384 protein-coding genes, 9 tRNA genes, 6 pseudogenes and 1 riboswitch (2 of these 400 only partly in view) are annotated in these 461,373 nt (G+C 68.5%); of the genes and pseudogenes, 224 read left to right on the forward strand and 175 right to left on the reverse strand.

Going from position 1 to position 461,373, the window contains the following annotated elements:
- A protein-coding gene (locus AC1PK7_RS10275; RefSeq protein WP_481100715.1) for an arsinothricin resistance N-acetyltransferase ArsN1 family B crosses the window boundary here: on the forward strand, positions 1 to 154 show its final stretch. 371 nt of this gene lie to the left of the window's left edge; only the last 154 of its 525 coding nucleotides appear in the window; its start codon lies off the left edge, out of view; its stop codon occupies positions 152 to 154.
- On the opposite strand, the gene AC1PK7_RS10280 is transcribed toward AC1PK7_RS10275, so the two are convergent.
- Entirely contained in the window at positions 151 to 585 is a 435-nt protein-coding gene (locus tag AC1PK7_RS10280; protein WP_481100716.1) for a winged helix-turn-helix transcriptional regulator, read from the reverse strand. The genes AC1PK7_RS10275 and AC1PK7_RS10280 overlap by 4 nt on opposite strands.
- 109 nt (positions 586 to 694) lie before the next feature.
- Here AC1PK7_RS10280 and AC1PK7_RS10285 point away from each other — a divergent pair, with 109 nt between their 5' ends.
- From AC1PK7_RS10285 to AC1PK7_RS10300, 4 genes are all read left to right on the forward strand, one after another.
- Positions 695 to 1,312, forward strand: coding sequence for an FMN-dependent NADH-azoreductase (locus AC1PK7_RS10285; RefSeq protein WP_481100717.1), 618 nt, complete (start codon positions 695 to 697; stop codon positions 1,310 to 1,312).
- A 4-nt stretch (positions 1,313 to 1,316) separates the two neighbouring features.
- Positions 1,317 to 1,970 carry an NAD(P)-dependent oxidoreductase gene (locus AC1PK7_RS10290; protein WP_481100877.1) on the forward strand — a complete coding sequence of 218 codons (654 nt, stop codon included), beginning with the start codon at positions 1,317 to 1,319 and terminating at the stop codon, positions 1,968 to 1,970.
- 89 nt (positions 1,971 to 2,059) lie between these two features.
- Entirely contained in the window at positions 2,060 to 2,971 is a 912-nt protein-coding gene (locus AC1PK7_RS10295; RefSeq protein WP_420009773.1) for an oxidoreductase, read from the forward strand.
- A 23-nt stretch (positions 2,972 to 2,994) separates the two neighbouring features.
- Complete coding sequence (locus AC1PK7_RS10300; RefSeq protein WP_481100718.1) at positions 2,995 to 3,636, forward strand: DsbA family oxidoreductase; 642 nt, start codon at positions 2,995 to 2,997, stop codon at positions 3,634 to 3,636.
- A 17-nt stretch (positions 3,637 to 3,653) separates the two neighbouring features.
- Here the strand turns inward: AC1PK7_RS10300 and AC1PK7_RS10305 are convergent, their stop codons facing one another.
- The 3 genes from AC1PK7_RS10305 to AC1PK7_RS10315 form a co-directional block, all read right to left on the reverse strand.
- On the reverse strand, positions 3,654 to 4,043 hold the full coding sequence (locus AC1PK7_RS10305) for a nuclear transport factor 2 family protein (RefSeq protein ID WP_420009775.1): 390 nt from the start codon (positions 4,041 to 4,043) through the stop codon (positions 3,654 to 3,656).
- A 1-nt stretch (position 4,044) separates the two neighbouring features.
- On the reverse strand, positions 4,045 to 4,797 hold the full coding sequence (locus tag AC1PK7_RS10310) for an MBL fold metallo-hydrolase (protein WP_420009776.1): 753 nt from the start codon (positions 4,795 to 4,797) through the stop codon (positions 4,045 to 4,047).
- A gap of 133 nt (positions 4,798 to 4,930) precedes the next feature.
- Positions 4,931 to 5,563, reverse strand: a complete 633-nt coding sequence (locus AC1PK7_RS10315; protein ID WP_420009777.1) for a DsbA family protein — start codon at positions 5,561 to 5,563, stop codon at positions 4,931 to 4,933.
- Positions 5,564 to 5,675: 112 nt separating this feature from the next.
- On the opposite strand from AC1PK7_RS10315, the gene AC1PK7_RS10320 reads away from it, so the two are divergent.
- Positions 5,676 to 6,575: a LysR substrate-binding domain-containing protein gene (locus AC1PK7_RS10320; RefSeq protein ID WP_481100719.1), complete on the forward strand. Its 900-nt coding sequence runs from the start codon at positions 5,676 to 5,678 to the stop codon at positions 6,573 to 6,575.
- A 101-nt stretch (positions 6,576 to 6,676) separates the two neighbouring features.
- Here the strand turns inward: AC1PK7_RS10320 and AC1PK7_RS10325 are convergent, their stop codons facing one another.
- Positions 6,677 to 9,112, reverse strand: a complete 2,436-nt coding sequence (locus AC1PK7_RS10325; protein ID WP_481100720.1) for a YbcC family protein — start codon at positions 9,110 to 9,112, stop codon at positions 6,677 to 6,679.
- 24 nt (positions 9,113 to 9,136) lie between these two features.
- The gene (locus AC1PK7_RS10330; RefSeq protein ID WP_481100721.1) at positions 9,137 to 10,708 is read right to left on the reverse strand and encodes a proton-conducting transporter transmembrane domain-containing protein; all 1,572 of its coding nucleotides are present in this window, start codon (positions 10,706 to 10,708) and stop codon (positions 9,137 to 9,139) included.
- Between the two features lie 107 nt (positions 10,709 to 10,815).
- Between AC1PK7_RS10330 and AC1PK7_RS10335 the strand changes: the two genes are divergently transcribed.
- The 3 genes from AC1PK7_RS10335 (at position 10,816) to AC1PK7_RS10345 (ending at position 14,089) form a co-directional block, all read left to right on the forward strand.
- On the forward strand, positions 10,816 to 11,706 hold the full coding sequence (locus AC1PK7_RS10335; protein ID WP_420009781.1) for a LysR family transcriptional regulator: 891 nt from the start codon (positions 10,816 to 10,818) through the stop codon (positions 11,704 to 11,706).
- A gap of 196 nt (positions 11,707 to 11,902) precedes the next feature.
- Positions 11,903 to 12,358, forward strand: a complete 456-nt coding sequence (locus AC1PK7_RS10340) for a MarR family winged helix-turn-helix transcriptional regulator (protein WP_043091274.1) — start codon at positions 11,903 to 11,905, stop codon at positions 12,356 to 12,358.
- A 45-nt stretch (positions 12,359 to 12,403) separates the two neighbouring features.
- Positions 12,404 to 14,089, forward strand: a complete 1,686-nt coding sequence (locus AC1PK7_RS10345; protein WP_481100722.1) for an FAD-dependent monooxygenase — start codon at positions 12,404 to 12,406, stop codon at positions 14,087 to 14,089.
- 68 nt (positions 14,090 to 14,157) lie between these two features.
- Here AC1PK7_RS10345 and AC1PK7_RS10350 read toward each other — a convergent pair.
- A pseudogene (locus AC1PK7_RS10350) lies at positions 14,158 to 14,286 on the reverse strand (acetyltransferase); the annotation flags it as partial.
- Positions 14,287 to 14,677: 391 nt separating this feature from the next.
- Between AC1PK7_RS10350 and AC1PK7_RS10355 the strand changes: the two are divergent.
- Positions 14,678 to 16,843, forward strand: a complete 2,166-nt coding sequence (locus AC1PK7_RS10355; protein ID WP_481100723.1) for a hybrid sensor histidine kinase/response regulator — start codon at positions 14,678 to 14,680, stop codon at positions 16,841 to 16,843.
- A gap of 160 nt (positions 16,844 to 17,003) precedes the next feature.
- Here the strand turns inward: AC1PK7_RS10355 and AC1PK7_RS10360 are convergent, their stop codons facing one another.
- Both AC1PK7_RS10360 and AC1PK7_RS10365 read right to left on the reverse strand, forming a co-directional pair.
- On the reverse strand, positions 17,004 to 17,912 hold the full coding sequence (locus AC1PK7_RS10360; protein WP_481100724.1) for an NAD(P)/FAD-dependent oxidoreductase: 909 nt from the start codon (positions 17,910 to 17,912) through the stop codon (positions 17,004 to 17,006).
- Positions 17,913 to 17,914: 2 nt separating this feature from the next.
- Entirely contained in the window at positions 17,915 to 18,358 is a 444-nt protein-coding gene (locus AC1PK7_RS10365; RefSeq protein ID WP_153750518.1) for an Rrf2 family transcriptional regulator, read from the reverse strand.
- 316 nt (positions 18,359 to 18,674) lie between these two features.
- On the opposite strand from AC1PK7_RS10365, the gene AC1PK7_RS10370 reads away from it, so the two are divergent.
- The gene (locus AC1PK7_RS10370) at positions 18,675 to 19,100 is read left to right on the forward strand and encodes a hypothetical protein (RefSeq protein WP_481100725.1); all 426 of its coding nucleotides are present in this window, start codon (positions 18,675 to 18,677) and stop codon (positions 19,098 to 19,100) included.
- On the opposite strand, the gene AC1PK7_RS10375 is transcribed toward AC1PK7_RS10370, so the two are convergent.
- On the reverse strand, positions 19,084 to 20,598 hold the full coding sequence (locus tag AC1PK7_RS10375; protein WP_481100726.1) for an MASE1 domain-containing protein: 1,515 nt from the start codon (positions 20,596 to 20,598) through the stop codon (positions 19,084 to 19,086). The two genes, AC1PK7_RS10370 and AC1PK7_RS10375, sit on opposite strands and share 17 nt — an antisense overlap.
- 469 nt (positions 20,599 to 21,067) lie before the next feature.
- Here AC1PK7_RS10375 and AC1PK7_RS10380 point away from each other — a divergent pair.
- The 3 genes and pseudogenes from AC1PK7_RS10380 to AC1PK7_RS10390 form a co-directional block, all read left to right on the forward strand.
- Positions 21,068 to 21,736: pseudogene (locus tag AC1PK7_RS10380) on the forward strand (helix-turn-helix domain-containing protein); the annotation flags it as partial.
- A 103-nt stretch (positions 21,737 to 21,839) separates the two neighbouring features.
- On the forward strand, positions 21,840 to 22,355 hold the full coding sequence (locus AC1PK7_RS10385; RefSeq protein WP_481100727.1) for a VOC family protein: 516 nt from the start codon (positions 21,840 to 21,842) through the stop codon (positions 22,353 to 22,355).
- A gap of 227 nt (positions 22,356 to 22,582) precedes the next feature.
- Positions 22,583 to 22,948, forward strand: coding sequence for a nuclear transport factor 2 family protein (locus AC1PK7_RS10390; RefSeq protein WP_481100728.1), 366 nt, complete (start codon positions 22,583 to 22,585; stop codon positions 22,946 to 22,948).
- A gap of 85 nt (positions 22,949 to 23,033) precedes the next feature.
- On the opposite strand, the gene AC1PK7_RS10395 is transcribed toward AC1PK7_RS10390, so the two are convergent.
- Positions 23,034 to 24,305 (reverse strand): Nramp family divalent metal transporter, encoded by a 1,272-nt coding sequence (locus AC1PK7_RS10395; protein ID WP_481100878.1) that lies wholly within the window; start codon positions 24,303 to 24,305, stop codon positions 23,034 to 23,036.
- A 228-nt stretch (positions 24,306 to 24,533) separates the two neighbouring features.
- On the opposite strand from AC1PK7_RS10395, the gene mntR reads away from it, so the two are divergent.
- The 3 genes from mntR to orn all read left to right on the forward strand — a co-directional run bounded on the left by mntR (position 24,534) and on the right by orn (position 26,165).
- The gene (mntR, locus tag AC1PK7_RS10400) at positions 24,534 to 24,995 is read left to right on the forward strand and encodes a manganese-binding transcriptional regulator MntR (RefSeq protein ID WP_481100729.1); all 462 of its coding nucleotides are present in this window, start codon (positions 24,534 to 24,536) and stop codon (positions 24,993 to 24,995) included.
- Positions 24,992 to 25,492: a tRNA adenosine(34) deaminase TadA gene (tadA, locus tag AC1PK7_RS10405; RefSeq protein ID WP_481100730.1), complete on the forward strand. Its 501-nt coding sequence runs from the start codon at positions 24,992 to 24,994 to the stop codon at positions 25,490 to 25,492. Before mntR ends, tadA begins: the two co-directional genes overlap by 4 nt.
- 100 nt (positions 25,493 to 25,592) lie before the next feature.
- Positions 25,593 to 26,165 (forward strand): oligoribonuclease, encoded by a 573-nt coding sequence (orn, locus tag AC1PK7_RS10410; protein WP_481100731.1) that lies wholly within the window; start codon positions 25,593 to 25,595, stop codon positions 26,163 to 26,165.
- A gap of 92 nt (positions 26,166 to 26,257) precedes the next feature.
- Here orn and AC1PK7_RS10415 read toward each other — a convergent pair whose 3' ends face one another.
- Together AC1PK7_RS10415 and ppsA are read right to left on the reverse strand one after the other, a co-directional pair.
- Complete coding sequence (locus AC1PK7_RS10415) at positions 26,258 to 27,208, reverse strand: mechanosensitive ion channel family protein (protein ID WP_209031472.1); 951 nt, start codon at positions 27,206 to 27,208, stop codon at positions 26,258 to 26,260.
- Between the two features lie 5 nt (positions 27,209 to 27,213).
- Positions 27,214 to 29,589: a phosphoenolpyruvate synthase gene (gene ppsA / locus AC1PK7_RS10420; protein WP_481100732.1), complete on the reverse strand. Its 2,376-nt coding sequence runs from the start codon at positions 29,587 to 29,589 to the stop codon at positions 27,214 to 27,216.
- A gap of 145 nt (positions 29,590 to 29,734) precedes the next feature.
- Here ppsA and ppsR point away from each other — a divergent pair, with 145 nt between their 5' ends.
- The 5 genes and pseudogenes from ppsR to AC1PK7_RS10445 form a co-directional block, all read left to right on the forward strand.
- The gene (gene ppsR, locus AC1PK7_RS10425) at positions 29,735 to 30,556 is read left to right on the forward strand and encodes a posphoenolpyruvate synthetase regulatory kinase/phosphorylase PpsR (protein ID WP_010342958.1); all 822 of its coding nucleotides are present in this window, start codon (positions 29,735 to 29,737) and stop codon (positions 30,554 to 30,556) included.
- A 156-nt stretch (positions 30,557 to 30,712) separates the two neighbouring features.
- Positions 30,713 to 31,219 carry a DUF1249 domain-containing protein gene (locus AC1PK7_RS10430; protein WP_371182052.1) on the forward strand — a complete coding sequence of 169 codons (507 nt, stop codon included), beginning with the start codon at positions 30,713 to 30,715 and terminating at the stop codon, positions 31,217 to 31,219.
- Between the two features lie 69 nt (positions 31,220 to 31,288).
- Positions 31,289 to 31,777 (forward strand): NUDIX hydrolase, encoded by a 489-nt coding sequence (locus tag AC1PK7_RS10435; RefSeq protein WP_481100733.1) that lies wholly within the window; start codon positions 31,289 to 31,291, stop codon positions 31,775 to 31,777.
- A gap of 164 nt (positions 31,778 to 31,941) precedes the next feature.
- Positions 31,942 to 32,070, forward strand: a pseudogene (locus AC1PK7_RS10440) (7,8-dihydro-8-oxoguanine triphosphatase); the annotation flags it as partial.
- Between the two features lie 167 nt (positions 32,071 to 32,237).
- Positions 32,238 to 32,366: pseudogene (locus tag AC1PK7_RS10445) on the forward strand (7,8-dihydro-8-oxoguanine triphosphatase); the annotation flags it as partial.
- A gap of 478 nt (positions 32,367 to 32,844) precedes the next feature.
- Here the strand turns inward: AC1PK7_RS10445 and AC1PK7_RS10450 are convergent.
- Complete coding sequence (locus AC1PK7_RS10450; RefSeq protein ID WP_209231790.1) at positions 32,845 to 33,603, reverse strand: 3-hydroxybutyrate dehydrogenase; 759 nt, start codon at positions 33,601 to 33,603, stop codon at positions 32,845 to 32,847.
- A 143-nt stretch (positions 33,604 to 33,746) separates the two neighbouring features.
- Here AC1PK7_RS10450 and AC1PK7_RS10455 point away from each other — a divergent pair, with 143 nt between their 5' ends.
- The 5 genes from AC1PK7_RS10455 (at position 33,747) to AC1PK7_RS10475 (ending at position 37,336) form a co-directional block, all read left to right on the forward strand.
- Complete coding sequence (locus AC1PK7_RS10455; RefSeq protein WP_010342962.1) at positions 33,747 to 34,361, forward strand: CDP-alcohol phosphatidyltransferase family protein; 615 nt, start codon at positions 33,747 to 33,749, stop codon at positions 34,359 to 34,361.
- Positions 34,362 to 34,406: 45 nt separating this feature from the next.
- Complete coding sequence (gene phaE, locus AC1PK7_RS10460; protein WP_481100734.1) at positions 34,407 to 35,528, forward strand: class III poly(R)-hydroxyalkanoic acid synthase subunit PhaE; 1,122 nt, start codon at positions 34,407 to 34,409, stop codon at positions 35,526 to 35,528.
- Positions 35,525 to 36,601, forward strand: a complete 1,077-nt coding sequence (locus AC1PK7_RS10465; RefSeq protein WP_010342964.1) for a class III poly(R)-hydroxyalkanoic acid synthase subunit PhaC — start codon at positions 35,525 to 35,527, stop codon at positions 36,599 to 36,601. The genes phaE and AC1PK7_RS10465 overlap by 4 nt, the downstream gene beginning before the upstream one ends.
- Before the next feature lie 82 nt (positions 36,602 to 36,683).
- A complete protein-coding gene (locus AC1PK7_RS10470; protein ID WP_010342965.1) occupies positions 36,684 to 36,884 on the forward strand; it encodes a PspC domain-containing protein in 201 nt (66 codons plus the stop codon).
- The gene (locus AC1PK7_RS10475; RefSeq protein WP_481100879.1) at positions 36,881 to 37,336 is read left to right on the forward strand and encodes a hypothetical protein; all 456 of its coding nucleotides are present in this window, start codon (positions 36,881 to 36,883) and stop codon (positions 37,334 to 37,336) included. Before AC1PK7_RS10470 ends, AC1PK7_RS10475 begins: the two co-directional genes overlap by 4 nt.
- A gap of 137 nt (positions 37,337 to 37,473) precedes the next feature.
- Here the strand turns inward: AC1PK7_RS10475 and AC1PK7_RS10480 are convergent, their stop codons facing one another.
- Entirely contained in the window at positions 37,474 to 38,685 is a 1,212-nt protein-coding gene (locus AC1PK7_RS10480) for an NAD(P)/FAD-dependent oxidoreductase (RefSeq protein WP_481100735.1), read from the reverse strand.
- A 177-nt stretch (positions 38,686 to 38,862) separates the two neighbouring features.
- Between AC1PK7_RS10480 and AC1PK7_RS10485 the strand changes: the two genes are divergently transcribed.
- The 3 genes from AC1PK7_RS10485 (at position 38,863) to AC1PK7_RS10495 (ending at position 43,247) form a co-directional block, all read left to right on the forward strand.
- On the forward strand, positions 38,863 to 39,078 hold the full coding sequence (locus AC1PK7_RS10485) for a hypothetical protein (protein WP_017907884.1): 216 nt from the start codon (positions 38,863 to 38,865) through the stop codon (positions 39,076 to 39,078).
- Positions 39,079 to 39,153: 75 nt separating this feature from the next.
- Positions 39,154 to 40,788 (forward strand): hybrid sensor histidine kinase/response regulator, encoded by a 1,635-nt coding sequence (locus AC1PK7_RS10490; protein ID WP_481100736.1) that lies wholly within the window; start codon positions 39,154 to 39,156, stop codon positions 40,786 to 40,788.
- Positions 40,789 to 40,883: 95 nt separating this feature from the next.
- On the forward strand, positions 40,884 to 43,247 hold the full coding sequence (locus tag AC1PK7_RS10495; protein WP_481100737.1) for a Tex family protein: 2,364 nt from the start codon (positions 40,884 to 40,886) through the stop codon (positions 43,245 to 43,247).
- Between the two features lie 79 nt (positions 43,248 to 43,326).
- Here AC1PK7_RS10495 and AC1PK7_RS10500 read toward each other — a convergent pair whose 3' ends face one another.
- From AC1PK7_RS10500 to AC1PK7_RS10510, 3 genes are all read right to left on the reverse strand, one after another.
- Positions 43,327 to 47,172 carry a PAS domain-containing protein gene (locus AC1PK7_RS10500; RefSeq protein ID WP_481100738.1) on the reverse strand — a complete coding sequence of 1,282 codons (3,846 nt, stop codon included), beginning with the start codon at positions 47,170 to 47,172 and terminating at the stop codon, positions 43,327 to 43,329.
- 117 nt (positions 47,173 to 47,289) lie between these two features.
- Positions 47,290 to 47,670 carry a response regulator gene (locus AC1PK7_RS10505; RefSeq protein ID WP_010341911.1) on the reverse strand — a complete coding sequence of 127 codons (381 nt, stop codon included), beginning with the start codon at positions 47,668 to 47,670 and terminating at the stop codon, positions 47,290 to 47,292.
- A gap of 156 nt (positions 47,671 to 47,826) precedes the next feature.
- Positions 47,827 to 47,913, reverse strand: a tRNA-Leu gene (locus AC1PK7_RS10510).
- 419 nt (positions 47,914 to 48,332) lie between these two features.
- On the opposite strand from AC1PK7_RS10510, the gene AC1PK7_RS10515 reads away from it, so the two are divergent.
- The 4 genes from AC1PK7_RS10515 (at position 48,333) to AC1PK7_RS10530 (ending at position 48,840) form a co-directional block, all read left to right on the forward strand.
- A tRNA-Ala gene (locus tag AC1PK7_RS10515) sits at positions 48,333 to 48,408 on the forward strand.
- Between the two features lie 45 nt (positions 48,409 to 48,453).
- Positions 48,454 to 48,529, forward strand: a tRNA-Glu gene (locus tag AC1PK7_RS10520).
- Positions 48,530 to 48,644: 115 nt separating this feature from the next.
- Positions 48,645 to 48,720: transfer RNA gene (locus AC1PK7_RS10525), tRNA-Ala, on the forward strand.
- Between the two features lie 44 nt (positions 48,721 to 48,764).
- Positions 48,765 to 48,840 (forward strand) — tRNA-Glu (locus AC1PK7_RS10530).
- A 273-nt stretch (positions 48,841 to 49,113) separates the two neighbouring features.
- Here the strand turns inward: AC1PK7_RS10530 and AC1PK7_RS10535 are convergent.
- The 5 genes from AC1PK7_RS10535 to AC1PK7_RS10555 are packed head-to-tail and all read right to left on the reverse strand — an operon-like array spanning position 49,114 to position 57,535.
- Complete coding sequence (locus AC1PK7_RS10535) at positions 49,114 to 50,934, reverse strand: esterase/lipase family protein (RefSeq protein WP_481100880.1); 1,821 nt, start codon at positions 50,932 to 50,934, stop codon at positions 49,114 to 49,116.
- Positions 50,935 to 50,981: 47 nt separating this feature from the next.
- Complete coding sequence (locus AC1PK7_RS10540) at positions 50,982 to 54,056, reverse strand: efflux RND transporter permease subunit (protein WP_481100739.1); 3,075 nt, start codon at positions 54,054 to 54,056, stop codon at positions 50,982 to 50,984.
- Entirely contained in the window at positions 54,053 to 55,171 is a 1,119-nt protein-coding gene (locus tag AC1PK7_RS10545; protein WP_481100740.1) for an efflux RND transporter periplasmic adaptor subunit, read from the reverse strand. Before AC1PK7_RS10545 ends, AC1PK7_RS10540 begins: the two co-directional genes overlap by 4 nt.
- Positions 55,172 to 55,193: 22 nt before the next feature.
- Positions 55,194 to 56,012, reverse strand: coding sequence for a MipA/OmpV family protein (locus AC1PK7_RS10550; RefSeq protein ID WP_481100741.1), 819 nt, complete (start codon positions 56,010 to 56,012; stop codon positions 55,194 to 55,196).
- 26 nt (positions 56,013 to 56,038) lie between these two features.
- Positions 56,039 to 57,535, reverse strand: coding sequence for an efflux transporter outer membrane subunit (locus AC1PK7_RS10555; protein WP_481100742.1), 1,497 nt, complete (start codon positions 57,533 to 57,535; stop codon positions 56,039 to 56,041).
- A gap of 72 nt (positions 57,536 to 57,607) precedes the next feature.
- Here AC1PK7_RS10555 and AC1PK7_RS10560 point away from each other — a divergent pair, with 72 nt between their 5' ends.
- The 12 genes from AC1PK7_RS10560 (at position 57,608) to AC1PK7_RS10615 (ending at position 71,929) form a co-directional block, all read left to right on the forward strand.
- On the forward strand, positions 57,608 to 58,297 hold the full coding sequence (locus AC1PK7_RS10560) for a response regulator (protein WP_481100743.1): 690 nt from the start codon (positions 57,608 to 57,610) through the stop codon (positions 58,295 to 58,297).
- Positions 58,294 to 59,544 (forward strand): sensor histidine kinase, encoded by a 1,251-nt coding sequence (locus AC1PK7_RS10565; RefSeq protein ID WP_481100744.1) that lies wholly within the window; start codon positions 58,294 to 58,296, stop codon positions 59,542 to 59,544. Before AC1PK7_RS10560 ends, AC1PK7_RS10565 begins: the two co-directional genes overlap by 4 nt.
- 142 nt (positions 59,545 to 59,686) lie before the next feature.
- Positions 59,687 to 59,887: a hypothetical protein gene (locus tag AC1PK7_RS10570; protein WP_481100745.1), complete on the forward strand. Its 201-nt coding sequence runs from the start codon at positions 59,687 to 59,689 to the stop codon at positions 59,885 to 59,887.
- A 138-nt stretch (positions 59,888 to 60,025) separates the two neighbouring features.
- Entirely contained in the window at positions 60,026 to 61,354 is a 1,329-nt protein-coding gene (locus AC1PK7_RS10575) for an SWIM zinc finger family protein (RefSeq protein ID WP_481100746.1), read from the forward strand.
- A complete protein-coding gene (locus tag AC1PK7_RS10580; protein WP_481100747.1) occupies positions 61,351 to 62,877 on the forward strand; it encodes a DUF5691 domain-containing protein in 1,527 nt (508 codons plus the stop codon). Before AC1PK7_RS10575 ends, AC1PK7_RS10580 begins: the two co-directional genes overlap by 4 nt.
- A gap of 26 nt (positions 62,878 to 62,903) precedes the next feature.
- Positions 62,904 to 63,986, forward strand: a complete 1,083-nt coding sequence (locus AC1PK7_RS10585; RefSeq protein WP_481100748.1) for an ATP-binding protein — start codon at positions 62,904 to 62,906, stop codon at positions 63,984 to 63,986.
- A 14-nt stretch (positions 63,987 to 64,000) separates the two neighbouring features.
- The gene (locus AC1PK7_RS10590) at positions 64,001 to 66,316 is read left to right on the forward strand and encodes a DUF5682 family protein (protein ID WP_481100749.1); all 2,316 of its coding nucleotides are present in this window, start codon (positions 64,001 to 64,003) and stop codon (positions 66,314 to 66,316) included.
- Complete coding sequence (locus tag AC1PK7_RS10595; RefSeq protein ID WP_481100750.1) at positions 66,313 to 67,494, forward strand: VWA domain-containing protein; 1,182 nt, start codon at positions 66,313 to 66,315, stop codon at positions 67,492 to 67,494. Before AC1PK7_RS10590 ends, AC1PK7_RS10595 begins: the two co-directional genes overlap by 4 nt.
- Before the next feature lie 445 nt (positions 67,495 to 67,939).
- Positions 67,940 to 69,691 carry a Hint domain-containing protein gene (locus AC1PK7_RS10600; RefSeq protein ID WP_481100751.1) on the forward strand — a complete coding sequence of 584 codons (1,752 nt, stop codon included), beginning with the start codon at positions 67,940 to 67,942 and terminating at the stop codon, positions 69,689 to 69,691.
- Complete coding sequence (locus AC1PK7_RS10605; RefSeq protein ID WP_371182087.1) at positions 69,688 to 70,026, forward strand: hypothetical protein; 339 nt, start codon at positions 69,688 to 69,690, stop codon at positions 70,024 to 70,026. The genes AC1PK7_RS10600 and AC1PK7_RS10605 overlap by 4 nt, the downstream gene beginning before the upstream one ends.
- Positions 70,023 to 71,591 (forward strand): Hint domain-containing protein, encoded by a 1,569-nt coding sequence (locus tag AC1PK7_RS10610; protein ID WP_481100752.1) that lies wholly within the window; start codon positions 70,023 to 70,025, stop codon positions 71,589 to 71,591. Before AC1PK7_RS10605 ends, AC1PK7_RS10610 begins: the two co-directional genes overlap by 4 nt.
- Complete coding sequence (locus AC1PK7_RS10615; protein WP_420009814.1) at positions 71,588 to 71,929, forward strand: hypothetical protein; 342 nt, start codon at positions 71,588 to 71,590, stop codon at positions 71,927 to 71,929. Before AC1PK7_RS10610 ends, AC1PK7_RS10615 begins: the two co-directional genes overlap by 4 nt.
- A gap of 47 nt (positions 71,930 to 71,976) precedes the next feature.
- Here AC1PK7_RS10615 and AC1PK7_RS10620 read toward each other — a convergent pair whose 3' ends face one another.
- Together AC1PK7_RS10620 and AC1PK7_RS10625 are read right to left on the reverse strand one after the other, a co-directional pair.
- Positions 71,977 to 80,004, reverse strand: coding sequence for a Tc toxin subunit A-related protein (locus AC1PK7_RS10620; protein ID WP_481100753.1), 8,028 nt, complete (start codon positions 80,002 to 80,004; stop codon positions 71,977 to 71,979).
- A 63-nt stretch (positions 80,005 to 80,067) separates the two neighbouring features.
- Positions 80,068 to 87,132 (reverse strand): SpvB/TcaC N-terminal domain-containing protein, encoded by a 7,065-nt coding sequence (locus tag AC1PK7_RS10625; protein WP_481100754.1) that lies wholly within the window; start codon positions 87,130 to 87,132, stop codon positions 80,068 to 80,070.
- Between the two features lie 735 nt (positions 87,133 to 87,867).
- Between AC1PK7_RS10625 and AC1PK7_RS10630 the strand changes: the two genes are divergently transcribed.
- On the forward strand, positions 87,868 to 88,221 hold the full coding sequence (locus tag AC1PK7_RS10630) for a DUF3653 domain-containing protein (protein WP_481100755.1): 354 nt from the start codon (positions 87,868 to 87,870) through the stop codon (positions 88,219 to 88,221).
- Between the two features lie 628 nt (positions 88,222 to 88,849).
- Here the strand turns inward: AC1PK7_RS10630 and AC1PK7_RS10635 are convergent.
- The 10 genes from AC1PK7_RS10635 to AC1PK7_RS10680 all read right to left on the reverse strand — a co-directional run bounded on the left by AC1PK7_RS10635 (position 88,850) and on the right by AC1PK7_RS10680 (position 94,700).
- Positions 88,850 to 89,044 carry a hypothetical protein gene (locus AC1PK7_RS10635; RefSeq protein ID WP_481100756.1) on the reverse strand — a complete coding sequence of 65 codons (195 nt, stop codon included), beginning with the start codon at positions 89,042 to 89,044 and terminating at the stop codon, positions 88,850 to 88,852.
- 281 nt (positions 89,045 to 89,325) lie between these two features.
- Positions 89,326 to 90,684: a zonular occludens toxin domain-containing protein gene (locus AC1PK7_RS10640; protein WP_481100757.1), complete on the reverse strand. Its 1,359-nt coding sequence runs from the start codon at positions 90,682 to 90,684 to the stop codon at positions 89,326 to 89,328.
- Entirely contained in the window at positions 90,684 to 91,022 is a 339-nt protein-coding gene (locus tag AC1PK7_RS10645) for a phage coat protein (RefSeq protein WP_481100758.1), read from the reverse strand. Before AC1PK7_RS10645 ends, AC1PK7_RS10640 begins: the two co-directional genes overlap by 1 nt.
- A 1-nt stretch (position 91,023) precedes the next feature.
- Entirely contained in the window at positions 91,024 to 92,229 is a 1,206-nt protein-coding gene (locus AC1PK7_RS10650; protein WP_481100759.1) for a hypothetical protein, read from the reverse strand.
- Between the two features lie 125 nt (positions 92,230 to 92,354).
- Positions 92,355 to 92,585 (reverse strand): hypothetical protein, encoded by a 231-nt coding sequence (locus AC1PK7_RS10655; RefSeq protein WP_481100760.1) that lies wholly within the window; start codon positions 92,583 to 92,585, stop codon positions 92,355 to 92,357.
- Between the two features lie 18 nt (positions 92,586 to 92,603).
- A complete protein-coding gene (locus tag AC1PK7_RS10660) occupies positions 92,604 to 92,861 on the reverse strand; it encodes a hypothetical protein (protein WP_481100761.1) in 258 nt (85 codons plus the stop codon).
- A gap of 3 nt (positions 92,862 to 92,864) precedes the next feature.
- Positions 92,865 to 93,155 (reverse strand): single-stranded DNA-binding protein, encoded by a 291-nt coding sequence (locus AC1PK7_RS10665; protein WP_481100762.1) that lies wholly within the window; start codon positions 93,153 to 93,155, stop codon positions 92,865 to 92,867.
- Entirely contained in the window at positions 93,152 to 94,246 is a 1,095-nt protein-coding gene (locus AC1PK7_RS10670; protein ID WP_481100763.1) for a replication initiation factor domain-containing protein, read from the reverse strand. Before AC1PK7_RS10670 ends, AC1PK7_RS10665 begins: the two co-directional genes overlap by 4 nt.
- Positions 94,239 to 94,448, reverse strand: a complete 210-nt coding sequence (locus tag AC1PK7_RS10675; protein WP_481100764.1) for a hypothetical protein — start codon at positions 94,446 to 94,448, stop codon at positions 94,239 to 94,241. Before AC1PK7_RS10675 ends, AC1PK7_RS10670 begins: the two co-directional genes overlap by 8 nt.
- 27 nt (positions 94,449 to 94,475) lie before the next feature.
- Complete coding sequence (locus tag AC1PK7_RS10680; RefSeq protein WP_481100765.1) at positions 94,476 to 94,700, reverse strand: hypothetical protein; 225 nt, start codon at positions 94,698 to 94,700, stop codon at positions 94,476 to 94,478.
- Positions 94,701 to 94,829: 129 nt separating this feature from the next.
- Between AC1PK7_RS10680 and AC1PK7_RS10685 the strand changes: the two genes are divergently transcribed.
- Complete coding sequence (locus AC1PK7_RS10685) at positions 94,830 to 95,291, forward strand: DUF3693 domain-containing protein (RefSeq protein WP_481100766.1); 462 nt, start codon at positions 94,830 to 94,832, stop codon at positions 95,289 to 95,291.
- Between the two features lie 161 nt (positions 95,292 to 95,452).
- On the opposite strand, the gene AC1PK7_RS10690 is transcribed toward AC1PK7_RS10685, so the two are convergent.
- From AC1PK7_RS10690 to AC1PK7_RS10710, 5 genes and pseudogenes are all read right to left on the reverse strand, one after another.
- Positions 95,453 to 95,671: a KTSC domain-containing protein gene (locus AC1PK7_RS10690; protein WP_481100767.1), complete on the reverse strand. Its 219-nt coding sequence runs from the start codon at positions 95,669 to 95,671 to the stop codon at positions 95,453 to 95,455.
- 5 nt (positions 95,672 to 95,676) lie between these two features.
- The gene (locus AC1PK7_RS10695) at positions 95,677 to 97,581 is read right to left on the reverse strand and encodes an ATP-binding protein (RefSeq protein ID WP_481100768.1); all 1,905 of its coding nucleotides are present in this window, start codon (positions 97,579 to 97,581) and stop codon (positions 95,677 to 95,679) included.
- Complete coding sequence (locus tag AC1PK7_RS10700) at positions 97,568 to 98,770, reverse strand: SIR2 family NAD-dependent protein deacylase (RefSeq protein WP_481100769.1); 1,203 nt, start codon at positions 98,768 to 98,770, stop codon at positions 97,568 to 97,570. Before AC1PK7_RS10700 ends, AC1PK7_RS10695 begins: the two co-directional genes overlap by 14 nt.
- Positions 98,771 to 99,081: 311 nt before the next feature.
- Positions 99,082 to 99,305 (reverse strand): annotated as a pseudogene (locus AC1PK7_RS10705) (CPCC family cysteine-rich protein).
- Positions 99,306 to 99,434: 129 nt separating this feature from the next.
- The gene (locus tag AC1PK7_RS10710; protein ID WP_481100770.1) at positions 99,435 to 100,652 is read right to left on the reverse strand and encodes an FAD-dependent monooxygenase; all 1,218 of its coding nucleotides are present in this window, start codon (positions 100,650 to 100,652) and stop codon (positions 99,435 to 99,437) included.
- A gap of 134 nt (positions 100,653 to 100,786) precedes the next feature.
- Here AC1PK7_RS10710 and AC1PK7_RS10715 point away from each other — a divergent pair, with 134 nt between their 5' ends.
- Positions 100,787 to 101,746 carry a LysR substrate-binding domain-containing protein gene (locus tag AC1PK7_RS10715; RefSeq protein WP_481100771.1) on the forward strand — a complete coding sequence of 320 codons (960 nt, stop codon included), beginning with the start codon at positions 100,787 to 100,789 and terminating at the stop codon, positions 101,744 to 101,746.
- A gap of 79 nt (positions 101,747 to 101,825) precedes the next feature.
- On the opposite strand, the gene AC1PK7_RS10720 is transcribed toward AC1PK7_RS10715, so the two are convergent.
- The 6 genes from AC1PK7_RS10720 to AC1PK7_RS10745 are packed head-to-tail and all read right to left on the reverse strand — an operon-like array spanning position 101,826 to position 106,352.
- Positions 101,826 to 102,614 (reverse strand): hypothetical protein, encoded by a 789-nt coding sequence (locus AC1PK7_RS10720; RefSeq protein WP_481100772.1) that lies wholly within the window; start codon positions 102,612 to 102,614, stop codon positions 101,826 to 101,828.
- Between the two features lie 29 nt (positions 102,615 to 102,643).
- Complete coding sequence (locus AC1PK7_RS10725; protein ID WP_481100773.1) at positions 102,644 to 103,294, reverse strand: DUF3299 domain-containing protein; 651 nt, start codon at positions 103,292 to 103,294, stop codon at positions 102,644 to 102,646.
- Positions 103,281 to 103,874, reverse strand: coding sequence for a DUF3299 domain-containing protein (locus AC1PK7_RS10730; protein WP_481100774.1), 594 nt, complete (start codon positions 103,872 to 103,874; stop codon positions 103,281 to 103,283). The genes AC1PK7_RS10725 and AC1PK7_RS10730 overlap by 14 nt, the downstream gene beginning before the upstream one ends.
- Positions 103,875 to 103,876: 2 nt before the next feature.
- Positions 103,877 to 105,130, reverse strand: coding sequence for an ABC transporter permease (locus AC1PK7_RS10735; protein WP_481100881.1), 1,254 nt, complete (start codon positions 105,128 to 105,130; stop codon positions 103,877 to 103,879).
- Between the two features lie 2 nt (positions 105,131 to 105,132).
- The gene (locus AC1PK7_RS10740) at positions 105,133 to 105,846 is read right to left on the reverse strand and encodes an ATP-binding cassette domain-containing protein (RefSeq protein ID WP_481100775.1); all 714 of its coding nucleotides are present in this window, start codon (positions 105,844 to 105,846) and stop codon (positions 105,133 to 105,135) included.
- Positions 105,843 to 106,352 (reverse strand): ZrgA family zinc uptake protein, encoded by a 510-nt coding sequence (locus AC1PK7_RS10745; RefSeq protein ID WP_481100776.1) that lies wholly within the window; start codon positions 106,350 to 106,352, stop codon positions 105,843 to 105,845. Before AC1PK7_RS10745 ends, AC1PK7_RS10740 begins: the two co-directional genes overlap by 4 nt.
- A 189-nt stretch (positions 106,353 to 106,541) precedes the next feature.
- Between AC1PK7_RS10745 and AC1PK7_RS10750 the strand changes: the two genes are divergently transcribed.
- From AC1PK7_RS10750 to AC1PK7_RS10760, 3 genes are all read left to right on the forward strand, one after another.
- Positions 106,542 to 106,772, forward strand: coding sequence for a hypothetical protein (locus AC1PK7_RS10750; protein ID WP_010340374.1), 231 nt, complete (start codon positions 106,542 to 106,544; stop codon positions 106,770 to 106,772).
- Positions 106,773 to 107,129: 357 nt separating this feature from the next.
- A complete protein-coding gene (locus AC1PK7_RS10755) occupies positions 107,130 to 108,410 on the forward strand; it encodes a phospholipase D-like domain-containing protein (protein ID WP_481100777.1) in 1,281 nt (426 codons plus the stop codon).
- Between the two features lie 271 nt (positions 108,411 to 108,681).
- Entirely contained in the window at positions 108,682 to 108,963 is a 282-nt protein-coding gene (locus tag AC1PK7_RS10760) for a hypothetical protein (RefSeq protein ID WP_209029302.1), read from the forward strand.
- 168 nt (positions 108,964 to 109,131) lie between these two features.
- On the opposite strand, the gene AC1PK7_RS10765 is transcribed toward AC1PK7_RS10760, so the two are convergent.
- Both AC1PK7_RS10765 and AC1PK7_RS10770 read right to left on the reverse strand, forming a co-directional pair.
- On the reverse strand, positions 109,132 to 110,853 hold the full coding sequence (locus AC1PK7_RS10765) for an ATP-binding cassette domain-containing protein (protein ID WP_481100778.1): 1,722 nt from the start codon (positions 110,851 to 110,853) through the stop codon (positions 109,132 to 109,134).
- Positions 110,854 to 110,904: 51 nt separating this feature from the next.
- Positions 110,905 to 111,966: a serine kinase gene (locus AC1PK7_RS10770; RefSeq protein WP_481100779.1), complete on the reverse strand. Its 1,062-nt coding sequence runs from the start codon at positions 111,964 to 111,966 to the stop codon at positions 110,905 to 110,907.
- A 185-nt stretch (positions 111,967 to 112,151) separates the two neighbouring features.
- On the opposite strand from AC1PK7_RS10770, the gene AC1PK7_RS10775 reads away from it, so the two are divergent.
- Positions 112,152 to 113,660, forward strand: a complete 1,509-nt coding sequence (locus AC1PK7_RS10775) for a B12-binding domain-containing radical SAM protein (protein ID WP_481100780.1) — start codon at positions 112,152 to 112,154, stop codon at positions 113,658 to 113,660.
- Positions 113,657 to 114,934, forward strand: a complete 1,278-nt coding sequence (locus AC1PK7_RS10780; protein WP_481100781.1) for a nucleotidyltransferase family protein — start codon at positions 113,657 to 113,659, stop codon at positions 114,932 to 114,934. The genes AC1PK7_RS10775 and AC1PK7_RS10780 overlap by 4 nt, the downstream gene beginning before the upstream one ends.
- A 164-nt stretch (positions 114,935 to 115,098) precedes the next feature.
- Here AC1PK7_RS10780 and AC1PK7_RS10785 read toward each other — a convergent pair whose 3' ends face one another.
- From AC1PK7_RS10785 to AC1PK7_RS10855, 15 genes are all read right to left on the reverse strand, one after another.
- A complete protein-coding gene (locus AC1PK7_RS10785; protein WP_481100782.1) occupies positions 115,099 to 116,235 on the reverse strand; it encodes a glycosyltransferase family 4 protein in 1,137 nt (378 codons plus the stop codon).
- Complete coding sequence (locus AC1PK7_RS10790) at positions 116,232 to 117,380, reverse strand: glycosyltransferase family 4 protein (RefSeq protein WP_481100783.1); 1,149 nt, start codon at positions 117,378 to 117,380, stop codon at positions 116,232 to 116,234. The genes AC1PK7_RS10785 and AC1PK7_RS10790 overlap by 4 nt, the downstream gene beginning before the upstream one ends.
- A gap of 2 nt (positions 117,381 to 117,382) precedes the next feature.
- Positions 117,383 to 118,894, reverse strand: coding sequence for a B12-binding domain-containing radical SAM protein (locus AC1PK7_RS10795; RefSeq protein ID WP_481100882.1), 1,512 nt, complete (start codon positions 118,892 to 118,894; stop codon positions 117,383 to 117,385).
- A gap of 23 nt (positions 118,895 to 118,917) precedes the next feature.
- Positions 118,918 to 119,613 (reverse strand): class I SAM-dependent methyltransferase, encoded by a 696-nt coding sequence (locus AC1PK7_RS10800; protein ID WP_481100784.1) that lies wholly within the window; start codon positions 119,611 to 119,613, stop codon positions 118,918 to 118,920.
- Positions 119,610 to 120,842: an amidohydrolase family protein gene (locus AC1PK7_RS10805; RefSeq protein WP_481100785.1), complete on the reverse strand. Its 1,233-nt coding sequence runs from the start codon at positions 120,840 to 120,842 to the stop codon at positions 119,610 to 119,612. Before AC1PK7_RS10805 ends, AC1PK7_RS10800 begins: the two co-directional genes overlap by 4 nt.
- Positions 120,843 to 120,844: 2 nt before the next feature.
- Positions 120,845 to 121,693: a class I SAM-dependent methyltransferase gene (locus AC1PK7_RS10810; protein ID WP_481100786.1), complete on the reverse strand. Its 849-nt coding sequence runs from the start codon at positions 121,691 to 121,693 to the stop codon at positions 120,845 to 120,847.
- A gap of 108 nt (positions 121,694 to 121,801) precedes the next feature.
- On the reverse strand, positions 121,802 to 122,647 hold the full coding sequence (locus AC1PK7_RS10815) for a Wzz/FepE/Etk N-terminal domain-containing protein (RefSeq protein WP_481100787.1): 846 nt from the start codon (positions 122,645 to 122,647) through the stop codon (positions 121,802 to 121,804).
- A gap of 11 nt (positions 122,648 to 122,658) precedes the next feature.
- On the reverse strand, positions 122,659 to 123,825 hold the full coding sequence (locus AC1PK7_RS10820) for a hypothetical protein (RefSeq protein WP_481100788.1): 1,167 nt from the start codon (positions 123,823 to 123,825) through the stop codon (positions 122,659 to 122,661).
- Complete coding sequence (locus tag AC1PK7_RS10825; protein WP_481100789.1) at positions 123,822 to 124,763, reverse strand: glycosyltransferase; 942 nt, start codon at positions 124,761 to 124,763, stop codon at positions 123,822 to 123,824. Before AC1PK7_RS10825 ends, AC1PK7_RS10820 begins: the two co-directional genes overlap by 4 nt.
- Positions 124,763 to 126,016: an O-antigen translocase gene (locus AC1PK7_RS10830; protein ID WP_481100790.1), complete on the reverse strand. Its 1,254-nt coding sequence runs from the start codon at positions 126,014 to 126,016 to the stop codon at positions 124,763 to 124,765. Before AC1PK7_RS10830 ends, AC1PK7_RS10825 begins: the two co-directional genes overlap by 1 nt.
- Positions 126,013 to 127,143 (reverse strand): DegT/DnrJ/EryC1/StrS family aminotransferase, encoded by a 1,131-nt coding sequence (locus AC1PK7_RS10835; RefSeq protein WP_481100791.1) that lies wholly within the window; start codon positions 127,141 to 127,143, stop codon positions 126,013 to 126,015. The genes AC1PK7_RS10830 and AC1PK7_RS10835 overlap by 4 nt, the downstream gene beginning before the upstream one ends.
- On the reverse strand, positions 127,140 to 128,075 hold the full coding sequence (locus AC1PK7_RS10840) for a GNAT family N-acetyltransferase (RefSeq protein WP_481100792.1): 936 nt from the start codon (positions 128,073 to 128,075) through the stop codon (positions 127,140 to 127,142). The genes AC1PK7_RS10835 and AC1PK7_RS10840 overlap by 4 nt, the downstream gene beginning before the upstream one ends.
- Positions 128,062 to 129,021: a hypothetical protein gene (locus AC1PK7_RS10845; protein ID WP_481100793.1), complete on the reverse strand. Its 960-nt coding sequence runs from the start codon at positions 129,019 to 129,021 to the stop codon at positions 128,062 to 128,064. Before AC1PK7_RS10845 ends, AC1PK7_RS10840 begins: the two co-directional genes overlap by 14 nt.
- A 5-nt stretch (positions 129,022 to 129,026) precedes the next feature.
- Complete coding sequence (locus AC1PK7_RS10850) at positions 129,027 to 129,692, reverse strand: acetyltransferase (RefSeq protein WP_481100794.1); 666 nt, start codon at positions 129,690 to 129,692, stop codon at positions 129,027 to 129,029.
- Positions 129,693 to 129,695: 3 nt separating this feature from the next.
- Positions 129,696 to 130,112, reverse strand: a complete 417-nt coding sequence (locus AC1PK7_RS10855) for a sugar 3,4-ketoisomerase (protein WP_209248598.1) — start codon at positions 130,110 to 130,112, stop codon at positions 129,696 to 129,698.
- 274 nt (positions 130,113 to 130,386) lie between these two features.
- Between AC1PK7_RS10855 and AC1PK7_RS10860 the strand changes: the two genes are divergently transcribed.
- The 14 genes from AC1PK7_RS10860 to AC1PK7_RS10925 all read left to right on the forward strand — a co-directional run bounded on the left by AC1PK7_RS10860 (position 130,387) and on the right by AC1PK7_RS10925 (position 141,437).
- Positions 130,387 to 130,899, forward strand: coding sequence for a cytochrome b (locus AC1PK7_RS10860; protein ID WP_481100883.1), 513 nt, complete (start codon positions 130,387 to 130,389; stop codon positions 130,897 to 130,899).
- A 65-nt stretch (positions 130,900 to 130,964) separates the two neighbouring features.
- Positions 130,965 to 132,329, forward strand: coding sequence for a cytochrome C (locus AC1PK7_RS10865; protein ID WP_481100795.1), 1,365 nt, complete (start codon positions 130,965 to 130,967; stop codon positions 132,327 to 132,329).
- A gap of 24 nt (positions 132,330 to 132,353) precedes the next feature.
- The gene (locus AC1PK7_RS10870) at positions 132,354 to 132,749 is read left to right on the forward strand and encodes a c-type cytochrome (protein WP_481100796.1); all 396 of its coding nucleotides are present in this window, start codon (positions 132,354 to 132,356) and stop codon (positions 132,747 to 132,749) included.
- A gap of 216 nt (positions 132,750 to 132,965) precedes the next feature.
- Positions 132,966 to 133,649 carry a hypothetical protein gene (locus AC1PK7_RS10875; protein WP_481100797.1) on the forward strand — a complete coding sequence of 228 codons (684 nt, stop codon included), beginning with the start codon at positions 132,966 to 132,968 and terminating at the stop codon, positions 133,647 to 133,649.
- Between the two features lie 63 nt (positions 133,650 to 133,712).
- The gene (locus AC1PK7_RS10880; RefSeq protein ID WP_209231565.1) at positions 133,713 to 134,294 is read left to right on the forward strand and encodes an RNA polymerase sigma factor; all 582 of its coding nucleotides are present in this window, start codon (positions 133,713 to 133,715) and stop codon (positions 134,292 to 134,294) included.
- Positions 134,294 to 134,944: a zf-HC2 domain-containing protein gene (locus AC1PK7_RS10885; RefSeq protein ID WP_481100798.1), complete on the forward strand. Its 651-nt coding sequence runs from the start codon at positions 134,294 to 134,296 to the stop codon at positions 134,942 to 134,944. The genes AC1PK7_RS10880 and AC1PK7_RS10885 overlap by 1 nt, the downstream gene beginning before the upstream one ends.
- Positions 134,941 to 136,275, forward strand: a complete 1,335-nt coding sequence (locus tag AC1PK7_RS10890; RefSeq protein WP_481100799.1) for a S8 family serine peptidase — start codon at positions 134,941 to 134,943, stop codon at positions 136,273 to 136,275. The genes AC1PK7_RS10885 and AC1PK7_RS10890 overlap by 4 nt, the downstream gene beginning before the upstream one ends.
- 10 nt (positions 136,276 to 136,285) lie before the next feature.
- Positions 136,286 to 137,092, forward strand: coding sequence for a heme ABC transporter permease (locus tag AC1PK7_RS10895; RefSeq protein ID WP_481100800.1), 807 nt, complete (start codon positions 136,286 to 136,288; stop codon positions 137,090 to 137,092).
- Complete coding sequence (gene ccmD / locus AC1PK7_RS10900) at positions 137,089 to 137,301, forward strand: heme exporter protein CcmD (protein WP_420009857.1); 213 nt, start codon at positions 137,089 to 137,091, stop codon at positions 137,299 to 137,301. Before AC1PK7_RS10895 ends, ccmD begins: the two co-directional genes overlap by 4 nt.
- Complete coding sequence (gene ccmE, locus AC1PK7_RS10905) at positions 137,285 to 137,764, forward strand: cytochrome c maturation protein CcmE (protein WP_420009858.1); 480 nt, start codon at positions 137,285 to 137,287, stop codon at positions 137,762 to 137,764. Before ccmD ends, ccmE begins: the two co-directional genes overlap by 17 nt.
- A gap of 37 nt (positions 137,765 to 137,801) precedes the next feature.
- Complete coding sequence (locus tag AC1PK7_RS10910; protein WP_481100801.1) at positions 137,802 to 139,772, forward strand: heme lyase CcmF/NrfE family subunit; 1,971 nt, start codon at positions 137,802 to 137,804, stop codon at positions 139,770 to 139,772.
- Positions 139,769 to 140,311 (forward strand): DsbE family thiol:disulfide interchange protein, encoded by a 543-nt coding sequence (locus AC1PK7_RS10915; protein WP_481100802.1) that lies wholly within the window; start codon positions 139,769 to 139,771, stop codon positions 140,309 to 140,311. The genes AC1PK7_RS10910 and AC1PK7_RS10915 overlap by 4 nt, the downstream gene beginning before the upstream one ends.
- Positions 140,308 to 140,790 carry a cytochrome c-type biogenesis protein gene (locus AC1PK7_RS10920; RefSeq protein WP_481100803.1) on the forward strand — a complete coding sequence of 161 codons (483 nt, stop codon included), beginning with the start codon at positions 140,308 to 140,310 and terminating at the stop codon, positions 140,788 to 140,790. Before AC1PK7_RS10915 ends, AC1PK7_RS10920 begins: the two co-directional genes overlap by 4 nt.
- A complete protein-coding gene (locus tag AC1PK7_RS10925; protein ID WP_481100804.1) occupies positions 140,790 to 141,437 on the forward strand; it encodes a tetratricopeptide repeat protein in 648 nt (215 codons plus the stop codon). The genes AC1PK7_RS10920 and AC1PK7_RS10925 overlap by 1 nt, the downstream gene beginning before the upstream one ends.
- Positions 141,438 to 141,651: 214 nt before the next feature.
- Here the strand turns inward: AC1PK7_RS10925 and AC1PK7_RS10930 are convergent, their stop codons facing one another.
- Positions 141,652 to 142,437 (reverse strand): hypothetical protein, encoded by a 786-nt coding sequence (locus tag AC1PK7_RS10930; protein ID WP_481100805.1) that lies wholly within the window; start codon positions 142,435 to 142,437, stop codon positions 141,652 to 141,654.
- A 508-nt stretch (positions 142,438 to 142,945) separates the two neighbouring features.
- On the opposite strand from AC1PK7_RS10930, the gene AC1PK7_RS10935 reads away from it, so the two are divergent.
- From AC1PK7_RS10935 to AC1PK7_RS10945, 3 genes are read left to right on the forward strand one after another with little or no spacing between them, the layout of a single operon-like run.
- Entirely contained in the window at positions 142,946 to 143,287 is a 342-nt protein-coding gene (locus AC1PK7_RS10935) for a DUF3649 domain-containing protein (RefSeq protein WP_481100806.1), read from the forward strand.
- On the forward strand, positions 143,284 to 144,900 hold the full coding sequence (locus AC1PK7_RS10940) for a PepSY-associated TM helix domain-containing protein (protein WP_481100807.1): 1,617 nt from the start codon (positions 143,284 to 143,286) through the stop codon (positions 144,898 to 144,900). The genes AC1PK7_RS10935 and AC1PK7_RS10940 overlap by 4 nt, the downstream gene beginning before the upstream one ends.
- Positions 144,897 to 145,229 carry a DUF3325 domain-containing protein gene (locus AC1PK7_RS10945; protein WP_481100808.1) on the forward strand — a complete coding sequence of 111 codons (333 nt, stop codon included), beginning with the start codon at positions 144,897 to 144,899 and terminating at the stop codon, positions 145,227 to 145,229. The genes AC1PK7_RS10940 and AC1PK7_RS10945 overlap by 4 nt, the downstream gene beginning before the upstream one ends.
- A 13-nt stretch (positions 145,230 to 145,242) precedes the next feature.
- Here the strand turns inward: AC1PK7_RS10945 and crcB are convergent, their stop codons facing one another.
- Entirely contained in the window at positions 145,243 to 145,662 is a 420-nt protein-coding gene (crcB, locus tag AC1PK7_RS10950) for a fluoride efflux transporter CrcB (RefSeq protein WP_420009865.1), read from the reverse strand.
- 110 nt (positions 145,663 to 145,772) lie between these two features.
- Positions 145,773 to 145,842: riboswitch (Fluoride riboswitch) on the reverse strand.
- A gap of 1 nt (position 145,843) precedes the next feature.
- Entirely contained in the window at positions 145,844 to 147,217 is a 1,374-nt protein-coding gene (locus AC1PK7_RS10955; protein WP_481100809.1) for a replication-associated recombination protein A, read from the reverse strand.
- A 104-nt stretch (positions 147,218 to 147,321) separates the two neighbouring features.
- Between AC1PK7_RS10955 and dmeF the strand changes: the two genes are divergently transcribed.
- Positions 147,322 to 148,401: a CDF family Co(II)/Ni(II) efflux transporter DmeF gene (dmeF, locus tag AC1PK7_RS10960; RefSeq protein ID WP_481100810.1), complete on the forward strand. Its 1,080-nt coding sequence runs from the start codon at positions 147,322 to 147,324 to the stop codon at positions 148,399 to 148,401.
- Positions 148,402 to 148,447: 46 nt separating this feature from the next.
- Here the strand turns inward: dmeF and lolA are convergent, their stop codons facing one another.
- The 3 genes from lolA to AC1PK7_RS10975 form a co-directional block, all read right to left on the reverse strand.
- The gene (lolA, locus tag AC1PK7_RS10965) at positions 148,448 to 149,074 is read right to left on the reverse strand and encodes an outer membrane lipoprotein periplasmic chaperone LolA (RefSeq protein ID WP_481100811.1); all 627 of its coding nucleotides are present in this window, start codon (positions 149,072 to 149,074) and stop codon (positions 148,448 to 148,450) included.
- Between the two features lie 84 nt (positions 149,075 to 149,158).
- Complete coding sequence (locus AC1PK7_RS10970) at positions 149,159 to 151,111, reverse strand: DUF3857 domain-containing transglutaminase family protein (RefSeq protein ID WP_481100812.1); 1,953 nt, start codon at positions 151,109 to 151,111, stop codon at positions 149,159 to 149,161.
- Between the two features lie 47 nt (positions 151,112 to 151,158).
- Positions 151,159 to 153,516 carry a DNA translocase FtsK gene (locus AC1PK7_RS10975; protein ID WP_017909556.1) on the reverse strand — a complete coding sequence of 786 codons (2,358 nt, stop codon included), beginning with the start codon at positions 153,514 to 153,516 and terminating at the stop codon, positions 151,159 to 151,161.
- A gap of 287 nt (positions 153,517 to 153,803) precedes the next feature.
- Between AC1PK7_RS10975 and trxB the strand changes: the two genes are divergently transcribed.
- From trxB to infA, 4 genes are all read left to right on the forward strand, one after another.
- Positions 153,804 to 154,772, forward strand: coding sequence for a thioredoxin-disulfide reductase (gene trxB / locus AC1PK7_RS10980; protein WP_010341722.1), 969 nt, complete (start codon positions 153,804 to 153,806; stop codon positions 154,770 to 154,772).
- Between the two features lie 114 nt (positions 154,773 to 154,886).
- A complete protein-coding gene (locus AC1PK7_RS10985) occupies positions 154,887 to 156,011 on the forward strand; it encodes a GNAT family N-acetyltransferase (protein WP_481100813.1) in 1,125 nt (374 codons plus the stop codon).
- A 22-nt stretch (positions 156,012 to 156,033) separates the two neighbouring features.
- Positions 156,034 to 156,771, forward strand: a complete 738-nt coding sequence (gene aat, locus AC1PK7_RS10990) for a leucyl/phenylalanyl-tRNA--protein transferase (RefSeq protein WP_481100814.1) — start codon at positions 156,034 to 156,036, stop codon at positions 156,769 to 156,771.
- A 92-nt stretch (positions 156,772 to 156,863) separates the two neighbouring features.
- A complete protein-coding gene (infA, locus tag AC1PK7_RS10995; RefSeq protein WP_004425677.1) occupies positions 156,864 to 157,082 on the forward strand; it encodes a translation initiation factor IF-1 in 219 nt (72 codons plus the stop codon).
- A 135-nt stretch (positions 157,083 to 157,217) separates the two neighbouring features.
- Here the strand turns inward: infA and clpA are convergent, their stop codons facing one another.
- Both clpA and clpS read right to left on the reverse strand, forming a co-directional pair.
- The gene (gene clpA / locus AC1PK7_RS11000) at positions 157,218 to 159,500 is read right to left on the reverse strand and encodes an ATP-dependent Clp protease ATP-binding subunit ClpA (RefSeq protein WP_010341727.1); all 2,283 of its coding nucleotides are present in this window, start codon (positions 159,498 to 159,500) and stop codon (positions 157,218 to 157,220) included.
- A gap of 123 nt (positions 159,501 to 159,623) precedes the next feature.
- Positions 159,624 to 159,944 carry an ATP-dependent Clp protease adapter ClpS gene (gene clpS / locus AC1PK7_RS11005; protein ID WP_010341728.1) on the reverse strand — a complete coding sequence of 107 codons (321 nt, stop codon included), beginning with the start codon at positions 159,942 to 159,944 and terminating at the stop codon, positions 159,624 to 159,626.
- 76 nt (positions 159,945 to 160,020) lie between these two features.
- Here clpS and AC1PK7_RS11010 point away from each other — a divergent pair, with 76 nt between their 5' ends.
- From AC1PK7_RS11010 to AC1PK7_RS11035, 6 genes are all read left to right on the forward strand, one after another.
- Positions 160,021 to 160,524 carry a hypothetical protein gene (locus tag AC1PK7_RS11010; RefSeq protein ID WP_481100815.1) on the forward strand — a complete coding sequence of 168 codons (504 nt, stop codon included), beginning with the start codon at positions 160,021 to 160,023 and terminating at the stop codon, positions 160,522 to 160,524.
- The gene (locus AC1PK7_RS11015) at positions 160,524 to 160,982 is read left to right on the forward strand and encodes an NUDIX hydrolase (protein ID WP_481100816.1); all 459 of its coding nucleotides are present in this window, start codon (positions 160,524 to 160,526) and stop codon (positions 160,980 to 160,982) included. The genes AC1PK7_RS11010 and AC1PK7_RS11015 overlap by 1 nt, the downstream gene beginning before the upstream one ends.
- Entirely contained in the window at positions 160,979 to 162,121 is a 1,143-nt protein-coding gene (gene mnmA, locus AC1PK7_RS11020; protein WP_420009871.1) for a tRNA 2-thiouridine(34) synthase MnmA, read from the forward strand. The genes AC1PK7_RS11015 and mnmA overlap by 4 nt, the downstream gene beginning before the upstream one ends.
- Complete coding sequence (gene hflD / locus AC1PK7_RS11025; RefSeq protein ID WP_209029260.1) at positions 162,118 to 162,732, forward strand: high frequency lysogenization protein HflD; 615 nt, start codon at positions 162,118 to 162,120, stop codon at positions 162,730 to 162,732. Before mnmA ends, hflD begins: the two co-directional genes overlap by 4 nt.
- Positions 162,733 to 162,882: 150 nt before the next feature.
- Positions 162,883 to 164,073, forward strand: coding sequence for a methyl-accepting chemotaxis protein (locus AC1PK7_RS11030; RefSeq protein ID WP_010341735.1), 1,191 nt, complete (start codon positions 162,883 to 162,885; stop codon positions 164,071 to 164,073).
- A 130-nt stretch (positions 164,074 to 164,203) separates the two neighbouring features.
- Entirely contained in the window at positions 164,204 to 164,503 is a 300-nt protein-coding gene (locus tag AC1PK7_RS11035; RefSeq protein WP_420009872.1) for a hypothetical protein, read from the forward strand.
- 722 nt (positions 164,504 to 165,225) lie between these two features.
- Here AC1PK7_RS11035 and AC1PK7_RS11040 read toward each other — a convergent pair.
- From AC1PK7_RS11040 to AC1PK7_RS11050, 3 genes are all read right to left on the reverse strand, one after another.
- A complete protein-coding gene (locus AC1PK7_RS11040) occupies positions 165,226 to 166,545 on the reverse strand; it encodes an ABC transporter ATP-binding protein (protein WP_481098174.1) in 1,320 nt (439 codons plus the stop codon).
- 16 nt (positions 166,546 to 166,561) lie between these two features.
- Positions 166,562 to 168,319, reverse strand: a complete 1,758-nt coding sequence (locus AC1PK7_RS11045) for an ABC transporter permease (RefSeq protein ID WP_481098175.1) — start codon at positions 168,317 to 168,319, stop codon at positions 166,562 to 166,564.
- A gap of 525 nt (positions 168,320 to 168,844) precedes the next feature.
- Positions 168,845 to 171,634, reverse strand: coding sequence for a sensor domain-containing protein (locus AC1PK7_RS11050; protein WP_371182192.1), 2,790 nt, complete (start codon positions 171,632 to 171,634; stop codon positions 168,845 to 168,847).
- Positions 171,635 to 171,797: 163 nt separating this feature from the next.
- Between AC1PK7_RS11050 and AC1PK7_RS11055 the strand changes: the two genes are divergently transcribed.
- Entirely contained in the window at positions 171,798 to 173,900 is a 2,103-nt protein-coding gene (locus AC1PK7_RS11055) for a PAS domain-containing sensor histidine kinase (protein ID WP_481098176.1), read from the forward strand.
- A gap of 4 nt (positions 173,901 to 173,904) precedes the next feature.
- Positions 173,905 to 175,629, forward strand: coding sequence for an EAL domain-containing protein (locus AC1PK7_RS11060; RefSeq protein WP_010341742.1), 1,725 nt, complete (start codon positions 173,905 to 173,907; stop codon positions 175,627 to 175,629).
- A 136-nt stretch (positions 175,630 to 175,765) separates the two neighbouring features.
- Here the strand turns inward: AC1PK7_RS11060 and AC1PK7_RS11065 are convergent, their stop codons facing one another.
- The 4 genes from AC1PK7_RS11065 to flgA form a co-directional block, all read right to left on the reverse strand.
- A complete protein-coding gene (locus AC1PK7_RS11065; protein WP_010341744.1) occupies positions 175,766 to 176,986 on the reverse strand; it encodes an ATP-binding protein in 1,221 nt (406 codons plus the stop codon).
- A gap of 84 nt (positions 176,987 to 177,070) precedes the next feature.
- Entirely contained in the window at positions 177,071 to 177,415 is a 345-nt protein-coding gene (locus AC1PK7_RS11070) for a hypothetical protein (protein ID WP_019800978.1), read from the reverse strand.
- Complete coding sequence (gene flgM / locus AC1PK7_RS11075; protein WP_010341747.1) at positions 177,412 to 177,729, reverse strand: flagellar biosynthesis anti-sigma factor FlgM; 318 nt, start codon at positions 177,727 to 177,729, stop codon at positions 177,412 to 177,414. The genes AC1PK7_RS11070 and flgM overlap by 4 nt, the downstream gene beginning before the upstream one ends.
- 66 nt (positions 177,730 to 177,795) lie before the next feature.
- Positions 177,796 to 178,440, reverse strand: a complete 645-nt coding sequence (flgA, locus tag AC1PK7_RS11080) for a flagellar basal body P-ring formation chaperone FlgA (RefSeq protein ID WP_209029339.1) — start codon at positions 178,438 to 178,440, stop codon at positions 177,796 to 177,798.
- Positions 178,441 to 178,553: 113 nt separating this feature from the next.
- On the opposite strand from flgA, the gene AC1PK7_RS11085 reads away from it, so the two are divergent.
- From AC1PK7_RS11085 to AC1PK7_RS11415, 67 genes are all read left to right on the forward strand, one after another.
- Entirely contained in the window at positions 178,554 to 179,504 is a 951-nt protein-coding gene (locus AC1PK7_RS11085) for a chemotaxis protein (protein WP_160947292.1), read from the forward strand.
- A gap of 155 nt (positions 179,505 to 179,659) precedes the next feature.
- Positions 179,660 to 180,058 (forward strand): flagellar basal body rod protein FlgB, encoded by a 399-nt coding sequence (gene flgB / locus AC1PK7_RS11090; RefSeq protein ID WP_019800421.1) that lies wholly within the window; start codon positions 179,660 to 179,662, stop codon positions 180,056 to 180,058.
- Positions 180,059 to 180,060: 2 nt separating this feature from the next.
- Entirely contained in the window at positions 180,061 to 180,468 is a 408-nt protein-coding gene (gene flgC, locus AC1PK7_RS11095; RefSeq protein ID WP_019800422.1) for a flagellar basal body rod protein FlgC, read from the forward strand.
- A 41-nt stretch (positions 180,469 to 180,509) separates the two neighbouring features.
- Positions 180,510 to 181,187, forward strand: coding sequence for a flagellar hook capping FlgD N-terminal domain-containing protein (locus AC1PK7_RS11100; protein ID WP_481098177.1), 678 nt, complete (start codon positions 180,510 to 180,512; stop codon positions 181,185 to 181,187).
- A 30-nt stretch (positions 181,188 to 181,217) separates the two neighbouring features.
- Complete coding sequence (flgE, locus tag AC1PK7_RS11105; RefSeq protein WP_420009877.1) at positions 181,218 to 182,441, forward strand: flagellar hook protein FlgE; 1,224 nt, start codon at positions 181,218 to 181,220, stop codon at positions 182,439 to 182,441.
- Positions 182,442 to 182,591: 150 nt separating this feature from the next.
- Positions 182,592 to 183,347, forward strand: a complete 756-nt coding sequence (locus AC1PK7_RS11110; protein WP_481098178.1) for a flagellar basal body rod protein FlgF — start codon at positions 182,592 to 182,594, stop codon at positions 183,345 to 183,347.
- Positions 183,348 to 183,449: 102 nt separating this feature from the next.
- Positions 183,450 to 184,235, forward strand: coding sequence for a flagellar basal-body rod protein FlgG (gene flgG, locus AC1PK7_RS11115; RefSeq protein WP_010341758.1), 786 nt, complete (start codon positions 183,450 to 183,452; stop codon positions 184,233 to 184,235).
- Positions 184,236 to 184,258: 23 nt separating this feature from the next.
- On the forward strand, positions 184,259 to 184,960 hold the full coding sequence (gene flgH, locus AC1PK7_RS11120; RefSeq protein ID WP_010341760.1) for a flagellar basal body L-ring protein FlgH: 702 nt from the start codon (positions 184,259 to 184,261) through the stop codon (positions 184,958 to 184,960).
- Between the two features lie 8 nt (positions 184,961 to 184,968).
- Positions 184,969 to 186,087 (forward strand): flagellar basal body P-ring protein FlgI, encoded by a 1,119-nt coding sequence (locus AC1PK7_RS11125; RefSeq protein ID WP_481098179.1) that lies wholly within the window; start codon positions 184,969 to 184,971, stop codon positions 186,085 to 186,087.
- Position 186,088: 1 nt separating this feature from the next.
- The gene (gene flgJ, locus AC1PK7_RS11130; protein ID WP_481098180.1) at positions 186,089 to 187,297 is read left to right on the forward strand and encodes a flagellar assembly peptidoglycan hydrolase FlgJ; all 1,209 of its coding nucleotides are present in this window, start codon (positions 186,089 to 186,091) and stop codon (positions 187,295 to 187,297) included.
- Between the two features lie 11 nt (positions 187,298 to 187,308).
- Positions 187,309 to 189,183, forward strand: coding sequence for a flagellar hook-associated protein FlgK (gene flgK, locus AC1PK7_RS11135; protein ID WP_481098181.1), 1,875 nt, complete (start codon positions 187,309 to 187,311; stop codon positions 189,181 to 189,183).
- Complete coding sequence (gene flgL, locus AC1PK7_RS11140; protein ID WP_481098182.1) at positions 189,180 to 190,385, forward strand: flagellar hook-associated protein FlgL; 1,206 nt, start codon at positions 189,180 to 189,182, stop codon at positions 190,383 to 190,385. Before flgK ends, flgL begins: the two co-directional genes overlap by 4 nt.
- Positions 190,386 to 190,719: 334 nt before the next feature.
- Positions 190,720 to 191,907: a flagellin gene (locus AC1PK7_RS11145; RefSeq protein ID WP_209231536.1), complete on the forward strand. Its 1,188-nt coding sequence runs from the start codon at positions 190,720 to 190,722 to the stop codon at positions 191,905 to 191,907.
- A gap of 829 nt (positions 191,908 to 192,736) precedes the next feature.
- Positions 192,737 to 193,924, forward strand: coding sequence for a flagellin (locus tag AC1PK7_RS11150; RefSeq protein ID WP_209029245.1), 1,188 nt, complete (start codon positions 192,737 to 192,739; stop codon positions 193,922 to 193,924).
- Positions 193,925 to 194,124: 200 nt separating this feature from the next.
- A complete protein-coding gene (gene fliD / locus AC1PK7_RS11155; protein WP_481098183.1) occupies positions 194,125 to 195,447 on the forward strand; it encodes a flagellar filament capping protein FliD in 1,323 nt (440 codons plus the stop codon).
- Between the two features lie 148 nt (positions 195,448 to 195,595).
- On the forward strand, positions 195,596 to 196,015 hold the full coding sequence (fliS, locus tag AC1PK7_RS11160; RefSeq protein WP_010341674.1) for a flagellar export chaperone FliS: 420 nt from the start codon (positions 195,596 to 195,598) through the stop codon (positions 196,013 to 196,015).
- Positions 196,012 to 196,311, forward strand: coding sequence for a hypothetical protein (locus AC1PK7_RS11165; protein ID WP_481098184.1), 300 nt, complete (start codon positions 196,012 to 196,014; stop codon positions 196,309 to 196,311). The genes fliS and AC1PK7_RS11165 overlap by 4 nt, the downstream gene beginning before the upstream one ends.
- Positions 196,308 to 196,886, forward strand: coding sequence for a PilZ domain-containing protein (locus tag AC1PK7_RS11170; RefSeq protein ID WP_481098185.1), 579 nt, complete (start codon positions 196,308 to 196,310; stop codon positions 196,884 to 196,886). The genes AC1PK7_RS11165 and AC1PK7_RS11170 overlap by 4 nt, the downstream gene beginning before the upstream one ends.
- 89 nt (positions 196,887 to 196,975) lie before the next feature.
- Positions 196,976 to 197,608 carry a response regulator gene (locus AC1PK7_RS11175; protein ID WP_017908534.1) on the forward strand — a complete coding sequence of 211 codons (633 nt, stop codon included), beginning with the start codon at positions 196,976 to 196,978 and terminating at the stop codon, positions 197,606 to 197,608.
- Positions 197,609 to 197,875: 267 nt separating this feature from the next.
- Positions 197,876 to 199,279 carry an RNA polymerase factor sigma-54 gene (rpoN, locus tag AC1PK7_RS11180; RefSeq protein WP_481098186.1) on the forward strand — a complete coding sequence of 468 codons (1,404 nt, stop codon included), beginning with the start codon at positions 197,876 to 197,878 and terminating at the stop codon, positions 199,277 to 199,279.
- 15 nt (positions 199,280 to 199,294) lie between these two features.
- Positions 199,295 to 199,678, forward strand: coding sequence for a response regulator (locus tag AC1PK7_RS11185; protein WP_010341669.1), 384 nt, complete (start codon positions 199,295 to 199,297; stop codon positions 199,676 to 199,678).
- Entirely contained in the window at positions 199,675 to 201,162 is a 1,488-nt protein-coding gene (locus AC1PK7_RS11190) for a sigma-54 dependent transcriptional regulator (protein WP_371182210.1), read from the forward strand. Before AC1PK7_RS11185 ends, AC1PK7_RS11190 begins: the two co-directional genes overlap by 4 nt.
- A 274-nt stretch (positions 201,163 to 201,436) precedes the next feature.
- Complete coding sequence (locus AC1PK7_RS11195; protein ID WP_481098187.1) at positions 201,437 to 202,615, forward strand: DegT/DnrJ/EryC1/StrS family aminotransferase; 1,179 nt, start codon at positions 201,437 to 201,439, stop codon at positions 202,613 to 202,615.
- Entirely contained in the window at positions 202,612 to 202,836 is a 225-nt protein-coding gene (locus tag AC1PK7_RS11200; RefSeq protein WP_019801391.1) for an acyl carrier protein, read from the forward strand. Before AC1PK7_RS11195 ends, AC1PK7_RS11200 begins: the two co-directional genes overlap by 4 nt.
- Before the next feature lies 1 nt (position 202,837).
- On the forward strand, positions 202,838 to 203,878 hold the full coding sequence (locus AC1PK7_RS11205) for a ketoacyl-ACP synthase III (protein WP_371182214.1): 1,041 nt from the start codon (positions 202,838 to 202,840) through the stop codon (positions 203,876 to 203,878).
- 2 nt (positions 203,879 to 203,880) lie between these two features.
- Positions 203,881 to 204,642 carry an SDR family NAD(P)-dependent oxidoreductase gene (locus tag AC1PK7_RS11210; protein WP_481098188.1) on the forward strand — a complete coding sequence of 254 codons (762 nt, stop codon included), beginning with the start codon at positions 203,881 to 203,883 and terminating at the stop codon, positions 204,640 to 204,642.
- Positions 204,643 to 204,656: 14 nt separating this feature from the next.
- The gene (locus tag AC1PK7_RS11215; RefSeq protein WP_481098189.1) at positions 204,657 to 205,418 is read left to right on the forward strand and encodes an SDR family NAD(P)-dependent oxidoreductase; all 762 of its coding nucleotides are present in this window, start codon (positions 204,657 to 204,659) and stop codon (positions 205,416 to 205,418) included.
- Positions 205,415 to 206,062 carry an acetyltransferase gene (locus tag AC1PK7_RS11220; protein ID WP_481098190.1) on the forward strand — a complete coding sequence of 216 codons (648 nt, stop codon included), beginning with the start codon at positions 205,415 to 205,417 and terminating at the stop codon, positions 206,060 to 206,062. Before AC1PK7_RS11215 ends, AC1PK7_RS11220 begins: the two co-directional genes overlap by 4 nt.
- A 25-nt stretch (positions 206,063 to 206,087) precedes the next feature.
- A complete protein-coding gene (locus tag AC1PK7_RS11225) occupies positions 206,088 to 207,227 on the forward strand; it encodes an aromatic ring-hydroxylating oxygenase subunit alpha (RefSeq protein ID WP_481098191.1) in 1,140 nt (379 codons plus the stop codon).
- On the forward strand, positions 207,224 to 207,841 hold the full coding sequence (locus AC1PK7_RS11230; RefSeq protein WP_481098192.1) for an acetyltransferase: 618 nt from the start codon (positions 207,224 to 207,226) through the stop codon (positions 207,839 to 207,841). Before AC1PK7_RS11225 ends, AC1PK7_RS11230 begins: the two co-directional genes overlap by 4 nt.
- A gap of 63 nt (positions 207,842 to 207,904) precedes the next feature.
- Positions 207,905 to 208,267 (forward strand): hypothetical protein, encoded by a 363-nt coding sequence (locus AC1PK7_RS11235; protein WP_481098193.1) that lies wholly within the window; start codon positions 207,905 to 207,907, stop codon positions 208,265 to 208,267.
- A gap of 320 nt (positions 208,268 to 208,587) precedes the next feature.
- A complete protein-coding gene (locus AC1PK7_RS11240; protein WP_481098194.1) occupies positions 208,588 to 208,716 on the forward strand; it encodes a hypothetical protein in 129 nt (42 codons plus the stop codon).
- A gap of 281 nt (positions 208,717 to 208,997) precedes the next feature.
- Positions 208,998 to 210,131, forward strand: a complete 1,134-nt coding sequence (locus tag AC1PK7_RS11245) for an FkbM family methyltransferase (protein WP_481098195.1) — start codon at positions 208,998 to 209,000, stop codon at positions 210,129 to 210,131.
- Positions 210,132 to 210,331: 200 nt separating this feature from the next.
- Positions 210,332 to 213,826, forward strand: a complete 3,495-nt coding sequence (locus AC1PK7_RS11250; protein WP_481100884.1) for a glycosyltransferase — start codon at positions 210,332 to 210,334, stop codon at positions 213,824 to 213,826.
- A 257-nt stretch (positions 213,827 to 214,083) separates the two neighbouring features.
- Positions 214,084 to 214,446 carry a flagellar hook-basal body complex protein FliE gene (gene fliE / locus AC1PK7_RS11255; protein ID WP_010341655.1) on the forward strand — a complete coding sequence of 121 codons (363 nt, stop codon included), beginning with the start codon at positions 214,084 to 214,086 and terminating at the stop codon, positions 214,444 to 214,446.
- Between the two features lie 12 nt (positions 214,447 to 214,458).
- Complete coding sequence (fliF, locus tag AC1PK7_RS11260; protein WP_209231195.1) at positions 214,459 to 216,180, forward strand: flagellar basal-body MS-ring/collar protein FliF; 1,722 nt, start codon at positions 214,459 to 214,461, stop codon at positions 216,178 to 216,180.
- 10 nt (positions 216,181 to 216,190) lie between these two features.
- On the forward strand, positions 216,191 to 217,180 hold the full coding sequence (fliG, locus tag AC1PK7_RS11265; RefSeq protein WP_017912588.1) for a flagellar motor switch protein FliG: 990 nt from the start codon (positions 216,191 to 216,193) through the stop codon (positions 217,178 to 217,180).
- Positions 217,177 to 217,800 carry a FliH/SctL family protein gene (locus AC1PK7_RS11270; protein WP_010341651.1) on the forward strand — a complete coding sequence of 208 codons (624 nt, stop codon included), beginning with the start codon at positions 217,177 to 217,179 and terminating at the stop codon, positions 217,798 to 217,800. The genes fliG and AC1PK7_RS11270 overlap by 4 nt, the downstream gene beginning before the upstream one ends.
- The gene (fliI, locus tag AC1PK7_RS11275) at positions 217,797 to 219,173 is read left to right on the forward strand and encodes a flagellar protein export ATPase FliI (protein ID WP_481098196.1); all 1,377 of its coding nucleotides are present in this window, start codon (positions 217,797 to 217,799) and stop codon (positions 219,171 to 219,173) included. The genes AC1PK7_RS11270 and fliI overlap by 4 nt, the downstream gene beginning before the upstream one ends.
- A 3-nt stretch (positions 219,174 to 219,176) precedes the next feature.
- Positions 219,177 to 219,638: a flagellar export protein FliJ gene (gene fliJ, locus AC1PK7_RS11280; RefSeq protein WP_010341649.1), complete on the forward strand. Its 462-nt coding sequence runs from the start codon at positions 219,177 to 219,179 to the stop codon at positions 219,636 to 219,638.
- Positions 219,635 to 220,951 carry a flagellar hook-length control protein FliK gene (locus AC1PK7_RS11285; protein ID WP_481098197.1) on the forward strand — a complete coding sequence of 439 codons (1,317 nt, stop codon included), beginning with the start codon at positions 219,635 to 219,637 and terminating at the stop codon, positions 220,949 to 220,951. Before fliJ ends, AC1PK7_RS11285 begins: the two co-directional genes overlap by 4 nt.
- A 248-nt stretch (positions 220,952 to 221,199) precedes the next feature.
- Positions 221,200 to 221,718, forward strand: coding sequence for a flagellar basal body-associated FliL family protein (locus AC1PK7_RS11290; RefSeq protein WP_371182233.1), 519 nt, complete (start codon positions 221,200 to 221,202; stop codon positions 221,716 to 221,718).
- A 12-nt stretch (positions 221,719 to 221,730) separates the two neighbouring features.
- The gene (gene fliM / locus AC1PK7_RS11295; protein WP_019796142.1) at positions 221,731 to 222,738 is read left to right on the forward strand and encodes a flagellar motor switch protein FliM; all 1,008 of its coding nucleotides are present in this window, start codon (positions 221,731 to 221,733) and stop codon (positions 222,736 to 222,738) included.
- The gene (gene fliN / locus AC1PK7_RS11300; protein WP_010343865.1) at positions 222,735 to 223,073 is read left to right on the forward strand and encodes a flagellar motor switch protein FliN; all 339 of its coding nucleotides are present in this window, start codon (positions 222,735 to 222,737) and stop codon (positions 223,071 to 223,073) included. The genes fliM and fliN overlap by 4 nt, the downstream gene beginning before the upstream one ends.
- The gene (gene fliO / locus AC1PK7_RS11305) at positions 223,070 to 223,486 is read left to right on the forward strand and encodes a flagellar biosynthetic protein FliO (protein ID WP_481098198.1); all 417 of its coding nucleotides are present in this window, start codon (positions 223,070 to 223,072) and stop codon (positions 223,484 to 223,486) included. Before fliN ends, fliO begins: the two co-directional genes overlap by 4 nt.
- 2 nt (positions 223,487 to 223,488) lie before the next feature.
- Positions 223,489 to 224,319 carry a flagellar type III secretion system pore protein FliP gene (gene fliP, locus AC1PK7_RS11310; RefSeq protein ID WP_029562219.1) on the forward strand — a complete coding sequence of 277 codons (831 nt, stop codon included), beginning with the start codon at positions 223,489 to 223,491 and terminating at the stop codon, positions 224,317 to 224,319.
- A gap of 3 nt (positions 224,320 to 224,322) precedes the next feature.
- Entirely contained in the window at positions 224,323 to 224,592 is a 270-nt protein-coding gene (locus AC1PK7_RS11315; RefSeq protein ID WP_010343869.1) for a flagellar biosynthetic protein FliQ, read from the forward strand.
- Between the two features lie 556 nt (positions 224,593 to 225,148).
- Positions 225,149 to 225,940 carry a flagellar biosynthetic protein FliR gene (fliR, locus tag AC1PK7_RS11320; RefSeq protein ID WP_209029218.1) on the forward strand — a complete coding sequence of 264 codons (792 nt, stop codon included), beginning with the start codon at positions 225,149 to 225,151 and terminating at the stop codon, positions 225,938 to 225,940.
- Positions 225,941 to 226,175: 235 nt separating this feature from the next.
- The gene (locus tag AC1PK7_RS11325; protein WP_481098199.1) at positions 226,176 to 229,085 is read left to right on the forward strand and encodes a ligand-binding sensor domain-containing diguanylate cyclase; all 2,910 of its coding nucleotides are present in this window, start codon (positions 226,176 to 226,178) and stop codon (positions 229,083 to 229,085) included.
- Between the two features lie 100 nt (positions 229,086 to 229,185).
- On the forward strand, positions 229,186 to 230,316 hold the full coding sequence (gene flhB, locus AC1PK7_RS11330) for a flagellar biosynthesis protein FlhB (protein WP_019800058.1): 1,131 nt from the start codon (positions 229,186 to 229,188) through the stop codon (positions 230,314 to 230,316).
- Between the two features lie 17 nt (positions 230,317 to 230,333).
- On the forward strand, positions 230,334 to 232,394 hold the full coding sequence (gene flhA, locus AC1PK7_RS11335) for a flagellar biosynthesis protein FlhA (RefSeq protein ID WP_481100885.1): 2,061 nt from the start codon (positions 230,334 to 230,336) through the stop codon (positions 232,392 to 232,394).
- A 176-nt stretch (positions 232,395 to 232,570) separates the two neighbouring features.
- Positions 232,571 to 234,196: a flagellar biosynthesis GTPase FlhF gene (gene flhF, locus AC1PK7_RS11340; protein ID WP_481098200.1), complete on the forward strand. Its 1,626-nt coding sequence runs from the start codon at positions 232,571 to 232,573 to the stop codon at positions 234,194 to 234,196.
- The gene (locus tag AC1PK7_RS11345) at positions 234,183 to 235,067 is read left to right on the forward strand and encodes a MinD/ParA family ATP-binding protein (RefSeq protein WP_010341540.1); all 885 of its coding nucleotides are present in this window, start codon (positions 234,183 to 234,185) and stop codon (positions 235,065 to 235,067) included. The genes flhF and AC1PK7_RS11345 overlap by 14 nt, the downstream gene beginning before the upstream one ends.
- Positions 235,064 to 235,813 (forward strand): RNA polymerase sigma factor FliA, encoded by a 750-nt coding sequence (locus AC1PK7_RS11350; RefSeq protein WP_010341541.1) that lies wholly within the window; start codon positions 235,064 to 235,066, stop codon positions 235,811 to 235,813. Before AC1PK7_RS11345 ends, AC1PK7_RS11350 begins: the two co-directional genes overlap by 4 nt.
- 19 nt (positions 235,814 to 235,832) lie before the next feature.
- Positions 235,833 to 236,225: a chemotaxis response regulator CheY gene (gene cheY, locus AC1PK7_RS11355; RefSeq protein WP_010341542.1), complete on the forward strand. Its 393-nt coding sequence runs from the start codon at positions 235,833 to 235,835 to the stop codon at positions 236,223 to 236,225.
- Positions 236,226 to 236,837: a protein phosphatase CheZ gene (locus AC1PK7_RS11360; protein ID WP_010341543.1), complete on the forward strand. Its 612-nt coding sequence runs from the start codon at positions 236,226 to 236,228 to the stop codon at positions 236,835 to 236,837. It abuts the gene before it with no gap.
- Between the two features lie 4 nt (positions 236,838 to 236,841).
- On the forward strand, positions 236,842 to 238,596 hold the full coding sequence (locus AC1PK7_RS11365) for a chemotaxis protein CheA (protein ID WP_420009901.1): 1,755 nt from the start codon (positions 236,842 to 236,844) through the stop codon (positions 238,594 to 238,596).
- Positions 238,597 to 239,019: 423 nt separating this feature from the next.
- On the forward strand, positions 239,020 to 239,760 hold the full coding sequence (locus tag AC1PK7_RS11370) for a flagellar motor protein (RefSeq protein ID WP_010341770.1): 741 nt from the start codon (positions 239,020 to 239,022) through the stop codon (positions 239,758 to 239,760).
- A 7-nt stretch (positions 239,761 to 239,767) separates the two neighbouring features.
- Positions 239,768 to 240,715: a flagellar motor protein MotD gene (gene motD / locus AC1PK7_RS11375; RefSeq protein ID WP_420009902.1), complete on the forward strand. Its 948-nt coding sequence runs from the start codon at positions 239,768 to 239,770 to the stop codon at positions 240,713 to 240,715.
- Positions 240,715 to 241,497, forward strand: coding sequence for a ParA family protein (locus tag AC1PK7_RS11380; protein WP_481098201.1), 783 nt, complete (start codon positions 240,715 to 240,717; stop codon positions 241,495 to 241,497). Before motD ends, AC1PK7_RS11380 begins: the two co-directional genes overlap by 1 nt.
- Entirely contained in the window at positions 241,494 to 242,972 is a 1,479-nt protein-coding gene (locus AC1PK7_RS11385) for a chemotaxis protein CheW (RefSeq protein ID WP_481098202.1), read from the forward strand. Before AC1PK7_RS11380 ends, AC1PK7_RS11385 begins: the two co-directional genes overlap by 4 nt.
- Before the next feature lie 109 nt (positions 242,973 to 243,081).
- Positions 243,082 to 243,390, forward strand: coding sequence for an STAS domain-containing protein (locus tag AC1PK7_RS11390; protein ID WP_209248374.1), 309 nt, complete (start codon positions 243,082 to 243,084; stop codon positions 243,388 to 243,390).
- Entirely contained in the window at positions 243,387 to 243,752 is a 366-nt protein-coding gene (locus AC1PK7_RS11395) for a response regulator (RefSeq protein ID WP_010341778.1), read from the forward strand. Before AC1PK7_RS11390 ends, AC1PK7_RS11395 begins: the two co-directional genes overlap by 4 nt.
- Before the next feature lie 31 nt (positions 243,753 to 243,783).
- The gene (locus AC1PK7_RS11400; protein ID WP_481098203.1) at positions 243,784 to 245,784 is read left to right on the forward strand and encodes a chemotaxis protein CheA; all 2,001 of its coding nucleotides are present in this window, start codon (positions 243,784 to 243,786) and stop codon (positions 245,782 to 245,784) included.
- Positions 245,785 to 246,273: 489 nt separating this feature from the next.
- Positions 246,274 to 248,439: a methyl-accepting chemotaxis protein gene (locus AC1PK7_RS11405; RefSeq protein ID WP_481098204.1), complete on the forward strand. Its 2,166-nt coding sequence runs from the start codon at positions 246,274 to 246,276 to the stop codon at positions 248,437 to 248,439.
- A gap of 894 nt (positions 248,440 to 249,333) precedes the next feature.
- Positions 249,334 to 251,601 carry a methyl-accepting chemotaxis protein gene (locus AC1PK7_RS11410; protein ID WP_481098205.1) on the forward strand — a complete coding sequence of 756 codons (2,268 nt, stop codon included), beginning with the start codon at positions 249,334 to 249,336 and terminating at the stop codon, positions 251,599 to 251,601.
- A gap of 456 nt (positions 251,602 to 252,057) precedes the next feature.
- The gene (locus AC1PK7_RS11415) at positions 252,058 to 254,310 is read left to right on the forward strand and encodes a methyl-accepting chemotaxis protein (RefSeq protein ID WP_481098206.1); all 2,253 of its coding nucleotides are present in this window, start codon (positions 252,058 to 252,060) and stop codon (positions 254,308 to 254,310) included.
- A gap of 199 nt (positions 254,311 to 254,509) precedes the next feature.
- Here AC1PK7_RS11415 and AC1PK7_RS11420 read toward each other — a convergent pair whose 3' ends face one another.
- The 4 genes from AC1PK7_RS11420 to AC1PK7_RS11435 form a co-directional block, all read right to left on the reverse strand.
- On the reverse strand, positions 254,510 to 255,412 hold the full coding sequence (locus AC1PK7_RS11420; protein WP_481098207.1) for an NADP-dependent oxidoreductase: 903 nt from the start codon (positions 255,410 to 255,412) through the stop codon (positions 254,510 to 254,512).
- 63 nt (positions 255,413 to 255,475) lie between these two features.
- Positions 255,476 to 255,889, reverse strand: coding sequence for a DoxX family protein (locus AC1PK7_RS11425; RefSeq protein ID WP_481098208.1), 414 nt, complete (start codon positions 255,887 to 255,889; stop codon positions 255,476 to 255,478).
- Positions 255,890 to 255,917: 28 nt separating this feature from the next.
- Positions 255,918 to 256,295, reverse strand: a complete 378-nt coding sequence (locus AC1PK7_RS11430) for a glutathione S-transferase N-terminal domain-containing protein (protein ID WP_481098209.1) — start codon at positions 256,293 to 256,295, stop codon at positions 255,918 to 255,920.
- A gap of 2 nt (positions 256,296 to 256,297) precedes the next feature.
- Positions 256,298 to 257,152 (reverse strand): DODA-type extradiol aromatic ring-opening family dioxygenase, encoded by an 855-nt coding sequence (locus AC1PK7_RS11435; RefSeq protein ID WP_481098210.1) that lies wholly within the window; start codon positions 257,150 to 257,152, stop codon positions 256,298 to 256,300.
- Positions 257,153 to 257,286: 134 nt separating this feature from the next.
- On the opposite strand from AC1PK7_RS11435, the gene AC1PK7_RS11440 reads away from it, so the two are divergent.
- From AC1PK7_RS11440 to AC1PK7_RS11530, 19 genes are all read left to right on the forward strand, one after another.
- Positions 257,287 to 258,216 carry a LysR family transcriptional regulator gene (locus tag AC1PK7_RS11440; RefSeq protein ID WP_481098211.1) on the forward strand — a complete coding sequence of 310 codons (930 nt, stop codon included), beginning with the start codon at positions 257,287 to 257,289 and terminating at the stop codon, positions 258,214 to 258,216.
- A 179-nt stretch (positions 258,217 to 258,395) separates the two neighbouring features.
- Positions 258,396 to 261,044: a methyl-accepting chemotaxis protein gene (locus tag AC1PK7_RS11445; protein ID WP_481098212.1), complete on the forward strand. Its 2,649-nt coding sequence runs from the start codon at positions 258,396 to 258,398 to the stop codon at positions 261,042 to 261,044.
- Positions 261,045 to 261,277: 233 nt separating this feature from the next.
- Positions 261,278 to 262,039 (forward strand): transporter, encoded by a 762-nt coding sequence (locus AC1PK7_RS11450; RefSeq protein ID WP_481098213.1) that lies wholly within the window; start codon positions 261,278 to 261,280, stop codon positions 262,037 to 262,039.
- A 13-nt stretch (positions 262,040 to 262,052) separates the two neighbouring features.
- Positions 262,053 to 264,422: a methyl-accepting chemotaxis protein gene (locus tag AC1PK7_RS11455; protein ID WP_481098214.1), complete on the forward strand. Its 2,370-nt coding sequence runs from the start codon at positions 262,053 to 262,055 to the stop codon at positions 264,420 to 264,422.
- 252 nt (positions 264,423 to 264,674) lie between these two features.
- A complete protein-coding gene (locus AC1PK7_RS11460; RefSeq protein WP_481098215.1) occupies positions 264,675 to 266,924 on the forward strand; it encodes a methyl-accepting chemotaxis protein in 2,250 nt (749 codons plus the stop codon).
- 346 nt (positions 266,925 to 267,270) lie between these two features.
- Complete coding sequence (locus AC1PK7_RS11465) at positions 267,271 to 269,514, forward strand: methyl-accepting chemotaxis protein (protein ID WP_481098216.1); 2,244 nt, start codon at positions 267,271 to 267,273, stop codon at positions 269,512 to 269,514.
- Positions 269,515 to 270,143: 629 nt separating this feature from the next.
- Positions 270,144 to 272,642 carry a methyl-accepting chemotaxis protein gene (locus tag AC1PK7_RS11470; protein WP_481098217.1) on the forward strand — a complete coding sequence of 833 codons (2,499 nt, stop codon included), beginning with the start codon at positions 270,144 to 270,146 and terminating at the stop codon, positions 272,640 to 272,642.
- A 276-nt stretch (positions 272,643 to 272,918) separates the two neighbouring features.
- Positions 272,919 to 273,422, forward strand: a complete 504-nt coding sequence (locus AC1PK7_RS11475) for a hypothetical protein (RefSeq protein ID WP_481098218.1) — start codon at positions 272,919 to 272,921, stop codon at positions 273,420 to 273,422.
- Positions 273,419 to 275,626 (forward strand): methyl-accepting chemotaxis protein, encoded by a 2,208-nt coding sequence (locus AC1PK7_RS11480; protein WP_481098219.1) that lies wholly within the window; start codon positions 273,419 to 273,421, stop codon positions 275,624 to 275,626. Before AC1PK7_RS11475 ends, AC1PK7_RS11480 begins: the two co-directional genes overlap by 4 nt.
- A gap of 59 nt (positions 275,627 to 275,685) precedes the next feature.
- Positions 275,686 to 276,468: a flagellar brake protein gene (locus AC1PK7_RS11485; protein ID WP_420009922.1), complete on the forward strand. Its 783-nt coding sequence runs from the start codon at positions 275,686 to 275,688 to the stop codon at positions 276,466 to 276,468.
- Positions 276,469 to 276,589: 121 nt separating this feature from the next.
- On the forward strand, positions 276,590 to 277,084 hold the full coding sequence (locus AC1PK7_RS11490) for a chemotaxis protein CheW (RefSeq protein WP_010343304.1): 495 nt from the start codon (positions 276,590 to 276,592) through the stop codon (positions 277,082 to 277,084).
- A 176-nt stretch (positions 277,085 to 277,260) separates the two neighbouring features.
- Positions 277,261 to 277,641, forward strand: a complete 381-nt coding sequence (locus AC1PK7_RS11495; RefSeq protein WP_244667628.1) for a hypothetical protein — start codon at positions 277,261 to 277,263, stop codon at positions 277,639 to 277,641.
- A 100-nt stretch (positions 277,642 to 277,741) separates the two neighbouring features.
- Positions 277,742 to 280,123 (forward strand): methyl-accepting chemotaxis protein, encoded by a 2,382-nt coding sequence (locus AC1PK7_RS11500; RefSeq protein ID WP_481098220.1) that lies wholly within the window; start codon positions 277,742 to 277,744, stop codon positions 280,121 to 280,123.
- A gap of 167 nt (positions 280,124 to 280,290) precedes the next feature.
- Positions 280,291 to 282,516, forward strand: coding sequence for a methyl-accepting chemotaxis protein (locus AC1PK7_RS11505; RefSeq protein ID WP_481098221.1), 2,226 nt, complete (start codon positions 280,291 to 280,293; stop codon positions 282,514 to 282,516).
- 439 nt (positions 282,517 to 282,955) lie between these two features.
- Positions 282,956 to 285,187 (forward strand): methyl-accepting chemotaxis protein, encoded by a 2,232-nt coding sequence (locus tag AC1PK7_RS11510; RefSeq protein WP_481098222.1) that lies wholly within the window; start codon positions 282,956 to 282,958, stop codon positions 285,185 to 285,187.
- 97 nt (positions 285,188 to 285,284) lie between these two features.
- Positions 285,285 to 286,151 carry a CheR family methyltransferase gene (locus AC1PK7_RS11515; RefSeq protein ID WP_010343315.1) on the forward strand — a complete coding sequence of 289 codons (867 nt, stop codon included), beginning with the start codon at positions 285,285 to 285,287 and terminating at the stop codon, positions 286,149 to 286,151.
- The gene (gene cheD / locus AC1PK7_RS11520) at positions 286,148 to 286,750 is read left to right on the forward strand and encodes a chemoreceptor glutamine deamidase CheD (RefSeq protein ID WP_010343316.1); all 603 of its coding nucleotides are present in this window, start codon (positions 286,148 to 286,150) and stop codon (positions 286,748 to 286,750) included. Before AC1PK7_RS11515 ends, cheD begins: the two co-directional genes overlap by 4 nt.
- The gene (locus AC1PK7_RS11525; RefSeq protein ID WP_041500147.1) at positions 286,747 to 287,820 is read left to right on the forward strand and encodes a protein-glutamate methylesterase/protein-glutamine glutaminase; all 1,074 of its coding nucleotides are present in this window, start codon (positions 286,747 to 286,749) and stop codon (positions 287,818 to 287,820) included. The genes cheD and AC1PK7_RS11525 overlap by 4 nt, the downstream gene beginning before the upstream one ends.
- A gap of 4 nt (positions 287,821 to 287,824) precedes the next feature.
- A complete protein-coding gene (locus tag AC1PK7_RS11530) occupies positions 287,825 to 290,422 on the forward strand; it encodes a sensor domain-containing protein (RefSeq protein WP_481098223.1) in 2,598 nt (865 codons plus the stop codon).
- Positions 290,423 to 290,560: 138 nt separating this feature from the next.
- On the opposite strand, the gene acnB is transcribed toward AC1PK7_RS11530, so the two are convergent.
- The 8 genes from acnB to AC1PK7_RS11570 all read right to left on the reverse strand — a co-directional run bounded on the left by acnB (position 290,561) and on the right by AC1PK7_RS11570 (position 299,419).
- On the reverse strand, positions 290,561 to 293,152 hold the full coding sequence (gene acnB / locus AC1PK7_RS11535) for a bifunctional aconitate hydratase 2/2-methylisocitrate dehydratase (RefSeq protein WP_481098224.1): 2,592 nt from the start codon (positions 293,150 to 293,152) through the stop codon (positions 290,561 to 290,563).
- A gap of 46 nt (positions 293,153 to 293,198) precedes the next feature.
- The gene (locus AC1PK7_RS11540) at positions 293,199 to 293,606 is read right to left on the reverse strand and encodes a type II toxin-antitoxin system VapC family toxin (protein WP_010343321.1); all 408 of its coding nucleotides are present in this window, start codon (positions 293,604 to 293,606) and stop codon (positions 293,199 to 293,201) included.
- Positions 293,603 to 293,866, reverse strand: coding sequence for an AbrB/MazE/SpoVT family DNA-binding domain-containing protein (locus tag AC1PK7_RS11545; RefSeq protein ID WP_010343322.1), 264 nt, complete (start codon positions 293,864 to 293,866; stop codon positions 293,603 to 293,605). Before AC1PK7_RS11545 ends, AC1PK7_RS11540 begins: the two co-directional genes overlap by 4 nt.
- Positions 293,867 to 294,024: 158 nt before the next feature.
- Positions 294,025 to 295,452, reverse strand: coding sequence for an OprO/OprP family phosphate-selective porin (locus AC1PK7_RS11550; protein ID WP_481098225.1), 1,428 nt, complete (start codon positions 295,450 to 295,452; stop codon positions 294,025 to 294,027).
- 118 nt (positions 295,453 to 295,570) lie between these two features.
- Positions 295,571 to 296,347: an ABC transporter permease gene (locus AC1PK7_RS11555; protein WP_160946665.1), complete on the reverse strand. Its 777-nt coding sequence runs from the start codon at positions 296,345 to 296,347 to the stop codon at positions 295,571 to 295,573.
- Positions 296,331 to 297,164 carry an ABC transporter ATP-binding protein gene (locus tag AC1PK7_RS11560; RefSeq protein ID WP_481098226.1) on the reverse strand — a complete coding sequence of 278 codons (834 nt, stop codon included), beginning with the start codon at positions 297,162 to 297,164 and terminating at the stop codon, positions 296,331 to 296,333. Before AC1PK7_RS11560 ends, AC1PK7_RS11555 begins: the two co-directional genes overlap by 17 nt.
- Before the next feature lie 11 nt (positions 297,165 to 297,175).
- The gene (locus AC1PK7_RS11565; RefSeq protein WP_481098227.1) at positions 297,176 to 298,228 is read right to left on the reverse strand and encodes an ABC transporter substrate-binding protein; all 1,053 of its coding nucleotides are present in this window, start codon (positions 298,226 to 298,228) and stop codon (positions 297,176 to 297,178) included.
- A gap of 84 nt (positions 298,229 to 298,312) precedes the next feature.
- Positions 298,313 to 299,419 (reverse strand): 4-oxalomesaconate tautomerase, encoded by a 1,107-nt coding sequence (locus AC1PK7_RS11570; protein ID WP_481098228.1) that lies wholly within the window; start codon positions 299,417 to 299,419, stop codon positions 298,313 to 298,315.
- A 104-nt stretch (positions 299,420 to 299,523) separates the two neighbouring features.
- On the opposite strand from AC1PK7_RS11570, the gene AC1PK7_RS11575 reads away from it, so the two are divergent.
- From AC1PK7_RS11575 to AC1PK7_RS11590, 4 genes are all read left to right on the forward strand, one after another.
- Entirely contained in the window at positions 299,524 to 300,426 is a 903-nt protein-coding gene (locus tag AC1PK7_RS11575) for a LysR family transcriptional regulator (RefSeq protein ID WP_010343328.1), read from the forward strand.
- Positions 300,427 to 300,596: 170 nt separating this feature from the next.
- Complete coding sequence (acnA, locus tag AC1PK7_RS11580) at positions 300,597 to 303,356, forward strand: aconitate hydratase AcnA (protein ID WP_481098229.1); 2,760 nt, start codon at positions 300,597 to 300,599, stop codon at positions 303,354 to 303,356.
- 775 nt (positions 303,357 to 304,131) lie between these two features.
- Positions 304,132 to 305,817 (forward strand): fatty acyl-CoA ligase RpfB, encoded by a 1,686-nt coding sequence (rpfB, locus tag AC1PK7_RS11585; RefSeq protein ID WP_019799933.1) that lies wholly within the window; start codon positions 304,132 to 304,134, stop codon positions 305,815 to 305,817.
- Positions 305,818 to 305,966: 149 nt separating this feature from the next.
- On the forward strand, positions 305,967 to 306,839 hold the full coding sequence (locus tag AC1PK7_RS11590; protein WP_481098230.1) for a crotonase/enoyl-CoA hydratase family protein: 873 nt from the start codon (positions 305,967 to 305,969) through the stop codon (positions 306,837 to 306,839).
- A gap of 51 nt (positions 306,840 to 306,890) precedes the next feature.
- Here AC1PK7_RS11590 and AC1PK7_RS11595 read toward each other — a convergent pair whose 3' ends face one another.
- The 18 genes from AC1PK7_RS11595 to AC1PK7_RS11680 form a co-directional block, all read right to left on the reverse strand.
- A complete protein-coding gene (locus AC1PK7_RS11595) occupies positions 306,891 to 309,071 on the reverse strand; it encodes an ATP-binding protein (protein WP_420009936.1) in 2,181 nt (726 codons plus the stop codon).
- 1 nt (position 309,072) lies between these two features.
- Entirely contained in the window at positions 309,073 to 310,209 is a 1,137-nt protein-coding gene (gene rpfG, locus AC1PK7_RS11600) for a cyclic di-GMP phosphodiesterase response regulator RpfG (protein ID WP_209029182.1), read from the reverse strand.
- Between the two features lie 146 nt (positions 310,210 to 310,355).
- Positions 310,356 to 311,873, reverse strand: a complete 1,518-nt coding sequence (gene lysS / locus AC1PK7_RS11605; RefSeq protein WP_043091939.1) for a lysine--tRNA ligase — start codon at positions 311,871 to 311,873, stop codon at positions 310,356 to 310,358.
- 95 nt (positions 311,874 to 311,968) lie between these two features.
- Positions 311,969 to 313,094 (reverse strand): peptide chain release factor 2 gene (prfB, locus tag AC1PK7_RS11610; RefSeq protein ID WP_100224025.1). Its coding sequence is split into 2 segments (ribosomal slippage): positions 311,969 to 313,018 and positions 313,020 to 313,094, totalling 1,125 coding nucleotides; the frame shifts between segments, so codons are not numbered across the junction.
- A 68-nt stretch (positions 313,095 to 313,162) separates the two neighbouring features.
- Positions 313,163 to 314,059 (reverse strand): LytTR family DNA-binding domain-containing protein, encoded by an 897-nt coding sequence (locus AC1PK7_RS11615; RefSeq protein ID WP_481098231.1) that lies wholly within the window; start codon positions 314,057 to 314,059, stop codon positions 313,163 to 313,165.
- Positions 314,060 to 314,109: 50 nt separating this feature from the next.
- The gene (locus tag AC1PK7_RS11620) at positions 314,110 to 317,034 is read right to left on the reverse strand and encodes a VIT domain-containing protein (RefSeq protein ID WP_481098232.1); all 2,925 of its coding nucleotides are present in this window, start codon (positions 317,032 to 317,034) and stop codon (positions 314,110 to 314,112) included.
- Positions 317,035 to 317,604: 570 nt separating this feature from the next.
- Positions 317,605 to 319,338 carry a single-stranded-DNA-specific exonuclease RecJ gene (gene recJ, locus AC1PK7_RS11625; protein WP_481098233.1) on the reverse strand — a complete coding sequence of 578 codons (1,734 nt, stop codon included), beginning with the start codon at positions 319,336 to 319,338 and terminating at the stop codon, positions 317,605 to 317,607.
- On the reverse strand, positions 319,335 to 320,255 hold the full coding sequence (locus AC1PK7_RS11630; RefSeq protein ID WP_481098234.1) for a phosphoglycerate mutase: 921 nt from the start codon (positions 320,253 to 320,255) through the stop codon (positions 319,335 to 319,337). The genes recJ and AC1PK7_RS11630 overlap by 4 nt, the downstream gene beginning before the upstream one ends.
- Before the next feature lie 4 nt (positions 320,256 to 320,259).
- Entirely contained in the window at positions 320,260 to 320,724 is a 465-nt protein-coding gene (gene greA, locus AC1PK7_RS11635) for a transcription elongation factor GreA (protein WP_026143501.1), read from the reverse strand.
- A gap of 8 nt (positions 320,725 to 320,732) precedes the next feature.
- Positions 320,733 to 323,975 (reverse strand): carbamoyl-phosphate synthase large subunit, encoded by a 3,243-nt coding sequence (gene carB, locus AC1PK7_RS11640; RefSeq protein WP_481098235.1) that lies wholly within the window; start codon positions 323,973 to 323,975, stop codon positions 320,733 to 320,735.
- A 9-nt stretch (positions 323,976 to 323,984) separates the two neighbouring features.
- Entirely contained in the window at positions 323,985 to 324,428 is a 444-nt protein-coding gene (locus AC1PK7_RS11645) for a DUF6973 domain-containing protein (RefSeq protein ID WP_043091930.1), read from the reverse strand.
- The gene (gene carA, locus AC1PK7_RS11650; RefSeq protein WP_209248443.1) at positions 324,428 to 325,552 is read right to left on the reverse strand and encodes a glutamine-hydrolyzing carbamoyl-phosphate synthase small subunit; all 1,125 of its coding nucleotides are present in this window, start codon (positions 325,550 to 325,552) and stop codon (positions 324,428 to 324,430) included. Before carA ends, AC1PK7_RS11645 begins: the two co-directional genes overlap by 1 nt.
- A 162-nt stretch (positions 325,553 to 325,714) precedes the next feature.
- Positions 325,715 to 326,431 (reverse strand): 4-hydroxy-tetrahydrodipicolinate reductase, encoded by a 717-nt coding sequence (gene dapB / locus AC1PK7_RS11655; RefSeq protein WP_160946648.1) that lies wholly within the window; start codon positions 326,429 to 326,431, stop codon positions 325,715 to 325,717.
- 289 nt (positions 326,432 to 326,720) lie between these two features.
- Positions 326,721 to 327,434 carry an MOSC domain-containing protein gene (locus AC1PK7_RS11660; RefSeq protein ID WP_481098236.1) on the reverse strand — a complete coding sequence of 238 codons (714 nt, stop codon included), beginning with the start codon at positions 327,432 to 327,434 and terminating at the stop codon, positions 326,721 to 326,723.
- 20 nt (positions 327,435 to 327,454) lie between these two features.
- Positions 327,455 to 328,663, reverse strand: a complete 1,209-nt coding sequence (locus AC1PK7_RS11665; RefSeq protein WP_481098237.1) for an aminotransferase-like domain-containing protein — start codon at positions 328,661 to 328,663, stop codon at positions 327,455 to 327,457.
- 73 nt (positions 328,664 to 328,736) lie between these two features.
- Positions 328,737 to 328,991 (reverse strand): DUF6587 family protein, encoded by a 255-nt coding sequence (locus AC1PK7_RS11670; protein ID WP_148828380.1) that lies wholly within the window; start codon positions 328,989 to 328,991, stop codon positions 328,737 to 328,739.
- Position 328,992: 1 nt separating this feature from the next.
- Positions 328,993 to 330,852: a ferrous iron transport protein B gene (feoB, locus tag AC1PK7_RS11675; RefSeq protein WP_481098238.1), complete on the reverse strand. Its 1,860-nt coding sequence runs from the start codon at positions 330,850 to 330,852 to the stop codon at positions 328,993 to 328,995.
- Entirely contained in the window at positions 330,849 to 331,100 is a 252-nt protein-coding gene (locus tag AC1PK7_RS11680) for a FeoA family protein (protein ID WP_010343348.1), read from the reverse strand. The genes feoB and AC1PK7_RS11680 overlap by 4 nt, the downstream gene beginning before the upstream one ends.
- A 124-nt stretch (positions 331,101 to 331,224) precedes the next feature.
- On the opposite strand from AC1PK7_RS11680, the gene AC1PK7_RS11685 reads away from it, so the two are divergent.
- The 6 genes from AC1PK7_RS11685 (at position 331,225) to AC1PK7_RS11710 (ending at position 335,461) form a co-directional block, all read left to right on the forward strand.
- Positions 331,225 to 332,013, forward strand: coding sequence for an enoyl-CoA hydratase-related protein (locus AC1PK7_RS11685; protein WP_481098239.1), 789 nt, complete (start codon positions 331,225 to 331,227; stop codon positions 332,011 to 332,013).
- Positions 332,010 to 332,414 carry a VOC family protein gene (locus tag AC1PK7_RS11690; protein WP_481098240.1) on the forward strand — a complete coding sequence of 135 codons (405 nt, stop codon included), beginning with the start codon at positions 332,010 to 332,012 and terminating at the stop codon, positions 332,412 to 332,414. The genes AC1PK7_RS11685 and AC1PK7_RS11690 overlap by 4 nt, the downstream gene beginning before the upstream one ends.
- A gap of 142 nt (positions 332,415 to 332,556) precedes the next feature.
- Positions 332,557 to 333,453: a hydroxymethylglutaryl-CoA lyase gene (locus AC1PK7_RS11695; protein WP_481098241.1), complete on the forward strand. Its 897-nt coding sequence runs from the start codon at positions 332,557 to 332,559 to the stop codon at positions 333,451 to 333,453.
- Positions 333,454 to 333,565: 112 nt separating this feature from the next.
- Positions 333,566 to 334,336 (forward strand): SDR family oxidoreductase, encoded by a 771-nt coding sequence (locus tag AC1PK7_RS11700; RefSeq protein ID WP_481098242.1) that lies wholly within the window; start codon positions 333,566 to 333,568, stop codon positions 334,334 to 334,336.
- A gap of 122 nt (positions 334,337 to 334,458) precedes the next feature.
- Positions 334,459 to 335,025: an elongation factor P-like protein YeiP gene (gene yeiP / locus AC1PK7_RS11705; RefSeq protein ID WP_010343353.1), complete on the forward strand. Its 567-nt coding sequence runs from the start codon at positions 334,459 to 334,461 to the stop codon at positions 335,023 to 335,025.
- 10 nt (positions 335,026 to 335,035) lie between these two features.
- The gene (locus AC1PK7_RS11710; RefSeq protein ID WP_481098243.1) at positions 335,036 to 335,461 is read left to right on the forward strand and encodes a hypothetical protein; all 426 of its coding nucleotides are present in this window, start codon (positions 335,036 to 335,038) and stop codon (positions 335,459 to 335,461) included.
- 343 nt (positions 335,462 to 335,804) lie between these two features.
- Here AC1PK7_RS11710 and AC1PK7_RS11715 read toward each other — a convergent pair whose 3' ends face one another.
- From AC1PK7_RS11715 to AC1PK7_RS11725, 3 genes are all read right to left on the reverse strand, one after another.
- Entirely contained in the window at positions 335,805 to 337,727 is a 1,923-nt protein-coding gene (locus AC1PK7_RS11715) for an Lnb N-terminal periplasmic domain-containing protein (RefSeq protein WP_481098244.1), read from the reverse strand.
- Positions 337,724 to 338,041 carry a DUF2388 domain-containing protein gene (locus tag AC1PK7_RS11720; RefSeq protein WP_010341821.1) on the reverse strand — a complete coding sequence of 106 codons (318 nt, stop codon included), beginning with the start codon at positions 338,039 to 338,041 and terminating at the stop codon, positions 337,724 to 337,726. Before AC1PK7_RS11720 ends, AC1PK7_RS11715 begins: the two co-directional genes overlap by 4 nt.
- Before the next feature lie 116 nt (positions 338,042 to 338,157).
- On the reverse strand, positions 338,158 to 339,546 hold the full coding sequence (locus AC1PK7_RS11725) for an FAD-binding oxidoreductase (RefSeq protein WP_481098245.1): 1,389 nt from the start codon (positions 339,544 to 339,546) through the stop codon (positions 338,158 to 338,160).
- Between the two features lie 262 nt (positions 339,547 to 339,808).
- On the opposite strand from AC1PK7_RS11725, the gene serA reads away from it, so the two are divergent.
- Complete coding sequence (gene serA, locus AC1PK7_RS11730; protein ID WP_010341823.1) at positions 339,809 to 341,050, forward strand: phosphoglycerate dehydrogenase; 1,242 nt, start codon at positions 339,809 to 339,811, stop codon at positions 341,048 to 341,050.
- 244 nt (positions 341,051 to 341,294) lie between these two features.
- Here serA and AC1PK7_RS11735 read toward each other — a convergent pair whose 3' ends face one another.
- Entirely contained in the window at positions 341,295 to 341,843 is a 549-nt protein-coding gene (locus AC1PK7_RS11735) for an NUDIX hydrolase (RefSeq protein ID WP_420009954.1), read from the reverse strand.
- 169 nt (positions 341,844 to 342,012) lie between these two features.
- Here AC1PK7_RS11735 and AC1PK7_RS11740 point away from each other — a divergent pair, with 169 nt between their 5' ends.
- The 7 genes from AC1PK7_RS11740 (at position 342,013) to AC1PK7_RS11770 (ending at position 349,344) form a co-directional block, all read left to right on the forward strand.
- Complete coding sequence (locus AC1PK7_RS11740; RefSeq protein ID WP_481098246.1) at positions 342,013 to 343,485, forward strand: amino acid permease; 1,473 nt, start codon at positions 342,013 to 342,015, stop codon at positions 343,483 to 343,485.
- 85 nt (positions 343,486 to 343,570) lie between these two features.
- Entirely contained in the window at positions 343,571 to 345,004 is a 1,434-nt protein-coding gene (locus AC1PK7_RS11745) for an amino acid permease (RefSeq protein ID WP_019802501.1), read from the forward strand.
- 445 nt (positions 345,005 to 345,449) lie between these two features.
- Positions 345,450 to 346,091 carry a methylthioribulose 1-phosphate dehydratase gene (locus AC1PK7_RS11750; protein WP_017912143.1) on the forward strand — a complete coding sequence of 214 codons (642 nt, stop codon included), beginning with the start codon at positions 345,450 to 345,452 and terminating at the stop codon, positions 346,089 to 346,091.
- Between the two features lie 93 nt (positions 346,092 to 346,184).
- On the forward strand, positions 346,185 to 346,751 hold the full coding sequence (locus AC1PK7_RS11755) for a 1,2-dihydroxy-3-keto-5-methylthiopentene dioxygenase (protein ID WP_420009957.1): 567 nt from the start codon (positions 346,185 to 346,187) through the stop codon (positions 346,749 to 346,751).
- Positions 346,752 to 346,754: 3 nt separating this feature from the next.
- Positions 346,755 to 347,453 carry an acireductone synthase gene (gene mtnC / locus AC1PK7_RS11760; RefSeq protein ID WP_481098247.1) on the forward strand — a complete coding sequence of 233 codons (699 nt, stop codon included), beginning with the start codon at positions 346,755 to 346,757 and terminating at the stop codon, positions 347,451 to 347,453.
- A gap of 8 nt (positions 347,454 to 347,461) precedes the next feature.
- A complete protein-coding gene (locus AC1PK7_RS11765; RefSeq protein WP_481098248.1) occupies positions 347,462 to 348,580 on the forward strand; it encodes a C13 family peptidase in 1,119 nt (372 codons plus the stop codon).
- 260 nt (positions 348,581 to 348,840) lie between these two features.
- Positions 348,841 to 349,344: an STY0301 family protein gene (locus tag AC1PK7_RS11770; RefSeq protein ID WP_481098249.1), complete on the forward strand. Its 504-nt coding sequence runs from the start codon at positions 348,841 to 348,843 to the stop codon at positions 349,342 to 349,344.
- A gap of 205 nt (positions 349,345 to 349,549) precedes the next feature.
- Here the strand turns inward: AC1PK7_RS11770 and AC1PK7_RS11775 are convergent, their stop codons facing one another.
- The 22 genes from AC1PK7_RS11775 to AC1PK7_RS11880 form a co-directional block, all read right to left on the reverse strand.
- Entirely contained in the window at positions 349,550 to 351,136 is a 1,587-nt protein-coding gene (locus AC1PK7_RS11775; RefSeq protein ID WP_481098250.1) for a calcineurin-like phosphoesterase C-terminal domain-containing protein, read from the reverse strand.
- Positions 351,137 to 351,404: 268 nt separating this feature from the next.
- Positions 351,405 to 352,253, reverse strand: a complete 849-nt coding sequence (locus AC1PK7_RS11780; protein WP_481098251.1) for a sulfotransferase family protein — start codon at positions 352,251 to 352,253, stop codon at positions 351,405 to 351,407.
- Positions 352,247 to 352,951: an SDR family NAD(P)-dependent oxidoreductase gene (locus AC1PK7_RS11785; protein WP_481098252.1), complete on the reverse strand. Its 705-nt coding sequence runs from the start codon at positions 352,949 to 352,951 to the stop codon at positions 352,247 to 352,249. Before AC1PK7_RS11785 ends, AC1PK7_RS11780 begins: the two co-directional genes overlap by 7 nt.
- Positions 352,948 to 353,703: a hypothetical protein gene (locus tag AC1PK7_RS11790; protein ID WP_481098253.1), complete on the reverse strand. Its 756-nt coding sequence runs from the start codon at positions 353,701 to 353,703 to the stop codon at positions 352,948 to 352,950. The genes AC1PK7_RS11785 and AC1PK7_RS11790 overlap by 4 nt, the downstream gene beginning before the upstream one ends.
- Positions 353,704 to 353,708: 5 nt before the next feature.
- Complete coding sequence (locus AC1PK7_RS11795; protein ID WP_481098254.1) at positions 353,709 to 355,058, reverse strand: coproporphyrinogen-III oxidase family protein; 1,350 nt, start codon at positions 355,056 to 355,058, stop codon at positions 353,709 to 353,711.
- On the reverse strand, positions 355,055 to 355,336 hold the full coding sequence (locus AC1PK7_RS11800) for an acyl carrier protein (RefSeq protein WP_010340779.1): 282 nt from the start codon (positions 355,334 to 355,336) through the stop codon (positions 355,055 to 355,057). The genes AC1PK7_RS11795 and AC1PK7_RS11800 overlap by 4 nt, the downstream gene beginning before the upstream one ends.
- Positions 355,329 to 356,681, reverse strand: coding sequence for an AMP-binding protein (locus AC1PK7_RS11805; protein ID WP_481098255.1), 1,353 nt, complete (start codon positions 356,679 to 356,681; stop codon positions 355,329 to 355,331). The genes AC1PK7_RS11800 and AC1PK7_RS11805 overlap by 8 nt, the downstream gene beginning before the upstream one ends.
- Positions 356,678 to 357,226, reverse strand: a complete 549-nt coding sequence (locus AC1PK7_RS11810) for a hypothetical protein (RefSeq protein ID WP_481098256.1) — start codon at positions 357,224 to 357,226, stop codon at positions 356,678 to 356,680. Before AC1PK7_RS11810 ends, AC1PK7_RS11805 begins: the two co-directional genes overlap by 4 nt.
- A 202-nt stretch (positions 357,227 to 357,428) precedes the next feature.
- Positions 357,429 to 358,709, reverse strand: coding sequence for a hypothetical protein (locus AC1PK7_RS11815; protein ID WP_481098257.1), 1,281 nt, complete (start codon positions 358,707 to 358,709; stop codon positions 357,429 to 357,431).
- A gap of 11 nt (positions 358,710 to 358,720) precedes the next feature.
- On the reverse strand, positions 358,721 to 359,593 hold the full coding sequence (locus tag AC1PK7_RS11820) for a nucleotidyltransferase family protein (RefSeq protein ID WP_481098258.1): 873 nt from the start codon (positions 359,591 to 359,593) through the stop codon (positions 358,721 to 358,723).
- 2 nt (positions 359,594 to 359,595) lie between these two features.
- Positions 359,596 to 360,372: an ABC transporter permease gene (locus AC1PK7_RS11825; RefSeq protein WP_481098259.1), complete on the reverse strand. Its 777-nt coding sequence runs from the start codon at positions 360,370 to 360,372 to the stop codon at positions 359,596 to 359,598.
- A gap of 60 nt (positions 360,373 to 360,432) precedes the next feature.
- Positions 360,433 to 361,107: a GrpB family protein gene (locus AC1PK7_RS11830; protein WP_481098260.1), complete on the reverse strand. Its 675-nt coding sequence runs from the start codon at positions 361,105 to 361,107 to the stop codon at positions 360,433 to 360,435.
- A 4-nt stretch (positions 361,108 to 361,111) separates the two neighbouring features.
- Complete coding sequence (locus AC1PK7_RS11835) at positions 361,112 to 361,318, reverse strand: hypothetical protein (protein WP_481098261.1); 207 nt, start codon at positions 361,316 to 361,318, stop codon at positions 361,112 to 361,114.
- Between the two features lie 63 nt (positions 361,319 to 361,381).
- Positions 361,382 to 362,005: a bifunctional phosphoribosyl-AMP cyclohydrolase/phosphoribosyl-ATP diphosphatase HisIE gene (gene hisIE / locus AC1PK7_RS11840; RefSeq protein ID WP_481098262.1), complete on the reverse strand. Its 624-nt coding sequence runs from the start codon at positions 362,003 to 362,005 to the stop codon at positions 361,382 to 361,384.
- Entirely contained in the window at positions 361,995 to 362,771 is a 777-nt protein-coding gene (gene hisF / locus AC1PK7_RS11845; protein ID WP_010340771.1) for an imidazole glycerol phosphate synthase subunit HisF, read from the reverse strand. Before hisF ends, hisIE begins: the two co-directional genes overlap by 11 nt.
- Entirely contained in the window at positions 362,765 to 363,499 is a 735-nt protein-coding gene (gene hisA / locus AC1PK7_RS11850) for a 1-(5-phosphoribosyl)-5-[(5-phosphoribosylamino)methylideneamino]imidazole-4-carboxamide isomerase (protein WP_010340770.1), read from the reverse strand. The genes hisF and hisA overlap by 7 nt, the downstream gene beginning before the upstream one ends.
- A complete protein-coding gene (gene hisH, locus AC1PK7_RS11855) occupies positions 363,496 to 364,098 on the reverse strand; it encodes an imidazole glycerol phosphate synthase subunit HisH (RefSeq protein ID WP_209246616.1) in 603 nt (200 codons plus the stop codon). Before hisH ends, hisA begins: the two co-directional genes overlap by 4 nt.
- Positions 364,099 to 364,126: 28 nt before the next feature.
- Positions 364,127 to 365,200 carry a bifunctional histidinol-phosphatase/imidazoleglycerol-phosphate dehydratase HisB gene (gene hisB / locus AC1PK7_RS11860; RefSeq protein WP_267094027.1) on the reverse strand — a complete coding sequence of 358 codons (1,074 nt, stop codon included), beginning with the start codon at positions 365,198 to 365,200 and terminating at the stop codon, positions 364,127 to 364,129.
- Positions 365,197 to 366,297, reverse strand: a complete 1,101-nt coding sequence (gene hisC / locus AC1PK7_RS11865) for a histidinol-phosphate transaminase (protein ID WP_481098263.1) — start codon at positions 366,295 to 366,297, stop codon at positions 365,197 to 365,199. Before hisC ends, hisB begins: the two co-directional genes overlap by 4 nt.
- Positions 366,294 to 367,589 carry a histidinol dehydrogenase gene (gene hisD, locus AC1PK7_RS11870; RefSeq protein ID WP_481098264.1) on the reverse strand — a complete coding sequence of 432 codons (1,296 nt, stop codon included), beginning with the start codon at positions 367,587 to 367,589 and terminating at the stop codon, positions 366,294 to 366,296. Before hisD ends, hisC begins: the two co-directional genes overlap by 4 nt.
- Positions 367,586 to 368,500, reverse strand: a complete 915-nt coding sequence (hisG, locus tag AC1PK7_RS11875) for an ATP phosphoribosyltransferase (protein WP_010340765.1) — start codon at positions 368,498 to 368,500, stop codon at positions 367,586 to 367,588. The genes hisD and hisG overlap by 4 nt, the downstream gene beginning before the upstream one ends.
- Positions 368,501 to 368,509: 9 nt before the next feature.
- Positions 368,510 to 368,836 carry a YerC/YecD family TrpR-related protein gene (locus AC1PK7_RS11880; protein WP_209246625.1) on the reverse strand — a complete coding sequence of 109 codons (327 nt, stop codon included), beginning with the start codon at positions 368,834 to 368,836 and terminating at the stop codon, positions 368,510 to 368,512.
- A 443-nt stretch (positions 368,837 to 369,279) separates the two neighbouring features.
- Here AC1PK7_RS11880 and AC1PK7_RS11885 point away from each other — a divergent pair, with 443 nt between their 5' ends.
- Positions 369,280 to 370,266, forward strand: a complete 987-nt coding sequence (locus AC1PK7_RS11885) for a thioredoxin domain-containing protein (protein ID WP_481098265.1) — start codon at positions 369,280 to 369,282, stop codon at positions 370,264 to 370,266.
- 117 nt (positions 370,267 to 370,383) lie between these two features.
- Here AC1PK7_RS11885 and hisS read toward each other — a convergent pair whose 3' ends face one another.
- On the reverse strand, positions 370,384 to 371,784 hold the full coding sequence (gene hisS, locus AC1PK7_RS11890) for a histidine--tRNA ligase (RefSeq protein WP_481098266.1): 1,401 nt from the start codon (positions 371,782 to 371,784) through the stop codon (positions 370,384 to 370,386).
- 111 nt (positions 371,785 to 371,895) lie between these two features.
- Here hisS and AC1PK7_RS11895 point away from each other — a divergent pair, with 111 nt between their 5' ends.
- Together AC1PK7_RS11895 and AC1PK7_RS11900 are read left to right on the forward strand one after the other, a co-directional pair.
- A complete protein-coding gene (locus AC1PK7_RS11895; protein ID WP_481098267.1) occupies positions 371,896 to 372,651 on the forward strand; it encodes a Crp/Fnr family transcriptional regulator in 756 nt (251 codons plus the stop codon).
- A 302-nt stretch (positions 372,652 to 372,953) separates the two neighbouring features.
- Entirely contained in the window at positions 372,954 to 373,268 is a 315-nt protein-coding gene (locus AC1PK7_RS11900; protein WP_481098268.1) for a hypothetical protein, read from the forward strand.
- A gap of 34 nt (positions 373,269 to 373,302) precedes the next feature.
- On the opposite strand, the gene thrC is transcribed toward AC1PK7_RS11900, so the two are convergent.
- From thrC to AC1PK7_RS11920, 4 genes are all read right to left on the reverse strand, one after another.
- On the reverse strand, positions 373,303 to 374,604 hold the full coding sequence (gene thrC, locus AC1PK7_RS11905; protein ID WP_481098269.1) for a threonine synthase: 1,302 nt from the start codon (positions 374,602 to 374,604) through the stop codon (positions 373,303 to 373,305).
- Between the two features lie 644 nt (positions 374,605 to 375,248).
- A complete protein-coding gene (locus AC1PK7_RS11910; RefSeq protein WP_481098270.1) occupies positions 375,249 to 376,208 on the reverse strand; it encodes a homoserine kinase in 960 nt (319 codons plus the stop codon).
- Positions 376,209 to 376,213: 5 nt separating this feature from the next.
- Positions 376,214 to 378,739: a bifunctional aspartate kinase/homoserine dehydrogenase I gene (thrA, locus tag AC1PK7_RS11915; RefSeq protein ID WP_481098271.1), complete on the reverse strand. Its 2,526-nt coding sequence runs from the start codon at positions 378,737 to 378,739 to the stop codon at positions 376,214 to 376,216.
- A gap of 463 nt (positions 378,740 to 379,202) precedes the next feature.
- On the reverse strand, positions 379,203 to 379,550 hold the full coding sequence (locus AC1PK7_RS11920) for a hypothetical protein (RefSeq protein ID WP_481098272.1): 348 nt from the start codon (positions 379,548 to 379,550) through the stop codon (positions 379,203 to 379,205).
- Positions 379,551 to 379,901: 351 nt separating this feature from the next.
- Here AC1PK7_RS11920 and AC1PK7_RS11925 point away from each other — a divergent pair.
- From AC1PK7_RS11925 to AC1PK7_RS11965, 9 genes are all read left to right on the forward strand, one after another.
- Positions 379,902 to 379,978: transfer RNA gene (locus AC1PK7_RS11925), tRNA-Arg, on the forward strand.
- Positions 379,979 to 380,225: 247 nt separating this feature from the next.
- Positions 380,226 to 381,758 (forward strand): L-piperidine-6-carboxylate dehydrogenase, encoded by a 1,533-nt coding sequence (gene amaB / locus AC1PK7_RS11930; RefSeq protein ID WP_481098273.1) that lies wholly within the window; start codon positions 380,226 to 380,228, stop codon positions 381,756 to 381,758.
- Between the two features lie 66 nt (positions 381,759 to 381,824).
- Complete coding sequence (locus AC1PK7_RS11935; RefSeq protein WP_209246641.1) at positions 381,825 to 382,106, forward strand: DUF4190 domain-containing protein; 282 nt, start codon at positions 381,825 to 381,827, stop codon at positions 382,104 to 382,106.
- A complete protein-coding gene (locus AC1PK7_RS11940) occupies positions 382,103 to 382,876 on the forward strand; it encodes a class I SAM-dependent methyltransferase (RefSeq protein ID WP_481098274.1) in 774 nt (257 codons plus the stop codon). The genes AC1PK7_RS11935 and AC1PK7_RS11940 overlap by 4 nt, the downstream gene beginning before the upstream one ends.
- 8 nt (positions 382,877 to 382,884) lie before the next feature.
- Entirely contained in the window at positions 382,885 to 383,940 is a 1,056-nt protein-coding gene (locus tag AC1PK7_RS11945; protein ID WP_010340031.1) for a quinone-dependent dihydroorotate dehydrogenase, read from the forward strand.
- A complete protein-coding gene (gene murB / locus AC1PK7_RS11950; RefSeq protein WP_481098275.1) occupies positions 383,937 to 384,980 on the forward strand; it encodes a UDP-N-acetylmuramate dehydrogenase in 1,044 nt (347 codons plus the stop codon). Before AC1PK7_RS11945 ends, murB begins: the two co-directional genes overlap by 4 nt.
- A 32-nt stretch (positions 384,981 to 385,012) precedes the next feature.
- On the forward strand, positions 385,013 to 385,882 hold the full coding sequence (locus AC1PK7_RS11955; protein WP_481100886.1) for a DMT family transporter: 870 nt from the start codon (positions 385,013 to 385,015) through the stop codon (positions 385,880 to 385,882).
- 29 nt (positions 385,883 to 385,911) lie between these two features.
- Positions 385,912 to 386,649 (forward strand): aspartate/glutamate racemase family protein, encoded by a 738-nt coding sequence (locus AC1PK7_RS11960; protein WP_420009987.1) that lies wholly within the window; start codon positions 385,912 to 385,914, stop codon positions 386,647 to 386,649.
- A gap of 2 nt (positions 386,650 to 386,651) precedes the next feature.
- A complete protein-coding gene (locus tag AC1PK7_RS11965; RefSeq protein WP_481098276.1) occupies positions 386,652 to 387,824 on the forward strand; it encodes a TPM domain-containing protein in 1,173 nt (390 codons plus the stop codon).
- A 4-nt stretch (positions 387,825 to 387,828) separates the two neighbouring features.
- Here the strand turns inward: AC1PK7_RS11965 and AC1PK7_RS11970 are convergent, their stop codons facing one another.
- The 5 genes from AC1PK7_RS11970 to ispG form a co-directional block, all read right to left on the reverse strand.
- Positions 387,829 to 389,388, reverse strand: coding sequence for a J domain-containing protein (locus AC1PK7_RS11970; RefSeq protein ID WP_481098277.1), 1,560 nt, complete (start codon positions 389,386 to 389,388; stop codon positions 387,829 to 387,831).
- On the reverse strand, positions 389,385 to 391,076 hold the full coding sequence (locus AC1PK7_RS11975; RefSeq protein ID WP_481098278.1) for an Hsp70 family protein: 1,692 nt from the start codon (positions 391,074 to 391,076) through the stop codon (positions 389,385 to 389,387). Before AC1PK7_RS11975 ends, AC1PK7_RS11970 begins: the two co-directional genes overlap by 4 nt.
- A gap of 355 nt (positions 391,077 to 391,431) precedes the next feature.
- Complete coding sequence (locus AC1PK7_RS11980; protein ID WP_481098279.1) at positions 391,432 to 391,725, reverse strand: hypothetical protein; 294 nt, start codon at positions 391,723 to 391,725, stop codon at positions 391,432 to 391,434.
- A 147-nt stretch (positions 391,726 to 391,872) separates the two neighbouring features.
- Positions 391,873 to 392,583, reverse strand: a complete 711-nt coding sequence (locus AC1PK7_RS11985) for a phosphatase PAP2 family protein (protein ID WP_481098280.1) — start codon at positions 392,581 to 392,583, stop codon at positions 391,873 to 391,875.
- Complete coding sequence (gene ispG, locus AC1PK7_RS11990) at positions 392,564 to 393,829, reverse strand: flavodoxin-dependent (E)-4-hydroxy-3-methylbut-2-enyl-diphosphate synthase (RefSeq protein ID WP_019802088.1); 1,266 nt, start codon at positions 393,827 to 393,829, stop codon at positions 392,564 to 392,566. Before ispG ends, AC1PK7_RS11985 begins: the two co-directional genes overlap by 20 nt.
- Before the next feature lie 124 nt (positions 393,830 to 393,953).
- Here ispG and AC1PK7_RS11995 point away from each other — a divergent pair, with 124 nt between their 5' ends.
- The 3 genes from AC1PK7_RS11995 (at position 393,954) to AC1PK7_RS12005 (ending at position 397,616) form a co-directional block, all read left to right on the forward strand.
- Complete coding sequence (locus tag AC1PK7_RS11995; RefSeq protein WP_481098281.1) at positions 393,954 to 395,177, forward strand: ATP-binding protein; 1,224 nt, start codon at positions 393,954 to 393,956, stop codon at positions 395,175 to 395,177.
- On the forward strand, positions 395,174 to 395,740 hold the full coding sequence (locus AC1PK7_RS12000) for a response regulator transcription factor (protein ID WP_043091894.1): 567 nt from the start codon (positions 395,174 to 395,176) through the stop codon (positions 395,738 to 395,740). Before AC1PK7_RS11995 ends, AC1PK7_RS12000 begins: the two co-directional genes overlap by 4 nt.
- Before the next feature lie 82 nt (positions 395,741 to 395,822).
- Positions 395,823 to 397,616 (forward strand): sensor domain-containing phosphodiesterase, encoded by a 1,794-nt coding sequence (locus AC1PK7_RS12005; protein WP_481098282.1) that lies wholly within the window; start codon positions 395,823 to 395,825, stop codon positions 397,614 to 397,616.
- A 28-nt stretch (positions 397,617 to 397,644) separates the two neighbouring features.
- Here AC1PK7_RS12005 and AC1PK7_RS12010 read toward each other — a convergent pair whose 3' ends face one another.
- The 9 genes and pseudogenes from AC1PK7_RS12010 to AC1PK7_RS12050 form a co-directional block, all read right to left on the reverse strand.
- A complete protein-coding gene (locus tag AC1PK7_RS12010; RefSeq protein ID WP_481098283.1) occupies positions 397,645 to 399,207 on the reverse strand; it encodes a sodium/sugar symporter in 1,563 nt (520 codons plus the stop codon).
- 104 nt (positions 399,208 to 399,311) lie between these two features.
- Positions 399,312 to 401,900: a glycoside hydrolase family 3 protein gene (locus tag AC1PK7_RS12015; protein WP_481098284.1), complete on the reverse strand. Its 2,589-nt coding sequence runs from the start codon at positions 401,898 to 401,900 to the stop codon at positions 399,312 to 399,314.
- A 368-nt stretch (positions 401,901 to 402,268) separates the two neighbouring features.
- Positions 402,269 to 402,451, reverse strand: a complete 183-nt coding sequence (locus AC1PK7_RS12020) for a hypothetical protein (protein WP_481098285.1) — start codon at positions 402,449 to 402,451, stop codon at positions 402,269 to 402,271.
- A 137-nt stretch (positions 402,452 to 402,588) separates the two neighbouring features.
- Positions 402,589 to 402,951, reverse strand: a complete 363-nt coding sequence (locus tag AC1PK7_RS12025; RefSeq protein WP_481098286.1) for a hypothetical protein — start codon at positions 402,949 to 402,951, stop codon at positions 402,589 to 402,591.
- A pseudogene (locus AC1PK7_RS12030) lies at positions 402,948 to 403,538 on the reverse strand (RHS repeat-associated core domain-containing protein); the annotation flags it as partial. The gene AC1PK7_RS12025 and the pseudogene AC1PK7_RS12030, both read right to left, overlap by 4 nt.
- Entirely contained in the window at positions 403,520 to 404,158 is a 639-nt protein-coding gene (locus AC1PK7_RS12035) for a hypothetical protein (RefSeq protein WP_481098287.1), read from the reverse strand. The gene AC1PK7_RS12035 and the pseudogene AC1PK7_RS12030, both read right to left, overlap by 19 nt.
- Before the next feature lie 129 nt (positions 404,159 to 404,287).
- On the reverse strand, positions 404,288 to 404,788 hold the full coding sequence (locus AC1PK7_RS12040) for a hypothetical protein (RefSeq protein ID WP_481098288.1): 501 nt from the start codon (positions 404,786 to 404,788) through the stop codon (positions 404,288 to 404,290).
- Positions 404,785 to 410,181 (reverse strand): RHS repeat-associated core domain-containing protein, encoded by a 5,397-nt coding sequence (locus AC1PK7_RS12045; RefSeq protein ID WP_481098289.1) that lies wholly within the window; start codon positions 410,179 to 410,181, stop codon positions 404,785 to 404,787. The genes AC1PK7_RS12040 and AC1PK7_RS12045 overlap by 4 nt, the downstream gene beginning before the upstream one ends.
- Positions 410,182 to 410,244: 63 nt before the next feature.
- Positions 410,245 to 415,179 (reverse strand): IPT/TIG domain-containing protein, encoded by a 4,935-nt coding sequence (locus AC1PK7_RS12050; RefSeq protein WP_481098290.1) that lies wholly within the window; start codon positions 415,177 to 415,179, stop codon positions 410,245 to 410,247.
- Between the two features lie 26 nt (positions 415,180 to 415,205).
- Here AC1PK7_RS12050 and AC1PK7_RS12055 point away from each other — a divergent pair, with 26 nt between their 5' ends.
- Positions 415,206 to 416,345, forward strand: coding sequence for a cytochrome-c peroxidase (locus tag AC1PK7_RS12055; protein WP_481098291.1), 1,140 nt, complete (start codon positions 415,206 to 415,208; stop codon positions 416,343 to 416,345).
- On the opposite strand, the gene AC1PK7_RS12060 is transcribed toward AC1PK7_RS12055, so the two are convergent.
- The 7 genes from AC1PK7_RS12060 to pcnB form a co-directional block, all read right to left on the reverse strand.
- Positions 416,342 to 416,761, reverse strand: coding sequence for a hypothetical protein (locus AC1PK7_RS12060; protein WP_481098292.1), 420 nt, complete (start codon positions 416,759 to 416,761; stop codon positions 416,342 to 416,344). The genes AC1PK7_RS12055 and AC1PK7_RS12060 overlap by 4 nt on opposite strands.
- Positions 416,762 to 416,898: 137 nt before the next feature.
- Entirely contained in the window at positions 416,899 to 418,413 is a 1,515-nt protein-coding gene (gene pgi / locus AC1PK7_RS12065) for a glucose-6-phosphate isomerase (protein WP_420009998.1), read from the reverse strand.
- A complete protein-coding gene (panD, locus tag AC1PK7_RS12070) occupies positions 418,410 to 418,790 on the reverse strand; it encodes an aspartate 1-decarboxylase (RefSeq protein ID WP_019802071.1) in 381 nt (126 codons plus the stop codon). The genes pgi and panD overlap by 4 nt, the downstream gene beginning before the upstream one ends.
- 181 nt (positions 418,791 to 418,971) lie before the next feature.
- A complete protein-coding gene (panC, locus tag AC1PK7_RS12075; protein WP_209246672.1) occupies positions 418,972 to 419,811 on the reverse strand; it encodes a pantoate--beta-alanine ligase in 840 nt (279 codons plus the stop codon).
- Positions 419,808 to 420,626, reverse strand: coding sequence for a 3-methyl-2-oxobutanoate hydroxymethyltransferase (panB, locus tag AC1PK7_RS12080; protein ID WP_209230174.1), 819 nt, complete (start codon positions 420,624 to 420,626; stop codon positions 419,808 to 419,810). Before panB ends, panC begins: the two co-directional genes overlap by 4 nt.
- Before the next feature lie 31 nt (positions 420,627 to 420,657).
- The gene (gene folK, locus AC1PK7_RS12085) at positions 420,658 to 421,167 is read right to left on the reverse strand and encodes a 2-amino-4-hydroxy-6-hydroxymethyldihydropteridine diphosphokinase (RefSeq protein ID WP_420010000.1); all 510 of its coding nucleotides are present in this window, start codon (positions 421,165 to 421,167) and stop codon (positions 420,658 to 420,660) included.
- Positions 421,164 to 422,582, reverse strand: a complete 1,419-nt coding sequence (gene pcnB, locus AC1PK7_RS12090; protein WP_295911571.1) for a polynucleotide adenylyltransferase PcnB — start codon at positions 422,580 to 422,582, stop codon at positions 421,164 to 421,166. Before pcnB ends, folK begins: the two co-directional genes overlap by 4 nt.
- A gap of 30 nt (positions 422,583 to 422,612) precedes the next feature.
- Between pcnB and AC1PK7_RS12095 the strand changes: the two genes are divergently transcribed.
- A tRNA-Glu gene (locus AC1PK7_RS12095) sits at positions 422,613 to 422,687 on the forward strand.
- A gap of 258 nt (positions 422,688 to 422,945) precedes the next feature.
- On the opposite strand, the gene folE2 is transcribed toward AC1PK7_RS12095, so the two are convergent.
- From folE2 to AC1PK7_RS12145, 10 genes are all read right to left on the reverse strand, one after another.
- Entirely contained in the window at positions 422,946 to 423,881 is a 936-nt protein-coding gene (gene folE2 / locus AC1PK7_RS12100; protein ID WP_481100887.1) for a GTP cyclohydrolase FolE2, read from the reverse strand.
- A gap of 412 nt (positions 423,882 to 424,293) precedes the next feature.
- Positions 424,294 to 425,721, reverse strand: coding sequence for a sugar porter family MFS transporter (locus AC1PK7_RS12105; protein ID WP_267096561.1), 1,428 nt, complete (start codon positions 425,719 to 425,721; stop codon positions 424,294 to 424,296).
- 91 nt (positions 425,722 to 425,812) lie between these two features.
- Positions 425,813 to 427,153, reverse strand: a complete 1,341-nt coding sequence (gene xylA / locus AC1PK7_RS12110) for a xylose isomerase (RefSeq protein WP_481098293.1) — start codon at positions 427,151 to 427,153, stop codon at positions 425,813 to 425,815.
- 34 nt (positions 427,154 to 427,187) lie between these two features.
- Positions 427,188 to 428,681, reverse strand: a complete 1,494-nt coding sequence (gene xylB, locus AC1PK7_RS12115; protein WP_267101323.1) for a xylulokinase — start codon at positions 428,679 to 428,681, stop codon at positions 427,188 to 427,190.
- A gap of 37 nt (positions 428,682 to 428,718) precedes the next feature.
- Positions 428,719 to 428,895, reverse strand: a complete 177-nt coding sequence (locus AC1PK7_RS12120) for a hypothetical protein (protein WP_481098294.1) — start codon at positions 428,893 to 428,895, stop codon at positions 428,719 to 428,721.
- Between the two features lie 347 nt (positions 428,896 to 429,242).
- Positions 429,243 to 432,125 (reverse strand): TIM-barrel domain-containing protein, encoded by a 2,883-nt coding sequence (locus AC1PK7_RS12125; RefSeq protein WP_481098295.1) that lies wholly within the window; start codon positions 432,123 to 432,125, stop codon positions 429,243 to 429,245.
- A 53-nt stretch (positions 432,126 to 432,178) separates the two neighbouring features.
- Positions 432,179 to 433,864 carry a DUF5597 domain-containing protein gene (locus tag AC1PK7_RS12130; protein WP_481098296.1) on the reverse strand — a complete coding sequence of 562 codons (1,686 nt, stop codon included), beginning with the start codon at positions 433,862 to 433,864 and terminating at the stop codon, positions 432,179 to 432,181.
- A gap of 17 nt (positions 433,865 to 433,881) precedes the next feature.
- On the reverse strand, positions 433,882 to 435,816 hold the full coding sequence (locus AC1PK7_RS12135; protein WP_481098297.1) for a sialate O-acetylesterase: 1,935 nt from the start codon (positions 435,814 to 435,816) through the stop codon (positions 433,882 to 433,884).
- 85 nt (positions 435,817 to 435,901) lie between these two features.
- Positions 435,902 to 438,754, reverse strand: coding sequence for a TonB-dependent receptor (locus tag AC1PK7_RS12140; protein ID WP_481100888.1), 2,853 nt, complete (start codon positions 438,752 to 438,754; stop codon positions 435,902 to 435,904).
- A gap of 363 nt (positions 438,755 to 439,117) precedes the next feature.
- A complete protein-coding gene (locus AC1PK7_RS12145; RefSeq protein ID WP_481098298.1) occupies positions 439,118 to 440,080 on the reverse strand; it encodes a LysR substrate-binding domain-containing protein in 963 nt (320 codons plus the stop codon).
- A 281-nt stretch (positions 440,081 to 440,361) separates the two neighbouring features.
- Here AC1PK7_RS12145 and AC1PK7_RS12150 point away from each other — a divergent pair, with 281 nt between their 5' ends.
- The 5 genes from AC1PK7_RS12150 to fdxA all read left to right on the forward strand — a co-directional run bounded on the left by AC1PK7_RS12150 (position 440,362) and on the right by fdxA (position 444,375).
- Positions 440,362 to 440,982: a 2-dehydro-3-deoxy-6-phosphogalactonate aldolase gene (locus AC1PK7_RS12150; RefSeq protein WP_481098299.1), complete on the forward strand. Its 621-nt coding sequence runs from the start codon at positions 440,362 to 440,364 to the stop codon at positions 440,980 to 440,982.
- Positions 440,979 to 442,130 carry a galactonate dehydratase gene (dgoD, locus tag AC1PK7_RS12155; RefSeq protein ID WP_481098300.1) on the forward strand — a complete coding sequence of 384 codons (1,152 nt, stop codon included), beginning with the start codon at positions 440,979 to 440,981 and terminating at the stop codon, positions 442,128 to 442,130. Before AC1PK7_RS12150 ends, dgoD begins: the two co-directional genes overlap by 4 nt.
- A 10-nt stretch (positions 442,131 to 442,140) precedes the next feature.
- Positions 442,141 to 443,058 carry an SMP-30/gluconolactonase/LRE family protein gene (locus AC1PK7_RS12160; RefSeq protein ID WP_481100889.1) on the forward strand — a complete coding sequence of 306 codons (918 nt, stop codon included), beginning with the start codon at positions 442,141 to 442,143 and terminating at the stop codon, positions 443,056 to 443,058.
- Positions 443,055 to 443,954 (forward strand): 2-dehydro-3-deoxygalactonokinase, encoded by a 900-nt coding sequence (locus AC1PK7_RS12165; protein ID WP_481098301.1) that lies wholly within the window; start codon positions 443,055 to 443,057, stop codon positions 443,952 to 443,954. The genes AC1PK7_RS12160 and AC1PK7_RS12165 overlap by 4 nt, the downstream gene beginning before the upstream one ends.
- Positions 443,955 to 444,051: 97 nt before the next feature.
- Positions 444,052 to 444,375 carry a ferredoxin FdxA gene (gene fdxA / locus AC1PK7_RS12170; RefSeq protein WP_017909525.1) on the forward strand — a complete coding sequence of 108 codons (324 nt, stop codon included), beginning with the start codon at positions 444,052 to 444,054 and terminating at the stop codon, positions 444,373 to 444,375.
- A 746-nt stretch (positions 444,376 to 445,121) separates the two neighbouring features.
- On the opposite strand, the gene AC1PK7_RS12175 is transcribed toward fdxA, so the two are convergent.
- On the reverse strand, positions 445,122 to 445,646 hold the full coding sequence (locus tag AC1PK7_RS12175; RefSeq protein ID WP_010343910.1) for a hypothetical protein: 525 nt from the start codon (positions 445,644 to 445,646) through the stop codon (positions 445,122 to 445,124).
- Positions 445,647 to 445,663: 17 nt separating this feature from the next.
- The gene (gene dapA, locus AC1PK7_RS12180) at positions 445,664 to 446,572 is read right to left on the reverse strand and encodes a 4-hydroxy-tetrahydrodipicolinate synthase (RefSeq protein WP_481098302.1); all 909 of its coding nucleotides are present in this window, start codon (positions 446,570 to 446,572) and stop codon (positions 445,664 to 445,666) included.
- Positions 446,573 to 446,738: 166 nt separating this feature from the next.
- Here dapA and AC1PK7_RS12185 point away from each other — a divergent pair, with 166 nt between their 5' ends.
- From AC1PK7_RS12185 to AC1PK7_RS12225, 9 genes are all read left to right on the forward strand, one after another.
- Positions 446,739 to 447,314, forward strand: coding sequence for a glycine cleavage system transcriptional repressor (locus tag AC1PK7_RS12185; protein WP_087943489.1), 576 nt, complete (start codon positions 446,739 to 446,741; stop codon positions 447,312 to 447,314).
- Positions 447,315 to 447,379: 65 nt separating this feature from the next.
- Entirely contained in the window at positions 447,380 to 447,859 is a 480-nt protein-coding gene (locus AC1PK7_RS12190) for a peroxiredoxin (protein WP_481098303.1), read from the forward strand.
- An 82-nt stretch (positions 447,860 to 447,941) separates the two neighbouring features.
- A complete protein-coding gene (locus AC1PK7_RS12195; protein WP_481098304.1) occupies positions 447,942 to 449,342 on the forward strand; it encodes a PhoH family protein in 1,401 nt (466 codons plus the stop codon).
- Complete coding sequence (locus AC1PK7_RS12200) at positions 449,339 to 449,833, forward strand: hypothetical protein (RefSeq protein ID WP_481098305.1); 495 nt, start codon at positions 449,339 to 449,341, stop codon at positions 449,831 to 449,833. The genes AC1PK7_RS12195 and AC1PK7_RS12200 overlap by 4 nt, the downstream gene beginning before the upstream one ends.
- Positions 449,834 to 449,917: 84 nt before the next feature.
- Positions 449,918 to 450,586 (forward strand): YoaK family protein, encoded by a 669-nt coding sequence (locus tag AC1PK7_RS12205; protein WP_010343917.1) that lies wholly within the window; start codon positions 449,918 to 449,920, stop codon positions 450,584 to 450,586.
- 47 nt (positions 450,587 to 450,633) lie between these two features.
- Positions 450,634 to 451,443 carry a bifunctional hydroxymethylpyrimidine kinase/phosphomethylpyrimidine kinase gene (gene thiD, locus AC1PK7_RS12210; protein ID WP_481098306.1) on the forward strand — a complete coding sequence of 270 codons (810 nt, stop codon included), beginning with the start codon at positions 450,634 to 450,636 and terminating at the stop codon, positions 451,441 to 451,443.
- Positions 451,440 to 452,309, forward strand: coding sequence for an alpha/beta hydrolase family protein (locus AC1PK7_RS12215; RefSeq protein WP_481098307.1), 870 nt, complete (start codon positions 451,440 to 451,442; stop codon positions 452,307 to 452,309). The genes thiD and AC1PK7_RS12215 overlap by 4 nt, the downstream gene beginning before the upstream one ends.
- Positions 452,310 to 452,371: 62 nt before the next feature.
- Positions 452,372 to 452,448: transfer RNA gene (locus AC1PK7_RS12220), tRNA-Arg, on the forward strand.
- Between the two features lie 170 nt (positions 452,449 to 452,618).
- Positions 452,619 to 452,695: transfer RNA gene (locus tag AC1PK7_RS12225), tRNA-Arg, on the forward strand.
- Between the two features lie 130 nt (positions 452,696 to 452,825).
- Here the strand turns inward: AC1PK7_RS12225 and AC1PK7_RS12230 are convergent.
- The 3 genes from AC1PK7_RS12230 to AC1PK7_RS12240 form a co-directional block, all read right to left on the reverse strand.
- On the reverse strand, positions 452,826 to 453,620 hold the full coding sequence (locus AC1PK7_RS12230) for an SDR family NAD(P)-dependent oxidoreductase (RefSeq protein WP_481098308.1): 795 nt from the start codon (positions 453,618 to 453,620) through the stop codon (positions 452,826 to 452,828).
- Positions 453,621 to 453,966: 346 nt separating this feature from the next.
- Entirely contained in the window at positions 453,967 to 454,956 is a 990-nt protein-coding gene (locus AC1PK7_RS12235; protein WP_481098309.1) for a DedA family protein/thiosulfate sulfurtransferase GlpE, read from the reverse strand.
- A gap of 140 nt (positions 454,957 to 455,096) precedes the next feature.
- Positions 455,097 to 456,032, reverse strand: a complete 936-nt coding sequence (locus AC1PK7_RS12240; protein WP_010343923.1) for a LysR substrate-binding domain-containing protein — start codon at positions 456,030 to 456,032, stop codon at positions 455,097 to 455,099.
- A 148-nt stretch (positions 456,033 to 456,180) separates the two neighbouring features.
- On the opposite strand from AC1PK7_RS12240, the gene AC1PK7_RS12245 reads away from it, so the two are divergent.
- The 5 genes from AC1PK7_RS12245 to AC1PK7_RS12265 all read left to right on the forward strand — a co-directional run.
- Positions 456,181 to 456,882 carry a pirin family protein gene (locus AC1PK7_RS12245; protein ID WP_010343924.1) on the forward strand — a complete coding sequence of 234 codons (702 nt, stop codon included), beginning with the start codon at positions 456,181 to 456,183 and terminating at the stop codon, positions 456,880 to 456,882.
- 218 nt (positions 456,883 to 457,100) lie between these two features.
- Positions 457,101 to 459,236, forward strand: coding sequence for a glycogen debranching protein GlgX (gene glgX, locus AC1PK7_RS12250; RefSeq protein WP_481098310.1), 2,136 nt, complete (start codon positions 457,101 to 457,103; stop codon positions 459,234 to 459,236).
- A 342-nt stretch (positions 459,237 to 459,578) separates the two neighbouring features.
- A complete protein-coding gene (locus AC1PK7_RS12255; protein WP_481100890.1) occupies positions 459,579 to 460,130 on the forward strand; it encodes a CPBP family intramembrane glutamic endopeptidase in 552 nt (183 codons plus the stop codon).
- 285 nt (positions 460,131 to 460,415) lie between these two features.
- Positions 460,416 to 460,586, forward strand: coding sequence for a CsbD family protein (locus tag AC1PK7_RS12260; protein WP_017914264.1), 171 nt, complete (start codon positions 460,416 to 460,418; stop codon positions 460,584 to 460,586).
- A 468-nt stretch (positions 460,587 to 461,054) separates the two neighbouring features.
- Positions 461,055 to 461,373: the start of a hypothetical protein gene (locus tag AC1PK7_RS12265; protein ID WP_481098311.1), read on the forward strand. 341 nt of this gene lie beyond the right edge of the window; 319 of the gene's 660 nt are visible here — the first part of the coding sequence; the start codon lies at positions 461,055 to 461,057; its stop codon lies off the right edge, out of view.

Here is a 461,373-nt window from a genome sequence, read left to right on the forward strand (position 1 = left end):
ACCGAACGATGCAAGTGCCCGGCTGCACCAGGCGCTAGGGTTCAAGAAGGTGGCGCACTTCGAGCAGGTCGGTTACAAGCTCGGCCGTTGGGTGGATGTCGTGTACTGGCAGTTGCTTCTTCCAGCCGCGCGCCACGAAACGGGGTCTGACTAGCGACGCTGGTAGACGACGCCCTGAACCAAGACCTGATCTTGCTCCGGCGCATCGTCGAAACGTCGATGCGCTTCGGCGATGGCGCGTTGGTTCTCGTTCGCCCAATCGACCAGTGCCATGACCGGCTTCAATAGCGTGCGCCCAAGGTCGGTCAGCGCGTAATCGACGCGCGGAGGAATCGTCGGATACAGCGTGCGCGTGACCAGTCCGTCGCGTTCCAGTCCGCGCAGGGTCAGCGTCAGCATGCGCTGGGAAATGCCGTCGATGCCACGCTTCAATGCGTTGAAGCGCTGCGGGCCGTTCGCCAGCATCGCGATGATGTAGAGACTCCACTTGTCGCCGATGCGATCGAGGATTTGGCGCGTCGCCAGACAGCCACCCGAATCAGGTGCAGGGACTTCGACAGTTGGGTCGATGTGACCAGGTGACATCGGTGTGCCTTCTTGTTGGGCGCCGGCAGGGACCATACCATCCTCTGTATGGATTAGTAAGTGAATTCTTACTTGTTACCTGGTTCTCATTTTATACCTTGGAGCTATCATGCGCCGTATCCTCCTTGTCACGTCCAGTCCGCGCCGCGCGGACAGTCTCTCCACGCGCTTCGCGACCGACATCGCCGAGGGTCTCCAGGCCCGCTCGGGCGGTCAGCTGACCGTGCGCGACCTCGCCGCGCATCCGCCGCCGCACATCACGGCGGCCTATATTCATGGCCGGATCGCGTCGGCCGAACACCGCACGCCGGAACAGGTCGAGGCGGTGGACCTCGCCCAGGAGCTGGTCGACGAACTGAAGCTCGCCGACGTGATCGTGCTCGGTTCGGGAATGATGAACTTCGGTCCGTCCTCGCAACTCAAGGCGTGGTTCGATCACGTCACCTGGCCCGGCGTCACGTTCCGCTATGGCGAGCGCGGGCCGGAGGGGCTGCTGACCGGCAAGAAGGTCTATCTCGTCGCTGCCACGGGCGGCGTGTTCTCGGAGGGCGCCTGGGCGCCGTTCGACTTTCAGACCAGCTACTTGCTCCATCTGCTGCGTTTCATCGGCCTCACCGATGTCGACGTGGTGCGCATCGAAGGCACGGTGCTCGGCCCCGATGCGGTGAACGCCGCCGTCGCCGATGCCACAACGGCCGTCGCCGCCTTGTTGGCGAAGGCTGCGTGAGCGCATGACCGGGAAAAAGACCATCGCCTTGTTCGGTGCGACCGGACCGACCGGGCGGCACCTGATCGAGGAAGCCTTGAAGCGTGGCTATCACCTGTCGGTCTACACGCGCGACGCCGGGAAGCTCGCCGCGTTCGCGGGAAAGGTCGACATCGTTGTCGGCGACCTGCAGGACCGCGTCGCCATCGCGCAGTGCGTCCGAGGGGCGGATGCGGTCATCAGCGCCCTGGGCCCCAACGGTCTCAAGGTGCAGGGCGACAAGCCGGTCATGCACGGCCTGGCCAACATCATCGCCGCGATGAAGCAGGCCGGCGTGCGCCGCCTCATCCAGATTTCCACTGCCGCCTATCGCGATCCCAAGGACGGGTTCGCGTTCGGCCCCCACGCGTTCGCGCTGCTGTTCAAGCTGATCGCGCGCAAGGGCTACCAGGACATCCAGGCGACCGGCGCCTTGGTCGCCGGTTCGGACCTGGACTGGACGCTGGTGCGCATTCCCAACCTCAAGGATGGCCCGGCCGACGGCAGCGTGGAGGTGGGTTGGTATGGACGGACCGGGCTCGGCACCAAGCTTTCCAGAGGCAATCTCGCCAAGTTCCTGGTCGATCAGGTGACAGACACGCAATTCGTGCGCGCCGCGCCGGGCATCGCCAACCAGTGACGCGGGAATGCCTTCGCGGCAACACACATGAGCATGGCCTGCGCAGTTCTTTTCATGATGACCAGTAAAGCCATTGCGGAGTCTTTGCCGTGAGCGGATTCACCAGCGCCGATGTGCCCGATCAATCGGGAAAAACCTTTATCGTGACCGGTGCCAACACCGGCATCGGTTTTGAAGTAGCAAGCGCATTGGCGGCGCGGCGAGCCAGGGTGCTTTTCGCTTGCCGTGACGAGCAGAAAGCACAGGCTGCCGTCGGTCGGATTCATGCGAAGATTCCCGATGCGAATCTCGCATTCCTGCCGCTGGACCTCGCGGACCTGGCGAGTGTTCGCAGCGCCGCAAAACTGGCCGAAAAAGAGTCGCGCATCGATGCGCTCGTCAATAACGCCGGTGTGCAGGGGCCGAAGCTGAGGCGCACGGCGCAGGGCTTCGAGCGGACATTCGGCGTCAATCATCTCGGTTGCTTTGCGCTCACCGCGCTCATGTTGCCCAAGCTCGCGGAAACTTCCGGGTCGCGCATCGTCGTCACCAGCAGCGGTCTGCACAAGGATGCGAAGATCGAGTGGGACGATCTCAGCGCGGAGAAGAGCTACAAGTGGATGCCGCGCTATGCGGCGAGCAAGCTGGCGAATCTGCTTTTTGTCTTTGAATTGGATCGGCGACTGCGAGCGGCGGGCATGCCGGTGACGGCAGTGGCCTGCCATCCGGGTCTTGCCGGAACCGATCTTGCGCGCGACAGCGGGTGGGGCAACATCGCCATGTCCTTGATCGGCCTGTTCTTCAATACGCCGGCAAAGGGCGCGTGGGGCGCATTGCACGCGGCGACAGGTGAGATCGAGCCCGGCGGCTATTACGGGCCGACGCAACTGTCCGAGCTACGAGGTCCCTCCGGCGAGTGCACACCGTCTCCGAAAGCGCGGAACCCGGAACTGGCGAGACGACTGTGGGAGGTGTCGGTGCAACTGACCGGCATCGATCCAGGGCTCCCTTCGAATTCATAGCGCGAAGACAGGATCGCGAGAACATGGCGATGCAGATCGACCTCTATACCGAAATCACATGCCCGTGGTGCTTCGTCGGACATCATCGTCTCGACAAGGTGCTGGCGGAGCGTTTCCCCGACCTGGTCGTGGATATCCGGCAGCATCCGGTGCTGCTGCTGCCGGATGCGCCCGCAGGTGGCCTCTACATTCCCGATTTGCTGCGTTCGCGCTACGGCATCACCGATCCGAAGGCCGCCTTCGCGCGCCCCGAGGCGGAAGCGCGCGCGTCGGGCTTCGAGCTGAATCTGGGTCGCCAGCGCTGGACCTATCCGACCCAGGCGGCGCATGCCCTGATCCTCGCCGCCGCTGGGCACGGCACCCAGCATCGGCTCGCCGTCGCCATCACCGATGCCTACTTCATCGCGGCGAAGAACATCACCGATGCGGATGTGCTGGCCGACATCGCAGCCGAGCACGGGTTCGATCGCGATCGTGCGCGTGCCATCGCCCTTGATCCTGCGCAGCACCGCCGCGTCGAGGAGGAAGCGGCCAGATCGGCGCAGGCCGGTGTCCGTTCGGTTCCCCATTTCGTCTTCGGGGGACGCGTTGCCATCAAAGGGGGGCAAAGCGAGGACGAGATCGCTGCGGCAATCCGCGCGGCGTCTGCTGCGACCCCTGCTTGACGCGATTGCTTGCTCGTTCAGTCGATCGCGTGCCGCACCATCGCGCTGTCGACGTACTGCTGCATGCGCACGATCCGGTCGTCGCGCAGTTCGTAGAGATGTGCGAAGTGCGCACGCATGGATTTTCCGGTTGCCTTGTAGGTGCCGGAATAGACGCCGAAGGCCGCCACCCGCTCGCCATCGGCCAGATAGGTATGGACGCTGGCCGTGTAATCAGCCCATTCCCTCGCGAGGCGGTGGAAGACGCCTCGCATCAGCGCCTCGACGCCGACATAGGTGCCGGCGTAGGGGAAGCCTTCGGCCTCCGTCCATTCGACGTCGGGCGACAGCACCGCCAACAGGTGTTCGGCGTTCTCCTCGGAGGACCCTGCGTAAGTCTTCCGGATCAGTTCGCGGTTGTCGATCATCTCAGCCCCACGGCATTTCGCCGGTGGCGACCTTGGCGCCGATCTCGAGGGCCACGCCCATGCCGAGGTTCGGGAAGCGCGCTTCCATCGCCGCCTTGAGCGAGACCGCATCCTTGGCGGTCGCGAGTTCCTCCTCGAAGGCGAGCAGATAGGCCTTGGTGTGGGCGATGGCCGACAGGTCGGGCGCCGCGTCGGGCGTCAGATGGCCAGGCACGACGACCGCCGGCGCGCGCGCGGCGATCGCGTCGAGATTGGCGATCCAGGCAGCACGCTGCTCCTTTGTCTGCGTATCGGCGGTCCAGACATGCACGCCGGAGAAGATCATGACGCCGCCGAACACGGCGTGCAGCGACGGCACCCAGAGATAGCGGCGATTGGCCAGGCCCTGGGCGGCGACGATCTCGACCGTCTCGCCATCGACCGACAGCGAGGCGCCGTCGAAGATCTCGGGCAGGACGATATCGTCCAGTGTCTGCGGACCGTTTTCCTTGAGCTGCGGCCCCCACACGGCGAGCTTCTTCTCGACATTGGCCTGGATGGCGGCGCGCGTGGCGGAGGCGGCGATGACCCTGGCCTGCGGAAAGGCCTCGTGCAGCGGCTTGAGGCTGAAGTAGTAATCCGGATCCGACTGGCTGACATAGATCGTCGTCAGCGTCTTGCCGGTGGCCTTGATCGCCTCGGCCACCGCCTTGCCGTCGGGATAGGTGAAGCCGCCGTCGATCAGCAGCGCTTCGCTCGGGCCGGTCAGCAGCACCGGCGCACGGAAGAAGCCGTTCTGGCCGGCGGGAAAATGGGTCCATGTCAATGCGGACGTCTGGCGGTCGTTGCTCATCGCAGATCTCCTTGTCTTCGGGCGCGTAGGCAGTGGGAAAGAAGGGTCGGGAAGCTCAGGCTGCGCGCAACTGCGCGACCAGGGCGTTGCGGTCGCCGAACAGCAGATCGCTCGGCAGCAGCCGGCTGCCGTGCGCGTCGTCGACGACGAGCGTGGGGACGCCATGCGCATCGAAGCGCGCCATTTCGCCGCGCGCGGCATCGATGCGCGCGCGATAGGCGCCGAGCACGTCGGCATCGGGTGAGACGACGCGCTGGGCGGCATCGGCAAACCCTGCGCCGGACAGCACCGCTGCCACGACCGCGCGATCGGAGGTGTTGCGGCCGTCGACATAACGGGCACGTTGCAGGGTCTTCAGCGCGTCGCGTTCGCGCTCCGGCGCGGTCATGCCAACGGCGATCACGCCGAGCGTCGCGGGGGCCGAATCGAACAGGGTACCGGTCGCGCCGAGCACCTGGCTGCGGTAGGCCTCGGAAAACGCCTGCCCGGTGAGGCGGGCGATGCGCTGGTCGTTCTGCCAAGCGTAGGCGGCGAAGGACGCGTCCATCGGCCGCGCGTTCTCGCCGGCGAACAAGCCGGTGGGGGCGAGCCGCACGGTCACGCCAAGGACCTGCGCAAGCTGGTCCAGCGCGGGGATGGCGCCGTAGCACCACCCGCAGAGAGGATCGAAGAGGTAGGTGATGTGCATGGTGGGATCCGCTTGAGGAGGTGCGGCCACCTTAGCGACCGCGGATTGGCGGATAAATCGCTTTGAATGCTACATTCTGTAAGTAATTGGCTGACAATTCGGAGAGGTCGGCGTGGAAGCCGTCAATCTCAACAGGCTTGCCTACTTCGCGGCCGTGGTGGACACGGGTTCGTTCACGCGCGCGGCGGAACGGCTGGGCATCACCAAGACCGTGGTCAGCCAGCAGGTGGCCAAGCTCGAAGCAGAGTTGAAGACGGCGCTGCTGATGCGTACCACCCGTCGGGTCGAACCGACCGAGGCCGGGCGGTTGCTGCATGCGCGCAGCGTGAGTGTGCTGCGTCAGGTCGAGGATGCCATCGGCGAGGTGACGCGCTCCAATGTCGAGCCGAGCGGCGTGCTGCGGGTGGCCGCACCGAACGACTACGGCACCTCCAGGATCGCACCGCTGGCCGCCGCTTTCACGCGGCGTCATCCGGCGTGCCAGGTCGAGCTGATCCTGGCCGATACGCGCATCGATCCGGTCGCCAGCCAGGTCGATCTGTCCATCCGGGTGGGCTGGCTCGACGATTCCAGCCTGCATGCGCGGCGCATCGGCGACTTCCGGCAGTGCCTGGTCGCCACGCCGGAACTGGCCAGCGCCTTGGCGGTCGCGAACCCCGACGATCTCGCGCAGGTTCCGTTCGTCGCCAACAGCGCGCTCCGCGAGCCGTTGATCTGGCACTTCGTCAAGGATGATTTCGAGCGACGCACGGTGCGCATGCGTCAGGCCCTGTCGACCAACGCGACGCCGGCGGTGCGGGCGGCGACGCTGGCCGGTGGCGGGGTGTCGGTCCTGCCGGATTTCCTGGTGGCGGATGCCTTGGCAGCGGGAACGCTGGTCGCCGTTCTGCCGGACTGGTCGTTGCCGGCCGGCGGCATTCACGTGGTCTACCCGACGGCGCGCTTTCGCCCATCAAAGGTCACCGCCTTTGTCGAGATGCTGGTTGCTGGCGCCGGCACGCGTGTGGCCTGACGCTGTCGCTCCGCGATCCCGCAAGTGTCCGCGCGTTGCGGAGGAAACCGACGCCCGCCCTCCCGCCTGCGTCGGGAAGGGCGGGCTGAGAAAACGCGCCGTCAGGCCACCGCCGGTACCGGATTGCGCGTGGAAGATGCATCGCCAGGACACACCTCCCAGCGCAGATCGCCGGTGTAGCGACACGCCATGCGGCCCTGGTCGTCCAGCGCGAAGAGATGCAGCCAGCGATTGTCGAACAGCGCGCGAACCTGCGGATGGCGTTCGAGGATGCCGGTGATTGCCTCGGTCGGTGCCTCGATCAGTACCGACAGCCGCAGCGGTTCGTGGATCAGCCGTTCGCCGTCGTGGACCGACTGCCAGGGGAGTCCGCCGCGCAGCAGGCCGCCGTTGCCCTCGACCACGCCGATGCCGCCGGTGACGTTGTGCAGCAGCTTGTTGCCGGCGCCGAAGACCTCGGGTGCGACAGTCGATCCGTAGTACTGCAGGCTGATCCAGCTGGCGACAACGACCGGGGCGGTCAGGATCAGCTCCAGCACGCCGAAACCTTCGTCGCGGCGCCAGTCGTAGTCGTGCAGGAAGGCGCGTCCTGCCAGGTCGCGCCCGGCCGTGCGGGCGCGCGGCGCGGCGATGAAGGCCTGGCAGCCGGCCAGGGCCCATTCCGGGCGCAGTTCGGCCCAGTCGCGGGAGCGAGGCGCGATGTCCTGGCTGCGCTGTGCGCGTGGCAGGCGCAGGGCGCGCTCGCCGCGCGCCAGCGCGCCGGCGGCGTGCAGCCAACGCGCCGCCTGGTCGATGTCGGCGGCATGGTCGGGCGAAGGATGGTCGGCGCTGTACAGCGTGACCGCATCGGTCGTGGTGTCGTGCAGTGCGCCGACGAACAACGTATCGGCCGGGATCGCGATGCCGCGTTCGGGGAGACCGGCGCGTACCGCGGAGTCGTTGAGCAGCGCGGCCAGCAGCCGCGCGTTCACTTCGCCGGAATAGCCACCGCAGGCGCCGCAGTGCAGGGCGCTGGCGTGCGGATTGTTGACCACGTTTGCGCCGTGGCCGGCGATCACGACGAGTCGGGCGAACCCGCTGGTGAGCGACATCGCGGTGAGGATGCGCGTGGCCATGGTCAGTCGCGTGTCGAGGTCGAGCGCCTCGGCCGGGCGCGGCGCGGGATCGTTCGGCGCCGAGCGGCGCGTCAGCCCCAAGCCATCGCGCAGCAGCTTGGCGACGTAGATCGGGCCGGTGGCCTCGACGAAGGCGAACGAGGAAATGGCGGCCAGCTTGAAGCGTCCCCAGGCACGCTTCGCGCGGGCCATGATCCGTGCGGAGAGGTCCGCCTCGGCCACCGAGGCCGTCGCCGCTCCCGCGCAGGTGTGCAACGCTGGCGTCAGCAGCACCGGAAGGCGTGCCTCGACCACGTCCGAGGCGAACCGGCGATAGCCGATGCCCAGCCCGAAGAATCCGGCGAATCCCAGGGTCTGGACGCCGGCATCCAGGCTTTCCAGCGCGCGGCGGAACACTTCCGAGCGCACGTCGATGCAGAAGGCCATCTGCAGCTTCATCCGGTCGGGCGTCGCCGGGAGCGGGGCGGGTGACGCAAGCAGCGCGTCGAGCCGCCGCTGCGCCGCGCGTTCGGCCGCTTCCTGCAGGAGGCCGTCGACGACATCGTCCGGCGTCGCCGCCACCGGCGCGCTGTAGGCGTCGATGGCGCTTCGCCACTGCGGCGCGATCGCCGCACCGAACTTGCCCAGCAGCGCGGCGTCCCAACTGATGCGGATGGCGAGCAGGTCGGTGACGCAGGCATCGGTTCCGCCGCTCAACTCCGCTTGCCAGAGCCGATACCGCGCAACCTGGCTCCAGCCGCCCAGCGTGGTCAGCAGGCGGTGGAAATAGCCCTCCAGCGCGTCTGGCGCGAGGCCGAGGCGGGCGACCCCCTCGGCGATCGCCTCTTCGGCAGTCGCTGGCGCGTCCGCCACCTGCTGGGCGAATCGGGTGAGTCCGGCGATTTCCGGCGTCAGATCATGGGTCGCGACCAGTCGCCATGCGTTGTAGGCGCCGCCGGACTGTCCGGCGACCCACAGCGCCTGGCCCTGATCGAAGTAGCTGGCGGCCCAGTGTCCGATGCGCTCTTCGACGATGCCCGGCCAGTCGACCTGCGACGCATCGCGTGCCAGATCGGCGACGGTCGGGATCGCCTGCGGGGCAGGGCGCGTGGTTTCGATAGCGAGCTTCAGTGCGGCCACGCTCGGCGGACGCAGCGCCGCCGGCGCGTTGTGCCAGGCCGCCCGCAGATCCTCTTCGGCGATCTCGCCGGACTGCAGTCGCTCCGCATACCAGGCGCGCGGCATGGTCACGGCGATGCCGGCCGCGCGCCGCAGCCGTGCCGCCGCGATCGGCAGCGATTCGCCGGTCTGGCCGAGGAAGGGATTGACCGCCACGCTCGAGGCGAGCGGCCATAGCGGGGGAATGGCGCGCGCCGCACGCGCGGCGGCGGCGATGATCGTAGCGTGGGACAGGGGCGACGCGTCGGTGGTAGTCATCAGCATGGGGGTGTCCTGGCGGTTAGGGAGTCACGAGGTCTTGCGGACGGACCAGCCGCCGAGCAGGCGATCGAGCGTGGCGTTGGCATACAGGCCATTGGCGAGATGCACGCGCAGTCCGGCGGCGGCCGGGTGCGTCGCCCACAGCGGGAACAGCGCCTGCGCCACCGCCACCAGGCCGAAGCTCAGCACCGCCAGCGCCATCAGCGTCCACTCCAGCCGGCCCGGCGCCGGCGTTGCCGGCAGCACGCCGGCGGTCAGCCATTCGGCGGCGGTCTGCAGCGCGAAGTAGCCGACCGCGGCGGCGCTGGCGTAGAGCACGGTCTTGCGGGTCAGCGGCCGCGGCGCCGCATCGGCCAGGCCTTGGGCCAGCAGGTAGGCCACACCGAAGATCAGGATGGCGCCCAGGGCCAGCGCCTGTGGCGACTTGTGCCCGAAGCCGAAGGCGAATCCGAAGGCGGCGCCGATGCCGATGTAGATCGCCAGTGCGATCAGGAAGGCGCGGCCCACCGCGGCCCCATCGGGCACCGCCACCGGCCCGGGCCGGCGAATCGACGCCACCTGCTCGACCGCGCCGCCGGAGGCCAGGAAGGCATGCGCCTTGTACAGCGAGTGCGCGACGATGTGCAGCAGTGCCAGCGGGAACAGCGCCAGCCCGCACTGCAGGATCATGAAGCCCATCTGCGCGACCGTCGACCAGGCCAGCGAGGTCTTGACCGCGGGCTGGGTCAGCATCACCAGCGCACCGAACAGCGCGGTGAACCCACCCAGCATCGCAAGCACGGCGAGCACGCCGGGGGCCGCCAGCATCAGGTCGGCAAAGCGGATCAGCAGGAAGCCGCCGCCGTTGACCACGCCGGCATGCAGCAGCGCCGACACCGGTGTGGGCGCCTCCATCATCTCTGTGAGCCAGCCGTGTGTCGGGAACTGCGCCGATTTCAGCACCGCGGCCAGCGCAAACAGGGCGGCGGCCGCGGTCAGCGACCAGCCGTGCTGGCCGCTGCGGGCCAGGGTGTTGATCGTGGCGATGTCGGTGGTGCCCAGGCTGTTCCAGACCAGCGCGGCCGCACTCACCAGAGCGATGGCGCCGATGCTGGAGAACAGGCGCTTCTTGCGCGCGGCGCGCTGTGCCGCCACGCGGTCGGGATAGAACAGCAGCAGGCGATTGAGCGCGATGCTGGTGGCGATCCAGGCCACCACGACCTGAACCAGGTTGCCGGCCTGCACGAGCAGCAGCACTGCGGCGAGCGCGACGCACAGCCAGCCGGTGAAGTAGCCCTGGCGCGCCTCGCCATCGAGATAGGTGCGGGTGTAGCGCACCACGATCCAGCCGACGAAGGCGACTAGCAGCAGCATCGTGGTGCTCACCGCATCGAGCCGGACCGAGAGGCCGACACCGTTCCCTCCGATCAGTTCGCTGTCGCCGGCGCCGCGGGCGATCAGCAGCGCCAGCGAGGCGATGGCGACGAGCAGCGCGCCGAGCGCGGCACCTTCGGCGAAGGCGGGGAGAAGACGGGGGCGCCGGCCGCTGCGGACGAAGCCGAACACGGCGGCGACCAGCAGCAGGAACGGTGCAGAGAGCGGCAGCAGATAGAGCGACAAGGCAATCCCCTCGGATCGGGCACGGTGGCGGGCGGCGCCACGATAGCGATCGCTGGGGTCGAACAAAAATTCATTGTTTTCACGATATCGTTCGCTATTATCGAACGATGGCTGCCCTGAACTACAACCACCTGCGCTACTTCTGGGCCGTGGCCCACGACGGCAATCTCACCCGCACCGCCGAGCGGCTCAACCTCACGCAGTCGGCCCTGTCCGTGCAGATCCGCAAGCTGGAGGAGCGCCTCGGCCACGCACTGTTCGAGCGGCGCGGGCGGCAATTGCACCTGACCGAGGCCGGGCAGATCGCGCTGGACCATGCCGACGCGATCTTCGCCACCGGTGATGAACTGCTGGGCACGCTGCGGCAGACCGGTGCCGCGCGGCAGGCGCTGCGGGTCGGTTCGCTGGCCACGCTGTCGCGCAACTTCCAGTTGGAGTTCCTGCGGCCGCTGCTCGGCCGAACCGATATCGACCTGATCCTGCGCTCGGGCAGTGCCGGCGAACTGCTGCGGGCGCTGGAAGCACTCAATCTCGACGTGGTGCTGCTGAATCAGGCGCCGCCGGGCGACGCGCTGACGCCGTTCGTGACCCATCGGCTTGCCGAGCGACCGGTCAGCCTGGTGGGCACGCCGGACCGGCTGGGCCATGCCGCCAGCGTCGCCGACCGCCTTCGCCACCATCCCATCATCCTGCCGACAGTGGACAACAGCGTGCGCGCGGGATTCGATGCCCTGGCCGACCGCCTGGGCGTGCGCCCGCAGATCGTGGCGGAAGTGGAGGACATGGCGATGATGCGCCTGCTGGCGCGCGAGGACATCGGCCTGGCCGTGCTCCCGCCGATCGTGGTCAAGGACGAGATCGCCGCGGGCGTGCTAGTGGAAGGCGATCAATTGCCGGACATCGTGGAGACCTTCCACGCCGTGACCATGGCGCGGCGGTTTCCCAATCCGTTGGTGCGGCTCCTGCTGCAGCCCACCGCTGCGCCAGCAGATTCCTAGCGCCAGCGACGGACGTGGCAATGCCGCCGCCGATCCGTCGCCGGCGGTCGCTGGGTGGCGGCCGACCCGCCCAAGGCACCGCGACAGCACATGCCGAAGTTCAGCAGTCACGTCGTGCGGAGCCTTGGGGCGCTTCGAGGGACACGACGTGGTGAGAGCTATTTGACAACATGCTGTCAAATAGACAGGATGATGCATGGCTGCGGAAAACCTTCCCTTGCTGGTTCGCGAGCTGGTGCTGGCGGTGTTCGCCACCAACGGCCGCCTGGTCGACATGGGCAACCGGTTGGTGCGCCCGATCGGGCTGACCACCGCCTGGTGGCAGGTGCTCGGTGCGCTGGGCTACTCGCCGGTGCCGCTGCCGGTCGCGCATATCGCCCGCAACATGGGCCTGACCCGGCAGGCGGTGCAGCGTGTGGTCGAGTTGCTGGCCGAACACGGGTTCGTCGTATTCGAGACCAATCCGCACCATGCGCGCGCCAAGCTGGTGGTGTTGACGCAGGCAGGACGCGCAGCCCTGGGCGCCGCCGAAGCCGCTGTCGCGTCGCTCGACCAGCACCTGATCGACCGACTGGGTGCCGAGCGCGTCAGGACCGCCATCGCGGTGCTCCTGGACATGCGCGACGCCCTCGACCAGTCGCTGGCCGAATGAAGCGCGCAAGCCTGCGCGCGGCAGGATTCAACCCAAGGAGAGACCATGGCGCTTGCCCCGCATCCCGACGGCTTCGATACGGACGTCATCATCATCGGTGGCGGGCCAGTCGGCCTGACCACCGCCTGCGCGTTGGCGCACCACGGGGTGCGATTCCGCATCTTCGAGCAACGCACGCAGCCCAAGCCGCATTCGCGCGCCAACAATCTTTGGGCGCGCCCGCAGGAGCTGCTGGCGAGCATCGGCATCCGCGATGCCCTGGCCGAGCGGGCGTACCGGATCACCCGGATTAACACCCTGTTGAACGGCAAGACAGTGGATCCGATCGACATCGCGCAGGTCTCCAGTCCGTATCCGGAGGTGCTGTACAGCGGCCAGGACGTCATCGAGAACGTGCTTGCCCGGCAGATCGAGACCGGCGGCGCAGCGCTCGAACGCGGCCGCAAGGTGGTCGGCTTCGAGCAGGATGCGGACGGGGTCAGCGTGACGATCGCGACGGTGAACGACGACGGTGAGCCGGTCGAAGGGCGCCCGGTCGAGCGCCTGCGCTGCCGCTACCTGGTGGGCGCAGACGGCGCCGAAGGCTTCGTGCGCAAGCAGATCGGCGCGGACTTCGCGACGGAGAAGCTGCCCCACTGCATGAACCGCCAGCTCGACGCGAAACTGCGCTGGCGCCGCTCCACCGATTTCGATCACCTCTGGTTCTTCTATTACCCCAAGGGCTTCTGCGGCGTGCTGCCGGTGTGGGAGGGCTACCACCGGCTGTTCTTCCTGTCCGACGACGCGGGCATCCCCGATCGCGATCCGACGCTGGAGGAACTGCAGGCCATCGCGCGCGAGGTCACCGAGGACGAGACGCTGGAGCTCAGCGATCCGATCTGGATGACCCACAGCCGCTTCCAGCATGGCGTGACCTCGCGCTACGCCGATGGACGCGTGTTCCTGGTCGGCGATGCTGGCCATCTCACCTTGCCCGCGGGCGGCCAGGGCATGAACGCCGGGCTGCAGGATGCGGTCGGCCTGGCATGGCGGCTGGCGATGGCGCTCGACGGCAAGGCCGCACCGGTGCTGCTGGAATCCTACGGGCTGGAGCGCGGCGGCGAACACCGCCGGCTGGATGCGCAGCAGGAAAAGGGCTTCCGCAACAGCGTGTATCGCGGCGTTATCAAGGATACGGCCATGGGGATCGCCGCCAGTTTCCTGCCCAACATCGGTGCCCTGATTCAGGGCACCGACGATCTCCAGCAACTGTCCGTCGCCTATCCCGACAGCCCCTTGAACGAAGACCACCTCAAGGGATTGCGGGAGATCGTGCACCGACGCGTTCCGCATCCTGGCGACCGCGCACCGGATGCGGCCGTCATCGCCCAGGACGGTGCGTCCACGACGCTGTTCGCGCATCTCTACAACCCCGATGGCGTGACGTGGGGCTGGGCCTTGCTGCTGTTCGATGCCCGGCAGCAGGACGCCTTGATGGCGATGCGTGATGCGTTGGCGCAGCTCCAGGCGTGGGAGTGGATCCGGCCCCGGTTGATCCTCGGCAAGACGGTACCGCAGGCCGGCGACGCCACGGCGCTGTTCGACCTGGATGGGTTGGCACATGGCGCCTACGGCATCGAAGGCGATCCCGCGATGGTGCTGGTGCGGCCCGACGGTCATATCGCCTTCCGCGGCCCGCTAGACGCGCCGCAACGGCTGCGCGCGTACTGCGCCAGGATCTTCGGAGAGTAGCGCGAGCACCTACGCTCTCCGTATCTGTCGCCCCGTGCGTAGGCCGCGAGCGTTATGCCACAGTACGCCTAAGGCGCGTATTCAAGGTGGATGAGTGGATAGGGCTTGCCCTGGTGGTCGCGCGGGGACCGGCCTGTGCGCCTGAAGCCCATCCTTTCGTAGAAGCCGACAGCCTGATGATTCTGTTCGTTGACGTGCCTCGTCACGATCCTCTTGCGCATGACCGTGTTGCGTGGGTGCCGTCCAAGGCGGCGGCTCGCGCTGACGTGGAGCAGGTGCGCCGCGTGTCCTGCGGTCTGCAGATCGCATGGCGCCGGATAGTGCAGGGGCTGGACCTCGCGTGAGTAGGGTCGGGATCGGTGCCGGCGCGGAGCGCTGGCGCCGAGGGCTGCGTCCCAAGACATTCCAAACGCAGCTTCGGCCGCAGACCTTGATGCACGTCGCACACGCTTCACGCAGCACCTATGACAACATGGACTTCCGTCGGACCGTGGCAGCCGTGCTTTCAGCGGATCTCGGTTTCATTCGTGACGAACCGTCTCCAGTGTTATCCATTAACACCGCTGCGGCGATCGTAGATAGGTGCACGTGTACCGAGAACTGGCTCAGGCCCAGCGTGATGCGCAACTGGATGCGGAGCAGCGCAAGGCGTTGCTGATGATCGCGTCTGGGGCGCCCATGGCCGAGTGCCTGGATGCGCTCACCGATGCCGTCGGCCGGCTTGTTCCCGACGCCCGCGCCTGTGTGCTGCTGGCGAGCCGGGACCGCCGCACGATGGGCGATGGTTACTCGTCGCACTTTCCTCCTGCATTCGCCGCGGGCATCCGCGGCCTGCCGATCGGGGAGGCGCTCATCGGCACCTGCGGCACCGCCATCCACGAGGGGCATCCGGTCGAGTGCGAGGACGTGGAACATGCGCCGCAGTGGGCCGCACCCTGGCGCTCGCTTTGCCTGGAAAACGGCATCCTGGCGTGCTACTCGCATCCTGCCATCGGGCAGGGCGGCAAGGCGGTCGGATCGTTCTTCCTGTGTCTTTCCGAAGCGCGGCAGGCCAGTCCGTGGGAACGCAAGGTCGCCGAGTTCGGCGCGCTGGCCACCAGCATCGTCGTGGAACGGGAGCGGGCGGCCGCGCATCTGCGCAAGGAGATGGCCGCGCTTGCCCGGCTGCAGGAATTGAGTGCCGAACTGGTCGGGCCAGGGGAGTTCGAGCCGCTGCTGCAAAAGATCCTTGCCGCGGCCGCCGACATCTCGGGCACCGACAAGGGCAATATCCAGATCTTCGATCCGGTCAAGAAAACCCTGCGGATCGTCGTGCATCAGGGCCTGGGGGCGCGGCTGGTCGAGCATTTCCGCGAGGATGGATGGGACGCCAGTTGCGGGGAAGCGGCAAAGCAGGTGCAGCGCCTGGTCGTGGCCGACGTGGAGAAGCTGGAAGGTCTGCAGGGGACGTTGGGTCTGGAGATCGTAATGGAGGACCAGATCCGTTCCATCCAGTGCACGCCATTGCTCAGCCGCGATGGTCGGCTGCTGGGCATGCTCAACAACCATTACCGCTGGCCGGGCGGCCCCGACCCGGACGCGCTGCGCTACATCGACCTGCTCGCCCGGCAGGCCGCCGAACTGGTGGAGCGCCATCAGATCGAGGCGGAGCTGGCGCAGGAGCGGCGACGCAAGGACGAGTTCCTGGCCATGCTCGCGCACGAACTGCGTAATCCGCTGGCGCCGTTGCGCAACATGCTGGAAGTGCTCAAGCGCTCGCATGGCAACGAAGCGCTGTCGCGGAAGGCGCAGGAGGTCATGGAGCGGCAGGTGCGGCATCTGATGCGGCTGGTGGACGATCTGCTCGACGTCAACCGCATCAAGCAGGGCAAGCTGGAGCTGCGGCGCGAGCCGCTGCTGCTGGCAGAGGTGATCCAGCAGGCGGTCGAGGTCTGCCGTCCTGCGCTGGACCAGCAGCGGCATCGGTTGCGTGTGGTGTTGCCGGAGGCGCCGCTGCCGCTGCAGGGCGATCCGATTCGTCTGACCCAGGTGTTCGGAAACCTGCTCACCAATGCGTGCAAGTACACGCCTCCCGGGGGAGACATCGAGGTTCGGGTCGACGCGATCGAGGGCAGCGCCGAAGTCGTGGTGCAGGACAACGGTTCCGGCATCCCACCGGACAAGATCGACGCCATCTTCGAACTGTTCACCCAGGTGGACCGCACGCTGGAGCGTGCGCAAGGCGGGCTTGGCATCGGCCTGATGCTGGTCAGGCAACTGGTCGAGATGCATGGCGGCACTGTCGAGGCACGCAGCGAGGGGGCAGGGAAGGGCAGCACGTTCGTCGTGCGGCTCCCCTCCGACGCCGCGCCTGCCGCAGTGTCGGGCACGGGAGATGTCAGGCCGGCACCAACCGTGCGCCGTATACTGGTGGTCGACGACAATGCGGACATCGCGCTGGCGCTGGCCGCGCTGCTGGAACTGGACGGGCATGACGTGCGCACCGCCGGAGGCGGCGAGGAAGCGCTGGCGTTGGGCGCACGCGTGCGCCCGGAGGTGATCCTGATGGACATCGGCATGCCCGGCATGGACGGGCACGAAGCGTGCCGCCGCATCCGCGACTGCGATTGGGGCAGGGACATCACCATCGTCGCGCTGACCGGCTGGGGGCAGGACGGCGATCGCCAGGATTCGGCGCGGGCCGGGTTCGACGCGCACCTGGTCAAACCGGTGGGATTTGCCGAGTTGCATGGCCTGTTTGCCGGGCTGGACTGACCTGGTCAGGTTCGGCGTCTGCAGCGTCCAGTGTGTGGAGCCTACGGGTGATGTGCAGCGCGGCTGAACCGCTACACGTGGCATGACCGTATCTACGTGGTTCGCTTGGCGTGGCCCGACATGGCCACCAGATCTGAGCAGGACATCATCCCGTGCAGGCTTATGCTGGCGGCGCGGCGAAGGTCTCCGGCCATACCAGCGAGCGGTGAACCTGCGAGCCTGCCATGGCGCCGCTGGCGACGGCCAGTGACAGCGAATGCGGCGCTTTCGCCAGGTCGCCGCAGGCGAAGACGCCGGCCACCGAGGTCCTGTGCTCGGCGTCGATGCGGACCTGGAGGCCCATCGGCGTCTCTTCCAGCTGGCAGCCCATGGCTTCGGCGAGGGAGCCGGACGGGACGGTGCGCGGGGCCGTGAACAGGCCGGCGAAGGTCAGCCGCCGGCCGTCGGCCAGGACCACGTCGGCATGCTCCTCGATCCTGTCGATGGGCGCCTCCTCGATCGCCACGCTGCGGTCGATCAGGCGGGCCCTGGCCGCGTCGTCCAGTTGCAGCGCATCGTTGACGAGCAAGGTCACGTTGCCCCATTCGGTGAGCAGTTCGGCCTGGTGCGCGGACAGCGGGCCGGCGCCGACGATGCCGATGCGGCCCTGGTCCAGCTCGTAGCCGTGGCAGTACGGGCAGTGGAAGACCGCAGTGCCCCAGCGTTCGGCAAGACCGTCGACGGCCGGAAGCCGGTCGGCGACGCCGGTGGCCAGCAGGATGCGACTGCCTTGGTGCGTGCCGCCATCGGAGGTGGTCACGCTGAAGGCGTCCAGGGAGCCGGTGGCGGTCAGGGCATGGGCGTCGAGCCAGGCCAGCGTCGGATAGGCGTCGAGCTGCTGGCGCGCGGTCGCCGCGATGGTGTCCGGCGGCACGCCGTCCTGGCCGAGGAAGCCATGTGCATGGCGGGCCGTGCGATTGCGGCGCTGGCCCGCATCGATCACCAGCACGGAGCGGCGTGCCCGCAGCAATTGCAGGGCGGCGGCCATGCCCGCATAGCTGCCGCCGATGACGATGGTGTCGTAATGCATGCTCAGTTCCTCGTGCGTCGTGCCGCCGCATGCCGGCGCGCGAAGTCGGCGGCCAGGTCGGCAAGGGTGATCTCCGAAAACCGCTTCAACAGCAACGCCTCGGCTTCTGCGAACGTGCCTTCCAGTGCGGCATTCACCGCTTGCTCCACCAGGCACGCCGGGGTTTCGTGGCGATTGCCGATGGCGAACAGGGCCGGTTCGCCCAGTGCCTCGTGCAACTGGCGCAGGGTGACCGTGGCCAGGTCGGCATGGATGCGCCACCCGCCGGCGTGCCCGCGGTCCGAGGTCACGATGCCGGCTTCGCGCAGGTACCCCATCGTGCGCCGGACCACGACGGGGTTGGTGCCCAGGCACTGGGCCAGGGCGTCGGAGGTCATGGGGCCCTCGTGCTCGGCCATGTGCAGCAGAGCATGCAGGACGGAGGACAGGCGGCTGTCGCGTTTCATGTAACTAATGATGTTTCGAAATGCGTGGCAGGTCAAGCACGCCCCGTATTCCGGGGCTGTCGATCGCGTTCAAAGCGGTGCGCCGCGACCAGCGGCGCGCCCCGTGCCCGGAAGGCGCGGCGCGTGCAACCGGATCCGCCGCGATTGCGGGTGCGCTGGGGTCGGTGGCAGGGCGTTTGTTCATCGTGGACAGGTAACGACCTGGTCGGGCGCCATGGCCGTGGCGCTGTTTGTCGACCGCTTCACGCCCCGGACCACGTACCTTGATCCAGCCTGAGATGCAGGCGGAATTCCCCGGATGGGAAAGGAACATGGAATGAAGACGAAGGCGAAGGCGAAGGGCTTGGCGATCATGGTGGCGGCGGGGCTGGCGTTGTCCTTTCAGGCGCAGGCACAGTCCTGCTGTCCCTCTGGCGGGCACGGGGTGGTGGGCAAGGGACTCGGCGAAAGCGTGCCCAAGGCGCTGAATCTGGCCACGGATTCGGCCTGGCGCGTCTACGCGTTCTCGCGCGATGGCGTGAACTACCTGCAGATCAACGACGTCAGCGGTGTGGTGCGTGCCGCGGTCGGCCGCATCGGCAAGACCCTGTGGGTGCTGCCGATGGGCAGTGACGTGGCGCGGGTCTCGCTGACGGCATCGCCGGCGATGCCGGGTCGGGTGATTTACCGGACTGCGGATGTGTTGGTGCGGCTTCGCGAGGATGCCAGCGGCGACGCCTGGGAGATCACCGCGGTGGAGTGAGGCCGGCGGCCTGGCTTTCGGACACCAGGAAGCTGAAGCTCAACGCATGGCGGCGCCGGCAGGTGCCGCCATGCGCCTGCAGGCGGACCGCCAGCTCGCGCTCCGGCGCCTCCGGGCGGCGCCGCAAGGCGCTCAGCATCGCGGCATCGGCGGTGATGCGGATGGCGATGCCCTGCCGCCCTCTGGCACGCCATACGCGCGCCTGCAGCAAATGGGTGTGGGCCACGGGCAGCGTCTCGATCGCGTCGAGGATGCAGCGATAGGCCACCAGTTGCAGGCCCAGCGACAGCCGCCGCGGATCGCCATGCAGGCGGCAGCGGAACTCCGTCCCGCACAGGTTGGCGAAGGTCGGCGAGTGCAGGGTGGGGTACAGCCCATGCGTCTCGATGCCGAGCGGATACAGTGCAGTGACGTACTCGTCCAGCAACTGCGCCTGGATCACGCCAGTGCGGGTCATCTGCATGGCGGCGGCATAATGACCTCGCGCGCGCAGGTCCTCCACCACGTCGCGGCGCAGCTTGTTGATCTGGGTGCTGAGGTCGGTGTAGTCGACCACGCGCCGGCGCAGCGTGCGTTCGGCCGACAGATAGCCGGCCTGTGCGAAGGCCAGCGCCTGCTCGCGCAGGCGTCCGTCGTCGCGCATGTGCCGATAGGCCGCGGAGATGCGCGATCCGAACGCGAACATCACCGTGGCCGTGGCGGCAAGCAGGATCTGCACCACGAACGCGTCGGCGTCGTGCATGCCGGGTGCCACGACCCTGGGCATGGACAACGCCACGGCGACGTTCGCCAGGACCACGCCGAGCGCCGCGCCCCGCCACCCATGGCGCAGCGTCAGCACGATCGCCGGGACCACCAGCAGGACCATCAGCAGTTGCCGCAGCAGCGCGTCGCCGGCCAAGGCGATCGATGCCGACAGCGCCACGACCACGCCGATCGACGCCAGCCCCTCGCGCAGCAGCGAAGCCTGCATCTGCGCAGGCTCGTCGCGGCGCAACCACAGCAATGCCGGCAGCACGAACATCAGCGTGCCGAGGTAATCGCCAAGCCAGTAGCGCAGCAGCACATCCAGTGGCGCAGGCCCTGTCGGTCCGCCCAGTGCGGTGTTGATCGCGATGTTGCACAGCGTGCTCCACAGCGCGGTCGCCAGCGTCAGCGGCAGCAGCCAGTGATCGTTGCGTGCCAGATCCGGAATGCGTTGACGCGCGATGACCGGCAGCAGCGACACGGCCGGCATCAGCAGGAACGGACTCAGATATGCCCAGGTGGCGCTCGCGCCCCAGGTCTCGCTCATCGGAATGCGCAGCGTCAGCAACGCGGCGGCTTCGCCGGCCAGCAACCACGGCCAGCGCCGTGCGGGCAGGAACAGCAAGCTGGCGACGCGCACGCCTGCCGGCAGATACCACTGGTCCACGGAGCAGCGCCAGGCCAGCAGGAAGGCGCTGCAGTAGGCCGCGCTCAGTAGAGCGCCTTTGGCGATATCTCGTCCCGCGGCCATCCCCGCCATCCGTGGTGTGTCGCCGCTACTGTATAAGCCGGCTCGCTGTCGAAGGTAGACAGTTGGCGGCGGACGCGACAGTGTGAGACGCATCGCAGTGATCGACGGATGCAGACGCATACCTGCTGTTTTTTCCTGGCCGTGCATTCGCGTTAGCGGTAACAGCGCTGCCGTTTCGCTCCGACACCCGGCATTCGATCCCGTGACCGCAAGGCCCGCGCGAAACCTTGCAGCGAAGCGTGCTGTCGATACCTTCAGGCGGCGCGACATCGTTTCGATCGGCGAGGGAAACGGCCTACCGTGTGCGGCCGCGCCCGCATCGTGTTCAGGGCGGCCGGGCACGCCGCTGGATGGTCTACGTCTACAAGCGGGGAAGGCGTAGCATCGCGCCATGGCTTCCGTGCATCGGCCTCCCGTTCCGGCATTGCGCGGCCTGGCGACATCGGTGTGGGCGCACGATCCAGCGCCGATGTCGGCAGCCGAACGGGCGCCTGTGCGCGAGCATGTGCTGCCGACTGGTGCCACGCATCTCGCCGTTCGGGTCGGTGGCGCTCCATTGCGGGTGTTCGACCACGTCGCCGACCTGCATGGCCATCGCCTGGGCCATGCGGTGGTGGGCGGGGTGCGCACGGCGTATCACGTGCGCGATGTCGCCCAGCCCGCCATCTCGGTCGGTGCCATGTTGCGTCCCGGCGCCACCGGCGTGCTGCTCGGCGTGCCCGAATCCGCGCTGGCCGGGCATCACACGCCACTGGAGCTGTTGCTGCCCGCTGGCGAGGTCGATGCGTTGCTGGAGCGGCTGCAGGTGTGCACCGATGCGCCAGCGCGGTTGGCGGCATTCGAGCATTGGCTGATCGTGCGTGCGCGTGGCCGGCCACCGATGCTGCATCCAGCGCTGGGGAGGATGCTTGCGTGCGCCTGGCATCCAGGGTTGCGCGTGGAGACCATGGTGCGCGCCAGCGGGCTCAGCCATCGGCATTGCATCGCCATGTTCCGGCAGGCGACCGGTCTCGCACCGAACGCATGGCTGCGATTGCAACGCTTCTCGCATGCGCTGGAACTGGCCTGCGACCGATCGCGGGACTGGGCCGAGGTCGCGGCCGCCAGCGGATTCGCCGACCAGGCGCATCTGGCCAATACCTTTCGCAGCGTGGCCGGCGTGACGCCGTCCGCCTGGCGGCGGATGGCCGACCCGCCGCACCGCGGCACGTGCCGCGCTGAGCGGGGTGCAGGTCAAATCCTTGCAAGACGCCGCGCTCGCGCGGCTGCACACTGGCTGGCCTGTCACCACACGAGGATTCGACATGGCCATCCACGAGCTCTATGCCTACCTGTGCGTGCGCGACGCCGCCGCCGCGATGGCGTTCTACGCCCGCGCGTTTGGCGCACGCGAACTGTTCCGCCTCACCGAGCCGGACGGGCGCATCGGCCATGCCGAAGTGGATCTCGACGGCCACACGCTGATGTTGTCGGAGGAGTATCCAGACATGGGCGTGCGCAGCCCGGAACACCTCGGCGCCACGCCGGTCACGCTGCACCTGCATGTGGACGATGCCGACGCCCTGGTCGCCCGCGCGGTCGCCGCGGGCGCCACGCTCGAGCGCGGCATGCAGGATCACTTCTATGGCGAACGCTCCGGCACCGTGCGCGATCCCTTCGGCCACCGCTGGCTGATCGGCCACGCGATCGAGGCGGTGACGCCGGAGGAGATGCAGCGGCGCTATACGGCGCTGTTCGCGAAGGCACCGACACCCTGAAAAGCCGGCCATTGCCCGCGCCGTTGCGCGCCTGTTCGCATTGGCGGGAACGTGGGTTGCCCGTCGTCGCGGCCGATGCGCCGAATCGCTGCTCGGGCCGTCGCAATGCCTGCGTGCGTCGCGTTTCGCCTGCGCCGCGGTGCGGCCGTCGCATGTACGCAGGCACGACACCGGCGACGCTAGGCTCGCGCCATCTCGACAGTTCTTAGACAAGAGGAGCCATCTCGATGACCGAGACGAACCAGGAGGTCCTGCAGGCCGCGAACGCCGCCATCGCCGCAGGCGATCACGAAGGATTTCTCGCCCACTGCACCGAGGATACGACCTGGCATTTCATCGGCGAGCGGACGCTCCGAGGCAAGCAGGCGGTCAGGGAGTGGATGGCCGAGGCCTACCGGCAGCCCCCGCAGTTCGACGTCAGCAAGTTCATCGTCGGCGAGGATCACGTCGTGGCCATCGGCCAGATCGCGCTCGCGACCGGCGATGCCGGGACATCGCTGTTTTCCTATTGCGACGTCTGGCGATTTCGCGATGGGCGGATGGCGGAACTGGAGGCGTACGTGGTGCCGCTGTCCGCAGCCCAAGACGGTTAGCCGCGGGCGCGTCCCGGCCTCGGACATCCGTTCGCATCGCGGTCATCGCCTACGCGCCTCCGTACGGCGCGGTAACGAGCACCGCTCAGTGCAACAGGGTATCCGCCAGCAGCTTCAGGTTCAGCACCACGATCAGCGCGGCGATCGCCCAGGCCAGCCAGGCCAGGCCGCGCCGCACCACCAGTGGTCCCATCCGCTGCTTGTCGGTGACGAAGCGCACTAGCGGGATCACCGCGAACGGCAACTGCATCGACAGCACCACCTGGCTCAGCACCAGCAGCTTGGCGGTGCCCTGTTCGCCATACAGCGAGGTCACCGCCACCACCGGCACGATCGCTAGGCCGCGGGTCAGCAGGCGCCGCGCCCATGGCGGCAGGCGCAGGTGCAGGAAGCCTTCCATCACGATCTGCCCGGCCAGGGTGGCGGTGACGGTGGAATTGATGCCGGAGGCCAGCAACGCCACCGCGAACAGGGTCGAGGCCAGGCCGACGCCGAGCATCGGCGCCAACAGTTCGTGCGCCTGTTCGATCTCCTGCACGTCGGTGCGGCCGTGCGCATGGAACACCGCGGCGGCCAGGATCAGGATCGCGGCGTTGACGAACAGCGCCAGGCTCAGCGCGATGGTGCTGTCGGTCAGTGCCCAGCGCAGCGCCGAGCGGCGGCCCTGGTCGGTGCGTTCGTAGGCGCGGGTCTGCACGATCGACGAATGCAGATACAGGTTGTGCGGCATCACTGTCGCGCCGATGATGCCGATCGCCAAGTACAGCGCGGCCGGGTCGGTCACCACCTGCGCGCGCGGGATGAAGCCGGCCAGCACCTCGCGCAGCGGCGGCGCGGCCAGCACGATCTGCACCAGGAAGCAGGCGAAGATCACCGTCAGCAGGGCGATCACGAACGCTTCCAGCGCACGGAAGCCGCGGCGCATCAGGAACAGCACCAGCAGCGCGTCGATCGAGGTGATGATCGCACCGGCGGTGAGCGGGATGCCGAACAGCAGCTTCAGCGCGATCGCGGTACCGATCACCTCGGCCAGGTCGCAGGCGACGATGGCCGCTTCGCAGGCCAGCCACAGCAGGAAGTTCACCGGCTTGGAGTAGTGCGCGCGGCAGGCCTGGGCCAGATCGAGACCGGTGGCGATGCCCAGGCGCGCGGCCAGCCCCTGCAGCACGATCGCCATCAGGTTGGAGAGCAGGATCACCGACAGCAGCAGGTAGCCGAAGTGCGAGCCGCCAGCGATATCGGTCGCCCAGTTGCCCGGGTCCATGTAGCCGACCGAGACCATGTAGCCGGGCCCGAGGAAGGCCAGGAAGCGGCGCCAGCCCAGGCCGGTGCGCGGCACGGCGACGCTCGCGTTCATCGCCCCCAGGCTGGGGCGCGCCTCGCCACGGCTGGCGTGTTCGGCAGCGGAACGGGGCAGGGGCAGGGGGGCGGCCATGGCGGCGACGGCGTGGAGCGGGGACGCGAATCAGTATATAGCAGATGCTATATGGATTAGCATTGGCAATTCGAATCGCTGCGATAGCCCGGATTTCGGCCAGAATATGCAGGTGGCCGGCGTGTGCCGGCACAGGACAAGGGCGTTGCGATGCAGAAAAGCGGGAAGTCGATGGCGCCGCCGGTGCTGCTCGACGCCGAAGTGCAGGTCGAAAGCTTCCGCCAAGTGCGCGAGGCGCACCGCCTGGAGCTGATCGAGGACTATGTGGAGCTGATTTCCGACCTGCTCGCCGACGGCGGCGAAGCGCGGCAGGTGGATATCGCCGCGCGCCTGGGCGTGGCCCAGCCGACCGTGGCCAAGATGCTCAAGCGCCTGGTCAAGGGCGGCTGGGTGGTACAGCGTCCGTATCGCGGCGTGTTCCTGACCGCCGAGGGCGAGGCGCTGGCCGCGGCCAGCCGGCAGCGTCACCAGACCGTGGAGCAGTTCCTGCTGGCGCTGGGCATCGACGCGGACACCGCGCGCCGCGATGCCGAGGGCATCGAGCACCACGTCAGCGAGGCGACGCTGGCGGTGTTCGCCGAGTTCGTGCGCAAGCACAGCGCGTCGCGATGAGCGCGGGCGACGACGCGCAACGGGCGCGCGACGAGCACTGGATGCGCCACGCGCTGGCCCTGGCCGAGCGCGCCGAGCGCGAATTCGACGAGATTCCGGTCGGCGCGGTGCTGGTCTCGGCCGACGATGCGATATTGGGCGAGGGCTGGAACCTCAACATCGCCGAGCATGATCCCAGCGCGCATGCCGAGATCGTCGCGCTGCGCCAGGCCGGCCGCCGGCTCGGCAACCATCGCCTGGTCGGCAGCCGCCTGTACGTGACCCTGGAGCCGTGCGCGATGTGCGCGATGGCGGTGGTGCACGCGCGGGTGGCTGAACTGGTCTACGCCGCGACCGATCCCAAGACCGGCGCCTGCGGTAGCGTGTTCGACCTGCTCGCCGACCCGCGCCACAACCACCGCGTGCAGGTCCGCAGCGGGGTGCTGGCGGCGGAGGCCAGCACGCGCCTGACCAATTATTTCCGCGCCAAGCGCGGCAAGCCGCCGCTGGGCGCGTGAGCGGCCAGCCCCTGCCGGTTGCGCAGGCCGCGCGGTATCATTGAAGTCTGATACGACACTTCCGCGCCGGCCTCGCCGCCGCGAACGACAGGACGGTGATATGGCGCAAGCGCACGTGGCGAACGATCGGCTGATCTGGATCGATCTGGAAATGACCGGCTTGGATACCGATCGCGATTCGATCATCGAAATCGCCACGGTGGTGACCGACGCGCAACTCAACGTGCTGGCCGAGGGCCCGGAGTTCGCCATCGCCCATCCGCTGCAGACGCTGGAGGCGATGGACGAGTGGAACCGCAACCAGCACCGCCACTCCGGCCTGTGGCAGCGCGTGCTCGACAGCCAGGTCACGCTGGCCCAGGCCGAGGCCGAGACCATGGCGTTCCTGAACCAGTGGTGCAAGCCCGGTACCTCGCCGATGTGCGGCAACTCGATCTGCCAGGACCGGCGTTTCCTGCACCGGCAGATGCCGCGGCTGGAGCGTTTCTTCCACTACCGCAACCTGGACGTGTCGACGTTGAAGGAACTGGCGCGGCGCTGGGCGCCGGCGGTGTCGGCCGGGCTGACCAAGACCTCCTCGCACACCGCGCTCAGCGACGTGCACGATTCCATCGACGAACTGCGCTACTACCGCCCGTTCATGGGCAGGCTGGGCGGGCAGGGCGAGGGCTGATCCGTCGTCCGCGGCGCTTTGTCAGGCGCGAATGCGAAATGGCGCCCGACGATCGTCGGGCGCATGTAAGGGAAGGGCGTTGACGTTGCCGCTCAGCGCGCCAGCGGCGGTCCCGGCTTGGTCTCGCCGTCGTCGGTGACGCCTTTGGTCAACAGCTCGGCGATCGGGCGGCCGTCCGCATCGTGGTGGTACACGTGCAGGTCGCGCTGCGGATACGGAATGCTGAGCCCGTTCTCCAGCAACTGGTTGCGGATCTGCTCCAGCGTGCTGCTCTTGGCCGCGCCGAAATCGCCGTTCTTGGCGTAGCCGAACAGCATCAGGTCCACCGTGCTCTCGCCCAGGTTGGTGACCTGCACGAACGGGGCGGGCGTCTTCAGGATGTTCGGATTGTCCTGGGCGATCTTCAGCAACAGCTCCTGCGCCTTCTTCAGGTCGTCGCCGTAGCCGACGCCGACGGTGATCTCCAGGCGCCGGTTGGGCAGGGTGCTGTAGTTGACGATCGGCGCGGTGGTGATGGTGCTGTTGGGCAGGGTCACCATGCGCTCGTCGAAGGTGCGGATGCGGGTCTGGAAGATCCGGATCTCGTCGACCACGCCTTCCTGGCCGGCCACCACCACGTGGTCGCCGTCGCGCATCGGCCGCAGCACGATCAGCATGACCCCGGAGGCGATGTTGGACAGCGAGTCCTTCAGCGCCAGGCCCACCGCCAGGCCGGCGGCGCCGAGCACGGCGAACAGCGAGGTCGGCGGCACGCCGATCTTCTGCAGCGCGGTGACCAGCACCAGCACCAGCATCAACGCATAGGCGACGTTGCGCAGGAAGTTGCTGAGCGTGGTTTCCACCCGCGCACGCAGCAGCGCGCTGCGCAGCCATTCGCTCAGGCGCTTGGCGATCCACATCCCGACCACCACGATCAGGATCGCCACGCCCCAGTTGAGCGCGTACTGCGCCCAGTCCAGGGTCCGCCAGTCGAACGGACGCGCCGCGCGCGTCGCCGGCGCAGCGGTCGTGGCCGCCGTCAGTGCCGTCAGCCACGACTGCATCGGCATCACCCCTTGCTCTTGAGCTTGGCCAGGCGCAGCCAGGTGTCGACCACGGTGTCCGGGTTCAGCGACACCGACTCGATGCCTTCCTGCATCAGCCACTCCGCCAGGTCCGGGTGATCCGACGGGCCCTGGCCGCAGATACCCACGTACTTGCCCTTGGCGCGCGCGGCCTTGATCGCCATCGACAGCATCTTCTTGACCGCCGGATTGCGCTCGTCGAACAGGTGCGCCACGATCGAGGAGTCGCGGTCCAGGCCCAGGGTGAGCTGGGTGAGATCGTTGGAGCCGATCGAGAAGCCGTCGAAGATATCCAGGAATTCCTCGGCCAGCAGCGCGTTCGACGGCACCTCGCACATCATGATGATCTTCAGGCCGTTCTCGCCCTGGCGCAGGCCGTTGCTGGCCAGCACCTCGACGACCTTGCGGCCTTCCTCGAGGGTGCGCACGAACGGGATCATGACCCACATGTTGTCCAGGCCCATCTCGTTGCGGACCTTGAGCACGGCCTTGCATTCCAGCGCGAACGCGGCGGCGAAGCTCGGATCGACGTAGCGGCTGGCGCCGCGGAAGCCGATCATCGGGTTCTCTTCGTGCGGCTCGTAGTTGCTGCCGCCGATCAGGTTGGCGTACTCGTTGGACTTGAAGTCCGACAGGCGCACGATCACCGGGTGCGGCGCCACCGACGCGGTCAGCGTGGCGATGCCTTCGGCCAGGCGGTTGACGTAGAAGCTCACCGGGTCGGCGTAACCGGCGATCTTCTCGTCGATCTTCTTCTTGGTCGCCGCGTCCTGCTTGGCGTACTCCAGCAGCGCATTGGGATGGATGCCGATGTGCGCGGCGATGATCATCTCCAGGCGCGCCAGGCCGATGCCGGCGTTGGGCAACTGGCCGAAGTCGAACGCGCGTTCCGGGTTGGCCACGTTCATCATGATCTTCAGCGGTGCCGGCGGCATGTTGCCCAGGTCCGTGGTGGTGCGCTCGAACGGCAGTCGCCCGCCGTAGATGTAGCCGGTGTCGCCTTCGGCGCAGCTGACGGTCACTTCCTTGCCGTCCTCGACCAGCTCCATCGCGTTGCCGGTGCCGACCACCGCCGGCACGCCCAGCTCGCGGGCGATGATCGCCGCGTGGCAGGTGCGGCCGCCGCGGTTGGTGACGATCGCCGAGGCGCGCTTCATCACCGGCTCCCAATCGGGATCGGTCATGTCCGCGACCAGTACGTCGCCGGGCTGCACCCGGTTCATGTCCTCCAGGCTGCGCACCACGCGGGCGACGCCGGCGCCGATCTTCTGGCCGATGGCGCGGCCTTCGGCGATCACCTCGCCGCGCTGCTGCAGCGCGAAGCGTTCGATCTGGGTCGCGTGGCCGCGCGACTTCACCGTCTCCGGGCGCGCCTGCACGATGAACAGCTTGCCGCTGACGCCGTCCTTCGCCCATTCGATGTCCATCGGCCGCTGGTAGTGCTGCTCGATCACCAGCGCCTGCTTGGCCAGTTCCTGCACGTCCTCGTCGTTGATCGAGAAGGTGTTGCGCAGCTCGGCCGGGGTGTCCTCGATGCGCACGCGCTCGCCCGGCACGTCCGAATACACCATGCGGATCAGCTTGCTGCCCAGCGAGCGGCGCAGGATCGCCGGCTTGCCGGCCTTCAGGGTGGGCTTGTAGACGTAGAACTCGTCGGGATTGACCGCGCCCTGCACGACCATTTCGCCGAGGCCGAAGCTCGAGGTAACGAACACCACGTCGCGGAAACCGGACTCGGTGTCCAGGGTGAACAGCACGCCGGAGGCGCCGACGCCCGATCGCACCATCAGCTGCACACCGGCCGACAGGAACACGTCCTCGTGCTTGAAGCCGTGGTGCACGCGGTAGGCGATGGCGCGGTCGTTGTAGAGGCTGGCGAAGACTTCCTTGACCTTGTGCACCACGTCGTCGGCGCCGGTCACGTTGAGGAAGGTCTCCTGCTGGCCGGCGAAGCTGGCGTCGGGCAGGTCTTCGGCGGTGGCCGAGGAGCGCACCGCGACGGCGACTTCACCGCCGCCGTTCTCGTTGCACAGTTGCGCGTAGGCGTCGCGGATCGCCTGGTCCAGCTCCGGCTGCAGCGGCGCGTCGATCACCCAGCCGCGGATTTCCTTGCCGGCGGCGGTCAGCGCGCCCACGTCTTCCACGTCCAGCGTGGCCAGCTTGTCGAAGATGCGCTGGTACAGATCGTTGTGGGCGACGAAGGCCTTGAACGCTTCGGCGGTGGTGGCGAAGCCGCCCGGTACGGACACGCCGAGCCCCGCCAGATTGCCGATCATTTCGCCGAGGGAGGAATTCTTGCCACCGACGCGAGCCAGGTCGGCCAGGCGCAGCTCATGCAACCACAGGATGTTCTCGTTCAAGCGCGATGCTCCGTTAGGCCATCGCCCGAGGCGGGCTGAATGGCCGCGTCCGTGAGGGAAGAAGTCGATATGATGCAGTGCGCACCCGAGCCGGCACAAGCGAAGCGGGCGCATCCGTTGGGTTTCAGCCAGGAGAATGCAGGCAATGTCGACGATCAGACCGGTGTTCTACGTGTCCGATGGAACCGGTATCACCGCTGAAACCATTGGGCATAGCCTGCTCACCCAGTTCAGCGGTTTCAGCTTCGTCACCGACCGCATGTCGTTCGTCGACGATCCGGAAAAAGCCCGCGATGCCGCGCAGCGCATCCATGCCGCGGGCGAGCGCTATCAGGTCCGGCCGATCGTGGTCAACTCCTGTGTCGACCCGCAACTGAGCATGCTGCTGGCCGAGAGCGGGGCGCTGATGCTCGACGTGTTCGCGCCCTTCATCGAGCCGCTGGAGCGCGAGTTGAACGCGCCGCGGCACTCGCGCGTGGGACAGGCGCACGGTCTGGTCGATTTCGAGACCTATCACCGCCGCATCAACGCGATGAACTTCGCACTGGCGCACGACGACGGCATCGCGCTCACCTACGACGAAGCCGACGTGATCCTGGTGGCGGTGTCGCGCGCGGGCAAGACCCCGACCTGCATCTACCTGGCGCTGCACTACGGCGTGCGTGCGGCCAACTATCCGCTGACCGACGAGGACCTGGAGAGCGATCGGCTGCCGCCGCGGCTGCGCGCCTACCGCAACAAGCTGTTCGGGCTGACCATCGATCCAGAGCGGCTGCAGCAGATCCGCCAGGAGCGGCGGCCGAATTCGCGGTACTCCAATGCCGAGACCTGCCGGCGCGAAGTGGCGGCGGCCGAAACCATGTTCCGCATGGAGCGCATTCCCACCTTGAGCACCACGCATACCTCGATCGAGGAGATTTCCAGCAAGGTGCTGGCGACGCTGGGGCTGCAGCGCGAGATGTTCTGATCAGGGTGGTTGCGGGCGGGCCTGCGCCGGTCGGGGCGGGGCCGCTCCTGGCAGCGATGGAATTTCCGCACTTCGCCGCATGGATCTCCAAGGTAGGCCGCTGGCGCCGATCCGTCAATGCTGCCGCCGGCGCGATGCAGCGTGTAGGATCGGCCCATGCAGCACGCCCTGACCCGCAGCGAACGCATCCCCCGGCTCAGCCGTTTCGGCTGGCTGATGGGGCTGTACGCCGAGAACTATCTGCACCTGAACCGCCTGTTCGTGCCGGCCGACCTGGCCGCCGGCAGTTACGTGTCCAGCATCGGCGACGGCCTGGACCTGCGCCTGGACGTGATCGAACGCCACCGCTACACCGTCGAGCTGCGCCTGACCTACGACCTGTGCGATCCGCTGACCGGCGAGCCGGACCCGTCGGCCTACGTGCGCCTGTACCTGGATGCGCGCCAGGCCGAGACCACGCATTGCTATGTCGGCCGCCGCTGGCAGGATGTGATGGGGCTGTACCCGCCGCCGGCGGAACTGATCAGCCACCGCATGCGCATGAACACCTTCCTCGGCAAATGGCTGGAATACCTGGCCGAGCGCGGCCACGGCGTGGCCACGTTGCGCTCGGCGCCGCCGCTGCCGCGCGCGGCGCAGGACGCGGCGACGCCCGCCGTCTAGCCACAGGCTAGACGAAGCGGGGGCGCGGTTACGGCATACTGCGCGCCCGTCGCCATCCGCCTTCTCCGCATGCCTTACACCCCCATCGTCGCCACCTTGGGCTACGTGCTCTCGCCCGACCGCAGCCAGGTGCTGATGGTCCATCGCAACGCCCGGCCCGGCGATCATCACCTGGGCAAGTACAACGGCCTGGGCGGCAAGGTCGAGGCGGACGAAGACGTGCTGGCCGGCATGCGCCGCGAGATCCTGGAGGAGGCCGGCATCACCTGCGAGGCGCTGCAGTTGCGCGGCACCATCAGCTGGCCCGGTTTCGGCAAGCACGGCGAGGATTGGCTGGGCTTCGTGTTCCTGATCGAGGCCTACGCGGGCGAGCCGTTCGCCGAGAACGCCGAGGGCGCGCTGGCCTGGGTGCCGATCGCGCAGATGGACACGCTGCCGATGTGGGAGGGCGACCGCCACTTCCTGCCGCTGGTGTTCGATGGCGACCCGCGCCCGTTCCATGGGGTCATGCCGTACCGCGACGGCCGCATGCAGTCCTGGCGCTATTCGCGAGTCTGACACTTAAATCCCCTCTCCCTCCGGGAGAGGGGTTGGGGTGAGGGTACGGCGCGAAAGCGACTCGCGAAGTTTGGGTGGGTAGGGCAAGAGTGCGGCGCGAAAGCGACTCGCGGAGTTTTGTTGCCTCAGGCTCCGCCCGTACCCTCATCCGGCCCTTCGGGCCACCTTCTCCCGACGGGAGAAGGAACAGCCTCTTCCTGCCGCTGCTGTTCGACGGCGATCCGCGCCCGTTCCACGGTGTGATGCCGTATCGCGACGAACGCTTGCATTCTTGGCGCTATATTCGGGTTTGACCCGCTCGCGCTGCCATAAAGCCCCTCTCCCGCCGGGAGAGGGGTTGGGGTGAGGGTACGGCGCGAAGCGACTCGCGGGGTTGGGGGCAACGGTACGGTGCGAAAGCGACTCGCGGAGTTTGGTTGCGCCAGGCTCCGCCCGTACCCTCATCCGGCCCTTCGGGCCACCTTCTCCCGACGGGAGAAGGAACAGCCACTTCCTGCCGCTGGTGTTCGATGGCGACCCGCGCCCGTTCCATGGGGTCATGCCGTACCGCGACGGCCGCATGCAGTCCTGGCGTTACTCGCGGGTCTGACACTCTAAAGCCCCTCTCCCTCCGGGAGAGGGGTTGGGGTGAGGGTACGGCGCGATAGCGACTCGCGAAGTTTGGGTGAGTGGGGTGAGGGTACGGCACGAAGCGACCCGCGAAGTTTGGCGGCGCCAGGTTCCTCCCGTACCCTCATCCGGCCCTTCGGGCCACCTTCTCCCGACGGGAGAAGGAGCGGCCTCATCCTTCTCGCGCCCGGCTTGTCCACAGCGGCTGTGGATCGATCCTGCACAAGCCTGTGGGCAAGCGTGGCAAGTCCCTGAAATGGCTGCCCGATTTTGCCGGATGGCGAAAATTTCAGCAGTCCCGGTCGCGCTTCTCCACAGCCGGTGTGGATGAAAGCGCAGGAACGCTGTGGATAAGAGGCCGGTGGCGTTGTGCCGCAACGGTCACCGTCGCGCTGGCGAAAAATTCGCCAGCGTCGATCGCGCGAGCACGCAGCCGGACGTGCCTGCCTGTCGCAGTGCTACTGCGCGGTCCAGCCGCCATCGATGGCGATGGTCTGCGCGGTGATGTTGCGCGCCGCCGGCGAGGCCAGGAACGCCACGCAGCCGGCCAGTTCGTCGTAGGCGATGAACACGCCCTTGGGCATCGGCTTGAGCATCACCTGGGCGATCACGTCGGCCTCGGAAATGCCGCGGGTGCGCGCCTGGTCGGCGATCTGCTTGTCCACCAGCGGCGTCTTCACGTAGCTAGGGCAGAGCGTGTTGATGGTGATGTCGGTGTCGGCGGTCTCCAGTGCGATCACCTTGGAGAAGCCGACCAGGCCGTGCTTGGCGGCGACATAGGCGCTCTTGTACGGGCTGGCGACCAGCGAGTGGATGCTGCCGATGTTGACGATGCGGCCGAACCCGCGCTCGCGCATGCCCGGCAGCACCGCCTGGGTCAGCCGTGCCACGCCGGTCAGCATCACCTCCACCAGCAGGCTCCACTTGTCCATCGGGAACTCCTGCAACGGCGCCACGTGCTGCAGCCCGGCGTTGTTGACCAGCACGTCCACTGGCCGGCTGACGGCCGCCAGCGCCGCGGCGATGCTGTCCGCACTGGCCACGTCCAGCGCCACCGCCTCGGCCGAGCCGCCGGCCTGGCGCAACTGCGCGGCGACCGCGTCGGCGGCGGTCGGGTCCAGGTCGCTGACGACGATGTGGCGGCCGCCGGCGGCCAGTTCTTTGGCGATGCCGGCGCCGATGCCGCTGGCGGCACCGGTGATCAGGACGGTCTGCATAAGGCAATACCTGCGCGGAAGTGGGGAGCGGTCAGCGTAGCAGCGCGCCGCGGCGCCCGGCAGCGCCCGCTCGCCAGTGCGGCGGCGCCACGCTACCCTGTGCCGTCGCTTGCCGCTCACGCCGGATCCGCCACGTTATGCCGATGAAACGCCACTTCTCCATGCTGCGCGAGTTCCAGCTGGCCGACTGGTTCACCCTCGCCAATGCCTTCTGCGGCACCGGCGCGGTGTTCGCGGCGATGCGCTTCCTGCAGGACGGCCGCCGCAGCGACCTGTTGTTCGGCATGGCGCTGATTCCGCTGGCGTTCGTGTTCGACGCGCTGGACGGCCGGGTGGCGCGCTGGCGCAAGTCGTCCTCGACCCTGGGCCGCGAGCTGGACTCGCTGGCCGACGTGATTTCCTTCGGCGTGGCCCCGGCCGCGCTGGCCTACGCCTGCGGCATGCAGGGCGGTTGGGACTGGCTGGTGCTGAGTTTCTTCGTCTGCTGCGGGGTCAGCCGCCTGGCCCGCTACAACGTCACTGCCGAGCAGCTGGCCGGCGACGGCGACAAGGTGCCGTACTTCGAAGGCACGCCGATCCCGAGCAGCCTGGGCCTGGTCATCGTGCTGGCGATCGCGGCGCACCTCGGCCACATCGGCGATGCATTGTGGTGGGGCGAGTGGCGGCTGGGACCGTGGCTGCTGCACCCGCTGGCGCTGCTGTTCGCGCTGTCCGGCTCGCTGATGATCAGCAAGACGCTGCGCATCCCCAAGCCCTGATCGTGGTGGGTTGCTATCATCGCGGGCCAGTTCGGGAGAGTGGCGATGAAGGCTAGCGGCGGCGGTGGCGCCGGCGATTTGGAGGCGATGACGCGGCAGTACTGGGAGGCCTGGAGCGCCGCGTTACGCCAGGGTGCGCCGGGCCCCGCGTCCGCCGTGCCTGGCGACGGCGCCGGCGCCTGGCGCGAGGCGATCGCGGCCTGGAGCCAGTGGTTGCCGCGCGGCAGCGCACCGCAGGCCGAGGACGCGGTGGCGCAGTTCCAGCAGCAGGCCGGCGACTGGCTCGGCGCGATGCAGCAGGTGGCGGCGCAGTTCGCCGGCCGCGACGCCAGCAGTGCCGACGTCGCCGAAGCTTGGAAACGCCAGGTGCAGGGCCAGCGCGAACAATTGCTGCAGTGGCTGCTGGGCGCCGTGCGCGGCACCGGCCAGGCTGGGATCGACCCGTGGTTGCAGCAGGCGGCGCAGTGGCTGCAGGGCCTGCAGCGCGACAGCGGGCCGTGGCTGCAGATGCCCGGGTTCGGCCCGGCGCGCAACCACCAGGCGCGCTGGCGGGCCCTGGCCAAGGCACAGCAGGACTACCAGGCGCAGTTGCAGGCCTATCTGGGGCTGCTGCAAGGCGCCATCGACCGCGCCTTCGGGCTGTTCGAGGAGAAGCTGCGCGCGCACGAGGAGCCCGGCCGGCAACTGACCAACGCGCGGGCGATGTTCGATCTGTGGATCGACGCGGCCGAGGAGGCCTATGCGGCGGCGGCGCTGTCGCCGGAGTTCCGCCAGGTCTACGCCGACGTCGCCAATGCGCAGATGCGCCTGCGCGCCTTGCTGCAGCGCGAGACCGAGCAGGTCTGCGAGCAGGTGGGCCTGCCCACACGCACCGAGCTTGATGCCGCGCATCGGCGCATCGCCGACCTGGAGCGACGGCTGCGACGGCTCGAGCGTGGCGAAGGGCACGGCGCGCCTGCGGCGCCTGCGTCTGCAGCAGCGGCCCCGGCCAACGCAACGCCGCAGAAAAGCACCAGGAAGACGGCCGCCAAGCCTGCCGCTGCCAAGTCGGTAGCGGTCGCACCAAAATCCAAATCCAACGCAACCGCGGCAAAGAAGGCCGCGTCCGCGGCCAAGCCGCGGCGTGCCGGGACCACGTCCGCCGCCGCCCGCCGGAGTCGCGCATGAAGGGACCGCTGAGCTTCAGCAGCGACGATCTGGTCCAGGAAACCCTGGAGCTGCAGCGCAAGCTGCTCGAAGGGCTGCGCGTGCTGCCCGGCCTGGACACGGTGGACTACGGTGCCACCGCGCGCCAGGAGGTGTGGCGCGACGGCAAGGTGGTGCTGTACCGCTTCGTCGGCGAACGCCCGCCCACCGCCAAGGTGCCGCTGCTGATCGTCTATGCCCTGGTCAATCGCCCGTACATGGTCGACCTGCAGGCCGACCGTTCGCTGGTACAGGGCCTGCTGGCGCTGGGCGAGGACGTCTATGTGCTGGACTGGGGCTACCCGGACCGCTCCGAGCGCTACCTGACGCTGGAGGACTACCTGCTGCGCTATATCGACGGCGCGGTGGACCACCTGCGTGCGGCCGGCGACGGCGCGCCGGTCAACATGCTCGGCATCTGCCAGGGCGGCACGTTCTCGCTTTGCTATTCCGCGTTGCAGCCGGAGAAGGTGCGCAACCTGGTCACGATGGTCACGCCGGTGGATTTCCACACCCCGGACAACATGCTGTCCAACTGGGCGCGCCAGGTCGATGTCGACCTGTTCGTGGACACGTTGGGCAACGTGCCGGCGGACCTGATGAACGTCAGCTACCTGATGCTCAAGCCGTTCCGGCTGAACCTGCAGAAGTACGTGGGCCTGCTCGACATCCTCGACGATCCGCGGGCGCTGGAGGACTTCCTGCGTATGGAGAAGTGGATCTTCGATTCTCCGGATCTGGCCGGCGAGACCTTCCGCGAGTTCGTCAAGCAGTTCTACCAGGACAACGCGCTGATGCACGGACGCGCGCGCATCGGTGCGCATACGGTGGACCTGGGCAAGGTCACCATGCCGGTGCTCAACGTCTACGCCGAGCAGGACCACCTGGTGCCGCCGGACGCATCGCGGGCACTGCGCGGCGTGGTCGGCAGCCGCGACTACGCCGAGCTGAGTTTCCGCGGCGGTCATATCGGCATCTACGTTTCCGGCCGCGCCCAGCGCGAGGTCCCGGCGGCGCTGCATCGCTGGCTGGCCGAGCGCGATGGCGGGCACTGAGCGCCCATCGCAGCGTGCCCTCACGCCGCGCCCGCGCCGGCGCGCGTAGAGTCGTTCCGCCTTCGTCGCTGGAGTCCGTGCCATGTCGCAAGCCCGTTCGCTGTCGCGCTCGTTGAACGACCGCATGATCGCGGGCGTGATGGGCGGCATCGCCCACCGCTTCGGCTGGAATGCGACGCTGCTGCGGGTGCTGTACGTGGTCGGCTCGATCGTCTCGGCCGCGTTCCCCGGCATCCTGGTCTACCTGATCCTGTGGCTGCTGATTCCCAACGAAGCCGACTGAAGCGGCCGCTGCCGCTGGCGTTTCGCCGTGCCGGCATCGTTTTCGGCGTGCTGTGGACCTCGCCGAACACGGCGCTTGGAGTGCTCGCCGGGACCATCGCGCTGGCGTTCGGTGCGCGCCTGCGCTTCAGTCGCCGCGAGTTGGCGCTGGTGTTCGAACGGGTGCCGTTGCGGCCGCGCGGGGCGATGACCCTGGGCAACGTGATCCTGCTCAGCGCCGACGATCTGGACGTGGCCTGCGCCACCTACGAACACGCCGCCGGTCGCTGCCGGCATCCGGCGGTGCGGCTCGGCGACCACGAGCGCGCGCACGTGCTGCAGTACATGCTGCTGGGGCCGTTGTTCCTGCCGGTGTATCTGGCCTGCGGAGGGGTCAGCGTGCGCAACCCGCTGGAGCGTGCCGCCGATCGCTACGCAATGCACGGCCGCGGCTGGTGGCCAGGTACTGGCTGAGGTCATGGCGCCTGCGTTCGCCAGGCATCGCATTGTTGCGTAGGAGCGGCTTCAGCCGCGACGGGCGTTCCCGGGAATGCCTGGTCGCGGCTGAAGCCGCTCCTACCAGTGACCAATGTCCTTGCGAGCGGCTCCCTTCAATCCAGCCGTGAAAAACCGAACAGGCGCTTGAGCGGATGCGCGTGCCGCTCGATCTGCGCGCGCAGCAGGCCGGCGCCGATCATGCTGTAGGTGATGCCGTTGCCGCCGTAGGCCATGGCGAACTGCACGCGCGGGCCGTGCTGCGGATGTGGGCCGAAGAACGGCAGGCCATCCTCGGTTTCGGCGAAGGTGCCGGCCCAGGCGAAGGTCGGCTGCAGCTCCAGCCCCGGGATCGCCTTGGCGATCTTGCGCGAGAGCGTGCGCGCCTTGCTGTCCACGCGCGCGTCGCGGCGTGCCGGCACGTCGACGCTGTCGTCCTCGCCGCCGGCGACGATGCGGCCGTTGCCGGTGCTGCGCAGGTACAGGTACGGTCGTGCGCTCTCCCAGACCATGGTGTCGTGCAACGGGCCGAGCGCGGACGGATCCAGCGGGTCGCTGACGAAGGCATAGCTGCTGCGGTTGCGCGCCACGCGCTGATCCAGCCAGTGCTGGTTGGCGTAGCCGGCGGCCATCACCACGTGACCGGCGTGCACCTGCGCGCCCTGGTCGGTGTGCAGGGTCACGCCGCGGCTGTTGACCACGATCCGCGCGATGCGGGTGCGGTCGTAGACGCCGACCCCGCGCCGGAAGGCGCGGCCGAGCAGGCGATAGGTGAGGCGGTACGGATCCACCCGCGCCGCCTGGTGGCTGAGGATCGCACCATGCGCCTGGATGCCGTAGGCGGTGTCCAGCGCCTGCGCGTCCAGCCATTCCACGTTCAGGCCGTGCCGCGCGCGCACCTCCAGTTCTTCCTGCAGGACCCGCACGTGCCGGCGTTTGCTGGCGTAATAGAGGCTGTCGTTGCGGGAGAAGTCGACGTCGCGCAGCGGCCGCACCAGGTCGCGCAATTGCTCCAGCGCCTGCGCGCAGGCGCCGTAGGCCAGCGCGGCGGCGGGTTCGCCATAGCGCTTGGCCAGGTCGATCAGGTGGGTGTCGATCTCGTACTGCAGCAGGGCGGTGCTGGCCGCGGTGCTGCCCCAGCCGATGTCGCGCTGCTCCAGGAGCGTGACCGCATGCCCGTGCGTGCTCAGTTCCTCGGCGATCAACGCACCGGTAATGCCGCCGCCGACGACGGCGACATCGCAGCGCACGTCGTCGCGCAGTTGCGGAAAACTCTGCATCAGGCCGTTGCGGACCGACCAGAAGGGATAACCGCTCTTGAGATCCATGGCGCCCCTGCGCAGAAAGGATGTGCGACTTACGCGCAGGCCCGGTTAAGTCCGCGTGAGGCGGCACGGGCGTCATGTTGGGGCAAACAGCCACGATTAACCTCGGTGCAGAAGTCCCTCACATGGCGCTGTGTATGGTGCGCGCCAGTTCCACGAATTCCCTGTAGAGGAAGCGTCATGTCGGTCGTTCTGTACATCGGTGGCAGCAAGGACGGAGAGAAGGGCGTGGTGCCCTACGGTTTCCGCAAGTCCATGAAGGAAACCGAGGCAGGCCCGGAGATCTACGTCGAGCGGGTGCTGGCGCTGAGCGACCGGCAGGTGCGGATCATGGCGCTGGAATCGCTGCAGGACGATATCGTGGTAGAACGCTTGCATAGGTATTATTCGCGTTGACGCCGGCGTGCGAACCCCGGTGTGGTCGCCCGCCTAGGCGGGCCAGCGACGGTTCGCATCGACCTGCCATCGACCATGCCCGCACCAGAAACCAGCAACACCTCGGCGCCGCCGACGACCGTCGACCCGAACGCCCCCACCGACATGTCCAACCAGCGCAGCGATATCTTCTTCGCTGCGGTGCAGACCACGCGCATGCCGATGATCGTGACCGATCCGCGGCAGCCGGACAACCCGATCATCTTCGTCAACCGCGCGTTCCTGGAGATGACCGGCTACGGCCGCGATGAGCTGATCGGCAACAACTGCCGCTTCCTGCAGGGGCCGGACACCGACCGCGAGACGGTGCGCAGCGTCCGCGATGCCATTACCTCGCACGACGAAGTGGCGGTGGAGATCCTCAACTACCGCAAGGACGGTTCCAGCTTCTGGAACGCGCTGTACATCTCCCCGGTCTACGACGACCGCGGCGAACTGGTGTACTTCTTCGGTTCGCAGTTGGACGTCAGCCGCCGTCGCGACGCTGAGGACGCCCTGCGCCAAGCGCAGAAGATGGAAGCGCTTGGCCAGCTCACCGGCGGCATCGCGCACGATTTCAACAACCTGCTGCAGGTCATGTCCGGGTACCTGGAACTGATCGAGCATGCGGTCGAGAGCGATCCGCTGAATCCATCGCTGCTGCGCAAGAGCGTGGACCGCGCGCGCGACGCCGCCGGCCAGGCGGCGCGCCTGACCCAGCAGTTGCTGGCGTTCGCGCGCAAGCAGAAGCTGGAAGGGCGCGTCCTCAACCTCAATGCCCTGGTCGCCGGGATGAGCGACGTGGCCGAGCGCACGCTCGGCGACGGCATCGCGTTCTCGCTGGAACTGTCGCCGGACCTGCGCAATTGCCGCATCGACCCGACCCAGGCCGAAGTGGCGCTGCTGAACATCCTGATCAACGCGCGCGACGCAATGGCCGACCAGGCCGCGCCGCGCCTGGTGATCCAGACCCGCAACGTCTCGGTGCGCGCCGACGAACCCACCACCTACGACAATCTGCTGCCCGGCCACTACGTGTGCGTGTCGATCACCGACAACGGCAGCGGCATGCCGCCGGAGGTGCTGGCGCGGGTGCTGGATCCGTTCTTCACCACCAAGGAAGAGGGCAAGGGCACCGGCCTGGGCCTGTCCATGGTCTACGGCTTCGCCAAACAGTCCGGCGGCGCGGTGCGGCTGTATTCGGAGGAGGGCCACGGCACCACCGTGCGCCTGTACTTCCCGATCGACGACAACGTCGAGAACATGGCCCCGCGTGATTCGCGCACGCGCCGTCCGTTCGATCGCCAGGGCGACGAGACCATCCTGATCGTTGAGGACCGGCCGGACATCGCCGAACTGGCGCGCCTGTTCCTCGGCGACCAGGGCTATGCCACGCACGTGGTCTACAACGCCCGCGAGGCGCTGGAACTGCTCGACACCGGCGTGCACGTGGACCTGCTGTATTCGGACCTGATCATGCCCGGCGGCCTCAACGGGGTGATGCTGGCGCGCGAGGCGCGGCGGCGCCGGCCCAAGATCAAGGTGCTGCTGACCACCGGCTATGCCGAATCCTCGATCGAGCGCACCGATGCCGGCGGCAACGAGTTCGAGGTGCTGGCCAAGCCCTACAACCGCCAGGAGCTGATCCGCAAGGTGCGCATGGTGCTGGACGGCCCGACCGGGGTCACCTGACGCGACAGGTCGGCGCGCGCCTGTCAACGGGTTCCCCGGCGGCGCGCGCACTGCGAAAATGCGGGTTTTCCGCAAGGCGGCTTCGGCCGGACGCAATGCACGACACTCAGCTCGCCCAGCAGATCGCCAACACCATCGCCGCCGAGATCGGCGCGCAGCCGGCGCAGGCGCGCGCCGCCATCGCCCTGCTCGACGAGGGCGCCAGCGTCCCGTTCATCGCGCGCTACCGCAAGGAAGTGACCGGCGGGCTCGACGACACCCAGTTGCGCAATCTCGAAGTGCGCCTGACCTACCTGCGCGAGCTGGAAGAGCGTCGCGCCGCGGTGCTGGCCAGCATCGCCGAACAGGGCAAGCTCAGCGACGAACTGCGCGCGGAGATCGTCGCCGCCGACACCAAGTCGCGGCTGGAAGACCTGTACCTGCCGTACAAGCCCAAGCGCCGTACCCGTGCGCAGATCGCCCGCGAGGCCGGGCTGGAGCCGCTGGCCGACGGCCTGCTGGCCGATCCGGCGCTGGTGCCGGAGACCTTCGCCGCCGGCTTCGTCGATGCCGACAAGGGCGTGGCCGACGTCAAGGCCGCGCTGGAAGGTGCGCGCGCGATCCTGATGGAGCGCTGGGGCGAAGACGCCGCGCTGGTCGGCGAACTGCGCAGCTGGCTGGGCGAGGTCGGGGTGATCCGCGCCCGCGTGGCCGAGGGCAAGGAACAGGAAGGCGCCAAGTACCGCGACTACTTCGACCACGCCGAGGCGCTGGCCAAGATTCCCTCGCACCGGCTGCTGGCGCTGTTCCGCGCGCGCCGCGAGGAGATCGTGTACCTGGAGCTGGATCCCGGCGCCGATGCGGAGGCCGGCCACCAGTACGCCGAGGGCCGCGTGGCGCTGCGCGCCGGCATCGCCAACCAGGGCCGTCCCGGCGACCGCTGGCTGCTGGACGCCTGCCGTCTGACCTGGCGTGCCAAGCTGCACATGCACCTGTTGCTGGACCTGTTCAACCAGGCCCGCGAAAAGGCCGAGGCCGAAGCGATCGCGGTGTTCGGCGACAACCTGCAGGACCTGATGCTGGCGGCACCGGCCGGGCCGCGCGTGACCCTGGGCCTGGATCCGGGCATCCGTACCGGCTGCAAGGTCGCGGTGGTCGACGCCACCGGCAAGCTGCTGGCCACCGACACCATCTATCCGCACGAGCCGCGCCGGCAGTGGGACCAGTCGCTGCACACGCTGCGGCAGCTGTGCGCGCAGCACGGCGTGGAACTGATCGCGATCGGCAACGGCACCGCCAGCCGCGAGACCGACAAGCTGGCCGCCGACCTGATCAAGCAGAATCCGCAACTGAAGCTGGAGAAGATCGTGGTCAGCGAGGCCGGCGCTTCGGTGTATTCGGCTTCCGAATTCGCCGCCAAGGAGTTCCCGCAGCTCGACGTATCGCTGCGCGGCGCGGTGTCGATCGCGCGGCGCCTGCAGGACCCACTGGCGGAACTGGTCAAGATCGAGCCCAAGGCGATCGGCGTGGGCCAGTACCAGCACGACGTCGACCAGTACCGCCTGGCGCGGGCGCTGGACGCGCGGGTGGAGGACTGCGTGAACGCGGTCGGCGTGTACGTCAACACTGCCTCGGCGGCGCTGCTGTCGCGCGTGTCCGGGCTGTCGTCGAGCGTGGCCGAGAACATCGTGCGCCATCGCGACGACAACGGACCATTCAAGCGCCGCAAGGATCTGCTCAAGGTGCCGCGGTTGGGCGAGAAGACCTTCGAGCAGTGCGCCGGCTTTCTGCGCATCGCCGACGGCGAGGAGCCGCTGGACGCCTCGGCGGTGCACCCGGAAGCCTACCCGGTGGTGGAGCGCATCGTCGGCGCCACCGGCAAGCCGATCAAGGCGCTGATCGGCGATGGCGGTTTCCTGCGCGGGCTCAAGCCGGACCAGTTCACCGACGAGAAGTTCGGCCTGCCGACCGTGCGCGACATCCTCAAGGAACTGGAGAAGCCGGGCCGCGACCCGCGCCCGGAGTTCAAGGCAGCGCGTTTCGCCGACGGTGTGGAGGACATCAAGGACCTCAAGCCGGGCATGGTGCTGGAGGGCGTGGTCAGCAACGTCGCCGCCTTCGGTGCGTTCGTCGACATCGGCGTGCACCAGGATGGCCTGGTCCACATCTCCGCGCTCTCGGACAGCTACGTCAAGGATCCGCGCGACGTGGTCAAGGCCGGCGACATCGTCAAGGTCAAGGTGCTGGAAGTGGACGTGGCGCGCAAGCGCATCGCGCTGACCCGGCGTCTGGACGACGCGCCGGCGCCGGCGCGTCCCGCCGACCGCGACACTGGCGCACGCGGCGTGGGCGGCCCGCCGCGGCGCGAACGCGACGGGCGCGGCGCCCCGGGCGGCGGCAACGCCAAGCCGCGGCCGGCGGCCGCGGCGCCGCTCAACAGTGCGCTGGCCGACGCGTTCGCCCGCGCCAAGCGCGGCTGAGGTTGCAGGAGGACGGCTGGCGCGCCTGCGCCGGTCGCTGCCGTCACGACCGCAAGCTGCGGTCGTGCAGCGCGCCGGATCAAGCCGGTTCGGCGCGCGAGCTCTCGTCGGTGGCGAGCGTGGCCGGCGGCGGTGCCACCAGCGAGGCGGCCAATCCAAGCAGCTTGACCGGATCCACCGGCTTGCCCAGGTGTGCATCGAAGCCGGCTTCCAGGGCCAGCGCGCGGTCCTCGCTGCGCACATAGGCGGTGAGGGCGATGGCGGGGATGCGGCTTGCGGCACCGGCACCGCGGGCGCGGACGCTGCGGATCAGGCTGTGGCCATCGCGGCGCGGCATGCCGACGTCGCTGACCAGCAGCGCATAGGGCCGTTCGCGCAGCAGCGCTTCGGCATCGTCGGCGCAGACCGCGGCCTCGACCACGGCACCGGCTTCCTGCAGGAAGCGTTGGGTGACGCCGCGCGAATCCATGTCGTCGTCCACCACCAGCACGCGCACGCCGTCCAGGCGGATGCCGCCACGCCGGCGCACGGCGCTGAACAGCGCCGCGTCATGGTCGCGGTGGATCGGGTCCAGGGGCTGCAGATCGTTGCGCGGCAGCAGCAAGGTGAAGGTGGCGCCGAGACCGACGCCATCGCTGCTGACGGACAACTGGCCCTGGTGCAGCTCGGCTAGCTGCTTGGCGATGGCCAGACCCAGGCCGAGGCCGCCGGCACTGCGCGTGCTGCTCGCATCGGCCTGACGGAAACGGTCGAACACGTGCGGCAGGAACGCCGGGTCGATGCCGATGCCGGTATCGCTGACGGCGATGCGCACATGCGTGCTGGTGCTGTCCAGGGTCACCGTGACCGTGCCGGCGCTCGGGGTGAACTTGATCGCGTTGCCGATCAGATTGGTCAGCACCTGCTGCAGCCGCACCGGATCGCCCAGATAGGGCAGGGTGGTCGTGTCGTCGGCGACCAGCACGATGTCGATGCCCTTGTTCTGTGCGCCGGGACGAGCCGCGTCGATGGTGTCGCCGAGCAGCGTGCGCAGATCCAGCTCGTCCGTATCCAGGCGCACCTTGCCGGACAGGATGGCGCTCATGTCCAACAGGTCGTCGATGATCTGCGCCTGCGCGTGGGCGCTGCGCTCGATCACCTCCAGCCCCTTCACCAGATCCTTCTCGCGCACCGATGCGTCCTGCATCAGCCGCGACCAGCCGAGGATCGCGTTGAGCGGCGTGCGCAGCTCGTGGCTGAGCGTGGCCAGGAATTCGTCCTTCATGCGGCTGGCGCGTTCGGCGTCGCCGCGCGCGCTCTGCTCGGCGGCGAGCAACTGCTGCAGGCGCAGGTCGGTGCCGCGGCGCTCGATGATGATGCCGGCCAGGTGCGAGGCCGAGCGCGCCAGGTCCTGTTCGTGCGGGTTGGGGTAGTGCACGAATGGGTAGTACATCGCGACCACGCCCAGCACCTCGCCGTCGCTGGCCAGGATGGGCGTGGAGCAGCAGGCGACGATGTCCGCCTCCAGGGCGGTGGCGAGATAGTCTTGCCAATGCGGGTTGACGCGCACGTCGCTGCACAACACCTGCCGGCGCAGGTAGGCGGCGCGTCCGCAGCAGCCGGTGTTGGGATCGATCGGCAGGCGCTGCACGGCCTTGCGGAAGCTCTGCGGCATGCTCGGCGCGGCACCTTCCAGCAGGCACTGGCGGTGCTCGTCGACCAGCATGATGGTGCAGCGCAGGCCGACATCGCTCTGCGACTCGATGCCGCGCGCGATCGCCTCCAGCACCGCGTTCAGCGGCTTGCCGGTGGTGATCATCTCCAGCGCGGCGCGCTCGGCCGCGGTGGCGTTCTCGATGCGCTTGCGCTCGGCGATGTCCAGCAGGGAGCCGATGAAACCGAGGAACTGGCCGGACGAACTGAAGCGCGGCGTGGCGCTCGCCAGGCACCAGCGATACTCGCCATCGTGCCGGCGCAGGCGGTATTCCAGCGTGTAGGCGCGGCGGTCGGCGCAGGCGCGCGCCAGGGTGCGGCCGACCGCGGCCAGGTCGTCGGCATGGACCTGTTCCTGCCAACCGCTGCCCAGCGCTTCCTGCTCGCTTTGCCCGGTGAACAGATACCACTGGCGGCTGATGTACTCGCAATCGCCGTCGGCATTGGCCATCCAGATCATGACCGGCGCGTTGTCGCACAGCTGGCGGAAACGCAGTTCGCTTTCCTGCAGGCGCTGTTCCGTCAAGCGGCGGTCGTGGATGTCGGTATTGGTGCCGATCCAGCGCACGATGCGGCCGCTGTCGTCGCGGATCGGCAGGGCGCGGCCGAGGTGCCAGCGGTACTCGCCGTCGTGGCGGCGCAGCGGATACTCGATCTCGTACGGCTTGCCGCTGCGCAGCGCTTCCGGCCATACCTCCATCACCCGCGCCAGCCCTTCCTCGGTGTGCACATGGCGCCAACTGTCGTAGCCGGCCTCGCCGACCGGCAAGCCGGTGTACTCGTACCAGCGCCGGTTGAAGTAGTCGACGTGGCCATCCGGCATGGCGGTGAACACGATCTGCGGCATCGCGTCGGCCAGTTCGCGCAAGCGCGCGGCGCTGTTGGCCAGTTCTCTCTGCGCGTCCGCGCGTTCCATCGATTCCCAGCAGCGTGCGGCCACCAACCGTACCAGCTCGATCTCGGCCGATGTCCAGACCCGTGGCTGGGCCTGGTGCACGCCGATCGCAGCGACCAGGCGACCGGCCTTGTGCAGCGGCGCGGTGAGCACCGCGCGCAGGCCCAGGCGCTGGTAGTTGGGATCGTCCACGCGCATCGGCGGCTGGTGGGTCTCGGTGTCGTGCACCACCCACGGCCGGTTCTCGCGCATGCACTCGGACAGGTCGCTGCCGAAGTCGCTGAAGCGCGAACGCCCGGTCAGGTGGCTGGCGCCGTCGACGTAATCCGCACGCACGTCGAACGCGTCCTCGTCGGCCTCGACGATCGCGTAGGCGCAGCGGTTGGCGCCCAGGTGCTGGCCGAGCAGGGCGGCGCCGGTCTCGCAGATCGCTTCGGCGCTGTGCAGGTTCTGCAGGGTGTCCTCGAGCATCAGCAGGAAGCTGTCGTGCGCCTGCGCGCGCGCCTGCTCGGTGCGGTCGATGCCATGCACCAGGATCCCGCTGACCTTGCCCTCGGCGTCGTGCATGGGCTGGTATACGCATTCCAGCGTGGTGTCCGAGGTCGCTTCGTGCGGACTGCGGCACAGCTGGAAGGTCATCGACTCGTCGATGAACGGCACGCCGCTAGCGCGGACATTGTCGAGCAGGCGGATGACGCCTTGCCCCTGGATTTCGGGAATGGCCTCGATGAGCGGCCGGCCGACCACCTCGCGCGGCCCGACCAGTTGCTGGTAACGCTGGTTCGCGGTCTCGATCACGTAGTCCGGGCCACGCAGGATCGCCAGCGCCGCCGGCGATTGCTCGAAGGCATCGGCCATCTGCGCGCGTTGCGCTTCCAGCGCCTTCAGCAGCGCATCGCGTTCGCGCGCCAGGGTGATGCGCGCGGTGTCCTCGGTGCACACGCACAGCACGCCGGCGATGTCGCCCTCGTCGTCGAACAGCGGGCTGTAGGAGAAGGTGAAGTACACCTGCTCGCTGTAGCCGTTGCGCAGCATGGTCAGCGGGATGTGCTCGTTCCAGGTCGATTCGCCGCTGGCCATCACCTGGTCGGCCTGCGCCCGGACCTCGGGCCACACGTCCGGCCACACCTCTTCCATCGGCCGCGCGAACCCCTGCGGGTGCCGTAACCCGAGGATCGGTACGTAGGCGTCGTTGTACAGGTTGAACTGGCGCTCGCCCCAGCGCACCGCCATCGGAAACCGCGAGTTCAGACAGATCGACAGTGCGGTGAGCAGGCTCCGCGGCCAGTGCTCCATCGGACCCAGTTCGTGCTCGCGCCAATCGATGGCGCGCAGCAAGGCCCCCGTGGCGCTGCCGGCGGGAAACCGGACAGGAGGCGGCGAACAGTCCTTGGCGTTGATGGCTGAATCCCTCGAATCGTCCCCGCCAGGCGGCGGGCTTACGATCGAGGATTCTCAGGGGCGTGCGGTCGTCTTGGCGTGAGCGTCCTGCAGCGCCTTGATCAGCTGCTCGGACAGGTAGGGCTTGGTCAGCACCACACCGGCGGCGAAGCCGGGGGGCAGGGTGTCGGCGGCGACGCCGGTGGCGAGCACGAACGGCGTGCCGCGGTCGGTCAATGCCCGCGCCACCGGCTCGCTGGTCTCGCCGGCGGAGAGGCGGAAGTCGAGCACGGCCCGGTCCGGGCGTTCGCTGTCGATCAGCGCAAGCGCCTGCTGCACGGAGGCGGCAACGCCGACCACCTCGGCACCGGCCTGGGCAAGCTGCAGCTCCAGCAGCGTGGCGTTCATCTCGTCGTTCTCGACCACCAGGATACGCAGGCCCCGCAATGCCGACATCGCTTGCTCGTTAAGGTTTGGGAACAGAAAGTATAGCGGGACCGTCACAGCCGCCGCCTAGACAACCGACACAGGAAGATGAAGCGTTTACCTGTGTCTGCCTTTACATGTGGTGGTCGCGCAAAAACAAACGGCAGCCGAAGCTGCCGTCAGTCCTGGTGCCGAAGGTGGGACTCGAACCCACACGCTTTTAAGGGCGGCGGATTTTGAGTCCGCTGCGTCTACCGATTCCGCCACTTCGGCGCGGCCGCGGAGTATAGCCGACACTTCGGCTCGGCCGCCAGCGCATTTACGCTCGCCATCCTTGGGCAGGGCAGGCGGGGTCGATCAGCGGCCGTGGTGGCTGCCGAGCGTCTCTCTATATATGTGGATCGATAGGTTGGCGCCGCGTTCGGCAGCTACGTGCGTGCCGCGCAGGTAGCTGCGTTATGCGGATATCGGCAATTGCCGGCGATGGGTGCGCTGGAGGCTCTGCCAGGCGCTTTGGCGCTACCCGCAGGCTGCATCCAGCGCTCGGTGCGAGGTGCGTACGCCGTTGAACGCAGGGACGCAGCGGATTTTGCGGGTCGCGACGAGCGCCATCGCGACGTCGCGAACGTTCCGCAAAAAAACGCTTGCGTGTGCCGATCACGATCGTTAATATTCCGCTCCTCGCAGCACGTGGGGCCATAGCTCAGCTGGGAGAGCGCTTGCATGGCATGCAAGAGGTCGCCGGTTCGATCCCGGCTGGCTCCACCAACTTTTCGGACATAGGCCGTCCGCAAAAGCGACATCGTTAACAGCGTCCCCATCGTCTAGAGGCCTAGGACATCACCCTTTCACGGTGGCGACCGGGGTTCGAATCCCCGTGGGGACGCCATTTTTCAGCAGGAATTCCTCGCGCGCATCCGGGTTCGGCTCTGCCGAACGCAACGAGTGCGGGGTTTGTACATCGGAAGAAAGTCGGGTAAGATTCCGCTTCTGCCAGTACACGTGGGGCCATAGCTCAGCTGGGAGAGCGCTTGCATGGCATGCAAGAGGTCGCCGGTTCGATCCCGGCTGGCTCCACCAACTTTCCGGACATAGGCCGTCCGCAAAGCAACATCGTTATCCGCGTCCCCATCGTCTAGAGGCCTAGGACATCACCCTTTCACGGTGGCGACCGGGGTTCGAATCCCCGTGGGGACGCCACTTTTCGAAAACACCCGGCATTGCCGGGTGTTTTTTTATGTGTGCGGCGCGCGTGGGCGGTGTCCTGCAGTGCTGTGGGCAAGGCGCTGGACGCGGATGGATCGATTGCTTTTGCTTCGGGCGGAGCGGCTTGTTCTGTTTGCCGGGAGATGGCGGCTTCGGCAGACATGACAGTTCGTGCGCCATGCGTGAGCTGTGCGTGGCTGGCCGTACCCTCACCCCAACCCCTCTCCCGGAGGGAGAGGGGCTCTTGAGGGTTAGCGCTGTGCCCGCTCAGCGCAGCAGCCGGCGGATCTGCAGGATCGCCTGCGGCGTGCGTTGCACGCTGTGTCCGGAGGCGATGACGGTTTCCGAGGCGGCGCCGGGCAGGTGGGCGCTCCAGTACGGCACGATGCCATCGCTGGACTGCGCCAGCGGCACGCGTGGATCCTCCTGCCCGATGATGGAGTGGTAGGTCACCTGCGGCGAGATCGGCAACTGCGCCGCGGCGAGGATGAAGGGATCGTGGTCGCTGAGGCTGTCGATGCTGTTGGGCAGGGCGCCGAGCCTGTCCTTGCCGGCGATGTCCTTGAATTGATCCAGCACGCGCCGGGGCAGGCCGATCACCGCGCGTGCCAGCTCGCCGAGCGTGCCGGCGGCCTCCGGGGTGCCGCGGTGCGGGGTGGCCAGGAAGATCGCCTCGGACACTTCCGGCATCGGCGCGAAATGCAGCATCGGTCCGAGCCTGGCCTGCAGCGCCTGGTGCGCCTGCGGATCCAGGGTTGCATCGTCGAACAGGGTGCGCCACAGGCGGTCGCCTTCGCTGGAGGACACCATCAGTCGTGCCAGCACGCCGCCCATGCTGTGCCCGATCAGCACCATGTCATGCGCGGACACGCTGCGGCGTTGTGGATCGAGCCGGTCCAGCGTCTGCTGCAGTGCCGTGCGAACCTGCAGATGGGTGTAGGGAATCGGCAGGTTGGTCGGGTAGTACACCAGCCAGATCTGGTAGCGCGCGCGGACCTGTGGGTCGCCGAGCAGGTCGTTGGCCAGGTTGACCCAGGCCTCCGGGCTGCTGGCCAGCCCGTGCAGCAGCACCAGCACGCGCCGGTGTGGATCGTAGGGCTGGGTCAGGAACACGTGCGGCCGGTCGATGCCGTGCCCGAGGCCGAGCAGGGTGCGCAGCGATTGCGCGGCGAAGCCCGCGCGCGCCATCCACACGCCATAGCCGGCGCTGAAGTTGGCGGCCAGCGGCACGTCGATACCGCCCATCGCCACCCGCTCGCCGAGCGAGGGATCGTGGACCTCCACGTGCGCGCTGTGACCGGCCAAGACGTCCTTGAGGGTGCGGCCGTCGAAGCGCAGCAACACCGTGAGATTGGGCGTGGGCATGTCGCTGTAGGCGGGAGCGGCGTCGGCATCGTCCATGGCGTCCGTCGCCGGCTGCGGCAGGACCGCGACCATTTCCGCGCCGAAGCCATCGCGCCGATACACGCTGCGCAGCCCATCGAAGCGCAGGTCGCCGGCTGCCAGCATCGCCTCGGGCAGCGGCATGTCCTGCGGACTGCCCACGCCGCTGGCATCCAGTGTCACTGTCCAGTCGGGCAGGGCGGCGATCTGTGCGCCGGCGTCGTGCGTGGCGGGCGGATGCCGCCGGTAGCGCGCGAACAAGGCGGTCACCGCTTGCTGTACGGCGTAGTTGTAGTAGTCGCGCACCTGGGTCTGGCGTTCCTCGAAGGCGCGTTCGCTGGGCGTGCGTGCGCTGAAGAACAGGTAGGCGTAGGCATAGCGCGCGGTCTGCAGCCAGTCGGCCAGGGTGGCATCGCTGTCCGCGTCTTGCCTGGCGGCGCGTTGCGCGGCCAGCAGTGACAGCTCCGCCGCCGTCGCCAGGGCGCGTTCCTGGTCCATGTCGGCGTTGCCGAGCAACCGGTCGATGCACGGCGGCGCCTTCGCCGTGCAGCGTGCCGCGTCCAGGCCGGCGACGTTGAGCGTCTGCAGGGCGGCGTCGCTGGGGCGCGCGGCGCTCAGCGCGTCGCCGCGCTTGGCCTGGATGTAGCGCGCCGCATCCACCCGCTGCAGGGTGACGCTGGCGCAGCCGCCGGCGCACAGCGCCATGCACAGCACGGCGCAGGCCAGGATCACGCGGTGCCAGCGCTGTCGCCTCACGCCGCGACCTTCGCCGGCCTGCCGGCGCGGCGTGCGAACAGCAGGTCGTACAGCACCGGGATCACCCCCAGCGTCACCAGCGTGCCCAGGGCCAGGCCGCCGATCATGGTGATGGCCATGCCGGTCCACAGCGGCCCGGCGAACAGCATCAGCGGGATCAGGCCGACGATGCAGGTCAGCTTGGTCATCACGATCGGGCGCAGGCGCTTGACCGCCGCCGCGATTACCGCCTCGTGCCGGCTCAGGCCATCGGCCAGTTCGGCCTCGATCCGTTCGAGCAGCAGCACCGCGTTGTTGACGATGATGCCGGCCAGCGCGAGCAGGCCGAAGGTGGCCATGAAGCCGAACGGATAGCCGGTGACCAGCAGGGCGAGGGTGGCGCCGATCAGTACGAACGGAATGCTGGCGACCACGATGAACAGTTTGCGGAACGAATTGAACTGCCACACGAACAGCAGCAGGATCGCGCCCAGCGCATGCGGCATGTACTGCAGCAGCGCCTGGTTGGCTTCGGCGGCGTCCTCCAGCTCGCCGCCCATCTCGATGCGGTAGCCGGGCGGCAGGCGCAGCGCCGCCACCTTGTCGGCCAGCGCGTCCACCACCTGGTCGGTGGTCAGGTCGGGGTTGCGGCCGGTGACGGTGATGGCGCGGCTGAGGTTGCGGCGCTGGATCGTCGAAGGCTCCGAACTCAGTTGGATGTCGGCGATCGCCGACAGCGGCAGCGGCGTGGCGCCGGAGGACGGATAGATCGGCGTGTCGCCGGGATTGCCGCCGCGCGCACCCGGGCCGCTGTCGCCGCGCAGCACGATCGGCACGCTGCTGCCGTCGTCGTGGATCACCGAGGCGTCCACGCCGCCATAGCGCAGTTGCAGCGCTTTGGCGATGTCCTCGCTGGCGACGCCGGCGCGCCGCGCCTTGGCCTGATCCACCTGCACCACGTAGCGCGGAATACGGCTGTCCCAGTCGTCGCTCACGTCCAGCGTGCCGGGCAGGGCACGCAAGGCGTCGGCGATGCCGGCGGCGAGGCGGCGCAGTTGCGCTTCGTCCGGGCCGATCACCCGGTAGATGGCCACGCCGGATTCGGTAGAGCCCAGCGAAAAGCGCTTGGGCTCGGCGCGCACCGCAGGATAGGCCTGGCGCAGGTGGGTGCGCACCTTGGCGATCAGCGCGTCGATATCGGTGCCCGGCTGCACGCTGACGGTGAAGTAGGCGATGTTGGCCGCCGGCAGCGGCGGGTTCAGCCCTAGCACGATGCGCGGGCCGCCATCGGCGACATAGCCGATGCTGTCGACGATCTGCGGGTTCTGCCGACGGTCGGCCAGCCACTGGCTGATCGACTGCACGGTGCGCAGGGTCTCGCGCGCATCGCTGCCCGGTTGCAGGGTCACCGGCATCTGGAACTGCAGACGGTCGGACTTGGGCAGGAAGCTGTACGGCACCGAGACCAGCACGGTCACCGCCAGGGCGAGCAGGGCGAGCATGCTGCCCAGGAACAGCGCCTTGTGCGCCAGCAGCGCCTCGATCGCGCGCCGGTACAGTCGGTACGGCTTGGACGTGTAGCTGTCGCCATGGCCGTCGGCCGGCGCGGCATGCGCGCGGGCGAAGTACATGCACAGCAGCGGGGTGATGGTGATGCTGAGCAGCCAGGAGCCGAGCAGGGTCACCGCCAGCACGATCGCCAACGAGCGCATGTACTCGTTGGTGCTGGTCTGGCCGAAGAAGAACGGCGAGAACGCCAGCACGATCACCAGCGAGGAGGTCAGCAGCGGGATGGCCAGGCTGCGGCCGGCGGCCTCGCAGGCGGCGCGGCGTTCCTCGCCGGCGGCCAGACGCCGCTCGATGTCTTCGGCGATGACGATGCCGTTGTCCACCAGCAGGCCCAGCGCCAGGATGATCGCGGCGATCGACACGGTCTGCAGTTCCACGCCCAGCACCCGCATCGCGATCAGTGCGCCGAGGATGGTCAACGGCACGATCGCGCCGACGATCAGGCCGGTGCGCCAGCCCAGGAACAGCATCACCACCGCCATCACGATGACGATGGTCTCGCCCATCACGTGGTGCATCTTGCCCATCTCGCGCTCGACCACGTCGGCCTGGAAGGTGACCACGTGCTGCGCGAAGCCCACCGGCAGCGCCTTGGCGGTTTCGCCCAGGGTGCGGCGCAGCGCCTTGCCGACCTCGGCAACGTTGTTGCCCGGCGCCATCGACACCGCCACCACCACCGCCGGCTGACCCTGGTAGATCGCGCCGGCCTCCGGCGGATCCACCGGCATCAGCTCGATGCGCGCCAGTTGCGCCAGCGGGATCTGTCGCGGGCCGTCGGCGCCCTGCGTGGCGATCGGGGTATTGCGCAGCGTGTCCAGATCGCGCACTTCGCCGGAGGTGGTCACGGTCATCGCCATGCCCGACGCGGCGACCAGGCCGCCGCCGGCGACGACGTTCTGCGCGCGCAGTTGCTGCGCGACCATCGCCGGGGTGAGGCCGGCTTCGCCCAGCTTGGTCCGGTCGAAGGCGACGTAGACGCGCTCGTCCTGCAAGCCGTGGAAGGTGACCCGCTCGACGCCCGGCACGGCGTACAGCTGCGCGCGCATCTGCCGCAGTGGTCCGAGCATTTCGGCGGTGTTGAAGCCGGGTGCGGTGACCGCGATCGAGGCGATGGCGACGCGGCCGAAGTCGTCGTCCACCAGCGGCCCCTGCGTACCCGCGGGCAACTCGGCACCGGCCTCAGCGGCCTTGCTGCGCACGCGCTGCCACAGCGCCGGCAGGTCCTTGACGCTGTCCTGCGCGGTGACCTGCACGATGGCGCTGCCGGGATGGATGGTGGTGACGATCTTCTTCAGTCCGCTGACCTCGCGCAGCCGTTCCTCCAGCGGGCGCGCGAGCAGGTTCTCCACGCGTTCGCTGGGCATGCCGGGGAAACCGACCTGCACGATCGCATCGCGCACGGTCACGCTCGGTTCCTCCTGCGACGGGAAGCCGAGGAAGGTGACGATGCCGCCGATCAGGATCAGAGCGGCGCTGAACAGCGCCAGGCGGCTGGATTGCAAGGTGGCGCGGGTCAGGTTCATGGCGAGACGGTGCCGAGGCGGGTGGTGGGACGGAACGGCACGACGTGCTGACCGTCGTGGAGGAAGGCGGCGCCGGCGGCGACGACGCGCTCGCCCGGTGCCAGGCCATGCAGGATCTGCACACGGCCGCCATCGCTGTGCCCGGTGACGACCCGGCGGCGACGCACGCTGCCGCTGTCCTGGCGGTAAACGAACACCATGGTGTGGCCATCGGCCATGCTCGGGAGCAGCGCGCTCAGCGGTACGCTCGGCGCCTGATCGGCGCCGCTGTCGGGCAGGGCCAGCAGCAGCGATTCGCCGCTGCGCGGCTGCACGGCATCGGCGCTGTCGCTGTCGAACAGCGCCTGCACGGTGGCACCGCCGTCCACGCGTTCGGAGACGCTGCGCAGGCGCAGCGGCAAGGCCTGCTGCGGTGCGTTGCTGCGGTAGGCGAGGACACGCTGGCCGGGTTGCAGCGCCGCTGCGCGATCGGCCGGCAGCGTCGCCAGCACCTGCGCGCGATCCGCACCGTCCAGCTGCAGCACCGGCTGGCCGGCACTCACCAAGGTGTCGGGCTGCTGCAGCCGCGCCACCACGCTGCCGTCGAACGGCGCACGCAGTTCCGACTGGCGCACCGCGCGGCGCGCCAGCGCCAGGTCCGACTGCGCGCTGCGGACCTTCGCCTGCGCCGCGGCGAAGGCGCTCTTGGCCGCGGTGAGGGTGGCCGCGGAGGCGGCGCCGTCGTCGAACATGGCCTGCTGCTGCGCCAGCTGGGTCTGTTGCTGCTGCAGGTCGGCCGCGGCGATGCCGACGCCGGCCTCGGCCTGCTGCAGGCGCAGGCTGTTCGGCTCCGGATCCAGGCGCGCGAGCACTTGGCCGGCGTGCACGCGGTCGCCCACGTCCACGGCGATGGCGGCGATGCGGCCGCCGCCTTCGAAGCCGAGGTCGGCGCGCTGTTGCTGGCGCACTTGCGCGAGGTAGCGGGTGCTGTCGTGCGCGGCATCGTTGCCGACGGTTTCCAGCTTGACCGCGCGTGGCGCGTCGGGGGGCGGTGCGGCCTCGCGGCCGCAGCCGGACAGCGCCAGCGCGGCCAGTGGCAGGCACAGCGAGAGAAGCAGGGTGGGGCGCAGGGTCATGGTCGGCGATGTCCGAAAGCGATCAGAAGGTGTAGGTGACGGTGGCGCCGCCGCCGGCAGCGGCGCGGCGACGCACCACCGGGCTGCCGTCGGCGGGGCCGACGTAGCGGGTGGCGTCGAGCAGCAGCGAGGCGGTCCAGTGCGGCGACAGGGTGTGATCCCATTCGGCGCCGACCGAATAGGCGTACACGCCGGCATTGGCGCGGTGCGGTTGGAATCCGCTGGTCAGGCTCTGCGCTTCGGTGACGCCGAAGTACGCCTGGTTGAAACGGCGGTCGCCGACGTGCGCGTCCAGGTCCAGGGTGACGTTGTCGGCCGCCGCCTGCAGCAGGGTGAAGCGCGCGCCGGCGCGGTAGCGGTTGCGGCGCGCGCCGTCCTTCAGCGCGAACTCCGCCTCGGCGTCCAGCGCCAGGTACGGGGTGAGTTGCTGCATGACCAGGCTGCGCGCGGTGATCGCGCCGGGCACGTCGCCCATGCCGGCAAGGCGCGTGGAGCCGGGCCGCCAGCTGCTGTTGCGTTGCAGTCGGCCCAGGTCGTAGCCGAACGACTGGCTGGCAGAGAAGCCGTGCGCGTTCTGGAACTGCACGCCGGCACCGCGCACCGTGTCCGCGAACAGGATGCCGCGCTGTATCGAAAACACCGGCACCGCCTGCACGCGGTCGTCGGCGGAGCCGGGGTAGCGCGGGGTCAGCATGGCGCCGGCGCCCACGCTCACTTGGGTGCGATCGCCGAACAGGCCGGCGCCGGACGCCGGGTCGGGATCTGCTGCGTGCGCGGCCGGCGGCAGTGCCAGCAATGCCACGGTCAGAGTGGGCGACAGAACGGAGAGGACATGTTTCATCTGGGCAACCTCGTGCGGGGGAAAGATCAGGGCGCGTGCGGCAGTGGCACGCCGTAGAACGCGCGGAACAGCGCGATGCGATCGAGCAGCAGGTCCTGACGCGCCTGCACATGCGCCAGTTCGGCCTGCGCGGCCTGGATGTCGCCGGTCAACAGTTCGGGGCGGTCCTGCAGACCTTGCGCGACGCGTTGCTGCAGGCGCGCCACACGCTGGCGTTCGCGTTCGAGATTGGTGCGTTCGCCACGTTCGCGCTGCTGCAGCGCCGGCAACGCATCCAGCGCATCGGCGACCTCGCGGAATGCCGCTTCCACGGTCTTCTCGTAGTCGGCCACCGCGCCGTCCTTGCGCAGCTGTGCGATGTCCAGGTTGGCGCGGTTGCGGCCGCCGTCGAACAGCGGCAGCACCAGTTGCGGCATGAAGCTCCAGGTGCGACTGCCGGGCATGAACAGGCCGTTCAATGCCTCGCTGGCGGTGCCCAGCGAGGTGCTCAGGCGGATCGACGGAAAGAATGCGGCGCGCGCGGCGCCGATGTCGGCATTGCGCGCGCGCAGCTCTGCTTCGGCCTGGCGGACGTCCGGGCGCTGCAGCAGCAGCTGCGAATCGAGGTCGCGCCAGGCGCGGCCGTCGTCCTGCCCCGCGCCAGGCAGCAGGTCCTGCAGGGTGCCGACGCCATCGGGCGCGGCGTAGCCGGCGAGCAAGTGCAGGGCGCGGCGGGCGCCGGCGTGGTCGCTGGCGGCCTGCTGCGCGCGCGCCTGCGCCTGGTCGTCGTCGTGGCGCTGGCGGTCCAGCGCATCGCGGGCGATCAGTCCGACCGCCTGCTGGCGCGTGGCGATCGCCAGCAGCGCGGCACTGCGCTCGGCGATGGCCTGCGTCTGCTGCTGGCTCTGCAGGGCGGCGCGTTCCAGCGTATAGGCTCGCAGGACTTCGGCGATCAGCGCGCCGCGCGCCGCCTGGCGGCCTTCTTCGGAGGCCAGGTAGCGCTGCTGCGCCGCCGCCGACAGCGAGGCCAGCTTGCCGAACAGGTCCAGTTCGAAGCCGTCCACGCCCACTGCGACGGTACTCAGCTTCTGGCCATAGCGCGCCTGCGTGGCCGCGTCGCCGTAGTCGCGGCGCGTGCCCTGGGCATCGAGGCCGAGCTGCGGCAACTGCTGCGCGCGTTCGATGCGGTACTGGGCGCGGGCCTGTTGCACGGTCAGCACGGCGTTGCGGAAGTCCGGGTCGTGGGCCAGCGCCTGGGTGACGAGTGGGGTCAGGTCGTGCTGCGGCGAGAATGCGCGCACGAACTGCTGCTCCTGCTCGGTGAGCGCACTATCGCTTCGGCCAGGTGCTGCGGCCACGGTTGCGGTGGTCGCGCCCAGGGTGGGGGGCAGTGCGGTTTGCGGGCGCTGGTAGACCGGCGCCAAAGAGCAGCCACCCAGGGCAAGTGCGAGAAGCCCGAACAGGGCGTGGGTGCGACGCAGGCGGAGCAGCGGGGACGGTAGAATCATGGCGGCAGTCGGGTGATCGAACTCGACCGCCAGCATCGGCGGGCATGTTCAAGCCGCCTTCTAGGAATCTTCAAGATTCCATCAAGACGCCAAACACGGGCACCGGGCATGCACGCGAAGAAGATCCTGCTGGTCGAAGACGATGCCGACAGCGCCAGCATCCTTGAGGCCTACCTGCGCCGCGACGGCTTCGAGGTCACCATCGCCGAGGATGGACAGAAGGCGGTGGCGGTGCATGCGCAGTGGAAGCCGGACCTAGTGCTGCTGGACGTGATGCTGCCGCGGCTCAGCGGCACCGAGGTGCTGTCCACGATCCGCCGCAGCAGCGACACGCCGGTGATCATGGTCACCGCGATGGGCGACGAACCGGAGAAGCTCGGCGCGCTGCGTTACGGCGCCGACGATTACGTGGTCAAGCCGTACAGCCCCAAGGAAGTGGTGGCGCGGGTGTTTGCGGTGCTGCGCCGCGCCGGGCCGGCACGCGCCAGCGAGGAGCCGCTGCGCCACGAACGGCTCACCGTGGACACTGCCGCGGTGCGTGCCACTGTGCGCGATGCTGACGGGCAGGAGGTGGCGCTGGAACTGACCCCGACCGAATTCAACATCCTGGCGACGCTGATGAAGACGCCGTTCAAGGCCTTCACCCGCAGCGAACTGCTGGAGATCTGCCTGCCCGACAGCGATGCGCTGGAGCGGGTGGTGGATGCGCACGTGCACAACCTGCGCAAGAAGCTGGAACACGAGCATGTCACCGGGCTGCTGGTGACGGTGCGCGCCATCGGTTACCGCTTCCGATGAACTGGTCCTGGTTCCGCCGCAAGCGCCACGCGCCGCTGTGGCAGTGGGTGGGCCTGCGCATGAGCGCGCTGGCGGTGTTGACCATCATCGCGATCGCGCTGGGCATGGTGCTGCGCTTCGCGATCTGGGACGTCTCCACCCTGAGCCGTCTGCCGCCGCAGGCGCGGCAGGAGATGCTGCAACTGCGCGAGGATCCGCACAGCAATGCGCGGCGCCTGTGGGAACTGTTCGAGACCTATTACGACGTCGCCGATTTCCTGCCCGGACTGGCCAGCCGCGACTGGTGGCTGCTGGCGGGCATGGTGCTGGCATCGATCCCGGTGATCGTGGTCTGCGGCCTGCTTGCCTCGCGTCCGCTGTCGCGGCAGTTCTCCAACGTGGCCGCGGCGGCGCGACGGATCAGCGATGGCGATTTCGCCGCGCGCGCGCGGGTGGTGCCAGGCGCGCCGGACGAGCTGGCCGGGCTGGCGATCGACTTCAATGGCATGAGTGCGCAGCTGCAGCAGTACGAACGCGAGGTGCGCGAGTCCAGCGCGATGCTGGCGCACGAGTTGCGCACGCCGCTCAACGCGGCGATGGGACGGGTCCAGGGCATGCTCGACCAGGTGTTCCCGAGCAGCGAGGAGCAGTTGCGCATGGTCCAGCGCCAACTGGAGCAGATCAACCGCCTGGTCGGCGACCTGCACCTGCTATCGATGGCGCGCGCCAACCAACTGATGCTGGAACCGCAGCGTTTCGCACTCGGCGCATTGGTCCGCGAACGCCTGACCTGGGCCGCACAGCCGCTGCAGGAGGCCGGCATGCAGGTGCACGTGCGCATTCCCGAGCAGTTGCATATCAGCGCCGACCGCGACCGCCTGGGCCAGGTGCTGTCGGTGCTGATCGACAACGCGCTGCGCTACGCCGCGGCCGGCGGCCAACTGGCGCTGGAGGCACAGGCCGATGCCGAGGGCGTGCTGATCCGCGTGTCCGATCGCGGCCCCGGCGTCGACGAAGAGGCGCTGGCGCGGATGGGCGACCGCTTCTGGCGCGCCGACGCCTCGCGTGCGCGCCATTCCGGTGGCAGCGGCCTGGGCCTGTCGATCGCCGCTGCGATCTGCCAGGCGCACGGCGGTGCGCTGGAATTCGCCAACCGCGAGGGCGGCGGGCTGTGCGCGCGGGTGCGTTTGCCGCATGCGCCTGCGGGCGATGCCGATGCGCCGGCGACCAGTGCGTCGGCGGCGACGCCGCGCAAGCGCCACGCCTGAGATCCGCAACGGCTGCGGAGCGTAGATGCGGTTCTGCATCCGGCCGTCCATGCGACACGCGCCAAGGCAGACCACTTGGCGATAGAGTAGGGCAAGGCCGAGCAGGCATCGGCCCGCCCCAGTGTCGCAACCGGATCTCGCAATGCGTGCAGCCAGCACCCCCATCCCGACCGGAACCACCGTCGCCGAATGGCGCGCCATCGAACAGGCCGCCACCCGGGAACTGCAACGCCGCACCGAGGGGGCGCATACCGCGGTGATCGCGCTGCTGCAGGCGCACTCCGCCGCGTTCAGCGCGAAACAGCGCGCCCAGATCCTGCGGCGGTTGGGGCGGGGCGGCTGAGCCACGGCCGCATGGCGCCGCGGTCGTGCCATGGCCGCGGACCGATATCTGGGCGGGCAGGCGTTCGGCTCCCGACGATGTCGCGGATTGCCACACAAGCTCGGCTATCATCGTCGCGACGCTGAGATGAGTGCGGATATGGAAGTGCGACTCACGCGCGAGCAGGTCCTCGCGCTTGCGCCCGATGCGGCATCGGCCAAGGCGGCCGCGGGCCTGGCCACGGACGCGAAATGGGGCCTGCTCGGGGCCGATGCCGAGGTGCTGTGGGGAGAATGCCAGGGCAGTGGCGCCAAGCCCTACCAGACCCAGGTGGACCTGGCGGCGATGGTCAGCCGTTGCTCGTGTCCCAGCCGCAAGTTCCCGTGCAAGCATGGCCTGGCCATGCTGTTGCTGTATGCCGTCGGCAATCCGCGCTGCGTGCCGGGCACCCGCCCGGCCTGGGTCGACGAATGGATGCAGGGGCGCCGCGAGCGCGCGGCACGCAAGGAGGTCGCCGCCAGTACGCCGCCGCCCGACCCGCAGGCCCAGGCCGCGGCGGCGGCCAAACGCGAACAGGCGCGCTGGGCGCGCATCCAGGCCGGCGCGATGGAACTGCAACGCTGGATCGCCGACCGGTTCCGCCAGGGTCTGGCCAACCTGGGCGCGGAGTTCGCCCACGACGCACGGCGCATGATGGCGCGCATGGTGGATGCACAGGCACCGGGGCTGGCCGCGCAGTTGGAGCGCGCCGTAGGCGAGGGCGGGCGCGATCTCGCGCAACTGGCCGATCTCGGCGAGCGCCTCGGCCTGCTGCAGCTGTTGGCCCAGGCGGTGCTGCGGGCGGAGGGCTTCAGTGCCGCGCGGCAGGCCGATCTGCGCGCGGCGCTGGGCTGGCCGCTGGAGCGCGAGACGGTGCTGCGCGACGGCGAAGCGGTGCACGATCGCTGGCACATCCAGGGCCAGCTCCTGATCGAGCAGCCGGGCAATCTGCTGGAACGCCGCGTGTGGCTGCACGGCATGGATAGCGGCCGTTCGGCGTTGCTGCAGGACTACAGCCACGGTGGGCGCGGCTGGGAGCAGCACTGGCGCAACGGCGACGTGCATGTCGGCCGCCTGCACTTCCATCCGGGCACGGTGCCGTTGCGTGCCGTCCCGGGCGAGGTGGATGCCGGGGTGCAAGCAGGGGCCGCGCCGCCATGCACCGACACCCTCGACGACGCCGCCCGCGCGCATGCTCTCAACCCCTGGCTGCCGCAGGTACCCATGCGCCTGCAGGACGTGCACATCGCGCACGATGGCCGCGGCGCCTGGGCGCAGCATGCCGACGGCAGCCTGCCCCTGCAGGTGTCCGCGTTGCAGGGCTGGGCGCTGCTCGCGTTCGCGGGTGGCCATCCGCTGTGTCTGATGGGCGAGTGGGATGGCGATACGTTGTTGCCGCTCAGCGCCTGGAATGCGCAAGGCGAGCGTTGGGAAAGGAGCGCGGCATGAACGAGGCCTGGTTGAAGCCGGCCCTGTTGGGCATCGATCGCCTGCAACGGATCCCGGTCGACGGCGCGCTCGGCGAGGTGCTCGCTACCATCGCCACGCAGGAGGACGTCGCACTGGGCTACAGCCTGCAGGTGGGCGCGTTGGCGGCCTGCCGGCGTGCGGCGCTGCGTCTGGGCGCGCCAATGCCGCTGGTGCCGCCTGCACCGCCGGATCCGCAGGTGCTGCCCGCCGATCATCCCTGGTTGCCGGTGTTGCGGGGGCTGTTCGCCGGCCAGCAGCCGCCCGCGTGGCTGAAGCGCCTGCGCCACGAGGCCTGCCTGCAGTTGGCCGCTCGCGGCCAGCATCTGCCGGTCGCGGTACTGCCGCAGGCATTGGATGCAGGCGCCCGGCTGAGCGCGCTGCGGTCCGCATTGCGCCCGGTACTCGGTGCGCGTGGGCGATGGCTGGCGGCGCGCAGTGCGGAGTGGGCCTACGCCGCCGATGCGGTTGAGGCGGCGCAGACGCCTGCAGACCTGGAGCGCATGTGGAACGACGGCGCGTTCGACACCCGGTTGCTGGCCTTGCGGCAGTTGCGCACGCAGGACGCCTCTGGCGCACGCTCGCGCCTGGAAGCCGCACTCAAGGATCTGTCTGCGCGCGAACGCGCGGCCTGCGTCGAGGCCTTGCAGGCGCACCTGAGCGATGCCGACGCGCCCTTGCTGCAGCAGCTGTTGAAGGATCGCAGCCGCGAAGTGCGGCTGCTCGCCGGGCCGATGCTGGCGCGACTTTCGACAAGCGCGCATGCGCAGTACCTGCGCACGCAGATGCTCGGCATCCTGCGGCAACAACGCAGCGGCTTGCTGCGCCGGGTGAGCTGGATGCTGGATGCGCCGTCCGCCGCCGATCCTGGTTGGACCGACGCCGCCATCGACGGCAAGCGGCCGGATCACGACGCCCTTGGCGAACGCGCCTGGTGGCTCTACCAACTGGCGCGACAGCTGCCGCTTGCCTGGTGGTGCGACACCCTGGAGAAGACCCCGGAAGAGGTGTTGGCCTGGGCGCGCGACACCGAGTGGTACGACGCCTTGCTGCGTTCCTGGCTGGAACGCGTGGATGCCAGCGAACCGGCCTGGGTGGAAGCGCTGATCGGCGTGGAGCAGCGGTTGCTGGGCCTGGGCGACCTGCTCGCGCTGTTGCCGCCGGCGCAGCGCGAGCGGCACTGGCCGGCCAGTGCCGCCGACCTGCAGCAACAACGCCTGCTCGGCGACGTGCTGGCCAGCACCGCGCTCGGCCAGACCCTGAGCGTGGCGTATTCGCAGCGGTTGGCGGCAGGGCTGGGGGCCCTGTTCGGCGAGGCCACGCTGCGCCACGACTACACCCTGCGCGATGCGCTGCTGGAACTGCTCGCCGTCCTGCATCCGTCCGCATTGCTGCAGGTAAAGGTGGCCGATCCGCCGGCAGATGCCACCGCCGCCATGCTCGATTGCGTGCAGCAGGCCCGCCAGCTCCTGGCCCTGCGCCAGACCCTGCACGCCGCATCCTGATCCTCACGCCTTTCATTGGAGACCTCATGAGCACTGCCGTCCTGCGCCAGCACGCCGAACACCAATACGCCGAGGAACTGGAGGAACTGCGCCGTCAGGACAGCCGCCAACGGCCCGCCAACTGGTTGCTCTCGCCCTGGGCCGTGGTCACCTATCTGATTGGCGGCACGCTGGAGAACGGCTTCGTGGTCAGCCCCAAGTACATCGGCGACCGCCGCCTGATGGAAGTGGCCGTGGCCACCATCGCCACCGATCGCGCCCTGCTGCTGTTCGGCGTGCCGGGCACCGCCAAGTCGTGGGTCTCCGAGCACATGACCGCGGCGATCAGCGGCGATTCCACGCTGCTGGTGCAGGGCACCGCCGGTACCAGCGAAGAGCAGATCCGCTACGGCTGGAACTACGCGCAGCTGCTGGCCAACGGCCCCAGCGAGAAGGCGCTGGTGCCGAGCCCGCTGATGCAGGCCATGCGCCTGGGCAAGATCGCCCGCATCGAGGAACTCACCCGCATTCCGGCCGACGTGCAGGACGCGCTGATCACCGTGTTGTCGGAAAAGACCCTGCCGATTCCGGAACTGGGCAGCGAAGTGCAGGCGGTGCGCGGCTTCAGCGTGATCGCTACCGCGAACAACCGCGACAAGGGCGTCAACGAACTGTCCAGCGCACTGAAGCGACGCTTCAACACCGTGATCCTGCCGGTGCCGTCCAGCGAGGAGGACGAAGTGGCGATCGTGCGCAAGCGCGTGGCCGAAATGGGGGCGGCGCTGGACCTGCCGGCCGAACCGCCGGCGCTGCAGGAAGTGGCGCGCGTGGTGCGCATCTTCCGCGAGCTGCGCAATGGCGTCACCGAAGACGGCAAGGCCAAGCTGAAGAGCCCGACCGCCACGCTGTCCACGGCCGAGGCCATTTCGGTGATCAACAACGGCATGGCCCTGGCCGGCCATTTCGGCGACGGCGTGCTGCGCCCGGGCGACATGGCGGCCGGCATGATCGGCGCGATCGTCAAGGATCCGGTGCAGGATGCGCTGGTGTGGAAGGAATACCTGGAAACCGTGGTGAAGGAGCGCGAGGACTGGAAGGACCTGTACCGCGCCTTCCGCGAGCAGGCCTGAGCGGGCCGGCGCCGATGAGCGACGCCATCTCCCTGTTCGGCATTCGACACCACGGCCCCGGCTGCGCGCGCAGCCTGGTCGCCGCATTGACGGCGCTGCAGCCGGACTGCGTGCTGATCGAAGGGCCGGCCGGCACCGAGGCGTTGCTGCCGCACGTGCTGGAGGAGGGCATGCAGCCGCCGGTGGCCCTGCTGTCCTACTGCGTCGACGACCCGCAACTGGCGGTGTTCCATCCCTATGCGGCGTACTCCCCGGAGTGGCAGGCCATGCACTGGGCGCTGCACAACGGCGTGCCGGTGCGCTTCATGGATGTGCCGCCCGCCTTGACCCTGGAATGGCAGGCGCAGGCACGTGCCGAGCGTGCGCCCGCGCAGATCCACGACATGCCGGAGCAGGCGGACACGCCGCTGCCGGCGCCGGACGCTGCCGACCCAGCCGGGGAGGGGAGCGCCGAGGTGCGTTCGTCCGATCCGCTGGACTGGCTGGCGCGCGCCGCCGGCCATGCCGACGGCGAGACCTGGTGGAACCACATGGTGGAAGAGCGCGGCGACGGGCAAGGCCTGTTCGATGCCATCGCCGAGGCCATGACCGCGGTGCGCGCACACACGCCGGATCACCCCGGCCTGCGCGGCGAACACGAGGCCGTGCGCGAGGCCCACATGCGCAGCGCGCTGCGCAGTGCCGGCAATGCCTTCGCGCGCGTCGCGGTGGTCTGCGGCGCCTGGCATGTGCCGGCGCTGCAGCCGGAGGCATTGCGCGCCAACAGCGCCACCGCGGACAGCCGCCTGCTCAAGGCCATGCCCAAGCGCAGGACGCAGAGCACCTGGGTGCCGTGGACCTATCGTCACCTGAGCATGGACAGCGGCTACGGCGCCGGCGTTGAAGCGCCGGGCTGGTACGACCACCTGTGGCGCAGCAGCGGCGTCCACGACCAGCGCGCCGTCGGCTGGTATGCGCGGGTGGGGCGCCTGTTGCGCGAGAACGGACTCGATTGCTCGTCGGCGCACCTGATCGAGGCCACGCGCCTGGCCGACACGCTCGCCGCCTTGCGTGGCCATCCAGCCCCTGGCCTGGAGGACATCGCCGAAGCCAGCCGCGCGGTCATCTGCAACGGCGACGATGCGCCGATGCGGCTCATCCGCGAGCGCCTGATGATCGGCGATGCCCTGGGACAGGTGCCCGACAGCGTACCGGCGGTGCCGCTGCAGCGCGACCTGGAGGCGCAGCAGAAGCGCCTGCGCCTGAAACCCGAAGCGTTGGAAAAGACCCTGGATCTGGACCTGCGCAAGGACACCGACCTGGCGCGCAGCCATCTGCTGCATCGGCTGCGCCTGATCGGCATCGAATGGGGCCGGCTGGCGCGCACCGGGCAGTCCGCACGCGGCACCTTCCACGAAATCTGGCAGCTGGCCTGGCAGCCGCACTTCCTGGTGGACCTGGTGCAAGCCAGCCGCCACGGGCAGACCCTGGCCGATGCCGCGTCCAGCATGGCCATCGCGCAGGCACGCAAGGCCGAGGCGTTGCCCGCGCTGTCCGCGCTGGTGGACCAGGTGCTGCTGGCCGACCTGCCGCAGGCGGTCAGCGCGATCGCGGTCGAACTCGAGGCCCGTGCCGCCACCGATGCCGACCCGCTGGCGCTGCTCGGCGCACTGCCGCCGCTGGCCAACGTGTACCGCTACGGCAATGTGCGCCAGACCGAGGGCCGCCAGGTCGCGCACCTGTTCGACAGCATGCTGGCGCGTGCGGTCGTCGGCCTGACTCTGGCGCTGTCCAGCCTCGACGAGGCCCGCGCCGAGCAGGCACGCGGCATCGTCCTGGACGCCGACCGCGCCATCGGCCTGCGCGGCGATGCGGACGGCAGCGGCAACTGGCGGCAGGCCTTGCGACGCGTCGCGCTGTCGCCGGCATGCAGCGCGCTGCTGCGCGGCGTGGCGCTGCGGCTCCTGTTCGACACGCAGGCGGTGCAGGCCGACACCGTGCAGGTGCAGCTGCAGCAGCAACTGTCGCCCGGTGCCGAGCCGCTGCAGGCCGCGCAGTGGCTGGACGGTTTCCTCAACCGCAACGCCACCGTGCTGCTGCACGACGACGCCGTGTGGCAGATGATCGACGCCTGGGTCGTGGCGCTGGACGAAGCACAACTGGTGCGCGTGCTGCCGTTGGTGCGGCGCACCTTCGCCGCCTTCCCGCCGGCCGACCGCCGCGATCTGGGAACGCGCGTGCGCCAGGCGCCGGTGGAGGCCACCGTGGCGGCTGTCGCCCCGGACTGGAACCTGGCCCGCGCCGAGCGTGCCCTGCCGACGCTGCGCGAACTGCTGGGATTGCCCGCATGACCGACACGCCATCCACTCCCGACACGCCCACCTCGCGCGCGCAGCGCTGGCGCCTGATCCTGGGGCAGGAAGCCGAATCCAGTTGCGGCGCCTTGCCCAAGCCGCTGCAGGGCATCGACCAGGCGCTGGCCGCCCTGTACGAACCCGACGGCGCGGGCGGCCTGGGGCGCCGCGGCGGGCGAGGGGCCTCCTCGCCCAACGTGGCCCGCTGGCTGGGCGACATCCGCCGCTACTTTCCGTCGTCGGTGGTGCAGGTGATGCAACGCGACGCCCTGCAGCGCCTGGACCTCACCCAGATGCTGCTGGAAAAGGAAATGCTCGAGCAGGTGCAGCCCGACGTGCACCTGGTCGCCAACCTGATCGGCCTGAGCCGGGTGATCCCGGCGCAGACCAAGGACACCGCGCGCATGGTGGTGCGCCAAGTGGTGGAGCGCCTGCTGCGCCAGCTGGAGGAACCGATGCGCTCGGCGGTAACCGGTGCCCTGGATCGCGCGCGCCGCAACCGCCGCCCGCGCCTGGCCGAGATCGACTGGCACCGCACCATCCGCAGCAACCTGCGGCACTGGCAGCCGGACCTGCGCACCGTGGTGCCGCAGGACCTGGTCGGCTACGGCCGCAAGGCCAGGAAGCCGCAACGCGAAGTGCTGCTGTGCATCGACCAGAGCGGCTCCATGGCCGCCTCGGTGGTGTATTCCAGCATCTTTGGCGCGGTGATGGCCTCGCTGCCGGCGGTGTCCACGCGCCTGGTGGTGTTCGACACCGAAGTGGTCGACATGAGCGAGCAACTGGACGATCCGGTGGACCTGCTGTTCGGCGTGCAACTGGGCGGCGGCACCGACATCCACCGCGCGGTGAGCTACTGCCAGGGCATCATCCGCGAACCGCACAACGCCATCCTGGTGCTCATCTCGGATCTGTACGAAGGCGGCGTCGAGGAGCAGCTGCTGGCGCGCGCCCGCGAACTGATCGAATCCGGCGTGCAATTCATCGTGCTGCTGGCCCTCAGCGACGAAGGCACGCCGTCCTACGACCGCGCCCTGGCGGCCAAGCTGGCGGCGCTGGGCGTGCCGTCGTTCGCCTGCACGCCGGATGCCTTTCCGGGCCTGATGGCCGCGGCGATCCGCCGGGACGACATCCAGCAGTGGGCGGGGGCGCAGGGGTTGGTGACGGTGCGGTGAGCCGAGGTCGGCGCGGGCTTCCGGGATCACCAGCCAAGCGCTGACGCCGCCGCCTCCTTGCGCGGCCACTGGCCTTGCCAGCGCCGCCGGACTGCCCCGCGTCATCCTGACTTGCCCGCCGAGGGCTGGCGCAGGACAGGGATGCATTGTCTACGAATTAGCGCACCACGCGTCGCCGCTGGCCGGTTGGGATCTGATTAAATGTGGCGACTTCACTAGGTAAGTGTCGTTGTGCTTGGGGTGGCCAACGATGCGCGTCCTGCTCTCCACGTTGCGCAGCCCCGTGCTGTAGATGCAAGACAGCGATCGCCATCGTGGCATCGTCTCGGCAAGGGGAAGCATTGCACTGGCATCACGGGACCGATCACGGTTTACCGGTCCTGCGCGGCCCTCTACACGTCTCAAAGAACCCCCGAGCCATGGTCCCTTACCAAGGAGCAAAGGTATGTTCTGGAGATCGACTCGTCTCTTCGGACTGGCACTTCTGGGCTGCGTCGCCGCCGGCGCCCACGCCGACACGCCGTCCGCGCTGACGGCCCAGGAATCGAAAGACCTGCAACAGCTGATCGCCAGCGCGCCGAAGCATGGCGAAGCGGCATTGATGGATTTGTCCAATCCCGCCCATGAACGAGCGTATCGGGCGCTGCTGCGGCTCAACGGCCTCACGCCCGAGAATCGACCGCACCTGTACAGCACGCTCGCGCAGGTAAAGGCATCGCAACAATCCCTGCGCGCGAAGGGCAAGGCATTGCCGGCGCTTTCACTGCGCAGCAGCGCCTTCGCCAACACCGATGCGCCGCTCAACGATTATGCCGTGCTGAACATCGGCACCAACGACTGGAAGACCATCGATTCCACCGCGTTCAGCACCATGTTCAACGGCTCGCATTACTCCAACACCCTGGTCACGGTCACGGACAACCAGGGCGAGGTGATCAAGAGCAATGTCGCCGAGGAGTGGGACGGCGGCCGCGACATGGCGGTGGACAGCGGACAGGGCGATAACAAGAGTGGTGGTGCGATCGATGTGCTCGGCGTCTACTACGGCGAAGACAGCACGGGCAAGCCGTACGGTCCGGTCTACGCGTCCATCGCCGGTGGCTATTACCCCAAGCAGATCAACAACGACAAGCCGGTCGTCACCACGACCAACACCAACGTGGTGATCTGCCTCAACCGCGCCAATCCGGATCCGTCGGCGCCGACCGCCTGCGATTACGGCCCCACCGATCCGGGCCGCATGCCGCCGAACATCAAGTTTCCCTTCAAGGGTTCCGTACAGTATTTCGGCAACATCGATGTCGACCCGAACACCGGCAAACCGGCCAAGGGCAGCTACAGCGTCTCGCTCTCGCTCACCGGCCGCACCACCGGCGGCAATTGCAAGCTGGTGGACATCGGCGATGCGTTCATGAAAGACCCCAACACCAAGATCAACGGCAACACGATCACCTGGGATCTGGAACCGGCCAACTTCGGAACCGTGTGCTGGCAGAACAACGAGTACTACACGCTGACGCTGGCGTTGATGCTCAATATCAACAAGGTGCCGGTGTGGGCGACCATCACCAACGCGCCCAACACCAAACCGACGGTTTCCACGCTCATCACCAAGGATCTGCAGCTGCAGTACGGCTGCATCGTCGAAGGCACGCCGATCCTGATGGCCGATGGCAGCACCAAGCCCGTGGAAGCCGTACAGCGGGGCGACCGGCTGCGCGGCCGGGACGGCAAGCCGGTGGTCGTCGAGTGGCGCACGAATGGCTGGGACACCCAGTCGGTGGAGTTGACCGACAGCACCGGCAAGCACGTGCGGCTGACCCCATTGCATCCGGTGGCGACGCGTCGCGGCATGGTGCAAGCGCGCGAGTTGAAGGTAGGGGATTCGCTCTATGGCCCCGACGGGGAGACGACCCTGGCCGCGGTCTCGGCGCAACAGGCGCCGAAGGCGTTCAACGTCTACAACCTGGGTGTGGTGGACGGCAAGGGTGCCTTCATCGCCCAGCGCGACCAGGCAAGTTTCTTTGCCGGCTCGCTGCTGGTCGGCGACGCTGCCGTCCAGGGCGAGTTGGCCCGTGCGATCGCCAACGCCAGCCGCGCCGGCAACCCTGCCCAGTTGCGCAGCCGCATTCCGTCCGCGTGGCATGCGGACTTCGACCACTGGGCAAGAGAGCAATCGGCATCGGTGAAGCCATGAGCGGCGCGCGCGACGGCGACACGTCGCCGATGGTGATCATCTCGGCCAGCTACGACGGATCGGAGGTCACGGTGACATGGCAGCCGTTCACCGAGGACAAGCTCACCGGCTACATCGTGACCCTGCTGCAGGTCGGCGTCGGCATGAACAACGTGCAGGTCAACGACCCCAGTGCGGTCTCCAAGACGTTCGGCGTCCTGCTCAAGGCTGGCGACGCGTACCAGACCTGGGTGACCCCGCTGTTGCGTCCCGGGTTTCCGGACGTGCCCAATCAGAGCAACGTGGTCCCGATTCCGTATCCATCCACGCTGGCAGTGCAGGGGAGCTCGACATGACCGCATGGAAAGGCAGTGCGCGGGTCGCCGCCGTCGTGGTGGCGGCCCTGCTGGCGGTGGCCCCCTGGGCGGCGTCGCGCGCGTCGGCGGCGACGAATCACGGTGGACTGGAGCCTGCTGTCCGCGCACGCGCGCTCGATCTGGACGATCCGGCGAAGCGACGCGCCTACCACGACATCTTGCGGCGCGCTGGCGTCAAGCAAGACAGCCCGCTGTACCAATGGACTGGTGCCAATCGCCGAGCGCCGGCTGCCGACGCAAGCGAGCCCGCCAGCGACCAGGTGTTCACGTTGCTCGGTTTCGGAAGCGATGACGCCGGCCAGAGCGTGTCCAGTGGCGCACTGTATGCCTCGAATGCCGACGTCTACAAGATCACGCTGACGCTGCTGGTCACCGATCCGGAGGGCAAGGTCGTGACCAATGGTGCGGTCGAGGTCACCGATCGTCCGTCGGCGGTGCTGAATGCTCCCAAGGGAGACAACCCGCAGCGCATGCCGCTCGATGCGCTCGCCACCGCGAGCGTGCTCTACAAGGACGGCTCGCACGCGGTCTACTATGTCAGCGGGGATGCTGCCAGCTATCCGACCAAACTCGACAACCTGGCGCCTGCCCTCAACAGTGCCGCACCCAACAACACGGAGGTGCAGGTCTGCGTCAATCGCGCCACGGCGGCGGGAGCTCCTGCGCCCGCCTGCAATTTCGTGCTTGCGACAGTCGATGCGGTGCCGGCCCTGCAACTGCCGGTCATCGGTTCGGCGCTCTTCGACGGCGACATCGACGTCGATGGCACCGGCAAGCCCAGCAAGGCCAGTGCGACGCTGGTGATGCTGGCAGCGGATGGCGTCTCGCCATGTCGCTTCGCCGAACTGGGTGAGGCCTTCTTCCGCGATCCGGGCACCAAGGTCGACGGAAAAAAACTCAGCTGGTCGTTCGATCCCCTACGCTTGGACAACGGCTGCGCGATCGCAGCGGGCGCGTACAGCTTCTCGCTGGTCATTGCGGTGAGCGTCCATGGCAAGCGGGCCTGGGCCACCGTGAGTAGCGCCGTGCAGGACGATACCGTCAGCACCCGCACGATTCCGCCGGTTCAGGTGGTCGCCGGGTGCATCGCCAAGGGCTCGAAGGTCACGCTTGCGACAGGAACCACCCGCGCGGTGGAACAGCTCAAGGTGGGCGACAGACTCAAGAGCCAGGGGAGCGACCTGGCCGTCGCCGCGATCGCATCGGGTACGCGCGATGCGTCGGTGACGCTGACGCTGGCCAGCGGCCAAAGCGTGCAGGTCAGCACCAGCCATGCCATTCCGACGCAGCGCGGTATCGTCCAGGCCCAGGACCTGCGGCTGGGCGACGTGCTGACCACCGGCAGCGGACCATCCCGGGTCACGCGGATCGTGGCCCAGGTGCTGTCCACGCCGATCCAGGTCTACGACCTGGTCCTGACACCGGCCAAGGTCGCGCAGACGCAGGGGTCGACCTATTACGCCGGCGGCATCATGGTTGGCGATGGCGCGATGAAGGCCGCACTCGCGAAGGCGAAGTCGCAAGCAACGGAGCAGCACCCATGAGCCATGACGACACAGGTCGCGACCGCCAGAACGCCCACCGCGCTGGCGCGGCTGCGGACAAGCCGATGGTGATCACGTCGACCTCGTACGAGGCCGACGTGGTCACCGTGAGTTGGGAGGCGGTGAACTACAAAGGGGGCGAGGGGTTCGTCATCGGCATCATGACGGGCGCCAGCAAGCTCACCAACTTCGAAATCGGCGATCCCAAGGCGACACGCAACCAGGTCGATTTCACCTGCGAAGCCGGCGGGGTGTATACCGTGGTGGTGGAACCGATCATTCGCGGCCGTCCCAAGGACGCCTTGAGCTCGGAGCCGGTCGGCATTCCCTATCCCTGAGCGGCCTGGTAACCGCCCTCCCGCAGGGGGAGGGCGACGGCAGGGCCTTACGCCGCCTCGCCGCTGAAGGTCAGCAGCAGGTAGATCCCGACCAACTTTGCCGGATCCAGTCCGTTCCCCAGCTTCAGTTCGTTCGGGATGTCGGCCCGCTGTACCTGCAGCATCCAGTTCGCCGTGGCATCCAGTGCGGCGTCGAACGCGACGGCGGCCGAGATGTTGTCTTTCGGAAAGGTCAGCGGCATCGGGTCGAGCACGCCCGGCACGGACAGGGTGATCGGCATAGGCCCGACAAAGACGCTGTTCGCCACCACCAGTTGCAGGTAGGCGCCCGAAAGGGTCAACGGCCCGTCGAGGTTGAACGGGAACAGCGTGCGCGGCACGCGGAACTGCAACGTCTGGGCAGCGTCGTCCGTGGCCGGATTCATGAAGGCGTACCAGGCGCTGGTGGACTGGCTCAGTTCCAGCAGGCGCGCGCCGGCGATCGTGCCGGGGAGCTTGCTGGCGACGGCCTTCTGAAACTCCTGGCCGCCGGCCAGCGCGGTGTAGTCGATCTGGACGATCACGTCGGAGATGGTCGCCAGGTCGAAGCCGTTCGTGCGCTGCGGCATCTCCAACTGCCATTGCGAGACCGCGCCGGTGCCTTCGAAGGGGACATAGCGGTCCTCGCCGGATTCGACGCCGACGCCGTTGTCGTCGACCGCACGCGAGATCGCGATCTGCTGCTGGCTGCGCCAGTTCAAGCGCAGTACGCTATCGACAGGGGCGGCCGTTTCTTCGCCAAGCAGGAATGCCACCGCGTCCGGATCGGCGCTCATGAGGATCGTGTTGCCGGTCTGGGTCAACAGGCCATGCAGATCCTGGTAAGGACCGACGACCGATGGAACAGTGACGGTGAGGTTCTGGATCTTGCGGCAGTAGTGCCCTGGATAGTCCAGGTCGAACAGCAGTTCGCTCAGCCCAAAGGTGCATTTGCCGGTGTTCTGCAGGTCCAACAGCGCCTTGGGATCCAGGTCGCGCAGGGAAATGGTCTTGGTGATGCTCAACCGCCGCGTGTTGCCGGACAGGAAGCTGCTCTCCATCTGGCTCAGGCCCAACAACAGGCCTTCGCCCGCCAGCAAGCCCCTCCGCCCGCTGTCCCAATAGCGGAAGTCCACGAACGTGGCAGTACTGTCCATTTCGTACTGATAGGCGCGCTGGGCCGCCATCGCCAGGTCGAAGGCGAGCTTGTACGTCTGGAAGTACAGCGCGGACAGGCGGGTGGACATCCAGTTGTACAGCTCGGCGCTGGTGAACTTGTCCAGAAGGAAGCGTTGCGTGTCGTCGGCCTGGGCGATCTGCAGGCCGTTCAACTGCAGGTCGCGTTGCGCCATCGCCACGCGCGCCTGCGCCGCCGCGATCTGACTCTGCTGCTGGCTGGCCTCATAGCCGGCCAACTGCGCCTGCAGCGACCATTCCTGGCTGCGCCGCTGATAGCCGGCAAGGACCGAACTGAGGGTCGAGGCGAAGTCGAAATTGCGCGAGACCGTCTCGAAGATGGCCGAAGCGGCATCGAAGGCGAAGCCGATCTGGATGCCGCCGTAGGTCATGGCAAACGGCGACCCGACGTTCGGCACCAGATGGGCCGCGCTGGACATCGCCCGCATGACACCGGACTGTGTCTGGAACACATTGGCCAGGGCCATCATGGCGATGTTGACTTGCTCGGCTGGCGACAGGCCCTCGTCGACGAGGTTGGCGTAGTAGTGCTGGCGATACACCGCCGATGCGTAGGCGGTGCGCAATCCCTCGAGGGACTGCTCGGCATCGACGACCTGCTGCTCCTTCATCTGCGTCGTGAGCGAGAGAACGACACGCTCCTGCATGTTCTGCAGCAGCGCCAGCGCCTCGGCGTCCTTCTTTTCCAGGGCGGCCAACAAAGCGCCACCGAAGCCGATCAAGGTCTGCGTCAACGATTTTGCCCGCTCGAGCATGGTGCGGAAGCGATAGCTTGGCCCCGCCGCCGGGCTGTGCCCCAGCACTTCCGGCAGTTGTCCCCCGTTTCTGGCCACGGCCGCGACCAGGGCGTTGGGATCCAGGGGCGGCTGGTAGAACGGGAGCTGGCGCACCACGCCGGCCAGGTTCATGCAATGGCGCAGCTTGTAGAGCCGGTCTTCGATGCGCGCCCAGTAGCCGACGAGGTCGGCGTTCTCTCCCACGCCGAAATAGGTCTGCAACAGGTTGAACGGGGCGGGGTTGTACTGGAACTGGGCCGGGGGCGCGACCGGCAGTGCCGTCTCCAGGTCGATCAGGAACTGCGGGATATCCTCGCCGTAGGTGTCGAGGATGTGTTGGAAATTGATCGGCGTCGGCGTGGGCATGCTGCCGCGTTCGCGCGGCTTCGGCCCGAGCAGGTCGTAGGCCATCAGATACAGCAGCAGCGCCTGGTTGAGCGATTCCTGCGTATCCAGCGCGAATTGCGCATCGCCCCAATCCAGCAGGTTGTCGATGTAGTGCATCACCATCGTCTTCCTGAAGGCGCTGGGACGCAGATCGGCGACGGAATAGGGGTCGAAGGGATGCTTGTTCCAGCGCAGGATCGCGGTATTGTCCGAGAGCTCCCTGGCCAGCGACGGCAGCGATGTGTCTTCGCGAAAGGGCTGGAACTGCCAGAACACCGCCGGCTGCGGCGCATCCGGATGCTGCACCGCTGCGGTCGGATCGAAGACGAAGTCGTACCAGCGCTTGGCCTCGGCGAAGCGCTGGTTGGCGTTGAGCATCGAGGCCAGCAGGAACGGGATGTGGAAGAAGACCTCCTCGAAGTAGGGTCGATACGCGCCGCTGAAATCGACCTGACCGCCGCACAGCACGTCCGGCGGGATCGTGTTGGGCGGAGGCGGCATGCCGTCGCCCTGCGGGTCGCAGGTCGCGGCGATGGTCGGCGTGGAACTGTAGAAACGGGTAAAGCACAACGCGCCGGCGCCCGGCGCGGTCTGCGTGGCATTGGACAGCAGCGCTTCGATCCCGCCGGCGAAGAGCGCGCGGTTCATGTGGCCCACGGCACCGGTGCTCAGGCGCGTGAACTGCACCACCGCATCCTGCACATTGATGGAGTCGTCCGTGTACGCGCCGCAGGTCAGGGAAACCTCGTCCGGCCCATTGCCCAGGCTCAGCGCATTGGGTGCCAGGCTGACGATCTTCTCGATCTGCCTGAGCGTGATGTCGGTGGTCGAGGCCAGGAATGCCTCATCGCCGTTGTCCAACACCCACCAGCCCGGCAGGTTGGCCACGCCGATCACCTGCGCCTGCCGGGACAGGCTGTACAGGCACGTGGTGGTGACACCGCCGGCATAGACGCGGTCATAGTAGTCCGAGCCTGCGGACAGCATGTTGTCGATCAGCACATTCGTGCTGGGAATGAGCAGGAACGTGTTCTGGTAGGCCGTGGCGCCGAAGGGCTGCGGTCCCTGGGAGTAATTGCCGAAGAACGCCCAGGCTTCGGTGATGTCCAGGGTGTCGTCGACCACGGCTGCCGGCAGCAGTTGCACCGAGCCCTGGGTGCCGGATGGCAGCGCATTGGCGACCAGCGAGGCGTTGTACACGCTGCGATTGAGCTGCGCGCGATCGGTCGCCGGATCCGGGCCAGGCGGATTGAGCGACGCCGTGGCTTGTGCCGTGTACGCATTGCCGAAGGTCACCACCAGGCGTTCGGTCGTACCGGGCTCGCCGGGTATCACGGTGACGTAGGGCCGATACCAGTATGGCTGGCCGACGTCGATGCCGGCGAGCGGATCGTCGCTGCCCGGATTCACCAGCGAGGTTTTGTAGGTGTCGGGCATCGCGTCGAAGACGATGCCGGTCAGCACCGGCTGCGGTGCCGTCCAGGTCTTGTCCAGGCGCTGGTAGGCGTAACGGATCGAGCCGCGCAGGCTGCTGACGTTTTGCTGCGAAGTGCCTTCCAGCAAGCCGACGCTGGCCTCTTCCGTCTCGACCCAGAACAGGAACAGGCGGCCGAAGGCGTGCGCGGGCGTCACCGTGGCTGCGGGAATCTTGAGGTCCACCTTGTGCCAGGCCGACCAGACCGCGCCATCCTCCATCGTGCGCAGGTAGTAGCCGAACGGCTCGTCCGAAGTGCGACCGACCATGATCAACTGATCGACCAGCTCACCGGTTTCCGGATCCGGCGCCGTGCAGTAGACCGAACCCACCGTCTGCAGCTTGGCCAGCTCGTCCAGCGCGGTGAGATACTGGGTGAGCGCGTTGGTCACCGATGCATCGGTGATCTCCCCCTGCTGCAACTGGTCGAGCAGCGCCGAAAACAGCGGCGTGCGCGAGCGCCTCAGCGTCGGGTCGATGTAGCTCTCCGGATAGAGGAAGACCTTGCGATTGGCTTCCCACACGCGGTAGCTGGACAGCCAGCTCCACGTGAGGTCGGAGATCTCGGCGCTGGTCACGCCCGGCTCCAGCGCCATGCGGCAGCGCTGCAGGTACATCTGCGCGGCCAAGGTCAACTCCAGAATGACCGTGGTGGTCGCGCAACTGCACGATTCCACGTCCATCAGCAAATATTCGCTCAGGCCGCGCGGCGAATCGACCATGGACACGTCCGCTTGCAGCAACAGCACCGCCAGGGCCACCAGCGCGCTGCGGCGGGTTTCGGCCACCGCGTCGTGGGCCGGCTGCGACATTTCCGCCCAGGCAGCGGTCCCGTACTTGGCCTTGAGCATGTCCAGTGCGGCCTGCGCCAGGGTGGCCCAGCGCCCCCAGGCCGCGGCATCGCCTCCCGACACGGTGGGCAACGGCAGTCGGGCGTAGCCGGCGCTGCGTGCCAGGGCCAGCATGGACTCCAGCTCCACGCCGGAACTGCCGGCGCGGTTGAAGCACACGCGCATGCGCTCGAGGCCGCGCAGGTCGTTGAAGCCCTCGTTGCTGCCCCATAGCGCCGCGATCAACGCCGCCGATTGCGCGACCGGCCATCCGCTGACCACCTGCAGGGCTTGCAGCTTCACGTAGGGCGGCTGCAGCGGTGCGAGCAGATAGCCGGCGATCATGAAGCCGGTGGTCGCGAACGCCTTGATCAGTCGCGCATACGTGCCCAGCAGGTACACGTCCTTCAGGTTGGGATGGGCGAGGTCGACGAAGCCGAACGCCCCCGGAATGAGGCAGGCCGTGCCCATGTCCTGCGCATTGATGCCCAGCTTGCCTGCGGCGTAGGCCAGGCGGTCGGCGTTGACCAGCGCATCGACCACGGCGGCGAGATCCACCGGCGGCGTCAGCAGCAACTGCTGCGGCACGCCCAGTTCGCCCAGCGTGAGCGAGGTCACCGCCTGGGCCATCTCGACCTTGTCCTCGAACAGCAGCGACAGCTGCGTGTAGATGCCGAGCAACTGCTCGCTCAGCGCGTCGCCAAGCACCGCCGCCGTGTGCACGATGTCGCCGCTGGCCTGCAGGAGAACGTTCTGTACGGCATCGATCTTCGACTGGCGCCTGGGATCGTCCGGGAAGAGGAAGGCCAGATCGGTTTGGCGCGTCACCTCCGCGGTCAGTCGATCCTCGGCGAGGATCCCGGCGACGGTCAGTCCGGCATGCGCCTGTGCGGCGTCGGCTTCGGTGAGCGGCTGGACCTGCAACAGCGCCACGGTGACGGGGAACAGCGCTGCCACCGTGCTGAAATCCGGTGCGCTCGGCAGCAGCACCACGCCGTCGGCGTCGATGCAGCCCAGGGCGACGAACGCCTTGAACAGTTCGGTCGATCGCTGCGCGTCGATGTTGTCGAACACGAACGACTGCCGTCCCAGCAGCCAGCTTTTGCCCAGGGTGCGCAGGGTGGCGAGAAACGGCGGAATCGTCTGCGGATCCAGGGCACCCGGAAGCTTGCCCAGCACAACGCCGTCGATGATGTAGCCGAGGTCGTCGAGCGACAGCCCGGCCTGGTCCACGGCGTCCTTGAAGGCGACCAGTGCGACCACGCCTTCCAGGCTGTCGGGAATGCCGTCGCCCAGCAGGTCGATCGCCTGCATCAGCGAGGGCAGCTTCAGCTTCAGTGCGCGCGACAACCGGGCCAGGGCGTAGAAACGCGACAGCATGGGAACGTCGAGCGTCACCGGAGCAGGTCCGCCGATCCGCGCCGCCAGCAAGCGCAGGTCGGCTTCGTTCAGCCGCAGCGCACCGGCCAGCCAGGCGAGCACGCGGCGGCTATCGGCATCATCGGCGTCGGGCGACCATGCGATCGGATCGGAGGTGAACAACGGATTGCCGGCGTACGTCGGGCGATACGGCGCGCCGTCTTCCAGCACGCGGGTGGTGTTGAACACGCGATCGAACAGGTCGGTCGGGCGGGCGTCGTTGCCACGGCCGTAGGTCTTCACCGTGGCGAACAACGCGCAGGCTTCGTCCAGCGGCAGGGCAAGCCGCGCCATCAGGCGAGACAGCGACGCAAGTTGGAGCAGGGCGGCCTCGTCGAGCCTGCCGCCTGCCGCGCAGGCGAGCGCCCAGTCGAGGTCGGCCGGCGTCCAGCGACATGTCGCTGCCAGCCGCATGAAGCGGTTGATGCGATCCAGCCGGTCCAGGCTCAGCCCGATGAGCAGGTCCAGGCTGTAGTTCGCATCGGAAAGGTCGCTCAGCACCGCAACCGGGGCGCCCTCGTTCGTCGCGTTGATGTAGAAGCGGCCCGCCAGGCCGCTGGCGATTTCCAGCGGGCTCAGATCCTGCGTCAACAGGGTCAGCACGCCGGGTGTGTCCGTCCCCGTCACCCGAGAGAACACCGCAAGCTGCGCCACGCTCTGCGGCGGGTAGGCGTGCGCGGCGACGCCGGTCTGGGTGGTGGGCCAGGGCGTATCCACGCGCAGCTCGGTCGCGCTGTCGACGCTGTTGACGACGCGCAGGACGCCGCCAGCATTCACCACCCAGCCGACGAGCGCGTCGGTGAATCCGGCGCCGGTCACGGCGAGTTGGCCCTGGGCGACCGAGACGCTTCCCAGATCGGTCGCGAGCGCGATGGGGGAGGGCGCGGTGGAGTCGGCGGGCAGGCCGTAGTACTGGGACAGCGTTCCCGCGGTGGTGTCCGCCGTCGTGACGATGACGCGCTGCTCTTTGCTCAGGCCCAACAGTTCGCAGGCCACGTCGATGGGCGTGGGCATGTCGCCCGCGCCGCCCTTTGCCGCCAGGAACTCCTCGTACACCGTGGCCAGCGACTGACCATCGATCTTCAGGGTGGCGCGCAGGCCCAGCAGATGCAGGTTCTGCGGCAGGAAGAACGGAAAGACCCGGGTCGCGATCGCATAGTCGGCATCGGCACCCAACGTGCCGCTCAAGCGCTTGGAGATGACCGCATTGACGATGTCGATCTTGGGTAGCGGATCGAGCGCGTTCGCGCCGGTCAGCAGGGTGCTGAACATATCCGGGCGCCGCGTGGCGAGCGCGTACGCAGCGTCGATGGCCGGGTTCCCGGCGACGATGGTGTCTTCGATCACGCGCATCAGGTCGACGAAATACGCCGACGGCCCCAGGACGGATTGATAGTCGGGCACTTCCATGTAATCCAGCGTGCCGAACAGCTCGATGTAGCTGGGCAGTTCGGCCGTCGCACCGAGCAGGGCGTCGCTTGGCCGCAGGTAGCGGTTGTCGCGCACGTGTGGCGCCAACTGATCGCGGAGCCTTGCCCACGCGTGGGTCACGCGGGTCTGGACGCTGCGGGCTTCGTCGTGGACGCGAGCGGCCTCTTCGGCCGAGCCCAGGCAATCGGCGTATTCGCTGACGAAGCGACGCCGCGGCAGCGATGCGATGTGGTGCGCGCTGATCAGGCCACGCGCTTTCAGGCTGTCGGCGTGGATAGGCGCGACCCCGATGCGCGCCATGCGTTGGTAATGATGCAGCGACGCCCGGACGGCAGCGTGTTGTTCACCCTCGAGTCCCAGCGCGGCCAGGGCATCGCCGTCCCAGAGGTTCAGCGTCAGCAAGGCTTGGCTGGACGTGCCAGCCGGCAACGAGGCCAACACCGGATGCGCGCCGGATACATCGGCGAGCGTGGTGCGCAACTGTGGCGCTGTCGCGGACCGACGTGCGGCGACGGAACTGCCTGGGACAGGGGAGTCGAGCATGGCGAACCTCGTTGCATGGAGCAGAGGGAGGGGAGTCCGAGCGACGCAGGTCGATCGAACGCGCTACCAGCCGGGGTGGACCGGCGGGTGACCGAAGCCACCCTGCGGGTTGGACGTGTAGATGAACGTCGGTGCAGGGGATGAAGACCACGACATCGGCTGCGGCGGGACGTACGACTGAACCACCGGCTGCCAGTACGACGAAGGGGGAATCGAGTCCAACAGCGACTGGAAACTCGGCAGCGTCGGGACCAGGACCGAGGGCGTGGGCGGAGGCGGTGGCTTGAAGGCGTCCAGCGGATCGTCGCCAGGCAGCGCCCGCAAGCCCTGCCAGTGCAGCATCAGGCCGGTGTAGGCGCCGATTTCGGTCGTGTAGATGTTGCCGAACTTGGCCGCGCCGACCGTGTGGAACGCCCCCTCGTGCTGCCCCACGACACCGTAGCTGCTGCCTCCGCGCGACACCGCCCAGAGATTGCTGGCATTGGTGGCGAATTGCGGCAGGAACTGCTTCTTCGCCCCGTGGTGCAGTTCCACCGTCCGGTAGAAATCGTCGGAGGCGACGATGTCTCCCATCTCGGTATCGTTCATCGCCTTGGTGAAATGCGGCGAGCGCATCTTCGTATAGGTCGAGATGCCGCCGGTGTCGTCATCCACTCCGGCCTTGGTCTGCGCGGTCCGGAAAACGTCCAGCAGTTCCGGGTTGGACGCGATGTGCAGCGGCTTGAACGTCTCGAACATCGACAGGACGCGGAATTCGAGCTGAGGCGACAGGCGGGCGTCGTAGGACTTGGTCGCTTCGGGTTTGAACAGATACACGTATTCGTGGATGTCCTGTGCCAGTTGCTGGTACGAGGCTGCTTCGGACTGGGTGAGGTAGCGGTAATTCGTCTCGAAGCTGCTGAACGCCGCGGTCGTACCGGCTTGCGGCACCGCGATCTTGGCCTTGCATCCGCCGCTGGGATCGACCCACGACAAGGGGTTGCACCCGACGTACTGGTAGAGATTGGGACTGTCGACCGGCCCGTTGGGATCGGGACTGAGCCAGCGCGCCAGCCAGGTCGCGTAGCAGCGGTCGCCGAAGTCGTACAGCCCGGTGGCGTCGTCGCACTCCTTGCCGCAGAACCGGTAGTCCTTGAGCTTGACCTCGGCTTGCGCATTGCCGGCAATGATCGCCGTGCCGCCGTACGGAAAGTACTCCTCATAGCTGATCACCGCGCCGTCGGCTTCGACCTCGAGCGCCGACGAGCCGGTGACCGTGGCGAGCTGGAAACGCCATTGCGGTGCGCGTCCGTCGCTGGCCGGCCAGTAGTACGCCATCAGCACGCGCGCTCCGCCGTCGCCGACGGAAATCCCGGTCCGGGCCACCTCGGGTGTGCCGGATGCGGACAGCGTACGCACCAGTTCGCACCCGTCCAGATAGACCTTGTCCTCCACCTGCAGGCCGCCGGCGGTCAGGCGCTGGGTGACGCGGCGCACCCGTTGGCCGGCGCTGTTGTAGATGTAGTACTGCGCGTCGTCGTCTCCGCCATTGCGAGCGATCAGGACCGCGCGCCGCGGCTTGTTGCGCCAGTCCCAGTCCATCGAACGCAGGTGTTCGAACTCCACCATGTTGCCATTGGCGTCGTAGCCTGCGTCCGGATCGCGCCCGCCCGCATCGTCGTCGAGCACGACGCGGTTGGAGGTTTGCGACACCGCATAGGCGCGCGTCCAGGAGAGCGTCGACTGCGGCGTGCTATGCACGAGCTGCACCAGGTTGCCCGAGTCGTCGTAGCCGTAGCGTTCCTGGTACGGCACGAGCTTGGTGCCGTCGGCAGGATTTTCCGGGCACAGCGGCAGATAGGCGCTCTGCTTGAAGCCGGTGCGATAGGTGGAAGCGCCGATGGCCGGGTTCTCGCGGCCGGTGGCCTGCAGCAGCCGGTAGATCGCATCATAGCCATAGTCCTGGCGCGCTCCGATCTGGGCCTGGTTGCAGAACACCAGCGGTACGGTGGCGTCCTCGGCGCAGGTGACATTGCCGACCGGATCGTAGGTGTAGGCAATCTGTTGCAAGGCCTTGCCGTCGCCTCGGCGCGTGACATCGATGGCGAGCAGGCGGCCGGTGCTGGCCTCGTAGCCCCGAACCGCCATCACCCCGGTCCCGAGCAGTGCCGATGCACGCGTCCCCTCCGGCGAATAGACCGCCTCCGTCACCACCTGCGTGGGGGAGGAGGCTCCGGCCAGGGTGAGGTCGCTGAAGGCGAGCCAACCGTTCGCGTAGTAGCCGTTCCGCTGGCGACTGCCATCGGCGCATCGCTTGTCGATCAGTTGCTCGAAGGCATTGCGCTCGCTCTGCGTGGTACGCGGCGGCTCGAGCGCGACCGTCTTGCCGGGGGACCAGTCCACCTCGTCCTTGTAGTCCACGCGCAGTTCGAAGCGACTGCAGGTGGGCCTCCCGCCGAGATCGAACGGGCCGTCGCTGAGCACGCCGGTCGCATCGCGCAGTTCGACGCGGCGGCCGATGGAGTTGGTCGCCGCGTCGGTGCCGTAGCGCAGGCGCTCGACCACCTGGTGCACGCCCTCGACCCCATCCACATGCACCTGCGTGAGCCGGTTCATGGCGTCGTACTCGCGGCGCGAATGCAGGCCTCGGCCGTCCCATTGATGGGCGAGCCGTCCCAGGGCATCGTTGAAGACGATGCGCGTGCCCGAATCCACGCTCTGCAGCGACATCGTATTGCCGGCCAGGTCGTAGCCGCTGACAATGTTCCAGATCGGCGTGTCGCCGCCCGCATTGCGCGCACTGAAACGCGGATCGGCCAGCGCCAGCGTGCGTCCATCCAGATCGAGCACGCTGGTGGTCAGCATCGACCGGATGTCCGGTGCATCCGCGCTGCGATTGCGCTGCTCCAGGTCGACCACGCGACCGAGCGGATCCAGCCACTGCGTCAGGTAAGTGTCCGCGAAGAACGCCGCCTGTTCGAGCGCGCGACGCGCGTCGGCGAACGCTGGCGAAGTGTCGCCGATATGGGCCAGGTAGTAGGGTGAGGTGGGCAGCGTGTCGTCCAGGTCCCACTGCTCGCCGGTCCAGGCGCGGTAGACATTGCGCGCGATGAAGCCCTTGGCCGTAAGCGTCTCCACCACGCGCCCCTGCGCGTCGCGCCAGTCCGTATCGTGCCAGCCCTCGCGGTCCGCGGTGAACGCCGCCGTGTCGGTGAAGCGGGGCCGCCAGCGCTTCACCGCCTGGCCTTGCAGGTCCAACTGCACCAGATCGTTGGACACCCAGGCGTCCTGGTCGCGGCCGCAGCCTGCCGCCTCGACCTGCGTCCTGGTTTCCAGTGGCCGGCCCAGCGCATCGCTGTAGCTCGCCACCAGCTTCAGTGCCGTGGTCTGTCCTTGTGCCAACTGGCTGACATGCAGCTGACGGGCCACGCTCAACACGACCGGCGGCTGACCGCTGCCCACACGGTCGTCGTAATAGAAGTAGGCGGTCATCTGCTGCAGGTAGGCCGCCGGGTCGCGCAGAACCTGGTCGACGCTGGCCGCGGTCTTGGCGACGTAGCGGCCGATGTCGCCGTCGCCCTGCCGTGTGCCGCCCGCGGGCGCGTGAAAACGAGTGGCCACGATCACGCGCCCCAGCGCATCGGGCAAGACCTGGTCGACGACCCCATTGACGTCGGTCAGCGTCGTGGTCTGCAGCGTCTGGTAGTCCGGGACGGCCAGCGCCGTGCCATCGGCATTGCTGATGGCGACAGGCAGCAGGGCGTACGTGTCATAGGTCACGCTCACCCGATGGCCGGCTGCATCGGTCGCGCCGAGGGGGCGGTAGAACTGCGCCGCGTCGCCATAGTGCGTGATGGTGCCCGGCGCCCACCAGTAATCGTCCTCGTATTGCAGAAAACCTTCTTCCCGCAGCTGCTGCGCGCTCAGGCGATCGCCATAGGTCTGCGCGATCATGCCGGCGCTGAACCGCGTGGTGGACGCATGATGCAGCAGCACAGGCCAGGCGACAGTGCCGAATGGCAATGGTTGGGTCCGCGCCGCGTCCCAGTAGACCTGACGCGTGTCCAGGCGCAGTCGCGCCTGTGGTTGCACACCGGAGAAGGCCTGCTCCGGCGGAAGGACGTTCTGCAGCGCCGTCCGCGCGCGCTCACGCACCGTGTCGAAATCCAGCCAGCCGCCACCGGCGGCGGCGACCTGGCCGAATTGATAGGCGACTTGCTCGAGCGGCGGCACGACGAACGCGCCCTCATGCTCCAGCGGTGCCGCGAAGCAGGACTGCTGGGCGGTCACCAACGCCTGGGTCTGGCAGGCGGGCCAGGTGGAGGAGGGCGCTGCGCCGGCAGCGGTGTTGCCACGCATGTTGGCCACATCGACCGCAAGCAACACATGCCCGTAAGCGTCCACCTCCAGCGTGAACTGCTGGCCGACGCGTGGATCCTGCGCATCGCGTTCGTAGACTGCGGTAACGATTTCGCGCGCCGACACCTGAAACACCGCATCGTGATCGCCACGGCCCGGTTGCGCTTGGGAGACGGTGTAGCTGTTGCTCACCACCGTGAACGGCACGCCTTCCACGGGGCCGCCCTCCAGGCCGTAGCGTTCGCTGCGCAGCAGTTGTCCTTTCAGCGCACGATGGGCGACGCGCAGCAATGCGGCATCGGGCGGGGAGGTCAGGGTCTGGATGACGCTGTCTGGCGGCGTCGGCTGCCGGCCCTCGATGCCGTGCCAGTAATCCTTGTGGTACTGCAGGGTCTGCAAGTGGCCGCCAACGAACGCCCCGGTGTGATACCAGGTCTTCGTGAACGCCGGTGGCGCGAAAGACGCGCCATCGACGGTCTGCGTGGTCCAGCGCTCGACATGGCCGAATCCGCGAAACGATTTGGCGATCGGGTCGTAGTAGCCGTCGTGATAAGCCGTTCGCAGGGTCTGGCGGGAAGCGGAAAACGGCTCCGTGCTGGTGACACAGGTCACCACCTGCACCGGGAACGGCAACGTGCATGGCCATGGCCGGCCGGCGAGGGCGTCGGCCAGGGCGAACCGACTCGAGGTGCCGTAGGTCAGTTCGGTGCGGGCGCCCAGGTCGCCACGAACCGCAGTCAGCAGCCAGGGCTTGCGCCCGCCGGTGAAATCGATCAGCCATTGCCCTTGCGTGGCGGTGCCCAGCAGCAGATCGTGGCTACCGCCCCCCAGCAGATCTGCGCTGCCGGCATAGCTGAGCTGGGAATAGGCGGCGGGCGCCGCGACCACCACCGGCGCGGCGAATCCGTTGCCGGCGTGGTTGAGATAGAGATAGACCTGTCGTTCGCCGAAATAGATCAGGTCCGCGCCACCGGAACCGCTGACGTCGGCCACGCGCAGCCGGCTGGCGTCGAAGCCGCCGGGGAAATCCGGCGCTCCGTCGAACAGCACGCGCTCGCCGAACCGACCGTAGCCCAGACTGGGCCAGCACTCCACGCTGCCGTCGCGAATGCGCACCAGGTGCGCGCCACCATCACCGACGAGATCGACGAAGTCGATGAACTCCATCGGCGAGGCCGTGCGTGGATCGGGTACGCCGTCCTGCAGCACCAGCGCGACCGGGTCGCCATAGCCTGCCTCGCCCAGGCCGGGATACCGGCGCAGCGCCGTTCCCTGCATCACCAGCAGGTCGGCCAGGCCAGCGCCGCTCAGGTCCACATACTGGGCCGCGGCCGTGGCCGCTTCGGGCGCCCACTGCGGGAAGGACTGGAACGCGCTCCAACCCGCATCCCGCTGATACCGGTAGTAGCCCGCCTGGCTGCCTTCCACCACCACGCAATCCAACTGGCCGTTGCCCTGCAGACTGGTCAGCAACTGGCGTCCGGCCGACACGTCGCGCTGCACCGGCATTGCCTGCGGCGTCAGCGCTGCGGCGAAGCGGCCATCTCCCAGGTTGCGCCAGAACTGGCACGCGGACGGCGTGCTGAACAGCAGGCCAGGCAATCCTTCGCCGAGCAGGTCGGCGACGATCAGTTCGCCCTGCGACAACGGCGCAGGGAAGGCACCGCTCGCTGGCGCCACCGGCTGGAACCCCTGCAGCGCCGGCTCGAACCGCTGATAGTCCAGGTTGACGCCCGGGATCTCCAGCATCGCGTACGTGCCCTCGGACACGCGGCGATAGCCGCGCTGCACCGCGCGGCTCAGCACCGACAATCCGTCCTGCACGGTGTACTCGAGCACGGTTGCCCCGACCAGGCACGGGGTCGCACCCAGTTCGGGCAGGGCATGGAACATCAGCACACCACGGCATAGCCGATAGGTGCGTACCTCGAATCCGCTGCGATAGCTGGAGAAGGGATCCTGTCGCGCAGGCCAGGCGCGCACCGGCGTGTACGGATCGGGATTGCCGACGCCGATGTCGTATTCGCCATAGTCGAACAGCAGACGCATCGCGTAGGCCAGTCCACCTTGGCCATCGTCGTAGGCGCCATAGCGGATCTCGGCGATGTAACGATTCGCGGTCTGGTCGCGCCCGGCGTTGCTGGGCACGCACGGAACATTGGCTCCGTCCTCTGCCTTGTAGCGATACGCGACGCGATCGCCCGAGGCGGTCGCCGAGGATTCGATCAGCCAGGCCAGCACGTGCGAAGGCGCCGCTGGATCCGCGATGCGCGCAGACGCATCGCGCCCCAGCACGGCCACACTGCCGTCCGCACTGGCGATCCGCCAATGTGCGTCGTTGTCGCTGAGCCGCCGCCAATGCTCGAAACGCGTTCCGTCGCCATCCACGCGCTTGCGGAAGCGCACCACCCGATACTCGACATCGCCTTCGGAGCGCTGATGGACGACGGGTTGCCACTGATCCCCGACCTGTGCCAGCGCCGGCACCAGCATCTCGCCATCGGCCATGAACTCGTCCGTGTCGTCATACCGTGGGATGGCCCCGTCGGTGCGGCGCGCGATGCGGGGCAGGGCGACATCGAATCCCAGGCCGAAGGGCCCATTGCCGCCCCCGCTGGCGTAGCCCAGCGTGAGCGATGGCGTGACCTCGCGGCAGGCGGAGGCGGGGATGGGGATCCGGAACGTGGCCGCACCGGTGAAATCGTCTGCGGTGTAACTCTCGCCCATCCCCCGGACAGCGCTGCCGCCGCTGGGAGTGGAGAGTTTGGGTAATTCGATTGCGTTTGCCATCTGGCGGTCCCTGCCTGACAACAACAACGACCCCAACGCCCGTGGCGTAACCGGACGCCCCCGCGGCAGCCCCCTTGCCGTGCGCCGGACCATAGCATGGAACCCCAAGCGCGCAAGGCGACAACTGCATGGACAGGAAGCAGTCGACGCCGAGTCGCGACCGACGGGTCAATCCGGGATCAGCGCAATCGTCGTCCGCCGCGATCTGCCGGTCGCGTTTCCTTTCACCATCGATATCGGCCGGTCTGCTTCCCAGACCCAGGGATTCAACGATTTGCGTCTGCATGCGTGGGTGGTACATGAAATCGCGAAACCTGCAGTGGTTTGCGAACGAGCGGCCTGCAGTTGTCTAAAAACTGCGCGCATCGCCGACGCTACGCCTGTAGACAATTGATGCGTGCATGGCTGACGTCGAGCGATGGGGCATTGCGGACGTGGTGCGCATCCCGTCGCTGACATGCCGGTCGCGATCGTGCGTGTCCAAGTGTCGAGGGAGGTATGCGTGCTGGTCTGGGCGCTGGTTTGGCGAGCACCGGTATGATGGTGTCTGGATATCCGATGGCTGCGGGAGCGTCGGTCGGAAGCCCAGCCGGGCATGTATGCTTTGCTGATTTTACATAAGATACATTATGCGAAAAAGCATATGCGCATGATGCTGGCGCGGCTGCGCTGGATCTGGCTATGGCTCACCTCTTGCTTGCCGCCTCGACCCCCTAGCGACAAGGAAATCGCAGCGTGAGTGACACCTACGACATCGATCGACGGCCGCCGTGCTGGCAGGCTGGCAAACCCTGCCCGAACCACTGTGCACAGGCGCACGCCCGGCACGTCATCGACAACCACGTCGACCTGCACGGACCATGGGCGGGATGGCGGCTTGCTGGCCGGGACCTAGTGGCGCCAACTGGCGAAAGGATCCCCGAACGCAGGCTGCGCGGCCTGCTTTGGCGCGCAGACGCGACTGATTTACGTGACGCGGCACGTAATCGGAACCAGGCCAGGAAAGCGCGTCAGCAGTCAATGGTGAAGGTCGTTGTGGTGGACCTTGCGACCTGGCGGGAACGCCACTTCGGGCAGATGGCAGGATGAGGCGTCTACGCAGGGGCAAGCCCCTGCACCCCGATCACTTGCATGCCTGCTGGACAGCGTTGTCCATCTGACTAGACAGCTCAAACGACCGATGCAGCCCAGCGGCGGCATAGACAGCATCACGATGCCGCTTAGCAGCCTCACAGGCACCACCGGAATGGGAATCGGAGACGGCGGCGCCATAGCCACCGCCAGAATGCTGAGCGGCGTATCGCCGGTCTAGCTCCTGCTGCAAGCGGTAGCGGCGCCACAACTCAGCGTTGGACGGCTCAGGAACAGGAGTCGCATCCCAGGACTTGACGGCGGCACCCGACGCGCATGGAGCAGACTGATAGGTCACCGCCTTGGCGACGACACACTTGTAAACCTGCTGCCCATAAGCAGGCAGAGCGATTGCGGCTAACACAACGAAAAATGCTCGAGCGTCCATGACCCCTCCCCTGTTGCGCGGATCATACCTAAGCGCCAGGGTTGAAGCTTAGACAACTACCGGAGGGTGCGGAACAACATGGCGCCGCGGCAAGTGGCGCGGATGCCGGAAGCGAGGCCGGCACCAGAAAGCCCCAAAACGGCAACGAGTTGAGCGGTAGCCCACAAGTCGATGTTAGCCATATTGGTGATGCGTCACTTAAGTGTGGCGGCGAGCAATCTCAGCCAAGATCGCCTTGACATTGCGCTTGTAGCCATCAGCCATGTCCTTACGCAGACGGTTGAGCAAGATCACGTCGGACAGGGTGGCAAGTTCGGCCGGGTCAGTCGTCACGCGACACGACTCAGTGACCTGACGCAGGCGATACATGGCGGCACGCTCGGCAGCGGTCATCGGCCTTTCGTACTTGGGAGGGCGGCCACGGCGACGGGGAAGTGGCATTTCCATGGTGCCCGGGTCTCTTTCGTCACGCATAACGTTACTCCTTATCCTTGGCGCGATCATAGAGGAACATGTAGTAGCGGTAGACGCCATACAGCAGAAGAACCAGACCCTGGATGCCGACAAGTGCTTGAGTACCGTTCATGGCTTCGACCCCGTTTGTGTGGATCAATTATATCGTGACGCATCACTAATGTCTAATGATCTATAGTTATAAGTGACGCGTCACGTAATTACATGTCCAAGGTGGTGGGCGGCGTCACACTGCCAGTCGAATACGCCTTGGACTCCGGAAACGTGCCAAGCGCCCTCGCCTGCTTGGGGATCACGCCACCTCGCACTCCTGACGCGGAACGGCCGGCAACGGCGCTCTGCGCGCTATCGCGCGCACCCGCGCCATCGCCGGCCATGCCCGCCTCGCGCGTGTTGTAGGTGTGCACCTCCTGGTCGCGGATAGGCAACGTGCGTGGCCAAGCCGTCGCAACATAAGTGACATCACCGGCCTTGAGACGCACGCCATAAGGTTCGACAGACACGTCATAGCCAAGCGCACGAAGCTGCCGCAAATCCAACGTTTCCGTGGTGACGTTGGAGGAATCCACCCACTCAATCGATGCGCGCGGATCGTCACCGACCATAGCAAGCATGGCAAGGCGAATCCTGGCGTTCTTTGACAGTTCGGCCACGTAGCGCTGTTCCCCACTAAGCCCCTTGAACGGGTCAGGCGCCTCCACAACAGGCTGTGCCGCCTTGACGGAAGTAGAGGACGCCGGTTCCTGATACACACGCCCAACGGCAGCGCCGGGGGCGACCGTCTGCTGATGATCTTCCGATTTGCCCAACACCTTTTGAGGCGACTTAAAAAACCCTACGAAAAAGTAAGCGCCACCAGCACCCACAACCAGCAAAAAGACTAGACCAACCGCGATCAAGCTCCAAACCGTTTTAGACCCCTCTTTATATACCTCTTTATTTGTAGATCCCTGCGCATAGCCGTGATAAAGCGGAAAAATCGCCTTATCATAAGACATCACTTTGCTACCTATTTTCTGGAACTTACCCGCTGCGTAGCAATTCCAATAGGTGACGCGATATTTTCCGTCCAAGCCAAAGGCAGAAAGTTTGACGAAGCTATGTTTGCGCTCAATGCGTCCACGGACCGCCGCATGAAGCCGCGCAAACATCTGCGTCATAATGACGCCGTCACCGCCATTCTGGCCTAGCAGCGCAAAAAAGTTTTCTGTAGCAGGGTCCAAGGGCTGCCGCGATTCAACATAGAATTCGTGTATCTCATCGATGATAACCAACGCATCCTTAAAGTGATCCTCGATAAGCCACCGTTGCGTTTCTTTGTCTTGACGGGCCTTAAATGTTTCAACTACGTCCTTGGTTTCGACGTGATGCAAATACTTTTCGACATGCTCAACAGGCAGCTTTAGATATTCAGCAATTGCCGCTCTGCACTCGGGAGTTTCCAAGCCGTTGATACGCGCCCACACATGACGGCCACGCTTCAGTCCTGGCAGAACATGGTTCTTAATGCAGTCATAAGACTTGCCGGAACGGGGTACGCCTTCATTAAATACAAACATCACCAAATCCCCAGGGTAAGAAAGCGCCTGACCACATAAAACACACAAGCCGCGGACACAATGCCCATGCACCTGTCAATCTGAAATGTCGCAATCAACCAGCCGATAGTAGGTCCGCCAGATCCAAACAAAGATTGCAGATTGCTACCGTTTAAAAAGTCCGGCACAGGGAGCAACGCAAAAACGGCCGTCAAGACTTGCAACTGATGTTCAAACCAAACATAGAAAAGATCGCTCATAAATGCCATAAAGGCATCCCATACGTCTTTGATTTGCTGCAATAGCCAGTTAGTTAAATCGGTCAACCAGCCGACACGTGCGATAAGGTCATAAAACATATCAAGTCACCGCGATTCTGATAGCGAGATAAGAAACAATGCCAAGCAAAACCCATCCACAGGCTTGAAGAGCCGCATAAAAAGCGCCTGAGCAATGCTGATCCAGAACCAGCGCAGGCGTCCACTGCGTTGCAGAAACGGTAAAAACAGGACACGACCCGCCGCCGCTAATCATCATAAAATGGCTTATGGACGCCAGCATGGGCGTATTGGTTATGTTTTTATAGTACGCGCTAATTAAGCTGCCAACAGTCTTGTCAGTTGGTGTATATAACTTGCCTACTCCGGCCCCTGCCCCGCCAGGGCCAGAACCCTCACCATCGCCATCGCCGCCATTACCGGAACCCTCACCACCTGACCCGTTATCTTTTCCGCCGCCTGTATTGGGCTGCCCACCACTGTTGCCTGAACCGCTATACGTAGATGTGTTATAGGTGTCGCCATTGATGGTGGTTTGCGACGACTCAATAACCGTTGAATCCTTTTGTTCACTGGGAGGCTTAGGCGCGGTGGGAGCTTTTTCACGGTCTCCCGAATAACTCCCGTCAACAGTCATGCGTGGCCCTACTTCGCCGGGCTGCCAACACAGGGTAGAACCCCTGGCTCCGGTAACACAGTGCTGCCCGTTCGGTTTGACGCATTCTGTGTACGCCGCTCCGGTGGAATAACACGCGCTCTGATCGGGCTTGGATTCCTTTAGGTCTGTCGCAGTCGTGCAAGTATCTCCCGTAGGCGTCATGGAATCGGCAAACGTGCGCATAGTCGAGCCTGACCCAACCGTGCGATACAACGCTCCACCACCCAAATCAGGTGCATATTTACAGCCACCAGAACATACGGCGCTGGGAGCGCCAGCGAAGGAGACATTAGTTAGTGGCTGCGCGGTAGCGCAGGTTTTTGCCTGGCTGTAGTAAAAAGCACGCGACCCCGTAAAATTGGTGGCATTTGAACAAGATGGCTGCGCAGCAAATGCCGAAATGCTCTGATCGCCATTGTCGCGCGCACAAGGCACCCACGCCGTAGTGCCGACATTGGCGCGATCAGCCACACCCTGCGCATAGGAATTGGCCGCTGCCATCGCTTGTGACTGCGTACAGGCGAGCGAACTCGTTGGGCTGTCCTGGCAAGCATAGTCGGTATCGGCCATGGCTGGAAAAGTAATGGCGCAAAACAGCATGGCTAAAACGATCCTGAGATATAACATCATCTATCAATCCCCTTAACCATTGCCATCCCGCATGCGATTCCAAGCAGCCCGAGAAATACGCAAATAATCATGTCTAAACCCCATTAAAAAAGGGGAGCATTAAGCTCCCCTTTTCGGTACCTGCATCAGTTCTTGCCGAACATGCCGGCGAGACGCTTACCGCCCCAGATGGCGAACCCCACCGTGGCGATGATGGAACACGCCGCGATGCCAGCGGTCACGATGGTGCTGCCGTCCAGGCCGGCGGTGATGCCACTGAAATCGGTGCCGGCGGCGAAGACCGGCGAGGACACCATGGCGGCGGTGGTGGCGGCCAGGACACCGGCGACCTTGATGGAACGATTGAACTTGGGCATATGGAACCTCTCTCATGGTTATGACCGGCTGTCGTTGAACACGTTGGCAAGCGCGCCGGCCATGCGCATTGCCGTGTACAGAAAAAGAATCAGACCAAGGGTGCCGCTGAACCACGTGAGCGCGGTCTCGGCATCCGGGAATTCGAAAGCGCGTTGAACGACGCCATAAACGCCGTATTCCGCGGCGCTGGTGAGCACGTAACCGCTGCACTCGGCGACAGGCTGGCCGGTAGGCACCAACGTGCCGTCCGATTGCAGGGTTACGCACAGGGCCATGGCTCAGGCCGGCACGCGAGCGGTGGTCTTGGCGCGCAGCTTCGTGAACTTGCTGAGGCTGAGAACGCCCTTGTTGACCTGCGCCATGGCTTCGACATCGACCTCGTACTCGCCGACCGCATAGGGCTTCTGGCCGTCTTCGAGGCGCACATCGAACGGGTAGACAAAACCACCCGTCTCGATCTTCGCTTTCTGCTTGCGCGTGGTGTAGGAACGATCCTTGCCGTTGTCGTCCTGGAAGGTGCCGCCGCGCTCGATGACTTCGGCGTCCATTACGGTGACTTTCATGCTCATGGTGTACTCCGGTTGATGCCCGCGATTTCGGGCCACAGTTGCGCTGCTTCACCCGTTGCCCACGCCGGCAGCTTGTTCGACGTGCAGGTATGAATGACGGCATGCAGCGCCTCTGGCGTCTTGCACTGCCGCACAATGAAGTTGAGCGTGGCGCCGTACTGGCGTTTCAGGTGGCGACGCGCGCTTTTCCAAGTAGCCTCAATGGCGGCCTTGGTAATATCGATCTGCGACGAAACGCAGTGCAGGAAGCGCAGGACCGGATACGCACCGAGCAGATAACCGGCAGGATCGCGCAGCAGATCAAGCGGCAATTCCTTGCGATTCGACGCACGAAACTGGGCCTCATAACGCACCCACTCTGACGCGGGGTCACCCTGCTCCCTACCCTTCTCATACACGCGTAGCTGCTGCTCGGACTTCTTGCCGCCGACGTAGAACGTCTTCCCGTCGCCGCTATCGTAGTCATCGACAAGCTGTGCTTTCGGGTGTTGGCCCCGTCGATCGAACTCACCATCCGAGTACCACTGCTGAGCGAGCTTCAGCGGGTACTTACCGAGCAAATCATCGACCGCCACGTCCACACGGGTCAGCCTTCCCGCGCAGCTTTCAAGCTGCGCTTGAAGTTGCAGCCACCGCTGCGCATGGCCGCAACGCGCTGCGCTCAGCACCTTGCACCCAACACCGGTCAACTCGATGCGGGCGGTGTACGTGCCATCGCTACGACGGCAGTTCTCGCCGCCCAACTCGACCAAGCCGACATGCTTGCCATCCGCATCAACGATGCGCACGCGCCACAGATAGAACTGCCCTCCCCTGGCCTCTTGATCCAACTCAAGGCCAAGGCCAGCGAAGAACCAACAGAACACCTGAAGGGCAGCCACACGGGCATTGTCGGCACTGGCGTCGATCCAGGCGCGGACCTCGTCAGCGGCATCACGGTCGAGAAAGCCGACTTCGCGGAGGACCGCGAACAGATCCACAGAGGCGGAAAACCAGTCGAGACCGACGCTAAGGGTGCCTTCGGCGTTCCTGAATTCACTGACTCCCCTGTTAGACGAGGGGAGTCCTGGCATCGCGCTGCCGTCAGCCACCGGCCCACTCCACTTCCAGGGCGACAACGGCACGCTCAAGCTCGACGGCTCGCAGGAAGTCGTAGCGCGCTTGAGCGAGCATCACGAAAGCACGGTAGTCGGAATCGAGCCGGCGCAAGCGCTGAGAGCGCGACCATGCGGCGAGGCGAAGCGTGCCGGCGGCAACGAGCGCACATGCGAGCAGCAAGAGAGAGATGGGCATAACGTGATTCATCACGAAAAAGGGCGCTTATGCGCCCTTCCCCTTCGCTGCCGGCTTGGTGACCGGAGCGTCGCCAGCGGGTTGATCGCCTGCGGGCTGCACCGGCTTGGTGGGCTTGATCTTCTGTGCCGCGAACGCAGCGGCCAGGATCAAGCGGGACACCTTGGACTCGCCCAACTCGGCGAAGGTGAGCGCGGAACGCTGAAGGTTCATCACGAGCGGCTGAATGGCCGCGTGCTGCTTGATATCCATGCTTGAATCCCCGTACCCCTACCCGATGACCCGGCCCCCGGGGGGTGCCGGGGGGACGGAGGATTCAAAGACCCTTTGAATCCGGACGTGATTCAATACCCCTTGTAATCCAATGTCAAGGGTCTTTGAATGTCCACCGTAGACGGGCTGCTGGACGCGGCAAAGAAGGCCGTAAATGCCAGCAATGACACAGAGTTAGCGAAGGCGCTGGGCATACGACCAGCGGCAGTGAGCAACTACCGGCGAGGTGTCTCCCTGCCGAATGCCGTTGTCTGCGCAACGCTGGCCGGGCTAACCGGCGAGCCGTTGGCAAAAGTGCTGGGCATCGTGGGCGAAGCGAGAGCGATCAGCTCAGACGAGAAGGCCGTTTGGCGGAAGCTAGCAGCAACCGCCATGGGGGTGCTGCTGTTCATAGGGGCTGCCCTGCCGCACGAAGCAAAAGCCTCAACTATCAATGCGTTGCAAGAATCGCACACGATACATTATGCGAAATTGGCCGCGTCCCCGGACGGGGGCGCGGCCGTCCATCCCCGTTGCAGATCCGACCCCACGCTGAGCAGTTCCGCACCGCCCGCATCAGCCTCGGCCTGAGCATCCCCGCCTGCGCCAAGCTCCTGCGCGTCAGCGTCCGGACGGTCTCCAACTGGGAGTCCGCTCGAGCTCGCATCCCCTCTGTTCGCGACTGACGTCGCTGGGTCGCCTTTTCTCATCCCCAGAACTTCTCAAGATTCGGGGAGACTTTGAACACGTTCTTAGACCCGACCGTAACGATAATGACCCTTGATGGACGCCGCGAGGAACTCACCCTTCGATCCGGCCTGATCGAAGGCCTGAGCGATCTGCGGTGGCACCTCATAATAATGGTAGCGGTTGCCGTTGAGAAACTCGACCTCGAGCAGCAACTGATCCTCTTCATAGCGGATTGCGGCAATGTTCGACGAGGTAAAGGTAGCGAATTCGTGCCAGGCCATGTGTGTCATTCCTTCTTGGGTGGAGTGTGGACCGGGTTCTGCTGGAGCCATGTCTCGACAAAATAGCGATAGTCAGCGGGGATATGGGCCTTCAGATTCCAACCGCCCGGCGTCATCGATTCTTCGGGCGCGACCTCGTCGCAGATCAGTGGGTCCTGGCTGTCGGGACGACGATCGCGGGGCGGCGCCTGGATCATGGTGCGCATCGGTAATCGAACCGCTTCACCTAAGATGATCGCCTCACCGGTGCGCAGCACTGGCAACATACTTGTCAGGCCTTCAAGATTGTCCGAGAGAGCGCTGGTCACATGCGAGCGATCGGTGGAATTGCTTAACCGCATCGCGAAGAAGGTCCCGCACTGCGACAGGATCGTCGGGTTGATCTCAGCCGGGCGTTGGCTGACGATCATCGCGCCAATCCCGTATTTGCGACCTTCCTTGACGATACGCTGCGTCGCGATCGAGGCCGCGTTGTTCCCGTCGTCGCCAAGATAGCTATGCGCTTCCTCCATCACGACGAGAAGCGGTCGCTCGCGCCCACCTTCCGACAGGTTCCGAGCCCAAAAGAGGCCATCGTAGAGAACGCGCAGGATATTGCCGATGATGTCGTTCGTCACCGTCGAGGGGATGCCTGACAGGTCGAGGATAGTGATCGGCTTGTCGCTGCCGATCCATTGGCCGACCAAGTCAGCGAGCGTCTTGGTCGTCTTGCCGTCAAGGTCGGGATGCCAGTCACCCGCTTTCAGCAAGAAATCGTAACGGGCGACGCGGAGCCGAGCACCCAACGCCTCAAGCGGCCCCCGGATGTTGAGGACGTCCGGAAGCCAATTGATCTTCTCCGGGTCGTTCGCGACACTTTTGACCTTGCGAAAACGTGGCGGAATGCCGGCCTGGGCATCGCCCACGATTTTCGCGTTGGAAGCGTCACGCTCATAGGCCCAGTTTGATTGATCAGTTGGGCTCGCGCCACCAGCACTGAGATAGGTGCCGAATTCCCTGCAATAGAGTCCGTACCAGAGCTTGTTGAGCGAGAAGGGAACCGGGCTGTCGGCGGTGATGCTAGCAGGGTCCACGCCGGCGATGGGCTGGACTGCGAGGCTCGCGATCTTGGCCGCGAGGATCTCCTCGAGGATGATGTTGCGGGCCTTGCCATCGGGCGGGAGGCTTCCAAACGTCACCCGCAACAACTCGTCGAAACTCAGCGCCCAAAAGGGAATGCATAGCCGGTGTTCGTTGGGGTGGCGCGCGTCGGGGCTGATCTTGAAGATGTTCGCGCGATCCCCGAGCGCCCTGCCATATTCGCCGTGAAGATCGAGTACGACGATCCGCGCCGACGGAAAGCGGCTTTCGTCTGACAAGACATTCAAGAGCCCCGCGACCGTCGTCGACTTGCCCGAACCGGTTGTCCCGACTACGGCGCTGTGACGTGTCACCAACTTGTTGACGTCGACCAGCGCATCAATCGACTCGCTGCCTGCGACATGACCTACGCGGACGAGGTGGTTCTGTTTATCCGACCGTCCATAGATCGCCTGAAGATCGGCTTCGGAAACGAGATGGACCTCGTCCTCGAAGGTTGGATATTGCGAGATGCCGCGCTGAAACCGACCCTTGCGATAGCCCTCGCCGATCAGTTGGACCGTCATCCAGCGTAGGCCATTGGGCATCGAGAGAGCCGCTTTCTCGGGGACCGCACTTGCTCCCACCTCCGAGACGATGCCGTATAGATCGACATAACCGACGGGGATTTTGACAAAGCTACCGATCTGCCCGATCTTGTGTCCTTGGCCCTGGACGAAGCTCAGGCCAGAGAAGCGGTCCGACGTCAAAGTGACGCTGACCGACGTGCCGCTGACGTCCTGGACCGTGCCGATGACGGTCGCCCGGTCGGCAATGTCATGCCTGATCATTGATCACCCCATCACCCGAAATGCCACGCAACAGCATGCCGAGCGCGGCGAAGTCTCCGAGCCGCAGGGTAACCTTGTCGCCATCCTTCACGAGGATGCTGGGCGGCAGCGCGAGATCATCGGTCCCCTCGCCCGACCACTCGCCGAGCGTGCGGCCGACGATCGCCTTATCGAACCCAAGAACGCTCAGATTGGGCGTCGCCAGCGCGCACTGGCGTGCAAGCTTGTAATTCTCCCACTCAAGCTCACCGAACATGCAAGCGAAGACATGCGCGGTCGGATTGGCCTCGAGGCTGCGGCAGATGACGTCGTTGATATGCTCGTCTGCGAACGAATAGCCGCAGATGAACAGCAGCGATGATGGCGCGAGCAAGAAGGCCTTCAGGCGATCGAGCATCGCGAGATACGGCATCTTGCGGCTTTGGTCATATTTGAGGTGCGATGGGTAGATCAGATAACTCTGTTTGTCGGTCTTCTCGTCGCTGCGCACGACATCAGTATTGCCTTCAAGACGCCAGTTGAGCGAGCCATGGATCTTCCAGAGCCGGGTCCAGCGCGGCGGTAGCAAGCCCTCATCCTCGACCGCCCCAAGGTCGAAGAAGGCTTTTCGCGCGCCGATGAAGCCATCGAAATAGGGCGCTGAGCTCTCCTCTAGAGCCTGCTCTATCAATAGGTCGTAGTTAGTCGTGAAGAGATGGACTGGCCGTTCGCGACGGATCGAACGACTCCAGATCGCAAGGTTATGATATGGGCTATCCTTGGCCGGAAGGTCGCGCCGAACCTCTTTGGAGATTACCTCGCAGACATTTGTGTCGAGAGCGATGAGCTCGGCGGCGGTCAGTCCACGCACATCGCCGGCGCCGGCGACACTCGCAAACGCGCGGATGCGGCTGAGTAGCAGTTCAATATTACTACCATCGCCGCCGTCATCGGTCACGATCTTGACGATCTTGTCCCAGGTCGACTGTTTGGCAACGTCCTTGCTGGACAGTTGCTCCGCGATCACCTTCGTCAACCCTGCCACGTCCCAGATCAGAGGGTCGGTTACGGTCTTTCCGCCCTCCTCCCGTTCATTGACGCGGATCGACAGCGGACACCCCGCGCCCAAGAAGAAGCCTATAGGTTTGCGATTTTGCGACAGGGCTTGTTGAATGAAGCTGATCTGACGAGCCGGATCATGTTTATGCATCTCGCCCCCCTGGCATGCATTAATGAAACATCACCGTTTGTCGAGCAATATAAGATAAAACCAGTTGCATTGATACCTGGCCTGAGCCAGCCTGATTAGGTCTTTAAAGATCGCGTGTTAGCGAACGAAGTATTCCGTCCGCGCGTGTAGTCTGATGACCAATACTTGGGGGGCGCAGATACACTAATTGAAGCGAAAATAACAGGCTATGGCCGTCAGCTCCCTTCCCTACCCCTACCCTCGATAAATCTTCCTAATCGCTTCCCGGCCACTCAAGATGTCGGCTTAACTCCAACCTAGAAGCCGGTTTGCTAGCCCCACTTTACATCTCTTCCGTCTAATGGCAGGCGTACATATGCGACATCTTGTCTACGGGGCGCGCCAAATTGCTGATAGTTCGCTTGGGCTTGTGTGAGGCTGAGGTTGCCATTGGGCCGCCTAGTACGTCATCAGCATCATCATCTTGGCCATCATCCTCCCAGAAACAAACGGCGCAAATCTCAAATGCCCTCGCTCGGAAAGCGTCCTGAGCCACAGCAGGGGAAGCGAGGTGGCGGGTCTTTGATCAGCATGACTTAGCAACCAAATGAAATGGATCTCTGAATTGGGTGGAAATGCTTCTTGCAGCGCAGATGCCACGCGACGCTCGGATCAAGACTATCTTTCATAGGCGATACAGACTGCCAGCGCCGTCCGCGGGCGTCCCGTCAATGCAGTCAGCCATCGGCAACCCCTGCGACCATCCCGCCGCCATGGCCTGCGCATCGCGTAATGGATCGGACGCCTTGGCGCGCTCATTGCGAAGACGGCAGGTTTCGGGGTCTTGGGCGAAAAGGCCGCGCGCGAACAATCTGCCCTGCTCTGCCAGCTTTGTGGTCTTGGGTCCACGGATTGCGGCAAAACGCGGCAATGCTTGATCCAGCGCGCCGTCTGCCTCTTCGAGGCACCGCGCCAGATGCCAGGCGTCTTCCAACGCCTGACAGGCGCCCTGGCCCGAGGTCGGCAGTGGCGCGTGCGCCGCATCGCCGACGAGCAACACATTTTCTCGGCTCCAGGTGTGTAGCGGCTCCACGTCGTGCACGGCGATCCGTTGGATGGAGTGCGCCGGCGTGGCTTCGATGAGGCGGGCGACCGGCTCCGGCCAGCCTGCAAACAGATCCATCACCTCCTTGCGCATCTCCGCTGCGGGCGTCGCCTCGGGCAATGGCCGCGCTTGCGCGGCGGCCCAGTACACCAGATCCGTCCGAATCGGCACGCAACCGAAACGATCGCCAGCCCCCCAGTAGTCATGAATCGCCATGTCGCTCAGCAACGGGCCATTGCCCTGGGCAACGCCGATCCAGTTCACGAACCCTTGGTAGATGGGCGTGTTGTCACCTGCGACGAACTTGCGCGCCACCGAGCCCATGCGGCCATCTGCCCCAATGAGCAGATCCGGACGGATGCTCTTCCCGTTCTCGAACCGTGCCACGGCCTTGCCGCCGGCATCCAGATCAATCGCTATCGCCCGATGCCCGAACTCCACCTGGATACCAGCGCGTGCCACGTGGTCCAGCAGTACCGCCTGCAAGTCGCGGCGCAGGATCGTATGGGTCGGGTAGCCCATGAGTTGGTCCAGCAGCGTGATGTCCAGGCCTCCCAGCGCGTTACCCGCTGCGTCTTTGCGGTGTACCGACACTGGCCGACCGCCCACCGCCTCGACATCCTCTAACAACCCGACTTCCTGCAGCACAAAGCCAGCGTTGGGCCAAAGCGTCACGCCAGCGCCCATGGTGGCCGGCCCGTTCCGACGTTCATAGACGCGCAGGGTGTGCCCTTGCCTATGCAACGCGAGGGCCACGCTCAAGCCTGCAATGCCGCCCCCCAGTATTCCGATTTCCATGCCGATGCATCCCGATTCGATTGGTCCAGGCGTGCCGTTGCAGGGCAGCCGTTGGACGGGAGTGCATCTTGGACCTCGCCACTTCTGCCAACTAGCATGCGAAAATGGCGGGGTTTCATACCCTAGTTGGGATAATGGTGCGCAGCGACCTCGACCTCAATGCAGTCCGCGTCTATGTGGCCGTCGTCGACGTGCAGAGCTTTTCCGGGGCTGGGCGCCTGCTGGCCTTGCCGTCGTCCAACGTCAGCCGTCACGTCGCGGCACTGGAGCGCAGGCTGGGCGTTCGCTTGCTGGAACGCAGCACGCGCCATCTGCGCATGACGGAAGCCGGAAAGCTGGTGTACGCGCGTGCCAAGCCGCTCCTCGACGCTTTGCTTTCCACGGAGGAGGAACTCGGCGCAGTACAAGGCGAACTGAAGGGGCCCCTCAGGATGTGCATGCCCAACGAAGCGCCCAGGTTGCTCGCGCCGATCCTCGCGGAATTCTGCAGTCTCCATCCGGGCATCGAGTTGGAATGCGACACCCGCCTGACCGGCCTGGAGGTGTTGCGCGAGGACATGGATCTCTCCATCGTCTTCCACCGGGGGCGTCAGGACGACAGCGCGTTCATCACCCGCGAACTGGCGACCTTGCCCAGCATCGTGGTCGCGTCCCCCGTGCTCCTGGCCCAAACCGGAATGCCGCGCCATGTGCGCGAACTCAAGTCCCTGCCGTGCATTACCACCGTGAGCGCACTCAAGGGGCAGCCCTGGCAGTTTCTCGATCCTGCGGGCGAGATCGTGAAGGTGCCCGTGCGCAGCCGCTATCGCGTCAACAGCGGGGAACTTGCGGTGGTGGGTGCGCGCCAGGGCCTTGGCTTCGCGATCGTTGCAGCCCACCCATGCCAGGACGATCTTGCCGCGGGCCGCTTGCAAGAAGTGCCGCTGGATCTACGCCCTGCCCCGCTGCAATTGCTTGGTGCCTACAGTCACCGTCATTCGGTCACTGCGCGGGTTCGGGCGTTGCTGGAGTTCATCCAGTTGCGGTTGCAGGGGGTTGGTGGGCCATCCCATGTGACCGCCAAATCAACAACGCGGCGTGGGAGACACGCCTAGTCACGGCTGCGCCAGCTGCTGTCTGGCCAGTTCCTGCTGTTCGCAGCCATTGGCTTTCACAGTACGAAAGCAACCATGCTCAGCGACAGGATTCCGGCAACTTCTCCAGCAACCCCGCCACCACCGGCGTCAGCCGGTTCGCGACCTCCGGCGGAATCGCCTCACCCGCCCCCTGCCCGGCTGCGCTGCGGGCCTGCTCGCAGGCCTTGACGATCCGCGGGCGCATGCCGGACCAGAGCGCCTTGCACTGCCAGCCGTCCCGGCCCAGCGGCAGCACCGCGTAGGCGATCGACTGGCATTCCTGCGCGGCACGGGCGCCCAGCGGTTGGCCGGCGTATTCGTGCGGCACGGTGTCCAGCGTCGGTTGGTAGTAGCTGTCGGGGAACGTTGCTGCGTAGCGTTCCGGGTCCAACTGCAGCGGCAAGCCGGTTGCTGTCAGGTCGAGCGCGCGGCCGCATGGCGCCGCGGCGGCGATGCGCTGGATCGCCTGGTAGATCGGCTGATCCAGGTCGGGTTCGCGTGCGGTCACGTCGGACGTCGCGGCCAGCACCGGCAGGCGTGCGCGGTTGGCCATCTTCGCCAGTTCACCAGAATGAGCCGGTGCGCAGCGTTCGCGGACGCTGGCCGCGATCAGGAACGTGGCGTCGCGCGCGAATGCCCGATCGCTGTGCAGCAATGCGGTGATGCGCTTGTCGGCCGCATCTTCGGACAATGGGGCGACATGAAATGCGGGCACAGTTGGCGGGTGGATCGCCGTGGTCGCAGCAGCACGCGGCGTCGGTGCCACTTGCCCGTGCGTGCGCAATGCCAACAGCACGCCGCCGGCAACGACGACCGCACAGGCGGCGATCGCGATCGCCAAACGCATCGGCGATTTCAGGCGCACGAACCGCGCCCTCAGCCCTGCATCGGGGTGAGCGTGGCGTCCTCTGCCTCGTAGGTGGCGTTGGCGATATCGGCCTTGAAGTCGGCCAGATGCAGACGCCCCTGCAGGTGGAACGGGTCCCACAGCTCGGGTACGTCGATCGGCTTGCGCAGCACCACGTGCAGGATCTGGTTCGGTGGCGGTGGTGGCACGTGGATGCAGGCGCCATAGAACGGTACGAACAGCAGTTCGCTGACCTTGCCCTGGTCGTCGCTTTCCAGCGGTACCACGTAGCCGTCCAGGGCGAAGCGCTTGCCTTCCAGGCCCTTCACCACTTGCGACGAACCGAACTGGGCGGCGCGCTGGGTGCCGGAATGGTCGATCGGCATGCCATTGACCACGGACGGGCCATCGTCGACGGGCGCCGGCTGATCCATCACCGCGGCGTCGCCGCGCCAGGCCGTGCCGATCCGCGGCGGCGGGCGCTGGTAGATGTCGTTGGCCGGTGCCAGTTGTTCCCAGCTTTCGACGACGTCCGTGGCAGCGTCGGCTGCTGCGGTCGTGTGCTTTGCTGCCGGTGATGGTGTCGGCGTGGTGTCCGGCTGCTTCCCGCCATCACCGTGGCAGCCCGCCAGCAGGCACAGCACTCCAGCCAGCAGGAGATGGCGATCAGCCTTTTTCATAAGGATGCAGGTGGGCCTGCTCCATCGTGTAGGCGGTGCCAGCGAGTTCGCCGTGCAGGGTTTCCGCGCGCAGTTGGCCGCTCAGGTAGAACGGGCTGTACATGTCAGGCGGGTCGATCGGGGTGTCCAGGCGCACATGCACGATCTGGTTCGGCGGCGGGGGCGGCACATGGATGCAGGCGCCGTAGTACGGCACGAACAGGAACTCGCGCACACGGCCGGCGTCGTCGCTGTCCAGCGGCACCACGTAGCCCGGCAGGCGCACCTTGCGCGCCAGCACGGCGGCCACGGTGTTGTAGGTGCCGGTCTGCGGCATCGCACGCTTGCCGGTGTGGTCGACCGCTGGTTCCTCGCTGTTTTCCAGCGCCTTCAGTTCGGCGGGCGGCAGCATCGCGCTCCAGTCCAGTTCGCGATAGCCGTCGGCATCCGGCTCGCCCAGCGGTGGGTTGATCGCCGTCTCGACGATCGGTGCCGGCTGCGCCGCCGCTCTCTGCTGCGGCTGTTTTGGGGCGGCGAGTTGCTGCCGGCCGCAACCGCACAACACGGCGAGCGCCAGCAATGAAAGGATCCAGCGCGTCATACTCACAACTCCGGCGACAGGCCATCGGCCAGGGTGCGGCGATAGGCCAGCAGGGCCGGCACGATGCCGGCGAGCACGCCGGCCAGCAGCACGCAGCCGAGCCAGCCCCATTCCGTCGCGCTGGGCGCGATGCGGTTGATCGCCAGGCCGAAATGATCGAGCACCCAGCCGCGCGCCAGCCAGCTGGCCGCGGTCACCAGCAGCAGCGCCAGTGCGCACGACACCACGGTGACCAGGCCGGCCTCGAACAGCAGCAGCCAAGCGATGTCGCGCGGCCGTGCGCCGACCGCGCGCAGGATCGCCATCTCGCGCCGGCGCTCCTGCAGCGTGGCCACCAACAGCGCGACCATCGACACCAGGCCGAGCAGCACCACCAGCGAGGCAATCATGCGCAGCGCGCCTTCGGCGGTGCCCAACGTGCCCCAGAGCTGCTGCAGGGTGACGCCCGGCATGATCGCCAGCATCGCTTCCTCCGGGTACTCGTTGATCCGCCGCTGCACCGAGAAGGTGGCGATGCGGGTCTTCAGGCCGAGCATGAAGGCGGTGATGGTGTCCGGGGTCAGGTCCATCCCCCGCGCCTGCGCGGCGCTGACGTGCTGGCCCGGCAGACGCACGCCGGAGTGCCAGTCGATATGGATCGCCTCGATCGCCTGCAGCGACACCAGCAAGCTGGAATCCACCGGCGTGCCGGTGCGGCGCAGGATCCCGACGATCCGGAATGGCTTGTCGGCATGGGTGGCCAGGCTGATCCGCCCGGTGCCATGGGTCAGCACGATCTCGTCGCCGAGGTGGCGGCCGAGCGCCGCGGCGACGTCGGCGCCGATCACCGCATCGTAGAGGTCGTCGAACGCCCTGCCCTGCGCGAACGCAAGCGGATGCTTGGCACCGTAGTGATAGTGCTCGAAGAAGCCGGTGCTGGTGCCGACCACGCGGTAGCCGCGATAGGAATCGCCCAGCGACAGCGGCACCGCCCACTTCACCTCGGGCATCGCGCTCAGGTCCTGGTAGCTCTTCCAGGAGACGTTGTTGGTGGCGTCGCCGATGTGGAACACCGAATACAGCAGCAGGTTCACCGGGCCCGAACGCGCGCCGACGATCAGGTCGGTGCCCGACACGGTGCTGGCGAAGCCTTCGTGCGCTTGCGTGCGGATCCGCTCGACGCCCAGCAGCAGCGTCACGCTCAGGGTGATCACCAACACGGTCAATGCCACGCCCAGGCGCCGGCTGCGCAGGCTGGCCAGGGCTAGCTTGAACAGGGTCATCGTGCACCTCCGGCGCTGGCGCGGTTGAGCGTGGCTAAGTCGGCCTGGGCGTCGAACAGCGGTGCGATCGATGGATCGTGGCTGACCACGATCGAACTGGTGCCGCCCTGCCGGCACTCGGCGAACAGCAATTGCAGGAAGGCCTGCGCCGCGACCGGGTCGAGCGCGGAGGTGGGTTCGTCGGCGAGCAGCAAGGGCGGCCGTGCGATCAACGCGCGCGCCGCGGCCACGCGTTGCTGCTGGCCGACGCTGAGGCGCGCGGCCGGGCGCGACCACAGCGCCGCCACGTCCAGGCCCAGCGCGACCATCAGCCGCTCGATCTCGGCGTCCAGCGCCTGCGTGCCCGCCGCCAATCGACCGCGGCGCGCGGAGAACTGCAGGCCCAGCGCGATGTTGTCGCGGGTGCTCAGGAATGGCAGCAGGTTGAACTGCTGGAACACCACGCCGCAGTGGTCGGCGCGGAAGCGGTCGCGTGCGGCCTTGCGCAAGGCCGCCAGGTCCTGCCCGGCCACGCGCACGCAGCCGGCCGTGGGCTGCAGCACGCCGGCGATCAAGGCCAGCAAGGTGCTCTTGCCCGATCCGCTGGCGCCGCGCAGCAGCAACTGCTGCCCGCGCGGCAGCGCGAACCCCGCGATGTCCAGGACCGGCGCAGTGGCGCCGGGATAGCCGAAGCGGACCTCGCTCAGTTCGACCACATACGGCTGGCTCATTGCGGCAGCGTCACCCGGGCCTGCCCGACCACCACCTCGGTGCGGCCCTGGCCGGCGGCGGTGGCGACGTCCACTACCGCTGTGTGCAGCCCCGGGAAACGCTGCGGCAGCAACACCTGCAGGTGATCGAGCCGCGCCGGCCGCGCGCAGTCGAAGGCGTAGTGGGCGTGGAATTCGGCATGGCTGTGGCCGGGTTCGTCCGGATCGGCCATCGCCACGTCGTAGCCCTCGGTGGTGACCTGCGCACTGCGCAGCGAACAGGCCGCCGCGACCGGGAACTGCAACCAGCCGGCAGCGCGCAAGGTGGCGACCGCAGCTTGCAGCCGCTGACGCTCGTTGGCGTCGCGTGCGGGATGTTCGAAGTCGAGGATGCCGATGCCGGGCGCACTGAGTTGCACGTCCACGGCGGTGCCGTCGACGGCGACCTCCAGGTTGGCCTGGCCGTGCACGTGCGGGCCATGGTGGCGGATCGCAGCGGCAGCTGGCGAACTGGCGGAGAGGAGCAACAGGATCAGGGGAATGCCAGGTCGCATATGCAGCGCATCGGTTGAGTTACACTATAACATTAGTGAGCAATCGAACGTCGGCGCAAGCCTGTTGCTACCGTCAGTCAGCCGCGGTTCGCATCCGGCCATCGCCGCCTCGCTTCGGAGGCCGGGCCTGCGATGCACGGCGCCGAACTTCAAGGAACCTCCATGTCGTCTTCCATCGTTCCCGACAGCTACACCGCCTGGCGCCACTGCATCGAGGTCGACTGCGGCCTGCGACTGGAGCCTGCCTACATCGCGCAACGCATTGCCGCCCTCAACGACCCCAGCGACCACCACACTCAGCAGTTCGTGCGCTGCTGGGGCGAGCTGCATCGCCAGCAGGTGCTGCAGTGGTTCGCGCAGGCACAGGCCGCATCCGCCGACGGTCGCGCATGAACCCTCTCGCGCGGCAGGACGCAGTCGCTGGTGCCGCTGGACGGCGATGCATTCCTTCTGCGAACGCCGCACGGCCGGACGTGCTGAACGCGGCTCGGCGCGGCATGACGATGCCCTGATCCCAATGAGGGCAGTGATTCGTCAAGCGATCGAGGTCGGCGGCGGCCGGCGCACGCATCGGCTGCGCGCTCTACTCTGATGCGCTGGCGCCCCTGGACGGGAACGCCAACTTCGCCGGATTCATCTCACTGACACGTGCGCTGCAAAGCAGGCTGCCAAGCTACGACGGCTGCCGGTAGCATGCTCGCGCATCGCCGCCCGGCATTCATTTCCCACGCTCCTGCAAGGACACCCAACGTGCCTCTCGCTTCCATCGCCAGCGCGCATCCCGCGCGCCGCTTCCTGTCCGCCGCCCTGGCCTGCCTGCTGCTGTCGGCAGCCACCGGCGCCGAGGCCCGGCCGCAGCCTTTGCAGTTCCAGATCGTCGAGAGCGTGCCCGACGCCAGCGTTTACGGCGAACCCGGCGTGCCACGCACCCAGCAGACCTGGCTGGCGATGATCGACGGCGCCACGCAGCGCATCGACATCGCCGCGTTCTACATCTCCGAGAAGCCCGGCACAGGATTGACCCCAGTGCTGGACGCGCTGGCCGCCCGCGCCCGCGCCGGCGTGGCGGTGCACCTGCTGGTCGACCATACCTTCCTGGCCAAGAACCCGGACAGCGTCGCCTGGCTGGGCAAGGTGCCGGGCATCACCGTGCGTGTGCTGCCGGTCGACACGCTGACCGGCGGCGTGCTGCACGCCAAGTACATGATCGTCGACGATGCCAGCGTGTTCGTCGGCAGCCAGAACTGGGACTGGCGGGCGCTGGAGCAGATCCACGAGATCGGCGCGCGCATCGACGACGCGCGCTTCGCCAAGACCTTCGCCGCCAGTTTCGACTACAGCTGGCGCCTGGCCGACGAAGGCAATCTGGCCAAGGCGCAGGCGCGCGGTGTGCAGCCGCCGGACTTCGCACCGGTCACCGCCACCGATCCTGTGCTGCTGGATGCCGGCAGCGACGCGCCGCTGGTCGCCTTCCCCGCGTTCAGCCCGCCGGCGCTGCAGCCGGCCTGGGTCAGCGCCGAGGAGCCGGCGCTGGTCGAGATGATCCGCGCCAGCCAGCATGCGCTGCGCATCCAGGTGATGACGCTCTCGGCGATCCGCAGCTTCGGGCCCAAGGGCTGGTGGGCGCCGGTCGACGGCGCCATCCGCGACGCCGCCGCACGCGGCGTGCAGGTGCACATCATCGTCGCCGACTGGGCGCTGCGCGAGCCGATGCAGGCGTACCTGAAGAGCCTGGCCGCGCTGCCGAACATCACCGTGAAGTTCAGCCGCCTGCCGCCGGCGCCGCAGGGCTTCATTGCGTATGCGCGGGTCGAGCATGCCAAGTACGCGGTGGCCGACGACCGCAGCAGCGTCATCGGCACCGGCAACTGGGAGTGGAGCTACTTCAACACGGCGGTGGACGCCTCGGTATTCGTCAAGGGCAAGGGCCCGGCCGAGACGTTGACGCGCATCTTCGACCGCGATTGGAACGGCCCCTACGTCACCACGCTGCAGCCTGGGCAGAACTACGAGGCGCCGCGTACCGAGTAGTCGCTGAGTCGTCCTGCGGCGTGTGCATCCATGGGCGGGCCGGCGCGTGTCAAAGCATGCGCTCGGCCCGAAGACACAGCGCCGCGTCCATGCGCTGCGTTGATCTGTCGCATGCTGTTGCAACGCTCTTGCGCCGCATTCCTACGAAGTCTTAACCAGGGCTCCCTATCCTAGCCCCGCGCTGGAAGGCGCCCGCTGCGCCATGCATTGCCGCATGCGCTGCGACGCATGCCTCCAACTGCGTACGGACACCCACACACAAGGAGACGCCATGAAGAAGCTGCACGCACTCGTGTTCGCAGGAAGCTTGCTGGGCCTCGCCTCGCCGGCCTTCGCCGAGGTCGCCAATCTCACCAACAGCGCCGACGGTGCCAACCGCGACGCCGGCATCGCCGCGGTCAAGAAGAAGTTGCAGGACGCCTGCACCGAACGCAAGGGCAAGCCGGACCCCAACTCGTTCGAGGTGGTGTTCGAGAAGACCAGCCAGAATCCGGACGTGCCCAAGCCGTACTACGTGGATGGAAAGATGAAGTGCGATCTTCCGCAGGGTTGAGCGCGGTTCGTCGTGCCTTCGCTTGACAACAAAACCCCGCTTGCGGGGTTTTGTTTTTCTGTGGCCAGCAAGCCCGCGATTGACTGTCGCGAAGAGATGGAACGTTGTCGCGGACTGAAGGGAGGATGGCGCCGTGGACGAACGCGATCTTGACGGAGTGCGGTCAGCTCAGGAAGCCCGGTCTGCCAGCAGCAACGGAGCGAACGTGGCGCGTTGCACCATCACGCATTGGTCGGCGATGGCGGACAGGCCAAGCCGATGCGAAACCGCCACCAGCGCCGTCTGCGGCAGGCGGCGCCGCAGCATGCTCAGAACCTGCTGTTCGGCGACGGCATCGAGAGCGCTGGTGGCTTCGTCGAGCAAGGCCACGCGCGGTCGGCGCAGCAGCACCTGGGCCAGCAACAGCCGCTGCAGTTCGCCGCCGGACAGGCGCGCGCCAGCGCCATGCACGGCGGTGTCCAGGCCGGTGCCACCCTGCAGGCGCGCAGCCAGGCCGACGTCGCGCAGGGCCTCCCACATCGCCGCCTCGCTCGCGCTCTGCGCGGCCCAGGCCAGGCAGTGCCGCACGGTGTGCTGCCAGGGCCGCACGCCCTGGGCGACATAGGCCAAGGGCTGCAGCGCCGCACGATAGCTGGCGAAGTCGAGCACGCGGCCGTCGCAGTGCGCGGCGAACTGCGGGGGGGCGACCATGCCGGCCAGTCCGTCCATCAGGCTGCTCTTGCCGACGCCGGACGGGCCGCTGATCAGGGTCAGTGTGCCTGGTGCCAGCACCAGGTCGGTCAAAGCCACCGCGGCCAGCGGCGGCGCCAGACCGATGCGTTCGATCTGGATCGGTGACGGCGATGTCGCCACGGTCGCTGCAGGGGGCGTTGCCGCTCCCGTACGCTGCAACGCCGGGAACGGCGTGCCGAGCGCAACGTAGCGTTGCCACAGTTCCAACGCCGGGGCGGCCGAGCGCAGTTGCTGCACGCTCTGTCGGGTCGAGACCAGGTACGGCAGCAGCCGCCCCAGCAGTAGGCCGACGGTGATCAGCGCGCCGCGGTCGATGCCATGCCACACCCCGGCCAGCAGCATGATCGCCGCGATGGCGGCCACCGCCGCCAGTTCCAGCACCAAGCGACCGGAGGCCACCAGCGCCTGCTGCCGCGCATAGCCATGCGCCAGCCGGCCGGCGATCGCCTCGTAGGCTTCCTGCTCCCGCGCCTCGCGTGCGAACGAGCGCACGTGGCGCAGGCGCCGCGGGAAGTCCTCGCTGAGCCAGAACAGCCGGGTCATGTCGGCGACGTACTCGCGGCTGACCCGGGCCTGTTCGTGGCCGGCGATGCGGAAGGCGAGCACGCCCAGCGCCAGCAGCGGCGGCAGCGCCAGCACCAGCATGGGCGAGACCAGGAACGCGGCGGCCAGGCTCACCGCCGCGGTGATCGCCGCGACCAGCAACTGCAACAGGGCGCTGAAGCCCTGCACCACGATCTCGACGTTGTAGGTGAGCAGGTTGGCGACTTCCGCCGAACTGGCATCGGCCAGCGCCGGCAGCGGCGCCTGCAGCAGGCGCGCATGCACCTGCCGGCGCAGGTCCAGCGCGTGACGGCTGGCCAGGTCCGCGGCCAGGCGCGTGCCCCACCAGCGCAGCAGGGCGAAGCCGCTGCTGGCGGCGACGAACAGCAGGGTCTGCGCGAGAAAGCCGGTCGGCAACGGCAAGGCGTGGCCGGCCAGGGTCAGCACATGCCCGGGTTGTACCAACGGCACCAGCGCGACCGCGGCGAGCGCGCCGGCAAGCGCGCCGAGCAGCGACAGCAGCACGTACCAGGCGATGCGTAGGCGCTCGCCACGGCCGAGCACGGCGATGAAGGCACGCAACAAATGCGAGGCCGGATCCGGGCGCGCGCTCATCGGCACGCGCCAGCGGTGCACATCGCCGCCTTCGTCGCGCGACGCGGATCGTCAGGCCAGCAGCGTCTGCAGCGCATCGACCGAGGCCTCCGGATGTGGGCCGCGCTGCAGTTCATACACGCCCAGCCGCTGCAACTGGCGGGCGAACAAGGGCCAGTGCGGCTGGCCCGCGGCGTAGGGCTGGTCCGCAGCCAGGCGTGCCGCCACGTCGGCGTCTGGCAGCTGCTGCAGCAGCCGCTGCGGATCGGCTGCGATGGTGGCCGAAACGAAGACGGCCGCGACCAGCCGCAACGGCGCCGGTGCCAGGCGCGCCTCGCCCTGGCGGATGTCCACCTCGTGCTTGAGGGCTCCGCTGCGGCGGCGAATCATCGGCGCCGCGGCGATCCAGGCGCGGGTCTGCGGGTCGAGCAGGCGCAGCAGTTCCGGCCGTAGATGCAGGAAATTGCCGATGCCGGTGGCGAGCAGATGTTGCGGGGCGACGAACAGGGCGTCTTCGGCGAGGAACTCCAGCCCGCGCAGCAGGCTGTGCAGGGCCAGGGTGGATTTGCCGGCGCCGCTGCCGCCGAGCAGCAGCACGCCACGGCCGTCGCGGCCGACGCAGGCGCCGTGCAGCGGTACCAACTGCATGCCACGCGCGGCGAGCACGAACACGGCGAATTCGATCAGTTCGTAACGCACGTGGTAGGCGTGGGCGAGCATGTCCTCGGACACCACCAGCAGCGCCCTGCCCTGCTCGGGCACCAGCACCACGTAGTTGTGCGCATCGATCACCCCACTCAGGACGCCGGCGCCGGAATGGGTCTGCACCGGCGGCGGCTCCATCGCCAGCGCGTACGGTGCCTCGCCGCGGTCCACCAGGGTCAGCTCGATACGGAACGCCGCGCTCTCCGGCAGGCGGTGCGCCGGCACCGCGCCGAAGGCGGCCTCCACCAGCGCCAGCAGGGCCGGGCTGTTGCTCTCGAAGTGGAAGCGGCCGCCGAGCAGTTGCTTGCTGAGCGTGTGCGGGCGGCGCAGCTGGGTGTGGAACGGATCGCACGCGCCTTCAGCGGCGCCGACAGGTGCGGCGTGGTCGCTTGGTCCCACATCCAGAACACGCACGGTCGATCGCTGCATCGAAGAAGAGTCGCTTGAATGGATGCAGCGTGGGTGCGCCTGCCGTGGCCAAAGGTTGCGCGGGCGAACGCCGGTCTTTCGCGCAACCAAACAGCACAGCCCCGGCACCTACCGCCACGGCCACCTGCGCGCGGCCATCGCTGCATGCGCCCTCCCCCCGCGGCGCCGAACGAGACCTTTCGCCGATGCTCAAGATCCAGGTCAGCCACGCTTACTTCCTGCGCTACGACCCCAAGCAGTGGGAGCGTGGCAAGCCGTATCCGCCGCTGGCCACGCTGCAGGTGGCGGCGCTGCTGCGCCAGCACGGCCACGCGGTGACGCTGTTCGACGCGATGCTGGCCGAGGGCGTGGAGGACTACGACCAGGCCGTCCGCACGCAGCGGCCGGACCTGGTGGTGTTCTACGAGGACAACTTCAACTTCCTCACCAAGATGTGCCTGAGCCGGATGCGCGAGGCCGCGTGCCGGATGATCGCCGAAGCGCGCGCCAGCGGCAGCCGGGTGATCGTCGCCGGCTCCGATGCCTCGGACCATCCGGAGGCGTTTCTTGCGGCCGGTGCCGACGCGGTGCTGATCGGCGAAGGCATTGCGGCGCTGCTGGACCTGGTGGCGCGGCTGCAGGCGGAACCGGACATCGCGCCGGCGCGCTGGGTGGCCGGCATCGCCGAGGTGGCCAGCGCCGTGGCGCCGCAACTCCGGCGCGCGCAGATCGGCGCGCGGCCGCCGGATCCGCGGCTGTCGGTCACCGCCGCCTGGGACCTGCTCGACATCGCGCGCTATCGTGTGTTCTGGCAGCAGCGGCACGGCCATTTCAGCCTGAACATGGCCGCCTCGCGCGGCTGCCCGTTCCGCTGCAACTGGTGCGCCAAGCCGATCTGGGGCAATCACTACAAGCGCCGCGAGGCGCAGGACGTGGCCGCGGAGATGATCCAGCTCAAGCGCAGCTTCGCGCCCGACCATGTGTGGATGGCCGACGACATCTTCGGCTTCCACGTCGACTGGGTGGAGGACTTCGCCGATGCGTTGAGCGCCGCCGATGGTGCGGTGCCTTTCACGATCCAGACCCGCGCCGACCTGTGCAGCGAGCGCATGGCCGCGGCCCTGGCACGGGCCGGCTGCCGCGAGGCCTGGATCGGCGCGGAGAGCGGCAGCCAGCGCATCCTCGACAAGATGATCAAGGGCACCGATGTGGAGGGCGTGATTGCCGCGCGCCAGCGGCTGGGCGCGCAGGGCATCCGCGTCGGCTTCTTCCTGCAGTTGGGCTACCTGGACGAGCAACTGGACGACATCCTCGCCACGCGTCGGCTGGTGGCGCAGGCGCGCCCGGACGACATCGGCGTCAGCGTGTCCTATCCCCTGCCCGGCACCGTGTTCTACCAGCAGGTGAAGGACCAGCTCGGGCGCAAGACGCACTGGCAGGACAGCGACGACCTGGCGATGATGTTCCGCGGCGCCTACGACTCGGCGTTCTACCGCCAGGTGCGCGACCTGCTGCACCGGCAGGTGGACCTGCAATGTCGCGAGGATGCGTGTCCGGCACCGGTGCACGCGCAGGACCGGGCGATGCTGGAAGCGGACTGGGATGCGCTGATCGCGCGCGAGGCGCAGCATCGGACCGAAGCACCGCCCGCGCCGGCAGCCAAGGCAGTCGCCGGCGCCGGCAGCCGGCGCATCCCGTTGGTGCAACGCGCATGAACGACCTGGCGACGCCTGCGTCTCCAGCCGTGGCGGCGGATCTGCCGGCAACGGTAGCCACGCCGGCGCACCTGCCGCTGCGGCGCATGGGTCGTGGCCTGCGCCGGGCGACCGAGACCCTGGCGCACGAGTTGGCGCGCCCGGGCGCGCCGATGCCGGACTGGCGTGGCCTGCATTGGCAACTGGCGGCGGCAGCGGCGGTCGCGCACGGCGTGGCGCCACTGTTGAGCCAGCGCACGCAGTGGCCGGACCGGGCCTGGCGCGCGTTCCTCGAAGGACAGCGCGAGCACGTGGCGCAGCGCTACCAGCGCATCGCCGCCCTGCTGCAGCGGATCGACGCCCTGGCGCAGACGGCCGGCCTGGCGATCGTGCCGCTGAAGGGGGCGGCGCTGCATGCGCTGGGCTTGTATCGGCCCGGCGATCGGCCGATGGCGGACATCGACCTGCTGGTGCGCCCCGAGGACGCCGAGCGCGCTGCGACGCTGCTGGGCGCGCTGGGCTATGTGGCCGAGTTCGCGCAGTGGAAGCACCAGACCTTCCGACCGGCACAGGCAAAGGCGGTTGGCGGCCTGGGCGAGCACCGCGACACGCCGATCAACATCGAACTGCATGTGCGCATCCAGGAGCGGCTGCCATTGCGCACTGTCGATCTCGGCACCGCGATCCTGCCGCGCGACGGCAAGCCCGGCTTGAACCCCTACCCGAGCAACGGCGTGCTGATGCGCCACCTGCTGCTGCACGCTGCCGGCGGACTGTGCAGCCGCAGCCTGCGGCTGATGCACCTGCACGACCTTGCCCTGCTGGCGCCGCACATGCGCGCCAGCGACTGGCAGGTACTGATCGGCGCCGATGCCTGGTGGGCGTGGCCACCGCTGCGGTTGATGCTGCGCTACTACCGCACTGCGATTCCATCGGCGGTCCTGCAGCAACTGCGTGCGCAGTGCCCGCCGCTGCTGCGGCTGCATGCGCGTGGGCTGGACCTGACCGCAGCATCGTGCTCGCAACTGTGGCTGCCGGCGCTGCCGGGCATCGAATGGGCGCGTTCGGGCGGCGAGGTGCTGGACTATCTGCGCCAGCGCCTGCAGCCCTCGGCGGAAAGCCGGCATGAACGGGCCGAGATGATCCGTACCCAGCTGTGGCTGCAGGGCCAGGACTGGGTGCGCCTGCCGCAGCGGCGCCGTGTGCTGCAGCGGCTGCTGCATCCGGTACCGCGAATGGACACGCTGTATGCGGTGCGGACGGCGCTGCAGGGTTACGCGGCTTCGTCGGACTGACGCACGCTGTCACTGGACAGCGCCGTGAACTGCCGTTGTAGGAGCGGCTTCAGCCGCGACACGCGTCAGCTCGAATGGCTGTCGCGGCTGAAGCCGCTCCTACAAGACGAGCCGATACAACGCGATTGTCGCGAAAGCGCGTTGTCCCAATGCCACACTGCGCGTCAGCCATCCTGAGCCACGCGCCGGCCGTCGGCGCTGCGCGGAGCACACAGGCGCTGGTACAACGCAGTGAAGCCACGCACGCTGCAGTCTGCGTCTTCCCGCACGGCGCGGCATTGCGCCGCCCAGGCCAGCCGCAGGCGCAGTTCGTCGTCGCTGAGCACCTGGCGCAGCGCATCGGCCAGCCCGGCCCAGTCGCCCACCGGCACCGCCAGCGCCGCCGACGGCGCCCACTCCTGCAGATGCCCGACCGCGGTGCCTACCGTCGGTACCCCGGCCACCGCTGCTTCCAGCAAGACCAGCGGCCCGGCTTCGTGCAGCGACGACAGCACCAGCAGATCCGCCGCATCCACCAGCGGCCGCAGGTCGCGCTGAGTCTTGAAGCCGAGGAAACGCACCCGCTCGCTCAGCCCCAGCGTGGCCACCAAACGCTGCATCGCGCCGTCGAGGGTGTCCACCCCGACCAGGTCGATGTGGAAGTCGACCCCGGCGCGGGCCAGCGCCGCGAGGGCGCGCAGCAGGGTCGTCTGGTCCTTGACCGGATTGAGGCTGGCCACGTGCAGCAGCCGCGCCGGCCCGTCGCCGCGCGCACGCGGCGGGCGTGGCGGCCAGGCGCGCAGGTCCACGCCCAGCGGCACGCGTTCGGCGGCGATGCCCAACGCCCGCAGGCTGTCGAGGATGGGCGCGCTGGCGGCGGTCACCGCGCTCGCCAGGCGCAACACCAGCGCCTCGCGCAGTCGTCCCTGCCATTTGCGCCGGCCGCCGTAATCGATCGCGTGCAGGGCGACCAGTTCGCCGCCGGCGATGTGCACCAGGCTCGGGCGCCGCAGCCAGCGCGCCGCGACCACCGCGATCAGGCTGCAGTGGCCGGAGAACAGCGACTGCACCAGGTCGAACGGCGCGCGGTGGTGTTCGGCGCGGATCGCGGCGATCGCGCGCCAGCGCGTGCGCACCGCGCCGATGTTGTGAATACGCGCCCCCAGAAGATCCCATTGCGCCGGCAACGGCTCCTGGTGCAGCACGAACACATGCAGCTCGTGCGCGCGCGCCAGCCGCTCGATCAGGCTCAGGAAGGCCGGGATCACCCGGTACTCGCCGCTGCGGTCGACGCCGCCCGGCACCACCAGCGCCAGCTTCATGCCGCGCTCCGCGGCGCGGCGTCGAGCAGCTGCGCATAGGCACGCGCCCAACGCCGGCCGACCGCCGCGAACGACAGCTGCGCATCGAAATGCGCCCGCACCAACGCCCGCGATGGCCCATCGCGCGACGCCTGCACCAGCGCGGCCGCCAGGCGGTCTGCGTCGCCGCACGGCCACAGTGCGCCGACCCGGCCGCCATCGCTGAGCGCGCGGAACGCCGGGATGTCGGTCAGCACCGGCACCGCGCCGCAGGCATAGGCCTCCAGCGCGGCGTAGCCGCAGCTCTCGGCCAGGCTGGCGGAGACGAACAGGTCGGCTGCACGCATCAGGGTCTGGATCTGCGCGTGCTCCACCCGGCCCAGCAGGTGCACGCGGCCGATGAGCCGCGGATCGGCCTGGATGCGCTGTTGCACGGCCGACAGCAGCGGCGCATCGCCGAACGCGCAGAACAACTGCAGCCCTGGCAACGTCGCGCTGGCGATGGCCACGCCATCGAGCACGGTGAGCGGATCCTTGCCCTCGCTCAGATGGCCGACCCACAGCACGCAGGGCGCGCCGTGCAGTCCGCTGTCGCGGCGCGCCTGAGTGCGCTCGCCGGGGCTGAAGCGGCAACTGGATTCGGGAATGGCGAACAGCCGCGTGGACCCGGCGAACAGCCCTGCGCCGACGAAGCCACGCGCAAGGTCCAGCGAGGTGAAGGCGATGCCGGAGGCGGCCGCGTACCAGCGCCGCCACTGCGGTCGCCGCCACCAGCGCGGCAGGCGGTTGGCGTGGTCCTGCAGCAGGATCGGCCGCGACGGTCGCCAGCGCGCCAGCATCGCCGCCTCGCGCGCGAACTGCAGGCCGTGCACGTGCACCACGTCGGCGTCGAGCTCGGCCAGCAACGCGGCGATGCGGCGCAGATGGCGCTGGCGTCCGGCCTCGGCACGGCGCAGGAAGTGATAGTCGACGCCGTTGCGCCGCAGTTGCACGTCCACCGCGGCGGCCTGGATCACCGAGACGCGGGTGCCGGCGCTGGCCACCGCCTCGGCGATGTCGGCCAGCGATGGCCACAGCGCGAACGCCTGCTCCGGCGTCACTCCATCCGGCAGCGGCACGAAGTTGAGCTGCACGGCGTGCACGGCGCGGGCGACGTTGGTCGCCATGCTCAGATCCCGGACACCTGCGGCCGGTGCAGGCGCACCAGCCGGTTGGCCAGGTTCAGCTCCCACGGCCGGTCGTAGCGCCGGTAGCGGTAGCGCCAGGCGGCCAGCATGCTGAGCCCGCGTTTGGCCCAGCCCGGCGAGCGCTGGTCCTGCGCGGTGGGATAGCGGCAGCCGAGCACCGTGACGAAATCGCGGATGCGCTGGCGCAGCGCATCGCTGAGCCAGGGCGCATCGGCGTGGCAGGCGTAGTCCACCCACTGCGGCTGCGCCCACTCTTCCGGCGTGCGCGGAAACTGCACCGGCATGCCGTCGCGGTCGAGCAAGGGCATGCCGGCGCGGCGGCCGCGGTCCTTCTCGTGGCGGCTGCTCTCCGGCAGCGGGGTGTACACGTAGACGATGATTTCCGACTGCGGGTTGATCCGCTTCAGCTCGCGGATGAACTCGAAGGTCTGCTCGGTCTCGCGCTCGCTGTCCTGCGGTGGCGCGACCATGAACGACAGCTCCGGGATCACCCCGTTGCGCCGGCACAGTTCGGCCACTTCCAGGGTCTGGTCCGGCCGGGTGCCCTTGCGGATCTCCTTGAGCATCGCCCCGCTCGGCGACTCGGCGCCGATGTAGGCCATGCGCAGGCGGCTCTTGCGCACCAGCTTCCAGGTGCTCTCGGACAGGTTGAGCAGCGCGTCGGCGCGGGCGTAGCACCACCACGGCAGTTCCAGCTTCGCCATCACCTCCAGCAGCGGGATCATGTCGGCTTCGCGGTCGAAGAAGTTGTGGTCGAAGAACTGGATCGAATCGGCGCCCAGGCCGTACTTGAGATATCCCAGCTCGCGCTCCAGGCGCGCCGCGGTGGGCAAGGCGGTGGCGCCGCCGAACATCGCCGCCACCCCGCAGAACGTGCAGCGGAAGCGGCAACCCAGCGCGGCCTGGTGCGAGGCGGTGCGCTGGCCGAGGAAGGTGCGACCGAGATAGCGGCGCGGTTCGCCCAGCTTTTCGTAGGGGAGCGACGGCAGCGCATCGCCACGCTGGAATGCGCGATTGCGGTTGTGCACCACCACCCCGTCCTGCTTCCAGGACAGCCCGTCGACCTGCGCCAGCGTCGGCCCTTCGCCGCGCAACGCGGCCAGCAGTTCCGGTAGGGTGTCCTCGCCCTGCGCGCGGATCGCATAGTCCACGTATGGGGCGGCCAGCGTGGTGTCCGGGTACAGCGTGGGGAAATAGCCGCCCCAGACGATCGGCAGCGCAGGGAAGCGCCCGCGGATGGCCTGCGACAGCGCGATCGACGGCGCCAGTTGCGGCCCGCCCATCACGCTGATGCCGACCGCATCGTAGTGCCGCTCCTGCAGTGCCCGCAGGCTGCGGTCGATGAAGTCGCGGTCGACGTTGCCGTCGATGATGCGGCTGTCGCCATGGCGATCCAGCGCCGCCGCCAGGTTCAGCAACGACAGCGGAAAGCGGGCGCTGGACGGCTTGGTGATGGTGGGATTGACCAGCAGCGTGTTGGGTGTGGAGGACATCGCGGGCGAACGCAGGACAAGGGTCACGGCAGGCGCCGCAGGCGCAGCACCAGGGCCACCGGCACCTGCAATGCAACGGGATCGAAATGGGCGCCGGCGGGAATGTCCGCTGGCTCGAGCAGCGGTTCGCTGACCGCGTCGATGGCCAACCCGAGCGCGGCGCAGGCGGCGTGCCAGTGGCTGTACAGGTGCTGGGTGTGGCGCACCGCGTAGCGCTGGCCGCCGGCCTTGAAATCGCGACGCCAGCCCAGCGCCGGGCCAATCGGATGCACGTCGCTGCACAGCACCCAGCCGCCGGGCCGGGTGACGCGACGCAATTCCGCCAGGGCCGGCCCGAGCTGCGGCAGATGCCCCAGCGCCAGCGCGCACAGGCTCAGGTCGACGCTGGCGTCGGCCAGCGGCAAGGCCTCCAGGCTGCCCTCGCGTAGCGTGCAGCGGCCGTCCTCGACATCGGCCAGTTCCTGCGCGGCACGCGCCAGCATCTGCGGCGACAGGTCCACGCCGGTGACGTGCCCGGCGCCACGCTGCAGCGCATGCAGCAGGTAGCGGCCGCTGCCGCAGCCGGCATCGAGCACGCGCTGCCCGCGCAACGACGGCGGCAACAAGGCCAGCATGGCGCGCTGTTCGGCCTGCATCACCGGGTTGTGCGCGTGCGCCGGGTAGCTGTCCGCCCACAGCGCGTAGGCGGCGAGCGGATCGAGGGTCGGGACGGCGCTCATGCGGGGCATTCCTGCGACAGGTGTGTCGTGTGTGAACGCGGTGGCGCACCGTGAAGTTCCAGGCCGGGCTCGAGCGCGAGCAGCGCCGGGTCGGCCAGCTCCGCGGCTAGCAGCTTGGTGACGCCGTCCAGCGTCACCTGCACCGTGTCCACGCCGGACGCGACGAACCATGGGGCGAAATCGGGATCGGCGATGCGCGGCAGCCCATCGCGCACCACCGCGCGCAATGCGCTGCGCGGCAGCCCGATCAGGCTCTGCGCCGGCGCCCCACCACGGTCGGCGACGATCAGCAGATCGGCGTGTGCACCCGGCGCCAGATGCCCGCGATCCGGCAAGCGCAGGATGTCGGCCGCGGCGGTCGTGGCCAGGCGCAGCGCCTGGGTCGCGTCCAGGCCATGGGCAGCGGCCAGGCGCAGGTCGTCGAGCAGGTCGCGGCCGCCGCTGACCCGCGCATCGCTGCCCAGCGCCAGGCGTCCGGCCGCATTCAGGCGCTGCGGGTCCAGGGTGCGTCCGAGTAAAGTCAGGTTGCTGCTCGGGCACCACACCACCGCCGCGCCGCAGGCGAGCACGCGGGCGACGTCGTTCGCACCCAGGCCCACACCATGGATCAGCACCGTGTTGTCGGCCAGATAGCCGCGCCGCTCCAGTTCGGCCAGTTCGCCGGCGGCCACCGCGTCGGTGCCTTCGGCCAGGTGGATCATCCACGGCCAGCCGGCGGCGACTGCCGCGGCGAAGCTCTGCGCCAGCGGCGGCCCATAATCCGGACCGTGCAAGGTATAGCTCCAGCCGAACTCGCGCAGCAGCGCGACCGGGAAGTCGGCTGCGTCCAGCGCCGCATGCCAGGGATCGTGATGGGCCACGCACGTCACCCCGGCCAGCAGGTTCTTCAACCCGCCATGGCGCAGCCGCAGCGACTTGGGCAACGCCAGCGCCGCGGCCACCGCCGGCGTGCGGAAATGCGCGGCGAAGGCGTCGATCCAGGCATAGCTGTTGGCGAACGGCGCAGCCTGCGGCAACGGCGGCACCGCATTGACGTGCAGATGCTCGTGGGCGTTGATCAAGCCGGGCAGCACCAACTGCCCGTGCAGGTCGATGCGCAGCGCGGCCGGCGTGGCCGCCGTGGCGATGCGACCAGCGTGCAGCGCCAGCGGCGCGTGCACGGCGCCGCTGGCGTGCGCGACGCGCGCACCGTCCAGGCAGACGTCGACGGGGGCAGCAGGCGCGGCCATGCTCAGCGCTTGCGCAGCACGATCAGGAAGTGATCGCCCATGTCGCGCAGCAGCGGCCAGCTGCCGATGCGGTCGTCGAGGCGGCCGAGCGCCTCGCCCAGGCGCGGGTGGCGCTGGTAGTGGTCGACCAGGTACGGCGGCGGCAGGCACAGGCTGAGCGCGCGGTACGATTCAAGGTCGAAATGCGGCGCGAACGCGCGGTAGAACTCGCGTGGGAAGTAGTACCAGGTCCAGATCGTGTGCCCGTTCATGCCCACCGCGGTGGCGCCACGCGCGGCGCGGACCGCGGCGCGGCGCAGGCGGCCGCGCAGCAGGTAGTGGCCCAACTCCCACGGGCACAGGCGGCCGATCACCGAGAACACCAGGCGGCCGTCGCGGCGCAGCAGCCGTGCGCAATGGCTGGCGACCTGCGGCAGGTCCGGCGCGCAGTTGAGCGGGCCGAAGTTGGAATACATGCCGTCGAACTCGCCATCGAGCAGGTCCAGCTGCTGAATGCCGACGTGCGCCACGCTGAGGCGGCCGTCCAGACTGGGATCCTGGGCGCGGGCACGGGTACGCTCGACCATCTGCGGCGACCAGTCGGTGGCCAGCACGCGGTAGCCGCGCTGGGCGAAGGCATGTGCGTCCAGGCCGGTGCCGCAGCCCAGGTCGACCAGGCGCGAACCGACCGGCAACTGCGTCGCCACCGTGTCCCACAGTGTGGTGCGCATGCGCTGGATCAGGGCGTTGTTGCCGCGCGGGCCGTCGTAATCGGCGGCCACGCTGTCGAAGGCGCGCTGCGTGTCCAGCAACCGCACCGGATCGAGAGTCGTCGTGTGCGCCGCGGCGCCCGCCTTGCCATTCGCTGTCACCTGCACCTCTCCACTGCCCTGCCCGTGTCGGAATCCGCGCGCATCGAGCACGCGGGACTGCAGGTAGGTGCGGCGGCAGCGGCGTTTGGTTGAATCGGCGAGTTGCCTTCAGGCGATGGCGTGCGCCCGTACCGGCCGCGCCTGGCGCCGACGCAGCGCGTTGCGCGCCACCGCCGCCAGCACGCCGCCACCAAGCCCGGCCAGCAGCGCCGCCGCCAGCACCAGCACCGGGTTGGGGAACGCCGCGCGTGGGGGCACGTAGGTGTCCCAGGGCGCCGAGGTGTCGTAGGTGTAGCGCGCATCGAGCCGGCCGAGCAGGTCCTCGCGCTCGGCCTTGAGGCCGCGCAGCGTGGTGGTCTTCTCCGACAGCAGCATGTTGCCGAGCAATTGCTGCTCGACGCTGCCGCGGCCTTCGCGCTGCTGCTGCAGCAGGCGCTCGCGCTCGGCCTGGGTGGCGGCAATGTCCGCGGCCAACTCCTGCAGTCGCGCACTGGCCTGCTGCAATGGCCCGACCTGGATGCGCCGGTGCAGCGCCTGCAGTTGCGCGATGGTGGCCGTGGCCAATTGCCGCGCCTGCTGCGGCGATTGCGCGCGCAGGGTCAGCTGGATCAGGTTGGCGTACGGGTCCGGATCCAGCTTCAGGCTGTCGCGGTACAGCGCGGCCTGGCGGCTGTCCGAGTCCACGTCGACGCTGTGCAGCACCTGCTCCTGGAATTGCCGGGTCTTGATCCGGTCGATGACCCGCTGGAACGGCTCCAGCTTGGGGTCACGCCCGGCCGGGGTCGGGCCGAACTCGCCGACCTGCACCCAGGCGGTGGCCTGCCACTGGCGGGTTGCACCGTGCAGGAACAGCGCCGCCAGCGCCAATGCCAGCAGCAGCGGCAGCAGGCACCAGCGCCATTCGCGCCGCAGGATCCGCCACAGGTCGATCAGGTAGATTTCGTCTTGGGGCATGGCGGTATCGGTCATGGCAGCGGGGATCTCGGGGCAACGAAAGGCAGGGCCGTGGACGGCGCGGGGTCGCGGCGGTTCGGCAGCAAGGCGCTGCACGCATGCAGCAGCAGGCACAGCGCGACGAAACCGGCATTGGTCCAGGTGAAGGCCTGCGGCGCGAACGGCGACATCACGCAGGCGTAGGCGATGCGCAGGAACACCAGCAGGTTGAACAGCGCCACGCCGCGGCCGAGCAGGCGCACGCTCCACAGCAGCGCCGCGTACAGCGCCAGCATCGCCGCCAACGCGGCGCCGGGGCCGCCGGCCAGCAGGAACGGCAGGAACTCGGTACCGACATTGATGTTCGGCGCATCCAGCGGGATGCCGGTCCCGGCGGTGGCAATGGAACCGCTCAGCGGCACCAGTTGGTTGACCAGGAAACTGGCGTTGGCGTAGCCCTTGCTGAGCAGCGCGCCGAAGTTGTACGGGCCGGCGCCGATGTACAGCAGCAGCCACTTGATGCCCTGCGGCGCGGCCCGGTACAGCGCGCCGAACGGCAGCGCCACCGACTCCAGCGAGCCAGAGCGCAGCGTGCCCAGCAGCGAGAACGCGGCGGCGCCGGCGCACAGCAGCGCCAACACCCGCTTCCAAGGCAGGGGCCGCGTCGGGTCGCGGCGCAGCAACAGCAACAGGCCGACGCTGAACACTGCCGCGAACAGGCGGTTGCGGTCGATCACCAGCACCGGGAACGCGAAGCCGGCCAGCAGCAGCGCGTTGCGCACGCTGCGCTCGCGCACGCACAGCAGGCCGATCGGCGGCAGGATCCAGCACATGTTCGACACATGCCGCACGTGCGCTTGCAGCGGGCTCAGGTCGGCGTAGGCGGAGGGGTTGTGCAGCAACGGGATCGGGAACAGCAGCAGGTCAAGCAGGCAGAACAGCCCCACCGCGGCGGCCAGGCCGAGCGCGACGAAGGCCTCGCGGGTGCCGGCGTACTCGCGCGACCGGAACGCCGTCAGCGGCGGCAGGCGGATGCCGAGCAATGCATCCAGGCCCAGCGTCGCCAGTGCCACGGCGGCCAGCAGGGCGATGCCCGCCAGGTAGCCTGGCGGCAGGTCGAAGGTGAGCAAGGTCAGCGCGCAGCTCAGCAGCAGCGGCAGGCCGAAGTACGCCGACGGCAGGCGCAGCAGCCGGTTCATGCGCGCTCGGCCAGCGCAGGCTGGCTACCCTGGCGCAGCCGCGCCAACAGCGACAGCCACGCATGCGCCAGCAGGTGCCCGCCCAGCGCCAGCGGGCTGCGCCGCAGGAACGCGATCTTCGCGGCGATGTAGTGCGCCTGCGCGTAGAGCAGAGTGCGGCAGGCCGGATCGAACAAGCGCGCGCGGCGCAACGCCACCTGCCGCGACTCGGCCAGGTTGGCCAGGCGGCTGGGCAGATGCCGGGTGCGGCTGGCGTTGTGGTCGTGCACGCGGTAGGCGCACACCGCCACGTCCAGGAAACCCAGGGCGTCGCGCGCGACCAGGCGCAGGAAGAAATCCCAGTCCTCGATGCGCAGGCCTTCGTCCCATGCCGCGCCCGGCTGCAGCGCGCTGCGCCTCACCAGCGCCACCGCCCCGCTCACCGCCCAGTGGCGGATCACCGCGCGGCGGATGCCGGCCTCGCTCAGGTACAGGCGTTTGTCCACGCCGTGCAGGTCGCGCATGCTGCTCTGGTGCACGGTGCGGCCCTGGGTATCGACCACGATGGCGTCGCCGATCACCGCGGCCTTGTGCGGATGCGCGCCCAGGTACGCCACCTGCACGCCCAATCCGCCGGGCAGCAGGTAATCGTCGCTCGCCCCCAGGCGCAGGAACTCGCCGCGGGCCATCGCCACCAGGTGGTTGAGTGTGGCGGCGATGCCGAGGTTCTCGCGTGGCCAGAAGCGCACGTGCAGTTTGTCGCCGTGCTGCGCGATCCACGCGGCGATGCACTCGGTGGTGCCGTCGCGGGAGCCGTCGTCGACGATCACCAGCTCCTTGTTCGGGTACGGATCCTCCAGCACGCTGTCCAGGCAGCGCTGCACGAAGCGCACGTGGTTGTAGGCCGGGATCAGGATCGAGACCAGCGGCAGTGTCGGCGGCATCTGCGGTGCGTCCATCAGCCCAGTCCTCGCAGGTAGCGGCGCACGACCAGTACATTGAACGCCAAGTACAGCGCGTAGTTGCAGGCGAACGCGTAGGCCGCGCCGATCAGCCCCATGCGCGCGGTGAACAGCACCACCAGGCCCAGGTAGCTGGCAGCGAACAGACATTCGGAGAGCACGAACAGCCGGGTCATCGCCTTGGCCAGCATCAGGTAGGACAGCACGAAAGACGCGATCTTGAGCACGTCGCCGAGCAACTGCGGCGCGTACAGCGGCAACGCAGCGGCGAAATCGGCGGAGAACAGCAGCCGGGTGATCCAGTCGCGGCACAGGTACACCGCCGCCGCAGCCACGATCACCGCCGGCAGCACATAGCGGTAGGCGCCGCGCAGTTCCTGCCACAGCGCTTCGCGCGTATGCAGCGCCGCCAACTTGGGCAGGTAGTAGACGTTGATGGCGGTGGTGAAGAACAGCAGGTAGGCATCGGACACGCGGCTCACCGCCTGCCAGTCACCCACCTGCGCCCAGCCGAACTGGCCTGCCAGGTGATCGCGCACGCCGATGTTGACCAGCAGCGGCAGCAGCGCCGAGGCCAGGGTCATCGCCGAGAAGGCCGCCAGCCGCCGCACCATCGCTCGGTCGAAGCGAATGCGCAGCATCTCGCGGCGGAAGTACGGGCTGCGGCGCAGCGCCGGAACGCCCGCGCAGAGCCAGGCCACCTGCCCCAGCACCAGGCCCAGCAGTGCCCCATACAGTCCCAGCCCGTGCGCCAGAACGGCCACCAGCAGCACGCTCAACACTGCGCCGGCGACCTGGATCAAGGCCAGCCGGCGCACGTCCATGAAGCCGTTGACCACGGCCAGGATGTAGTTGGCCAGGGCGATGCCGAGCTGCGCCACCGCCAGCACGCAGATCAGCGGCTGGTACTGCGCGTCGCCGAGCAGGCGCTCGGCGATCAGGCGGCTGCACAACAGCGCGGCCACGCCCATCGCGCACGCCGCGGCGCAGGCGTAGCCCAATGCGCTGCCGAGCAGCCGGGTCAGCGACTGCGCATCGTCGCGGTACTCGGCCACGTACTTGACCACGCCGGCACCGACGCCGCCGCCGGCCACGACCGCCAGCAGCGACATCAGGCTGGTGAACTGGCCAAGCCGGGCGACGCCCGCCGGGCCGGCGTACACCGCCACCAACTTGAGCACCAGCAGCGCAGCGAGCAGTTTGGCCGCGGTGGCCACGCCGCTGTACACGCCGCTGCGCAGCACGTTCATGCCGCCGCGCCGCCGAAACGCCGGCAGGCGTCGATCACCTGCGCCACCGCCGCATCGTCCAGCGTCGGGCCGATCGGCAGGCTGAGCACTTCGGCACCCAACTGCTCGCACAGCGGCAGTTGCAGCATCGCCAGCTCCGGATAGGCCGGCTGCCGATGCGGCGGCGTCGGGTAATGCACCAGGCAGTGCACGCCCTGGGCCTGCAGATGCCGCTGCAGCGCGTCGCGTTGCGCGCAGCGCACCACGAACAGGTGCCAGGCATGCGCGGCCGGGTCGGCCACCTGCGGCACGGCGATCTGCGGATGCGCAATGCCGTCGAGATAGCGCTGGGCGATCGCGCGGCGCGCGGCGATATCGGCATCCAGGTGGCGCAGCTTGACCCGCAACAGCGCCGCCTGCAGCTCGTCCAGGCGCGAGTTCACGCCCTGCACGAGATGCCGGTACTTGATGTCCGAGCCGTAGTTGCGCAGCACGCGTAGCTGCGCCACAAGTTCGTCGTCGTCGGTGGTCACGGCGCCGCCGTCGCCCAACGCGCCCAGGTTCTTGCCGGGGAAGAAGCTGAAGCCGGCGGCATCGCCGAAGCTGCCCGCATGGCGGCCGTCGCGACGCGCGCCATGCGCCTGCGCGGCGTCCTCTAGCAGCAGCAACCCATGGCGCTCGGCGATGGCACGCAGTGCGGCCATGTCGGCCAGTTGCCCGTACAGGTGCACCGCCAGGATCGCTCTGGTGCGCGGCCCGATCGCCCGCTCCACCTGCGCCGGATCCAGATTGAAGCTGGCCGCCTCCGGCTCCAGCGGCACCGGCCTCAGCCGGTTCTCGCTGATCGCCAGGAAGCTGGCGATGAAGGTGTTGCCCGGCACCAGCACCTCGTCGCCTTCGTGCAGCCGGCCCAGCGCACGGTAGCCGCGCAGGATCAGGGTCAGCGCGTCCATGCCGTTGCCCACGCCGATGGCGTGGGCCGTGCCGCAGTAGGCGGCAAACTCGCGCTCGAATGCCTCCAATTCCTCGCCGAGCACATACCAGCCCGAATCGATCACCCGTGCCGCTGCGGCCTTGAGCTCGTCGGCATAGCGCGCGTTGCTGGCGCGCAGATCCAGGAACGGCACGCTGGCCGGCGGCAGGCTCATTGCAACTCCCAACGGTAGAAATCGTGAACCACCGCGCGCGCGCCGAAGCGCTCCTTCTGCTCGACCAGGCCGGCATTGAGCACCTGGCCGTGCTGCTCGGTGGAAATGCCCAGGCTGAGGAAGTCGCGCTGCGCGTAGACCTGCTCGATCAGCTCGGCCAGCAGCAGGCTCAGCGCATCGGCACGACGGCCCTGTTCCGAACAGGCCAGGTACTGGGTGTGGACGACGTGGCCGAAGTCGTACACCAGCGTGCCGGCCAGCAGGTCGGCGCCGTCGCGGACTTCATACGGCACGATCTGCGCCGGGAAGCGCGCGCACAGCAGGCGAAGTTCGTCCAGGCTGTGGGTCGGACGCGCGTCATGGCGTTGCAGGACCTCGCCCAGCAGCGCATGCAGCGGCGCCGGGTCGTCCACGCGCTGCACGCGCAGCCCGCCGCGGCGCGCCTTGGCCACCGAGCGCTTGCGTGCGGCAGCGAAGCGCGGCGGCGCGCGCAGCGGCACCGCCGAGGACAGGTCGCGGCGGTAAAGACGCGCCCCCAGCCGATGCAGCACGTACAGGTCCTCCTCCGCCGGGCTGCGGTGGAACAGATGCGGCACGGCCTTGTACAGCAGCGAGCGCACGCCAGCGGCACGGTAGTACGCCGCGATACTTTCGAACGCCTCCAACGTCGCCGTGGCACGCAGCGCGTGGGTCGACAGCAGCCCGGCATAGCTGAGGCCGGCATGGCTGGTCACCGCGTCGCCGTCGCGATTGGCCGGAAACACCGCCACCGGCGTGCCGGCGTCCTCGACCAGCAAGGAGACATCGACGAAGCGCGCCGCGTGATAGTCCATATAGCCGCGCCGGTGCAACAGATTGCCATTGCGCGAGGCATCCACCACGGAATCCCACAGCGGCGCGTCGGCGACGGTGTAGGCCCTAACCGACAGCATCGGCATCCTCCCAGACGGTGCCGGCGGGCAGCACCGCCTCGGCCACGCCGAAGCCGTCGCGGCCCATGTCGTTGCCGTTGTAGAACAGCAGCAACCGCGCGCCATGGCGGATCAGCGCCGGGTAGCACAGCGTGCGCGCATCCCAGCCCTCGGCCGACAGCGGCAGGCCCAGCGCCGCGTCGCAGCGCTGCCAGTGGCGGCCGTCGTCGCTGACCGCCATGCCTGGCAGATAGGCGCCAGCGCGGTTGCCATGAGTGAAGAGCATCAGGTAGCGGCCATCGCATCGGTACACTCGCGGGCGGCCGATGCGGTACTCGTCGCCCTGCGGCTGCAGGCACACCGTGTCCTGCCGCGGGATCGCGTGCAGGTCGTCGGTCTCCACGCAGCGGATGTGGTAACGCGGATACGGCGTGCCGCCGATCCATTCCCAATCGTCGCCCACCGCATACCACAGCCGCCAGCGGCCATGCGCGTAGCGCGCCGAATGCACCGCGGCGATGGTGCTGCGGCCCGGCGCGCGGTCCAGCAGCGGCGTGTCCTGGCGGCGCTGGAACGACTCGCCGCCGTCGGTGGAGACGGCCAGGCCGGTGAAGGCCAGGAACTTGGCCCGCGCCACCTGCTGGAAGCCGACATAGAACATGGACAGGCCGTCCGGCCCCTGCACCACGTCGCCGAGGATCATGCCGTTGTCGTCGAAACAGCCGGGGCGGCCGAGGTCCAGCACCGGCGCGGCGCTGACACCCAGCACCCGGGTCGGATCGTCGGCGCGCACGTCGACATAGCCGATGCGGCTGACCCCGGCGTCGTCGCGGAAGCCGGCGTAGATGCGCAGGCGCTCGGCATCCAGCCGTAGCGGCGTCGGCGTCAACGCCGAATGCCGCATCCAGCCGCCGACGCCGTCGCGCGCGGTGTCGAAGACAAGACCGCGTTTGTGCCAGGCGAACATGCGCCTCACAGCTCCACGTCGAAGCTGGACTTGCCGGCCACCGCCCGCGCCGGCGCACCGACGTAGATGCGTCCGGGCTCGGTGTCGCGGGTCAGCAGCGCGCCGGCGCCGATCACGTTGTCGGCAGCCACCTTGACCCGGTCGCTGAGCGTGGCATTGACCCCGACGAAGCTGCTGGCGCCGATCTCGCAATAGCCGGAAATCACCGCATGCGAGGCCACGAACACGTGGTCGTGGATCGCGGTGCGGTGGCCGACGTGGTTGCCGCTCCACAGGATGCAGTTGGCGCCGATGCGGGTGAACGGCTGCAGCACGTTGTGCTCGAACACGAAGCAGTGCTCGCCCAGTTCCACGTTGCGCCAGACGAAGGCCTGCGAGCTGACGTAGCTGGCCATGCGGTAGCCGCGGCGCTTGGCATCCAGATAGAAACGCGTGCGCAGCCGATTCAGGCCGCTGGCCGGAATCGCCACGAACACCTCCACCTGCGACGGCGGATAGCGCTGTTCGAGTTCCTCATAGGCCACCACCGGCAGGCCGGCCAGCGTCGGCGTGGACAGGTAATCGCGCTCCACGCTGAAGGCCAGCACGGCGTAGTCGCTGTCGTGGGTGAAGTATTCGCAGGCGATCTGCGCCAGCTCGCCGGCGCCGACGATGACCAGGGGACGTGCCATCGCCTAGGCCTCCTGCCGCCGCACGCCCGCGGCTTCGCGCAGGAACTCGTCGTAGTCGAAGATGTAGTCGGTGGGGTCGTAGGCCTGGTCGGCGAGCACCATCAGCACGCAGTCCTCGCTGAAGTCGTACAGATCGCGCCAGACCATGCTGCCCAGCAGCAGGCCCTGCCGCGGATCGTCCAGCACCACCTGCACCGGCCCGCTGCCATCATCGAGCAGGAACGACACCGACCCATGCAGCGCCACCGCCAACTGGTTGAGATGGCGGTGCGCATGCTGGCCGCGGTGCACGCCGTTGCGGGTGGCGAACAGGTAGTACACGCGGCGGATGTCGAAGGGCACATCGCGCTGCTGCTCCAGCGCCACGAGCTGGCCGCGCGCGTCGCCGTGCGTCCGCAACTGGATTCGTTCGATTGCCATCAGAGTGCCCGACCGGGCTCCGCATCGGAGCGTCCAGGCTGAGTGCCGCCGGTCCACGGAAAGGTTGCGCGCGTCAGACGCGCAGCGCGACGCAACCTTTCGCCACAGCGCCGGCACCCATCGACGCAACAGCTGCAGCGATGCCCCTGGCATGGCGCGGCGCCCTACCTCGTCGCCTCCAAGGACACCGCGTACCGCCATGACCTCGCCCACGCCGGCCGTTCCGACACCACCCGCTTCCACATCCGCAGCATCGGCCGCCTTGCCACGGCCAATGGTGTGGCTGCACTGGCTGACCGTGCTGTGCCTGGTGCTGGCGGCGGGGCTGATCCTGCTGCGCGAAGAGGTCGAAGGCCGCATGTGGCGGCAGTGGCTGCTGGAAGGCCACCGCCACTTCGGCCTGTTCGTGCTCGGCCTGTTCTGCGTGCGCGTCGTGTTGCGCATGCGCCTGGGCAAGCGCGCCGACCCGGAGGCGGGCTCGGCGCTGATGCGCTTGCTGGCCGGGGCCACCCATGTGGTGATGTACGCGCTGCTGCTGACCTTGCCGGTGCTCGGCTGGGCGCTGAGCCAGTCGATGGGCAAGCCGGTGCATCTGTTCGGCGCCACCCTGCCCGAACTGGTCGCCGCCGATCCCGATCTCGCCGACCGCCTCGGCGCCTGGCACGTGGATGCTGCCTGGCTGCTGCTCGGCCTGATCCTGCTGCACATCGGCGCAGCGCTCTGGCATCACTTCGTCCGCCGCGATGGCGTGCTGCGCCGGATGTTGCCGTTCCTGCGCCGGCGCTGAGCCGCCCTTCCCTTCCTCGTTCGCGTCCGTCGCCGCACCCACCCGCCTGCCAAAGGACTTTCCGCATGCACCAGTCCCCGTCGTCCCCTTCCACCTCCTCCCGCAGCGACAGGACGCGCGGCGCCGAGCAGGCGCTGCTGTGGTCGGCGCTGGGCTCGCTGCTGCTGGTGCTGAGCCCGCGCGCGGCCGCGGTCCCGGCGTTCGCGCGGCAGACCGGCTCGTCCTGCGCCGACTGCCACATCGGCGCCTACGGCCCGGCGCTGACCCCGTACGGCATGCGCTTCAAGCTCGGCGGCTATACCGACAGCGACGGCAACGGCACCAAGATCCCGGCCTCCGCCCAGCTCACCGCCACCCGCAGCGTGCCGGCGCGCGGCGAGAGCCGCACCCGCTTCAGCGAGGCCGACCTGTACCTGGCCGGGCGCATCACCGACAACGTCGGCGGCTACGTCAAAGTCGCCAGGACCAACAACGGCAAGAACGACTACACCACGCGCCTGGACAACGTGGACCTGCGCGCGGTGGTCAAGAGTTTCCAGCTCGGCGGCAAGGACACCCTGCTCGGCGTCAGCGTCAACAACAATCCCGGCAGCCAGGACCCGATCGGCATGCTGCCCAATGCCTCCGGCCTGGGTCCGGCCTCGGCCTATGCCAGCTCGACCACCCTGCTCAACCAGTCGTCGCTGTCCAACCGGGTGATCGGCACCAGCGTCTACGGCCTGTACGACCGCAACTGGTACGGCGAAGTCGGCACCTACACCGCCCTGCCGGTGTCGACCCAGGACGATCTGGGCTACGCCATCGGCGGCGATCCCGGCAAGCTCAGCGACACCGGCTACCTGCGCCTGAGCTACATGAAGGACCTCAAGCGGCAGTTCTTCTCCGCCGGCGTGGTCGCGCTGACCACGCGCCGGCAACTGCCGCGCAACACCGGCCCGCGCGACGACTTCACCGATCTCGGCTACGACCTCAACTACCAGTTCCTGGGCACCCGCGAGCACATCCTCAAGCTCGGCTACCTCAACATCTACGAGCGCCGCCGCTACGGCAGCGCGCTGATCGATCCTGCCGACCCGAGCGTGGCCGGCCCGCGCCGGGCCAGCGTGCGCGACCAGTCGTTCAGCCTCAACTACACCTACAAGCAGAGCTACAGCCTGCTGCTGGCGCACTTCATCAACACCGGCTCGGACGATCCGTTCCGCTACCGCCCGTACGGCGCGCCGGACACCACCAGCAACCTGATCAGCGCCTCGTGGGCGCCGTTCGGCAAGGACGACAGCTACTCGTCGATCTCCAACCTGCGCCTGTCCGCGACCTGGTTCCGTTTCAGCAAGTTCAACGGCACGACGGGCAACGTGTTCGGGGCCACCCCGGTCACCCGCCCGCGCGACCTCAACCAGTTCTCGCTGGGCCTGAGCCTGGCCTTCTGATTCCCCCGCACGGAGCTTTCCCCCATGAAACGCATCACTGCCTTCCCCCTGTGTTCGCTGCTGGCCGGCCTGCTGCCGCTGGTGGCCGCGGTGGCGCCGTCCGCACATGCCGCCGGCGGCATGCCCGGCGCCGGCGTGTTCGCCAGCGAATGCGCCGAATGCCACAGCGCCGCGCCAGCCAAGAACAAGAAGGGCCCGACCCTGTTCGGCGTAGTGGGGCGCCGCGCCGGCAGCGTGCCGGACTACGCCTACTCCGACGCGATGAAGCAGAGCCAGTGGACCTGGAGCGACGACAAACTGCGCAGCTACCTGTCGCAGCCGGCGTCCAAGGCATTGCCCGGCGGCAAGATGAAGTACGACGGCCTGGACGACGCCAAGCAGTTGCAGGACCTGATCGCCTACCTGCACAGCCTGCATTGAACTGGCTGGCCGATCCGGTCATATTCGGCGCCCGACGGGCCGGCCATCGCGCCGCGCCCGTGCCCGATTCCTGACCTGCGAGCATCGAGCCACCGTGCGTTTGCCCCCTGCCGTCCGCGGCGCCTTGTCGCCGCTTCCCGTCGCACCCCGGCGCCGCAGGGCGGACCGCGCATGCTGAGCGCACGCGCGTCCGTGCGTCCAGGCGCCAGCGCGGCATTGGCAGCAGGCCTGGCACTCGCCGCCCTGCACGCACCTGCCGCGACGGCCGGCGACATCGGCGGCGCCGCCGGGATCAGCTCGCAACTGGTCGACCGCGGCATCGCCGTGACCCGCAGCACCCCGACCCTGCAAGGCGCGCTGTTCTGGCTGCCCGCGCCGGGCTGGTCGCTGAGCGGGTCGGCCAGCGTGGCGCTGGACGCGCCGGGCACGGTGCTGATGAGCAGCCTCGGCCTGTCGCGCAGCTGGACCCTGTCCGACAGCTGGCAACTGCAGGCCGAAGCGTTGCTGTACCGGTACCCCGGGTCGCGCGCCAACCGCCTGTTCAACCGCGACGAAGTCAGCCTCGGCTGGAGCTACCGCGACCGCCTGAGCCTGTCGCTGGCCGCCTTCCGCATGCCCGACAGCGGCCTGCAGCAGCGCTGGTACGGGGCGCTGGACCTGACCGCGCACCAGCCGCTGACCGGCCCGCTGTCGCTGTCGGCGGGTATCGGCGTCAGCCAGGCGCCGCCGGCCCTGTACGGACTGGAGTACGACGCGCACTATCGCTACGGCCACGCCGGGCTGATCTGGAACGCCGGGCGCTGGAGCGTGGAGGTGGACCGCGTGTTCAGCAACGCCCGTACCGGCTATGCCGACCGCGGCCTGTGGCCCTGGGTGGCCAGCGTCTCCCGCAGCTTCTGAGTCGAGCGCAACCTTTCCGTGCCGCGCCGGCACATACCGGTGCCCGTTGCCACACCTGCCCCCATGAACGACACCGACCTGCTCGGCGATGCCACCGACCGCATGCTGCTCCGGCGCATGGCGGCCAGCGACCGCGAGGCGCTCGCCCGCCTGTACCGCGCCTACCACGGCCGCCTGTGCCGGTTCCTGTCGCGGCTGACCCGGCGCCCGGACATCATCGAGGAAGCGATCAACGATTGCTTCTGGATCGTCTGGCAGAAGGCCGGCGACTTCCGCGGCGACTCGCAGGTCTCGACCTGGATCATGGGCATCGCCTACCGCTGCGGGCTCAAGGCGATCCGCCACCACAGCGACGACGCCATCGACGACGGCGCGATGGCCGAGGACCACGCCGCGGCGGCCGACCCGGACGAGGACCGCGAGCTGCGCGACTGGCTGGGCAAGGGCCTGGACCGCCTGTCGGCCGACCAGCGCCTGGTGGTGGAACTGGTCTACGGCCTCGGCCACAAGCTGGAAGAGGTCGCCGCAATCATGCAGTGCCCGGTGGGCACCATCAAAGCCCGGCTGTTCCATGCCCGGGTCAAGCTTCGCAACGTGTTGCCGGGATTGGCCGGCGATGCGTCCACGCTGACGGAGAGCGCGTGATGAAAACGGGCTTCAACGAGCCGGGCAACGAGTGCGCGCATGCCTGGGAACTGATGCCGTGGGTGCTGCAGGACAGCGCCACGGAACAAGAGAACGCGTGGCTGGTGGCGCACCTGGCCAAGTGCCGGCATTGCAGCGCCGAGTTCGCCCAGCAGAGCCGCCTGCGCATGGCCATGACCCTGCCCAGCGACGTGCCGGTGGACGCCGAGGCCGGCCTGCAGCGCCTGCTGCAGCGCCTGGACGCGCCGGTCGCGCCGGTCGCGCAGCCGCGGCCGCAGCGCAGCCGCGCCAGTTGGACCACGCGGGCGCTGGTTGCCGCCGCCCTGCTGCAGGCAGTGGGCCTGGGCGTGCTGGGCCTGCGCCTGTCCGCCGAACACGCGCGCAGCACCGCCTACCGCACGCTCAGCGATGCCGCGCAGCCGCTGGCGGCCGATGCGATCCGGGTGGTGCCGGACGCGCGCATGACCCTGGCCGACTGGGACGCGCTGCTGCGCAAGCTGCAGCTGCGGGTGATCGGCGGCCCCAACGCCGCCGGCGCCTACACCGTGGTGCCGACCCAGGCCGGGTCGGCGGCGCAGCCGCAGCGCAGCGTGCAGCAGTTGCGCGCCACCGCCGGCATCCGCCTGGCGGAGCCGATCGCCGCGCCATGAAGCTGCGTCTCGCCAGCCTGCTCCTCGCCTGCCTGGGCCTGGGCGCCTGCGCCCACGCCGCGCCGTCGGCGGTCGCCGATGCGGCACCCGCGGCTGCGGCTGCGGCCACGGCGCCGAGCCTGGATCCGTCGCCGGCGCTGGACAGCGAGCGCCAGATCGTCCTCGCCGTGGCCAACCCGATGGCCGCGCCGAGCCGCCACGCCGGCTCCAACCTGCTCGGCTACGCCGCGGCCCGCTACTACGGCGCCGGCACCCAGGCGGTGGCTACTCTGGACGCGCTGAACAAGCGCTACGGCCTGCGCCAGGTCGCCGGCTGGCCGATCAAGGCGCTGGGGCTGTACTGCGTGGTGCTGGAGCCGGCGCCGGGCAGCGACCGCGCCGCGCTGCTGGCGCAACTGGCCAAGGACGACCGCGTGGCGCTGTCGCAGCCGCTGCAGGACTTCGGCACGTACTCGGCGGACAGCCAGGCAACGGCGGCGCCGGCGCAGCCGCTGCGCTACAACGACCCCTACGTGGACATGCAGCGCGGCTTCGCCGCCACCAATGCGGCCACCGCGCAGGCGCTGAGCCAGGGCCAGGGCGTGGACGTGGCGATCGTCGACACCGGCGTGGACACCGCGCATCCGGACCTGCGCGGGCGCCTGCGCAACACCCGCGACCTGGTCGCCGCCGACCCGGGTGCGTTCAACCGCGACCACCACGGCACCGAGGTCGCCGGCATCATCGCGGCCGGCAGCAACAACCACCTGGGCATCGTCGGCATCGCGCCGAAGGCGATGCTCGACGTGTACAAGGCCTGCTGGTATCCGCAGCGCCCCGGCGCCGGCGCCGGCTGCAACTCCTTCACCCTGGCCAAGGCGCTGGCGGCAATCGGCGACACCCGCACCCGCATCATCAATCTCAGCCTCGGCGGCCCGGCCGACCCGCTGCTGCGCAAGCTGCTGGAACAGTTGCTGCGCGAAGGCCGCATCGTGGTCGCGGCGATGCCGCCCAACGGCCGCCTGGACGGATTTCCCGACGGCATCCCCGGGGTGATCGTGGTGCGCAGCAGCGCCGCCACGCCGGCGCCGGCGGGCGTGCTCAGCGCGCCGGGTGAGGACATCCTCACCACCCAACCCAACGGCGGTTACGACTTCACCTCCGGCTCGTCGATGGCCACCGCCCACGTCAGCGGCGTGGTCGCGCTGTTGCTGGCGCTGGCGCCGCAACTGGATGCGCGCCGCGTGCACGACCTGCTGCTGCGCACCAGCCGCACGCGCGACGGGCTGCTGCAGGTGGACGCCGCCGCCGCGGTGCAGGCGTTGCCGCGCAGCGCGCCCCTCGCCCGCTGAGGTCATCGCCATGCGTTCCTGGATCCCGCTCTGGTTGCACCGGCTCGGCGCACCGCCGACGGCCTATCGCGTGGCCGGCGCGGCGCGCCCGTGGAGCCTGGCCGCGGCCATGCTGCTCGGTGCCGTGGCCGCTTACGGCGGGCTGGTGCTGGCGCCGCCGGATTACCAGCAGCACGACGCCTACCGCATCATTTTCGTGCACGTGCCGTGCGCGTGGATGAGCCTGTTCGTCTACGCGACGATGGGCATGGCCGGGCTGGTCGCGCTGGTGTGGCGGATCAAGCTGGCGGAAATCGCCTGCATGGCCTCGGCGCCGATCGGCGCGGCCTTCACCTTCGTCACCCTCTGTACCGGCTCGCTGTGGGGCCGGCCGATGTGGGGCACCTGGTGGACCTGGGACGCGCGGCTGACCTCGGAGCTGGTGCTGCTGTTCCTGTACCTGGGCGTGATCGGCCTGCACCGCGCCATCGACGATCCGCGCCAGGGCGCCCGCGCCGCGGCGCTGCTGGCGCTGGTCGGGCTGATCAACCTGCCGATCGTGCATTACTCGGTGGTGTGGTGGAACACGCTGCACCAGGGCTCGACGGTGCGCGTGCTGGGCCCGTCGACGATGCCGCTGTCGATGCTGTGGCCGCTGCTGACCGGCGTGGTCGCCAGTAAGTGCTATTACATCGCCAGCCTGTGCGGGCGCCTGCGCACCGACCTACTGGCGCTGGAGCGCGGCAAGGCCTGGGTGCGTGCGATCGCCATGCAGTCCGCGCCGGTGCCGGCGTCGCCAGCGGACACCGTGCCGCTGCCTGCGGAGCACGCGGCATGAGCGGGTTCTGGGCGATGGGCGGCTACGCCGTCTATGTGTGGAGCGCCTACGCACTGGCCTTGCTCGTGCTGCTCCTGGACAGCGTGCTGCCGCGCCGCCGCCAGCGCCGCCTGCTCGCCGACATCCGTGCGCAAGTGGCGCGCGAACAGGCCCGGCGCGCCCGTGGCAACGCTACCGCTGTTGGAGTTCGCGATGCATCCCACCCGTAAGCGCCGCCTGTTGCTGGTGCTGCTGTTGCTCGGCGCCGCGGCGCTGGCCACCGGCCTGTTCGTGCTGGCCCTGCAGCACAACATCAGCTACCTGTTCACCCCCAGCCAGGTGCAGGCCGGCGCGGCCCGGGACTACCGCGTGTTCCGGCTCGGCGGCATGGTCAAGGCCGGCTCGATCACACGCAGCGCCGATGCGTTGCAGGTGCAGTTCACCGTGATCGACAAGGCCGGTGCCACCGTCGTCGCCTACACCGGCATCCTGCCCGACCTGTTCCGCGACAACCAGGCGGTGATCGCCACCGGCTCGATGCAGGGCGCGCGCTTCGTGGCCACCGAAGTGCTGGCCAAGCACGACGAGACCTACATGCCGCAGGAACTGAAGGACGCGATGGCGCAGGCGCATGCCGATCGCGCCAAGGCCGCTCGCACCGCCACGGCGGCTGCAGCCACGGCGCGGCCATGAGTCCGATCGCGTCCCGCCGCTTCGGGAGCGCCGCGCGATGAGCGCCGAACTCGGCCAGTGCGCGCTGATCCTGGCCTTGCTGCTGGCGCTGGTGCAGGGCGTGCTGCCGCTGCTCGGCGCCTGGCGCGGCCAGCGCGCCTGGATGGCGGTGGCGCGGCCGGCCGCCTACGCCCAGGCTGGCTTCGCCTGGCTGGCCTTCGGCCTGCTCGCCTACGTGTTGCTGCAGCTGGATTTCTCGGTGTGCTACGTCGCCGCCAACGCCAACCTGGCGCAACCCTGGTACTACCGGCTGGCCGCGGTGTGGGGTGCGCATGAAGGCTCGCTGCTGCTGTGGATCGCCATCCTCAACCTGTGGACGGTGGCGCTGGCACGCAGCAGCCGGCACCTGCCGGACACGTTCGCCGCGCGCGTGCTCGGCGTGCTTGGGCTGATCTCCAGCGGCTTCCTCGCCTTCGTCCTGTTCACCTCCAATCCGTTCGCGCGGTTGTCGCCGATGCCGCGCGACGGCAGCGAACTCAACCCGGTGCTGCAGGACCCGGGCATGGTGCTGCATCCGCCGGTGCTGTACACCGGCTACGTCGGTTTCTCAGTGGCCTTCGCCTTCGCCATCGCCGCCCTGCTCGGCGGCGAACAGCAGCAGGCTTGGGTACGCTGGGCGCGGCCGTGGACCAACGTCGCCTGGGGCTTCCTCAGCGCCGGCATCGTCGCCGGCAGCTGGTGGGCCTACGCCGAACTGGGCTGGGGCGGCTGGTGGTTCTGGGACCCGGTGGAGAACGCCAGCTTCATGCCGTGGCTGGTCGGCGCGGCGTTGATCCACTCCCAGGCGGTCACCGAGAAACGCGGCGCGCTCGGCGCCTGGACCTTGCTGCTGTCGATCCTGGCGTTCTCGCTGTCGTTGCTGGGCACTTTCCTGGTGCGCTCGGGCGTGCTGACCTCGGTGCACGCCTTTGCCGCCGACCCGCGTCGCGGCCTGTACATTCTCGGCTTCCTGGTGCTGGTGGTCGGCGGCTCGTTGCTGCTGTACGCCCTGCGCGCGCCGCGCCTGGCCGCGGGCAAGCCATTCGCCGCGTTGTCGCGGGAGACCGCGATCCTGGTCGGCAACCTGATGCTCAGCGTGGCCGCGGCGATGGTGCTGCTGGGCACGCTGTTCCCGCTGCTCGGCGATGCGCTGCGGTTGGGCAAGATTTCGGTCGGGCCGCCCTACTTCGGCCTGCTGTTCCCGTTGCTGATGTTGCCGGTGGTCTTGCTGTTGCCGTTCGGCCCCTACCTGCGCTGGGGACGCACCGAACCCGGCGCACTGCGCGCGGTCGCCGCCCGCGCCGGGCTGGCCGCGCTCGGCTGCGCGCTGCTGGCATGGCTGTTGAGCGCGGGCACGCTGCGTGCGGTGGCCGGCGTCGCCGCCGCGGCCTGGGTCGGCGTCGGCACCGCCCTGTATGCGCTGACCCGCTGGCGCAGCGCGCCGCGTGGCCGCCGCTTCCCCGCCGAACTGGCCGGCATGCTGCTCGCGCATGCCGGGGTCGCGGTGTTCGTGGCCGGCGTGCTGCTGTCGGAAAGCCTGTCGGTGGAACGCGACGTGCGCCTGGATCCCGGCCAGAGCGCGCAGGTCGGCGCGCACAGCTTTCGCTTCGATGGCGTGCAGTTGATCGATGGCCCCAACTGGAAGGCCGAACAAGGCACGGTGAGCGTGCTGCGCGACGGCGCCGTCGTGGCGGTGCTGCACCCGCAGAAGCGCCTGTACAGCAGCGAGCGGATCCAGACAGAGGCGGCGATCGACGCCGGCGTGACGCGCGACCTGTATGTCGCGCTCGGCGAGCCGGTCGACGACCAGCACATCGAATACGGCTGGACCCTGCGCCTGTACGACAAGCCCTTCATCCGCTGGATCTGGGCTGGCGGCCTGCTGATGATGCTCGGCGGCTTCGTCAGCGCCGGTGCGCGCCGCTTGCGAGCGCAGCCGGCTGCGACAAGCGCTACCGCGCCAGCCGCGCTCGCCGGAGCCGCGCCATGAGCCGGCTGCTGCCGCTGGCCGCGTTCGTGCTGCTGGCCGCGCTGTTCGGGTTCGGCCTGTGGTGGAGCCGCAGCCACGACCCGCGCGAGGTGCCCTCGCCACTGCTGGGCAAGCCGGTGCCGGCGTTCGCGCTTCCGCGCATGGATCGCCCGGACCTGCGCAGCGGCAGCCAGGCGCTGCGCGGCCGCCCGTATCTGCTCAACGTGTTCGGCAGCTGGTGCATGGCCTGCAGCGAGGAGCATCCGCTGCTGATGGCGCAGGCGCGGCAGTTGGGCGTGACCCTGGTCGGCTACGCCTACCGCGACGATCCGCACGACACCGCCGCCTGGCTGGCGCAGCGCGGCAATCCGTATGCGCTGGTGCTGGTGGACGCCGACGGCCAGCGCGCCATCGACCTGGGCGTGTATGGCGCCCCGGAAACCTTCCTGATCGATGCCGAGGGCGTGGTCCGCTACAAGCACGTCGGCGTGCTGACGCCGCAAGTACTGGCCGACGAAGTGCGCCCGGCAATTGCGGCGCTCGGCGGAGCGCGGCGATGAACGTCCTCGTCGCACGGACGCGCAGGCGCACGCCGTGGTGGCGGCTGCTGGTGCTGCTGTGGCTGTTAGGCGGTGCACTGCCGGCTTTCGCCCAGGCGGTCGATCCGTTGCCCTTCAAGGACCGCGCGCAGGAGCAGCGTTTCCAGCAACTGACCGCGCAATTGCGCTGCCTGGTCTGCCAGAACGAGAACCTGGCCGATTCCGACGCCACCCTGGCGCGCGACCTGCGCCACCAGGTGTTCGCACAACTGCAGGCCGGGCGCAGCGATGCGCAGATCAAGCAGTACATGGTCGATCGCTACTCCGCCTTCGTGCTGTACGACCCGCCGCTGGCGCCGGGCACCTGGCTGCTGTGGTTCGGGCCGGCGCTGTTGCTGCTGGGCGGCGCCGGCGTGATCGTGGCGACGCTGCGCCAGCGCCGTCGCGCCATCGGCGCCGCGACGGCGGAAGCGGACGAGGACGAGGAGGACGCCTGGTGATGCCCGGCTTTGTCCTGGCCGCCGCCGCAATGCTGAGCATCGCCCTGTTCGCGGTGCTGCGCCCGTTGCTCATGCACCACACCGGCGCACGCGCGGAGCGTGGTGTGGCGCTGCTGCTGGCGCTGCTCCTGCCCTTGCTCGGCGCCGGCCTCTACTGGCACATCGGCACACCGACGGCCCTGGCCGGTGTGCCGCTGCAGCCGCTGCCGCCGTCCGCCGCGGATCCGAACGTCCGAGCGCTGCAGGACGTGTTGCAGCAGGCCTGGGACGCACAACAGGCCAAGCGACCGCAGGACGCGCAGCGCGCCTACGCGCAGGCCCTGCGCCTGGACCCGGACAACGTCGAGGCATTGCTCGGTTGGGCGGAGACCGACATGGCACAACACGCGGATCTGGCCGTCGGCCGCGCCGCCGGCGCCATGCTCGACCGGGTCCTGGCGCAGCAACCGGACAACCAGCGGGCGCTGTGGATGCGCGGCATCGCCGCCTTCCAGCAGCAGCGCTACGCCGACGCGGCCGGTGACTGGCGCCACCTGTCGACCCTGCTGCCCGCCGCGTCGCCGCTGCGCGAGGCGGTGACGCAGAAGATCGACGCCGCCGAGACCAGGCTGACCGCGCCAACCGCAACGACGACCAAGCCGCGCTGAAGCCACCGCGGCGCAAAGCCCGTGCACGCCATGTCGCTCGGAGCGTGTTCGCCACGGATGTCCCCGTGCAGTCGAAGAAAAACCACGCGGCTGCGTGCAGCCACGTGGTTCGCTCGATGGGTGCCGTCCGTCGTGGAGCGGCACCAGTGCCGATCGGCGAGACCGACAGGTGCGCCGCCCGACCGCGGCGCACGCTCGGATGCGCCGCCCCGGATTACGGGCAGGTCACGATGACCGTGTTGCTCCACAAGGTACCGGTCACGTCGCTGCTGGAACTGCGCCCGTCGTTGGCGGAAATCGCCACCGGACCTGGGTAGACGCAGATCGCGCCGGTGTTGAAATCGAAGCTGCCGGCGGCGTTGGCGCTGCCCTGACCGAAGACGTTCTTGAGGTTGTTGTCGACATAGCGGAAGTACACCGCATGGTTCGGCAGGAAGCAGCTGCCGTGCACGATGAAGCCCTTGTTCGCCGCCACGGCCGAGATGGTCGGCGTGCACGCTGGCGGCGCCGTCGAGCAGGACAGCGTGCCGTCGTTGTTCACGGCCGAGAGGCATTGCGTCTGCAGGAACAGCGCATTGGTCCGGTAGCCGCCGCTCTTCTTGCGGCACATCGCGTACAGCACGCCCTTGTCGCGGAATACGTCGTCGCAGGTCTTGTTGGCCGACGCAGGCAGGCTCGAGGTGTAGATGCCGCGATTGCACTTCAGCCGGCCATGGTCGTTGCTCAGATCGCCCGAACACAGATCGGTGCGCTGGATGATGGTGTATCGCCAGCCGTTGCCGCCGCCGAACAGGCTGATGGTTCCGGTCTTGCAGTCGGCGCCGAGCTGGGTGCCGCTCATGCTCGCGTTCTTGCACGATTTCTGCCACGAACCGCCCGGCACAGGCGCGGCGTGGCCGTGGAACGACAACAACAGCAGCGAAAGGCACAGCAGCGCGGACGCGGTGCAGCGCGACAGCCAGAACAGGCGGCCAAGTGCGTGAATCAACGAGCTTTCCATGATGCGACTTCCTTGTGGTCCGGATGCGATAGAGTGAGTGCGCAAACGAGACGCCGTGGAGCGCTTGCTTGCGCGTCGGCATCGAGTCCGCAGGGTGGTTGGGCATGACCAGCGAAGCTCGATTTGTGAATCTCATCACAAAATTTATGGTTTGGCGCTCGCCAAACGCCGCGTTCGTTTGTCGGAAATTCCCTACCCGTCCGCGACGGGAGTCCGCATAAACAGACCTGCCCGCCCGACGCGCCGTCCGTGCACCGGTGGCGAATCCCGTCCGGCGGCTGTCGTCTTGAGACGTCGCGCCTTCCGACGCATTCGTCGGGGGCAACGACATGAGACCCGCGCCGACCCGAATCGGGCAGGACGAGCGATGCGTCCGATGCCCATAAAATGCGGGTTACATTTGCACCGCAAAGATAGGAATGCGTATCATTAACTAATCCGGCATCTTTCGCCGCCATCCGCTCCGCCTAGCCCTGTCGCCAAGCCGGTGCCTCTCCCGACGGGCCCCATGCATCCATTTCCGCCAGCGCCGCCGCGCCTCTCCACTCCGCCCAACGCCGCCTCGCGCGGGCTGCCGCCCTGGCTGGGCGTGCTGGCACGCACCCTGGCCGCCATCGTCGGCGGCTATGCGCTTGCGGCAGCCACCGCAGTGCTGCTGCCGCTGCTGTGGCCGTCGCTGCGTGCGCAGGCGGTGCTGAGCGGCATGATGTTGGGCATCCTGGTCTGCGCCTGCACCGCGCTGTGGGCGTTCGCCGCGCGCAGCGCCGGGCGCGCCTGGCTGGGCATCGCGGCATTGCTGGCACCGATGGCGCTGGCCATCGCCTGGCTGCAGCAGCAGCACACGCCGTGAAGCAGGGATTCCGCCAATCGATGGCCTGGCTGCACACCTGGAGCGGCCTGCTGGTGTCCTGGGTGTTGCTGCTGATCTTCATGGCCGGCACCGCCAGCTATTTCCGCAACGAGATCAGCCAGTGGATGCGTCCGGAACTGCCGCGCACGCAGCCGAGCACCGACGTGGTCGCCGCCCGTGCGGTGGCGCTGCTGCAGCGCGAGGCGCCGCAGTCGCCGCAATGGTTCGTGTCGCTGGCCAATCCGCGCGCGCCGTTCACAGATCTGTTCTGGCGTAACCCGCCGCCGGCCGACGGCACCCGCCCGGGCCGCAAGGACCTGTTCGGCAACGCCCTGCTCGACCCGGTCAGCGGCGAGGCCAGCCAGACCCGCGAGACCCGCGGCGGCGACTTCTTCTACCGCCTGCACTTCGACCTGCACTACATGCCGGCACTGTGGGCACGCTACATCGTCGGCTTCTGCGCGATGTTCATGCTGGTGGCGATCATCAGCGGCGTGATCACCCACAAGAAGATCTTCAAGGACTTCTTCACCTTCCGCCCGGCCAAGGGCCAGCGCTCGTGGCTGGACTTCCACAACGCCAGCGCGGTGCTGGCCCTGCCCTACCACGCGATGATCACCTACACCGGGTTGGTCACGCTGATGCTCATGTACCTGCCGTGGGGCATCAAGACCGCCTACCCCGACGCCGAGCAGGCGTTCTATGCCGAAGCGTTCCAGGAGCCGCAGAACCTGCGCGAGGCCAGCGGCATGCCCGGCCACATGCTGCCGATCGCGCAACTGCTGGACGTGGCGCGCCGCGAATGGGGCGCGCAGGCGCCGATCGCCGGCTTCACCGTCTACAACGCCGGCGACGCCGCCGCGGCGATCCAGATCCGCCAGGGTGACGGCCAGCGCCTGGGCTACAGCACACCGTCGCTGCTGCTGGATGCCGGGAGCGGGCAGATCCTCGGCCGCAGCGGCGCCCTCGGTGCCGCTGCCGAAACTCGCAGCACTCTGTATGGCCTGCACCTGGCGCACTTCGCCGGCCCCTGGCTGCGCTGGCTGTTCTTCGGCTGCGGCCTGCTCGGCTGCCTGATGGTAGCCAGCGGCGCGATCCTGTGGGCGGTCAAGGAGCGGCCCAAGCACGCCAAGGCCGGACGCATCGGCCTGGGCCTGCGCCTGGTCGATGCGCTCAACATCGGCACCGTGGCCGGGCTGCCGATCGCCTTCGCCGCCTATTTCTGGGGCAACCGGCTGCTGCCGCTGCATCTGGAATCGCGCCCGGAAAACGAAGCGGCGGTGTTCTTCCTGGCCTGGGCCGCGGCGCTGATCGCGGCGCAGGTGTGGCCGAAGCGTGCGATGTGGGCCTGGCAGCTGTATGCCGGCGCGGCGCTGTTCGGCTTGCTGCCGCTGCTCAACGCCCTCACCACCGAGGCGCACCTGGGGGTGAGCCTGCTGGCCGGCGACTGGGCATTGGCCGGGTTCGACCTGGTCTGCCTGTTCCTCGGCGTGGCCCTGGCGCTGGCCGCGCGCCGCATGCAGCGCTGGCAACCACCGCTGTCGGCGGCCGAACGCCGCGCCCGCGAGCGCGGCGGATCGGCCAAGCCGGCGCTGGCCACGGAGGGCGCATGACCGCGCTCGGCCTGTGCCTGGCCTTCTCCGGCTTCGTCGCGCTGTGCCTGGGCATGGAGAAGCACCAGCTCGAGCTTTACGGCGCACAGCGCGCATCCGCGCCGCGCCTGCGGCAACTGCAGGCCGCCGGCTGGCTGCTGCTGGGCGTGGCATTCGCCTGCTGCGTGGCCGCGCGCGGCTGGGGCATCGGCCCGGTGCTGTGGGTGGGCTCGCTCAGCGCCAGCGCGGCGCTGCTGACCCTGGGCCTGCTGCCGTACCGGCCACGGCTGATCGTGCCGCTGGCGCTTCTGGCACCGCCGCTGGGCGTGGGCGCCGCCCTGCTGGGCTAGGCACCCGCCTTACTCAGCGATCGGCGGTCAGCGTCGGCGGCCGCAGTTCCGCGGCGGTGCGCGCGCCGGCGAACACCAGCACCAGCCCCGCTATCACGGTGATCGCCAGGTACAGCGGCACCATGCCGAGGCGGCCGTTGCGCACGAACACCATGCTTTCCATCATCAGCGAGGAGAACGTGGTCAACCCGCCGACCAGGCCGACGATCAGCAGCGCCCGCCAGTACGGCGCGCTGGCGCCGCGGCCTTCGATCCACACCAGCAGGAAGCCGCCGACGAAGGCGCCGGCCAGGTTCACCGCCAGCGTGCCCCACGGGAAGCCGGCACCGTAGCGCTGCAGCAGCGCACTGCCGACCGCGAAGCGCAAACCGGAGCCGACCGCGCCGCCGGCCATCGCCAGCAGCAGTTGCTGCCACCACAGGGTCAGGTTCATGCGCGCCTCCGCGAGACGAACGCCGGAGCGGCAGCAGAAAAACGAGAAGGAACGGGCATCGGATTCTCCACAAGGACGATGCCGGGGCGCGGACCTGCCACCCCGGCGGGGGTTGGGCAGGCATCATCAGCGCGCAGTGCTGCGGGCGGTTCGAGGAGGAATGCCATCTCCTGTGCGCCGATTATGAAGCCGATCGCCCGGCCTTGTCAGCCCGCGCCTGTTCGCGCGCGGCGCGCAGGCGGTCGAGCTTGTCCTTGAGCTTGATCTCCAGGCCGCGTTCCACCGGCCGGTAGTAGACCCGCTCGCCCATCGCATCGGGAAAGCCGGTCTGGTCCAGGGCGATGCCGCCCTCGGCGTCGTGGTCGTACTGGTAGTCGGCGCCGTAGCCCAGGGTCTTCATCAGCTTGGTCGGCGCGTTGCGCAGGTGCAGCGGCACCTCCTGGGTGCCGGTCTCGCGCACTTCGGCCTTGGCCTGGTTGAACGCGGCATAGCCGGCGTTGGACTTGGCGGTGCTGGCCAGGTACAGCACCAGTTGCGCGAAGGCCAGTTCGCCTTCGGGACTGCCCAGGCGCTCGTAGATGTCCCAGGCCTCCAGCGCCATCGACTGCGCGCGCGGATCGGCCAGGCCGATGTCCTCGATCGCCATGCGGGTCAGCCGCCGCGCCAGGTAGGCCGGGTCGCAGCCGCCATCGAGCATGCGCGTGAGCCAGTACAGCGCCGCGTCGGGATTGGAACTGCGTACCGACTTGTGCAGCGCCGAAATCTGGTCGTAGAACTGCTCGCCGCCCTTGTCGAAGCGGCGGGTGCGGTCGGCCAGCACCTGCTGCAGGGTCTGCGCGGTGATCTCGCCGCCCTCGTCCTGGGCCAGTTCGGCGGCGATTTCCAGCAGGGTCAGCGCGCGCCGCACGTCGCCATCGGCGGCGCCGGCGATCTCCAGCAGCGCCGCATCGGACACCCGCAACGGCTCGGCGCCGAGCCCGCGTTCGGGATCGTGCAGCGCCCGCTGCAGCGCCTCGGCGATGTCCTGCGGCGACACCGCCTCCAGCACGTGCACGCGGCAGCGCGACAGCAGCGCCGAATTCAGCTCGAACGAGGGATTCTCGGTGGTCGCGCCGACGAACAGAATGGTGCCGCGTTCGATATGTGGCAGGAACGCGTCCTGCTGCGCCTTGTTGAAGCGGTGCACCTCATCGACGAACAGCACGGTGCGGCGGCCATCGGCGAAACGCTGCGCGGCCTCGGCCAGCACCCCCCGCACCTCCGGCAGGCCGGACAGCACCGCCGAGATCGCCTTGAACTCGGCCTCGGCGTACTGCGCCAGCAGCAGCGCCAGGGTGGTCTTGCCGCAGCCCGGCGGCCCCCACAGGATCATCGAGTGCACCCGGCCGGACGCGACCGCACGGCGCAGCGCACTGGTCGGCGCCAGCAGGCGCTTCTGCCCGACCATCTCGTCGAGCGTGCGCGGGCGCATGCGCTCGGCCAGCGGGCGCATGGCCTCGCGGTCGACGCTCAACAGGTCGGGGGTATCGGAAGCGAAGGGTCTGCGTTTGGCCATCTGCCCATTCTATCGCCGCGGCCCGTGGACGCCGTGCCGCAGGCCTGCGCGGCGCCGACGCCAGCGCTAGAATCGCGGCGCCTCCCTGCCCGGCCGACCCCACCATGAGCCACCACGACACCCTGGACGCGTTCACCCATCAGCACGACTTCCTCGGCACCCGCCACGAGCGCAATGCGCGCCGCACCTGGTCGGTGGTGGCGCTGACCGCCGCGATGATGTTCGTGGAGATCGTCGCAGGCTGGTGGACCGGCTCGATGGCGCTGCTGGCCGATGGCCTGCACATGGCCACCCATGCCGGCGCGCTGTCGCTGGCCGGCTTCGCCTACTGGTTCGCGCGCCGGCACCGGCACAACCCGCGCTTCACCTTCGGCACCGGCAAGGTCGGCGACCTGGCGGGCTTTTCCAGCGCGCTGATCCTGGCGCTGATCGCCCTGGGCATCGGTGTGGAGTCGGCACTGCGCCTGGCGCAGCCCGTCCATATCGCCTACGACGAGGCCCTGTGGATCGCGGCGCTGGGCCTGCTGGTGAACCTGCTCAGCGCCTGGATGCTGGGCGCCGACCACCACCACGATCATGGGCACGGGCACGGCCATCATCACGACCACGATCACGGCCATACCCACGCCGCGCACCGGCATGACGAGCATGCGCATCACGATGGGCATGACCACGATCACGACCATCACCACCCGCACGATCACCACGGGCATGCGCACGCCCATGCCGCGCCGGCGCACGGCCACGACCGCCACGCGCACGCCGACCACAACCTGCGCTCGGCCTACATGCATGTGCTGGCCGACGCGCTGACCTCGGTGATGGCGATCGTCGCCCTGTTGCTGGCCAAGTACCTGGGCTGGACCTGGACCGATGCGTTGATGGGCATCGTCGGCGCCATCGTCATCGCACGCTGGTCGCTGGCGCTGCTGCGCGACACCGGTGCGGTGCTGCTCGACGCCTCGGCGCCGGCGGCGCTGCAGGCGCAGATCCGCGACCGCCTGGAGCAGGACGACGAGCGCATCGCCGATCTGCACGTGTGGCGGGTCGGCCCCGGCCAGCACGCGGCGATCGTGTCGCTGGTGACGCACAAGCCGCGGCCGGCGGCGTTCTACCACGCGCGACTGCAGGGCGTGGCCACGCTGGGCCACGTCAGCATCGAAGTGCAGACCTGCCCGGACTGACCGGGCAAACCGCCGCGCACCGACAACGTGCGCGGCGGCAGCCGGCTCAGGGATCGCCGACCACGTCCACGTCCTTGTCCGGGACGTAGCGGAAGGTGCCGGTGGCGAAGGCCGGATTGCGCTTCCAGTCGCTGAAGCTGATCTCGGTGCGCTGGCCGACCGGGTCGACCACTTCCATGCGCGCCAGGCCATTGCGGTCGAAGCCGAGCTTGGCCATCTGGAAGCTGGCCTCGGTGTCCACCTTCGGGGTCATGGTCAGCCACTGCAGCCCGTCGCGGGCCACGGCCTCCTCGCTGACGTCGTACTGGCGGTCGAGCTTGCCCGGGTCGATCAGCGCGGTCAGCGGGCTGTTCTGCTCCTCGCTGCCCTGCGCGCGCACCGTGGCCTGCTTCAGGTCCGGGTCGTAGACCCACACCTTGCTGCCGTCGGCGACGATGAGCTGGGTATAGGGCTTGCGGTACTCCCAGCGGAACAGGCGCGGCGCCGACAGCGCGACGCGGCCGCTGGAGCTTTCCTTCAGCGTGCCCTTGCCGTCGTAGACCTTCTGCGCGAACTGGCCGTCCAGGCCCTTCAGCCCGCGGGTGAAGGCGGTGAGGTCCTCGCGGGCGCCGGCGAAGGCGGAGCCGGCCAGTAGCGCGGTGGCGAGGACGGTGTAGCGGAGTGTGCGAAGCATGCGGATGGATTTCCGGATGGAGTATGGGAAGTGTGACGCGGCGCGCCTGAATAGGCGATCAGAAGGTGGCCGGCCGTGCCGCGGCTACGGCCCGGTCTGCATCCGACGCAGGTCGCCGTACAGGATCTGCCCGCGGAAGCCGCGCCGCACCTGCTGGTACAGCTCGCGGAAGGCGGCGTAGTCCTGCGGCTGGCACAGCGCCGCCGGGCCGTGGACCGCGCGCCGGTGCAGCGTGTGCGTGGCGGTCACGGTCTGTCCGTCGCGCACCCAGGTGGCGGCGTACTCGCCGGCGGCGTTGTGGAAATGGGTGTCGGCCGGGATCGCGATGATCGGCACGCTGTCCGGGAAGGTCAGCCGGTAGGTCTCGCTGCGTGCGTTGTCGTTGCAGTAGAACGGGGTCAGATTGCGCTCGGCCGAGGCGGTGCTGTAGACCCCGCGCACCGAATCGGCGCCGGGCATCAGCGGCAGGCTCATGCCGCCGACCACGCCGAAGTCCACGTAGTCGTGCGCGCGGAAGCGGTAGGCGTAGCCGAACGGCCGGCTCAAATCCTGCAGCGCCCCCTGCAGCAGCAACTCGCCGCTGCCGTCGAAGCCGGAGGCGGCGACGATCGACTCCTCGATGCGGGTGCGGTTCTGCGCGTTGAGCTGCACGAACATGGTGCGCAGGCCGATCTCGCCGACGTCGCCGCTGTCCAGGCGGGTGATGCCGCTGACGCTGCCATCGGCGGCGAAACGGTAGTCGGTCTCGGCCAGGTAGCGGTTGACCTTGGCGTCGTCCGGCGGCGTGCGCGCCACGGTGCCGTCGGCGGTGTGCAGCACCGGCACGCCAAGGTCGCCGGCCGGCAACTGGCCGAAGCGCGAATAGGGGCTGGTCGAGTCCACGTACAGCTTGAATTCGGGCAGATAGGTGATGGCGTGGTTGAAGCGGCCCAGCACCGGCACCTCGGGCAGGGTCGGCCCGCCCTGCGCGCCGAGCAGCACCGGCGTGCTGGCGATGCCCTTGGCCGCCAGTAGCGCTTCCAGCACCACGGTGTGGTCCTTGCAGTCGCCGTAGTGGTTGTCGAGGACGCTGTCGGCGCTGTTCGGCTGCAGCCCGCCATTGCCCAGGTACACCGCCACGTAGCGGATGTTGCGCGCCACCCACTCGTACAGCGCGGCGGCCTGCGCGCGGCGGTCGCCGATGCCGGCGGTGATCTGCTCGGCGCGGGCGCGCACCTTGGGCGTGACCTGCGCGGCGGCGGCGCTGCTGTGCTGGTAGGCCTGGGCCATCTGCGACCAGCGGCGGAAGCTGCTGGCCATGATGGTCGGGCTGAATTCCCAGGTCGCCGCCGACCAGTTCTGGCTCTTCATCGGTTCGCGGCGGCTGTAGCGCCATTCCCAGCGCGCCTGCTCGCCGTCGATCGTCGGCGTGTTGCTGCCCTGCACGCCGCGCGTGTACAGGTGCATCTGCAGGCGCCGCGGCGCCACCAGGGTCACGGTCGCGTCGTCGTACTGGGAGAACACGCTGAAGGTCTCCCACAGGCTGAAGTAGCCGGGGAAGTACGGCACGTTCTGGGTGCGGCGCACCCGGTACACCAGGCGCGCGCCGGGCATCAGGTTGGGGAACACCACCACCTTGACCTTGCGGTCGGCGTACATCGCCGCCGTCGCGCTGGAATAGCTCTCCTGGGTGTAGATCTTGTCGGCGGGCACGTCGTGGCGCAGCCCGTCCGGGGTCAGCGTGTAGGCGGCCAGCACCTCCAGCGTCTCCAGCTTCTCGCTGTAGCCCAGCCGCACCTGGCTGAACTGGTCGACGCCGGCCTTGGTCTTGAGCAGCAGCTCGTATTCGTCGGTCTCCACGCTGGTGGCGTCCTCGCGCACCTCGTAGTCGGCGCGATAGCGCACGTAGCTGTAGTTGTTGCTGACCACCGGTGCGGCCGCGGTGGCCGTGGCCTGGTCGTTGTCGCGGTGCGTGGCCGGTGCCGGCTGCGCTGCGGCGACGCCGGCCAGCGCCAGCAGCGCCGAGCCGAGCAGCCAGCGCGCGGCGCGCAGCGGCATAGGTCCTCGCAGGCGCCGGCGATGGCCGGCGAATGGCGCGGTGCGCCTCACTTCGGCGGCGGCGGCGCCAGCACGCTGCGGTCGCCGTTGTGTTCGGGCGGGCTCACCACGCCGGCGGCCTCCATCGCCTCGATCAGTCGCGCGGCACGGTTGTAGCCGATCTTCAGCCGCCGCTGCACGCCGGAGATCGAGGCGCGGCGGGTCTCGGTGACGATGCGCAGGGCCTCGTCGTACAGCGGGTCGGATTCGTCGCCGCCACCACCGCCGGCTTCGGGCAGGCCGGTGGCACCGATCACGGTGCCGTCGCCCATGGTCTGCACCTCGTCCAGCACGCCCTCGATGTAGTCGGCCGGGCCGCTGGCCTTGAGGTGCTCGACCACCCGGTGCACTTCCTCGTCGCTGACGAAGGCACCGTGCACGCGGTCCGGCATCGCCGTGCCCGGCGGCAGGTACAGCATGTCGCCATGGCCCAGCAGGGTCTCGGCGCCGGACTGGTCGAGGATCGTGCGCGAGTCGATCTTGGAACTGACCTGGAAGGCGATGCGGGTCGGGATGTTGGCCTTGATCAGGCCGGTGATCACGTCCACCGACGGGCGCTGGGTGGCCAGGATCAGGTGGATGCCGGCGGCGCGGGCCTTCTGCGCCAGGCGCGCGATCAGCTCTTCGACCTTCTTGCCGACGATCATCATCATGTCGGCGAATTCGTCGATGAAGATGACGATGAACGGCAGCGTGTCCAGCGGCCGCGGCGCCTCGGCCAGGTCCGGGTTGGGCTTGAACAGCGGGTCCATCAACGGCTGCCCGGCGTCCTGCGCGTCCTTGACCTTCTTGTTGAAGCCAGCCAGGTTGCGCACGCCCACCGCGCTCATCAGCTTGTAGCGGCGCTCCATCTCCGCCACGCACCAGCGCAGGCCGTTGGCGGCCTCCTTCATGTCGGTGACCACCGGCGCCAGCAGATGCGGGATGCCCTGGTAGACGCTCAACTCGAGCATCTTCGGGTCGATCATCAGCATCCGCAGGTCCTTGGCCGAGGCCTTGTACAGCAGGCTCAGCACCATCGCGTTGACCGCCACCGACTTGCCCGAGCCGGTGGTACCGGCGACCAGCAGGTGCGGCATGCGCGCCAGGTCGGCCACGGTCGGGCGCCCGGCAATGTCCTTTCCCAGGGCCAGGGTCAGCGGACTGGCCGACTTGTCGTATTCCTTGGAGCGCAGCAGCTCGCTGAGATAGATCATCTCGCGGCTGACGTTGGGGATCTCCAGGCCGATCACCGACTTGCCCGGGATCACGTCGACCACACGCACCGACTTCACCGACAGGCCGCGGGCGATGTCCTTGTCCAGCGAGCTGATCTGGCTGACCTTGATGCCCGGCGCCGGCTCGATCTCGAAACGGGTGATGACCGGGCCCGGATAGGCGCCGACTACCTGCGCCTCGATGCGGAAATCCTTGAGCTTGAACTCGATCTGCCGCGACAGGGTTTCCAGGGTCTCCTCGGAATAGCCCTTGGCCTGCGGCTTGGGGTCGTCCAGGAGCGCCAATGGCGGCACCCCGGACGGGTCGCTGCCGGTGCCGTGGAACAGCGGGATCTGCTGCTCGCGCTTGGCCCGCTCGCTTTTCTCCACCACCGGCGCCGGCGGCGGCTCGATCTTGACCGGCTCGCGCTTGGCGCGCTGCACCGCGTCGACCTTGCGCACTTCCTCGCGTTCCTCGCGCATGGCGCGGGTCTGCTGCCATTCGTTGGCCTGCTGGGTGCCGCGACGGGCCAGCGCCGGCAGGGTCATCACCGCCTTGCCGATGCGCTCCATCACCGCGAACCAGGACAGCCCGGTGGCCAGGGTCACCGACACCAGCAATAGCACCAGCACGAACAGGTTGGCGCCGAGCGCGCCGAAGCCCGCGCCCAGCGAATTGCCGACCAGCTTGCCGAGGATGCCGCCGGCGCCGGCCACGTCGCCGGCGAACAGGCGCAGGTGCAGCAGCCCGGTGGCCGCAATCAGGAAGCCGACGATGCCGACCAGGCGCAGCGCCGGGCCGAGATCGGCCTCGCCATCGCCGTCCTGGTCCATGCCGAACAGCGCGATCCAGGAGATCGCACCGATCACCACCGGCAGCAGGAAGGCCACGTAGCCGAACAGTTGCAGCAGCACGTCGGCGATCCAGGCGCCGAACTTGCCGCCCATGTTGTGCACCGGCGCGACCACGCTGCCGGTATGCGACCAGCCCGGATCGGTCGCCGAGTACGTGGCCAGGCTGGCCAGCAGGTACAGCAGCAGCGGCGCGATCGCGATCAGCGCCAGATCGCGCCACAGCTTCTGCCGGCGTGGGTTGGGCGCGGCGCCCTGCTTGCGTGCCGCCGCATTGGCGCCCTGGGATTTGCCGCGTTCCGGAACCTGCTTCGCCACGCTATGACCAGACCTTAGAAATGCATCGTTAGTGATTGATAATAAACGACTCGCCATTGCATTTCAGCAGGCGCTACCTGAATCGTCCGGTCTCGCGTCGCTGTGCCGCGGCGGCGCCTGCTGGCAGCATGCACTGGCGCGCCGCGGAGGCCGTCGGTCGCGACGGGCCGCAGCGTTTCCGCCACGCGGCTTGATTCGTTCCAGGCCGGCCGCCACTCTATGCGCCTTCGCCGGAACCCGCGCAATGCCGCGTTTCCGCCGCCATTTCACCCTGTTCGCGAGTATACATGAGCCCCTCTGCCGCCAATTCCGCCAAGCATTCCCGCCTGCTGATCCTGGGTTCCGGCCCGGCCGGCTGGACCGCCGCGGTCTACGCCGCGCGCGCCAACCTCAAGCCGGTGGTGATCACCGGCCTGCAGCAGGGCGGCCAGCTGATGACCACCACCGAGGTCGACAACTGGCCCGGCGACCCGCACGGCCTGATGGGCCCGGACCTGATGGCGCGCATGCAGGCGCACGCCGAGCGCTTCGAGACCGAGGTGATCTTCGACCACATCCACACCGCCGACCTGTCGCAGCGCCCGTTCCGGCTCAGCGGCGACAGCGGCGACTACACCTGCGACGCGTTGATCATCGCCACCGGCGCCACCGCCAAGTACCTGGGCATCCCCTCGGAAGAAGCGTTCAAGGGCCGCGGCGTGTCCGCCTGCGCCACCTGCGACGGCTTCTTCTACAAGGACCAGGACGTGGTCGTGGTCGGCGGCGGCAACACCGCCGTGGAAGAGGCGCTGTACCTGTCCAACATCGCCCGCAAGGTCTACCTGGTGCACCGCCGCGACACCCTTCGCGCGGAAAAGATCATGCAGGACAAGCTGTTCGCCAAGGTCGCCGCCGGCAAGATCGAGACCGTCTGGCATCACCAGGTGGACGAGGTGCTGGGCAACGAGGCCGGCGTCACCGGCGTGCGGGTCAAGTCGGTGCAGGACGGCAGCACCCGCGACCTGGAGGCGCACGGCTTCTTCGTCGCCATCGGCCATCACCCGAACACCCAGCTGTTCGACGGCCAGTTGGCCATGCACAACGGCTACCTGGAGATCCGCTCCGGCCTCGGCGGCGCCGCCACCGAGACCTCGGTGCCGGGCGTGTTCGCCGCCGGCGACGTCGCCGACCAGCACTACCGCCAGGCGATCACCTCGGCCGGCTTCGGCTGCATGGCCGCGCTGGACGCCGAGCGCTATCTGGACAAGGGTGCCTGAGTCCGCGCACGTTCTGAGCTGCCGGCCCTGGGCAGGCAGTCGCCGCGCGCTGGCAAGTGCGCGCGCCGACGCAACCTGCGGTCGGGTCGCCCTTCTGCTGCGGCGGCCGGGGCGATGAGCCGGATCCGCTGGCTGCGCCAGCTCGACGGGGTCGCCGCCGCCGACTGGGACGCCCTGCACGACGGCCGCAATCCGTTCGTGGCCCACGCCTTCCTGGCCGGCCTGGAGCAGCACGGCTGCCTGCGCCCGGACTGGGGCTGGAGTCCGCTGCATCTCACCGTGTGGGACGGCGAGGCGCTGGTCGCGGCGGCGCCCGGCTACGTCAAAAGCAACTCGCACGGCGAATTCGTGTTCGACCACGCCTGGGCGCATGCCTACGCGCGCTACGGCCAGGACTACTTCCCCAAGTGGCTGTGCGCGGTGCCGTACTCGCCAGTGACTGGGCCGCGGCTGCTGGCGCGCGACCTGGCGGCGCAGCAGGAACTGCTCGCGGCCATGCAGGCGCTGACCGATCGCACCGGCCTGTCCTCGGCCCACGTCAATTTCCACCGCGCCGACGAGGACGTCGCGTTCGGCGCTGACTGGCTGGAACGCAACGACGTGCAGTACCAGTGGCACAACGAGGCCGGCTGGACCGGCTTCGACGACTACCTGGGCGCGATGGACCACAAGCACCGCAAGAACATCCGCCAGGAGCGGGCCAAGGTGCAGCGCGCCGGCATCGGCTTCCGCGTACTGCACGGCGACGAGGCCAGCGCCGCCGACCTGGAGGCGATGTACGGGTTCTACCTGCGCACCTTCGACGACTACGGCAATTCGCCGGCGTTGACCCTGGACTTTTTCTCACATCTTGCGCGAACGATGCCGCGCAACCTGCTGATCTTCCTCGCCATGCATCAGGACACGCCGGTGGCCGGGGCGTTCTGCCTGCGCGGCGGCGACACCCTGTATGGCCGCTACTGGGGCGGCGATGCCCTGCCCGGCCTGCACTTCGAGACCTGCTATTACCAGGGCATCGAGTACTGCCTGCGCGAGGGCCTGACCCGCTTCGAGCCGGGCGCGCAGGGCCAGCACAAGATCGCCCGCGGCTTCCTGCCGCGGCTGGTGCGCAGCCGCCACTGGATCGCCGATCCCGGCTTCCGCGTGCCGCTGGCCGACTGGTGCGCGCAGGAGCGCGCCGAGGTCCGCCAGCACGCGGCGGCACTGCAGCGCCACTCGCCGTTCCGCCACGACGCCTGAGGCATCGGCTACGCTGCCGGCGATGCGTCGTCTCCCTGCCCTGCTCGCGGCCGATCCCGCCGCCCCGTTCCCGCCACCGTCCAGCGCCCTGCGCGAGCCGGACGGGCTGCTCGCGATCGGCGGCGACCTGTCGCCGACCCGCCTGCTCGCCGCCTATGCGCAGGGCATCTTCCCCTGGTACTCCGACGGCGAACCGATCCTGTGGTGGAGCCCGGACCCGCGTACCGTATTCCGCAGCGACGGCGTGCGCCTGTCCTCGCGCTTCCGCCGCAGCCTGCGGCGCTCGCCGTGGACGGTGCGCGCCGACACCGCCTTCGCCGCCGTCATCGACGCTTGCGCGCAACTCCCGCGCCGCGGCCAGGACGGCACCTGGATCACCGCACCGATGCGCGCCGCCTACCTGGCCCTGCACCAGGCCGGCCACGTGCATTCGGTGGAAGTGTTCGATGGCGACGACCTGGTCGGCGGCATCTACGGGGTGGCGCGCGGGCGCATGTTCTTCGGCGAGAGCATGTTCAGCGCCCGAAGTGGCGGCTCCAAGGTGGCGCTGGCGGCGCTGGCGCGGCGCCTGCACGGCTGGGGCTGGCCGCTGATCGACGCGCAGGTGGAGAACGACCACCTGCTGAGCCTGGGCGCCGAGCGCTGGCCGCGCCCGCGCTTCCTGGAGGCCATCGCCACGCTGGTGGCGGCACCGGCCGAGATCGGGCCGTGGACGTCACAGTTCGGCACCCTGGCGGCCGCGGAACTGGCCCAGGGCTGAGCGGGATTAACGCAAACTTTGCACGGCGCGGCGCAGGCGAGTAAAATCCTCGCTCTTCAGGCCTTTGGCCGTTCCGAATCGCACAGGATTACATGTCGAAAGACGACTCCATCGAATTCGAAGGCACCGTCAGCGAGACGTTGCCCAATACCACGTTCCGGGTCAAGCTGGAAAACGGGCACGAAATCATCGCCCACATCTCCGGCCGCATGCGCAAGAACTACATCCGCATCCTGACCGGCGACCGGGTGAAGGTCGAAATGACCCCGTACGACCTGACCAAGGGTCGCATCACCTACCGCATGAAGTAATCCGCCACGGGCGGACATGAAGAAGGCGGCCACTGGCCGCCTTTCGCGTCTGCAACGGTGGAACGACGGTGACCTCGCCAGGCGGCTGCAGCCTCTGCAGCCGCCTTTCGTCGTGCCTGTGCCCCTGGCCCGGCCTTAGTCCACAGTGGCCGGCAGCAGGCGCTCCGGCTCGGCCTGGGTCTCCACCACCAGCTCGCCGTCGCGCACGTCGATGGTGACGCGGCCGCCGTTGACCAGCTTGCCGAACAGCAGCTCGTCGGCCAGCGGGCGCTTGACCTTGTCCTGGATCACCCGCGCCATCGGCCGCGCGCCCATCAGCGGGTCGAAGCCGTGCTGGGCCAGCCAGTCGCGCGCGGTCGGGGTCGCCGACAGCGACACGTGCTTCTCCTGCAGCAGCATCTCCAGCTCGATCACGAACTTGTCGACCACGCGCAGGATGTGGCTGAAGGCCAGCGGCTGGAACTGCACCACCGCGTCCAGGCGGTTGCGGAACTCTGGGGTGAAGCTGCGGCGGATGATCTCCATCGCGTCGGTGGAATGGTCCTGCTGGGTGAAGCCGATCGAGCGCCGCGAGGCCTGGGTGGCACCCGCATTGGTGGTCATCACCAGGATCACGTTCTTGAAGTTCGCCTCGCGCCCGTTGGTGTCGGTGAGCACGCCGCGGTCCATGACCTGCAGCAGGATGTTGAAGATGTCCGGATGCGCCTTCTCCACCTCGTCCAGCAGCAGCACGCAGTGGGGGGTCTTGACGATCTTCTCGGTCAGCAGGCCGCCCTGGTCGAAGCCGACGTAGCCCGGGGGCGCACCGATCAGGCGGCTGATCGAATGCGGCTCCATGTACTCGGACATGTCGAAGCGCACCAGTTCGATGCCCAGCTGCAGCGCCAGCTGCTTGGTGACCTCGGTCTTGCCCACGCCGGTGGGACCGGCGAACAGGAAGTTGCCGATCGGCTTCTCCGGATTGCCCAGGCCCGAGCGCGCCAGCTTGATCGACGAGGACAGGGTCTCGATCGCCGGATCCTGACCGAAGATCACCATCTTCAGGTTGCGCTCCAGGTGCTGCAGCACGTCCTTGTCGGTGGCGCTGACCTGCTTGGCCGGGATCCGCGCCATCTTGGCGACGATGGTCTCGATCTCCTCGATGTCGATCAGTTCCTTGCGCTGGCCTTCCGGCAGCAGCCGCTGGCGCGCGCCGGCCTCGTCGATCACGTCGATCGCCTTGTCCGGCAGCAGCCGGTCGCCGATGTGCTTGACCGACAGGTCCACCGCCGCCTGCAGCGCGTCGTCGGCGTAGGTCACGCCGTGGTGCGCCTCGTACTTGGGCTTGAGGCCCTGCAGGATCTCGAAGGTCTCGCCCACGGTCGGCTCGACGATGTCGATCTTCTGGAAGCGCCGCGCCAGGGCACGGTCCTTCTCGAAGATGCCGCGGTATTCCTGGAACGTGGTCGAACCGATGCAGCGGAGCTCGCCCGAAGACAGCGCCGGCTTGATCAGGTTGGAGGCGTCCATGGTGCCGCCGGAGGCGGAACCGGCGCCGATGATGGTGTGGATCTCGTCGATGAACAGCACCGCGTTGGGCACCTTCTTCAGCGAGGTCAGCACGCCCTTCAGGCGCTTCTCGAAGTCGCCGCGGTACTTGGTGCCGGCGACCAGCGCGCCCAGGTCGAGCGAGAAGATCACCGCGTCGGCCAGCACCTCGGGCACGCTACCCTCGACGATGCGCTTGGCCAGGCCCTCGGCGATGGCGGTCTTGCCGACGCCGGCCTCGCCCACGTACAGCGGGTTGTTCTTGCGGCGGCGGCACAGCACCTGGATGGTGCGCTCGATCTCGTCGGCGCGGCCGACCAGCGGGTCGATGCGGCCGTTGCGGGCCTGCTCGTTCAGGTTGGTGGCGTACTCGGCCAGGGCATCGCCCTTCGGCTCGCCCTCGCCCGCCTCGCCCTTGGGCTCGCCGTCGCTCGGCGCGGCCTGCTCGCCGTCCTCACCCATCTTGGCGATGCCATGGGACAGGTAATTGACGATGTCCAGGCGGGTGATGTCCTGCTGATTCAGGAAATACACCGCGTGCGAGTCCTTCTCGCCGAAGATCGCCACCAGCACGTTGGCGCCGCTGACTTCCTTCTTGCCCGAGGACTGCACGTGGTAGACCGCCCGCTGCAGCACCCGCTGGAAGCCCAGGGTGGGCTGGGTGTCGCGGCCGTCGTCCTCGGCCAACCGGGCCACCGAGGCTTCGATGGCCTGTTCCAGGTCGCTGCGCAGGCGGTCGACGTCGGCGCCGCAGGCCTTGAGCACGGCCTGGGCGGAGGGATTGTCGAGCAGCGCCAACAGCAGGTGCTCCACCGTCATGAACTCATGACGTGCTTCCCTGGCGCGCTTGTAGCACTGGCCGATGGTCTGCTCGAGATCTTTGCTGAACATGGTGTACTCCGACGTCTGTTGCCGACAATATGTGGCTTGAGTTGCGAATTTCCACAACCCTATCGGATCAGTGTGTTCACACCGCGTTAGTCCGGGCAAACCGGTGACCGACGCCTCCCACTATCAGGCTTTTTCCATCGTGCACAACAGGGGGTGCTGGTTCATCCGCGAGAACTCGTTCACCTGAGCCACCTTGGATTCAGCCACCTCGCGGGTATAGACCCCGCACACCCCGCGGCCGCGGGTATGCACGTGCAGCATCACCTGGGTGGCGCGCTCCAGGTCCAGGGAAAAGAACTGCTGCAACACGGTCACCACGAAGTCCATCGGGGTGTAGTCGTCGTTCAGCAGCAGCACCTGATACATGGGCGGGCGGGCGACTTCCGGCTTGCCGGTCTCCACCATGACGCCATGATCGTGCTCGGGGGAATTCTTGCGGGGCATCCGCCCATTATATACGGGGCCTGCCGGCCCGGATTGGACGATCGCCGGCCCTGCCCGCACAATTCCCCTCCTTTCGATGGCGCTGCACATGCATTCGACGATGTTCCCCAAGGTTCCGCTGCTCGCCGCGCTGCTCGCCGCCGCCCTGCCGGCGGCCGCCGAGCCGCCGGATGCGGCACTGGGCAAGCGGCTGCAGGCGCTGGGCTACGACGTGCAGGCCGACCAGGACGGCGACTACCAGGTGCTGTTCGGCCTGCGCGACCACGGCCAGGAGCGCAAGCAGCTCACCTACGTGCGCTCGCCGGTGGAGACCTTCGGCAGCTACCGCATCCGCGAGGTCTGGTCGCCCGCCTACCAGGCGCAGGGCGACAGCCTGCCCGCCAAGGTCGCCAACCGGCTGCTGGAAGACGCGCAGTCGGACATCCTCGGCGGCTGGGTGCGCCAGGGCGGTACCGCCGTGTTCGTGGTCAAGCTGCCCGCCGATGCCGACGATACGGCGCTGCGCGAGGCGCTGGAGGCCGCCGCGCGCGGCGCCGACGCGATGGACGCCGAGCTCAACGGCGGCAAGGATCTGTTCTGATGACGGCGATCGCCGAGCCCTGGCAGCCGGACGTGACCGTGGCCACGGTGGTGGTGCGCGACGGGCGGCTGCTGCAGGTCGAGGAAGCCATCGCCGGTGCGCTGGTGCTGAACCAGCCGGCCGGTCACCTGGAACCGGACGAGAGCCTGATCAAGGCCGCGGTGCGCGAGACGCTGGAGGAAACCGGCTGGCAGGTGCAGCCGACCGCCTTCATCGGCGCCTACCAGTGGAAGGCCGACAACGGCCGCCACTACCTGCGCTTCGCCTTCGCCGCCGACCCGGTCGCGCACGATGCGCAGCGGCCGCTGGACACCGGCATCGTGCGCGCGCTGTGGATGACCCCGGCCGAGCTGGAGGCCGCCGCGCCGCGCTGGCGCAGCCCGCTGGTGTGGCAGGTGGTGGCCGACTACCTGGCCGGGCGCCGCTACCCGCTGGACCTGTTGCGGCAGGTGGCATGAGCGGCGCAGCGGTCATGGTCGGCGTTTCCGGCGGCGTGGATTCGTCGGTGGCGGCCTGGCAACTGGTCCAGCAGGGCGCGGCGGTGTCCGGCCTGTTCATGCAGAACTGGGCCGACGACGGCAGCGGAGACTGCCGCGCCGACGACGACCGCCGCGATGCGGTGGCGGTGTGCGGGCGGCTCGGCATCCCGTTCCATTTCCGCGATTTCTCGCAGGAATACTGGCAGGGCGTGTTCGCGCACTTCCTGGCCGAGTACGCTGCCGGGCGCACGCCCAATCCGGACGTGCTGTGCAACCGCGAGGTCAAGTTCAAGCATTTCCTGGACGCGGCGCGGGAACTCGGCGCCGAGCGCATCGCCACCGGCCACTACGCGCGGGTGGACTGCGTCGGCGGCCGCTGGCGGCTGCTGCGCGGGCTGGACCGCAACAAGGACCAGAGCTATTTCCTGCACCAGCTGGGCCAGGCGCAACTGGCCGCGACCCTGTTCCCGGTCGGCGAACTGCCCAAGGAGCAGGTGCGCCGCATCGCCCGCGAGGCCGGCCTGCCGACCCACGCCAAGAAGGATTCCACCGGCATCTGCTTCATCGGCGAACGCGATTTCCGCGAATTCCTGGGCCGCTACCTGCCGGCCCGGCGCGGCGAGATCCGCGACCCGCACGAGCAGGTCGTGGCCGAGCACCCGGGGGTGTTCTACTTCACCCTCGGCCAGCGCGAGGGCCTGAACATCGGCGGGGTGCGCGGGCGTGCCGCGGCGCCGTGGTACGTGGTCGGCAAGGACGTCGCCCGCAACGTGCTGTACGTCGACCAGGACCGCGACAGCCCCTACCTGATGGCCAACTGGCTGCAGTCCGAAGCCGCCCACTGGATCGCCGGTGCGCCGCCGGCGCGACGGTTCGACTGCACCGCGCAGACCCGCTATCGCCAGGCCGACGAGCCCTGCACGGTCGAGGTCGGCGACGACGGCACCCTCTCGGTCCGCTTCGCGCGCCCGCAGCGCGCCGTCACCCCCGGGCAGTCGCTGGTGCTGTACCAGGGCGAGCAATGCCTGGGCGGCGCCGTGATCGCCACCACCGATGCCCCGCTGGAGCGCCGCCTGGCGCAGCAGGCCCCCGCCGTACACGAGGACTCCATTCGATGACCGATTCCATGGACGCGCGCATGCTGGCGCTAGCGGGCCTGGCCCAGGCCCTGCAGCAGGTGCGGCGCATCGCCGAGACCGGCCAGTCGGAGGCGTCGCTGGTGCGCACCCTGCTCGACAGCGTGTTCCGCATCGACGCGCCCAGCCCCGAAGCGGTCTACGGCCGCCGCGCCGACCTGGCGCCGGGCCTGCGCCTGCTGCACAACTACTTCCGCAACCAGGGCCAGGACGAGGTGCTGCCACGGCTGGCGATGGCAGTGATCCAGCTGGAGCGGCGCTTCGCCGGCGATGCCGAGACCGACGCCAAGGTCGATGCCGGCCTGGCCCGGATCGCGCCGCTGCTGGAGCGCCATGGCGACAGCACCCACCCGGAAGTGATCACCGCGCTGGGCCAACTCTATGCCGACACCATCAGCCACCTGCGCCCGCGGGTGATGGTGCAAGGCAATCCGCATTACCTGGGCCAGGCCGGGGTGGTGGCGGAGATTCGCGCCCTGCTGCTGGCGGCGGTCCGCGCGGCGGTGCTGTGGCGGCAGATGGGCGGCAGCCTGTGGGACTTCCTGCTGGCCAAGCGGCGCATGCGCGAGACTGTGGACCGCGCGCTGCGCTGAGTCCGCAGAGGCGGAGGGCGCGGGCCGCCGCGCCCGTTCTGCGACGCCGATCCTGCGAAAGGGCGCAGGTTTCGACGATCCGGCGATGACGCTGCTAAAGACCCGGGGGGGGCGGCCGATACAGCAATCGTGAATCTGCCGAGAACTTCCATGTACTCACGCCTCCTGATCCGTCTGGCCGCCCCGCTCGCCCTGACGCTGCTGTTCCCCATCGCCGCCGGTTTCGATTGGCCGGCCCCGGTCCGTTGGGCCATCCTCACCACCATGACGCTGAGCTGGCTCGGCTTCGCCGGCTGGACCGCGTACAGCCAGAGCCGGCGCTCGCCCGAGCAGGCCAAGGTCATGCGCGAGCAGGACCACCTGCTGACCGAGCTGCGCAGCTTCGTCGGCAACGAGATCGAGGGCTCGCGCTCCGAGATCGAACGCGCCCGCGAACTGATCCGCCAGGCGGTCAGCGGCCTGGGCGGCAGCTTCGAGGCGATGAACCGCAAGTCGCGGCAGCAGAGCGTGGCCCTGGCCCGCATCGTCGACCGCGCCGGCGAAGACGGCGGCGCCGGGGTGGACGTGGCCCGCTTCGCCCAGCATGCCAGCCAGCGCATGGAGCAGCTGGTGGAGGCGCTGGAACAGGTCAGCGGCCAGAGCAGCACCACGGTGCACTACATCGACGACATGTCCCAGCACCTGGACGGCATCTTCGCCCTGCTGGAGGACGTCAAGTCGATCGCCGACCAGACCAACCTGCTGGCGCTGAACGCGGCGATCGAAGCGGCGCGCGCCGGTGAGGCGGGCCGCGGCTTCGCGGTGGTGGCCGACGAGGTGCGCAACCTGTCCGAGCGCTCGACCACCTTCAACGAGCAGATCCGCAAGCTGGCGCACAGTTCCAAGGACGCCATCGCCAAGGTCCGCGAGACGGTCTCGAACATGGCCTCGCGCGACATGGACCGCTCCCGCGAGGCGCGGGCCGAGGCCGCGGCGATGCTCGACAACGTGGCCGCGATCAACCACTCGCTGGGCGACGGCATGCGCGAGATCTCCGAGTGCGGCCGCGCCATCGACAGCAGCGTCGCCGAAGCGGTGCGCGCCCTGCAGTTCGAGGACATCGCGACCCAGGCCCTGGGCGGCGTGCACACCCACCTGGACCGCCTGACCGCGATCAACCGCGAGGCCGTGGCGCTGCAGGAACTGCTGCATCGCAATGGCGGCGTGTTCGACCATGAACTGCTCGACGCCCTGCAGCGGGTCGGCAACCGCCTGCGCGACATGCGCGTGGAGTGGGAGCGTCCGCCGCACAAGCCGGTGGCGCAGCAGAGCATGGGTGCCGGCACGGTCGAGTTGTTCTAAGTCCGTCTTGTCGCGCTCCGCGCCATGAACCGACGAGTCCCCGGCCCCTGCCGGGGCTTGTCGTCTCTGCCCTTCCCGTCCGGCCCCGTCGATGTCGATGCCTCTCCAGTCCCTGTCCCGAGTTGCGGCCATGTCCTGCGATGAAAGCAGCAGTGCGCACGTGCCTGCGTCCGAGCCGGTCGCCGATCCCGGCATCCGGCCGGCGGCGGCACCGCGCCAGCCCGGCCACGCCCTGCGACGGCTGGAGACGCTGGCCCAGGCCGAACTGCGGCAATTGCTGATCGCGCGCGCGCCGGCACCGCAGGACGCGCGCATCGCCGACCCGGTCTGGGCCGGCCTGGCCTGGGACATGGGCCTGAACGGCAGCGCGGTCGCTGCCGCCGGCACGCCGGCGCCGCTGGTGCACTTCCCGCTCTACGACGGCGACTGAGTCGATCGCGGCGGTTGCGATTGCGGTTGCGGGCGGCGAGTGGAGCCTTGTGTGGGCATTGCGTTCAGCGCGTCGCCAAACGTTTTGTCTCAGCTCGTTATTCTCGATTTCGCTTGCCGCATAAGGCCGAGAGGGACGAGCCAACCATGCGCGTCCCGCATCCGTAGGAGCGGCTTCAGCCGCGACGGATGGTCTCGGCAATGCTTCGTCGCGGCTGAAGCCGCTCCTACGAGGCGATGACTAATCTCGCTAAACCAAGGCAAAAGGCAGCGATGCGCAATGCCGTTCGGTCGCGAAAAGCGCGCGACCCGTGCCTGGCCGGCTGCATGCAGTCGGGACTGAAGTCCCTCCCACAAGTACTCCGATCAGATCGCGACATCGTTGCTGCAAAGGCGGATTCGGCGGCGAGCTACGACACATTGACCGATCGACGTCGCATCCAGGCGCGCGCCTGAACCCTTCTCCCAATCGCGAGCGCCCGGCCGTGGGAAAGCGTCACTGTGGGAGCGACTTCAGTCGCGACGCGCGATGCCGTCCGGCGCTTCGATGCGCCTGCAATCGGGAATGAAGTCCCTCCCACAACGACTCCGATCGGATCGCGACATCGTTGCTGCAAGGCGCATTGGGCGGCGAGCAAGGTTGTGCCTGACGCCGTTCCTGCAATGTTCGCCGTGGGGTCGCGGCTGAAGCCGCTCCTACGCGAGGCTGTGCAGCTCGCTTGATCAGCTCGGATTCTCCAGCGAGAACAGGTCCGCCTGCTTGTCGTAGGCGAAGTACTCGGCGTAGCGCGCCCAGCTGGTGACCGCCTGGACCGTCTCCGCGGCATAGGCCTCGGACATGTGGTCTTCCAGCTCGTCGCGGAAACGGCGCGCCGGTGCGTGATGCGCCGGGCGTTCGTCGAGGACGCGGCGGATGTGCGCGGCCAGCGGCACGTAGGTGGCCAGGTGCTGAGCGAACAACTGCTTGCGCGCGTCGGTGCCCAGTTCGGCGAAGCGCTGCCCGGCCGGGGTCAATTGCAGGTCGCCCTGCTCGAACACGGCGAAGCGCAGCAGTTGCAGGGTCTCGGCGATCGGGAACAGCTCGTCCACTTCCAGCTGCAGGCCGGCCGCCAGCGGCGGCAGGTCGGCGCGGCCGTGGTAGGGCTCGGCCGCCACCGCCTCGATCAGGCCGGCCAGCAGGTTGCTCGATACGCGCGGCAGGACCATGGCGATGCCGCTGCCGGGGAACACGCCCTCGCGGTTCTGCGGCCGCTGCGGGCTGGCGGTCATGCGCGCGTAGATGTCGTCGACCAGGGCACGGAACGCCGGCGCCAGGCGATTGCGCGGCTGCGGCAGGGTCACCTCGATCTCGCCGATCACCCGCCCCGGATTGGCGCCGAAGATGACGATGCGGTCGCACATCAGCACCGCCTCCTCGATGTTGTGGGTGACCATCAGGATCGATTCGATCGGCATGCGCCCTTCCGACCACAGGTCCAGCAGGTCGGTGCGCAGGGTTTCGGCGGTCAGCACGTCCAGTGCCGAGAACGGCTCGTCCATCAGCAGCAGCTTCGGCCGCACCACCAGCGCCCGCGCCAGACCCACGCGCTGGCGCATGCCGCCGGACAGTTCCTTCGGGTAGGCGCCCTCGTAGCCGTCCAGGCCGATCAGGTCGATCGCCGCCAGGGCACGTCGGCGGCGTTCGTCGGCGGCCACGCCGCGCGCTTCCAGGCCCACTTCCACGTTCTGCAGCACGGTCAGCCACGGGAACAGGGCGAAGCTCTGGAACACCATAGCGATGTCGTCGGCGACCTGGCCGGGCGCAGCGTCGCGGAAGGCGATGCTGCCGGCGCTGGGCTGCAACAGCCCGGCGATGGCGCGCAGCAGGGTCGACTTGCCCGAGCCGGAGCGCCCGAGCAGGCCGACGATCTGCCCCGAGTGCAGGGTCAGGTCGACATCCTCCAGCACCACCAGCGGCGTCGCCCCGCCCTTGTCGTAGGTCTTGCGCACGCCCTGCACGCGGACCAGCGGGGCGCGCTCGGGCACGCTTGCGGAATAGCTCATGGTCGGTCTCCAGGAATCAGTCGAAACGCAGGCGACGTTCGGCGAACACGTACAGGCGTCGCCAGACCGCGCGGTTGAAGAGGGTCACGAACAACGACATCACCGCCACGCCGAGCAGGACCCGCGGGCCGTCGCCGGCGGCGGTGGCGCGGGCGATGTAGGCGCCCAGGCCGTAGGCCTGCACCTGGGTGTGGCCCCAACTGGCCAGCTCGGCCACGATGCTGGCGTTCCAGGAACCGCCGGAGGCGGTCAGCGCGCCGGTGATGTAGTACGGGAAGATGCCGGGCAGGATCACCCGCCGCCACCAGGTCCACGAACGCAGGTGGTAGATGGTCGCGGCCTCGCGCAGATCGGTGGGAAACGCGCTGGCGCCGGCGATCACGTTGAACAGGATGTACCACTGGGTGCCGAGGATCATCAGCGGCGACAGCCAGATGTTGGGATCGGCGCCGGTGCTGACGATGGCCAGGACCGCGAACGGGAACAGCACGTTGGCCGGGAACGCGGCCAGGAACTGCGCCAGCGGCTGCACCCGTTGCGCCACCTTCGGCCGCAGCCCGATCCACACGCCGATCGGCACCCACACCAGGCTGGCCAGGGCGATCAGCACCACCACCCGCAGCAGCGTGGCCAGGCCACCGCCGAAGGCCTCGGCCAGGTCGTGCAGGCCAAGGTGGCGGCGGCCGTAGTCGTAGGCGAACCAGGCCGCGGCCGCGCCGGCCAGCGCCAGCGCCGCGCTCCACAGCCGGTCGCCCCACACCCCGCTGCGGCCGGGTGCCTGCGGCACGGCCAGCAGTTGCGGCTGGCGCCGCGGCGTCCAGCGCACCAGCATGGCGCGCTGCCAGACCCAGGCCAGCGGCGCGACCAGCCGCTTGGCCAGGCGCGTGCGCCGCAGCAGGTCGTACAGCCACGACTGCGGCTTGTCCTGCGAGGCGGTGAGCTCGGCGCGGAACTTGTCCGACCAGGCCACGATCGGGCGGAACAGCAACTGGTCGTACAGCGCGATCAGCACCGCCATCGCCACCACCGCCCAGCCGACCGCGGCGAAGTTGCGCTGGGCGATCGCCAGCGCCAGGTACGAGCCGATGCCGGGCAGTTCCAGGGTGTGGTCGCCGACGCTGATCGCCTCGGAGGCGACCACGAAGAACCAGCCGCCGGACATGGACATCATCATGTTCCAGATCAGCGAGGGCGTGGCGTACGGCGCCTCCAGCCGCCAGAAGCGCTGCCAGGCGCTGAGTCCGAAGCCGCGCGACACCTCGTCCAGGTCGCGCGGCACGTTGCGCAGCGACTGGTAGAACGAGAACGCCATGTTCCAGGCCTGGCTGGTGAAGATGGCGAAGATCGAGGCCAGCTCGGCGCCGATCTGCCGACCGGGGAACAGGCCCAGGAAGAAGGTGACGGTGAAGGTGAGAAAGCCCAGCACCGGCACCGACTGCAGGATGTCCAGCGCCGGCACGATCACCCGCTCGGCGCGGCGGCTCTTGGCGGCCAGGGTCGCCACCACGAAGGTGAACACCAGCGAGGCGGCCATCGCCGCGAACATGCGCAAGGTGGTGCGCAGGCCGTATTCGGGCAATTGCCAAAGGTCCAGCGACACCGCATCGGTGCCGGCCGGCGGCAACGGCGCGCGCATGTCGGCAGCGCCGTGCAGCAGCAGCGCCCCCAGTCCCAGCAGCAGCGCGAACACCGCCAGGTCGTGCAGGTTGGGCAGCACGCCGGGGCGTGCGGCGAGCTGTCCGGGCGCGGTGCGGTCGCGAGCGAATGGCAGCATGGGAAGATCCGGCAGGAGCGGCAGCGAGCGCCGCAGGAAAAAGGACGCTGGCGCGGGTCGCGGAGCGGACCGCCCAGTGTGACCGGGGAAGATGTACGGCGTGCGTCAGCCGCTGCCGGCTGCGCGGGCGTCGCCAGGCGATGTGGCGCAGGCAGGACATCGCCACCGCGCGCGGCTGGGCCGCGATGTCAGGTGGACCAGGAACGATGGCGATGGCAGGCGCATGGGCGGCTCCGACGACGGGCAACGCCAGGGGCTACGCTCGGAGTCCTCGCGGATCGGGCTTGCGCACTCTCGGAATCAAGGCCAGCGCCGCAAGGGGCTGGCGAACGATCCCGTCCTGAGCGGACGGGACCCATCTGGGACGACCCAGACCGTGGCGGTCCTGTCAGCTCTGTCGCTGCAGCGTCGGTCTAGGATGACTGTCCAAGGAAGGTGGCCTCTGGCCGGGAAACGATGGGCGCGCGCAGTATAGCCAGCTGCTGCGCCGCCGCAAGTCGGCACGGCGCGCGCAGCGCCGCGCATTCACTGCGCAGCCAGCACCAGCCGCGGGTGCGTGGCTGGCGCCACCTGCTGGCGCGCGCGCAACCAGGCGGCCAGTTCGCGCGGCGGCAACGGCCGCGCGTGCAGGTAGCCCTGGATTTCGTCGCAGCCCTGCTCGCGCAGCAGCGCCTCTTCCTGCACCGTCTCCACGCCCTCGGCCACCACCTGCATGCCGAGCGCGTGGCCGAGCTGCACGATCGCCTGGGTGACCTTGGCGGTGCCGCTGTCGTGCAGCATGTCCTGCACGAAGCTGCGGTCGATCTTCAGGCGCTGCACCGGGAAGCGGTTGAGGTAATGCAAGTTGGAAAAGCCGGTGCCGAAATCGTCGACCGCCAGCAGTACGCCTTCCTGTTCGAACAGTTCGAAGCAACGGCGCAGCGACTCGCTGTCGCGGATCAGCGCCGATTCGGTCAGTTCCAGTTCCAGCCGCTTCGGCGACCAGCCGTTGCGCTGGCACAGCTCGATCACCCGCTCGGCGAAGCCGCGATCGCGCAACTGCATCGCCGAGACGTTCACCGAGACCCGGTCGAAGCTCAGCCCGGCCGCATCCCAGGCCGCGGCCTGGCGGCAGGCCTCGCCGATCACCCAGTCGCCCAGGCGCACGATCTCGCCGCATTCCTCGGCGATGGGAATGAACTCGGCCGGGTTGCAGTGGCCGTGGCCGGGGCGGTGCCAGCGCAGCAGCGCTTCCACCGCCGGCGCGCGCTCGCCCGCCGCATGCACCAGCGGCTGGTACACCAGCGAGAACTCCTCGCGGTCCAGCGCGCCGTGCAGCGCATGCTCGATCTCCAGGCGCCGCTGCGCGCGCAGCAGCACGTCCTGGCTGTAGTAGTGGCAGGTGTTGCGCCCGGACTCCTTGGCTGCGTACATCGCCGCATCGGCCGCGCGCAGCAGGCCGTCGAAGTCCTGGCGCCCCTCCTCCATCAGCGCGATGCCGATGCTGGCGCCGATCTTGATCACGTTCTCGCCGCTGTGCAGCGGCTCGGCCAGCGCCGCAATCAGCTTGCGCGCCACGTGCCCGGCGTCGCCCGGCTCGGCCAGGTCGCGCAGCACCACCACGAACTCGTCGCCGCTGAAACGGCCGAACAGGTCGCTGGTGCGCAGTTGCTGATGCATACGGGTGGCCGCCAGCTTCAGCAGCGCGTCGCCGGTGGCGTGGCCGAAGGAATCGTTGATGCTCTTGAAGCCGTCCAGGTCGACGAACAGCATCGCCAGCGTGGTGCCGCGCTCCACCGCCTCGTGCATCGCCTTCTCGGCCTGCTCGCGCAGCAGCTGCCGATTCGGCAGGCCGGTCAGCAGGTCGTAGTGGGCCAGCAGCTCGATGCGCTCGCTGGCCTCGCGTTCGCGGGTGATGTCGCGGAACAGCACCACGAAGCGCGGCGGCAGGCCGTCGCGTTCGTCCAGTTCGATCAGCACCTGCACCCAGATGCGCTGCCCGGAGGGGCGGTGGAAGCACAGGTCCAGTTGCTCGGGCAGGCCGCCCTCGGCGATGCGCACCAGCGCCGACTCGAAGGCATCGCGCGAATCCTGGGTGTACAGCGCCAGCGCGTGGTCCAGATCGATGGCCTCCTTGCGCAGGCCATGGATGCGGTAGCACTCCTCGGTCCACTGCATGCGCCGGGTGCCGACCTCGATCTCGCAACCGCCGATCTTGCCCAGTGCCGAGACCCGGTTGAGCAGCTCGGTGCGCCAGCGGATCAGCGCGTCGGTCTGGCGCTGTTCGGTGATGTTCTGCACCTGGCCGAGCACGCGCTGGATGCGGCCGTCGGCCTCCACCTGCGGCTGCGCCCACACCCGCAGGTGCAACGGCGACTCGCCGCCACGCACCAGCTCGACCTCGAAGTTGGCCGGCTTGGCCTCGCGCGCCATGCGCCGCCACACCGAGATCAGTTGCGCCATCGAATCGCGGCTGAGCAGGCGCAGCCAGCCGCGGCTGCTCGGCGCCTGCTGTTCGTCCAGGCCAGTGACGCGCAGGAACTCGCGCGAGCACCACACCCGGTCGCGCAGCGGGTCCCAGGACCAGCTGCCCATGCGGGTCATGCGCTGCGCCTCGCGCAGCAGGGTCTGCTGGTCGCGCAGGCGCTGCTCAAGCAGCTTCTGCTCGTGGATGTCGGTGTGCGTGCCGATCATGCGCAGCGGGCTGCCGTCGGCGGTGCGCGCCACGATGCGGCCGCGGTCCAGGATCCAGTGCCATTGCCCGTCCTGCCGGCGCAAGCGGAACTCGCACATGTAGGTTTCGGTGCGGCCCTCGAAATGCGCGCGGATCGCCTGGCGCAGGCGCTCCTGGTCGTCGCCGTGGACCAGCGGCAGCAGCGCGTTCAGGCCGTCGGCCGGGGCATCGCCCGCGTAGCCGAGCATCCGCTTCCAGCGCTCGGAGCGGAAGATGGTGTCGCTGGGGATGTCCCAGTCCCACAGGCCGTGCTCGGCGCTGTCCAGGGCGATCTCCCAGCGGGTGGCGCCGTCGCTGCCGACCGGTTCGGGCACGCTGAGGGTATAGGCCAGCAGGCCGCCGCCATCGTCGCGCACCGCGCGCAGCCAGCCGTCCAGGCGCCGCCCGGCGGTGCCGGGCAAGGCGCAGGCCAGCATGGTCTCGCCGCCGAGCAGGCGCTCGCGGGCCGCACGCAACAGCTCGGCATACGCCTCCACCGTGCGCGGCAGCTCCAGCGCCTGCGCTGCCCGGTTCGCCGCCAGCGGCCTGCCATCGGCGTCCAACAGGACGAGCGCCGAGGTGAGCGGGTGCTGCAGCAAGCTTGCGATGACGCCTTGATCCACGCCGAGATACTCCGTTTCGCCGCCCTGGAGGCCAGCGGTCGAAGGTGATAACGGCACCCGGTGGCATTAATTGAGCGCCGGCAGCGTCCGGCGATGGGCCGCGGCGGCCGTCAGCGGCTAAGATGTCCGCCGGACACGGACCACCGCAGCAGGCTGCCGGGGCATGCAACCACAACGCGACAGTTCCCTGCCCACCCAGGCGACCTCCGGCATGCGCCTGGCGCAGCGCCTGGACCGCGGCATCTGGCGGGTGGTGCTGCTGTACGTCCTGCTGGGGCTGGCGCTGTCGATCGGCAGCGACCTGGTTCTGGTGCATTTCGTAGACGATCCCGGCACGTTGATCGTCCTGCAGCTGGTCAACGACGCCCTGTTCCTGGCCCTGACCGCGGTCGCCCTGTACTACCTGCTGCGCCCATTGGTGCGCGCCGCGGTGCAGGCGCACACGCGGCTGGCGCTGTCGGAGGCCGGCTACCGGCAGATGTTCCACGCCAATCCCAGCCCGATGCTGGTCTACGACCTGGAAAGCCTACGCATCCTCGACGTCAACCCCGCCGCGGTCGCTTTCTTCGGCTGGTCGCACGACGAGTTCGTCGGCCTGGAGCTGGCCCGGCTGTGGCCGCCCAGCGCCAGCGCCCGCCTGGCCGAGGTGATCGAGACGATCCGCCAGACCCCGTCCAAGACCTGCGTGGTGGCCGAGCCGCTGCGCCTGCGCGACGGCAGCCAGTGCATGGCCGAGGCGCGCAGCACCAGCCTGGACTACCACGGCCGGCAGGCGCGGCTGGTGGTCATCAGCGACCGCAGCGCCGAGTACGACGCGCAGCGCCGCCGCGACCAGGCCCTGAAGCATCTGCAGGAGGCGCAGTCGATCGCCCGGCTGGGCTCGTGGCAACTGGACCGGACCAGCGGCCTGGGCAGCTATTCCGAGCAGGTCTACCGCATGCTCGGCCGGCGCGTGCCGGACCAGCCGCGCCAGCACCGCCTGGAAGAGCTGCTGGTGCCGCCCGACGTGCCGTCGCAGGCGCGCATCCAGCGGGTGATCGAGGACCTGTGCGGCAGCGCGCCGCTGCAACTGGACATGCTGCTGCCGGTGCTGGCCGCCGACGGCCAGGCGCGCATGCTGCATCTGCGCGCCGAATCGGCCAGCGACGACGAAGGCGGCGCCTGCGTGCACGGCACCCTGCAGGACGTGACCGAGCACGAGCGCTCGCGGCGCCTGCTGCACGAGCGCGAGGAGCAGTTCCGCGAACTGGTGCGGGTGCTGCCGGATGGCGTGGCGATCCTGCACCAGGAGCACGTGCTGTACGCCAACGCCGCCTGCGCCGGGCAGTTCGGCTTCGAGGGCGAGAACCTGCTCGGCGAGCCGCTGCAGGGCCTGGTCGACAGCGCCGACCTGGCGCTGGTGCGGCAGCGGATGGGCGCGGCGGGCGCCAAGGGCGAACGCGGCGCCACCGCGCGCATGTGCCGCCGCGACGGCTCGCTGTTCCATGCCGGGCTGTCGTTCGGCAACGTCCGCTACAGCGGCCGCGACTGCAAGCTGATGATCGTGCGCGACCTCAGCGAACCGGAGCGCATGCGCGACGCGCTGGCGCAGAGCAACCGCGAACTGCAGGCGATGGCGCGGCGCCTGTTCTCGCTGCAGGAAGACGAGCGCCGGGCGATCTCGCGCGACCTGCACGACGACATCGGCCAGGCGATCACCGCGATGAAGCTGTCCGCGCACGCGGCGCTGGACGAGACCGACGCCGAGCGCCGCCGCGAGGACCTGAGCGAGATCGTGCAGTTGGCCGACAGCAGCATCACCAAGCTGCGCAACCTCTCCACCCTGCTGCGGCCGCCGCAACTGGACGCGCTGGGCCTGGAGGCGGCGCTGCGCTGGCAGGCAGGCATGCTGTTCCGCGCCTCGCCGGTGCGCCTGCACCTGGACATCGCCGCCCTGCCCGAGCGCCCCAGCGGCGAGGTCGAGCAGGCCTGTTTCCGCATCGCCCAGGAGAGCCTGACCAACGTGCTGCGCCATGCCAGCGCCGGCGAGGTGCGGATGACCCTCGGCGACGAGGAGCGCCAGCGCCTGCGCCTGGAAGTGGTCGACGACGGCGACGGCTTCGATCCGGCCGGGCCGCGCGGCCTGGGCCTGATCGTGATGCGCGAGCGCGCGCAGAGCGCCGGCGGTACCCTGCAGATCGACACCGCCCCCGGCGCCGGCACCCGGGTGACGCTGTGCCTGCCCTACACCACCGCGGCACCGCCGTCGCCCCCGCCTGGAACCTGAGCCGATGTGGAATCCCGCCAGCGCCGTACCCGTGGACGACGAACTGCCGTCGCGCCTGGGTGCGGGCCATCCCGCCCTGACCGGCATGATCGCCGAGGCGCTCGCCGGCGGGCCGGGGGTGATGTTGCTGCACATCGACATCGACCACTTCGCCTCGATCAACGAGAACATGAGCCCGGAGGTCGGCGACCAGGCGCTGGCGCTGCTGGCGCACCGGCTGCAGGCGCACCTGCGCGGCCGCGGCCTGCTTTGGCGGCACGGCAGCGACGAACTGGTGATGGCGGTACCGCGCACCGCCGACGTGCCGCCGCCGGAAGCCTTCGCCGAGGAGATCCGGCAGCAGATCGAACTGCCGCTGTCGGTGCTGCCGTACACCCTGTTCATGACCGGCAAGATCGGCGTGAGCCTGTGCCCGGAACATTCCACGCGGCTGTCGACCCTGCTCGACTTCGCCGAGGACGCGGTCTACCAGGCCGCGCGCGAAGGCGGCAATCTGGTGCGCCTGTATGCCGCCGACGGCCCGCCCAGCGCGCACAGCGAGAGCATCATCTCGCGGCAGATCGTCGACGCCATCCCCAACGGCGAGCTGCGCCTGCGCTACCAGCCGATGGTCAGCGCCCGCGACGGCCGCGTGGTGGGCATGGAATCGCTGCTGCGCTGGCAATCGCCGACCCTGGGCATCCTGGTGCCGGAGCGCTTCATGCGCACCGCCGAGCGCCTGGGCGTGATCGTGCAGATCGGCACCTGGGTGATGGAAGGCGCGCTGCGCCAGGCGCGGCTGTGGCGCGACCAGGGCTTCGACGACTTCACCATCGCGGTCAACGTCTCGACCCTGCAGCTGCTGCGCCCGACCTTCTTCAACGAAGTGATGTCGGCGCTGCAGGCGGCCGGGGTGCCGCCGCAGATGGTGGTGCTGGAGATCAACGAGAGCGCGCTGACCAACAACGTCAACTTCGTCCACGAGACCCTGGCCAACCTGTGCCGCGAAGGCATCAGCCTGAGCCTGGACAACTTCGGCACCGGCGATTCCAGCCTCAGCGCACTGGTGCGCTACCCGGTGGACAAGCTGAAGATCGACCGCAGCTTCATCAAGAGCGCGCCGGCCGGCAACCGCGAGGCGGCGATCGCCCGCGCGATCATCGCCATGGGCCACCAGCTGGGCATGGTGGTGATCGCCAACGGCGTCGAGTCGCAGGCGCAGCTCGGTTTCCTGCGCCGCAACGACTGCGACATCTTCCAGGGCTACCTGTTCGGCGAACCGATGTCCGCCGAAGCGGCGGGCATGGCCCTGCGCCGGCGCTACCTGCGCCCGGAATCGTTCACCGAGACCCGCCCGGACCGCACCCTGCTGCTGCTCGACGACGAAGAGAACGTGCTGCGCTCGCTGGTGCGCCTGTTCCGCCGCGATGGCTACCGCATCCTCGCCGCCGGCAACGTCCGCGACGCCTTCGACCTGCTCGCCACCAACGACGTGCAGGTGATCCTGTCCGACCAGCGCATGTCCGACATGAGCGGCACCGAGTTCCTGGGCCGGGTGAAGATGCTCTACCCCGACACCATCCGCCTGGTCCTGTCCGGCTACACCGACCTGGCCACCGTCACCGACGCGATCAACCGCGGCGCGATCTACCGCTTCCTGACCAAGCCCTGGAACGACGACGAACTGCGCGAACACATCCGCCAGGCCTTCCGCACGCACGACGAACAGCGGCGGGATGCGGGGCCCTGAAAAGCCGGGATTCGGCATTTGGGATTCGGGATTCGTAAAAGCGCGGTGTCGGCATTTCATTGACACGCACGGACGGGAACAGCAAACGCAAAACCGCTTTTGCCAATCCCCAATCCCGAATCCCCAATCCCCGCCCCTACTTCGGCTGCCTAACCGGAATCACGATCCGGAACGTCGAGCCCTCGCCCACGACGCTGCTCACGTCGATGCGGCCGTGGTGCTTGTTGATGATGCCGTAGGAGATCGACAGGCCCAGGCCGGTGCCGCTGCCGACCGGCTTGGTGGTGAAGAACGGGTCGAAGATGCGCTGCAGCAGGTCCGCCGCAATGCCGGCGCCGGAGTCCTTGAACTCGATCCACACCTCTTCGCCGTCCTGGCCGGTGCTGACCACGATGGTGCCGCGCTCGCCGATCGCCTGGCCGGCGTTGAGCAGCAGGTTCATGTACACCTGGTTGAGCTCGGACGGCAGGCACTCCACCAGCGGCAGGTTGCCGTAGTGGCGCTCCAGGGTGACCTTGTACTTGAGCTCGTTCCAGATGATGTTGATCGTCGATTCCAAGCCCGAGTGCAGGTCAACCAGCTTCCACGACTCCTCGCGGCCGGAATAGGAGAAGTCCTTCAGGTCGCGGACGATGCGGGTGACCCGCTCGATGCCTTCGCGCGACTCGGCCATCAGTTGCGGCAGGTCGCGGCTGATGAAGTCGATGTCGAAGCGGTTGCGGATGTCGTCGATTTCCGGGATCAGTGCCTTCGGATCCGGCGCGCGCAGGGCGCGCTCGTAGGCCTCGATCAGGGTGAACAGGCTGCGCAGGTATTCCTGCAGACTGCCCAGGTTGGAATGGACGTAGCCGATCGGGTTGTTGATCTCGTGGGCGACGCCGGCGGCGAGCTGGCCGATCGAGGCCATCTTCTCCGACTGCAGCAGTTTTTCCTGGGCGCCATTGAGGCGCAGGTAGGCCTGGCGCAGTTCGGCGTGGCGCTGCTGCAGTTCCTGTTCGTAGTCCTGCTGGCCTTCGATGCCCTGGATCAGCATCAGGTAATGGCCGCCGTCCGCGTCGGCATGGAAGTACAGGTGGGCCAGCACCACGTGCTGTTCGGTCGGCAGGCTGCCGCTCCAGCGGCCGCTGCTGCGCGCCTGCGACAGCGCATCACCCGGCAGCCATTGCGCCAGGTGCGCGGCCAGGCCGCCGGTGTCGGCGCCGGACAGATGGCGGCGTGCGGCGCTATTGGTCAGCAGCAACTGGCCGTCGGCGCGGAACAGCACCACGCCTTCGTACAACAGTTCGCTGAGGGCGAGCAGGCTCTCGCGCGCGGGCAGGACAAGTGCTGCGTTGGGATTGATTTCGGCGAAATTCACGACAGGCCGTGGGCGATCGATGGATGCCCAATATACGCCGTTGCCGCCGGCGGATGCGCGCCCCGCAGCGGGACGCGGTGCGGCTTACGCGATCGCCAGGGGACGCTGGGCGAGCGGCGTGCTCGACTGGCCGTTGGCGTCGTAGGACGAGGCACTCTCGCTGCGGCCGAGGTGGCGCAGCGCCCAGTTGACCTCGCGCCGGCGCCGCGACAGCAGCGCGCCGTTGGCGCGGTTGGCGTCGGCGAGTTCGCGCAACCGCAGTTCGGCTTCTGCGCCGGCAGGCACGTCGGCCTCCAGGGCGCGCAGTGCCGCCAGCTTGGCGCTGGTCGCCTGCATGAGGCCTTCCACGTTGTGATCCAACAACGCCTGGCGCTCGCCGGCGAGCGCGTCGCTGAGCTGCTGCAGGGGGTTGGTCACCGACGTGTTCATGCGCTGAGTTGCCGATCCATGTCGATCATGCGGCTGGCGATCGCGTCGGGGTTGATCTTGTAGCTGCCGTTCTGCAGCGACGAGCGCACGGCCTCGACGCGGCTGCTGTCCACCGCCGGAGCGGCCGAGAGCTGGCGTTGCAGGGTCTGCAGGCCGGATGCCTCGCCGGTCAGGCGCAGGCTGTCGGTGGCTGCGGCCGCACCGACCGCACGGTCCTTGCCTTCCTCGGACGCGCCGGAGGCGGCCTTGGTCGAGACGGACGAGGTGCGAAGGGTGGCCGGGCTCGGCAAATTCCCTTCAATTTTCTGTGTCATGGCGGAAATCCTGTTACGGGTTCGGTGTAGGTAACGGCACAGCGTCGGAGAACTTTAGCCGGATTCTTAGCGCGTCACTAAAACGTCGCCGTTTTGTGACACAGTTCCCTGAACGATGCGCTTGGACGACAGGTTTTCGACGGTCACCCGCTCGTTTTCGCCCGCATCGCCCAATGCACGGCCGGACATGCGCACTTCCAGGCCACCGCTGCGTGCCACCAGCGCCACATTGTCGCCGCGCCTCACCAGCCGCGGCGCGACCAGGTCGGTGGCGGACAACAAGGTGCCGGCCGGCAGGGTTCGCCGCACCACCTTGCCGATCGCCGCCTCCGGCTCGGTCATCGCAGCGCCGACGATGCGCGCCGCGTCGCGCTTCTCGGGGACGATATCGGCTGCGCCGATGGTTTCTCCAGCGGACAGGCCGCGCGCCAGCACCAGGACATGCTGCATGCGCCGCACCTTGACCGGCACGAACAGCCGCCAGCCGGTGTCGCGCGGGCAGCTCACCTCCACGGTGGTGGTCCCGGTCGGCTGGGCCTGCAGCGGCACCGGGCACAGCGGCACCCGGACCGACGGGTCCAGGGTCGCCTCGGCATCGGCGTCGGCCCCGGCCAGGGACAGCGCCGCGGCACGAATCGAATCCACCGACTGGAAGTCCGCGGCCCAGGCCGGCGTCGCCGCCAGCAGGACCAGCAATAGGATCGGGCGCATGGCCGTCTCTCTGGGAAAGGTCGCCGGCATCATGCAAAGGCCGTGCCGCAAACCGAACGTCCAATGCGGGACCCGCCCTCAAGTTCCGCCGCGAGGGCGCCGATATGAACGCCATGAGTCATGACCTTCTCAACCGAATCGACCAGCGCACCCGCTTGGCGGGCCACAACCGGCTTGCCCTGCTGCTGTTCCGGCTGGGCGGTCGTCAGCTTTTTGGCGTGAACGTCTTCAAGGTGCAGGAAGTGCTGCGCCGGCCGGAGCTGTTCCAGGTGCCCGGGCTGCCGCTGCAATTCTCCGGCGTCGCCGACGTGCGCGGGCGCTCGGTGCCGGTGCTCGACCTGGGCCTGGCCATCGGCCACCCGGAACGCGAACCGAACGCGGACACCGCGCCAGGCTATCTGGTGGTGACCGAGTTCAACCGCTCGGTGCAGGGCTTCCTGGTCAGCGGCGTGGAGCGCATCGTCAACATCGCGGTGGAAGACATCCATCCGCCGCCGGAACTGGGTGCCGAGTCCAGCTACCTGACCGCAGTGACCCGCTTCCAGGGCGAGCTGATCCAGGTGATCGACGTGGAAAGCGTGCTGGCCGACATCGCCCAGACCCGGGTCGAGGCCAACCTGGACCCGTCGCTGGCGCTCACCGGCCCGCAGCTGCAGGTGCTGGTGGTCGACGACTCGCGGGTGGCGCGGCAGCAGATCCGCAGCGTGCTGGACCAGCTCGGGGTCGCCGCGACCCTGCTCTCGGACGGTCGCCAGGCGCTGGACCATCTCTTGCAGATCCACGCCGCCGGCGAGAATCCGGCCGAGCGCTACGCCATGGTGATCTCCGACATCGAGATGCCGGCGATGGACGGCTATACGCTGACGACGGAAATCCGCCGCCATGCCGGCCTGTCCGGCCTGTACGTGCTGTTGCACACCTCGCTGTCGGGCGTGTTCAACAATGCGATGGTCGAGCGCGTGGGCGCCAACGCCTTCGTCGCCAAGTACAGCCCCAACGAGCTGGCCGAATACGTGCTGGCCCGGCTGCGGGTGGTGGCCGCGGCAGCGCAAGCAGCCGCCTGACCCGGGCCGCGCCTGGCTGCGCGGCCTGCCTGACGTTCTAATAGAGCGCGGGCGCTCCCCGTCTCCCGAGGCAACCCCCTGATCTCACGGGCCTTGCGCCCGGCTTTGGCACGCACCTTGCCTGTGGTTTCGGCAACGAACCGCGGGATCGTGCCATGTCCAATCCGATCACAGGCTATTTCGGCGTCCACGGCGACGCCCTGCCGCTGCGCGAGCAGCGCATGAAGCTGATCGCCAGCAACCTCAGCAACGTCGACACGCCCGGGTACAAGGCCCAGGACCTGGACTTCGATGCCGCGATGCGCGCGGCGCAGGGACAGCGCGAGGGCACCCAGCTCGCGGTGGACGACAGCCGCCACATCGCCGTCGGCGGCGATGGCCTGAATCCGTTCCAGGTCACCCGGGCCGCCAGCCAGCCGAGCATGGACGGCAACACCGTCGATCCGGACGCCGAACGCGCCGCCTACGGTCGCGCCGCGCTGGAGTACCGCGCGTCGCTGAGCTTCATCGAGTCCAAGGTGCGCACCATGCTCACCGCGATCACGGGCCAATAAGCATGAGCAATCTGCCGATCTTCGACGTCGCTGGCTCCGCGCTGCAGGCGCAGTCGGTGCGCATGAGCACCATCGCCAGCAACCTGTCCAATGCCGATTCTGTTGCCGGTTCGGCGGAGGCGGCCTACAAGCCGATCGAGCCGATCTTCCAGGCGGTGCGCAACCCGCACGACAGCAGCCTGACCTCGGTCAACGTCAAGGAAATCGCGACGACCAACGCGCCGCCGATCAAGCGCTACGAACCCGGCCATCCGCTTGCCGATTCCGACGGCTACATCTATTCGCCCGATGTGGATCCGGTCTCGCAGATGGTCAACCTGATCTCCGCCTCGCGCAATTACCAGGCCGGCGTGGAGGTCCTCAACACCGCCAAGGAACTGGCACTGGCCACTCTGACCATGGGCCGCTGATCCGCCCTCCCTCCGCCGCGTCACGTTCCAGGACCGCTTCCATGACCAGCGTCACCAGCTCCACCGACACCACCTATTCCAGTCTGGGCCTGAGCGCCTCGAGCAACACCAGCACCACCAGCGGCAAGGCGCTGCAGCAGGCCGACTTCCTCAAGCTGATGACCGAGCAGCTGCAGCACCAGGATCCGCTCAAGCCGATGGACAACAGCCAGATGGTCGCGCAGATGGCGCAGCTGTCCACCGTGCAGGGCATCGGCGACCTCAACAAGACCGTCACCGCGCTGTCCTCGTCGATGAGCACCGACCAGGTGCTGCGCGGCGCCAACCTGATCGGGCACAAGGTGCTGGTGCCGTCGGCGACGCTGCCGCTGGCCGCCGAGGGCAGCACCGGCGGCCTGGTCGCGGCCAAGGCCGCCGGCGTGATCGACGTCACCGTCAGCGATGCCAACGGCCAGCCGATCAAGAAGATCAGCCTGACCGCCGACAAGGCCGGCCAGCTCGATTTCGCCTGGGACGGCACCGACGCCAGCGGCAAGCGCATGCCGGCCGGCAGCTACAGCATCACCGCTGGGCAGACCGATGCCCAGGGCAACCAGTTGTCCCTGTCCACCTACGTCCAGGCGCCGGTCGAGAGCGCCATCATCGGATCGGACGGCATCTATCTCGACCTGACCGGGCTCGGCACCACGCCGCTGACCAACGTCCTCCGCGTCAGCTAATCCCGCGCCGACCATCCACAGGAGTCCACCATGGGTTTCAACACATCGCTGTCCGGCCTCAGGGCGGCCAATACCGACCTCAACGTCACCGCCAACAACATCGCCAACGCCAACACCACCGGCTTCAAGGGCTCGCGCGCCGAGTTCGCCGACCAGTTCACGCTCAACGGCTACGGCCTGGCGCGCAACGCGGTGGGGTCGGGCGTGCGCGTCAGCAACGTCGCCCAGCAGTTCTCGCAGGGCACCATCGATCCGACCGGGCGCAGCCTGGACCTGGCCATCTCCGGCTCCGGCTTCTTCACCCTGTCCAACAACGGCGCCCGCGTGTATTCGCGCGCCGGCAACTTCCAGACCGACGCCAACGGCTATGTGGTCAATCCGCAGGGCGCGCGGCTGCAGGTGTTCCCGCCGGCCAGCAACGGCAACGGCTTCGCCGCCGGCACCCTGACCGACCTGCAGTTGCTGACCACCGACAGCCCGCCCAAGCAGACCAGCACGGTCAACCTGACCTTCACGCTGCCCGGCAACACCCAGCCGCCGACGGTGACCACGTTCGATCCGAACGACGCCAACAGCTACAACAACTCCAGCGGCGGCACCACGGTGTACGACTCGCTGGGCGTGGCCCACGTGCAGACCTCATACTTCGTCAAGACCTCCACGCCCAACCAGTGGACCGTCTACAACTACGTGGACGGCGTTGCCGCCGGCGGTGCCAGCACGCTGCAGTTCTCCAACAGCGGCGCGCTGGTCAGCCCGGCCGACGGCAAGATCGCGCTGGGCACCTTCACCCCCGCCACCGGCGCCGGCACCCTGTCGTTGAACCTGAACGTGTTCGGGTCCACCCAGTACGGCGAAACGTTCGCCCTGCGCGGCGCGACCCAGGACGGCTACGCCAGCGGCAAGCTGAACTCGATCAGCATCGACGAGAAAGGCATCGTCTACGCGCGCTACTCCAACAACGCCGACAAGGCGCTGGGCCAGATCGCGGTGACCAACTTCGTCAACCCGCAGGGCCTGAGTTCGCTCGGCGACAACGCGTGGGCGGAAAGCTCGGCCTCGGGCATCGCCCGCACCGGCTCGCCAGCGACCTCGGACTTCGGCAGCGTGCAGTCCGGCGCACTGGAATCGTCCACCGTCGACCTGACCGAGCAGCTGGTCAACATGATCGTGGCCCAGCGCAACTTCCAGGCCAACTCGCAGGTGATCTCGACCCAGGATCAGGTCACGCAGACGATCATCAATATGCGTTAAGGCTGGGATTGGTGATTCGGGATTGGTGATTCGCCGCCGCTGGCGCCCGTCGACCGGGCGCCAGCCCAAGCCACCATTTCCCCGATCGTCTGCGGTATCCCCGCTTTTTCGAATCCCGAATCCCTTCTCCCGAATCACGGCCCACACCCAATGGACAAAGCCCTCTACGTCGCCATGACCGGCGCCCGCGCGTCGCTGCAGGCGCAGGCCACCGTGTCGCACAACCTGGCCAACGTCGAGACCTCCGGGTTCAAGGCGGCGCTGGCCAATACCGAGGCGTATCGGATTCCCGGCGCCGGTTATCCGTCGCGGATCGATGCGCTGCATATCGACCAGGGGTTCAACCGCGACGTCGGCGCGCAGCACCAGACCGGCAATCCGCTGGATCTGTCGCTGGATGCCGATCGCTGGCTGGCGGTGCAGTCTTCCGACGGCAAGGAGGCGTACACGCGCGGCGGCGAATTGGCGCTGACTCCGAACGGCCAGCTGGTCACCGCCAGCGGCCATGCGGTGCTCGACGACCAGGGCAATCCGGTGTCGATCCCGCCGCACCAGTCGCTGGAGATCGGCAACGACGGCACGGTGTCGATCGTGCCGCTGGGCGAAGCGCCCACCGCGATGAGCACCGTCGCCACCTTGAAGGTGGTGCAGGCGCCGGCGGACCAGCTCACCCGCCGGCCCGACGGCCTGATGCGCAACGTCAGCGACGATCCGGCCAAGGCCTTTGCGCCGGCCACCGGCAATTCGCTGCGGACCGGCGTGCTCGAGGGCAGCAACGTCGATGCCGCCGGCGCGCTGGTGCAGATGATCCAGTTGCAGCGCCAGTTCGAAATGCAGGTCAAGGTCATCAAGAACGGCGACGAGAACGCGCAGTCGGCGAACACGCTGCTGCGTCTGAACGGCTAAGACGGGCCTCGGCGCCAGCGGCGCCGGTTTGGCACGGCACATGCATCACTCCCTGCGCCCCCGGCGCGTCGTGCCGGGGCCACCATCAGAGGAACTCGGGTCATGAATCAGGCTTTGTGGGTCGCCAAGACCGGACTGGATGCGCAGCAGACGCGCATGTCGGTCGTCTCCAACAACCTGGCCAACACCAACACCACCGGTTTCAAGCGCGACCGCGCCAACTTCGAGGACCTGCTGTACCAACAGCTGCGGCAGCCCGGCGGCGCCAGTTCCTCGCAGACGCAGCTGCCCTCGGGCTTGCAGATCGGTACCGGCGTGCGCGTGGTCGCCACCGCCAAGGATTTCGAGCAGGGCAGCCAGCAGCAGACCGACCGCGCGCTGGACGTGATGGTCAACGGCCGCGGCTTCTTCGAAGTGCAGATGCCGGACGGCACCTCGGCCTACACCCGCGACGGCAGCTTCCAGATCGATGCGCAGGGCCAATTGGTCACCAACAGCGGCTACCCGATCCAGCCGGGCATCCAGATCCCGGAAGGCGCGCAGTCGGTGACCATCGGCTCCGACGGCACGGTGAGCGTGCAGGTCGCCGGCACCGCCGCGGCGCTGCAGGTCGGCTCGCTGACCCTGACCGACTTCATCAATCCCTCCGGCCTGCAGGCCCAGGGCCAGAACCTGTACGTGGAAACCGCCGCCTCCGGCCCGGCCACCAACGGCACGCCCGGCCTCAACGGCCTCGGCAAGATCGCGCAGGGCGCGCTGGAAGGCAGCAACGTCAATGTGGTGGAAGAGCTGGTGAGCATGATCGAGACCCAGCGCGCCTACGAGATGAACGCCAAGGCCATCTCCACCACCGACTCGATGCTCGGCTATCTGAACAACAACGTCTGATCCCCTCGCCTCCGGAATCCGCCATGTCGCGCCTGTCCTCTCTCTCCTTCTCCGCCGCGCTGCTGCTGCCGGTCCTGCTCGGCGGTTGCGCCGGTCTGGGCGTGGCCGCCGGCGACGTGCGTCCGTACGCGCCGATGGCGCCGATCACGCCGGTCATGGCACCGCAGGCACAGCCCACGGCCGGCGCGATCTATGCCGCCGGCCCCGGCCTGCAGCTGTATTCGGACCGTCGCGCCCGCGACGTCGGCGACCTGCTGACCATCACCCTGGTCGAAAGCACCAACGCCAGCAGCACCGCCAACACCAGCATCAGCAAGAAGGATGCGGTGACCATGGCCACGCCGACCCTGCTCGGCGCGCCGCTGACCGTCAACGGCACCAACATCCTCAACAACGCCACCAGTGGCGACCGCAGCTTCGCCGGCAAGGGCAACACCGCGCAGAGCAACACCATGCAGGGCAGCATCACCGTGACCGTGATGCAGCGCCTGCCCAACGGCAACCTGGTGATCCAGGGCCAGAAGAACCTGCGCCTGAACCAGGGCGACGAACTGGTGCAGGTGCAGGGCGTGGTCCGCGCCGCCGACATCGCCCCGGACAACACCATTCCCTCCAGCAAGGTCGCCGAGGCGCGCATCGCCTACGGCGGCCGCGGCGCGGTCGCGCAGTCCAACGCGATGGGCTGGCTGAGCCGTTTCTTCAACTCGCGCATCTCGCCGTACTGAGGCCCGCCATGAACGTCCTGTCCCTGCCCTGCCGCCTGCTCGCCGCCGTCGCCCTGTGCGCCGGCCTGGCCGCCCCGGCCGCAGCCGAACGCATCAAGGACCTGGCCCAGGTCGGCGGCGTGCGCAACAACGCGCTGGTCGGCTACGGCCTGGTGGTCGGCCTGGACGGCAGCGGCGACCGCACCAGCCAGGCGCCCTTCACCGTGCAGAGCCTGAAGAACATGCTCGGCGAGCTTGGCGTCAACGTGCCGTCCAACGTCAACCCGCAGCTGAAGAACGTGGCCGCGGTGGCGATCAGCGCGCAGTTGCCGGCGTTCGCCAAGCCGGGCCAGACCATCGACATCACCGTCTCCTCGATCGGCAACGCCATCTCGCTGCGCGGTGGCACCCTGCTGATGGCGCCGCTGAAGGGCGCCGACGGCCAGGTCTATGCGGTCGCCCAGGGCAACCTGGTGGTCGGCGGCTTCGGCGCGCAGGGCAAGGACGGTTCGCGGATCTCGGTGAACGTGCCCAGCGTCGGCCTGATTCCCAATGGCGCGACCGTGGAACGCGCGCTGCCGGACGTGTTCGGCAACACCGGCGAGATCACCCTGAACCTGCACCAGCCCGATTTCACCACCGTCTCGCGCATGGTCTCGGCGCTGGAGAACACCTTCGGTCCCGGCAGCGCGCATGCGGTGGACGGCTCCACCGTGGCGGTGCGTTCGCCCACCGACCAGAGCGCGCGCATCGGCCTGCTGGCACGCATCGAGAACGTCGAGCTGTCGCCGGGCGCGGCGCCGGCCAAGGTGGTGGTCAACGCACGCACCGGCACGGTGGTGATCGGCTCGCAGGTGCGGGTCAGCCCGGCCGCGATCTCGCACGGCTCGCTGACGGTGACCATCAGCGAAGGCACCCAGGTCAGCCAGCCCAATGCACTGAGCGGCGGCCAGACCGTGGCCACGCCCAAGTCCACCATCACCGCCACCAACGAAGGCAGCCGCATGTTCAAGTTCGAGGGCGGCACCTCGCTGGATCAGATCGTGCGGGCGGTCAACGAGGTCGGCGCCGCGCCTGGCGACCTGATCGCGATTCTGGAAGCGCTCAAGCAGGCCGGTGCCCTGAGCGCGGAGCTGGAGGTGATCTGACATGCGTATCTCGGCCGCTCCCTTCGACCTGCACGCCTCTACCCAGAACGATCCGGCCAAGATCGACAAGGTCTCGCGCCAGCTCGAAGGGCAGTTCGCCAACATGCTGGTCAAGAGCATGCGCGAGGCCAGCTTCGGCAATTCGCTGTTTCCGGGCGAGAACCAGACCTTCCGTGACATGTACGACCAGCAGCTGGCCAAGGGCCTGACCGACGGCAAGGGGCTGGGCCTGCGGGCGATGATCGCCAAGCAGCTCGGCGGCGGGCAGACGAGCGAGACCGGCACGCCGAACACCGCGCTGGACGCCGCCAAGGCGGCCAAGGCCTACTCGCTGGTGTCCGGCCAGTCGAGCAATGGCCCGATGCCGCTGCAGGGCGAGGCCGCGCTCGCCAGCGGTGCCGCGGCCGGCGCCGGGGTCGGCCCATGGAGCGGCACCGACGCGACCGCCTCCCCGCAGCAGCAGGTGCTGGACATGATCGCCGGCCGCGAGAGCAGCGCCATGCACCAGGCCATCGGCAGCAGCCCGGCCGACGGTAGCGCCGGACTGTCCTGGGCCGGTGCCGACGACCGCTGGTCGAACGTGCAGGCGTCCGCCGACAGCAGCACCGCCATCGATCCCAGCGCCGCCGCGGCCGCCAACGCCGCCGCGGCCAGCCTCGGCGAGCGCACCCCGGAAGGCTTCGTCGCCAAGATCTGGAACCATGCGCAGAAGGCCGCGCAGGAACTGGGCGTGGACGCGCGCGCCCTGGTCGCGCAGGCCGCGCTGGAAACCGGCTGGGGCCGCCGCGGCATCTCGCGCGGCGACGGCGCCAGTTCCAACAATCTGTTCGGGATCAAGGCCACCGGCTGGGACGGCGATCGCGTGACCACCGGCACCCACGAGTACGTGGACGGGGTCAAGCAGTCGCAGACCGCCGATTTCCGCGCCTATTCCTCGCCGGCGGAGAGCTTCGCCGACTACGTGCGCCTGCTGAAGACCAATCCGCGCTACCAGCAGGCGCTGAAGGCCGGCACCGACATCCGCGGCTTCGCCCAGGGCCTGCAGCGCGCCGGCTACGCCACCGATCCGGCCTACGCGGCCAAGATCGCCGCCATCGCCGGCGGCCCGACCATCGGCCGCGCGGTCGCCGCGATCGGCAGCGCCGCCGCCGGCGGCATCGAACGCGTGCTGGCCAGCACCGTCGATTCGTCCGGCCTCGTGCGCCGTTGAGGTAGCCGCCCATGTCCATCCTCTCCACCGGTACCGGCGCCCTGCTCGCCTTCCAGCGGGCCCTGTCCACGGTCAGCCACAACGTCGCCAACATCAACACCGACGGCTACAGCCGGCAGCGGACGACGTTCGCGACCACGGTTCCCAGCCAGTACGGCAGCGAGTTCATCGGCAACGGCACCCAGATCACCGATGTCTCGCGCGTGGCCGACCAACTGGCGATCTCGCGCCTGTTCGACAGCACCGGCGAAGTCGCCCGGCTGAAGCAGCTCTCCAGCATGTCCAGCCGCGTCGATGGCCTGTTCTCGGACAAGGCCACCAGCATTGCCGGGCAGTGGTCGAACTTCTTCGACGCCACCAGCGGCCTGTCCTCCAACGCCTCGGCTAGCGCCAACCGGCAGAACCTGCTGGACGCCGGCAGCTCGCTGGTGACCCGCTTCAAGCAGCTCAACGGCCAGCTCGACTCGCTCGGCAGCGAGGTCAACAACGGCCTGCTGGCCGGCACCGCCGAAGCCAACCGCCTGGCCACCGAGATCGCCAAGCTCAATGGCCAGATCGGCTCCAACGCCAATGCCGCCGCGCCGGACCTGCTCGACCGCCGCGACCAGATGATCAGCCAACTGATCGGCTACACCGGCGGCAGCGTCATCCAGCAGGACGGCGGGATGATGAACGTCTACACCTCCGGCGGCCAGGCGATGGTGGTCGGCACCAATGCCTCGACGCTGGTCACCAGTCCCGATCCGTACCAGCCGGAAAAACTGCAGATCGCGCTGAAGACGCCCGGCGGCTCGACGCCGCTCACCAGCAAGGCGCTGGGCGGGCAGCTCGGCGGCTTCCTGGAGTTCCGCAGCACCGTCCTGGATCCGACCAAGGCCGAACTCGGCCGCATCGCCACCGGCCTGGCCAGCAGCTACAACGCGCAGCACCACGCCGGCATGGACCTGTACGGGCAGATGGGCGGCGATTTCTTCAACCTGCCGGCGCCGACCGTGGACGGCAACAGCGCCAACACCGGCACGGCCGCCTTCAGCGCCAGCGTCAGCGACCTGAGCAAGCTCGACGGGCAGAACCTGCTGCTGACCTACAACGGCACCAGCTGGAACGCCAGCCGCGCCGACACCGGCGCCAGCGTCGCCATGACCGGTTCCGGCACCAGCGCCGACCCGTTCGTGGTCAACGGCGTGACCCTGCAGGTGTCCGGCACCGCCGCCAGCGGCGACAAGTTCCTGCTGCAGCCCACCGCCAACGCCATCAACAAGCTGTCCGTGGCCATCACCGACCCCTCGCGCATCGCCGCGGCGACGCCGATCCAGGCCAGCGCCACGCTGAGCAACCTGGGGACCGGCAAGGTCAGCAATGTCGCCGCGACCGACGCCAGCAACGCCAACCTGCTGACGCCGGCGAACATCGCCTTTATCGATTCCACCCACTACTCGATCAACGGTGGCGCGCCGCAGACCTACACCGCCGGGCAGACCATCAGCGCCAACGGCTGGAGCCTGACCATGGACGGCGTGCCGTCCGCCGGCGACAGCTTCGCGGTGGGCCCGACCGGGGTCGGCTCGAGCAACAATGGCAACGCCCTGCTGATGTCCAACCTGGACGATGCCAAGGCGTTCAACGGCGGCACCATCACCCTCAACGGCGCGGTGGCCGGCCTGACCACCACGGTCGGCTCGGCGGCGCGCCAGGCCAAGTACGCGGCCGACGCGCAGGACGTGATCCAGAGCAGCGCCCAGGACGCGCGCGACTCGCTGTCCGGCGTCAATCTCGACGAGGAAGCGGCGGATATGCTGCGGCTGCAGCAGGCCTACCAGGCGGCCTCGCGCCTGATCTCCACCGCCGACACCCTGTTCCAGTCCATCCTGAGCGCGGTCCGATGAGCAATCGCATCTCCAGCGGCATGATCTTCAATCAGTCGCTCAACACCATGCTCGGCAAGCAGGCGACGATCTCGCACCTGCAGCAGCAGCTCTCCACCGGCCAGCGCATCGTCAGCGCGGCCGACGACCCGGTCGCGGCCGGCACCGCAGTCAGCCTGGATCGCACGGTGGCGGCGCTGGCGCGCTTCGGCGACAACGCCACCAACGTGCAGAACCGGCTCAACCTGCAGGAGAACTCGCTGTCGCAGGCCGGCGACCTGATGGCCCGGGTCAAGGATCTGACGGTGGAAGCCAATAGTTCGGCGCTGACCACCCCCGACCGCAAGGCCATCGCCGCGGAACTGAAGACCTTGCACGACAGCCTGCTGAGCCTGTCCAACAGCACCGACGGCTCCGGCCGCTACCTGTTCGGCGGCACCGCCGACGATGCCGCGCCGTTCGCCGTGGTCTCCGGCAACGTGGTCTACAGCGGCAACCAGACCCAGCGCAGCGTGGAGGTCGCGCCGGACACCAAGGTGTCCGACACCCTGCCCGGCAGCGAGATCTTCATGCGTGTGCCCACCGGCGACGGCACCGTGGACGCGCACGCGGCCGCAGGCAACACCGGTACCGGTCTGCTGCTGGACTTCAGCCGCGACGGCTCGGGCAGCGCCTGGAACGGCGGCAGCTACAGCGTGGTGTTCACTGCCGCCACCACCTACGAGGTGCGCGACAGCAGCGGCACGGTGGTCAACACCGGTACCTACGCCGCCGGAGAGAGCATCGGCCTGCCCGGCCTGAAGATGCGCGTGGACGGCGCCCCCGCGGCCGGCGACAGCTTCCAGATCGGTCCATCGACCACCAAGGACGTGTTCTCCACCATCAGCAACCTGGTCAACCTGCTCAATACCGATCCGATCACCCCGACGGCCAAGGCGGCGCTGCAGAACGGACTGCAATCGTCGATGCGCGACATCACCCAGGCCTCGTCGAAGATGATCGACGCGCGCGCCGCCGGCGGCGCCCAGCTCGCGGCCATCGACAACGCCACCGACCTGCGCGAAGCCAACAACGTGACCCTGAAGACCACCCTGTCCTCGCTGCGCGACCTCGACTACGCCCAGGCGATTTCCCAGTACCAACTGGAACAGTCGGCGCTGAAAGCGGCACAGACCATCTTCACCCAGATGCAGAAGATGTCGCTGTTCGACCGGCTCGGCTAAACAGGCGATATACCGGATATACCAAAAGGCCCGGAGCGCGGCGACGCCTCCGGGCCTTTTCCGTTATACAAAAGACCGCCACCGCCGCTGGCCAAGTAGACAACGCGCAGGCAGCCCTAAAGTTTGCCGAAGTGCGGCCGAGAAAGGCTCTCCGCGGTGTTCCAGGTGTTTTGCGCATCGCCGGAACCGCAAATTTTCTGCAGTAAATCGCTAAAGGTTGCGCGCCTGTCGCCGTTACTTATATCACCAGCCGCACTGGCCAAATTGATGGCCCCCTGCGGAGACTCCAGGCACCAACCGGTTGCCGGACAAATCGCTTAGAGGAGATATCAAAATGGCACAGGTCATCAATACCAACGTAATGTCGCTGAACGCTCAGCGCAACCTCAACACCACCAGCACCAGCCTGGCCACGACGATCCAGCGCCTGTCCTCGGGCCTGCGCATCAACAGTGCCAAGGACGACGCCGCCGGCCTGGCGATCTCCGAGCGCTTCACCACCCAGATCCGTGGTCTGGACGTGGCCTCGCGCAACGCCAACGACGGCATCTCGCTGGCGCAGACCGCCGAAGGCGCGATGGTCGAAATCGGCAACAACCTGCAGCGTATCCGCGAACTGGCGGTGCAGTCGGCCAACGCCACCAACTCCAGCACCGACCGCGGCGCGCTGAATTCGGAAGTCAAGCAGTTGGCCTCGGAAATCGACCGCGTCTCCAGCCAGACCAACTTCAACGGCACCAAGCTGCTGGACGGCTCCTTCTCCGGCGCCCTGTTCCAGGTCGGCGCCGATGCCGGCCAGACCATCGGCATCAACACCATCGTCAACGCCAGCGCCGCCTCGCTGGGCAAGGCCGGCTTCGCCGCCACCCAGACCGGCTCAGCCGCCCTGGCCTCCGGTACCGCCACCGCCAGCGGCAGCTTCTCCGGCATGGTCGTCAACGGCGTCACCATTGCCTCGGTCTCGGTGGCCGTCGGCGACGTCGGCAGCGACATCTCCAAGAAGATCGCCTCGGCGATCAACGACAAGCTGGCCCAGACCGGCGTGTACGCCTCGGTCGACAGCACCAGCGGCGCGCTGAAGCTGGAATCGGTCAAGGGCGGCCAGGACTTCTCGTTCACCGCGGGCAGCGCCACCGGTGCCACCGGCGTCACCTTCAGCAACGCCGGCATCGCTGCCAGCGCCGCTGCCACCGCCGGCACCACCAACTACCTGGCCGACGTGGACATCTCCACCTTCCAGGGCGCGCAGAAGGCGCTGAGCATCATCGACAACGCGCTGACCTCGGTGAACTCCTCGCGCGCCGACATGGGTGCGATCCAGAATCGCTTCACCTCCACCATCGCCAACCTGAGCTCCACCTCGGAGAACCTGTCGGCCTCGCGCAGCCGCATCCGCGACACCGACTACGCCAAGGAAACCGCCGAGCTGACCCGCACGCAGATCCTTCAGCAGGCCGGCACCGCCATGCTGGCCCAGGCCAAGCAGGCCCCGCAGAGCGTGCTGAGCCTGCTCCAGGGCTAAGCGTCGCCAGCCGCATCGCACCACCGAGGCCCCTCCGCAAGGAGGGGCCTTTTTTGTTCCCTATTCCCGCCACGGGCCATCGCATCTCGGAGGAAGCGCCATCTCCGCGCGTTGCCGGTTCTCGACGCCGAAGGTAAGCGCTACCTGCGTGGTAGGGCGGCGGCCAGCAGACAGCGTGGCCATGCTATTCGCGTTGATCCCGGTGCATTCGACCCGTTATGCGGGATCGACGGGAGATGGCCAATGCCACCGACCGCCGGCGCTGTCGCGCGACGCGTGACCAATGGACTGGATGACGGTCAGCAGTTGGCGATGACCGTGGCCGCATTCCAAGATCGCCTGTAAAGCGTCGTCAACGCAGTGCACGACCTGGAAGCGCGCCGGCATTGCCCACATCGCCGGACGACCGACGCTCCTTCTACTTCATCGCCAAGGACGGCGGGAAGGCGATCAGACAGGGCGAGGGAGAGATGTCCAAGCCGTCGCGCCGCGATGCGCTGCGTACCGGCAGGTCAAGCGTTCGCGTCGTCGACGCGAGACACGATCGAGAGCATCTAGCGCATCGCCCTCGGCGCGATCCGGGCCGCCCTTTCTCCGACTTGGGCAAGACGCCTAAAGTTTGACGAAGCGCGGCCGAAACAAGCCTTTCTCCGCGTTTTCGGTGTCACGCAAATCGCCGAAACGCCAAATTTTCGGCAGCAAATCCCTAAAGGTTGCGCACCGACTGCCGTTACTTATACCAGCAGCGGCAATGGCCAATTGATGGCCCCCTGCGGAGGCTCCAGGCACCAACGGGTTGCCGGACAAATCGCTTAGAGGAGATATCAAAATGGCACAAGTAATCAATACCAACGTAATGTCGCTGAACGCTCAGCGCAACCTCAACACCACCAGCGCCAGCCTGGCGACGACGATCCAGCGTCTGTCCTCGGGCCTGCGCATCAACAGCGCCAAGGACGACGCGGCCGGCCTGGCGATCTCCGAGCGCTTCACCACCCAGATCCGCGGCTTGGACGTGGCCTCGCGCAACGCCAACGATGGCATCTCGCTGGCGCAGACCGCCGAAGGCGCGATGGTCGAAATCGGCAACAACCTGCAGCGTATCCGCGAACTGGCGGTGCAGTCGGCCAACGCCACCAACTCCAGCACCGACCGCGGCGCGCTGAACTCGGAAGTCAAGCAGCTGGCCTCGGAAATCGACCGCGTCTCCAGCCAGACCAACTTCAACGGCACCAAGCTGCTGGACGGCTCCTTCTCCGGCGCCCTGTTCCAGGTCGGTGCCGACGCTGGACAGACCATCGGCATCAACAGCATCGTCAACGCCAGCGCCGCTTCGCTGGGCAAGGCCGGCTTCGCCGCCACCCAGACCGGCTCGGCCGCCCTGGCCTCCGGTACCGCCACCGCCAGCGGCAGCTTCTCCGGCATGGTTGTCAACGGCGTCACCATCGCCTCGGTCTCGGTGGCCAACGGCGACGCCGGCGCGGACGTGGCCAAGAAGATCGCCTCGGCGATCAACGACAAGCTGGCCCAGACCGGCGTGTACGCCTCGATCGACCCGACCACCAGCGCGCTGAAGCTGGAATCGGTCAAGGGCGGCCAGGACTTCTCGTTCACCGCGGGCAGCGCCACCGGCGCCACCGGCATCACCTTCAGCAACGCCGGCATCGCCGCCAGCGCCGCTGCCACCGCCGGCACCACCAACTACCTGGCCGACGTGGACATCTCCACCTTCCAGGGCGCGCAGAAGGCGTTGAGCATCATCGACAACGCGCTGACCTCGGTGAACTCCTCGCGCGCCGACATGGGTGCGATCCAGAACCGCTTCACCTCCACCATCGCCAACCTGAGCTCCACCTCGGAGAACCTGTCGGCCTCGCGCAGCCGCATCCGCGATACCGACTACGCCAAGGAAACCGCCGAGCTGACCCGTACGCAGATCCTGCAGCAGGCCGGCACCGCCATGCTGGCCCAGGCCAAGCAGGCCCCGCAGAGCGTGCTGAGCCTGCTCCAGGGCTAAGCGCGGCAAGCCGCACCGTGAGACCGGACCCCTCCGCAAGGAGGGGTCCTTTTTTTTGACGCGCGCGGAAGCGGCACAGGATTTGCATCGACCTTTGGGCCGCAACGACGCACGGGCGGCGCTCAAGAAGCGACCCCGCGCGCCGATACTCCCCTCAGCCGCTGGCGCGTCGCGCGCCCGCCCCTTCAAGGAACGCGATCATGTCCACCACGTCGATCGGCTCAGGCCTGGACATCCCCACCTTCGTCGCCAAACTGGTGTCGAAGGAACGCCAGCCGCAGGAAGACCGGATCAACCGCGACGGCACCGCCTCCAGTGCGCAGCTGTCGTCCTTGAGCACGATCAAGAGCGCGCTGTCCAACCTGCAGACGGCGATGAGCACGGTGTCCGACAGCGCCGACAAGGGCGCCTACAAGGCCACCATCGACGATGGCGCTGGCTATACCGCCACGGTCACTTCCAGCGCCAGCGCCGGCAGATACGGCATCGAGGTGGTGAAGCTGGCGCAATCGCAGAAGCTGACCTCGTCGGCCTACGCAAGCGGCGCCGTGGTCGGTGGCGGCACCCTGACCATTGCTTATGGCAGCACCACCCTCAACGTCAATGTCGATGCCGGCAGCAAGCTCAGCGACGTCGCGGCCTTCATCAACAAGGCCGCCAACGGTGCCGGCGTCACCGCCAGCGTGGTCACCGCCGACGATGGCGATCACCTGGTGCTCAACGCGGTCGATACCGGCACCAAGGGCGCCCTGACCATCACCACCTCCGGTGGCGACGGCGGCCTGGCCAACCTCACCTACCCTGCCGGCAGCAGCGGCGGCTTGACCCAGACCATCGCCGCCGCCGACGCGGTGGTGAAGGTGGACGGCTTCCAGCGCACCTCCAGCAGCAACACCATCACCGACCTGGTGCCTGGCGTGGCCATCAACCTCACCAAGGCCGTTGCCGGCACTACCTTCAATCTCAACATCACGAACGACAACAGCCCGCTGAAGGCCAACCTGACCGCCCTGGTCAGCGCCTACAACTCCGCCAACAGCGTGCTCAAGTCCTCCAGCGCCTACGACGCCACCAACAAGAAGGCATCGCCGATGACCGGCGATGCCATGGTGCGCGGCCTGCAGCAGTCGCTGCGGCGGCTGGTCAGCGACAACGTCAGCGGGCTGATGGCGCTGGGCGTCACCATCGACAAAGACGGCGTGATGAGCCTGGATAGCAGCAAGTTCGATACCGCCGTGGCCACCGATCCGTCGGCGGCCAAGACCATGCTCGGCAGCGCCGGCAGTTTCGGCGCCGGGATGAGCACGCTGCTCAAGAGCAACCTGGACAGCACCAGCGGCACCCTGACCCAGCGGACCGACGCGCTCAACAAGCACATTTCCGATCTGACCGACCAGCTCAGCGATCTGGACGCGCGCATGCAGACACTGACCGACCAGTACACCGCCCGCTTCACGGCGATGGAGACGCTGGTGACGCAGATGCAGACCACGAGCGACAACTTGACCAAGCAATTCAGCTGACGCGCGTGTGGTCGCGGCTCAAGTCGAAGCGCGTCGCGGCCGATATGAAGAGTATCGACAGTCATTGTGGATCTGCGGCAACAACCGCCCGGCATCGCCACCAACCGGCATAGCCCCAGGCCCCGCACGTCCACCCGAGGAGTTTTCCATGTACGGTTCCAGCCGCCAGTACGCTGAGCAATATCGCAAGATGGGCATTTCCACCAGCGTCACCGATGCCGATCCGCACAAGCTGGTCGCCATGCTGTTCGCCGGTGCCTGCCAGCGCATCCGCCAGGCCCAGGCCTGCCTTGCGCAGGGCGACCAGGCGCGCAAGGGCAAGGCGATCGGCGAGGCCTGCGCCATCGTCGGCCATCTCAACGGCTCGCTCGACCACGAGGCCGGCGGCGAGATCGCCGGCAACCTGTCGGCGCTGTACGACTACGTGATGCACCGGCTGACCGAAGCCAACCTGCACAACGACGATGCCGCGCTGACCGAGGCGCTGGAACTGCTCAGCGAGATCGACGCGGCCTGGGCCGCCATCCCCGCGCAACAGCGCGAACTGGCCACGGCGAACGCATCGTGAGCATCCAGCTCGCCGACCTGCACAACGACCTGCACGAACTGCGCGAGATCCTGCGCGGCGACGACTATGCCCTGGCCCAGGCGATGGTCACCGACCATGCGCGGCGCCTGCAGGCGTATCTGCAGCAGGACGGCGCCGACCGCTCGCGCGAGGCGCTCAAGCCACTGCTCGCCCTGCAGCAGGCGGTGACCGCACAGATGCGCATGGAGCGCGACCATGCCGCGGCCTGGCTGCGCGCCAGCCGCCAGTCCAGCCACGCCGCGCGGCTCTATTCGCAGGCCGGACTGCTGGGATGAACGCCGGCCCGGACGGCGCGGCGCAGCACCCGGCCGACGCCGAACTGTTCCACGACACCCTCAGTTGCGCGCTGGCGCTACCGGCGGATTTTCGCCTGGGCAACGGTGCCGGCCGGCTGGCGGCCGGCGAGGCGCTGTTGCGCAGCCTGGCGCAGATCGAGGATCTGCGCGGCGAGGATGGCAGCGACGACCGCAGCGAAGCCACCGCGCAGACGCAGCGGATGGAGGCCAAGCTCGACCTGATGCTGGTGCTGCTGGGCCGGTTGGCCCGCCAGCACGAGGATGCCCTGCCGTTGCGGCCGCTGTGCTGGTCGCGCCGGGGCGTGCGGCTGGACCTGGGCGCGCGCTCGGGCGCCGCGCCCGGCGCCGCCGGCCTGCTGCGCCTGCAGCCCTCGGACTGGCTGCCGGACCACCTGGAACTGCCGGTGCGGGTGCTGGCCGAGGCCACCACGGCCGGGGTCGTGCAACTTTGGCTACGGTTCGAGACACAGCCGCCGGGCCTGGAAGAGGCCCTGGAACGCCACCTGTTCCGGCTGCACCGCCGGCAGATCGCCGACAGCCGGCGGGCGCGCTGAGCCCGCCCCGGGCCACCCGCGGCCGCGGTGAGGTTGGCGGCGGCGAGCGGCTCGGCTAAGGTGCGGATCTGAATAGAAGGACCTGCACCGTGCGAGTCATCATCGTCGACGATCACACCCTGGTACGCGCCGGCCTGAGCCGGCTGCTGCAGACGTTTGCGGACGTCGACGTGGTCGCCGAGGCCAGCAACGCCCAGCAGGCGGTGGATCTGGCCACCCTGCACCGCCCCGACCTGGTGCTGATGGACCTGTCCCTGCCGGGGCGCAGCGGCTTGGACGCGCTCACCGACGTGCTGCACAGCTCGCCCAAGACCCGGGTGGTGATGATGTCGATGCACGACGACCCGGTACACGTGCGCGATGCCCTGGACCGCGGCGCCACCGGCTTCGTGGTCAAGGACGCCGCCCCGCTGGAGCTGGAACTGGCGCTGCGCGCGGCCAGCGCCAACCAGGTGTTCCTGAGTCCGCAGATTTCTTCCAAGATGATCGCGCCGATGCTCGGCCGCGAGCGCCCGGTGGGCATCGCCGCCCTGTCGCCGCGCCAGCGCGAGATCCTGCGCCAGATCGGCCGGGGCCAGAGCAACAAGGAAATCGCCTCGGACCTGGGCATCAGCGTCAAGACCGTCGAGACCCACCGCGCGCGGATGATGGAATCGCTGGGCTGCCGCCGCGCCAACGATCTGGTCCTGCTGGCCGCACGCCACCAGGGCGAGCTGAGCTGAACTGGGGACGGCATCCCGACACGGAAGATTGGCATAGCGCTTGCCTTAACCGGTCAGCAGGCGTGACGATCCCGCCGAACCCCGCCGCATCAGGCATTGCGCCGTCGACTGTCCGGCGCCCACGACGCCGATGTCAGGAAATTCCCGACACCCTGTCGGGAATTTGACTACTCTACTCAGGAACCCCCCGATTCTGTTACCGTCGGGCGACAAGCACTATGCGTTCCACGGGCGCCAGAGGGTTGGCGCCGAACCGAGGAAGTCCGCATGAAGCCGACCGTTTCCGCCCAACTGGGCCAGCAACTGCATCTGACCCCGCAACTGCTGCAGTCGATCCGACTGCTGCAGCTCGACGGCATGCAACTGGAACTGGAAATCCGCCGCGCACTGGAGACCAATCCATTGCTCGAGCTGGAAGAGGCCGAGGGCGCGATCGAGCCGGTGGTGAAGCACGAGGATGCGGCGCTGGAAACCGCGGCGTTCGACGAACTTCCCGAATCCTCGATGTGGGACATTCCGGCCGCCGGCTGGAACGACGGCGAAGACGACCGCATGCAGCGCATCGCCGCCGGCGAGTCCACCGATCCGCACCTGCGCGTGCTGCAGCGGCTGGCCCTGGAACTGCCGGCAGCAGAATTGGAAGCGGCCGCGTTCTGGCTGGAGCACTGCGACGATGCCGGCTACCTGGACGGCGCGCTCGACACCCTGCAGCAGCTGGCCAGCGCCCGCCTGGGCCTGTCGGTAGCGCAGGCCGAAGCGGTCCGCCAGCGCCTGCTGCATGGCGACCCGGGCGGCCTGGGCGCCTGCGACCTGCGCGAGTGCCTGCAGGCGCAGCTGAGCGACCTGCCCGGCCGCGTGCCCGGCCGCCACCTGGCCGCGCGCATCCTCGCCGGCGACCTCGACCTGCTCGCCAGCCACGACTACGCCCTGCTCGGACGCCAGCTCGACGCCGAAACCGACGATGTGCGCGAGGCGGTGCGGCTGATCCTGTCGCTGCAGCCGCGCCCCGGCGACAGCCTGCAGCCGCAGGACCTGGGTCACGTGCTGCCGGACGTGGTGGCCTGGCATGCCGACGGCACCTGGCGGGTGGCGCTGAACCCGGCCACCACCCACCGCGTCACCGTCAACCCGATGCACGAGCGCGCCCTGGCCGAGGCCGGCGACGCCGCGCAGCCGCTGCGCGAAATGCTGCAGGAAGCGCGCTGGCTGACCCGTGGCCTGTCGATGCGCTACGAGACCCTGCTGCGCACCACCCGCGCCATCGTCGAGCGCCAGGCCGCGTTCCTGGTCAAGGGCGAGGAAGCGATGGCGCCGCTGACCCTGAAGGAAGTGGCCGATGCGATCGGCATGCACGAGTCGACCATTTCCCGCATCACCACCGGCAAGTACCTGCAGACCCCGCGCGGTACTTTCGAGCTCAAGCACTTCTTCGCCGTGCGCCTGGAAGGTGCGGCGGTATCCGGCCAGGCGGTGCGCGCGATGGTGCGGCGCTTGATCGAATCCGAGCCGGCCGGGCGGCCGCTGGCCGACGAGGCCATCGCCGGGCTGCTGTCGCGACAGGGCGTAAACGTGGCAAGGCGCACAGTTGCCAAGTATCGTGAACAATTGGACATCGCTCCCGCACGCGAACGCCGCCGCGGCAGCAAAACGCTGCTGGCCCGTGCGGGCTAAGGAAAAACGACGCATATGAACAAACTGTCCGTGCTTCTGGTCGACGACCACGAAGGTTTCATCAACGCCGCCATGCGCCACTTCCGCAAGCTCGACTGGATGGAAGTGATCGGCAGCGCCGCCAATGGCCTGGAAGCCATCGAGCGCTCCGAGTCGCTGCGCCCGCAGGTGGTGCTGATGGACCTGGCCATGCCCGAGATGGGCGGCCTGCAGGCCACCCGCCTGATCAAGACCCAGGACCAGGCGCCCTACATCGTGATCGCCAGCCATTTCGACGACGCCGAGCACCGCGAGCACGCCATGCGCGCCGGTGCCGACAACTTCGTCAGCAAGCTGTCCTACATCCAGGAAGTGATGCCGATCCTGGAGGGACTTCGTACGGAAGGAGTGCCGGCATGAGCGAATCGCGGATCCTGGTGATCGATGACGACGCGGTGCGCGCCGAGCGGACCGTGAGCCTGCTCGAATTCATGGACCTCAACCCGCGTTGGGTGACCGACGTAGCCGACGTCCAGCCCGGCCGGCATCGGCAGACCGAGTGGATGGCGATCCTGGTCGGCGGACTCGACGACCAGGACCAGGCCGACGCCTTCTTCGGCTGGGTGGCGCGCAGCTCGCTGCCACCGCCGGTGCTGCTGCTCAACGGCGACGCGCAGGCTTTCGCGCAGCGCCATGGACTGCACGAAGCCAACGTGTGGCAGTTGGAAGCGCCGCTGCGCCACGCGCAACTGGAAACCCTGCTGCGCCGCGCCAGCCTCAAGCGGCTGGACGCCGAGCACCAGGCCGGCGCCGCGCAGGACAACGGCCCGACCGGCACCAGCGCCGCGGTGACCCGCCTGCGCCGGCTGATCGACCAGGTTGCGGCCTTCGACACCACCGTGCTGGTGCTGGGCGAGTCCGGCACCGGCAAGGAAGTGGTGGCGCGCGCGATCCATCAGCAGTCGCCGCGCCGCGATGGCCCGTTCGTGGCGATCAACTGCGGCGCGATCCCGCCGGACCTGCTCGAGAGCGAACTGTTCGGCCACGAGAAGGGCTCGTTCACCGGCGCGCTGAGCGCGCGCAAGGGCCGTTTCGAGATGGCCGAGGGCGGCACCCTGCTGCTCGACGAAATCGGCGACATGAGCCTGCCGATGCAGGTCAAGCTGTTGCGGGTGCTGCAGGAGCGCAGCTTCGAGCGGGTCGGCGGCAACGTCACCATCCGCTGCAACGTGCGGGTGATCGCCGCCACCCACCGCAACCTGGAAGAGCGCATCGCCGGCAACCAGTTCCGCGAGGACCTGTTCTACCGGCTCAACGTGTTCCCGATCGAGATGCCGGCGCTGCGCGAACGCAGCGACGACCTGCCGGCGCTGGTCCACACCATCGCCGCGCAGCTGGCGCGGACCGGGCGCGGCGAAGTGCGCTTCTCCGAAGAGGCCTTGCAGGCGCTGCGCAGCTACGAGTGGCCGGGCAACGTGCGCGAGCTGACCAACCTGGTCGAACGCCTGGCGGTGCTGCATCCGGGCGGCCTGGTACGGGTGCAGGACCTGCCGGCGCGCTATCGTGGCGACTTCGCCTCGTCCATCGACGTGTCGGCGCCGCCGGCGCCGATCGCGGCCGATCCGCGGCGGGTGCCCAACGTGGTGGACCTGCACGCCGGCGGCAAGCCCGGCGGCGCGGACGCCGACGCGGCGGCCCCGGCTGCGGCGACGCTGCCGGAAAGCGGCCTGGACCTGCGCGGGCACATGGCCAACATCGAGCTGGCGCTGATCAACGAGGCGCTGGAGCGCACCCAGGGCGTGGTCGCGCATGCGGCACAGTTGCTGGGCCTGCGGCGTACCACCCTGGTCGAGAAGCTGCGCAAGTACGGCATCGACCGCGACCAGACCGAACTGGCGAGCTGAGCCGGCGCACGGCGCCGGGTGCGACGGCACCCGGCGCGCCGGTGGTGCCGCCGGATGCCGTCTCCCCCCCCTTCCCACCCTTGAGACCGGACTCGCGCTGGGGCTGCTGCGCTGCGCGCCCGCGGCGATTACGCGACCCTTGGTCTGCATTGCATCCCGGTCGAACGCGCCGACAGTGGACAGGCACCTTTGGCATGTGGCTTGCTTCACGTTTCCACAGCACCGGGCGGGGCGTTCCGCACCGGGGACTTCCACCCGTCGCCAGGCAGGTCCCATGTCCATCCCCGTCACCAGTCCGCTGCTGCCGCCCCTGGAGGCATTCGTCCCCTACCTGGAGCAGATCTGGCGCAGCCGCATCCTGACCAACGGCGGCGACATGCACCGCGCGCTGGAGAAGGCACTGGCCGAGTATCTGGGGGTCAACCACCTGGCGCTGCTGACCAACGGCACCCTGGCGCTGCTGACCGCACTGCAGGCGCTGCGCATCACCGGCGAGGTCATCACCACCCCGTACTCGTTCGTGGCCACCGCGCACTCGCTGCTGTGGCGCGGCATCAAGCCGGTGTTCGTGGACATCGATCCACAAACCATGAACCTGGATCCGCTGAAGATCGAGGCGGCGATCACCCCGCACACCACCGCGATCATGCCGGTGCACTGCTATGGCACCCCTTGCGACACCGGCGCGATCGAGCGCATCGCCGACACCTATAACCTCAAGGTCATCTACGACGCCGCGCATGCGTTCGGCGTCAAGGACGAAGGCGGCTCGATCCTGCGCCATGGCGACCTCAGCGTGCTCAGCTTCCACGCCACCAAGGTGTTCAACACCTTCGAGGGCGGCGCCATCGTCTGCCCCGACGCCAAGACCTACCAGCGCATCAGTCGGCTGAAGAACTTCGGCTTCGTCGACGAGACCACCGTGGTGGCGACCGGCATCAACGGCAAGATGAGCGAGATCAACGCCGCCTTCGGGCTGCTGCAACTGCAGCACATCGATGCCGCGCTGGCGCAGCGCGGGGCGATCGACGCGCAATACCGGCAGCGTCTGGCGCAGGTGCCGGGGATCCGCTGCCTGGCGCCGCGGGAACCGGCTCTGTCCAACTACGCCTCGTTCCCGATCCTGGTCGAGGACGCCTTCCCGCTGGCGCGCGACGAGCTGCACCGGCTGCTGCGCAGCCACGACATCCTGGTGCGCCGCTATTTCTACCCGCTGATCAGCGATTTCCCGATGTACCGCGGCCTGCCCTCGTCCGCCCCGGCCGGCCTGCCGGTGGCGCGGCAGATGGCCGACCGCGTGCTGTGCCTGCCGATCTTTCCCGGACTGGCGGCCGATCAGGTGGACGCCATCGTCGACCTGATCGCCGCGGCGGGCGGCGTCATGCCCGCGTCCGATTCCCGTCGCACCCTCGCCTCTCCCTCCTTCGCCCAACCCGTGGAACCCGCAGCATGAGCCAAGAGACGTTTATCGAGAATTTCCTGTCGGCCACGGATTTCCAGAATCCGGTCGAGGTCACCATGGACACGGTGTTGCGCGAGTTGCCCGAGTGGGATTCGCTGGCCGCGCTGGGCGTGATCGTGATGTTCGACATGGAGTACGGCAAGACCATCACCGGCGAGCACCTGGCCGCGGTGGTGACCCTCGGCGATCTGTACAAACTGACCGGGGCGTAACATGCCGACCTCCACGCTGCGCAATGTACGCTTCGCCGGCATGGCGACCTGCGTGCCCAAGCGCGTCGTCTCCAATCTCACCGATTGCCGGCCGCAGATCCGCTCCGAGCGCGAGCGGCTGGTGCGCAACATCGGCATCCATACCCGGCGCATGGCTGCGGACTGGCAGTGCTTTTCCGACCTGGCCTTCGACGCGGCGCAGGTGCTGCTGGAGCGCCTGCAGTGGCAGCGCGAGGAGGTCGATGCGCTGATCGTGGTTACCCAGTCGCCGGATTATCCGATTCCGGCCACGGCGATCATCCTGCAGGACCGCCTGGGCCTGTCGCACGCCACGGTCGCGTTCGACGTCAACCTGGGCTGCTCGGCCTACCCGTTCGGCATCAACCTGCTCGGCTCGATGATCGCCGCCGGCGGGGTCAAGAAAGGCCTGCTGCTGGTCGGCGACCGCAGCGCCACCTTCGACGATCCGATTTTCTCCGACTCCGGCACCGCCACCGCGCTGGAGTTCAGCGCCGACGCGGCACCGATGCATTTCGACCTCAACAGCGACGGCAGCGGCTACCGCGCGATCATCCTGCCAGTCGGCGGCCACCGCGAACCGGTCGGGGTGCAGCACCTGATCCCGTACCGCGCCGACGAGAACGACCACTGGCATCGCGGCGTGGACCTGCAACTGGACGGCGTGGCGGTGCTGAGCTTCTCCACCCAGCGGGTGCCGCCGGCGGTGCAGAAACTGCTCGACTACAGCGGCGTGTCCAAGGACGAGATCGATTACTTCGTGTTCCACCAGGCCAACCGGATGATCAACGAGACCATCCGCAAGAAGCTCGGCCTGCCGCCGGAAAAGGTGCCCTCCACCCTGCACGATTTCGGCAACACCAGCGGCGCCTCGCTGCCGGTGACCATGACCGCGCGGATCAACAAGGAGCTGGAAGCCGGCCGCAAGCGTGTGCTGCTGTGCGGCTTCGGCATCGGCCTGTCGTGGGGCACCTGCCTGGTCGATATCGACGGCGCGGTGTTCCCCGACCTGATCGAGTCCTGACGATGGCGCCTGCCGCACCCACCGATGCCTTCGGGCTGCAGGGCAAGACCATCCTGGTGACCGGCGCCTCTTCGGGCATCGGTGCCGCCGTCGCCTCGCTGTGCGCGCGCCTGGGCGCGACGCTGGTCCTCACCGGGCGCGATGCGGAACGTCTGCAGGCGGTCGCCGCGGCGCTGCCTGGTGAGGGCCACCGCAGCGTCGTCGGCGACCTCACCGAGGACGCGACCCGCACGCAGCTGCTGGAGGCGGCCGAGCGCTACCACGGCCTGGCCTCGTGCGCCGGCATCGCAGCACTGGTGCCATTCCGGATGGCCGCCGAGAAGCACCTGCAGCAGATGCTGTCGGTGAACTATCTGGCGCCGATCGTGCTGACCCAGCAGTTGCTGGCCAAGCGCCGGCTGCAGGAAGGCGCCTCGCTGGTCTACGTCTCGGCGCTGACCGCGCGCGCCGCGCCGCAGGCCAGCGCCGGCTACGCCGGCTCCAAGGCGGCGCTGGAGGCCGCGGTGCGGTCCTTCGCCCTGGAACAGGCCCGGCACCGCATCCGCGCCAACTGCATCGCCCCGGGCTATGTCGACACGCCGATGTTGAGCAGGTTGGGCAGTACCGCGGACATGGGCGACAAGATCGCGCTGACCCCGCTCGGCCGCATCGACCCGGCCGATGTCGCCAACGGCGCCGTCTACCTGCTGTCCGACGCCAGCCGCTGGATCACCCGCAGCACCCTGACCATCGACGGCGGGCTGTCCCTGCCGATCCGCCTATGAGCCCGGAGACCTCCATGTCCGTTGCGGAAACGCCCGCCGCCCTGCTGCAGACGCTGTACGGCGTGCACGGCAAGCGCATCCTGGTGACCGGCGCCTCCAAGGGCATCGGCGAGGCGGTGGCCAAGGCCTGCGCCGGCGCCGGTGCGCAGCTGCTCGTGGCCGGTCGCGATCTGCCGCGTCTGCAGGCGCTGCTGGACGTGTTGCCGGGCGACGGCCACCGCCTGTTCGCCGGCGACCTGTGCGACGCCGCCACCGTGCAACGCCTGGCCGCCGAGAGCGGGCCGCTGGACGGCGTGGTGCACAGCGCCGGCATCCGCGGCCTGTCGCCGATGAAGCTGGTCAGCGAGCGCTTCCTCACCGAGGTGACGACGATCAACTACGTGGCGCCGACGATGCTGACCCGCCACCTGCTCGCGCGCCAGGCGCTGCGCCCCGGCGGCTCCATCGTCTTCCTCGCCTCGATCGCCGCGCTGACCGGCACCGTCGGTGTCGGCCCCTACGCCGGCTCCAAGGCGGCGCTGATCGGCATGCTGCGGCCGTTGGCGCTGGAACTGGCGCGGCGCCAGATCCGCGCCAACGCACTGTGCCCGGGCCTGGTCGAAACCACGCTGATCAACGAGGACAAGGCCTGGTTCGAGGAGAGCCGCAAGCGCTATCCGCTGGGCATCGGCGATCCCGAGGACGTGGCCCTGGCCTGCCTGTATTTCCTCTCAGACGCCAGCAGCAAGGTTACCGGCCAGGCCTTCAGCATGGACGGCGGCGTGGAGTTCGCATGAGCACTGCGCCACCGAAGCACGTGCTGATCGTCGGCGCCGGCGGCTTCGGCCGCGGCATCGCAGCGATGGCGTACAACGACGATCCGGGCCACGGCCAGGCCTGGGACATCAAGGGTTTCCTCGACAGCCGCAGCGAACTTGCCCCCGGTCTGCGCTGGCCGCTGCTCGGCGACCCGGACACCTACCAGCCGGTGCCTGGCGACCTGTTCGTGTGCGCGCTCGGCGATCCGGCGGCGCGCCGCCGCTACAGCCAGCCGCTGCTGGCGCGCGGTGCCGACTTCATGGTGCTGCGCCCGCGCCTGCGCGAAGCCTCGGAGACTCCGATCGGGCGCGGCAGCCTGTTCGAGGTCGGCGTGTCGATCGGCGCCGACAGCCGCATCGGCGAGTTCGTCACCATCCTCGCCACCACCATCGTCGGCCACGACGTGGTGATCGGCGATTATGTGCAGATCGGCAACTTCGTGTTCGTCGGCGGCGGCGCCCGCATCGGCGACGACGTGGTGATCCACCCACACTCGACCGTGCTGCCCGGCATCGCGATCGGCGACGGCGCCGTGATCGGCGCCGGCAGCGTGGTGGTCAAGGACGTGCCACCGAATGTCACCGTCGCCGGGAATCCGGCGCGTACCATCTTCAGCCGTTGACCCTACGCGCAGGACGCCTTTCCGCATGACCCGCCACGCCCTCGACGCCGAGCACTACATCAGCCCGCACAGCCTGCGCCTGGAACAACAACGGCTGTTCGGCAAGCTGTGGATCTTCGTCGGCTTCGCCTCCATGGTGCGCGAGCGCAACCAGTTCTTCGCGCGCCAGGTGGCCGGGGTACCGGTGCTGGTGCAACGCACCGAGGCCGGCATCCGCGCGTTCCTCAACCAGTGTCCGCACCGGCAGTCGGCGATCCAGATCGAGTCGCACGGCAAGCGCCCGTTGGTATGCCCGTACCATGCCTGGTCGTTCGGGGCCGAGGGAGAGTTGCGCGGGCTGCCCAATTCCGGGCTGTACCAGTTCACCGCCGAAGAGAAGGCCGGCATCTGCCTGACCAAGCTGCATCTACAGCAGGTCGGCGAGCTGCTGTTCGTGAACATGGCCGAGCAGCCGCTGCCGCTGGAGGAGCAGTTCGCACCGGCGTTCCTGGAGACCCTGCGCGAAGCGGCATCGCACGTGGATTCGCAGCTGATATACAGCTGCCACCGCGTGCGCTACAACTGGAAGCTCAACATGGAGAACGTGAAGGATTACAACCATATTCCGTTCATCCATCCCAAGACCTTCAACCCCCTAATGACGGCCGCACCCAAGCCCTCGGCGCATGTGGAACGGCCGGCAGACGTACCCTCGGTGGTGCAACAACTGCTGCGGGGCGGCGAGCCGGTCCCGCTGCACGCACTGAGCTTCCCGGCCAAGGCCGAGATCGCGGTGCAGGATCACTGGTACCGGCCGCTGTGCGAGCGCTATGGCGAGGACTCGGCGTTCTACAACTGGTTCCTGTATCCGAATGTGAACTTCTATAGCGTGCGTGGCGATTCCTTCGTGCTGCAGCAGTATGACCCGGTCGCGCCCGATGAGACCGACTACCACCTGTGGGTCGCCACCGCCCGGCGTAAAAGCGAGCGGACCGATTTCACCGCCCTGCTCAGTACGCTGATGCGCATCGAACATCAGGTCATTGCCGAGGACACCGCCGTGCTGGAACGCCTGCAGGCCGGCCTGGGTTCGCATCCTCGCTCCTTCATGCACGGCGACTATGAGACAGAGCTGGTGCGCCAGCACCTTTGGTACCGCGCCAACGTGCTGGAGCAGGCGGCATGAAGACTCTGGTGCTGATCGGCCAGGGCCATGCGCTGGAGCAGGCGCAGCGCACCGCGCAGGCCTGCGGCCTGGACCACATCGTCATCGAATTGGAATCGCCGGACCGCTATAACTTCGACCTGGGCCCCTTGCATGCCAGCCATGCGCCCAGTACGACCAACGTGTTCGTTGCCATGGACGAACGCGCGGTCAACCAGTCGCGGCACAAGCTGCTGGCCGATGTGCGCCTGGCCGGTTACGGCAGCGTCGACCTGCTGTGGCCCCAGGCGCATATCGACGAAGGCGTGCGCCTGCTCGGCAACGTGCATATCGGCCCCGGTTGCAACCTGGCAGCCGGCAGCAGCATCGGCGCCGGCAGTTGGCTCGAGCGCCAAGTGATCGTCGAACACAACGTACGTGTCGGCGCCTGCGTCACCCTGCAGGCGGGCGTGCACCTCGGCCGCGACACCCAGATCGGCCAGGGCAGCACGCTTGGCGGCGGCAGCATGACGCGTAGCGGCGCCAGGATCGGCCGGCACTGCGAATGGCTGCTGCCCGGAAGGCTGCCGGACGCATTGCCTGATCGTTGTTTTCATGATTCTCTGATACCCAACGGTGCTCGCATCCTGATGTAGGCTCAAAATTGAGGAAGCAGCAGTATCGTTTATTTCAGGCCTCCCACACCCAAAGGAGATTATATGGAAGCTGTTAAGATTGGAAAAAATTTCAAAGCAGTTGCTCCTCAGGGAATTCTACAACTAGTGTCCCCCACAAATAACGCAAACGGATTGATCATTTGCACGGCGATACTAAACACCTCTCCAGGTGGATATGTCAATCTATATGCATCGGAAACCGCTCCTTCGAGTCCGGGCGACCTGAATACCCGCATTATTTTTTGTGCGAACAGCGACACTCCCAATGACAAAAAGGGCATCGCAATCATGCCTTACCCATTGTTTGTCCCAGCAGGACTTGGGTTGTGGGCGACAAGTGGCCTTTATGCAAGCTCCAGCCCCTCAACAGGTGTAATTGCCATTACTTGGGATCTACTTTCTTAATGCAATCTTGATGCGTCAAATATTATTATAAATTTCGCAACACCCTATGAAATCGCAATTTTGCATGATATTAACCAATTAATTATCATTCGCACATATAAACCAGAGGCAACAGATACTCCGCGTTGCTAATTCGATGGAGGCGATGCGACGACGACCGGGAACAACCTGGTCGATTTCCAGGCTGGCATGAGCCAGCCTGCATTTCCGAAATCCTATGGCGATGCCGGACAAACCATGGGTTTTCGCCACACACGACCGCAGGGCTCGTTTATTCTTGTTGTGAAAATCAACAGGGCAGCATGCTAGGCGGCGGCAGCATGGCCAGCAGCGGCGCCAGGATCGGCCGGCACTGCGAATGGCTGCTGCCCGGCACCGTACCGGACATGCTGCCGGACCGTTGCTTCTACGACGCACTGATGCCTGGCAGCGCCCGCATCCTGCGTTGACTCCGCTGCCGCGCAGCGCGCCGGGGCATTCACTACTTCGCATTTCTTGCTGCATCGCATCAGCGATGCGGCAACGCCTGCCTCTGCAGTTCAATACGCAAGAAACACCAGCGCCACGGCGCGAGCTGGGATACATGCACGGTGCGCGCATCGCGCACTTCGCTAGGATCAGACACTTCAGGTGATCGCCGCGTTGCCTGACCGCTCTACGAGGCGACGCGTCGCCCGCCCTGTCTTTCAGCACCCGCGCGCCTGCGAGGCACGCTCTTTCGAGTGAATCCATGACCGACCCTATGGCCGCGCTTCAGCGCGAAGCTGACCTGATCGATGCATTCAAGCGCGCCGGCGGCGCGATCTTCCTGGCCCCCAGTTCCAGTCTCGGCGGTCTCTATGCGGCCCGCGCCGCCGCGCTGTTGGCCGAGCGCGTCCCTGGCATCCGTATCGTCGCCCTGGACGATGTGTTTCACGAACGCCGCATCACCGATGCGGGCTTCGACGACGTGCGCCCGACAGCAACCTTCCTGCGCGACCCGGACCTGGCCGGGTTGCCCACGATCAACTGCGCCTACATGCCGACCGCATGGCTGCACTTCGACCAACTGCAGCGTCTGGGCAGCGGTCGCCGCGTCGATCTGCCGCAGTTGATGTATGCCCTGGACATTCCGCTGGTGTATCAGAGCGGACAGCTGACGCGGGAACAGACGCTTGCGCACGCCGCGCAGTTCGACGCCATGCGCGGTCGCTTCGCCGACGCACTGAGCGTGCGTACACTGGACGCGATACTGCAGATGCGCATGGACGGCGACCGGCGGCCTCTGCTGGACGTCCTGTGCCCGATGGAGCAGGAGTACTACTCGGTGTATTCGGCGCTGGAGCATCCGCTGCGGATCGGCGCGGACGAACACTATGTGGACATCGGCGCCTATCGCGGCGACACGGTCAAGAAGTTCCGCGCGGCATCGCGCCACCGCTACGCCGCCATCCATGCCTTCGAGCCGGATCCGGAGAACTTCGCCGCCCTGCAGCAAGGGCTTGCAGACGATGGCGGCCGCACGACCCTGTACAACGCCGCCGTCAGCGATGTGGCCGAGCCGGTAGCGTTCGACGCGCGGGGCACCATGGGCAGCCGGCTCGACGGCAGCGGCGCCGCGCGCGTGGACGGCGTGCGCCTGGACGATCTGATCGAACAGGTCAGCGTCCTGAAGATGGATGTGGAAGGCGCCGAGGCCAGGGTACTGCGTGGCGGCGCGGCCCTGATCGGGCGCTGCCGGCCCCGCATGGCCATCACCTGCTACCACCATGCGCTCGACCTGCTGGACATCGTCGCCGAACTCGACCGCATCGTGCCGGGGGCAACGCTACGGCTGCGGCATTACGCCATGTACTACTTCGACAGCGTGCTTTACGTGGAGTGAGGCGCAGCGGCGCCTGCTGCGCCACCGTCCTCTTCGCCTCCCGACGCAGTTGCCCTCGAGGGCGCCGCCTGCGTCCAGGCAATCCGGCACGGACCGGCATGCTTGTTGCATCTGCGATGGATCGGGCGCAGCGTGCGCTCCGGTCCCATTCCCGCAACGGTCCATCGTTCATGCCCCACCCGCCTCTGGTCAGCGTGGTCATGCCGGCCTACAAGCTGCGCTATTTCGAGCAGGCGCTCGACAGCGTGCTGGCCCAGACCTATCCGGCGCTGGAACTGGTCATCTGCGACGACAACCCCACCGAGGCGATCGCCGAGGTGGTGGAACGCCGCGCCGCCACTGCCCCCTTCCCGATCCGCTACCACCGCAATCCGGAGCGCTACGGCGAACTCGGCAGCACCGCGCGCGCCATCGCCCTGGCCCAGGGCGAGTACGTCAAGTTCCTGCACGACGACGACGTGCTGGCGCCGGACTGCGTGGCCGCGCTGGTCGCGGCGATGCAGTCCGCGCCGGACGTGCTGCTGGCGTCCTCGCGCCGACAGCGCATCGACAGCCATGGCGCGCCGCTGGAGGACATTCACGCCACCGCCTTCCCGTTCGCCGGCGACGTGCTGCTGGACGGGCCGGAGCTGCTGTCGTTCCTGGCCGACCACACCATCAACTTCGTCGGCGAGCCCAGCTGCGTGCTGTGCCGGCGCAGCGACCTGCTGGAGATCGGCGACGAGCTGATGACGCTGGCCGGCAAGGTCATCAACTGGGTCGGCGACCTGGCGCTGTACGCCAAGCTGCTGCACCGCGGCCACCTGGCGCTGCTGGCAAAGCCGCTGACCCGGTTCCGAGTGTCGGAAGAGCAATACAGCCAGGCCGGCCGCGACCAGCCGGGCATCGGCGACCAGGGCCACGCCAACTTCCGCCAGGGCGTGCGCGCCATGGGCTGGTACCGCGGCGATGGCGACGTCCGCCAGGTCACGGTGACGCCGCTGGGCGGCGGCCCCGGCACGCCGGTGGACCTGCTGCAGGCGATCCAGGACGCCTACGCACGGGTCTGCGTGCAGGCCGCGCTGCGCGACTGGCAGGCGCGGCGGGCAGTGACGCCCGGGCAGCGCGACCTCCTCGACGCGCGCCTGGGCGCCCTAGGCGGCGCGCCGCGGCTCGCCGTGCTGGTCGACGCACGTGGCACCGAGCGTGACGCGCTGGACGCCACGCTGGACAGCCTGCTGCTGGAGGGCACGCCGTTCGCGCAGGTGCAGGCGCTGGTGCTGGGCGACGCCTCTCTCCCCGCGTGGCCCGACCCGCGGGTCCGGATCCTGCCACCGCTGCCGGCCGAGGCCGATGCCGCGGCGCTGTCCGCCGCGCTCGACGCATCGCCGGACAGCGACTGGTGCCTGCGCGTGGTCGCGGGCAGCCGTTTCTACGCCGGCGGCCTGCTGCGGCTACTGCTGGAACTGGCGCAGCAGCCGCAGTGCAACGCGCTGTATGCGGACGAATGGCTGGCCGTGGACGCGGACACCCTGGCGCCGCTGCTGCGGCCCGACCCGGACCTGGACCTGCTGCTGGGCAACCCGCTGGTCACCGCCGGGCACTGGGTGTTCCGCCGCGCCGCGGTGCAGGCGCTGGGCGGCTTCGATCCGGCCCACGACGGCGCCAGCGAGCTGGACCTGATCCTGCGTTTGTTCCTGCGCGACGGCGGCGACGGCATCGCGCACCTGCCCGAGCCGCTGCTGGTCGCCGCGGCGGCCAGCGCCGAGGTCGGTGGCCAGGCGCGCCAGCGCGCGATCGCCGCGCACCTGCAGGCCCGCGGCTATCCGCAGGCCACGGTCGAGCCGCTGCCGGGCGGCCTGTTCCGCATCGACTACGGCCATGCCGCGCAGCCCCCGGTCTCGATCGTGCTGTTGGCGCAGGACAACCTGCCGGCGCTGCAGCGCGCAGTGGTCAGCCTGCTCGAACAGACCGCCTACCCGGCCTACGAACTGCTGCTGGTGGACAACGCCAGCCAGGCGCCGGAGATCACCGCGTGGATGCAGGCGGTCGCCGAACTGGGCAACGGCCGCATCCGCGTGTTCGCCCTGGAACAGCGGGTCTCCCAGGCCGAGGCGCACAACCTCGCCGCCACCCAGGCGCAGGGCGAGTACCTCTTGTTCCTCGACGCCGACAGCGCCGCGGTGCAGGACGGCTGGCTGCACGCGCTGATGAACCACGCGCAGCGTCCGGAGGTCGGCATCGTCGGCGCCAAGGGCGTCTCCGCCGACGGCCGCATTACCCATGCCGGCCTGCTGCCGGGCCTGCTGACCGGCGCAGGCCACGCCTTCGTCGGCGAGGCGATGGCCCAGCCCGGCTACATGGGCCGCTTGCAGGTGGCGCACCGCTACAGCGCGGTGTCGGCGCGCTGCCTGCTGGTGCGGCGGGCGTTGTTCGAGCATTTGTCCGGCTTCGACGCGGCCGGCTTCGCCGCCGGCGGCGCCGACGTAGATCTGTGCCTGCGCGCTGCCGTGGCCGGCGCCTGGACCGTGTGGACGCCGCAGGCGCTGCTGCTGCAGCCGACCCCGGCCACCCGCAGCGAGGCGGCCGACGACGCCCTGCTGCAACGCTGGCTGCCGGCGCTGGCGCAGGATCCGGCGTATTCGCCCAGCCTGGGCCTGGACCAGCCCGGCGGATTCCAGCTGACCGAGTCCGAATTCTCCTGGCAGCCGCTGACGTGGAAGCCGCTGCCGCGGGTGCTCGCCCACCCGGGCGACACCTTCGGCAGCGGCCAGTACCGGGTGATCCAGCCGTTCCAGGCGCTGGCCGAGGCGGGGCAGATCGACGGCCTGTACTACGCGCGCCTGCTCGATCCGGTGGAGCTGCAGCGCATCGGCGCCGACGCGGTGGTGCTGCAGCGTCGGGTCGGCGATGCGGAACTGGCGCGGATGGAGCGCATGCGCCGGTTCGGCAATGCCTTCATGGTCTACGAACTGGACGACTACCTGCCGAATCTGCCGCTGAAGAGCGCGCATCGCGAGCAGATGCCCAAGGACGTGCTGCGTTCGCTGCGGCGTGCCGCCACCTTGGTGGACCGGGTCACCGTCTCAACGCCGGACTTGGCCGAAGCGCTGGCCGGCCTGCACGGCGATATCCGCGTGGTGCGCAACCGGCTGGAGCCGCAGCTGTGGGGCGCGTTGCCGGCGCCGGCGGCGTCCGGCGCGGCCAAGCCGCGGGTCGGCTGGGCCGGCGGACTCAGCCACACCGGCGACCTGGAACTGATCGCCGACGTGGTGCAGGCGCTGGCCGACGAGGTGCACTGGGTGTTCATGGGGCTGTGCCCGGAGCGGCTGCGCCGGCACGTGCACGAGGTGCATGCAGGCGTGGACTTCGCCCGCTATCCGCAGGCGCTGGCCGCATTGGGCCTGGACCTGGCGCTGGCGCCGCTGGAAGACAACCTGTTCAACCGCTGCAAGAGCAACCTGCGCCTGCTCGAGTACGGCGCCTGCGGCTATCCGGTGGTGGCCAGCGATCTGGCGCCCTACCGCGACGGCGGGCTGCCGGTGACCTTGGTCAAGAACCGCTTCCGCGACTGGGTCAATGCGATCCGCGCGCACCTGGCCGATGCCGACGCACGGGCGGCGGCCGGCGCTGACTTGCGCGCGGCGGTACAGCGCGACTGGATGTTGCAGGGCGCCAACCTGCAGGAGTGGCGGGCGGCTTGGCTGCCGGACTGAGGCCGCCCTTCCCGCCGAGTTGAGCTCCCCGCGCCGGCGCCGGCGCCCGACCGTGACGACGCGCACAGCGTCAACCCACCGACACGTCGCCCGCGCCTGCCCCGCGTCGTCGCCGCGGCCGGCGCCGGGAACCCGTCACCGGCCATCCGATGCCTCCGCCCGTGCCCGCTTGGGTGCCGGGCGGCGCGTGCCGGCCGTTTCGGCACACCGCTTGCATTGCATACGGGCAAGCCGTTTCCCGGCAGGGACTTCACCGTATGAGCGACTCCATCAGCTCCATCCTTTCGCAGATCCGCAGCTACCAGGGCCAGGTCGGCCAGGCGGCGCAGACGCGGGTGGGCGATGTCGGCCGCAGCAATGCGATCGAAGGCCTGGGCGGCAGCCAGGGTGTGCAGGGCCCGAGCTTCACCGAGACCCTGCGCAACGCCATCGGCGGCGTGAACGAGGCCCAGCAGAAGTCCGGCGACCTCGCCAAGGCCTTCGAACTGGGCGACCCCAGCGCCGATCTGGCCAAGGTGATGCTGGCCGCACAACAGTCCCAGGTGGCGTTTCGCGCTACCGTGGAAGTCCGCAACCGACTCGTCCAGGCGTACCAGGACGTGATGAACATGCCGCTGTAAGGGTAGAAGACGATGGCGCTTGCGATCAGCAAAGAGACGTTCAGCAGCGAAAAGGCCGGTGCGTGGTTCGACCGCCTGCAGAGCCTGCAGCTCACCCGCCGCATCGGCCTGATGGCGATGATCGCGGTGGCGGTGGCGGCCGGCCTGTTCGTGTTCTTCTGGTCGCAGAAGCCGGCCTACACCCCGCTCTACACCGGCCTGGACGAGAAAGGCACGGCCGAAGCCACCGACCTGCTGCGCACCGCGCAGATCCCGTTCAAGCTCGACCAGGCCACCGGCGCGATCACCGTGCCGGAGGACAAGCTGTACGACGCGCGGCTGAAGCTGGCCGGCTCCGGCCTGACCGACAACGGCAACATGGGCTTCGAGGTCATGGAGAAGGATCCCGGCTTCGGGGTCAGCCAGTTCGTGGAGAACGCGCGCTACCAGCACGCCCTGGAAACCGAACTGGCGCGCACCATCGCCAGCCTGCGCCCGGTGCGCGAGGCGCGGGTTCACCTGGCCATCCCCAAGCCGAGCGCGTTCACCCGCCAGCGTGAGGCTGCCAGCGCCTCGGTGGTGCTGGAACTGCGCGGCGGCACCACCCTGGAACGCAACCAGGTCGATGCGATCGTCAACATGGTCGCCTCCAGCATCCCGGACCTGGCCCCGGACCGCGTCACCGTGGTCGACCAGAGCGGGCGCATGCTGACCATCGCCGACCCCAACAGCGACGCCGCGCTCAATGCCGCCCAGTTCGACCAGGTGCGGCGCCAGGAAAGCGCCTACAACCAGCGCATCCGCGAACTGCTGGAGCCGATGACCGGCCCGGGCCGGGTCAACCCGGAAGTGAACGTGGACATGGACTTCTCGGTGGTCGAGGAAGCGCGCGAGCTGTACAACGGCGACCCGCCGAAGCTGCGCAGCGAGCAGGTCAGCGACAGCAGCACCAGCACCAGCGGTCCGCAGGGCGCGCCCGGCGCGACCAGCAACTCGCCGGGCAGCGCGCCGGGCCAGCCGGGCGCCACCGGCGCCCCGCCCGCCGCGGGCACCACCGGCACCCAGCAGGCCGCCGCCGCGACCCCGACCGAAAGCTCCAAGAGCGCCACCCGCAATTACGAGCTGGACCGCACCCTGCAGCACACCCGGCAGCCGGCCGGACGCATCAAGCGCGTGTCGGTGGCGGTGCTGGTGGACCACGTGATGCGGCCCGGCGCCAAGGGCAAGATGACCGAGCAGGCGCTCAGCGCCGCCGAGCTGACCCGCATCGAAGGCCTGGTCAAGCAGGCGGTGGGCTTCAATGCCGAACGCGGCGACACCGTCTCGGTGATGAACGCCCCGTTCGTCCGCCAGGCCCCGGAAGCGGCCGACAAGCCCGGCTGGTGGGAAGATCCGCGAGTGATGAACGTCGCGCGTCTGGTGCTGGGTGCGGCGGTGGTGCTGGCGCTGCTGTTCGGCGTGCTGCGCCCGGCGCTGCGCCAGATCGCCGGTCCCGCACCGGCCGCGGCCGTGGGCCACGACCGCGAGGGTGGCGAGCCGCGCGACGCCAAGCTGTCGATGCTCGACGACGACAACCCGCTGCTGCCGTCGCTGGGCGAGGACACCGCCAGCCTCAGCGGCGGCACTGGCGGCAACCCCGCCATCGCCCTGCCCGACGCCTACGAAGAACGGTTGCGTCAGGCCCGCGAAGCGGTCAAACAGGATTCCAAGCGCGTGGCGCAGGTCGTGAAGGGATGGGTCGCCAGTGAAGCCTGATGCGAATGCAATGAATGGCACCCAGCGCGCCGCCGTGCTGCTGCTGTCGCTCGGCGAGGCCGATGCGGCCGAGGTGCTCAAGCACATGGACCCTAAGGAGGTGCAGAAGATCGGCATCGCCATGGCGACGCTGAGCGGCATCTCGCGCGACCAGGTCGAGAAGGTCATGGAGGAGTTCAACGCCGAGCTGGGCAGCAAGACCTCGCTGGGCGTGGGCGCCGACGACTACATCCGCAACGTGCTGGTGCAGGCGCTGGGCGCCGACAAGGCCGGCAGCCTGATCGACCGCATCCTGCTGGGCCGCAACACCACCGGCCTGGACACCCTGAAGTGGATGGACCCGCGCTCCATCGCCGACCTGGTGCGCAACGAGCACCCGCAGATCATCGCCATCGTGATGGCGCACCTGGACAGCGACCAGGCCGCCGAAGCGCTGAAGCTGCTGCCCGAGCGCACCCGCGCCGACGTGCTGATGCGCATCGCCACCCTCGACGGCATCCCGCCGCACGCGCTCAACGAGCTCAACGAGATCATGGAGCGGCAGTTCTCCGGCAACCAGAACCTGAAGTCGTCCAACGTGGGCGGGGTCAAGGTCGCCGCCAACATCCTCAACTTCCTGGACAGCGGGTCGGACCAGGGCGTGCTGTCGGCGATCAGCAAGATCGACGCCGACCTGGGCAGCCGCATCCAGGACCTGATGTTCGTGTTCGACAACTTGGTGGAGCTGGACGACCGCGGGCTGCAGACCATGCTGCGCGAAGTCAGCGGCGACCGCCTCGGCCTGGCCCTGCGCGGCGCCGATATCAAGGTGCGCGACAAGATCACCAAGAACATGTCCCAGCGCGCCGCCGAGATCCTGCTGGAAGACATGGAGGCGCGCGGTCCGGTGCGCCTGTCCGACGTGGAGGCCGCGCAGAAGGAGATTTTGGCGATCGTGCGGCGCCTGGCCGATGAGGGCGTGATCAGCCTCGGCGGCAGCGGTGCGGAGGCCATGGTATGAACGGCAACGTGGTGCGCTGGCTGGCGCCGGAACTCGATGCCCCGCCCCCGCTGGCGGCGCAGCCGTACGAGGATGTGCTGCCGGACGAGCCGGTACTGCGCCCGCCGAGCCTGGAGGAGATCCAGGCGATCGAGGCCGCGGCCCAGCACGAAGGCTTCGAACGCGGCCACGCCGAGGGTCTGGCCCAGGGCCAGGCCGAGATCCGCCGCCTGACCGCGCAGATCGAAGGCATCCTGGACAACTTCTCGCGGCCGCTGGCGCGGCTGGAGAACGAAGTGGTCGGCGCGCTCGGCGAACTGGCCGTGCGCATCGCCGGCAGCCTGGTCGGCCGCGCCTACCAGGCCGACCCGGTGCTGCTGTCGGAACTGGTCGCCGAGGCGCTGGACGCGGTGGGCGGCGCGCGCCGCGACGTCGAGGTGCGCCTGCATCCGGACGACATCGCCGCGCTGACCCCGCTGCTGACGCTGATGGACCAGGGCATCCGGCTGGTGCCGGACCTGAGCCTGAGCCGCGGCGACCTGCGCGTGCACGCCGAATCGGTGCGCATCGACGGCACCCTCGAGGCGCGCCTGCGCGCGGCGCTGGAGACGGTGATGCGCAAGTCCGGAGCGGGCCTGTGAGCGCGCTGTCCGGCACCCACCCCGGCGACTGGCTAGATGCGCGCAACCTGCGCCTGGCCGGCCGCCTGGGCAAGCTCGACCTGGACGCGGCCGCCGGCCGCGGCCTGATCCGCGAGGGCATCCTGCGCCGTGCGGTCGGCCTGACCCTGGAAGCGGTCGGCTGCGAGGCGCCGATGGGCGCCACCTGCAAGGTCGAGGTCGACGGCGGCTGGGTCGATGCCGAAGTGGTCGGCTTCTCCGGCGACCGCACCTCGCTGATGCCCAGCGCCGAAACCCACGGCCTGCTGCCCAACGCGCGGGTGGTGCCGCTGCACCGCCGCGGCGGCGTGGAAGTGGGCGAAGGCCTGCTCGGCCGGGTGATCGATTCGGACGGCGTGCCGCTGGACGGCAAGGGCCCGATCCGCGCCGAAGGTTCGGTAGGCATGGCCGGCGTGTCGATCAACCCGCTGGCGCGCGAACCCATCACCACTCCGCTGGACGTGGGCGTGCGCGCGATCAACGCGCTGCTGCCGATCGGCCGCGGCCAGCGCGTGGGCCTGTTCGCCGGCTCCGGCGTCGGCAAGTCCACCCTGCTGGGCATGATGACCCGCTACACCGCCGCCGACGTGATCGTGGTCGGGCTGATCGGCGAACGTGGTCGCGAAGTGCGCGATTTCGTCGAGACCACCCTGGGCGAGGAAGGCCTGCGCCGCGCCGTGGTCGTCGCCGCCCCGGCCGACCGCCCGCCGCTGGCGCGCCTGCACGGCGCCTACCGCGCCACCGCCATCGCCGAATGGTTCCGCGACCAGGGCCTGAACGTGCTGCTGCTGATGGACTCGCTGACCCGCTTCGCCCAGGCCCAGCGCGAGATCGGCCTGTCGGTGGGCGAGCCGCCGACCACCCGCGGCTACCCGCCCTCGGTGTTCGCCAAGCTGCCGGCCCTGGTCGAGCGCGCCGGCAACGGCGCCAAGGGCCGCGGCTCGATCACCGCCTTCTACACCGTGCTCACCGAAGGCGACGATCCGCAGGACCCGATCGCCGACGCCGCGCGCGCCATCCTCGACGGCCACATCCTGCTGTCGCGGCGCGTCGCCGACAGCGGCCTGTACCCGGCCATCGACGTCGAGTCCTCGGTCAGCCGCGTGGTCCAGGACATCGCCGACGAGCCGTGGCGGATGCGCATCCGCTCGCTGAAGCGGCTGGTGGCCGCGTACTCGGCCAACCGCGACCTGATCACCATCGGCGCCTACCAGCGCGGCAACGATCCGGCCGTGGACGAAGCGCTGGAGCGCTGGCCGGAGATCATGGAATTCCTCGGACAGGACGTCGCCAAAGCCGCAGATCTGCCCCACAGCCAGGCCGCCCTCAAGCGCCTGGTCGACCGCGAGAACTAAGCCATGATGCAATCGCAACGTCTCGATCCCCTGCTCCGCCGCGCCCAGCAGCACGAAGACGAGGTCGCCCGCGATCTCGCCGAGCGCCAGCGCGCCCTGGCCACCCACGAGTCGCGGCTGGAGGAACTGCGCCGCTACGCCGAGGAGTACGCCAACAGCCAGATGGCCGCGACCAGCCTGGCGCAACTGGCCAACCGCCGCGCCTTCCTGGACCGGCTGGAGAGCGCGGTGCAGCAGCAATGCCAGACCGTGGACCGCAACCGCGAGAAGGTGGAGATGGAACGCAGCCGGCTGCTGCTGGCCAGCCGCGACAAACAGGTGCTGGAACAGCTCGCGGCCAGCTACCGCGCGCAGGAACGCAAGGTCGACGACCGCCGCAGCCAGCGCGAGATGGACGACCTCGGCGCGCGCCGCGCGCGCCTGGCGGCCACCGCCGACGAACACGATGACGGAGACGGACGATGAACAACGCGCTTTCCGCGCTGGGCGGCAGCGGCCGCGCCAGCCAGATCGGCGGCGGCAGCGACATCCAGGGTGCGGACCGCAGCGGCGGTCGCGACAAGGACTTCGCCAAGCTGCTCGGGGGCGGCGGTTCGGCGCGCACCACCGCGCCCAAGCCCGCCGCCCGCGAAACCGCCAAGGCGGCGCAGGGCGCCGACAAGGACCAGGCGGACAAGCGCCCGGCCGCGGCGGACGACTCGGCCAACGATCCCGCGCGCAGCGCGCAGGCCGGCGACAAGGTCGCCCAGGACAACGAGAAGAGCAGCACCGAGACCAAGGCCTCGAGCAAGGACAAGGCCAGGACCGAGGACAAGGGCGACGACGCCAAGCCGGACGACGGCGCCTGGCCGCCGGCCGGGCTGGCCGGCATCGGCCTGGGCCTGCTGCCGGCGATCGGCGCGGCGGTCCTGCCGGCCGCCTCCGCGACCCCGCTGGGTGCGGCGGCCGGGCTGGCGGTCGGCGTCGCCGGCGCCGTGGCCAACGGCGTGGGCGCGCTGCTCGGCGGCGACGCCGCGGCGCAGACCGCGGCCGGCGCCACCGATCCCAACGCCGCCACCGCCGGCAGCGCTGCCGCGACGGCCGGCACCGCGCCCGCGTCCGCCGCCGGCGGCTTCGGCGCGCTGCTGCTGGCGCAGGCCGGGTCGGCCGACAAGGCCGGCGGCGGCGACACCGCGGCCCCGCTGGCGGCATTGGCCGCCATCGCCGCCGCGGCCGGCGGCAAGACCGGCGAGAGCGGCGACGCCGCGCCCGCCGCCGACCCCAGCGCCATCGTGCCGACCGCGGCGACGGCGCCGTTGCACGCCACGACCCGGCTGACCGATCCGCAGCCGTTCACCGGCTCGCCGACGCCGACCCCGAACCTGCACGGCAACCAGTTCGACGAGGAGCTGGGCGCGCGCATCAGCTGGCTCGCCGACCAGAAGATCGGCCACGCCCACATCAAGCTGAATCCAGCCGAGCTGGGTCCGGTCGAGGTGCGCCTGCACATGACCGGCGACCAGGTCAACGCCAGCTTCAGCAGCGCCCAGGCCGACGTGCGCCAGGCGCTGGAGAACAGCCTGCCGCGCCTGCGCGACATGCTCGGCCAGCACGGCTTCCAGCTCGGCCAGGCCGATGTCGGCCAGCAGCAGCCGCAGCAACAGCAGGCCAATCCGCAGGGCACGTCGCAGGGCGGCAGCAGCCTCGGCGGCAGCGAGTTGGGCGACGACCTGTCCGGCAGCGTCGGGATTCCGTCGGTGGTCCTGCGCCAGCGCGGCCTGCTCGACGCCTACGCCTGATCCTGGCGGCGTAGCCGCCGCCCCGGCTGGGGCGATGTGTGCCGTGTAGGGGGCTGCGGCCCCGGCGTGTCTCGGGGGAGCACGTCGGGGCCGCAACGCTTCCCCCACCGGAACCCCTTGTCCCGCAAGGGTCTCGCCCGCGCCTGCATGGCGCGCGGCGCCACCGTCAAACACCCGGCGCGCCAGGCGCGCGGTTTCGGCACGGCGATTGCATCCTCAGGGGCAGACCCCCTTCAGGAGCCCACTCTGTGTCAGCCGCCGACAAATCCAAGAAAGACGCCAAGGACGCCCCGGAAGGCGGCAAGTCGAAGAAGAAGCTGCTGATCATCGTCGTTGCGGCGGTGCTGGTGCTGGGCGGCGGCGGTGCCGGTGCGTTCTTCTTCCTGAAGAAGCCCGAGGGCGGCCACGCCAAGGCCGAGGAGAAGACCGCCGAGATTCCCAAGCCGGCGCAGTACTTCCCGATGGAACCGGCGTTCGTGGTCAACCTCAACGGCGGCGCGGAAGACGGGCCGCACTATCTGCAGCTCGAAGTGCAGCTGATGACCCGCGACCCGGAAGAGCTGAAGCTGATCACCGAGAATGCCCCGGCGATCCGCGCCAACCTGTTGATGCTGTTCTCGCAGGTGCAGGCGACCGACATCGCCAACATCGACGGCCGCAAGAAGCTGCAGGCCGAGGCGCTGGCCACCGCGCAGAAGCTGATGACCGCCGAGACCGGCAAGAAGTGCGTGGAAGAACTGCTGTTCACCAGCTTCGTCACCCAGTAAGGCGCCGCCGCGATGACCGACCTGCTCTCCCAAGACGAGATCGATGCCCTGCTGCATGGCGTCGACGCCGGCGTGGTGGATACCGAGCCGGCGCCGGCCGAGCCTGGCGAAGCGCGCAACTACGACTTCTCCAGCCAGGACCGGATCATCCGTGGGCGCATGCCGACCCTGGAGATGGTCAACGAGCGCTTCGCCCGCCTGTGGCGGATCGGCCTGTTCAACCTGATCCGGCGCTCGGCCGACCTGTCGGTGCGCGGCATCGACCTGATCAAGTTCAACGACTACATGCACTCGCTGTACGTGCCGAGCAACCTGAACCTGATCAAGTTCAAGCCGCTGCGCGGCACCGGCCTGATCGTGTTCGAGCCGACCCTGGTGTTCACCGTGGTCGACAACTTCTTCGGCGGCGACGGCCGTTACCCCACCCGCATCGAGGGCCGCGAGTTCACCCCCACCGAGATGCGGGTGATCCAGCTGATGCTCAAGCAGACCTTCGCCGACCTGGCCGAAGCCTGGGCGCCGGTGATGGAGGTGGAGTTCGAGTACCTCAACTCCGAGGTCAACCCGCACTTCGCCAACATCGTCACCCCGCGCGAGTACGTGGTGGTCAGCCGCTTCCACGTGGAGCTGGAAGGCGGCGGCGGCGAGATCCACGTGACCCTGCCGTACTCGATGCTGGAGCCGATCCGCGAACTGCTCGACGCCGGCATCCAGAGCGACCGCGTGGACCGCGACGAGAGCTGGAACATCATGCTGCGCGAGCAGCTGTTCGGCTCGGAGGTCACCATTTCCAGCGTGCTGGCGCAGAAACAGATGAGCCTGCGCGAGCTGACCCGGCTGAAGATCGGCGACGTGCTGCCGATCGACCTGCCCAAGCAGGTACCGCTGTGCGTGGAGAACATCCCGGTGTTCACCGGTGAGTTCGGCATCTCGCACGGCCAGAACGCGGTGAAGATCACCGCCACCCATCCCCCCGGCGCGCTGCGCCGCCGCCCCGCTCTCCAGGAAGACCTGCCATGACCCAGACCGATCCCACCCAGCCGGCGCCGGCCCAGTTCGACAGCCTGCAGCCGGATGCCATGGCCGAGTCCAACGACCTGAACCTGGACGTGATCCTGGACGTGCCGGTGACCCTGTCGCTGGAAGTGGGCCGCAGCCGCATCCCGATCCGCAACCTGCTGCAGCTCAACCAGGGCTCGGTGGTGGAGCTGGAGCGCGGCGCCGGCGAACCGCTGGACGTGTACGTCAACGGCACCCTGATCGCACACGGCGAGGTGGTGACCATCAACGACCGCTTCGGCGTGCGCCTGACCGACGTGGTCAGCCCCAGCGAGCGCATCCGGAGACTGCGGTGAGCCTGCTGCTCGCCGTCGCCGCGCAGACCGCCAAGCACGGCTCGGGCGTCGGCAGCGCGGCGCCGTCGGCGCCCAGCCTGGTCGGCGCGGTGTTCGCGCTGCTGCTGGTGCTGGGCCTGATCCTGGCCATGGCCTGGGTGCTCAAGCGCCTGCCCGGCAGCGGCTTCCGCCCGGCACAGGGCCTGCGGGTGGTCGCCAGCCTGGCGGTCGGCGCCAAGGAGCGGGTGGTGGTGGTCGAGGTCAACGGCGAACAGCTGCTGCTCGGCGTCTCGCCCGGCGGGGTACGCACCTTGCATCACTTGCCCGAGCCGCTGCCGCAGGCGCCCGCGCCGACCCTGCCCTCGATCAAGCAGTTCAAGCAGCTTCCCGATTTCGCCCAGCTTCTGGCGCAGAAGCTGCGCAAGGACAAATGACCATGCCGTTTTTCTGGAATCGCAACGCCCGTCGCCTGCGCCTGCTGCTGATCCTGCTGACGCTGAGCCTGCTGCCGGCGTTCGCCTGGGCGCAGGCCAAGCCGGCGCCGGCCACCACGCCGACCGCGCAGGCCCCGCAGAACGCCGCGCCCACCCTGCCCTCGCTGCCGGAGGTCAACGTCGGCAAGATCGGCGCGCAGCCGGTGAGCCTGCCGCTGCAGACCCTGCTGCTGATGACGGCCATCACCCTGCTGCCGTCGCTGCTGCTGGTGCTGACCGCCTTCACCCGCATCACCATCGTGCTCGGCCTGCTGCGGCAGGCGCTGGGCACCGGGCAGACGCCGTCCAACCAGGTGCTGATGGGCCTGGCGCTGTTCCTGACCGCACTGGTGATGATGCCGGTGTGGGAAAAGGCCTGGGGCCAGGGGATGAGCCCGTATCTCAACGGCCAGATCGATTTCCAGACGGCGTGGACGCTGACCACGCAGCCGCTGCGCGCCTTCATGCTGGCGCAGGTGCGCGAGACCGACCTGATGACCTTCGCCGGCATGGCCGGCAACGGCACCTACAGCGGCCCGGACGCGGTGCCGTTCCAGGTGCTGGTGGCCTCGTTCGTGACCAGCGAGCTGAAGACGGCGTTCGAGATCGGCTTTCTGATCTTCATTCCGTTCGTGATCATCGATCTGGTGGTGGCCAGCGTGCTGATGTCGATGGGCATGATGATGATGTCGCCGATGCTGATCTCGGCGCCCTTCAAGATCCTGCTGTTCGTGCTGGTCGACGGGTGGGTGCTGACGGTCGGCACGCTGGCCGCCAGTTTCAACGGGGTCTGAGCCATGAGTCCGGAGCTGGCGTTGACCGAGTTGCGTGGCGGGTTGATCACGGTGTTGTGGGTGGCGGGGCCGTTGTTGCTGGCGATGTTGGCGGTGGGTGTGGTGATCGGTGTGTTCCAGGCGGCGACGCAGCTCAATGAGCCGACCATTGCGTTCATCGCGAAGGTGGTGGCGTTGACGGCGATGTTGTTTGCGACGGGGAGCATGTTGCTGGCGCATCTGGTGGAGTACACGACGATGCTGTTTCAGCGTATTCCGCATTTGATTGGGTAGCGGGGATGGCTGCGCCTGCTGCCCTGATCGCTCCCTGTGTAGTGGATGCCTCTTCTGCTCGCTTTTCTAGGTTTGGAGAGCAACAGCAAGAGCTTTCGCCTTGCGGCGAGTCACTTTTCTTTGCTTGTGCAAAGAAAAGTAACCAAAAGAAAGCACACCCCGCCGCAGCGCCCGCTACGCGGGTCCGCTCCGCTGGCGGGATTTTCGGACGGGGCATCCTGCCCCGGCCGAAAACGGCGCACATCCCTGTGCGCCGCCCCCCTGCGGGGGGTTTTGCCCGCCAGCTCCGCCGCTGCGGAGGGGACCCGGTGGATCAAGAGCAAAACAACAGCAAAAACAATGGCAACGGCAACGGCAACGGCAAAAGCTGTAGCTGCGGCCATGTGGGCGTTGCCTTGAGTGCCGGTCGTGCGGTTTCAGTTGTTGTTCGCGGACTCGCTGGTGCGTCTTCAGTTGTTGTTCGCGGACTCGCTGGTGCGTCTTCGGCTGCGGGCCTCTCGCGTTACGTAGTAGGCGCTGGCCGTTCCTTCGTGATGTTTGCCGGGGTCTCGGGTTGATGGATGCCGCCACGCAAATGGTCGTCGATGGGTCGCGGGCGTTCGCGATGATCGGGGCGGTGCTGTGGACGATGCTGCGGATCGGGGCGATGTTGACGGTGATGCCGATGGTCGGGAGCAAGGCGGTGCCGGGGCGGGTGCGGGTGATCCTGGCCGGGACGCTGGCCATCGCGCTGGCGCCGATCCTGCCGCCGGTGCCGGATTGGGATGGGTTCAATGCCGCGGTGGTGCTCAGCGTGGCGCGGGAGCTGGCGGTGGGGGCCAGCATGGGCTTCATGCTGCGGATGATCTTCGAAGCCGGGGCGATGGCCGGGGAACTGGTCTCGCAGAGCACCGGCCTGGGCTTCGCGCAGATGGCCGATCCGCTGCGCGGAGTCAACTCGCCGGTGATCGGCCAGTGGTTCTACCTGGCCTTCGGCATGATGTTCTTCACCGCCAACGGGCATCTGGCGGTGGTGTCGCTGCTGGTGGAAAGCTACAAGGCGCTGCCGATCGGCACCGCCCTGCCCGATGCGCAGGCCATGGCCTCGGTCGCGCCGAACTTCTTCATGAGCATCATGCGCGGAGCGGTGACCCTGGCGCTGCCGGTGATGGTGGCGATGATGGCGGTGAACCTGGCCTTCGGCGCGCTGGCCAAGGCGGCGCCGTCGCTGAACCCGATCCAGCTCGGCCTGCCGGTGGCGGTGGTACTGGGCCTGGCGCTGCTGGCGGTGCTGGTCGGCGAGATGGGGCCGCCGGTGCAGCGCCTGTTCGATGCCGCCTTCAACGCCGCGCGCGCGCTGACCGCATAGCCGGGACTCAAGCTGCAGCACAACGCGGCCGATACCGGCAGAAGGCTATCGTTGGCGCGCCAGGATGGGCGGCGGCACCGCCGACCGTCCCGGATACCGCCGATCGCCGCGGTCCGTCCCTTCGCCCATCGCTCGCCGCACGCCATGCCCTATCGCTCGCCAGCGTCCGCTCGTGCCTGCCCTCGCCGTGTCCCACGGCGGCGCGGCGGCGGCTGAGCGTCGTATGCGCACGGTCATGGGTCGATCCCTGTGGTGGCCGCTCTGGCTGCTGCTGTCCGCCCTGACCTGCATGGGGTCCACGCAGGCCCAAGTCATCCCGTTGCGGCACTACGCACAGGACCAGGGCCTGCTCGGCCTGGCCGGCACCTGCCTGCTGCAGCGGCGCGACGGCAGCCTGCTGGTCTGCAGCGAAAGCGGGCTGTACACCTTCGACGGCGACCAGTTCCAGCAAGTGACGCTGCAGGGCCGGGGTGGCCATTACATCTCCGATGCCGCCGAAGATGCCGAGCGGCGGCTGTGGGTGGCCACCTTCGATGCGATCTATGTGGACGACGGCGCGCCGGCGCGGTGGATCCCACTGGAACACGACAGCACGCCGTCGCATCGAAAGTTGAATCGCCCGCGCCTGGCCGCCCCGGCCTGGGGCACGGTAGTGCTGGACGACCGCCGCCTCCTACGCGCGGTGCGCAAGGCCGATGCCAGCGGATGGGAGCTGCGGCCCCTGTTCGATGCGGCGACGCTGGCGCGGCAACCGGAGCTGGCCGACATCCACGACCAGTTCGTCGTCGACGACACGCTGTGGCTGGGCTGCGCCAAGGCCCTGTGCCGGGTCGATGCCGACGGCCACGCCACCCGCTACGACCAGGCCCACGGCCTGCCGCCCGACTTCTGGCGCAACGCGGTGCGGGACCGCGCCGGCAGCCTGTGGGTCGTCGGCAGCAACAAGGTGATGCGGCTGCCGGCCGGCGCGACGCGCTTCCAGGAGCAGACACCCCCTGGTCTGCAGGGGCCGACCCTGGTGACATGGCGCACGCCGATCCTGCTCGACCCGCAAGGCCGCGTGCTGGTGCGCACCAACCACGGCCTGGCGCGCTGGGAAGATAGGCACTGGCGCACCTTCGACCGTCGCAACGGCCTGCCCGAGGGCAACCTCGTCGCCATGCGCTTCGACCAGGCCGGCGACCTGTGGCTGAGCATGGACGGCGAAGGCGTGCTGCGCTGGAACGGCTATGGCTGGATCGAGAACTGGGATGTGTCGCAGGGCATCAGCCGGGCGCCGACCTGGAGCATCCAGCGTACCCAGCACGGCGAACTGCTGATCGGCAACGAGGGCGGTGTCGACCGGCTGCGCGAGGACGGCCGCTTCCAGCGCTGGGCCAGCGACAACGGCGCGCAGATGATCGGCCTGCGCCGCGCCGCGGACGGCACGCTGTGGAGCATCGGTTCGATCGGCGTGCTGCGTCACTACGACGTGCAGGGCCGGCTGCTGCGTGCGTATCCGCCGTTGCACAGCGGCGGCCGCCAGCGGATGGTGATCGCCAAGCAACTGTTCGTGGACGCGACCGACCGCGTCTGGATCCTCACCGACGACGGCGTCTACCTGCTGACGCAGGCGACTGCAGACGCTGTCCCGCAACGGCTGTCGACGCTGCCTGGCGGCGAGTACTCGGATATCCAGCAGCGCCACGACGGCAGCATGCTGGTGACCGGCGCCGCCGGGCTGTTCCGCCTGCGCGGCGACACCTGGACCCCGATCCGGCTGGTCGCCGACAGCGCGCCGGCGCAGCCGGCCCTCAGCAAGCTGCTGGTCCTGGACGACGGCCAGGCCTGGGCCAGCCTGTACGGCCCCGGTGCCTGGCAAGGGCGGCTCGACGGCGACACCCTGCACCTGGCGCCGGCCGACGCGGAGTTGAGCGGCCTGTATATCTACAACCTGCGCCGCACCCGCAACGGCTGGATCTGGATCAGCCACAACCAGGGCGTGGACGTCTATGACGGACGCGCCTGGTCGCGGCTGACCCAGGCGCAGGGCCTGCTCTGGAACGACATGTCCGAGTCGGCCTTCCTGGAGGACCACGACGGGTCGGTGTGGCTGGGCAGCAGCCGTGGCGTCACCCACCTGCTGGATCCGGCACGGCTGTTCCCGGCACGGGCGCCGCGGCTGGTGCTCAAGGAATTCAGCCGCGGCGGCGTGCCCGTCGGCGCCGGCACGCGCCTGCGCTGGAGCGAGGAGCCCCTGCATATCGCGGTCGGCTCGCCGGACCTGTACGACGAACGCAACCGCATCAGCTTCCGTTATCGCTTCGAGGGCGCGCATACCCGCTGGCTGCACACGCCCAACTTCGAATTCGAGCAACCGCCGCTGGCACCGGGCGACTACGTGCTGGAAGTGCAGTTGCTGGACGCGTACCGGCGCAGTGCCTCGGCGCCGCTGCGGGTGGCGTTCTCGGTGGCGCCGGTGTGGTGGCGCAGCCAGCCGATGCTGGTGCTGTACCTGCTGCTGGGCGGCGGCCTGGTGGTGGCGCTGCTGCTGTGGCGCGAACGCCGCCTGCACCAGCGCCAGCGCGAACTGGCCGACCTGGTGGCACGGCGCACCGAGGAACTGGAGCACGACAAGCGCGAACTGGAGATCGCCCGCGCCGCGCTGGCGGTGAAGGCCTCGCACGACGCCCTCACCGGCCTGCTCAACCGCGCCGGCATCCTCGAGGCGCTGGCCGCGCAGATGCGCCGCAGCGACGCCGAACAGACGCCGCTGGCCGTGGCGATGATCGACCTCGACCACTTCAAGCGGATCAACGACGAGCATGGCCATCTGGTCGGCGACGCGGTGCTGATCGAGGTGGCGCGGCGCCTGGGCGCCAACCTGCGCGACGCCGACCTGGTCGGCCGCTACGGCGGCGAGGAACTGCTGGCGGTGCTGCCCGGATTGCCGACGAGCTGCGGCGACCGGCTGCAGGCCCTGCGCACCATCATCGCCGGGCAGCCGCTGCGCATCGGCGAGCGGCAGTTGGCGATCACCGCCTCAATCGGCGTGGCCTGGTACCTGCCTGGCGAGCCGCTGCAGCAGTTGCTGGCGCGCGCCGACGCCGCCCTCTACCAGGCCAAGCACCTGGGCCGCGACCGGGTGGAGCTGCAGCCGGCCTAGTTGACACCGAGCGACGCGCCGCGGCGGCGCCCGGCCTCGCTTCCGGGACCGGCACGGTCCTTGCAGTGCGCAGGGTCGATCCTGGCCGAGCGCACCCCCGATGTCCGAGAGCGAAGAAGGCGCAGAGCGCACAGAACAGCCAACAGACAAACGCCTGCGCGAAGCCCGCGAGCAAGGCAACATCCCGCATTCGCGTGAGCTGGCGACGGCCGCGGTGTTCAGCGCCGGCGTCTTCGCCCTGATGGGCCTGTCCACCTCCATGACCGCCGGGGCGGTGGCCTGGCTGAAACAGGCGCTGCGTCCGGACCTGTCGATGCGCGAGCATCCGGAGGCGATGTTCGGCCATTTCGGCGACCTGCTGCTGAACCTGCTCTGGGTGGTGCTGCCGCTGGTCGGCATCTGCCTGGCGGCCAGCTTCGCCGCGCCGGTGCTGATGGGCACCCTGCGCTTCTCCGGCCAGGCGCTGATCCCCAAGTTCGATCGGCTCAACCCGATGAACGGGCTCAGCCGCATGTACGGCGCCGAGACCATCGTCGAGCTGCTCAAGTCGATCCTGCGCATGGGCTTCGTCGGCGGCGCCGCGATGCTGTGCCTGTGGGGCAGCACCGACTTCCTGCGCGGCCTGCTGCTGCAGCCGCTGGAACAGGCCATCGGCCACGGCCTGGGCTTCACCCTGCGGCTGCTGCTGTACACCGCCGGCGCGCTGGCGCTGCTGGCGGCGATCGACGCGCCCTATCAGAAGTGGAATTACATCCGCAAATTGAAGATGACCCGGGAGGAAGTGCGCCGGGAAATGAAGGAAAGCGACGGCAGCCCCGAGGTCAAGGGCCGCATCCGCCAGATGCAGATGCAGATGTCGCAGCGGCGGATGATGGAAGCCGTGCCCAAGGCCGACGTGGTGGTGGTCAACCCCACCCACTACGCGGTGGCGCTGAAGTACGAGAGCGGGCGCATGCGCGCCCCCACCGTGGTCGCCAAGGGCGTGGACGAGATCGCCTTCCGCATCCGCGAGGTCGGCGAGCAGCACCGCGTGGCGGTGATCTCGGCCCCGCCTTTGGCACGCGCCTTGTATAGGGAAGGCCAACTCGGCAAGGAAATTCCCGTGAGACTGTATTCCGCGGTGGCGCAGGTCCTCTCGTACGTCTACCAGTTGCGCGCCTGGCGCAGCGGGCCGATGCCGCCGTTGCCGCCGTTGGAAGTGGATGAATTCGCCCCGGGGAGCCAGCCATGAGCCAGCCTGCCGCGCAGATGAACACGCGCAAAGTGATGGACATGATCAAGCACGGGCTCGGCGCCCCGGTGATCGTGTTGCTGATGCTGGCGATGGTGGTGGTGCCGCTGGCCGCCCCGGTGCTGGACGCCCTGTTCACCTTCAACATCGCCATCTCGCTGATGGTGCTGCTGGCGGTGGTGTACGTGAAGCGGCCGCTGGAGTTCAGCATCTTCCCGATCGTGCTGCTGATGACCACGATGCTGCGCCTGGCGCTGAACGTGGCCTCCACCCGCGTGATCCTGATCAACGGCCAGGGCGGCCACGGCGCGGCCGGCAAGGTGATCGAGGCCTTCGGCGAATTCGTGATCGGCGGCAACTATGCGGTCGGTATCGTGGTGTTCGCGATCCTGACCATCATCAACTTCGTGGTCATCACCAAGGGCGCCGGGCGCGTGTCGGAAGTGACCGCGCGCTTCATCCTCGACGCCATGCCCGGCAAGCAGATGGCGATCGACGCCGACCTCAACGCCGGCCTGCTGACCCGCGAGGAAGCCAAGGCCCGCCGCGAGGAAGTGCGCGAGGAAGCGGACTTCTACGGCTCGATGGACGGCGCCAGCAAGTTCATCCGCGGCGACGCCATCGCCGGCATCCTGATCCTGTTCATCAACTTGATCGGCGGCATGGCGGTCGGCGTGCTGCAGCACGGCATGCCGGTGGCGCAGGCCGCCTCCACCTACACCCTGCTGTCGATCGGCGATGGCCTGGTCGCGCAGCTGCCTGCACTGCTGGTGTCCTCGGCGGTGGCGATGCTGGTCACCCGCGCCTCGCGTTCGCAGGACATGGGCGCCTCGATGATGGGCCAGGTGTTCGGCCAACATAAGGCGCTGGCGGTGGCCGCGGCGATCCTGGGCCTGGTCGGCCTGATCCCGGGCATGCCCAACGTCGCTTTCTTGACGCTGGCGCTGATCCTGGGCGTGCTGGCCTGGAAGATGTGGAAGCGCAGCCTGCAGCCGACCCCGGCCGCCGCCGAGGCGGCGCCGCAGGCCGCAGCCGCGGCGCAGGCCAACGCCGAACTGGGCTGGGACGAACTGCGCCCGATCGACCCGCTGGGCCTGGAAGTGGGCTACCGGCTGATCCCGCTGGTGGACAAGGCCCAGGGCGGCGAGCTGATGGCGCGGATCAAGGGCGTGCGCCGCAAGCTGACCCAGGACATCGGCTTCCTGGTGCCGCCGGTGCACATCCGCGACAACCTGGAACTGCCGGCCAACGCCTACCGCCTGCTGGTGCACGGCGTGCCGGTGGCCACCGCCGACATCCACCCGGACCGCGAACTGGCGCTGGACCCGGGCGGCGCGCTGGGCAAGATCGACGGCATTGCCGGCAAGGACCCGGCGTTCGGCCTGGACGCGATCTGGATCCAGCCGCACCTGCGCGCCCAGGCCGAGACCATGGGCTACACCGTGGTCGACCCGGCCACGGTGATCGCCACCCACCTCTCGCACCTGATCCGCGAGCACGCCCCGGAACTGCTCGGCCATGAGGAAGTGCAGCAGTTGCTGGCGACCCTGGCCAAGAGCGCGCCCAAGCTGGTCGAGGACCTCACCCCCAAGGCGCTGCCGCTGTCGGTGGTGGTGCGGGTGCTGCAGAACCTGCTCATCGAGAAGATCCCGGTGCGGCAGCTGCGCAAGATCGTCGAGGCCCTGGTCGAGCACGCCCCGCAGAGTCAGGAACCCGGCGCGCTCACCGCCGCCGTGCGCAACGCCCTGGGCCGCTTCATCGTCCAGGAGATCGCCGGCATGGCCCCGGAACTGCCGGTGTTCACCCTGGCCCCGCAATTGGAACGTGTCTTGCAGGACTCTACCCAGGGCAACGGCGCGGCGCTGGAACCCGGACTGGCCGAACGCTTGCACCAAAGTCTGGCGGACTGCGTGAGCAAGCAGGAGGCGCGCAACGAACCGGCCGTGGTGCTGGTCCCGGCGCAGGTCCGCGCCGCCCTCGCCCGCCTGGTCCGCCACAGCGTCCCCGCGCTGTCGGTCCTGTCCTACAGCGAAGTGCCGGAGGACAAGCGGCTGAAGCTGGTGGGGACGATCAGTTGATGTGGCGGGATTGGTGATTTGGGATTCGGGAGTCGCAACAGCGGGCCCGACGCGCGCAGAGAGACAGCAATGACACGAACGAACACAACCAGAGCAAGGCGACCGGATAGCAGCCATGCCATGGCGGCCTCCGCGACCAATCCCCACTCCCCACTCCCGAATCCCGGCACTCACCCATGAAGATCAAACGCTTTGTCGCCCCCGACATGCGCACCGCCTTCCGGATGGTGCGCGACGAGCACGGGCCGGATGCGGTGATCCTGTCCAATCGGCGTACCGACGAGGGCATCGAGATCGTCGCCGCCAGCAACTACGACGAGGCCCTGGTGCAGCGGGCGCTGGATGCGGTGCGCCCGGACGAGGCGCCGCGCGCCGCTGCCGCGCAGGCACCGGCCGCTCCCGCCCCGCGCGCCGCACGGAGCGACAGCGCCGCCGCCAGCCCGGCGATGGCGATGATGGCCGCGATCAGCGAACGCCGCGGCAGTGCCGCGCCGGCCGCTCCCGCCGCACGGCCACTGACCCAGCCGGCGGCGCTGGCCGCTTCGGCGATGCCCGCCGCGGCCGCCCCGGCTGCCGCCGCACGCCAGGCCGCCCCGGCCAAGGCCGCAGCGCCGGTCACCGGCCGCGCCGAGTTCAGCATCCCCGAGGACGTGTTCCGCAACGCCCCGATCAGCGTGCCCCTGCCCAGCCCGTTCGCCGCCGCGACCCCGGCGCCGGCCGCCGAGGCCATGCCGGCCTGGCGCGACGACGTCGCCGCGGTGGCGCTGACCCCGCTGGCGAGCCCGAGCACAGCCCCTGCCGCGCCGGGCGTGGCCAAGGCCGACGCGCCGGCCGCTGCCGGAATCCCGGCGGCCGCCACGCTGGCGGCGGTGCCGACCTTCCCCGCCCCGCAGAACGACGAACAATTGACGCAGCTGCGCGACGAACTGGCGCTGATGCGGCAGATGATCGAGCGCGAGATGAACCGCCTCACCGACGAGCGCCTGCGCGGCTCGCCGGTCCGCGCCCAGGCGCTGGAGCTGATGGACGACTACGGCTTCGACAGCGGCATCACCCGCGACGTGGTCATGCAGATCCCCGCCGACCTGGAGCTGCACCGCGGCCGCGGGCTGATGCTGGGCCTGCTGTCCAAGCGCCTGCCGATCGCCCCGCTGGACCCGCTCGAGGAAGGCGGCGTGATCGCCCTGATCGGCCCCACCGGCGCCGGCAAGACCACCACCATCGCCAAGCTGGCCTCGCGCTTCCTGGAGCGCCATGCCGCCCGCGACGTGGCCCTGGTCACCACCGACACCATCCGCGTCGGCGGCCGCGAACAACTGCACAGCTACGGCCGCCAGCTCGGCATCGCCGTGCACGAGGCCGATAGCGACGCCGCGCTGCAGCAGCTGCTGGAGCGCCTGGCCGACTACAAGCTGGTGCTGATCGACACCGCCGGCATGGGCCAGCGCGACCGCGCCCTGGCTGCCCAGCTGCACTGGCTGCGCGCCTCGCGGGTGGTCCGATCCTTGCTGGTACTCCCCGCCAACGCCCATTTCTCCGACCTGGACGAGGTGGTGCGCCGGTTCGCCGGCGCCGACCCACAGGGGGTCATCATGACCAAGTTGGACGAAACCGGGCGGTTCGGCAGTGCCTTGTCGGTGGTCGTGGACCACCGCCTCCCCATCACCTGGGTGACCGATGGACAGCGTGTGCCGGACGACCTGCACCGCGCCAACGCCGCCAGCCTGGTATTGCGCCTTGAAGATTTGCGGCGCGCTGCCGATAAGCCCTGTACTCCGGAGCAGACCCATGCCGTCGCGTGACTACGTCAATCTGACCAATGCCTTCCCCCTGTCGGCGACGCGCAGCGAACCGCTGGGTCCGGTGCGCACCATCGCCGTGACCGGCGGCAAGGGCGGCGTGGGCAAGACCAACATCTCGGTCAACCTGTCCATGGCGCTGGCCGACATGGGCAAGCGCACCCTGCTGCTGGACGCCGACCTGGGCCTGGCCAACGTCGACGTGCTGCTGGGGCTGACCCCCAAGTTCACCGTGGCCGACCTGGTCGCCGGGCGCTGCACCCTGGAAGAGGTGCTGATCGACATGCCCAACGGGCTGATGGTGGTGCCCGCCGCCTCCGGCCGCCGCTACATGGCCGAGTTGCCGCCGGCCCAGCACGTGGGCCTGGTCAACGTGTTCTCCGAGTTGCAGCGCGAGCTGGACGTGATGATCGTCGACACCGCCGCCGGCATCACCGACAGCGTGCTGACCTTCTGCCAGGCCGCGCAGGACGCGGTGGTGGTGGTCTGCGACGAGCCGGCCTCGATCACCGACGCCTACGCCCTGATCAAGGTCCTCTCGCGCGAGCGCGGCGTGGACCGGGTGCAGATCGTCGCCAACATGGTCCGCGACCTCAACGAAGGCCGCCTGCTGTACGACAAGCTCAGCCGGGTCTGCGAGAAGTTCCTCGGCGACGTGTCGCTGAACTACCTGGGCTGCGTGCCGCAGGACGACTGGCTACGCCTGTCGGTGCAGCGCCAGCAGCCGGTGGTCAAGGCCTACCCGTCCAGCCCGTCGGCGCAGGCGATCAGCGAGATCGCCCGGCGCACCGCGCGCTGGCAGGCGCCGACCGCCCCGCGCGGCAACGTCGAGTTCTTCGTCGAACGCATCATCCAGCGCGGGGTGGCCGCATGAACGCCGCCGCCCACTACCGCGCCGTCCAACGCAACAGCGCCAACGACTACATCACCCAGCACTCGGACCTGGTCCGGCGCATCGCCCACCACCTGGCGGCGCGGCTGCCGGCCAGCGTCGAGATCGACGATCTGATCCAGGCCGGCATGATCGGCCTGATCGAGGCCTCGCGCAGCTACGACGCCGAACAGGGCGCCTCGTTCGAGACCTATGCCTCGATCCGCATCCGCGGCGCGATGATCGACGAGATCCGCCGTGGCGACTGGGTGCCGCGCTCGGTGCACCGCCGCGCCCGCGACGCCGCCTCGGCGATCCGCAAGATCGAACAGAGCACCGGCCGCGCCGCCGCCGCCAACGAAGTGGCCGCGGCGATGGACATGCCGCTTCCCGAATACCTGCGTTTGATGGAAGATGCCGCCCGCGGCCAGGTGCTGAGCCTGGAGTCGCGCATCGAGGACCATGGCGAACTGGATACCATCGCCAAGGGCGGACCCAATCCGCAGCAGATGCTCGAGCGCAGCGAATTCGGCCGCGAGCTGGGCAAGGCCATCGCGCAGTTGCCCGAACGCGAGCAGTTGGTGCTGTCGCTGTACTACGAGCAGGAATTGAACCTCAAGGAAATCGGCGCGGTGCTCGGGGTCAGCGAGTCGCGCGTGTGTCAGATCCATGGCCAGGCCACGGTACGGTTGCGCGGACGCCTGAAGGCGTTCGAGGTCGCCGATGCCGGTCTGGAAGACGAAGAATAGGAACCCTTAGGAGTCAGTGGTGAACAAGAACATGCGGATTTTGATCGTGGACGATTTCTCGACGATGCGGCGCATCGTCAAGAATCTGCTCGGCGATCTGGGCTTCACCAATACCGCCGAGGCCGAAGACGGCAACAGCGCCCTGGCCGCGCTGCGCTCGGCGCCGTTCGAGTTCGTGGTCACCGACTGGAACATGCCGGGCATGACCGGCATCGATCTGCTGCGCAACATCCGCGCCGACGACAAGCTCAAGCACCTGCCGGTGCTGATGGTCACCGCCGAGGCCAAGCGCGAGCAGATCATCGAGGCCGCGCAGTGCGGCGTGAACGGCTACATCATCAAGCCGTTCACCGCGCAGACGCTGCAGGAGAAGCTGGGCAAGATCTTCGAACGCCTGGGAGCGACCGCCTAAATGGAAGCCACCGCCGAACGTACCGCCCTGATCGAACGCCTGCAAGGCGCGCTGGACGCGCTGGAAAATGGCGACGAGGCCGGCTGGCGCAGGGAGATCGACACCCTCGCCGCCTGGCGCACGCGGCCGATGATGCAGGGCCTTAGCCGGCTCGCGCGCGATCTGGGGCAGGCGCTCGGCGAACTGCCGGTGGTGCCCAGCGAAGCCGGCGAGCTGGACGACGCCTGCTCGCGCCTGGACCACGTGGTGGAGATGACCGAACAGGCCAGCCACCGCACCCTGGACCTGGCCGAGGAATGCCGTGCGCTGGCCGACCAGCTCGCCGCCGGCGGCCTCAGCGGCGACCAGAGCGAGATCCTCGACAAGATCCGCCACAACCTCACCGAAATGGCCCTGGCGCAGAGCTTCCAGGACCTGACCGGGCAGATCATCCGCCGCGTCGCCGGCATCGTACGCCGCGTGCACGAAGGCTTCGGCGCGCTGGGTCTGCCGCCGAAGGAAGAAAACAAGAAGGCCGACGGCAGCCTGGCCGGCCCGGCCCTGCCCGGCCTGGACCGCCACGGCGTGTCGCAGCACGACGCCGACGACCTGCTGTCCGGATTGGGACTGTAATGCCATGAGCGCCGTACCCGACGACATCGCTGCCGACTTCATCATCGAGGCCCAGGAAATCCTGGACCGGCTCGGCGAGCAGTTGGTGTCGCTGGAGCAGGCGCCCGAGGACAGCGGCCAGCTCAACGCCGTGTTCCGCGGTTTCCACACGCTCAAGGGCGGCGCCGGCTTCCTGGCGATCAACGCCATGGTCGAGCTGTGCCACGCCGCGGAGGAAACCCTGGGCATGGCCCGCGCCGGCCAGGCCACCCTGCAGGCGCGGCACTTCGACGCCGCGCAGCAGTCGCTGGACTACCTGCAGTCGATGCTGGACGCCTTCGGCAGCGGCCAGGAGCCGCCGCGCGCGCCGGCGGAGCTGATCGCGCAGTTCGACGCGCACGGCGACGCCGCGCCGGCGCCGGCGCCGGCCAAGAGCGCCGCGCCGGCACCCGCCGCCAAGGCGCCCGCGGCCGCCGCGGGCGATGCCGACCTGATCAGCGACGACGAATTCGAGGCGCTGCTGGACCAGTTGCACGGCGATGCGCCGCCGGCGGCCACGCCGCAGGCGCTGCAGCCGGCGCCGCGTGCGCCCAGCGCCGCGCCCAAGGCCGCAGCCGCCCCGGCCAAGGCCGCCGAGCCCGAGCACACCGTGCGCGTGGACACCAAGCGCCTGGACGCGATCGTCAACCTGATCGGCGAACTGGTGCTCTCGCGCAACCGCCTCAAGACCCTGCGCGTGCGCCTGCGCGACGAGGAACTGGACCGCGCGGTCAGCAGCCTGGACATCGCCACCGCGCGCCTGCAGTCGGCGGTGATGCGCACGCGCATGCAGCCGGTCGGCAAGGTGTTCTCGCGCTTCCCCAAGGTGGCGCGCGACGTTGCCCGCTCGCTCAACAAGGAAGTGGAACTGGAGCTGATCGGCGCCGACACCGAACTGGACCGCAACCTGGTCGAGGCGCTGGCCGATCCGCTGGTGCACCTGGTGCGCAACGCGATCGACCACGGCATCGAGGCGCCGGCGCTGCGCGAAGCCACCGGCAAGCCGCGCGGCGGCCACGTGCGCCTGTCGGCGCAGCAGGAAGGCGACTACGTCAGCATCGAGGTGCAGGACGACGGCGCCGGCATCGACCCGGAACGACTGCGCGCCAAGGCCCGCGAGAAGGGCCTGATCGATCCCGAGGCCGCCGCCCGCCTGACCACCGAGGAATGCCTGCACCTGGTGTTCCTGCCCGGCTTCTCGACCAAGTCCGAGGTCACCGACATCTCCGGCCGCGGCGTCGGCATGGACGTGGTGCAGTCGCGCATCCGCGAGCTCAGCGGGCAGATCCAGATCCAGTCGGAACTGGGCCGCGGCAGCCGCTTCCTGATCCGCGTGCCGCTGACCCTGGCGATCCTGCCGACCCTGCTGGTGCAGGCCGGCGACACCGTCTATGCGCTGCCGCTGGCGCGCGTGGTGGAAGTGCTGCACGCCCCGCGCCGCTCGCTGGGCTGGTTCGACGGCCGCGCCGTGCTCGACCGGCAATCGCACACCCTGCCGCTGGTGGACCTGCGCCAGTGGCTCAACATCGACGCCCCGCAACTGCCGCTGCTCACCGTGGTGGTGCTGCAGGCCGGCGAATCGCGCATGGGCCTGGTCGTGGACCAGGTCCGCGGCCGCGAGGAAGTGGTGATCAAGCCGCTGCCGCGCTCCCTGCGCGGCCTGCCCGGCTACGCCGGCGCCACCCTCATCGGCGACGGCCGCCTGGCGCTGATCCTGGATGTGGATGGCTTGAAGGCTTGAGGGCCGGGATTGGGGATTCGGGAGTGGGGATTCGCACCGGTGGCTTCCCTGGCGCCTCGTTTTCCCTGATTCCGCCGTAGGAGCGGCTTCAGCCGCGACGCGGTGAGGCTGGGATTCGGGATTCGGGATTCGGGAATCGAAACAGCGGCTCCCGATGCACCTCCTTTTCCTCTGTAGGAGCGGCTTCAGCCGCGACGCGGTGAAGCCGGAATCGGTGTTTGGCGATAACGCCCGGCGCTCGGCTCCCTGCCGACACGATCCGAACGATCGTGCATAGGCAACGCGCCAAGTCAGCGCGTCGCGGCTGAAGCCGCTCCTACGACGTACCGACAACCCTACGCACTCGCGCTCTTGCCAATCCCAAATCCCGATTCCCGAATCCCGCCCCATCAAGTCCCCCGCCCCCTGGCCGATACCTCCTGCATGGACAAGCTCAGTCTCATCGGCCTGCTGTTGGCGATTCTGTCGCTCATCGGCGGCAGCATCCTCAAGGGCGCCGGCATTTCGGCGCTGTGGTCGCCCGCTGCGTTCGTGATCGTGATCGTCGGCACCGTCGCCGCGATCCTGGTGCACACCCCGCCGTCGGTGTTCCGCCGTGCGTTCCAGATCGCCAAGTGGATCCTGTGGCCGCCGCCGAGCGACCGCCAGGCGCTGCTCAAGCAGATCGTGGAATGGAGCAACATCGCCCGCCGCCAGGGCCTGCTCGGGCTGGAGAACCAGGTGCCGCAGCAGCAGGATCCGTTCGTGCGCAAGGGCCTGCAGATGCTGGTGGACGGCGTGGAGCCGGAAGCCATCCGGCACATGCTGGAGATCGACCTGGAAGGCCAGGAACATTGCGACCTGGCCGCGGCCAAGGTGTTCGAGGGCATGGGCATCTACGCGCCGACCCTGGGCATCATCGGCGCGGTGCTGGGGCTGATCGCGGTGATGAAGAACCTGGCCGACCCGAGCAAGCTCGGCCACGGCATCGCCGCCGCGTTCACCGCCACCATCTACGGCATCGCCTCGGCCAACCTGCTGTTCCTGCCGATGGCCGCCAAGCTCAAGAGCGTGATCAAGCACAGCTGCGGCGAGCGCGAAATGATCATCGAAGGGTTGATCGCCATCGCCCAGGGCGAGAACCCGCGCAACATCGAATCGAAACTGGCCGGATTCTTGCATTGAGTTGCCAATGGCCCGCAAGCACTCCCACGACGAGCACGCCAACCACGAGGCATGGGCCATCCCCTATGCCGACCTGATGACGTTGCTGCTCGCCTTCTTCGTGGTGATGTACGCGCTGTCCACGATCAACGAAGCCAAGTACCGGGTCATGGCCGATGCGATGAGCGCGGCGTTCGGCGGCACCCCGACGACCCTGCGCCCGGTGCAGGTCGGCGACCACGCGCTGCAGGGCCAGGGCGGCGAGCGGCCGACCCCGATCAAGTCCAGCCCGGCGCTGACCCTGCCCGATCCCAATCGCCTGCCCTCCGGCACCGCGCAGCGCGGCGACGACCTGCGCGACGCGCAGCAGCTGCGCCGCGCGCAACGCCAGCTCGACAGCATCGCCGACCGCCTCGGCGCCGCGCTGGCGCCGCTGATCCAGAAGAAGCTGATCACCGTGCGCCGCGCCGGGCTGTGGATCGAAGTGGAGATCAACAGCGACATCCTGTTCGGCTCCGGCTCGGCCGCGCTCGACCAGAGCGCACGCGCCACCCTGGCAGAACTGGCGCAGGTGCTGTCCGGCGTGCCCAACGGGGTGCGCGTGGAGGGCTATACCGACAACACCCCGATCGCCACCCTGCAGTTCCCGTCGAACTGGGAACTGTCGGCGGCGCGCGCGGCCAGCGTGGTCCACCTGTTCGCCGACCAGGGCCTGCAACCCTCGCGGCTGTCGATGATCGGCTACGGCCAGTTCCGCCCGCGCGCCAGCAACGACACCCCGGCCGGCCGCAACGCCAACCGCCGCGTGGTGCTGGTGATCCTGGCCGATTCCGGCGACGGCAACGATCCGACGCCGTCGGCCCCCGACCGTCTCAGCGCCGGCGCCGCGCCGGCCACCCCGACACCCCCCGCCGCGGCGGCCCCCGGCAGCGCCGTTGGGTCCCGCGCAGTACCTGCCATTGAAGGAGTCAACTGATGCGCATCTGGGCGATCGCCAACCAGAAAGGTGGCGTGGGCAAGACCACCACCACGCTGGCCCTGGGCCGTGGGCTGGCCATGCTCGGGCACCGCGTGCTGATGCTCGATCTCGATCCGCACGCCTCGCTGACCCGGGCCTTCGACGTGCCGCAGGAACCGCAGCCGCCGGGCGTGCTGGATCTGTTCGGGACGCCGCCGGGCGAACTCGCCGCGCTGGCCCGCGACACCGCGATCGAGCGCCTGAGCTTCGTCTGCGGACAGACCGCGCTGGCCACCCTGGAACGCCGCAGCGCCAACCAGCCCGGCCTGGGCCTGGCGCTGCAGCAGGCCATGGCCCGCCACGCCGGCCAGCACGACTACATCCTGCTCGACTGCCCGCCGACCCTGGGCCTGCTGATGATCAACGCGCTGGCTGCGGCCGACCGCGTGATCATCCCGACCCAGGCCGAGCCGCTGGCCCTGCACGGCCTGGCCAGCATGGTCCGCACCGTGGACATGGTCGAGCGCTCGCGCCGCCGGCCGCTGCCCGCCTCGATCCTGCCGACCCTGTTCGACAAGCGCACCCGCGCCGGCAACGAGACCCTGCGGCAGATGCAGGACAGCTACGGCGACCGGGTGTGGGAAGACGCGATCCCGGTCGACACCAAGATCTGCAACGTCAAGGCACTGACGGTGGCCGGCGTACCCGGCGACTACCCCGGCCGCGGCCTGGCCGCCTACCGCCGCGCGCTGGAATGGCTGGTGGCCAGCGATGCGACGCCGATGGAGCAAGCCGCATGAGCACTCCCGGCATCATCGACGATTATCTGGAAGGCCTGCTCCACGACGTGATCGCCGAGGAGCAGAAAGCCGTGCCGCCGAGCCCCGCGCCGGTCGCGGTCGCCGACGTGCAAGCACAAACCGAGACGCCGGCACCGGCCCCGGCCGCGGCCGGCCCGACGCCCGAGCAGATCGCGGCCGCGGTCCTGGCCGAAGCCGATTCGGACCCGGCCCTGGCCGGCATCATGTCGCAGCAGGCGCTCGCGCCCGCGCCGGCCGGCCCGACGCCCGAAGAAATCGCCGCCGCCGTCCTGGCCGAAGCCGACTCCGACCCGGCCCTGGCCGGCATCATGTCGCAGCAGGCGCTGGCGCCCGCTCCAGCTGGTCCGACGCCCGAAGAAATCGCCGCCGCGGTCCTGGCCGAAGCCGATTCGGACCCGGCCCTGGCCGGCATCATGTCGCAGCAGGCGCTCGCGCCCGCGCCGGCCGGCCCGACGCCCGAAGAAATCGCCGCCGCCGTCCTGGCCGAAGCCGACTCCGACCCGGCCCTGGCCGGCATCATGTCGCAGCAGGCGCTGGCGCCCGCTCCAGCTGGTCCGACGCCCGAAGAAATCGCCGCCGCGGTCCTGGCCGAAGCCGATTCCGATCCGGCCCTGGCCGGCATCATGTCGCAGCAGGCGCTGGCACCCGCTCCGGCCGGTCCGACGCCCGAACAGATCGCCGCCGCGGTCCTGGCCGAAGCCGATTCCGACCCGGCCCTGGCCGGCATCATGTCGCAGGACGCGCCCGCGCCTGTCGCGTTGACCCCGGCCCAGCAGGCCGAGCGCCAGGCCGACCTGGACGCGGTCGCGGCGATGGAGCGGCAGCGTGCCGCCGTGCCGCGCGACCTGGCCGCCGAAGACGATGCCGCCGCCGCACGCGCAGTCAAGCGCCCGCCGATGGCGGTGCCGCCGGAACGCCGCGCCGAGGCCAGCCGCGCGCAGGCCGCCGGCGCCAAGCTGCCGCCGAACCTGCAGTCCTTCATGGCCCCGAGCGTGCCGCACGGCTCGGCCATCGCCCCCGACCGCCTGTCAGAGCGCCGCACCCGCTGGCTGCGCCTGCGCTGCGGCGAGCAGGCCTACGCGCTGGAACTGCTGAAGGTGCAGGAAGTGGTGCTGCCGGTGCCGCTGCTGGCGCTGCGCGGCACCCCGCCGGCCATGCTCGGCATCATGAACCTGCGTGGCCAGGTGGTGCCGGTGCTCGATCTCGGCGTGCACCTGGGCGCGGCCCCGATCGAGATGGACATGCAGACCCGGGTGGTGGTGCTGGAAGAGAACGGCGAGACCCTCGGCCTGCGCGTGTCGGCCGTGGAAGACGTGGCCAGCCTCAGCGACCAGCAGATCGAGCCGCCGGACAACGCCCGCATCTGCCGCATTTCCAATCATCTGTTCCGCGGCGTGGCGCGGCTGGCGCAGCAGCCGATGATCCTGCTCGACGCCGAGCAACTGCTGCACTGACCCGGGCCGGCGGGCGGCAACTGCGAACGGTGCCGCACTTTCCAACCGCCGCTAAAGCTTTTCAGGCCACGGCCGTTATCTGCCATAGAACCATTGGTGCGGAGTAGTGATGAGCACAGTCCCTCTTGGCGAGGATCTCGGTATCGAGACCAGCGCCGACCTGAAACAACGCCTGACCGCGTTCCTTGCGTCGGACGACGTGCTGCGGCTGGACGCCGGCGAGGTCCGCCGCGTCCATACCGCGTCGGTCCAGGTGCTGTGCGCATTCGTCGATGCCCGCCGCAAGGACGGCAAGCGCACCGAATTCGAGGCCTGCAACGCGACCTTCCGCGACGCGGCCCGTCTGCTAGGGGTCAGCGAATCGCTGGGCCTTCCTGCAACCCCTGACAATCTGAAATCTGTGGAGAACGCGGCATGAGCGCACGTATCTTGGTTGTGGACGATTCGGCGTCGATGCGCCAGATGGTCTCCTTCGCCCTCACCTCGGCCGGCTTTGCCGTCGAAGAAGCCGAAGACGGCGCGGTCGCACTGGGCCGTGCCAAGGGCCAGCGCTTCAACGCGGTGGTCACCGACGTCAACATGCCGAACATGGACGGCATCACCCTGATCCGCGAACTGCGGCAGCTGCCGGACTACAAGTTCACCCCGATGCTGATGCTGACCACCGAGTCGGCGGCGGAAAAGAAATCCGAGGGCAAGGCCGCCGGCGCGACCGGCTGGCTGGTCAAGCCGTTCAATCCCGAACAGCTGATCGCCACCGTCCAGAAAGTCCTGGGCTGATCCCTTCCCTCCTTTTCCGGATTCCCGCCCCATGAGCATGGACCTGCAACGTTTCCACGCCACCTTCTTCGAGGAAAGCCGCGAAGGGCTGGATGCGATGGAAGCCGGATTGCTGTCGTTGGAAGAAGGCAATCGCGACCCCGAGACCATCAACTCGGTGTTCCGCGCCGCGCACTCGATCAAGGGCGGCGCCGCCACCTTCGGCTTCGAGGCGATGGCCGGCCTGACCCACGTGCTGGAGACGCTGCTCGACGAGCTGCGCGCCGGCAAGCGCGAGGTCGAGGCGCACGCGATCGACGCCATCCTCGGCTCGGTGGACGTGCTGCGCGCCCTGCTGCGCGAAGCCGAACACGGCGTCCCGGCCGATCCGGCCGCGGTCAAGGCCGTGCACGACCGCCTGCAGCACGCACTGAACGGCGGCCCGGCCGCACCGGCCGCGGCCACCCCGGCGGCGAACCAGCCGGCCGAGCCGGAAGCCTGGCAGATCGGCTTCACCCCGGCGCCGTCGCTGTTCATGAGCGGCAACGACCCGCTGCGCATCATCCGCGAACTCGAACACCTCGGTCCGCTGCAGGTCGCCTGCCGCACCACGCGCATGCCCGGCTTCGCCGAACTCGACCCGCTCGAGGCCTACCTGGCCTGGGATCTGGGCCTGGTCGGCAAGATTCCGCGCAGCGCGATCGAAGACACCTTCGCCTGGGTCATCGACGATTGCGAACTGGAGATCCGTCCGGTGCCGCCGCCGAGCCTGGCCACCGCGCCGGCGCCGGTGCTGACCGCGCCGCCGACCGCCGCCACCGCCGCGCCGGCCGCCGCCGTGGCCGCCAACGCCCCGGCCGGCAACGCCGCCGCCGCGCACGAAGCCGAAAGCTCGATCCGCGTCAGCGTCGACAAGGTCGATGCGCTGATCAACCTGGTCGGCGAACTGGTCATCACCCAGGCCATGCTCAAGCAGGTCTCCACCGGCCTGGACCAGGCCGTGGCCGAGCGCCTGTTCGCCGGCCTGGACCTGCTCGAACGCAACACCCGCGACCTGCAGGAAGCGGTGATCGGCGTGCGCATGCTGCCGGTGGACGCGGTGTTCCGCCGCTTCCCGCGCCTGGTCCGCGACCTCTCCACCCGCCTCGGCAAGCAGGTGCGCCTGCGCACGATCGGTGAGGGTACCGAGCTGGACAAGGGTCTGATCGAGAAGATCGCCGATCCGCTGGTGCACCTGGTGCGCAACTCCATCGACCACGGCCTGGAACTGCCGGAGGCGCGTCGCGCCGCCGGCAAGGACGAGACCGGCACCATCACCCTGGCGGCCTCGCACCAGGGTGGGCACATCGTCATCGAAGTCAGCGACGACGGCGCCGGCCTCAACCGCAACCGCATCCTGGCCAAGGCCGCCGAACGCGGCATCGCGGTGCCGGACAACCCGAGCGATGCGCAGGTCTGGGACCTGATCTTCGCCCCGGGCTTCTCCACCGCCGACGCGGTCACCGATCTGTCCGGCCGTGGCGTCGGCATGGACGTGGTCCGCCGCAACATCCAGGGCCTGGGCGGCGAAGTGCAACTGGAAAGCGAATCTGGCCGCGGCACCCGCGTGCTGATCCGCCTGCCGCTGACCCTGGCGATCCTCGACGGCATGACCGTGGCGGTTGCCGGCGAGACCCTGATCCTGCCGCTGGCCTACGTCATCGAGGCGCTGCAGCCCAAGGCCGACGACATCCGCACCATGGCCGGCGAAGGCCGCGTGCTGCGGGTCCGTGGCGAGTACCTGCCGATCCTGTCGCTCAGCGACTCCTACGGCTTCGGCCGCACCGAGCAGGCCGAGCCGCTGGTGGTGGTGGTCGAGGCCGACGGGCAGAAGCTGGCGCTGGAAGTGGACGAGTTGATCGGCCAGCAGCAGGTGGTGGTCAAGAACATCGAGAACAACTACCGGCGCATCAGCGGCATCTCCGGTGCCACCATCCTCGGCGACGGCCGCGTCGCCCTGATCGTGGACATCGGCGGTCTGGTCCGCTCGCTGCGGGTGCAGCAGGCGGCCTGACTGCAGCGCCTGGCGCGTCGCGTCACACACGAGCCCCGGCAGTGATGCCGGGGCTTTTTGTTTGACGTGTCTCCGGACAATCCGCCTCTTCGGGCATGGCCGCCGCCCACGCGGCCAATATGCGCTGCATAGGCGATGGCTCGGCGCCACTCGCACGCGACGTGCGAAGGCCGCAAAAAAGCGCTAAAGAACGCACTACAGCTGCCGATAGCAATGTAGCGCACACTTTTTGTCTACACGTGCGTACTGGCGACACCTGGGGAGGTGGAGCCGGCACTCCAAGGGGATCGATCGGAGCAGATGCCGATCGCTGAAGCCATGCTGCAGGAAAGGGGAAAACGCATCGAGTGTGATGTTGGCGCCGTTTGAGCGCGTGTTCCGCACGCCCTCCGCTCAATTCGTGCATTTCATCACAGATGAAACCAGCATCACGATCGGTGCCCCCTCGTACGAACACGCAATGTCTTGTCCATTCTCAGGGGGTTCAACATGACGTCGTTCTTGCAACGCTACAACGTCGGCCGCCGACTCGGCGGCGCGTTTGGTCTGCTAATTGTGCTGTCCTGTCTGCTGGTTGCCGCTGGCCTGATCTCCATCGCGCAAGCACGCAGCGAACTGCACCACATCGTCAAAGTCAACGTTGAGAAGATCCGGATCAGCAACGGCATGCTCGATGCCAACACCCGCATCCTGCTCGCGGTGAGTGCGTTGAGCATGGTGTCCGACGAGGCACTCAACCGGAAGGAGACGGCCGAAATCCAGCGCTCACGGCAGCAGTACACCGACTTGCGCAAGCAACTCGATGCATTCCCTCCATCCAGCGAAGACGTCAGGAAGTTACGTGCCGACATCGATGCGCAACGCGCCACTGCAGGCAAGCTCAACGACCAGGTGATCGCACTCGGCAACGCCAACCGTAATAGTGAGGCGCAAACGCTACTGAACGAGCAGGCCAGGCCGGTAACGGCCGCGCTGCAGGCCAAGATCCGGGAAAATGTGGCCTTGCAGGAACAGGAGACGGCGGCCGCATACGCCAACGCCAACCAGGCCATGACACGTGGCCGTAACATGCTGATCGCCGGGGGCGTAGCCGTCCTGCTGGTCAGCGGCCTGCTGGGCTGGACGATCACCCGTAGCCTGACCGGGCCGTTGGGCCGCGCCACCCGTGCCGCCGAGGCCATCGCGGCCGGCCGCCTGGACAACGACGTGGCCACCGACGCGCGCGACGAACCTGGCCGCCTGCTGCTGGCGATGAACGGGATGCAGACCCAGTTGCAGCGCTTCTCCCGCGAAACCGCGTTGATGATCGAACTGCATGCCGACAAGGACATCAGCCACCGCATGCCGCAGGATTTCCCGGGCGTGTACGGCGAGTTGAGCAAGGGCATCAACACCATGATGTTCGAACACCTGGACGCCATCGTCGACGCCATCGGCGTACTCAACGAATACGCCAATGGCGACCTGCGCCGTGATGCACGCCGCCTGCCCGGCAGCCGCGCGGTGCTGCACGAATCGATGGATGCGGCCAAGGCCAGCTTGCTGGCGATCAATACCGAGATCAAGCGCCTGGCGGCGGCCGCCGCGGCCGGCGACTTCAGTGTGCGCGGCGATGCCGCGCATTTCCAGCACGACTTCCGGCTGATGGTGCAGGACCTCAACGCGATGATGGAGGTGAGCGACCGCAACCTGGGCAAGCTGTCGTCCCTGCTGCAGGCCATCGCTACCGGCGACCTGACCGCCCGCATGGAAGGCGAGTTCCAAGGGGTGTTCGCGCGGATGCGCGACGATGCCAACGCCACCGCCGACCAGTTGACCGGTATCGTCGGTCGCATCCAGACCGCCGCGGCCAGCATCAACGCTGCCGCCAGCGAGATCGCCACCGGCAACGACGACCTGTCGCGCCGCACCGAGCAACAGGCCGCCAGCCTGGAAGAAACGGCTGCCTCGATGGAGGAACTGACCTCCACCGTGAAGCAGAATGCCGAACACGCCCGCCAGGCCAACCAGTTGGCGGTCGGTGCCGCCTCGGTGGCCTCGCAGGGCGGCGACGTGGTCGGCCAGGTCGTGCAGACCATGAGCGGCATCGAGGCGTCCTCCAAGAAGATTGCCGACATCATCTCGGTCATCGACGGCATCGCCTTCCAGACCAACATCCTGGCGCTCAACGCCGCGGTGGAAGCGGCGCGTGCCGGAGAGCAGGGTCGTGGTTTTGCTGTGGTCGCCAGCGAAGTGCGCACCCTGGCGCAGCGTTCGGCCAATGCGGCCAAGGAGATCAAGACCTTGATCGACGACTCCGTCGACCGCGTCGCCACCGGTTCGGCTCTGGTCGACCAGGCCGGCAAAACCATGCAGGAGATCGTGAGCTCGGTGCAGCGCGTCACCGACATCATGGGTGAGATCTCCGCCGCCTCGCAGGAACAGTCGGCCGGCATCGAGCAGGTCAACCAGACCGTCACCCAGATGGACGAGGCCACTCAGCAGAACGCCGCCCTGGTGGAGGAAGCCACTGCCGCCGCGCGATCGATGGAGGAACAGGCCACGCAGTTGCAGGACGCGGTGGCGGTGTTCAAGTTGGACGCACTGCCCGCGATCGCGTCGATCGCCATCGCCCCGGCAATGCGCCCTGCCCCACGCAACGTGCGCTCCGGGTAGTAGCGCAGCTCAGAACCGGCGCCGGCACGGCCCGTCGCGCTTGTCCAGGCCGGCAGCGCACTTGGCAGGCGATTTGCGCGCTTATGCCAGCCTCGCCACCGAGCGGCCGTGCATCATCGCGCGGCCGCTCCCGGTGCGCGCCGCCGCAGCGGCGACGCACCTGCGTCATCGTTCCCGGAGACGGCAAGCGGCGCCGAATGCTTCAAACGTACCGCGTCGGCGTCATGCCACTGCCGTAGCAGGACCAACATGCGGTCGTGCACCGCCTCGAACCCCGCCCTCCCTGCCACGCTGCAACCGGTGTGCGCCACACGCCGCGCTAAAGAATCCTGTGCTTCCGTCGATACAAGGTTGAGCGCACGCTTTTTGTCTACATCGGTGCGTGCCGGTACGGCCTGGGGAGGCCGCCGGCGCTTCAGGGGGATCGATCGGTGCACATGGCCGGTCGCTGAAGTCGAACCAACGGGGAAAGGACACAATCCTGACAGCTGATCTTTTCGCGCCTGCACCCGGCACGCGCGCGGGTCGGACTTGCATTTTTTCCACACGTTTCGTCAGGTCGCGTCACACCCCGCATTCCCGGCGCATCGCAACGCGCGTCGTTCCTTCCTACGTACACGGGGCCACCCATGCGTGCGATCTTGCGACACCGAGACGCATCCACCGAGACGACCCGCGGACGCCGTCGGCGATTCCGGGTGCAGATCGGGCATGCCAACGCCATGGCCACCGTTGCGATCGCGGCGCTTTCGCCCGGCCTGCCTGCTGCGTCGCCAGTCATCACGCCATGTGACTGACGCCGTCGCCTGCGCAGGCCATCCGCGTCTGCCCGCGTCACCTGCCGACGCCGCGTCCCTGCGCGCCGGCCTGCCTTTTCGCACCTTGGAGATTGAAATGACCCGCTTTTTGCAACGCTACAACGTCGGTGTCCGTCTGTCCGCGGCCTTCGGCGTGCTGATTCTTCTTTCGGTGGTCCTGGTGATCATCGGGCTGTCCGGCATGGCCGAGGCGCGCAAGCACCTGGACACGATCGTGCTGGACCGCATGGCGAAGATCGAATTCAGCAACCAGATGCTCGACGCCAATGCTTCCGTGCTGGTTGCGCTGAGCACCTATACCACCTCCACCAACGCGACGATGCGGCAAGCGGCGCTGGACACGTTCAACCGCCAACGCGAGCGCTACGCCGAGGCCCGCACCAAGATGGACAAGCTGTCCAGCACGCCGGCCGGCCGTGCCATCCGTGCCGACATGGACGCCAAGCGCGCCGCCGCCAAGAAGATCAACGACGCCATCGTCGTGCTGGGCCAGAAGGGCGAGAACGCCCAGGCCTTGGAGATGCTGAATCGCGAGGCGCTGCCGGCGACCCTGGCGTGGCAGGGCAAGATCCGCGAGTTCGCCGAACGGCAGAAGTCGCAGGCCGCCAGCGGCTACCAGGCAGCGCTGGAGGCGATGCACCGTGGCCGCATGCTGCTGATCGGTGGCACCGTCCTGGCCCTGGTGCTCAGTGCATTGCTGGCGCTGACCATCACCCGCAGCCTGACCGCACCACTGGGCCTGGCCACCCGCACCGCCGAGGCCATCGCCAACGGCCACATGGACAATGCCGTGCGCACCGAAGCCCGCGACGAAACCGGCCGCCTGTTGAACGCCATGGGACGCATGCAGCAGCAGTTGCAGGCCGTGCTCGCCGCGCAGGCCGAGATGGCGCAACGCCACGACGCCGGCCAGATCAGCTACCGCATGGACGAAAGCAGCTTCCCCGGCGACTACGGGCGCATGGTCCGCGACAGCAACGCGCTGGCCGCCGCGCACATCGCGGTGACCGAGCGCCTGGCGCAGATCATGGGCCGCTACGCCATCGGCGACCTGTCCGAGGACATGGACCGCCTGCCCGGCGAAAAGGCCCGACTCACCGAGACGATGGACACGGTCAAGCACAACCTGACCGCGATGAATACCGAGATCAAGCACCTGGCCGGCGCCGCGGCGGCCGGCGATTTCAGCGTGCGCGGCGACGCCGAGCGCTTCCAGTACGACTTCCGCCTGATGGTCGACAGCCTCAACCAGTTGATGGCCACCGCCGACGGCAACCTGCAGGCGCTGTCTTCGCTGCTGCAGTCGATTGCCGCCGGCGACCTGACCGCGCGCATGCACGGCCAGTTCCAGGGCGTGTTCGCCACCATGCGCGACGATGCCAACGCCACCGCCGAACAACTCGCGGCGATCGTCGCGCGGATCCAGACCGCCGCGGTCAGCATCAACGGCGCCGCCAGCGAGATCGCCGCCGGTAACGACGACCTGTCGCGCCGCACCGAGCAGCAGGCCGCCAGCCTGGAAGAAACAGCCGCCTCGATGGAAGAGTTGACCTCCACGGTCAAGCAGAACGCCGAGCACGCGCGCCAGGCCAACCAGCTCGCGACCGGCGCCGCATCGGTCGCCTCGCAAGGCGGCGACGTGGTCGGCCAGGTGGTGCAGACCATGAGCGGCATCGAAGCCTCCTCGCGCAAGATCGCCGACATCATCTCGGTCATCGACGGCATTGCGTTCCAGACCAACATCCTGGCGCTCAACGCTGCAGTGGAAGCCGCGCGTGCCGGCGAACAGGGCCGTGGTTTCGCGGTGGTCGCCAGCGAAGTGCGCACCCTCGCCCAGCGCTCGTCGAACGCGGCCAAGGAGATCAAGGACCTGATCGACGACTCGGTCGGCCGCGTCGCCCAGGGCTCGGCCCTGGTCGACCAGGCCGGCAGGACCATGCACGAGATCGTCGCCTCGGTGCAGCGCGTGACCGACATCATGGGCGAGATCTCCGCGGCCTCGCAGGAACAGTCGGCCGGCATCGAACAGGTCAACCAGACCGTGATGCAGATGGACGAAGCCACCCAGCAGAACGCCGCCCTGGTCGAAGAGGCCACCGCGGCCGCACGCTCGATGGAGGATCAGGCCGGCCAGCTGAGCCAGGCGGTGGCCCTGTTCAAGATCGACCAGCAGGCGCCGGCAGCGCCCTACCGCGCACCGGCACCGGCGCCGGCGCCGGCGCCGGCACGCGCCAGCGTCGGCGCACCCCGGCCGATCCGCAAGCCTGCACCACCGGCGACCACGCACCGCGCTGCCGCTGTCGTCCCGGCTGCGGTCGCGGGCGGGGACTGGCAGGAGTTCTGACGCCCTTTACCCACGGCATCCAGAACACCTGAACAAGCCCGGGAGCGCGCGCTCCCGGGCTTTTTTTGCGCGTCCCACGCTGCCGAAAGGTCACGCGCGGACATGCGGCGCCTTGCAGAGCGTGAGCCGTATCCACGTTCCCGTGAATACAAAGTGAAAACAGGCTAAATGCCAGCCACTGCCTCCTAAAGAAGCCCGAGGAAACGCCGATACGAGACTTGCGTACACAAATTGTCTACAAATTTGAACAATATTGACTGAGAGCGGGCTAAAGCAAGACAAGCACAACTGAAAAATCCGTTTCGATCTTCAAAATCTATTAATTCTACGAAAACTATCGATTGAATGTTTTTGATTCACAGACGAAATAGATAAGGCAGCGCCCGACGCCTCCGCGGACATCGACTCAGGCAAGGGGTACGCCATCCCAACGCTTCACCCATTAGGACTCCAACGATGACGCTCAAGAATCTCAGTCTCTCCGCCAGGCTCGCGCTCAGCTTTGCCGTCATCGTGCTGATCACGGTGATCATCGGCTCGATCAGCCTGAGCAGCCTGTCCTCGCTCAACACGGCTGCCGACATGAACGACCACACCTACAAGGTGATGGCCACCGGCGACATGATGGAAATCGATGCCCTCAACGTCGAGACCGGTGCGCGTGGCTATCTGCTGTCGGGTAACCAGGACCACCTGCAGCCGTTCACCAACGGCCTGGCCGCGTTCGACAAGAACTACGCCGAAGCCAAGCGCCTGACGGCGGACAATCCGCGCCAGCAGGCGCGGCTGGAAAAGCTGCATGCCGCGTTCGACAGCCTCGCCGGCGTGGAGAAGCAGATCACCGCATTGCGCGCGCAATCCAACGATCCCGCGCAGATCGCCGACGAGTTCCGCCAGGCGCGCGATCGCAAGGCGATGCAGGAGATTCGCGGCCTGCTCAGCGACTTCATCGGCGAGGAGCGCGGCCTGCTGGCCAAGCGCACCGACACCCTGACCACCGTGCGCGCACAGAACAAGTGGGCGGTGCTGCTGGGCAACCTGCTGGTGATCGTAGCCGCGATCGGCATGGCGATCCTGATCCGCCGCCAGTTGCTCAAGCGCCTCGGCACCGCGATCGGCGTGGCCGACGCCATCGCCCGCGGCAAGCTCGACAATACGATCGACCTGCGCAGCAAGGACGAGGCCGGGGTGCTGCTGCTGAGCATGGACAAGATGCAGAGCCAGTTGCAGTCGGTGCTCGCCGCGCAGGCCGAGATGGCCCAGCGCCACGATGCGGGCCAGATCAGCTTCCGCATGGACGAAACCGTGTTCCCCGGCGACTACGGCCGCATGGTCCGCGACAGCAACGCCCTGGCGGCATCGCACATCGCGGTGAAGCTGCGCCTGGCGCAGATCATGGGCCGCTACGCCATCGGCGACCTGTCCGACGACATGGACCGGCTGCCCGGCGAAAAGGCCGTGCTCACCGAGACCATGGACAAGGTGAAGCAGAACCTCACCGCGATGAACCACGAGATCAAGCACCTGGCCGGCGCGGCGGCGGCCGGCGACTTCAGCGTGCGCGGCGATGCCGAGCGCTTCCAGTACGACTTCCGGCTGATGGTCGACAGCCTCAACCAGCTGATGGCCACCGCCGACGGCAATCTGCAGGCGCTGTCGTCGCTGTTGCAGTCGATCGCCGCCGGCGACCTGACTGCGCGCATGCACGGCCAGTTCCAGGGCGTGTTCGCCACCATGCGCGACGACGCCAACGCCACCGCCGAACAACTCGCGGCGATCGTCGCGCGGATCCAGACCGCCGCGGTCAGCATCAACGGCGCCGCCAGCGAGATCGCCGCCGGCAACGACGATCTGTCGCGTCGCACCGAACAGCAGGCCGCCAGCCTGGAAGAAACCGCTGCGTCGATGGAGGAACTGACCTCCACCGTCAAGCAGAACGCCGAACACGCCCGCCAGGCCAACCAGCTCGCCACCGGTGCGGCCACGGTCGCCTCGCAGGGCGGCGCCGTGGTCGGCCAGGTCGTGGAGACCATGAGCGGGATCGAGGCCTCGTCGAAGAAGATCGCCGACATCATCAGCGTCATCGACGGCATCGCGTTCCAGACCAACATTCTGGCGCTCAACGCGGCAGTCGAAGCCGCACGTGCCGGCGAACAGGGCCGCGGCTTCGCGGTGGTCGCCAGCGAGGTGCGTACCCTCGCCCAGCGCTCGGCCAACGCCGCCAAGGAGATCAAGGGTCTGATCGACGACTCCGTCGGCCGTGTCGCCCAGGGCTCGGCGCTGGTCGACCAGGCGGGCAAGACCATGCAGGAGATCGTGACCTCGGTGCAGCGTGTCACCGACATCATGGGCGAGATCGCCGCCGCCTCGCAGGAGCAGTCCGCCGGCATCGAGCAGGTCAACCAGACCGTCACCCAGATGGACGAGACCACCCAGCAGAACGCCGCCTTGGTCGAAGAAGCCACCGCCGCCGCCCGTTCGATGGAAGAACAGGCCGGCCAGCTGAGCCAGGCCGTGGCCGTGTTCAAGATCGAGGCGAGCAGCAGCCACGCCACCCCGCCAGCGGTCGCCAGCGCACCGAGCGCACCGGTCCGCGCGATCGCCCGCCCGGCGGCCAAGCCGCCGACCAAGCCCGCGCCGCGCCCGACCCGGCCATCGGCCCGTCCGGTCGCCGTCGCCGGCGGCGACGACACCTGGCAGGAGTTCTGAGCCCGCGCAGCGGCCGTCCATCCAGCGTCAAACAGCCCCGGGAGCACGCGCTCCCGGGGCTTTTTTTTGGGTCTTCAGGCGATGGCAGTCACGGGCAGGAAGAACCCGGCGTCATTGCGGTCGCAGGGGCGATGCGTCGATGCCCTCGACCAACCTGGTGCTCGAGCGGTCGCTTGGTGCGGCGCGGCGCCCGTGCGGATCAGTGTTTCAACACCACCTTGCCAGGTGCGCCGGCTGCCACGGCGGCGTGCGCGGCACCGAGTTTTTCCAGCGGAACGATCTGCGCAATCGGGATGACCAGGTCGCCGCGTACAGCCGCGTCGAGGACCGCATCCAAGGTGGCCGCATCGGTCTGGTGAAAGAGTTCCCGAATCGTCACCCGGCCCGTCGCATTGGCGCCTTCGGGCACCGGCACGATGCTGGCGATGGTGCCGCCATCGCGCACATGACCGATCAGGTTGCCCGCCACCGGGGCCGCCGTACTGATCGCGAAGTCGACGTCGGGTGCGGCGGCGGCGATGGTGATGTCGATGGCGTCGCCGGCCAAGGCACGCGCCTCCGCGAGGCGCTCAGGGCGAACCCCGGCCACGGGCTGCGCGCCCAGTTCCTGGAGGTATTGCACCGCGGCGCGGCCTGCCGCTCCCAAGGCACCGGACACCAGCACGCGGTCGCCGGCCTTGATGCCCAGCGCCGCGACCGTCTGCCTGCCGATCAGGCCGGCCTTCACCAAGGCGGCACCCTGTTCGAAGCTCAACGCCTCCGGCAGCCGTGCCATCGAGGTGGCAGGCACGACGCCCTGCTCGGCATGGGCGCCGCGCCCGTTGTGCCGGAAGTCGGCGACGACGCGCTCGCCCACCGACCAGCCGCTCACGCCCTCGCCGAGCTTGGCGATCACGCCGGCCGCATCGCTGCCCAGGATCGCCGGCAGCGGCAAGGGAACCATCTCGGCAAAGTAGCCCTGGCGCAGATAGAGGTCGAACGGGTTGACGGCGGAGGCATGCAGGCGCAGCAGCACCTCGCCCGGACCGGGTTCCGGCGTGGCCGTGTCGCCGAACAGCAACCGGTCGGTATCGCCATAGGATGTGAGAAGAACCGCTTTCATGGGATGCATTCCTGTGAAGTAGGGGCTGCGTGAGCGCCGGGTCGGTGGGTGCAGGAGGTGGAATCAGGCGAGCGCAACGCGCCGCGATGCGGGGCGCAAGACGTTGTCGAGTGCCCAGGCCCCCGCGCCTGCAAAGGCGAGGTAGAGGAAGATGAAGCAGAACAGCACGGCCGGTTCGCCCATGTTGAGCGCAGGCCAGAACCCCATCGACAGATGCACCATGAAATACGCGGCGGCCATTTCCCCCGAGGCGATGAACGCGGCGATCCGGGTGTAGTAGCCGCTCGCGATCAGGCACGAGGTGACGGCTTCGATGACGCCGGCGACCAGCATGATGGTCGGCAGCGGATAGGCGACACCCGGAACCGGGGCAGGAAACTGGAAGAACTTCATCGTCGCGTGTTCGAGGAACAGCAGTGCGGCGACGATGCGCAGAACGGCGAGGACGCGGGGCGTCCAGACGGTGGTGTCGATCATGATCGTTTCTCTCTATCCAGGGGGGGCGTCAGGCTGTGGCGGCGGCGGTCTTGAGGTCCATGTTTTCCTTCCAGAGCCGCGTCAATGCGGCCAGGGCGCCATCGACATAGTTCCGGTAGACCGGCATCGCCGCTGGATCGCGGCCGAACCGCTGGGCGAGCGACGCGACGATGTCGTCCGACTCGGCGATGTACTGGCCGGGCTGCAGTTGCGCCGCCGGGAAGCTGACCCTGCTCAACTGCGGCGCGAGCTCGGCGCAGATTGCGTCTTCCTGCGGGGTGCCGCTGGCGAAGTCGCGCGTCTCGACCGCGGCCCCGAGATTCGCTTCCAGGATGAACACGCGGATCTTCATGCAGAAGGGGCAGTGCTTCTTCAGGTAGACGATCGGCTTGAAGGTCTCGGTCATGGTCACTGGCTCCGGGAAAAAACCGCAGGAAGCGCGCCGAAGCGGAAACTCGACGCGGTGATCCCATCGATGAAATCGCGTTGGTGGTAACTGAGCGCCGCGGCATCGTCCTCTGCGGCGCCGACGGCCACCATCAACGGCAGCAGGTGGTCTTCGCGTGGGTGCGCTCTCCGCGCCGCCGGTGCCTGTTCCCAGTGCAGCAATCGCGCGACACGGGCATCGGGCGCAGCGTGGACCACCGTCTGCTGCAGCCAGTCGTCGAACTGGCGCGAGGCTTCGCGGCTCTCGGCCGCGTCGATGTTCGAAAGATTGTGGTAGCTCTGGCCGCTGCCGACGATCAGCACGCCTTCGTCGCGCAGCGGCGCCAGCGCCCGGCCAGCGGCGATATGCAGCGCGGGATCGAACCTGCTGTCGAGCGAGAGCTGGACGACCGGGATGTCCTCATCGGGATAGAGCGGCTTCATCAGGCTGAAAGTGCCGTGGTCGAAGCCACGCGCCGGATCGAGCCTGACCTCCACGCCGGCGGTGCCCAGCAGCGTCTTGACCCGCTGCGCCAGCACTGGCGACCCAGGCGCGGCATAGCGGATACGGTAGAGATGCTCCGGAAAGCCGCCGAAGTCGTAGACCATGCCGGGCCGTGCGCCGGACGAGACGGAAAAGCCGTCCGTGTCCCAATGCCCGGAGATGACGAGCACCGCCTGCGGCACGCCGTGCAAGTCCGCGCGCATCTCGACCAGCGATTGCTCCAGCCTGTCGAAATGGCGACGGAACGCGCCGGTCATGTAGGGCCAGGGTCCGCCGCCATGGCAGACGAAATAGGTGGGAAGACGACCTGCACGCACGATGGAGATCCTCACTATGGTACGAACCAGGCTGTCCCAGCCTGGGGAGTCACGGGGCGTCGCCACCGCGTTCGCATAACGTCATCTTTTCCTTCCAGAGGAACAACGGCACTTCCGTAGAAGAATCATTTCCTCTAGATTGACGATCCATGGATACGCTGACGAGCTTGCGGGTCTTCTGCGCGGTGGCCGAGCTGGCAAGTTTCACCGCCGCTGCGAACCGTCTTGGCCTGTCGACCCCCATGGCCAGCAAGCATGTGCAGCATCTGGAGGATCGACTGGGCATCCGCTTGCTCAACCGCACCAGCCGGCGTGTCAGCCTGACCGAGGCCGGCGCGCTCTATCTGGTCCAGGCGCGGCAGACCCTCGACGGCCTGGACGAGGTCGAGGCGGCGCTCAGCGATGTCGCGGTGTCGCCCCGCGGAACCCTCAAGGTGAGCGCGCCGGTCTGGCTCGCGACCCCGCGGATCGTCGCGATGCTGGCCGATTACCAGCGGCGTTATCCGGAGGTGCGCCTCGATCTGGATTTGAGCGGTCGGCTGGTCAATCTGGTCGACGAGGGCTTCGATCTTGCGCTACGCGCCACTACGCCGGAACGGCTCGATCCTGGTCTGGTCGCGCGCGCACTCGGGCGCATCGACTTCTGCCTGGTCGCCGCGCCGTCCTATCTCCAAGGCGCCGACGAGATTGCCCGGATCGCGGACCTCAACGGCCACAATCTGTTGCTCTACAGCGGCGTCAACATCGGACCCGATATCTCGTTCCATGGCGCGGACGGACCTGAGACGGTGCGCTTTCGCGCCGTGATGCGCAGCGGTAACGAGACCCTCCTGCATCTGGCGGCCCTGGAGGGGATGGGGTTTGCCATGCTGCCGGTGTGGATGGTGCTGGCCGACGTCATGCAAGGGCGACTGCGCGCCGTGCTCCCCGAGGTGGCAACGTTCAGCGCCACCCTGCACGCGGTCTACCCAAGCCGGAAATACCTGTCGGCCAAGGTGCGGACCTTCATCGATCATCTCGCCTCGCAGGACAGTCCCTGCACCTGGTACCGCATCCCCGAGATGCCGATGCAACCCTAGCGGTTCGGCACCTGCCTGCCAGCCGTGGCGGCGGACACACCACCACGCCCACTACATTTCTGGGACGCGGTGCCGATAACGAGGACGTCGCACACGTCCCTGCCCCGTCTGCCTCGCGCCAGGAAGCAGTCGGAGTCCCCGACGGCGCGCGCTCCATTCTTCCCATCGAGACGACCGCGATGCCCACGACGTCCTCCACACGCCCGAGCAGTGTCGCCACCCGCCTGATGTTGGGCGTGGCCGCGATCGCCCTGCTGTGCTTCGGCATTACCGCCGCCATCATCTACGCCCGCAGCAGTTCCGCCCTGCTCGCCTCGGCCAAGGTTGGCATGACCGACACCGCACGCCTGGAATCGGAGCGCATCGGCAACACCATCGGCGCCTCCGCCGTCTCCAACCAGGCGCTGGCCAATGCGCTGCTCGCCCAGCGCGGCCAGGACAAGGCGCGCGAGCTGTTCAGCGACAGCCTGCGCCGCGAACTGCAGCAGCATCCGGACTGGACCGGCATCGGCACGCTGTGGGAACCGCAGGCGCTGGACGGCAAGGACGCGGACTACGCCAACAGCGCGGGCCACGACGCCAGCGGCCGCTACATGGTGTACTGGTCCTGGCAGAACGGAAAACTCGTGCGCGATCCGCTGCGCGACTACGACGTGGCCGGCGCCGGCGACTGGTATCTGAATCCGCGCAAGCTGCTGCGCCCGACCGTCGCCGAACCCTACGATTACGAGATCGCCGGACAGAAGGTGCTGATGACCACGGTCAGCACGCCGATCCTGGAAGACGGCACGTTCCTGGGCGTGGTCACCACCGATTTCGGCCTGGCCGCGCTGCAGCAGCGCGTGGCCAAGCTGCGCCCGCTCGGCGCCGGCCACGTGCGCCTGCTCTCGCCCGGCGGCGCCATCATCGCCGACCGCGATCCTGCGCTGGTCGGCAAGACCCTGCGCGATCCGGCGACACGCGCCCTGCTGGCCGACATCGCCCAGGGCAGGACCGTCAGCCGCGACAGCGTGGATCCACAGACCGGCGCCACCGACGTGGAAGTGTACGTGCCGCTGCAGATCGGCCAGGCCCAGGAGCGCTTTGCGCTGGGCGTGGCGGTGCCGAAGGCGGTGCTGATGGCGCCCGCACACAACCTGCTGTGGACCATCGCCGCCGTCGGCCTGTGCGCGGCACTGCTGCTCAGCGGCGGTCTGTACCTGCTGCTGCGGCGGCTGGTGGTCAAGCCGTTGGCCAGTGCGGTGGAAGTGTCCAGTGCGGTCGCCGCCGGCCGCCTGGACAGCCGCATCCAGTACCCGCGCAACGATGAGCTGGGACAGTTGCTGGGGTCGTTGCAGCGCATGCAGCAGCAGCTGCGCGCGGTGCTCGACGCGCAGAAGGAAATGGCCCAGCGCCACGATGCCGGCGAGATCAGCTACCGCATGGATGAACGCGCCTTCCCGGGCGACTACGGGCGCATGGTCCACGACAGCAATGCCCTGGCCGCCTCGCACATCGCAGTCAAGATGCGCCTGGCGCAGATCATGGGCCGCTATGCCATCGGCGACCTGTCCGAGGACATGGATCGGCTGCCCGGCGAAAAAGCGGTGCTGACCGACACGATGGACACGGTCAAGCGCAACCTGACCGCCATGAACACCGAGATCAAGCACCTGGCCGGCGCCGCCGCGGCGGGCGATTTCAGCGTGCGTGGCGATGCCGAGCGCTTCCAGTACGACTTCCGCCTCATGGTCGAGAGTCTCAATCAGTTGATGGCCACCGCCGATGGCAACCTGCACGCGCTGTCCACGCTGTTGCAGGCGATCGCCGCCGGCGACCTGACCGCGCGCATGCACGGCGACTTCCAGGGCGTGTTCGCCACCATGCGCGACGACGCCAATGCCACCGCCGAGCAGTTGGCGGCGATCGTCACGCGGATCCAGACCGCGGCGATGAGCATCAACGGGGCCGCGGCCGAGATCGCCGCCGGCAACGACGACCTGGCGCGCCGCACCGAGCAGCAGGCCGCCAGCCTGGAAGAGACCGCCGCATCGATGGAGGAACTGACCTCCACGGTCAAGCAGAACGCCGAGCACGCGCGCCAGGCCAACCAGTTGGCCGCCGGCGCCGCCACGGTCGCCTCGCAGGGCGGCGCACTGGCCAGCCAGGTCTCGGACAAGATGAACGGCATCGAGGCATCGTCCAGGAAGATCGCCGACATCATCGGCGTCATCGACGGCATCGCCTTCCAGACCAACATCCTGGCGCTCAACGCCGCGGTGGAAGCCGCCCGTGCGGGCGAACAGGGCCGCGGCTTCGCCGTGGTCGCCAGCGAAGTGCGCACTCTCGCCCAGCGTTCGTCGAATGCGGCCAGGGAGATCAAGACCTTGATCGACGATTCGGTCGAACGTGTCGCCGAGGGTTCGGCGCTCGTCGAACAGGCCGGCACCACCATGCAGGACATCGTCGCCTCGGTGCAGCGCGTCACCGACATCATGGGCGAGATCGCCGCCGCCTCGCAGGAGCAATCCGCTGGCATCGAGCAGGTCAACCAGACCATCACCCAGATGGACGAGGCCACCCAGCAGAACGCCGCGCTGGTCGAGGAAGCCACCGCGGCCGCCCGCTCGATGGAAGACCAGGCCGGCCACCTCACCCAGGCCGTGGCGCTGTTTAAGCTGGAGACCGACGCCACGGCTGGGACCGTTGCATCGGCGTCCGCACGCCGTCCTGCCGCGGCCGCCCCGGCGGCCGCCGCGGCGACGCCACGACGGCCGGCTGCGGCCCCGTTGCGCGCGGTCCCACGCGCGACCGCGCCGCCGGACGACGCGCAGTGGCAGGAATTCTGAGCCGCCCGTCGTCCCTGATCCGCGCGAGGCGCCCGAGCGCCTTGCGCCCCTCCCCAGCCCTCTGGCGCCTCGGCCACCGCAGAGCGCTTAGCACGTCACGTTCGTAAAGAAACGGTCTTCAGGGTCGATATAGAAAGCGGAACTGCCACGCCATGGGCACCGCACGCGCCTCGGCGCCGGACGCACTGCGCCCGGATCCCCGCGGTTCCGACCGAACCGCCACGGGAGGCCCCATGAAGCCAGTCGTTCTTGCCAGTTGTCTGACCCTGTTCGGCCTTGCGGGAGGGGCGCACGCCGAAGCCGAGCCGATCGCCACCGATCGCCCCGACTTCGTGGAATCCAGCCTCACCGTCGGCGACCGGCGCCTGCAGGTGGAAACCAGCGTGGCCTGGGAACGCGACGGCGACGTCGATGGCTACGCCACGCCCACCCTGTTCCGCTACGGCATCGGCCCGAGCTGGGAACTGCGCCTGGAGACCGACGGCTGGCAGACCATCGACGTCCCCGTCGGCGACGACGTCTCCGGCTTCTCCGACATTTCGCTCGGCCTCAAGCATCACCTGGCCAGCGAGATCGGCGGTGCCTCGCTGGCCTGGCTGCTGCATGTGGACCTGCCCAGCGGCGCGCGCGACGTGCGCGGCAGCGGCGCGCGCCCCTCGTTCCGCCTGGTGGCCGAATGGGAACTCAGCGACAGCGTCTCGCTGGGCATGATGCCGGGCGTGATCCGCGACGAAGGCGACGGCGGGCATCGCTACACCGCCGGCATCTTCGGCGTGGTGCTGGGCAAGGCCTGGAACGACCGCACCCGCTCGTTCGTGGAACTGGCCCTGCCGCAGATCGCGCATGCCGACGACGGCGGCACCGTCGCCCTGCTCGACGTGGGCTCGGCCTGGCTGCTCAGCCAGGACGTGCAACTGGACGTGGTGTACAGCCGCGGCCTCAACGACCGTTCGCCGGACCACGCGCTGGGCGCGGGCCTGTCCTTCCGTTTCTGATCGGGCCACACCGATGAAAATCATGCATATGCTCGGGATCCTGGTGCTGGTGGCGGTGCTCGCCCTGCTCGCGCTGGGCGGCGTCGGCTACAGCGCCCAGCAAGGCCTGTTGCGCTCGGTCGCCGCGCAGGTCGTGTCTTCGGACGCGCTGCGCAACCACATGCAGGCCGACATGATGCACGACGCCCTGCGCGGCGACGTCACCGCTGCGCTCCTGGCGGCGGCGGGGCAGGATGCGGACGGGGTCAAGGCGGCGCGCGCCTCCCTGGGCGAACACGCCGGCGAGTTCCGCAAGGCGCTGGACGACAACCAGAAGCTGCCGCTGGACGGCACCCTGCGCGCGCAGCTGGATGCGGCCGGACCGGCGCTGCAGCGCTACATCGCCGCCGCCGACAAAGTGGTGACGCTGGCCGAGACCCACGGCGACAGCAGCGCCGCCTATGCCGACTTCACCGCGCAGTTCGCTCGGCTGGAAACCGAGATGGACACGATCAGCGACAGCATCCTGGCGTTGAACGAACAGAGCCGCAAGGCCGCCGAACAGCAGAGCCAGCGCGCCACCTGGCAGCAGGCCGGCGCGGTGCTGGTGGCCGTGCTTTGCCTGGCCGCGGCCGCGGCCTGGATCCTGCGCTCGGTCGCGCAGTTGCTCGGCGGCGAGCCGCGGGTGGCGATGGACGCCGCCCAGCACATCGCCGAAGGCCGCCTGGATCAGCCGATTCCGGTCGCCGCCAGGCACGGGCGCAGCCTGATGGCGGCGCTGGCGCGGATGCAGCGCGAACTGCGCGAGCGCATCGAACGCGAACGCAGCGTCGCCGCGGAGAACCTGCGCATCCGCACCGCCTTGGACAATGCCTCCACCGGCATGTACATCGCCGATCCCGACCTGACCATCATCTACGCCAACACCGCGCTGCAGACCCTGCTGCAGACCCACGCCGAGGACATCCGCGCCTGCGCGCCGGCATTCGACCGCACCGCACCGCTGCTGGGCCAGTCGGTGGCGCTGCTGGAAGTGGGCAACTCGCAGGACGCGGAAATCTACCAGCGGCTGGACCGGCAAGGCGCGGCGCAGCGCGAGGTGCGCTATCGCGAGGTCTGCATCGCCCAGGAGATCTCTGCCATTCGCAATGCCGAAGGCGCGCACCTGGGCTTCGTCTGCGAATGGCGCGACCGCACCGCCGAGACCCGGGTGGAAGCGGAAGTGGCCGCGGTGGTTCGCAGCGCCGCCGCCGGCGACCTGTCGCAGCGCATCGACCGCACCGGCAAGCAAGGCTTCTTCCTGATGCTGGCGCAGCAACTCAACGGCCTGCTCGACGCCAACGCGATCAGCATCGCCGAGGTCTCGCGGCTGCTCAGCGCGCTGGCCGACGGCGACCTCGGCGCGCGCATGCACGGAGACTTCCACGGCATCTTCGCCACCATGCGCGACGACGCCAACGGCACCGCCGAGCGACTGGCCGACATCGTCGGCCGTATCCAGCGTGCCGCCGGCGACATCCACAGCGCCGCCACCGAAATCGCCCAGGGCAACAGCGACCTGTCGCAGCGTACCGAGCAGCAGGCGGCCAGCCTGGAAGAGACCGCCGCCTCGATGGAAGAGCTGACCGCCACGGTCAAGCAGAACGCCGAGCACGCTCGCCAGGCCAACCAACTCGCCGCCAGCGCCGCCGCGGTCGCCTCGCAAGGCGGCGCGGTGGTCGGCCAGGTGGTCGACACCATGAGCGGCATCGAGACCGCGTCGAAGAAGATCGCCGACATCATCTCAGTCATCGACGGCATCGCCTTCCAGACCAACATCCTGGCGCTCAATGCCGCGGTGGAGGCGGCGCGTGCCGGCGAACAGGGCCGTGGCTTCGCCGTGGTTGCCAGCGAGGTGCGCGTGCTGGCGCAACGCTCGGCCAATGCCGCCAAGGAGATCAAGGGCCTGATCGACGACTCGGTCGGCCGCATCGCCACCGGCGCCGAGCTGGTGCAGCGCGCCGGCCAGACCATGCAGGAGATCGTGGCCTCGGTGGGTCGCGTGACCGACATCATGGGCGAGATCTCCGCGGCCTCGCAGGAGCAGTCCGCCGGCATCGAGCAGGTCAACCGCACGGTGACGCAGATGGACGAGAGCACCCAGCAGAACGCTGCGCTGGTCGAGGAAGCCACCGCGGCGGCGCGGTCGATGGAGGACCAGGCAGCGCAGTTGAGCGACGCGGTAGCCGTGTTCCGGTTGGAACAGCACGCCACGCGTGCCACTGCTGCTCCAGCCTTCGTCGCCGCGGTGGTGGCCGGCCATTCGGCCACCTTTGCAACGTCGCATGCCACGCAGACGTCCCAGCCGAACGCGCAGGCCATCGCCGACGCGATCGGCACCGAATGGCAGCCGCTGACCGCGTGAGAAGAACTACGTAGGGAAATGAATCAGACAGCGTCGGGAATCGTCTTACGACTAACGGCGTATCGAGGAATGTGCCGTCACGCCGATATCACATTCGGGTGACGGCGAAACATGTTGTACAGCAACGCATTGGTTTTCCTTTCTTCACTTTTCTGACCGCCACGCCCGCCCCTCCGGCCGCGCACCTGCCGCCGGCGCCAACAGGGACAAGGACCTGGACGTCCCAGGGACACCGTCAACGAAGAGGTCGACATGAATGCCTTTCTGCAACGCTACAACGTCGGACGCCGCCTCGCTGGCGCCTTTGGCCTGCTGATCCTGCTGTCCTGTCTGCTGGTTGCGGCCGGCATGGTGACCATGTCGCATGCCCAGACCGAGCTGGATCAGATCGTCAAGAAGAACGTCGAAAAGACCCGCATCAGCAACGACATGCTCGACGCCAACAACAAGATCCTTGGCGCGCTGGGCACGCTGGCGATGGTGACCAGCGACGAACTCAACCAGCAGGCCGTGGTAGAGATCAAGAAGCAGCGTCAGCGCTACACCGAATTGCGTGCCGAGCTGGACAAGTTCCCGCCTTCCGCAAAAGGCAAGGTGGTGCGTGCCAAGATCGACGCGGCACGGGCGACCGCGCGCGCACTGAACGATCAGGTCATCGCGCTGTCCCTCGCCAATCGCAACGACGAAGCGCAGGCCCTGCTGATCAATCGCTCGCGGCCTGCGACCCTTGCCTGGAACGGCTACATCCGCGAGAACGTGGACCTGCAGAACGAGCAGTTGCAGACCGCCTACGCCAACGCGACGCAGGCCATCGCCAATGGCCGCAACCTGTTGCTCGCCGGCGGTGTCATGGTGCTGCTGGTCAGCGGTCTGCTGGGCTGGACCATCACCCGCAGCCTGACCCAGCCGCTGCACCGTGCCACGCGTGCCGCGGAAGCCATCGCGAGCGGGCGCCTGGACAACGACGTCGCCACCGACGCGCGCGACGAACCGGCGCGGCTGCTGAATGCGATGCACATCATGCAGACGCAATTGCGCAACCTGATGCGCGCGCAGGATGAAATGGCGCGCCGCCACGAACTCGGCGAGATCAGCTACCGCATGGACGAAAGCGCGTTCACGGGCGACTACGCGCGCATGGTCCACGACGCGAACAAGATGGTCGGCGATCACATCGCAGTGAAAATGCAGACCGTGCATCTCATCGAACGCTACGCGATCGGCGACCTTTCCCAGGACATGCCGCAGCTGCCCGGCGAGAAGGCCACGATCACCACGGCGATGGCTGCGGTGAAGGGCAATCTGATGCGCATGAGCGGCGAGATCAACCAGCTCGCCGCCGCCGCCCTGGCCGGCAATTTCGCCGCGCGTGGAGACGCCGTCTACTTCCAGTACGATTTCCGCGCCATTGTCGAGAGTCTCAACCAACTGATGGCCACCGCCGACGGCAACCTGCAGGCGCTGTCGCAGATGCTGCAGTCGATCGCCGCCGGCGACCTCACCGCGCGCATGCACGGCGACTTCAATGGCGTGTTCGCCAGGATGCGCGACGACGCCAACACCACCGCCGAGCAGTTGGCGGCGATCGTCGGCCGCATCCAGACCGCCGCTGTCAGCATCAACGCTGCAGCCACCGAGATCGCCGCCGGCAACGACGACCTGTCGCGCCGCACCGAGCAGCAGGCCGCCAGCCTGGAAGAAACGGCGGCCTCGATGGAGGAACTGACCTCCACTGTGAAGCAGAACGCCGAGCACGCGCGCCAGGCCAACCAGTTGGCGGTGGGTGCGGCGGCCGTCGCCTCGCAAGGCGGCAGCGTGGTCGGCCAGGTCGTCGAGACCATGAGCGGGATCCAGGCCTCGTCGAAGAAGATCGCCGACATCATCAGCGTCATCGACGGCATCGCCTTCCAGACCAACATCCTGGCGCTCAACGCCGCGGTGGAAGCGGCCCGTGCCGGCGACCAGGGCCGCGGTTTTGCCGTGGTCGCCAGCGAAGTGCGCACCCTCGCCCAGCGCTCGTCGAACGCGGCCAAGGAGATCAAGGGCCTGATCGACGACTCGGTCACGCGCGTGACCGAAGGTTCGGTCCTGGTCGACCAGGCCGGCCGCACCATGAGCGAGATCGTGGCCTCGGTGCAGCGCGTGACCGACATCATGGGCGAGATCTCGGCCGCCTCGCAGGAGCAGGCGACCGGCATCGAACAGGTCAACCAGACCGTGGTGCAGATGGACGAGACCACCCAGCAGAACGCGGCCTTGGTGGAAGAGGCCACTGCGGCAGCGCGTTCCATGGAAGAACAGGCCGGTCAGCTCACCAGCACGGTGGCCTTGTTCAAGATCGACAGCATCGGCGGTACCGCTGCTGGCGTGCACCCAGCGCCCGCACGGGGGCCGTCCGTTGCGGCCAACGCACCGCGTGTCGCCAAGGCAGCCGCCCGTTCGCACAAGCAGCCCGTCAAGCGCGCAGCGGTCGCGGTCGGCGGCGACTGGCAGGAGTTCTGAGTCGCACGGTCGCCATGCCGCCGGCATGGCGACCGGCTGCGGCGGCAATGCCACGCGTGCGCGGTGCACGCCATGCCCGCCGACACAGGCACGAAAGACAGGGCGAAGGCTGCTCTATCGGGCGCCAACGCATGTCGGAGCCGCGTCGGATTTTGCCCTTGCCCACCAACACCGGTAGGACCGCAGACAGCTTCCTAACCGTCTGCCAACACGTCCGTGAGAAATGCTCAATTTCTCACCGGCACGTCGATATCGAGGGTGCGACACGGCATTGCCAGGTCGTGTCGCAATCGCTGGTCGCCAGCAATTGCGCCCCGGTTCCCCTCTGTCCCCCGAAAGGTCGGCTATGAACGCACTTCTGCAACGCTACAACGTCGGTCGGCGCCTGGGCATGGCGTTCGGCATCCTCATCCTGCTGTCCGGCGTGCTGGTCGCCATGGGGCTGCTGACCATGGCCAGGGCGCATCGCGAACTGGACAGCATCGTCAACGGCAACATGGAAAAGGTCCGGCTCTCCAACGAGATGCTGGACGCCAATACCAACGTGCAGATCGGGCTGTTGTCCATCACCATCGTCGATGGGGATGCGGCCAACCAGAAGATGATCGACATCGTGCAGCGCAACCGGGCGCGCTACAAGGCCGCGCACGATGCACTGTCGGCGATGCCGGCGACCCCGGCCGAACGCCAGGCCATGGCCGCGATCGAGAATGCGCGCGCGCAGTCGGTGCAACTCAACAATCAGGTGCTGGCGCTCGGCGAGAAGGACCAGAACGCCCAGGCGCAGGCATTGCTGCTCGGCGATGCCGCGGTGGCGATGGAGCGGCAGCAGGCGGCGATCCGCGCCAATGCCGATCTGCAGCGGCGCTTAAGCCGGGAGGCCTATGCGATCTCCTCGGCAGCGATGGCGCGCGGCCGCATCATCCTCATCTCAGGCGGCCTTGCGGTCCTGCTGGTCAGCGGCCTGCTGGGCTGGACGATCACCCGTAGCCTGACCGGGCCGCTGGGCCGCGCCACCCGCGCCGCCGAGGCCATCGCCGACGGCCGCCTGGACAACGACGTGAGCACCGATGCGCGCGACGAACCCGGCCGCCTGCTGGTCGCGATGGGCCGCATGCAGACCCAGTTGCAGCGCTTCTCCCGCGAAACCGCGTTGATGATCGAACTGCATGCCGACAAGGACATCAGCCACCGCATGCCGCAGGACTTCCCTGGCGTGTACGGCGAGCTGAGCAAGGGCATCAACACCATGATGTTCGAGCATCTGGATGCCATCGTCGACGCCATCGGCGTGCTCAACGAATACGCCAATGGCGACCTGCGCCGCGACGCGCGTCGCCTGCCCGGCAGCCGTGCGGTGCTGCACGAGTCGATGGATGCGGCCAAAGCCAGCCTGCTAGCGATCAATACCGAGATCAAGCGCCTGGCGGCCGCGGCGGCGGCCGGCGACTTCAGCGCCCGCGGCGATGCCGCGCACTTCCAGCACGACTTCCGGCTGATGGTGCAGGACCTCAACGCGATGATGGAGGTCAGCGACCGTAACCTGGGCAAGCTGTCGTCCCTGCTGCAGTCCATCGCCGCCGGCGACCTGACCGCGCGCATGGACGGCGAGTTCCATGGCGTGTTCGCCACCATGCGCGACGACGCCAATGCCACCGCCGACCAGTTGACCGGCATCGTCGGCCGCATCCAGACCGCGGCCGTCAGCATCAATGCCGCCGCCACCGAAATCGCTGCCGGCAACGACGACCTGTCGCGGCGCACCGAGCAGCAGGCCGCCAGCCTCGAGGAAACCGCGGCCTCGATGGAGGAGCTGACCTCCACGGTGAAGCAGAACGCCGAACACGCCCGCCAGGCCAATCAGTTGGCGGTGGGCGCCGCCTCGGTCGCCTCGCAGGGCGGCGCGGTGGTCGGCCAGGTGGTCGAGACCATGAGCGGCATCGAGGCGTCCTCCAAGAAGATCGCCGACATCATCTCGGTGATCGATGGCATCGCGTTCCAGACCAACATCCTGGCGCTCAACGCCGCGGTGGAAGCGGCGCGTGCCGGAGAGCAGGGTCGTGGTTTTGCTGTGGTCGCCAGCGAAGTGCGCACCCTGGCGCAGCGTTCGGCCAATGCGGCCAAGGAGATCAAGACCTTGATCGACGACTCGGTCGACCGCGTCGCCACCGGTTCGGCTCTGGTCGGCCAGGCCGGCAAAACCATGCAGGAGATCGTGAGCTCGGTGCAGCGCGTCACCGACATCATGGGCGAGATCTCCGCGGCCTCACAGGAACAGTCGGCCGGCATCGAGCAGGTCAACCAGACCGTCACCCAGATGGACGAGACCACCCAGCAGAACGCGGCGCTGGTGGAGGAAGCCACCGCCGCCGCGCGCTCGATGGAGGAGCAGGCCGGCCAGCTCAGCGATGCGGTCGCACTGTTCAAGATCGACAGCGTCGCCAGCATCGCGCGGCCGGCCGCGGTGCGCGCGGCGCCGGCCAAGCCGGCGGTGCGGGTCGCGAGCAAGGCCGGCGCGACGCCGCAACCGGCGGCCCGCAGGCCCGTGGTGGCCGCCGCCAGCAATGGCGACGCCTGGCAGGAGTTCTGAGGCCACCGCGCATACGGCATGGCCGCCTCGCCCTGCCGCGCGGCACATCCTGTCATTGCTTCGGACGCCGGCTGCGCGGACACGCGCTGCCGGCGATCGCCTGTCCGCGCGTCTCCGCACACACCATCGCGGAACTGCCGCGCGCAGCGTCCGCATCACCACGGCGAACGCCAGGTGCTGCCAGCCGGTACGACACCGGCTGCATCGGCGCACAGCATCCCTTCGGGCGACGTGACCCGGCTGGGGACATACCGGCACCTGCAGACCGGGGCCGTCCCCCGCGGCAACCTCAGCGGGCCTGCGATCCCGGGAACGTGCTGTCGTAAGCAAATTGCGACGATTCCCGCGTCGGGCTGCATCCGCATGCTGCGGCGCGACGTATGTGCTCCGACCCTCACGCCCATGCCACAACCCTGATGAACGTCTAACCGGCACCGATCACAGATTCAATTTTTGTCTAACGCCGCCGCTAAAGAAATGCCCGAGTCGGACGAGCGCGCGCGATCCCCGTCGCACACGTCACCCCGCCCAGGCGAAGTTCCCTGCCGCCACGTTTCCCGCATTCCCATGGCCTGCGCTCCCCGCCCGGAGCGAAGGCCTTCTTTCGCTCTTCCTCCGAGACCCGCGCAATGACGTCGCACTCCGCGAACCACGCCGCTCCGCCCGCCTCCGAACGCCGCTCCCGTTTGCGGATCTGGCACGACCTCCCCATCGCGCGCAAACTCAGCCTGATCGGGGTCCTGGCCCTGCTCGGCCTGGTCATTCCGCTGTTGCTGTACACCCGCACGCTCAACGACGGCGTGGAGGTCAGCCGCGCCGAGTTGCGCAGCTATGCGCCACTGCGGCAGATGCTGACGCTGCTGGCGGCCCTGCAGGAAGAACAGGTCGGCAGCGCCGCCGATGCGGCGCAGGCGCGCGAGACCGCGGACCGGGCGCTGGGCGAACTGCAACGGACCGTGCCGGCCCTGCCCGGCTTCGACCGCAGCACGGCGGCGCTGGCGCAGCTGCAGCAGACCTTGCAGACCAGGCGCAACGATTTTGCGGCGGTCGCAGACCAGGCCGACGACGCGCTGGACGCCCTGCGCGACGACAGCCAACTGGTCTACACGCCCTACGTGGAAAGCTACCACCTGGTGGTCAGCAGCCTGATCTACGCCCCGGTGACCAGCCAGACCCTGACCCGACTGGACGCGATGCAGGATCCGTCCCAGGCGGGCACGGAGACCCCGGTCCTGCGCGCCCAGATCGGCGAGTTGGCGCGCGACCAGGCGCGCCTGCGGCATGAACTGAAGAAGGCCCTTGGCCTGCTCAAGCAGCAGGATCCGGCGCTGACGCAGGCGGTGAGCAACGAAGCCGCCGTCGCCGACCGCGCCCTGCCGCAACTGGCGCAGGCCCTGGACAGCGGCGGCGCGGACGCCGACCAGCGCTGGAACGCAGCGCTGCACGGCTGGGACGAGGCCCTGCACGGCCTGAGCGCCACCGCCTTGCAGGCGCTGCAACGCCAGTCGCAACGGCACCTGGACGCGTCGCTGCAGGCGATGTGGACCGCGGCGGCCGGGCTCGGCGTGTTGACCCTGCTGATCGCGGCGATCTGCGCGCATACGCTGGTCACGCTGACCCGCAATGTGCGTCGCGCTGCCGGCGTCGCCGCCGACATCGCCGAAGGCCGCCTCGACGCCCGGATCGTGGTTCCCAGCCGCGACGAAAGCGGACGGCTGCTGGCCGACATGCAGCGCATGCAGCAACAACTGCGCGAAGTGCTGGCCGCACAGACCGAGATGGCGCGGCGCCACGACGTGGGCCAGACCAGCTACCGCATGGACGAAAGCAGCTTCCCCGGCGACTACGGGCGCATGGTCCGCGACAGCAATGCCCTGGCCGCCGCGCACATCGCGGTGACCGAGCGCCTGGCGCAGATCATGGGCCGCTACGCCATCGGCGACCTGTCCGAGGACATGGAGCGCCTGCCCGGCGAGAAAGCCCGCCTCACCGAGACGATGGACACGGTCAAGCACAACCTGACCGCGATGAATACCGAGATCAAGCACCTGGCCGGCGCCGCGGCGGCCGGCGATTTCAGCGTGCGCGGCGACGCCGAGCGCTTCCAATACGACTTCCGCCTGATGGTCGACAGCCTCAACCAGTTGATGGCCACCGCCGACGGCAACCTGCAGGCGCTGTCTTCGCTGCTGCAGTCGATTGCCGCCGGCGACCTGACCGCGCGCATGCACGGCCAGTTCCAGGGCGTGTTCGCGACCATGCGCGACGACGCCAACGCCACCACCGAACAACTGGCCGCCATCGTCGCCCGCATCCAGACCGCTGCAGTCAGCATCAACGGCGCCGCTGCCGAGATCGCGACCGGCAACGACGATCTGTCGCGCCGCACCGAGCAGCAGGCCGCCAACCTGGAGGAAACCGCTGCGTCGATGGAGGAATTGACCTCCACCGTCAAGCAGAACGCCGAGCGCGCGCGGGAGGCCAACCGCCTCGCCGCCGGCGCGGCCTCGGTGGCATCGCAGGGCGGCATGGTGGTGGGCCAGGTGGTGCAGACCATGAGCGGCATCGAGACCTCCTCCAAGAAGATCGCCGACATCATCTCGGTGATCGACGGCATCGCCTTCCAGACCAACATCCTGGCGCTCAATGCCGCCGTCGAAGCGGCGCGTGCCGGCGAACAGGGCCGCGGCTTCGCCGTGGTCGCCAGCGAGGTGCGCACCCTCGCCCAGCGCTCGGCCAACGCCGCCAGGGAGATCAAGGGCCTGATCGACGACTCGGTCGGCCGCGTCGCCGAAGGCTCGGCGCTGGTCGAGCGTGCCGGCACCACGATGCAGGAGATCGTGACCTCGGTGCAGCACGTCACCGACATCATGGGCGAAATCGCCGCGGCCTCCCAGGAGCAATCGTCCGGCATCGAGCAGGTCAACCGCACCGTCACCCAGATGGACGAGAGCACCCAGCAGAACGCCGCACTGGTCGAGGAAGCCACTGCGGCCGCCCGCTCCATGGAGGAACAGGCCGGGCAACTGCGCCAGGCGGTGGCAGTATTCAAGGTGGACGCGGCGACATCGTCGCTACGCCCGGCGGCGGTGCCGGCCGCACGCACGCCGGCACACGCCTTCGCCTGAGTCCACGCGGGCAGTGGCGCAACAAGAAGCGCCATCTGTCGCACCCAGGCCTCTAGCCCCGTCCCACACCAAGGCCTCATCCCACACACCACTCGGCCGCGGACCGATTCCGCGGCCGAGCGCGTTTCCGGCAATGCGCATCACGTTTTCGCAAGACACAGACATCAGCGTCGTTACCACCGCGTGAATTGTGATGAATGCCACTTTAAGGAACGATAGGTGCTGTCGATAACGTGAGCAGCCGGTGAGTACCGGCGTCGCGCTGGCCGGTTTCCCATGCAGGCACTCTCCGCCACGACGCACCGCTCGCGACGTTTCGCCCGCGTGCCATGGGGGCTGTTGCTGCTGGTGCTCTGGAGCATCTGGGCGGCCACCCGGTTGGTGGCACTCGCCACCCCGCCACCGGCCGACAGTGCCGAGGCCATCCGCACACGCCTGCTGGCGTTCGCCCCCACCGCCCTGCCCACCGGCCGGGCCGTCGCGTTTCGCCTGCGCGTGGCCGGCTGCGCCTGCGCCGTACCTGCGGCCCTCGCGCTGCCGGGCATCCACAGCGTGGACCTGCGCGACCGCCCGGCGCCGCTGGCGCTGCCGTATGCGCTGATCGTGTTCGATGCGCACGCGCGCCTGATCTATGCCGGTCCGGCGCAACTGGCCGGATGCGGCACGTCCATCGCCGCCGCCGCGCTGATCCCACGCTTGCTGGCCAGCGGCGATACCTCGCCGCTGATCTCTCCTGCCCAGTGCAGCTGTCCCACCGACTCCAAGGAACCCCTTGCATGAGCGCCTCGCCTACCCAAGGCCATTTTCTCGTCGGCAACGAGCGCTACGTCTACCTGCAGAAACTGGCGGCGCAGGCCGACCGGCTGTTCGTGGCGGTGTCCGTCGTGGCCACGCTCGCCAGCCTGGCCGCCGCCTGGCATGCCGCCGCGTGGACACCATGGCTGGCGGTCAGCCTGCCGACCCTGGCCATCGTTGCCCTGCAGGTGAAGCTGTACCCGGGCAGCCTGTTGAGCCGCTGCACCGTTGCGCTGGGCCTGATGGTGCAGGCCGCCGTGCTGATCCAGCAGTCCGGCGGCATGATCGAGGTGCACTTCGGCGTGATCCTGCTGATCGCGCTGCTGCTGTACTACCGCGACTGGCGGCCGATCGTGGTCGCCGCTGCGGCCATCGCCGTGCATCACGTGCTGTTCTTCTGGCTGCAGCACCGCGGCCTGCCGGTGCTGGCGTTCACCGCCGACGCGGGCATCGGCATCCTGGCCATCCATGCGCTGTACGTGGCCGTGGAAACCGCGATCCTGGTGCCGATGGCGGTGCAGATGCGCCGGCAACTGCTGGACGTGGGCCACGATCCGCACGACCTGGCGCAGGCCGCACGCGCCATCGCCCAGCAGCAGCCGCTGCCGGCCGCGATCCGCGCGCTCGACCTGCCGGAAGGCTCCATCGCCCACACCCTGGTCGCGGCCAACGCGCAACTGCTGCGCAGCCGCGAGCAGGACAGCGAGGCCCAGCGCGAGAATCTGCGTATCCGCAGCGCGCTGGACGACGTCACCACCAACGTGATGATCGCCGACGCCGATCGCCGCATCGTCTACGTCAACCGGCCGCTGCTGCAGATGCTGACTGATGTGCAGGACGATCTGCGCCGCGACCTGCCGCAGTTCGATGCCAGCGATCTGCTGGGCAAGACCATCGACGTGTTCCATCGCCATCCCGAGCACCAGGCGCGCATGCTCGCCGAGCTGAAGGGCACCCACCGCGCGCAGATCCGCGTCGGCGGCCACACCATGCGCCTGATCGTCAATCCGGTCACCGACGCGACCGGCAACCGCCTGGGCTTCGTGGTGGAATGGGCCGACCGCACCGAGGAAGTGGCGGTGGAAGAGGAGATCGCCGGCATCGTGCGCGGTGCGGTCGCCGGCGACCTCGGCGGGCGCATCCGCCTGGACGACAAGCACGGCTTCCTGCTGCAGCTGGGCGAACAGATCAACGCCATGCTCGCCGCTGGGGCCTCCGGCCTGGGCCACATCCAGCAGATGCTGCGCGCGCTGGCCCAGGGCGACCTGTCGCGGCGCATCGATGCCGACCTGCAGGGCGTGTACGCGAACATGAAGGACGACGCCAACGCCACCGCCGAGCAACTGTCGGCGATCGTGCGGCAGATCCAAGGCGCCTCGGATGCGATCAACACCGCCGCCGGCGAGATCGCCGCCGGCAACGAGGACCTGTCGCGCCGCACCGAGCAGCAGGCCGCCAGCCTGGAGGAAACCGCTGCGTCGATGGAGGAGTTGACCTCCACCGTCAAGCAGAATGCCGAGCATGCGCACCAGGCCAACCAGTTGGCGGTGGGTGCGGCGGCCGTCGCCTCGCAAGGCGGCAGCGTGGTCGGCCAGGTGGTCGCCACCATGAGCGGCATCGAGACCTCCTCGAAGAAGATCGCCGACATCATCTCGGTCATCGACGGCATCGCGTTCCAGACCAATATCCTCGCGCTCAACGCCGCGGTCGAGGCCGCCCGTGCCGGCGAACAGGGCCGCGGCTTCGCCGTCGTGGCCAGCGAGGTGCGGGTGCTGGCGCAGCGCTCGGCCGGCGCCGCCAAGGAGATCAAGGGCCTGATCGACGACTCGGTGACCCGCGTGGCCGAAGGCTCGGCGCTGGTCGACCGGGCCGGCAAGACCATGCAGGAGATCGTGAGCTCGGTGCAGCGCGTCACCGACATCATGCGCGAGATCGCCTCGGCCTCGCAGGAGCAGTCGGCCGGCATCGAGCAGGTCAACCAGACCGTTGCGCAGATGGACGAGGCCACCCAGCAGAACGCCGCACTGGTCGAGGAAGCCAGCGCCAGCGCCCGCTCGATGGAACAGGAGGCCGGCGCACTGGCGCATGCCGTGGCATCCTTCACCCTGGAGCAGCGCCCGCCGCTGGGTGCCAGTGCCACAGTCGGCAACGTGCGTCCGGTCTACAAAAACGCCGTGCTCAGCCGATAGCATGCGTGGGGCGGGCCGACGCGCGCCGCCTCACCCACCACCAGTACGCATTGTCCACCATGGCCGAAGGCATCCCCAGCGACTCCCCTGTCCCGTCTTCGCCGGAAGAAGAAGTGGAGGACGATCGTTTCCTGCTGACCAAGCCAAGGCAGATCCGCCAGTTGCTGCAGTCGCTGATCCAGCAGCGTTCGCAGGTCAGCGCCCACGTGGGCGGCCGCGACCAGGCGTTCTCGACCGCGCTGCTGGACCTGGACGAAGACAGCCTGCTGCTGGACCTGAGCGTCAACGAGGCCTCCAACCGCGCCGCCGAGCAGGCCGAATACCTGCTGTGCTTCGCCCAGTTGGACAAGGTGCGGGTGCGTTTCCGCATCGAATCCCCGCAGCGCACCGACGACGACGGCCAGCCGGGCTTCCGCGCCGCGCTGCCGGAATCGCTGTACTACCTGCAACGGCGCGAGCATTTCCGCCTGGAGACCCCGATCACCGACTCGCCGCTGTGCGTGCTGCGTTTCGAGGACGATGAGGGCAAGGTGGAACTGAAGCTGCGCGTGGTGGACATCAGCGGCGGCGGTCTGGCCGTGGCCCTGGTGCAGGGCCAGCCCATGCCGCAGCTGCAGCAGAGCTATCCCAACTGCGTGCTGCAGTTGCCCGATGCCGATGCCATCCGCCTGACCCTGCAGGTCTGCAACATGTATGTCTCCAAGCTGGCCAACGGCCAGGACACGCTGCGCGTGGGCATGCGTTTCCAGGACCTGCCGCGCGGCGCCGACGCGGCGATCCAGCGCTACGTGTTCCGCATCGAGCGCCAGCGCAGCGCCCGCAAGAGCGGCGTACTTTCCTGAACGCCGGCAGCGGCGCGCCGTTCGGGGCCTAAAGTTCGCCGCCACCGCGCCGATCTAGCATCAGAGTCGCGCTTTCCCCTTACGCCACCACCCGCAATCCCGTGCGCACCAGGAGCACACGATGAACGACAAGACCAGCTCCACCTCCGACGCCACTGGCGGCGAATTCCTCAGCTTCACCCTCGGCGAAGAACACTACGGCGTGGATATCCTCAAGGTGCAGGAAATCCGCGGCTACGATTCGGTCACCCGGGTCCCGGACGCCCCCGAGTACATCAAGGGCGTGATCAACCTGCGCGGCACCATCGTGCCGGTGATCGACCTGCGCCTGAAGCTGCGCCTGAAGGAAGCCCGTTACGACGCCTTCACCGTGATGATCGTGCTCAACGTGGAGAACCGCGTGGTCGGCATCGTGGTCGACAGCGTCTCCGACGTGATCCCGCTGAACCAGGAGCAGATCCGTCCGACTCCCGAGTTCGGCGCCGCGGTCGACACCCGCTTCATCTCGGGCATCGGCACCCAGGACGACAAGATGTTGATCCTGCTGGATATCGAGACCCTGCTCGACAGCGCCGAGTTCGGCCAGCAACACGCCCACGTCGACGAAGCCGCCTGACGCGGCCTGCGCCGCCGGGCTGTAGACGAAACCCGCCGCCCGGCGGGTTTTTTATTTGAAATGCGAACTGTTTATCACTTGTGAGAATCAAGTTAACCGGTTTCAGGCCGATAGCTGAAGAGTGGCCGGCATCACACGGCCCTCACTTCATCCCCCCGCCCTCAAGGAGTCGTTCCATGAAACCGAGCTTTCCCATGCTGCTGGTCCTGCTGCTCGCCGCCAGCCCCAGCACCTTCGCCCAGTCCCAGCAGATGATCCCGCCGGAGATGGCCACCCGGTTCGTCGGCAAGGACGGCATGGTCTGCGGCAAGGTCGAGAAAGCCAAGTACGCGCAGAATTCCGAGGGCGAGCCGACCTTCCTGTACATGGGCGGCATGTTCCCGCGCCACACCTTCTCCGCCCGCATCGCCGGCGCCGACCGCAGCAAGTTCGGCTTCCCGCCGGAGACCCTGGAAGGCAAGGACGTGTGCGTGATCGGCAAGATCGAGCGGGACAGCTCGCGCGCCGAAATCCAGGTCAGCGCGCCGTCCAGCCTGAAGCTGGCCACCATCAAGTAAGCCCCGGCGCCGCCGTGCTGGACCCGTGCATGCGGTCCGGCGCGGCGGCGTTTGCCGTTCTTGCCCTTGTCGCCCCCTCCGAATTACGGGAAACGCGCTCATGCAGTGGATTAAAGATCTCAAGGTGATGCCCAAACTGATGCTGGCGTTCGGCGTCGTGCTGGCGTTGATGCTCATCCAGGGCGTGGCCGCCTATCGCGGTCTGCACTCGCTCAATGGCGTGGCCAGCAACGTGTCGGCGCAGGTCGTGCCGAGCGTGCGCACCGGCGGCGAAATGCGCGGCATCCTCGGCGAGTACCGCAACGCGGCCTACCAGAGCCTGATCCGCAGCAGCGATGCGCTGAAGAAGGAATCGGCCGCGCGCAAGGTCGCGCTGAAGAAGCAGATGGACCAGATCCTGGCCCAGTATCCGCCCAAGATCGGCAGCCCGCAGGAAAAGACCATCTACGAGCGCCTGGTCGCCGACTGGAAGAAGGCCAGCGCCTCCTACCAGTCCGTCGACGAGATGCTGCAACTCGACCTGCACGACGACGCCATCGACACCTTCACCGGCGAGACCCGCACCCTGCACAACAAGGTGGTGGACGACGTCGTCGCCCTGATCGCCGAGAACGACCGCCAGGCCAAGGCCGCGGCCGATGCCGCCAGCGGCACCTACAGCAAGGCCTCCGCGACCCTGTTGATCTGCCTGCTGATCGGCCTCGGCGCGGCAGTGGGCCTGGCCGTCCTGTTCGGGCGGATGCTGGCCAACAGCGTGCGCGATGCGGTCAAGGTGGCCAGCGATGTAGCCGGCGGCAAGCTCGACGGGCATATCGACGCCAACGGCAAGGACGAATTCGGCGAACTGATGCAGGCGCTCAAGCGCATGCAGCAGGACCTGCGCGGGCGCATCGAGCGCGACGCCGCGGTGGCTGCCGAGAACCTGCGCATCCGCACCGCGCTGGACAATTCCTCGACCGGCATGTTCATCGTCGACCTGGACTACAACATCGTCTACGCCAACCCCTCGATGCAGGGCCTGACCGACAAGTACGCCGAGCAGATCCACTCGGTGGCGCCGGCCTTCGATTCGAGCCTGCCGCTGGTCGGCTCGCCGGTCACCGTGCTGGAGTACGGCAACCAGCACGATCCCAAGACCCTGGCGGAGCTGGAAAAGAAGGGTGTGATGGAACGCGAGATGGCCTACGTCGACGCGCGCATCGCCCAGACCATCACCGCCATCCGCGACCAGCACGGCACCCACATCGGGTTCGTCTGCGAATCGCGCGACCGCACCCTGGAAGCGCAGGTCGAACAGGAAGTGGCCAAGATCGTGCGCGAGGCCGCCGCCGGCGACCTCAGCGGGCGCGTCGGCCTCGACGGCAAGCACGGTTTCTTCCTGCAACTGGCGCAGCAGCTCAATGGCCTGCTGCAGGCCAACGGCGACAGCATCGGCGAAGTGTCCAAGCTGCTGACCTCGCTGTCGCAGGGCGACCTCACCGCGCGCATGCACGGCGACTTCCAGGGCGTGTTCGCGACCATGCGCGACGACGCCAATGCCACCGCCGAGCAGCTGGCGGCCATCGTCGGCCGCATCCAGCAGGCGGCGAACGCGATCAATGCCGCGGCCGGCGAGATCGCCGCCGGCAACGACGACCTGTCGCGCCGTACCGAGCAGCAGGCCGCCAACCTCGAAGAGACCGCCGCCTCGATGGAGGAACTGACCTCCACCGTCAAGCAGAACGCCGAGCACGCGCGCCAGGCCAACCAGCTGGCCGCGGGTGCGGCCTCGGTGGCCTCGCAGGGCGGCGACGTGGTCGGCCGGGTGGTCGAGACCATGAGCGGGATCGAGGCGTCCTCGAAGAAGATCGGCGACATCATCTCGGTCATCGACGGCATCGCCTTCCAGACCAACATCCTCGCCTTGAACGCGGCGGTGGAAGCGGCGCGCGCCGGCGAACAGGGCCGTGGCTTCGCCGTGGTCGCCAGCGAAGTGCGTACCCTCGCCCAGCGCTCGGCCAACGCCGCCAAGGAGATCAAGGGCCTGATCGACGCGTCGGTCGGCCAGGTGGCCAACGGCTCGACCCTGGTGCGCCAGGCCGGCCAGACCATGACCGAGATCGTCGCCTCGGTGCAGCGCGTCACCGACATCATGGGCGAGATCGCCGCCGCCTCGCAGGAGCAGTCGGCCGGCATCGAACAGGTCAACCAGACCGTCACCCAGATGGACGAGACCACCCAGCAGAACGCCGCCCTGGTCGAAGAAGCCACCGCTGCCGCCCGCTCGATGGAAGAACAGGCCGGCCAGCTGACCGAAGCCGTGTCGATCTTCCGTGTCGAAAAGTCGGCACAGGCCGTGGCGACGCATGCTCCGCACGCGGTGGCCGCGCCGAAGCCGGCACCGGTGGCGAAGAAGCCGGCGGCCGTCGCTCCCGCCAAACCCGCCGTGCGCGCCCGCAAGGCCGAACCGGCGCTGGCCGATTCGGACTGGCAGGAATTCTGAAGCCGGCCCAGCCTGTCGCAGCGTTTCCCATCCCCGGCCTTCGCGCCGGGGATTTTTTTTGCCGCCGCGCCAAGGCGTGAATTGTCTACAAGGCGGCGCGCCGCGCGCTCAACTTCATCGCGATCGCGGCCGTTAAAGCCTAGTGAACACCTCCAAGGACCGCGTCCATGTCGTCTCGCTCACTGCTCACCCGCCTCTCGGATCTGCCGCTGCGCCGCAAGTTCCTGTGGCAGACCGTGTTGCTGGGTGCCGGCATCGTCCTGCTGGCGGTGATCGCTGCGCGGATGCAGTACCTGGACATCCGCAATACCCGCGAGCAGGCGCTGAAGGGCCAGATCGAACTGGCGCTGGGCGTGGTACGCGCCTACGCCGCGGAAGTGGACAAGGGCAGCATGCCGCTGGAGGAAGCGCAACGCACCGCCCTGCGCACGCTGGAGTCGATGCGTGCCCGCGACGGAGTGGATTACTTCTACGTGCACGACATGCACCCGACCATGCTGATGCACCCCACCCGCAAGGACCTGGTCGGCAAGGACATCGGCCAGGTGCTCAGCGCCGACGGCAAGCCGGTGTTCCGCGAGTTCGTGAAGGTGGCCGAGGCCGGCGGCGGCTACGTCGACTACCTGTGGCCCAAGCCCGGCAACGACAAGCCAGTGGAGAAGGTCTCCTATAACGCGCCGTTCGCGCCCTGGCACTGGGTGATCGGCACCGGCGTCTACATGGACGACGTGCAGGGGCAGGCCTTGATCTTCACCGGCGTCATGACCCTGGCCGGCGGCATCCTGGTGCTGCTCACCTTCGGCATCAACTGGCTGATCGGCAGCTCGGTGCTGCGCCCGGTGGCGCGCAGTCTGGAAGCGATCCGCGCGGTGTCGCGTGGCGACCTCAGCGTGCGCATCGACAATCCCGGCCGCGACGAGACCGGCCAGATGCTGGGCGCCACCGGCGAGATGATCCGGATGCTGGAGCGCTTCTCCAACGAGACCGCACAGATGGCGGTGCTGCACGCCGACAAGGACATGTCCCACCGCATGCCGGAGGATTTTCCCGGCGTGTACGGCGACCTGGCCGCGAGCATCAACCGCATGATGTTCGAGCACCTGGACGCCATCGTCGATGCCATCGCCGTGCTCAACGAGTACGCCAACGGCGACCTGCGCCGCGACGCCCGCCGCCTGCCCGGCAGCCGCGCGGTGCTGCACGAGTCGATGGACGCGGCCAAGGCCAGCCTGCTGGCGATCAATACCGAGATCAAGCGCCTGGCCGCGTCGGCCGCGGCCGGCGACTTCAGCACGCGCGGTGATGCCATGCACTTCCAGCACGACTTCCGGCTGATGGTGCAGGACCTCAACGCGATGATGGAGGTCAGCGACCGTAACCTGGGCAAGCTGTCCACGCTGCTGCAGGCCATCGCCGCCGGCGACCTGAGCGCGCGCATGCACGGCGAATTCCACGGGGTGTTCGCACGGATGCGCGAGGATGCCAACACCACCGCCGACCAGCTTGCCGACATCGTCGGCCGCATCCAGGCAGCGGCGCGCAGCATCCACGGCGCCACCACCGAACTGGCCACCGGCAACGAGGACCTGTCGCGCCGCACCGAACAGCAGGCCGCCAATCTCGAAGAGACCGCGGCGTCGATGGAGGAGCTGACCTCCACGGTCAAGCAGAACGCCGAGCACGCGCGCCAGGCCAACCAACTGGCGGTCGGTGCGGCCTCGGTGGCCTCGCAGGGCGGCGACGTGGTCGGCCGGGTGGTCGAGACCATGAGCGGCATCGAGGCCTCGTCGAAGAAGATCGCCGACATCATCAGCGTCATCGACGGCATCGCCTTCCAGACCAACATCCTGGCGCTCAACGCCGCGGTGGAAGCGGCACGCGCGGGCGAACAGGGCCGTGGCTTCGCCGTGGTGGCCAGCGAAGTGCGGACGCTGGCGCAGCGCTCGGCCAACGCCGCCAAGGAAATCAAGACGCTGATCGACGACTCGGTCGGTCGCGTCAGCGAGGGCTCGGCCCTGGTCGACCAGGCCGGCCGCACCATGAGCGAGATCGTGACCTCGGTCCAGCGCGTGACCGACATCATCGGCGAGATCGCCGCGGCCTCGCGGGAGCAGTCGATGGGCATCGAGCAGGTCAGCAGCACCGTGGCGCAGATGGACCAGGCGATCCAGCAGAACGTCGCCGTGGTCGAGGAAGCCGGCGCCTCGGCACGGGCGCTGGAAGAGCAAGGCCGCCGGCTCGGCGAGGCGGCGGCGGTGTTCCGGCTGGACGCGGCGCCGGCCGGTGCGGACGGCGGCGTAGGTACCGCGCCACCGGCAACGGCACGCACCGCGGCGCGGCAGGCGCCGTTGCGGCTGGTCCGCACGGCCGGCCCGACCGTCGGGGCCGATTGAGCGCCAATACCGCTGCGATAGGAACAATCACGCGACGCGCGAGGATTCGCCCCCTGGCGCGGTTCAAGCAATCGCCGCACGAGTCGATAACAGGATCACGCTCCGTGATCCGCGCACGACACCGCCGGGTCACGACCGCGACCGTTCAGGGAGCACGTGATGCCTAGCCTTCGCCGTCCACCATCGTCCAGCCTCCCGTGGCGATGCCGCGTTGTCGCACGCACGCGCAGGCCCGGCACCGGCCGGCGTTTGCCCGCCAGCGCCGCCCACCCGCTCTCCGCTGCGCGGCCCCACCGGAAACCTTGGAGCCGCCTGCGCACCGTCCGGGATGGCCTCCGCCGCGCCTGCCCCCTGTCGCCGCCCTCGCCTCGCCACGTCCTCGCCGGCTGACCCACCGGTTGCCCGTCCTTTTCAATCCGCTGCTGCACATGGAATGCCCATGAACGTCCTCGCGCACCTGAAAATCCGCGACAAGCTGATCGTCGCCTTCGCCGTGACCACGCTGCTGACCTTGGTGCTGGGGGCCCTCACCTACTCGCGCACCAATCTCTCGATCGCCGAGTTCAGGCGCATCCAGCACGACTGGGTACCGGCGACCCAGGCCATGGCCGAGGTACGCGCCCAGCTCGGCGAATTCCGCACCTACGAACTGGCGCAATTGGCGCGCGCGGACGACCCCAAGGCCCAGGCCGACTACTTCAAGCGCATGCAGAAGGTGCGCACCGAGGTGGCGAAGAACCAGCAGGTCATCGCGACGATGATGCGCGATGCCAAGCAGGTGCAGATGTACGCCGGCGTGCAGGAAACCCTGAAGGCCTACCTGCAGGCCAACACCGAGATGGGCGCCGCACTGCGCGCCGGCGACGTGGCCGGCGCGCAAACGATCTCCGACACCCGGTCGCGGGCGCTGCGCCGGACCCTGTTCGAACGCATCGTGGCGCTGACCGAGTACAACGTCGCCGAACTGAATCGGGAAATGGACCGTGCCGACAGCCAGTTGTCCAACACCAAGACGCTGATCCTGACGCTGCTGGGGCTGGCCGTGCTGTTCGCCGGCGTCACCGCCTGGCTGATCGCACGCGGCATGGCGCGCCAGCTGCACGCGGCCAAGCGCCTGTCGCAGGCGGTGGCGCGCGGTGAACTGGAGGGCGCCACCTACCCGCACGGCAAGGACGAGATCGGCGAGCTGATGGACGACATGCTGATCATGCGCTCGCGCATCCACACGGTGATCCGCGCGCAGGAAGAGATGGCACGCCAGCACGCGTACGGCACCATCAGCTACCGCATGGACGAGAACGCGTTCCCGGGCGAATACGGGCAGATGGTCAAGGGCACCAACGACCTGGTGGCCTCGCACATCGCGGTGAAGATGCGCCTGCTGGACATCATCAAGCGCTATGCGATCGGCGACCTGTCCGAGGACATGGACCGCCTGCCCGGCGAAAAGGCCGTGCTCACCGAGACCATGGACATGGCCAAGCAGAACCTGACCGCGATGAGCGAGCAGATCAAGCAGCTGGCGGAGGCGGCGGCGGCCGGTGCGTTCGGCACGCGCGGCGACCCCGAGCGGTTCCAGTACGGCTTCCGCACGATGGTGCAGGATCTCAACGCGATGATGGACGTCAGCGACCGCAACCTGGGCGAGCTGTCGACGCTGCTGCAGGCGATCGCCGCCGGCGACCTCACCGCGCGCATGCATGGCGAGTACCACGGCGTGTTCGGACGCATGCGCGACGACGCCAACGCCACCGCCGCGCAGTTGGCGGCCATCGTCGGCCGCATCCAGGCCGCCGCCGCCAACATCAATGTCGCCTCCACCGAGATCGCCAGCGGCAACGGCGACCTGTCGCGCCGTACCGAGCAGCAGGCTGCCAGCCTGGAGCGCACCGCCGCCTCGATGGAGGAACTGACCTCCACCGTGAAGCAGAACGCCGAGTACGCGCGCCAGGCCAACCAGCTCGCCGCCGGCGCGGCCGCAGTCGCCTCGCAGGGCGGCGACGTGGTCGGCCAGGTCGTCACCACCATGAACGGGATCGAGGCCTCGTCGAAGAAGATCGCCGACATCATCGGCGTCATCGACGGCATCGCCTTCCAGACCAACATCCTGGCGCTCAACGCGGCGGTGGAAGCCGCCCGTGCCGGCGAACAGGGCCGCGGCTTCGCCGTGGTCGCCACCGAGGTGCGGACGCTGGCGCAGCGTTCGGCCAACGCCGCCAAGGAGATCAAGGGCCTGATCGACGAGTCGGTCGGCCGCGTCGCCGAAGGCTCGGCCCTGGTCGACCAGGCCGGCCGCACCATGCAGGAGATCGTGACCTCGGTGCAGCGCGTCACCGACATCATGAGCGAGATAGCCGCCGCCTCGCAGGAGCAGTCGGCCGGCATCGAGCAGGTCAACCAGACCGTGGTGCAGATGGACGAGAGCACCCAGCAGAACGCCGCGCTGGTCGAGGAAGCCACCGCCGCGGCGCGCTCGATGGAGGACCAGGCCGGCCAGTTGGGCGCGGCCATCGCCGCCTTCAAGCTGGACACCTACCACGGCGTCGCCGCCAATGCGCCGACCGCGCCGAGCACCCCCGCCCCCGTTCGTGCCGGAACCCGGGCGACGGCGCGGCCGCGGCCGGCCATCGCAGCGGTCGCGACCAGCGAGGCGCAGTGGCAGGAGTTCTGAGCAGGCAAGCCACCGCCGGCGGCCGTCCCTGACCGCCGGCTGTCAATTTCGGCCGCGCCCGGCCGATAACCCGATTGACCGACCATCGCTGCGCACCATGGCCATCCAGACTCCCGCTTCGCCCTCCTCCGGTTCCGACAATCGCGACTTCGACTTCAGCGACCGCGATTTCAAGCGGGTCTGCGACCTCATCTACCAGAAGGCCGGCATCGCCCTGGCCCCGGCCAAGCGCGACATGGTGTACGGCCGGCTGTCGCGGCGCCTGCGCGTGCTGGGCCTGCGCTCGTTCCGCGACTACCTGGACTGGCTGGAGCGCGACGGCGGCGACGAATGGGAGGCGTTCACCAACGCCCTGACCACCAACCTGACCTCGTTCTTCCGCGAGCCGCACCATTTCGAACGGCTGCGCGAGGAGCTGCAGAAGCATTCCGGCGCCGCGCCGCTGAAGATCTGGTCCTGCGCCTCGTCCACCGGCGAGGAGCCCTACTCGCTGGCGATCACCGCCTGCGAGGCGTTCGGCACGCTGACCCCGCCGGTGCGGATCCTGGCCACCGACGTCGATACCCAGGTGCTGGCCACCGCCTCGCGCGGCGTGTACGCGCTGGAGCGCGTCGCCAGCCTCGACCCCGCCCTCAAGCGCAAGTATTTCCAGCGCGGCAGCGGCGCCAACGAAGGCCAGTGCCGGGTGCTGCCGGCGCTGCGCGACCTGCTCGAGTTCCGCCAGCTCAACCTGCTGGAGCCGCGCTACGACGTGGCCGGTCCGTACCTGGCGCTGTTCTGCCGCAACGTGATGATCTACTTCGACAAGCCGACCCAGCGCGGCATCCTGTCGCGGCTGATTCCGCACCTGGACGAGGATGGCATGCTCTACACCGGCCATTCGGAAAACTATCTGCATGCGGCCGACCTGATCCAGCCCTGCGGCCGCACGCTGTACCGCCGGGCGCAAAAGGATCGCGCATGAGCCCCGCCGCCATGGCCGTAGACCAGGTGATGCGCTATCACGATACGCGCTTCCAGACGACGGCGGCCAAGCTGCTGCCGACCCAGTACCTGGTGGTGGACGACGACACCGCGCTGACCACGATCCTGGGGTCGTGCGTGGCCGCCTGCATCCGCGACCCGCTGCTGAAGATCGGCGGCATGAACCACTTCATGCTGCCCGACGGCCAGAGCGGCGACGGCGCGCCGGCGCGCTACGGCAGCTATGCGATGGAAGTGCTGATCAACGACCTGCTCAAGCGCGGCGCCGCCCGCAACCGCCTGGAAGCCAAGGTGTTCGGCGGCGGCAACGTGCTCAAGGGGTTCACCAACAACCCAGTCGGCACGCGCAATGCCGACTTCGTGCTGAACTATCTGAAGGCCGAGCAGATCCCGGTGGTGGCCGAGGACCTGCGCGGCATCCATCCGCGCAAGATCTGGTTCTTCCCCGGCACCGGCCGCGTGGTCGTGCAGCGCCTGCCGCATGCGCACGAGGAGGCCGAAATCGCCGCGGCCGAGTCGGCGGTGCGCGCCCGTCTCACCAAAGCCCCCGTCACCGGCGCCGTGGAGTTGTTCGAATGAGCCTGGAAGCCCCTTGCCGCGTGCTGATCGTCGACGACTCCGCGGTCGTGCGGCAGATCCTCACCGAGATCCTGTCCGGCGCCCCCGGCATCGAAGTGGTCGGCTCGGCCGCCGACCCGCTGCTGGCGCGCGAGAAGATCAAGCGCCTGAACCCGGACGTGATCACCCTGGACGTGGAAATGCCGCGCATGGACGGCCTGGCGTTCCTGGAAAACCTGATGCGGCTGCGGCCCACGCCGGTGGTGATGATCTCCTCGCTCACCGAGCGCGGCGCCGACACCACGCTCCAGGCGCTGTCGCTGGGCGCGGTCGACTTCGTCTCCAAGCCCAAGCTCGACGTGGCCCGCGGGCTGGAGGGCTACGCCGAAGAGATCGTCACCAAGGTCAAGAACGCGGCCAAGGCCAAGGTCCGCGCGCTGGACCGGCCGGCCGCGCCGAAACCGGCCGGCGCCACCGCCACGCCCGCCGCGGTGTCCTCGCTGAAGTTCCGCACCACCGACCGGCTGATCGCCATCGGCGCGTCCGCCGGCGGCACCGAGGCGCTGCGCGTGGTGCTGGAAGGCATGCCGGCCGACGCCCCGGCGGTGGTGATGACCCAGCACCTGCCGGCCGGCTTCAGCACCGCCTTCGCCGACCGCCTCAACCGGCACTCGGCGATGGCCGTGCGCGAGGCCACCGAGGGCGAAGCGATCCTGCCCGGCCACGCCTACCTGCCGCCGGGCGGCAAGCACCTGCAGGTGATCCGCGACGGCGCGCGCTGGCGCTGCAAGATCGACGACGGCCCGCCGGTCAACCGGCACAAGCCGGCGGTGGACGTGCTGTTCCAGTCGGTGGCGCGCAATGCCGGCGCCAATGCGATCGGCGCGATCCTGACCGGCATGGGCGACGACGGCGCCCGCGGCCTGCTGGAAATGCTGCAGGCCGGGGCCAGCACCCTGGTCCAGGACGAGGCCACCAGCGTGGTCTGGGGCATGCCCGGCACCGCCTTCCGCATGGGCGCGGCGCAGGAAGTGTTGCCGCTGGACAAGATCGCCGAGCGGCTGATCGCGCTGTCCGTGCAGGCCCGCTGAGACCATGCCGGGCCGCCGCCTCGTCACGTCGAGCGCGCCCAACGACGCCAGCGTGGAAGCGGCGCGGGTCGCATCGGCCCGATCCGAACTGGATCTGCTGCTGTGCCTGCAATACGCGCCCGAAGGCGTGCTGATCGTCGATCCGCAGGGGCGCGTGGTCGCCTTCAACCACACCGCCGAAGCGCTGTGGAACCGTCCCCGCGCGCAGGTGCTGGGGCGTCCGCTGGGCGAGCTGGCCGATGCCGAGGTGCGCGACGACTTCCTCGCGCATTGCCTGCACGACAGCGGCAGCGGCAGCTACGAACTGCTGACGCACGACTATGAGGGCGCGGCGCGCTGGCTGGCGGTGAGCGCAGCGCGGGCCCCGCAGAACTACAGCCAGCTGCAGGTGCTGTTCGTCCGCGACATCAGCGCCCAGCGCGCCCGCGATGCCAGGATGCGGCTGCTGTCGCTGGCGCTGGATTCCAGCGACGCCGCCATCGTCGTCTGCGATCCGGAGTTGAACATCCTCTACGTCAACGCCGGCTTCAGCCAGGTGTTCGGCTATGCCGAGAGCGAAGTGTTGGGGCACCTGCCGAGCAACGTGCTGGCCGGCCCCGGTACCGACATGCAGACCGTGCAGCACACCCGCGAGCGCGTGCGCGCCGGTTTCGGCCACCAGACCGACATCCTGGCCTACCGCAAGGACGGCACCCCGCTGTGGGCCACCCTGGTCGCCACCCCCATCGCTGGCGAGGACGGCAGCCAGCAGCACTACATCCTCTCGTTCACCGACATCACCCAGAGCAAGATGCATGAGGTGCTGCACAAGAACGTGCTGGAGGCGCTGGTCCGCGAACAGCCGCTGGTCGAGGTCGCCACGCTGATCTGCAAGGAGGTCGAGCGTATCGCGCCAGAACTGATGGCCGCGGTCGTCAGCGTCGACGGCAGCGGCTGCCTGCAGCCTCTGGCGGCACCGAGCATGCCGGTGCGGTTCGGCGAGACCATGACCAGCATGCGCGCGGGACCGCGTGCCGGCGCGCTCGCCACCTCGATCTGGCGCAGCAAGCAGGTGCTGGTGCTCGACCCGCGTACCGACCCGCTGTTCGCCGACTACCTGGGGCTGGTGGACCACGTGCAGTTGGGCACCTGCGTGGCCACGCCGATCAAGTCCAGCAGCGGCCGCGTTCTCGGCAGCTTCGCGCTGTGCTACCGGCAGGTGCGCGAGCCGCTGGCCTGGCACCTGCGCCTGATCGAACTGTGCGTGCACCTGTGCGCGCTGGCGCTGGAACGCGAGCAGACCAGGGCGCGCGTCCACCAACTCGCCTTCTACGATTCGCTCACCGGCCTGCCCAACCGGGTGATGTTCAGCGCCCGTGCCGAGCAGGCGCTGGCCGCCGCCGAGCACCAGGGCATGCCGGTGGCGATCCTGTTCGTGGACATCGACCGCTTCAAGCGCGTCAACGAAACCCAGGGGCATGCCGCCGGCGACGGCCTGCTGCGCGACATCGCCCGGCGCATCTGCGACACCCTGGGCGTGACCGACCTGGTCGGCCGCCAGGCCGGCGACGAATTCGTGCTGATGCTGCCGCACTGCAGCGCCGAGCACGCCGCCGGCGTCGCCGAGCGCCTGCTGCTGGCGCTGGCCGAACCGGTGGTGGTGGGCCAGATGACCCTGCACCCCAGCGCCAGCATCGGCGTGGCGATGTTCCCCGAGGACGGCACCGACATCGAGACCCTGCTGCGCCATGCCGACCTGGCCATGTTCCGGGCCAAGCACGAGGGCGGTCACAGCGTGCGCTACTTCAGTTCCGACATGAACCGCATGGCGCAGGAACGCGTGGCGATGGAGACCGCGCTGCGCGAGGCCCTGCATCGCGACAAGCTGCAACTGCACTACCAGCCGCAGCTGGACAGCCAGGCGCCGCATGCCCTGTACGGCGTGGAAGCGCTGCTGCGCTGGGAGCATCCCAACCTCGGTGCGATCTCGCCGGCGCGGTTCGTGCCGATGGCCGAGGAATGCGGCCTGATCGACGAACTCGGCCACTGGGTGCTGCGCGAGGCCTGCCGGCAGATGGCCGACTGGCGCCTGCGCGGCGTCCCGGTACCGCGCGTGGCGGTGAACCTGTCGGCCAACAATTTCGCCGATCCGCAGCTGCCGGCGCGGGTGGAGGGTCTGCTCGCCGCGTCCGGCCTGCAACCGGCCGACCTGGCCCTGGAGATGACCGAGAGCGTCATGCTCTCCAACACCAACGCGGTGCTGGCCAACCTGCGCCAGCTGCAGGCCAGCGGCGTGCTGCTGTCGCTGGACGACTTCGGCACCGGCTACTCCAGCCTCAGCCATCTGCACCAGTTGCCGGTCAACGAACTGAAGCTGGACATGAGCTTCGTCAGCGACTTGGAGCACTGCCAGACCTCGCGGACCCTGACCACCTCGGTGCTGCGCATCGGCGAGACCCTGGGCTTGCATACCGTTGCCGAGGGCGTGGAAACCGAAGCGCAGCGCGCGTTCCTGGCGCGGCTGGGCTGCCGCGTGCTGCAGGGCTTCCTGTTCGCGCCGGCGCTGCCGGCCGCGGCGCTGGAACACTGGCTGCACGGGCGTGCGCCCGCGCCGCTGGCGTGAGCGTAGCCTCAGCGCGGCCAATCTGTCGCGCATCGCAACGCTGTCAACACTCACAAAAAAGCCCGGCACTGCCGGGCTTCTTCGTTGCGACGGTGCCGCATGCGCGGCACACCTCGCGTCAGCGCATCGCCGGGGCGATCAGGCCGCGACCGTGGCGGCCACGTCCTGGTAGTCCTGGATCTGATCGAAGTTCATGTAGCGATAGATCTGCTCGCCGCTGGTCTTGATCACGCCCACGTCGGCCATGTACTCCTCCTTGGTCGGGATCCGGCCAAGGCGTGAGCAGATCGCCGCCAGTTCCGCCGAGCCCAGGTACACGTTGGTGTTGCGGCCCAGGCGGTTGGGGAAGTTGCGGGTGGAGGTCGAGAACACCGTGGCGCCCTCGCGCGCCTGCGCCTGGTTGCCCATGCACAGCGAGCAGCCCGGCATTTCCATGCGCGCACCGGCGGCGCCGAAGGTGCCGTAGTGGCCTTCCTTGGTCAGCTCCGAGGCGTCCATCTTGGTCGGCGGCGCGACCCACAGGCGGGTCGGGATGTCGCGCTTGCCTTCCAGCAGCTTGGCCGCGGCACGGAAATGGCCGATGTTGGTCATGCACGAGCCGATGAACACTTCGTCGATCGCCGCGCCGGCCACGTCGGACAGGGTCTTCACGTCGTCCGGGTCGTTCGGGCAGGCCACGATCGGCTCGTGGATGTCGGCCAGGTCGATCTCGATCACCGCCGCGTACTCGGCGTCGGCATCGGGCTCGAGCAGCTGCGGATCGGCCAGCCACTCCTCCATCTTCTTGATCCGCCGCGCCAGCGAACGCGCGTCGGCATAGCCTTCGGCGATCATCCACTTCAGCAGGGTGATGTTGCTGGTCAGGTACTCGACGATCGGCTCCTTGTTCAGGCGCACCGTGCAGCCGGCGGCCGACCGCTCGGCGGAGGCGTCGGACAGTTCGAACGCCTGCTCCACCTTCAGTTCCGGCAGGCCTTCGATCTCCAGGATGCGGCCGGAGAAGATGTTCTTCTTGCCCTGCTTGGCCACGGTCAGCAGGCCCTGCTTGATCGCGTACAGCGGGATCGCGTTGACCAGATCGCGCAGGGTCACGCCCGGCTGCATCTGCCCCTTGAAGCGCACCAGCACGCTCTCGGGCATGTCCAGCGGCATGACGCCGGTGGCGGCGGCGAAGGCCACCAGGCCGGAACCGGCCGGGAACGAGATGCCGATCGGGAAGCGGGTGTGCGAGTCGCCGCCGGTGCCGACGGTGTCGGGCAGCAGCATGCGGTTGAGCCAGCTGTGGATCACGCCGTCGCCCGGACGCAGCGACACGCCGCCGCGGGTGGAGATGAACTCCGGCAGGGTGTGGTGGGTCTTGACGTCCACCGGCTTCGGGTACGCCGCGGTGTGGCAGAACGACTGCATCACCAGGTCGGCGGAGAAGCCCAGGCAGGCCAGGTCCTTCAGCTCGTCGCGGGTCATCGGGCCGGTGGTGTCCTGCGAGCCCACCGAGGTCATCTTCGGCTCGCAGTAGGTGCCCGGGCGCATGCCCTGGCCTTCCGGCAGCCCGCAGGCGCGGCCGACCATCTTCTGCGCCAGCGAGAAGCCCTTGCCGGTATCGGGCGGGTCCATCGGCAGGCGGAACAGGGTCGAGGCCGGCAGGCCCAGGAACTCGCGCGCCTTGGCGGTGAGGCCGCGGCCGACGATCAGCGGGATGCGGCCGCCGGCGCGCACTTCGTCGAACAGCACGTCGGACTTCATCGCGAACTCGGCGATCACCTGCCCGTTCTTCAGCGCCTTGCCTTCGTACGGACGCAGCTCGACCACATCGCCGTGTTCCATCTGCGACACGTCCAGCTCGATCGGCAAGGCGCCGGCGTCTTCCATGGTGTTGTAGAAGATCGGCGCGATCTTCGAACCCAGGCACACGCCGCCGAAGCGCTTGTTGGGGATGTAGGGGATGTCCTCGCCGGTCCACCACAGCACCGAGTTGGTCGCCGACTTGCGCGAGGAACCGGTGCCGACCACGTCGCCGACGTAGGCGACCAGGTGGCCCTTGGCCTTGAGGTCGGCGATGGCCTGGATCGGGCCGCGCTTGCCGTCCTCTTCCGGCTCGAACGGCGCACCGTCGCGCTTGTTCTTCAGCATCGCCAGCGCGTGCAGCGGGATGTCCGGGCGGGTGGTGGCGTCCGGCGCCGGCGACAGGTCGTCGGTGTTGGTCTCGCCCGGCACCTTGAACACGGTGATGGTCAGGCTCTGCGGCACTTCCGGCTTGCTGGTGAACCACTCGGCCTCGGCCCAGCTCTGCAGCACCGCCTTGGCGTGCGCGTTGCCGGCCTCGGCCTTTTCCTGCACGTCGTGGAAGGCGTCGAAGATCAGCAAGGTGTGCTTGAGACCCTCGGCGGCGACCGCGCCCAGTTCCGGGTTGTCCAGCAGCTCGACCAGCGGATGGATGTTGTAGCCGCCGAGCATGGTGCCCAGCAGTTCGGTGGCGCGGGTGGGCGAGATCAGCGGAGTCTTCTCGCTGCCGAAGGCGACCGCGGCCAGGTACGAGGCCTTGACCTTGGCGGCGTCGTCGACGCCGGCCGGTACGCGGTGGCTCAGCAGTTCGACCAGGAACTGCTCTTCGCCGGCCGGCGGATTCTTCAGCAGTTCGATGACCTGCGCGGTCTGCTGCGCGCTCAGCGGCAGCGGCGGGATTCCGAGCGCGGCGCGCTCTGCAACGTGGTGGCGGTAGGCTTCCAACATGCGGGTTCTCCGGAAAAAAACGGTGGGGATGAGCGGTTGCGCGGCGTCAGCCGGCGGGCTTGGGCACGATGATCTTCAGGCCCTTGAAGTAATCGCGGAAAAAACCGTCGTCGCGGGTGATCAGGCCATCGCATTGCAGCAGCGCATGCGCCCCGATCAGGAAATCGGCCACCACCCGCTCGCGCTTGCCGCCGCGGGCGCGGAAGCGGCGCTGCATCTCGCCGGCGCGCAAGGCCGACTTGGCCTCCAGCGCGCTGAAGCGGATGCTCATGTCCTCCAGCACCGACAAGGCCTCGGCGCCGTCGCGCAGCGCGCTGCAGACTTCGGCCAGGACGATGTCGCAGACCACCACCGGGCCGGTGCTCAGGCACTGGCGCAGGCAGGCTTCGGCGGCGTCGGCCTGGGGGCCGTCGGCCAGCAGATCCACCAGCACGGACGAGTCGATGGCGATCATGCGCCGGCGTCGGGTTCGGGCTCGAACGGATCGCCCGGGGCGCGGCCGCGGATCGCGCGCATCGCCTCGTCGGTGCTGGCGAAGCCGTCGAGCTTGAAGCGGCCGCGGGCGCGCGAGATGGCATCGTCCACGCTCTTGCGCAGGATGATCCGACCGCCGTCCAGCTCCACTTTCAGGATGGTGCCCTTGCTCAGGCCGAGCGCATCGCGCACGGCCTTGGGAAGGGTGATCTGACCGCGTTCGGCGACAGTGGCTTCCATCGGTGTAGCCCCGGTTCGGTATGCACGAATTATACATACCCAAGCGGTCATACCGCCAGCGACGGACGTGGCACGGCACAGCGCCCGGTCAGCTGGCGGGCGCCGTACCGCCGGTGCGGAACGACCTCGCGCCGGCCGCCCTGCCCTCGCTCAGCCACTCAGAACGCCACCTGCAGGCGGGTATTGAAGGTGGTGCCCTGATCCCGGCCCTGCACCGTGCCGCTGCGGTTGTCGCTCTGCCAGCGGATCACGTCGAGCATCAGCCGGCTGACGTCGTTGAGGTACCAGTTGGTCCCCAGCGTCCAGGCGCTGCCGCGGCCGCCGCTCGGCAGTTCGGCGTAGTCCACGTCCTCGTAGCGCAGCTTCAGCTCCCAGGCGCCGGCGCCGCCGGCGGTGACCGGGTCGACGACCTTGACCCGGCCCCAGGTGCCGGTCTTGGCGGCATACGCAGGCAGCGCGCCGGACAGGAACCAGCCGGCCGATACCGCCCAGGCCTGGTGGTCGAGATCGTAGCCGCCGGCCGCGCCGCGCCCGCGCAGGTTGCGCGTGCCCCATTCGGCGCTGGCCCAGGCCGGGCCGAAGACGCCGGCCAGTTCCGCACCGTAGGCGTCGCTGCGCTGCGCGCCCAGCAGCGTTCCCGGCGCGATCTTGACCTGGTCGTTGAAGTGCCCGGCGATCGCCGAACTGCGCAGCACGCCGCTGGCGCCGGCGGCAATCTCCTCGTGGAAGGCCCAGGCACCCACGTGCACGGTCGCGGCCTTGCCGACCAGCGGATTCCAGTGCGCGCGCGCCGCCCAGGTCAGGCTGTCGTTGTCGTCGCCGGCATTGTTGAGGTCGTTGCCCGCCACCGACAGGCTGGCGTGCCAGTCGCGCCCGTAGATGCGTTCGGTCAGGCCGACGCCGAACAGGCCGCGTTGCGGCAGGATCAGCGTGCCGACCACGTTGCGGTCCTGGAACGGGGTGTTGGAGGTGCTGCTGGCGCCGTCGATGCCGCGATCGTTCAGGCGATTGCCCACGCTCAGCTCGGCCGGCAGGCCGAACAGGCGATGGTCGACGCTGGCGTACACCGATTTCCAGGCCACCGCGTTGTCGGCGAAGTCGCCCTCCACCACCCAGCCGAGCTGGCCGTAGCGGCCTTCGGCGCCGAGCCGCACCGAGCGGATCTCGGTGCCGGACAGGTTGCGCTGGCTGGCAGCGGAACCGTCGGTGCTGGAGGCATCGACGAACAGGCGGCCGCGCGGACGGAACGCCACGTTGCCGTCGGCGCTGGCGAATTCCGGCGCGCCCTTCGACCACGACACCTTCGGCGCCTTGGCCTGCGCCGATTCGAGCGCGGCGATGCGGCCTTCCAGTGCCGGCGCAGATGGAGCCGGAGTCGACGCCGCCGGCGCGGCCGGGGCCTGCAGCGCGTCGAGCCGCGCCTGCAGTTGCTGGATCTGCTGCGCCTGTTGCCGCACCAATGCGGTCAGTTCGGCCTGGCTCAGTGCTGTGGGTGCAGTGGAAACGGTCTGCGCGGCAGCGTTGCCCAGCAGCAGGCCGAGCGCGAGCGTCAGCGCTGCGCGAGGCAGCACGGGATGGGGATGCATGGATGGGTCTCTCCGGCCAGCCAGCGCCTGGCCTGGCGCTGGCCCGTTGCGATGGTGCGGGGGGATGCGATGCGCGCGACAGGCGCGCCACCGGCGGGCCGGCGGCGCGCGGCCGCGGTCAGCTGGTGGCCTGGTTCTGCGCGTTGGGGCGCCAGGTGATCAGGCGGTTCTCGATCACGTCCAGCAGCGCATCGATGAGCAGCACGAAGGCGGCCAGGATGATGATGCCGGCGAACACGCCCACGGCATTGAAGTTGCCCTCGGCCTGCGCGATCAGGTAGCCCAGGCCGGCGGAGGCGCCCAGGTATTCGCCGATGATCGCGCCGACCACGGCAAAGCCCACCGAGGTCCGCAACGACGACAGGATCCAGCTCGCCGCCGCGGGGAAGTACACGTGGCGCAGCAGGTCGCGGCGATTGGCACCGAGGATGCGCGCATTGGCCAGCACCACCGGATTGACCTCGCGCACGCCCTGCATGGCGTTGAAGAACGTGGTGAAGAACACCAGGGTCACCGCCAACGCCACCTTGGACCACAGGCCCAGGCCCAGCCACAGCACGAAGATCGGCGCCAGCACCACGCGCGGGATCGCGTTGAAGCCCTTGATGAAGGGATCCAGGATCCGCGCCGAGCGCCGGCTCAGGCCCAGCCATACGCCGCCGGCCACGCCCAGTGCGGTGCCGATGACGTAGCCGAGCGCGGTCTCGGTCAGGGTGATGTAGACGTGCTGGTAGAACCCCGTATCGGACAGCCAGGTCCAGGCCTGCTGCACGATCGCCGTCGGCGCCGGGAAGAAGAACGGGTCGATCAGGCCCAGGGCGATGCCGCCCTCCCAGCCGCCGAACACGGCCACGACCAGCGCGAGCTGGATGAGTTTGTCAGTCTTGGCGTGCATAGCTCTTCTCCACTTCGCCGCGCAGGCAGGCCCAGATGTCGCGGTACAGGTCGGTGAAACGCGTGTCGAGCTTGATCTCGGCGACGTTGCGAGGGCGCGGCAGGTCCACGTCGAAACTGCGCACCACGCGGCTGGCGGGGCCGGAGGACAACACCACCACGCGGTCGCCCAGCGCGATCGCCTCCTCCAGGTCGTGGGTGATCAGGATCACCGAGCGGCGTTGCTCCTGCCACAGCCGCAGCAGTTCGTTCTGCATCAGGTGGCGGGTGTGGATGTCCAGCGCCGAGAACGGCTCGTCCATCAGGATCACCTTCGGCTCCACGATCAGCGCCTGCGCCATCTGCACGCGCTTGCGCTGGCCGCCGGAGAGTTGGTGCGGATAGCGATGCTCGAACCCGGCCAGGCCGACCTTGGCCAGCCAGGCATTGGCGCGCTGCTTGCGCTCGGCGTCGGCCACGCCGCGGAAGCGCAGGCCCAGCTCCACGTTCTGGAAGGCGGTCTTCCACGGCAGCAGCGCGTCCTGCTGGAACAGATAGCCGACCGCCTCCTGCACACCGGCGACCGGGCGGCCGTCGATGACGACCTGGCCGGCGGACGGCGACAGCAGGCCGGCCACCGCGTTGAGGATGGTGCTCTTGCCGCAGCCGGTGGGGCCGACGATGGCGAGGAATTCGCCATCGGCGACCTGGATGTCCACGTCGCGCACGGCGGTGAAATCGCCGAAGGACATGGTGACGTTGTTGATCGCGACCATCGTCTGCGCCGGGTCGAGGTGCGGCGCGCCGTTGAGGCGCTGCACGGTAGCGTTGCGTGCCATGGTTCCTCCGCTCACGGTTGGGCCGCCTTCGCCGCACCGCTGGCGCGATCCACGAAGGCGTTGGTGTAGGTCCTGGTCAGATCGATGTCCGCGCGCGCCACGTCCTTGTTGAATTCGCGCAGCACGGTCAAGGGCGTTTCCAGGTCGGCGGCGACGAAGCGTCCGTCGCGGGTGAAGATCGCACGGGCGTTCTCCACCGCACGCGCATAGGTGGCGCGGTCGCCGGAGACATAGGCATCGGGCAAGGCCGCGACGATCTCCTCGGCGGAGTGGTCGGCGATGAAGCGCAGCGCCATCTGCTCGGCGCGCACGATCTTCTCGGCATCCTGCGGCCGCTTTTCCAGGAAGCTGCGGTTGGCGTACAGCACCGAGGTCGGGTACAGCCCGCCATACACCTGGCGTGCGCCGGCATCGCTGCGCGCGTCGATCAGGATCCTGCCGATCTTGCGCTCGCTGATCAGGGTCGCCGCCGGGTCGTAGTTGACCAGCAGGTCGATCTTGCCCTGCTCCAGCGCCGCCACCGCGGCCGCACCGGAGCCCACGCCGATCAACGACACCGCGCTCTCGGCGATGCCGTTGCGCGAGAGGTAATGGCGCACGAAGAAGTCGGACGAGGAACCCGGCGCGGTGATGCCGACCTTCAGGCCCCGGATGGTCTGCGGTTTGGCCGGATCGAAGGCGGTGTCGTTGCGCCCGGCCAGCACCAGCCCGGAATTGCGCGAGAGCAGCACGAAGGCGACCACGTCCTTGCGCTTGGACTGCATCTGGATGGTGTGGTCGTAGAAACCCACCGCCACGTCGGTGGAGTTGGCCACCAAGGCCTGCAGCACCTTGGAGCCGCCCTGGGCGAAGTTCTCGGTCTTGACCTTGACCCCGACCTGGTCGAAGTAGCCGTTGGCGTCGGCGATGAAGAACGGCAGGTTGTTGAGATTGTAGGACCCGACGCTGATGCGCACGGGCGTGGCGTCGGCGCTCGCCGCATCGCCGCCGCCCTTGCCGCAGGCGGTGAGAAGCAGCAGGCCGGCCGCGGCGAGCGCCGCGGTGAAGAACGTTCTGGACAACATCGATCCCTCCCAGGATTGAAGCGTGTGCGTTGTCGGTCGCGGACGCCGTGCGTGCATGCAGGCGCCCGGCCGGTTCGGGTCATGTCATGCCGCGGAGATCCATTGGCGGGCCTCGGTGGACACGGGCGAAGTCGCGAAGACCCGCCCTTCGAACAGCCGGCGGGCGGTGCGCACCACGCTGGCGACGATCGGCGCATCGGCCGCGGTGCGGCTCAATCCCACCTCCAGGGCGCCGCTCGGATGTTCCAGGACGACGTGGCGCGGCAGCGCCGCATCGCCGACGAAGGCATTGGCCAGGGTACCCGGCGTGGCCGCCGCGGTGGCGATGCCGACCGCGCCGGTGATGGCCAGCGCGGTGTGGCATTGCTGCGGCATGAAATAGCGCACCTGCAGGTCGCCACCGTGCTGCGGCGCCGACAGCAGCACCGGCTTGGGAATCACCTTGTTGCCGGCGTCGGCGATGCCCATGCGCGCGCCCGCCTCGATGCGCAGCGCCTCCAGCCGCGCCAGCAGCGCGGAATCGGCATTCAGCTCGGCAGGCGAGGCATCGCCGCGCACGCCGAGATCGGCGGCGCGCAGCAACATCATCGGCATGGCGCAATCCACCAGACTCGTCGCGACGCCGTCGATGGTGTCCTGCGCCTGCCCGCTGGGCAACAGCTTGCCGGTGCGCGCGCCGGCCGCATCCAGAAACGACAGCCAGATCGGCGCGGCCGCGCCGGGCGCCCCGGCGATGCGCGTCTCGCCACGGTACACCACCCGGCCATGCGGGGTTTCCACCGTGGCCACGATCAGCTTGCCGGTGTTGACGTTGTGGATGCGCACCTGGGTGCGTGGATGCTGCGCCTGCACCAGGCCGCGCTCGATCGCGTACGGCGCCACCGCCGCCAGCATGTTGCCGCAGTTGGGCGAGGTGTCCACCACCTGCTGCTCGACCCGCACCTGCGCGAACAGATAGTCCACGTCCGCGTCGGCGCGGCTGGAGCGGTCGACGATGGCGACCTTGCTGGTCAGCGCGTTGCCGCCGCCGATGCCGTCGATCTGCAGCGGATGGCCGGCGCCCATCACCTCCAGCAGCAGGCGGTCGCGCCGGGCCGGATCGGCCGGCAGGTCCGGCGCGAAGAAGAACGGCCCCTTGGAGGTGCCGCCGCGCATGAGCACGCAGGGAATGCCGAGCAGATCGTTGGACATGGTGTAGATTGATGCGCCATGAAGATGAATGCCTTCGTCTGATTCGATACTGGCATGACCCCAATTAATCTGTGAATTGCTAATTTTTCGATGATTAATTACATATGAGCATTAATTGCGAAATCCTCGACCTGCGCGCGTTCCTGCTGGTGGCCGAGACGCGCAGCTTCCACCGCGCGGCCGAGGCGCTGCACATGTCGCAACCGGCGCTGAGCCGGCGCATCCAGAAGCTGGAACAGGCGGTGGGGTCGCCATTGCTGGAGCGCACCACCCGCAGCGTCGCCACCACCGCCATCGGCGAGAACCTGCTGCCGCTGGTGCGACGCATGATCGAGGAGTTCGACGGCTCGCTGTTCTCGGTGCGCGGCCACGACGATGCGCGCGGCGCCACCGTCACCATCGCCTGCCTGCCGACCGCCGCGTTCTACTTCCTGCCCAGCGTCATGGCGCGCTTCCGCGAGGCGCATCCGCATGTGCGCTTCCGCATTCTCGACATCCCGGCCACCGAGGGCCTGCAGGCGGTGGAACGCGGCGAGGTCGAGTTCGGCATCAACTTCATGGGCGCCAACGATCCCAACCTGGATTTCGACGTGCTCGCCGAAGACCCGTTCGTGCTGGCCTGTCGCCGCGATCATCCGCTGGCGAAGAAACGCCGGATCGAATGGGCCGACCTGGCCCAGCACCAGTTGATCACCGTGCACCGCACCAGCGGCAACCGCACCCTGCTCGACGGCGCACTGGCGCGCGAGAACCTGAAGCTCAGCTGGCACTACGAAGTGACCCACCTGTCCACCTCGCTGGGCATGGTCGAGGCCGGCATCGGCGTGTCGGTGCTGCCGAAGATGGCCACGCCCGACGGCGAGCATCCGATCCTGGTGACGCGGCCGATCGGCAATCCGGTGGTCTCGCGCACCATCGGCATCGTGCGCCGGCGCAGCGCGCTGCTCTCGCCCAGCGCCGAACGTTTCCTGCAGATGCTGATGAGCCGCTGGCGCGGCAAGCCGTGACACGGGCGCTACATCTGAACGTGTAAGCTTCGGCCCGACGCCTTGGGCCGCCGCGCCTTCCGGCCGCGCCGCGACGCGACGCAATGCCGGCAACGCAACGGCCCGGCACTCGCAAGCAGGCTCGTCACAGCGGGCCACTGCAAGCCACCCGCAATCAGGAGTTCCCCCGCATGAACGACTCGTTCTCCACCCGCAGCCAACTGCACGTCGGCGGCAAGACCTACGGTTACTTCAGCCTGCCCAAGCTCGGCGAGCGCTTCGACATCTCGCGCCTGCCCTACTCGCTGAAGATCCTGCTGGAGAATCTGCTGCGCCACGAGGACGGCGGCGCGACCGTCGGCAAGGAGCACATCGAAGCGGTGGCGCAATGGCAGCCGACCGCCGAGCCGGACACCGAGATCGCGTTCATGCCGGCGCGCGTGGTGCTGCAGGATTTCACCGGCGTGCCGTGCGTGGTCGACCTGGCGGCGATGCGCGATGCAGTGGTCAAGCTCGGCGGACGTCCGGAGCAGATCAACCCGCTGATCCCGTCGGAACTGGTGATCGACCACTCGGTGCAGGTGGACGTGTTCGGCAAGCCCGACGCGCTGGATCTCAACGGCAAGATCGAGTTCCAGCGCAACAAGGAACGCTACGGCTTCCTGCGCTGGGGCCAGAAGGCCTTCGACAACTTCAAGGTGGTGCCGCCGAACACCGGCATCGTGCACCAGGTCAACCTGGAGCACCTGGCGCGGGTGGTGATGACCGGCGAACGCGACGGCGAGGCGCTGGCCTATCCGGACACCGTGTTCGGCACCGACAGCCACACCACCATGATCAACGGCATCGGCGTGCTCGGTTGGGGCGTGGGCGGCATCGAGGCGGAAGCGGCGATGCTCGGCCAGCCCTCCTCGATGCTGATCCCGCAGGTGGTGGGCTTCAAGCTCACCGGCAAGCTGCCCGAAGGCGCCACGGCCACCGACCTGGTGCTGACGGTGACGCAGATGCTGCGCAAGCACGGCGTGGTCGGCAAGTTCGTCGAATTCTTCGGCGACGGCCTGCAGCACCTGCCGCTGGCCGATCGCGCCACCATCGGCAACATGGCGCCGGAGTACGGCGCCACCTGCGGCATCTTCCCGATCGACGCCGAATCGCTGACCTACCTGCGCCTGTCCGGACGCAGCGAGGAGCAGATCGCGCTGGTCGAGGCCTACGCCAAGGCGCAGGGCCTGTGGCACGACGCCGACAGCGCGCACGCCAGCTACAGCGCGACGCTGGAACTGGACATGGGCGACGTCAAGCCGTCGCTGGCCGGCCCCAAGCGCCCACAGGACCGCGTGCTGCTGGAAGACATGCAGCGCAACTTCCGCGACAGCCTGGTGCCGTTCGCCGACGCGCGCAGCAAGCGCCACAGCGATGCGAAACAGGAAGACCGGCTCAAGAACGAAGGCGGCGGCGGCACCGCGGTCGGGGCCCAGGCGGCGCAGGCGCAGGAGGCCGAGGCCAGCGGCGCCGGCTGGCGCCTGCGCGACGGCGCGGTGGTGATCGCGGCGATCACCTCCTGCACCAACACCTCCAACCCGGCGGTGATGCTCGGCGCCGGCCTGCTCGCACGCAACGCCGTGGCCAAGGGCCTGAAGGCGCAGCCGTGGGTCAAGACCTCGCTCGGGCCGGGCTCGCTGGTGGTCACCGACTACCTGAAGAAGGCCGGGGTGATGGACGACCTGGAACAGCTCGGCTTCTACGTGGTCGGCTATGGCTGCACCACCTGCATCGGCAACTCCGGCCCGCTGCCGGAAGACGTGTCCGCGGCGATCGCCCAGGACGACTTGGTGGTGGCCTCGGTGCTGTCGGGCAACCGCAACTTCGAAGGCCGCGTGCATCCGGAAGTGAAGATGAACTACCTGGCCTCGCCGCCGCTGGTGGTCGCCTACGCCATCGCCGGCACCACCGACATCGACCTGACCCGCGACCCGCTGGGCACCGGCAGCGATGGTCAGCCGGTGTACCTGCGCGACATCTGGCCGAGCAACAAGGAGATCGGCGGCACCATCGCCGCCACGGTCGGCCCGGAGATGTTCAAGCAGAACTACGCCGACGTGTTCAAGGGCGACAGCCGCTGGAACACCATCGCCTCGCCCGACGGCGAGCTGTACGCCTGGGACGGCGCCTCCACCTACATCAAGAACCCGCCCTACTTCGACGGCATGACCATGCAGGTCGGCCGCATCGAGGACGTGCACGGCGCGCGCGTGCTGGGCCTGTTCGGCGATTCGATCACCACCGACCATATTTCCCCGGCCGGCAACATCAAGAAGGACTCGCCGGCGGGCCGCTTCCTGCAGGAGCGTGGCGTGCAACCGGCCGACTTCAACAGCTACGGCAGCCGCCGCGGCAACGACGACGTGATGGTTCGCGGCACCTTCGCCAACATCCGCATCAAGAACCTGATGTTCGGCGGCGAGGAAGGCGGCAACACCCTGTACCACCCGCCCGGCGGCGGCCAGCCGGAAAAGCTGGCGATCTACGACGCGGCGATGAAGTACAAGGCCGACGGCGTGCCGCTGGTGGTGATCGGCGGCAAGGAATACGGCACCGGCTCCTCGCGCGACTGGGCGGCCAAGGGCACCAACCTGCTCGGGGTCAAGGCGGTGATCGCCGAGAGCTTCGAGCGCATCCACCGCTCCAATCTCGTCGGCATGGGCGTACTGCCGCTGCAGTTCCTCGACGGCCAGAACGCGCAGAGCCTGGGCCTGGACGGCTCGGAAGTCTTCGAGATCACCGGCCTGCAGGACGGCGCCAGCAAGCGCGCCAAGGTCGTCGCCACGAAGGCCGACGGCAGTGCGCAGACCTTCGAGGTGGCGGTGATGCTGCTGACCCCGAAGGAAGTGGAGTACTTCCGCCACGGCGGCCTGCTGCAGTACGTGCTGCGTCAGTTGGCCGCGCGCTGACCGACCCTGCGCTTTCCGGCAGCGGAAATCCGGCCCCCGCGCCTGCGCGGGGGCGCTGCGCCGGCGCGCGAACCTATGGTTCGCAAGCGCGCCGGCTCGCCCGCCACGGCGGCCTGCTGCAGTACGTGCTCCGGCCGTTGACAGCACAGCCCAACTCGCTTTCCGGTTTCCGGCGGCGAAAGCGCGGCCAAGTGGCGACCATTGCATTGCGCAGCACAGCCGGCAGCGAAATAGTCATACCCAGTTACTCATCCGCAGCCACGACCTCTGTTGCTGTTGCTGTTGCTGTTGCTTGGCTTGACTTTGGCTCTTGCTCTTGATTTACCGGGTTCCCTTCCGAAGCGGCGGCCAGCCCGGGGAAAAACCCCGAAGGGGCGGCGCACAGGGATGTGCGCCGTCCGCGGCAGGGGCAGGATGCCCCTTCCGCGGATCCCCGGGATGGACGCGGACCCGGAGCGCGCAGCGCGGAGGGCGCGTAGGCAGGGTGTGCTTTCTTTTGGTTACTTTTCTTTGCACAAGCAAAGAAAAGTAACTCGCCCGAAAGGGCGAAAGCCTTTGCTTGGCATTGCCCGGCAAGCACACCAAGGCGCCAGCACTCGCCGCAGCATTTCAAGCGCTCAGCGTACAGCGCACAACACCAAGAAAATCAACGACTCCCCGCAACCACCACCCCGCCCCTGTTCGCCTTTTCCCTACGGAACGGTATGCTGCCGTTGCCGGTTCTGGCGGATACTGTCCGTTGTGAGCCAATCAACACGTTTCCTGGAGGGGGAATATGAGTCTGGATCGTCCGTGGTTGCAGAGTTATCCGGCCGGCGTTGGCGCCGACATCGATGTCGAGGAATACCGCTCCGTCGCCGCCGTCTTCGAAAGCTCCGTGGCCAAGTTCGGTGACCGCCCCGCCTATAGCAACTTCGGCAAGACCCTGACCTACCGCGAGGCCGGCGAACTGGCCCGGCAATTCGCCGGCTACCTGCTGGGCGAACTGCAGCTCAAGAAGGGCGACCGCGTCGCCCTGATGATGCCCAACTGCCTGCAATACCCCATCGCCACCTTCGGCGTGCTGCTGGCCGGCATGACCGTGGTCAACGTCAACCCGCTGTACACCCCGCGCGAACTGCGCCACCAGCTCATCGACTCCGGTGCCAGCGCACTGGTGGTGATCGACAACTTCGGCACCACCGTGCAGGACGTGCTTGCCGACACCCCGGTCAAGCAGGTCATTACCACCGGCCTGGGCGACATGCTGGGCTTCCCCAAAGGCCCGCTAGTCAACTTCGTCCTGAAGTACGTCAAGAAGCTGGTCCCGGACTACGACATCCCCAACGCGATCCGCTTCCGCGACGCGCTGACCCTCGGCCGCCTGCACACGCTGCCGCCGATCGACATCGCGCCGGACGACATCGCCTTCCTGCAGTACACCGGCGGCACCACCGGCGTGGCCAAGGGCGCCATGCTGACCCACCGCAACCTGGTCGCCAACATGCTGCAGGCCGGTGCGTGGATCTCGGCGACCGGCAAGCTGGAGGAAGGCAAGGAAGTCATCATCACCGCGTTGCCGCTGTACCACATCTTCGCGCTGACCGCGAACGGGCTGGTCTTCATGAAGCTCGGCGGACTCAACCACCTGATCAGCAATCCGCGCGACATGCCCGGCTTCGTCAAGGAACTGCAGAAGACCCGCTTCACCGCCTTCACCGGCGTCAACACCTTGTTCAACGGCCTGCTCAACACCCCCGGCTTCGACAAGGTGGATTTCTCCTCGCTGAAGTTCACCCTGGGCGGCGGCATGGCGGTGCAACGCGCGGTGGCCGAACGTTGGAAGCAGGTCACCGGGGTCACCCTGGTCGAGGCCTACGGCCTCACCGAGACCTCGCCGGCGGCCTGCATCAACCCGCTGACCCTGACCGAATACAACGGCGCGATCGGCCTGCCGATCCCCTCCACCGACGCCTGCGTCAAGGACGACCAGGGAAACGTCCTCGCCCATGGCGAGGTCGGCGAGCTGTGCATCCGCGGGCCGCAGGTGATGAAGGGCTACTGGCGCCGGCCGGAGGAAACCGCCAGCGCCATCGACGCCGACGGCTGGCTGCACACCGGCGACATGGCGCGGATGGATCCGCAGGGCTTCTTCTATATCGTCGACCGCAAGAAGGACATGATCCTGGTGTCCGGTTTCAACGTGTATCCGAACGAGGTCGAGGACGTCATCGCGATGATGCCGGGCGTGCTGGAAGTGGCCGCGGTCGGCGTGCCGGACGAGAAATCCGGCGAGGCGGTCAAGGTGGTGATCGTGAAGAAGGATCCCAACCTGACTGCCGACGAGGTCAAGGCCCACGCCCGCGCCAACCTCACCGGCTACAAGCATCCGCGCATCGTCGAGTTCCGCAAGGAGCTGCCCAAGACCAACGTCGGCAAGATCCTGCGGCGCGAGCTGCGCGACGCGCCGCCGCCTCAGTAAACGGCTCCGACGGGCGCCCACGCGGCGCCCGTGCGGGCGTTGGCGGGCCAAGTTCCGGCCGCGGCACCCGGGTGTAGCATCCGCCGGGTGGAAACGCACTCGCCCGCTGCGCCACGCCATCTCCGCGGGCGTCTTTCCGAGAGCCCGCCATGAGCACGATCGACCCGCTGCCCCGTACCCGCGCCTACTCCAGCATCCGCATCGATGCCGACGGCGACGACGATAGCCACTGGCTGTACATGCATGCAGGCGGTGCCGCGAAGCAGCGGCCCTGCTTCCATCCCACCTTGATGCGCGAGATGCACGGCTACCTCGCCGCGATCAGCCAGCCCGGCACCCTGGCCTCGGCGCGGCTGGGCAGCCTGGTGCTGGCATCCGATGGCAGCGCGTTCAACCTGGGCGGGGACCTGGAACTGTTCGGCCATTACATCCGCCGCCGCGATCGTGCCGGCCTGATGGCCTACGCGACGAGCTGCATCGATGGTGTCCACCGCTTCCATACAGGACTCGGTGGCAATTTCCGCACCATCGCCCTGCTGCAGGGCGACGCGCTCGGAGGCGGCCTGGAGATGGCGCTGTCGTGCCATCTGATCGTGGCCGAGGAGGACGTCGGCATGGGCCTGCCGGAAATCATGTTCGGCCTGTTTCCCGGCATGGGCGCGTATTCGTTCCTCAGCCGTCGCATCGCGCCGCATGCCGCGGAGAAGCTCATCCTGGGAGGCCACGTCTTCAGCAGCCAGGAGATGCACGCCATGGGCATCGTCGACGTGCTGGTCCCCAAGGGCCAGGGCAAGGAGGCGGTGCGCGACCTGATCCAACAACAACGACGGGCGCCGCTGGCGCATCTGGCGATGAACGCGATGCGCAACGTGGTGCAGCCGGTCAGCCGCGAGGAATTGCTGACGGTGACCGAAATCTGGGTGGACGCCGCGCTGGCCCTGGGCGAGAAGTCGCTGCGGACTATGGATCGGCTGGTGCGGGCCCAGGTCCGGCGCGCGCAATCCGGCGTCGTTGCCGCCTGAGCGGCATGCCGCCGGCAGCGAGGGATGACCCGGCCTCGCGCCGGGCGTTCCTCAGCGCAGTTCGCCGTCCTGCACGGCGCTCTGCCGGGCGCGCAACTCCAGGGCTTCGCGGCCTTCGGTCAGGCTGGCGTTGAGCGCCATCAAGCGCTGGCGCCACTCGCTGCGCACCTGCCATTCCGGCATCTGCATCAGCTCGCCGCCAAGGCTGGCGAGCCGTATCAGGCCGAGGTTGCTGGCGACGCCCTTGATCGCATGCGCGTGTTCGCGCAGGCGCTCCCAATGCTCGGCTTCGCCGGCGATCTGCATGCCGCCGAGGCAGCCCTCGGCATCGTTGAGGCATTGCGAGATGAACTCGCGCTCGAAGCCATCGCCCATGCCGAGCCCAGCGAGTTCGTCCAGGACCGACGAATCCAGCACCCCTTCGCTCGACACCGGCATCTGCCGCACGGTCGTGTCGTTGCCGACGCGCAGGCGCCCTTCCATCGCGATGTCCGAGAGCGTGTCCAGCAGGCGGTTGGCCACCACCGGCTTGGCCAGGAAGGTCCTGGCGCCGGCCTGTTCGCAGCGCTGGATCGATTCGGGAGTCACATCGGCGCTGAGCACCACCACCGGCGTCCGCGGTCCGCCGGCCTGCATCACCCGCAACTGCCGCAGCATGTCCAGGCCGCTCATGCCGGGCATGTGCAGGTCGACGATCACCGCGTCGAATTCGCTCTCGGCCAGCGCGTCCAGCACCGCTTCCGCGCCGTCGACGCAGATGGCGCGATGGCCGGCTTTCTGCAGCATCCGCTGCAGCACCATGCGGTTGGCGGCGTGATCGTCGGCGACCAGGATGCGCATGCCGCGCACCCGCGCGCGGTGGCGCAGGAACGGGTCGGAGAAGGCGATGACGTTGCCGCTGGTATCGAACTCCTCGGCCGCCGCCGGCACGCTGGCCTGCTGCGCACCGAGGTCCGCCGACGCCGGCACCGCCGCCGCCACGAACGGCAGTTCGAACCAGAAATGGCTGCCGCGCGGCGCATTCTCCTGGTAGCCGATGCTGCCCCCCATCGCCTCGACCAGGCCCTTGGCGATCGTGGTGCCGAGGCCGCTGCCTTCGTAGCGGCGCGACAGGCCGACGTCGGCCTGCTCGAACGCCTCGAACAGGCGCGGCCGCATGTCCGGCGTCACGCCGATGCCGGTATCGACGATGTCGAAACTCAGGCGCGTCGGCTGCCCCTGCTCGTTCTTGTGCAGGCGTACGCGGATGTCGACCCGGCCGGTCTCGGTGAACTTGATGGCATTGCCGGCCAGGTTCAGCAGCACCTGGCGCAGATGGCCCGGGTCGCCGGAGAGGTAGTCCGGCACGTCCGGGGCGACATCCACCTGGTAGGTCAGCAGCTTGGCGCGTGCCTGCGGCTGCAGGATCAGGCTGATCCCTTCCAGGGTTTCGCGCAGCGAGAAATCGCGCTTGTCGAGCCGCAGCTTGCCGGCCTCGATCGCGGAAATGTCCAGCACTTCCTCGACCAGCGACAGCAGGCTGCGCGCGGACGCCTGGATGGTGTTGACGCACTCGCGCTGCTCGGCGTCCAGGCGCGTGGTCGCCAGCACCTCGGTCATGCCGGACAGGCCGTTCAACGGGGTGCGGAACTCGTGGCTCATGTTGGCCAGGAAACGGCTCTTGGCCTCGCTGGCGCGGCGCGCCTCGGCGGTGGTGCTGGTCAATTGCCGCAACAGTCCCGACAGGTACAGCGGGATGGCGGCCAGGCCGACCAGCAGGCCGATGCCCAGGCCGCGATTGGCGATCCAGTAGTCGCTGGTCATCAGCGTGATGCTGAAACTGGCCACCGCCATGGCCACGGCCAGGTACAGATAGCGGTTGCCGTAGCGCAGGCCGTTGCCGATGGTGACCCACATGATGACCACGTAGATGCAGGCCATCGGCTCGCCGATCGCGCTCATCGCCATCGACATCAGCCCGTAGTCGGCCACCATGCCGATGATCCGGCGCACGTCCGAGCGCTGCGGCCGCATCACGATCCAGGTCATCAGGGCCAGGGCCACCGCCTGCGAGATCAGGGTCAGGCCGATGACGTAGGCGCGCTGCCGCGGGGCGATGTCCCAGCCCTGCGAGAACGACAGTTCGTAGGCCAGGATCAGCGCGACCATGCAGATGCGGACGAACGCCTGGCCGTGCTCGGTATCCTTGCGCTCCGCGAACCGTTGCCGCACCCACCTGATCGCCGAGATCATGTCAGACTCCTGGTCGCGCCGAGGCGGTGGAGAATTTCTCGCAGATCACCTGCAACTGCTCGCGGCCGCGGAACAGCGCGTCCACGCAGCGCGGGTCGAACAGACGGCCGCGCTGGGCGTAGAGGTAGGCCAGCGTCGCATCCATGGTCCAGGCTTCCTTGTAGGGCCGCGGCGAGATCAGCGCGTCGAACACGTCGGCGACCGCCACGATCCGCGCTTCCAGCGGAATCGCCTCGCCGACCAGGCCGTCCGGGTAGCCGCTGCCGTCGTAGCGCTCGTGGTGGCGCAGCGCGATCAGCGCGCCGACCTGGATGAAGCGGTTCTGGCTGCCGCTGAGCAGTTCGTAGCCGATGCGCGGGTGCATGCGCATCACCGCCATCTCGTCCTCGCTGAGCTTGCCCGGCTTGAGCAGCACCGCGTCGGGAATAGCGATCTTGCCCATGTCGTGCAAGCTGGCCGCCATCTCGATGACCCGCACCTCGTCCTCGGACAGGCCCAGTTGCTCGGCGATCAGCCCGGCCACGTGCGCCATCCGCTCCAGATAGGCGCTGGTGCCGACGTCGCGGTACTCGATGGCCCGAGCCAGCCGCGACAGGGTCTCGCGCTCGCGTTCCTCGACCTCGCGCATGCTGGCCAGCAGGCGCTGCTCCAGCGACATCGCGCGCTGCTTGATGTTCTCGCTCTGCAACCGCAGCTGCAGCAGGTTGTGGCAGCGCGCGCGCAGTTCGCGCGGGCGGATCGGCTTGACCAGGAAGTCGATCACCCCCGCTTCCAGCGCCGCCTGGCGGATCGGCTCGTCGCCGACCACGGTGATCAGGATGATGGGAATGTCGCGGTGCTTGGGCAGCCGGCGCAGGCGCCGCGCGAACTCCAGCCCGTCCATGCCCGGCATGCGGTAATCGAGCAACAGCAGATCGACCTTGCCCGCTTCGCACCAGGCCAGCGCGGCCTGCGAGTCGCCGAAGTCGCGTACGGTCAGTTCCGGGGCGATGTCCTCGATGACATGCCGCAGCATCGTGCGCGCGGAGGTCTGATCGTCGACGATGACGATGTTCAAACGATTGTCGCTTCCGTCCGCCCAGTGGAGACGGTCCCCGTTCGAGGACGCGCCGGAGAGGCTCATGCTGGCATCATGCATCTGCAATCCTCCGCCCGTCGCATCTGCGCGGGCTGCTGAGACGACAACGGGAACGCACCGGCGCGGGGTCACCCGGCGCGTCCACCTCACTTCCTTTTGCGTGCAACGCCTAGTGCAAGAACCGCACCACCTCGTCCGCGGCTAGGTTAAGCCTCCGGACGCATATACGGAAACAGCAGCACGTCACGGATTGAGCTGCTGCCGGTGAGCAACATTACCAGCCGGTCGATGCCGATGCCCAGGCCGCCGGTCGGCGGCAGCCCCACTTCCAGCGCCCGGATGTAGTCGGCGTCGAAATGCATGGCCTCGTCGTCGCCCCCCTCCTTCGCCGCCACCTGGGCCTGGAACCGCGCCGCCTGGTCCTCCGGGTCGTTGAGCTCGGAGAAGCCGTTGGCGATTTCCTTGCCGTTGATGAACAGCTCGAAGCGGTCGGTGTAGCCCGGCTCGGTGTCGCTGGAACGGGCCAGCGGCGACACCTCGACCGGGTGGTCGGTGATGAAGGTGGGCTGGATCAGGGTGTGCTCGACCGTGGCCTCGAAGATCTCCAGCAGCAGCTTGCCCCAGCCGTAGGACGGCTTGGTGCGGATCTTCAGCCGCTCGCAGTGGCGCAGCAGGGCCTCGCGGTCGGTGCAGTCGGCGGCGCTGATCTCCGGGTTGTGGTGGCGCACCGCCTCGTCCATGCGCCAACGACGGAACGCCGGCGCCAGGTCGATGTCGGCGCCGTCCCAGTGGACCTGGGTGGTGCCCAGCACCTCGCGGGCGACGTCGCGGATGACGTTCTCGGTCAGGTCCATCACCTCGTGGTACGTGGCGTAGGCCTCGTACAGCTCCATCATGGTGAATTCCGGATTGTGCCGGGTACTGACGCCTTCGTTGCGGAAATTGCGGTTGATTTCGTAGACCCGTTCCAGGCCGCCGACCACCAGGCGCTTCAGGTACAGCTCTGGGGCCACCCGCAGGTACAGGTCCAGGTCCAGCGCGTTGTGGTGGGTGGTGAACGGCTTGGCGGTGGCGCCACCGGGGATGTAGTGCATCATCGGCGTCTCCACTTCCAGGAAGCGGCGCGCGTCCAGCCAGGCGCGCATGGCGCGGATGATCTTGGAGCGCTTGACGAACACCTCGCGCGCCTCCGGCGACACGATCAGGTCCACGTAGCGCTGGCGGTAGCGCTGCTCCACGTCCGACAGGCCGTGCCACTTGTCCGGCAGTGGCCGCAGCGCCTTGGTCAGCAGGCGCAGCCCGGTGGCCTTGACCGACAGCTCGCCGGTCTTGGTGCGGGTCAGCCCGCCCTCCACGCCGATGATGTCGCCGATGTCCCAGCCCTTGAAGGCGTCGTAGGCCTCGCCCAGGGCGTTGGCCTGCAGGAACAGCTGGATGCGCCCGGACTCGTCCTGCAGTTGCACGAAGCTGGCCTTGCCCATCACCCGCTTGGCCAGCAGGCGCCCGGCCAGGCGCAGGCTGCGGCCCTGGGCCTCCAGCGCCTCGGCGGTCCAGCGCTCGGTGTCGGCGAACTCGGCCTGCAGATCGCCGGCGAAGTCGCTGCGGCGGAAATCGTTCGGATAGGCCACGCCCTGCGCGCGCAGCGCGGCGAGTTTTGCGCGCCGTTCGGCGATGAGGCTGTTCTCGTCGACGGGAAGGGACGGCGCGGGGGTCTGCTCGGTCATGGGATGGGGGATGCGTGAGGAAGGGAAAGAATGCACCAGCCGACGCGGCCGTGTGCCGCCGCACGGCCTCCGTCGCCAGGACGGAGGCCGCCGGTTCAGGCGTCGCTGCGTTTCGCGCCGGCTTCCAGGCCGGACTTGAGGCTGGCCTCGACGAACTCGTCCAGGTCGCCATCGAGCACCTTCTGGGTGTCCGAGCGCTCCACGCCGGTGCGCAGGTCCTTGATCCGGCTCTGGTCGAGCACGTAGTTGCGGATCTGGCTGCCCCAGCCGATGTCGGACTTGGTCGCCTCCACCGCATCGCGCTCGGCGTTGCGCTTCTGGATCTCCAGCTCGTACAGCTTGGCGGCCAGCATCTTCATCGCGTTGTCGCGGTTCTGGTGCTGGCTGCGCCCGGTCTGGCAGGCCACCACGATGCCGGTGGGCACGTGAGTGATGCGCACCGCCGACTCGGTCTTGTTGACGTGCTGGCCGCCGGCGCCGGAGGACCGGTACACGTCGGTCTTCAGGTCGGCCGGATTGATGTCGATGTCGATGTTGTCGTCCACTTCCGGCGACACGAACACCGAGGTGAAGCTGGTATGGCGGCGGTTGTCCGAGTCGAACGGCGACTTTCGCACCAGCCGGTGCACGCCGGTCTCGGTCTTCAGCCAGCCGTAGGCGAAGTCGCCCTCCACGCGCAGCGTGGCGGACTTGATCCCGGCCACTTCGCCGCCGGAGACTTCCATCAGCTCGGTCTTCCAGCCGCGCGATTCGCACCAGCGCAGGTACATGCGCAGCAGGATCTCGGCCCAGTCCTGGGCCTCGGTGCCGCCGGCGCCGGCCTGGATGTCGACGAAGGCGTTGCTGGCGTCCATCTGCCCGGAGAACATGCGCTGGAATTCCAGCTTCTCCACCTGCGCCTGGAAGCGGTCGACGTCGGCCAGCACCGCCTGCGCGGTGGCCTCGTCGTTCTCGCTTTCGGCCAGTTCCAGAAATTCCAGCGATTCGTTCAGGCCATCGAGCACGCTGGCGATGCCGCCGACGGTCTTCTCCAGGCTGGCGCGTTCACGGCCCAGGCCCTGGGCACGCTCAGGGTCGTTCCAGACGTCGGGGCTTTCCAGCTCCCGGGTGACTTCCTCTAGACGCTCCTTCTTGGCGTCGTAGTCAAAGAAACCCCCGTAGCGACAGCACCCGATCGGACAGATCGGCGATGCGGTGGCGAATCGGATTGAGTTCGATCATTGCGGCATTTCCGGCAGACAAGAGCGCGATTCTAGCAATTCCGGCCGCCGCGCCACAGCGCCGCCGGCCTACGCGACGGGGGCGGCCTCGCCCTCCCCGGCCGCCACCCGCAGCCCGGCGCGGTAGCGGCGGCTGCACGGGACCTGGCTGCCGTCGCGCAGATGCACGCGCGCCTCGCCCGCCTCCAGCGGCTCGATCGAGACCACGCTGGCGAGGTTGACGATGTAGCTGCGGTGGATGCGCACGAACCGCGCCGGATCCAGCCGCGCCTCGATCGCGGTCATGGTGCTGCGCAGCGGGTAGTCGTGGCCGCGCACGCGCAGGTTGACGTAGTTGCCGGCCGCCTGCAGCCATTCGATGTCGGCCGCGGCGACCAGGAAGTCGCGGCCGAGCTTGCGCACCAGGAAGCGCTCCGGCCGTTCCAGCGAACCCACCGGCGGGCCGGCGTCGGGCGCACCGAGCAGCGCCGCCTCGCCCTGCCAGCGCCGCAACAGGAACCGGTACATCTCCACGCACAGCGCGATCGAGGCCAGGCTGCGCACATCCTTCAGATACTCGTAGGCCAGGCCCTGCGGCCACGGCCCGAAATCGTAGTGCTGGCCCTGCAGGCGGTAGACCAGGCTGCGCAGGGCCACCATCCCCACCACGTGCAGCACCGACAGCGCCACGCTGCCCAGCAGGTAGCCCGGCAGCCGGTGCCGCCAGGTGTCCCAGTGCAGCGGGTAGCGCCGGGTCAGCAGCACCACCAACGGCACGAGCAGCAGGAACATCAGTTGGCTGGACCATTCCCAAACCACCGGCTCCCAGGCGGCGAAGTGCAACCCGGTGGTGCGGATGTCGATCAGCACCGTGATGCTGTTGGCAACGGCGTTGATCAGGGTTAACGCGACCCAGAAGCCGATCTCGAAACTGCGGCGCCAGGGCTGGAAACGGGAGTAGGCGCTGGCGCCGGAGGGGTCTGACATCGGCAAAGTGTAGCGCGCCGGCATGACCGCACCGGCGCGCCCTGGGCGGATCAGCGCACCTCGAACTCGCCGACCAGCACCGTCTCCTTGCGCTCGGTCAGGCGCAGCGTCACCTGCTGGTCGCGTTGCGCCGCCGTGCCCCAGCCCGTGCTCAGTTGCAGGTGCAAGGTGGTCGCGCCGGTGACCAGGGGCTGGCGCTCGCCGAAGAAGTTCGCTTCCACCTTGTACTTGCCGGGCTTGGCGGTGCGCAGCGAGAACTCCTCCGGCCCGTAGCCGCCGGTGAAATCCGGCGACAGCTGGCCGCCCTGGTAGGTCGCGCGGTTGCCGTAGTAGCAGCGCTCGCCGTTGGGGTCGGTCACCCACAGGTCCATGTCGCTGTTGTCGCTGTCCCAGTTGAGCACCACGCGCAGGTCCAGCGGCAGGTTGCGCAGCAGACGCGGATCGATGAAGCCGGTGTTCAGCGGCCGCGGCGCCCGCGCCACGATCGCGTTCAGTTCGTTGAGCGCGATCATGCTCACCCCGTCGAAGCGCGTGTCCCAGTCGCGCACCACCACCTGGTACAGCTGCGCGATCGCCGCCTGCGCGTCGCCGCGCGCGGCATAGGCCAGGCCCAGGTCGCGGAAACTCTGCGGCTCCTCCTCGCCCAGCCGCAGCACCTGCTCGAACACCGGCACCGCCAGATCGGCGCGACCGGCCTGCAGCAGCCGGTAGCCGAGCACGCGCAGTACGTGGCGATTTTCCAGTTGCAGCTCGGCCAGGTTGGACAGCACCCGCAGGGCCAGATCGCGCTGGCCGCGCGCGAACAGCACGTCGGCCACGTCCAGGTAGAACGCGACGCTGTCGGCGTGCGCCGCGCGTTCGCTCAAATACAACGGATACACCGCGTCCGCCGCGGCCGCACGCAGGCGCCGCGCATACGGCGAATCCGGCTGCCAGGGCTGCAGGGCCAGGGAAATAGTGGCCGCAGACGCCACGCGCTCGCGCGCCGACGCCGACGCCGACGCCGACGCGGCAGCGTCGCTGGGCGCAGCGGACGAACCGCCGACGATATTCAGTTCCAGCGGCGCGGATGCAGGTGCGGCTGCGGGCATCGGCGCAGGCGCTGCAAGGGCCGTGGGCGGCGGCGAACCGGACGTGGCCTGCATCCGCTGGTCGGCACTTTCGGCAGTGGCGATGGCCGTTGGCGGCGCGTCCTTGGGAAAGCGCCGCTGCCACCAGGCGATGCGTTGCGCGAATGCCTCGGCGATCTCGTCGATGCGTCGCTCGCGCGTCTGGCCCTGCATCTTCTGCTGCCGCGCCTGCGCAGCCGCCACCGCCGCGCGCAGCGCCGGGGGTGCCGGGATTCCGTAGCGGACGTAGTCGTCGACGTTCTCCAGCACCAGCAGCGAGGTCTCGGCGCTGACCAGGCCGAAGCGTGTGGCCAGTGCCTGGCGGCGCGCGGACGCACCCAACGGATCGGCAGACAGGCTGCGCAGCATGGCGCGTGCCCATGCGCCCGGGATCAGGTCGCCGGGAACGTCATCCGCCGCGCGCAGCGGCAGGTGCAGGTGCCGCGTGCTGGCGGCCGTGGCGATCTCCAGGTGCAGGCTCGCATCGGACCCGAGCAGGCGTCCGGCGACGCGCATGTAACCATCGTCGGCGTCGCGCGCGTCGGCGACCAGATCGGCGACCTGGGTGCCGTCCATCGCGACCAGTTCGCCGCCACGCTGCAACAAGCGTTCGCTGGCAGCCTGGACGCCCTGCAGTCCGTCCAGCGCGATCGCGCGTCCGCCGCGAGCTTCCGCGATCGCCGCCAGGCGCGCGGCATCGGCGTGCACACCGGCCGAGTCGATCGCATACAGGCGCTGTGTGGGCGCCAGCGCCGGCATGGCCTGCGCGCCGTAATTGCCCAGGCCATCGCTGAACAGCAGATACTCCTGCACGTGGGGCGCCGCTTGCCAGGCCCCCAGCGCGCTGGCGCCGTCGGGCTGCTCGGCCTGCAACGCAGCCTTCAGGGCGCTCCAGTCGCCATTGCGCACCTGGAACCTGCGCGGCGCCGAGGCGCGGTCGCGCAACACGATCAGATCGACCTGGGCCGTGCCGACCGCGGCGAAATAGCGCTGCAGCAAGGCCAGTTCGGCAGGGATGTCGCGCTGCCGCGCCGATCCGGACGCATCCCACAGCAGGCCGATGCGCTGCGGCAGCGGACGTGGGCCATGCAGGTCGGCGATCGGCACCAGCGCCTGGAAGTAGCGCTGGCCATCGTGGACACCGGTGACCACGCGTGGCGACGCGCTCGCATGCAACGACAGCGTCAGCTCCGATGGCAGTTGTGCCGGGGTGCCCGACCACGTGGCCGCGAAACCGCCATTGGCCGTCGGCAGCAGGCGCACCGTCGCGGGCTCGGCGGGCGCGGCCAGGGTGCTCAGTTGCACGTGCAGCGACTGCGCCGCGGCGGCGTACTCCAGCGGCAAGCGCCATTGCCAGCCGGTGGCGGTACGCCGCAGCGATTCTCGGTAGACCAGGCGCACATGACGGCTGCCATGCGCGGGCAGCGGGTAGACGCGCAGCCGGAACTGGTTGCCGGCGGTCTGCTCGAGCAGGCCCGGATCGACCCCACGCCGCTCCACGGCCTCGAAGATCTGGCGCCCGCGCGCCTTGGGCACCGGCACCGCGTCGCGCATCTGCCCGTCGACGTCCAGGGCGAAACCACTGAGCTGCTGCCCGTCGCGCAGCGGAAACGTCAGTTGCCCTTCCAGCACGCGCGCGTTGGGATTGAAGAACTCCAGTTCGACCGTGGTCTCGGCCAGGCCGGCGGCGGCCTGCGCACGCACTGTCGCCGAGCGCAGCTCGACCGGACGTTCGCCGGCGTCGGTGTGCAGCAACGGCGCCACCAACTGCCGCTGCGGCGCGGACTGCGCCCCGGCCGGGACCGCGGCGAGCAACGACAACGAAAGCAACAACACGCACACGTTTCTGCGCATGGTGGACGGCATGGATCGCTCCTTGATGGGACGGTATGGCTTGAACGCCCGCCGTGGCACGATGGGGTTGCTTGTGTGCATCCAGACCTCAGGCGACGCGCAGCCCCTCCCCCATCGGAAGAGGGGTCAGGGATGACGGTGTGGCGCAAGGCGCGGCGCTTTGGCGATGCGAGGCTGCGCCCGTACCCTCATCCGCCCCTGCGGGGCACCTTCTCCCGGTGGGAGAAGGGAGACGCCAAAGCCCCTCTCCCTGTGGGAGAGGGGTTGGGGTGAGGGTCCGGCACAGGGCGCGGTGCTTCGGCGATGGGAGGCTGCGCCCGTACCCGTCATCCGCCCTGCGGGCACCTTCTCACGGTGGGAGAAGGGAGACGCCAAAGCCCCTCTCCCTGTGGGAGAGGGGTTGGGGTGAGGGTCCGGCACAGGGCGCGGTGCTTCGGCGATGGGAGGCTGCGCCCGTACCCTCATCCGCCCCTACGGGGCACCTTCTCCCGAAGGGAGAAGGAACAGCGAAGCCCCTCTCCATGCGGGAGAGGGGTTGGGGTGAGGGTCCGGCACCACCTGCAGCGTCAGACCGCCAACTGCTCAGCCATCCAACGGCAAACAGTGCTCCACCACCAATTGCACCGCATCGCCACCCCGGTAGTCGTCGGCAACAAGGCGATAGGCGATGTGCACGCGGCGGCCGGGTTCGCGGCCGTGCCAGCCGTTGAAGTGGATCGCGTTCAAGGGCGCGGCGCGGCCATGACAGCGCAGGCTCAGCTTGAGATGGCGCTCCTTCAGCACGCGCCACTGCAGCACCTCGAATTCGCCATCGAACAGCGGTTCGGGGAAGCCCTGCCCCCACGGCCCGCCCTGGCGCAGCGCCTCGGCATGGCGGTGGTCGAGTTCGTGCGGCTCCAGCGCGCCGTCGCTGAGCAGTTCGGCCTGCAGCAGTTCCGCGTCCAGGCTGGCCAGCGCATGGTCGCGGAACACCTGCTCGAATTCGGCCAGCGCGTCCTGCGGCAGGCTCAGGCCCGCGGCCATGGCGTGACCGCCGAACTTCTCCATCAGGCCCGGCCGCTGCGCCTCCACCGCCGCCATCGCGTCGCGGATGTGGAAGCCGGGAATCGAACGCGCCGAGCCGCGCAACTGGGTGCTGCCCGGTTCGGCCGGGGCGAAGGCGATCACCGGCCGGTGCAGGCGGTCCTTCATCTTCGAGGCGACCAGGCCGATCACGCCGGGATGCCACTGCGCATCGAACAGGCATACCGCCACCGGCGGCTGCTCGGGTGCGGCCAGCAGCGCCTTGGCCACCACTGCCTCGGCCTCGTCGGTCATCTGCTGCTGCACCGCGCGGCGCTCGGCGTTGATCTCCTCCAGCGTCGCGGCGATCGCGCGTGCCTGCTGTGGGTCCTCGCACAGCAACAACTCGATGCCCAGGGCCATGTCCTCAAGCCGGCCGGCGGCGTTGAGCCGCGGCGCCAGGGCGAAGCCGATGTCGCTGGCGCTGAGCCGTGCCGGGTCGCGGCCGCTGGCTTCAATCAACGCGCGCAGGCCGAGGCAACCTTCGCCGCGCTGCAGGCGGCGCAGGCCGGCCGAGACCAGCGCGCGGTTGTTCGGATCCAGCGGCACCAGGTCGGCGACGGTGCCCACCGCGACCAGATCCAGCAGCACGCCCAGGTCCGGCGGCGCGGCGGCGAACGCACCGTGCGCGCGCAGGTACCGGCGCAGCGCCAGCAGCACGTAGAAGATCACCCCGACGCCGGCCAGCATCTTGCTCGGGAAGGCGTCGCCCGCGAGGTTCGGATCGACGATGGCATCGGCCGGCGGCAAGGCCGGACCCGGCAGGTGGTGGTCGGTGACCAGCACCTGCCAGCCCAGCGCCTTGGCTGCGGCAACGCCGGCATGGCAGGCGATGCCGTGGTCCACCGTCACCAGCAGGTCCGGCTGCAACGGCGCCAGTTCGGCCACCAGCGCCGGCGACAACCCATAGCCATGGACCATGCGGTTGGGCACCGCGTGCAGCACCTGCGCGGCGCCGAGCAGGCGCAGCCCGCGCACCGCCACCGCGCAGGCGGTGGCGCCGTCGCAATCGAAATCGCCGACCACCAGGATGCGCTTGCCAGCCGCGATGGCCTCAGCCAGCAACGCCACCGCGGCGTCGATGCCGCTCAACGCATCCGGCGGCAGCAACTGCGCCAGCTTGGGCTGCGCCAGGCCGCTGTCGTGCGCGCCGCGCGCGGCATAGATGCGCCGCAGCAGCGGCAAGGTGGCCTCGTGCCACGGGCCGGCCGCGGCCGCCGCGGGCCGCCGCACGATGCGCGCACTGGAACTCATGCGTCCAGGCGCGACAGCGGCCGCCGCCACAGGCGCCAGCGTTGCGCGGGGGCGATGCGGAAACAGGTGCCGTCCTCGAAATCCAATTGCAGCTGCTGCAGTTCGCCGTCGCGCAGCGCCTGCAGCAGCGGCTGTACCACCTCGCCGACGAACTGCTCGGGCGCACGCAGCTGGCGCAGGTCGACCAGCGCATCGACCCGCGGCGCCTGTGCGTCGGCGACGCCGGCGGCCTGGGCGAGCGCGCGCAGCAGCGGATCGCGGCTGCGCACCTGCGCATGCGCGGTGCCGACCGTGGCCGGCAGGCGGCCGCCGCCCCAGAACCACAGCGAATTGATCGCCGGCTGCCCGCGGGCGACGCGTTCGCGGTTCCACGGATGCTGATGCAGCACGATCTGCGCCTCGGTCAGCAACGCACGCCAGCGGCGCGCGTCCTCGCCCTGCGGCAGGTGATCGAACAGGTCCGCCCCGAGCACCTGCGCCGGCGCCGCGAACACCGGCAGCGCGCTGTCGGCCGGCAGGCGCAGGTACCAGCGGGTCGGATCGGGCGCATCCAGGGTCAGCCCGCTCTCGGCGAACAGGGCCTGCACCGCCGGCAACAGCGCGTCCAGGTCCACCGCGTCGAGCGGCAGCATGTCGCCATGCGCCATCAGTCGCGCGCCCTGCATGTCCGGCACCACGTAGGCGGGATCGGCGCGCAGCCACAGGCCGTCGCCGGCATCGCCGGCGTCCAGTTGCCGGGTCAACGCCGCCGCCGGCAGCGATGCTGCTGCCAACGCGAAATGGCGGCGCAACTGCGCCTCGCCGCCCGGCGCGGCCTGCGTGCGGTCGGCGCGGCCGAACGCGCGCGCCACCTCGCCGGCCAGCACGGCGCCGGCCAGGCGGACCCGCTCGGGCAACAGCAAGGTGGCAACCGCCATCGGATCAGCCGACGTAGGCGACGCTGACGATCTCGTACTCGCGGCGACCGGCGGGGGCGTCGATGCTGACGCTGTCGCCTTCCATCTTGCCGATCAGCGCGCGCGCCAGCGGCGAGGAGATCGCGATCAGGCCGAGCTTGATGTCCGCTTCCAGGTCGCCGACCAACTGGTAGCGCTTCTCCTCGTCGGTCTCGACGTCGGCCAGGGTCACGGTGGCGCCGAACACCACCTTGCTGCCGACCGCCAGCTTGCTGACGTCGATGACCTCGGCGTGCGACAGCTCGCTTTCCAACTGCTTGATGCGGCCTTCGATGAAGCCCTGCTGCTCGCGCGCGGCGTGATACTCGGCGTTCTCCTTGAGATCGCCATGCGCACGCGCCTCGGCGATCGCGGTGATGACCTCGGGACGCTTGACCGACTTCAGGTGATCCAGTTCCTCGCGCAACCGCTGCGCGCCTTGCATGGTGATCGGGGCTCTCACGCTTCCAGCTCCTTGTGCAGTTCCTGCAGCGCCCAGACCGGACCGGTGCCGCGGAATTCCAGTGAATGCACCAGCGCACGCGCGCCGGCGACCGTGGTCGAATAGGTGACGCGATGCTGCAGGGCTTCGCGACGGATCGAGAACGAGTCGGAGATCGCCGCCCGGCCCTCGGTGGTGTTGACGATATACACGATTTCGCCGTTCTTGATCAGATCGACGATGTGCGGGCGGCCTTCGGCGACCTTGTTGACCTGCTCGCACTGCAGGCCGTGCTGCTGCAGCCAGGCGCAGGTGCCGCGGGTGGCGACCAGGGTGTAGCCGCGCTCGACCAGCGCCTGCGCCACCGGCAGCACGCGCTGCTTGTCCGGATCGCGCACCGACACGAAGGCCTTGCCCAGCGGCGGCGCCTTGATGCCGCCGGCTTCCTGGGCACGCGCGAACGCCGCGCCGAAGCTGCGGCCCACGCCCATCACCTCGCCGGTGGAACGCATCTCCGGGCCGAGGATCGGATCGACGCCCTGGAACTTGGCGAACGGGAAGATCGCCTCCTTCACCGAGTAGTAGTCGGGCACGATCTCCTTCAGCGCGCCCTGCTCGGCCAGGGTCTTGCCGGCCATGCAGCGCGCGGCGATCTTGGCCAGCGGCACGCCGATCGCCTTCGACACGAACGGCACGGTGCGCGAAGCGCGCGGGTTCACTTCCAGCAGGTAGACGATGTCGTCGCCGGCATCGTTGACCTGCACCGCGAACTGGGTGTTCATCAGCCCGACCACGTTCAGCGCCTTGGCCAGTTCGACCACCTGGCGGCGCAACTCGGTCTGGGTGGCCGGCGACAGCGAGTACGGCGGCAGCGAGCAGGACGAATCGCCCGAATGCACGCCGGCTTCCTCGATGTGCTCCATCACGCCGCCGATCAGCACCTGGCCGCTATGGTCGGCGATGATGTCCACGTCCACTTCCACCGCGTTGTCGAGGAAGCGGTCCAGCAGCACCGGCGAATCGTTGGAGACCTTGACCGCGTCGCGCACGTAGCGCGCCAGGTCGGATTCGCCATAGACGATCTCCATGGCGCGGCCGCCGAGCACGTAGCTCGGGCGCACCACCAGCGGGTAGCCGATCTCGCGCGCCAGCACCAGCGCTTCCTCGGCGTTGCGGGCGATGCGGTTCGGCGGCTGCTTCAGGCCCAGCTTGTCGACCAGTTGCTGGAAGCGCTCGCGGTCCTCGGCCAGGTCGATCGAGTCCGGCGAGGTGCCGATCACCGGCACGCCGTTGGCTTCCAGCGCGCGCGCCAGCTTCAGCGGGGTCTGCCCGCCGTACTGCACGATCACGCCCTTGGGCTGCTCCAGTTCGACGATCTCCAGCACGTCTTCCAGGGTCAGCGGTTCGAAGTACAGCCGATCGGAGGTGTCGTAGTCGGTGGACACGGTCTCCGGATTGCAGTTGACCATGATGGTCTCGTAGCCGTCCTCGCGCAGCGCCAGGGCCGCGTGCACGCAGCAGTAGTCGAACTCGATGCCCTGGCCGATGCGGTTGGGGCCGCCGCCGAGGATCATGATCTTGTCGCGGCCGCTCGGCGCGGCCTCGCACTCGTCCTCGTAGGTCGAGTACAGGTAGGCGGTGCTGGTGGCGAACTCGGCCGCGCACGAGTCCACCCGCTTGTAGACCGGGCGCACCTTGTGCGCGCGGCGCAGCGCACGCACCGCCGCCTCGTTGGTGCCGGTCAGCTGCGCCAGGCGCGCATCGGAGAAACCGGCGCGCTTGAGCGTGCGCAGACGCTTGGCGTCCAGCGCGCCGAGGCCGTCGGCGGCCAGTTGCGCTTCCTGCGCGATCAGGTCTTCCATCTGGTCGAGGAACCAGGGATCGATGAACGACAGCGCGTGGACCTGCTCCACGCTCATGCCGGCGCGGAAGGCGTCGGCGACGTAGAACAGGCGCTCCGGACCGGGCGCCTTCAGCTCGCGCTTGAGCGTGGCCAGGTCGTCTTCGCTGCTCAGGTCCAGCCCGGTCGGGTCCAGTCCGATCTTGCCGGTCTCCAGGCCGCGCAGCGCCTTCTGCAGCGATTCGGAGAAGGTGCGGCCCATCGCCATCACCTCGCCCACCGACTTCATCTGCGTGGTCAGGCGCGCGTCGGCCTGCGGGAACTTCTCGAAGGCGAAGCGCGGGATCTTGGTGACCACGTAGTCGATCGACGGCTCGAACGAGGCCGGGGTCAGCCCGCCGGTGATCTCGTTCTTCAGTTCGTCCAGGGTGTAGCCCACCGCCAGCTTGGCCGCGACCTTGGCGATCGGGAAGCCGGTGGCCTTGGAGGCCAGCGCCGAGGAGCGCGACACGCGCGGGTTCATCTCGATCACCACCACGCGGCCGGTCTGCGCGTTGATGCCGAACTGCACGTTGGAACCGCCGGTGTCCACGCCGATCTTGCGCAGCACCGCGATCGAAGCATCGCGCAGGCGCTGGTATTCCTTGTCGGTCAGGGTCTGCGCCGGGGCCACGGTGATCGAGTCGCCGGTGTGCACGCCCATCGGGTCCAGGTTCTCGATCGAGCAGACGATGATGCAGTTGTCCGCGGTGTCGCGGACCACTTCCATCTCGAACTCCTTCCAGCCCAGCACCGACTCTTCGACCAGCACCTCGCTGGTCGGCGACAGTTCCAGGCCGCGGCCGACGATCTCGATCAGCTCTTCGCGGTTGTAGGCGATGCCGCCGCCGCTGCCGCCGAGGGTGAAGCTGGGGCGGATGATGGTCGGGTAGCCGACCGTCGCCTGGATCTCCAGCGCCTCTTCCAGGGTGTGCGCCACCGCCGCCTTCGGGCATTCCAGGCCGATCTCGCCCATCGCCACGCGGAACAGCTCGCGGTCCTCGGCCATGCGGATGGCCTCGCGCTTGGCGCCGATCAGCTCGACGCCGTACTTCTCCAGCACGCCGTGGTCGGCCAGGTCCAGCGCGCAGTTCAGCGCGGTCTGCCCGCCCATGGTCGGCAGCAGCGCGTCGGGCTTTTCCTTGACGATGATCTTCTCGACCGTCTGCCAGTTGATCGGCTCGATGTACACGGCGTCGGCCATGTTCGGGTCGGTCATGATCGTGGCCGGGTTGCTGTTGACCAGCACCACGCGGTAGCCCTCGTCGCGCAGCGCCTTGCACGCCTGCGCGCCGGAGTAGTCGAACTCGCAGGCCTGGCCGATGACGATCGGGCCGGCGCCGATGATGAGGATGGTTTGGAGGTCGGTGCGCTTGGGCATGGGGGATTCTCAGTAGAGGCGGTCCTGCCACGCCGCAGGGGCGCGCCAGGTGATCTGATCGGGCGAACGCGCATCGATCGCGCCATGGTCGACCGCGGCGCGAACCTCGCGCTGCATCGCGGCCCAACTGCTGGCGGTGGCGCCGATGCGCGCGCCGATCCGGTTGTTGTGGGCGTCCATCGCCCGGCTGGCGTTGCCGTGGCCGTCGCGCTCCATGACCGCCGTGACCCAGTCCACGCAGCGTGGCGACAGGGTGTAGGCGACCACGGCGCTGGCCAGGCTGTGGCGGTACGCATCGGCAGGGCCGTCGCGTCCGCCCGGCAGGCCGGCGCTGAGCCATTGCGGATACACCGCGCCCAGCACGAAGGCCGGATACGCGGCCAGCACCAGCAACGCCGTGGCCGGCCACCGCCAGCGGCGGGTCGGCGACGGCATGGCCGGCGCGGCGGCCATCAGGCGGCGGCCGCCATCAGCGCGGTGAAGCGATCGAACAGCGGCGCCACGTCGCGCGGGCCCGGCGAGGCTTCCGGATGCCCCTGGAAGCTGAAGGCCGGCGCGTCGGTGAGCGCGATACCCTGGTTGCTGCCGTCGAACAGCGAGCGATGGGTGACGCGCACGTTGGCCGGCAGCGTCGCCTCGTCCACCGCGAAACCATGGTTCTGCGAGGTGATCATCACCCGGCCGCTGTCCAGGTCCTGCACCGGGTGGTTCGCACCGTGGTGGCCGTGGCCCATCTTCAGGGTCTGCGCGCCGGCGGCCAGCGCCAGCAGCTGGTGGCCCAGGCAGATGCCGAAGGTCGGGATCTTGCGCGCCAGCAGTTCCTTGATCGCGGCGATCGCGTAGTCGCACGGCGCCGGGTCGCCGGGGCCGTTGGACAGGAACACGCCGTGCGGGTTCATCGCCAGCACCTCGGCGACCGGCGTCTGCGCCGGCACCACGGTCACCTCGCAGCCGCGCTCGGCGAGCATGCGCAGGATGTTGAGCTTGACCCCGTAGTCGTAGGCGACGACCTTGAACCTGGGCTCGGCCGTCACGAAGGTGTTGCTGTCCAGGTCGAGCTGGCCGTCGCGCCAGGGATAGGCCTTGTCGGTGGAGACCACCTTGGCCAGGTCCATGCCCTTCAGCCCCGGGAACTTGCGCGCCGCGTCCAGCGCGGTGTCCACGTTCACCTCGCCGGCCATCAACGCGCCGTTCTGCGAGCCCTTCTCGCGCAGGATGCGGGTCAGCTTGCGGGTGTCGATGCCGGCGATGGCGACCACGCCGCGCTGGATCAGCCAGTCCGGCAGCGCCACCTGGTTGCGCCAGTTGCTGGGGCGGCGCGGCACGTCGCGCACGATCAGGCCGGCCGACCAGACCTGGGCGGCCTCGTCGTCCTGGTCGGTGCAGCCGGTGTTGCCGATGTGCGGATAGGTCAGCGTGACCAGTTGGCGGGCGTAGGAGGGATCGGTGAGGATCTCCTGGTAGCCGGTCATGGCGGTGTTGAACACCACTTCGCCGACGGACAGGCCGGCAGCGCCTACGGATTCGCCCTCGAACACGGTGCCGTCTTCAAGGACAAGGATTGCGGGTTGAGTCACGGGGTTCGCCTTGGGGAGAGAGGAACCCTGCCCCACCAACTTGCAGGCTGCAAGAAACCGCGAACTCGGCGCTTCTCCGGGTCCGTGGCGATGGGTAACAGGCGAGCGAGAATTGTACCGGCGCGGGGCGGTCCGCGCCAGCCGTTTGGGTGAAGTGCCTGTTCAGCCGAGCAGATCGCGCAGCCGGTAGGCCCCGGGCGCACGCCCCGGCAGGCGCGCGGCGGCATGCAGCGCGCCGCGGGCGAAGATGTCGCGGTTGCTGGCGCGGTGCACCAGTTCGACTCGCTCGCCGAGCCCGGCGAACTGCACCAGATGCTCGCCGACGATGTCGCCGGCACGCAGGCTGGCGTAGCGCGGGGTCGCGCCGCCCTGCGCGGCCGCGTCGCCGAGGGTGAGCGCGGTGCCGGAGGGCGCGTCCTGCTTGTGCACGTGGTGGGACTCGACGATGTCGCAGTCCCAGCCCGGCAACGCCGCGGCGGCGCGCTCGACCAGATCGTGCAGCACTGCCACGCCCAGGCTGAAGTTCGATGCCCAGATCAACGGAATGCGCTCGGCGGCGGCGGCCAGCGCCTGCCGCTGCGCGTCCTCCAGCCCGGTGGTGCCGGACACCAGCGCCGCACCGCGCGCCGAGCACAATGCCAGCACCGGATCGAAGCCCTGCGGCAGGCTGAAATCGATCGCCACGTCGAAGGCCGGCACCCCGCCCAACTCGGCCGCAGCGAAGTACGGCACGCCGTCGATCACCCGCTGCGCCGGCGCGCGACGGACCACCGCGGCCACCACCTGCAGTGCCGGGTCCTGCGCGGCCAGCCGCAACAACGCCTGGCCCATCCGGCCCGACGCACCATGGATCAACACACGCAGCGGAGAAGTCGTCATCGGCACAAGGCTAGCGGTTTGCGCGCGGGTGCGACAGAGGGCGTGTGCCGCGGATGGCAGGCGGCGGGCGCCGAAGCGTCCCCGGGTCGTCGATGAAAGAGGTGAAGCGTGCCCGCGTGGAGTACTCGGTGCCGGCGAGCGCCGCGCTTCGTTCGTCGCGGCTGAAGCCGCTCCTACAGACCATCAACGGCGTGGCTTGCCGGGACGTGTGTGGGAGGGGCTCCAGCTCCGACGCGGTGCCGCCCAATCACGCCACACACGACGACTGACACAACGGCGCCTTGCTGCCCTACTCCGGCGCCTGCCCCAACAAGCGCTTGTCCCAGTCCTCCACCGCACGCTGCGCCAGGCGCCGCTCGAACAGGGTGCGCCAGTTCGGCACCAGCGGCAGCGCCAGCACGTCCTGCAGTTGCGCCGGGTCGATCTCGCGCCGGTACAGCAGGCCGACCAGCCGCGCCAGTGGCCAATGCGGATACGGACGCTCCAGCAACTCCAGGCGATCGCCGGCGGCGACCTCGCCCGGTTGCAGCACGCGGTAGTACCAGCCGGTGCGGCCGCTGTCCTGCACGCGCCGCGCCAGCGCCGGCACGCCGAAGCGGTCGGACAGCTTCCAGCACGGCTGCCGCGACTGCGAGACCTCGACCAACGCGGTCCCGAGGCGCAGACGATCGCCCAGGCACAGGTCGGCTTCGGTCACCCCGCAACTGCTGAGGTTCTCGCCGAACGCACCCGGCGCGTCCAGCAAGGCATGCGCGCCCAGTTCCTCGCGCCAGGCCGGGTAATGGTCGCGCGGGTAATGGTGCAAGGCCTTGTCGGGGCCGCCATGCACGCGGCGGTCGCCCTGCTCGTCCAGCTCCAGCCCTTCCGGGCCGATGCGCAGGCGTCCGGCCTGCGGCCGCTTGTCGATCGCGCTGCGGCTGCCCGGGCGGGTGAACGCCTGCGCGCGGCCGACCAGGACCGCATCGATGGTCCACGAGGCGACCGCGGAATCGGAAGACGTCATCGACAGACGCGAGGCAAGGCTCAGGCCGTCGCGCGTCGGTGCGCGGCAACCTCGTCCTGCAACAGCGCGCCGAGGATGCGCACGCCGGTCTCGATGCGCTCGGCCGGCACGGTCACGAACGACAGCCGCAAGGTATTGCGCTGCGGCGCGACCGCGAAGAACGGCGCACCCGGCACGAACGCCACGTTGCGCTCGATCGCCTTGCTCAGCAGCGCGCCGCCGTCCATGCCCTCCGGCAGCTCGACCCAGATGAACATGCCGCCGGCCGGGCGGTTCCAGCGCACCTGCGCCGGGAAATACTTGGTCAGCGCCGCGAGCATCTGCTCGCAGCGGCTGGCGTACAGCGTGCGGATGCCGGGGATATGCGCATCCAGGAAGCCGTCCTGCACCGCCTCGTACACGATGCGCTGGCTGAACGAGGGCGTGTGCAGGTCGGCCGCCTGCTTGGCCTGCACCAGCTTGGCATGCACGGCCTCCGGCGCGACCACATAGCCCAGGCGCAGGCCCGGCGCGAACACCTTGGAGAACGAGCCCATGTAGATGGCGCCGTCCGGGTTCATCAACAGCAGGCTAGGCAGCGTGTCGCCGCTGTAGCACAGCTCGCCGTAGGGATCGTCCTCGACGATCGGCACGCCGGCTGCGGCCGCACGCGCCACCAATGCCTGGCGCCGGTGCTGCGGCAGGCGCCGCCCGGTCGGATTCTGGAAGTTCGGCAGCACGTACATGAAGCGCGCGCCGGCCAGTTGCGCATCGTCCAGCGCGTCCACCACCACGCCGTCGTCGTCCGACTGCATCGCCGCGAATGCCGGCTGGAACAGCGAGAACGCCTGCAGCGCGCCGAGATAGCTGGGCGTTTCCACCAGCACCTTGCTGCCTTCGTCGATGAACACCTTGCCGAGCAGGTCCAGGCCCTGCTGCGACCCGGTGGTGATCAGCACCTGGCCGGGCCGGATGTCGGCGCCGTCGCGGCTCAGCCGTGCCGCCACCCATTCGCGCAGCGGCAGATAGCCTTCGGTCGGGCCGTACTGCAGCGCCGCCTGCGGCGCATCGCGCAGCACCTTGTCGCAGGCCTCGCGCATGCGCGCGACCGGGAAGGTATCCGGCGACGGCAGGCCGCCGGCGAAGGAGATCACTTCAGGACGTTCGGTGACCTTGAGGATTTCGCGGATCGCCGAACTGGTCAGCGCCTGCGCACGGCGGGAGAACTGGAATGGGCTGGTCATCGGCATAGGATAGTCGCCGCCCTCGCCGCGCGCATGTGCGGCGCACAAGCGCGCGGCGGCCGGCGACGCGTGGCGCGGCTCAGTGCCGCCGCGGCGGCGTCGGCCCGCAGCTGTCGCACCCGCCGCAGGCGCCAGCACCGGCGCTGGCTGGCGGTGCGATGCGCCGCCCCAGCGCCTGCAGCCAGGCCGCCCGGCCGGGCTTGAGCAGGCGTAGTGCGAGTGCGCCGCGCAGCTTGCGCGCGGTGCCGGGGAATTGCTTCTTCAACACCACCCAGGCGCTGACCAGTACCGCCAGCGCGATCACCAGGTACTGCAGCAGCAGCGAGGCGCTCATCTCAGCCGGCTCCCAGCGCCACCGCGACCTGGTAGGTGACCAGCGAGGCCAGGTACGCCAGCGCGAACAGGTAGAACGCGGCGAAGCTCATCTGCTTCCACGAGTTGGTCTCGCGCTTGATCGTGGCCAGGGTGGAAATGCACATCGGTGCGTAGATGTACCAGACCAGCAACGACAGCGCGGTGGCCAGCGACCAGCCGTCGTGGATCAGCGGCGACAGCGCCTGCGCGGCGGCATCGTCGTCGGCCGCCGACAGCGCGTACACCGTCGCCAGCGACGACACCGCCACCTCGCGCGCGGCCAGGCCGGGGATCAGCGCGATGCAGATCTGCCAGTTGAAGCCCAGCGGCGAAAACACCGTGGTCATGGCGTGGCCGATGCGGCCGGCGAAGCTGTAATCGATCGCCGGCAGGGTGGCGTCGGCCGGCGGCGCCGGAAAGTTCAGCAGAAACCACAGGAGGATGGTCAACGCCAGGATGATGCCGCCGACGCGCTTGAGGAAGATCGCCGCGCGCTCCCACAGGCCCAGCGCCAGATCGCGCAGATGCGGCACGCGGTAGGACGGCAGTTCCAGCAGCAGCGGATGCTCGCCCTTGTCGCGACGCCATTTCTTCATCGTCCACGACACCGCCAGTCCACTGACGATCGCCGCCACGTACAGGCCGAACAACACCAGGCCCTGCTGATTGAGCACGCCCCACACCTGCTTCTGCGGCACGAACGCGGCGATCAGCAGGGTGTACACCGGCAGGCGCGCCGAACAGGTCATCAGCGGCGCGACCAGGATGGTCGCCAGGCGATCGCGCGGATCCTGGATGCTGCGCGTGGACATGATCCCAGGCACCGCGCAGGCGAAGCTGGACAGCAGCGGGATGAACGAGCGCCCGGACAAGCCGGCCGCGGCCATCATGCGGTCGAGCAGGAACGCCGCGCGCGGCAGATAGCCGGATTCCTCCAGCGCCAGGATGAAGGCGAACAGGATCAGAATCTGCGGCAGGAACACCACCACCCCGCCGAGACCGGCGATGATGCCGTCCACCAGCAGGCTGTTCAGCGGCCCCTCCGGCAGCGTCCCGCCGACCCAGACGCCCAGCGCCTTGGTGCCGCCGTCGATCATATCCATCACAGGCTGCGCCCAGGCGAAAACCGCCTGGAAGATCAGGAACATCACCAGGACTAGGGTCAACAGACCGGCCACCGGATGCAGCAGCCAGCGGTCCAGCGCATCGTCCACCCGCGAGGTCCGCGTCGGCATCGACACCGCCGCCGCCAGGATCGCGCGCACCTGCTGGTGATAGTCGCCCTGCGCCTCGCTCGGCGCCACCGCCGGCGGCAGTGCCGGCGCCAGTGCGTCGAGCCGCTCGACCAGGGCGCGCGCGCCGTTGCGGCGCACCGCCACGGTCTCGATCACCGGCACGCCCAGCGCCTGCTCCAGCGCCTGGCGGTCGATCTGGATGCCGCGGCGCTGCGCCGCGTCGACCATGTTCAGGGCCACCAGCATCGGCTTGCCCAGTTCGCGCAGTTCCAGCGCGAAGCGCAGGTGCAGGCGCAGGTTGGTGGCGTCGACCACGCAGACCAGCACGTCCGGCGCCGGCTCGCCCGGGTAGAAGCCGCGGCACAGGTCGCGGGTGATCGCCTCGTCCAGGCTGGCCGGCTGCAGGCTGTAGGCGCCCGGCAGGTCCAGCACCGCGAACTCGCGCCCGGACGGCGCGCGAAAGCGACCCTCCTTGCGCTCGACGGTAACGCCGGCGTAATTGGCGACCTTCTGCTTGCTGCCGGTCAGCTGATTGAACAGCGCGGTCTTGCCGCAGTTCGGGTTGCCGACCAGAGCCAGGCGCAGCGGCGCGGCCACCGCGCTCACGGGCGCACCTCGTCCAGCGCGCTGACCTGCACCCGCGCCGCCTCGCTGCGGCGCAGCGCGAAGCGCGTATAGCCCACTTGCACCAGCAGCGGTTCGCCGCCGATCGGCCCGCTGGTCAGCACCTGCACCTGCTCGCCGGCGACGAAGCCCAGCTCGCGCAGACGCCGCGCAATGGCATCGTTGGGCTGGCGGTCGTGCACGGATTCCACGAGGGCGCTGCTGCGCAACGGCATGTCGGACAACGTCACAGCACGTTCCGTCGATAAGAATGGTTATCAATTGTAGCATCGCCGCGGCGCGTCATGGCGGCGCTGGCGCGGCCGGCTATGATCGCCGTATGGCTGCCGTTTCCCCTTTGTACGAGCGTGTTCGATGAGCGATGCCCTGTTGTTGCAACGATCCGGCAAGGTCCTGACCCTGCAGTTGAACCGACCCGAGGTCCGCAACGCCTTCGACGCCGTGCTGATCGCCCAGCTCAGCGACGCCCTGCTGCAGATCGGCGCCGATCCCCAGGTCCAGGTCGTGGTCCTGGCCGGCGCCGGCGCGGCGTTCTCGGCCGGTGCCGACCTGCAGTGGATGCGCGCGATGGCCGGCGCCAGCGAGCAGGCGAACCTGGACGATGCGCTGGCCCTGGCGCGACTGATGCGCCTGCTCGACGAACTGCCCAAGCCCACAGTGGCGCGGGTGCAAGGTGCCGCGTTCGGCGGCGCGGTGGGCCTGGTCGCCTGCTGCGACATCGCCGTGGCCGCCACCGATGCCCGCTTCGCGCTCAGCGAAAGCCGCCTGGGCCTGCTGCCGGCGGTGATCTCGCCGTACGTGATCGCCGCGATCGGCGCGCGCCAGGCGCGGCGCTGGTTCGCCAGTGCGGAAACCTTCGACGCCGCCACCGCGGCGCAGATCGGCCTGGTGCACCAGGCGGTGGCGCCCGAGGCCCTGGACGCGGCGGTGCAACGCCAGGTCGCCCTGCTCGGCCAGGCCGGGCCGCTGGCTGCCGCCGGCGCCAAGGCGCTGGTGCGGCGGGTCGCCGCCGGCGGCGAGCGCGATGCGCTGGACCAGGCCAACGCGGAGCTGATCGCGCAGTTGCGGGTCTCGGCCGAGGGCCAGGAAGGATTGACTGCGTTCCTGGAGAAACGCGAACCGGCCTGGAGGGCCAGCCCATGAACCCGCTCGACCATCTCGGCCTGCGCTGCAGCGATCTGGACCGCAGCCTGGCCTTCTACCGCGCCGCCCTGGCCGCGCTGGACCTGGAGGTGGTGATGCAGGTGAGCGCCGAACAGAGCGGCGGCCAGCGCCACGTCGGCTTCGGCCGCGACGGCAAGCCCAGCTTCTGGATCGCCGACGGCGGCCGCGACGCCAGCGACAACGGCGTGCACGTGGCCTTCGTCGCCGCCAGCCGCGCGCAGGTGGACGCGTTCCATCGCGCCGGCCTGGCCGCCGGCGGCCGCGACCACGGCGCGCCGGGCCTGCGCCCGCACTACCACCCCGACTACTACGGCGCGTTCCTGCTGGATCCGGACGGCCACAACATCGAAGCGGTCTGCCACCGCCCGGCGTCGGCCTGATCCGCGCCGCCGCGTCGCACCCGCGCAAGGCGCCGGCCGTGCTGTCGGTGCTTCACAGCCTCCCTCTCTCAGGAATTCCGATGATCCTCGTTGCTTCCCGTCTCATGCGCAGTGCCCGGACAACGGCGCAGGAGTCTCGCCGATGAGCGACCACGTCCGCATTGTCGAAGTCGGCCCGCGCGACGGCCTGCAGAACGAGAAGGCCTGGGTCGCCACCGCCGACAAGATCGAACTGATCGCACGGCTGGGCCGCACCGGCCTGCGCAGCATCGAGGCGACCAGCTTCGTCAGCCCGAAATGGGTGCCGCAGCTGGTCGATGCAGCCGAGGTCTACGCCGGCATCGCGCAGGTGCCGGGGGTGGACTATCCGGTGCTGGTGCCGAACCTGCAGGGCTACGAACGCGCCGCCGCAGTCGGGGTGCGTGAGGTGGCGGTGTTCACCGCCGCCTCGGAGACCTTCAACCGCACCAACACCAATGCCGGCATCGACGAATCGCTGGCGCGCTTCGCGCCGGTGCTGGAGCGCGCGGCCGCGGACGGGGTCAAGGTGCGCGGCTACGTCTCCACCGTGCTCGGCTGCCCGTACCAGGGCGCGGTGCCGCTGGACGACGTGGTGCGGGTGGCGCAGCGGCTGCACGCGATGGGCTGCTACGAGATTTCGCTGGGCGACACCATCGGCGTGGGCACGCCGGGCAAGGCACGGGCGATGCTGCACGCGGTCGCCGCCGCTGTGCCGATGGACGCATTGGCGGTGCATTTCCACGATACCTACGGCCAGGCCCTGGCCAACATCGCCGCCTGTCTGGAAGAGGGCGTGCGCGTGGTCGATGCCGCGGTGTCCGGCGCCGGCGGCTGCCCCTACGCCAAGGGCGCCAGCGGCAACGTGGCCAGCGAGGACGTGGTCTACCTGCTGCACGGCAATGGCGTGGACACCGGCATCGACCTGCCGGCACTGGCCGCGACCGGCCGCTGGCTGGCGCAGAAACTCGGCCGGCCCACCGGCAGCAAGGTCGGCCAGGCGCTGGCCGCCGAGGCCTGAGCCGCGGCAGCGCCGCATCCGGCGGCAGGCTTGCGCACCGCGGGTGGTCGTCGCGTCTCGCCGCAATCGGCGGCAGCCTCTAAACTGGGCGTTTTCCTGGGAGGGAACATCCATGCAGCTTGCCGATCTCAAAGCGGTGGTCACCGGCGGCGTGTCCGGCCTCGGCCTGGCGGTGGCGCAGCGCATCGTCGCCGAAGGCGGCAAGGTCGCGCTGTTCGATCTGAACGACGACAAGGGCGCGGCCGCGGTCGCCGCGCTGGGTGCGGAGCGGGCTTGCTACCTGCGCACCGACGTCAGCGACGAGGCCCAGGTGGCGGCGCAGCTGGCGGCGGCACGCGATTTCCTCGGCGGACTCAACGCCGCGGTCAACTGCGCCGGCATCCTTGGCGCCGGCCGCGTGCTCGGCAAGGAAGCGCCGATGCCGCTGGCCACCTTCCAGGGCACGGTGATGGTCAACCTGATCGGCAGCTTCAACGTCGCCAAGGCCGCCGCCGACCTGATGCAGCACAACGCCCCGGGCGAGGACGGCGAGCGCGGCGCCATCGTCAATACCGCCAGCGTCGCCGCCTACGAGGGCCAGATCGGCCAGGCCGCCTATGCCGCGTCCAAGGGCGGCGTGGTGGCGATGACCCTGCCGATGGCACGCGAACTGGCGCGCTTCGGCATCCGCGTCAACACCATCGCCCCGGGCATCTTCTGGACGCCGATGGTCGACGGCATGCCAGAGGCCGTGCAGCAGTCGCTGGCCGCGGCGATCCCGTATCCTTCGCGTCTCGGCCGCCCGGACGAATTTGCCGACACGGTGATGTTCCTGCTGCGCAACCGCTACCTCAACGGCGAAACCATTCGCCTCGATGGCGCGGTGCGGTTGGCGCCCAAGTAACCGGGATTGGGGATTCGGCATTGGGGATTCGTAAAAGCGCCCCGCCGCCCCCCTCGCTCCCCGCCCTGCTCTTACCAATCCCGAATCTCCAATCCCCAATCCCCAATCCCGGCTCCCAACCCATGAAAGCCAACGAAATCAAGAAAGGCAACGTCGTCGAGTACAACAACGGCGTGTACCAGATCCGCGACATCGAGCGCAGCTCGCCGCAGGGCCGCGGCGGCAACGTGCGCTTCCGCTTCGTGATGTACAGCGTGCCGGGCGGCAACAAGCTCGATGCCAGCTTCGACGGCGACGACGACCTGCGCGAGGTCGAGCTGATGCGCCGCCAGGCCACCTTCTCCTACAAGGACGGCGAGGCCTTCGTGTTCCTCGACGACGAGGACTACACGCCCTACACCCTGGACGCCGATGCGATCGGTACCGACGCCGGCTACATCACCGATGGGCTCAGCGGCATCTACGTGCAGGTCATCGACGACCAGCCGGTGGCGATCCAGCTGCCGCAGAGCGTGACCCTGGAAGTGATCGAGACCCCGCCGGAACTCAAGGGCGGCACCGCCACCAAGCGCCCGAAGCCGGCCAAGCTCAATACCGGCATCGAGATCATGGTGCCGGAGTACATCGGCAACGGCGAGCGCGTGCTGGTCAACACCACCACCGGCGAATTCGCCGGCCGCGCCGACTGAGTTCGTGCGCGTGCGCCGTGCCAATCACGTCGCCCGCGCCGGCCGCACCGAGCGCGCGCCACGGCGCGCGTCCCTCGGTCTGCTGCTGACCCTGCCGGCACTGGCGCTCGCCGCGCCGGTGACGGCTGCCACCGCAGCCGCGGCCAAGCCTGCGTGCACGATTCCGGACGCGGTCGATCCCGAGCATTACGACGGGTTCTGCGCGATGCCCGCACCGATCCGCGCCTTCGTCGCGCGCCAGGACACCTGCACCCATTTCGCCGGCGAAGAGCCCTACGACGCGGCGCGGCGGCGCGAACTGGAACAGGCGATGGCCAAGTACTGCGACGGCAACGAACAGACGTGGGCGACCCTGCGCGCGCAGTACCGCCAGGATCCGCCGCGCGACACCTGGCTGCGCCGCTACGGCGAGGATGTCGGTCTCGAGCTGCCGTGATGGCGGCTTGCTGGCTGGCAAGGTAGCGCCCTTGCGGGCATTGGCGTCGGGCTGAAGGTAATCGCCATCGGCCAGCTCCCCCGCTTCGCTCGTCGCGGCTGAAGCCGCTCCTACAAAACCGAGCGGAGGAGACGCCGCTTTTTTGTGGGAGGGACTTCAGTCCGGACGACTGGAACTATCGGCCTCCTTTCATAACGAAAAGGCTGCGCTGCAACCAGCCGATGCAACAAACCCACCGCCGGCCGCGTCGTAGGAGCGGCTTCAGCCGCGACAGCGCCGCCGTCAACCGCACGCGCGATACATCTCCCTTCGATCGCCTCGCGTCGCAAGCCCGCATGCCGCACTACGGCTGCCCACCACGCTGCCGCAACACTGACGGAGAATCCAACTGCAGCCCGCCACCTTCGCGATTGAGCGTGCGCAGGCGCTCGCCCAGCGTCGCCAGGTTGATGTCGATCTGCGCCAGGTCCGCCTGCAACGGCGCCGGCAGCAACCCGCGCAGGCGCACCTGCAACGCGACACCATCCTCGCGCAGCGCCGCGATCCGCGCCTGTCCCTGGACCTGCAGCCAGGCGCGCTCCTGCGCCTGCGGCAGGCCATAGCCGGGCTGCCCCTGCAGCAGGCTCGCCGGCTGGCTGAGCAGCCCCTGCTCGGCCAAGACGGCGCGCACGGCGCTGGCGGCGTCGCGGGTGTCGGCAGCCGCCTTGCCCTCGCCCGCAGCGGCCACCGCGGACGGCAGCGGCTTGCCCAGATAGCGCCGCTTCAACGCATCGCGGCCGCGCTGTTCGGCGCGGCGCCGCGCGGCGTTCTCCAGCACCAGCAAGGCCGCACTGGCGCGCAGGTCACCGCGCTGCAGCCACGGCGCGCGCTGCGCGGCCGGCAGGTCCAGCCACGCGTCGGCAGTGCGCGCCGGCAGCGCCAGCCCACGGCGCGCCACCGCGAACATCTCCGCGAAGTGCGCGCTCGCCGCCGGGAAGTAATAGCCCTCCCGCACCGCCGCGTCGGCATCGTCCAGCACCGACGCATCGGCGATGCCGCCCCGTACCAGGCGCCGGCGCAATCCGGTCGGGCTGATGCCGGACAGGTGCGCGGCCGACAACCGCGGCACGCCGTCGTGCAGCAAGGCGTAGGTCTCCACCGCGCAGTTGTTGCTGAGGAAGTAATAGCGGCCGTCGTAGCTCCAGTGCAGTTGCGCGGCGCGCTCCAGCAGCGCGGCGATCTCCTCGCGCGAGAGCCGCAGCGGCAGCGACTGCAGGCCGCGCAGTTGCACCTGGGTGTAGTCGTCCACCACCTGGCGCAGCGGCAGCACGAACAGCCGCGACGGGTAGGAGCCGGTCAGCCCGCGCAGGCTGGAGATCTGCACGTCGTCGACGAAAGCGCGGAACGACAGGACCCGATGCTCGGCCAGGTCCAGCCGGCATGCCGGCCCCAGCGGCCGCCCCGGCGCGCAGATCACCAGGCGCAGCATGCTGTGGCCCCAGTGGCTCATCGGCTGCGCATTGCCTTCGGCCAGCAGGTAGTCCACCGCGTAGACCCGCGCCGGGTCGATCTGCAGCAGCGCGGCCTGCTCGGCCAACGGATCCTGCACGAACGCCAAGCCCGGCGCGCAGTCGCGAGCTGGCGGCGTCCACGCCAGGCGCTCGGCGAAATACGCAGCCAGCGCCGGGCGGCGGCAGGCATAGTCCGGATCGAGCAGGAAATGTTCGAGATTCACCGCCACGAACTCGGCCGGCGACTGCAATTCGTAGCGGTCCGGGCTGCGCTCGGTGAAGCGGTTGTGGCCGCGGCGCAGGCCCAGGCGCATCGGGCTGACCTGCCAGCCGGCCAGATCCAGCAGCCGCGGATCGGACGACAGCCGCCCTGCGGCGGAACGATCGTAGAAATGCGCCAGTTCGTGCAGCACGGTGGCCAGGGCCGGCCGCCGTGCCGGATCGACGGCCGGATCGGTGTCAGGATCCTCTGCCGCCATCCAGTCGCGCAGCAGGCGCTTGTTCAACAGCAGGCGTCTGGCCTGTGCGCGCCCGTGCACCTGCGCGGGGAGGTCGTCGCGCCACTGCAGCGGCAGCCCTGTCGGCAGCGCCGCGGCCCAGGCCGGGGGCAGCCGCGCCTGCGCCGCGGCCAGCACGGCCTGGCTGGCGGTGCGCTCGGCTGGGCTCAGCCCGCGCTCGTCGGCAGACAGCGGCGCGGCCACTGCGGGCACCGCAGCGGCCAGCGCCAGCAACGCCAGCCACCGCGCGACTAGGCGCCGTGGCCGGCGCGGGATCACAGCGCCAGGATCGCCTGCGCCAGTTCCAGGTCGCTGGCCTGCTGCGCCTGCGGGTTGCGCTCGCGCAGCACGCGCAGCGCCGCTTCCAGTTGCACGCCGCGGATGCGCCCGGCGCTGGCGACGAAGCCGGCCGCGTCGTCGCGCGCCTGCAGCACCACCTTGTCGTTGTTGGAACTGCTGTCCGAGGACGCCGAACTGCCGGCCGAACCGGCCGAGGCGGAACCGGCGGAGCTGCCGGCGAAGCTGGACGCCTGCGCGAACGCGGGCAGGATCAGGGCGAACAGCAGGGCGCAGCGCGCGGTCACTCGGGTCATCGCAATCGTTCCAAACAGGATCGTGAAAAGGGGGACGGCCTGCGCCGCGCCGCATAGCCTAGCGGCCCGCCGCGCGCAGCGCCTGAACGGGCCGTGCGGCAGTGCTGCGGCCGGGCTCAGGTATCGAACAGCTTGCCGGGATTGAGCAGGCCGGACGGGTCGAACACGCGCTTGACCGCACGCATCAGCGCGATCTCCTCGGCGCTGCGGGTGCTGTCCAGGTACGGTTTCTTGACCAGGCCGATGCCGTGCTCGGCGGAGATGCTGCCGCCGTGCTCGGCCAGTACCTGCGCCAGCAGCTTGGTGACCTGCTCGCAGGCGGCGATGAACTCGGCCGACGCGGTGGCGTCGGGCTTGAGCACGTTGATGTGCAGGTTGCCGTCGCCGATGTGGCCGAACCACACCACCTCGAACTGCGGGTAGGCCTCGCCGAGCAGCGCCTGGGTCCGTGCCAGGAACGCCGGCATCGCCGAGATCCGCACCGACACGTCGTTCTTGTACGGGGTGTAGCGCGCCACCGCCTCGGTGATGCCTTCGCGCAGGCGCCACAGCTGTGCGGCCTGCGCCTCGCTCTGGCTGATCACCCCGTCCAGTACCCAGCCCTGCTCCATGCAGGCCTCGAACGCGGCCAGCGCCGCCGCCTCCTGCGCCTCGTTGCCGCTGGCGTATTCGGTGACCACGTAATACGGATAGACCGTGTCGAACGGCGCCTGCGCGCCATGCGCGAGCACGTGCTGCAACGCGCGGTCGGTGAAGAACTCGAACGCCTCCAACTGCAGCCGGCTGCGGAACGCGGCGAACACCTGCATCAGCACCTCGAACGAGGGCAGCGCCAGCAGCATCACGTTACTTGGCGGCGGCGGATCGGTGAGCCGCAGGGTGGCCTCGACCACGATGCCCAGGGTGCCTTCGGAGCCGATCAGCAACTGGCGGAAATCGTAGCCGCTGGAATTCTTGATCAACCCGCGGTTGAGCTCGAGCAGCTCGCCGCTGCCGGTGACCACCTTCAGCCCGGCGATCCACTCGCGGGTGTTGCCGTAGCGGATCACGCGGATGCCGCCGGCGTTGGTGGCGATGTTGCCGCCGATCGAGCACGAGCCGCGCGCGGCGAAGTCCACCGGGTACAGCAGCCCGTGCTCGCGCGCGGCGTTGTGCACCGCTTCCAGCGGCATGCCGGCCTGCACGGTGAGGGTGCGATCGACCGGATCGAACGCCAGCGCCTTGTTCATCCGCTCCAGGCTCAGCACCAGTTCGCCATGCGCGGCCACCGCGCCGCCGGACAGGCCGGTGCGGCCGCCGGAGGGCACCACCGCCACCGCGTGCTCGTTGGCCCAGCGCAGCACCGCCTGCACCTCTTCCACCGTCGCAGGCAGCGCGATCGCCAGCGGCGCCGGGGTCCAGCGCCGGGTCCAATCGCGACCGTAGTGTTCCAGGTCGGCGGGATCGGTCTTCAGGCGCAGGCCGGGAACGGCGAGGGCCAGGGCATCCAGGCGCGGGTCGGTCATGGGCGGAGAGGCATCGGCGGAGGCAAGCATTCAAGCGTGCCAGCGTTGCGCAACGGCGTCCAGTTCGCTGCCAGCAGGTCGTTGCTTTTGCGAATCTCCACTCCCCACTCCCGAATGCCCACGCCGGCCACCGCCAATCGATGCACCTGAAACCGTCCACCGGCGTTGCATCCACGGCCTCCCGGCATCCTATTGCGGCGCACCAAAGCACGGAGCCATCTGGCATAGTGACCGGCCCGTTGGCCATCGCTCCCTCGCCGCAATGTCGCCCAAGAAGACCTCGTTTCCGAAGCAGGATATCCGCGTGCTGCTGCTCGAAGGCATCAGCCAGACCGCCGTCGACGTGTTCCGCGCGGCCGGCTACTCGCAGATCGAACTGCACGCCAAGTCGTTGCCGGAAGAGGAGCTCAAGCAGCGCATCGCCGAGGCGCACATCGTCGGCATCCGCTCGCGCACCCAGCTCAGCGCCGAGGTGCTGGCCCACGCCAAGCGCCTGATCGCGGTCGGCTGCTTCTGCATCGGCACCAACCAGGTCGACCTGGACGCCGCCGAACTGGCCGGCATTCCGGTGTTCAATGCGCCCTACTCCAACACCCGCAGCGTCGCCGAACTGGTGATCGCCGAAGCCATCCTGCTGTTGCGCGGCATTCCGCAGAAGAACGCCGAATGCCACCGCGGCGGCTGGTCGAAGTCGGCAGCCGGCAGCCACGAGACCCGCGGCAAGGTGCTGGGCATCGTCGGCTACGGGCATATCGGCACCCAGGTCGGCGTGCTGGCTGAGGCGCTGGGCATGCAGGTGATCTTCCACGACATCGAGACCAAGCTGTCGCTGGGCAACGCCCGCACCGCCACCGACCTGGACGACCTGCTGGCGCGCTCGGATGTGGTCACCCTGCACGTGCCGGAAACCGCGGCCACCCGCGACATGATCGGCGCGGCGCAACTGGCGCAGATGAAGCCGGGCGCGCACCTGATCAACGCCTCGCGCGGCACCGTCATCGACATCGACGCACTGGACGCGGCGTTGCGCAGCGGCCACATCGGCGGCGCCGCGGTGGACGTGTTCCCGATCGAGCCCAAGGGCAACGGCGACCTGTTCGAATCGCCGCTGGTCGGGCACGACAACGTGATCCTGACCCCGCACGTGGGCGGCAGCACCCTGGAGGCGCAGGACAACATCGGCGTGGAAGTGGCTGCAAAGCTCGTGCGCTACAGCGACAATGGCAGCACCCTGTCGGCGGTGAACTTCCCCGAGGTCACCTTGCCCGAGCACGCCGAGAGCCTGCGCCTGCTGCACATCCACCGCAACGTGCCGGGCGTGCTGTCACAGATCAACGAACTGTTCTCGCGCCACAACGTCAACATCGACGGCCAGTTCCTGCGCACCGACCCCAAGGTCGGCTACGTGGTGATCGACGTCGGCGCCAGCGAGGAGCAGGCGGCGGTGCTGAAGGAGGAACTGGCGCAGGTGGCGGGGACGTTGCGGACGCGCATTCTTTACTAGCTGGGAGTGGGGATTGGGGATTGGGGATTTGCGGGTGCGCTGCGCGCCCGTACCCTCACCCCAACCCCTCTCCCGGTGGGAGAGGGACTCAGCCATCCAGCCGGAGCCGGCGCTTCCTTCTCCCCTCGGGAGAAGGTGCCCCGAAGGGGCGGATGAGGGTACGGGCGAAGCCTCGTGCAGCCAAAACACCGCATGCGCTGCGCGCCAGACCCTCACCCCAACCCCTCTCCCGGAGGGAAAGGGGCTAAGCAGTTCGCTGCAGCCACTTTTGCGCCATGCGCCGCAGCGACGGATCCAGATCCGCTTCGTCCACCAGTTCGGCGATCGGGCGCCAGGCCAGGGCCAGCGATTCTTCACTGACCGCAAAGGCCTCGTCCGCGCCGGCGCGGACCACATACCGTGCATCGTAGTGCCAGTGCCCCGGCACGTCGCCCCGCTCAGGAATCCAGTGCCGGTCCAGGTCGAAGATCGCGCCGTCGTCCAATCCCAGGCCAGCCAGCCCTGACTCCTCCTCGGCCTCCTTCAACGCCACCCGCGCCAGATCGCGGTCGCCGTCGGCGTGTCCGCCCAGTTGCAGCCAGCGCTGCAGCTTGCGGTGATGGGTCAGCAGGGTGCGCATGCCGTCGGCGCTGACCAGCCAGGCCGAGCCGGTGAAATGGCCGTCCAGGCGCGCGCGCACGAACGGATCGGCGGCATCGTCCAGCAAGGCCAGGAACTGCGCGGCGACCTCGGCCTGCTGCGGACACCGCCGGGCATGGGCCTGCAACTGCTGGCGTAGGGGCGACTCCGGCATCGGCGTTCTCGCGTTCGGGGGCCGCCATTATCGCCGCCGACGGTGCAGCGCGGCTTGTGGCGGCCGGCCGGCTTTGGCATGGTACGACGCTTGCGTCGCCCGCTTCGGGCCCGGCGCTTCGCCATTGCCGGGGCCGCTTGCCCCGTACCGCCACCTGGGGATGCACCGAATGCTCAAGTCTCTGCTGAGGGTCAAGCCGATCGAACCGGCCGGTCACGTCGATGCCGGCGAACCGTTCGAAGGCAGTCTGGAGGGGGAAGCCACCCTCAAACGCACCCTCACCGCCAGACACCTGATCCTGCTCGGCATCGGCGCGGTGATCGGCGCCGGCATCTTCGTGCTCACCGGCCAGGCCGCGGCCAATCATGCCGGCCCGGCAGTGATGCTCTCGTTCGTGTTCGCCGGCCTGGCCTGCGCCTTTGCCGGCCTGTGCTACGCCGAGTTCGCGGCGATGCTGCCGGTCTCCGGCAGCGCCTACTCGTATTCCTACGCCACGCTCGGCGAAGGCGTGGCCTGGTTCATCGGCTGGTGCCTGGTGCTGGAATACCTGTTCGCCGGCTCCAGCGTCGCGGTCGGCTGGTCGGCCTATCTGATCAGCTTCGTCACCGGCACCCTCGGCCTGCCCTTCCCGGCGGAGCTGGCCAGCGCGCCGCTGACCTGGACCGGCCACGCGTTCGTGGCCTCGGGCAACCTCGTCAACCTGCCGGCGGTGCTGATCGTGGCCGCGGTCAGCACGCTGTGCTACATCGGCGTCACCCAGTCGGCCTTCGTCAACGCGATCGTGGTGGCGATCAAGGTGCTGGTGATCTGCCTGTTCGTCGGCGTCGGCCTCTTCTACATCAACCCGGACAACTGGCATCCGTTCATCCCCGAGAACACCGGCCCGGGCGAGTTCGGCTGGAGCGGCATCTTCCGTGCGGCCTCCATCGTGTTCTTCTCCTACATCGGCTTCGATGCGGTCTCCACCTCGGCCGGCGAGACCAAGGACCCGCAGAAGAACATGCCGATCGGCATCCTGGTGTCGCTGGCCATCTGCACCATCATCTACATCATCGTCTGCGCGGTGCTGACCGGCCTGCTGCCCTATACCCAGCTGGGCACCGCCAAGCCGGTGGCCACCGCGCTGGAGCACTACCCGCAACTGGCCTGGCTGAAGACCTTCGTCGAGATCGGCGCCATCGCCGGCCTGTCCTCGGTGGTGCTGGTGATGCTGATGGCGCAGCCGCGCATCTTCTACACCATGTCCCGCGACGGCCTGCTGCCGAAGCTGTTCGGCAAGGTCCATCGCCGCTTCCACACGCCCTACGTCGGCACGGTGGTGGTCGGCGTGCTCGCTGCGCTGCTGGCCGGCCTGATTCCGCTGGACGTGCTGGGCGAACTGGTGTCGATGGGCACCCTGCTGGCCTTCGCCACGGTCTGCGTCGGCGTGATGGTGCTGCGCTTCACCCGTCCCGACCTGCCGCGCCCGTTCCGGGTGCCGCTGTTCTGGGTGGTGTGCCCGCTGGGCGCGCTGTTCTGCGTCGGCCTGTTCTTCCAGGCGTTCCAGGAACACTGGAAGGTGTTCGTCGGCTGGACCCTGATCGGGCTGTGCATCTACTTCTTCTACGGCATCCGCAACAGCCGCCTGGCCGCGAAGGCCTGATCCGCTCCCACGAAGACCGGCGTCCGCGCCGGTCTTCGCGTTCGTCCCCTCTTCCTCGCGCGCCGCGCCCGGCTGGAACCGCTCCATGCTCAAACAACTCTTGGCCACCAAACACCCCCATGCCAGCCACGAGGACGCCGGCGGGCTGGGCCTGCAACGCGCGCTCGGCCCCTGGGGCCTGACCGCGCTGGGCATCGGCGCGGTGATCGGCGGCGGCATCTTCGTCATCACCGGGCAGGCCGCGGCCAACCATGCTGGGCCGGCGATCATGCTCTCGTTCGTGCTGGCGGCGGTGTGCTGCGCGTTCTGCGCGCTGGCCTACGCCGAGTTCGCGGCGATGGTGCCGGTCTCCGGCAGCGCCTACACCTATACCTACGCCACCTTCGGCGAACTGGCCGCCTGGTTCATCGGCTGGATGCTGGTGCTGGAATACGGCGTGTCGGCCTCGGCGGTGGCGGTGAGCTGGACCGGCTATTTCCTCAGCCTGCTCGACCACTTCGACATCCATCTGCCGGCGGCCCTGGTCAACGCACCGCTGGACGGCAAGCTGCAGCCCACCGGCGCGATCGCCAACCTGCCCGCGGCCGGCATCGTGCTGCTGCTGACCTGGCTGTGCTACGTCGGCATCCGCAAGTCCTCGGCGATGAACATGGCGATGGTGGTGCTGAAGAGCGGCCTGATCGTGCTGGTCATCGCCGCCGGCTGGAAATACGTGGACCCGGCCAACTGGCACCCGTTCATCCCCGCCAACGAAGGCCCGGGCAAGTACGGCATGGACGGCGTGCTGCGTGGCGCGGCGATGGTGTTCTTCGCCTACATCGGCTTCGAGGCGGTGTCGGTGGCGGCGCAGGAATCGCACCGGCCGCAGCGCGACCTGCCGATCGGCATGATCCTGTCGCTGGTGATCTGCACCGTGCTGTACATCGCCATGGCCGCGGTGATGACCGGGCTGGTGCCGTTCGCGCAACTGGGCACCGACGAGCCGGTGGTGACCGCGGTCGCGGCGCATCCGCAACTGGGCTGGCTGCGTGTGGTGGTGGAGGTCGGCGCGCTGATCGGCCTGTCGTCGGTGGTGCTGGTGATGATCATCGGCCAGCCGCGCATCTTCATGATCATCGCCCGCGACGGCCTGCTGCCGCCGGTGTTCACCAAGATCCACCCGACCTACCGCACCCCGCACGTCAACACGGTGATCACCGGCATCGGCATCGCCCTGCTGGCGGCGCTGTTCCCGCTGGACGTGCTCGGCGAACTGACCTCGATGGGCACCCTGATCGCCTTCGCCGCGGTCTGCGCCGGCGTGCTGATCCTGCGCCGCACCCAGCCGGACCTGCCGCGGCCGTTCCGCATCCCGTTCGCCTGGCCGATCTGCATCGCCGGCGTGCTCAGCTGCCTGGCGCTGCTGTCGGCGATGACCGCGCACAACTGGATGCTGATGGCCGGCTGGACGGTGATCGGCCTGGCGATCTACTTCGGCTACGGCTACCGCCACAGCCGCCTGCGCGGCAGCCAAGGCTGAGCGCCATAAGCCCCTCTCCCTCCGGGAGAGGGGGTTGGGGTGAGGGTCCGGAGTGCGCAGCGCTGCACCCATCTGGCAACACGAGGCTGCGCCCGGACCCTCATCCGCCCCTGCGGGGCACCTTCTCCCGACGGGAGAAGGGAGAAGCCAAGCCCCTCTCCCTCCGGGAGAGGGGTTGGGGTGAGGGTCCGGAGTGCGCAGCGCTGCACCCATCTGGCAACACGTGGCTTCGCCCGGACCCTCATCCGCCCCTGCGGGGCACCTTCTCCCGACGGGAGAAGGGAGAAGCCAAGCCCCTCTCCCTCCGGGAGAGGGGTTGGGGTGAGGGTCCGACCGCTCGTGACACGTCTGGAGACAGGTGGGCGTGAGGCTACGGCATGAGGAGATGCGGTTGGATCCAGCCACCTGTCATCCCAATCCAACCCCCAAGCCCTACACTACGCGCATGAACGCATTGCCCTACGATTCCGAGCGCCTGCGCACGCTGGCGCACCTGCTGATCGACAACATCCGCGAGCTCTCGCAGGCCGGCTGGACGCCTGCCACCAGCAGCAACTTCTCGCACCGGCTGGACGATCGCCATGCGGCGATTACCGTCTCCGGCCGCGATAAGGGGCGGCTGGTCGAGGACGACATCATGGTGGTGGACTTCGACGGCCAGGCCGTCGGCCGTCCGCTGCGCCCGTCCGCCGAGACCCTGCTGCACACCCAGCTGTACCGGCGCTTCCCCGAGGTCGGCTGCATCCTGCATACGCATTCGCCGGTGCAGACCATCGCCTCGCGCCTGTATGCGCCGCAGGGCCATATCCGCCTGGAAGGCTACGAGCTGCTGAAGGCGCTGCATGGCAACCAGACCCACGAGACCGCCGTGGACCTGCCGGTGTTCGCCAATACCCAGGACATGACCGTGCTGGCGGCGCAGGTCGACGCCCTGCTCGATCGCACGCCGCTGTGGGGCTACCTCATCGATGGCCACGGCCTGTACGCCTGGGGCCGCGACATGGCCGAGGCGCGCCGCCACCTGGAGGCCTTCGAGTTCCTGCTGCACTGCGAGCTGGAGCTGCGCAAGCTGCGCGCCGCCGGCTGAGCCGCCGCGGCGCGACAGCGTTCCAGCGCCGCAACGGCCGCCGGCCGCGCACCTGCTACCCTTTTCGTCCCCCTGCCGCTTTCGCCCGCCGCCATGAGCCGACTCCGCATCTTCGCCGACACCACTCCCGACGCGCCGCTGTTCGACAGCCGCGATGGCGACGCGATCGCCGCCGAACTGCGCAAGATCGGCGTCACCTTCGAGCGCTGGCAGGCCAACCAGCCGATCGAGGCCGGCGCCTCGCCGGAAGCGGTGATGGCCGCCTACAAGGCCGACATCGACCGCCTGGTCGCCGCCAACGGCTTCAAGACCGTGGACGTGGTCAGCATCGCCCCCGACAACCCGCAGCGCGAGGAGATGCGCAAGAAGTTCCTCGACGAGCACTTCCACAAGGAAGACGAGGTGCGCTTCTTCGTCGCCGGTTCCGGCCTGTTCACCCTGCACGTGGACGGCAAGGTCTACGAGATCGAGTGCGTGCAGAACGACCTGATCGCCGTGCCCGACGGCACCCACCATTGGTTCGACATGGGCCCGGAGCCGCGCTTCGTCGCGATCCGCTTCTTCACCGAGCCGGACGGCTGGGTCGGCCACTTCACCGGCACCGACATCGCCCAGCGCTTCCCGCGCTACGAGGCGAAGCTGCGCGGCGAGGCGCACTGAGCGATGACCGATCCGCGCGTCGTTCTCACCGACATCGAAGGCACCACCAGCAGCATCTCCTTCGTCAAGGACGTGCTGTTCCCGTATGCGCGCCGCGCCCTGCCCGGCTTCGTGCGCGAGCACGGCCAGCAACCGCAGGTGCGGCAGTGGCTGGACGCGGTCGCCAGCGAATGCGGCGGCATCTGCACCGATGCGGTGATCGTGGAGACCCTGCAGGGCTGGATCGACCAGGACCGCAAGCACACCGCGCTGAAGGCACTGCAGGGCATGATCTGGGAAGCCGGCTACCGCGATGCCGACTTCACCGCGCACATCTATCCCGATGCCGCGCCGGCGCTGCGCCGCTGGCATGAGCAGGGCCGCGCGCTGTACGTGTACTCGTCCGGCTCGGTGCCGGCGCAGAAGCTGTTCTTCGGCCACAGCGACGCGGGCGACCTGCGCGGGCTGTTCTCCGGCTGGTTCGATACCGAGATCGGCGGCAAGCGCGAGCAGCCCAGCTACGCGCGCATCGCCGAGGCGATCGGCGTGGCGCCGGCGCAGATCGTGTTCCTGTCCGACGTGGTCGCCGAACTGGATGCGGCCCGCGCGGCCGGCTTGGACACGGTGCTGATCGACCGCCGCGACGATTACCCGCAACCGCGCCAGGGCGAGGCCTGCAACGGCCACCGCCGCGCGGAGAGCTTCGCCGACCTGGGCTTCTGAGAACACGCATGCGCCGGCCTGTCGCTGCCCTGGTGGCCATCCTGGCGGCGTGGCAGTGCCCGCTCGCCGTGCTGCGACGCCGCTTGCTGCCGGCCGCGCTGCTGGCGCTGGCCCTGCCCGCCTGCCATTCCGATGCCGGCGCCATGCCGGCCGGCGCGGCCGACACCGCGCAGGACGAGGCGGCGCAGGACGAGGCGGCACCGGATCCGGTCGACCAGGCGCAACTGCGCCAGGCGCTGGGATCGCTGCAGGCGCAGCGCCCAGGCATTCCCGACCTGTACGTGGTCGGCTTCGCCGGCGACGCCAGCGAGGACGTGTTCCGCAACGAAGTGCTGTACCTGCGGCAGATGTTCACGCAGCGCTTCGGCGCCGCTGGCCGCATCGCCACCCTGATCAACCACGGCGACAACCTGGGCGCGCACGCCTACGCGCCGCAGGCGTCCTACGACAACCTGGCCGATACGCTGGACCGCGTCGGCAAGCTGATGGATCCGCGCGAGGATGCGCTGCTGCTGTTCCTGACCAGCCACGGCACCGACAAGCACGAGCTGTACCTGCAGTTCGGCCCCGGCGAGGATGCCGAGTACGACACCATCACACCGCAGGAACTGCGCCGCCTGCTCGACGACGCCGGCATCCGCAACCGCATCATCGTGATCTCGGCCTGCTACTCCGGCGGCTTCGTGCCGGCGCTGAAGACCGCCGACACCCTGGTGATCACCGCCGCACGCCGCGACCGGCCCTCGTTCGGCTGCGGCAACACCGCCAGCGCCACCTATTTCGGCCGTGCCTGGCTGATCGACGCACTGGCGCGCACCACCGACATGATCGAAAGCTACAGCCTGGCCAGCGCCGAGATCAGCGCACGCGAACAGACCGAAGGCGAAGCGCCGTCGTATCCGCAGCTGTACGTGGGTGCGCGCATCGGCACATGGCTGCAGCACTGGCGCGCGCAGTTGCCGAACGCCGCCGCACCGCCCTATCCGTATCCGGAACCCGATGCGGACGACGCAGCGACTGCGGCCGATGCCGAACCGGACCACGCGCCTGGGACCACGCAAGCCACTGCTCCCTCGACGCCCGCCAGACAGGCGCGACCGCCATCGACTGCCGCTCCCACGCAGTGAGCCGCCCTGCTCCGTCGAGCAGCGCACGTACAACCCCGTCGGGGGCGCTCCAGCGCTGGGCCCGCACGGGGCCTGGAGCAGGAGTCCGCAGCGATCCCATAGATGAGAGTGATTCGCGTTCGACCGACGATCGCGCGCGGCCGCTACACTGCGCCCCGCAGCAAGCCCGCCAGCCTTTCGCCAGCCAGCTGCGCACCGATCCGCCCGCCCGCCAGCCTTCGCTCGCCAGCCAGGATCCTCTCGTTTCATCGGCCTCCTTCATGGAGGTTTTTTTGTTTCATGCCGATGCCACACCGGCAGTGCACCGGGCCGCGCCGCAGCGGCGGTCCACACCAGACTCGGCAGGCGGTGAAACCGACTTTCTCGATCAAGGCTACACAGGCGAAGGCCCGGCCGAAGAGGCGCAGATGGAAACAACTTCCATGTCATTGAGCAAGCAACTTGCCGCGCTTCTCCTTTGCCTATTTGGCTGGAGGAGTGCGCTCGCCGCGCCTTCAGTCTGCCCCATTCGACAGAATCAGCCACTTCGCTCCATCGATGCATTCGATGGAGAACCACAGGATCTCGCAATGCTTGAACCCGACATAGCGAAGGAACGAGACGGCCATTGGGTTCTCGGCTACATCTACGACGAGGGCCGCTTCGTTACCATGCGCTGCAAATACGCGGACAAGCAAACGCGGGATGTAAAGCTGGCGAACCGTGTGGAGCAATGCCGCTATTCAATCAATGCAAGGAATGTTCTTCGCGTAACCTGCAAATGAAAGTTGGCACAGCGATCGGGCCCAGCACATGCGGGCGCTGGACGAAGTAGCACCGGCTGTTGTCGTTGGCGATGAAGCCGATGCGCCGATCGGCGCTTGCATTGGCGAATGGGCTGGCGTTTGCCGGGTCCGGCGTGCCAAGAATCTAGATCGCGACTGAACTGGCGTCACCGGGACACGACGCCAGCGTCGTAACCGTGGCGATTCAGGGCGACGCGTCCTGCAACCGGTAGCTGGTGCTGGCGCGCTGCTCGCCGCGCCAGCGATCGAAGGCGCGGACCTCGATCTGGTGGGCGCCAACGCTCAGGTCGGTAGGCAGGACGCCGCGCCACAGGTGTTCCGACGGCGTGGCTTCCGGCGAACGATCGTAACCACGCAACGCGTCGGCGGCATCGTCGCGCGCGTTCTCCGCGAGCAGGTCCGGATCCGGCTGCCGGACGTGCCGCATCGGCTTCCAGGGGCCGCCATCGAGACGGTACTCCACACGCGTGTCGTCCTCGCCCATGAACACGTTCGCGTACACCCCCCACGCCGGGTAGGCACCGCGGCGCAGCACCTTGGGCGCATGCAACTGCAGCTGCGGATCGCCGGCGGCGCGCGCGGCGTGATAGGCGAGCGCATAGTCGCCGCCGCGCTTCACGGTCAGCACGGCATAGCCATTGGGCGTGCCGTCGGACATCGTCGTCACCGGCACGCCATCGGCGCCCTTGACGCCGGACCAATAGGCGCCACAAGCGGCGCCGACGTTGTACTCGTGCAGCGGGCTCGCGCCCTGCCAGCCGTCGGTGGCGGTGTAGTACATGTGTCGCTGGGTATGGCTGTGCGCGGTGAGCACCAGCACGTGCGGGAAGTCCTTCAGCAGCGCGAACAGCCGCGCACGGTCGGCATGGCGGAAGGACTCCTTGCCGGGGACCGCGTCGAACAGGTGGATATGCATCCCCAGCACCAGCAGCCGATCCTTGGGAACGCTCGCCAGGTAGGTCTGCAGGAACGCGAACTGATCCTCGCGCAAGCCGCCGATGTAGTCGGGCTGGCGCTGCGGCTGATAGATCACGTCGTCGAGGAACACGAAGCTGGCGCCCCCATCCTCCACCGCGTAGGTATCCGGACCGTAGATTGCGCGCCAGCTGGCCAACGACCCCAGGTCGTCGGCCGCGTCGAAATTCAGGTCGTGGTTGCCGGGCACGTGGAACCACGGCACGCCCAGCTTGACGGTTTCGGCGTTCAGCGCGGGAAACAGCGACAAGTCGTCGCTGACCAGGTCGCCCAGCGTGGTGCCCAGGCGCGCCTGGGTCTTGCCGACCAGCGGGGCGACGATCGCGCGGGCGTAGTAGCCGACGTCGGTCATCGAGGCGGTCTGGCTGTCGGCGAAGACCAGCACCTCGGTGCTGTCGGCCTTGGGCTGCGCGCGCAGCGCGAAATCCCAGTGCTCGGTGGCGCCGGTCGTCGGCGCGATCCCCGGATACTTGAGCCTGGGCGAGCCGGCGGGCGCGTAGTGGCGCCAATAGGCAGGCAGACCGTTGCCTGCGCTGGCGAAGGTGTAGCCGTCGGGCTTGATCACGAAGACCGTGCGTCCCGGCTCCACTTGCAGGGAGTAGCGCCCCTGCGCATCAGTGCGCACGATGTGCACGCCATCGGAGACCTGTACGCCGGCGATGCCGGGCTCGCCATCGCCACGTCCAGCATGGCCATCGCGCTCCTGGTAGACGCTGCCGCTGATCGTCGCCGGCTGCGCCAGCACGGGAAGCGCGACGGTCAACAGGCAGGTGAGCACGACGGCACGCAGCAACATGGTCAATCCTGGGAGCAAGCCAAACCGCCATTGTAGCCACTGATCACGGAACGACGGTGACCGCGACCGGGCGATTCGGCGCACAGCCAGCGGGCCGACGACGTCCTGCACAGCCACGCCCAACTGTTGGGCGAACGCAGGCGATCAACGGAGCCGCAGCCCGGCGCTCAAGGCGGTGGGACGCCCGCGGTCCGCTCAGGCGTCCACCCGAAGACATGCTGCCCTGCCCTGACCGGCTACGCGGGCGATCATGTTCCCGGCGACACCGTCAGGCAGCTCGCCACGCGTCAGGCCATGGCCTGTCCGCTGCCAGCGCGAAGCCGGCGTTGCGTTCCTGCGCATGGTGGCGCAGACGTGTGCGCAGCGCAGCAGGGATCGCAACGTCCGCCTTGCCGGCGTGCAATCGGGACGCAGCGGGATTCAGCTTCCGGCGGAGATGGTCGGGCAGATCGCGCAGTTGCTTCGTTGCCATGCGACGCACCGCCTCGCGTGCCTGCCGGGCATCGAAGCTCACCGGCGCTTCCTGGTCGATGCCCAGCCAGCCGCAAAGATCGCGAAACCCCGCCTGCGGCGACGCGTACATGTCCTCGTAGGTCAGCACCCGCAACCGCTCCCTGGGAAAGAAGCTGCGCCAGCGCGACAGTGGCCCGGTGACGTCCAGCAGGTTGAGGTAGTGCAGCCCGAAAGGGAAATACGTGTTCGCGAAACGTGCTTCGCTCGTGCGGAACACGGCTGCCTCGGGATTCGTGTCAGCTTCGTTGCCCGTCCGCAGATACAGCGCATACAGGCTGAGCAGCATGTCGGCCGGGCTTCGCAGCAGCAGCACGATCCGCGCGTCCGGATGCGCTCTGGCGATCCGTGCCGGCGCCTCATGGCTGTAGAAGTACCAGACCGACGCTTCGGCGCGATAGCGCTGGTCGCCCGCAGCAGCGAACAGCCGCTGGTAGTCCGCGGGATCGGAGACGGTGTGCGGCTGTGCGGGCAGGTCCGCGGCGTAGAAGTGCGGTTCCTTCAGCACGGTCGCGTAGACGTCCGGATGCTGCTTGAGCGCGGCGAACAACGAGGTGGTACCGCACCTCGGCGCACCGATGACGAACAGGTTGGGCGCCTTCACCACGGGAAAACCGCCTTGTCCTTGTAGAACTTGCCGGTCTCGCCGCCGCCATCGGCCAGCCACAGGATGGTCTCGGCCCCCTGCTCCGGCGAGCGCGGCGCGGCGATGCCGCCGAGCTTGGTCCTGACCCAGCCCGGGGTCATGCAATTGACGCGGATGCCGCGGTCGGCGAGCTCCATGGCCAGCGCCTGGGTCAGCACATTCAATGCCGACTTCGAGCTGCGGTACGCCAGGTTGTTGCCTTCGATCTTGGTCGAACTGCCGTGCCCACTGGAGACATTGATGATCTGCGCCTGCGGCCGCAACTGCATCAGGGGCAGGACCAACTGGATCAGCCGCCACGGGCCGAAGAAGTTGACGTCGAACGTCGCCCGCGCCTGCGCCTCGGCTTCCGTACTGGGCGTATCGCGCACGCCGACGGAGACGCCGGCATTGTTCACGAGCACGTCGACATGCCCATGGGCTTTTGCAATGACGTCGACCGCCGCAACCATCGACGCTTCGGAACAGACGTCCAGCTGGATCGGCGTCACCCCGCTCAGCTGGCGGCGCTCGACCACGGCCATGCCATCGGCCAGATTCCGGCACCCCATGTACACCTGCATGCCACGCTCGGCGAGGCCTTCGCACGTTGCCAGCCCGATCCCGCGATTGCCGCCACTGATGAGGGCGACGCGATCGCCGCTGCGCGTCTGCGTCATTGCACACCTGCCCGGTATTCCGGAAAGCGATTGAACAGGAACGCCTCCTTGCGCGCGACGAAATCGCGCAAGCGATCGTCGAAGTAATCGCGTGCGTGCGGGCGCGCCCGCGCTTCGTGGGCCTGATCCGGCATGATCCGGTCGTGCTGTCGGACGCACCTGGACAGGGCCGCATCCGCACCCAGCCGTTCGAGATAATCGGCGAGGTCGTCGTTGAGCGTCTCGGTGCGCAGGAACTCCACCGGATACTCATGCGCCCGCAGATGGCCCCGGTCCAGGTCCTGGTCGACGATGCCGGCGAACACGCGCTTCGGGTCCCGGCAGAAGAAGCGGATGAATTGCTCGGTATGCCATCCGATCGCACGTTCGGCCGGCAGCTTCGGCGTGTCGTAGCCGCTGGGCATGCCGCGATGCACATTGACGAAGAAACGATTGGCGATCGCGACGAACTCCCCGAAACCGACCTGGGGATACGCCGGGAACTCCTGCTGGATCCGCGCAGGATCGCAGTATTCCTGCGGATGGGTCTTCCACCAGCCATAGTGGTACTGCGAGACGTAGCGGTCGAACGGCGAGCGCATGACCGAGAGGATCGGCTTGCCCCGGTCCGCATCCGGGATCTCGTCGCAGGTACCGTGCTTGCGCCCGATCTCGACGGCCCGCGGGCCGTACGCACGTCGCAGCATCTCGGTGATGAACGTTCCGCCCGTCTTGGGCATATGGATGAAAACGAAATCCGGCGTGATCAGCATCGTGGTCAGGCTCTCAGCGGCCCGGCCTTTCCGGTGAGCTTGCGGCGCAGTCCGGCGCCCAGATAACGGCCGCAGTAGTCGCCGTAGAGAATGCCTTCGTCGGTCAGGCGCAGCCGCTCGTCCTCGAGCGTGACCAGGCCCTGCCGCTGCAGGTGCGCAAGGTCCTCGGCGAGCGTCGTGTCCAGCTGCACGCCGTGCCTGTCGCGGTAGGCGTCGAGATCGATCGCGGTCGTCTTCAACCCCATCACCAGGTCGCGCAGCATCTGGTCGGCGCTGCTGATCTCCAGCACCCGCTGCGTCGGGATCGCACCGCGCTCGACGCGGTCCAGATAGGAATCGATCTCGGTGACGTTCTGCCGGCTGCGGCCACCCACGGTGCCGAACGCCGATGCGCCGAAGCCATATAGGTCTTCGCCGCGCCAGCGGCTGATGATGTGCCGTTGCGGATACTTCCCTTCGCGGGTGAAGGTGAAATAGGTGGACGGCAGATAGCCCGCCTCGCGCAGCCGCGAAAGTCCCCAGCGCGCAAACGCCATTTCCTGGTCCGGACCGGGCAGCGTGAGCGTGCCCTGGCGGACGTCGTTCATGTAGTGCGCGTTGGAGTACAACTCCATCTTGTAGACGGTGACCGCATGCACGCCGAGGGAGATGGCGCGGTTGATCGAATGCTGCCAGCTGCCCATCACCTCGCCTTCGAGCCCGGACAGCAGGTCCACATTGACCACGGCACCGGTCTTCAGCGCACGCTCGATCGCCCGCGAGTTCTTCTCGTCGGTATCGTGGCGACCGGTCAGGGCGACCACGCGGTCGTCGAAGGACTGGATGCCGAAGCTGATCCGGTTGACGCCCAGGTCCGCCAACCCATCGATCATGCGGTTGTTCAACGTGATCGGCTCGATCTCGAAGACGAACTCCGGCGCATCGAGCACGAAGCACTCCTCGATCTTGCGCTTGATGCGGCGCAACTGCTCGGGCTGGATCACGCTCGGCGTGCCGCCGCCGAAGTAGATCGACTTCACCGTGCGTCCGCGCAACCTGTGCGCATCGGCGACCAGTTCGATCTCGCGGCACAGCGCATCGACATAGCGCTCGCGGACCGCGTGCGAGGAGTCGGACAGGATCTCGATCTTGAAGAAGCAGTAGCGACAGCGCTGCAGGCAGAACGGAATATGGAAGTACAGATGCAGCGGCTGTTCGGCCAGGAGATCGGCGTCGCCGGCCGACTTCCAGTAGCGCTGAGGCGGCCACGCCACCACAAAGCCATCGCGGTTGGGCAGTTCGTTGCGATAGTCCGGCGGCAGCGACAGGGGCGGACCACGCGCGTCGTCGACCAGCGCGATCGTGAGCTCGGTCATTGCGCCGCCTCGGCCGTGCGCGCCGGCAGGCGCATGAGCACGAGCGAGGCCACGCTGTCCAGCGACCTGAACGTGTCCGACTCCAGATCTTCGTCCAGGATGCGGATCGGGAAGCGGCGCTCCAGATGGTTGATGAACTCCGCCATGCTGATCGAATCCAGCGCAAGCCCGTCTTCCAGGAACGACGCCCCATCCGGGATCTGCTCGTAGCGCACATTGAGATCCAGGTCCTCGGCGATCAGCCGCTTCAAGGTATCGACGATCTGGGGCTTATCCATGGCAGTAGTCCTTGATGATGGTCTTCCGGTCGGGCTTTCCGCTGCCCAGACAAGGCAGATCCGAAACGAGCGTGTAGTGATCCGGCCTGGCGAAGGCCGGCAGCGTGATCGACGCATGCTGCTTGAGCACGTCGACGGTCAGCGTGGGGTTGGCAGGCTTGACCACGGCCGCGATCGCCTTGCCCGCCGTGGTGTCTTCGTCGAGCACGATCGCCACGGCCTGCGCGACGTCGGGCCACGCCATCATGGTGCTCTCCAGATCGGCCAGGATCAGCAGCTTGCCCGCGCGGTTCAGGCTGAGATCGGCGCGGCCGCGGATGCAGAAGCCGCCACTGTCATCGAAGGCCGCGATGTCGCGCGTGTCCCAGACGGCGGGAAACGCCGTCAGTTCGCCTTGATGGGCCAGATGCGTGGCAGCGTGCGGATGGGTCACCAGGAGATTGCCCTGTCCGGCGCTGGCGTCTGCGATGCAGGCGGACACGCCCTCGAGCGGACGCAACGCCCCGGGCGCATTGGGCGCGGAAATCGCGACCACACCCAGTTCGGAACTTCCGTAGAGGTCGAAAACGCGATGGAAGACCTGCTGCGCCTGCGCGTGCAGTACCGGCGGCGTCGCGTCGCCGGCAAGCACCAGGCCGCGACAGCCGACGACCGGGGCGTTCTTGCGCTGCAGCAGCATGCGCAACAGATGCGGGGTGGAAAAGACCCAGGTCGGCCTTGCGGCGCGCAGCGCATCGTTGAAGCCCAGCAGATTGGCCTTGGGCAGCAGATGGATCTGTGCGCCGGCCAGCAATGCCGGCAGCAGCGCCGCGCCGAGACCATACATGTGATGCAGGGGAACGGTGATCAATACCCGATCGTCGGCGCCGAGTTGCAACCGGCGCAGCACCATGGCGCTGGTCGCCAGCAGATCGTCGTATGCGTGCCAGATCACCTTGGGCGCCCCCACCGTGCCCGAGGACAGCACCGCCAAGCCCGCGGGCCACTGTGCATGCCCTGCCGGTGGAGGGACGATCTGCAGCGGCGACGGCGCAGCGCCACCTTCGACCGACGCACCGACATGCACATCGTACAGCGGCGGTGGCGCCGCGTTGCCTGCACACAGCAGCAGCGCATGCCCATCGACAATGGCGGCCAGCAGTTGCGACAGCATCTCCAGATCGCCAACGCCCAGCAGCGCCGCCCGCGTGTACCCGCGCTTGGCCTTCCAGCGCTCGCGCCCGCTGTGCAGCAGGTCCTGCAGCGTCGCCCGCGCTCCATTCAGGTGCACCACGCTGCCGCTGGCGGCGAGCATGCCGCGCCAGTCGTGCGCAGGCGCGTCGGCGCGCTCGATCGGCGTCATCATGCGCGCTCCAGCGATTCGTTGTTGAGGATTTCGCTGACCTCGACGCAGTCGACGCCGTTGAGTTTCATCGCGTAGCGCCGCGAGAGCGCCCAGGTCGATGCGGTGCGGAGACTGCGAGGTGCGGGCACGGCCAGCGTCTCCAGGTCGGTCTTTTCGAGGAGACCACGATCGTGCGGATCGAACAGCTTGCCGATTCCCACGCTGCCGTCGAGCAGCTTCTGCCGCTGCTGCGCGTCGACGCAGGACAGGCGGATCGACGACTCGGCGACCAGGAGGATGTTGCGTGGATCGCGCACGTAAAGACGCGAACGGCGGCGCAGGAGCTCGCCTTCGTTCGCCCGCGCTTCGATATGCTGATCGAGGACCTGGACCTCGACGGGCGATCCGGCGAGCGCCTCCAGAAAGAAGGTGGTGGAGCCGCGCAAGGCCAGATAATCGTTGAGCCGTTGCGAAGGGACCGCGTCGGCCCACACTCCATCTGCATACGCGTCCGCAGGGGGCGCGTCCGGAAAGGCGGTCCAGGAGGCCAGCAGGTGCGAGGTCATATCCGTCCTTGAAACATGCTGCCGGCCGCAACCATACGGCTGTCAGATGCACAACCAATAATTGTGCATTTCCTTATGCTGTAGGGGCTCTGTGGCCCGAGTATATTCAGAAGAATTTGCGAAATTCAACGCACCTTTCATCCGCGACACGAAAATGTAGACAAGTGATGGCGTCGATGCGGGCGCGGCAGTGCGCGGGTTCTCACCGCGTTCGCGGCGCAAGCACGGTCTCGACCGATGCGGAAAATACCCATGCGGTGTCTCGGCACGGCTGCGCGTTGGGATCGTAGCCGCCCACGTACAGCATTCCTGGTTCGAACGGCGAGGCCGCGAAGCTGCGTGCGGCAAAAAGCGGCGTGGACGGCGCCAGATCCGCAGATTCGATCCGCGCGAGCGTATGCCGTTGCCCGTCCGGATCGCGGATCAGATACCAGGCGTCGCGGGCCCAGCCGTCGGGCGGATGGACGTCGTCGCGGGCACTGTCGCTGGCGCCAACGCCTGCGAGCAGCAACGTCTGTCCGCTGGCGGGATCGCGCACCGGAGTGAAGTCGTCGTAGGCGACCACGCCAAAGGCCGGGCGCTTTCCCCAGTGCGCGCCCAGAAACTCGAGGACATCCAGTTCGAGGGTCTCCCTGAAGTCATCCTGCGGATCGATCCGGACGATGCGGCAACGGTCGCCTTCCAACGCCGCCAGCAACACCTGTCCCGATCCCGAGGGATGCGGCACGCCCATGAGCCCGCGATATCCGCAGCTCGGAAAGATCAGCGGTTCGGCGATCGTGTGCACGCTCTCCCATCGCGGCACAGGGCCGTCGATGCGCCGATAGAGGTGCGGCCTGATGCTGCAGTACAGGACCCCATCGCATTCGGTGAAGGCCATGGCACGGCGCCGGTAGCCGCTTAGCTCGGCCTGTGGGTCCCAGCGGATCTTGCCTGGCGCGTCCGGATCGTAGCTGCCGCTGAAGATGCCGAGCGGCAAGGTGCCGACGAAGACGCGCTCCTGCCCGGTCACCGTGTCGCGGTGGACGAAGAAGCTGCGCGCGGCGGTCAGGCCCGACCCGCTCCCCAGGTGCGTGCGCGCCCACGTCCCTGTGTCGTCGTCGAGGCAATCGATAGACACGGCGCCCTTGTTGTTGGACGGCCCGGCGAGCAGCAGCGAGACGGGCGCATCGAGCGTTCTCCCGCGTTCGTCCTGGGTAAACGCCACCGACCTGAGCGTTGCCCGCCAGTAGTCGCGGTCGTAGGCGTGCACCTGGCGCCATTCGCCGTCGGCCCGATCCAGCATGGCGACCTGGGCGCCGACCGGAGGGTCGCCTGGCAGGTAGCGGTTGTGGGAATAGGACAACAGGGAAAACAGCTTTCCTCGATGCGGCACCAGATGCAGCACTTCGGTGCCACCGAGCAGGTGGCCGTCGCCGTCGCGCATCCCGGCTTGGAAGACGCGCCGGAACGGGGCCGGCATCGTGGCGATGGATGCGTGCATGCAGGTCTCCCTCAGCCGAAGAAGGCGTCCAAGGTCTCGATGGAGGCGGCCTGGCGGGCGTGCGCATAGAGGATGCCCTTGAACGCTGCCTGCTGATCGCGCTCCACGCGCAGCTGCTCCGGTGTCCATCGACGAATGCGCGCGCCCATGCCCTGGATGTCGCGATCGGCATGGCTTTCCAGATACTCGAGCACGTTCGGCGTCGGCGAATAGCCGCGACTGAGGAACTGGGCAATGCGGAAGGTCATCCGGTAACTCGCCGCCAGCACGTGCGGATGGGCGATGATGCGGAGGGATTTTTCGCGCAGATCCTGAATGCCGCACCGCAGAGGATCGCGCAGCACGTGGTTTGCGCAATCGTAATAGAACGCATTGACCGAGAAATCGCGCATCAGCGCGTCTTCGACCAGATCCGAACGCGCGACGAACGTCGTCGTCCACATGTCGCTGCCCTGGATATCGCGCCAACTGCGCAGGATGTTGAGATCGACCGCGCCTGAGGCGGGGTCGCCCCAGCGCACCACGCCGAAGCGGTCGTTGCGCATGCGCACCGCAGCCTCCGCATCGGGATAGGCGTCGCACAGCAGGCGCAGCGCCTCGTCCACGCCGCACTCCAGCGCCAGGTCGATGTCCTTGCCCGGCAGACCCGCCAGCCAGTCGCGTGGCGCACCTCCGACAACGAAGACACGCTTGCCGGCACGGCCTAACACGGCGACAAGATCGCGCACGCGTACGTCGTATCGGGCATCCCGATACACCGGTTGATCGAGTGCTGCTTCCACCAGGCCAGGCGCAAGCGCGGCATCGCCGATGTCCATGTCGCGAGCTCCCTGGTCCTGACGACCGATCGTCACCGCTGCGTCCTGCGCATGCTTCACCGCCATGCTCAGGATCTGACGCCGACACCTCTGCCGAGCAACGTCAGCGCGAAAGCGCCCAAGCCTATAATGAACATCAGCATGACCACAAGCGAGGTGCCGACACTCGCTGCGGTGTCCGCACCCAGCACGCCATAGCGGAACGCGCTGATCATGTGCATCAGTGGATTGCTGCGCGCAATGCTCTGCCAGGGCTCGCCCAGCAGGCCGATCGGGTAGAACACACCGCCAAGATAGGACAGCGGGGTCAGCACGTAGGTGGACACATGCGCCGTGTCGTAGAAGTTCTTCGCGTAGATCGCGACGATGACACCGACCAGCGAAAAGATCGTGGCCGCCAGAAGCGCCGAAAGAAAGACGATGAACGGGTGCGCGACCTGCAGCGCGGTCATCGGCAAGGCGATCAACAACACCAGCCCACCGACGAGCAGGCCGCGCACCACCGCCGCGGCCACATAGCCCAGCAGGATGGTCCAGTCGTGCATGGGCGATACCAGCAGCTCCTCGATCGCGCGATTGAAACGGATGAAATAGAACGCGTTCGATGCGTTTGCGTAGCTGTTGTTGATGACGCACATCATCACCAGGCCCGGCGCGATGAAGTGCAGGTAGCTGACGCCGTCGACGGTTCCGACCCGGGTTCCGATCAACTTGCCGAAGATCAGTACGTACAGCACCATCATCGTCAGCGGCGGAACCAGCGTCTGCACCCACATGCGGAACATGTGCGCGATTTCGCGCCGAACGAGGGCCTGCAGCGCGATCAGGCTGTGCGAGGCCTTCATGCCCCACCGGATCGCATCTGCAGATGACGCCAGGATTCCTCCAGGAGGGATGCCGGCATGTCAGCTCCCCTGGCGCCACGCATTGGCGCGTGCGGTGATCCGCACCACGAGGACTTTCTTGAACACGCTGTAGTCCAGCCAGGTCTGCCCGGGCACCGCCGCCAACGCCTGCTTGAGCTCAAGATAGCGCTGCCGCTCTTGCGGAAATGCACGCAGGAAATCGCGGAAATTGCGGATGTCGGTGAATCGGGGATTGTCGGCGGCACAGGTATGGACCACGAACGCGCGATCGCCGGCCTGCCCGATGCGCCAATGCCAGGAGAATCCTGCATCGATCGGGCTTTCGCCATATGCCTGATAGCCGAGTTCCGACAATATGCCGGACTGCCGTTCGGCCGACAGCGATGCACCGCGTGCCATCGCGATGTCCAGGATGTTTTTGCTCGGCAGGTCCGGGATCGCCGTGCTGCCGATATGCTCGACACCCAGCACATCCTCTCCGGCGAACGCGTCCAGCAGCCGATCCTTTTCCTCTTCGAATGCGCGCGGCCAGCTTGGGTCGTAATGGCTCTGCATGTCCAGCGTCAACGCCGGCGGGCGCACGCGCGCGTAGCGGCGCACAAGGTGTTCGACCGTCTCCGCGCCCAACTCGCCGGGCTGCACCTGCGCCTTGAGTCGCCTGATGACGCGCGCCAGTTGCAGGGCGCCCCCGAGATCCCGGGTGTCGGGGCTCATGGGCCTACACCGGCGGACCGCGCAGGAAGCGCAGTGCCCGCAGCGAGGCGTGATGCATCCAGCCGACTTCCCATTGCATCTCCATTGCACGCCAGTTGATCGCCGCGAACGCGGTTCGTGGCCTGAACATCCGCGTGGTTGCTGCCATCTTGGCAGCGCATTCGCGCGTGTCCGCATGCTTATCAAAGGCATGCGGGTTGTCAAGCGACATCAGACCGGCAAGGCGGCTGCGATGTGGACAAGATGGGCGACGCCCGACGCGGCGTCGCCTGGACTACCGGTGCCGCGCTTCCAGCACCGCCACCGCGTCGGCCAGGCCCAGGCCGCGCGCGCGCAGCAGCACGGTCAGGTGGTAGAGCAGATCGGCGGATTCGCCGAGCAGTTCGTCGTCGCCCTGGACGACGCCGGCCAGCGCGGTCTCCACGCCCTCCTCGCCCACCTTCTGCGCGATGCGCCGCGTGCCTTTCTCGAACAGCTGCGTAGTGTAGCTGCCGGCCGGCCGCTCGCGTTCGCGCTGCGCGACCAGGCGGTCGAGCGCGCCCAGGAACTGGCCCGGCGCCTGCGGGAAGCAGCTGTCGCGGCCGAGGTGACAGGTCGGCCCACGCGGATGCGCCAGCACCAGCAAGGTGTCGCGATCGCAATCGGTGTCGATCGCCACTACGTCCAGCACGTTGCCGGAGCTTTCGCCCTTGGTCCACAGCCGCTGCTTGCTACGGCTGTAGAAGGTGACCTGGCCGCTGCGGCGCGTGGCCGCCAGCGCCTCCTGGTTCATATAGCCCAGCATCAGCACGCGCAACGTGGCGGCATCCTGCACCACCACCGGCAGCAGGCCATCGCCCTTGCCCCAGTCCAGCGCCGCGTCGGCGGCGTCCGCATCGTGGGAATGTTCATGCGCCATCGCGCACCTCGATCTGTCGTTGGCGCAGGAAGCGCTTGAGTTCGGGAATGGGGATCGCGCCGCTGTGGAAGACGCTGGCGGCCAGCGCGCCGTCGACGTCGGCACGCTCGAACACGTCGGCGAAGTGCTGCATCTCGCCCGCGCCGCCGGAGGCCACCAGCGGCACCTTGCACAGGGCGCGCACCTCGTGCAATTGCGCGATGTCGTAGCCGCGGCGCACGCCGTCGTTGTCCATGCAGTTGAGCACGATCTCGCCGGCGCCCAGGCGCTGCGCCTCCACCACCCAGTCCAGGGTGCGCACGCGCAGCGCCTGGGTCTTGCTGGGGTCGCCGGTGAAGCGGCGCACGCGCCACTGGCCGTCGTCCTCGCGGATCGAATCGATGCCGACCACCACACACTGCACGCCGAACGCCTCGGCCAGCTCGGCGATCAGCGCCGGCCGCTCCAGTGCCGGCGAATTGATCGAGATCTTGTCGGCGCCGGCGTGCAGCACCGCGCGCGCAGTGGCGACGTCGCGGATGCCGCCGGCCACGCAGAACGGGATATCCAGCAACCGCGCCACCTTCTCGACCCAGGCGTAGTCCACCGAGCGTCCTTCCGGGCTGGCGCCGATGTCGTAGAACACCAGTTCGTCGGCGCCCTGGTCGCGGTAGCGCAACGCCAGTTCGGCGATGTCGCCCATGTCCACGTGGTCGCGGAACTTGACGCCCTTGACCACGCGCCCTTCGCGCACGTCCAGGCACGGGATGATGCGCCGGCTCAGCATGCCAGCGCCTCGTCCAGGCGCAGCCGCCCTTCCAGCAAGGCCTTGCCGAGCACCGCGCCGGCGCAGCCGGCCTCGCGCGCGCCGCGCACGTCGGCGGCGTCGCGGATGCCGCCGGAGGCCTGCACCGCCAGCGTCGGCGCGAGCTGCCGCAGGTGCGCGTACAGCGCCAGGTTCGGCCCGGACAGCATGCCGTCGCGGGCGATGTCGGTGCACAGCAGATGCACCAGCCCGGCCGCGGCGTACTCGCCGGCCAGCGTATCCAGGCTCAGCGACGAGGTCTCGGTCCAGCCGTGCACCGGTAGGCGCCAGACGCCGTGCGCGTCCTGGCGGCTGTCCAGCGCCACGGTAATGCGCTCGGGACCGAACTCGGCCAGCCATTCCAGCACCGATTCGCGATCGCGCACCGCCAGGGAGCCGATCACCACGCGGCTGGCGCCGGCCTCGAGCAGGCGCTGCACGTCGGCACGCGAGCGCACGCCGCCGCCGGTCTGCACCTGCAGCCCGGTCTCGCTGCGGATCCGCTGCAGCAGCGGTGCCAGGGTGTAGCCGCCGGCGCGGGCCGCGTCCAGGTCGACCAGGTGCATCCACTGCGCGCCGGCCTCGGCAAAGGCCTGCGCGCGGCGCAGCGGATCGTCGCCGTAGTGGGTCTCGCGGGCGTAGTCGCCCTGCGCCAGCCGCACCACGCGGCCGTCGCGGATGTCCAGCGCGGGATAGACGACGAAGCTCATGGGAAATCGGTCTCGAGGAAGTTGCGCAGGATGCGCGCGCCGGTGTCGGCCGAGCGCTCGGGATGGAATTGCGCGCCGCAGCGGCGACCATGCTGCACCACCGCGGTGAACAGGCCGCCATGATCGCAGGCGGCAACAGTGTCGCCTGTGACCGGTGCGGCATAGCCGTGCACGAAGTAGGCGCTGGCACCGTCCGGCACACCCGCCAGCAGCGACGACGGCCGCAGCGGCAACAGCCGGTTCCAGCCCATGTGCGGCACGCGGATGCCCAGCGCCGGCGGCATGCGCCGGACCACGCCGGTCAACAGGCCCAGGCAGTCGACATCGCCCTCCTCCGAGCGCTCGAACAGCAATTGCATGCCCAGGCAGATGCCGATCAGCGGCACCTGTAGCGCGCGCAACGGCTCGATCAGGCCTTGCTCGCGCAGCCGCGCCATCGCGTGCGGCGCGGCGCCGACACCCGGCAATATCACCCGGTCCGCGCCTTGCAATCCGGCGGCGTCGCGCACCAGCCGGGCTTCCACGCCGAGGCGTTCGAGCGCATAGCGCACCGAACCGAGGTTGGCGCCGCCGGCATCGATCAGGGCGACATCGCTCATCGCACGCTCCCTGCGAAACCCGCGCGCATCACAGTACCCCCTTGGTCGACGGCAGCGCCGCACCCTCGCGCTTCAGCGCCTGGCGCAAGGCGCGTGCCAGCGCCTTGAAGCAGGCCTCGACCTTGTGGTGGTCGTTGTCGCCGCGCACGCTCAGGTGCAGGTTCAGCCCGGCCGCGTCGCACAGCGAGCGGAAGAAGTGCGGCACCAGTTCGGTGGGCATGTCGCCGACCCGCTCGCGCTTGAACTCGCCTTCGAACACGAAGTACGGACGCCCGCTGAAATCCAACGCGGCGCTGGCCAGGGTCTCGTCCATCGGCAGGGTGAAGCCATAGCGGCCGATGCCGCGCTTGTCGCCCAAGGCCTGGCGCAGCGCCTGGCCCAGCGCCAGGCCGGTGTCCTCGATGGTGTGGTGTTCGTCGATGTGCAGGTCGCCCTCGGCGCGCACGTCCAGGGCGAAGCCGCCGTGCTTGCCGATCTGCTCGAGCATGTGGTCGAAGAACGGCAGGCCGGTGGCGCAGTGCGGGTCGCGCGCCAGGTCCAGGTCCAGTTCCACCGCGATGCGGGTTTCCTTGGTGTCGCGCTGCACCCGCGCACGCCGCGGCGCATCGGCCAGCTCGTGGGCGATGCCGGCCCAGTCCCACTCGCCGCCGAACTGCGCGGTGCGCAACTGGAAGCCGCGGATGCGCAGGTTCTCGGCGAACTGGATGTCGGTGATACGGTCGCCGACCATCGCCGAGCGCGCCCAGTCGATGCTGCGGTCCTGCAGGTACGGCAGCATCAGGCCGATGCCGGGCTTGCGCGTGGGCGCATTGTCGGCCGGCCAGCTGCGGTCGACCAGCACCTCGCGGAACACGATGCCCTGGCTGGCGAAGATCTGCAGCATCAGGTCGTTGGGGCCGTCGAAGGCGGCCTGCGGATAGGCCTCGCTGCCCAGACCGTCCTGGTTGGTGACGATGACGAACTGGTAGCCTGCGTCGCGCAGCTTGAGCATCGCCGGGATCACGCCCTGCACGAAGCGCAGCTTCTCGTAGGCGTCGATCTGGAAATCGGCCGGCTCCTCGATCAGGGTGCCGTCGCGGTCCACGAACAGGATCGGGGTCATGCCGCGGCCCTCCACGCCTGCAGCGCGCCGAGCACGCGCTGGTTCTGCGCTGGCGTTCCCAGGGTGATGCGCAGTGCGTCGCCCAGGCCGGGCGCGGCGCGCTGGTCGCGCACCACCACCCCGGCCGCCAGCAGCGCCTGGAACGCGCCCTCGGCGTCGTCGAAGCGCAGCAGCAGGAAGTTGCCCTGCGACGGATACACCTGACGCACGCCGGGCAGCGCCACCAGCGCCGCCTGCATACGCGTGCGTTCGGCGCGCACTTCCTGCACCCGCGCCGCGGTCTGCCGCAGCGGTTCGGGCTGCAGCGCGGCCAGCGCCAGTTGCGTGCACGGCGCCGGAATCGGATACGGCGCCTGACAGCGTCGCAGCACCGCAATCAGCGCCGGATCGGCGATCACGCAGCCGATCCGCGCCGCCGCCAGCGCATGCGCCTTGGACAGCGTGCGCAGCACCGCCAGGTTGGCGTGGCGCGCCAGCAAGGTCGTCGCCGAGGCCTCGTCGGAGAACTCGCCATAGGCTTCGTCCACCACCAATAGCGCACGGCCCTGCAGACGCTCCGCGGCGCGGGCGATGTCGGCCAGCGCGATCGCCGCACCACCGGGGTTGCCCGGCGAACACAGGAACACCAGCTTGGCCATCTGGCTCAGCGCGACGTCCACCGCCGCGTCCACGTCGGTCAGCAGGCCTTCGGCGGTATCGCGCAGCGGTACCTCGACCACGCGCGCGTTCTGCAGCCGCGCGCAGACCGCGTACATGCCGAACACCGGCGGGGTGATGACGATGGCGTCGCGCCCCGGCTCGCACAGGGCGCGCAGCAGCAGGTCGATGGCCTCGTCGCTGCCGCGGCCGAGCAGCACCTGTTCCGGGGCGCAGGCGTACAGCTGCGCCAGGGCGGCGCGCAGCGCCGGCGGCTGCGGGTCGGGATAGCGGCGATTGGCGGCTTCGCCATCGGCGGCGTTGGCCCAGGCCGACTCGTTGGCATTGAGCCAGATGTCGCCCTGCAGCGCGCTGCTGCGTGCGGACGAGTAGCCGGCGAAGTCGCGCAGGTCCGGGCGGACCAGCGCCAGCACGGCGCGCGCATCGGAGGCCGCGCTCATGCCGCCTTCTCCATGCGCAGCGCCACCGCATTGGCGTGCGCGTCCAGGCCCTCGGCACGCGCCATCAGCACCGCGCAGCCGCCGATCGTGGCGATGCCGGCAGCGCTGGCGCTCTGCACGCTGACGAAATTCTGGAAGCTGGCCACGCTCACGCCGCTGTAGGCGCGCGCCGCGCCGCTGGTCGGCAGCACGTGGTTGGTACCGCTGCAGTAATCGCCCAGCGCCTCGGGGGTGTAGTCGCCGAGGAACACCGAGCCGGCGGCCTCGACGCGGTCCAGCCAGTCGCGCGGCGCGCGCAGCGCCAGGATCAGGTGTTCCGGGGCGTAGCGGTTGCTGATGGCGAAGGCGTCCTCCAGCGTATCGACGCGGATCAGCCGCGACGCGGCCAGCGCCTGCCGGGCGATCGCCGCGCGCGGCAGCGTCGCCAGCTGCCGCTCCAGCTCGTTCTCCACCGCCTCGATCAACGCGGCGCTGTCGGACAGCAGCAGCACCTGCGAATCGGGACCGTGCTCGGCCTGCGACAGCAGGTCGGCGGCGACGAAGGCGGCATCGGCGCCGGCGTCGGCGATCACCAGCACCTCGGACGGACCGGCCGGCATGTCGATCGCCGCCGCGCCGGCCTGCGCGATTTGCTGCTTGGCCTCAGTGACGTAGCTGTTGCCCGGGCCGAACAGCTTGTCGCAGGACGGCACGCTGTCGGTGCCGAAGCCCATTGCCGCGATCGCCTGGGCGCCGCCGAGCTTGAACACCCGGTCGACCCCGCACAGCGTCGCCGCGACCAGCACCGCCGGGTCGGCCGAGCCGTCGGCGCGCGGCGGCGTGCACAGCACCACCTCGCGGCAGCCGGCCAGTGCCGCCGGCACGCACAGCATCAGCGCGGTCGACGGCAGCGGTGCGCTGCCGGCCGGCACGTACAGGCCGACCCGCCCGATTGGCCGGACCACGCGCTCGCAGACCACGCCCGGCGCGGTCTCGACCGCATACGGCTGCGCCATGCCCGCACGGTGGAAGGTGTCGATCCGCGCCGCCGCCTCGGCCATCGCCCCGCGCAGCGGCGCCGGCACCGCCGCTTCGGCGGCGGCGAACTCCTCGGCGCTCACTTCGAGCGTCTCCAGCACCACCCCGTCGAAGCGCGCGGTGAGCTCGCGCAACGCGACGTCGCCGCGGCTGCGCACCGCGTCCAGCACCTGCGCCACGGCGCTGCGGGTCTGGTCGGCGACGCGCTGCACCGGCCGGGTCAGCGCCTGGGTGCGCTCCTGCGCGTCGAGCGCGCTCCACTCCAATCGATTCATGCCAGCGACCGCTCCACCGTCAAGACCATCAACCCCTGCGCGCCTGCGCGCTCCAGTTCCTCCATGCGCTGCCAGGTGATGGCGCCGTGGCACATGGTCTGCAGCTGCAGCGGGCCGTCGGCATCACCAGGCAGTTGCACCAGCGGTTCGGCATCGGGCAGCAGCCGCGCCAGGTCGGCGACGCGCTCGCGCGCGGCGCGGAACATCAGCAGCTTGCTGTCGCGCAGCTTGAGCACGCCGTCGAGCCGGCGCAGCAGCATCGCCGCCAGGCCCGCGCGGGCATCGGCCGGTTCGCGGACCGGGCCGGCCAGCACCGCCTCGCTCTCCAGCAGCGTCTCCACCGGCTTGAGCTGGTTGGCGGCCAGGGTGGCGCCGCTGGACACCAGATCGCAGATCAGGTCGGCGGTACCGAGGCGCGGCGCGATCTCCACCGAACCGGACAGCTCCACCACCTGCGCGGCGATGCCACGCGCGTCCAGCCAGTCGGCCAGCACCGCCGGATAGCTGGTGGCGATGCGCAGCCCCTGCACCTGCTGCGGGCCGCTCCACTCCCAGCTCTCCGGCACCGCCAGCATCAGCCGGCACTGGCCGAAGTTCAGTCCGCGCAGGGCGCGATAGGCCTCCGGCAAGCCGTTGCGGCGGCGCTCGCCGGCCTGTTCGTCGAGTTCGTTGCGGCCGACGATGCCGAAATCGCACACGCCGTCGGCGATCAGGCCGGGAATGTCGTCGTCGCGCACCAGCAGCAGGTCCACCGGCAACGATTCGCCGTAGCAGAACAGCTTGTCGCGGCTCTCGCGCCAGCTCAGCCCGCAGGCCGCCAGCACCGCACGGGCCGGCTCGGCCAGGCGGCCGCTTTTCTGGATCGCGATACGCAGCCGGTCGCGGGCCGGTGCTGCCAGGGAAGCACTCATCAGGACATCTCAGTGGGAATCGGAGGGGCGCGCCGTCTGCCGGCGCAGCGCCGCGGCATAGCCGCCGGCGCCGTATTCCAGGGTCCGTGCGACACGGCCGATGGTGGTGACGCTGACCTGGGTCAGGTCGTGGATCTCGCGGTATGGCACGCCCTTGAGCAGCAGCGGCACCACCCGCCAGCGGTCTGCCATCGCCTCCAGCTCGGCCGGCGTGCACAGGTCCTGCAGGAACGCCGCCACTTCCTGCGGCTTGCCTAGCTGGGCCAGGGTACGCGCCAACGCCTTGAACGAGGCGTCGCCATCGCGGTCTGCTGCAGGGGCGGGACGTTGTTTCATTGCGCTAATGTAATAGCACGCTATTACAAGGTCAAGCTTGCGCGGGTCGCAGCGACCTGGCATTCGGCGTCCGGGCCATCCTGTTGCACCTTCTGGCGCCCTGCGCGTTGCCGCGATCCGGCCTCACGCTGCGCGCAGACGCCGCCGGCAGCGCATGGAAGGATCACCGGGCAGCCGCTAGGATCGGCAATGACCGCTGCCCCTCTGGAATACCGCATGCGCCATGCGTGTTTTGCCGCTCTTGCCCTGTGCCTGGCGACGCAGACGCTGGCGCAGCCGCTGCCTCCCGTCCAAGGAGCCGCAAGCGGCGACACCGCGGCCACTGCGCCAGGACTGCCGATCCGCTCCACCGCCCAGCTCAAGGCCTACCTGCGCGCCCACGCCGGCCAGGCCACGCCCCTGGACGCCCTCACGCCCGGCGCGCGCGCTTTCTCGACGGCCTGGTGTTCGGGGGCGACGGCCTGGGTGGATTCGATACGCAGGATCTGCCGCAGCTCACCCGCGAACAGGGCCGCGCACTGCTGGCCCTGTTCGATGCCGAGCGCTACGCCGAGAGCTTGCCGCACTGGGCGACGCAGCCGCGCGCCCACGATCCCGCCGCACCGATCGGCCACCTCGAGCGCCGCTACAACGTCTACAACCGGAATCTGGACGGCCTGCGCCGCACTGGACGCGATCCCTGGCCCGCAGTGCGCAGCGCCCTGCCCGAAGCATTCGACCCGGCGGCCCTCGCGCAATCGGACGATACCGCGCTGGACCTTCTGTATCGGACCGTCGTCGCGACCTACGCGCTGCGCCCCACCCCGGCGGGACTGGACACGCAACTGCAGGTGTTGGCGCAGTTGCGGCACCGCGGCCAGGCCAGCGCGGCGCAGGTGGACGACGCCGGCAACGCGCTGCTGCTCGCGCATCGTGTGGACGACGCACGCCGCCTGCTGGCCAATGGCGGCAGCGCCGACTGGCCGCATTGGCTGCGCTTCGAGGACCGCCTGGGCGCGTCGGCGCAAGGGCCGACGCTGTGGTCGCTGGACGCCGATGGCCGCACCTTGCACCGGCGGCGCATCGATCTGGGGCCGACCCAACTCCTGGTCACCGCCGGCTGCCATTTCGCCGCCGACGCCGCGCGCGCCATTGCCGCCGATCCCGAACTGGGCCCGGCGTTCCGCCGCCATGCGCTGTGGCTGACCTTGCCGCCCGGCAGCGAGGACCTGGGGGCACTGCGCGCCTGGAACCAGGCGCAGCCGCAGACGCCGCTGCATCCGCTCTACGACGTGGAGGAATGGCCGCTGTTGCCGCGCGAATGGCGCATGCCGACGTTCTTCCTGGTGCGCGACGGCAAGGTCGTCGCGCAGTTGCAGGGCTGGCCGGCGGACGACGCCGCGCAGCGGCGTGCGCTGAAGGCGATGCTGCAGGGTGCGGGCCTGCTGTAGCCCGCGCCTGGGGGATCAGCCACGGCCGGGTTTACCGGCCATGCTGGTCGCGGCTGAAGCCGCTCCTACGAGAATCCTGCAGAGCGCGACGGCCGTCGCCGGCCGTCGCTACCAGACTCAGGCCATCACCTTGGCCTGCTCCAGTTCCACCTGCAGCGTGCTGGCCAGTTCGTCGCGGGCGACCTCGAACTGCTGCTCGCGCAGCAGGTCCTTGACCGCGACCACCCCACGCGCCAGTTCGTCGTCGCCGGCCAGCACCACGAAGCGGATGCCGGCGCGCGCCGCGTACTGAAACTGCTTGCCGATCTTCTTCGGCTCCATCTGCACTTCGGTGTTGATGCCGCCGGCGCGCAGCCGCCGCGCGATATCCAGCGCGTCGTCGAGCTTGGCCTCATCCATCAGCGCCACCATCGCCTGCACGCTGCTGGAGGCGATGCCGTCGATCAGCCCGGCCTCGCGCAACTGCCAGAACAGCCGGGTCAGGCCGATGGAGATGCCCACGCCGGGCAGCTTGGACTTGCTGTAGTGGCTGGCCAGGTCCTCGTAGCGGCCGCCCGAGCAGATCGAGCCGATCTGCGGATAGTCGGTCAGCAGGGTCTCGTAGACGGTGCCGGTGTAGTAGTCCAGGCCGCGGGCGATGGAGAAGTTCAGGCAGTACGCGCTCTCCGGCACGCCCAGCGCCTTGACCAGGGCCAGCACCTCGCGCAGTTCGGCCACGCCCTCGCGCAGGATCGCACTGGAGGCGGCATCGGCCTCCAGCGCCTGCAGCCGCGCCAGCGCATCGGCATGACCGCTGGAGCGCACCGCGACGAAGTCGAGGATGCGCTGCACCTGCTCGGCGGGAATGCCGAAGCCCTCGCCGGTGAGCGTCTCGCGCACGTAGTCGGCGCCGCGCTTGTCCAGCTTGTCGACCTCGCGCAGCACCGCGAGCTGGCGCTCGCCCTCGGCCACGCCCAGGCTCTCGAAGAAGCCGCGCATCAGCTTGCGGTTGTTCAACTGCACGGCGAAATCGCCGATGCCCAGCTCGGCGAACACCGCGTGGATCACCGCCAGCACCTCGGCGTCGTAGCGGATGCTCAGCGCGTCCTTGCCGATCACGTCGATGTCGCACTGGTAGAACTCGCGGAAACGGCCGCGCTGGGCGCGCTCGCCGCGGTACACGCGCTGCATCTGGTAGCGGCGGAACGGGAAGCTCAGTTCGTGCTCGTGCTCGGCCACATAGCGGGCCAGCGGCACGGTCAGGTCGAAACGCAGCGCCAGTTCCGGCAGCCCGCCCTCGGCGCCCTCGGCCGCGGCATTGGCCAGCGCACCGGTAGACTGCACGAAATACACCTGGCGCTCGGTCTCGCCGCCGGACTTGGTCAGCAGCACATCGGACAGCTCGAACACCGGCGTCTCCACCGGCAGGAACCCGAACCGCTCGTAATTGCGGCGGATGACGTCCAGCATGCGCTGGAACGCGATCTGCTCGCGCGGCAGCAATTCCATGATGCCGGGCGGCGTACGGGGCTTGATCACGTGCGGAACTCCTGCGATTCGGGGGCGAGCGGGATGCCAATTCTAGCCGCACCGGCCACGCCCGGCCGCATCGGCGTATCATTCGCGGGTGCCGAAGCCGCTGCCACGCCCATGAACAGGCCTCCTTCCGGATTCGCCCTGCCCTACGCCGAACCGGCCGCCCCGCGCGCGCCGCTCGGCAACGAATGCCTGCATTGCGCGGTCCGCCACCTGGCGATCTGCTCGGCGCTGGCCTGCGACGAGGTGCAGGCGCTGGAACGGGTCACCACCTCGCTGACCTACTCCGCCGGCGCCACCCTGGCGCGCACCGGCGAGGCGCGCCAGGCGGTCTATACCGTCACCGCCGGCGCGCTGCGCCTGGTTCGCACCCTCGCCGACGGCCGTCGCCAGGTGGCCGGTTTCGTCCTGCCCGGCGACTACGTGGGCCTGAGCGAATCGGCCCGGCATCGCCACGACATCGAAGCCATCGCCGACAGCCGGGTGTGCCGGGTGCCGGTGGCGCAGATGCAGCAGTTGCGCATCCAGTTTCCGCACCTGGAGCGCAAGCTGCTGCAGCGCGCCTGCCTGGAACTGGACGCGGCGCAGGACGCGGCGCTGGCGCTGGCGCGGCTGCAGCCGGCCGAGAAGCTGGCCGATTTCCTGCTCAAGCTCGCCGCCCGCGCCGCGCGCCAGGGCGATGCCGGCAACAAGGTGGTGCTGCCGATGGGCCGCGGCGACATCGCCGACCATCTCGGCCTGACCATGGAGACGGTCAGCCGTACCTTCACCAAGCTGCGCCAGCAGGGCCTGATCGCCTTGCCGCAGCTGCATGTGGTCGAGATCCGCGACTTCGCCGCGCTGCACCGGCTGGCGTCGGACGAAGACTGAGCGGATCGCGGCTGGCGATTTTTTCGCCAGGCCGGACACGTCGCTGATGCGGCGCGGCACGCCGCCACTTATCCACAGGATTTCGGAGTATCGCTCCACACCGGTTGTGGATAGACATCTGCGCGTGGCCGCAACGATTCGCGCTACGTCCTGCAAGCCGCCGCCGCGGGGACCACGCCCCGTCTTCTGAACGCTTCAGTCGTTCGTCACGGCATGCGTCGCGTCCGGACATAGACTTGCGCCGCAACACACCTGCGGCGCCGCCGCGGTGCCGGTGGGGGGGAACCACTCGGAGGGCCTGTATGGCCGTCGCCATCGAGATGCAACACGCCTCGCGCGCCTGCGTGATGCTGGACCGCGAGCGCGAACTGGAGTTCTGGAAGGCGCAGTTCGTACACAGCCCCTTCCATCAGCCCGGTTACACGTTCCACGACTACGAGCCGGCGCTGAAGCTGGCTTACGACGCCTACCTCAAGTACCACGGCCAGCGCGTGGAGGAGGTGGTCGCGCAGCTGCGCGACGTGTTCCTGCGCGACCACCCGCGCTCGCGCCTGGACTGGCTGCAGGTGCGCGGCATCGTCCTGGCCGCCTGGCAGCGGCTGCAGCCGTCCGACTGAGCCACCACGTGCGCAGGCGCCGCCTGCGCACCGCTCAGCCGGCGAGCAGGCGCGCGCGCAAGGCCGCGTAGTCCGGCGCGATCGGCTCGGCCTGCGCCGGCCGCTGCAGCAACGCCGCCAGGGCCGTCGGTACCGGCACCGGCTGCCCGATCAGCGGCTCCACCACCCCTTCGAACTTGGCCGGATGCGCAGTGGCCGCCACCGCCCAGTCGCCGGCGTCGGCCTCGGCCCCCTCGGCACGCAGTTGCTGCAGCACGTGCAGCGCGGTGGCGGTATGCGGGCAATGCACCTCGCCGTAGCGGCGGAAGCGCTCGCCGATGGTCTGACGGATCTGCGCATCGTCCACCGAGTACGCCTGGAACTGGGTCCGCAGCGTGGCGTCGTCGCCCTGGTACAGCCAGCGCAGGCGCTCGACGTTGCTCGGCGCGCCGACGTCCATCGCATTGGCCAGGGTCGCCACGCTGGGCTGCGGCGTGTAGTCGGCACCGGCGAAGAAGTCCGGCAGCACGCGGTTGGCGTTGGTCGCCAGCACGATCCGGCCAAGTGGCACGCCCAGCGCCCGCGCCAGGATCGCGGCCAGCGCATTGCCTAGATTGCCGGTGGGCACCACCAGGTTCAGCGGCTGCGCGTGCGCGGCGTGGTGCTGCAGCGCTGCGTGCGCGTAATAGCTCATCTGCGGCAGCAAGCGCCCCAGGCTGATGCTGTTGGCCGAACTCAACGGCGCCTGCGCCTGCAGCTCGGCGTCGTTCAGCGCCTGCTTGACCAACGCCTGGCAATCGTCGAAGGAGCCGGCCACGCGCAGGGCGTGGATGTTGTCGCCGAAGCAGCCGAGTTGGTGCGCCTGCCGCGGCGACACGCGCCCGTCCGGATACAGCACCACCACGCGCAGCCCAGGCTGGCGATGGAAGGCGGCCGCGACCGCGGCGCCGGTGTCGCCGGAGGTGGCGACGAGGATGGTCAGCGGCGTCGCCGCGCCGCGCCGCAGCCGGGCCAGGCAGGCGGCCAGGAAGCGCGCGCCGAAGTCCTTGAAGGCCGCGGTCGGGCCATGGAACAGCTCCAATGCATGGTCGCCGGGCGTGGCCAGCGGCTGCAGCGGTGCGGCGAAGTCGAAGGCTTCGGCGCAGATGGCCGGCAGTTCCGTGGCCAGGGCGTCGCCGTCGAAGAGCGGCGCCAGCAGGTCCGCGGCGGTCTCGGCGAGGCTGGCGCCGGCACGCAGGTCGCGGGCGGCGGGCATGCGCTCGGGCACGTACAGGCCGCCATCGGGCGCGAGGCCGGCGGCGATGGCCTGGCTGAGTGACACGGTGGGTGCGGCATTGCGGGTGGAGATGAAGTTCATGGTGGTTCCATTAGCAGAGGTATTCGGTCGCTTTGTCGTTCTAAGTTGTTGCTGTTGCTTTGGCTGTTGCTGTTCTGCTCCACCCGGGGTCCCCTCGGCGCGGCAGCCGCGGCGGGCGAATACCCGAAGGGCGACGCGCAGGATGCGCGTCGTTTTTCGCCGGCACATGGATGTGCCGTCGAAAAATGCCCGTCGTGGCTGCGGACCCGGAGCGCGTAGCGCGGAGGGCGCGCTGCGGGGTGTGCTTTCTTTTGGTTACTTTTCTTTGCACAAGCAAAGAAAAGTGACTCGCCGACAGGCGAAAGCCTTTGTCGTTGCCGTTGCTTTGCGAGCTCAAAGCTTGAAAGCAAGAGCAACAGCTTCCGCTGAAGCGGGTCACTTTTCTTTGCTCGCGCAAAGAAAAGTAACCAAAAGAAAGCGCGCCCTGCCTCGCGCCCTCCGCGCTGCGCGCTCCGGGTCCGCGTCCATCGCGGGGATCCGCGGAAGGGGCATCCTGCCCCTGCCGCGGACGGCGTACATCCATGTACGCCGCCCTTCGGGTGTTTCCCCACGATGGCCGCCGCTTCGGAAGGGAACCCGGTAAGTCAAAAGCGACAGCAACAACCAAAACAACAGCAACATCAACAGCACGAGGCTGCGCACCGCTACAGCAACGTCGCGCCCGGACACTGCAGCGGCGACACCCAGTGCTGGCTGCCGAAGCCCGCGTCAGCGAAGGCTGCCTGCACCGTCGGTGCCGCCGCCTCCGCCTCGGCACGGCTGGCGAACCACGCGAAGACGCTCGGACCAGCGCCGGAAATGCCCGCCCCCATCGCCCCCGCCGCCAATGCCGCCGCCTTGGCCGCATCGAACCCGACGATCAATGGCGCGCGCCGTGGCTCGATCAGCACATCGCGCAAGCCGGCACGCACCAAGGCCTCATCGCCGGCATGACAACCCGCCAGCACCAGCGCCAGGTTCGCGCTCTGCGCCACGAACTCGTCGAGCCGGTACTCCCCGGCCAACGCCGCGCGCGCATGGCGCGTCTCCAGCGTCGCGTCCGGGTGCACCAGCAGGCTGTGCCAGCCGCCCGGCACCGGTACCGGCACCAGCCGCTCCAGGGTCGACAACACCAGCCCGCCCAGCAGCATCGGGCCGAGGTTGTCGCCGTGGCGGCTGCCGCTGGCCACCGCCTCGCCGTCCAGCGCGTAGCGATACAGCTGGTCGCGTGACAGCGGCACGTCCAACAAGGCATTGGCCGCCACCAGCGCCGCCACGCACGAGGCGGCCGAGCCGCCCATGCCGGAGCTGAGCGGGATGCCCTTGTCGATCTCCAGTTCGAAGCCGAACGGCAGCGCCAGCGCCTCGCGCAACGACATCAGCGCGGCACCGGCGGTATTGCGCGCCGCCTCCAGCGGCAACGCCACCGTGGTGCCGCGGATCGCCGCGATGCGGACCTCGGGCGCATCGATGCGGCGCACCGTCACCGTGTCGCCGACGCCCTCCACCGCGTAACCCAGCAGGTCGAACCCCACCGCCACGTTGGCCACCGAAGCCGGTGCGAATGCGCGCGCCTGCGTCGGCAGCGCAGCGGCGCCGACGACACCGGCCGCGAGCGTCTGCATCCGGCTCACAGACGCGCGCCCTCGCCCGCCGCCACCCGCAGCAGGTCGGCGAACACGCCGGCGGCGGTCACTTCGGGACCGGCGCCCGGCCCCTGCACCACCAGCGGATTGGCGCAGTAGCGGCGAGTGGTGAACTGCACCACGTTGTCGGTCAGGCGCAGGTTGGCGAAGGCATGGTCGGCCGGCAGTTCCACCAGGCCCACGCTGGGCGCATGGCCCGGCGCCAGCCGCGCCACATAGCGCAGCACGCAGCCGCGGGCCTTGGCCGCCTGCAGGCGCTGCGCGAAGACGGCATCGACTTCGTGCAGGCGCGCCATGAAATCCTCCACGCTGGCCTGGCGCAGCGCCTCCGGCACCAGGCTTTCCACCGCCACGTCCTCCAGGCTCAGTTCGTGCCCGGCCTCGCGCGCCAGAATCACCAGCTTGCGCGCCACGTCGGTGCCGGACAGGTCGTCGCGCGGGTCCGGTTCGGTGTAGCCCATGCCGCGCGCCTCGGCCACCAGCTGCGCGAACGGCACGCTGCCGTCGTACTTGTTGAACAGCCAGGCCAGGGTGCCGGAGAAGATGCCTTCGATCGCGGTGACGGCGTCGCCGGTATCGACCAGGTCGCGCAAGGTGGTGATCACCGGCAGGCCGGCGCCGACCGTGGCCTCGTAGCGGAAACGCGCGCCGCTGGCCGCGGCCGCGGCGCGGATGGCGTGGAAGCGCGGCAGCGGCCCGGCGCCGGCCTGTTTGTTCGGGGTCACCACGTGGATGCCGGCGGCCAGCCAGCCGGCATAGCGGTCGGCGACGTCGGCGCTGCCGCTGCAGTCGATGATCACCGCATGCGGCAGATGCGCCGACAACAGGTGCGCGGTGAACGCGTCCAGATCGGTCGGCTGCTGCCCGGCCGCCAGCGCCTGCCGCCAGTCGCCGGCGAAGGCGCGCGGCTCCAGGCGCATCGTGCTGCGCGAGGCGACCGCGCGCAGGCGCAGGTCAAGGTTGGCCTTGGCCAGCAATTGCGGCTGCGCCGCGCGCAACTGGTCCAGCAGCGCGGCACCGACGTTGCCCGGCCCGATCACGCCGACCGAGAAGGTCTGCGGCGACAGCCAGAAGCCGGCATGCGCGGCGCGCAGCGCCTTGGTCGCGTGCGCGCTGTCGATGGCCACGGAGATGTTGCGCTCGGACGAGCCCTGCGCGATCGCCAGGATGTTGACCTGGGCGCGGCCCAGCGATTCGAACAGGCGCGCGGCCACGCCGGGCTGGCCGGCCATGCCGTCGCCGACCGCGGCCAGCACGCTGATGCCGGTGGTCAGTTGCACGCGCTGCACCTGGCCCACCACCAGTTCGTGGGCGAAGGCCGAGAGCACCGCATCGCGCGCACGCTCGGCCTCGTTCTGCCGCACCACGCAGCAGATGGAATGTTCGGAAGAACCCTGCGAGATCATCACCACCGACACCCGCGCGTTGCGCAGCGCGGCGAACACGCGTTCGGCGGTGCCGGGCACGCCGATCAGGCCGGTGCCTTCCAGATTCAGCACGGCCAGGTCCGGGCTCAGGGTCAGGCCCTTGATCGGGCCGCTGGTGGCGCTGCTGGCGGTGATCCGGGTGCCCGGGTGTTCGGGCTGGAAGGTGTTGCGGATGATGATCGGCAGGCCGCGCTCGATCGCCGGCGACATGGTCTGCGGATGCACCACCTTGGCGCCGAAGTACGCCAGCTCGCAGGCTTCGTCGTAGCTGAGCGTTTCCAGTTGCACCGCTTCGGGCACCACCCGCGGGTCGGCCGAGAGCACGCCGTCGACGTCGGTCCAGATGTGCAGTTCCGCTGCCTCGAACAAGGCGGCGAAGATCGCGCCGGAGTAGTCGCTGCCGTTGCGGCCGAGCGTGGTGATGCGGCCGGCGCGGTCGCGGGCGACGAAGCCGGTGACCACGATGCGCTGCTGCGGATGCTGCGCGCGCCACTGCGCCAGGCGCTGCGCGCTCGCTTCCCAGTCCACATCCACGCCCAGCTCGCCGCGGTCGACCACCAGCACCTCGCGCGCGTCCAGCACCGCGCAGTCCTCGCCCAGCGCCCGCAGGTGGTCGCCCAGCAGTTGCGCCGAATACACCTCGCCCAGGCCCTGCACGCGATCCAGCACTTCCCGCGGCAGCTCGCCGATCACCGCCAGTGCGGCGAGGATCTCCGCCAGGTGCTCGAAGCGCGCGTCCAGCCATTCCACCGTGGCGCCGGCGTGCTCGCCGAGCAGCGCCACGGCGGCGGCGCGATGGCGGGCGCGCGTCTCGTGCCAGCGCTCGCGCCAGTCGCCGTGGCCGCGCGCGGCCAACTCGGCCAGGCCGATCAAGGCATCGGTGACGCCCTTCATCGCCGAGACGACGGTGACCTGGAGCCGCTCCGGGCGCGCCAGCAGCAGTTGCGCGACATGGCGGTAACGTTCGGCATCGGCCACCGAAGTGCCGCCGAACTTGTGCACGACGGTGGCGGCGGCGAGCGCGGGATCGACGGCGGAATCGGGCGAAACGGCAACAGCGGAAGCGACGGCGGGGGACGACATGGGAGACCTCGGAGTGGAGGCCCCGCTCGCATCAGGCCGAGGGTGTCCCCCGCATCCTGATCCGGGTGCGGGGCCGTGGTGTTCGACGATCAGGCGAAGACGACGGGCCGCACCGGGCGAATGGTGAGGGTGGTAATACCGGTGGTAATGCCCGCGGCCACGGCGGCCGCGTGCCGAAGCGAGCGCGGAAGCGAGGTGGCAATGAGGGCGTGGACCAGGGGCATGGACGCAAGAGGACATCATGCGCCGGGGCGCTGTCAAGCGCCGCGTGTGCAACCGCAGCATCGACCGGCCGGCCGTACAAGACGGTTGCAAAAGTGACTATCGCCAAAGCCTGAAAAACCCGGTGTTGCGCCGGGTTGCATGGCAAGCAGGCATGCGGAAACTGACGATGCGACCCGTACCGAACGATGCGCACCGACCAAGCGCGCGACGCCTGTGGCGCCGCGCGCTTGCGCAAGCCTTACTGCTGTTTCTGATCAGCAGGCGGCGTCTGCGTCGGCTGCTGCGGATCCGGGTTGGCCGGGTCCTGCGGCGTGGTCGGCGACGTGCCGTCCTGCCCCTGCATCGTGCCCTGGCCGGCATCGGTGCCGGTGGTGCCGGTCGCGGTGCCGCTGGCGTCGCCACTGGTGCTGCCCGCCGGGGCCGTGCTGCCGGCCGGGGCGGTGCTGCCGCCTGCCGGGCTGCCGTCGGCCGCAGCCGGCGGGTTGGCCGCATTCGGATCATTGGCCGGGTGATCGCCATCGCGCTTACATGCCGCCAGGGCGACCAGCATCGAACCGACCAGGACCATCTTCAGCGCTGTTTTCATCTGTAACTCCTGCTTCGCATAGGGGTGGGAATCGCTGCGGGCATGCCGACAACCGGCGGTCACGCCAGCCCGAGGCGACCAGAACCGCCGATGCGCGGCGGCGATCGCCCCGCCGCAGGCAGTGCGGACGGGACGCTTGTAGCAGACGCGGCGGATGCGACTCCGTCCTCGTCCGTCGCCGCTGCGGCAACCCGGGATCGCAAAGCGAGCCGTCGGGACGCCGCAGTGGCGGACGTACGCAGCCTACGCAGGGCGATGCTCAGGCCGCGTCGGCACAAGGTGTAGAGGACGTTATTGCAAGCCGGGGCGACAACGCGCGATTCAGCGTCGTAGAATTCCCGGCAGGCCAATGGCCCCGTAGCTCAGCTGGATAGAGCGGTCCCCTCCTAAGGGACAGGTCGTGCGTTCGAATCGCGCCGGGGTCACCATTTCGTTCATGTCGGCGGCAGCGGCGCGCGTGCCGGCAGCGCCCTCCCCTCGGCCCTCCCTCTTTGCTTGCCGAAACACGTGGCGCAGCCGCCACGACGGCGCGCCGGCGGGCTTTTGCGCTCACAGCGCACCCAGCCCGGCAGCGGCGGCGGCTGGCTGCGTCCGGTCTGCTAAAATTACCGGCTGCGCGTCCCGCGTCCCCCGCCTGCGGTCGCCTTCCCTGTCGCAACGAACCCAGGAGATTCCATGTCCGCTGACCTGCTCAAGGCGCTCGGCCTCGCCGCCACCAACTCCGGCACCTATCTCGGCAACGGCGAGTGGTCCAGCGCCACCGGCGCCGGCGTACTGCAGCCGCTGAACCCGTCGAGCAACGCCATCATCGCCGAAGTGCAGGCCACCACCGAGCAGGACTACGAGACGGTGATCGCCCGCGCCCAGGCCGCGTTCAAGGTCTGGCGCACCACCCCGGCCCCGCGCCGCGGCGAGGCGGTGCGGCTGTGCGGCGAGGCGCTGCGCAAGCACAAGGACGCGCTCGGCTCGCTGGTCGCGCTGGAAATGGGCAAGAGCAAGCCGGAAGGCGACGGCGAAGTGCAGGAGATGATCGACATCGCCGATTTCGCGGTCGGCCAGAGCCGCATGCTGTACGGCTACACCCTGCACTCGGAGCGCCCCGGCCACCGCATGTACGAGCAGTACCAGCCGCTAGGCCTGGTCGGCATCATCAGTGCGTTCAACTTCCCGGTCGCGGTGTGGAGCTGGAACGCGTTCCTGGCGGCGATCTGCGGCGACATCTGCATCTGGAAGCCGTCCAACAAGACCCCCCTGACCGCCATCGCGTCGATGAAGATCTGCAACGACGCGCTGCGCGATGCCGGCTTCCCGGACATCTTCTTCCTGATCAACGATGCCGGCGTGGCGCTGTCCGAGCGCCTGGTCGAGGACGCCCGCATCCCGCTGATCAGCTTCACCGGCTCGACCCAGGTCGGCCGCGTCGTCGCCGAGAAGTGCGCGCGCCGCCTGGGCCGCTGCCTGCTGGAGCTGGGCGGCAACAACGCGATCATCCTCGACGAGAGCGCCGACCTGAAGCTGGCGGTGCCCGGCATCGTGTTCGGCGCGGTCGGCACCGCCGGCCAGCGCTGCACCACCACGCGTCGCCTGATCGTGCACGAATCGATCTACGACACCGTGCTGGCGACCCTGGTCAAGGCCTACAAGCAGGTCGAAGGCAAGATCGGCGACCCCACCGACCCGGCCAACCTGATGGGCCCGCTGAACAGCCGCGGCGCGGTCGAGCAGTTCCTGGACTCGATCGCCAAGGCCAAGGCCGCCGGCGGCACCGTCGAGACCGGCGGCACCGCGCTGGGCCGTCCGGGCAACTTCGTGCTGCCGGCCATCGTCACCGGCCTGAAGAACAGCGATGAGGTGGTGCAGCACGAGACCTTCGCGCCGATCCTGTACGTGATGAAGTACAGCACCCTGGACGAGGCCATCGACATGCAGAACGGCGTGCCGCAGGGCCTGTCCTCGTCGATCTTCACCCAGAACCTGAAGGCGGCGGAGAAGTTCCTGTCCGCGGCCGGCAGCGACTGCGGCATCGCCAACGTCAACATCGGCACCTCCGGCGCCGAGATCGGCGGCGCCTTCGGCGGCGAGAAGGACACCGGCGGCGGCCGCGAATCCGGCTCGGATGCGTGGAAGGTGTACATGCGCCGGCAGACCAACACGATCAACTACTCCGATTCGCTGCCGCTGGCGCAAGGCATCAAGTTCGATCTGTGACGCAGTGAGCGCGGCGGCCGCGCGCTGCGGCCGCCGCTCCCTTTCCTTCTGCAAGGAGCGAGCGCGATGAGTCAGGTGCGCGAAACCAATTCCCTGGCGGTGGTCAGCCTGATCGCCGGCATCCTCGGCTGGACCCTGATGCCGGTGCTGGGCAGCCTCGGCGCGATCGTCACCGGGCACCTGGCGCGCGCGCAGATCCGCCGCCAGCCGCAGCGCTTCCAGGGCGACGGCCTGGCGGTGGGCGGGTTGATCCTGGGTTGGGCCGCGGTGGTGCTGGCCGTGCTGGCGGTGCTGGCCTTCGTGCTGTTCTTCGGCGGGCTGGCGTGGTTCGCCAGCACCCAGTCGTGAGCCGGGACGCCGCCGCGCCGCGCGAGCGCTTCAGCGACCGCGTCGCCGATTACGTGCGCTATCGCCCCAGCTATCCGCCGGCCCTGCTCGACTGGGTGCACGGCGAGCTGGGCGTGGCCCGCGACGCGCTGGTCGCCGACATCGGCGCCGGCACCGGGATCTCCACCCGCCTGTTCCTGCAGGCCGGGCACCCGACCCTGGCAGTGGAGCCGAACGCGGCGATGCGCGCGGCCGCCGAGGAATTGCTGCGGGACCAGCCGGGCTTCGGCGCCATCGACGGCAGCGCCGAAGCCACCACCCTGGCCGACGCCAGCGTCGACCTGATCAGCGCCGCACAGGCCTTCCACTGGTTCGACCTGGAGGCGGTGCGCCGCGAATGGGCGCGGGTGCTGCGCCCCGGCGGCCTGGCGCTGGTCTACTGGAACTCGCGCCTGCTCGACGCCACGCCGTTCCTGGAAGGCTACGAGCAATTGCTGCTGGAGTACGGCACCGACTACAGCGCGGTGGCCGAGCGCTACCACGACGATGCCACGATGCAGCGCTGGTTCGGCGACGGCCTGCGCGGCACCGCGCAGTTCCCCAACGAACAGCGCATGGACTTCGAGGCGCTGCGCGGTCGCCTGCTGTCGTCCTCCTACGCGCCGCTGCCCGGCCACCCGCGCCACGCGCCGATGCTGGAGGCGTTGCGTGCATTGTTCGACCGGCACCAGCGCGACGGCGTCGTCGCGTTCCATTACCGCACCCGCGCCTTCGCCGGGACGCTGACCTGAGCCACGCCATGTATTCCCTCGCCCGACCGTTCCTGTTCGCCTTCGACGCCGAGCGCGCCCACGCCCTGGGCCTGCGCGCGATCGAACTGGCCTACCGCACCGGCACCAATCCGTTGCTGGCGCGCACGATCGCACCGATGCCCACGCGCGCCTTCGGCCTGGAGTTTCCCAATCCGGTCGGACTGGCCGCGGGCCTGGACAAGAACGGCGAGCACATCGACGCGTTGCTGGCGCTGGGCTTCGGCTTCGTCGAGATCGGCACGGTCACCCCGCGCGCGCAGGCCGGCAATCCGCAGCCGCGCATGTTCCGCCTGCCACGGCAGCAGGCGGTGATCAACCGCATGGGCTTCAACAACCTGGGCGTGGACGCGCTGGTGCGCAACGTCGAACGCGCGCGGCGCCGGCGCGGCCTGCTCGGCATCAACATCGGCAAGAACAAGGACACCCCGAACGAGGACGCCGCGTCCGACTACCTGCACTGCCTGGAGAAGGTCTACGCGCTGGCCGACTACGTCACCGTCAACATCTCCTCGCCCAACACCGCCGGCCTGCGCGAACTGCAGGAAGAACAGGCGCTGCGGCAGTTGATCGCGCGGCTGCGCGAGGCGCAGGAAGCGCTGGCCGCGCGCCATGGCAAGCGCGTGCCGATGCTGGTCAAGGTGGCGCCGGACCTGAGCGACAGCGACATCGACGCGGCGGCGCGGGTGCTGTCGGACCTGCAGGTGGACGGGGTGATCGCCACCAATACCACCGTCGCCCGGCCCGGCCTGGAGCAAGAGCCGCTGGGCGCCGAAAGCGGCGGCCTGTCCGGCGCGCCCCTGCTGGGCCAGTCCACCCTGGTGCTGCGCCGGCTGCGCGCGCGCCTGCCCGAGAGCATCCCGCTGATCGGTGTCGGCGGCATCCTCTCCGGCGCCGACGCGGTGGCGAAGATGGCCGCCGGTGCGGCCCTGGTGCAGTGCTACAGCGGGCTGGTGTTCCGCGGTCCGGAGCTGATCGGCGAGTGCGTCGAGGCGATGCGCCGGCGCCGCGAAGCGCCCAGCCGCGGGGACGTGGTCGCGCCATGAGCACGACGGCTTGGTCGCTCACCGCGCAGGCGCCGCTGCAGGCGCTCAACACCTTCCACGTCGCCGCGCAGGCACCGTGGCTGCTGCAGATCTTCGCGCCCGAGGCGCTGCCCGAGGCGCTGCTGGCGCCGGAACTGGCCGGCGCCGCGCTGCTGCCGCTGGGCAGCGGCAGCAACATGCTGTTCGCCGGCGACGCGCCCGGGGTGGTGCTGTGCTTCGCCAACCGCAGCATCGACACCCTGGAGCACCGCGCCGATTACGCCATCGTCCGCGCCGGCGCCGGCGTGGGCTGGCACGAGCTGGTGATGTGGTCGCTGGCGCAAGGCCTGTCCGGCCTGGAGAACCTGGCGCTGATCCCCGGTACGGTCGGCGCCGCGCCGATCCAGAACATCGGCGCCTACGGCGCGCAGATGGGCGAGTTCGTGCACGTGGTCGAGGCCTACGATCGTGCCGATGCGCGCTTCGTGCGGCTGGACGCGGCCGCCTGCGAGTTCGGCTACCGCGACAGTCTGTTCAAGCGCCAGCCCGACCGCTACCTGATCGCCGCGGTGGAGTTCAACCTGCCGCGGCTGCATGCGCTGCGCCTGGACTACGCCGGCATCGGCGAGGAACTGCAGGCGATGGGCATCGCCACCCCCGGTGCGCCCGACGTGGCCCAGGCGGTGATCAACATCCGCCGGCGCAAGCTGTCCGACCCGGACGTGCTCGGCAACGCCGGCAGCTTCTTCAAGAACCCGCTGCTGCCGCTGGAACAGGCGCTGGCGCTGCAGCACGAACACCCGGCGTTACCGGTGTTTCCCGGCGACGACGACAGCCAGCGCAAGCTGTCGGCGGCGTGGCTGATCGAGGCCTGCGGCTGGAAGGGCTACCGCGACGGCGATGCCGGCGTGTCCGCCGCGCACGCGCTGGTGCTGGTCAACCACGGCCAGGCCAGCGGCGCCGAACTGCTGGCGCTGGCGCGGCGCATCACCGCCTCGGTGGGCGAGCGCTTCGGCGTCATCCTGGAGCCGGAACCGCGTATCGTCGGCGCGCAGTGGTAGCCGCGCCCACGCCGCTGCGCGCGGCGCTGCTGATGCTGGCCAGTACGATGGCCTTCGGGCTGATGGTCGTCGCGATCCGGCTGGCATCGGCGCAGCTGTCCACGCTGCAGATCGCCTTCTTCCGCAACCTGTTCGGCCTGCTGTTCCTGTTGCCGATGCTGCTGCGTCCGGGCCGGCCATGGCCGCGCACCGCGCAACTGCCGCGCTACCTGCTGCGCACCGCGATCGGCCTGGTGTCGATGCTGGCCGGGTTCTGGGCAATCGGCCATCTGCCGCTGTCGCAGGCGATCGCCCTGTCCTACTCCACCCCACTGTTCGCGACCCTGGCCGCCGCGCTGTGGCTGGGCGAGACGGTGCGGCTGCGGCGCTGGCTGGCGGTGCTGTGCGGCTTCGTCGGGGTGCTGCTGATCGTGCGCCCCGGCGCCGCCGCGTTCAGCCCCGGCACCCTGGTGGCGGTGCTGGCGGCGGTGATGAGCGCCCTGGTCGCGATCCAGATCAAGCAACTGGCGCGGGTGGATGACGCCAACACGGTGGTGTTCTACACCTACGCGTTCTGGGTGCCGATGTCGCTGCTGCCGGCGCTGTTCGTGTGGCGCTGGCCGCAGGGCATCGACTGGCTGTGGCTGCTGGCCACCGGCCTGTTCGGCACCCTCGGCCAGTTGCTGTGGACGCACGCGCTGCGCCTCGGCGAAGTCTCCGCGCTGACCCCGATCAGCTTCACCCAGCTGCCGCTGGTGGCGCTGTTCGGCTGGTGGCTGTTCGACGAAACACCGGACGGCGGCACCGTGCTGGGCGCAGTGGTGATCCTCGGCGCCAACGCCTACATCGCCCATCGCGAGGCGGTGCTGGCGCGGCGCGCGGCACGCGCCGGTGCCGGCACGCCCCCGACGCTGGACGCCTGAGTGCCACGCGCGGTCGCTGCGCGCGGCCGATGCCGCTACCATCCTCGCGCACTCAAGACGGCAGCAAGCGACCCAGGATGAAGACCATCGGCATGATCGGCGGCATGAGCTGGGAATCCACCCTGCCCTACTACCGGCACATCAACGAGACGGTGCGCGCACAGTTGGGTGGGCTGCATTCGGCCAAGCTGCTGCTGCATAGCGTGGACTTCCACGAGATCGCGCAGTACCAGCGCGACGGCGACTGGAATGCGGCCGGCGCCGCACTGGCGACGTCGGCGCGCGCACTGCAGGCCGGCGGCGCCGATTTCCTGGTGTTGTGCACCAACACCATGCACTGCGTCGCCGACGCGATCGCCGCCGCGGTGCCGCTGCCGCTGCTGCACATCGCCGATGCCACCGCCGATGCGCTGCAGGCCGCCGGCATCGTCCGCGTCGGCCTGCTCGGCACCCGCTTCACCATGGAGCAGGCGTTCTACCGCGAACGGCTGCAGCGGCGCGGCTTCGAGGTGCTGATCCCGGATGCGCCGGCGCGCGAGGACGTGCACCGCATCATCTACGAGGAACTGTGCCAGGGCCTGGTCCAGGCATCGTCGCGGCGGCGCTACCGCGAGGTGATCGCGGGGCTGCAGGCGCAGGGCGCCGAGGCGGTGATCCTGGGGTGCACCGAGATCGGCTTGCTGGTCGGCCCCGCCGACGCGGCGGTGCCGCTGTTCGACACGACCGTACTGCACGCGCGGGCTGCGGCCCTGCACAGCCTGGCCTAGCGATGCGCAAACAGCGTCCACACGTCACCACCCCGCGCCGCAGCCCCGCCACGCTGCGCGCCTGGGCGCCGTTCCGGCTCGGTACGCTGCTGGTCCTGGCCCTGCTGCTGTGGCCGGCGCTCGGCCGCGGTGCCGTCGCCATTCCGCCCTACACGCCGAACGTGGTCGATCCCGCCGGCGCGCTCAGCGCCGACGACACGCAGCGGATCAACGCGGCGCTGCAGCGCCTGCGCGAACGTCAGCACATCTGGGGCGCGGTCTACATCGTGCCGTCGCTGCAGGACGAATCGATCGAGCGCCTGGCCGAGCGCGCCTTCCGCACCTGGCGGCTCGGCCGGCAGGGCAGCGACAACGGCCTGCTGCTGGTGCTGGCGATGCAGGACCGGCGTTCGCGCTTCGAGGTCGGCTATGGCCTGGAAGGCGTGCTGCCCGACGTGGTCGCGCGGCACGCGCTGGACGACTACCTGGCGCCGCGCCTGCGCCAGGGCGAGACCGCCGACGCCATCGTGGCCGCCTTCGACTTCATGGGCCGCGCCGCCGCGCAGGATCCCGAAGCCGTCGCCGAACTGGCGCAACCGGCCGACGACGGCATGGACTGGCGGCGGGGCGCCATCGCCTGGGCGGGTCTGCTGGTGCTGGTATGGCTGCTGCTGCCGCTGCGCAGTGCCTGGACCGGTATCCTGCGCAGGCGCCTGCTACGGCGGCACCCACGCCTGTCGGGCAAGCCCGAGGAACTGGTGCAGGACACCGCGCGCGGCGGCTTCTGGGCGTGGTTCATCCGCCTGTTCCTGAGCGCCAACCCCGGCATCTTCGTGTTCCTGCTGTCGGCCAGGTCGATGACCATGTACGTGATCTTCCTGGCGCTGGAACTGCTGATCCTGGTGCTGACCCTGGCCGTCGCCACGCAGCGCTACCGCTCGCCGCAGCGCTACAGCCGCTTCCTGCAGGCGCTCGCACGGCGGCGCAGTGCGCTGATTCGCAAGGGCCACATCGCCGAAACCGCGCCCGGTGTGTTCGCCTACACCGCCAGCTACTACGCCGCCCAGGCCGCCAAGGAACGCGCCGCGGCCGAGTCCGCAGGATCGTCTTCCTCGTCTTCGTCTTCGTCCTCCAGCAGCGACTCGTCCTCCGGCGGCGGCAGCTCCGGCGGCGGCGGCGCCAGTTCGAGCTGGTAATCGCTCAGGCCACCGCCCTCTTTCTGGCTCTCCGCTGCGAGATCAGATCGCCAAGCCAGGCGATCGCGGTGCCGCCGAGCGCGACCTGCGGGTAGAGGACCAACATCCCGACCCCCAAGAAAGCAGCCTTGAGCACAAAGAATCCAGCCCACACCCAGCCCCAACCCCATTCCAGCTGAAGCCGGTATCCAGCACGGCGCATCCAGCGTACAACCGCGATCACCAACAGTGGCAAGGCGATGGCTGCGGCAGCCCAGGACTTGTCCGCTGCAATGCATGCAATGGCGACCATGCCGAGCATCGGGATGAAGAAGCGCTGCACCAGCGGGCGTCTGACGCAGGCATCGGTTTCGTGTCGGGACTGCCAACGTAGCAGCGAAGCGAAGCAATCCCAGGCAAGCCAGCCGCCCACGATGAGAGCGGCGCCGTAGCCGCCGGCCTTCAGCATCGGCGAGACACCGGGTGCCGGATTGCGGTCGAGCATCGCCAACAAGAGGCACAGAAGCAGGAAGGCTGCTGCCGCGATCAGGCTACGCGCCACGCCGACCATGAAGGCAATCGGATTGAACATGTGCCGTTCGCCGGCCAGGTACCAGGTGTTGGCACGCTCACGCTGCAACGGCGGCGGTGGCTTGCGACCATCCGGCACGTAGCCGATCAGTTCGAGCAGCCGCCGCATGCGGGTGGGCCGGCCTGGCCACAGCATCGCCGCGAACACCGCACTGTCGGACGCCGTCGGGCCCAGCAACCCCAGCAACTTGCGCACATAGGGAACCGACGCATCTGGGTCACCGCGCCGCCGCAGCGCCTCGCTCAGCTCTCCATGGCCGGACGGTTGCAGCCGCCAACGCTGATGCATCCGTGCGCAGGCATGCTGCACGAGATAGGGATCGGGAGCGTCCAGTGCCTGTTCCCAGTCGAAGAAATCGGCCAGCACCTCATAGTGGTAGAGGCTGAGCGTTTCCTCGTGTTCGAGCAGATGGCGCTGCAGGTCGGCACCGATCTGCGGCTTGTGGTCCAGCGACCACAGCTCCGGTTGCGCGAGCAGCCACGCGCGCAGCGCTGCCGGTTCCAGTTGCTGCGCTTGATGCAGGATGCGCACCTGCATCTGCGCCATGTCCACGGACGGGGGCTCCGTCTCGGCAAACGCGATTCTTGCTGCGACAGCAGGATGGCGGATGGCTGGCGTTTCGGCAGCCTCAGGTACCGCGAAACGTTCGGGCGCTTCCGAGACGTCGGCAGGCTGAAGCGCGTCGGCATCGCGCTGCGTGGGCGCCGACACGGTTTCCTGCACCAAGGAAGCCCGTGCAAACCCAGCATCCGCCTGCGCCTGCAGTACATCATCCTGGTGTTCCAGGCCCTCGACGGCCGGCTCGGCCAGGCGATGCGCAGCGGCGAAGTGCCGCGCCCAGCCAAGCGCCGCCTGATAGGTTTCGTGGAGTTGCTGAAAGCCTGCCGGATCTTCGTCCGGACGGGTCACCTTCAGGCGCGCGGCGTAGGCCCGCTTGATGGCGCGCTCGTCGGCGTCCTCATCCAGCCCCAATGCCGCCAATGCCCAGCTCATGCGCGCGCTTCCAGCTCGTCCAGTGCCTGGGCCAGTTCCTGGCGATGGCGTTCGATACGGACCGTCTCCTGGCTTTCGAGCACCGCGCGGAACTGGTCGAGCCAATGCTGCAGCGTCTGGCGTTCGTCGATGTACTCCTCGTAGACGCGTTCGATGCGTGCCAGCATCGCCAGGTTCTGCTGCTGGTCGCGCGGGTGCACTTTCAGTTCGGCCAGCGCCAGCAAGCGCCGGGCGATTTCGTCGCGGTCGAGCAGCCCGGGATTCTGTTCGAGGATCAATTCGTGCCGCTTGCCGGTGGCCTCCTCGACCACCTCGACCTGCAGCAATCCGTCCACGTCATAGGTGAATCGGGTCAGCACGCTCTGCTCGCTGCGCGGGCGCTTGGGATCCAGCGCCACCCGCACTTCGCCGAGCTTGATGTTGCGCTCGACCATGGGGTTCTCGCCCTGATAGACGTCGATGACCACTTCGGTCTGGCGCTCGTGGATGGGATAGAAGGTGTCTTCGCGACTGACCGGCACCACGCTGTTGCGCGGGATGATCGGGTGGAAATACCCGTTGCGCAGTTGCCCATCGCCGCCGCGGCGCGACACCTGCGTTCCCAGCGTATAAGGACAGACGTCGGTCAACACCACCTCGCGCAGGCTCTCGTCGCGGCTCTTCAGACCGGCCGCCACCACCGCCCCCAGGGCGATCGCATGGTCGGGATTGACGTGACGCAGCGGCAGGCGGCCGAGCATGCGCGTGGCCAGGCGGCTGATCATCGGCATGCGCACCGCGCCGCCGACCAGCACGATGTCGTCCAGCTCCGACGGCCGCAGCTTGGCATCGCGCAGCGCACGTTCGATCGGGGCGCGCATGCGCTGCAGCAAGGGCTCGGCCAGCTGGGCGAAGCGCGACTCGTCGATCTCCCAGCTGTACGCCTGCCCGGCGATGCTCAGGCTCACTGCGGCCTGCGCCTGGGTGCTCAGTTCGCGCTTGAGTTGCTCGATCCGTCGCCGCAACTGCGCGCTGTCGCTGGGCGCGAGCTTGGCCGGATCGAGCCGATGCTCGCTACAGAAACCGTCCACCAGCACCTGCAGGAAGTCTTCGCCACCGAGGAAGTTGTCGCCTGCGCTCGCATGCACTTCCACCACGCCGTCGAACATTTCCAACAGCGACACGTCGAACGTGCCCCCGCCGAGATCGAGCACCAGCACGCGGCCTTCTCCCCCGCGCTCCTGCAGCCCGTAGGCCAGCGCGGCGGCGGTCGGCTCGTTGATCAAGCGTTCGACGCGGATGCCGGCCAGTTCGCCGGCCACCCGGGTGGCCTTGCGTTGCGCGTCGGAGAAATAGGCAGGCACGCTGATGACCGCTTCCTCCACCTTCTCACCCAGCGCGGCCTCGGCATCGGCGATCAGGGAGCGCAGGATCAGCGCCGACAGCTCTTCCGGACGGAAACTGCGCTGTCCCAACCTGGTCTCGCGCGGGCTGCCCATCCAGCGCTTGAACGCGGCCACACTGTGGCCCGGATGGGTCACCAGGCGATCGCGGGCGGGCTGGCCGACCAACAGGTTGCCATCGTCGTCGACGCTGACCACCGACGGGGTCAACAGGCCGCCGTGTGGATTGGCGAACAGGCGCCCACCGTCGGCGTCGTGGATGCCGATCAGCGAGTGGGTGGTGCCGAGGTCGATACCTACGATCATGTGCGGATCCTTGTGTCCCTATCCATTATGAAAATTCTAGACGTGCCTGTGCAGGGCGCGATGCTGCGTGTCATGGATCAGCGAGATGGCCCGGAACAACAGCGCGACCACGTGCCGGGCCAGGCACCGGCCTGGACTGCGATGACCGGAGGTACGCATAGCACCCCCTCCACGCCGAGCCCAGGGATGATCGCCTTTCGGGATTCGGTATCCATGCAACCTGCCATGCGGGATGTCGCGACGTAGGCGAGCGCGGAACCGACGGCCACCCCCAATCCGCCACACCGCATCCCGACAGGATGACGATACTGGCGGACGGCAGCGCCCAGCAATGCGCGAGGCGCCAGTTCGGCCTTCAACACCGGGGCGTGCACGAGATCGGCCAGGGGCCCACGACCAGCGGACGCACTGCCGCCGGTGGCACCAGCGACACATCGACCTGCAGGTCATCGATCATGGCGCTCGCGTGATGCAGCCACGTCGGCGCTTCCGCCAAGGCCAATGCCGCCCGATAGGTCGCGTACAACTGTTGGGACGCGACCGGGTCGTCGTCGGGCCGGGTGGTCTTCAAGCGCAGCGCGTAGGCGCGCTTGATCGCGCGCGCGCCCGCATCTGGCGGCAGTCCCAGCGCCTCGGCGGCCCGACTCATCGACGAAGTTCCGCCGCCGCATTGCTGCGCCGTTCGACGTCCATCCCCTGCTTGCCCCCTATCCCTGCAAGATCGCGTTATCGGCGAACGCCAACGGAACTTGAGCGCGCTGCGCTACGTTGCGTCGCCACGCATCGAACGGTGCCGCTAGGACACGGCGCGCCGCACGCGCCAGCGCGGCCGGCGTGCGCCGCGGAACAGCAGCAGGTACAGCCCCACCACCCACACCAGCGCCGCGCTCCAGCCGCCGAGGATGTCGGAGGGGTAATGCACGCCCAGGTACACCCGCGAGATGCCGACCAGCAGGGTGAAGCTGCCGGCCAGCCACAGCACCGGCCAGCGCCAGCGGGTGCGCCAGCTCAGCGCGATCAGCACCGCGGCCAGGGTCATCGAGCCCATCGCGTGGCCGCTGGGGAAACTGAAGGTGTGGTGCTCGGGCGCGATCGACTCCCACAGGCTCGGCCGGTCGCGCTGGAAGAACTGCTTGGCGCCCATGTTCAGCAGCGCCGAGCCGATGAAGGACAGCGCCGCGAACAGCGCTTCGCGCCAGCGGCGCAAGCCCAGCAGCGCCAGCACGATCAGCGTGTCCAGCGGGATCACCCCGTACTGGTAGCCGGCCTCGGTGATCACGGTGAAGAAGCGGTCCCAGCCGGGGCTGGTCAGGCCGCGCATGCTCCACAGCAGCGGCTCGTCGAAATACAGGTCTTCGAGTGCGTGCACGTCCTCGGCCAGGGCCACGAACACGCCCAGCGGCAGCAGCACCCCGGCGAACAGCAGCACCACGCGCCAGGCGTTCAGCCGCAACCAGCGGCGCAGCCCGGCCGCCTCGGCGGCGGACTCACCCGGTGCGGCGGACATAGGTGCGTTCGACGTACTCGTCGATCAGCGCCACGAACTCCTGGGCGATGTTCTCGCCGCGCAGGGTCACCTTCTTCTCGCCGTCGATGAACACCGGTGCGGCCGGCGCCTCGCCGGTGCCGGGCAGCGAAATGCCGATGTTGGCGTGGCGCGACTCGCCCGGTCCATTGACCACGCAACCCATCACCGCCAGGGTCATGCTTTCGGCGCCGGGGTGGCTCACCTTCCACTCCGGCATCTTCGCGCGCACGTGGTTCTGCACCACCTTGGCCAGCTCCTGGAAGAATTCGGAGGTGGTGCGGCCGCAGCCCGGGCAGGCGGTGACCAGCGGAGTGAAGGCGCGCTGGCCGGTGGTCTGCAGCAGTTCCTGGGCGACGATCACTTCCTGCGTGCGCGACTGCCCCGGCTCGGGGGTCAGCGAGATGCGGATGGTGTCGCCGATGCCTTCCTGCAGCAGCACCGCCAGCGCGGCCGCCGAGGCAACGATGCCCTTGCTGCCGATGCCGGCCTCGGTCAGGCCCAGGTGCAGGGCGAAGTCCGAGCGCTGCGCCAGGTCGCGGTACACCGCGATCAGTTCCTGCACGCCGCTGACCTTGCAGCTGAGCACGATACGGTCGCGGCCCAGGCCCAGTTCCACCGCGCGCTCGGCCGAATCCAGCGCCGAGCGGATCAACGCCTCGCGCAGCACGCGGCCGGCATCCCACGGCACCTCGCGCCGCGAGTTCTCGTCCATCAGCTGCGCCGCCAGCGCCTGGTCCAGCGAGCCCCAGTTGGCACCGATGCGCACCGGCTTGTCGTACTTGAGCGCGAATTCGATCAGCTGCGCGAACTGGGTATCCTTCTTCTTGCCGAAGCCGACATTGCCGGGGTTGATCCGGTACTTGGCCAGCGCCTCGGCGCAGGCCGGCTCCGCCGCCAACAGTTGGTGGCCGTTGTAGTGGAAGTCGCCGATCAGCGGCACCTCGATGCCCATCATCCGCAGCTTGTCGACGATGCGCGGGATCGCCGCGGCCGACTCGGGATTGTTGACGGTCAGGCGCACCAGTTCCGAGCCGGCGCGCCACAGTTCGGCCACCTGCTTGACCGAGGAGGCGACGTCGGCGGTGTCGGTGTTGGTCATCGACTGCACCACCACCGGCTTGCCGCCGCCCATGGTGACGCCGCCGATGCGGACCGGCTGGGTGAGACGGCGCGCCCAGGGCGCGGCATCGGCGGGAGGCGTGGGGCGGCTGACGGCATCGTACATGCGCCTATTTTAGCCTGCGCGGCGCCTCCTGCCGCACGCGCCGGCACCGCCGATTCAGCGAGACGGCGCCGCTGCGACGGTTTGTCGCAGGCAGGCCCCCGGCCCAGCGCATACGATGCGCAGCATGGATTCCACCGACGCCTCCTTCCTGCGCACCCTGTGCAGCCTGCGCTGGCTGGCCACCGCCGGCCAGGCCGCGACGATCCTGGTGGCGACCTGGCCGCTGCAGCTGCCGCTGCCGCAGGCGCCGCTGTGGGCCGGCGTGGCGGTGCTGGCGCTGTTCAACCTGTACGCGCAGTTGCGCTTGCGCCATGCCGACTCGGCCGCCCCGGCCACCGCCTTCGGCCACATCCTGGTCGATGTGACCGTGCTGACCTGGATGGTCGGCTGGAGCGGCGGCATCGGCAACGCCTTCGGCTCGCTGTTCCTGGTGCTGATCGCGCTGGCGGTGCTGGCGCTGCCGCTGCGCTGGGCGCTGGCGGTGGCGCTGGCCTGCGTGGCCGGCTATACGGTCAGCGCCGTATTCGGCCTGCCGCTGCCGCACGGCCCCTACCAGGCGCTGGACCTGCAGCGCTGGGGCATGGCCGCCAACTTCCTGCTGTCCACGGTGGTGGTGCTGGTGTTCTCCACCCGCCTGGCGATCGCCATGCGCGAACGCGAGCGCGAGCTGGCGCTGCTGCGCGAGCGCTTCACCCGCAACGAGGGCATCGTCGCCCTGGCCACCCATGCCGCCTCGGTGGCGCACGAGCTGAACACGCCGCTGGCGACGATGACCCTGCTCACCGACGACATCGCCGAACAGAGCACCCAGCCGGAACTGCGCGAGGATCTGGACACGCTGCGCGAACTGCTGGTGCAGTGCCGCGAGCGGGTGCTGGCGCTGGCCGCACCGGCGCAGCGCGCCGGCGGGCAGACGGTGTCGCTGGCGCAGGTGCTGCACCAGTGGCAACTGGTGCGGCCGACCGTGCGGCTGCGCCGCAACGACGACGCGCCGCTGCAGCTACGCATGGAAAGCGCCATCGGCCACCTGCTGCAGGTCCTGCTGAACAACGCCGCCGACGCCGGCGAACGCGCCGGCCATCCGCAGGTGGACCTGAACGTGCGGGTCACCGGCAGCGAACTGGTCGGCGAGGTGCGCGACTACGGCGGCGGCTTCGACGCCAACCAGGTCGGCCTGCCGGCCACCCTGTTCCGCAGCGGCAAGCCCGAGAGCATGGGCGTGGGCCTGGCGCTGTCGCATGCGACCATCGAACGCCTGGGCGGCGAACTGTGGACCGAGCCGGCGCCGGACCACGGCGCCCGGGTCGGCTTCCGCCTGCCGCTGCTCGCCCTGGAGAGCTCCGCATGAACACCGAAACCCCGCTGGGCCTGCTGGTCGACGACGATCCGCTGTACCTGCGCACCCTGCAGCGCACCCTCGCCCGCCGCGGCCTGGAGACGCGCACCGCCGACAGCGCCGCCGCCGCGCTGGCGCTGGCCGCCGAGGCGCCGCCGGACTACGCGCTGATCGACCTCAAGCTCGGCGACGAATCCGGCCTGGCGCTGATCCAGCCGCTGCGCGCGATCCGCGCCGACATGCAGATCCTGCTGGTCACCGGCTATGCCAGCATCGCCACCGCGGTGGAGGCGATCAAGCTCGGCGCCGACGATTACCTGCCCAAGCCGGCCACGGTGCCGATGATCCTGCGGGCGATCGGCCTGGAGGCCGAGGAGGACGAAGACGAGGACGGCAGCGACGTGCCGGACGCGATGACCCCGCTCAGCCGCCTGCAGTGGGAGCACATCCAGCAGGCCATGCACGAGACCGGCGGCAACGTGTCCGCGGCCGCGCGCCTGCTCGGCATGCACCGCCGCTCGCTGCAGCGCAAGCTGGCCAAGCGGCCCAGCCCGCAGCGAGATCCTCCGCGCTGAGCGTGCGGCGCGGCGACGCGGCAGCCTGAACCGCCCTTCCGGCCAGCGCTCAAGTCCCCTGGTACCGGGCCGATAACCCGGCATGCTGAAGTCTCCCCCACCCGCCTTGCTGGACGAGCCGCAACGGCTCAACGCCCTGCGCCAGCTGTGCCTGCTGGACACGCCGGCCGATCAGGTCTTCGATCTGGTCACGCAACTGGCGTCGCGCTACCTGCGGGTGCCGATCGCGCTGGTCTCGCTGATCGACGAACAGCGCCAGTGGTTCAAGTCCCGGGTCGGTCTGGAGGTGCCGCAGACGCCGCGCAGCCAGGCGTTCTGCGCCTACGCGATCCACAGCCCGGAACTGATGGTGGTGCCCGACGCGCGGCAGGACCCGCGCTTTTGCGACAACCCGCTGGTCACCGGACCGCCGTTCATCCGCTTCTACGCCGGCGCGCCGCTGCTGATGGCCGACGGCGCCAGCCTCGGCACGCTGTGCGTGATCGACACCGAGCCGCGCCACGAGTTCGACGAGGTCGCGCGCCGCACCCTGCAGGACCTGCGCGACCTGCTGATGGTGCGCATCGACACCCTGCGCAACAGCGGCTTCGTCGATGCGCTGACCGGCCTGCCCAACCGCAGCCGCTTCAACGACGACCTGACCATGTGGCTGTCGCTGCAGACCGCGGACCAGCACGACACCGCGGTGGCGATCGACGTATGCGGCATCGACTATTTCCGCGACATGGTCAAGGCGCTGGGCTGGGAGTACGCAGAAGGTTACCTGCTGGCCGCACGCGACCGCCTGCGCAAGGCCCTGGGCACCCTGCCGCTGTACCGCATCGACACCACCAGCTTCGTGTTCATCATGGAAGGCAGCGACACCGCGCATCTGGAGTACTGGTGCGAGCACGTCTGCGACGCCTTCGCCACGGCGATCGACCACCAGGGCATCCCGCATGCGGCCAGTCCCTCGCTGGGCGCGGTGCGCCTGGACGGTGCGCTCAGCGCCAACCACACGGTGCGCTCGCTGACCACCGCGGTGGACATGGCGCGCCAGCGCGGCCAGCGCTGGAGCCTGTACGAGCGCAACCACGATGCCAACCAGCGCAACGCCTTCCGCATTCTCGCCGCCTTGCCCGAGGCGCTGGACGCCAGAGGCCAGCTGAGCCTGCACTACCAGCCGCGGGTGAGCCTGCGCAGCGGCGAATGCGTCGGCGTGGAGGCGCTGCTGCGCTGGCAGCATCCGCTGCTGGGCACGGTGGCGCCGAACGACTTCATCCCGCTGGCGGAAAAGACCGCACTGATGAGCCGCATCACCGCCTGGGTGCTGCGCACCGGCATCGCCCAGGCGGCGCTGTGGCAGCAGCGCGGCTATCGCTTCAGCGTCTCGCTGAACGTGTCGGCGGTGGATCTGGAGCAGGTCGACTTCATCGTCCGCCTGCAGGCGCTGCTGCAGCAGCACGCGCTGGCGCCCGGCGCGCTGGAGATCGAATTCACCGAAAGCGCGATGATCCGCGATCCGCAGCGGGTCGCCGAACAGCTGCAGCAGATCAGCGCGCTCGGGGTGAAGATCGCCATCGACGACTTCGGCACCGGCTACAGCAACCTCGGTTACCTGAAGAACATCCCGGCCAGCGCGCTGAAGATCGACCAGTCGTTCATCCGCGCCCTGCCCGGCAGCCGCAGCGACGGCATGCTGGTGCCGTCGATGATCCATCTCGGCCACGACTTCGGCCAGCAGGTGGTGGCCGAAGGCATCGAGAGCGAAACCGTGTACCGGATGCTGCGCGAGTGGGGCTGCGACGAAGGCCAGGGCTACTGGATCGCGCGGCCGATGCCGGCCGACGCGCTCGACGCCTGGCTGGCCGAGCCGTGGCAGGGCGTCGACGCCTGAGCGCACCGCGCCACGGCCGGCCCGTGGCTCACCAGAACACCGCGTACAGCGTCACCAGGATCGCGATCACCACGGCGGCGCCAAGCTTGAAGCCCAGCGTGGTGCCGTAGCGCACATCGTCGGTGCGGATCAGGTCGCGCGCCGGCGCCAGCGGGGTGAGCAGCGACACCACCACCGCCGCCACCAGCGACAGCACGAACACCAGGCCGATGCGGTCCATGAACGGCAGTTCCGGCCACAGCTTCTTCAGCGCGAACGACAGCAGCACCGAACCGATCGCCGCGGTCAGCGCGCCGGCCTCGTTGGCGCGCTTCCAGAACAGGCCAAGCATGAAGATCACCACCACGCCCGGGGTGAAGAAGCCGGTGAATTCCTGGATGAACTGGAAGCCCTGGTCGAAATTGCCCAGCAGCGGCCGTGCGGTGAGGATGCCGATCAGCACCGAGGTCACCGCGGCCACCCGGCCCACCCGCACCAGTTGCGGCTGGTCGGCCTGCGGGCGGAACTTGGCGTAGAAATCCAGGGTGAAGATGGTCGCCACCGAATTGATCTTGGACGCCAGCGAGGCCACGATCGCCGCCACCAGCGCCGCGAACACCAGGCCGAGGATGCCGCTGGGCAGCAACTGCATCATGGTCGGATAGGCCTGGTCGGGCTTGGCCAGGTCCGGCGCCAGCACCACCGCGGCGATGCCCGGCACCACCACCACTACCGGCATCAGCAGCTTCAGGAACGCGGCGAACACCATGCCTTTCTGCGCCTCGCCGATGTTCTTGGCCGCCAGCGCGCGCTGGATGATGTACTGGTTGAAGCCCCAGTAGCTGATGTTCATCACCCACAGGCCGCCGAGCAGCACGCTCAGGCCCGGCAGATCCTTGTAGAACGGGTTGTCCTTGGACAGGATCATGTGGAAGTGCTCGGGGTGCGCGTTCCACAGATGCCGGAAGCCGGCGAGCACGCCGGCGCCGTCGCCGATCTTCGACAGGGTCAGCCCGGCGACCAGCAGGCCGCCCAGCACCAGCAGGGTGACCTGCACGATGTCGGTCAGCGCCACCGCCTTCAACCCGCCGTAGAGCTGGTAGACCAACGCGAACACGCCGATCAGGGCCAGCGCCAGGGTCTGGTCCATGCCGGTGACCTGGCTCACCGCGATCGACCCCAGCCACAGGATCGAGGTCAGGTTGACGAACACGTACAGCAGCAGCCAGAACACCGCCATCAGCGTGCGGATCCACTTGCCGTAGCGCTGCTCCAGGAACTGCGGCATGGTGTAGATGCCGTTGCGCAGGAAGATCGGCAGGAAGAACTTGCCGACGATCAGCAGGGTCAGCGCCGCCATCCACTCGTAGGAGGCGATCGCCAGGCCGATCGCATAACCGGAACCGGCCATGCCGATGATCTGCTCGGCGGAAATGTTCGCCGCGATCAGCGACGCGCCGATCGCCCACCACGGCAGGGTCTTGCTGGCCAGGAAGTAATCCTCCGCGCTCTTGCGGTGCCCGGCCTTCTCCCGCGACACCCATTGCGCGAGCAGGAAGATGCCCGCCAGGTAGACCACCACGATCGCCACATCCAACGTCGCCAACCCCACTGCCTTCTCCTATGGGCCGCAGCCCTGTCGCACCGTTGTCCATGACGCCGCCCGCGTGGGCGGCGCCGCTCGTTCGATACTCCGTTCGCCGCCTGCGCCGCCGCTCAGTGCAGCGGGCAGTCGACCACGCTCTGCGCCTCGTTGCTGCTGCCCAGCGCGATCCGCGACAGCGCCAGGTCCAGTGCGCCGTCGCTCTCGATCTCCGGCAGGCGCTCAAGCCGGGTCAGGTCGGCGCCGGCCGCCGCGAAGCACTTCAACGGCACGCCCAGCGTGCGCCACTCGCCCTTGGGCAGCGCGGCCAAGGCCTTGCCCAGATCCACGCGCGCGCCGCAGTCGTGGCCGCAGGCCACGCCGATGCGCGCGGCTGCGCCGGGCGCCGCGTCCACCTTCAACGTCAGGATCAGTTGCACGTCGCCATTGCTCTCGCGCGAGACGTCCAGCGGCTTGGGCAACACCAGCGCCAAGCCGGACTTGCCGCTGCCGGACCAGACGAAGCGGCGCGCATCCTCCTGCGCCTTGTGGTCGATCGCGGTGACCTTCAGCGATCCGTCGGCCAGGGCCGCCGGGAAGGTCGTCGCCGGCAGGTTGGCCTGGGCGCCGCCGAACAGGATCAGGTTGATGCCCGTCGCCGGCTTGCCGCGGTCCAGGTACACCCCGCCCACCGCCTGCGCGCCGGATACGCCCGAGACCTCGGACAGGCGGCTCAGATCGCCCTTGTCTTCGTAGGTGAGGCCGTAGCCGAAGGCGAACTGCGGGCTGTAGTTCTTCTGCCCGACGTTGTTGGCGAACTGCACCGCGGTGCGCGGCCAGGAGAAGCTCAACTTGCCGTGGAAGTCGGACTGCACGCTGCCGTCCGGCTTGCGCAGCAGCACGTCGGCGATGCCGGCGCCTTCGGAGCCCGGCAACCAGGCCGCGACGAAGGCGTCGGCGGCGTTGATCTCGCGGTTCACCCACAGCGGCCGCCCGCTCAGGAACACCGCCACCACCGGGATGCCCTGGGCCTTGAGCGACTTGATCAGGTCCAGGTCGCTGTCGTCGCCGGGCTTGTACAGCAGCGTGGCGATGTCGCCCTGGAACTCGGCGTAGGGATGCTCGCCGAACACCACCACCGCCACGTCCGGCTTGGTGGTGAACTTGCCGTCCACCGCCAGTTCGGCGCTGCCGCCAGCGGCGCCGACCTGCTGCTGCAGGCCCTCCCAGATGGTGGTGCCATTGGGGTAGTCGGCGCGCTTGGTGCCGGTGCCCTGCCAGTTGAGCGTCCAGCCGCCGGCCTGCTTGCCCATGTCGTTGGCGCCGTCGCCGGCCACCAGCAGCTTGAGTTGCGGCTTCAGCGGCAACAGCTTCCCCTGGTTCTTCAGCAGCACCAGCGATTCGCGCACCGCCTGTCGCGCCACCGCGCGGTGTTCGGGCGCGCCGAGCAGTTCGAACTTGCCGCCGAGCGGACGCTGCGACGGCTTGCCGGCCTCGAACAGGCCCAGGCGCAGCTTGACCCGCAGGATGCGCCGCACCGCATCATCTAGCCGCGCCATCGGGATCTCGCCCGACTTCACCGCCTTCAGCGCGTTCTCGTAGACGCCCTTCCAGCTGTCCGGCGCCATCAGCATGTCGACGCCGGCGTTGAACGCGGCCGGGCAGTCGTCCTTGCGGCAGCCCGGGACCTGGGCATGGCCATTCCAGTCGCCGACCACGAAGCCGCCGAAATGCATCTGCCCCTTCAGCACGTCGGTCAGCATGACCGTGTTGCCGTGCATCTTGACCCCGTTGACGCTGTTGAACGAGGCCATCACCGTCTGCGCCCCCGCCGCGATCGCCGGCGGATAACCGGCGCCGTGGATGTCGCGCAGTTGCTGTTCGCTGATGCGGGTATCGCCCTGGTCCTTGCCGTCGGTGGTGCCGCCATCGCCGAGGAAGTGCTTGACCGAGGAGATCACGTGCGACCCGTCCAGGAAACCCGGCGTACCGGGCACGCCCTGCAGCCCCTCGACCACCTTGCCGGCGAAGCTGGCCACCACCTCCGGCGACTCCGAATAACCTTCGTAGGTGCGGCCCCAGCGGTCGTCCTGCGGCACCGCCACGGTCGGTGCGAAGGTCCACTCCATGCCGGTGGTGCGGGTCTCGGCGGCGGTGATCTCGCCGATCTTGCGCATCAGCTCCGGGTCGCGCGTGGCGCCCAGGCCGATGTTGTGCGGGAACAGCGTGGCGCCGACGATGTTGCTCTGCCCGTGCACCGCGTCGATGCCGAAGATGATCGGGATCGCCGGGCCGGCGCCGTCGGTCTGCATCGACGCCGCGTAGTAGGCATCGGCCAGCGCCAGCCACTGCGCCGGGCTGGCGTCGTACTTGCCGCCGGGATCGGAATTGCCGCCGGCCAGCACCGAGCCGATGTGGTACTTGCGCACGTCCTCCGGGGTCATGCTGCCGATGTCGCCCTGCACGGTCTGCCCGACCTTCTGCTCCACCGACATCTGCGCCATCAGCTTGGTGATGCGCGCCTCCAGCGCCGGATCCTCCTTCAATGGCCAGGCCGGCGACGGCCACCGGTCCGGATGGATCGGCGGCGGCGGTGCGGCCGCCGGTGCGACCGGCACGGAGCGACCGGGAACCGCGGCGGCCAGTGCCAGCAGGCCCAAAGCGGCGGCCGCGGCCAGCGCCGTGCGAAGCGGCGCGCGCGCGCCAGCGGTCTGTGTATGCAAGAGACTCCCTCCCAGGAACGGCGAACGCCTGCCATGTCGCGGCCGGACCGCACACGCCGAGGTGCGGCCGGCGCCTACGCTTCCCGAATCGCCCCAAGCCTGTCAACCGCGGCGCGAGGTATGCCTCGATGCCGCACGGATATCGACTGACGCTATAGCGATGGAATACCGGCGTCGCTTGTGGCGGCTGGCGTCTGCTCAGCTTTCACTACGACACTCGGCAGCGTTGCGACAGGGGATTTGCTGCACCGCAATAGAGTCGATATCGCGCTCTGCGCAAATGGAAAGTCGTGCCGTAGAGACTGCCGAGTGCCAAGCGCGTCGCCCAGGAGGCGGGCAAGTCCATCGGCCTCACGACGCAGATCTTGCTAGTCGATGCGAAGCCCGGTCAGGATCGGGTTGACGGTGCCGCCCTGGGACTTCTGCACCGCGTCCAGCCCATCGTACAGATGGCTGATCGTCCACCCGCCTTCGGTCTTGCTCACTCTTCGGCCAAGTGGGTCATAGCCGAAGCTGGCGATGCTTGCCGTTCCCTGTTTGATCTCGACCAATTGGTCGCGTGCGCTCTAGAAGTAGTGCGCACGCCATCGGAGACCAGGTTGCCATTGTTGTCGTAGCTAAGCATATAACATTTGGCATGGGGGTTGACATTATTTACTTTTCGTCATTGCTCGGAATCAAAAAGAGGTTATACACCCCAATTCTTACTCATAGTTAAACAAGAAATCTTAGCGATTGGACTAATCATAAACTCCTTGGCCCCGGGCCACCCCCAACGCATCTCATATCTCATATTAAGCTCATAAATATAGCCTTCAACCCCAGAGCCAAGTCTAACTTTATAGTAAAAATCACTCCCCGTATCAAAACATTCAATTATATTGAAGTTGGTCGAGGATGGCATCTTTGCAAAAACATCCCTATTACCCTGAACTGGATAGAAAGACGTCTCGCCCACTGTCTCAGCAGAGAAACCAATTGAAGCAAGAACTAGCCACAAAAAAAAGGCCAACCCAACAATGCACATTAATGACTTCAAAAAAAATTTCATGGCTTCGCCTTATACCGAACAGTTGCCTTAACAAGGTTTGCATCAAAAAGGTTTTCTTTAAGCTGCGCCGGGCTCACAGCCATAGGTACGGGCACACCGGCCTTAACCAAACAAGCTTGCGCTGCCGTTGTACAGTTGTTGCCGAATAGTTTGTACGCCCCCATCGTCGGATTGCTTTTCTCACTTGCCATGCATGTGTCAAATTTAGCATCCTGCGCAGGACTCATCTCAATTAAAACACCCACTCCACTTCGACCAACCTTATTGGTCTGTCTATTTATGTAGTCTATGGCCGTAGGATATTGCGTGTCCCAACCGTGAGTACCGAAAGAATAATTCTGCCCATTACCTCCAACCGAGGAGACATGTCCAAACATTGATCCTGGATTAGGTAGCGCGTTCCAAAATATAATCTGACGATCCAAACCCAGGGGATCTATAAAACTCAGGGGATCTCCATTCACATACGCGTATACATTCAAACCACCACTAAATCCAATCGGATCTTCAGCAATAAATCGCGCCAATTGAGGCTGATAGTACCGCGCCCGATAGTAGTAAAGCCCACTCACATCCCGCTCCCGCCCCGTGTACTGATAGGGGTTACTGGTCCCTGTATTGGCCTGGCTGGTCTGTCCGTAGGCGTGTAGTCGTAGCGCTGGATCAAGGAACCGCTGGCGTTGGTGAGTGCACGGGTGCTGCCAAGCGCATCGCTCAGGAAGTACGCACGTCCGCTGGCTTCGTTCCGCGCATAGCGCTCATCGATGCCAAGCCCGGTCAGGATCGGGTTGACGGTACCGCCCTGGGTTTCCTGCACCGCATCCAGCCCATCGTACAGATAGCTGATCGTCTGTCCGCCTTCGGTCTTGCTGATTCGCCGGCCCAGCGGGTCATAGCCGAAGCTGGCAATGCTCGCCGTTCCCTGCTTGATCTCGACCAATTGGTCGCGTGCATTCCAGACGTAGGTACGCACGCCATCGGAGAGCAGGTTGCCGTTGGCGTACTGGAAGGCGATCGTCTGACCGATCGCATTGGTGCCGCTCAACAGCAGGCCCGCGCCATCGCAGGCGAAGCGCGCCGTGCAGCCGCCAGGGTCGGTGACCGCGGTCAGACAGCGGTTGGGCGCCGTAGTCCAGGCGCGTGACCCGCCCGAGCGGATCATCGCCGATTGCAAGTCACAGTTGCTGTTGTAGCGGGAGCCTTCCACTGGCCTACACCCTCACCGGTCGGGGCCGGTAGCCTGTCAATGAACAGTTAAAACGCCGCTGCTATAAATTTCGCAACCCCAATTGGTCGCACACATTAGCCATGACAAAAATTCCGAATTCACAAAAATTTACTTGAAAAATTCCAACCCTCGTATTTGAGAATAGCCTTCTGGATCCCAGAAGACCTCAGCCTGCTTTTCAGGCATCTCCAAGGAATGCAACCCTAATGAGTTTATAGATCTTGATGAAAACTCAGGATTCATCGCAATGAATTTTTTTAAATTCTTCTCTAAATCATAGCTATTTTTGTATAAATGTTGCGCATAATTTTCACGCTGGCGCAAAAAATCATCCTTTCTTATATCAATAAAAATAGGGCCTGAATTCAAAGATATGTACATTCCATAACACAACTCATCATCTACATTAAAATCACCCAACCTTCCAAAGTCATTGACCTCATGGGGTCTGCGACTATTTATTTCAGAAGAAAAACTGGACAAAAAGTAAAAAAAACTCAACATAGAAAAAAGCAACCAAATCCTATAGCCAGCAAAAAAACATACGCCAGCCAAAACAACAAAAGCAATAGAGATGTATAAATTCCTACCTCGCTTCATAATCTTCATTTGCACTCGCACCCGTTCATCATCGCCGTTGGAACAGCGCCATAAATCCCCAGTGTGGTAAATTTAAATATGTTGTACGCGATTCCACCATTCGACATGAGGTTATTTAATCGCCCGGAAACAGGCAAGTAATTCCAACCGGCATTCGACCCACCAGCAGATCGTGGAGTGAACCAATGATGAAGTTCAAAACGTCCACGATAACCTCCCACGCTTCTACTCCAAGTACGCTGCACGCTCCCCCAAGTTCTTTTATCGAAAATCAACCTCTCAAGACCTTTTGCCCCTTGGTTAACTGCGTTCCTGCCCAGATGAGCACCGCCAAAGGTCAAACTAACCCCAATCCCGCTCCATTCACCAGCACTGTATTGCCCCGAGCACTGATTAACAGCCCCATTGGTTCCCATCATATCGCGCACAGAATTCGTCAACCCGAAGGATAACGTATCACCCATCCCAGCGGAAAAATCTACTAGCCCTTGCGGAAGTTCATCGCCCCAAGCCCATAGTCCATAAGGATCGATATAAGACATGGGGTTACCACCCACATAAGCGTATACATTGGCTCCGCCAATCAATCCGATCGGATCCTCACTAGCAAATCGCCCCATACCAGGCTGGTAATACCGCGCGCGGTAGTAATAAAGCCCACTCGCATCCCGCTCCCGCCCCGTGTACTGATAGGGGTTACTGGTCCCTGTATTGGCCTGGCTGGTCTGTCCGTAAGGCGTGTAGTCGTAGCGCTGGATCAAGGAACCGCTGGCGTTGGTGAGTGCACGGGTGCTGCCAAGCGCATCGCTCAGGAAGTACGCACGTCCACTGGCTTCGTTTCGCGCATAGCGCTCATCGATGCCAAGCCCGGTCAGGATCGGGTTGACGGTACCGCCCTGGGTTTCCTGCACCGCATCCAGCCCATCGTACAGATAGCTGATCGTCTGTCCGCCTTCGGTCTTGCTGATTCGCCGGCCCAGCGGGTCATAGCCGAAGCTGGCAATGCTCGCCGTTCCCTGCTTGATCTCGACCAATTGGTCGCGTGCGTTCCAGACGTAGGTGCGTACGCCGTCGGAAAGCAGGTTGCCGTTGGCGTCGTAGCTGAGCGTCTGGCCGTCGGCCTGGGTTTGTCGGTTGTTGTCGTCGAAGCTGCCGCTGCGGGCCGCCGGCAGCGCCTGCGGGGCAAAGCTGCCGGTCTGCGCCACCAGGCGGCCGACCTGGTCGTAGCCGTAGCCGATCTCGCCCAGGGCCGTGCCGTCCGGCTTGAGCCAGGCGATGCCAGTGGTCTGGTTAGCGGTGTTGTAGGCATACCCGGTCTTGACTCCGTTAGGCAGCGTGGTCTCGGTGAGGCGATCGGCGGCGTCGTAATCGAACGCCACTGTCTCGCTCCCCTGCAGCAGGGTGCGCAAGCGGTCGACGTCGTCGTAGCGGTATTCCAGTGCCGCCTGGTTGGCCGCGATCATCTTGGTACGGCGGCCCGCGGCGTCGTATTCGTAGACGATGTTGCCTTGCGGTGTGATGGCCTTGATGACCTGGTCGAACAGGTCGTATTCCCAGCTCAGGGTTCCCGCTGCCGAATCGACCAGCGCGACACGGCGGTTGCCGGCGTCGTAAGTGAAGGTCTGGGTGCGCCCGTCGGCCTCGGTGACCACCGACAGGCGCCCGAGCACGTCGTAGGTGAAGGTCTTTTTCTGGCCCTTGCGATCGGTGTAGCTGGCGACCCGGTCCATGGTGTCGAAGGTCCATGTCTCGGACTGGCCCAGTGTGTCGGTACGGGTCAACGGACGGTTGCGCTCGTCGTAGGTATAGGTGATGCCGTTGCCGTGCGGCAGCAGGATCGCCACGACGTTGCCGTTCTTGTCGTAGCCGAATTCGGTCACATTGCCGGCGGCGTCGTAGGCCTTGCTGACACGGCCAAGCGCGTCGTATTCCTGGCGCGTGGCGTTGCCCATGTCGTCGCGGCTGCCGGTTACCCTGCCGAGGCTGTCGTACTGGAAGCGGGTGCTGCGCCCCAGCGGATCGACCATGCCGGCCAGATCGTAGCCAGCGTACTGGAAGGCGATCGTCTGGCCGATCGCATTGGTCGCGCTCAACGGCAGGCCCGCGCCATCGCAGGCGAAACGCGCCGTGCGGCCGCCAGGATCGGTGACCGCGGTCAGGCAGCGGTTGGTGCCGTAGTCCAGGCGCGTGACCCGCCCGAGCGGATCCGTCGCCGATTGCAGGTCGCCGTCACTGGTGTAGCTGAGGCTGGACACGCGCGCCTGTGTGGTGCCCGCCAGCAACGTGACCTGCAGCGGTCGCCCGCCCGCGTCGTAGCGATACTCGGTGCGACGGCCGAGCGGATCGATACTGGCGGTGACCTGCCCGTAGGCGTTGCGCTCAAAGCTGTAGGTCTGTTGCTTGTCGGTGCCGTAGGCCAGGATGTCGGTCTTCGGGTAGGCACTGTTGCCGTCGAACACGACACGGCGCTTGCTGCCGTCGGGATTGGTGACGAGGACGCCAGTGGTGCCGCTATCGACATGCGCATAGTCGATGACGAAGACGCCGCCGTCGGCCTGGGTCTGCTTGATTACTCTGCCCGTGGAAACACCGTTGACAACCTCGAACTCGTTGAGCAGAACGCGCTTGCCGCGGGCGTCGGTGATGGACTGCATCCGGTGCTGCGCAAGCGCGTTGTTCTGGGTCCTGGTCTGATACGCGTATGTCTTGCTGCCACCATCCGGATATCCCACCGTGGCGAGCAACCCATTGCTGTCGTAGGCATAGGTCCAGCGATTGCCGGCGTTGTCGCTCGCCGCCGCAACGCGATTGCGGGTGTCGTACTCCAGGCCAATGTAGCGCCCGCTGGGCGAGACGATGCGCGCGACAAGACCCGCGTCGTAGAGCAGCGTGGTGCGGTTGCCATAGCGGTCTTCCAGCCAGCGCAGGCGGGTGTCCATGTAGCTGGAGAACTGCATGCGGCTGCCGTCGCGCAGGGTGATGCGGAAGCCGCGGCCCCAGGGCTGCAACGGGTCCGGATCGTAGACCGACTGCAGCACGGCGCCCGCATACTGTGTGGTCGAACCGGCTTGGCGCCACTCGCCACGCGGGCCGGAACCGGAGGCCCGATCGAAGCGGATATAGGCGCCGGTCGGCAGCACCAGATCGAGCGAATCGTAGGTGCCGCCCGGATTGTGGAGGTAGTAGCCCCAGTTGGACGCGGTGCCGATGCCGAACTCACGCTGCTTCAGGTCGTGGGGACGGTAGCTGCGCGAGAGGCTCAGCGCCGTCACGTCCGCGATCTGCAGGTCGGTTTCCGAATGGACGAACTCGCCGGTCTTCAGGTCGATCGGATCGGCCGCATTGGCGACGCCGCCGCTACCCGGGGTTCCGCAGCAATGCCCATCCGGCGGCAAGCCGGCCTCGCTGGGCGGGTCGTTGCTGGGCACGCTGTACATGCCGCCCATGGTCTGGTGCAAAGCCACGCCAGGCTCGGGAACGAAATGCTTGCCGTCGGCCGAAACGGTGCCCTTACCGTAGACGCGCCAGCCATCGCGCGGGTCGTACATCCAGAAATTGGCCTGGGTACCCGCGGCGTAGCCGTCGTAGTTGGGGTAGTAGACCTGGATGCCGTTGTTGGCACCGGGGTCGAGTCCGCGGATCTGCGCGCCGCCCGGCTCGACCGTGAACGCCATCGGATGGTTTTCGGTGACCGGGAACGGCGCGCGATTGACCGGCGTCGGCACGATCGCCAGTTCGGTCACCAGGCGGCCCTTGCGGTCCAGCACGACGGTGCCCTTGGGAATGCGCAATTGCAGGCCGGGAATGTCCGGGTGGCCAACGACCATGTCCTGGACGGTCGGCGACGGGATCCTTATCTTGTCGCGCGCGGCGATGCGTGGCAGATGCAGCAGATAGCCGAGTTCGTTCAATCGGCTGGCGGCGACTTCGGTGCCGACGACGAATTGACCGTATTCGGCGCCGGCCGTGTTGGCGGTGCTGCCGTCGATGTAGAGTTCCTGGTGCCCCGCCGGCACATCGAACAGGGTGAACCAGCCATTCTTGTCGGTAAGCGCGCGCTCCTTGCCGATACTGACCTCGACCCCCGCCACGGGCTGCTGATCCACACGCACTACACGCCCGCGCACCATCGTCACATGGAAGGTCGCGGCGATCCGCGCAATGCGCGCGTTATGTTCCGGCTGTTGCGAGGCACCATAGATGCGCCAGCGGCTGTCGGTATTGTCCTGTCCCGGGTACCAGACGCCATCCACCAACAGGCCGTGCGCGCGGCAAGGCACACCATCATTGGCACAGTGCGCCGAAGTGCCTGCACCGGTTATCTGCACGCTGGGTGCAGCGCCTGCTTGTGTCGGCGTGGCCGTTGCATGCGCCACCGGATTTCCGTTGCTGTCGTAGGCGGTGGTGCGGAAATCCAGGGCGATCAGCGGAACGGCATCGCCCGTTGCGGCACGCGCCCCCTCGACCATCAAGGTATAACGGGAATCCGGGAACAAGGCCTGACGCGGCTGCACGAACAGCAGACGGCCCTGCTCCACCGGCGCGATGCGCACCGCGACGCGCCCCTCCGGACCGACCAGGGTGACGGTGCGCTCGGACAACGTGGGCATGTGCAGCGGACGCGAGAAGCGCAGCGTGAGCCGCGCGGTCGGCGCAACGCCCGCTGCCCCCTGCACCGGCACGCTGCCGGCGAGCCGCGGCGCGCCTGGCTGCTCCGCGATGCTGGCCGGATACGGAAGAAACGCCCCCGCGAGCGGATCGAACACCGCATCGCTGGCGATGCGCTGGGCGCTCCGAGACGCCGGCAACGCCACACGGCCATCGGCAAGCAGGCGCGAGGTTGCGTTGCCGCCACCCGGCAGATCCGCAGGCAGGGTGATCGCCCGATCGCTGGCTTCGTCCCACACCTGCGCGCCGGCGCCATCGCCGGTGCCGCCGGCCAGCAGGAGGCGACCATCGGTCAGTACCGTGGCGGTGTGTCCATAGCGCGCGCGCAGGCTCAGTCCCGTCGCGGGCTGCACGGAAAGGCTCGTGGGATCGAACCACGCGCCGCCGTCCTGCAGTCGGCCCCTGGCATCGCGCCCTCCCCAGACCAGCACGCGCCCGCTCGGCAGCAAGGTGACGCTGGCGTCGATGCGCGCCGATGGCAGCGCGATCTCGCGCGCACGCCGACCGGGCACGCGATGGCGCAGAAAACGCCCGTCGGGCGCCAGCGCCAACTCGCTGCCATCGGCCAATGCGGTCGTATGCCACTGCCCGATCACTGCAGGGACAGCGCCAACGCCGACAGCCGGCATGGCCGCCGTCGACCAGACCAGCTGTTGGGAGGCGGCCGTCGACGCCAGCGCGCCCAGTACCCCACCCAGGATCACGCTTTTCCATGCGCTGTTGAACCACGTCATATGCTCGCTCCGCTCCATGCCTGCCGCCGATCTGCGTCCGTTCGTTGGAATCGCGTCGGTGTTCTAGGGCGTACTGTCCAAAGTGATGTCCATCGCCGCAGTGACGCCGTCCTCGGGCACGATCCGCAATCGATAGGTGCCGCTCGTCGGGAGCGCCGGGAAGCTCAGGTCGCTGCTGCCGGCGCTGGCGCTGAGCGATCTGTACGACTGTCCGTCAGGCCGATACAGCGCATAGGTCACCGACCGTCCGACCGGCGTGGTCGTCTGATTGACCACCCGCAGCAGCACGCCCTGCCCTGCCGTGCCGCTGAAGGACAGCGTGGCGGTCTTGCCGTGCCTGTCCAGGGCGATCGATTGCGGGACATCCCACGCCAAGGTGCCAACGACGGTGCTGGATACCGAGGCGGTCAGAGCGAAACTCTGGTCTTCCGACGAAGGAACGACCACGACGCCGTAGCGTCCGGCTTGTGCGGCGTCGATGGAGAATCCGCAGCCGTAGGCACGGAAGCAATTCGTGTTGGAGAAGACCTTGCTGCCATCCGGACGATAGAACGTCGCATAGACCCAAGCGTAGCCGTTGCCTGATAGTGCGATCTGATCGAGTCCGAAATCGAGCTTCTGCCCGGCCTGCGCATCGAACCAGAAGAAAATGCCCGCGCCAGGCGGACCCGCAGCGAACGTGCGACTGCTGTCCACGGCCACTGACGTGCCGGTGGACAAGGCGACCGTGGTGTCGATCGTCTGCCCATACTGCGGATCGACCACCACGCTGTACTGGCCGGTCGTCGGCAGGCTGCCCAGGCCGATCGCAGTACCGGTACGCGTCGATCCGGACGTGAGCAGGGTGCCATTCGGCTGGTAGACGCTGTAATAGCTGGTGCCATCCGCGGGCGTGGTCGCCTGGTTCTGCACCAGCACGGCGAGTTTGTCGCCCGCCTGCCCCTGGAAGCTCAACCGGGCGTTCTGCCCGCGTCTGGCGACGGAGACGGCCAGCGGCGTGTCGCGCTGCAGGTTCAAGGCGAGATCGCTGGAAAGCGTCACGTCGTACGTTGCTGCCTGCTCCTCTTCTTGAGTGATCAGTACTGCGTACTTGCCTGCAGCGAGGTTGACGAGATCGAAATCGCAGCCGCCGCGCTCCACGTCGCAGTATCCGCTCGCCAGCGTGCTGCCATCCGCCTTGTAGACGGACGCAACGACGCGCTGCCACCCTGAGCCCACGATCTGGATGCCGCTGATGCCCAGTCCCAGGTTCTGGCCCTGACTGGCGATGAAGGAGAAGTGCTTGTATTGCGCCGGCAAGCGTGTCACCACATGCGACGGAGGGCCATCGATCGGCAGCGAGATTCCGGAGGAAAGGGTGATGTCCGATTCCAGGGGGCTTCCGGTCCTGCTCTCGACCTGGATTGCATACTCGCCAGACGTCGGGATACTGATCAGATTGATGGCATCGCCCACCTTGATGGTCGCCGCCTTCCAGACAGCACCATCCGGCCGTAGCACGCGATACACCACATCACGACCGGAGGGTAGTGTCGTCTGCGCCGCGACCAGCAGCATCAACGACTCGCCCGCCTGCGCCTGGAAGCGGAGCCGCGCATTCTGCCCATACCGGGCCAGCGCCAGATGCAAGGGCTGATCGCGGGTCAGCTGATCCAGCAATTCGGACGACAGCACGGCGCGGAACTGGATCGTCTGGCTCGCCGAGGCCGGTGTCGCCACCACGCTGTAGCGTCCCGCCAAGGTGTTCCTCAGCGGCAACGAACAGCCATCCTGGACGTAGCAGCTGCCGCTGTACAAGGTCGTACCGTTCGGGCTGTAGACGGCGATATTGAAGTAATTGCCCGAACTCACCGCAATGTCGGTGATCCCCAGCCCCAGATTCTGGCCGGCCTGGGTGTCGATGGAGAAATGTACGCCCTGGCCTGCAGGCGTCTGATAGCTGCCACCTGCGCCGTCCAGTTCGACATTGCCGTCCTGGCCCGTGGAGAGTTTCAAGCGTGCCGACCACAACGCGCCGCCCGCCGGATCGACGAACACCCGATAGCTTCCCGTCTCAGGGAGATTGGGCATGGCCAGAATGACATTGCCGCTGGCCGTCACGTTCTTCCACAACGCGCCGTTCGGCCGATACACCGCATAGACCACGTCGCGGCCTGCCGGCCTGGTCGCGACGTCGGCGGCGAGCAAGGCCAGGCTCTCGCCGGCGGTCCCGGTGAACGTCAGGCGCGCATTCTGGGCATAGCGCGAGATGTCCACGGAACTCGACGCATCTTTCTGCAGGAAGCCAGTGACCTCTGTGGACAGAGTCGCCTTGAACGCGATGCTCTGGGAGCCGGATTGCGGACTCACGGTCACCCCATAGTTGCCCGCGGCGAGGTTGAGCAGATTGAAGGCGCAGCCACTGGCGGCATAGCAGGTCGCGGTCGTGAGCGTGGAGCCGTTGGGATTGGCGATCTTGACGTTGACATAAGTCCCGCTGCTCAGGTTCAGATCGCCGATGCCCAATCCCAGATTCTGCGAGGCCGCTGCGCTGAAACTGAAGAACGCGCTTTGACCGGCGGCGGCGCTGTACACGCCGCTGCTGCCATCCAGTTGCAGCCCGCCCGCGCTCCCGGTGGTCACCAGCGCCTTGGCGGACACGGTGGCGCCATGGCGCGGATCGACGAACAGTCGGTAAGTCCCGGCGACAGGTGTGTTCATCGTCAGGGTGCCCGAACCGGAGACCGCCATCGACGACAAGGCCGTGCCATCGGGCTGGTACACCCGGTAGTAGACCGTGCCGTTGGCCGGCGTCGTGGTCTGCTCCGACACCTTCACTGCCAGTGCGTCGCCGGCACCTGCCTGGAACGACAGCGCCGCGTTCTGCCCGCGCCGGCCGATGCTGAGCTGGCTGACCGCATCCCGCGTCAAGGAAAGCGCCAGGTCGGTGGACAGGGTCGCCTTGAAGCGCATCGTCTGCGTCGTCGTGGCAGGGGCGACCAGTACGCCGTAACGACCTGCCGCCAGTTGCGGCAGATTCACATCACATCCGTCGTTGGCCACCTCGCAGGCGGCACCGGCCATCGGCGCGCCTGCAGGGCCATAGATGGTGAGGTTGAGCGGGCCGCTTTCGTTGGACTGCAATTCGCTGATGCCGAGTCCCAGGCTCTGCCCGGCGGTCGCGGAGAAAGTGAAGTACACGCTGTCGCCCGGCAATTGCGTGGCGAATGCGCTGGTGGCGCCATCGAGCCCACCACCGCCACTCCCCGCGTTTCCGGTGCTGAGCCGCATATGCAACCGCACGGTTTCTCCGAACCCGGGATCCACCAGTACCTGATAGGTGCCGCTGGTCTTCGCCGTCACATAGGTGGTGCCTGCGGCGCGCACGGCCATCGAGGCAACACTGGTGCCATCAGGCGCGTAAACGCGGTAGTACACATCACGGCCAGCGGGCACGGTGGTCTGGGCGGCCACCTGCAACGCAAAGGCATCACCGGCCACGGCATCGAACGACAGACGCAGGTTCTGTCCTCGACGCGACGTTTCGGCCAGCACGTCCTGGTCTTTCGGCAATGCCTGCAATAGGTCCGAGGACAGCAACAGATTCAGGCGCAGCGTGCGTGCACCGCTGGTGCCGGGCGTCAGCAACACCTGATACACGCCGGTCCTGGGCGCGGCGATGTTGAGTGCGCAGCCGTTGTTGGCCTGGTTGCAGTACTGATAGCCCAGATTGACGCCGTCGGCGTCGAAGACCTGCACCAAGGCGGTTCCCCAGCCGCTGCCGGCCGGCGTCTGCTCGGCCACCGCCAGGCCCAGCCTGCTTCCGGCCTGGGCAAGAAAGGTGTAGCGCTTCGATTGCGCGGCGAGCGACGTGGCGACGCTGGTTTCGGCGCCGTCCAACGCAAGCACTCCGGCATGCTCCACTGCCATCTTCCAACTGGCGGAAGAGGTGCTCGGTGTCAGCAGCAACAGATAGGTGCCGCCCACCTTCAATCGCGGCAGATGCAGGGTGGGCTGGTTCGCATTCACCAGTCCACTGGCGATCTCCACGTTATCGGTGCCGAACACCAGGTAGTTCAGCGTCGTGGACCCCAGCGACTGGAACTGAGCGCTGAGGTAATCGCCGGCCATGCCGGTGAACAGGACCGCGGCAGACCCACCCGTATTGGCGACCGCGACGTCGACGGCGGCGGCATCCAGGGTTAGCCGCGTGACGCTGGCGATGCCGACGGACGACACACTGCTCGGCACCACCAGTACATCCTGGCTGCTCGTGGCGCTGCCGTAAGGCGTGGTCACGGTCACCGGACCGCTGCCGCTCCTGCCCGGCACCGGAAAGACCAGACGCGTGCCGGTGGCGCTCGACAGCACCGCGGTCTTGCGATCCAGCTTCACCGCAGTCTGCCCGGCGACCGGCGCCAGGTTCTGTCCATCGACGGTGATCGCCGTCCCTGCGCTGGCGATCAACGGCGATACGCCCGTGATGGTCGGCTGACGCAGGTTGGCATCGACCAGGAACTGCTGCGCACTGCTTGCGCTCTGCCCGGCCACGGCCACGGAGATCGTGCCGGTACTGGCAGTGGCGGGCACCAGCACCGTCAACTCGCGTGCGCTGGCGGCCAGCACCGTCGCTGCCTGTCCGTTGAAGGTCACGCTGTTGGAGGAGGCAGTGGTGGAAAATCCCTGCCCCTGGATCAGCACGCGATCGCCCGCCGCACCGCGCGCCGGACTGAAGCCCAGCACCGCGAGGGTTCCGCTGGAGACGCGTTCGACGGCGACGATATTGCCCATCGTGTCGTAGCGATAGCGGGCACTGGCACCGGCGTCGTTGCTGACCGCGACCAGACGCCCTTGCGCGTCATAAACGTAGGAGGTGGCGCCAGACGTGCAGGCCAGGAGGGTCAGCAACAAGACCGCCACCGTTCTGACCACGAGGTGCCGCCAACCGCGCGCGGGCGCCTGCGCTGCCCGCTTCAGCAAACCCACGACCGAGCCCATCCCTGCGCCGCGACGTTCCATGCTCTCATCCCTGAAGACTGGCCACGATGGCCGGCTGTCCGTATGCTGACCTTGCTTCGTGCATTCAGCCTGGATATAGATATCCGACAGTGGGGACAGGAGTCAACAGCGTCATGCCAAGGAATTGGCGTCATCACATTGTCATCTGCATGCGCCTGTGGTCAGCCGCCCTCGTCCTGGTGCTGACCGGGTGTGGTGGTGGCGAGCACGACACAGCGGCGGCGCGCATCACGCTGGGCCAGGCGCTGTTCCACGACACGCGGCTCAGCGCGGACGGCAAGACCAGTTGCGCAAGCTGCCATCGCGCCGAGTTGGCCTACACCGACGGTGCCGCGGTGTCCACCGGGACAGGCGGCCAGCGCGGCACACGCAACGCGCCCAGCCTGCTCGACAGCCGCTTCATGACGCACTTTTTCTGGGATGGGCGCGCAGCGACGCTGGAAGACGCGGTCCTGCAACCATTGACCAACCCGCGCGAGATGGGCCTGCCCGATCGGCAGGCCGTGCTGGCCCACCTCGCCCGCGACCCGCGCTACGCGTCGCTGTTGCACGCAGCCGCCGACAAGGACGGCGGCGACATCCAGGTCGTGGCCGCCGCGCTCGCCGCCTACATCCGCGCGTTGCCCGCACCGCCGACGCGCTACGAGACCTACCGGACGCGTGGCGCACAAGCATCGCTGAGCGAGGACGAACGCGAGGGATTGGTGCTGTTTTCCGGCAAGGCCGGCTGCATCGATTGCCACCGGCTGGACGGCACGCCCGCGACCACGAGCGATCAGCGCTTCCATCACGCCGGCATCGGCTTCAATCAGGTCGCCGGCAACGTCGCCGCGCTGCTCGACGTGCTCGAGCGGCACAACCGCGAAGGCAGGAGCCTGGGCGACTCCATCCTCTCGGACGTGCGCGTGGCGGAACTGGGCCGCTTTGCGGTGACGCGCGCGCCGCAGGATCTGGGCGCCTTCCGCACCCCGTCGCTACGGACGGTAGCCGATACCGCGCCCTACATGCACGACGGCAGCATCGCCGATCTGCCGGCGGCGGTGGAACACGAGGTCTACTATCGCAACCTCGCCCGCAATCGGCCGATCAGCCTGACCGCGGAGGAAAAGCACAAGCTGGTGCTGTTCCTGCAGGCGCTGTCCAGCGCGGACGCGGCGCCGCGCTAGGAGCCGGCGCCAGGCGCGCTGTTGGCTGGACCCATCACGTCGACGTCCTGCTGCGAGGCGAGCTTGCCATCGAGCGTCACCTCCAGCATGTAACGCCCCGGCGGCCAGCCGGCCGCATTGTCGAAACGCAGCGACTGGACCTGATCGGAGCGGGTCATGGCACGCTCCACCAGCCCGACCTGGCGACCGTCGCGCAGATCCAGCAAGCGTGCTTTCAGGACCTGTCCCTGGGCAGTGCCGCGCAGGGCGACGTTGACCAGGATCGGCGCATCGCTGGTCTGCGGCACGGGCCTTCCGTCGCGCATCGCGCCGATCCGGACCTCGACGATGTGCAGCGGTTCCGCGACCTCGGCCGGATTGCGCTCAGGCGCTTGTCGCTGGCACGCCCCCAAGCCCAACAGCGCCGGCAGCACCATCCAACACACCATCCTTTTCGCGTTCATCATCCCTGTTTCCTCCCTGATCGGCGGCCGCCATTGCGATGCACGCGCGCAGACCGCATCGTTCCTCGCGGACGCACGGGAGCAAACAGCCCCCGTGCGCTCCGCTTCGCTCAGCCCTGCAACCGCGCCAGCACCGCGCGCGTGACCGGGTCGGCGATCTCGGTGGACTGGCCCTGCAGCGCCGGCAGCAGCTGGCTGGCCAGTTGCTTGCCCAGTTCCACGCCGAACTGGTCGAAGGCGTTGATGCCCCACACCACCGACTGCACGTACACGCTGTGCTCGTACATCGCGATCAGCGCGCCCAGCGCCTGCGGGGTCAGCGCGTCGAGCAGGATCAGCGTGCTCGGGCGGCCGCCCGGGTAGTCGCGGGCCGGATCGTCGCTGCCCTGCCCGTTCGCCAGCGCTTCGGTCTGCGCCAGCAGGTTGGCCAGCAGCGCCTGGTGGTTGACGGTGTACGGATCGTCGTTGCGGATGCAGCCGATGAAGTCGGCCGGCACGATGCTGGTGCCCTGATGCAGCGCCTGGAAGAAGCTGTGCTGCACGTCGGTGCCAGCACCGCCCCACCACACCGGCACGGTGTCGGCCTCGACCGGGCTGCCGTCCAGGCGCACGCGCTTGCCCAGGCTCTCCATCACCAGCTGCTGCAGGTAGGCCGGCAGCAGCGCCAGGCGCTGGTCGTAGGTCATCACCGCCTGCGTCGCGTAGCCGAGCAGGTTGCGGTTCCACAGCGTGGTCAGGCCATGCAGCACGGCCACGTTGCGCTCCAGCGGCGCGTTCAGGGCGTGCGCGTCGAACTGCGCCGCGCCCTCCAGCAATTGTTCGAAGGCATCGGCGCCGATCGCCAGCGCGATCGGGAAGCCCACCGCCGACCAAAGCGAGTAGCGCCCACCGACCCAGTCCCACATCGGCAGCACGCGGCCGGCGGCGATATCGAAGGCCTTGGCGGCGCGTTCGGGATTGGCGCTGACCGCGTACAGGCGCTCGCTGCCGCCCAGCCAGTCGCGCAGGATCTGGCCGTTGAGCAGGGTTTCCTGGGTGCCGAAGGTCTTGGAGATCAGCACGCCGGCGGTGCGCGCCGGGTCCAGCGTGGCCAGGGTGCGCTGCATCGCCGCGCCGTCCACGTTGGAGACGAAGTGCACGCGGAAGCGCGCGCCGGCGACCGGACGCAGCGCGTCGGCGACCAGGCGCGGGCCGAGATCGGAGCCGCCGATGCCGACGCTGACGATGTCGGTGACCTCGGTCTGCGCCAGAGCGTCGATCAGCGCGCGCATGCGCTGTTGCACCTCGCGTGCGCTGGCGTGGGCCTGGCTGGCCACCGGCGCGTCGGTGAGGTCACCGCGCAGCGCGGTGTGCAACGCGGCGCGGCCTTCGGTGACGTTGACCGTCTCGCCACGGAACAGGCGCTGGAAGGCGCCGGCCAGGTCGTGGTCGGCGGCCAGCGCCAGCAGCGCGTCGAGCGCGGCGCGGTCGTACTTCTGCCGCGCGAAATTGAAGTACAGCGGTCCGACCTGCAGCGCCAACGTCTCGGCACGGCCGGGTTCGGCCGCCAGCAGGTCGGGAAGGCGCGCCCCGCGCAAGCGCTGGGCGTGGGAATGCAGTGCGTCGAAACCGGTGGACTGTGTCATGCGGCCTGCTTTGGGATGCTGTGGTTGGTGTGGGTGATCTGGTTGTTGCCGTCCACGTAGACCAGGGTCGGCTGGAAGCGCGCGGCTTCCTCTTCGCTCATGCCGGCGAAGGCGGCGATGATGATCAGGTCGCCGACCTGCACGTGGCGCGCGGCGCCGCCGTTGAGCGAGATGATGCCGCTGCCCTCGTCGGCACGGATCGCATAGGTGCTGAACCGCGCGCCGTTGGTGACGTCCCAGATGTGCACCTGCTCGAACTCGCGGATGCCGGTCGCGTCCAGCAGCAGCCCGTCGATGGCGATCGAGCCTTCGTAGTTCAGCTCGGAATGGGTGACGGTGGCGCGGTGGATCTTGGTCTTCAACAGGCTCAGTTGCATGGCACGGGACTGCGGTCAGGAAAGACGCGCAGTTTAGCAGCCGAGGGTTAGGTGGCGGTGGTGACCGGGCCGCCTCGCATCCAGCACCGTAGGAGCGGCTTCAGCCGCGACAGGCGTTCACGGGGAAGCCCGTCGCGGCTGAAGCCGCTCCTACATGGCAACGGCCCTGGGCCTGCCGCGCTCAGAATTCCAGGTTGTCGATCAGCCGGGTGCGGCCCAGGCGCGCGGCGATCAGCGCCACGCGCGGGCCGGTGGCGTCCTGCGGCTCGCTCAGGTCGGGCGTGCGCAACACGCTGTAGTCGACCTCGAAGCCGGCCGCCTGCAACTGCGCGGTCGCGTCCGCCTCCACCTCGGCGCGCGGGCGCCCAGCCAGGTGACCGTCGCGCATCGCGCGCAGGGTGCGGTGGATCTGCGCCGCGCGCGGCCGCTCCTCGGCCGACAGGTACTGGTTGCGCGAGCTCATCGCCAGGCCGTCGGCCTCGCGCACGATGCTGCCGCCGAGGATCTCGATCGGGAACGCCAGGTCGGCGACCATCTGCCGGATCACCGCCAGCTGCTGGTAGTCCTTCTTGCCGAACGCCGCCAGGTCCGGCTGCACCTGGTTGAACAGACGCGCGACCACGGTGCAGACGCCGTCGAAATGGCCAGGCCGGCAGGCGCCTTCCAGCACCTCGCTGACGCCCGGGGTGTGCATGCGCAGCGCCAGCTCCACGCCCAGCGGATACATGCTCTCCACCGTCGGCAGCCACAGCACGTCGCAGCCGGCGCCTTCCAGGCCGCTGGTGTCGGCCTCGGGCGTGCGCGGGTAGCGGGTGAAATCCTCGTTCGGGCCGAACTGGGTCGGATTGACGAAGACGCTGGAGACCACGCGGTCGGCGTACTGCCGCGCCAGCATCACCAGCGAGAAATGCCCGGCATGCAGGTTGCCCATGGTCGGCACGAAGGCCACGCGCAGGCCCTGCCGCTTCCAGCCGGAGACGGTGGCGCGCAGTCGTGCCAGGTCGGTGATGGTCTCGATCATTTGGCGTAGGCGTGTTCGGCGTCGGGGAAGGTGCCGGCGCGGACCGCGTCGGCGTAGGCGCGGGCGGCACCGGCGATGGAGCCGCCCTCGGCCAGGAAATCCTTGACGAAGCGCGGGCGGCGGTGGCCGCTGTCCAGGCCGAGGAAGTCGTGCATCACCAGCACCTGGCCGTCGCAGTCCGGACCGGCGCCGATGCCGATGGTGGGGATGTCGATTTCGGCGGTGATGCGCGCGGCCAGCGGCGACGGCACGCATTCCAGCACCAGCAGCGCAGCGCCGGCCGCGGCGACCGCCTTGGCGTCGGCGAGCAACCTGGCGGCAGCGGCCTCTTCGCGGCCCTGGATCTTGTAGCCGCCGAAGGTCAGCACCGACTGCGGGGTCAGGCCCAGGTGCGAGCACACCGGGATGTCGCGTTCGCTGAGGAAGCGGATCACCTCCAGCTTGTGTCCGGCGCCCTCCAGCTTGACCATCTCCGCACCGGCCTGCAGCAGCCGGGTCGACGCGTCCAGCGCACGCTCAGGGGTGGCATCGGACTGGAACGGCAGGTCGGCCACCAGCAGCGCGCGCTGCAGCACCCGTGCCACCGCGGCGGTGTGGTAGGCGATGTCGTCCACGCTCACCGGCAGGGTCGAATCATGGCCCTGCACCACCATGCCCAGCGAATCGCCGATCAGGATCAGGTCCACCCCGTTGGCGTCGAAGGTCCGCGCGAAGCCGGCGTCGTAGGCGGTCAGCATCACCAGCTTCTGCTGGCGGCGCTTGGCCTCGGCCAGGGCGGGAACGGTCCAGGGCTTGCTGTCGGCGTGGCTGCTCATAAGCTCATGTGCGGCGGTAATGAGCCGAGCATTATCTACCGATTGGCGCGATCCCGCCGGTTTCGATGCGGTCGCGTACGTCACGCACCGTTCCATGCCCCGGAATCACCGCGTCGGCGGCAATCTCGGCCAACGGCAGCAGCACGAAGGCGCGCTGGTGCAGGTACGGATGCGGCACCTGCAGCCCCGGCAGGTCGATCGTCGCCTGCGCGTACAGCAACAGGTCCAGGTCCAGGGTGCGCGGGCCCCAGCGTTCGCCGGGCAGGCGCTGGCGGCCGTGGCGGTGTTCCAGATCCAGCAGCGCCTGCAACAAGTCCGGCGCCGGCAGCGCGGTGCTCACCAGCGCCGCGGCGTTGATGAAGTCCGGCTGGTCCTCGCGGCCCCAGGCCGGGCTGCGGTACAGCTGCGAGGCGCGCAGCAGGCGGGTCTGCGGCAGGGTGTCGAGCGCGGCCAGGGCCGCGCGCAGGGTCGCCGCGGCGTCGCCGAGGTTGCCGCCCAGGCCGATGCAGGCCTGGACCGGCGCCGGTGTCGCGGCGCTCACTCGACGGGCGTGGCGGCGTCCGGACGGCGCCGCCGGCGCCGGCGGCGCTTGGGCGTCTCTTCGCTGTCGGCCGGCGGCGCAAAGGCCAGCTCGTCGCCGGCGTAATCCACCTCCGGATCGAAGCCGCGCGGCGGCGGCGCGTAGCCGGGCTGCTGCTGCAGCTCGCGCCAGTAGGCGATGTCGGCCGCATGCTCGTCCGAGGCCGACTGGCGCACGATCAGGAAATCGAACGCGGCACGGAAGCGCGGGTGCGAGAGCGTGCGCATCACCCGCTTGCGCTGGCGCGAGGTGAAGCGCGACTGCAGCAGCCAGATCTCCTGCATCGGCAGCGAGAAGCGCCGCGGCAGCGCCACGGTGCTCAGTTGGTGCAGGGTCACCCGGTCGGCGGCGCGGCGTTGCGCCTCCTCCATCTGCATGCCCTGCTTCTGCAGGGTCATCAACGCACGGCAATAGGCCGGCCACAGCAGCAGCGCGAACAGGAACGCCGGCGATACCGGCTCGTCGTTGGCGACGCGGTTGTCGGTGTTGCGCAGGCCCTCGATCAGCATCCGCCGCAATGCGCCGCTGCGGTTGGAGCGCAGCGCCGCCGCGCTCTCCGGGAATAGCGCGGCGAGCAGCCCGTGCCGCTCCAGGCCCTCGAAGCTGGCCACGCCGTGGCCGGACAGGAACAGCTTGAGCACTTCCTCGAACAGCCGCGCCGGGGCGGCCTCGGCCAGCAGCCCGGCCAGGCGCGGGATCGGCTCGGCGGTACCGGCCTCGATCTCGAAATCGAGCTTGGCCGCCAGGCGCACCGCACGCAGCATGCGCACCGGGTCTTCGCGGTAGCGCTGCTCCGGGTCGCCGATCAGCTTCATCAGCCGCGCCTGCACGTCCTCGAAGCCGCCGACGTAGTCGCGCACCGAGAAGTCCTCGATGGCGTAGTACAAGGCGTTGCAGGTGAAGTCGCGGCGCACCGCATCGTCCTCGATGCTGCCGTAGACGTTGTCGCGGACCAGGCGGCCGTTGTCCACCTCGCGGTCGCCGCTGCCGTCGTCGACGTTGGCGCGGAAGGTGGCCACCTCGATGATCTCGCGGCCATAGACCACGTGCGCCAGGCGGAAGCGGCGGCCGATCAGGCGGCAGTTGCGGAACAGCTGCTTGACCTGCTCGGGCGTGGCGTCGGTGGCGACGTCGAAGTCCTTGGGCTGGACCTGGACCAGCAGGTCGCGGACCGCGCCGCCGACCAGGTACGCGCCGAAGCCGGCCTCGCGCAGCCGGTACAGCACGCGCAGGGCGTTGGGGCTGATGTCCTTGCGCGAGATGGGGTGCTGATCGCGCGGGATCGCGCGCAGGGTGAATGGCGATGGAACTGGCGGATTGATGATGGCGCTTCCGTATCGGGTTGCGGGATTGCCGAAGGGCGGCGAGACCCATATACTAGCGCGCTGCAATCGACGCGACCAAACGCTCCCTTCGTCTAGTGGTTAGGACGTGGCCCTCTCAAGGCTAAAACAGGGGTTCGAGTCCCCTAGGGAGCGCCATCCTCGCCTCGCCTGCAGCGCGACACAGCAGAAACCCCGCCTTGGCGGGGTTTTTTGCGTTCTGGGGCCGGCGATCGACAACGCCGCATCCTGGGTGGCGCAGGCGCAGGTCGCCCTCTATCAAGCGGAGGCAGGCGCCGGCCAGCGTCTCGAAGAACGCCCAGGCGCCCATGCCGGCCTGGGCGAAGGCTCAATCGCACAGGCGCAGGAGCTGAGCGGCGACATTGGGCATGTCGCCGCGGGTCAGCTCGCGCTGCGTCAGCGGCCGCCCTCCCCCGCCGCGATGGCGACCGGCGCCGACGCGGTCTCTGCCACCGCATCGTGCGCATGCAGGCTTTCCAGATGCCGCACCTGCACCTGTACGTCGGCGTAGCGCACACCCAGCGCCTGCTGCAGGCGCCGCGCGGCGTCCTCCACGTACATCAGGTTCTCGCCGTTGCGGCGCGCGAACGCCTGTTCGTCGGCGCGGCGCACCGCCGCCTGCACCGGCGTGGCCAGGGCCTGCTCGGCCAGCACGATCACTCCCTCGGCGTCGAAGCGCACCGCGCGGGCCGACACGCCGACCCGCACCGAGGCCACGCTGCGCTGGCTATGCGGGGTGGCATGGCTGCCGTGCCGGAGCAGCCAGTCCGCAACCGCCTCGCGCGGGACCGAGGCCTGGTCCGCGTGCTGCTGCACGAACGCCTCGCTGAGCAGTTGCCGCGCCAGCGCCGCCGAGCATGGGCAGGTCGAGGAATACAACAACTCCACGCCCAGCCCCAGGCGGACCACGCCGCCGCGCAGCTCGGCGTCGATCCGCAGCGGATACGCCCGCCAGCCGGCCAGCCCCGGACTGCGCAGCGCCGGGCTGCGACGCAGCAGTTCCAGGCGCAGCGACACCCGTGCCGCGGTCGAGGCGCAGTCGGCATGGCTGTGCACCATCGCCCGCAGCAACTGCGACAGCCGCGACGGCGACAGCGGCTGCTGCGCGCTCTCGTCGAGGAGGCGGTACAGCCGCGACATATGAATGCCCTTGACCTGCGCCGACGGCAGGTCGACGGCGAGCGCGGCCTGCGCCGGCACGGGTGCCGCAGGTGCGCCCTCGCCCACCTCCAGACAGATCGGCAGCGCGATGCCGTCCATGCCCACCCAGTTCAGGGGTGCGGCGATCTGCGAAGGTTCGTCGGCGGCGACATCGGGCAATGGCGAGGGGATCTGCAGGTTCATCGGATCGGCGGGAGCGGCGAGGGAGCGAGGAAAGGCAAGCGAGATCAGAGCGACTATTGTTATAAAGTAACACAACAAACGCACACCTACGGGACCATCGATCGCACACCTCAGCCATTGGGAGTGCCAGGCGCCATCGCCGGGAGGACCTCAATGAATGTCTATGGGCTGTGCGGATCTGCTCGCAAGGATTCGCCCGGACCCTCATCCGCCCCTGCGGGGGCACCTTCTCCCGGTGGGAGAAGGGAGAGGCCAAAGCCCCTCTCCCACCGGGAGAGGGGTTGGGGTGAGGGTACGGCACGCGCAGCACCCTCGCCGATCCGGCAATGCCTTCAGTTGCTCGCTGCAGACACATCGCTCCGGGCGCGGCACGCGCACCGCGTGCGCGTGCGCATCGGCATCAACCCTGCATCTGTTCCAGTTCGCGGCCCCTGGTCTCGTGGACGTACTTGAGCACGAAGAACACCGAGACGAACGCGGCCACGGTGTAGATGCCGTAGGCGCCGGCCAGGCCGATACTGCCGAGCAGGATCGGGAAGGTCACGGTGATGGCGAAGTTGGACATCCATTGCGCCGCACCGGCCACCGCCAGCCCGGAGCCACGGATCTGGTTGGGGAACATCTCGCCCAGCATGACCCACATCACCGGGCCCCAGGACATGTTGAAGAACACCACATAGACGTTCACGGCAACCAACGCCAAACGGCCCATGCCCGGCGACATCGCCAGCTTGCCGGCCGCGTCCAGCGAGGCGCTGGCGAAGGCTAGCGTGACCAGCGCCAACGACACGGCCATGCCGGCCGAGCCGATCCACAGCAGCGGCTTGCGCCCGATCTTGTCGATCAGCATCACGGTGATCAGGCAAGCGCCGATGCTGAGGCCGCCGTTGACGACGCTGGTCTTCAGCGCGTCGCTTTCGGAGAAACCCACCGATTGCCACAGCACCGCACCGTAATAGAAGACCACATTGATGCCGACCAGTTGCTGGAAGGTGGCCAGACCGATGCCGATCCACACGATCGGGCGGACCTTGCCGGTGACCCGGCTGACCAGATCCGACAGGCGCGGCTTGTGCTGATCCGCCGACAGCGACGCGGAAATTTCGGTGAGCTTGGCCTGCGCTTCGCGCGGCCCGTAGAGCTTGCCGAGCACGGCCAAGGCGTCGTCGCGGCGGCCCTTGACCACCAGGTAGCGCGGGCTCTCCGGGATCGCCAGCAACAACAGCAGGAACAGCAGCGACGGGAACGCCTGCATCCAGAACATCCAGCGCCACGCGGCCTGGCCCAGCCACAAGGGCTCGGTCGAGGCACTGGCCAGCTTGACCAGCAAATAGTTGCTGAGGAAGGCGCAGAACAGTCCGCTGATGATGGCGATCTGTTGCACGGTCGCCAGGCGCCCACGGTAACGCGCCGGGGCGACCTCGGCGATGTAGGCCGGCGACATCACGCTGGCCGCGCCCACCGCGAAGCCGCCCATCATCCGCGCGAAGATGAAGAATCCGGAACTGTGCGAAGCGCCAGCGCCCAGCGCGGACAGCAGGAACAGCACCGCGGAAATGATCAGCACCGCCCGCCGTCCCAGCCGGTCGGCCAGCCAACCGGCGAAGAACGCGCCGACCGCGCAGCCCAGCAACATCGACGCCACCTCGAAGCCGGTACCCGCCGCGCTGGAATGGAAGGTCTGCTTGAGGCCATCGACAGTACCGTTGATGACCCCGCTGTCGAAACCGAACAGGAAGCCGCCGATGGTGGCGACGCAGCTGATCAGGATGATGAGGCGGGTGTTCTCGCCGGCGTCGGCGTGGCGATCGATCGGAACACTGGACATGGGTTCACCTGGTGGCGTGCAAGAGGAAGACGGCCGGCGCGCGGGAAGCAGCGTGCGCGGCGGCGGCATCGGGCCGCCGCCGCGCACCGGTTCAGCGCAGCAGGTACTGGTTGATCAGGTTCTCGTAGGCTTCCTGGCGGCCGCTGCGCTGGGTCGGCTCGCCGGCCTGCGCGGCATGCGTGGCAAGGTCGACCAGCGTGCTCTTGCCGGCGGCGAAGGCCGCACCGGCACCACTGTCGAAGCTGGCGTAGCGCTCGCGGCGCCACTGCTCCAGCGGCGAGGCGGTGAGCAGCGCGTGGGCGACTTCCAGGCCACGCGCGAACGCGTCCATGCCGCCGATGTGGGCGATGAACAGGTCCTGCGGATCGGACGACTCGCGGCGCACCTTGGCGTCGAAGTTGAGTCCGCCCGGGGCCAGCCCGCCCTGCCGCAGCACCACCAGCATCGCGCCCACGGTGTCGTAGAGATCGACCGGGAACTGGTCGGTGTCCCAACCGTTCTGCGGATTGCCGCGGTTGGCGTCGATGCTGCCGAGCAGGCCGGCATCGCTGGCCACTTGCAGGTCGTGCTCGAAGCTGTGCCCGGACAGGGTGGCGTGGTTGGCCTCGATGTTGAGCTTGAAGTCCTGGTCCAGGCCGTGCTGGCGCAGGAAGCCGACCACGGTGGCGCTGTCGAAGTCGTACTGGTGCTTCATCGGCTCCATCGGCTTGGGCTCGATCAGGAAATTGCCCTTGAAGCCGATGCTGCGCCCGTAGTCGCGGGCCAGGGTCAGGAACCGCGCCAGGTGCTCCTGCTCGCGCCGCATCTGCGTGTTGTGCAGGCAGGCGTAGCCTTCGCGGCCGCCCCAGAACACGTAGTTCTCGCCGCCCAGTTCCACCGTCGCTTCCAGCGCGGCCTTGACCTGCACCGCCGCGCGCGCGACCACGTCGAAGTCCGGATTGGTCGCCGCGCCGTTCATGTAGCGCGGATGCGAGAACAGGTTGGCGGTGCCCCACAGCAGCTTGACCCCGGTGTCGGCCTGGCGCTGCTGGGCGATGCCGACCATGTGCTTGAGGTTCCTTTCGTACTGGCCGATGTCCTCGGCGTCCGGCGCCAGATCGACGTCGTGGAAGCAGTAGTACGGCACGCCGAGCTTGGTGAAGAACTCGAACGCGGCATCGGCCTTGGCCTCGGCGCGGCCCAGCGCATCGCTGCCGGCATCCCAGGGATAGGCGCGGGTGCCGGGGCCGAACGGATCGGCGCCATTGCCGCAGAAGCTGTGCCAGTAGGCCACGGCGAAGCGCAGGTGCTCGGCCATGGTCTTGTCGCCGATGCGCTTGCCGGCGTCGTAGACCTTGAACGCCAGCGGATTGTCCGAGGCCTTGCCTTCGAACGGAATGCGGCCGATGCCCGGGAAATATTCCTTGGCGCCGGTGTAGACGGAAGTGCTCATCACGAAGTCCTGGTGCGTTGCGGGGGAAAGGGAATCACGCGGCGTACAGCGGGCCGATGGCCTGCAGATGCCGCTGGAAGCTCTGGTAGTGCGCCTGGTACTGCGCGCCGCGTTGCGCATCCGGCTGCGCGGACCGCGCCGGGTCGTCCTGCTGGTGCTGCAGCACCACCTCGGCCAGGCTGGCGCGCTCGCCCTGCGCCCAGCCGTCGGCCCACAGCGCCTGCAGCGCGGCGCCGAACGCCGCACCCTCGGCCTGCGCCGGCACGTGCACCGGCAGCCCGAACAGGTCGGCGATGAGCTGGCGCCAGCCGGCGCTGTTGCTGCCGCCGCCGGTGAGGGAGATGGCATCGAACTGCAGCCCGGCGTCGACGAAGGCGTCGAAACCGTTGCGCAGGCTGTAGCTGGCGCCCTCCATCGCCGCGCGATAGAAATGCGCCGGCGTGGTGTTGTGCAGGTCCATGCCGGTCAGGCAGCCGCGCGCGGCCGGCAGGTTCGGGGTGCGTTCGCCGTTGAAGAACGGCAGCAGGACCAGTCCATCCGCACCGGGCGCGGTGGCGGCGAGCAACGCCTCGCCCTGCCCGGTCTTGATGCCGAACAGGCGCGCGATGGTCTCGGTGGCCACCGTGCAGTTCATGGTGCAGATCAGTGGTAGCCAGCCGCCGCTGGAAGAGCAGAACGCGGCCCAGCGTGCGTCCGGGTCCACCACCGGGCGCTCTGCATAGGCGAACAGGGTGCCGGAGGTGCCCAGGCTCATGCTCAGGCGTCCCGGCACCACGTTGCCGGTGCCGATCGCCGCCATCATGTTGTCGCCGCCGCCGGTGGCCACGCGCACCTCGCGCGGCAGGCCCAGCGTCTGCGCCGCGGCAGCGGACAGGGCAAAGCTGCTCTCGGTCGGCACCAGCGGTGGCAGCGCCGCGGCCAGGTCGCGCTGCGGATCGATCGCCTGCAGCAGCGGCACCGACCATTGCCGGGTGCGCACGTCCAGCCAGCCGCTGCCGGAGGCATCGCCGACTTCGGCATAGCGCTCGCCGGTGAGCCAGAAATTGACGTAGTCGTGCGGCAACAGCACCGCGGTCATCGCGGCATAGGCATCGGGACGATGCTTGCGCGTCCACGGCAGCTTGGAGGCGGTGTAGCCGGCCAGGATCGGATTGCCGGCCAGTTCCACGCAACGCTGCGCGCCGCCGACCGCGTCCATGATCTCCTCGCACTCGCGCTGGGTGCTGGTGTCGCACCACAGCTTCACCGGCGCGGTGACCTGGCCTTGCGCATCCAGCGGCACGAAGCCGTGCTGCTGCCCGGACACCGCGATGGCCCGCACCTGCGCCCGCTGTTCGGCACTCAACGCGGCGAAGCAGGCGACGATGCCGTCGATCCACCACTGCGCCTGCTGCTCGCGGGTGCCGTCGTCGCGGCTGATCAGGTCCAGCGCATGACCGTGGGTGGCCACCACCTGCCGGCTGTCGGCATCGTAGGCGAGCAGCTTGACGCTCTGCGTGCCCACGTCCAGGCCGATGTACAGACTCATTGCCCTACCCGCCACATCGTGCACACACCCAGTTCCATCATCGCTCCAGGAGAAAGGCCGGCGTGCGGGGACCGCCTGCCTTGACGCCGAGTGTAGTGCGCACTGCATGCATCACGTAGCGGCGCATGATGACGCTGCGCGTCGCGCTCTGCCAGGGCGACTCGAGCGATGGCGTGCGCACGCAATGGATCCGGCCGTCCTGCAGCCAATTCATGGTCAACGCATGCAGAAGCAGGACACGGATCGAGCCAACGGATGTCATTGCATGCAGTGATGGCCCGTCGCATGCGCGACACGATGGCGACTGGCGCGGTCTCGACTCTGCGCAGGATGTGTCTACACACGGCACCATCTTGATGCACTGCATCAAACCTGCGCGCAAGGCGCGCGCATGTTGCACCGTTGCGCATTCGATGCATCCCTTCTCCCAATGGACCATGGCCCGCTTCGGGGGAAGTACCCCAGGGAGCAGATGAAGCGCTTCGCTCCGTACCCTCACCCCAACCCCTCTCCCGACGGGAGAGGGGCTCAAGCGCACCGCTGCCGCTTCTCGCGCCAGGCTCATCGGGCCCGCGCCGCGAAGGCATGGCCGGCCCCCTTGCGCGGCACCTCCAGGGGTTGGCCGCGATACTCCACGCTGGCGTCGGCGGCGGGTTCGAGCGCGCCGGCATCGTCGCGCGGGCCATCGACGAAGCGCACATGGAGGGTGCGTCGGTCCTGCATCCCTGGCCAGCGCCCCTCGCGCGCGCCGATGCGCAGCACGCCGCTGGCCTGGTCCCACTGCAACGGGATGCGGCTGAACTCGCCCTTCTCGTAGCCGTAGCCGGTGCCGTCGTCCTCGTACAGCGAGAAGCGGCCGTCGGCGCCGGTATAGACCACCACGGTCAGCGGTGCGTCCGGGATCTGGTCGACGTACTGCTGCACGCGGGTCATCGGCACGATGGCGCCGGCGCGCACGAACAGCGGCATGCGCTGCAGCGGCGCGGCGGCGTCGATGGTCTGGCCGCCGGCGTGGCGCGCGCCGCTATTGAAGTCGATCCAGTCGGTGCCCGCCGGCAGGTAGACCCGGCGCGAGGTCGCACCGAAGCGGGTCACCGGCGCGACCAGGAATGCCGGGCCGAACAGGTACTCGTCGTCGATGTCGGCAACTTTGGGGTCGTGCGGGAAGTCCATCGGCAGGCCGCGCATCATCACCCCGTCATGGTGATAGGTGTCGCCGGCGAGCGTGTAGATGTACGGCAGCAGCGCGTAACGCAGGCGGCTGTAGTAGGCCATGCTGGCGTAGTACGGCGTGCCTTCCGGCGCGATGTTCCAGATCTCGCGGTACGGGAACTGGCCGTGCGAGCGGAACAGCGGCACGAAGGCGCCGAACTGGAACCAGCGCGTGTTGAGTTCGCGCCACTCCGGCAGGTGCGCCGGGTCCTGGCTTTCGTAGCGCTTCTCCACGGCGAAGCCGCCGATGTCGAAGGTCCAGTTCGGCAGGCCCGACATCGACAGGTTGACGCCGGCGGAGATCTGCTCGCGCATGTCCTCCCAGCGCGAGGCGATGTCGCCGCTCCACACCGCCACGGCGTTGCGCTGGATGCCGGCGTAGCCCTTGCGCGAGAGGATGAACACGCGCTTGCCGTCGGCGGCGCGGTCGCCGGCATAGACGCCGTGGGTGTGCGGCAGCGGATAGGAATTGAAGAACTCGGTGGACGGCCCCAGCGCGGTCGGGGTGGTGCGCGCCTTGCGCTCGGCGATGTCCAGGTTGGAATGCACGTCAGGCTCGTCGGCATCCAGCCACCAGGCATCGATGCCCTTGCGGTTGAGCGTCTCGTCGATCTGCCGCCAGTAGATCGCCTGCGCATCGGCCGCATACGGGTCGTAGAACGCGTTGGTATAGCCCTTGCCGATCCAGTCCAGTTCGCCCACCTCGACGTTGCGCCGGTAGATGTGCCCGGCCTCGTCCAGTTCCTTGTAGTGGGCAGTGCTCGGGTAGAACTTCGGCCAGACCGAGATCATCAGTTGCGCGTGGCTGGCGTGCACCGCCTTGACCATCCCGTCAGGATCGGGAAAGCGCGCGCGGTCGAAGGCGTGCGATCCCCAGGCGTTCTCCGGCCAGTACGACCAGTCGAGCACGATGTTGTCGATCGGCAACTGGCGCCGGCGGTACTCGGCCAGCGCGCCGAGCAGTTCGTCCTGGGTCTTGTAGCGCTCGCGGCTCTGCCAGAAGCCGTAGGCCCACTTCGGCAGCAACACGGCCTTGCCGGTCAGCGTGCGGTAGCCGGCGATGACCTGGTCGGCGTTGTCGCCGGCGACGACGTAGTAGTCGATCATCTGCCCCGCTTCCGACCACAGCGACAGGTCGCCGGCTTCGGCCGCCGGCAGCGGGTCGCGATGCAGCAGCGCGATGTAGCTGGGATCGATCAGGTCCCATTCGACCTTGAGGGTATGTCGTTGGCCGGGTTGCAGTTGCAGCGCGAACTCGTGGTGCCAGGGGTTCCAGTTCTGCCGCCAGCGGTCGACCAGCAGCTTGCCGTCGACCCACAGCCTGGCGTACTCGCTGGCGTAGAGCGAGAAGGTATGCGTGCCGCCGCGCTCGGCCTCGATCTGGCCCTCCCAGCGCACCTGCATGTGGCGCTTGTCGCCGGGCTTGGCCGCGGCGGGAAACTTCGCCAGGTCCTTGATGTACTGATAGTCGATGTCGGCTTCGCGACGCTCCAGCACCGGCTTGCCGTCGATCGCGTAGTGCGCGGTCAGCGCGCCGGGCTTGCCGTGCGCGTCGTACAGGCGCAGTGTCGCCGGCAGCGGCTGCAGCCCGCGCGGATCGCCGAAGCGGGTGATCGCGTTGTTGTCCCACAGGATGCCGTAGTGGCGGCTGGACACCAGGTACGGCACCGCCATGTCGAGATTGCTCTGCAGCAGCTCGATGTCGTGGCCCTTCTGGTTCATCCAGCCCTGCTGGTGCTGGCCGAACCCGTAGAAGGCCTCGTCGGGCGGCGAGACGAAGCGCTGGCGCACGCTCAGGTAGTGGCGGCCCTCGACCTGCAACGGCGCGAAGCTGCGCCCGCCCGCCACTTCCGCCAGCAGCGGCGTGCCCTGCGCATCGGTGAAGCCGACATGGCCGTCCACAGTGGACACCTGCGCGGTCATTCGCGCGGTCTTGAGCTGCACCGTGTCGCCACGCTGCTCCAGCGTAAAGCGGGTGTCGCCCTGCACCGGCACCCGCATCAGGCTGGGCGTGCGCTGGAACGTACCGGTGGGATCGGCGCTGACCCGGACGATGCCGCGGTCGATCACCTGCAGGCGTACCGGCGCCGCGCCCTTGGCGCTGGGATGCACGGTGATGCCATCGGCATCGCGGGTCACCTGCTGCGCGGCGGCGGACGCGGCGACCGCGAGCAACGCCAGCGCCAACAGGCGTGGCAACGAAGGCGGCAGGCAACGGTTGGCGTGGTGCATGTTCACTCCCTTGGAAAGTCACGCGGCACGGCGCGTCTGGCGCCGCCGCGTCGTCAATAGGTCGCCAGGGTGACGCGCAGCAATTGCGGCACGTCGGAAAAGTTGAGTCCGTAATCGGTCTGGTCGCCGTTCCAGTTGCGCCGGAACCGCCACTGCTCGCCGTCGTACACGCCCTCCTCGACCCGGTCGTAGAGCATGTTGGCGGTCGCGGCGCTGGCCGGATGCAGGGTCACCCGTGCGTGCTGGGCGGTGATCAGGAAGGAGTCCGGGCCGAGTTCGGCGATCAGCGCCGCGCCGATCGGCGCGGGATTGCCGGGCGCTTCGCCCTGGAACCAGAACTGCGGCACGCCGTAGGTGACGGTGGCGCTCCAGCGCGCGTTGAGCGGCAGCTCCTGCACCGCCTGGCCCGGCGCCTCGGCGGTGCCGTGCAGCTTGCCGGCGGCCGCGGCGCGGGCGAACACGCGCATGCCCATGCCCACCGCGCGATAGCCCAGCGCGAACGGCGCCAGCACCTGCGCGTCCACGCGCTTGGCGCCGAGCGGATAGTTGGAGTAGCCGCTGTAGTCGACGCCGAAGGTCGACCAGCCGATGCCGTCGTGGCCCAACGCCGGATACAGGTAGCGCGCGTACTCGGGGCGGTTGCCGGTTTCGGCGACGAACAGCGCGTTGTCGGGGCGCGCATAGCGCTGCAGCACCGTGGTGTACAGCGGGTACTCAGGCATGTAGATGTCCGGCGCCAGCAGGTCGATGTGCGGGGCCGCCGCCTTCCACACGTCCAGCACGTTGTCGGTGGGGCCTCCGCTGGCGTACTGCCCGGGCTGGCCCGGATTGAACGGGCCGCGCAACGCCGCATTGACGTAGATCGGCAAGGGATACGCGGCCTTGCCGGCCTCGGCGACGCGGTCGATGAAGTGCGCGATGTGCCAGGCGTGGAAGATCTCGTCGGCATCGGCGCCGAACACCTGCGCCCAGTTGCCCGGCGCCTTGCCGAGCCGCTGCAGCAACGCCTGCGGCACCGGGCCGTCGAACACGCGCTGCGCCATCGGCGAGAAGTCGCGCGCACTGCCGTAGGTGCCGGGCTCGTTCTCGGCCTGCACCATGATCACGGTGCGCTGCGGATCGGCCTGGCGCAGATGCCGCATGAAGGCAACGAAGGCGGTGCGGTCGGCCTGCAGCGTGGCCGGCGCCAGCGGCGACAGCGAACCCAGGCGTCGCCCGTCGCGCGTGACCACGCGCGGGAAGCGCGCATCGTCGGTCTTGACCCAATGCGGCGCGTAGTTGGGGCCGTTGTTCTTCCAGGTGCCGAACCACAGCAGCACCAGCCGCACCCGCTGCGCGCGCGCCTGCGCCAGCAGGGTATCGACGAAGGAGAAATCGAAGCGGCCCTCTTCCGGTTCCACCTGCTCCCAGGCGATCGGCACCTGCACCGTGTTCGGCCCCAGCGCGCGGATCGCCGGCCACACCTGCGCCAGCGCCGCCGGATAGTTGCTGGAGTTGTTGACCTGCGCGCCGAGGATCAGGAACGGTTCGCCGTCGACCAACAAGGCATGCCGACCGTCGGTGCTCACCAAGCGCGGGATCGGTGCCTGGGCCGGCGCCGATGTCGCGGCAGCAGGCGTGTGCGCATCCGCCGACGGCGCATCCGACGCGGCCCGGCAGGCGCTCAGCAGCAGCGACAGCAGGACAGGCAGCCGCCACGCGGTGCGCAACGCGCGCGACGGCGATCCGGTTCTTCGCATGCGGCCGATGCCCTGCCTCACCAGTCGTCGCTGCGGAACGGACCCACCGGCAACTGCTCGCGGTTGACCAGGTTGGCGTCCTCGGGGTTTTCGCTCCAGGCGTAGCGCACTGCCTGCGGCTGCGGCACCGCGTCGCTGCGGACCACCACCTGGTCGCCCTCGATGCGCGCCTGTGCCGGATGGAAGCGGCGATCGGCGCCGGCCAGGGCGAAGCCACGCACCACAGTGCCGCCGCCACGCAGCGCCAGGGTGCTGCCCATCAGGTCGAACATCACCCGCGCCTGGCCATCGGCGAACGTGGCGCGCGCGAACACCGGCGCGCTGTAGACCAGGGTTTCGCCGTAGGCCACGTGGCGTGCGACCAGCGCCAGGCGATGCCCCACGTCCTGTTTGTTGGGGGGATGGATGTTGTCCGGCGTGCCGACGTCGATGGTCACCGCCTGCCCGGTGGCCGGCAGCGCCAGCGTCCTGGTCTGCGATTCGCGCAGTTGCGCCCACGGACTCAGGTCGCCCTGATCGTTGCCGGCCTTCCAGTTGGCCAGTTGCACCCACAGGAACGGCAGCTGCGGCTGTCCGCGCTCCTGCCGCCAGCGCCCGATCAGCGAGGCGAACTGCTCGCGGTAGCGCAGCGCGCCATACGGGTAGGCGTTGCTCTCGCCCTGGTACCAGATCACGCCCTTGACCGGGAACGGCTGCAAGGGGTGGATCATCGCGTTGTACAGCAGCGTCGGCACCTGGTTCTTGTCGTCGTTGGCGGCCAGCGTGACCTTGCCCGGGCGGAACTGCCAGTCGCCGGCCAGCGAGCGCGGCCGACCGCCGTCGGGCTGCACGAAGAACGCCGCCGCATCGCCGGGAATGCCGCCGAAGCCGCCGGTATCCAGGATGCGGATCGCGATGTGGTTGACGCCGGCGCGCAGCGCTGCCGGCGGCACGCGGTAGCGGCGCGGTTCGGTGTAGCGCCCTTCGGTGTGGCCGACCTCCACGCCATTGACGTAGGTGGTGTCGGCATCGTCGGCCGGGCCGATGCCCACGACGGCGCCGGCCTTGGCTTCGGCTGCACTGAGGGTGAAAGTGCTGCGGTACCAGGCGACGCCGTCCATGCCGACGTAGCCATGCTGTTCCCACAGCCCCGGCAGCGGCTGACGGTCCCAGTCGCGGTCGTCCAGATCGGCGGCGGCCCAGCCGGCATCCGCATCCGCGGTGGTCGGCTGCGGCCAGCGCGCCAGGCGCCGCCGGGTCTCGCCGAGGTCCTGTGCGTCCTTGGCCTGCATCTGCGCGATGCGCGTGCGCACCTGCGCCACATCCACGCCCGGCGAGGCCGCGTCCATCCAGGCCTCGATCGCACTGCCGCCCCAGGTGCTGTCGATGATGCCGATCGGCACGCCGGTGCGCTGGCGCAGCTCGCGCGCGAAGAAATACGCCACCGCCGAGAACGCGCCGGCAGTGGCCGGCGTCGCCGCGACCCAACTGCCGCCGGGCAGCCGCGGCTGCGGCTGCGCCGCCCAGGCCTTGGGCACCTTGAAGTTGCGCAGTTGCGGATCCGTTGCCGCCGCCACTTCGCGCGCGCCGTCGCGCGCCTGCGCCAGCGGCCACTCCATGTTGGACTGGCCGCTGGCCAGCCACACGTCGCCGATCAGCACATCGCCGATGCGGCGCTGGCTGCCGTCGCCCTGCACGTCCAGCACGTACGGGCCACCGGCCGCGTGCGCCGGCAACTGCAGTTGCCAGCGGCCATCGCGGCCTGCGACCGCACTGGCGCTGGCGCCGTCCAGGCGCGCCTGGATGCGAGCGCCCGGCGCGGCCCAGCCCCACACCGGGATCGGCGCATCGCGCTGCAGGACGGCGCCGTCGGCGAACAGCAACGGCAATTGCAGTTCCGCCGCGGCTGGCCATGACGCGAACGCCAGCGCCAGCAGCGCCAGGCGAACGGTGGGATGCAGCGGTCTTGCCATGAGCGGTTCCTGCGTCGGGAGGAAAAGCCGGCGGCAGCCACCCGCCTCGCCGCAGGCGGACCGCACGCCGGAGATTGCTGCGCGCCTACCAGTTGGCGCGCAGCACCAGCGAGTAGCGACGATCGTTGACGAACCAGCTGCGCGTGTACAGATGCCGGTCGACCTCGCCATCGCTGTAGGAGGTCGGCCCCATCAGCACCTTGGTCTCCGCGTTGGTGATGTTGTTGGCCTGGATGCCCAGTTGCAGGTGCGGCGTGAACCGATAGAACACCGAGCCGTCGAGCTGGCCGTAGTCGTCCGACCAGGTCGGCAGCTTGGTCGACACGTCGCTGGCGGTCAGCAGGTAGCGCGAGCGCCAGTTGTAGGCCAGGCGCACCGACAGCGGGCCCTTTTCGTAGATGCCGGCAAGGTTGTAGCTGCGCCGCGACAGCCCTTCCAGCGGCAGCGCCACGCCGGTGACGGTGGTCTTGGTGTAGGGATCGGTGGCGGTGTTCACGCCGCCGCTGCTGTCGACGAAGGTGAAGTTGGCATTGACGCCGAAGCCGCTCATCCAGCCCGGCAGCGAATCGAAGAACTGCGTGTAGCCGTACTCGAAGCCGCGGATGCGGCCCTTGTCCATGTTGTACGGACGCGTCACCAGGAAGTCCTGACCGCCGTAGTTCTCGGTGACGGTCTGGTTGGAGAAGTAGTCCTTGACGCTCTTGTAGAACAGCGTCACGTACATCATGTCGCTGCTGTCGAAATACCACTCCAGCGCGGCGTCGTACTGATCGGCCTTCATCGGCTTGAGGTTGGGATTGCCGGCGGAGCCGGTCCAGTCCTTCAGCGAGCCATCGTCGTTGACGGTGGCGGTGAGCAGCAGATATGGCTGCAACTGGGTGTAGTCCGGCCGCGCCATCGCCTTGGACGCGGCAAGGCGCAACTGCAGCGCATCGGAGAACTTGAAGCGCAGGTTCAGGCTCGGCAGCACGTCGGTGTAGCTGCCGCGCGCGTCGTTCGGGAAGTACTGTCCGTAGTACTGGGCCTTGAGCGCATCCGAGGCCGAGGTGGCGGACAGGTCCGGATACTGGCCGTAGCCCGAGGCCTCGGTCCTGGTCTGCACCACGCGCACGCCGATGTTGCCGTCCACCGGCACGCCCAGGGCGGTGTCGTTGCCGAAGTACATCACCATGTACGCAGCCTGGGTGCGCTCGAACTGGCGGTTGGTGTCCTGCAACTGGTACTGGTCCGGTGACCAGCCATAGCCGCGCAGCGCGACGATCTGCTCGATCAGCGCCGAGGTGCCGGCGTAATCCTTGACCGCGCTGTTGCGCGGGAAGTACAGGTTGTTGGGCACGCGCACATTGCCGCGCAGCAGGTTCGAAAAGGAATACAGCGACGAGGACGCGGTCATGTAGCTGGCCAGGTCGGCCAGGCCGGTGGCGGTGCCGGGGATGGTCGCCCAGTTGTCGCTGATCACGCCCCAGTTGTAGCCGGAATTCTTGTTGGTCTGGGTGCGGTCGGTGGCGCGGATGCCGGCACGGAAGGTGCGCAGCCACGGGTTGTCGTCGTAGCTGTATTCCAGGTCGAAGCGCGTGGCCAGTTCGCGGCCGCGGTTCTTGGCCAGGTGATCCATCGCCGCACTCCAGAAGTAGTTGGAGGGGTCGGCGGTGTAGCTCGGGTCGGCCAGGGTCACCGCAGGGTACTTGCTGCTGAGGTCGAAGCTCAGGCCCGGCAGGTAGATCGAGCTGAACAGGGTGAAGTCCAGGGTGTCGCTCTGCGACTGCACCAGTTGCATGTCGCCGCGCACGGTCAGCCGGTCGGTCAGACGATGGGTGAAGCCGCCGGACAGATCGGAGGTGGTGGTGCTCTGCTGCGCGTAGCGGTTGTCGGTGTAGAAGCGCACGCCGTCGTTGCCGGTGACGTTGCCGCGCCAGGAACTGGACACCGGCGAGCCGCTGACGAAACGGCCTGCGTCGTCGTAGGTGAAGGTGGTGCCGGGCGCCGGCGCGATCGCATTGGTGTCGTCGTTGAAGAACGCCGCGCGCTCCTGCCAGTTCATGTCGTAGGACGAGCGCAGGTATTGCACGTAGAGGTCGGTGGCGTCGCTGGGCCGCCACTGGAAGGCGGCGGCCACGCCCTTGCGCTTGCGTTCGAACTCCAGCTGGCGCCAGTTGACGCCACCGGGCACGTACACCTTGTCGAAGCTGGTGCCGGCCAGCAGAGCGGGATCGGTGCGGCGCACGAACGGTTCCACCTGGATGCCGTCGCTGCGCGTGGCCAGTTCCGAATGCGCCACATCGAGCATGAAGCCCATCTCGCCCAGGCCGGTGTTCCAGCGATCGCTGAACAGGAACGAGCCCGACGGCTTGTAGGTCTTGCTCAGGTCGCCGTAGTTGACGTCGGCGGTGAAGCCCACCACGCGGCCGGGCTGATCGAACGGCATGCGCGTGCGCAGGTTGACCGTGCCGCCGAGGCCGCCTTCGATGATCTCCGCCGAGGGATTCTTGTATACGTCCACGCCGGCCATCAGTTCGGCCGGCACGTCCTCGAAGCTGAGCCCGCGTCCGCTGGCGGCGCTGAAGCTGTCGCGGCCGTTGAGTTCGCCGCGCACCTGGGTCATGCCGCGGATCATCACCCCGCTGCCTTCGGCCGAGAAGTGGTCCGGGTCGTTGCGCGCCATGAAGTGATCGATGGTCACGCCGCTGACCCGCTGCAGGGTCTCGGTGACGCTGCGATCCGGCAGCGCGCCGATGTCCTCGGCGCTGACCGCGTCGACGATCTGCTCGGCGTCGTGCTTGATCGACTGCGACTTGATCAGGCTCGCCCGCACGCCCTTGACCTCGACCGCATCGAGCTGGACCGGATCGCTCTGCTTGGCGGCAGGCTGTTTGGTGGCCGGGTCAGCCTCCTGCGCCAGCGCCTGTGCGCTGAGCAATACGCCGATGCTCAGCGCGATGAGCGAATACGGCAAAACGCGGGGACGGCGCGACGCTGCGGTCGGCCAGGCCGGACCACGGGGATGCTGCGATGCCATGCTGTTTCCCTCCCAGGAGACATGCACACAGACACGGGTGACGGTCGCGCCAGGGCGCCGTCCTGCGAGTTGTGACGGCACGGCCGAGGCCTTCGCCGTATCGGGTGGCGCTGCTGCTGTCAGGCAAGCGCGTCGCTACCGCGATCGGCCGAGACTAGAAATGCACTTCGCGTGACGCAAATGAAAATTTCACGCGCAGCTATGCGATTCCAGACTAGCGGGATGCACACCACGGCATGTCTACGGAATCGTCCACTCGCGGCATGGCAACGTCAGTGGCGACGCTCACATGTTCGCCGCGCGTTCGGGATACAGCCGCTTGGCGGCATTGCGCAGCGCCAGCAACACGCGTTCTGCGCCCGGCGGCAGCAGATAATCGCGGCGACGCACGATGCCGAAGGACTCCATGCGCACGCCCAGCGTGATTGGCAACACCGTCAGCAGCTTGGCCTGCACGTACGGCGCCACCGCCTCGGCCGGCAGCGCGGCCAGCAGGTCGCTGCCGCGCAGCAGGCTGGTCATCACCGGCAGCGACGAGGTCTCGATGACGTTCTGCGGCGCCGGCACTGCATGCTCCAAAAACATCGCGTCCAGGCGCGCGCGCAGCACGCTGTCGGCCGGTGGCAGCACCCAGCCGTAGCGGGCCAGGTCGGCATGGCGCAGGTCGGCGCGGGTGGACAGCGGGTGGCCGGCGCGGGCGATCACCGAGTGCGGCTCGTCGGCCAGCGGCTCGAACTCCAGCGCCTCGGCGCCATAGGGCCCGAGGATGCGCCCGATCACGATGTCGAGCTGGCCGTCCAGCAGCTTGGCCACCAGCGGCCGGCTGTAGTCCATCTCCACCCGCACCAGGATGCCGGGGAACTCGCGCTTGACCTCGGCGATCGCCTGCGGCACCAGATTGGTGCCCGGGTTGACCACGGTGCCGATCGAGACCTGGCCCATGCGCCCCTCGCACAGCGCCGCGATCTCTTCCTGGGCGCGGCCGATCTCCGACATCGCCGCGCGTGCGCGGCGGATCAGCACCTGCCCGTACCAGGTCGGCTCGACCCCGCGCGCGTGGCGCTCGAACAGCTTCACGCCCAGCAGGTCCTCCATTTCCGCCAGCAGCTTGGACGCCGCCGGCTGGGTCATGCTGGCCGCCTCGGCGGCGCGCAGCACCGAACGGTGCTCGTGCAACTGCAGCAGCAGCAACAGATGCCGGGTCTTCAGGCGCGCGGCGTTGAACCAGGGGTTGGCGGAAGCATTCATCGTGGGCAGGCGTCCTGGAAGGCGAAACCGCCTATTCGGCGGCGGAATAGAATATGCCTAAAATTTCATTTGCAGAGCATAGCTCACGCGCGCAGGCTACGGTCCATCGCGCCCCCGCCGGCGTCGCCGTTCGTCGGGCACCGGCCTGCCGCGGCGGATGCCGCCGGGTTGCGCCAGCGCGCCGACGCACGGGCGCGGACCGTGGCCTCCTGCCTCCGGTCCCGCCGCGGCGTCGCGCTGGCCCGGCGCCTCCGTCACCGTCGTTTCCGCCAGGTATCCCGATGTCCGCCGCTTCCCCGTTCCGACTCCCGCTGATCGCGATCCTGCGCGGCCTCACCCCGGAGGACGCGCTGGCGCACGTCGGGGCGCTGGCCGATGCCGGCTACGACGCGATCGAGATCCCGCTCAACTCGCCGCGCTGGGCCGACAGCATCGGCCCGGCCGCGCAGGCGTTCGGGCAGCGCTGCTGGATCGGCGGCGGCACCGTGCTGCAGATCGGCGACGTCGACGCCCTGGCCGATCTCGGCGCACGCTTCATCGTCACCCCCAACACGCGCCCGCCGGTGATCCGCCACGCGGTGGCGCGCGGCCTGCAGGTGGTGGCAGGCTTCGCCACCGCCACCGAGGCGTTCGACGCGCTGGATGCCGGCGCGCAGATGCTCAAGCTGTTCCCCGCCGCCACCTACGGCCCCGGCCACGTGCGCGCCCTGCGCGCGGTGCTGCCGGCGCAGGTGCCGCTGTTCGTGGTCGGCGGCGTCAACACCGAGACCCTGCACGACTACCTCGGCGCCGGCGCGATCGGTGCCGGCATCGGCGGCGAGCTGTACCGCCCCGGCCAGTCGCTCGCACAGACCCAGACGCACGCCGCCGCCTTCCGCCACGCCTATCTGGACCGCGCATGAAGATCGTCCGCCTCACCACCTACCACGCCGCGCCGCGCTGGCTATTCCTGAAGATCGAGACCGACGAGGGCATCACCGGCTGGGGCGAGCCGGTCATCGAAGGCCGCGCGCGCAGCGTCGAGGCCGCGGTGCGCGAACTCGGCGACAGCCTGATCGGCAAGGATCCGGCGCGGATCAACGACATCTGGCAGATGCTCTACCGCGGCGGCTTCTACCGCGGCGGCCCGATCCTGATGAGCGCCATCGCCGGCATCGATCAGGCGCTGTGGGACATCAAGGGCAAGGCGCTGGGCGTGCCGGTGTACGAACTGCTCGGCGGGCGCGTGCGCGACCGCATGAAGACCTACCGCTGGGTCGGCGGCGACCGCCCCGCGGCGACCATCGCGCAGATTCAGGGCTACCGCGACCTCGGCTTCGACACCTTCAAGTTCAACGGCACCGAGGAAATGAAGCTGATTGACGGCCCGCGCGCGGTGGATGCCGCGGTGGCCAAGGTGGCGCAGATCCGCGAGGCGTTCGGCACCGCCATCGACTTCGGCATCGACTTCCACGGCCGCGTCGCCGCGCCGATGGCGCGCGTGCTGCTGCGCGAACTGGAGCCGTTCAAGCCGCTGTTCGTCGAGGAGCCGGTGCTGCCCGAGCAGGCCGAGTACTACCCGCGGCTGGCCGCATCCACGCCGATCCCGCTGGCGGCCGGCGAGCGCATGTTCTCGCGCTTCGACTTCAAGCCGGTGCTGCAGGACGGCGGCCTGTCGCTGCTGCAGCCGGATCTCTCGCACGCCGGCGGCATCACCGAATGCCTGAAGATCGCCAGCATGGCCGAGGCCTACGAGGTCGGCCTGGCGCCGCACTGCCCGCTCGGCCCGGTGGCGCTGGCCGCCTGCCTGCAGGTGGATTTCGTCTCGCACAACGCGGTGCTGCAGGAACAGAGCATCGGCATCCACTACAACGAAGGCGCCGACCTGCTCGACTACGTGCTCAACAAGGACGACTTCGCCTGCGACAATGGCGGCAGCATCGCCGCATTGCCCAAACCGGGCCTCGGCGTGGAGATCGACGAGGAGCGCCTGCGCCATGCCAACGCCAACCCACCCGACTGGCACAACCCCATCTGGCGTCACGCCGACGGCAGCATCGCCGAGTGGTGAGCCGATGAACGTGTCCACCCCGCCCCGCCACACCGCCACGCTGGCGGTAGACAGCCGCTGCGCGCATGGCGAAGGCATGCTGTGGTGCGAACGCCGCGGCGTGCTGTTCTGGGTCGACATCAGCGGCCGCCGCCTGTGGCGCCACGATCCGTCCAGCAACGTCAGCCGGCATTGGGACCTGCCCGACCGCCCCGGCTGCCTGGGCCTGTTCGACGACGGCCGCCTGCTGCTGGCGCTGGCCAAGGGCGTGTACGCCGCCGATCCGGATGCCGCGGCCGAGACCGACAGCGCGCTGCCGCTGCAGCATCTGGCGGACGTGGAGCCGGAACGCGACGACACCCGCAGCAACGACGGCCGCGCCGACCGCCACGGCAACTTCGTGTTCGGCACCATGAGCGAGCGCGAGGACCAGGCGCCGGTCGGCAGCTTCTACCAATGGTCGGCGCGCCACGGGCTGCGCCGCCTGCCGTTGCCGGGCGTGGCCATTCCCAACGCGATCTGCTTCAGTGCCGACGGCCGCACGCTGTACTACTGCGATTCGGTGCAGCCGCGCATCCTGTGCTGCGACTACGACCCGGATGCCGCGCACACCGCCAACAGCCGTGTGTTCGCCGAACTGGACCATGCCGGCGCCGAGCCGGACGGTGCCATCGTCGACGCCGAAGGCCACCTGTGGAACGCGCAATGGCGTGCCTGGCAGGTGGTGCGCTATCGCCCCGACGGCAGCGTCGAGCGCCGCGTTGCCCTGCCGGTCAAGCATCCCACCTGCCCCGCCCTCGGCGGCGCCGACGGCGGCACGTTGTACCTGAGCACCTCGCGGCAGGATCACAGCGAGGACGAACTGGCACGCACGCCGCAGGCCGGCGGCGTGTACGTGGCCGCGGTCGGCATCGCCGGCCTGCCCGAAGGACGCATCGCCAGCGCATGATCGTCGTCGATTGGGGGACCAGCAGCCTGCGCGGCTATCGGCTCGACGCCGACGGCGGCATTCTCGACCAGCGCCGCAGCGACCAGGGCATCGCCGCCTGCCAGGGCCGCTTCGCCGCGACCCTGGCCGCCCTGATCGAGGGCTGGGACGGCGACATCGTCCTGTGCGGGATGATCGGCAGCCGCAACGGCTGGATCGAACTGCCGTACGCGCCCTGCCCGGCCGACGCCGCCGCCCTGGCCGCGGCGATGCGGCCGCTGCAGGATCCGGCGCTGCCCGGCCGCACGCTGTGGTTCGTGCCCGGCGTGGCCAGCGACGCCGACGCCGTGCCGGACGTGATGCGCGGCGAGGAGACCCAACTGATCGGCCTGCTCGCGTTGCTCGCGCAGGAACCGCCGACGGCCGAGATCCACCACGTCTGCCTGCCCGGCACCCACAGCAAGTGGGTGACCCTGCAGGACGGGCGCATCGCCTCGCTGGCGACGATGATGACCGGCGAACTGTACGCGCTGCTGCGCACGCACAGCCTGCTGGCGCGGCTGATGGACGCCGACGACGGCGTCTTCGATGCGGCCGCGTTCGACGCCGGCGTGCAGCGCAGCGGCGCCCCCGGCGGGGTGCTGCACCATCTGTTCGGCGTACGCAGCCTGGGCCTGTTCGAACGCCTGAGCGCCGCCGCGGCACCGTCCTACCTGTCCGGCCTGCTGATCGGCCACGAACTGCGCGCGCACCCCACCTTGCCGCCGGTGGTGCACCTGGTCGGCGGCAGCGGCCTGCTGGCGCGCTATGCGCATGCGCTGGCCACGCTCGGCAGCCGCGTGCGCACCCATCCGGAGGATCTGGCCGCGCGCGGCCTGTATCGGCTGGCGCAGCAGCGCGGCGGCCTCGCCGGCTGAGCCGCGCGCGGCGACCGCGCGCCTGCCGCCGCCGCGCGCACACGGCGGCGAGCGCGGCTTTGCATTAGAATCACCGGGTTAATCGCCGGATCGAGCCATGCCTTTCGTCGTCACCGAAAACTGCATCAAGTGCAAATACACCGACTGCGTGGAAGTGTGCCCCGTGGATTGCTTCCACGCCGGCCCGAACTTCCTGGTGATCGATCCGGACGAGTGCATCGACTGCACGCTGTGCGAGCCGGAATGCCCGGCCAACGCCATCTACCCCGAAGACGACGTGCCGGCCGGCCAGGAAGGCTTCGTCGCGCTCAACGCGGAACTGGCCAAGGCCTGGCCGGTTCTGACCACGCGCCAGGAACCGCTGCCCGACGCCGCCGAGTGGGACGGCAAGCCGAACAAGCTGCCGCTGCTGCAGAAGTAATCCCGCGGCGGATTCTGCCCGGGCGCCGCCTGCCAGACCGTACAAAACCGTAGAGACAAGCTGCGGCTTCAGGGCGCCTCTTACAACTCGCGTTGCCGCCGCTCGACCGGACACACGGTTACACCCTCGTAGAACGCGAGGCTTCGCCCGTACCCTCATCCGCCCCTTCGGGGCACCTTCTCCCGAGGGAAGAAGGAAGAAGCCGAAGCCCCTCTCCCTCCGGGAGAGGGGTTGGGGTGAGGGTACGGCACGCAGCGGCGCGCTGAAGCAAGGAGCCGCTCTTATTGCCCTTTTTGAATCAGCCGCGACGCGCATCTTGCAGAGCCCATCGCAGCCAACGCCGCTCCTTGCATACGCAGGGCGCATCTGACAACTCGCGTTGCCGCCGCTCGACCGGACACGCGGTTACACCCTCCTAGGCGCGAGGCTTCGCCCGTACCCTCATCCGCCCCTGCGGGGCACCTTCTCCCGAGGGGAGAAGGAAGAAGCCGAAGCCCCTCTCCCTCCGGGAGAGGGGTTGGGGTGAGGGTACGGCGCGCAGCGTCGCGCTGACGCAGGAAACGGCTCTGTCAACTTTATTGATCAGCCGCAAGGGATATCCCGGCAAAGCCCATCGCAGCCAACGCCGCTCCTTGCATCCACAAAGAAACCGCGCAGTGTTCTCCACCGAACGAAAACGGGCGCACTAGGCGCCCGTTTCGCGTTCTGCAGCAGATCCGGCGCACAGCCGGACCACACCGGCTCGGTCAATGACCCAGCTTGGCCTTCAGCGCGGCGATCAGCTTGACCGGCGCCTCGCCGGTGGCCGGCAGGCCGCGCGGATCCACCGCCGAGACGTACACGCCGGCATCCACCGCCACCACGCGCACCAGGAAGTTGCTGCCTTCGTAGGCCACGTCGTAGGAGCCCAGCAACTGCGCGCGGCTGGCGATGGTGACGCCTTCGATGCCGCCCAGCGCGTCGCCGACCTGGCCGAACACCTGGTCGCGCGTACCCGGCACCACGAAGCCGCTGTTCGAGGCCGCCGGGGCCTGGCCGGCCGGGGCCGCAGGCCGCTGCGCCGAGGCCAGCGCCGGCACCTTCATCGCTGCCGAGGTATCGGGCGAGGTCAGATCCGGCGGCACTTCCAGCGGGCGCATGTCGGGCGCCAGCGCGTAGTCGCCGCGCGGCTTGCCTTTGTGGAACCAGCTGCAACCGCTGGTGGCCGCGACCAGGGTGGTCGCCAGCACGGCGGCCGACAGCACGCGGACGTAGGGAACGGAAGCACGCATCAATCAATCTCCTGGAGTCAGGCCGCGAGCGTTTCGCGGCTGGATAGGTCTTCCAACGCGGCAGCGTCGGCGGCAAGTCGGTCGGCCGTGGCGTGGTGCGCCGCGGACAGCGGCAGCAGCGGCAGCCGCAGGCCCTGGCCGATCCCGGCACGCTGCAGCAGCGCCTTGACCGGGATCGGGTTGGATTCGATGCCGCAGAACGCATGGAACGGCTGCAGCCGCGCATCCCAGGCCTGCGCCGGCTCGGCCTGGCGCGCACGCGCCAGGTCGCACAGGCGCCGGTAGGCGCGCGGCAAGGCGTTGGAGGCCACCGAGATCAGCCCGTCGAAGCCGGCCAGCATCGCCTGCGCGGCGCTGCCGTCGTCGCCGCTGAACACCGCGAACTGGTCGCTGCGCAGGGCCGCCAGCGCGGCGATGCGCTGCGGGTCGCTCACGGCTTCCTTGATGCCGACGATGTTCGGATGCTGCGCCAGTTGCGCCACGGTCTCCGGCAGCAGGTCGCAGCCGGTGCGGCCTGGCACGTTGTACAGCAGCACCGGCAAGCCGCCCTGCTCGGCGACCTGGGTGTAGTGCGCGATCAAGCCGGCCTGGGTCGGGCGCACATACGGCGGGGTCACCACCAGCGCGTACTGCGCGCCACCGGCGGCGGCGCGCTGGGTCAGCACCACCGTCTTGGCGGTACCGGACAGGCCGGTGCCGGCCAGCACCGGCACGCGCCCGCCGATCGCCTGCACCGCTTCGCGCAGGATCCGGTCGTATTCCTCGTCCAGCAGCGTGGCCGCCTCGCCGGTCGATCCCGCCACCACCAGCCCCTGCACGCCGCCGTCGAGCTGGCGTTTGAGCAGCCGCTGCCAGGCGTCGAGGTCGAGGTCGCCATTGCCCTGGAAGGGCGTGGCCAGGGCGGTGATGATGCCGGAGAGAGACAAGATGCCGGGTGCTCGCTGGGAGAGAAGGGCCGCGCAGGCTGCGCGGACGGGTCGGCCCCGCACGCGGGGCAAGGTCGCCCCGCATGTTACTTGCGGCCCGAAAGCGCGGGCAAGTATGCTGCACACCATGCCGGGCGACCGCCCGGATGCCGTTCAGCCTTACGCAATGCCGGAAGCCCCTTTGACCGACACCACGCCCCGGCCCGCGCCGACCGAAAACCACCTCCTGATCAACGCCTACACGACGCATCCGGAGTCGCCCTTGTTGCCGGTGACGCGTCGCATCGCCGACAGCGGCTGCAATCTCGTCGATGCGCGCCTGGCCACGGTCGGCCGCGACGTGTCGGTGACCGCGCTGGCGACCGGCTCGTGGGACTCGGTGGCCAAGCTCGAAGCCATGCTCACCCGCCTCGACCGCGAGGAAGGCATGAAGCTGGTGTGGTACCGCACCGGCGCCAAGCAGGCGCAGTCCAACCTGCTGCCGTACATCGTCGAAGTCATCGCCGCCGACAAACCCGGCATCCTGTTCCAGTTGGCCGACTTCTTCGACCGCCAGGGCATCACCATCGAGAACCTGCAGAGCACGCGCTACCGCGCCATGCAGACCGGCGCGGAGATGTTCTCGGCGCAGGTGACGATCGGCGTGCCGGCGAACATGCACATCGCCGCGCTGCGCGACGACTTCCTCGAGTTCTGCGACCACCTCAACCTGGACGCGATCATGGATCCGATGAAGTTCTGAGTGCGCCACGCTGGACACCGACGCAATCGAACGCGGATGATGGCGATGCACGCGGAGGACACCCCATGAAGGACGGCGACACCCTGGACCGCAGCACGCTGGCCTTGCCGCTGGCGCTGTCCGGCGGCGCAAGCGCCACGCTCGGCGACTACGCCGGCCGCTGGCTGGTGCTGTATTTCTATCCGAAGGACAGCACGCCCGGCTGCACCACCGAGGGCATCGAGTTCAACGCGCTGCTGCCGCAGTTCGAACAGGCCGGCGCCACCGTGCTGGGCGTGTCGCGCGACTCGGTGAAGTCGCACGACAATTTCTGCGCCAAGCAGGGTTTCCGCTTCCCCCTGATCAGCGACGCCGACGAAGCGCTGTGCCGCGCCTTCGACGTGATCAAGGAAAAGAACATGTACGGCCGCCAGGTGCGGGGCATCGAGCGCAGCACCTTCCTGCTCTCGCCGACCGGCCAACTGGTCCGCAGCTGGCGCAAGGTCAAGGTCCCCGGCCACGCCCAGGCCGTGCTAGACGCGCTGCAGGCCGCCGCCAAGCAGTGACCACTGCCGTTTCCCGCACCCCGCATCGCCCTGCCCCGCAGGCAGCGATGGTTCGTCCCTGCTCCTCTTTCAGGAATCCATGATGACCCGAGGCAAGCGCATCTACGTGCTGGATACCAACGTGCTGATGCACGATCCGACCGCGCTGTTCAAGTTCGAGGAACACGACGTGTTCCTGCCGATGCAGGTGATCGAGGAACTGGACAATGCCAAGAAGGGCATGTCCGAAGTCAGCCGCAACGCGCGCCAGGTCAGCCGTTTCCTCAACGAGCTGATCGAGGGCGCCGGCGCCGAGCAGATCGAATCCGGCATTCCGCTCAGCCACCCGCAGGGCATCCAGCTCAAGAGCACCGGCAGCATCGGCCGGCTGTACTTTCAGGTGCGCCCGGTCGAGCCGGGGCGCAGCTTCGGCAGCGTCGCCCCGGACAACAAGATCCTGGCCGCGGTGCTGGCGCTGCGCGAGGAACACCCGGAAACCCCGGTGATCCTGGTCTCCAAGGACATCAACCTGAGGATCAAGGCGGCGATCAGCGGCCTGGTCGCCGAGGACTACGAGAACGACCGCGCGCTCGACGATTTCAGCCTGCTCTACACCGGCGCGATCGAGCTGCCGGAGAATTTCTGGCAGAAGCACAACCAGGACCTGCGCAGCTGGAGCGACAAGGGTCGCACCTGCTACGAGATCGCCCTGGCCGCCGACGAGGACTGGTATCCGAACCAGTACCTGTACCTGCCCGGCGAGGACGAAGTGGAACTGCGCGTGGTCAAGGTCAACGCCGAGCGCAAGGCGACCCTGGCGCTGGTCGACGACTTCCGCAGCGGCCAGCACGCGGTATGGGGCATCGCCGCGCGCAACCGCGAGCAGAACTTTGCGCTCAACGCGCTGATGGACCCGGAAATCGACTTCGTCACCCTGCTCGGCACCGCCGGTACTGGCAAGACGCTGCTGGCGCTGGCCGCGGGCCTGGCGCAGACCATGGACCAGCAGCGCTACCGCGAGATCATCATGACCCGCGCCACGGTCAGCGTCGGCGAGGACATCGGCTTTTTGCCCGGCACCGAGGAAGAGAAGATGACGCCGTGGATGGGCGCGCTCACCGACAACCTGGAAGTGCTCACCCACACCCAGGAAGGCGGCACCTGGGGCCGCCAGGCCACCAATGACCTGCTCGCCAGCCGCATCAAGATCCGCTCGATGAACTTCATGCGCGGGCGCACCTTCCTCTCGCGCTACCTGATCCTGGACGAAGCGCAGAACCTGACCCCGAAGCAGATGAAAACACTGATCACCCGTGCCGGCCCCGGCACCAAGATCGTGTGCCTGGGCAACGTGGAACAGATCGACACGCCCTACCTGACCGAGACCACCTCCGGCCTGACTTACGCGGTGGACCGCTTCAAGGCCTGGCCGCATAGCGCGCACATCACCCTGCGCCGCGGCGAGCGCTCGCGCCTGGCCGACTACGCCTCGGAGGTGCTGTGAACGCGGCGGCCGGCGTGCGCCTGGCTGGCGCGGCGCTGGCCATGGCCCTGCTCGGCGCCTGCGCCACCGCGCGCGGGCCGGCCACCGTACCGACCGCGATCAAGACCGGGCAGTCGTGGATCGTCACCCGCAACAGCACCGCCGCGCAGGTGCTCGACACCTGCGCGCGCGACAGCCCGGCACGCCAGGACGGCGCGGTCACCGGCTACTGGATCCCGACCCCGGAACAGATCGCGGAACTGGAAGCGCACCTGGCGCAACTGCAGCCGCAGATCGCCGACCCCACCGCGTCCGATCGCCAGTACGTCGGCATCCTGTACCGCGGCAAGCAGGCGATCTACGTCAACGCCTTCGCACCGGACGACGGCAGCGAGCGCGACCCCGCGGTCGACGCGGTCCGCGCCTGCGGCGGCGGCAGCCGCTTCTGGGGCGCGGTCTACGACCCGGCCAGCGCCCGCTTCTCCGAGGTCGCGGTCAACGGCGCACGCTGAGATGGCCGCAGGCAGGCGCCAACGGCGGCACGTTGGGGCGGCTGCATCCCTCGGCCGTCGCGCCGCGGCTGCTTCGCGCGCGGCATGAACCTGGAACTGCCACGCTGGGCCTGGGCCTTCGCCGGGGCGCTGGCCGCCGTCGCCGGCATGGTCAACGTGGTCGGCTATCTCGGCTTCGAGCACCAGGCGGTCACCCACCTCACCGGCACCACCACCCTGCTCGGCGCCGCGCTGGCCGACGGCGACGCGCGCGCGATCGCGCAACTGGTCGGCGTGGTGCTGGCGTTCCTCGGCGGATCGATGCTCGGCGGCTTCATCGTGCAGGACAGCCGCCTGCGCCTGGGCCGCCGCTACGGCGTGGCGCTGGCGCTGGAAGCGCTGCTGCTGCTGGCGGCGATGCAGGCGTTCAAGCAGCAGCAACTCGCCGGCGCGGTACTCGCCGCGATCGCCTGCGGCCTGCAGAACGCCACCACCACCGTCTACAGCGGCGCGGTGGTGCGCACCACCCATCTCACCGGCATGTTCACCGACCTGGGCATCGGCCTGGGCCAGGCGCTGCGCGGCCTGCCGCTGCCGCGCCGCCGCATCCGCCTCAGCCTGCTGATCATCGGCGGCTTCCTGTGCGGCGGCGTGCTCGGCGCCTGGGCCTACCGGCAGGTCGGCTTCGACGCCCTGCTCGGCCCCGCCCTGCTGACCGGCACGGTCGGCACGCTATACGCGCTGCAGGCGCACTACCGCAGCCGCGAACGCTGAAGGCGCGGCCGAGTGCATAAGCGACGTCAGCCCTGCACAATCGGCGCATGAGCGAACCCACCGTCGTCTCCGCGCTGAGCATCGCCGGCACCGATTCCGGCGGCGGTGCCGGCATCCAGGCCGATCTCAAGACCTTCGCCGCGCATCGCGTGCACGGGCTGGCGGCCGCCGCCGCGCTGACCGCGCAGCACACCCGCGGCGTCACCGCGGTACATGTGCCGCCGCTGTCGTTCCTGCGCGCGCAGATCGATGCCTGCTTCGCCGACTTCGACATCGCCGCGGTCAAGCTCGGCATGCTCGCCAACGCCGAGGTGATCCACCTGGTCGCCGATGCGCTGGAGCAGTACCGCCCACCGTGGGTGGTGCTGGACCCGGTGATGGTGGCCACCAGCGGCGCCAAGCTGCTGCAGGACGACGCCCTGGACGCGCTGCGCGGCCGCCTGTTGCCGCTGGCGACACTGGTGACGCCGAACGTGCCGGAAGCGCAGTTGCTGCTCGGCCGCCCGATCGACAACGCCGACGACGCCGAACACGCCACCGCGGCGCTGCTCGAGGCCGGCGCACAGGCGGTGCTGCTCAAGGGCGGTCATCTGCAGGAAGGCCAGCGGGTGATCGACCGCTACGACGACGGCGTCAGCCGCAGCGAGTTCAGCCACGCACGACTGGCGCTGGACGCACACGGCACCGGTTGCACCCTGGCCGCGGCGATCGCCGCACAGCTGTGCCAGGGCCTGGCCTTGCCGGCCGCCTGCGAAGCGGCGATCGACTACGTGGCGCGCGCCCTGCGCGGCAGCTATCGGCCCGGCCGCAGCGACGTGGCGGTGCTGGATCACTTCGGCGCGGCGCGCGGCCCATGAGTGCAGCCCCCAGCGGCGCGTCCGCGATCACCGAGCACGCCCTGCCCGTCGCCGCGGCCGACGGCCATCGCTGGACCTTGCTGGCGCGCGTCCCCGACGCGCCGCGGCAGTCGCTGCTGTGGCTGCCGGCGCTGGGCGTGGCCGCGCGCCATTACCTGCCGTTCGCCGAAGCGCTGGCCGCGCACGGCGTCGCGGTGTTCCTGCACGAATGGCGCGGCAACGGCAGCAGCACGCTGCGGCCGTCGCGGCAATGCGACTGGGGCTATCGCGCCCTGCTGCAACTGGATCTGCCCGCCAGCCAGGCGGCGATCGCCGGGCATGGGATCGCAGCGCCGCTGCTCGTCGGCGGCCACAGCCTCGGCGGACAGCTCGCCTGCTGCTACGCCAGCCTGCAGCCGCAGGCCTTCGCCGCGCTGTGGCTGGTCGCCAGCGGCACGCCGTACTGGCGCCGTTTTCCCGCGCCGCGCGGCTATCTGCTGCCGCTGGCGTACCGTCTGCTGCCATGGCTGGCACAGCGGCAGGGCGTGCTGCACGGTCGCCGCCTTGGCTTCGGCGGCACCGAAGCGCGCGGCCTGATCGCCGACTGGGCGCGCGTGGGCCGCAGCGGCCGCTACGCCGCGGCCGGGCTGGCCACCGACCTGGAAGCGCGCTTGGCGCACCTGACGCTGCCGGTGCGCGGCGTGGTGCTGCAGGACGACTGGCTGGCGCCGGAGCGTTCGCTGCGCGGCCTGCTGGACAAGCTGGCGTCGCCTGCACCGCACATCCATCGCCTGGACGCCGCGCAGCTGGGCACGGCCGCCGATCATTTCGCCTGGATGAAGCGGCCCGCCGCGGTCGCCGCGGCGCTGCTGGGCGAGGATCGGTGAAATTTTTCCGAAAGAGCATTGACGGGCCAGATCGACTCCCGCATAATTCCGCTCCTGACGACGCGCCCGTAGCTCAGTTGGATAGAGTACCTGGCTACGAACCAGGCGGTCGGGAGTTCGAATCTCTCCGGGCGCACCAGTCAGATGAAAAACGACAAGCCACCGCTTGTCGTTTTTTTTTGCCCTGCCGCCGCGATGCGATCGCAACCAGGCCGCGCGCAGCGGCATCGTCGCCCGCTTGCGTCATGCGCACGACACGCAGGTGTAGACGAATCGCCGCAACTCGTGAATAATCCCGCGCCTGACGACGCGCCCGTAGCTCAGTTGGATAGAGTACCTGGCTACGAACCAGGCGGTCGGGAGTTCGAATCTCTCCGGGCGCACCAGTCAGATCAAAAACGACAAGCCAGCGCTTGTCGTTTTTTTTGCCTGCGAGGCGGCGATTGCATGCCGCGCGCAGCGGCGAACGATGCATGCCGCCGGCCTTGCCTGCGCGACCGACGAAGCCACACCAGCTCAGGCGATGGTATCCACCACACCGCCGTCGACGCGCAGCGCCGCACCGGTGGTCGCGGACGCCTGCGGCGACGCGACATAGACGCACAGATTGGCGACCTCCTCCACCGTCGCGGCGCGGCGGATGATCGAGCTGGCGCGATGCGCCTTGACGAAATCGGCGGCGACCTCGTCCAGTGGCTTGCCGGACTGCTCCACCTGCTCGGACAACATGGCGGCGACGCCTTCGGTCAGCGTCGGCCCCGGCAGGATCGCATTCACGGTGACGCCGGTGCCGGCCATGCGCTTGGCCAAGCCGCGCGACAGGGCGAGATCGGCGGTCTTGGTCACGCCATAGTGAATCATCTCGACCGGGATATTGAGTCCGGACTCCGACGAGACGAAGAGCACGCGCCCCCAGCCCTTGTCGGCCATCCCCGGCAGATACGCGCGCGACAGGCGCACGCCGGACATCACGTTGACGGCCAGGAAGCGCTCCCATTCCGCGTCGGGCGTCTCGAAGAAGTCCTGCATCCCGAAGATGCCGGCGTTGTTGACCAGGATATCGACCGCAGGGAGCGCGGCGACGATCGCATCGCAGCCGGCTGCAGTCGCCACGTCGCCCACCACGGCGCGCACGCTGGCGGCCGGGAGGTCGCGCTTGAGCGCCGCGACGGCGGCCTCGGTACGGGCCTCGTCGCGACCGTTCAGCGCGACCTCGGCGCCCGCCGCGGCCAGGCCCTTGGCGATGCCAAAACCGATGCCCGCGGTGGAGCCGGTGACGAGGGCGATTTTCCCGGATAGATCGATGTTCATGGCTGTCTCCGTGCAGCAGGGTGAGGATGAGGATTCGCTTCGGCGCCGCCCTTGCGGGATCGCCGCGGACAGGCGCTTGCCGGACCGGTGGTGTCATCGACCGAATCATGGACGCATCCGCCGGCAAGCAAGTGAACGCGACCCAGGCAGGACGTCCGCTCGACGTCGCCACGCCAGCGGGATGCGGGCAATGCACGCGGAAGAATCGAGCGCGCTGGGGCGGGACGCGCGCCCCTGCCTACCTACCCAACCACGCCCATGCCTACGGACGACGCACTTGCCGGCATCGGCGGAAGCGTATGCGTCGTGACGTCGCCGGGACGCATGACGCTCCCGCCACGGCGACTCACGCCGCGATCGTGTCGCCCTTCGGCGGCGGCGCCACTGCAGCCGCAGCGTCCAGCGCGACCAGCGGATGGCCCGCCGCACGCCACGCATCCAGCCCACCGCGCAGCGGCAGCACGTCCTCGAACGCGTGCTGGCGCAGGCGCTTGGCCAGGATCGCGGCCGAGACCTCGTTCGGGCAGGCGCAGTAGATGACGATCCTGCGATCGCGCGGCAAGCGCGCGACGAGCGCATCGACCTGGCGATCGTCCACTTCCAGCGCACCAGGAATGGCGAAAGGCTCCAGCGTACGGTAGCCGGGAGCGCGAATGTCCAGCAGCAGCGGCGGCGCCTCGCCCTGCAGCAGCGCGTGCAGTTCGTCGACGTCGATGCGCCGCATCTCCATCGCCTTGCGCAGCGAGTGCCGGCGCCAGGCGCGGTAGCCGACGTACAGCGCCAGCAGGCCGCCCAGCAGCAGCGCCGCGCGCCTGCCGAGCAGGCTCAGCCAGTCCAGCAAGTCCTGCACCTGGTCGGCGAAGCACAGGCCCAGCAACAACCCGCCGCCCGCCCACAAGGCCGCGCCCAGCGCGTCGTAGCGCAGGAAGGCCACCGGGCGCACACGCATCGCGCCGGCCATCGGCACCGACACCATCGACAGGCCCGGCACGAACTTGGCCACCGCCAGCACGCGCACGCCCCAGCGCGCATAGAAGCGCTCGGTGCGCTTCATGCAGGTGTCGCGCGACAGGGACAGCCTGCACAGCGACTGCAGGGTGCGGTTGCCGTAACGGCGGCCGGCACCGAACCACAACAGATCGCCGACCAGGCTCGCCGCGATCGACACCGACAAGGCGCCGAGCAGCGCACTCCACATCGCCGCGCCATCGAGCAGCGCATAGGTCGCCCCGACCAGGATCAACGTGGGCAGCGCCGGCACCGGCAGGCCCAGCGACAAGGCCAGGACGTTGACGAAGACCAGCCCGAGTCCGTAGCGCGCAATCAGGTCCTGCATGGCGTGGCGGGCGGAAAGAAGAAGATGCCGCGCATTATCCTCCCGTCGCCCACCGCGCGCGCGGGCAGCAGGGCATCACCGGCGGAACAGACCCATCCATCGTCGCCCTGCAGCACGCCTCGCCGGTGTCCCGACGTGCCTCACACCCCCTCATCCAGCCGCGCCGCCATCTGCGCCAGCCATGCCGCGAACACGCCCGACTGACGCATGCGCGCGCGCCACCAGGCCAGCGCCGCGCCCTCCTCGCCGCTGCGCCAGGCCAGCTGGAACACCTCGTCCGGCTTCGGCTCCTCCACGGCCTTGCGCACCAGCGTGCCACGCGCCAGCGCGGCACGCGCATACGGCTCGGGCAGGAAGCCGAAGCCGAGTCCGGCCAGTTGCAGCCGATACTTGCTGCGCATGTCCGGCACGGTCAGCGCATCCTGGCCGAACAGCAACCCGACCGTGCGCGGCAGCAGCCGCCGTGCCGAGTCCGCCACCGCGATCGCGCGATGCGCGCTCAACTGGCTGCGGCTGAGCGGTTCCGGCGCCTGCGCCAGCGGGTGACTGGGCGCGACCGCGAACACGAACGGCAACGTGCCCAGCGGCTCGGTCACGTAGCCACCGCCGCTGGGCCCTTCGCCGGCGGCCCCGACCAGCAGATCCACCCGCCGGTCAAGCAACGCCTCCCAGGTGCCGGACAATGATTCCTGCACCACCCGCAACCGGGTGCGATCGGCGACCGCGTAGAACGCCGCCATGTCCTGCGCCAGGCATTCCGGCGCGAACACCGCATCGAGGCCCAGCGCGAACTCGGTCTCCCAGCCGGAGGCTACGCGGCGCACGCGCAGTTCCAGGTCGCCAGCGGCGCGCAGCAGGTGACGGCCTTCGCGCAGCAGTTCGGCCCCCGCGGCGGTCGGCACCGCCTTCGGCCCGATCCGCTCGAACAGTTGCACGCCCAGGTCCTCCTCGAGCTTGGCGACGGTGTAGGAGATGGTCGACGGCACCTTGTGCAGCGCCTTTCCGGCGGCCGAGAACGAGCCGCGACGGTCGATCGCGTCGAGGATCTGCAGGGCATCGAGGCTGAGCTTGAGCATTCGAATTTTTCGATGATGAATGCCGAATCTATCCGTTTTTCAAACCCGGCGACAGCGCCGATACTTGTTTCCAAGCCGAAGCGCACGCGAATCAACAAGCCGGGTGCTTTCGATCCACTTGCACATCAACGCCACCAAGGAGCCTCCCATGCTGCAGATCCGCCCCGCCAATACCCGTGGCCGCGCCGAACACGGCTGGCTGTCCTCGCGCCACACCTTCTCCTTCGGCCATTACCACGACCCGCGCCACATGGGCTTCGGGCCGCTGCGGGTGATCAACGAGGACCGCGTGCAGCCCGGCCAGGGCTTCGGCACCCACGCCCATCGCGACATGGAGATCCTGTCCTATGTGGTCGAAGGCGCGCTGGAGCACAAGGACAGCATGGGCAACGGCTCGGTGCTGCGCTACGGCGACGTGCAGCGCATGAGCGCCGGCTCCGGGGTCACCCACAGCGAGTTCAACCACTCCGCCAGCGAGCCGGTGCACTTCCTGCAGATCTGGGTGATGCCCGAGCGCGCCGGGATCGATCCCGGTTACGAGGAGAAGCACTTCGCCCCGGACAGCAAGCGCGGCCAGCTGCGGCTGATCGCGGCCCCGCAGGGCGAGGACGGCGCGGTGCGCATCCATCAGGACGCGCGCATCTACGCCTCCATCCTCGACGGCGATGCGCGCCTGGACTACCCGCTGGCGGCCGGGCGCGGCGCCTATGTGCAGGTGGTGCGCGGCACGCTTAGCGTCAACGGCCAGACCCTGCAGGCCGGCGACGCGGTCCAGGCGATCGACGAGGCCAGCCTGCAGTTCGCCGATGCCCAGGACAGCGAGTTCCTGCTGTTCGACCTGCCGCGCTGAGCGCTGCAGGCCAGTCGCGCCCGGGACCATCGGACCGGGCCGCGACGGTCGCGATCGCGACCCGCGCAGCGGCGCCACGGCGTCGTTGCGTCGGCCGCCCGCTCGCTTCCACCGGGCCCTCACGCCACCCTCGGCATCCCGTAACGCGTCCTGCACGGTGTCCACGGCAATGCTTCCGCTCTCCCTCCCCTACTGCCGGCGTGCCGGCCGAGAGCCCGATGCGCCATCCGACCAGTGCCGCCTATGCCACCCCTTCGCGCATCCGCGAGGGGCGTCCCTTTCCCCGCGGCGCCGTCTTCGACGGCCAGGGCACCAACTTCGCGCTGTTTTCGGCGCACGCTGCCCGCGTGGAGCTGTGCCTGTTCGACGAAGACGGGACCGAGACCCGACTGGACCTGCCCGAATACACCAACGAAATCTGGCACGGCTACCTGCCCGACGTGAAGCCGGGCCAGCGCTATGGCTATCGCGTGCACGGCCCCTATGCGCCCAGCGAAGGTCACCGCTTCAATCCCAACAAACTGCTGCTCGATCCCTATGCGCGCGAGCTCGAAGGCGACCTGATCTGGGCCGACGAGCTGTACGGCTACACCGTCGGCCATGCGGACGGCGACCTGAGCTTCGACGAGCGCGACAGCGCACCGTTCATGCCCAAGTGCGTGGTGGTCGAGGACACCTATGACTGGGAGGACGACCAGCGCCTGCTCACCCCGTGGAGCCAGACCCTGGTCTACGAGACCCACGTGCGCGGCTACACCATGCGCCACCCGCAGGTGCCGGAGGAACTGCGCGGCACCTGCGCCGGCCTGGCCCAGGAACCGGTGCTACGCTACATCAAGGAATTGGGTGTCAGCGCAGTGGAACTGCTGCCCGTGCACGCCTACCTCGACGACCAGCATCTGCTCGACAAGGATCTGCGCAACTACTGGGGCTACAACACGCTCGGCTTCTTCGCGATCAAGTCGCGCTACCTGGCCAGCGGCCATCGCGACGAGTTCCGCGACATGGTCAAGGCCATGCATCGCCAGGGCCTGGAGGTCATCCTGGACGTCGTCTACAACCACACCGCCGAAGGCAGCGAACTGGGCCCCACCCTCTCCTTCCGCGGCATCGACAACGCCAGCTACTACCGCCTGGCCGAGGACAAGCGCTACTACATCAACGACACCGGCACCGGCAACACGCTCAACCTGAGCAACTCGCGGGTGATCCAGTTCGTCAACGATTCGCTGCGCTACTGGGCCGGCGAGATGCACGTGGACGGTTTCCGTTTCGACCTGGCCACCATCCTCGGCCGCGAGCCGACCGGCTTCGACCAGCGCGGCGGCTTCCTCGACGCCTGCAACCAGGATCCGCTGCTGTCGCAGGTCAAGCTGATCGCCGAACCCTGGGACTGCGGCCCCGGCGGCTACCAGGTCGGCCACTTCCCGCCGGGCTGGTCGGAGTGGAACGACAAGTTCCGCGACAACGCCCGCGCGTTCTGGAAGGGCGACGAGGGCAAGCTCGCTGAGTTCGCCACCCGCTTCACCGGCTCGGCCGACCTGTTCGACCGGCGCGGGCGCCGGCCGTGGGCCTCGGTGAACTTCATCACCGCGCACGACGGCTTCACCCTGCACGACCTGGTCAGCTACAACGGCAAGCACAACGACGCCAATGGCGAGGACAACCGCGACGGCTCCGACCACGACAGCTCCTGCAACTACGGTGTCGAAGGCGAGACCGACGACGCCGGCATCCTGCAGTTGCGCGAGCGGCAGATGAAGAACCTGCTGGCGACACTGCTGCTGTCGCAGGGCACGCCGATGCTGCTGGCCGGCGACGAGCGCGCGCAGACCCAGGGCGGCAACAACAACACCTACTGCCAGGACAACGAGATCACCTGGATCGACTGGGAGCGCGACCCCACCGAAGGCCGCCTCACCGCCTTCGTCAAGGCGCTGAGCGCGCTGCGCCAGCGCTACCCGATCCTGACCCGCGGGCGGTTCCTCAACGGCCAGTACAACGAGGAAGCCGGCGTACGCGACCTCACCTGGCTCAACCCGGGTGGCACCGAGATGGACGATGCGCACTGGACCGATGCCGGCGCACGCTCGGTCGGGCTGTTGCTGGAAGGCAAGGCGCAGACCTCCGGCGTCAAGGAACTGGCTAACGACCATACTCTGCTGATCGTCATCAATGCCTACCACGAGGGCGTGAGCTTCGTGCTGCCGTCCTCGGAAGAGGAATTGCACTGGAAGCTGGTGCTGTCCACCGACGATGCGCTGCAGGTCGACAGCATGCCGGCCGGTGCCAGCGAGTTCCTGGCGCCGCCGCGCAGCGTCAGCGTGTTCGAGTGCCAGACGGCGGGCGCTTAGTCGCCACACGTCGCTTCGGATTGCACGCGGGCTGACGCGTCCGCGCCTGCATTGCGTCGCCAGCGCTTGCCGCTGGCGACGCGCACGATGCTGGCATCTGCATGTTCCCTACGGCTCGCCGCATTGCATTGGTCTACATGGCCTTTGGCACAGTGCTCGATGGCGCAGGCTCGCTAGGCTGAGTGCCCGCTTCCTTCCAGGTCAGGCATGCAGCACTCCGCGCAAGACAACACCCACGCCACGTCCAACACCTCGTTCATGCGCCACCCGCTGCTGCGCATCGCGCTGAGCGCCGCGATCCTCGCGCTGGCGTCCTATGCGTGGCTCCCGTTTCCGTGGCGCATGCCCGTGGTCGGCCTGCTCGGTCTCTCCGTGGTGTGGATCGAAACGCGCTCCTCCCTCGCGTGCGGCGTGGCGCGCCCTCGCCTGGCGTCGGTGATCGGCTGGACCGCGCTGCTGGTGCTGTTGACCGTGGGCTTCATCACGCCGGTGCTGCAACCGCTGATCGACACCATCACCGGGCACAAGACCGACTACAGCGCCTACGGCGCGCTCAAGGGCAACGTCCAGGCGACGACCCATCTGATCGGCGCGGCGTGGCTGAGCGCGGCGCTCGGCGAAGAACTGGTGTTCCGCGCCTTCCTCATGCACCAGCTCGATGCGCTGCTGGGCCGTCTGCGCGGCGGCCGCTGGATCGCCGCACTGGTCGGCGGCGTGGTGTTCGGCCTGATGCACGCCGCGCAAGGCACCTCCGGCATCCTGCTGACCGGCGTGGTCGGCACGATGTTCGGCTATGCCTATCTGCGCTCCAGACGCAACCTGTGGGCGATGATCCTCGCGCATGGCCTGATCGACACCTGGGGCGTGACTACCCTGTATCTGGGCTGGTACTGAGCACGCAGCGCAGTCGAGGGTCGCCACTCGGCACACCTATGCGGACCACGCCGTCGCCGCCAGCAGACAGACGAAGGACATGTCGCGGTGCTCGTGTTCCCGCTGAAAGCACCAAGCGCGCCCAGCCCGAACGGGGCGCGCGATCGCCGCTACAGGCTTCGGCATCCAACCCGTCCGCTACCTAAATGATCGAGCGCACGTCCGTGCAATTTTCACTTTCACGCCACCGGCCTGCGCGCAGTTTGGCGATGCCCACTTGAGGGCATCCCTACTGCGGAGTCAACGATGGACAAGAATCGCACCGAAGGCGCCAAGAACCAGATCAAGGGCACCATCAAGGAAGTCGCCGGCAAGGTCACCGGCAACAAGCTGAAGGAAGTCGAAGGCAAGATGCAGAAGAACGCCGGCAAGGTACAGAGCGAAGTGGGCAAGGCGCGCGACCACGCGCGCGGCTGAGTTCCAGGTTCTCGTGCTCCCCTGCCGCCAATGGCTGGGGAGCTGTTGCGAGCGGCTTGCACCGCGTCGACTCGCTATCGATTCGCCGGAGGCGCCAGAGCCAGAGGATACACAATGGCATCTGCAATGGTCGGTTGATGGAATGGAGCAGGAAACGCGGTGCAGCGTTCAACACGCTGCCACGACGCCAGTCAGCGACGCCAAGGCGATCCAACGCGACACGCCCCGAAGTGGCTTGCCGAAACAGCGTTCGTAGGGGCATCCAAACGACACGGTGCGCCGCTCACAGCGGACTCGCATGGATTCGAAAGCGATCCACCACACGCCTGATCAGATCGCCGCGGAAGCTGTTGAGAAGGCGCCCCCCCTGACGTCGCTTGGCGCATGGCAGTCCGGAAGCGACGGCATACTCCATGCGTCCCACCGTCCTGGCGCTCACGTTGCGCCGGCATCGGGACAAACTCTCCGATGCGCAATGCACTTCGTGATCCACCAGCCCGCGAATGTGCACAGCCGACGACCACGAACACACCCGCGACATTGCGCCCCAATCAAAGCATCGATGCACATGATCACCTCCACCAGAGAGCAGCGCTATTGCTCTTCCTGCTGCTTCCTGCCGCCCAGGCCGAGATGACGGCTGCGGCAGCAGTTCGCGCAGCACCTGTCGAAATGACCGAAAACGACTTCACCGTGGCAATCGACACACACGCTTTCGCCCTCGGTGAAAGCTGGAGCGAACAGACCAGGAAGCAGGCAGGCACCCAGATCAGCGAGCGCTTTGTAG

The organism is Xanthomonas sp. NCPPB 3174 (genome assembly GCF_056725205.1).

Coding starts and splice junctions, on each gene's coding strand:
- AC1PK7_RS12190 (WP_481098303.1), top strand. CDS start 447,380: ATGAAGGACGGCGACACCCTGGACCGCAGCACGCTGGCCTTGCCGCTG.
- AC1PK7_RS11235 (WP_481098193.1), top strand. CDS start 207,905: ATGGAAGCTGTTAAGATTGGAAAAAATTTCAAAGCAGTTGCTCCTCAG.
- AC1PK7_RS11550 (WP_481098225.1), bottom strand. CDS start 295,452: ATGCATCCCCATCCCGTGCTGCCTCGCGCAGCGCTGACGCTCGCGCTC.
- AC1PK7_RS10635 (WP_481100756.1), bottom strand. CDS start 89,044: ATGACCGCTGCCGAGCGTGCCGCCATGTATCGCCTGCGTCAGGTCACT.
- AC1PK7_RS11615 (WP_481098231.1), bottom strand. CDS start 314,059: ATGTCAGACCCCTCCGGCGCCAGCGCCTACTCCCGTTTCCAGCCCTGG.
- AC1PK7_RS10450 (WP_209231790.1), bottom strand. CDS start 33,603: ATGCAGACCGTCCTGATCACCGGTGCCGCCAGCGGCATCGGCGCCGGC.
- AC1PK7_RS11645 (WP_043091930.1), bottom strand. CDS start 324,428: ATGGCCGCCGCGCCGGCCATGCCGTCGCCGACCCGCCGCTGGCGGTGG.
- AC1PK7_RS12195 (WP_481098304.1), top strand. CDS start 447,942: ATGACCCGAGGCAAGCGCATCTACGTGCTGGATACCAACGTGCTGATG.
- AC1PK7_RS10535 (WP_481100880.1), bottom strand. CDS start 50,934: ATGGCGCTGTGCGCCGGCGGCTGCGCCAGCGTCACCCTGCAGCGGGTG.
- AC1PK7_RS12040 (WP_481098288.1), bottom strand. CDS start 404,788: ATGAAGATTATGAAGCGAGGTAGGAATTTATACATCTCTATTGCTTTT.
- AC1PK7_RS11555 (WP_160946665.1), bottom strand. CDS start 296,347: ATGCACGCCAAGACTGACAAACTCATCCAGCTCGCGCTGGTCGTGGCC.
- AC1PK7_RS11985 (WP_481098280.1), bottom strand. CDS start 392,583: ATGTCCGCCGCACCGGGTGAGTCCGCCGCCGAGGCGGCCGGGCTGCGC.
- AC1PK7_RS10600 (WP_481100751.1), top strand. CDS start 67,940: ATGTTCTGGAGATCGACTCGTCTCTTCGGACTGGCACTTCTGGGCTGC.
- AC1PK7_RS12050 (WP_481098290.1), bottom strand. CDS start 415,179: ATGGAACGTCGCGGCGCAGGGATGGGCTCGGTCGTGGGTTTGCTGAAG.
- AC1PK7_RS10805 (WP_481100785.1), bottom strand. CDS start 120,842: ATGGCCGCGCCTGCTGCCCCCGTCGACGTCTGCCTGGACGGTGCGCGC.
- AC1PK7_RS11350 (WP_010341541.1), top strand. CDS start 235,064: ATGAACGCCGCCGCCCACTACCGCGCCGTCCAACGCAACAGCGCCAAC.
- AC1PK7_RS10690 (WP_481100767.1), bottom strand. CDS start 95,671: ATGGCCTGGCACGAATTCGCTACCTTTACCTCGTCGAACATTGCCGCA.
- mntR (WP_481100729.1), top strand. CDS start 24,534: ATGCAGAAAAGCGGGAAGTCGATGGCGCCGCCGGTGCTGCTCGACGCC.
- mtnC (WP_481098247.1), top strand. CDS start 346,755: ATGACCGATCCGCGCGTCGTTCTCACCGACATCGAAGGCACCACCAGC.
- AC1PK7_RS11720 (WP_010341821.1), bottom strand. CDS start 338,041: ATGACCCGAGTGACCGCGCGCTGCGCCCTGCTGTTCGCCCTGATCCTG.
- fliM (WP_019796142.1), top strand. CDS start 221,731: ATGACCGACCTGCTCTCCCAAGACGAGATCGATGCCCTGCTGCATGGC.
- AC1PK7_RS10790 (WP_481100783.1), bottom strand. CDS start 117,380: ATGGCGACCAACGTCGCCCGCGCCGTGCACGCCGTGCAGCTCAACTTC.
- AC1PK7_RS11815 (WP_481098257.1), bottom strand. CDS start 358,709: ATGCACGCATCCATCGCCACGATGCCGGCCCCGTTCCGGCGCGTCTTC.
- AC1PK7_RS11415 (WP_481098206.1), top strand. CDS start 252,058: ATGACGCTCAAGAATCTCAGTCTCTCCGCCAGGCTCGCGCTCAGCTTT.
- AC1PK7_RS11775 (WP_481098250.1), bottom strand. CDS start 351,136: ATGTTGCTGCGTGCCGTCGTGCTCACCTGCCTGTTGACCGTCGCGCTT.
- AC1PK7_RS10850 (WP_481100794.1), bottom strand. CDS start 129,692: ATGGCACGTCCCCTGGTCATCGTCGGCGCCGGCGAGCTGGCGCAGATC.
- AC1PK7_RS10345 (WP_481100722.1), top strand. CDS start 12,404: ATGGCGCTTGCCCCGCATCCCGACGGCTTCGATACGGACGTCATCATC.
- AC1PK7_RS10615 (WP_420009814.1), top strand. CDS start 71,588: ATGAGCCATGACGACACAGGTCGCGACCGCCAGAACGCCCACCGCGCT.
- AC1PK7_RS11590 (WP_481098230.1), top strand. CDS start 305,967: ATGAGCACGATCGACCCGCTGCCCCGTACCCGCGCCTACTCCAGCATC.
- AC1PK7_RS10435 (WP_481100733.1), top strand. CDS start 31,289: ATGCCTTACACCCCCATCGTCGCCACCTTGGGCTACGTGCTCTCGCCC.
- AC1PK7_RS11540 (WP_010343321.1), bottom strand. CDS start 293,606: ATGATCGCCATCGACTCGTCCGTGCTGGTGGATCTGCTGGCCGACGGC.
- tadA (WP_481100730.1), top strand. CDS start 24,992: ATGAGCGCGGGCGACGACGCGCAACGGGCGCGCGACGAGCACTGGATG.
- AC1PK7_RS11200 (WP_019801391.1), top strand. CDS start 202,612: ATGAGCCAAGAGACGTTTATCGAGAATTTCCTGTCGGCCACGGATTTC.
- AC1PK7_RS12045 (WP_481098289.1), bottom strand. CDS start 410,181: ATGACGTGGTTCAACAGCGCATGGAAAAGCGTGATCCTGGGTGGGGTA.
- AC1PK7_RS11970 (WP_481098277.1), bottom strand. CDS start 389,388: ATGAGCTGGGCATTGGCGGCATTGGGGCTGGATGAGGACGCCGACGAG.
- AC1PK7_RS10825 (WP_481100789.1), bottom strand. CDS start 124,763: ATGGACGCACCGCAGATGCCGCCGACACTGCCGCTGGTCTCGATCCTG.
- AC1PK7_RS10695 (WP_481100768.1), bottom strand. CDS start 97,581: ATGATCAGGCATGACATTGCCGACCGGGCGACCGTCATCGGCACGGTC.
- AC1PK7_RS12260 (WP_017914264.1), top strand. CDS start 460,416: ATGGACAAGAATCGCACCGAAGGCGCCAAGAACCAGATCAAGGGCACC.
- AC1PK7_RS11425 (WP_481098208.1), bottom strand. CDS start 255,889: ATGATCGACACCACCGTCTGGACGCCCCGCGTCCTCGCCGTTCTGCGC.
- AC1PK7_RS12185 (WP_087943489.1), top strand. CDS start 446,739: ATGCCGGAAGCCCCTTTGACCGACACCACGCCCCGGCCCGCGCCGACC.
- AC1PK7_RS12215 (WP_481098307.1), top strand. CDS start 451,440: ATGAGTGCAGCCCCCAGCGGCGCGTCCGCGATCACCGAGCACGCCCTG.
- AC1PK7_RS10505 (WP_010341911.1), bottom strand. CDS start 47,670: ATGTCGGCATTGCGGGGCCTGCGTATCCTGGTGGTCGAGAACGACGAG.
- AC1PK7_RS11735 (WP_420009954.1), bottom strand. CDS start 341,843: ATGCCGGAGTCGCCCCTACGCCAGCAGTTGCAGGCCCATGCCCGGCGG.
- AC1PK7_RS10465 (WP_010342964.1), top strand. CDS start 35,525: ATGAAGGGACCGCTGAGCTTCAGCAGCGACGATCTGGTCCAGGAAACC.
- AC1PK7_RS11740 (WP_481098246.1), top strand. CDS start 342,013: ATGCTCAAGTCTCTGCTGAGGGTCAAGCCGATCGAACCGGCCGGTCAC.
- AC1PK7_RS12105 (WP_267096561.1), bottom strand. CDS start 425,721: ATGTCCAGTGTTCCGATCGATCGCCACGCCGACGCCGGCGAGAACACC.
- AC1PK7_RS11205 (WP_371182214.1), top strand. CDS start 202,838: ATGCCGACCTCCACGCTGCGCAATGTACGCTTCGCCGGCATGGCGACC.
- yeiP (WP_010343353.1), top strand. CDS start 334,459: ATGAAAGCCAACGAAATCAAGAAAGGCAACGTCGTCGAGTACAACAAC.
- AC1PK7_RS11045 (WP_481098175.1), bottom strand. CDS start 168,319: ATGCTGCCATTCGCTCGCGACCGCACCGCGCCCGGACAGCTCGCCGCA.
- acnA (WP_481098229.1), top strand. CDS start 300,597: ATGAACGACTCGTTCTCCACCCGCAGCCAACTGCACGTCGGCGGCAAG.
- AC1PK7_RS11240 (WP_481098194.1), top strand. CDS start 208,588: ATGGCCAGCAGCGGCGCCAGGATCGGCCGGCACTGCGAATGGCTGCTG.
- AC1PK7_RS10550 (WP_481100741.1), bottom strand. CDS start 56,012: ATGAAACATGTCCTCTCCGTTCTGTCGCCCACTCTGACCGTGGCATTG.
- AC1PK7_RS10650 (WP_481100759.1), bottom strand. CDS start 92,229: ATGATGTTATATCTCAGGATCGTTTTAGCCATGCTGTTTTGCGCCATT.
- clpS (WP_010341728.1), bottom strand. CDS start 159,944: ATGCCCCGCAAGAATTCCCCCGAGCACGATCATGGCGTCATGGTGGAG.
- AC1PK7_RS11510 (WP_481098222.1), top strand. CDS start 282,956: ATGAACGTCCTCGCGCACCTGAAAATCCGCGACAAGCTGATCGTCGCC.
- AC1PK7_RS10915 (WP_481100802.1), top strand. CDS start 139,769: ATGAGCCGGCTGCTGCCGCTGGCCGCGTTCGTGCTGCTGGCCGCGCTG.
- AC1PK7_RS11945 (WP_010340031.1), top strand. CDS start 382,885: ATGTATTCCCTCGCCCGACCGTTCCTGTTCGCCTTCGACGCCGAGCGC.
- fliS (WP_010341674.1), top strand. CDS start 195,596: ATGTACGGTTCCAGCCGCCAGTACGCTGAGCAATATCGCAAGATGGGC.
- AC1PK7_RS10780 (WP_481100781.1), top strand. CDS start 113,657: ATGAACGACCTGGCGACGCCTGCGTCTCCAGCCGTGGCGGCGGATCTG.
- AC1PK7_RS10585 (WP_481100748.1), top strand. CDS start 62,904: ATGAGCACTGCCGTCCTGCGCCAGCACGCCGAACACCAATACGCCGAG.
- carB (WP_481098235.1), bottom strand. CDS start 323,975: ATGCCCAAGCGCACCGACCTCCAAACCATCCTCATCATCGGCGCCGGC.
- acnB (WP_481098224.1), bottom strand. CDS start 293,152: ATGTTGGAAGCCTACCGCCACCACGTTGCAGAGCGCGCCGCGCTCGGA.
- AC1PK7_RS10675 (WP_481100764.1), bottom strand. CDS start 94,448: ATGCCCATCTCTCTCTTGCTGCTCGCATGTGCGCTCGTTGCCGCCGGC.
- AC1PK7_RS11345 (WP_010341540.1), top strand. CDS start 234,183: ATGCCGTCGCGTGACTACGTCAATCTGACCAATGCCTTCCCCCTGTCG.
- AC1PK7_RS10640 (WP_481100757.1), bottom strand. CDS start 90,684: ATGTTTGTATTTAATGAAGGCGTACCCCGTTCCGGCAAGTCTTATGAC.
- AC1PK7_RS11530 (WP_481098223.1), top strand. CDS start 287,825: ATGCCGGGCCGCCGCCTCGTCACGTCGAGCGCGCCCAACGACGCCAGC.
- AC1PK7_RS10495 (WP_481100737.1), top strand. CDS start 40,884: ATGCACGACACTCAGCTCGCCCAGCAGATCGCCAACACCATCGCCGCC.
- AC1PK7_RS11400 (WP_481098203.1), top strand. CDS start 243,784: ATGAGCATGGACCTGCAACGTTTCCACGCCACCTTCTTCGAGGAAAGC.
- AC1PK7_RS11880 (WP_209246625.1), bottom strand. CDS start 368,836: ATGAAACAACGTCCCGCCCCTGCAGCAGACCGCGATGGCGACGCCTCG.
- flgM (WP_010341747.1), bottom strand. CDS start 177,729: ATGACACAGAAAATTGAAGGGAATTTGCCGAGCCCGGCCACCCTTCGC.
- AC1PK7_RS12055 (WP_481098291.1), top strand. CDS start 415,206: ATGGCCGGCTGTCCGTATGCTGACCTTGCTTCGTGCATTCAGCCTGGA.
- AC1PK7_RS11800 (WP_010340779.1), bottom strand. CDS start 355,336: ATGGATAAGCCCCAGATCGTCGATACCTTGAAGCGGCTGATCGCCGAG.
- flgA (WP_209029339.1), bottom strand. CDS start 178,440: ATGCGCCCGATCCTATTGCTGGTCCTGCTGGCGGCGACGCCGGCCTGG.
- AC1PK7_RS10490 (WP_481100736.1), top strand. CDS start 39,154: ATGCCCGCACCAGAAACCAGCAACACCTCGGCGCCGCCGACGACCGTC.
- hisA (WP_010340770.1), bottom strand. CDS start 363,499: ATGAGCTTCGTCGTCTATCCCGCGCTGGACATCCGCGACGGCCGCGTG.
- AC1PK7_RS10710 (WP_481100770.1), bottom strand. CDS start 100,652: ATGGAAATCGGAATACTGGGGGGCGGCATTGCAGGCTTGAGCGTGGCC.
- AC1PK7_RS10895 (WP_481100800.1), top strand. CDS start 136,286: ATGCGTTCCTGGATCCCGCTCTGGTTGCACCGGCTCGGCGCACCGCCG.
- AC1PK7_RS11390 (WP_209248374.1), top strand. CDS start 243,082: ATGAGCACAGTCCCTCTTGGCGAGGATCTCGGTATCGAGACCAGCGCC.
- crcB (WP_420009865.1), bottom strand. CDS start 145,662: ATGAACCTGACCCTGTGGTGGCAGCAACTGCTGCTGGCGATGGCCGGC.
- AC1PK7_RS11485 (WP_420009922.1), top strand. CDS start 275,686: ATGGCCGAAGGCATCCCCAGCGACTCCCCTGTCCCGTCTTCGCCGGAA.
- AC1PK7_RS11035 (WP_420009872.1), top strand. CDS start 164,204: ATGTCCTGCGATGAAAGCAGCAGTGCGCACGTGCCTGCGTCCGAGCCG.
- AC1PK7_RS10280 (WP_481100716.1), bottom strand. CDS start 585: ATGTCACCTGGTCACATCGACCCAACTGTCGAAGTCCCTGCACCTGAT.
- hisG (WP_010340765.1), bottom strand. CDS start 368,500: ATGAGTGCTTCCCTGGCAGCACCGGCCCGCGACCGGCTGCGTATCGCG.
- AC1PK7_RS11015 (WP_481100816.1), top strand. CDS start 160,524: ATGACGGCGATCGCCGAGCCCTGGCAGCCGGACGTGACCGTGGCCACG.
- AC1PK7_RS10750 (WP_010340374.1), top strand. CDS start 106,542: ATGTCGTCTTCCATCGTTCCCGACAGCTACACCGCCTGGCGCCACTGC.
- AC1PK7_RS11995 (WP_481098281.1), top strand. CDS start 393,954: ATGGATTCCACCGACGCCTCCTTCCTGCGCACCCTGTGCAGCCTGCGC.
- AC1PK7_RS11465 (WP_481098216.1), top strand. CDS start 267,271: ATGAACGCACTTCTGCAACGCTACAACGTCGGTCGGCGCCTGGGCATG.
- AC1PK7_RS10840 (WP_481100792.1), bottom strand. CDS start 128,075: ATGCTGTCGGTTAGGGCCTACACCGTCGCCGACGCGCCGCTGTGGGAT.
- AC1PK7_RS11145 (WP_209231536.1), top strand. CDS start 190,720: ATGGCACAGGTCATCAATACCAACGTAATGTCGCTGAACGCTCAGCGC.
- hisIE (WP_481098262.1), bottom strand. CDS start 362,005: ATGGCGCATGAACATTCCCACGATGCGGACGCCGCCGACGCGGCGCTG.
- ppsR (WP_010342958.1), top strand. CDS start 29,735: ATGTCGACGATCAGACCGGTGTTCTACGTGTCCGATGGAACCGGTATC.
- mnmA (WP_420009871.1), top strand. CDS start 160,979: ATGAGCGGCGCAGCGGTCATGGTCGGCGTTTCCGGCGGCGTGGATTCG.
- AC1PK7_RS11685 (WP_481098239.1), top strand. CDS start 331,225: ATGAGCGATGCCCTGTTGTTGCAACGATCCGGCAAGGTCCTGACCCTG.
- AC1PK7_RS10625 (WP_481100754.1), bottom strand. CDS start 87,132: ATGGCAAACGCAATCGAATTACCCAAACTCTCCACTCCCAGCGGCGGC.
- AC1PK7_RS10590 (WP_481100749.1), top strand. CDS start 64,001: ATGAGCGACGCCATCTCCCTGTTCGGCATTCGACACCACGGCCCCGGC.
- AC1PK7_RS10865 (WP_481100795.1), top strand. CDS start 130,965: ATGCACCAGTCCCCGTCGTCCCCTTCCACCTCCTCCCGCAGCGACAGG.
- AC1PK7_RS11560 (WP_481098226.1), bottom strand. CDS start 297,164: ATGGCACGCAACGCTACCGTGCAGCGCCTCAACGGCGCGCCGCACCTC.
- lolA (WP_481100811.1), bottom strand. CDS start 149,074: ATGCTTCGCACACTCCGCTACACCGTCCTCGCCACCGCGCTACTGGCC.
- AC1PK7_RS11755 (WP_420009957.1), top strand. CDS start 346,185: ATGAGCCGACTCCGCATCTTCGCCGACACCACTCCCGACGCGCCGCTG.
- AC1PK7_RS10925 (WP_481100804.1), top strand. CDS start 140,790: ATGCCCGGCTTTGTCCTGGCCGCCGCCGCAATGCTGAGCATCGCCCTG.
- hisH (WP_209246616.1), bottom strand. CDS start 364,098: ATGAGCGATGTCGCCCTGATCGATGCCGGCGGCGCCAACCTCGGTTCG.
- AC1PK7_RS11820 (WP_481098258.1), bottom strand. CDS start 359,593: ATGGCGGTGAAGCATGCGCAGGACGCAGCGGTGACGATCGGTCGTCAG.
- AC1PK7_RS11690 (WP_481098240.1), top strand. CDS start 332,010: ATGAACCCGCTCGACCATCTCGGCCTGCGCTGCAGCGATCTGGACCGC.
- flgC (WP_019800422.1), top strand. CDS start 180,061: ATGAGCAATCTGCCGATCTTCGACGTCGCTGGCTCCGCGCTGCAGGCG.
- AC1PK7_RS11420 (WP_481098207.1), bottom strand. CDS start 255,412: ATGAAAGCGGTTCTTCTCACATCCTATGGCGATACCGACCGGTTGCTG.
- amaB (WP_481098273.1), top strand. CDS start 380,226: ATGTCCGCTGACCTGCTCAAGGCGCTCGGCCTCGCCGCCACCAACTCC.
- AC1PK7_RS11825 (WP_481098259.1), bottom strand. CDS start 360,372: ATGAAGGCCTCGCACAGCCTGATCGCGCTGCAGGCCCTCGTTCGGCGC.
- AC1PK7_RS10655 (WP_481100760.1), bottom strand. CDS start 92,585: ATGCCCAAGTTCAATCGTTCCATCAAGGTCGCCGGTGTCCTGGCCGCC.
- flgL (WP_481098182.1), top strand. CDS start 189,180: ATGAGCAATCGCATCTCCAGCGGCATGATCTTCAATCAGTCGCTCAAC.
- dapB (WP_160946648.1), bottom strand. CDS start 326,431: ATGACGACTTCTCCGCTGCGTGTGTTGATCCATGGTGCGTCGGGCCGG.
- AC1PK7_RS10365 (WP_153750518.1), bottom strand. CDS start 18,358: ATGAAACGCGACAGCCGCCTGTCCTCCGTCCTGCATGCTCTGCTGCAC.
- AC1PK7_RS12125 (WP_481098295.1), bottom strand. CDS start 432,125: ATGCACCACGCCAACCGTTGCCTGCCGCCTTCGTTGCCACGCCTGTTG.
- aat (WP_481100814.1), top strand. CDS start 156,034: ATGCGTCGTCTCCCTGCCCTGCTCGCGGCCGATCCCGCCGCCCCGTTC.
- AC1PK7_RS11660 (WP_481098236.1), bottom strand. CDS start 327,434: ATGACGTCTTCCGATTCCGCGGTCGCCTCGTGGACCATCGATGCGGTC.
- thrA (WP_481098271.1), bottom strand. CDS start 378,739: ATGTCGTCCCCCGCCGTCGCTTCCGCTGTTGCCGTTTCGCCCGATTCC.
- AC1PK7_RS11360 (WP_010341543.1), top strand. CDS start 236,226: ATGGAAGCCACCGCCGAACGTACCGCCCTGATCGAACGCCTGCAAGGC.
- AC1PK7_RS12165 (WP_481098301.1), top strand. CDS start 443,055: ATGATCGTCGTCGATTGGGGGACCAGCAGCCTGCGCGGCTATCGGCTC.
- pgi (WP_420009998.1), bottom strand. CDS start 418,413: ATGACACAGTCCACCGGTTTCGACGCACTGCATTCCCACGCCCAGCGC.
- AC1PK7_RS11630 (WP_481098234.1), bottom strand. CDS start 320,255: ATGGCGGTTGCCACCTTGCTGTTGCCCGAGCGGGTCCGCCTGGCCGGC.
- murB (WP_481098275.1), top strand. CDS start 383,937: ATGAGCACGACGGCTTGGTCGCTCACCGCGCAGGCGCCGCTGCAGGCG.
- AC1PK7_RS10775 (WP_481100780.1), top strand. CDS start 112,152: ATGCTCAAGATCCAGGTCAGCCACGCTTACTTCCTGCGCTACGACCCC.
- AC1PK7_RS11460 (WP_481098215.1), top strand. CDS start 264,675: ATGAATGCCTTTCTGCAACGCTACAACGTCGGACGCCGCCTCGCTGGC.
- AC1PK7_RS10800 (WP_481100784.1), bottom strand. CDS start 119,613: ATGAGCGCCGTCCCGACCCTCGATCCGCTCGCCGCCTACGCGCTGTGG.
- AC1PK7_RS11405 (WP_481098204.1), top strand. CDS start 246,274: ATGACGTCGTTCTTGCAACGCTACAACGTCGGCCGCCGACTCGGCGGC.
- fliJ (WP_010341649.1), top strand. CDS start 219,177: ATGATGCAATCGCAACGTCTCGATCCCCTGCTCCGCCGCGCCCAGCAG.
- AC1PK7_RS10580 (WP_481100747.1), top strand. CDS start 61,351: ATGAACGAGGCCTGGTTGAAGCCGGCCCTGTTGGGCATCGATCGCCTG.
- AC1PK7_RS11505 (WP_481098221.1), top strand. CDS start 280,291: ATGTCGTCTCGCTCACTGCTCACCCGCCTCTCGGATCTGCCGCTGCGC.
- AC1PK7_RS12235 (WP_481098309.1), bottom strand. CDS start 454,956: ATGCAGGACCTGATTGCGCGCTACGGACTCGGGCTGGTCTTCGTCAAC.
- AC1PK7_RS10845 (WP_481100793.1), bottom strand. CDS start 129,021: ATGTTCGCCTGGCACAAACGCGGTCTTGTCTTCGACACCGCGCGCGAC.
- AC1PK7_RS10970 (WP_481100812.1), bottom strand. CDS start 151,111: ATGCCGCTGCGCGCCGCGCGCTGGCTGCTCGGCTCGGCGCTGCTGGCG.
- AC1PK7_RS10880 (WP_209231565.1), top strand. CDS start 133,713: ATGAACGACACCGACCTGCTCGGCGATGCCACCGACCGCATGCTGCTC.
- AC1PK7_RS11960 (WP_420009987.1), top strand. CDS start 385,912: ATGCCGCTACCATCCTCGCGCACTCAAGACGGCAGCAAGCGACCCAGG.
- AC1PK7_RS11570 (WP_481098228.1), bottom strand. CDS start 299,419: ATGTCCAACGATCTGCTCGGCATTCCCTGCGTGCTCATGCGCGGCGGC.
- AC1PK7_RS11210 (WP_481098188.1), top strand. CDS start 203,881: ATGGCGCCTGCCGCACCCACCGATGCCTTCGGGCTGCAGGGCAAGACC.
- AC1PK7_RS10540 (WP_481100739.1), bottom strand. CDS start 54,056: ATGAACCTGACCCGCGCCACCTTGCAATCCAGCCGCCTGGCGCTGTTC.
- fliG (WP_017912588.1), top strand. CDS start 216,191: ATGAATGGCACCCAGCGCGCCGCCGTGCTGCTGCTGTCGCTCGGCGAG.
- AC1PK7_RS11830 (WP_481098260.1), bottom strand. CDS start 361,107: ATGAGCCCCGACACCCGGGATCTCGGGGGCGCCCTGCAACTGGCGCGC.
- AC1PK7_RS11620 (WP_481098232.1), bottom strand. CDS start 317,034: ATGCCGTCCACCATGCGCAGAAACGTGTGCGTGTTGTTGCTTTCGTTG.
- AC1PK7_RS11835 (WP_481098261.1), bottom strand. CDS start 361,318: ATGTCGCTTGACAACCCGCATGCCTTTGATAAGCATGCGGACACGCGC.
- AC1PK7_RS11230 (WP_481098192.1), top strand. CDS start 207,224: ATGAAGACTCTGGTGCTGATCGGCCAGGGCCATGCGCTGGAGCAGGCG.
- AC1PK7_RS11910 (WP_481098270.1), bottom strand. CDS start 376,208: ATGCAGACGCTCGCGGCCGGTGTCGTCGGCGCCGCTGCGCTGCCGACG.
- AC1PK7_RS10375 (WP_481100726.1), bottom strand. CDS start 20,598: ATGGCCGCGGGACGAGATATCGCCAAAGGCGCTCTACTGAGCGCGGCC.
- AC1PK7_RS11935 (WP_209246641.1), top strand. CDS start 381,825: ATGAGTCAGGTGCGCGAAACCAATTCCCTGGCGGTGGTCAGCCTGATC.
- AC1PK7_RS10610 (WP_481100752.1), top strand. CDS start 70,023: ATGACCGCATGGAAAGGCAGTGCGCGGGTCGCCGCCGTCGTGGTGGCG.
- AC1PK7_RS11765 (WP_481098248.1), top strand. CDS start 347,462: ATGCGCCGGCCTGTCGCTGCCCTGGTGGCCATCCTGGCGGCGTGGCAG.
- AC1PK7_RS10660 (WP_481100761.1), bottom strand. CDS start 92,861: ATGGCCCTGTGCGTAACCCTGCAATCGGACGGCACGTTGGTGCCTACC.
- AC1PK7_RS10920 (WP_481100803.1), top strand. CDS start 140,308: ATGAACGTCCTCGTCGCACGGACGCGCAGGCGCACGCCGTGGTGGCGG.
- AC1PK7_RS12150 (WP_481098299.1), top strand. CDS start 440,362: ATGTCCGCCGCTTCCCCGTTCCGACTCCCGCTGATCGCGATCCTGCGC.
- AC1PK7_RS11385 (WP_481098202.1), top strand. CDS start 241,494: ATGAGCACTCCCGGCATCATCGACGATTATCTGGAAGGCCTGCTCCAC.
- AC1PK7_RS11060 (WP_010341742.1), top strand. CDS start 173,905: ATGTGGAATCCCGCCAGCGCCGTACCCGTGGACGACGAACTGCCGTCG.
- AC1PK7_RS11125 (WP_481098179.1), top strand. CDS start 184,969: ATGAACGTCCTGTCCCTGCCCTGCCGCCTGCTCGCCGCCGTCGCCCTG.
- ispG (WP_019802088.1), bottom strand. CDS start 393,829: ATGTACGATGCCGTCAGCCGCCCCACGCCTCCCGCCGATGCCGCGCCC.
- AC1PK7_RS11795 (WP_481098254.1), bottom strand. CDS start 355,058: ATGACCGAGCTCACGATCGCGCTGGTCGACGACGCGCGTGGTCCGCCC.
- AC1PK7_RS11225 (WP_481098191.1), top strand. CDS start 206,088: ATGACCCGCCACGCCCTCGACGCCGAGCACTACATCAGCCCGCACAGC.
- dmeF (WP_481100810.1), top strand. CDS start 147,322: ATGAGCCACCACGACACCCTGGACGCGTTCACCCATCAGCACGACTTC.
- AC1PK7_RS11440 (WP_481098211.1), top strand. CDS start 257,287: ATGGATACGCTGACGAGCTTGCGGGTCTTCTGCGCGGTGGCCGAGCTG.
- AC1PK7_RS10680 (WP_481100765.1), bottom strand. CDS start 94,700: ATGGATATCAAGCAGCACGCGGCCATTCAGCCGCTCGTGATGAACCTT.
- fliF (WP_209231195.1), top strand. CDS start 214,459: ATGGCGCTTGCGATCAGCAAAGAGACGTTCAGCAGCGAAAAGGCCGGT.
- AC1PK7_RS10290 (WP_481100877.1), top strand. CDS start 1,317: ATGACCGGGAAAAAGACCATCGCCTTGTTCGGTGCGACCGGACCGACC.
- thrC (WP_481098269.1), bottom strand. CDS start 374,604: ATGAACTTCATCTCCACCCGCAATGCCGCACCCACCGTGTCACTCAGC.
- AC1PK7_RS10485 (WP_017907884.1), top strand. CDS start 38,863: ATGTCGGTCGTTCTGTACATCGGTGGCAGCAAGGACGGAGAGAAGGGC.
- AC1PK7_RS11665 (WP_481098237.1), bottom strand. CDS start 328,663: ATGCCGATGACCAGCCCATTCCAGTTCTCCCGCCGTGCGCAGGCGCTG.
- AC1PK7_RS10785 (WP_481100782.1), bottom strand. CDS start 116,235: ATGAAGCTGGCGCTGGTGGTGCCGGGCGGCGTCGACCGCAGCGGCGAG.
- AC1PK7_RS12245 (WP_010343924.1), top strand. CDS start 456,181: ATGCTGCAGATCCGCCCCGCCAATACCCGTGGCCGCGCCGAACACGGC.
- AC1PK7_RS12255 (WP_481100890.1), top strand. CDS start 459,579: ATGCCCGTGGTCGGCCTGCTCGGTCTCTCCGTGGTGTGGATCGAAACG.
- AC1PK7_RS11495 (WP_244667628.1), top strand. CDS start 277,261: ATGAAACCGAGCTTTCCCATGCTGCTGGTCCTGCTGCTCGCCGCCAGC.
- AC1PK7_RS10285 (WP_481100717.1), top strand. CDS start 695: ATGCGCCGTATCCTCCTTGTCACGTCCAGTCCGCGCCGCGCGGACAGT.
- AC1PK7_RS10565 (WP_481100744.1), top strand. CDS start 58,294: ATGAACTGGTCCTGGTTCCGCCGCAAGCGCCACGCGCCGCTGTGGCAG.
- orn (WP_481100731.1), top strand. CDS start 25,593: ATGGCGCAAGCGCACGTGGCGAACGATCGGCTGATCTGGATCGATCTG.
- AC1PK7_RS12060 (WP_481098292.1), bottom strand. CDS start 416,761: ATGGTGCTGCCGGCGCTGTTGGGCTTGGGGGCGTGCCAGCGACAAGCG.
- AC1PK7_RS12135 (WP_481098297.1), bottom strand. CDS start 435,816: ATGGCAAGACCGCTGCATCCCACCGTTCGCCTGGCGCTGCTGGCGCTG.
- AC1PK7_RS12240 (WP_010343923.1), bottom strand. CDS start 456,032: ATGCTCAAGCTCAGCCTCGATGCCCTGCAGATCCTCGACGCGATCGAC.
- glgX (WP_481098310.1), top strand. CDS start 457,101: ATGCGCCATCCGACCAGTGCCGCCTATGCCACCCCTTCGCGCATCCGC.
- AC1PK7_RS11515 (WP_010343315.1), top strand. CDS start 285,285: ATGGCCATCCAGACTCCCGCTTCGCCCTCCTCCGGTTCCGACAATCGC.
- AC1PK7_RS12175 (WP_010343910.1), bottom strand. CDS start 445,646: ATGCGTGCTTCCGTTCCCTACGTCCGCGTGCTGTCGGCCGCCGTGCTG.
- AC1PK7_RS11110 (WP_481098178.1), top strand. CDS start 182,592: ATGGACAAAGCCCTCTACGTCGCCATGACCGGCGCCCGCGCGTCGCTG.
- AC1PK7_RS11975 (WP_481098278.1), bottom strand. CDS start 391,076: ATGATCGTAGGTATCGACCTCGGCACCACCCACTCGCTGATCGGCATC.
- AC1PK7_RS11430 (WP_481098209.1), bottom strand. CDS start 256,295: ATGACCGAGACCTTCAAGCCGATCGTCTACCTGAAGAAGCACTGCCCC.
- phaE (WP_481100734.1), top strand. CDS start 34,407: ATGAAGGCTAGCGGCGGCGGTGGCGCCGGCGATTTGGAGGCGATGACG.
- AC1PK7_RS11470 (WP_481098217.1), top strand. CDS start 270,144: ATGACGTCGCACTCCGCGAACCACGCCGCTCCGCCCGCCTCCGAACGC.
- recJ (WP_481098233.1), bottom strand. CDS start 319,338: ATGAGTTCCAGTGCGCGCATCGTGCGGCGGCCCGCGGCGGCCGCGGCC.
- AC1PK7_RS10770 (WP_481100779.1), bottom strand. CDS start 111,966: ATGCAGCGATCGACCGTGCGTGTTCTGGATGTGGGACCAAGCGACCAC.
- AC1PK7_RS11480 (WP_481098219.1), top strand. CDS start 273,419: ATGAGCGCCTCGCCTACCCAAGGCCATTTTCTCGTCGGCAACGAGCGC.
- AC1PK7_RS11700 (WP_481098242.1), top strand. CDS start 333,566: ATGCAGCTTGCCGATCTCAAAGCGGTGGTCACCGGCGGCGTGTCCGGC.
- AC1PK7_RS11325 (WP_481098199.1), top strand. CDS start 226,176: ATGGGTCGATCCCTGTGGTGGCCGCTCTGGCTGCTGCTGTCCGCCCTG.
- AC1PK7_RS10860 (WP_481100883.1), top strand. CDS start 130,387: ATGGTGTGGCTGCACTGGCTGACCGTGCTGTGCCTGGTGCTGGCGGCG.
- AC1PK7_RS11575 (WP_010343328.1), top strand. CDS start 299,524: ATGAGCATTAATTGCGAAATCCTCGACCTGCGCGCGTTCCTGCTGGTG.
- AC1PK7_RS10935 (WP_481100806.1), top strand. CDS start 142,946: ATGCATCCATTTCCGCCAGCGCCGCCGCGCCTCTCCACTCCGCCCAAC.
- flgH (WP_010341760.1), top strand. CDS start 184,259: ATGTCGCGCCTGTCCTCTCTCTCCTTCTCCGCCGCGCTGCTGCTGCCG.
- hisD (WP_481098264.1), bottom strand. CDS start 367,589: ATGAATCGATTGGAGTGGAGCGCGCTCGACGCGCAGGAGCGCACCCAG.
- fdxA (WP_017909525.1), top strand. CDS start 444,052: ATGCCTTTCGTCGTCACCGAAAACTGCATCAAGTGCAAATACACCGAC.
- AC1PK7_RS11955 (WP_481100886.1), top strand. CDS start 385,013: ATGCTGGCCAGTACGATGGCCTTCGGGCTGATGGTCGTCGCGATCCGG.
- AC1PK7_RS11490 (WP_010343304.1), top strand. CDS start 276,590: ATGAACGACAAGACCAGCTCCACCTCCGACGCCACTGGCGGCGAATTC.
- AC1PK7_RS10700 (WP_481100769.1), bottom strand. CDS start 98,770: ATGCATAAACATGATCCGGCTCGTCAGATCAGCTTCATTCAACAAGCC.
- AC1PK7_RS12145 (WP_481098298.1), bottom strand. CDS start 440,080: ATGAATGCTTCCGCCAACCCCTGGTTCAACGCCGCGCGCCTGAAGACC.
- lysS (WP_043091939.1), bottom strand. CDS start 311,873: ATGACCGAGCAGACCCCCGCGCCGTCCCTTCCCGTCGACGAGAACAGC.
- AC1PK7_RS11770 (WP_481098249.1), top strand. CDS start 348,841: ATGGAGGTTTTTTTGTTTCATGCCGATGCCACACCGGCAGTGCACCGG.
- AC1PK7_RS10570 (WP_481100745.1), top strand. CDS start 59,687: ATGCGTGCAGCCAGCACCCCCATCCCGACCGGAACCACCGTCGCCGAA.
- hisF (WP_010340771.1), bottom strand. CDS start 362,771: ATGCTGAGCCGGCGCATCATCCCGTGCCTGGACGTGCGCGAAGGGCGC.
- AC1PK7_RS11455 (WP_481098214.1), top strand. CDS start 262,053: ATGAAAATCATGCATATGCTCGGGATCCTGGTGCTGGTGGCGGTGCTC.
- AC1PK7_RS11445 (WP_481098212.1), top strand. CDS start 258,396: ATGCCCACGACGTCCTCCACACGCCCGAGCAGTGTCGCCACCCGCCTG.
- flgE (WP_420009877.1), top strand. CDS start 181,218: ATGGGTTTCAACACATCGCTGTCCGGCCTCAGGGCGGCCAATACCGAC.
- flhF (WP_481098200.1), top strand. CDS start 232,571: ATGAAGATCAAACGCTTTGTCGCCCCCGACATGCGCACCGCCTTCCGG.
- AC1PK7_RS10335 (WP_420009781.1), top strand. CDS start 10,816: ATGGCTGCCCTGAACTACAACCACCTGCGCTACTTCTGGGCCGTGGCC.
- hflD (WP_209029260.1), top strand. CDS start 162,118: ATGACCGATTCCATGGACGCGCGCATGCTGGCGCTAGCGGGCCTGGCC.
- AC1PK7_RS11790 (WP_481098253.1), bottom strand. CDS start 353,703: ATGCTGATCACGCCGGATTTCGTTTTCATCCATATGCCCAAGACGGGC.
- AC1PK7_RS11920 (WP_481098272.1), bottom strand. CDS start 379,550: ATGAAAACAGCGCTGAAGATGGTCCTGGTCGGTTCGATGCTGGTCGCC.
- AC1PK7_RS10945 (WP_481100808.1), top strand. CDS start 144,897: ATGACCGCGCTCGGCCTGTGCCTGGCCTTCTCCGGCTTCGTCGCGCTG.
- fliD (WP_481098183.1), top strand. CDS start 194,125: ATGTCCACCACGTCGATCGGCTCAGGCCTGGACATCCCCACCTTCGTC.
- AC1PK7_RS10560 (WP_481100743.1), top strand. CDS start 57,608: ATGCACGCGAAGAAGATCCTGCTGGTCGAAGACGATGCCGACAGCGCC.
- AC1PK7_RS10715 (WP_481100771.1), top strand. CDS start 100,787: ATGGTGCGCAGCGACCTCGACCTCAATGCAGTCCGCGTCTATGTGGCC.
- AC1PK7_RS11785 (WP_481098252.1), bottom strand. CDS start 352,951: ATGACGCAGACGCGCAGCGGCGATCGCGTCGCCCTCATCAGTGGCGGC.
- cheD (WP_010343316.1), top strand. CDS start 286,148: ATGAGCCCCGCCGCCATGGCCGTAGACCAGGTGATGCGCTATCACGAT.
- AC1PK7_RS10480 (WP_481100735.1), bottom strand. CDS start 38,685: ATGGATCTCAAGAGCGGTTATCCCTTCTGGTCGGTCCGCAACGGCCTG.
- AC1PK7_RS11900 (WP_481098268.1), top strand. CDS start 372,954: ATGGCCGTCGCCATCGAGATGCAACACGCCTCGCGCGCCTGCGTGATG.
- rpfB (WP_019799933.1), top strand. CDS start 304,132: ATGAGTCTGGATCGTCCGTGGTTGCAGAGTTATCCGGCCGGCGTTGGC.
- AC1PK7_RS10360 (WP_481100724.1), bottom strand. CDS start 17,912: ATGCATTACGACACCATCGTCATCGGCGGCAGCTATGCGGGCATGGCC.
- AC1PK7_RS11725 (WP_481098245.1), bottom strand. CDS start 339,546: ATGACCGACCCGCGCCTGGATGCCCTGGCCCTCGCCGTTCCCGGCCTG.
- AC1PK7_RS10740 (WP_481100775.1), bottom strand. CDS start 105,846: ATGAGCCAGCCGTATGTGGTCGAACTGAGCGAGGTCCGCTTCGGCTAT.
- motD (WP_420009902.1), top strand. CDS start 239,768: ATGGCCCGCAAGCACTCCCACGACGAGCACGCCAACCACGAGGCATGG.
- AC1PK7_RS10645 (WP_481100758.1), bottom strand. CDS start 91,022: ATGTTTTATGACCTTATCGCACGTGTCGGCTGGTTGACCGATTTAACT.
- AC1PK7_RS11525 (WP_041500147.1), top strand. CDS start 286,747: ATGAGCCTGGAAGCCCCTTGCCGCGTGCTGATCGTCGACGACTCCGCG.
- AC1PK7_RS12025 (WP_481098286.1), bottom strand. CDS start 402,951: ATGAAATTTTTTTTGAAGTCATTAATGTGCATTGTTGGGTTGGCCTTT.
- AC1PK7_RS10855 (WP_209248598.1), bottom strand. CDS start 130,112: ATGGCAATCGAACGAATCCAGTTGCGGACGCACGGCGACGCGCGCGGC.
- panD (WP_019802071.1), bottom strand. CDS start 418,790: ATGCAACTGAGCCTGTTGAAGACCAAGATCCACCGCGCCACCGTCACC.
- clpA (WP_010341727.1), bottom strand. CDS start 159,500: ATGTTCAGCAAAGATCTCGAGCAGACCATCGGCCAGTGCTACAAGCGC.
- trxB (WP_010341722.1), top strand. CDS start 153,804: ATGAGCCCCTCTGCCGCCAATTCCGCCAAGCATTCCCGCCTGCTGATC.
- flgB (WP_019800421.1), top strand. CDS start 179,660: ATGTCCAATCCGATCACAGGCTATTTCGGCGTCCACGGCGACGCCCTG.
- AC1PK7_RS10985 (WP_481100813.1), top strand. CDS start 154,887: ATGAGCCGGATCCGCTGGCTGCGCCAGCTCGACGGGGTCGCCGCCGCC.
- serA (WP_010341823.1), top strand. CDS start 339,809: ATGTCGCCCAAGAAGACCTCGTTTCCGAAGCAGGATATCCGCGTGCTG.
- AC1PK7_RS10545 (WP_481100740.1), bottom strand. CDS start 55,171: ATGACCCTGCGCCCCACCCTGCTTCTCTCGCTGTGCCTGCCACTGGCC.
- AC1PK7_RS11085 (WP_160947292.1), top strand. CDS start 178,554: ATGAGTCATGACCTTCTCAACCGAATCGACCAGCGCACCCGCTTGGCG.
- AC1PK7_RS11745 (WP_019802501.1), top strand. CDS start 343,571: ATGCTCAAACAACTCTTGGCCACCAAACACCCCCATGCCAGCCACGAG.
- AC1PK7_RS11040 (WP_481098174.1), bottom strand. CDS start 166,545: ATGAGCTATTCCGCAAGCGTGCCCGAGCGCGCCCCGCTGGTCCGCGTG.
- AC1PK7_RS10820 (WP_481100788.1), bottom strand. CDS start 123,825: ATGAACCGGCTGCTGCGCCTGCCGTCGGCGTACTTCGGCCTGCCGCTG.
- AC1PK7_RS10910 (WP_481100801.1), top strand. CDS start 137,802: ATGAGCGCCGAACTCGGCCAGTGCGCGCTGATCCTGGCCTTGCTGCTG.
- AC1PK7_RS10885 (WP_481100798.1), top strand. CDS start 134,294: ATGAAAACGGGCTTCAACGAGCCGGGCAACGAGTGCGCGCATGCCTGG.
- xylA (WP_481098293.1), bottom strand. CDS start 427,153: ATGAGCACTTCCGTCTACACCGGCGCCAAGGAATATTTCCCGGGCATC.
- AC1PK7_RS10575 (WP_481100746.1), top strand. CDS start 60,026: ATGGAAGTGCGACTCACGCGCGAGCAGGTCCTCGCGCTTGCGCCCGAT.
- fliP (WP_029562219.1), top strand. CDS start 223,489: ATGCCGTTTTTCTGGAATCGCAACGCCCGTCGCCTGCGCCTGCTGCTG.
- AC1PK7_RS11010 (WP_481100815.1), top strand. CDS start 160,021: ATGGCGCTGCACATGCATTCGACGATGTTCCCCAAGGTTCCGCTGCTC.
- AC1PK7_RS11190 (WP_371182210.1), top strand. CDS start 199,675: ATGAGCGAATCGCGGATCCTGGTGATCGATGACGACGCGGTGCGCGCC.
- panC (WP_209246672.1), bottom strand. CDS start 419,811: ATGATCGAGACCATCACCGACCTGGCACGACTGCGCGCCACCGTCTCC.
- AC1PK7_RS10830 (WP_481100790.1), bottom strand. CDS start 126,016: ATGAACGTGCTGCGCAGCGGCGTGTACAGCGGCGTGGCCACCGCGGCC.
- rpfG (WP_209029182.1), bottom strand. CDS start 310,209: ATGCATGATGCCAGCATGAGCCTCTCCGGCGCGTCCTCGAACGGGGAC.
- AC1PK7_RS11410 (WP_481098205.1), top strand. CDS start 249,334: ATGACCCGCTTTTTGCAACGCTACAACGTCGGTGTCCGTCTGTCCGCG.
- AC1PK7_RS10300 (WP_481100718.1), top strand. CDS start 2,995: ATGGCGATGCAGATCGACCTCTATACCGAAATCACATGCCCGTGGTGC.
- hisC (WP_481098263.1), bottom strand. CDS start 366,297: ATGAGCGCGGCCTCCGATGCGCGCGCCGTGCTGGCGCTGGTCCGCCCG.
- AC1PK7_RS11245 (WP_481098195.1), top strand. CDS start 208,998: ATGACCGACCCTATGGCCGCGCTTCAGCGCGAAGCTGACCTGATCGAT.
- AC1PK7_RS11150 (WP_209029245.1), top strand. CDS start 192,737: ATGGCACAAGTAATCAATACCAACGTAATGTCGCTGAACGCTCAGCGC.
- AC1PK7_RS10815 (WP_481100787.1), bottom strand. CDS start 122,647: ATGCCCCAAGACGAAATCTACCTGATCGACCTGTGGCGGATCCTGCGG.
- AC1PK7_RS11805 (WP_481098255.1), bottom strand. CDS start 356,681: ATGATGACGCCGATCGAGCGCGCCGACGCGCCTGCGCACGACTGGCGC.
- AC1PK7_RS10415 (WP_209031472.1), bottom strand. CDS start 27,208: ATGCAGTCGTGGCTGACGGCACTGACGGCGGCCACGACCGCTGCGCCG.
- AC1PK7_RS11250 (WP_481100884.1), top strand. CDS start 210,332: ATGCCGGCCTACAAGCTGCGCTATTTCGAGCAGGCGCTCGACAGCGTG.
- panB (WP_209230174.1), bottom strand. CDS start 420,626: ATGAGCAGCCACGCCGACAGCAAGCCCTGGACCGTTCCCGCCCTGGCC.
- AC1PK7_RS11395 (WP_010341778.1), top strand. CDS start 243,387: ATGAGCGCACGTATCTTGGTTGTGGACGATTCGGCGTCGATGCGCCAG.
- AC1PK7_RS11565 (WP_481098227.1), bottom strand. CDS start 298,228: ATGTTGTCCAGAACGTTCTTCACCGCGGCGCTCGCCGCGGCCGGCCTG.
- AC1PK7_RS11100 (WP_481098177.1), top strand. CDS start 180,510: ATGACCAGCGTCACCAGCTCCACCGACACCACCTATTCCAGTCTGGGC.
- AC1PK7_RS11965 (WP_481098276.1), top strand. CDS start 386,652: ATGCGCAAACAGCGTCCACACGTCACCACCCCGCGCCGCAGCCCCGCC.
- flgJ (WP_481098180.1), top strand. CDS start 186,089: ATGCGTATCTCGGCCGCTCCCTTCGACCTGCACGCCTCTACCCAGAAC.
- dgoD (WP_481098300.1), top strand. CDS start 440,979: ATGAAGATCGTCCGCCTCACCACCTACCACGCCGCGCCGCGCTGGCTA.
- AC1PK7_RS11980 (WP_481098279.1), bottom strand. CDS start 391,725: ATGAGTCGGGCCGCCGAGGCGCTGGGACTGCCGCCAGATGCGGGCGCG.
- AC1PK7_RS11595 (WP_420009936.1), bottom strand. CDS start 309,071: ATGATCTCGGCGATCAGGTGGGTGCGGCAACGGTTCGCGGAGCGCAAG.
- AC1PK7_RS10890 (WP_481100799.1), top strand. CDS start 134,941: ATGAAGCTGCGTCTCGCCAGCCTGCTCCTCGCCTGCCTGGGCCTGGGC.
- AC1PK7_RS10765 (WP_481100778.1), bottom strand. CDS start 110,853: ATGAGCGCGCGCCCGGATCCGGCCTCGCATTTGTTGCGTGCCTTCATC.
- fliE (WP_010341655.1), top strand. CDS start 214,084: ATGAGCGACTCCATCAGCTCCATCCTTTCGCAGATCCGCAGCTACCAG.
- AC1PK7_RS11365 (WP_420009901.1), top strand. CDS start 236,842: ATGAGCGCCGTACCCGACGACATCGCTGCCGACTTCATCATCGAGGCC.
- AC1PK7_RS11315 (WP_010343869.1), top strand. CDS start 224,323: ATGAGTCCGGAGCTGGCGTTGACCGAGTTGCGTGGCGGGTTGATCACG.
- AC1PK7_RS10870 (WP_481100796.1), top strand. CDS start 132,354: ATGAAACGCATCACTGCCTTCCCCCTGTGTTCGCTGCTGGCCGGCCTG.
- flgK (WP_481098181.1), top strand. CDS start 187,309: ATGTCCATCCTCTCCACCGGTACCGGCGCCCTGCTCGCCTTCCAGCGG.
- AC1PK7_RS12120 (WP_481098294.1), bottom strand. CDS start 428,895: ATGAATTGGCTGCAGGACGGCCGGATCCATTGCGTGCGCACGCCATCG.
- AC1PK7_RS10665 (WP_481100762.1), bottom strand. CDS start 93,155: ATGAGCATGAAAGTCACCGTAATGGACGCCGAAGTCATCGAGCGCGGC.
- AC1PK7_RS12005 (WP_481098282.1), top strand. CDS start 395,823: ATGCTGAAGTCTCCCCCACCCGCCTTGCTGGACGAGCCGCAACGGCTC.
- AC1PK7_RS10470 (WP_010342965.1), top strand. CDS start 36,684: ATGTCGCAAGCCCGTTCGCTGTCGCGCTCGTTGAACGACCGCATGATC.
- AC1PK7_RS10955 (WP_481100809.1), bottom strand. CDS start 147,217: ATGGCCAAACGCAGACCCTTCGCTTCCGATACCCCCGACCTGTTGAGC.
- AC1PK7_RS10455 (WP_010342962.1), top strand. CDS start 33,747: ATGAAACGCCACTTCTCCATGCTGCGCGAGTTCCAGCTGGCCGACTGG.
- AC1PK7_RS11475 (WP_481098218.1), top strand. CDS start 272,919: ATGCAGGCACTCTCCGCCACGACGCACCGCTCGCGACGTTTCGCCCGC.
- xylB (WP_267101323.1), bottom strand. CDS start 428,681: ATGAGTCTGTACATCGGCCTGGACGTGGGCACGCAGAGCGTCAAGCTG.
- AC1PK7_RS12205 (WP_010343917.1), top strand. CDS start 449,918: ATGAACCTGGAACTGCCACGCTGGGCCTGGGCCTTCGCCGGGGCGCTG.
- hisB (WP_267094027.1), bottom strand. CDS start 365,200: ATGACCCCGATCCTGTTCGTGGACCGCGACGGCACCCTGATCGAGGAG.
- AC1PK7_RS11370 (WP_010341770.1), top strand. CDS start 239,020: ATGGACAAGCTCAGTCTCATCGGCCTGCTGTTGGCGATTCTGTCGCTC.
- AC1PK7_RS10370 (WP_481100725.1), top strand. CDS start 18,675: ATGAAGACGAAGGCGAAGGCGAAGGGCTTGGCGATCATGGTGGCGGCG.
- AC1PK7_RS10305 (WP_420009775.1), bottom strand. CDS start 4,043: ATGATCGACAACCGCGAACTGATCCGGAAGACTTACGCAGGGTCCTCC.
- AC1PK7_RS10605 (WP_371182087.1), top strand. CDS start 69,688: ATGAGCGGCGCGCGCGACGGCGACACGTCGCCGATGGTGATCATCTCG.
- AC1PK7_RS12000 (WP_043091894.1), top strand. CDS start 395,174: ATGAACACCGAAACCCCGCTGGGCCTGCTGGTCGACGACGATCCGCTG.
- AC1PK7_RS11695 (WP_481098241.1), top strand. CDS start 332,557: ATGAGCGACCACGTCCGCATTGTCGAAGTCGGCCCGCGCGACGGCCTG.
- AC1PK7_RS11195 (WP_481098187.1), top strand. CDS start 201,437: ATGTCCATCCCCGTCACCAGTCCGCTGCTGCCGCCCCTGGAGGCATTC.
- AC1PK7_RS10340 (WP_043091274.1), top strand. CDS start 11,903: ATGGCTGCGGAAAACCTTCCCTTGCTGGTTCGCGAGCTGGTGCTGGCG.
- infA (WP_004425677.1), top strand. CDS start 156,864: ATGTCGAAAGACGACTCCATCGAATTCGAAGGCACCGTCAGCGAGACG.
- AC1PK7_RS11185 (WP_010341669.1), top strand. CDS start 199,295: ATGAACAAACTGTCCGTGCTTCTGGTCGACGACCACGAAGGTTTCATC.
- AC1PK7_RS10315 (WP_420009777.1), bottom strand. CDS start 5,563: ATGCACATCACCTACCTCTTCGATCCTCTCTGCGGGTGGTGCTACGGC.
- AC1PK7_RS10595 (WP_481100750.1), top strand. CDS start 66,313: ATGACCGACACGCCATCCACTCCCGACACGCCCACCTCGCGCGCGCAG.
- AC1PK7_RS11750 (WP_017912143.1), top strand. CDS start 345,450: ATGAACGCATTGCCCTACGATTCCGAGCGCCTGCGCACGCTGGCGCAC.
- thiD (WP_481098306.1), top strand. CDS start 450,634: ATGAGCGAACCCACCGTCGTCTCCGCGCTGAGCATCGCCGGCACCGAT.
- AC1PK7_RS11170 (WP_481098185.1), top strand. CDS start 196,308: ATGAACGCCGGCCCGGACGGCGCGGCGCAGCACCCGGCCGACGCCGAA.
- flgG (WP_010341758.1), top strand. CDS start 183,450: ATGAATCAGGCTTTGTGGGTCGCCAAGACCGGACTGGATGCGCAGCAG.
- AC1PK7_RS10835 (WP_481100791.1), bottom strand. CDS start 127,143: ATGAGCCTGCCGCCGGCCAGCGTGCCGTTCCTGGATCTGCGCGCCAGC.
- AC1PK7_RS11895 (WP_481098267.1), top strand. CDS start 371,896: ATGAACAGGCCTCCTTCCGGATTCGCCCTGCCCTACGCCGAACCGGCC.
- AC1PK7_RS11270 (WP_010341651.1), top strand. CDS start 217,177: ATGAACGGCAACGTGGTGCGCTGGCTGGCGCCGGAACTCGATGCCCCG.
- AC1PK7_RS11285 (WP_481098197.1), top strand. CDS start 219,635: ATGAACAACGCGCTTTCCGCGCTGGGCGGCAGCGGCCGCGCCAGCCAG.
- AC1PK7_RS10325 (WP_481100720.1), bottom strand. CDS start 9,112: ATGCTGATGACTACCACCGACGCGTCGCCCCTGTCCCACGCTACGATC.
- AC1PK7_RS10930 (WP_481100805.1), bottom strand. CDS start 142,437: ATGGAAAGCTCGTTGATTCACGCACTTGGCCGCCTGTTCTGGCTGTCG.
- AC1PK7_RS11380 (WP_481098201.1), top strand. CDS start 240,715: ATGCGCATCTGGGCGATCGCCAACCAGAAAGGTGGCGTGGGCAAGACC.
- AC1PK7_RS10395 (WP_481100878.1), bottom strand. CDS start 24,305: ATGAACGCGAGCGTCGCCGTGCCGCGCACCGGCCTGGGCTGGCGCCGC.
- AC1PK7_RS11030 (WP_010341735.1), top strand. CDS start 162,883: ATGTACTCACGCCTCCTGATCCGTCTGGCCGCCCCGCTCGCCCTGACG.
- AC1PK7_RS12230 (WP_481098308.1), bottom strand. CDS start 453,620: ATGAACATCGATCTATCCGGGAAAATCGCCCTCGTCACCGGCTCCACC.
- AC1PK7_RS10795 (WP_481100882.1), bottom strand. CDS start 118,894: ATGTCCTCCACACCCAACACGCTGCTGGTCAATCCCACCATCACCAAG.
- AC1PK7_RS10430 (WP_371182052.1), top strand. CDS start 30,713: ATGCAGCACGCCCTGACCCGCAGCGAACGCATCCCCCGGCTCAGCCGT.
- AC1PK7_RS11545 (WP_010343322.1), bottom strand. CDS start 293,866: ATGGAAGCCACTGTCGCCGAACGCGGTCAGATCACCCTTCCCAAGGCC.
- AC1PK7_RS10760 (WP_209029302.1), top strand. CDS start 108,682: ATGAAGAAGCTGCACGCACTCGTGTTCGCAGGAAGCTTGCTGGGCCTC.
- AC1PK7_RS11055 (WP_481098176.1), top strand. CDS start 171,798: ATGCAACCACAACGCGACAGTTCCCTGCCCACCCAGGCGACCTCCGGC.
- ccmD (WP_420009857.1), top strand. CDS start 137,089: ATGAGCGGGTTCTGGGCGATGGGCGGCTACGCCGTCTATGTGTGGAGC.
- AC1PK7_RS11220 (WP_481098190.1), top strand. CDS start 205,415: ATGAGCACTGCGCCACCGAAGCACGTGCTGATCGTCGGCGCCGGCGGC.
- AC1PK7_RS10555 (WP_481100742.1), bottom strand. CDS start 57,535: ATGCTGGCGGTCGAGTTCGATCACCCGACTGCCGCCATGATTCTACCG.
- AC1PK7_RS11670 (WP_148828380.1), bottom strand. CDS start 328,991: ATGAGCGCCTCGCTGCTGCTGCAGTACCTGGTGATCGCGCTGGCGGTA.
- AC1PK7_RS10730 (WP_481100774.1), bottom strand. CDS start 103,874: ATGACGCGCTGGATCCTTTCATTGCTGGCGCTCGCCGTGTTGTGCGGT.
- ccmE (WP_420009858.1), top strand. CDS start 137,285: ATGCATCCCACCCGTAAGCGCCGCCTGTTGCTGGTGCTGCTGTTGCTC.
- AC1PK7_RS11810 (WP_481098256.1), bottom strand. CDS start 357,226: ATGACCTCGCACCTGCTGGCCTCCTGGACCGCCTTTCCGGACGCGCCC.
- rpoN (WP_481098186.1), top strand. CDS start 197,876: ATGAAGCCGACCGTTTCCGCCCAACTGGGCCAGCAACTGCATCTGACC.
- fliR (WP_209029218.1), top strand. CDS start 225,149: ATGGATGCCGCCACGCAAATGGTCGTCGATGGGTCGCGGGCGTTCGCG.
- AC1PK7_RS10720 (WP_481100772.1), bottom strand. CDS start 102,614: ATGCGTTTGGCGATCGCGATCGCCGCCTGTGCGGTCGTCGTTGCCGGC.
- fliN (WP_010343865.1), top strand. CDS start 222,735: ATGACCCAGACCGATCCCACCCAGCCGGCGCCGGCCCAGTTCGACAGC.
- AC1PK7_RS12130 (WP_481098296.1), bottom strand. CDS start 433,864: ATGCGAAGAACCGGATCGCCGTCGCGCGCGTTGCGCACCGCGTGGCGG.
- AC1PK7_RS10685 (WP_481100766.1), top strand. CDS start 94,830: ATGTCCACCGTAGACGGGCTGCTGGACGCGGCAAAGAAGGCCGTAAAT.
- AC1PK7_RS10725 (WP_481100773.1), bottom strand. CDS start 103,294: ATGAAAAAGGCTGATCGCCATCTCCTGCTGGCTGGAGTGCTGTGCCTG.
- flhA (WP_481100885.1), top strand. CDS start 230,334: ATGAACACGCGCAAAGTGATGGACATGATCAAGCACGGGCTCGGCGCC.
- AC1PK7_RS11070 (WP_019800978.1), bottom strand. CDS start 177,415: ATGAACACGTCGGTGACCAACCCCCTGCAGCAGCTCAGCGACGCGCTC.
- AC1PK7_RS11215 (WP_481098189.1), top strand. CDS start 204,657: ATGTCCGTTGCGGAAACGCCCGCCGCCCTGCTGCAGACGCTGTACGGC.
- AC1PK7_RS11500 (WP_481098220.1), top strand. CDS start 277,742: ATGCAGTGGATTAAAGATCTCAAGGTGATGCCCAAACTGATGCTGGCG.
- flhB (WP_019800058.1), top strand. CDS start 229,186: ATGTCCGAGAGCGAAGAAGGCGCAGAGCGCACAGAACAGCCAACAGAC.
- AC1PK7_RS10620 (WP_481100753.1), bottom strand. CDS start 80,004: ATGCTCGACTCCCCTGTCCCAGGCAGTTCCGTCGCCGCACGTCGGTCC.
- AC1PK7_RS11450 (WP_481098213.1), top strand. CDS start 261,278: ATGAAGCCAGTCGTTCTTGCCAGTTGTCTGACCCTGTTCGGCCTTGCG.
- AC1PK7_RS10390 (WP_481100728.1), top strand. CDS start 22,583: ATGACCGAGACGAACCAGGAGGTCCTGCAGGCCGCGAACGCCGCCATC.